The organism is Streptomyces sp. RG80, from assembly GCF_040446465.1.
Taxonomy (GTDB): domain Bacteria; phylum Actinomycetota; class Actinomycetes; order Streptomycetales; family Streptomycetaceae; genus Streptomyces.
On the sequence record NZ_JBEAAJ010000004.1, the window covers coordinates 54728 to 507420 of the forward strand.

At 70.5% G+C, this 452693-nt stretch carries 416 protein-coding genes, 8 tRNA genes and 7 pseudogenes (1 of these 431 cut by a window edge); 222 read left to right on the forward strand and 209 right to left on the reverse strand.

The window, feature by feature from the left end; genetic code table 11:
- Positions 1-670: 670 nt before the first annotated feature.
- The 3 genes from ABKA17_RS14280 to ABKA17_RS14290 all read right to left on the reverse strand — a co-directional run bounded on the left by ABKA17_RS14280 (position 671) and on the right by ABKA17_RS14290 (position 3008).
- Positions 671-958 carry a hypothetical protein gene (locus ABKA17_RS14280; RefSeq protein WP_353692406.1) on the reverse strand — a complete coding sequence of 96 codons (288 nt, stop codon included), beginning with the start codon at positions 956-958 and terminating at the stop codon, positions 671-673.
- 751 nt (positions 959-1709) lie between these two features.
- Positions 1710-2222 carry a GNAT family N-acetyltransferase gene (locus tag ABKA17_RS14285; protein WP_353692407.1) on the reverse strand — a complete coding sequence of 171 codons (513 nt, stop codon included), beginning with the start codon at positions 2220-2222 and terminating at the stop codon, positions 1710-1712.
- Positions 2223-2234: 12 nt separating this feature from the next.
- Complete coding sequence (locus ABKA17_RS14290) at positions 2235-3008, reverse strand: GntR family transcriptional regulator (protein WP_353692408.1); 774 nt, start codon at positions 3006-3008, stop codon at positions 2235-2237.
- Positions 3009-3140: 132 nt separating this feature from the next.
- On the opposite strand from ABKA17_RS14290, the gene ABKA17_RS14295 reads away from it, so the two are divergent.
- The 13 genes from ABKA17_RS14295 (at position 3141) to ABKA17_RS14355 (ending at position 10335) form a co-directional block, all read left to right on the forward strand.
- A complete protein-coding gene (locus ABKA17_RS14295; RefSeq protein WP_353692409.1) occupies positions 3141-3497 on the forward strand; it encodes an SCO3933 family regulatory protein in 357 nt (118 codons plus the stop codon).
- A 3-nt stretch (positions 3498-3500) separates the two neighbouring features.
- Positions 3501-4841: an FtsK/SpoIIIE domain-containing protein gene (locus tag ABKA17_RS14300; protein WP_353692410.1), complete on the forward strand. Its 1341-nt coding sequence runs from the start codon at positions 3501-3503 to the stop codon at positions 4839-4841.
- Between the two features lie 57 nt (positions 4842-4898).
- Positions 4899-5129, forward strand: coding sequence for a hypothetical protein (locus tag ABKA17_RS14305; RefSeq protein WP_353692411.1), 231 nt, complete (start codon positions 4899-4901; stop codon positions 5127-5129).
- 5 nt (positions 5130-5134) lie between these two features.
- Positions 5135-5326: a hypothetical protein gene (locus tag ABKA17_RS14310; RefSeq protein WP_353692412.1), complete on the forward strand. Its 192-nt coding sequence runs from the start codon at positions 5135-5137 to the stop codon at positions 5324-5326.
- A gap of 22 nt (positions 5327-5348) precedes the next feature.
- Entirely contained in the window at positions 5349-5717 is a 369-nt protein-coding gene (locus ABKA17_RS14315; protein WP_353692413.1) for a hypothetical protein, read from the forward strand.
- A gap of 75 nt (positions 5718-5792) precedes the next feature.
- On the forward strand, positions 5793-6476 hold the full coding sequence (locus tag ABKA17_RS14320; protein WP_353692414.1) for a DUF2637 domain-containing protein: 684 nt from the start codon (positions 5793-5795) through the stop codon (positions 6474-6476).
- Between the two features lie 19 nt (positions 6477-6495).
- Positions 6496-6687: a mobile element transfer protein gene (locus tag ABKA17_RS14325; protein WP_353692415.1), complete on the forward strand. Its 192-nt coding sequence runs from the start codon at positions 6496-6498 to the stop codon at positions 6685-6687.
- A gap of 14 nt (positions 6688-6701) precedes the next feature.
- On the forward strand, positions 6702-6857 hold the full coding sequence (locus ABKA17_RS14330; RefSeq protein ID WP_353692416.1) for a hypothetical protein: 156 nt from the start codon (positions 6702-6704) through the stop codon (positions 6855-6857).
- A gap of 15 nt (positions 6858-6872) precedes the next feature.
- Positions 6873-7187 carry a SpdD-like protein gene (locus tag ABKA17_RS14335; RefSeq protein WP_353692417.1) on the forward strand — a complete coding sequence of 105 codons (315 nt, stop codon included), beginning with the start codon at positions 6873-6875 and terminating at the stop codon, positions 7185-7187.
- 88 nt (positions 7188-7275) lie between these two features.
- Positions 7276-7485 (forward strand): hypothetical protein, encoded by a 210-nt coding sequence (locus ABKA17_RS14340; RefSeq protein WP_353692418.1) that lies wholly within the window; start codon positions 7276-7278, stop codon positions 7483-7485.
- Positions 7482-8900, forward strand: a complete 1419-nt coding sequence (repSA, locus tag ABKA17_RS14345; protein ID WP_353692419.1) for a replication initiator protein RepSA — start codon at positions 7482-7484, stop codon at positions 8898-8900. The genes ABKA17_RS14340 and repSA overlap by 4 nt, the downstream gene beginning before the upstream one ends.
- The gene (locus ABKA17_RS14350) at positions 8897-9106 is read left to right on the forward strand and encodes a helix-turn-helix domain-containing protein (RefSeq protein ID WP_353692420.1); all 210 of its coding nucleotides are present in this window, start codon (positions 8897-8899) and stop codon (positions 9104-9106) included. The genes repSA and ABKA17_RS14350 overlap by 4 nt, the downstream gene beginning before the upstream one ends.
- Positions 9094-10335, forward strand: coding sequence for a tyrosine-type recombinase/integrase (locus ABKA17_RS14355; protein WP_353692421.1), 1242 nt, complete (start codon positions 9094-9096; stop codon positions 10333-10335). Before ABKA17_RS14350 ends, ABKA17_RS14355 begins: the two co-directional genes overlap by 13 nt.
- Positions 10336-10417: 82 nt before the next feature.
- On the opposite strand, the gene ABKA17_RS14360 is transcribed toward ABKA17_RS14355, so the two are convergent.
- Together ABKA17_RS14360 and ABKA17_RS14365 are read right to left on the reverse strand one after the other, a co-directional pair.
- Positions 10418-10490 (reverse strand) — tRNA-Arg (locus tag ABKA17_RS14360).
- A gap of 188 nt (positions 10491-10678) precedes the next feature.
- Positions 10679-10769 (reverse strand) — tRNA-Ser (locus ABKA17_RS14365).
- Positions 10770-10941: 172 nt separating this feature from the next.
- On the opposite strand from ABKA17_RS14365, the gene ABKA17_RS14370 reads away from it, so the two are divergent.
- Positions 10942-11421, forward strand: coding sequence for an SSI family serine proteinase inhibitor (locus ABKA17_RS14370; protein ID WP_353692422.1), 480 nt, complete (start codon positions 10942-10944; stop codon positions 11419-11421).
- A gap of 303 nt (positions 11422-11724) precedes the next feature.
- On the forward strand, positions 11725-15981 hold the full coding sequence (locus ABKA17_RS14375) for a response regulator (RefSeq protein WP_353692423.1): 4257 nt from the start codon (positions 11725-11727) through the stop codon (positions 15979-15981).
- A gap of 42 nt (positions 15982-16023) precedes the next feature.
- On the opposite strand, the gene ABKA17_RS14380 is transcribed toward ABKA17_RS14375, so the two are convergent.
- Complete coding sequence (locus tag ABKA17_RS14380) at positions 16024-16602, reverse strand: TetR/AcrR family transcriptional regulator (protein WP_353692424.1); 579 nt, start codon at positions 16600-16602, stop codon at positions 16024-16026.
- Between the two features lie 191 nt (positions 16603-16793).
- Here ABKA17_RS14380 and ABKA17_RS14385 point away from each other — a divergent pair, with 191 nt between their 5' ends.
- Both ABKA17_RS14385 and ABKA17_RS14390 read left to right on the forward strand, forming a co-directional pair.
- Positions 16794-17996, forward strand: coding sequence for an MFS transporter (locus ABKA17_RS14385; RefSeq protein ID WP_353692425.1), 1203 nt, complete (start codon positions 16794-16796; stop codon positions 17994-17996).
- A gap of 153 nt (positions 17997-18149) precedes the next feature.
- On the forward strand, positions 18150-18488 hold the full coding sequence (locus ABKA17_RS14390) for a hypothetical protein (RefSeq protein WP_353692426.1): 339 nt from the start codon (positions 18150-18152) through the stop codon (positions 18486-18488).
- Positions 18489-18626: 138 nt separating this feature from the next.
- On the opposite strand, the gene ABKA17_RS14395 is transcribed toward ABKA17_RS14390, so the two are convergent.
- From ABKA17_RS14395 to ABKA17_RS14420, 6 genes are all read right to left on the reverse strand, one after another.
- The gene (locus ABKA17_RS14395; protein ID WP_353692427.1) at positions 18627-20306 is read right to left on the reverse strand and encodes a long-chain fatty acid--CoA ligase; all 1680 of its coding nucleotides are present in this window, start codon (positions 20304-20306) and stop codon (positions 18627-18629) included.
- A 151-nt stretch (positions 20307-20457) separates the two neighbouring features.
- Positions 20458-21024, reverse strand: coding sequence for a SigE family RNA polymerase sigma factor (locus ABKA17_RS14400; protein WP_353692428.1), 567 nt, complete (start codon positions 21022-21024; stop codon positions 20458-20460).
- 183 nt (positions 21025-21207) lie between these two features.
- Positions 21208-22374 carry a lipid-transfer protein gene (locus tag ABKA17_RS14405; protein ID WP_353692429.1) on the reverse strand — a complete coding sequence of 389 codons (1167 nt, stop codon included), beginning with the start codon at positions 22372-22374 and terminating at the stop codon, positions 21208-21210.
- The gene (locus tag ABKA17_RS14410) at positions 22371-22784 is read right to left on the reverse strand and encodes a MaoC family dehydratase (protein ID WP_353692430.1); all 414 of its coding nucleotides are present in this window, start codon (positions 22782-22784) and stop codon (positions 22371-22373) included. The genes ABKA17_RS14405 and ABKA17_RS14410 overlap by 4 nt, the downstream gene beginning before the upstream one ends.
- Positions 22771-23844, reverse strand: coding sequence for a bifunctional MaoC family dehydratase N-terminal/OB-fold nucleic acid binding domain-containing protein (locus tag ABKA17_RS14415; RefSeq protein WP_353692990.1), 1074 nt, complete (start codon positions 23842-23844; stop codon positions 22771-22773). The genes ABKA17_RS14410 and ABKA17_RS14415 overlap by 14 nt, the downstream gene beginning before the upstream one ends.
- Positions 23845-24250: 406 nt before the next feature.
- Positions 24251-24565 (reverse strand): hypothetical protein, encoded by a 315-nt coding sequence (locus ABKA17_RS14420; protein ID WP_353692431.1) that lies wholly within the window; start codon positions 24563-24565, stop codon positions 24251-24253.
- Between the two features lie 347 nt (positions 24566-24912).
- On the opposite strand from ABKA17_RS14420, the gene ABKA17_RS14425 reads away from it, so the two are divergent.
- Positions 24913-25782, forward strand: a complete 870-nt coding sequence (locus ABKA17_RS14425; RefSeq protein ID WP_353692432.1) for a bifunctional DNA primase/polymerase — start codon at positions 24913-24915, stop codon at positions 25780-25782.
- Positions 25783-25988: 206 nt separating this feature from the next.
- Complete coding sequence (locus ABKA17_RS14430) at positions 25989-26420, forward strand: hypothetical protein (protein ID WP_353692433.1); 432 nt, start codon at positions 25989-25991, stop codon at positions 26418-26420.
- A 20-nt stretch (positions 26421-26440) separates the two neighbouring features.
- Here ABKA17_RS14430 and ABKA17_RS14435 read toward each other — a convergent pair.
- From ABKA17_RS14435 to ABKA17_RS14450, 4 genes and pseudogenes are all read right to left on the reverse strand, one after another.
- Positions 26441-26858 (reverse strand): annotated as a pseudogene (locus ABKA17_RS14435) (ASCH domain-containing protein).
- Positions 26859-26923: 65 nt separating this feature from the next.
- A complete protein-coding gene (locus ABKA17_RS14440; RefSeq protein ID WP_353692434.1) occupies positions 26924-27109 on the reverse strand; it encodes a hypothetical protein in 186 nt (61 codons plus the stop codon).
- 59 nt (positions 27110-27168) lie between these two features.
- A tRNA-Ser gene (locus ABKA17_RS14445) sits at positions 27169-27255 on the reverse strand.
- A 103-nt stretch (positions 27256-27358) separates the two neighbouring features.
- Entirely contained in the window at positions 27359-27817 is a 459-nt protein-coding gene (locus tag ABKA17_RS14450) for a MarR family winged helix-turn-helix transcriptional regulator (RefSeq protein ID WP_353692435.1), read from the reverse strand.
- A 63-nt stretch (positions 27818-27880) separates the two neighbouring features.
- On the opposite strand from ABKA17_RS14450, the gene ABKA17_RS14455 reads away from it, so the two are divergent.
- Complete coding sequence (locus ABKA17_RS14455) at positions 27881-28249, forward strand: VOC family protein (protein ID WP_353692436.1); 369 nt, start codon at positions 27881-27883, stop codon at positions 28247-28249.
- A gap of 102 nt (positions 28250-28351) precedes the next feature.
- On the opposite strand, the gene ABKA17_RS14460 is transcribed toward ABKA17_RS14455, so the two are convergent.
- On the reverse strand, positions 28352-29866 hold the full coding sequence (locus tag ABKA17_RS14460) for a S1C family serine protease (protein ID WP_353692437.1): 1515 nt from the start codon (positions 29864-29866) through the stop codon (positions 28352-28354).
- Between the two features lie 282 nt (positions 29867-30148).
- Between ABKA17_RS14460 and ABKA17_RS14465 the strand changes: the two genes are divergently transcribed.
- The 3 genes from ABKA17_RS14465 (at position 30149) to ABKA17_RS14475 (ending at position 32900) form a co-directional block, all read left to right on the forward strand.
- The gene (locus ABKA17_RS14465; protein WP_353692438.1) at positions 30149-30958 is read left to right on the forward strand and encodes a glycerophosphodiester phosphodiesterase; all 810 of its coding nucleotides are present in this window, start codon (positions 30149-30151) and stop codon (positions 30956-30958) included.
- Between the two features lie 152 nt (positions 30959-31110).
- Positions 31111-31749 carry an ATP-binding protein gene (locus ABKA17_RS14470; protein WP_353692439.1) on the forward strand — a complete coding sequence of 213 codons (639 nt, stop codon included), beginning with the start codon at positions 31111-31113 and terminating at the stop codon, positions 31747-31749.
- A gap of 185 nt (positions 31750-31934) precedes the next feature.
- Entirely contained in the window at positions 31935-32900 is a 966-nt protein-coding gene (locus tag ABKA17_RS14475; protein ID WP_353692440.1) for a DUF5926 family protein, read from the forward strand.
- A gap of 273 nt (positions 32901-33173) precedes the next feature.
- On the opposite strand, the gene ABKA17_RS14480 is transcribed toward ABKA17_RS14475, so the two are convergent.
- The gene (locus tag ABKA17_RS14480; protein WP_353692441.1) at positions 33174-33773 is read right to left on the reverse strand and encodes a hypothetical protein; all 600 of its coding nucleotides are present in this window, start codon (positions 33771-33773) and stop codon (positions 33174-33176) included.
- A gap of 56 nt (positions 33774-33829) precedes the next feature.
- On the reverse strand, positions 33830-34495 hold the full coding sequence (locus tag ABKA17_RS14485) for a bifunctional DNA primase/polymerase (RefSeq protein WP_353692442.1): 666 nt from the start codon (positions 34493-34495) through the stop codon (positions 33830-33832).
- A 492-nt stretch (positions 34496-34987) separates the two neighbouring features.
- Between ABKA17_RS14485 and ABKA17_RS14490 the strand changes: the two genes are divergently transcribed.
- The 4 genes from ABKA17_RS14490 to ABKA17_RS14505 all read left to right on the forward strand — a co-directional run bounded on the left by ABKA17_RS14490 (position 34988) and on the right by ABKA17_RS14505 (position 40836).
- Positions 34988-36499, forward strand: coding sequence for a PP2C family protein-serine/threonine phosphatase (locus tag ABKA17_RS14490; protein ID WP_353692991.1), 1512 nt, complete (start codon positions 34988-34990; stop codon positions 36497-36499).
- A gap of 94 nt (positions 36500-36593) precedes the next feature.
- Positions 36594-38060 (forward strand): aminopeptidase P family protein, encoded by a 1467-nt coding sequence (locus ABKA17_RS14495; protein WP_353692443.1) that lies wholly within the window; start codon positions 36594-36596, stop codon positions 38058-38060.
- 66 nt (positions 38061-38126) lie between these two features.
- Complete coding sequence (gene pdxR, locus ABKA17_RS14500; RefSeq protein ID WP_353692444.1) at positions 38127-39503, forward strand: MocR-like pyridoxine biosynthesis transcription factor PdxR; 1377 nt, start codon at positions 38127-38129, stop codon at positions 39501-39503.
- Between the two features lie 55 nt (positions 39504-39558).
- The gene (locus tag ABKA17_RS14505; RefSeq protein WP_353692445.1) at positions 39559-40836 is read left to right on the forward strand and encodes an MFS transporter; all 1278 of its coding nucleotides are present in this window, start codon (positions 39559-39561) and stop codon (positions 40834-40836) included.
- Here the strand turns inward: ABKA17_RS14505 and ABKA17_RS14510 are convergent.
- The 3 genes from ABKA17_RS14510 to ABKA17_RS14520 form a co-directional block, all read right to left on the reverse strand.
- Positions 40808-41650 (reverse strand): triphosphoribosyl-dephospho-CoA synthase, encoded by an 843-nt coding sequence (locus ABKA17_RS14510; protein ID WP_353692446.1) that lies wholly within the window; start codon positions 41648-41650, stop codon positions 40808-40810. The genes ABKA17_RS14505 and ABKA17_RS14510 overlap by 29 nt on opposite strands.
- Before the next feature lie 9 nt (positions 41651-41659).
- Positions 41660-42604, reverse strand: a complete 945-nt coding sequence (locus tag ABKA17_RS14515; protein ID WP_353692447.1) for an intradiol ring-cleavage dioxygenase — start codon at positions 42602-42604, stop codon at positions 41660-41662.
- A gap of 129 nt (positions 42605-42733) precedes the next feature.
- Positions 42734-43183, reverse strand: coding sequence for an ATP-binding protein (locus ABKA17_RS14520; protein ID WP_353692448.1), 450 nt, complete (start codon positions 43181-43183; stop codon positions 42734-42736).
- Positions 43184-43415: 232 nt separating this feature from the next.
- Here ABKA17_RS14520 and ABKA17_RS14525 point away from each other — a divergent pair, with 232 nt between their 5' ends.
- The 9 genes from ABKA17_RS14525 (at position 43416) to ABKA17_RS14565 (ending at position 53259) form a co-directional block, all read left to right on the forward strand.
- Entirely contained in the window at positions 43416-44243 is an 828-nt protein-coding gene (locus tag ABKA17_RS14525; RefSeq protein ID WP_353692449.1) for a hypothetical protein, read from the forward strand.
- 156 nt (positions 44244-44399) lie between these two features.
- Entirely contained in the window at positions 44400-45146 is a 747-nt protein-coding gene (locus tag ABKA17_RS14530) for a YcnI family copper-binding membrane protein (RefSeq protein WP_353692450.1), read from the forward strand.
- Between the two features lie 93 nt (positions 45147-45239).
- A complete protein-coding gene (locus tag ABKA17_RS14535) occupies positions 45240-45893 on the forward strand; it encodes an SCO family protein (RefSeq protein ID WP_353692451.1) in 654 nt (217 codons plus the stop codon).
- Positions 45890-46366: a copper chaperone PCu(A)C gene (locus tag ABKA17_RS14540; protein ID WP_353692452.1), complete on the forward strand. Its 477-nt coding sequence runs from the start codon at positions 45890-45892 to the stop codon at positions 46364-46366. Before ABKA17_RS14535 ends, ABKA17_RS14540 begins: the two co-directional genes overlap by 4 nt.
- A 13-nt stretch (positions 46367-46379) precedes the next feature.
- Entirely contained in the window at positions 46380-48281 is a 1902-nt protein-coding gene (locus tag ABKA17_RS14545; RefSeq protein ID WP_353692453.1) for a copper resistance CopC/CopD family protein, read from the forward strand.
- A 6-nt stretch (positions 48282-48287) separates the two neighbouring features.
- A complete protein-coding gene (efeB, locus tag ABKA17_RS14550) occupies positions 48288-49580 on the forward strand; it encodes an iron uptake transporter deferrochelatase/peroxidase subunit (RefSeq protein ID WP_353692454.1) in 1293 nt (430 codons plus the stop codon).
- A gap of 116 nt (positions 49581-49696) precedes the next feature.
- Positions 49697-50629 carry a prephenate dehydratase gene (gene pheA, locus ABKA17_RS14555; RefSeq protein WP_353692455.1) on the forward strand — a complete coding sequence of 311 codons (933 nt, stop codon included), beginning with the start codon at positions 49697-49699 and terminating at the stop codon, positions 50627-50629.
- Between the two features lie 552 nt (positions 50630-51181).
- Positions 51182-52459 carry a serine--tRNA ligase gene (gene serS / locus ABKA17_RS14560; RefSeq protein WP_353692456.1) on the forward strand — a complete coding sequence of 426 codons (1278 nt, stop codon included), beginning with the start codon at positions 51182-51184 and terminating at the stop codon, positions 52457-52459.
- Positions 52456-53259, forward strand: a complete 804-nt coding sequence (locus ABKA17_RS14565; protein ID WP_353692457.1) for an HAD family hydrolase — start codon at positions 52456-52458, stop codon at positions 53257-53259. Before serS ends, ABKA17_RS14565 begins: the two co-directional genes overlap by 4 nt.
- Positions 53260-53283: 24 nt before the next feature.
- On the opposite strand, the gene ABKA17_RS14570 is transcribed toward ABKA17_RS14565, so the two are convergent.
- The 6 genes from ABKA17_RS14570 to ABKA17_RS14595 form a co-directional block, all read right to left on the reverse strand.
- Positions 53284-53386: transfer RNA gene (locus ABKA17_RS14570), tRNA-OTHER, on the reverse strand.
- Positions 53387-53652: 266 nt separating this feature from the next.
- Positions 53653-53886 (reverse strand): SGM_3592 family protein, encoded by a 234-nt coding sequence (locus ABKA17_RS14575; protein ID WP_353692458.1) that lies wholly within the window; start codon positions 53884-53886, stop codon positions 53653-53655.
- An 81-nt stretch (positions 53887-53967) separates the two neighbouring features.
- A complete protein-coding gene (locus ABKA17_RS14580) occupies positions 53968-54687 on the reverse strand; it encodes an ABC transporter permease (RefSeq protein WP_353692459.1) in 720 nt (239 codons plus the stop codon).
- 10 nt (positions 54688-54697) lie between these two features.
- The gene (locus ABKA17_RS14585; RefSeq protein WP_353692460.1) at positions 54698-55609 is read right to left on the reverse strand and encodes an ABC transporter ATP-binding protein; all 912 of its coding nucleotides are present in this window, start codon (positions 55607-55609) and stop codon (positions 54698-54700) included.
- The gene (locus ABKA17_RS14590) at positions 55606-56514 is read right to left on the reverse strand and encodes an ABC transporter permease (RefSeq protein ID WP_353692461.1); all 909 of its coding nucleotides are present in this window, start codon (positions 56512-56514) and stop codon (positions 55606-55608) included. The genes ABKA17_RS14585 and ABKA17_RS14590 overlap by 4 nt, the downstream gene beginning before the upstream one ends.
- Positions 56504-57469, reverse strand: a complete 966-nt coding sequence (locus tag ABKA17_RS14595) for an ABC transporter ATP-binding protein (RefSeq protein WP_353692992.1) — start codon at positions 57467-57469, stop codon at positions 56504-56506. The genes ABKA17_RS14590 and ABKA17_RS14595 overlap by 11 nt, the downstream gene beginning before the upstream one ends.
- Positions 57470-57707: 238 nt before the next feature.
- On the opposite strand from ABKA17_RS14595, the gene ABKA17_RS14600 reads away from it, so the two are divergent.
- From ABKA17_RS14600 to ABKA17_RS14630, 7 genes are all read left to right on the forward strand, one after another.
- Positions 57708-58550: a M24 family metallopeptidase gene (locus ABKA17_RS14600; protein WP_353692462.1), complete on the forward strand. Its 843-nt coding sequence runs from the start codon at positions 57708-57710 to the stop codon at positions 58548-58550.
- An 83-nt stretch (positions 58551-58633) separates the two neighbouring features.
- Positions 58634-60391: an SDR family oxidoreductase gene (locus ABKA17_RS14605; RefSeq protein WP_353692463.1), complete on the forward strand. Its 1758-nt coding sequence runs from the start codon at positions 58634-58636 to the stop codon at positions 60389-60391.
- Positions 60392-60729: 338 nt separating this feature from the next.
- Entirely contained in the window at positions 60730-61668 is a 939-nt protein-coding gene (locus ABKA17_RS14610) for a MerR family transcriptional regulator (protein WP_353692993.1), read from the forward strand.
- A gap of 122 nt (positions 61669-61790) precedes the next feature.
- Positions 61791-62339, forward strand: a complete 549-nt coding sequence (locus ABKA17_RS14615) for an RNA 2'-phosphotransferase (protein WP_353692464.1) — start codon at positions 61791-61793, stop codon at positions 62337-62339.
- Positions 62340-62375: 36 nt separating this feature from the next.
- Positions 62376-62819, forward strand: coding sequence for a hypothetical protein (locus tag ABKA17_RS14620; protein ID WP_353692465.1), 444 nt, complete (start codon positions 62376-62378; stop codon positions 62817-62819).
- A gap of 51 nt (positions 62820-62870) precedes the next feature.
- Complete coding sequence (locus ABKA17_RS14625) at positions 62871-63797, forward strand: LLM class flavin-dependent oxidoreductase (RefSeq protein ID WP_353692466.1); 927 nt, start codon at positions 62871-62873, stop codon at positions 63795-63797.
- Between the two features lie 79 nt (positions 63798-63876).
- The gene (locus ABKA17_RS14630; RefSeq protein WP_353692467.1) at positions 63877-64746 is read left to right on the forward strand and encodes a Cof-type HAD-IIB family hydrolase; all 870 of its coding nucleotides are present in this window, start codon (positions 63877-63879) and stop codon (positions 64744-64746) included.
- Between the two features lie 71 nt (positions 64747-64817).
- Here ABKA17_RS14630 and ABKA17_RS14635 read toward each other — a convergent pair whose 3' ends face one another.
- From ABKA17_RS14635 to ABKA17_RS14655, 5 genes are all read right to left on the reverse strand, one after another.
- A complete protein-coding gene (locus tag ABKA17_RS14635) occupies positions 64818-65873 on the reverse strand; it encodes a peptidoglycan DD-metalloendopeptidase family protein (protein WP_353692468.1) in 1056 nt (351 codons plus the stop codon).
- Positions 65874-66033: 160 nt separating this feature from the next.
- Positions 66034-67716 carry a sensor histidine kinase gene (locus tag ABKA17_RS14640; protein ID WP_353692469.1) on the reverse strand — a complete coding sequence of 561 codons (1683 nt, stop codon included), beginning with the start codon at positions 67714-67716 and terminating at the stop codon, positions 66034-66036.
- Between the two features lie 72 nt (positions 67717-67788).
- On the reverse strand, positions 67789-71289 hold the full coding sequence (gene cydD / locus ABKA17_RS14645) for a thiol reductant ABC exporter subunit CydD (protein ID WP_353692470.1): 3501 nt from the start codon (positions 71287-71289) through the stop codon (positions 67789-67791).
- 88 nt (positions 71290-71377) lie between these two features.
- Positions 71378-72385, reverse strand: coding sequence for a cytochrome d ubiquinol oxidase subunit II (cydB, locus tag ABKA17_RS14650; protein WP_353692471.1), 1008 nt, complete (start codon positions 72383-72385; stop codon positions 71378-71380).
- Positions 72386-72403: 18 nt separating this feature from the next.
- Positions 72404-73918, reverse strand: a complete 1515-nt coding sequence (locus ABKA17_RS14655) for a cytochrome ubiquinol oxidase subunit I (RefSeq protein ID WP_353692472.1) — start codon at positions 73916-73918, stop codon at positions 72404-72406.
- A 173-nt stretch (positions 73919-74091) separates the two neighbouring features.
- Between ABKA17_RS14655 and ABKA17_RS14660 the strand changes: the two are divergent.
- Positions 74092-74229 (forward strand): annotated as a pseudogene (locus tag ABKA17_RS14660) (cyclophilin-like family protein); the annotation flags it as partial.
- Between the two features lie 12 nt (positions 74230-74241).
- Here the strand turns inward: ABKA17_RS14660 and hisC are convergent.
- Entirely contained in the window at positions 74242-75321 is a 1080-nt protein-coding gene (gene hisC, locus ABKA17_RS14665; protein ID WP_353692473.1) for a histidinol-phosphate transaminase, read from the reverse strand.
- A 397-nt stretch (positions 75322-75718) separates the two neighbouring features.
- Between hisC and ABKA17_RS14670 the strand changes: the two genes are divergently transcribed.
- From ABKA17_RS14670 to ABKA17_RS14680, 3 genes are all read left to right on the forward strand, one after another.
- Positions 75719-76831: a LacI family DNA-binding transcriptional regulator gene (locus ABKA17_RS14670; protein WP_353692474.1), complete on the forward strand. Its 1113-nt coding sequence runs from the start codon at positions 75719-75721 to the stop codon at positions 76829-76831.
- Positions 76832-77032: 201 nt separating this feature from the next.
- A complete protein-coding gene (locus ABKA17_RS14675; protein WP_353692475.1) occupies positions 77033-78109 on the forward strand; it encodes a metallophosphoesterase in 1077 nt (358 codons plus the stop codon).
- Positions 78110-78302: 193 nt separating this feature from the next.
- Complete coding sequence (locus ABKA17_RS14680; protein ID WP_353692476.1) at positions 78303-79166, forward strand: hypothetical protein; 864 nt, start codon at positions 78303-78305, stop codon at positions 79164-79166.
- Positions 79167-79255: 89 nt separating this feature from the next.
- Here the strand turns inward: ABKA17_RS14680 and ABKA17_RS14685 are convergent, their stop codons facing one another.
- The gene (locus tag ABKA17_RS14685; RefSeq protein WP_353692477.1) at positions 79256-80278 is read right to left on the reverse strand and encodes a hypothetical protein; all 1023 of its coding nucleotides are present in this window, start codon (positions 80276-80278) and stop codon (positions 79256-79258) included.
- Between the two features lie 90 nt (positions 80279-80368).
- The gene (thiC, locus tag ABKA17_RS14690; protein ID WP_353692478.1) at positions 80369-82192 is read right to left on the reverse strand and encodes a phosphomethylpyrimidine synthase ThiC; all 1824 of its coding nucleotides are present in this window, start codon (positions 82190-82192) and stop codon (positions 80369-80371) included.
- A 253-nt stretch (positions 82193-82445) separates the two neighbouring features.
- On the opposite strand from thiC, the gene ABKA17_RS14695 reads away from it, so the two are divergent.
- The gene (locus ABKA17_RS14695; RefSeq protein WP_353692479.1) at positions 82446-84194 is read left to right on the forward strand and encodes a YibE/F family protein; all 1749 of its coding nucleotides are present in this window, start codon (positions 82446-82448) and stop codon (positions 84192-84194) included.
- 129 nt (positions 84195-84323) lie between these two features.
- Here ABKA17_RS14695 and ABKA17_RS14700 read toward each other — a convergent pair whose 3' ends face one another.
- From ABKA17_RS14700 to ABKA17_RS14715, 4 genes are all read right to left on the reverse strand, one after another.
- Positions 84324-84761 (reverse strand): SsgA family sporulation/cell division regulator, encoded by a 438-nt coding sequence (locus ABKA17_RS14700; protein WP_353692480.1) that lies wholly within the window; start codon positions 84759-84761, stop codon positions 84324-84326.
- 99 nt (positions 84762-84860) lie between these two features.
- Entirely contained in the window at positions 84861-85778 is a 918-nt protein-coding gene (locus ABKA17_RS14705; RefSeq protein ID WP_502994231.1) for an IclR family transcriptional regulator, read from the reverse strand.
- Positions 85779-86055: 277 nt separating this feature from the next.
- Complete coding sequence (locus ABKA17_RS14710; protein ID WP_190071059.1) at positions 86056-86268, reverse strand: DUF5326 family protein; 213 nt, start codon at positions 86266-86268, stop codon at positions 86056-86058.
- 181 nt (positions 86269-86449) lie between these two features.
- Complete coding sequence (locus ABKA17_RS14715) at positions 86450-86767, reverse strand: cupin domain-containing protein (protein WP_353692481.1); 318 nt, start codon at positions 86765-86767, stop codon at positions 86450-86452.
- A gap of 60 nt (positions 86768-86827) precedes the next feature.
- Here ABKA17_RS14715 and ABKA17_RS14720 point away from each other — a divergent pair, with 60 nt between their 5' ends.
- The 5 genes from ABKA17_RS14720 to ABKA17_RS14740 all read left to right on the forward strand — a co-directional run bounded on the left by ABKA17_RS14720 (position 86828) and on the right by ABKA17_RS14740 (position 90543).
- The gene (locus ABKA17_RS14720) at positions 86828-87205 is read left to right on the forward strand and encodes a phage holin family protein (RefSeq protein WP_353692482.1); all 378 of its coding nucleotides are present in this window, start codon (positions 86828-86830) and stop codon (positions 87203-87205) included.
- Between the two features lie 7 nt (positions 87206-87212).
- A complete protein-coding gene (locus ABKA17_RS14725) occupies positions 87213-87704 on the forward strand; it encodes a low molecular weight protein-tyrosine-phosphatase (RefSeq protein ID WP_353692483.1) in 492 nt (163 codons plus the stop codon).
- Entirely contained in the window at positions 87701-88840 is a 1140-nt protein-coding gene (locus tag ABKA17_RS14730) for a cystathionine gamma-lyase (protein ID WP_353692484.1), read from the forward strand. The genes ABKA17_RS14725 and ABKA17_RS14730 overlap by 4 nt, the downstream gene beginning before the upstream one ends.
- Before the next feature lie 226 nt (positions 88841-89066).
- Positions 89067-89972, forward strand: a complete 906-nt coding sequence (locus ABKA17_RS14735) for a LysR family transcriptional regulator (RefSeq protein ID WP_353692485.1) — start codon at positions 89067-89069, stop codon at positions 89970-89972.
- Positions 89973-90060: 88 nt separating this feature from the next.
- Positions 90061-90543, forward strand: a complete 483-nt coding sequence (locus ABKA17_RS14740; RefSeq protein WP_353692486.1) for an NUDIX domain-containing protein — start codon at positions 90061-90063, stop codon at positions 90541-90543.
- Between the two features lie 2 nt (positions 90544-90545).
- Here the strand turns inward: ABKA17_RS14740 and ABKA17_RS14745 are convergent, their stop codons facing one another.
- Positions 90546-92027 carry a globin domain-containing protein gene (locus tag ABKA17_RS14745; RefSeq protein WP_353692487.1) on the reverse strand — a complete coding sequence of 494 codons (1482 nt, stop codon included), beginning with the start codon at positions 92025-92027 and terminating at the stop codon, positions 90546-90548.
- Positions 92028-92450: 423 nt separating this feature from the next.
- A complete protein-coding gene (locus ABKA17_RS14750) occupies positions 92451-93083 on the reverse strand; it encodes an HAD family hydrolase (RefSeq protein ID WP_353692488.1) in 633 nt (210 codons plus the stop codon).
- 217 nt (positions 93084-93300) lie between these two features.
- On the opposite strand from ABKA17_RS14750, the gene ABKA17_RS14755 reads away from it, so the two are divergent.
- A complete protein-coding gene (locus tag ABKA17_RS14755; RefSeq protein ID WP_353692489.1) occupies positions 93301-94167 on the forward strand; it encodes a GNAT family N-acetyltransferase in 867 nt (288 codons plus the stop codon).
- Positions 94168-94281: 114 nt separating this feature from the next.
- Here the strand turns inward: ABKA17_RS14755 and ABKA17_RS14760 are convergent, their stop codons facing one another.
- A complete protein-coding gene (locus ABKA17_RS14760) occupies positions 94282-95490 on the reverse strand; it encodes an MFS transporter (RefSeq protein ID WP_353692490.1) in 1209 nt (402 codons plus the stop codon).
- 162 nt (positions 95491-95652) lie between these two features.
- On the opposite strand from ABKA17_RS14760, the gene ABKA17_RS14765 reads away from it, so the two are divergent.
- Positions 95653-96111, forward strand: a complete 459-nt coding sequence (locus ABKA17_RS14765) for a MarR family winged helix-turn-helix transcriptional regulator (RefSeq protein ID WP_353692491.1) — start codon at positions 95653-95655, stop codon at positions 96109-96111.
- A 10-nt stretch (positions 96112-96121) separates the two neighbouring features.
- A complete protein-coding gene (locus ABKA17_RS14770; RefSeq protein ID WP_353692492.1) occupies positions 96122-96574 on the forward strand; it encodes a GNAT family N-acetyltransferase in 453 nt (150 codons plus the stop codon).
- A 106-nt stretch (positions 96575-96680) separates the two neighbouring features.
- Here the strand turns inward: ABKA17_RS14770 and ABKA17_RS14775 are convergent, their stop codons facing one another.
- Together ABKA17_RS14775 and dnaB are read right to left on the reverse strand one after the other, a co-directional pair.
- Complete coding sequence (locus ABKA17_RS14775; protein WP_353692493.1) at positions 96681-98066, reverse strand: serine hydrolase domain-containing protein; 1386 nt, start codon at positions 98064-98066, stop codon at positions 96681-96683.
- 61 nt (positions 98067-98127) lie between these two features.
- Positions 98128-99600, reverse strand: coding sequence for a replicative DNA helicase (gene dnaB, locus ABKA17_RS14780; protein WP_353692494.1), 1473 nt, complete (start codon positions 99598-99600; stop codon positions 98128-98130).
- Positions 99601-100059: 459 nt separating this feature from the next.
- On the opposite strand from dnaB, the gene ABKA17_RS14785 reads away from it, so the two are divergent.
- Complete coding sequence (locus ABKA17_RS14785) at positions 100060-101397, forward strand: MATE family efflux transporter (protein ID WP_353692495.1); 1338 nt, start codon at positions 100060-100062, stop codon at positions 101395-101397.
- Between the two features lie 137 nt (positions 101398-101534).
- On the opposite strand, the gene rplI is transcribed toward ABKA17_RS14785, so the two are convergent.
- The 4 genes from rplI to rpsF all read right to left on the reverse strand — a co-directional run bounded on the left by rplI (position 101535) and on the right by rpsF (position 103270).
- Positions 101535-101981: a 50S ribosomal protein L9 gene (gene rplI, locus ABKA17_RS14790; RefSeq protein ID WP_353692496.1), complete on the reverse strand. Its 447-nt coding sequence runs from the start codon at positions 101979-101981 to the stop codon at positions 101535-101537.
- A gap of 18 nt (positions 101982-101999) precedes the next feature.
- Complete coding sequence (gene rpsR, locus ABKA17_RS14795) at positions 102000-102236, reverse strand: 30S ribosomal protein S18 (RefSeq protein WP_006381652.1); 237 nt, start codon at positions 102234-102236, stop codon at positions 102000-102002.
- 57 nt (positions 102237-102293) lie between these two features.
- Positions 102294-102899, reverse strand: coding sequence for a single-stranded DNA-binding protein (locus ABKA17_RS14800; RefSeq protein WP_353692497.1), 606 nt, complete (start codon positions 102897-102899; stop codon positions 102294-102296).
- An 80-nt stretch (positions 102900-102979) separates the two neighbouring features.
- Complete coding sequence (rpsF, locus tag ABKA17_RS14805; RefSeq protein ID WP_010353482.1) at positions 102980-103270, reverse strand: 30S ribosomal protein S6; 291 nt, start codon at positions 103268-103270, stop codon at positions 102980-102982.
- A gap of 264 nt (positions 103271-103534) precedes the next feature.
- Here rpsF and ABKA17_RS14810 point away from each other — a divergent pair, with 264 nt between their 5' ends.
- The 3 genes from ABKA17_RS14810 to ABKA17_RS14820 all read left to right on the forward strand — a co-directional run bounded on the left by ABKA17_RS14810 (position 103535) and on the right by ABKA17_RS14820 (position 106274).
- On the forward strand, positions 103535-103849 hold the full coding sequence (locus ABKA17_RS14810) for a hypothetical protein (protein ID WP_289921038.1): 315 nt from the start codon (positions 103535-103537) through the stop codon (positions 103847-103849).
- Positions 103850-104028: 179 nt separating this feature from the next.
- A complete protein-coding gene (gene femX / locus ABKA17_RS14815; protein ID WP_232027831.1) occupies positions 104029-105150 on the forward strand; it encodes a peptidoglycan bridge formation glycyltransferase FemX in 1122 nt (373 codons plus the stop codon).
- 92 nt (positions 105151-105242) lie between these two features.
- Positions 105243-106274, forward strand: coding sequence for an alanine racemase (locus tag ABKA17_RS14820; protein ID WP_126273066.1), 1032 nt, complete (start codon positions 105243-105245; stop codon positions 106272-106274).
- A 126-nt stretch (positions 106275-106400) separates the two neighbouring features.
- Here ABKA17_RS14820 and ABKA17_RS14825 read toward each other — a convergent pair whose 3' ends face one another.
- Positions 106401-107909, reverse strand: coding sequence for a glycosyltransferase family 87 protein (locus ABKA17_RS14825; RefSeq protein ID WP_353692498.1), 1509 nt, complete (start codon positions 107907-107909; stop codon positions 106401-106403).
- A 108-nt stretch (positions 107910-108017) separates the two neighbouring features.
- Complete coding sequence (locus ABKA17_RS14830; RefSeq protein WP_353692995.1) at positions 108018-110264, reverse strand: transglycosylase domain-containing protein; 2247 nt, start codon at positions 110262-110264, stop codon at positions 108018-108020.
- A gap of 738 nt (positions 110265-111002) precedes the next feature.
- On the opposite strand from ABKA17_RS14830, the gene ABKA17_RS14835 reads away from it, so the two are divergent.
- The 4 genes from ABKA17_RS14835 (at position 111003) to ABKA17_RS14850 (ending at position 114799) form a co-directional block, all read left to right on the forward strand.
- Positions 111003-111686 carry a PadR family transcriptional regulator gene (locus tag ABKA17_RS14835; protein ID WP_353692499.1) on the forward strand — a complete coding sequence of 228 codons (684 nt, stop codon included), beginning with the start codon at positions 111003-111005 and terminating at the stop codon, positions 111684-111686.
- 44 nt (positions 111687-111730) lie between these two features.
- A complete protein-coding gene (locus ABKA17_RS14840; RefSeq protein WP_353692500.1) occupies positions 111731-112813 on the forward strand; it encodes an inositol-3-phosphate synthase in 1083 nt (360 codons plus the stop codon).
- 99 nt (positions 112814-112912) lie between these two features.
- Positions 112913-114175, forward strand: a complete 1263-nt coding sequence (locus ABKA17_RS14845; protein WP_353692501.1) for an MFS transporter — start codon at positions 112913-112915, stop codon at positions 114173-114175.
- Between the two features lie 123 nt (positions 114176-114298).
- The gene (locus tag ABKA17_RS14850; protein WP_353692502.1) at positions 114299-114799 is read left to right on the forward strand and encodes an LppU/SCO3897 family protein; all 501 of its coding nucleotides are present in this window, start codon (positions 114299-114301) and stop codon (positions 114797-114799) included.
- A gap of 191 nt (positions 114800-114990) precedes the next feature.
- Here ABKA17_RS14850 and ABKA17_RS14855 read toward each other — a convergent pair whose 3' ends face one another.
- Entirely contained in the window at positions 114991-116433 is a 1443-nt protein-coding gene (locus ABKA17_RS14855) for a CCA tRNA nucleotidyltransferase (protein ID WP_353692503.1), read from the reverse strand.
- Between the two features lie 246 nt (positions 116434-116679).
- Between ABKA17_RS14855 and ABKA17_RS14860 the strand changes: the two genes are divergently transcribed.
- The 7 genes from ABKA17_RS14860 to trxA all read left to right on the forward strand — a co-directional run bounded on the left by ABKA17_RS14860 (position 116680) and on the right by trxA (position 126337).
- The gene (locus ABKA17_RS14860) at positions 116680-119052 is read left to right on the forward strand and encodes a DUF6049 family protein (protein WP_353692504.1); all 2373 of its coding nucleotides are present in this window, start codon (positions 116680-116682) and stop codon (positions 119050-119052) included.
- Between the two features lie 47 nt (positions 119053-119099).
- Entirely contained in the window at positions 119100-121352 is a 2253-nt protein-coding gene (murJ, locus tag ABKA17_RS14865) for a murein biosynthesis integral membrane protein MurJ (protein ID WP_353692505.1), read from the forward strand.
- 138 nt (positions 121353-121490) lie between these two features.
- Positions 121491-123209 (forward strand): protein kinase family protein, encoded by a 1719-nt coding sequence (locus ABKA17_RS14870; RefSeq protein ID WP_353692506.1) that lies wholly within the window; start codon positions 121491-121493, stop codon positions 123207-123209.
- A 29-nt stretch (positions 123210-123238) separates the two neighbouring features.
- Positions 123239-123964, forward strand: coding sequence for an RNA polymerase sigma factor SigM (gene sigM, locus ABKA17_RS14875; protein WP_353692507.1), 726 nt, complete (start codon positions 123239-123241; stop codon positions 123962-123964).
- On the forward strand, positions 123961-124827 hold the full coding sequence (locus ABKA17_RS14880; RefSeq protein ID WP_353692508.1) for an anti-sigma factor family protein: 867 nt from the start codon (positions 123961-123963) through the stop codon (positions 124825-124827). Before sigM ends, ABKA17_RS14880 begins: the two co-directional genes overlap by 4 nt.
- 163 nt (positions 124828-124990) lie before the next feature.
- Complete coding sequence (gene trxB, locus ABKA17_RS14885) at positions 124991-125959, forward strand: thioredoxin-disulfide reductase (RefSeq protein ID WP_353692509.1); 969 nt, start codon at positions 124991-124993, stop codon at positions 125957-125959.
- Between the two features lie 45 nt (positions 125960-126004).
- On the forward strand, positions 126005-126337 hold the full coding sequence (gene trxA, locus ABKA17_RS14890; RefSeq protein ID WP_003991504.1) for a thioredoxin: 333 nt from the start codon (positions 126005-126007) through the stop codon (positions 126335-126337).
- 76 nt (positions 126338-126413) lie between these two features.
- On the opposite strand, the gene ABKA17_RS14895 is transcribed toward trxA, so the two are convergent.
- From ABKA17_RS14895 to rpmH, 9 genes are all read right to left on the reverse strand, one after another.
- On the reverse strand, positions 126414-127031 hold the full coding sequence (locus tag ABKA17_RS14895) for a GNAT family N-acetyltransferase (RefSeq protein ID WP_353692510.1): 618 nt from the start codon (positions 127029-127031) through the stop codon (positions 126414-126416).
- A 322-nt stretch (positions 127032-127353) separates the two neighbouring features.
- A complete protein-coding gene (locus ABKA17_RS14900) occupies positions 127354-128454 on the reverse strand; it encodes a ParB/RepB/Spo0J family partition protein (protein WP_353692511.1) in 1101 nt (366 codons plus the stop codon).
- The gene (locus ABKA17_RS14905) at positions 128451-129524 is read right to left on the reverse strand and encodes a ParA family protein (RefSeq protein WP_353692996.1); all 1074 of its coding nucleotides are present in this window, start codon (positions 129522-129524) and stop codon (positions 128451-128453) included. Before ABKA17_RS14905 ends, ABKA17_RS14900 begins: the two co-directional genes overlap by 4 nt.
- A 333-nt stretch (positions 129525-129857) precedes the next feature.
- Positions 129858-130577, reverse strand: coding sequence for a 16S rRNA (guanine(527)-N(7))-methyltransferase RsmG (gene rsmG / locus ABKA17_RS14910; RefSeq protein ID WP_353692512.1), 720 nt, complete (start codon positions 130575-130577; stop codon positions 129858-129860).
- Between the two features lie 127 nt (positions 130578-130704).
- Positions 130705-131217 (reverse strand): Jag family protein, encoded by a 513-nt coding sequence (locus tag ABKA17_RS14915; RefSeq protein WP_353692513.1) that lies wholly within the window; start codon positions 131215-131217, stop codon positions 130705-130707.
- 15 nt (positions 131218-131232) lie between these two features.
- Entirely contained in the window at positions 131233-132513 is a 1281-nt protein-coding gene (gene yidC / locus ABKA17_RS14920; protein WP_353692514.1) for a membrane protein insertase YidC, read from the reverse strand.
- A gap of 3 nt (positions 132514-132516) precedes the next feature.
- Complete coding sequence (yidD, locus tag ABKA17_RS14925) at positions 132517-132870, reverse strand: membrane protein insertion efficiency factor YidD (RefSeq protein WP_353692515.1); 354 nt, start codon at positions 132868-132870, stop codon at positions 132517-132519.
- A complete protein-coding gene (rnpA, locus tag ABKA17_RS14930) occupies positions 132867-133238 on the reverse strand; it encodes a ribonuclease P protein component (protein ID WP_353692516.1) in 372 nt (123 codons plus the stop codon). Before rnpA ends, yidD begins: the two co-directional genes overlap by 4 nt.
- Before the next feature lie 21 nt (positions 133239-133259).
- Positions 133260-133397 carry a 50S ribosomal protein L34 gene (gene rpmH / locus ABKA17_RS14935; protein WP_005482975.1) on the reverse strand — a complete coding sequence of 46 codons (138 nt, stop codon included), beginning with the start codon at positions 133395-133397 and terminating at the stop codon, positions 133260-133262.
- 374 nt (positions 133398-133771) lie between these two features.
- On the opposite strand from rpmH, the gene dnaA reads away from it, so the two are divergent.
- The 10 genes from dnaA to ABKA17_RS14985 all read left to right on the forward strand — a co-directional run bounded on the left by dnaA (position 133772) and on the right by ABKA17_RS14985 (position 146979).
- Positions 133772-135718 (forward strand): chromosomal replication initiator protein DnaA, encoded by a 1947-nt coding sequence (gene dnaA / locus ABKA17_RS14940; protein WP_353692517.1) that lies wholly within the window; start codon positions 133772-133774, stop codon positions 135716-135718.
- Between the two features lie 881 nt (positions 135719-136599).
- A complete protein-coding gene (gene dnaN / locus ABKA17_RS14945; RefSeq protein WP_266824758.1) occupies positions 136600-137730 on the forward strand; it encodes a DNA polymerase III subunit beta in 1131 nt (376 codons plus the stop codon).
- Positions 137731-137857: 127 nt separating this feature from the next.
- Complete coding sequence (gene gnd, locus ABKA17_RS14950) at positions 137858-138733, forward strand: phosphogluconate dehydrogenase (NAD(+)-dependent, decarboxylating) (protein ID WP_046256515.1); 876 nt, start codon at positions 137858-137860, stop codon at positions 138731-138733.
- A gap of 53 nt (positions 138734-138786) precedes the next feature.
- Positions 138787-139908, forward strand: coding sequence for a DNA replication/repair protein RecF (gene recF / locus ABKA17_RS14955; protein WP_353692518.1), 1122 nt, complete (start codon positions 138787-138789; stop codon positions 139906-139908).
- Positions 139905-140441, forward strand: a complete 537-nt coding sequence (locus ABKA17_RS14960; RefSeq protein ID WP_353692519.1) for a DciA family protein — start codon at positions 139905-139907, stop codon at positions 140439-140441. Before recF ends, ABKA17_RS14960 begins: the two co-directional genes overlap by 4 nt.
- 416 nt (positions 140442-140857) lie before the next feature.
- Positions 140858-142897, forward strand: a complete 2040-nt coding sequence (gene gyrB / locus ABKA17_RS14965; protein WP_353692520.1) for a DNA topoisomerase (ATP-hydrolyzing) subunit B — start codon at positions 140858-140860, stop codon at positions 142895-142897.
- A gap of 42 nt (positions 142898-142939) precedes the next feature.
- Entirely contained in the window at positions 142940-145534 is a 2595-nt protein-coding gene (gyrA, locus tag ABKA17_RS14970; protein WP_353692521.1) for a DNA gyrase subunit A, read from the forward strand.
- A gap of 18 nt (positions 145535-145552) precedes the next feature.
- Positions 145553-146353: a DUF3566 domain-containing protein gene (locus tag ABKA17_RS14975; RefSeq protein WP_353692522.1), complete on the forward strand. Its 801-nt coding sequence runs from the start codon at positions 145553-145555 to the stop codon at positions 146351-146353.
- 124 nt (positions 146354-146477) lie between these two features.
- A tRNA-Ile gene (locus tag ABKA17_RS14980) sits at positions 146478-146554 on the forward strand.
- A gap of 71 nt (positions 146555-146625) precedes the next feature.
- Entirely contained in the window at positions 146626-146979 is a 354-nt protein-coding gene (locus ABKA17_RS14985) for a VOC family protein (RefSeq protein ID WP_353692523.1), read from the forward strand.
- A gap of 178 nt (positions 146980-147157) precedes the next feature.
- Here the strand turns inward: ABKA17_RS14985 and ABKA17_RS14990 are convergent, their stop codons facing one another.
- Complete coding sequence (locus ABKA17_RS14990; RefSeq protein WP_353692524.1) at positions 147158-147505, reverse strand: DUF6344 domain-containing protein; 348 nt, start codon at positions 147503-147505, stop codon at positions 147158-147160.
- Between the two features lie 338 nt (positions 147506-147843).
- Here ABKA17_RS14990 and ABKA17_RS14995 point away from each other — a divergent pair, with 338 nt between their 5' ends.
- Both ABKA17_RS14995 and ABKA17_RS15000 read left to right on the forward strand, forming a co-directional pair.
- Entirely contained in the window at positions 147844-147972 is a 129-nt protein-coding gene (locus ABKA17_RS14995) for a DLW-39 family protein (protein ID WP_003999697.1), read from the forward strand.
- 118 nt (positions 147973-148090) lie between these two features.
- Positions 148091-149389 carry a hypothetical protein gene (locus ABKA17_RS15000; RefSeq protein ID WP_353692525.1) on the forward strand — a complete coding sequence of 433 codons (1299 nt, stop codon included), beginning with the start codon at positions 148091-148093 and terminating at the stop codon, positions 149387-149389.
- 224 nt (positions 149390-149613) lie between these two features.
- Here the strand turns inward: ABKA17_RS15000 and ABKA17_RS15005 are convergent, their stop codons facing one another.
- Together ABKA17_RS15005 and ABKA17_RS15010 are read right to left on the reverse strand one after the other, a co-directional pair.
- The gene (locus ABKA17_RS15005; RefSeq protein WP_353692526.1) at positions 149614-151218 is read right to left on the reverse strand and encodes a serine/threonine protein kinase; all 1605 of its coding nucleotides are present in this window, start codon (positions 151216-151218) and stop codon (positions 149614-149616) included.
- Positions 151219-151509: 291 nt separating this feature from the next.
- On the reverse strand, positions 151510-152058 hold the full coding sequence (locus tag ABKA17_RS15010; RefSeq protein WP_093825278.1) for a helix-turn-helix domain-containing protein: 549 nt from the start codon (positions 152056-152058) through the stop codon (positions 151510-151512).
- Between the two features lie 182 nt (positions 152059-152240).
- On the opposite strand from ABKA17_RS15010, the gene ABKA17_RS15015 reads away from it, so the two are divergent.
- A tRNA-Ala gene (locus tag ABKA17_RS15015) sits at positions 152241-152313 on the forward strand.
- A 453-nt stretch (positions 152314-152766) separates the two neighbouring features.
- On the opposite strand, the gene ABKA17_RS15020 is transcribed toward ABKA17_RS15015, so the two are convergent.
- Positions 152767-153468: a DUF5324 family protein gene (locus ABKA17_RS15020; protein ID WP_353692527.1), complete on the reverse strand. Its 702-nt coding sequence runs from the start codon at positions 153466-153468 to the stop codon at positions 152767-152769.
- Positions 153469-153836: 368 nt separating this feature from the next.
- On the opposite strand from ABKA17_RS15020, the gene ABKA17_RS15025 reads away from it, so the two are divergent.
- Both ABKA17_RS15025 and ABKA17_RS15030 read left to right on the forward strand, forming a co-directional pair.
- On the forward strand, positions 153837-154370 hold the full coding sequence (locus tag ABKA17_RS15025) for a peptidylprolyl isomerase (RefSeq protein WP_353692528.1): 534 nt from the start codon (positions 153837-153839) through the stop codon (positions 154368-154370).
- Between the two features lie 133 nt (positions 154371-154503).
- On the forward strand, positions 154504-155412 hold the full coding sequence (locus ABKA17_RS15030; protein ID WP_353692529.1) for a rhomboid family intramembrane serine protease: 909 nt from the start codon (positions 154504-154506) through the stop codon (positions 155410-155412).
- Between the two features lie 245 nt (positions 155413-155657).
- Here ABKA17_RS15030 and crgA read toward each other — a convergent pair whose 3' ends face one another.
- Entirely contained in the window at positions 155658-155912 is a 255-nt protein-coding gene (crgA, locus tag ABKA17_RS15035; protein WP_171146594.1) for a cell division protein CrgA, read from the reverse strand.
- Positions 155913-156054: 142 nt separating this feature from the next.
- Between crgA and ABKA17_RS15040 the strand changes: the two genes are divergently transcribed.
- The 5 genes from ABKA17_RS15040 to ABKA17_RS15060 are packed head-to-tail and all read left to right on the forward strand — an operon-like array spanning position 156055 to position 159484.
- Positions 156055-156834, forward strand: coding sequence for a DUF881 domain-containing protein (locus tag ABKA17_RS15040; RefSeq protein WP_353692530.1), 780 nt, complete (start codon positions 156055-156057; stop codon positions 156832-156834).
- 19 nt (positions 156835-156853) lie between these two features.
- Positions 156854-157534, forward strand: coding sequence for a class E sortase (locus ABKA17_RS15045; RefSeq protein ID WP_353692531.1), 681 nt, complete (start codon positions 156854-156856; stop codon positions 157532-157534).
- A gap of 17 nt (positions 157535-157551) precedes the next feature.
- Entirely contained in the window at positions 157552-157749 is a 198-nt protein-coding gene (locus tag ABKA17_RS15050) for a hypothetical protein (RefSeq protein ID WP_353692532.1), read from the forward strand.
- Positions 157746-158384: an aminodeoxychorismate/anthranilate synthase component II gene (locus ABKA17_RS15055; RefSeq protein ID WP_353692533.1), complete on the forward strand. Its 639-nt coding sequence runs from the start codon at positions 157746-157748 to the stop codon at positions 158382-158384. Before ABKA17_RS15050 ends, ABKA17_RS15055 begins: the two co-directional genes overlap by 4 nt.
- Entirely contained in the window at positions 158381-159484 is a 1104-nt protein-coding gene (locus ABKA17_RS15060) for a class E sortase (RefSeq protein WP_353692534.1), read from the forward strand. The genes ABKA17_RS15055 and ABKA17_RS15060 overlap by 4 nt, the downstream gene beginning before the upstream one ends.
- Positions 159485-159519: 35 nt before the next feature.
- On the opposite strand, the gene ABKA17_RS15065 is transcribed toward ABKA17_RS15060, so the two are convergent.
- Complete coding sequence (locus tag ABKA17_RS15065; RefSeq protein WP_353692535.1) at positions 159520-160716, reverse strand: RNA-guided endonuclease InsQ/TnpB family protein; 1197 nt, start codon at positions 160714-160716, stop codon at positions 159520-159522.
- Between the two features lie 155 nt (positions 160717-160871).
- Between ABKA17_RS15065 and ABKA17_RS15070 the strand changes: the two genes are divergently transcribed.
- On the forward strand, positions 160872-161612 hold the full coding sequence (locus ABKA17_RS15070) for a class E sortase (protein WP_353692536.1): 741 nt from the start codon (positions 160872-160874) through the stop codon (positions 161610-161612).
- A gap of 108 nt (positions 161613-161720) precedes the next feature.
- On the opposite strand, the gene ABKA17_RS15075 is transcribed toward ABKA17_RS15070, so the two are convergent.
- The 7 genes from ABKA17_RS15075 to ABKA17_RS15105 form a co-directional block, all read right to left on the reverse strand.
- Positions 161721-162140: a hypothetical protein gene (locus ABKA17_RS15075; protein WP_353692537.1), complete on the reverse strand. Its 420-nt coding sequence runs from the start codon at positions 162138-162140 to the stop codon at positions 161721-161723.
- Positions 162141-162293: 153 nt separating this feature from the next.
- Positions 162294-164318: a Stk1 family PASTA domain-containing Ser/Thr kinase gene (pknB, locus tag ABKA17_RS15080; RefSeq protein WP_353692538.1), complete on the reverse strand. Its 2025-nt coding sequence runs from the start codon at positions 164316-164318 to the stop codon at positions 162294-162296.
- Between the two features lie 169 nt (positions 164319-164487).
- On the reverse strand, positions 164488-165963 hold the full coding sequence (locus ABKA17_RS15085) for a penicillin-binding transpeptidase domain-containing protein (protein WP_353692539.1): 1476 nt from the start codon (positions 165961-165963) through the stop codon (positions 164488-164490).
- Complete coding sequence (locus ABKA17_RS15090; RefSeq protein WP_353692540.1) at positions 165960-167402, reverse strand: FtsW/RodA/SpoVE family cell cycle protein; 1443 nt, start codon at positions 167400-167402, stop codon at positions 165960-165962. Before ABKA17_RS15090 ends, ABKA17_RS15085 begins: the two co-directional genes overlap by 4 nt.
- 27 nt (positions 167403-167429) lie before the next feature.
- Positions 167430-168995, reverse strand: a complete 1566-nt coding sequence (locus tag ABKA17_RS15095) for a Stp1/IreP family PP2C-type Ser/Thr phosphatase (RefSeq protein ID WP_353692997.1) — start codon at positions 168993-168995, stop codon at positions 167430-167432.
- Between the two features lie 98 nt (positions 168996-169093).
- Positions 169094-169609 (reverse strand): FHA domain-containing protein FhaB/FipA, encoded by a 516-nt coding sequence (locus ABKA17_RS15100; RefSeq protein WP_353692541.1) that lies wholly within the window; start codon positions 169607-169609, stop codon positions 169094-169096.
- A gap of 10 nt (positions 169610-169619) precedes the next feature.
- Positions 169620-170492, reverse strand: a complete 873-nt coding sequence (locus ABKA17_RS15105; RefSeq protein WP_353692542.1) for an FHA domain-containing protein — start codon at positions 170490-170492, stop codon at positions 169620-169622.
- Between the two features lie 488 nt (positions 170493-170980).
- On the opposite strand from ABKA17_RS15105, the gene ABKA17_RS15110 reads away from it, so the two are divergent.
- Positions 170981-171064 (forward strand) — tRNA-Leu (locus ABKA17_RS15110).
- A gap of 129 nt (positions 171065-171193) precedes the next feature.
- On the opposite strand, the gene ABKA17_RS15115 is transcribed toward ABKA17_RS15110, so the two are convergent.
- Positions 171194-171847: an FMN-dependent NADH-azoreductase gene (locus ABKA17_RS15115; protein WP_353692543.1), complete on the reverse strand. Its 654-nt coding sequence runs from the start codon at positions 171845-171847 to the stop codon at positions 171194-171196.
- A gap of 109 nt (positions 171848-171956) precedes the next feature.
- Between ABKA17_RS15115 and ABKA17_RS15120 the strand changes: the two genes are divergently transcribed.
- The 5 genes from ABKA17_RS15120 (at position 171957) to ABKA17_RS15140 (ending at position 175866) form a co-directional block, all read left to right on the forward strand.
- Positions 171957-172316 carry a winged helix-turn-helix transcriptional regulator gene (locus ABKA17_RS15120; protein ID WP_353692544.1) on the forward strand — a complete coding sequence of 120 codons (360 nt, stop codon included), beginning with the start codon at positions 171957-171959 and terminating at the stop codon, positions 172314-172316.
- Positions 172317-172589: 273 nt separating this feature from the next.
- Positions 172590-174023: a DUF2252 domain-containing protein gene (locus ABKA17_RS15125; protein ID WP_353692545.1), complete on the forward strand. Its 1434-nt coding sequence runs from the start codon at positions 172590-172592 to the stop codon at positions 174021-174023.
- Between the two features lie 25 nt (positions 174024-174048).
- Positions 174049-174540, forward strand: a complete 492-nt coding sequence (locus ABKA17_RS15130) for a hypothetical protein (RefSeq protein WP_353692546.1) — start codon at positions 174049-174051, stop codon at positions 174538-174540.
- Positions 174541-174589: 49 nt separating this feature from the next.
- Positions 174590-175435 carry a J domain-containing protein gene (locus ABKA17_RS15135; protein WP_502994235.1) on the forward strand — a complete coding sequence of 282 codons (846 nt, stop codon included), beginning with the start codon at positions 174590-174592 and terminating at the stop codon, positions 175433-175435.
- An 83-nt stretch (positions 175436-175518) separates the two neighbouring features.
- On the forward strand, positions 175519-175866 hold the full coding sequence (locus tag ABKA17_RS15140) for a rhodanese-like domain-containing protein (protein WP_353692547.1): 348 nt from the start codon (positions 175519-175521) through the stop codon (positions 175864-175866).
- Positions 175867-175899: 33 nt separating this feature from the next.
- Here ABKA17_RS15140 and ABKA17_RS15145 read toward each other — a convergent pair whose 3' ends face one another.
- The 6 genes from ABKA17_RS15145 to paaA form a co-directional block, all read right to left on the reverse strand.
- Positions 175900-177033, reverse strand: coding sequence for an acyl-CoA dehydrogenase family protein (locus ABKA17_RS15145; protein WP_353692548.1), 1134 nt, complete (start codon positions 177031-177033; stop codon positions 175900-175902).
- A 138-nt stretch (positions 177034-177171) separates the two neighbouring features.
- On the reverse strand, positions 177172-178230 hold the full coding sequence (locus ABKA17_RS15150) for a 2Fe-2S iron-sulfur cluster-binding protein (protein WP_353692549.1): 1059 nt from the start codon (positions 178228-178230) through the stop codon (positions 177172-177174).
- Positions 178230-178757 carry a 1,2-phenylacetyl-CoA epoxidase subunit PaaD gene (gene paaD, locus ABKA17_RS15155; RefSeq protein WP_353692550.1) on the reverse strand — a complete coding sequence of 176 codons (528 nt, stop codon included), beginning with the start codon at positions 178755-178757 and terminating at the stop codon, positions 178230-178232. The genes ABKA17_RS15150 and paaD overlap by 1 nt, the downstream gene beginning before the upstream one ends.
- The gene (paaC, locus tag ABKA17_RS15160; protein WP_353692551.1) at positions 178751-179473 is read right to left on the reverse strand and encodes a 1,2-phenylacetyl-CoA epoxidase subunit PaaC; all 723 of its coding nucleotides are present in this window, start codon (positions 179471-179473) and stop codon (positions 178751-178753) included. Before paaC ends, paaD begins: the two co-directional genes overlap by 7 nt.
- Positions 179470-179757: a 1,2-phenylacetyl-CoA epoxidase subunit PaaB gene (gene paaB, locus ABKA17_RS15165; protein WP_171144469.1), complete on the reverse strand. Its 288-nt coding sequence runs from the start codon at positions 179755-179757 to the stop codon at positions 179470-179472. Before paaB ends, paaC begins: the two co-directional genes overlap by 4 nt.
- Entirely contained in the window at positions 179754-180749 is a 996-nt protein-coding gene (gene paaA / locus ABKA17_RS15170) for a 1,2-phenylacetyl-CoA epoxidase subunit PaaA (RefSeq protein WP_353692552.1), read from the reverse strand. The genes paaB and paaA overlap by 4 nt, the downstream gene beginning before the upstream one ends.
- Before the next feature lie 257 nt (positions 180750-181006).
- On the opposite strand from paaA, the gene ABKA17_RS15175 reads away from it, so the two are divergent.
- Genes ABKA17_RS15175 through ABKA17_RS15185 form a run of 3 tightly spaced genes read left to right on the forward strand, consistent with a single transcriptional unit; the run spans position 181007 to position 183830 of the window.
- Positions 181007-181846, forward strand: coding sequence for a DUF5819 family protein (locus ABKA17_RS15175; protein WP_353692553.1), 840 nt, complete (start codon positions 181007-181009; stop codon positions 181844-181846).
- Positions 181843-183063, forward strand: coding sequence for an HTTM domain-containing protein (locus ABKA17_RS15180; RefSeq protein WP_353692554.1), 1221 nt, complete (start codon positions 181843-181845; stop codon positions 183061-183063). Before ABKA17_RS15175 ends, ABKA17_RS15180 begins: the two co-directional genes overlap by 4 nt.
- Positions 183060-183830, forward strand: a complete 771-nt coding sequence (locus ABKA17_RS15185; protein WP_353692555.1) for a TrmH family RNA methyltransferase — start codon at positions 183060-183062, stop codon at positions 183828-183830. The genes ABKA17_RS15180 and ABKA17_RS15185 overlap by 4 nt, the downstream gene beginning before the upstream one ends.
- Here ABKA17_RS15185 and paaN read toward each other — a convergent pair.
- Positions 183827-185521, reverse strand: a complete 1695-nt coding sequence (gene paaN / locus ABKA17_RS15190) for a phenylacetic acid degradation protein PaaN (RefSeq protein WP_353692556.1) — start codon at positions 185519-185521, stop codon at positions 183827-183829. The two genes, ABKA17_RS15185 and paaN, sit on opposite strands and share 4 nt — an antisense overlap.
- A 159-nt stretch (positions 185522-185680) precedes the next feature.
- Between paaN and ABKA17_RS15195 the strand changes: the two genes are divergently transcribed.
- Genes ABKA17_RS15195 through ABKA17_RS15205 form a run of 3 tightly spaced genes read left to right on the forward strand, consistent with a single transcriptional unit; the run spans position 185681 to position 188173 of the window.
- Positions 185681-187198: a 3-hydroxyacyl-CoA dehydrogenase gene (locus tag ABKA17_RS15195; RefSeq protein ID WP_353692557.1), complete on the forward strand. Its 1518-nt coding sequence runs from the start codon at positions 185681-185683 to the stop codon at positions 187196-187198.
- Entirely contained in the window at positions 187195-187785 is a 591-nt protein-coding gene (locus tag ABKA17_RS15200; RefSeq protein WP_353692558.1) for a TetR/AcrR family transcriptional regulator, read from the forward strand. Before ABKA17_RS15195 ends, ABKA17_RS15200 begins: the two co-directional genes overlap by 4 nt.
- 7 nt (positions 187786-187792) lie before the next feature.
- Positions 187793-188173: an SMI1/KNR4 family protein gene (locus tag ABKA17_RS15205; protein WP_353692559.1), complete on the forward strand. Its 381-nt coding sequence runs from the start codon at positions 187793-187795 to the stop codon at positions 188171-188173.
- A gap of 24 nt (positions 188174-188197) precedes the next feature.
- Here ABKA17_RS15205 and ABKA17_RS15210 read toward each other — a convergent pair whose 3' ends face one another.
- On the reverse strand, positions 188198-188683 hold the full coding sequence (locus ABKA17_RS15210) for an Lrp/AsnC family transcriptional regulator (RefSeq protein ID WP_353692999.1): 486 nt from the start codon (positions 188681-188683) through the stop codon (positions 188198-188200).
- 190 nt (positions 188684-188873) lie between these two features.
- Between ABKA17_RS15210 and pdhA (ABKA17_RS15215) the strand changes: the two genes are divergently transcribed.
- The 6 genes from pdhA (ABKA17_RS15215) to ABKA17_RS15240 all read left to right on the forward strand — a co-directional run bounded on the left by pdhA (ABKA17_RS15215) (position 188874) and on the right by ABKA17_RS15240 (position 196057).
- Positions 188874-190016 (forward strand): pyruvate dehydrogenase (acetyl-transferring) E1 component subunit alpha, encoded by a 1143-nt coding sequence (gene pdhA, locus ABKA17_RS15215; protein WP_353692560.1) that lies wholly within the window; start codon positions 188874-188876, stop codon positions 190014-190016.
- Complete coding sequence (locus ABKA17_RS15220; protein WP_353692561.1) at positions 190013-191017, forward strand: alpha-ketoacid dehydrogenase subunit beta; 1005 nt, start codon at positions 190013-190015, stop codon at positions 191015-191017. The genes pdhA (ABKA17_RS15215) and ABKA17_RS15220 overlap by 4 nt, the downstream gene beginning before the upstream one ends.
- Entirely contained in the window at positions 191017-192462 is a 1446-nt protein-coding gene (locus tag ABKA17_RS15225) for a dihydrolipoamide acetyltransferase family protein (RefSeq protein ID WP_353692562.1), read from the forward strand. Before ABKA17_RS15220 ends, ABKA17_RS15225 begins: the two co-directional genes overlap by 1 nt.
- A 168-nt stretch (positions 192463-192630) precedes the next feature.
- Positions 192631-193572: an NTP transferase domain-containing protein gene (locus ABKA17_RS15230; RefSeq protein ID WP_353692563.1), complete on the forward strand. Its 942-nt coding sequence runs from the start codon at positions 192631-192633 to the stop codon at positions 193570-193572.
- Entirely contained in the window at positions 193569-194963 is a 1395-nt protein-coding gene (locus tag ABKA17_RS15235; RefSeq protein WP_353692564.1) for a molybdopterin molybdotransferase MoeA, read from the forward strand. The genes ABKA17_RS15230 and ABKA17_RS15235 overlap by 4 nt, the downstream gene beginning before the upstream one ends.
- Entirely contained in the window at positions 194960-196057 is a 1098-nt protein-coding gene (locus tag ABKA17_RS15240) for a potassium channel family protein (protein WP_353692565.1), read from the forward strand. Before ABKA17_RS15235 ends, ABKA17_RS15240 begins: the two co-directional genes overlap by 4 nt.
- Positions 196058-196078: 21 nt before the next feature.
- Here the strand turns inward: ABKA17_RS15240 and ABKA17_RS15245 are convergent, their stop codons facing one another.
- The gene (locus ABKA17_RS15245) at positions 196079-196927 is read right to left on the reverse strand and encodes an ABC transporter permease (protein ID WP_353692566.1); all 849 of its coding nucleotides are present in this window, start codon (positions 196925-196927) and stop codon (positions 196079-196081) included.
- Positions 196924-197952, reverse strand: coding sequence for an ATP-binding cassette domain-containing protein (locus tag ABKA17_RS15250; RefSeq protein WP_353692567.1), 1029 nt, complete (start codon positions 197950-197952; stop codon positions 196924-196926). Before ABKA17_RS15250 ends, ABKA17_RS15245 begins: the two co-directional genes overlap by 4 nt.
- 221 nt (positions 197953-198173) lie before the next feature.
- Between ABKA17_RS15250 and ABKA17_RS15255 the strand changes: the two genes are divergently transcribed.
- Positions 198174-199154 carry an NAD(P)H-quinone oxidoreductase gene (locus ABKA17_RS15255; protein ID WP_353692568.1) on the forward strand — a complete coding sequence of 327 codons (981 nt, stop codon included), beginning with the start codon at positions 198174-198176 and terminating at the stop codon, positions 199152-199154.
- 86 nt (positions 199155-199240) lie between these two features.
- On the opposite strand, the gene ABKA17_RS15260 is transcribed toward ABKA17_RS15255, so the two are convergent.
- Positions 199241-199723, reverse strand: coding sequence for a hypothetical protein (locus tag ABKA17_RS15260; RefSeq protein ID WP_353692569.1), 483 nt, complete (start codon positions 199721-199723; stop codon positions 199241-199243).
- A gap of 154 nt (positions 199724-199877) precedes the next feature.
- Between ABKA17_RS15260 and ABKA17_RS15265 the strand changes: the two genes are divergently transcribed.
- Entirely contained in the window at positions 199878-200414 is a 537-nt protein-coding gene (locus ABKA17_RS15265; protein WP_353692570.1) for a bacterial proteasome activator family protein, read from the forward strand.
- 118 nt (positions 200415-200532) lie between these two features.
- Here the strand turns inward: ABKA17_RS15265 and ABKA17_RS15270 are convergent, their stop codons facing one another.
- From ABKA17_RS15270 to pdhA (ABKA17_RS15280), 3 genes are read right to left on the reverse strand one after another with little or no spacing between them, the layout of a single operon-like run.
- On the reverse strand, positions 200533-201951 hold the full coding sequence (locus ABKA17_RS15270) for a dihydrolipoamide acetyltransferase family protein (RefSeq protein WP_353692571.1): 1419 nt from the start codon (positions 201949-201951) through the stop codon (positions 200533-200535).
- 10 nt (positions 201952-201961) lie between these two features.
- Positions 201962-202963, reverse strand: a complete 1002-nt coding sequence (locus ABKA17_RS15275) for an alpha-ketoacid dehydrogenase subunit beta (RefSeq protein WP_353692572.1) — start codon at positions 202961-202963, stop codon at positions 201962-201964.
- Positions 202964-202965: 2 nt separating this feature from the next.
- Positions 202966-204144 carry a pyruvate dehydrogenase (acetyl-transferring) E1 component subunit alpha gene (gene pdhA, locus ABKA17_RS15280; RefSeq protein ID WP_353692573.1) on the reverse strand — a complete coding sequence of 393 codons (1179 nt, stop codon included), beginning with the start codon at positions 204142-204144 and terminating at the stop codon, positions 202966-202968.
- 347 nt (positions 204145-204491) lie between these two features.
- Here pdhA (ABKA17_RS15280) and ABKA17_RS15285 point away from each other — a divergent pair, with 347 nt between their 5' ends.
- From ABKA17_RS15285 to ABKA17_RS15295, 3 genes are all read left to right on the forward strand, one after another.
- Positions 204492-205157, forward strand: a complete 666-nt coding sequence (locus ABKA17_RS15285) for a response regulator (protein ID WP_353692574.1) — start codon at positions 204492-204494, stop codon at positions 205155-205157.
- A 49-nt stretch (positions 205158-205206) separates the two neighbouring features.
- On the forward strand, positions 205207-205629 hold the full coding sequence (locus tag ABKA17_RS15290) for a pyridoxamine 5'-phosphate oxidase family protein (RefSeq protein ID WP_353692575.1): 423 nt from the start codon (positions 205207-205209) through the stop codon (positions 205627-205629).
- A 92-nt stretch (positions 205630-205721) separates the two neighbouring features.
- Complete coding sequence (locus ABKA17_RS15295; protein WP_353692576.1) at positions 205722-206738, forward strand: phosphotransferase; 1017 nt, start codon at positions 205722-205724, stop codon at positions 206736-206738.
- 81 nt (positions 206739-206819) lie between these two features.
- Here ABKA17_RS15295 and ABKA17_RS15300 read toward each other — a convergent pair whose 3' ends face one another.
- Positions 206820-208400 carry a protein kinase domain-containing protein gene (locus ABKA17_RS15300; RefSeq protein ID WP_353692577.1) on the reverse strand — a complete coding sequence of 527 codons (1581 nt, stop codon included), beginning with the start codon at positions 208398-208400 and terminating at the stop codon, positions 206820-206822.
- 336 nt (positions 208401-208736) lie between these two features.
- Between ABKA17_RS15300 and ABKA17_RS15305 the strand changes: the two genes are divergently transcribed.
- From ABKA17_RS15305 to ABKA17_RS15320, 4 genes are all read left to right on the forward strand, one after another.
- Positions 208737-210350 carry a protein kinase domain-containing protein gene (locus ABKA17_RS15305; protein WP_353692578.1) on the forward strand — a complete coding sequence of 538 codons (1614 nt, stop codon included), beginning with the start codon at positions 208737-208739 and terminating at the stop codon, positions 210348-210350.
- Positions 210351-210463: 113 nt separating this feature from the next.
- Positions 210464-210883 (forward strand): hypothetical protein, encoded by a 420-nt coding sequence (locus tag ABKA17_RS15310; protein WP_353692579.1) that lies wholly within the window; start codon positions 210464-210466, stop codon positions 210881-210883.
- Positions 210884-210925: 42 nt separating this feature from the next.
- Positions 210926-211414, forward strand: a complete 489-nt coding sequence (locus tag ABKA17_RS15315; RefSeq protein ID WP_353692580.1) for a hypothetical protein — start codon at positions 210926-210928, stop codon at positions 211412-211414.
- A complete protein-coding gene (locus ABKA17_RS15320; protein ID WP_353692581.1) occupies positions 211411-211872 on the forward strand; it encodes a GNAT family N-acetyltransferase in 462 nt (153 codons plus the stop codon). Before ABKA17_RS15315 ends, ABKA17_RS15320 begins: the two co-directional genes overlap by 4 nt.
- Before the next feature lie 84 nt (positions 211873-211956).
- Here ABKA17_RS15320 and ABKA17_RS15325 read toward each other — a convergent pair whose 3' ends face one another.
- Positions 211957-212805 (reverse strand): D-alanyl-D-alanine carboxypeptidase family protein, encoded by an 849-nt coding sequence (locus ABKA17_RS15325; RefSeq protein WP_353693000.1) that lies wholly within the window; start codon positions 212803-212805, stop codon positions 211957-211959.
- Positions 212806-213065: 260 nt separating this feature from the next.
- Between ABKA17_RS15325 and ABKA17_RS15330 the strand changes: the two genes are divergently transcribed.
- Together ABKA17_RS15330 and ABKA17_RS15335 are read left to right on the forward strand one after the other, a co-directional pair.
- On the forward strand, positions 213066-213716 hold the full coding sequence (locus tag ABKA17_RS15330) for a GntR family transcriptional regulator (protein WP_353692582.1): 651 nt from the start codon (positions 213066-213068) through the stop codon (positions 213714-213716).
- Positions 213713-215005 carry an MFS transporter gene (locus ABKA17_RS15335; RefSeq protein WP_353692583.1) on the forward strand — a complete coding sequence of 431 codons (1293 nt, stop codon included), beginning with the start codon at positions 213713-213715 and terminating at the stop codon, positions 215003-215005. Before ABKA17_RS15330 ends, ABKA17_RS15335 begins: the two co-directional genes overlap by 4 nt.
- Positions 215006-215069: 64 nt before the next feature.
- Here the strand turns inward: ABKA17_RS15335 and ABKA17_RS15340 are convergent, their stop codons facing one another.
- Entirely contained in the window at positions 215070-215894 is an 825-nt protein-coding gene (locus ABKA17_RS15340) for a maleylpyruvate isomerase family mycothiol-dependent enzyme (protein WP_353692584.1), read from the reverse strand.
- A gap of 181 nt (positions 215895-216075) precedes the next feature.
- Between ABKA17_RS15340 and ABKA17_RS15345 the strand changes: the two genes are divergently transcribed.
- Positions 216076-216870: a carbon-nitrogen family hydrolase gene (locus tag ABKA17_RS15345; RefSeq protein ID WP_353692585.1), complete on the forward strand. Its 795-nt coding sequence runs from the start codon at positions 216076-216078 to the stop codon at positions 216868-216870.
- Between the two features lie 19 nt (positions 216871-216889).
- On the opposite strand, the gene ABKA17_RS15350 is transcribed toward ABKA17_RS15345, so the two are convergent.
- Both ABKA17_RS15350 and ABKA17_RS15355 read right to left on the reverse strand, forming a co-directional pair.
- Positions 216890-217387 carry an LURP-one-related/scramblase family protein gene (locus tag ABKA17_RS15350; RefSeq protein ID WP_353692586.1) on the reverse strand — a complete coding sequence of 166 codons (498 nt, stop codon included), beginning with the start codon at positions 217385-217387 and terminating at the stop codon, positions 216890-216892.
- A gap of 154 nt (positions 217388-217541) precedes the next feature.
- Positions 217542-218525, reverse strand: a complete 984-nt coding sequence (locus ABKA17_RS15355) for a helix-turn-helix domain-containing protein (RefSeq protein WP_353692587.1) — start codon at positions 218523-218525, stop codon at positions 217542-217544.
- A 53-nt stretch (positions 218526-218578) separates the two neighbouring features.
- On the opposite strand from ABKA17_RS15355, the gene ABKA17_RS15360 reads away from it, so the two are divergent.
- Together ABKA17_RS15360 and ABKA17_RS15365 are read left to right on the forward strand one after the other, a co-directional pair.
- Entirely contained in the window at positions 218579-218977 is a 399-nt protein-coding gene (locus tag ABKA17_RS15360) for a cupin domain-containing protein (protein WP_353692588.1), read from the forward strand.
- 29 nt (positions 218978-219006) lie between these two features.
- Positions 219007-220842 (forward strand): NHL domain-containing thioredoxin family protein, encoded by a 1836-nt coding sequence (locus tag ABKA17_RS15365; RefSeq protein WP_353692589.1) that lies wholly within the window; start codon positions 219007-219009, stop codon positions 220840-220842.
- On the opposite strand, the gene ABKA17_RS15370 is transcribed toward ABKA17_RS15365, so the two are convergent.
- The 4 genes from ABKA17_RS15370 to ABKA17_RS15385 form a co-directional block, all read right to left on the reverse strand.
- Positions 220830-221081: a DUF6458 family protein gene (locus ABKA17_RS15370; RefSeq protein WP_353692590.1), complete on the reverse strand. Its 252-nt coding sequence runs from the start codon at positions 221079-221081 to the stop codon at positions 220830-220832. The two genes, ABKA17_RS15365 and ABKA17_RS15370, sit on opposite strands and share 13 nt — an antisense overlap.
- 67 nt (positions 221082-221148) lie before the next feature.
- On the reverse strand, positions 221149-222468 hold the full coding sequence (locus ABKA17_RS15375) for a M18 family aminopeptidase (protein ID WP_353692591.1): 1320 nt from the start codon (positions 222466-222468) through the stop codon (positions 221149-221151).
- A gap of 135 nt (positions 222469-222603) precedes the next feature.
- Positions 222604-224430 carry an acyl-CoA dehydrogenase gene (locus tag ABKA17_RS15380; RefSeq protein WP_353692592.1) on the reverse strand — a complete coding sequence of 609 codons (1827 nt, stop codon included), beginning with the start codon at positions 224428-224430 and terminating at the stop codon, positions 222604-222606.
- 137 nt (positions 224431-224567) lie between these two features.
- Entirely contained in the window at positions 224568-225434 is an 867-nt protein-coding gene (locus tag ABKA17_RS15385; protein WP_353692593.1) for an intradiol ring-cleavage dioxygenase, read from the reverse strand.
- A 179-nt stretch (positions 225435-225613) separates the two neighbouring features.
- Here ABKA17_RS15385 and ABKA17_RS15390 point away from each other — a divergent pair, with 179 nt between their 5' ends.
- From ABKA17_RS15390 to ABKA17_RS15400, 3 genes are all read left to right on the forward strand, one after another.
- Complete coding sequence (locus ABKA17_RS15390; RefSeq protein ID WP_046261114.1) at positions 225614-226078, forward strand: SseB family protein; 465 nt, start codon at positions 225614-225616, stop codon at positions 226076-226078.
- 113 nt (positions 226079-226191) lie between these two features.
- Complete coding sequence (locus ABKA17_RS15395; RefSeq protein ID WP_353692594.1) at positions 226192-227163, forward strand: pirin family protein; 972 nt, start codon at positions 226192-226194, stop codon at positions 227161-227163.
- An 82-nt stretch (positions 227164-227245) separates the two neighbouring features.
- The gene (locus ABKA17_RS15400; protein ID WP_353692595.1) at positions 227246-227935 is read left to right on the forward strand and encodes a hypothetical protein; all 690 of its coding nucleotides are present in this window, start codon (positions 227246-227248) and stop codon (positions 227933-227935) included.
- Positions 227936-228016: 81 nt separating this feature from the next.
- Here the strand turns inward: ABKA17_RS15400 and ABKA17_RS15405 are convergent, their stop codons facing one another.
- On the reverse strand, positions 228017-228889 hold the full coding sequence (locus tag ABKA17_RS15405; protein ID WP_353692596.1) for a BRO family protein: 873 nt from the start codon (positions 228887-228889) through the stop codon (positions 228017-228019).
- A gap of 156 nt (positions 228890-229045) precedes the next feature.
- The gene (locus tag ABKA17_RS15410; protein WP_353692597.1) at positions 229046-231181 is read right to left on the reverse strand and encodes an ATP-binding SpoIIE family protein phosphatase; all 2136 of its coding nucleotides are present in this window, start codon (positions 231179-231181) and stop codon (positions 229046-229048) included.
- 183 nt (positions 231182-231364) lie between these two features.
- On the opposite strand from ABKA17_RS15410, the gene aspS reads away from it, so the two are divergent.
- The 3 genes from aspS to ABKA17_RS15425 all read left to right on the forward strand — a co-directional run bounded on the left by aspS (position 231365) and on the right by ABKA17_RS15425 (position 235049).
- A complete protein-coding gene (aspS, locus tag ABKA17_RS15415) occupies positions 231365-233128 on the forward strand; it encodes an aspartate--tRNA ligase (protein WP_353692598.1) in 1764 nt (587 codons plus the stop codon).
- A 197-nt stretch (positions 233129-233325) separates the two neighbouring features.
- Positions 233326-234264: an intradiol ring-cleavage dioxygenase gene (locus tag ABKA17_RS15420; protein ID WP_353692599.1), complete on the forward strand. Its 939-nt coding sequence runs from the start codon at positions 233326-233328 to the stop codon at positions 234262-234264.
- Between the two features lie 194 nt (positions 234265-234458).
- Complete coding sequence (locus ABKA17_RS15425; protein ID WP_353692600.1) at positions 234459-235049, forward strand: hypothetical protein; 591 nt, start codon at positions 234459-234461, stop codon at positions 235047-235049.
- A 4-nt stretch (positions 235050-235053) separates the two neighbouring features.
- Here the strand turns inward: ABKA17_RS15425 and ABKA17_RS15430 are convergent, their stop codons facing one another.
- Positions 235054-236460, reverse strand: a complete 1407-nt coding sequence (locus ABKA17_RS15430; protein WP_353692601.1) for an FG-GAP repeat protein — start codon at positions 236458-236460, stop codon at positions 235054-235056.
- Between the two features lie 87 nt (positions 236461-236547).
- Positions 236548-239640, reverse strand: coding sequence for an FG-GAP repeat domain-containing protein (locus ABKA17_RS15435; protein WP_353692602.1), 3093 nt, complete (start codon positions 239638-239640; stop codon positions 236548-236550).
- A gap of 126 nt (positions 239641-239766) precedes the next feature.
- On the opposite strand from ABKA17_RS15435, the gene ABKA17_RS15440 reads away from it, so the two are divergent.
- From ABKA17_RS15440 to ABKA17_RS15450, 3 genes are read left to right on the forward strand one after another with little or no spacing between them, the layout of a single operon-like run.
- Positions 239767-240378, forward strand: a complete 612-nt coding sequence (locus ABKA17_RS15440) for a DUF4956 domain-containing protein (protein ID WP_353692603.1) — start codon at positions 239767-239769, stop codon at positions 240376-240378.
- Positions 240375-241157 (forward strand): polyphosphate polymerase domain-containing protein, encoded by a 783-nt coding sequence (locus tag ABKA17_RS15445; protein ID WP_353692604.1) that lies wholly within the window; start codon positions 240375-240377, stop codon positions 241155-241157. The genes ABKA17_RS15440 and ABKA17_RS15445 overlap by 4 nt, the downstream gene beginning before the upstream one ends.
- The gene (locus tag ABKA17_RS15450; RefSeq protein WP_353692605.1) at positions 241154-242917 is read left to right on the forward strand and encodes a carbohydrate-binding domain-containing protein; all 1764 of its coding nucleotides are present in this window, start codon (positions 241154-241156) and stop codon (positions 242915-242917) included. The genes ABKA17_RS15445 and ABKA17_RS15450 overlap by 4 nt, the downstream gene beginning before the upstream one ends.
- 29 nt (positions 242918-242946) lie before the next feature.
- Here the strand turns inward: ABKA17_RS15450 and ABKA17_RS15455 are convergent, their stop codons facing one another.
- Both ABKA17_RS15455 and ABKA17_RS15460 read right to left on the reverse strand, forming a co-directional pair.
- Entirely contained in the window at positions 242947-243312 is a 366-nt protein-coding gene (locus ABKA17_RS15455; RefSeq protein ID WP_353692606.1) for a PH domain-containing protein, read from the reverse strand.
- Positions 243313-243444: 132 nt separating this feature from the next.
- A complete protein-coding gene (locus tag ABKA17_RS15460) occupies positions 243445-243909 on the reverse strand; it encodes a hypothetical protein (RefSeq protein WP_353692607.1) in 465 nt (154 codons plus the stop codon).
- A 147-nt stretch (positions 243910-244056) separates the two neighbouring features.
- Here ABKA17_RS15460 and ABKA17_RS15465 point away from each other — a divergent pair, with 147 nt between their 5' ends.
- Positions 244057-245409: a pectate lyase family protein gene (locus tag ABKA17_RS15465; RefSeq protein WP_353692608.1), complete on the forward strand. Its 1353-nt coding sequence runs from the start codon at positions 244057-244059 to the stop codon at positions 245407-245409.
- Positions 245410-245481: 72 nt separating this feature from the next.
- Here the strand turns inward: ABKA17_RS15465 and ABKA17_RS15470 are convergent, their stop codons facing one another.
- From ABKA17_RS15470 to ABKA17_RS15480, 3 genes are all read right to left on the reverse strand, one after another.
- Positions 245482-246933: an ATP-binding protein gene (locus ABKA17_RS15470; protein ID WP_353692609.1), complete on the reverse strand. Its 1452-nt coding sequence runs from the start codon at positions 246931-246933 to the stop codon at positions 245482-245484.
- 128 nt (positions 246934-247061) lie between these two features.
- Complete coding sequence (metG, locus tag ABKA17_RS15475; protein ID WP_353692610.1) at positions 247062-248786, reverse strand: methionine--tRNA ligase; 1725 nt, start codon at positions 248784-248786, stop codon at positions 247062-247064.
- A gap of 143 nt (positions 248787-248929) precedes the next feature.
- Entirely contained in the window at positions 248930-250519 is a 1590-nt protein-coding gene (locus tag ABKA17_RS15480) for a VWA domain-containing protein (RefSeq protein WP_353692611.1), read from the reverse strand.
- Positions 250520-250802: 283 nt separating this feature from the next.
- On the opposite strand from ABKA17_RS15480, the gene ABKA17_RS15485 reads away from it, so the two are divergent.
- A complete protein-coding gene (locus tag ABKA17_RS15485) occupies positions 250803-252866 on the forward strand; it encodes a PhoX family protein (protein WP_353692612.1) in 2064 nt (687 codons plus the stop codon).
- Positions 252867-252998: 132 nt separating this feature from the next.
- Here the strand turns inward: ABKA17_RS15485 and ABKA17_RS15490 are convergent, their stop codons facing one another.
- Positions 252999-253928, reverse strand: coding sequence for a LysR family transcriptional regulator (locus ABKA17_RS15490; protein ID WP_353692613.1), 930 nt, complete (start codon positions 253926-253928; stop codon positions 252999-253001).
- Between the two features lie 172 nt (positions 253929-254100).
- Here ABKA17_RS15490 and snpA point away from each other — a divergent pair, with 172 nt between their 5' ends.
- A complete protein-coding gene (gene snpA / locus ABKA17_RS15495; RefSeq protein WP_353692614.1) occupies positions 254101-254742 on the forward strand; it encodes a snapalysin in 642 nt (213 codons plus the stop codon).
- A gap of 110 nt (positions 254743-254852) precedes the next feature.
- Here the strand turns inward: snpA and ABKA17_RS15500 are convergent, their stop codons facing one another.
- Genes ABKA17_RS15500 through ABKA17_RS15510 form a run of 3 tightly spaced genes read right to left on the reverse strand, consistent with a single transcriptional unit; the run spans position 254853 to position 258316 of the window.
- Positions 254853-256781, reverse strand: a complete 1929-nt coding sequence (locus ABKA17_RS15500) for an FUSC family protein (protein WP_353692615.1) — start codon at positions 256779-256781, stop codon at positions 254853-254855.
- A gap of 14 nt (positions 256782-256795) precedes the next feature.
- The gene (locus ABKA17_RS15505; RefSeq protein WP_353692616.1) at positions 256796-257764 is read right to left on the reverse strand and encodes an endonuclease/exonuclease/phosphatase family protein; all 969 of its coding nucleotides are present in this window, start codon (positions 257762-257764) and stop codon (positions 256796-256798) included.
- A gap of 18 nt (positions 257765-257782) precedes the next feature.
- Positions 257783-258316, reverse strand: coding sequence for a hypothetical protein (locus ABKA17_RS15510; protein WP_353692617.1), 534 nt, complete (start codon positions 258314-258316; stop codon positions 257783-257785).
- Between the two features lie 121 nt (positions 258317-258437).
- Between ABKA17_RS15510 and ABKA17_RS15515 the strand changes: the two genes are divergently transcribed.
- Entirely contained in the window at positions 258438-258992 is a 555-nt protein-coding gene (locus ABKA17_RS15515) for an SH3 domain-containing protein (protein ID WP_353692618.1), read from the forward strand.
- A 74-nt stretch (positions 258993-259066) separates the two neighbouring features.
- Here the strand turns inward: ABKA17_RS15515 and ABKA17_RS15520 are convergent, their stop codons facing one another.
- On the reverse strand, positions 259067-259525 hold the full coding sequence (locus ABKA17_RS15520; RefSeq protein ID WP_353692619.1) for a hypothetical protein: 459 nt from the start codon (positions 259523-259525) through the stop codon (positions 259067-259069).
- Between the two features lie 140 nt (positions 259526-259665).
- Between ABKA17_RS15520 and ABKA17_RS15525 the strand changes: the two genes are divergently transcribed.
- Together ABKA17_RS15525 and ABKA17_RS15530 are read left to right on the forward strand one after the other, a co-directional pair.
- Positions 259666-260874 (forward strand): PP2C family protein-serine/threonine phosphatase, encoded by a 1209-nt coding sequence (locus ABKA17_RS15525; RefSeq protein ID WP_353692620.1) that lies wholly within the window; start codon positions 259666-259668, stop codon positions 260872-260874.
- Between the two features lie 69 nt (positions 260875-260943).
- Complete coding sequence (locus ABKA17_RS15530) at positions 260944-261996, forward strand: serine/threonine-protein kinase (protein ID WP_353692621.1); 1053 nt, start codon at positions 260944-260946, stop codon at positions 261994-261996.
- A 128-nt stretch (positions 261997-262124) separates the two neighbouring features.
- On the opposite strand, the gene ABKA17_RS15535 is transcribed toward ABKA17_RS15530, so the two are convergent.
- Positions 262125-264095: an Ig-like domain repeat protein gene (locus tag ABKA17_RS15535; RefSeq protein WP_353692622.1), complete on the reverse strand. Its 1971-nt coding sequence runs from the start codon at positions 264093-264095 to the stop codon at positions 262125-262127.
- Positions 264096-264309: 214 nt separating this feature from the next.
- Between ABKA17_RS15535 and ABKA17_RS15540 the strand changes: the two genes are divergently transcribed.
- Genes ABKA17_RS15540 through ABKA17_RS15550 form a run of 3 tightly spaced genes read left to right on the forward strand, consistent with a single transcriptional unit; the run spans position 264310 to position 268638 of the window.
- Positions 264310-264657 (forward strand): effector-associated constant component EACC1, encoded by a 348-nt coding sequence (locus ABKA17_RS15540; RefSeq protein ID WP_353692623.1) that lies wholly within the window; start codon positions 264310-264312, stop codon positions 264655-264657.
- 4 nt (positions 264658-264661) lie between these two features.
- The gene (locus ABKA17_RS15545; protein WP_353692624.1) at positions 264662-267229 is read left to right on the forward strand and encodes a caspase family protein; all 2568 of its coding nucleotides are present in this window, start codon (positions 264662-264664) and stop codon (positions 267227-267229) included.
- A complete protein-coding gene (locus tag ABKA17_RS15550) occupies positions 267229-268638 on the forward strand; it encodes an extracellular solute-binding protein (protein WP_353692625.1) in 1410 nt (469 codons plus the stop codon). Before ABKA17_RS15545 ends, ABKA17_RS15550 begins: the two co-directional genes overlap by 1 nt.
- A gap of 5 nt (positions 268639-268643) precedes the next feature.
- On the opposite strand, the gene ABKA17_RS15555 is transcribed toward ABKA17_RS15550, so the two are convergent.
- The 3 genes from ABKA17_RS15555 to ABKA17_RS15565 all read right to left on the reverse strand — a co-directional run bounded on the left by ABKA17_RS15555 (position 268644) and on the right by ABKA17_RS15565 (position 271045).
- On the reverse strand, positions 268644-269885 hold the full coding sequence (locus tag ABKA17_RS15555) for an amidohydrolase (protein WP_353692626.1): 1242 nt from the start codon (positions 269883-269885) through the stop codon (positions 268644-268646).
- Between the two features lie 28 nt (positions 269886-269913).
- Complete coding sequence (locus ABKA17_RS15560; RefSeq protein WP_353692627.1) at positions 269914-270171, reverse strand: hypothetical protein; 258 nt, start codon at positions 270169-270171, stop codon at positions 269914-269916.
- A 79-nt stretch (positions 270172-270250) separates the two neighbouring features.
- A complete protein-coding gene (locus tag ABKA17_RS15565; RefSeq protein WP_353692628.1) occupies positions 270251-271045 on the reverse strand; it encodes an NPP1 family protein in 795 nt (264 codons plus the stop codon).
- Positions 271046-271317: 272 nt separating this feature from the next.
- Here ABKA17_RS15565 and ABKA17_RS15570 point away from each other — a divergent pair, with 272 nt between their 5' ends.
- Together ABKA17_RS15570 and ABKA17_RS15575 are read left to right on the forward strand one after the other, a co-directional pair.
- The gene (locus tag ABKA17_RS15570) at positions 271318-275055 is read left to right on the forward strand and encodes an nSTAND1 domain-containing NTPase (RefSeq protein WP_353692629.1); all 3738 of its coding nucleotides are present in this window, start codon (positions 271318-271320) and stop codon (positions 275053-275055) included.
- 78 nt (positions 275056-275133) lie between these two features.
- Positions 275134-275709, forward strand: a complete 576-nt coding sequence (locus ABKA17_RS15575) for a tellurite resistance TerB family protein (RefSeq protein ID WP_353692630.1) — start codon at positions 275134-275136, stop codon at positions 275707-275709.
- Positions 275710-276065: 356 nt separating this feature from the next.
- Here the strand turns inward: ABKA17_RS15575 and ABKA17_RS15580 are convergent, their stop codons facing one another.
- Positions 276066-276227 (reverse strand): hypothetical protein, encoded by a 162-nt coding sequence (locus tag ABKA17_RS15580; protein ID WP_353692631.1) that lies wholly within the window; start codon positions 276225-276227, stop codon positions 276066-276068.
- 98 nt (positions 276228-276325) lie between these two features.
- Here ABKA17_RS15580 and ABKA17_RS15585 point away from each other — a divergent pair, with 98 nt between their 5' ends.
- The 4 genes from ABKA17_RS15585 to ABKA17_RS15600 all read left to right on the forward strand — a co-directional run bounded on the left by ABKA17_RS15585 (position 276326) and on the right by ABKA17_RS15600 (position 280466).
- Positions 276326-277669, forward strand: a complete 1344-nt coding sequence (locus tag ABKA17_RS15585) for a helix-turn-helix domain-containing protein (protein ID WP_353692632.1) — start codon at positions 276326-276328, stop codon at positions 277667-277669.
- A 75-nt stretch (positions 277670-277744) separates the two neighbouring features.
- Positions 277745-278746 carry a permease gene (locus ABKA17_RS15590; RefSeq protein WP_353692633.1) on the forward strand — a complete coding sequence of 334 codons (1002 nt, stop codon included), beginning with the start codon at positions 277745-277747 and terminating at the stop codon, positions 278744-278746.
- Positions 278743-279474 (forward strand): TIGR03943 family putative permease subunit, encoded by a 732-nt coding sequence (locus ABKA17_RS15595; RefSeq protein ID WP_353693001.1) that lies wholly within the window; start codon positions 278743-278745, stop codon positions 279472-279474. Before ABKA17_RS15590 ends, ABKA17_RS15595 begins: the two co-directional genes overlap by 4 nt.
- 164 nt (positions 279475-279638) lie before the next feature.
- On the forward strand, positions 279639-280466 hold the full coding sequence (locus ABKA17_RS15600) for a GAF and ANTAR domain-containing protein (RefSeq protein ID WP_502994240.1): 828 nt from the start codon (positions 279639-279641) through the stop codon (positions 280464-280466).
- A gap of 37 nt (positions 280467-280503) precedes the next feature.
- On the opposite strand, the gene ABKA17_RS15605 is transcribed toward ABKA17_RS15600, so the two are convergent.
- The gene (locus ABKA17_RS15605) at positions 280504-281280 is read right to left on the reverse strand and encodes a hypothetical protein (protein ID WP_353692634.1); all 777 of its coding nucleotides are present in this window, start codon (positions 281278-281280) and stop codon (positions 280504-280506) included.
- Positions 281281-281535: 255 nt separating this feature from the next.
- Here ABKA17_RS15605 and thrS point away from each other — a divergent pair, with 255 nt between their 5' ends.
- Together thrS and ABKA17_RS15615 are read left to right on the forward strand one after the other, a co-directional pair.
- The gene (gene thrS / locus ABKA17_RS15610; RefSeq protein ID WP_353692635.1) at positions 281536-282762 is read left to right on the forward strand and encodes a threonine--tRNA ligase; all 1227 of its coding nucleotides are present in this window, start codon (positions 281536-281538) and stop codon (positions 282760-282762) included.
- Positions 282763-282983: 221 nt separating this feature from the next.
- Positions 282984-283946: a nucleoside hydrolase gene (locus ABKA17_RS15615; RefSeq protein ID WP_353692636.1), complete on the forward strand. Its 963-nt coding sequence runs from the start codon at positions 282984-282986 to the stop codon at positions 283944-283946.
- Positions 283947-284005: 59 nt separating this feature from the next.
- On the opposite strand, the gene ABKA17_RS15620 is transcribed toward ABKA17_RS15615, so the two are convergent.
- On the reverse strand, positions 284006-284935 hold the full coding sequence (locus ABKA17_RS15620; RefSeq protein ID WP_353692637.1) for an LAETG motif-containing sortase-dependent surface protein: 930 nt from the start codon (positions 284933-284935) through the stop codon (positions 284006-284008).
- Positions 284936-285225: 290 nt separating this feature from the next.
- Between ABKA17_RS15620 and ABKA17_RS15625 the strand changes: the two genes are divergently transcribed.
- On the forward strand, positions 285226-286872 hold the full coding sequence (locus tag ABKA17_RS15625; protein ID WP_353693003.1) for a glycoside hydrolase family 13 protein: 1647 nt from the start codon (positions 285226-285228) through the stop codon (positions 286870-286872).
- Between the two features lie 232 nt (positions 286873-287104).
- On the opposite strand, the gene ABKA17_RS15630 is transcribed toward ABKA17_RS15625, so the two are convergent.
- Positions 287105-287884, reverse strand: coding sequence for a DUF4142 domain-containing protein (locus ABKA17_RS15630; RefSeq protein ID WP_353692638.1), 780 nt, complete (start codon positions 287882-287884; stop codon positions 287105-287107).
- A 211-nt stretch (positions 287885-288095) separates the two neighbouring features.
- Here ABKA17_RS15630 and ABKA17_RS47950 point away from each other — a divergent pair.
- The 3 genes and pseudogenes from ABKA17_RS47950 to ABKA17_RS15645 all read left to right on the forward strand — a co-directional run.
- Positions 288096-288419, forward strand: a pseudogene (locus tag ABKA17_RS47950) (RsbRD N-terminal domain-containing protein); the annotation flags it as partial.
- A 73-nt stretch (positions 288420-288492) separates the two neighbouring features.
- Positions 288493-289173, forward strand: a complete 681-nt coding sequence (locus ABKA17_RS15640; RefSeq protein ID WP_353692640.1) for a PucR family transcriptional regulator — start codon at positions 288493-288495, stop codon at positions 289171-289173.
- A 99-nt stretch (positions 289174-289272) separates the two neighbouring features.
- Positions 289273-290073, forward strand: a complete 801-nt coding sequence (locus ABKA17_RS15645; RefSeq protein ID WP_353692641.1) for a carboxypeptidase regulatory-like domain-containing protein — start codon at positions 289273-289275, stop codon at positions 290071-290073.
- 5 nt (positions 290074-290078) lie between these two features.
- On the opposite strand, the gene ABKA17_RS15650 is transcribed toward ABKA17_RS15645, so the two are convergent.
- On the reverse strand, positions 290079-290261 hold the full coding sequence (locus ABKA17_RS15650; RefSeq protein WP_353692642.1) for a hypothetical protein: 183 nt from the start codon (positions 290259-290261) through the stop codon (positions 290079-290081).
- Positions 290262-290387: 126 nt separating this feature from the next.
- Positions 290388-292019 (reverse strand): annotated as a pseudogene (locus ABKA17_RS15655) (nuclease/transposase family protein).
- 413 nt (positions 292020-292432) lie between these two features.
- Here ABKA17_RS15655 and ABKA17_RS15660 point away from each other — a divergent pair.
- Positions 292433-293107, forward strand: a complete 675-nt coding sequence (locus tag ABKA17_RS15660) for a DUF6445 family protein (protein ID WP_353692644.1) — start codon at positions 292433-292435, stop codon at positions 293105-293107.
- 31 nt (positions 293108-293138) lie between these two features.
- Here ABKA17_RS15660 and ABKA17_RS15665 read toward each other — a convergent pair whose 3' ends face one another.
- Positions 293139-293585, reverse strand: a complete 447-nt coding sequence (locus tag ABKA17_RS15665; RefSeq protein WP_353692645.1) for a hypothetical protein — start codon at positions 293583-293585, stop codon at positions 293139-293141.
- 152 nt (positions 293586-293737) lie between these two features.
- On the opposite strand from ABKA17_RS15665, the gene ABKA17_RS15670 reads away from it, so the two are divergent.
- Together ABKA17_RS15670 and ABKA17_RS15675 are read left to right on the forward strand one after the other, a co-directional pair.
- Positions 293738-294211, forward strand: a complete 474-nt coding sequence (locus ABKA17_RS15670; RefSeq protein ID WP_502994241.1) for a DUF7144 family membrane protein — start codon at positions 293738-293740, stop codon at positions 294209-294211.
- A 99-nt stretch (positions 294212-294310) separates the two neighbouring features.
- Complete coding sequence (locus tag ABKA17_RS15675) at positions 294311-296581, forward strand: helix-turn-helix transcriptional regulator (protein ID WP_353693005.1); 2271 nt, start codon at positions 294311-294313, stop codon at positions 296579-296581.
- A gap of 257 nt (positions 296582-296838) precedes the next feature.
- On the opposite strand, the gene ABKA17_RS15680 is transcribed toward ABKA17_RS15675, so the two are convergent.
- From ABKA17_RS15680 to ABKA17_RS15700, 5 genes are all read right to left on the reverse strand, one after another.
- A complete protein-coding gene (locus ABKA17_RS15680; protein WP_353692646.1) occupies positions 296839-297204 on the reverse strand; it encodes a DUF6479 family protein in 366 nt (121 codons plus the stop codon).
- A 50-nt stretch (positions 297205-297254) separates the two neighbouring features.
- Positions 297255-299810, reverse strand: coding sequence for an immunoglobulin I-set domain protein (locus tag ABKA17_RS15685; RefSeq protein WP_353692647.1), 2556 nt, complete (start codon positions 299808-299810; stop codon positions 297255-297257).
- An 89-nt stretch (positions 299811-299899) separates the two neighbouring features.
- On the reverse strand, positions 299900-300427 hold the full coding sequence (locus ABKA17_RS15690) for a hypothetical protein (protein WP_353692648.1): 528 nt from the start codon (positions 300425-300427) through the stop codon (positions 299900-299902).
- Between the two features lie 161 nt (positions 300428-300588).
- Positions 300589-301512: an HtaA domain-containing protein gene (locus tag ABKA17_RS15695; protein WP_353692649.1), complete on the reverse strand. Its 924-nt coding sequence runs from the start codon at positions 301510-301512 to the stop codon at positions 300589-300591.
- 33 nt (positions 301513-301545) lie between these two features.
- Positions 301546-302253: a neocarzinostatin apoprotein domain-containing protein gene (locus ABKA17_RS15700; protein ID WP_353692650.1), complete on the reverse strand. Its 708-nt coding sequence runs from the start codon at positions 302251-302253 to the stop codon at positions 301546-301548.
- A 164-nt stretch (positions 302254-302417) separates the two neighbouring features.
- Between ABKA17_RS15700 and ABKA17_RS15705 the strand changes: the two genes are divergently transcribed.
- The 3 genes from ABKA17_RS15705 to ABKA17_RS15715 all read left to right on the forward strand — a co-directional run bounded on the left by ABKA17_RS15705 (position 302418) and on the right by ABKA17_RS15715 (position 305511).
- Entirely contained in the window at positions 302418-303446 is a 1029-nt protein-coding gene (locus ABKA17_RS15705; protein ID WP_353692651.1) for a heme/hemin ABC transporter substrate-binding protein, read from the forward strand.
- Positions 303447-303589: 143 nt separating this feature from the next.
- Entirely contained in the window at positions 303590-304432 is an 843-nt protein-coding gene (locus ABKA17_RS15710; protein ID WP_353692652.1) for a hypothetical protein, read from the forward strand.
- A 32-nt stretch (positions 304433-304464) separates the two neighbouring features.
- Complete coding sequence (locus ABKA17_RS15715) at positions 304465-305511, forward strand: NAD-dependent epimerase/dehydratase family protein (protein WP_353692653.1); 1047 nt, start codon at positions 304465-304467, stop codon at positions 305509-305511.
- Between the two features lie 21 nt (positions 305512-305532).
- Here ABKA17_RS15715 and ABKA17_RS15720 read toward each other — a convergent pair whose 3' ends face one another.
- Positions 305533-305931, reverse strand: a complete 399-nt coding sequence (locus tag ABKA17_RS15720) for a luciferase domain-containing protein (protein WP_353692654.1) — start codon at positions 305929-305931, stop codon at positions 305533-305535.
- A gap of 265 nt (positions 305932-306196) precedes the next feature.
- Between ABKA17_RS15720 and ABKA17_RS15725 the strand changes: the two genes are divergently transcribed.
- Together ABKA17_RS15725 and ABKA17_RS15730 are read left to right on the forward strand one after the other, a co-directional pair.
- The gene (locus tag ABKA17_RS15725) at positions 306197-307906 is read left to right on the forward strand and encodes a lysyl oxidase family protein (protein ID WP_353692655.1); all 1710 of its coding nucleotides are present in this window, start codon (positions 306197-306199) and stop codon (positions 307904-307906) included.
- Between the two features lie 116 nt (positions 307907-308022).
- The gene (locus tag ABKA17_RS15730) at positions 308023-308760 is read left to right on the forward strand and encodes a glycosyltransferase family 2 protein (protein WP_353692656.1); all 738 of its coding nucleotides are present in this window, start codon (positions 308023-308025) and stop codon (positions 308758-308760) included.
- 51 nt (positions 308761-308811) lie between these two features.
- Here ABKA17_RS15730 and ABKA17_RS15735 read toward each other — a convergent pair whose 3' ends face one another.
- Positions 308812-309963 (reverse strand): sensor histidine kinase, encoded by a 1152-nt coding sequence (locus ABKA17_RS15735; RefSeq protein ID WP_353692657.1) that lies wholly within the window; start codon positions 309961-309963, stop codon positions 308812-308814.
- Between the two features lie 146 nt (positions 309964-310109).
- Here ABKA17_RS15735 and ABKA17_RS15740 point away from each other — a divergent pair, with 146 nt between their 5' ends.
- The 3 genes from ABKA17_RS15740 to ABKA17_RS15750 all read left to right on the forward strand — a co-directional run bounded on the left by ABKA17_RS15740 (position 310110) and on the right by ABKA17_RS15750 (position 312555).
- Positions 310110-310478 carry a DUF4333 domain-containing protein gene (locus ABKA17_RS15740; RefSeq protein WP_353692658.1) on the forward strand — a complete coding sequence of 123 codons (369 nt, stop codon included), beginning with the start codon at positions 310110-310112 and terminating at the stop codon, positions 310476-310478.
- Positions 310479-310618: 140 nt separating this feature from the next.
- Positions 310619-311764, forward strand: coding sequence for a sugar ABC transporter substrate-binding protein (locus ABKA17_RS15745; protein WP_353692659.1), 1146 nt, complete (start codon positions 310619-310621; stop codon positions 311762-311764).
- Positions 311765-311922: 158 nt separating this feature from the next.
- Positions 311923-312555: a Uma2 family endonuclease gene (locus ABKA17_RS15750; RefSeq protein WP_353692660.1), complete on the forward strand. Its 633-nt coding sequence runs from the start codon at positions 311923-311925 to the stop codon at positions 312553-312555.
- Between the two features lie 4 nt (positions 312556-312559).
- On the opposite strand, the gene fxsT is transcribed toward ABKA17_RS15750, so the two are convergent.
- The 8 genes from fxsT to ABKA17_RS15790 all read right to left on the reverse strand — a co-directional run bounded on the left by fxsT (position 312560) and on the right by ABKA17_RS15790 (position 321525).
- Complete coding sequence (fxsT, locus tag ABKA17_RS15755) at positions 312560-316246, reverse strand: FxSxx-COOH system tetratricopeptide repeat protein (RefSeq protein ID WP_353692661.1); 3687 nt, start codon at positions 316244-316246, stop codon at positions 312560-312562.
- The gene (locus ABKA17_RS15760) at positions 316246-316830 is read right to left on the reverse strand and encodes a toll/interleukin-1 receptor domain-containing protein (protein WP_353692662.1); all 585 of its coding nucleotides are present in this window, start codon (positions 316828-316830) and stop codon (positions 316246-316248) included. The genes fxsT and ABKA17_RS15760 overlap by 1 nt, the downstream gene beginning before the upstream one ends.
- Before the next feature lie 6 nt (positions 316831-316836).
- Complete coding sequence (locus tag ABKA17_RS15765; RefSeq protein ID WP_353692663.1) at positions 316837-317013, reverse strand: DUF397 domain-containing protein; 177 nt, start codon at positions 317011-317013, stop codon at positions 316837-316839.
- Positions 317010-317795 carry a Scr1 family TA system antitoxin-like transcriptional regulator gene (locus ABKA17_RS15770; protein WP_353692664.1) on the reverse strand — a complete coding sequence of 262 codons (786 nt, stop codon included), beginning with the start codon at positions 317793-317795 and terminating at the stop codon, positions 317010-317012. Before ABKA17_RS15770 ends, ABKA17_RS15765 begins: the two co-directional genes overlap by 4 nt.
- Before the next feature lie 188 nt (positions 317796-317983).
- Positions 317984-318322: an antibiotic biosynthesis monooxygenase family protein gene (locus tag ABKA17_RS15775; RefSeq protein ID WP_353692665.1), complete on the reverse strand. Its 339-nt coding sequence runs from the start codon at positions 318320-318322 to the stop codon at positions 317984-317986.
- A 323-nt stretch (positions 318323-318645) separates the two neighbouring features.
- On the reverse strand, positions 318646-318948 hold the full coding sequence (locus ABKA17_RS15780; protein WP_353692666.1) for a DUF6355 family natural product biosynthesis protein: 303 nt from the start codon (positions 318946-318948) through the stop codon (positions 318646-318648).
- Between the two features lie 184 nt (positions 318949-319132).
- Positions 319133-319834, reverse strand: a complete 702-nt coding sequence (locus tag ABKA17_RS15785; protein ID WP_353692667.1) for an ankyrin repeat domain-containing protein — start codon at positions 319832-319834, stop codon at positions 319133-319135.
- 80 nt (positions 319835-319914) lie between these two features.
- Complete coding sequence (locus ABKA17_RS15790; protein ID WP_353692668.1) at positions 319915-321525, reverse strand: alpha/beta hydrolase; 1611 nt, start codon at positions 321523-321525, stop codon at positions 319915-319917.
- 277 nt (positions 321526-321802) lie between these two features.
- Between ABKA17_RS15790 and ABKA17_RS15795 the strand changes: the two genes are divergently transcribed.
- Together ABKA17_RS15795 and ABKA17_RS15800 are read left to right on the forward strand one after the other, a co-directional pair.
- Positions 321803-323383 carry a right-handed parallel beta-helix repeat-containing protein gene (locus ABKA17_RS15795; RefSeq protein ID WP_353692669.1) on the forward strand — a complete coding sequence of 527 codons (1581 nt, stop codon included), beginning with the start codon at positions 321803-321805 and terminating at the stop codon, positions 323381-323383.
- Positions 323384-323463: 80 nt separating this feature from the next.
- On the forward strand, positions 323464-324087 hold the full coding sequence (locus ABKA17_RS15800; protein ID WP_353692670.1) for a phosphoribosylanthranilate isomerase: 624 nt from the start codon (positions 323464-323466) through the stop codon (positions 324085-324087).
- A gap of 84 nt (positions 324088-324171) precedes the next feature.
- Here the strand turns inward: ABKA17_RS15800 and ABKA17_RS15805 are convergent, their stop codons facing one another.
- Positions 324172-326235 carry an ATP-binding protein gene (locus ABKA17_RS15805; RefSeq protein WP_353692671.1) on the reverse strand — a complete coding sequence of 688 codons (2064 nt, stop codon included), beginning with the start codon at positions 326233-326235 and terminating at the stop codon, positions 324172-324174.
- Between the two features lie 174 nt (positions 326236-326409).
- On the opposite strand from ABKA17_RS15805, the gene ABKA17_RS15810 reads away from it, so the two are divergent.
- A complete protein-coding gene (locus tag ABKA17_RS15810) occupies positions 326410-327207 on the forward strand; it encodes an SGNH/GDSL hydrolase family protein (RefSeq protein ID WP_353692672.1) in 798 nt (265 codons plus the stop codon).
- A gap of 27 nt (positions 327208-327234) precedes the next feature.
- On the opposite strand, the gene ABKA17_RS15815 is transcribed toward ABKA17_RS15810, so the two are convergent.
- The 5 genes from ABKA17_RS15815 to ABKA17_RS15835 form a co-directional block, all read right to left on the reverse strand.
- A complete protein-coding gene (locus ABKA17_RS15815; RefSeq protein ID WP_353692673.1) occupies positions 327235-327645 on the reverse strand; it encodes a nuclear transport factor 2 family protein in 411 nt (136 codons plus the stop codon).
- Positions 327646-327647: 2 nt separating this feature from the next.
- Complete coding sequence (locus ABKA17_RS15820) at positions 327648-328454, reverse strand: MBL fold metallo-hydrolase (protein ID WP_353692674.1); 807 nt, start codon at positions 328452-328454, stop codon at positions 327648-327650.
- 26 nt (positions 328455-328480) lie between these two features.
- A complete protein-coding gene (locus tag ABKA17_RS15825; RefSeq protein ID WP_353692675.1) occupies positions 328481-329104 on the reverse strand; it encodes a DsbA family protein in 624 nt (207 codons plus the stop codon).
- A gap of 207 nt (positions 329105-329311) precedes the next feature.
- Entirely contained in the window at positions 329312-329806 is a 495-nt protein-coding gene (locus tag ABKA17_RS15830) for a MarR family winged helix-turn-helix transcriptional regulator (RefSeq protein WP_353692676.1), read from the reverse strand.
- A 71-nt stretch (positions 329807-329877) separates the two neighbouring features.
- Positions 329878-330789 (reverse strand): amidohydrolase family protein, encoded by a 912-nt coding sequence (locus ABKA17_RS15835; RefSeq protein WP_353692677.1) that lies wholly within the window; start codon positions 330787-330789, stop codon positions 329878-329880.
- 168 nt (positions 330790-330957) lie between these two features.
- Here ABKA17_RS15835 and ABKA17_RS15840 point away from each other — a divergent pair, with 168 nt between their 5' ends.
- The 4 genes from ABKA17_RS15840 to ABKA17_RS15855 all read left to right on the forward strand — a co-directional run bounded on the left by ABKA17_RS15840 (position 330958) and on the right by ABKA17_RS15855 (position 333685).
- Positions 330958-331278, forward strand: coding sequence for a helix-turn-helix domain-containing protein (locus tag ABKA17_RS15840; RefSeq protein WP_353692678.1), 321 nt, complete (start codon positions 330958-330960; stop codon positions 331276-331278).
- Positions 331279-331524: 246 nt separating this feature from the next.
- Entirely contained in the window at positions 331525-331728 is a 204-nt protein-coding gene (locus ABKA17_RS15845) for a cold-shock protein (RefSeq protein ID WP_046247661.1), read from the forward strand.
- A gap of 77 nt (positions 331729-331805) precedes the next feature.
- The gene (locus ABKA17_RS15850; RefSeq protein WP_353692679.1) at positions 331806-332099 is read left to right on the forward strand and encodes an SCO5918 family protein; all 294 of its coding nucleotides are present in this window, start codon (positions 331806-331808) and stop codon (positions 332097-332099) included.
- A gap of 194 nt (positions 332100-332293) precedes the next feature.
- On the forward strand, positions 332294-333685 hold the full coding sequence (locus ABKA17_RS15855) for a phosphatase PAP2 family protein (protein WP_502994243.1): 1392 nt from the start codon (positions 332294-332296) through the stop codon (positions 333683-333685).
- On the opposite strand, the gene ABKA17_RS15860 is transcribed toward ABKA17_RS15855, so the two are convergent.
- On the reverse strand, positions 333619-334938 hold the full coding sequence (locus tag ABKA17_RS15860; RefSeq protein ID WP_353692681.1) for a transcriptional regulator: 1320 nt from the start codon (positions 334936-334938) through the stop codon (positions 333619-333621). The two genes, ABKA17_RS15855 and ABKA17_RS15860, sit on opposite strands and share 67 nt — an antisense overlap.
- 214 nt (positions 334939-335152) lie before the next feature.
- On the opposite strand from ABKA17_RS15860, the gene ABKA17_RS15865 reads away from it, so the two are divergent.
- Positions 335153-335893 carry a DUF4232 domain-containing protein gene (locus ABKA17_RS15865; RefSeq protein ID WP_353692682.1) on the forward strand — a complete coding sequence of 247 codons (741 nt, stop codon included), beginning with the start codon at positions 335153-335155 and terminating at the stop codon, positions 335891-335893.
- A 52-nt stretch (positions 335894-335945) separates the two neighbouring features.
- Here ABKA17_RS15865 and ABKA17_RS15870 read toward each other — a convergent pair whose 3' ends face one another.
- Positions 335946-336563 (reverse strand): TetR/AcrR family transcriptional regulator, encoded by a 618-nt coding sequence (locus tag ABKA17_RS15870; protein WP_353692683.1) that lies wholly within the window; start codon positions 336561-336563, stop codon positions 335946-335948.
- Between the two features lie 97 nt (positions 336564-336660).
- On the opposite strand from ABKA17_RS15870, the gene ABKA17_RS15875 reads away from it, so the two are divergent.
- Complete coding sequence (locus tag ABKA17_RS15875; RefSeq protein ID WP_353692684.1) at positions 336661-337431, forward strand: SDR family NAD(P)-dependent oxidoreductase; 771 nt, start codon at positions 336661-336663, stop codon at positions 337429-337431.
- A 50-nt stretch (positions 337432-337481) separates the two neighbouring features.
- Here ABKA17_RS15875 and ABKA17_RS15880 read toward each other — a convergent pair whose 3' ends face one another.
- From ABKA17_RS15880 to ABKA17_RS15915, 8 genes are all read right to left on the reverse strand, one after another.
- Positions 337482-338246: a polysaccharide deacetylase family protein gene (locus ABKA17_RS15880; RefSeq protein ID WP_353692685.1), complete on the reverse strand. Its 765-nt coding sequence runs from the start codon at positions 338244-338246 to the stop codon at positions 337482-337484.
- A gap of 140 nt (positions 338247-338386) precedes the next feature.
- The gene (locus ABKA17_RS15885) at positions 338387-339154 is read right to left on the reverse strand and encodes an SDR family NAD(P)-dependent oxidoreductase (protein ID WP_353692686.1); all 768 of its coding nucleotides are present in this window, start codon (positions 339152-339154) and stop codon (positions 338387-338389) included.
- Positions 339155-339246: 92 nt separating this feature from the next.
- Positions 339247-340596 carry a sigma-70 family RNA polymerase sigma factor gene (locus ABKA17_RS15890; RefSeq protein WP_353692687.1) on the reverse strand — a complete coding sequence of 450 codons (1350 nt, stop codon included), beginning with the start codon at positions 340594-340596 and terminating at the stop codon, positions 339247-339249.
- Positions 340597-340620: 24 nt separating this feature from the next.
- Complete coding sequence (locus tag ABKA17_RS15895) at positions 340621-340971, reverse strand: MerR family transcriptional regulator (RefSeq protein WP_353692688.1); 351 nt, start codon at positions 340969-340971, stop codon at positions 340621-340623.
- A gap of 451 nt (positions 340972-341422) precedes the next feature.
- Positions 341423-341746: an SCO5918 family protein gene (locus ABKA17_RS15900; protein ID WP_353692689.1), complete on the reverse strand. Its 324-nt coding sequence runs from the start codon at positions 341744-341746 to the stop codon at positions 341423-341425.
- A 131-nt stretch (positions 341747-341877) separates the two neighbouring features.
- On the reverse strand, positions 341878-343497 hold the full coding sequence (locus ABKA17_RS15905) for a DEAD/DEAH box helicase (RefSeq protein WP_353692690.1): 1620 nt from the start codon (positions 343495-343497) through the stop codon (positions 341878-341880).
- Between the two features lie 175 nt (positions 343498-343672).
- Positions 343673-343876 (reverse strand): cold-shock protein, encoded by a 204-nt coding sequence (locus tag ABKA17_RS15910; protein ID WP_053670392.1) that lies wholly within the window; start codon positions 343874-343876, stop codon positions 343673-343675.
- Positions 343877-344246: 370 nt separating this feature from the next.
- Positions 344247-344894, reverse strand: a complete 648-nt coding sequence (locus tag ABKA17_RS15915; RefSeq protein WP_353692691.1) for a TetR/AcrR family transcriptional regulator — start codon at positions 344892-344894, stop codon at positions 344247-344249.
- A 103-nt stretch (positions 344895-344997) separates the two neighbouring features.
- On the opposite strand from ABKA17_RS15915, the gene ABKA17_RS15920 reads away from it, so the two are divergent.
- The 4 genes from ABKA17_RS15920 (at position 344998) to ABKA17_RS15935 (ending at position 348908) form a co-directional block, all read left to right on the forward strand.
- Complete coding sequence (locus ABKA17_RS15920; RefSeq protein WP_353692692.1) at positions 344998-346029, forward strand: medium chain dehydrogenase/reductase family protein; 1032 nt, start codon at positions 344998-345000, stop codon at positions 346027-346029.
- A 49-nt stretch (positions 346030-346078) separates the two neighbouring features.
- Positions 346079-346723 carry an SRPBCC family protein gene (locus tag ABKA17_RS15925; RefSeq protein ID WP_353692693.1) on the forward strand — a complete coding sequence of 215 codons (645 nt, stop codon included), beginning with the start codon at positions 346079-346081 and terminating at the stop codon, positions 346721-346723.
- 111 nt (positions 346724-346834) lie between these two features.
- On the forward strand, positions 346835-347389 hold the full coding sequence (locus ABKA17_RS15930) for a GNAT family N-acetyltransferase (RefSeq protein ID WP_353692694.1): 555 nt from the start codon (positions 346835-346837) through the stop codon (positions 347387-347389).
- 229 nt (positions 347390-347618) lie between these two features.
- Positions 347619-348908 (forward strand): hypothetical protein, encoded by a 1290-nt coding sequence (locus ABKA17_RS15935; protein WP_353692695.1) that lies wholly within the window; start codon positions 347619-347621, stop codon positions 348906-348908.
- A 69-nt stretch (positions 348909-348977) separates the two neighbouring features.
- Here ABKA17_RS15935 and ABKA17_RS15940 read toward each other — a convergent pair whose 3' ends face one another.
- Complete coding sequence (locus ABKA17_RS15940; RefSeq protein ID WP_353692696.1) at positions 348978-349151, reverse strand: hypothetical protein; 174 nt, start codon at positions 349149-349151, stop codon at positions 348978-348980.
- Between the two features lie 168 nt (positions 349152-349319).
- Entirely contained in the window at positions 349320-349628 is a 309-nt protein-coding gene (locus ABKA17_RS15945; protein ID WP_353692697.1) for a hypothetical protein, read from the reverse strand.
- Between the two features lie 159 nt (positions 349629-349787).
- Between ABKA17_RS15945 and ABKA17_RS15950 the strand changes: the two genes are divergently transcribed.
- The gene (locus tag ABKA17_RS15950; protein WP_353692698.1) at positions 349788-350783 is read left to right on the forward strand and encodes a helix-turn-helix domain-containing protein; all 996 of its coding nucleotides are present in this window, start codon (positions 349788-349790) and stop codon (positions 350781-350783) included.
- A gap of 100 nt (positions 350784-350883) precedes the next feature.
- Positions 350884-351114, forward strand: a pseudogene (locus tag ABKA17_RS15955) (type 1 glutamine amidotransferase domain-containing protein); the annotation flags it as partial.
- Positions 351115-351398: 284 nt separating this feature from the next.
- Here ABKA17_RS15955 and ABKA17_RS15960 read toward each other — a convergent pair.
- The 7 genes from ABKA17_RS15960 to ABKA17_RS15990 form a co-directional block, all read right to left on the reverse strand.
- Positions 351399-351827 carry an STAS domain-containing protein gene (locus tag ABKA17_RS15960; RefSeq protein WP_353692699.1) on the reverse strand — a complete coding sequence of 143 codons (429 nt, stop codon included), beginning with the start codon at positions 351825-351827 and terminating at the stop codon, positions 351399-351401.
- Positions 351828-352027: 200 nt separating this feature from the next.
- On the reverse strand, positions 352028-352228 hold the full coding sequence (locus ABKA17_RS15965; RefSeq protein ID WP_353693006.1) for a hypothetical protein: 201 nt from the start codon (positions 352226-352228) through the stop codon (positions 352028-352030).
- Between the two features lie 300 nt (positions 352229-352528).
- Positions 352529-352732: a cold-shock protein gene (locus ABKA17_RS15970; RefSeq protein ID WP_353692700.1), complete on the reverse strand. Its 204-nt coding sequence runs from the start codon at positions 352730-352732 to the stop codon at positions 352529-352531.
- 200 nt (positions 352733-352932) lie between these two features.
- A complete protein-coding gene (locus ABKA17_RS15975) occupies positions 352933-353403 on the reverse strand; it encodes a DUF5994 family protein (protein WP_353692701.1) in 471 nt (156 codons plus the stop codon).
- Positions 353404-353554: 151 nt separating this feature from the next.
- The gene (locus tag ABKA17_RS15980; protein ID WP_353692702.1) at positions 353555-353971 is read right to left on the reverse strand and encodes an ATP-binding protein; all 417 of its coding nucleotides are present in this window, start codon (positions 353969-353971) and stop codon (positions 353555-353557) included.
- Between the two features lie 176 nt (positions 353972-354147).
- Positions 354148-354627 (reverse strand): DUF5994 family protein, encoded by a 480-nt coding sequence (locus tag ABKA17_RS15985; RefSeq protein ID WP_353692703.1) that lies wholly within the window; start codon positions 354625-354627, stop codon positions 354148-354150.
- Positions 354628-355209: 582 nt separating this feature from the next.
- Positions 355210-355554, reverse strand: a complete 345-nt coding sequence (locus ABKA17_RS15990; protein ID WP_353692704.1) for a hypothetical protein — start codon at positions 355552-355554, stop codon at positions 355210-355212.
- A 321-nt stretch (positions 355555-355875) separates the two neighbouring features.
- Here ABKA17_RS15990 and ABKA17_RS15995 point away from each other — a divergent pair, with 321 nt between their 5' ends.
- Positions 355876-356877, forward strand: a complete 1002-nt coding sequence (locus ABKA17_RS15995) for an acyl-CoA desaturase (protein WP_353692705.1) — start codon at positions 355876-355878, stop codon at positions 356875-356877.
- A gap of 44 nt (positions 356878-356921) precedes the next feature.
- On the forward strand, positions 356922-357338 hold the full coding sequence (locus ABKA17_RS16000; protein ID WP_353692706.1) for a DUF5994 family protein: 417 nt from the start codon (positions 356922-356924) through the stop codon (positions 357336-357338).
- A 97-nt stretch (positions 357339-357435) separates the two neighbouring features.
- Here ABKA17_RS16000 and ABKA17_RS16005 read toward each other — a convergent pair whose 3' ends face one another.
- The 5 genes from ABKA17_RS16005 to ABKA17_RS16025 all read right to left on the reverse strand — a co-directional run bounded on the left by ABKA17_RS16005 (position 357436) and on the right by ABKA17_RS16025 (position 360412).
- Positions 357436-358203, reverse strand: a complete 768-nt coding sequence (locus ABKA17_RS16005; RefSeq protein WP_353692707.1) for an ANTAR domain-containing protein — start codon at positions 358201-358203, stop codon at positions 357436-357438.
- Positions 358200-358925, reverse strand: coding sequence for an ANTAR domain-containing protein (locus ABKA17_RS16010; protein ID WP_353692708.1), 726 nt, complete (start codon positions 358923-358925; stop codon positions 358200-358202). The genes ABKA17_RS16005 and ABKA17_RS16010 overlap by 4 nt, the downstream gene beginning before the upstream one ends.
- A 385-nt stretch (positions 358926-359310) precedes the next feature.
- Positions 359311-359451: a hypothetical protein gene (locus ABKA17_RS16015; RefSeq protein ID WP_353692709.1), complete on the reverse strand. Its 141-nt coding sequence runs from the start codon at positions 359449-359451 to the stop codon at positions 359311-359313.
- Complete coding sequence (locus tag ABKA17_RS16020) at positions 359448-360005, reverse strand: DUF5994 family protein (protein ID WP_353692710.1); 558 nt, start codon at positions 360003-360005, stop codon at positions 359448-359450. The genes ABKA17_RS16015 and ABKA17_RS16020 overlap by 4 nt, the downstream gene beginning before the upstream one ends.
- A 155-nt stretch (positions 360006-360160) precedes the next feature.
- Positions 360161-360412: a hypothetical protein gene (locus tag ABKA17_RS16025; protein WP_353692711.1), complete on the reverse strand. Its 252-nt coding sequence runs from the start codon at positions 360410-360412 to the stop codon at positions 360161-360163.
- Between the two features lie 151 nt (positions 360413-360563).
- Here ABKA17_RS16025 and ABKA17_RS16030 point away from each other — a divergent pair, with 151 nt between their 5' ends.
- The 5 genes from ABKA17_RS16030 to ABKA17_RS16050 all read left to right on the forward strand — a co-directional run bounded on the left by ABKA17_RS16030 (position 360564) and on the right by ABKA17_RS16050 (position 363340).
- Positions 360564-361046: a DUF5994 family protein gene (locus ABKA17_RS16030; protein ID WP_353692712.1), complete on the forward strand. Its 483-nt coding sequence runs from the start codon at positions 360564-360566 to the stop codon at positions 361044-361046.
- A gap of 161 nt (positions 361047-361207) precedes the next feature.
- Positions 361208-361813: a DUF5994 family protein gene (locus tag ABKA17_RS16035; RefSeq protein WP_353692713.1), complete on the forward strand. Its 606-nt coding sequence runs from the start codon at positions 361208-361210 to the stop codon at positions 361811-361813.
- A 17-nt stretch (positions 361814-361830) separates the two neighbouring features.
- Complete coding sequence (locus tag ABKA17_RS16040; RefSeq protein ID WP_353692714.1) at positions 361831-362064, forward strand: hypothetical protein; 234 nt, start codon at positions 361831-361833, stop codon at positions 362062-362064.
- 230 nt (positions 362065-362294) lie between these two features.
- Positions 362295-362663: an STAS domain-containing protein gene (locus ABKA17_RS16045; protein ID WP_353692715.1), complete on the forward strand. Its 369-nt coding sequence runs from the start codon at positions 362295-362297 to the stop codon at positions 362661-362663.
- Positions 362660-363340, forward strand: coding sequence for a hypothetical protein (locus ABKA17_RS16050; protein WP_353692716.1), 681 nt, complete (start codon positions 362660-362662; stop codon positions 363338-363340). Before ABKA17_RS16045 ends, ABKA17_RS16050 begins: the two co-directional genes overlap by 4 nt.
- Positions 363341-363442: 102 nt before the next feature.
- On the opposite strand, the gene ABKA17_RS16055 is transcribed toward ABKA17_RS16050, so the two are convergent.
- The 3 genes from ABKA17_RS16055 to ABKA17_RS16065 form a co-directional block, all read right to left on the reverse strand.
- Positions 363443-366094: an RICIN domain-containing protein gene (locus ABKA17_RS16055; protein WP_353692717.1), complete on the reverse strand. Its 2652-nt coding sequence runs from the start codon at positions 366092-366094 to the stop codon at positions 363443-363445.
- A 42-nt stretch (positions 366095-366136) separates the two neighbouring features.
- Entirely contained in the window at positions 366137-368530 is a 2394-nt protein-coding gene (locus ABKA17_RS16060) for a non-reducing end alpha-L-arabinofuranosidase family hydrolase (RefSeq protein ID WP_353692718.1), read from the reverse strand.
- A 172-nt stretch (positions 368531-368702) separates the two neighbouring features.
- Complete coding sequence (locus ABKA17_RS16065) at positions 368703-370244, reverse strand: sigma-70 family RNA polymerase sigma factor (protein WP_353692719.1); 1542 nt, start codon at positions 370242-370244, stop codon at positions 368703-368705.
- 501 nt (positions 370245-370745) lie between these two features.
- Between ABKA17_RS16065 and ABKA17_RS16070 the strand changes: the two genes are divergently transcribed.
- From ABKA17_RS16070 to ABKA17_RS16090, 5 genes and pseudogenes are all read left to right on the forward strand, one after another.
- The gene (locus tag ABKA17_RS16070) at positions 370746-372041 is read left to right on the forward strand and encodes a DUF418 domain-containing protein (protein WP_353692720.1); all 1296 of its coding nucleotides are present in this window, start codon (positions 370746-370748) and stop codon (positions 372039-372041) included.
- A 376-nt stretch (positions 372042-372417) separates the two neighbouring features.
- A pseudogene (locus ABKA17_RS16075) lies at positions 372418-372528 on the forward strand (hypothetical protein); the annotation flags it as partial.
- Entirely contained in the window at positions 372480-373154 is a 675-nt protein-coding gene (locus ABKA17_RS16080; protein WP_353693007.1) for an NlpC/P60 family protein, read from the forward strand. The pseudogene ABKA17_RS16075 and the gene ABKA17_RS16080, both read left to right, overlap by 49 nt.
- Before the next feature lie 101 nt (positions 373155-373255).
- Complete coding sequence (locus tag ABKA17_RS16085) at positions 373256-373444, forward strand: hypothetical protein (RefSeq protein ID WP_353692721.1); 189 nt, start codon at positions 373256-373258, stop codon at positions 373442-373444.
- 64 nt (positions 373445-373508) lie between these two features.
- Positions 373509-375314 (forward strand): ABC transporter ATP-binding protein, encoded by a 1806-nt coding sequence (locus ABKA17_RS16090; protein WP_353692722.1) that lies wholly within the window; start codon positions 373509-373511, stop codon positions 375312-375314.
- A gap of 428 nt (positions 375315-375742) precedes the next feature.
- Here the strand turns inward: ABKA17_RS16090 and ABKA17_RS16095 are convergent, their stop codons facing one another.
- Together ABKA17_RS16095 and ABKA17_RS16100 are read right to left on the reverse strand one after the other, a co-directional pair.
- Complete coding sequence (locus tag ABKA17_RS16095; RefSeq protein ID WP_353692723.1) at positions 375743-377017, reverse strand: DUF418 domain-containing protein; 1275 nt, start codon at positions 377015-377017, stop codon at positions 375743-375745.
- 137 nt (positions 377018-377154) lie between these two features.
- A complete protein-coding gene (locus ABKA17_RS16100) occupies positions 377155-377682 on the reverse strand; it encodes a hypothetical protein (protein ID WP_353692724.1) in 528 nt (175 codons plus the stop codon).
- Between the two features lie 336 nt (positions 377683-378018).
- On the opposite strand from ABKA17_RS16100, the gene ABKA17_RS16105 reads away from it, so the two are divergent.
- A complete protein-coding gene (locus tag ABKA17_RS16105; RefSeq protein ID WP_353693008.1) occupies positions 378019-378687 on the forward strand; it encodes a response regulator in 669 nt (222 codons plus the stop codon).
- On the forward strand, positions 378684-379820 hold the full coding sequence (locus ABKA17_RS16110) for a sensor histidine kinase (RefSeq protein WP_353692725.1): 1137 nt from the start codon (positions 378684-378686) through the stop codon (positions 379818-379820). Before ABKA17_RS16105 ends, ABKA17_RS16110 begins: the two co-directional genes overlap by 4 nt.
- 103 nt (positions 379821-379923) lie before the next feature.
- On the opposite strand, the gene ABKA17_RS16115 is transcribed toward ABKA17_RS16110, so the two are convergent.
- Positions 379924-379994: transfer RNA gene (locus tag ABKA17_RS16115), tRNA-Gly, on the reverse strand.
- A gap of 501 nt (positions 379995-380495) precedes the next feature.
- On the opposite strand from ABKA17_RS16115, the gene dcd reads away from it, so the two are divergent.
- Both dcd and ABKA17_RS16125 read left to right on the forward strand, forming a co-directional pair.
- Entirely contained in the window at positions 380496-381071 is a 576-nt protein-coding gene (gene dcd / locus ABKA17_RS16120; RefSeq protein WP_037735257.1) for a dCTP deaminase, read from the forward strand.
- Positions 381068-381598: a phosphoribosyltransferase gene (locus tag ABKA17_RS16125; RefSeq protein ID WP_353692726.1), complete on the forward strand. Its 531-nt coding sequence runs from the start codon at positions 381068-381070 to the stop codon at positions 381596-381598. The genes dcd and ABKA17_RS16125 overlap by 4 nt, the downstream gene beginning before the upstream one ends.
- Before the next feature lie 178 nt (positions 381599-381776).
- Here ABKA17_RS16125 and ABKA17_RS16130 read toward each other — a convergent pair whose 3' ends face one another.
- The 4 genes from ABKA17_RS16130 to ABKA17_RS16140 all read right to left on the reverse strand — a co-directional run bounded on the left by ABKA17_RS16130 (position 381777) and on the right by ABKA17_RS16140 (position 384969).
- On the reverse strand, positions 381777-382310 hold the full coding sequence (locus ABKA17_RS16130; RefSeq protein WP_353692727.1) for a hypothetical protein: 534 nt from the start codon (positions 382308-382310) through the stop codon (positions 381777-381779).
- Between the two features lie 835 nt (positions 382311-383145).
- Positions 383146-383757: a Pycsar system effector family protein gene (locus tag ABKA17_RS47955; protein ID WP_502994245.1), complete on the reverse strand. Its 612-nt coding sequence runs from the start codon at positions 383755-383757 to the stop codon at positions 383146-383148.
- A 238-nt stretch (positions 383758-383995) separates the two neighbouring features.
- Positions 383996-384775, reverse strand: coding sequence for a hypothetical protein (locus tag ABKA17_RS16135; protein ID WP_353692728.1), 780 nt, complete (start codon positions 384773-384775; stop codon positions 383996-383998).
- Complete coding sequence (locus ABKA17_RS16140) at positions 384772-384969, reverse strand: hypothetical protein (RefSeq protein ID WP_353692729.1); 198 nt, start codon at positions 384967-384969, stop codon at positions 384772-384774. Before ABKA17_RS16140 ends, ABKA17_RS16135 begins: the two co-directional genes overlap by 4 nt.
- Before the next feature lie 117 nt (positions 384970-385086).
- Between ABKA17_RS16140 and ABKA17_RS16145 the strand changes: the two genes are divergently transcribed.
- Positions 385087-385872 (forward strand): calcium-binding protein, encoded by a 786-nt coding sequence (locus ABKA17_RS16145; RefSeq protein ID WP_353692730.1) that lies wholly within the window; start codon positions 385087-385089, stop codon positions 385870-385872.
- 64 nt (positions 385873-385936) lie between these two features.
- Here ABKA17_RS16145 and ABKA17_RS16150 read toward each other — a convergent pair whose 3' ends face one another.
- The 5 genes from ABKA17_RS16150 to ABKA17_RS16170 all read right to left on the reverse strand — a co-directional run bounded on the left by ABKA17_RS16150 (position 385937) and on the right by ABKA17_RS16170 (position 392899).
- A complete protein-coding gene (locus ABKA17_RS16150) occupies positions 385937-386923 on the reverse strand; it encodes a Yip1 family protein (RefSeq protein ID WP_353692731.1) in 987 nt (328 codons plus the stop codon).
- Between the two features lie 77 nt (positions 386924-387000).
- Positions 387001-388356, reverse strand: a complete 1356-nt coding sequence (locus ABKA17_RS16155; protein ID WP_353692732.1) for an FG-GAP and VCBS repeat-containing protein — start codon at positions 388354-388356, stop codon at positions 387001-387003.
- Between the two features lie 21 nt (positions 388357-388377).
- Complete coding sequence (locus ABKA17_RS16160; protein WP_353692733.1) at positions 388378-389814, reverse strand: FG-GAP repeat protein; 1437 nt, start codon at positions 389812-389814, stop codon at positions 388378-388380.
- Positions 389815-389923: 109 nt separating this feature from the next.
- Entirely contained in the window at positions 389924-391408 is a 1485-nt protein-coding gene (locus ABKA17_RS16165; RefSeq protein ID WP_353692734.1) for an FG-GAP-like repeat-containing protein, read from the reverse strand.
- A 201-nt stretch (positions 391409-391609) separates the two neighbouring features.
- Positions 391610-392899, reverse strand: coding sequence for an FG-GAP repeat domain-containing protein (locus ABKA17_RS16170; RefSeq protein WP_353692735.1), 1290 nt, complete (start codon positions 392897-392899; stop codon positions 391610-391612).
- Positions 392900-393039: 140 nt separating this feature from the next.
- On the opposite strand from ABKA17_RS16170, the pseudogene ABKA17_RS16175 reads away from it, so the two are divergent.
- Both ABKA17_RS16175 and ABKA17_RS16180 read left to right on the forward strand, forming a co-directional pair.
- Positions 393040-393678 (forward strand): annotated as a pseudogene (locus ABKA17_RS16175) (M15 family metallopeptidase); the annotation flags it as partial.
- Positions 393679-393771: 93 nt separating this feature from the next.
- A complete protein-coding gene (locus ABKA17_RS16180) occupies positions 393772-394185 on the forward strand; it encodes a GNAT family N-acetyltransferase (protein WP_353693009.1) in 414 nt (137 codons plus the stop codon).
- Between the two features lie 81 nt (positions 394186-394266).
- Here the strand turns inward: ABKA17_RS16180 and ABKA17_RS16185 are convergent, their stop codons facing one another.
- The 3 genes from ABKA17_RS16185 to ABKA17_RS16195 all read right to left on the reverse strand — a co-directional run bounded on the left by ABKA17_RS16185 (position 394267) and on the right by ABKA17_RS16195 (position 398067).
- A complete protein-coding gene (locus tag ABKA17_RS16185; protein WP_353692736.1) occupies positions 394267-395199 on the reverse strand; it encodes an RNA polymerase sigma-70 factor in 933 nt (310 codons plus the stop codon).
- Between the two features lie 63 nt (positions 395200-395262).
- On the reverse strand, positions 395263-395646 hold the full coding sequence (locus ABKA17_RS16190) for a DoxX family protein (RefSeq protein ID WP_353692737.1): 384 nt from the start codon (positions 395644-395646) through the stop codon (positions 395263-395265).
- Positions 395647-395799: 153 nt separating this feature from the next.
- Positions 395800-398067, reverse strand: a complete 2268-nt coding sequence (locus ABKA17_RS16195; RefSeq protein ID WP_353692738.1) for a (Fe-S)-binding protein — start codon at positions 398065-398067, stop codon at positions 395800-395802.
- Positions 398068-398273: 206 nt separating this feature from the next.
- Here ABKA17_RS16195 and ABKA17_RS16200 point away from each other — a divergent pair, with 206 nt between their 5' ends.
- The 5 genes from ABKA17_RS16200 to ABKA17_RS16220 all read left to right on the forward strand — a co-directional run bounded on the left by ABKA17_RS16200 (position 398274) and on the right by ABKA17_RS16220 (position 403564).
- Entirely contained in the window at positions 398274-399281 is a 1008-nt protein-coding gene (locus ABKA17_RS16200; protein WP_353692739.1) for an MraY family glycosyltransferase, read from the forward strand.
- Between the two features lie 94 nt (positions 399282-399375).
- On the forward strand, positions 399376-401220 hold the full coding sequence (gene dnaK / locus ABKA17_RS16205) for a molecular chaperone DnaK (RefSeq protein ID WP_353692740.1): 1845 nt from the start codon (positions 399376-399378) through the stop codon (positions 401218-401220).
- On the forward strand, positions 401217-401882 hold the full coding sequence (gene grpE / locus ABKA17_RS16210) for a nucleotide exchange factor GrpE (protein WP_353692741.1): 666 nt from the start codon (positions 401217-401219) through the stop codon (positions 401880-401882). The genes dnaK and grpE overlap by 4 nt, the downstream gene beginning before the upstream one ends.
- A 45-nt stretch (positions 401883-401927) precedes the next feature.
- Entirely contained in the window at positions 401928-403112 is a 1185-nt protein-coding gene (dnaJ, locus tag ABKA17_RS16215; protein ID WP_353692742.1) for a molecular chaperone DnaJ, read from the forward strand.
- A gap of 5 nt (positions 403113-403117) precedes the next feature.
- Positions 403118-403564: a heat shock protein transcriptional repressor HspR gene (locus ABKA17_RS16220; RefSeq protein WP_353692743.1), complete on the forward strand. Its 447-nt coding sequence runs from the start codon at positions 403118-403120 to the stop codon at positions 403562-403564.
- A 63-nt stretch (positions 403565-403627) separates the two neighbouring features.
- Here the strand turns inward: ABKA17_RS16220 and ABKA17_RS16225 are convergent, their stop codons facing one another.
- From ABKA17_RS16225 to ABKA17_RS16235, 3 genes are all read right to left on the reverse strand, one after another.
- Positions 403628-405682 carry an Ig-like domain repeat protein gene (locus ABKA17_RS16225; RefSeq protein ID WP_353692744.1) on the reverse strand — a complete coding sequence of 685 codons (2055 nt, stop codon included), beginning with the start codon at positions 405680-405682 and terminating at the stop codon, positions 403628-403630.
- Positions 405683-405768: 86 nt separating this feature from the next.
- A complete protein-coding gene (locus ABKA17_RS16230; protein ID WP_353692745.1) occupies positions 405769-406284 on the reverse strand; it encodes a hypothetical protein in 516 nt (171 codons plus the stop codon).
- Between the two features lie 19 nt (positions 406285-406303).
- Positions 406304-408013, reverse strand: coding sequence for a fibronectin type III domain-containing protein (locus ABKA17_RS16235; protein ID WP_353692746.1), 1710 nt, complete (start codon positions 408011-408013; stop codon positions 406304-406306).
- Positions 408014-408310: 297 nt separating this feature from the next.
- Here ABKA17_RS16235 and ABKA17_RS16240 point away from each other — a divergent pair, with 297 nt between their 5' ends.
- The gene (locus ABKA17_RS16240) at positions 408311-409417 is read left to right on the forward strand and encodes a substrate-binding domain-containing protein (protein WP_353692747.1); all 1107 of its coding nucleotides are present in this window, start codon (positions 408311-408313) and stop codon (positions 409415-409417) included.
- A gap of 26 nt (positions 409418-409443) precedes the next feature.
- Here the strand turns inward: ABKA17_RS16240 and ABKA17_RS16245 are convergent, their stop codons facing one another.
- A complete protein-coding gene (locus tag ABKA17_RS16245) occupies positions 409444-409986 on the reverse strand; it encodes a hypothetical protein (protein WP_353692748.1) in 543 nt (180 codons plus the stop codon).
- Positions 409987-410136: 150 nt separating this feature from the next.
- Here ABKA17_RS16245 and ABKA17_RS16250 point away from each other — a divergent pair, with 150 nt between their 5' ends.
- Positions 410137-411543: a PQQ-binding-like beta-propeller repeat protein gene (locus ABKA17_RS16250; protein WP_353692749.1), complete on the forward strand. Its 1407-nt coding sequence runs from the start codon at positions 410137-410139 to the stop codon at positions 411541-411543.
- Between the two features lie 92 nt (positions 411544-411635).
- On the opposite strand, the gene ABKA17_RS16255 is transcribed toward ABKA17_RS16250, so the two are convergent.
- Genes ABKA17_RS16255 through ABKA17_RS16265 form a run of 3 tightly spaced genes read right to left on the reverse strand, consistent with a single transcriptional unit; the run spans position 411636 to position 414953 of the window.
- Positions 411636-412478 (reverse strand): transglutaminase family protein, encoded by an 843-nt coding sequence (locus ABKA17_RS16255; RefSeq protein WP_353692750.1) that lies wholly within the window; start codon positions 412476-412478, stop codon positions 411636-411638.
- Between the two features lies 1 nt (position 412479).
- Positions 412480-413412 (reverse strand): alpha-E domain-containing protein, encoded by a 933-nt coding sequence (locus ABKA17_RS16260; RefSeq protein ID WP_353692751.1) that lies wholly within the window; start codon positions 413410-413412, stop codon positions 412480-412482.
- A complete protein-coding gene (locus tag ABKA17_RS16265; RefSeq protein WP_353692752.1) occupies positions 413409-414953 on the reverse strand; it encodes a circularly permuted type 2 ATP-grasp protein in 1545 nt (514 codons plus the stop codon). Before ABKA17_RS16265 ends, ABKA17_RS16260 begins: the two co-directional genes overlap by 4 nt.
- Positions 414954-415264: 311 nt before the next feature.
- Between ABKA17_RS16265 and ABKA17_RS16270 the strand changes: the two genes are divergently transcribed.
- Positions 415265-416296, forward strand: coding sequence for a helix-turn-helix transcriptional regulator (locus ABKA17_RS16270; protein WP_353692753.1), 1032 nt, complete (start codon positions 415265-415267; stop codon positions 416294-416296).
- On the opposite strand, the gene ABKA17_RS16275 is transcribed toward ABKA17_RS16270, so the two are convergent.
- Positions 416259-417242, reverse strand: a complete 984-nt coding sequence (locus ABKA17_RS16275) for a helix-turn-helix transcriptional regulator (RefSeq protein ID WP_353692754.1) — start codon at positions 417240-417242, stop codon at positions 416259-416261. The genes ABKA17_RS16270 and ABKA17_RS16275 overlap by 38 nt on opposite strands.
- Before the next feature lie 67 nt (positions 417243-417309).
- Positions 417310-418308, reverse strand: a complete 999-nt coding sequence (locus ABKA17_RS16280) for a helix-turn-helix transcriptional regulator (protein ID WP_353692755.1) — start codon at positions 418306-418308, stop codon at positions 417310-417312.
- Between the two features lie 360 nt (positions 418309-418668).
- Here ABKA17_RS16280 and ABKA17_RS16285 point away from each other — a divergent pair, with 360 nt between their 5' ends.
- The gene (locus ABKA17_RS16285; RefSeq protein WP_353692756.1) at positions 418669-419004 is read left to right on the forward strand and encodes a hypothetical protein; all 336 of its coding nucleotides are present in this window, start codon (positions 418669-418671) and stop codon (positions 419002-419004) included.
- Positions 419005-419156: 152 nt separating this feature from the next.
- On the opposite strand, the gene ABKA17_RS16290 is transcribed toward ABKA17_RS16285, so the two are convergent.
- Complete coding sequence (locus ABKA17_RS16290; RefSeq protein ID WP_353692757.1) at positions 419157-419570, reverse strand: pyridoxamine 5'-phosphate oxidase family protein; 414 nt, start codon at positions 419568-419570, stop codon at positions 419157-419159.
- Between the two features lie 121 nt (positions 419571-419691).
- On the opposite strand from ABKA17_RS16290, the gene clpB reads away from it, so the two are divergent.
- Entirely contained in the window at positions 419692-422298 is a 2607-nt protein-coding gene (gene clpB / locus ABKA17_RS16295; protein WP_353692758.1) for an ATP-dependent chaperone ClpB, read from the forward strand.
- A 36-nt stretch (positions 422299-422334) separates the two neighbouring features.
- On the opposite strand, the gene ABKA17_RS16300 is transcribed toward clpB, so the two are convergent.
- Complete coding sequence (locus tag ABKA17_RS16300; RefSeq protein WP_353692759.1) at positions 422335-422466, reverse strand: hypothetical protein; 132 nt, start codon at positions 422464-422466, stop codon at positions 422335-422337.
- Between the two features lie 127 nt (positions 422467-422593).
- Between ABKA17_RS16300 and ABKA17_RS16305 the strand changes: the two genes are divergently transcribed.
- A complete protein-coding gene (locus tag ABKA17_RS16305; protein ID WP_353692760.1) occupies positions 422594-423127 on the forward strand; it encodes a YbjN domain-containing protein in 534 nt (177 codons plus the stop codon).
- 7 nt (positions 423128-423134) lie between these two features.
- Here ABKA17_RS16305 and ABKA17_RS16310 read toward each other — a convergent pair whose 3' ends face one another.
- From ABKA17_RS16310 to ABKA17_RS16360, 11 genes are all read right to left on the reverse strand, one after another.
- Complete coding sequence (locus ABKA17_RS16310) at positions 423135-424349, reverse strand: mannosyltransferase family protein (protein ID WP_502994248.1); 1215 nt, start codon at positions 424347-424349, stop codon at positions 423135-423137.
- A 113-nt stretch (positions 424350-424462) separates the two neighbouring features.
- Entirely contained in the window at positions 424463-425785 is a 1323-nt protein-coding gene (locus ABKA17_RS16315; RefSeq protein WP_353692761.1) for a glutamate-5-semialdehyde dehydrogenase, read from the reverse strand.
- Complete coding sequence (locus ABKA17_RS16320; RefSeq protein ID WP_353692762.1) at positions 425782-427143, reverse strand: aspartate kinase; 1362 nt, start codon at positions 427141-427143, stop codon at positions 425782-425784. Before ABKA17_RS16320 ends, ABKA17_RS16315 begins: the two co-directional genes overlap by 4 nt.
- Positions 427140-428615 carry an FAD-dependent oxidoreductase gene (locus ABKA17_RS16325; protein ID WP_353692763.1) on the reverse strand — a complete coding sequence of 492 codons (1476 nt, stop codon included), beginning with the start codon at positions 428613-428615 and terminating at the stop codon, positions 427140-427142. Before ABKA17_RS16325 ends, ABKA17_RS16320 begins: the two co-directional genes overlap by 4 nt.
- Positions 428612-430783, reverse strand: a complete 2172-nt coding sequence (locus ABKA17_RS16330; RefSeq protein WP_353692764.1) for a molybdopterin oxidoreductase family protein — start codon at positions 430781-430783, stop codon at positions 428612-428614. The genes ABKA17_RS16325 and ABKA17_RS16330 overlap by 4 nt, the downstream gene beginning before the upstream one ends.
- Positions 430776-432185, reverse strand: coding sequence for an MFS transporter (locus ABKA17_RS16335; RefSeq protein WP_353692765.1), 1410 nt, complete (start codon positions 432183-432185; stop codon positions 430776-430778). Before ABKA17_RS16335 ends, ABKA17_RS16330 begins: the two co-directional genes overlap by 8 nt.
- Entirely contained in the window at positions 432182-433486 is a 1305-nt protein-coding gene (locus ABKA17_RS16340; protein WP_353692766.1) for a homoserine dehydrogenase, read from the reverse strand. The genes ABKA17_RS16335 and ABKA17_RS16340 overlap by 4 nt, the downstream gene beginning before the upstream one ends.
- Positions 433487-433563: 77 nt before the next feature.
- Positions 433564-434883, reverse strand: a complete 1320-nt coding sequence (locus tag ABKA17_RS16345) for an APC family permease (RefSeq protein WP_353692767.1) — start codon at positions 434881-434883, stop codon at positions 433564-433566.
- A gap of 43 nt (positions 434884-434926) precedes the next feature.
- Positions 434927-436090, reverse strand: a complete 1164-nt coding sequence (gene metX, locus ABKA17_RS16350; RefSeq protein ID WP_353692768.1) for a homoserine O-acetyltransferase MetX — start codon at positions 436088-436090, stop codon at positions 434927-434929.
- Positions 436091-436128: 38 nt separating this feature from the next.
- Entirely contained in the window at positions 436129-437463 is a 1335-nt protein-coding gene (locus tag ABKA17_RS16355) for an O-acetylhomoserine aminocarboxypropyltransferase/cysteine synthase family protein (RefSeq protein ID WP_353692769.1), read from the reverse strand.
- 370 nt (positions 437464-437833) lie between these two features.
- The gene (locus ABKA17_RS16360) at positions 437834-439363 is read right to left on the reverse strand and encodes a flavin monoamine oxidase family protein (RefSeq protein ID WP_353693011.1); all 1530 of its coding nucleotides are present in this window, start codon (positions 439361-439363) and stop codon (positions 437834-437836) included.
- Positions 439364-439720: 357 nt separating this feature from the next.
- Between ABKA17_RS16360 and ABKA17_RS16365 the strand changes: the two genes are divergently transcribed.
- From ABKA17_RS16365 to ABKA17_RS16385, 5 genes are all read left to right on the forward strand, one after another.
- Positions 439721-441247 (forward strand): aldehyde dehydrogenase (NADP(+)), encoded by a 1527-nt coding sequence (locus ABKA17_RS16365; protein WP_353692770.1) that lies wholly within the window; start codon positions 439721-439723, stop codon positions 441245-441247.
- A gap of 118 nt (positions 441248-441365) precedes the next feature.
- On the forward strand, positions 441366-442019 hold the full coding sequence (locus ABKA17_RS16370; protein ID WP_353692771.1) for a helix-turn-helix transcriptional regulator: 654 nt from the start codon (positions 441366-441368) through the stop codon (positions 442017-442019).
- 325 nt (positions 442020-442344) lie between these two features.
- Complete coding sequence (locus ABKA17_RS16375; protein ID WP_353692772.1) at positions 442345-443238, forward strand: dihydrolipoyllysine-residue succinyltransferase component of 2-oxoglutarate dehydrogenase complex; 894 nt, start codon at positions 442345-442347, stop codon at positions 443236-443238.
- A gap of 85 nt (positions 443239-443323) precedes the next feature.
- Positions 443324-443980 (forward strand): DUF433 domain-containing protein, encoded by a 657-nt coding sequence (locus ABKA17_RS16380; RefSeq protein ID WP_353692773.1) that lies wholly within the window; start codon positions 443324-443326, stop codon positions 443978-443980.
- Positions 443970-444356, forward strand: coding sequence for a PIN-like domain-containing protein (locus tag ABKA17_RS16385; protein ID WP_353692774.1), 387 nt, complete (start codon positions 443970-443972; stop codon positions 444354-444356). Before ABKA17_RS16380 ends, ABKA17_RS16385 begins: the two co-directional genes overlap by 11 nt.
- Positions 444357-444382: 26 nt before the next feature.
- On the opposite strand, the gene ABKA17_RS16390 is transcribed toward ABKA17_RS16385, so the two are convergent.
- Positions 444383-445546 carry a pyridoxal phosphate-dependent aminotransferase gene (locus ABKA17_RS16390; protein WP_353692775.1) on the reverse strand — a complete coding sequence of 388 codons (1164 nt, stop codon included), beginning with the start codon at positions 445544-445546 and terminating at the stop codon, positions 444383-444385.
- A gap of 180 nt (positions 445547-445726) precedes the next feature.
- On the opposite strand from ABKA17_RS16390, the gene ABKA17_RS16395 reads away from it, so the two are divergent.
- The 7 genes from ABKA17_RS16395 to ABKA17_RS16425 all read left to right on the forward strand — a co-directional run.
- Positions 445727-446005, forward strand: a complete 279-nt coding sequence (locus tag ABKA17_RS16395) for a hypothetical protein (RefSeq protein ID WP_353692776.1) — start codon at positions 445727-445729, stop codon at positions 446003-446005.
- 675 nt (positions 446006-446680) lie between these two features.
- On the forward strand, positions 446681-447217 hold the full coding sequence (locus ABKA17_RS16400; protein ID WP_353692777.1) for a DUF2617 family protein: 537 nt from the start codon (positions 446681-446683) through the stop codon (positions 447215-447217).
- A gap of 173 nt (positions 447218-447390) precedes the next feature.
- On the forward strand, positions 447391-449028 hold the full coding sequence (locus ABKA17_RS16405; protein WP_353692778.1) for a polyamine aminopropyltransferase: 1638 nt from the start codon (positions 447391-447393) through the stop codon (positions 449026-449028).
- Positions 449029-449108: 80 nt separating this feature from the next.
- Positions 449109-450086, forward strand: a complete 978-nt coding sequence (locus ABKA17_RS16410) for an SRPBCC domain-containing protein (protein WP_353692779.1) — start codon at positions 449109-449111, stop codon at positions 450084-450086.
- Positions 450087-450156: 70 nt separating this feature from the next.
- On the forward strand, positions 450157-450945 hold the full coding sequence (locus tag ABKA17_RS16415) for an aldose epimerase family protein (protein ID WP_353692780.1): 789 nt from the start codon (positions 450157-450159) through the stop codon (positions 450943-450945).
- A 10-nt stretch (positions 450946-450955) separates the two neighbouring features.
- Positions 450956-451507, forward strand: a complete 552-nt coding sequence (gene pyrE, locus ABKA17_RS16420; protein ID WP_353692781.1) for an orotate phosphoribosyltransferase — start codon at positions 450956-450958, stop codon at positions 451505-451507.
- A 110-nt stretch (positions 451508-451617) separates the two neighbouring features.
- Positions 451618-452693 carry the 5' portion of a recombinase family protein gene (locus tag ABKA17_RS16425; protein WP_353692782.1) on the forward strand. It continues 286 nt past the right edge of the window, so only the first 1076 of its 1362 coding nucleotides appear in the window; it begins with the start codon at positions 451618-451620; its stop codon lies off the right edge, out of view.

The following is a 452693-nucleotide window of genomic DNA, read 5'->3' on the forward strand; positions in this document are numbered from 1 at the left end:
CTGTACTTCGCTGCTGTATCGTCACTCGCCACCAGCAAGGTCACCTGGGACGGTCCTGACCTGCGTGGCGGGCACGCCGCCTGGTCGCAATTTTACGGGGTCGGCCAGCAGCAGAGTCACGAACTACCTCCTGCGCCGTCCTGGCCACCTGCTACCTGAACATCCGAACCTGTCGGCTGTATGTCCGCGGCGATTTGGAGAGCTGTACTGGGTTGCGCGTTGAGAATTTCAATCTGTGCTTGCTGGCTGCCTGGCTTCCCAGCTGCCTTGGCTGCGGCCTTTTGGAGAATCTCCTTATCCACGTAGTTTGCAAGCCAGCGCGCCCCACCGATACCCACACCTATGGCTCCCGCTAGGGCTGCCCCAGTTAGGCCGTAGTCGTCTTTGCCTGGTTCGCTGTCCGGCCCTCCCAAGATAAAACTACTTGTTAGCGGGCCATATGCAGCCCATGACATGAATGCCGCACAGGCTCCCACTACGATGTGCAAAATAAATCCAGGGCGCCAGATCTGCGTACCGTCCACTGTTATCCAGCGAGGCATGGGGAACCCACTGTCCTCGGACAACAGAGCACTGACGATACCTCCGAGCGCTCCAAGACCAGCGACTGTCAACCCCACTTCCCAAGCCTGCATGGTGGGCCACCTTTCCCGCGAGATGCTCCGGTCTCCTATTCAGGTGCCACAACCGAAGTGTCAGTCAGCCTGCGTAGCTCGCGCCCCGCCCACTCAAGACCGCTTGCAAGCAAGGCCATTTCGAAGTCGCCGCCAGCCTTGATGACGAGGCGGTCCCTGTATCCGGACTCATCGCCCATGTCCATCATCGTGAGGTTGGTAAGCGTGATCTCCAGCCAACCACCGTGCCCCGCATCGCCGCCCTGGGGCCCATTGGTGGAGACCTCAACTTTGAGGCCAGCTCCATGGTGAAATTCAGCTCTGGAGTGCAGAACTTCGCTCATAAGGTCAATATATTCCCAGATCGAGCAGAGTGCCCTGTTATACGGTCGAGTGCCACTCCGAGGTCGGCGGAGCGACTTTGGCCGGGAGCTGCTTTGGCGCGAGTGATCATGGCCCCGTAAGCTCATGGCGAGTCGGGCAGTCTGTGGACCTGCCCGTTAAAGCACGACGTTGGGGCCATGATCTTCGAGGCTCGCGCCAAAGTGGCTGGCTAAAGTCGCGGAGCCGACCGCCCCAGCCACGGGGCAACGGCCCCGGTAGCGAGGTAGACCGCGGGGAACCGCCGCCGCGATCCGGCCTTCTCGGTAACACAAAGCGTCGTTGACCTGGTGGTGCGGCAATCCCCTGTACCTGATTGCCCGGTGCTTGGTTCTTGGCCGCTGCTGGTGGCGACGGGCGGGCGGCGGTGCGCGGCCGGTGGCGCAGACATAGAGGCGGCGCGGCGGCGGCCGACCGGCGCCGCCGCGCGTGCGCGGCCCTCGGTCCCCTGATCGATCCCGACTCCGTTGGGCTGCCCGGGTCTGATGGTCTTGATGGGGTGTCTCGTGCTCGTGCGCCTTGGGGGTTCTTCGGTTGCTGCTGGGTCTTCCATCCCAAGGCCGGATCGCGGCGGTGGTTCCCCGTGGGCGTGCCCTGCGTCACCTGAGCAAGAGCCCCAGGTCGTAGGGTGGTTGGCGCTCGCGGCCGGAGCGTGCCGGCCGCGAGCGCAGCGAGCCTTGATGAAGTAGAGAAACTCTTACCGCGCCCGGTCGGTCAGCTGCTCGGGGCGACGTAGCACACCGCGTCGACGCTTTGCCCGTTGCCGTAGTGGTGCGGTGCGCGGCCGATCTCGCGCCAGCCAAGCCGCTCGTAGAGGCGTATGGCAGCGGAGTCTTTGGTCATCACATCTAGGACCAGCCGGAACCCGTGCTCGCTGCCATAGCTCATGGCGGCCTGCATGAGGCGCTCGCCGACGGCATGCTTCCTGGCCGCCTTGACGACGAACAACCTGGCGAGAACTGCGATTTGGTCTTCGCGGTCGCCGCTCTGCTCCATCCAAAGAGAGACGGCGTCCTCACCCTGTGGGCGCATGATCGCGACATGCCCAATAACGGCACCATCGAGCTTCGCCACCCATGCCGCGATCACGTCGGCAGATCGCAACCAAGTCTCCGGCTGGTCTACCCCCTCAACCGGGTACCCGTCAGTGGCATGAACCTCGACCAATGCCGTGGCGGCTTCGGTCAGATCTGCATCTTCGAAGGGTCGGACGATCAAGGACTTCACCTGCGACTCCTGTCACTCGACTGGCAGTTCGTAGAGCAGGCCGGTCTGGTCGGCTCGATGCACGTAACGGGACACCTCGAACGGGATGCCCTCCTGGTCCAAGCTCGTGTGCAGCACTTCCAGAACCGGGACGCCAGGCAAGAGTTCGAGGATCTCGGACTCTTCGGGGGTGGGCATCCTTGCGCTGATCTCGTCGCGGACGCGCGTCATGACATGCCCAAGTTCCTCTAGGCGGCCGTAGATGCCGTCCTTCCCCGTCTTCGGTTGCATGAGCAGCGTTCCTTGCGCCTCGTCCCACCTGAGATAGGTCGAAACGATCTGCACTGGTACGTCGTCCGCGAAGTAGTGGTTCTCCCGGTGGACAACGCTCTCTTCGTCCGCAGACACCTTCAAGCGTTCCGCCACGTCAGCCGGTGGCTTCTCACGAGCGATGGACGGAACCTCGATCCTGGCCACCTTGCCCTGACGCTTCGCTTCCAGCCGGAACGGCGTCAAGCCCGTCTCGCGGTTCTTGAGCGAGTAGCGATCACTGCCGAACCGGAACAGCTTCTGTGGCTTGCGGACGAAGACGCCACTCCCGTGCTTCGCAGTGACGAGTCCCTGTTCAGCAAGTATCCGGACGGCCTCACGGGCGGTGTTCCGTGCCGCTCCGTATGTCTCGGCTAGCACGCGCTCAGATGGCAGCTTTTCGCCGCTTTGAAGTTCTCCGCTCTCGATCTGGCGACGGAGTTCTTCGGCGATGCGCCGACTCGGGGGCTGCGGAGCCGAGGGGCGGGCGGACGTCATGACCGGAGTTTAGCAACTGGCTCAAGCCACCTTGTTGACCCCGGCACGGACCTGTGCTCAACTGGCTTAAGCCAGTAAGTGGCTCAAGCCAGTTGGCCCACCTGTGGTGTGCCACGAGCAAGGAGATTTGCCATGCGTCAGATTCCTGTCGAGACGTCCGGTGCGACCGTGATGGTTGCCAAGGCTCCGCAGCTCAAGGTCAAGGACCGTCGTACCGGTGAGATCGCCGTTGACGCGGAGACCGGGGCGAACATGATGACCGTGGACGTGATGTTCGCGGCCAACGACGAGGTGGAGATCCTCTCCATTGCCGTCCCGGAGCCGGGTATCTCCGGTGAGCTGGCCATGGGTACTCCGGTCGCGTTGACCGGTCTGATTGCCCGGCCGTGGGAGAACGAGTTCAACGGGCAGAAGCGGCACGGGATCGCGTTCCGTGCGGTCGCGGTCACCTCGCTTGTCGCGGCTGCGTCGAAGCCGAAGGCGGCCTAGACCATGCTGAAGCTGTTAGTGATCGCGTGCGCGGCCCTGGCCGTGCTGGCGCTGCTGCTGCGCTGGCGCCGCCCGGTCTGGTACTGGTTCGCCTTCGGCGCCGTGCTGGCCATCGTTCGGGTGCGGGTCCGCTACGCGACCACGATGGAGGCGTGCCGGTTGACGGTTCCGGCCTCGCGGATGCGCCGGGCATGGGCCCGTTGGGCGGGCAAGCCGGTCCCGCAGCAACGAGTCCCGCGCCTGCTGTGGATCCGCCCGACACGCACCGGGCTGCGGCTGCGGGTCCGGCTGTGGCCGGGTCAGGACGCGTTCGAGTTCTCCGCCGCCTCCGACCGGCTGCGGCACTCCTTCGCCGTCCACCAGGTCACCTCACGCGAGATCAAGCCGGGAGTCGTGGAACTCACCCTGACCGGCTACGACGTCCTCAAGCGGGTCCAGATGCCCGCCACCCCCGACAGCGGCGTACTGAAGATCCCCCTCGCCCTGGTGGAGGACGGCACGGTCCACTACCGCGACTATCGCGAGGTCCCGCACTCGATCACGGTCGGCGCCACACAGTCCGGGAAGTCCGTCACCCAACGCACCGTGATCAAAGAACTCGCCGCACAACACGTGGCGCTGGTCGGCATCGACTGCAAGAAGATCGAGCTGGGGCCGTTTGCCCGCCGCTTCTCCGCCCTCGCCGACAACCCCGACGATGCCGTGGAGCTGCTCGAAGCACTGGTGGCGCGGATGGAGGGCATCTACGACGTGGTCCGCATCGAGCAGCGGATCAGTGCCGACACCCCGGACGGGGAGATCGCCGCGAACATCTGGGATCTGCCCGAGGAGCTGCGGCCGGTGCCGATCGTGGTCACCATCGATGAGATCGCCGAACTCACCCTGAGCACGAAGAAGAACGACCCGCGCCGCGACCGGATCGTCAAGGCCCTGGTCCGCCTCGCCCAGCTCGGCCGGGCTGCCGGCATCTTCCTGGACATCTACGGCCAGCGCTTCGGCTCCGAACTCGGCGACGGCATCACCATGCTCCGCGCCCAGCTCACCGGCCGGATGGTGCACCGCGTGAATGACGAATCCACCGCCAAGATGGCCTTCGGCGACATCTCCCCGCACGCGGTGTTCGCCGCGACCCAAATCCCTAACACCCGGCGCGGCATGGCGATCGTCGGCTACTCGACGGGCGAGTGGGTCCGCATCCGCACCCCGCACACGACCATGCGACAGGCCGTCGCCGCCTGCAACCGGCACGCCCATCTGGCCCCGGTGCTCCCGGAGTTGGCCCGCTTCCGCCCGCTGTTCGATCTCGCGCCCGACCCGGCGCCCGCGGTGGCCGAAGCCGCCTGACCCCACCCCTGTTCCACGGTCGGCGTGACCGCCTCGCGCCAGGTCCCTACCCGATCCATGCCTGATGGAAGGGAGATCGCCTCCATGTGCCCGCACTGCGAGGACTTCGCCCGCACCGTGATGATGCTCGGCGCCCTGGCCCTGTACGCCAACGCCGACGACGCCGACCTGACCTTCGTCGAGCTGGTCGGCCCGTCGCTGGCTGTGTCGCTGCCGGAGCCGCCGCCCGGCACCTTCCCGCCCGGCTACGACCCCAACGACGGCCCCCAGTACCCCGACGGGACGTGAGGGGCATGGCGACCGCGAAGAAGCCGCCTACCCGCCGGACCGCCAAGCCGAAGCCGGAGCCGGTGAAGTGCCCGGCCTGTCACGGCACCGGAGAGGTGTCCCGAGCCGTCCGCGTCGGCCGCAAGCAGCGCGTGGTGGGTGAGCAGACCGGGATGTGCCTGGCCTGTTTCGGCACCGGCGAAGCCCCGAGCAACTGACCCCTGAAGGAGGAACCCGCCCATGACTGCCATCGCCACACCGGACCGTGACAGCACGTCGGTCGGCTACCAGGTTCTGAAGGTCACCGAGCTCTGGAGCTTTGCGGAGGAACTGTTCGCGATCGACGTTGACGGCCATGTGCCCGCTCGCGTCGCCCTCGCCGCCGCCAATCGCTACGCCCGCGAAGTGTGGGGTTTCCTCTCACTGGCCCGTGAATGCCGCAACAAATCGTGGGCTCTGGGCTACGTCCCGACCGGCTGCCAGCGGCTCTACGTCCGCACCCCCGTCTGCCTGATCAAGCCGTGCTCCTGCGAGGGCTTCGGCCACCCGCAGGACTCAGCCGTCCCGCTGCCCGGCGCCCGACCCGTCACCCGCATCGACTTCTGCTGATTCACCTGCGGCGGGGCGGCCGGACCCGTTCCCCGCCTCGCCGCGGCCCAACTCCTCGTGAATGGAGGTGAGGACATGACCCGCTCGCTGCGTCTGGATGCTGTGCTCGTTCAGGCCGTGATCGCCGGAGCCTTGTCCTTCGCCCACCTGCACGACCTCGCCGCCGCGGCCGGACAGACCGGCTGGAAAGCCTGGGCCTACCCGGTCTCCGTCGACCTCCTCCTCGTCGCCGCCTGGCGACGCCTACGCAGCGACGGCCCGTCCCGGCTGGCCTGGTCCTGGTTCCTCATCGCCCTGGTCGCCTCACTCGGGGCCAACGTCGCTACCGCCGGATTCCTCGACCTTCAGCATCCGCCCGCCTGGCTGCGCTTCGGCATCGCCGGATGGCCCGCCCTGGCCTTCCTCGGCGGCACACTCCTCGCCCACTCGGCCGGAGAGCGGGAACCGGCCCGGCCGTCGCTCTCAGATCCGGTCCCGGAACCGGACGTCGCCGCGGAACCGATCCCCGGTCCGGCACCCTTGCCGGCCGACCCGCTTGACGCATCCGTGCAGGTCCCGGCCCTGCCCACGGCCGACCCGGCCCCGGCTCCGGCGCCTGCTCTGGCTGTGGCGGTGCCTGCCGCGCTGGTCGACCACGCGCGCAAGGTCGCCGACGACCACCAGACCCGCACCGGTACCCCCATCGACACCGACACCCTGCGCGCCCGCCTCGGCGTCCCCGCCCCCATGGCGGACGCCATCGCCGCCCAACTCACCTGACTAGAAGGGAAGTTCACCCATGGGCCTGTACACGATCTGGAACGAGATGCACCGCGTCGGGACCACCGCCATCGGCGGCGGCCAGGACCGCAACGGCCACATGAAATACGTCGCCGCCTGCGAGTCCGAGGACTGCGGCTGGTCATCCGCCTACGACTCCTACGACGCCGCCATGATCGCCGCCCGCGGCCACGTTTGCCCCGTCCGCTGACAGGAGACCAGCTCATGTCCGTGCCGCTGTGGTTCTTCCTCCTCTGCCTGGGCGTGGTCGGCGTCAAGCTCATCCGCCCGCCCTGGTGGCTCGTCATGGTCCTGCTGCTCGGCGGCTACCTCCTCGCCGACAGCTTCCTCGCCCCCGCCCTCGACACCGCAACCAAATAGGAAGGGACACCACCGATGATCCGCCCGAAGATCCCCGTCAACCCGATCCCGACCGGACTGAGCAACCCGCCCGCCGTCCTCCAGCCGACCAGCATCACCCCCGGCACCCCGGCCCCGCCGCCCGCCCCGATGGCTCCGGCGTCCTCGCGGCCGGTCGTGCAGCTCACCCCCGGCGCCGTGGTCGCCACGGCCGGGATGGGCGTGGTCGGCGTGCTCGTCATCGGAGCGGTGCTGGTCTCGATGCTCCTCGCGGTCGCCATCACCGGCGCCTCACTCGCCATCTGTGCCCTGGTGATCCGCTCGATCCTCGCCAGCGACACCCGACGCTGACCGGCCCCCGGAGCGGCCTCGGTCGCCAAACTTCCGCCGCTCCGGGCGCCTTCCCTCACCGATCTTTCAACCGGAAGGAACCCTCATCATGACCGGCCCCGCCTCGGCTTCGCAGTCCCTCACACGGGTCTGCCCGAACTGCCACGGCTTCGCCACCGCCGCCATCACCACCGGTGTCGGCCGTGACCACCGCGGTCTCTTGCGCACGGTCACCGTCGTCTGCCCGGCCTGCCGCGGCACCGGCACCGTGCCCCTGCGCCCCCACCTCAACCCCGCGGACGTGGAGGCCGCCGCATGAGTGACACCGCGACCCTCGCGGGCCTGAACCCGGCCACCCTCGCTGATGCATTGAAGGTGGCCGGGTCTCCGGGCTTCGAACGCTGGCAAGACCAGATCAAACGGACTGGCGGCTGTGCCGACCCGATCCACCTGCGCGGCTGGGTCCTGCACAAAGACAAGACCAGCGGTGAGGTCCTGCACCACTACTCCACCGAGCACGAGCCGGGCGGGCGGCTGCGGATCGCGTGCGGCAACCGGCGGGCCTCCCGCTGCCCGGCCTGCGCCTTCACCTACGCCGGAGACACCTATCACCTCATCCGCGCCGGGCTGGCCGGAGACGACCTCCGCGGCATCCCGGCCACCGTCCGCGATCACCCCCGGGTATTCGCCACCCTCACCGCGCCCTCGTTCGGCCCGGTCCACAACCGGCCTGACCGGCGTGTGTGCGCCTGCGGTACTCGGCACGCTCCGGATGATCCCGTCCTCGGCTCCGCTCTCGACCCGGCGACCTATGACTACGCGGGCGCGGTGCTCTTCAACAACCACGCCGGGCAGCTGTGGATGCGCTTCACCAACCGGCTCCGCCGCGAGATCGCCGCCCGGGCCGGACTGACCCAACGCGAACTCTCCGAGGTCTGCCAAGTCTCCTACGGCAAGGTGGCAGAGTTCCAAAAGCGCGGCGCTGTCCACTTCCACGCAGTGATCCGCCTGGACGGGTGCTACGACCAAGCACCCCCGCCCGCCTGGGCCACTACTGACCTGCTGACTGATGCGATTCGGGCTGCGTGCCGGCATGCCTACACCAGCGTCAGCGTGCCCGCGGCCCGCTATCAGCCGGATCCGAAGAAGTCGGCCATCACCCAACCCGCCCGCACCTTCTGCTGGGGCCGACAGCTCGACATCCGTCCCATCAGGGCCTTCGGTGACGGCTCTGAGTTAACGGAACAGGCGGTGGCGTCCTACGTCGCCAAGTACGCCACCAAAGCGGCCGAGAGCACCGACACCGTCGACCGCCGGATCGGCAACAAGGAAGCCCTGGAACTCCTCGGCATCCCCGACCACCCCCGCCGACTCATCGCGGCCTGCCTCGACCTGCACCCGCTCTACCCGGACCGCAAGCTCCTCAACTGGGCGCACATGCTCGGCTTCCGCGGCCACTTCTCCTCCAAGTCCCGCCGCTACTCCACCACCCTCGGCGCCCTGCGCCAGACCCGCGCCGACTACCGCGCCGCCCAAGAACGCCAAGCCCGCGGCCTCGACGACATCGAGCCGGACACCGTCCTCGTGCTCGCCGACTGGCAGTACGCCGGACACGGCCACACCCCCGGCGAAGCCACTCTCGCCGCCACCATCGCCCGCGGCCTCCAGCTCAACCGCGAAACCGCCCGCCAGGAACTACCCGCCCGACTGGCCCTGGAAGGAGCCGCGGCATGACCACCACAGTGATCGAACGGAAGTGGTTCACCACCGCAGAGGTCGCTGAAATGCTCGGCTACAGCCTCTCCAAAACCAAGATGCTGATCCTTACCGGACAGATCCGCTCCATCAAGGACGGACGCAACCGCCGCATCCTCCCCCGCTACGTCGACGAGTACGTAGAGCGCCGGGCGCAGGAAGCCGAACAGGGGTGGTCGGCATGAGCGGCAAGCGCGGCAACGGGGAAGGCTCGATCTACCCGTACAAGAACGGCTTCGCCGCCTACGTCTGGGTGACCAAGCCGGACGGAAAACGAGCCCGGAAGTACGCCTACGGCAAGACCCGCGAAGAGGTCCACGACAAGTGGCTCAACCTCCACGCGGAGGCGAAGAAGGGCCCGGTCGCCACTCGGCACCGGACGTTGGGCGCCTTCCTCACGTACTGGCTGGACTCGATCGTCGAGCCGAACTTGGCTCCCCTCACGTACATCTCGTACGAGGGGTCCGTCCGGCTCTACATCGCTCCGTACCTCGGTCCCAAGCGACTTGACCGGCTCACGGTCCGCGATGTCCGCGAGTGGCTGACCAAGCTGGCGACCGTCTGCCAGTGCTGTGCTCAGGGCAAGGACAAGAAGCGGGCGCCCGCTCGCCGGAAGTGCTGTGCAGTCGGGGAGTGCTGTGAGTCGTACCCGTCCCGCCGGGTGATCCAAGCCGCGCGCGACGCCTTGCGGGCTGCCCTGACACACGCGGTCACCGAGGAGGAGATCGGCAAGAACGTCGCCTCCCTTGTGCGGGTGCCCAAGCCTCGTCGTCGACGGATCAAGCCGTGGTCCGTCGCCGAAGCCGGGCAGTTCCTCACCGATGCTGCTGCTCGGGACGACAACCTCTTCGCCGCGTGGGTCCTGGTGCTCTGCCTCGGCCTGCGCCGCGGTGAGGTCCTCGGCTTGACATGGAAGTCCGTCGACTTCGAGGGCGCGGAACTGTACGTCGACCACCAGATTCAGCGCGCCGGGCGCCAGATCCTTCACCGCGAGACCAAGACCGAGGACTCAGACGACTTCCTCCCCTTGCCGGCACTCTGCCTCAAGGCACTGCGGATGCGCCGCGCTCAGCAAACCGGCGACCGGAAAGCCGCCGGGGAGCTGTGGCAGGGCAGTCACGATCTCGTCTTCACCACGAAGTACGGCACCCCGATCGAGCCGGGCAACCTCACGCGCATGTTCGCCCTGCGGGCTCGCCGTGCTGGGCTCCGGGTCATCCCGCTCCGGAACACTCGACACACATGCAGCTCGCTCCTGGTCGCGCTCAAGGTGCACCCGAAGATCGCGCAACGCATCCTCAGGCACTCGCAGATCGCGATGACGATGGAGGTGTACGCCGAAGCGAGCGAGGAGGAGGTGCGCGCCGCGATCGGCAAGCTGTCCGACGCGATGGGCGGGAGTGGCACCGCCTAGTCGAAGCCCGTTGCTGTACTTCGCTGCTGTACGCCCCTGAAACGCCGAAGGCCCCGGAGAGATCCGGGGCCTTTGACCTGTGTGCACTCGGCAGGATTCGAACCTGCAACCTTCTGATCCGTAGTCAGATGCTCTATCCGTTAAGCTACGAGTGCTTGTTTTGTTTTCTCGCCGTTTCTTGCCCTTCCGGGCCGCTCGCGGCGACAGGAAGAACATTACATGACTGCCGCCGCCATGTGAAATCCGTTTGCCGTACCCCTTGTGACCTGCGGAAACGACTCAGCGGGGGCGTTTGGGAACGACGAAGCCCCGGTTGCTGGGACCGGGGCTTCGTGATCATGCGCGGAGGCGGAGGGATTTGAACCCTCGATGGAGCGTAAACCCCAAACCGCATTAGCAGTGCGGCGCCATAGACCGGACTAGGCGACGCCTCCAGCACAACCGCCCGCGCGAGCGCGAGTGGTGCGTGCAGATGATGACACAGTCGAGCGTGGTGTCACCAATCGCCTCCCACGGTACTAGGCGGGAAGGCCGCAGGGCAAAGCACTACCCCGCGGTACGCCGGCGGTGCCGCAACCGGGCGGAGCGGGGCGCGTTAGTCAGGTCATGTTCCAGTCCCCCCGGCTCGCCCGGCTCCTCGTCCTCGGCGCCTCCACACTCGTCGCCGCCGGTTCCGTCACCGCCGTACCCGCCTTTGCCCACTCCGAGCGCACCGCGCCCTCCCTGATGCCGCCGCCCGCCCGCGACGACGACCGCGCCGGCGACCACCTCACCGTCACCGTGCGCAACGCCGGCGGAGGAAAGGACGGGACCTTCGAGCTCTACTGCCATCCCGGCGGTGGCACGCACCCCGACGCCGGCAGCGCGTGCGCCGCGCTCGACCGCGGGACGCAGTGGGGCAAGGACGCCTTCGCCCCCGTACCGGAGGGGAGTCTGTGCACGATGCAGTACGGCGGGCCCGCCACCGCGTATGTCACGGGGACCTGGGCCGGGCGGCCCGTCGACGCGAAGTACGACCGCAGTGACGGGTGTCAGATCGCTCGCTGGGACCGGCTCGTACCGGTTCTGCCCGGTATGGGGCGGTAGGCCGGCGGTGGCGGCAAGTACCTCGCACAGGCATTTCATGGCGGAAACAGGGCGTCCGGAAGAATGCCGCGAAAGTCTCATCGAGAGGCCGGCCGGGTCTCGTGTGCAGCTGAAGGCGGAGCATGCGCAGGTGGTCGCGTGTGCGGTCACACGTTCTACGTCACTTCGTCGTGCGACCTCCCTCTCATCCGGCGCCCCCGGCACAACCCGTGCCTTTAGACTCCCTCGCGTGACACGTCGCGGGCCGGTTGGCAAGATGGCCCGAGCGGTCGGCAAGGTGCGGTAACAGGGAGGAAGCGTCTCGTGAGCAGCAGGCCATCCCGAGGCGCTGCTCGCCTCGCAGCCATACTCGACGCGCTGCCCGACGCGTTGGTCCTGGTCAACGCCAACGGGACCGTCGTGAACGCCAACACCATCGCCCTCGAGGCCTTCGAGGCGCCGGGGACGGCTCTGGTCGGGCGCGGGCTGCTCGATCTGCTGCCCGAGTTCGACTCCAAGCTGATCCCGGGGTCGATGCGGCGGCCGGACCACATGGACCCGCGGGGACAGACCAAGCCGACGCGGATGATCGCGCGCCGCACCGACGGGGCCGAGTTCCCGGTCGAGGTCACCAGCGCCAATCTCGAAAACGGCCAGCAGGCCTACGACAACTACGGCTACGGCAGCGACGAGCTGCTGATGCTCGTCGTGCGCGACCTCACCGGGACCGTCGACACCGAGGCCGAGCTCGCGCGTTCGCAGCGGCAGACCGAGATGATCCTGCGGGCCGCGTCGGAAGGTGTCGTCGGTACCGACACCGACGGGCGGATCGTGCTCGTGAATCCCGCCGCCGCTCAGATACTGGGCTACCGGGCCAGCGACCTCGGTGGCCGCGAGCTGCACGAACTCATGCTGCACTCCCGCCTGGACGGTACGCCGTTCCCGTACGAGGAGTCCCCGCTCGCCGACACCCTGCGCTCCGGGCGCAAGCACCGGGTGCGCGGGCAGGTGGTGTGGTCGAAGAAGGGCGAGAAGGTCTCGGTCGATCTGACGACCGCGCCGGTGCGCGACGGGGACCAGCTCGTCGGGGCCGTCATGACCTTCACCGACCGGCGGCCCTACGACCAGCTCGCCCAGGAGAAGGACGCCGCCGAGCAGCGGCACGCGGAGGAACTGGAGCGGCTCGCCGAGGAGCACGCCTCCGAGCTGACCGCCCTGCGCCAGAAGCACGTCACCGAGATCGAGCAGCTCCAGGAGCAGCACGAGGAGGAACTCGCCGCGGGCGAGGAGCGCTACGCCGCCCTCGGGGAGCGGGAGAAGGACCGGTACGAGGCCCTCGCCGGGCGGCACGAGCAGCTGCTGACGCTGCTCGGCGCCTCGCTGCGCGGGCCGCTCGACGAACTCCGCCGGGACCTGGCCGCCCTGGCCGCGGACGACGCCGGGCAGCTGTGGCCCGAGGCCAACCAGGTGCTGCACCATCTGTCCGCCGGGTACTCGCGGATCACCCAGCTCATCGACAACGTCCTCGCCTACCAGCGCCTCGACGCCGGCACCGACGGCATCACCCGGACGAAGGTCATGCTCGACGCCGTCGTCGCGGCGGGTGTCGACGGGGCCGTGGAGCTCATCGGGCCCGGGCGCGTCCAGTTCGCCGTGCACGCCCCGCCCATCGAGGCCGAGGTCGACCAGCAGCTGCTCGCCCGCGCCCTCGCCCACCTCGTCGCGGACGTCGCCGGCGTCGACGCGACCGGCAACGCGCCGGTGTCGGCGGGCGGTTACATGGACAACACCGTCGTCGTGGCGGCGGCGCAGCGCGGCGAGGTCGTACGCATCGAGGTGCGCGGGCCGTACGCCGGGGGAGACCCGGTGCACGAGCCGATCGTGCGCGGGATCGTGCGCGCCCACGGTGGCGTGCTCCAGACGCATGAAGTGCCGGGGATGAGCGGTAACGCCTACGTCCTCGAAGTGCCCATCGGGGGTGGGGCGGGGGCCGTCGCGGCCACGGCCCCGGCCGCGATCGAGGGGACCGACGGCGGCGGTGGGCGGCGCCGGGCGCGGCGGTCGTCCGTCGACGCGTTCCTGGAGAGCGACGGGCCGGGGGCGAACGGTGCCGACTTCGGTGCCGAGGGCGATTCCGGCTCCGGTTCCGGGGAGTCCGACGGGGCCGATGGTGTGCCCACCGGGCGTCGCAGGAGGCGTGCCGACGAGGCTCCGGCTCTTCCCGCGCCCGCCCTTCCCGCACCGGCCGGCGTGGAGTCCGGTTCCGGCGGGACCGGGCGGCGACGTGGGAGGCCGGCCGAGGGCACCGCTGCGGACGGGGTCGAGGGCGCCGCCGTCGCCGGTGTCGCCGAGGGTGCCGTCGTCATGGCCGGTGAGCATGGTGCGGGCACCGCGGCCGTGGGGAGCGGGCTGGGCGGGACCGTGCCGCCGCAGGGCGTGCCCGCGCCCGCGGGTGGTCACCGGGCCCTGCCGGACTCGGGCCCGGGTTCGGGCTCCGGTGCGGGTGCGGGCTCGGGTGAACAGCACGCGTTGCCGCCGGCGTTGCCCGCGGTGGCGTCCGCCGATCCCGGCGCGGAGTCCGGCGGGGCGCAGCCGACCGGGCGCCGGCGCCGCGCCCTGGCCGCCGCGAACGAGCGTGCCGCCGCGCAGGAGGCCGCGCCGCGCGCGGTGTTCGCCCTGCCGCCCGCGGAGGCGGACCGGGCCGGGGACGGTACGGAGGGTCCCGGCCAGGCCGGCGTCGCCGTGCCCGGGCAGATCGCTGTCCCCGGGCAGCAGGTCGCCGTGCCCGCGCAGGCGGCCGGTGCGCAGGTCGCCGTGCCCGCGCAACTTCCGGTTCAGGCCGGTCTTCCCGGGCAGGCTCCCGGGGCCCAGGTCGCCATGCAGGTGCCGGGGCAGGCCGTACCCGCTGCCCCGCCCACCGCCGTACCCACGGCCCCGCCCACTGCCTCGCCCACCGCCGTTCCCGCCGCCGGGCTCGTCGAGGACGGGCGGCACGACGCCGTGCCGCACGATCAGTCCGGGGACCACACCCCGCCCCAGGCGCACCCCACCTCCGCGCCGACAGGCCGGCGCCGGCGGGCCGTGACCCCGCCCGGGGAAGCCGGAGCCACGCCCGCGCAGGGGGTTCCGGCGCAGCAGACCGCGCAGCCGGTGCCCGCCCAGGTGGCCCGGCCCGCCGCCGTGCCCGCGCCGCAACAGCACGCCACCGGTCAGATCGCGCTGCCCGCCCAGGTGCCGTCCGGCCAGACCGCCGCGGGTCAGCCGCTCCCCGCCGAGGCCGACCCCGCTCAGCAGGGCGCCCAGGCTCCCCAGCCGTGGCCCCCCGCCGACGACACCGCCGTACCGGCTCAGGCGAACGGCGAGGCCACCGCCGTAGCGCCGAACGCACCGCAGCCCACCGCCGCTCCGGCAGCAGGTGCCGCGCAGGCGCGGGCGGCGCAGCCGTTGCCCGCGGAGGCGGCGGCGCCCGTGGACCCGAACTCGACGCAGGGGCGGGCGATCAGCGTGCGGACGCTGGGGCAGGGGGTGCCGTTCACGCGGCAGGCGGCCCAGGTGCAGCAGCCGACGCAGACGCCGGCGCCGCACCAGCCCGGCGGTTCCGGCCGCCGTCGCAAGCTCGGCACGCCGCCCGACCCGGCCGCGGGGCGCCCGCATCCGACGGGCGAGCAGGCCGCCGCGCAGCCGCAGCCCTCGCTGGCCGGGCAGTCCCGGCTCGCGCAGATGACGGAGGGCACCGGACGGTCGTACGCCATAGGCGCGCCGGACGAGAACGCCGCCGAGGGGCCCGAGCCGCTGGACGGTCCCGGTGGGGCCGTCGAGGTGGCCGACCCGCCGCGGCCGCAGCCGATGGACGACGAGCTGCCGCCGGAGCCGCTGGACAACCCGCGTCGGCTGCTGGTGTGGCCCGCGCCGGACGTCACCACGCAGCAGGCGCTGAGCGACCGCGGCTACCGGCCCGTCATCGTGCACTCGCGCGAGGAGGTGGACGCGCAGATCGCGGCGTTCCCGGCCGCGCTGTTCGTCGATCCGCTGACCGGGCCGATCACCCGGACCGCGCTCCAGTCGCTGCGGCAGGCGGCGGTCGCGGCCTCGGTGCCGGTGATGGTGACCGCGGGGCTCGGACAGGCGACGCGCGAGGCGGCGTACGGCGCCGACCCCGCCGTACTGCTGAAGGCGCTGGCGCCGCGGGACAGCGAGCAGCATCCGCCTCGGGTGCTGCTGATCGAGGAGCACGCGGAGATCGCGCTGGCGCTGACCGCGACGCTGGAGCGGCGCGGTATGCAGGTGGCGCGGGCCGCGAGTGACGCGGACGCGGTGATGCTGGCGGGGCAGTTCCGGCCGAACCTGGTCGTGATGGACCTGCTCCAGGTGCACCGGCGCCAGGCCGGCATCGTGGACTGGCTGCGCGCCAACGGGCAGCTCAACCGCACGCCGCTCGTCGTCTACACCGCCGCCGTGGACCAGGCGGACCTGCCGCGGCTGGCGTCGGGGGAGACGGTTCTCTTCCTCGCCGAGCGGTCGACGAGTGGCGAGGTGCAGGCGCGGATCGTGGACCTGCTGGCTCGCATCGGGACGAACTGAAGCCCGCGGCACCCTGATCGGCAGGCGGCGCCGCGCGCCGCCCTACCTCGCCACCAGCCTCCGCGCCGCCTCCCGTACCGATGCCCGCAGCCGGTCGCGGTCGTCGTCCTCGCCGCCGACCACGATGCGTCGCATCTGGGGGACGACGGCGGACCAGTTGGCGAGGGCGATGAGGAGGAAGAGGAGGTCGCGGGCGGGGATCGCGTCGGAGATGACGCCCCGGTCCTGGCCGTCCTGGATGGCGCCGATCTTCTCCCGGTAGTGCTCCTGGCGCCCGGCCTCGTCGGGCAGCTCGGTCAGGCCGTACTCCAGGCCCTCCCAGAAGAGCAGGCGCAGCACCTCGGGGTGGGCGACGTGGTAGTCCATGACACGGTCGACCCAGCCCTCGATGTCGTCCGCGTCGACGGGGACGGCGACGGCCAGGTCGAGCATGGTCTTCTCCAGGACCCGGTCGAACAGCTCCGCCTTGTTGCCGAAGTAGGCGTAGATCAGCTGCTTGTTGGCCTTGGCCTCACCAGCGATGCGGTCGATACGGGCGCCGGCGACGCCGTGCCGGGCGAACTCGGCGATCGCCGCCTCGAAGATCCGGGCCCGGGTGGCCTCGGGGTCTCTCACTGCCATGGATCCAGCGTAGCGGGGGAAGTAACCAACCGTTTGGTTGACAGGGAATTCGCGGGCGGTGCAGGCTGTTGTCCGGTCATCCAACCAACTGGTTGGTTGCCACTCGATCCGTTCACTGTCTGCCCGTTCACTGTCTCGGCCCGTTCACTGCCCCACCCCGCTCGTACGCGTCCGAAGGAGCACCACCGCTCATGTCCTCACCGGCGATCACCACCGCGACGGTCGTCCGGACCCCCTCCCGGGAGCCCGCCCGCGCCCGTCTCTTCCTCGTCCTCATCGCGCTCTGCACCGCCGTCACGGCCGCCAACATCTATCTCGCGGCCCCGCTGCTCCCCCTCATCGCCCACGACTTCGGCTCGACCCCCTCCGCGGTCGCCTGGATCGCCTCGGTCGCCCAGTTCGGCTACGCCGCCGGCCTGCTCTTCTTCGCCCCGCTCGGCGACCGCGTCGACCGGCGCCGCCTGGTCGCCGCCCTCACCCTGGCCACGACGGTGGCCCTCGCCGCCAGTGCGGCGGCGACCGGCACGACCGCGCTCGCCGCCGCGGTCTTCGTCGCCTCCGCCGCGACGGTCGTCCCCCAGCTGCTGGTCCCCCTGGTCGCCGAACGCGCCCCGGCCGACCGCCGCGCCCGTCATGTCGCCGCCGTCATCGCGGGCCTGTTCACCGGCATCGTCGCGGCCCGCGTCCTCGGCGGACTGGCCGGCGGCGCCTTCGGCTGGCGCTGGGTGTTCGTCGGCGCGGCCGTCCTCACCGCGGTACTGGGCCTGCTGACGGCGTCCGTCCTGCCCTCGAGCGCCGGGGCGGTCGCGAAGGGCCGGCTCTTCTCCGGGCTCGCCTCGATGCCGGGCCTGGTCCGCCGCTCGCCCGAACTGTGGCGCGCGTGCGTGCGCCAGGCCGGGATGTACGGCGCCTGGAGCGCCCTGTGGACCTCGCTCGCCCTGCTGCTGACCGGCGAGCCCTACGGTCTCTCGACCGCCACCGCCGGTCTCTTCGGCCTCTTCGGGCTGTCGGCGAGCGTGGTGGCCCCGCTGGCGGGCGGTCTGGTGGACCGCTTCGGCGCCGCGAAGGTCGTGCGCAGCGCGTACGTCCTCGCCGCCGCGTCCGTCCCGCTCTTCTGGCTCGGCGGCCATGTCCTGCCGACGCTCTTCGTCGCCGCGATCGCGATCCACGCCGCCCTGGTCGCCGCGCACGTTGCCAACCAGACCCTCGCCCTCACCACCACCTCCACCCCGGCCACCGCCAACAGCGCCTACGTCGTCTCCGGCTTCGCCGGCGGCGCCACCGCCTCGGCCCTGGCCGCCCTCGCCTTCACCCACTTCGGCTGGACCGGAGTGGTCGCTGTGGCGGGGGCGTGGCTGGGGGTGGGGTGGGGGGCGACTGTCGTGCGGCGGTGACTGTCGTTACGGGGGGGCACTGTCGTTGCGGCGGTGACTGTCGTTGTGGGGTGACGGTCGTTGCACGTTCGCCGGCAAGGCGGGTGCGGACAGGGGTGGGCGAGTCGGCCGGGCTGAGGGCTCTGCCATGATCGCCTGTCGATGAGAGGGGCTGTGACGGCCATGGACGAGCGACCTGACCCGGTGCAGATCATCGCGAGAGTGGGGACGGGCTTCTCTGCGGAGCATCCTGAGCGAGCCATCCAGGTGTGGATGCATCTCGCCGCGAAGGCGGGTTGGGAGGTCAACCGCGTCGACGACGCTTCCGTCGACCTGGACGCCGGTGAGTGCGGGGTCGTCGACGTGGAGGGCCTGCGCTACCTCGTGCGGCGAGGCCGAAGGGTGCGTCATACGTTGTATGACGACAGCGGGGGACGGCTTGCTCGGCGACCGATCTTCGGCTTCGCCGCCTGGGCGGAACCGGTGCTCTCCGCGGACAGCATCATTCCTTGAGCCCGGCACAAGTGGCCCTCGGGCTCTGGGCGGCGGGTGTGGGCCCGCCGCGCCCTCCGGCCGTCCCGAGCAACGACAGAGTCCCGGCGACGGAGACCCCCGGCGGCGCGCCGGGGGTCTCCGTGGCGGGCAAGCGAATCAGCGCAGCTGGGTGACGTCCAGCGTGCCCTCGGCGTACTGCCTGCGCAGTACCTTCTTGTCGAACTTGCCCACGCTCGTCTTCGGCACCGCCTCGATGATCGTCCAGCGCTCCGGGAGCTGCCACTTGGCGATGTGGCCCTCCTCGGCGAGGAAGGCGCGCAGAGACGCGAAGTCGGCGGTGGAGCCCTCGCGGAGGACGACCGTGGCCAGCGGGCGCTCGCCCCACTTGTCGTCGGGGACGGCGACGACGGCGGCCTCGGTGACGTCGGGGTGGGACATCAGGGCGTTCTCCAGCTCCACCGAGGAAATCCACTCGCCGCCGGACTTGATGACGTCCTTGGCGCGGTCGGTGAGGGTGAGGAAGCCGTCGGCGGAGATCGTGCCGACGTCGCCCGTCTTCAGCCAGCCGTCCTCGCTGAACTTGTCGGCGGGGCGCAGGGGTTCGGCGTCCGGGCCGTTGTAGTAGGCGCCGGCGATCCAGGGGCCGCGGACCTCCAGCTCGCCCGCGGACTCGCCGTCCCAGGGAAGGCGTTCGCCGCCGGGGCCGGTGAGGCGGGCCTCGACGCCGGCCGGGAAACGGCCCTGGGTGAGGCGGTAACCGAACTCGGCCTCCGTACCCACCACATGGGCCGGCGGACGGGCGATCGTGCCGAGCGGGGAGGTCTCCGTCATGCCCCAGGCGTGGCAGACCCGCATGCCCAGCTGGTCGAAGGCCTCCATGAGGGAGGGCGGACAGGCGGAGCCGCCGATGGTGACCTGGGTGAGGGAGGAGACGTTGCGCGGCTTGGCGGTCAGCTCGGCGAGCAGGCCCTGCCAGATGGTCGGGACCGCGGCCGCGTGGGTCGGACGCTCCGCCTCGATCATCTCGGCGAGCGGCGCGGGCTGCAGGAAGCGGTCCGGCATCAGCATGTTGACGCCGGTCATGAACGTCGCGTGCGGCAGGCCCCAGGCGTTGACGTGGAACTGAGGCACCACCACCAGCGAGGTGTCCTGGTCGGTCAGGCCCATCGACTGCGCCATGTTGACCTGCATGGAGTGCAGGTAGATCGAACGGTGGCTGTACACCACACCCTTGGGGTCGCCCGTCGTGCCGGAGGTGTAGCACATCGCGGCGGCCTGCCGCTCGTCCAGCTCCGGCCAGTCGTACGTGGTCGGCTTCCCGGCGATCAGGTCCTCGTACTCGTGCACCTGGACATCGGCGGCCGCGAGTCCGGAACGGTCGCCCGGACCGCTCACGACCACGTGCTCCACCGTCTTGAGGTGCGGGAGCAGCGGGGCGAGCAGCGGCAGCAGCGAACCGTTGGCGATCACGACCCGGTCGGCCGCGTGGTGCACGATCCACGCCAGCTGTTCGGCGGGGAGCCGGAGGTTGAGGGTGTGCAGGACCGCGCCCATGGACGGGATCGCGAAGTAGGCCTCGACATGCTCGGCGTTGTTCCACATCAGGGTCGCCACGCGCTCGTCGTCCGTGACGCCGAGGTCCTCGCGCAGCGCGTGGGCCAACTGGGCCGCTCGGGTGCCGACCTCGGCGAAGGAACGCCGGTGCGGCTCGCTCTCGCCGGTCCAGGTGGTCACCTGCGATGTGCCGTGGATCGTGGCTCCATGGGCCAGGATCCTCGAGATCAGCAGCGGTACGTCCTGCATCGTGCTCAGCACGGCGTCCTCCCGGGGCGACATTGCCTACGCGGTGGTAAGGGCTGGGCAAATTCTGCTCACATACCGCGCGGTATGTCACTAGGCGGCGGTGATCGATCACATCACCACGTGGTCGTCTCACCCCGCCGGCGGGCAGGTTCCGCACACTAGGGGAACCGTCGTAAGACCGCTGTCAGCGGACCAGCCCCAGCTCCGGGTCCTCGCGAAGCTTCCCCAGCGCCCGCGACACCGCCGACTTCACGGTGCCCACCGACACCCCGAGCACCTCGGCCGTCTGCACCTCACTCAGGTCCTCGTAGTACCTGAGGACGACCATCGCCCGCTGCCGGGCCGGCAGCTTCATGATCGCCCGCCACATCGCGTCGTGCAGCGCCTGCTGCTCGGCCGGGTCGTCCCCGCCGGGCACCGGCTCGGGCTCCGGGATCTCGTCGGTCGCGAACTCGTCCACCTTGCGCTTGCGCCACTGCGACGTGCGCGTGTTCAGCAGCGCCCGGCGCACATAGCCGTCCAGCGCCCGGTGGTCCTCGATCCGCTCCCAGGCGACGTACGTCTTGGTGAGCGCGGTCTGCAACAGGTCCTCCGCGTCGCACGGGTTCGCGGTCAGCGACCGGGCGGTACGCAGCAGCACCGGCTGGCGGGCCTTCACGTACGACGAGAAGGAGGGGTACGTCGCATACGGGCGGGTCTGCCTCGCCGGTACTGCGGCGTCCGAAACGCTGGTGCAGACGGGTGTGGTCATGGCTCCACGCTAGGAGCGAGGGCGCCTCCGGCGGATCGGCCGCAGGTCCCGAAGACGAGTCCGCCTCAGGTTGTAGGGGTGGGGGTGGCTCCACCTCCTGAGGGTGGAGCACCGGGCCCGCAGTACTGCGGGATGACCCCTGAGGGGTACACCGTCCTCGCAGCCAGGCCCGCTGCCGGCGCCTCAGTCGTCCCCCGAGAGCACCAGCCCCGAGGTGGGCACGCCCGTCCCCGCCGTGACCAGGACCCGGTCCACGCCGGGTATGCGGTTCACCGCCGTCCCCCGTATCTGACGCACTCCCTCCGCTATCCCGTTCATCCCGTGCAGATACGCCTCCCCCAGCTGTCCTCCGTGTGTGTTCAGCGGCAGCCGGTCCCCGGCCACGAAGTCCGCCGCCTCCCCCTTCCCACAGAACCCGAACTCCTCCAGCTGCATCAGCACGAACGGTGTGAAGTGGTCGTACAGGATCCCCACGTCGATGTCGGCCGGGGTGAGCCCCGAGGTGCGCCACAGCTGGCGGGCGACCACACCCATCTCGGGCAGGCCGGTGAGGTCGTCGCGGTAGAAGCTGGTCATCTGTTCCTGGGCCCGGCCCGCTCCCTGGGCGGCCGCCGCCACGACCGCCGGCGGGTTCGGCAGATCCCGGGCCCGCTCGACGGACGTGACGACCAGGGCCTGGGCGCCGTCCGTCTCCTGGCAGCAGTCCAGGAGCCGGAGCGGCTCGACGATCCAGCGCGAGGCGGCGTGGTCGGCGAGGGTGATCGGACGGTCGTGGAAGTACGCCGCCGGGTTGGTCGCCGCGTGTCTGCGGGCGGTGACGGCGACGTGCCCGAACGCCTCCGGGGTCAGACCGTAGGAGTGCAGATAGCGCTGGGCCGCCATCGCCACCCAGGAGGCCGGGGTGAGCAGCCCGAACGGCAGGGACCAGCCCAGCGCGACCCCCTCGGCGGAGGGCTCCCGGTGCTGCACTCCGGAGCCGAAGCGGCGCCCCGACCGTTCGTTGAAGGCGCGGTAGCAGACCACCACCTCGGCCACGCCCGTCGCCACGGCCAGCGCCGCCTGCTGGACCGTCGCACAGGCCGCGCCGCCGCCGTAATGGACCCGGGAGAAGAAGGACAGCTCACCCATCCCGCAGGCCTGGGCCACGGTGATCTCCGGGTTGGTGTCCATCGTGAACGTCACCATCCCGTCCACGTCGCCCGGCGTGAGCCCCGCGTCCTCCAGCGCGGCCCGCACCGCCTCCACTGCCAGCTTCAGCTCACTGCGCCCCGAGTCCTTGGAGAACTCGGTGGCCCCGACACCGACGATCGCCGCCCGCCCGCCGAGCGCGTCCCGCGTACGCACGCTCATGCCGGGCCTCCCCGGGCAGCACCGGCGGCCCGAGGCAGAGTGACAGTGACCGTGCCGGTGACATGTCTGCCGATGCCGTTCTCCCCCACCACGCGGACGGTCGCCGTGTCGCCGTCGACCTCCTCGACCGTGCCTCTCAACACCATGGTGTCTCCCGGGTAGTTGGGGGTGCCCAGGCGGATGGCGACGCGGCGCAGCACGGCTGTCGGGCCGAAGTGGTCCGTGATGTAGCGGCCGACCAGCCCGTTGGTCGTCAGGATGTTCATGAAGATGTCGGGGGAGCCCTTCTGCCGGGCCAGTTCGGCGTCGTGGTGGACGTCCTGGTAGTCGCGGGAGGCGACGGCGCCGGCGACGATCAGCGTGCGGGTCACCGGGATCTCCAGCGGCGGAAGCTGCTCACCGACCCGCATGGGACGCCTCCTCGCGTGCGCCTACCCCGTGCACGCCTACCCCGTGCACGCCCGCTCCGGGCTCGCCTTCCTCCGCGCGGAAGACCGGGAGCACCAACTCCTCGTCGTACTCCCTGAATTCGAGGCGCACCGGCATGCCGATCCGCACCTTGTCGTACGGCACCCCGGTCACGTTGCTGATCATCCGCACGCCCTCCGTGAGCTCTATCAGGGCGACCGCGTAAGGAGGGTCGAAGGCGGGGAAGGGCGGGTGGTGCATGACGACGTAGGAATGGACCGTGCCGGTGCCGCTCGCCTCGACGGTGTCCCACTCCGGGTGGCCGCAGGTGTTGCAGCCCGGGAGCCAGGGGTGGCGCAGGGTGTCACAGGCGGTGCAGCGCTGGATGAGGAGGCGGTGTGCGTGGACGCCTTCCCAGAAGCCGGCGTTGTCGCGGTTGACGACGGGGCGGGGACGGCGGGGGCCCCTTTCCGGCTGCCCCTGCTGCTGGGACTGCCCCCGCCGGCCGGACTGCCCCCATTGCTCCGGCCGCCGCGAGTTCTCCGGCCGCTCCGTCGTCTCCGGTCGCTCGGGCCGCCTCGTTCGTGCGGGGGCGTATTTGAGGATGCGGAAGCGGTGGGTGCCCGCGAGGTCGGGGCCCACCCGGATGTCCATGCGGGACGTGACGAAGTATCCGATGCCGAGCTTGGTCGTCTTGCGGGACGAGACCGACTCGATCACGGCGTCGAAGGTGATCTCGTCGCCGGGGCGCAGGGGACGGACGTACTCCTGCTCGCAGTCGGTGGCGACGACCGAGGTGCAGCCCGCCTCGTCGAGGAGGGTGAGCAGTTCGTCGTAGGCGGATGAGCGGCCCGTATGTCCCGAGAGGCCGCCCATGGTCCAGGCCTGGAGCATGGTGGGTGGGGCGATGGCGTCCGGGCCGGAGTAGGACGGGTTGGTGTCGCCCATCGCCTCGCACCAGTGCCGGATCATGGGCGCGTTGACGGGGTCCTTGCCGGTGCCGGACACGGCGGCGGGCCGGCCCTCGTACACCTTCAGTCGCTGCTCCAGTTCGTCGGCCATGGCCTCCCCCTCGTCGTCGTCCTCGTAGGCCCGTGCGTCCCGCCCGTTTCGTACTGACACTTCTGGTACACCGCTGCCGCCGCCGGGGTTCCCATCGACTCCGCGAAGATTTCTGACTGTCCGTCAGATACCGTGCACTGTCAAGGCGGGCAACCGACGACAGCCCCGCCGACGGCCGACCACCGAACCGCGAGCGGCCGCCCCCTAAACCGCGAGCGGCCGGCCACCGACCCGCGAGCAGCCGGTCACCGAACTGTCAGCAGCCGGTCACCGCACGCACAAACGTCTGCGCGGCGGCGCCGAAGCACCGCCGCGCAGACGTGTCACACCCCACGGACCACACCCCTCGGAGACCGGGGCCGAGCCCGGAGCGGCCGGAGCCGCCCCGGTCACAGGCCCCCTGGGCTCACCACCACAGCGGGCCGAAGTTGACGGACGTGTTGTCGTTCCCCTGATTGATGGCCGTGAACGCGGAGCCGTTGACCTGTGCGGTGTTGCTCTGGTTCGAGGCACCGGAGCCGACCGCGTTCTGCTGCGTGGTCGACGAGTTGCCGTTGTTGGTGCCACCCACGCCGCTGCCGACGATGCTCGCGACACCCGCGTTCGATCCGTCGTCCGCGAAGCCGCCGTTGTCCGCCGTCGCGACGCCGGTGAAGAGTGCGGCGGCGAGCGGAAGGGCGGAGACGGCGGCGATGACGCGGGCGGTACGGATGCTTGCCATGTTCTTCCTCCAGAACCCGGCTTCCTAGCCGGAAGTACGTCAAGTAAGGCTGTTTCCAAGGCAGTTGGCCGACCACCTCGAAGTCGTTCACGACGTCGCGAGACCAGAGTTGCCCACCGAATCCCCGGCGAACCACCCCGGAAGCGATCATTCCCCCTCAAGCGTGAGTACAAGTCGATAAACCCCTTTCACGACCTTGGGCATCGAGTCGGGGCGGTGCGGGCAGAACCGCCCCAAGCACCGCAAGAGGTGAAGCGTTCCGGCGCATTTCCGGCCAACCCGTACCGCCCGGCGAGTCGCCCCGGAATACACTTCCCTTTCTCGAACAGGTGTACGAAAATAGAGCCATGGCCACCACAGACCGGCAGGCCACGACGCTGGCCCTAGCCCACGCCCTGTCAGCCGCCGAACGCGGCCTGGCCGTCATCCCCCTGTCCCGAACAAAGCTCCCGGCCCTGCGCTCCCCCCACCACGACGACCCCGAGGCCCCGCCCTGCCACGGTGAGTGCGGCCGCTTCGGCCACGGGGTCTACGACGCCGCCACCGCTCCCGACCGCATCCGCGAACTCTTCGCCGCGGCCCCCTGGGCGACGGGCTACGGCATCGCGTGCGGCCTGCCGCCCCATCACCTGATCGGCATCGACCTCGACACGAAATCGGATACGGACTCCTCGGCGGCCCTGCGCGAGCTGGCCCTGCGCCACCTGTTCACGATCCCCGCCACCGTCGTCGTACTGACCCCCAGCGGCGGCCGCCATCTCTGGCTGAGCGGCCCGCCCGACGTCGTCGTCCCCAACTCGGCGGGCCGCCTGGCCCCCGGCATCGACATCCGCGGCGCCGGCGGCTACCTCGTCGGCCCCGGCTCGCGCACCGACCACGGCGTGTACGCGACCGCGCCCGGTACCGCCCACCTCGCCCCCGCCGCCTGCCCGCCCGCCCTGCTCCGCCTCCTGCTCCCGCCGCCCCGCACCACCCGCCACCCCACGCCCCCGTCGGCCGGCGACCACGGGCAGGGCCTGGTCCAGTTCGTCCTCGCCGCGCACGAGGGCCAGCGCAACACCCGCCTGTTCTGGGCGGCCTGCCGCGCCTACGAGGACGGCATCGGCCCCGCCCTCGTCGACCCCCTCGTCGACGCGGCCCTCAACACCGGCCTGACCGAACGCGAGGCCCGCGCGACGATCGCCTCGGCCGCACGGATGACGGGACACCGGCCGTAACGCACGTACGCGTGAGCACGCACGCGTAGCAAGTACGCAGGAGCACGCACGCGTGAAGCACGCAGACGAGAGCACGCACACGAGAGCACATGCGCGCAAAGCACGTACGACGCAATGCATGCACGCACAACGCAAAGCCCGCACGAACAGGCGTCGGCCGTGAAATCCAGGGGAGTTCGATGCACCACCGCCCTAAGAGGCCGACCATGTCGCTGGCCCGCGTCGTCCTCACCTGCGGCCGCAGCGTCGACCTCGCCGACCTGCGGTTCTCCTCGACGTACGGCGGAACGCCGGAGAGTTACCCCTGCAAGCCGGTCAACGAGATGAAGATCAAGGATCTGCTGGTCGCGGCCGAGCAGGCGTTCCCGGAGACGCCGGTGCATCTGGTCCCGCCCGCGCGCGAGTACCCGCACCAGTACGCGGGAGCGTTCGGCCCGGTGGAGATGCTCCCCTCCGTGGCGTGTGTGGGCACGTTCCGGTCCGCGGCCCTCGACCCGGCCCACGACCCGGTTCTGTACCGGTCCGCCCTCACGGTCATCTGGTTCCAGCCCACCACGCGCGTGCCGTCGGGCTGCGAGGCGGAGGCGGGGCTGCGGGACGTGGTGTGGGACGAACTGGCGCGGGACTACGAGTTGTAGAAACGATCCCGAAACGATCCCTAAGGAACGACGCGGAACCGCTCGGCCACGACCAGGGTGTCGTCGTCGACGACGAACTCGGGGTCCTTGAGGAACTCCCGCAGCTGCTCACTGCCCCAGAACTTCTCATGCGCGGCCCGCCATTGAGCGACGGACTCGTAACCCTCGCCCTCGTCCGACGCGTGCCGCAGATCCACCTCGCCGAGCGGCAGCACCCGTACGTCCGTGACCTCCACGACGGCGACCCGCCGCTCCTCGGAGTCGAGCACCGCGAACCGCGCCCCCGCGCGGCAGCGCCTCACCCTCGACCTCGTACTCCCGCAACAGCCCCGTCGTCGCGGTCTTCGCGCCGGACAGGACAGCGGCCACGAGCTTGTCGCGGAGCGGCCCGGGGAAAGCCAGTTCGTACGGCGGCAGTTCGTCGATGGAATGCGGCATAGGGGCGAGCGTACGGGGACACGCACCTCGGCCGACGCGAGGTGACGAAGCCCGCAGGAAGCCACTCAGAGCGTGGAAGCCCAGATCACGATCCCGACAGGAGTCAGCCCGCAGACGAGACCGACAGACAGGCACACAACCGCCAGGACCTTGAACGCCTTCCGCTGTTGAGCACGGCAGGCGGCGAAGCAGGTGAAGCTTGCGATGGCCAGACACGGCAGGGTGATGAAGAAGAAGCCCAACGCAGCCACGGCGCCTCCACGCTGAGAACGGCCCCCGACCGATGTACCCGGTCGGGGGCCTTCAACTGCGGTGGGTGTGGGATTTGAACCCACGGTGACATCGCTGCCACGACGGTTTTCAAGACCGTTCCCTTAGGCCGCTCGGGCAACCCACCTCGCTGCCACCACCTGGGGTGGAGCGGGTACAGCGTACCGGCCTTGGTCCACAGGCGGGGCCCGTGGTCCACACCGGGTTCACCGGAGCCTGCGGCGAGCGAGCTATGCGCCCTCGTTGGTATCGCGCAGGGAACGGATCATGCTCCGCAGGATCCGGAACGCCTCCGACTGCTCGGGGCCGGTCAGGTCGGCCAGCATTCTGGACTCGACGGACCGGACGGCCGCGCTCGCCTTCTCGAGGCTTCGTCGGCCGCTGGGGGTGAGCCGCGTGGGAAGCGCCTTCCCGACGGGGGCCTCCGCGGGCCTGGTCACGTAGCCGTCCCGTTCCAGGGCCTGGAGCAGCACGTTCATCGTCTGCCGTGTCACGAACGCGCCGCGCGCGAGCTCGGAGTTCGACAAGCCCGGTCGCTGCGCCAGCAGCTCGAGGCAGGAGTAGTGCGTCACGCTCATCCCGAGCGGCCGCAGCACTTCCTCCATGGCCGCGCGGAGGGCGCTCGACGCTTCTTTGAGCAGGTAGCCCAGTGACGTCTCCAGGTCGATGCCGACCCCTTCTTGACTCATGTCAGTATTCTGACATAGCTTGCTGCGTGTCAGGAAACTGACACGAAAAGAAGGAGCGTCATCATGCCCGCCACCGGCCCCGACTTCATCTCGCTCCAAGTGCACGACCTCGACACCTCGCAGGCGTTCTACGAGCGGTACCTGGGCCTCGTCCGCTCGCCGGCCGGACCTCCGCACGCCGTCGTCTTCGAGACGAAGCCGATCGCGTTCGCACTGCGCGACGTCGTTCCCGGCACCGACCTCGCATCCGTCGCTCAGCCCGGCATCGGTGCCGCGATCTGGCTCCACGCCACCGACGTCCAGGCCATCCACGACGCACTCGTCGCCGACGGTCACACCATCGTCTCCGCGCCGATCGACGGCCCCTTCGGCCGGACCTTCACCTTCGCCGACCCCGACGGCTACCAGGTCACGCTTCACGACCGCGCTTGAACGACCAACCTCGACCGCTCAGCCGATGAGGTACAGGTCAGAGCGGAAGGGGCGCCGTCCAATGGACGGCGCCCCTTTCCGATGTCCCACGCGCGCGTGGTGTCAGCTGTCGCCCTCCCGGGAGCCCAGGGTGAGGTCAACGGTGTGAGTCTTGCCGTCGCGTTCGTAGGTGATCTTGACCTTGTCGCCCGGCTGGTGGGTCCAGATCTCGCCGATGAGGGTCGGGCCGGAGTCGATGACCGAGTCGTCGAGCTTGGTGATGACGTCGCCGGGCTTGAGGCCCGCCTTGGCCGCCGGGCCGCCCGCCTCGACCGCGTCGGAGTTGCCGGCGCCCTGCTCGGTGATCTTCGCGCCGCCGGTCGACTCCTCCAGGGACACCGAGGCGCCGATCTTGGCGTACACCGGCTTGCCGGTCTTGATCAGCTGCTGGGCGACGTACTTGGCCTGGTTGATCGGGATGGCGAAACCGAGGCCGATCGAGCCGGACTGGCTGGTGCCGCCCAGGCCGCCGCCGCTGGTGGACTGGATCGCGGAGTTGATGCCGATCACATTGCCCTGGGCGTCCAGCAGGGGGCCGCCGGAGTTGCCCGGGTTGATCGAGGCGTCCGTCTGGAGGGCGCTCATGTAGGACGCGTTGCTGCCGCTGCCGTCGCTCGACGCCACCGGGCGGTTCTTCGCGCTGATGATGCCCGTCGTGACCGTGTTGGAGAGGCCGAAGGGGGCGCCGATCGCGATCGTCGAGTCGCCGACGGCGACCTTGTCGGAGTCGCCCAGGGTCAGCGGCTTCAGGTCCGACGGCGCGTTCTTGAGCTTGATCACCGCCACGTCGTAGCCCTGCGCGTGACCCACGACCTCGGCGTCGTACTTCTTGCCGCTCGGGAAGGTCGCGGTCAGCTTGCCGCCGTCCACCGCGTCGGCCACCACGTGGTTGTTGGTGACGATGTGGCCCTCGGTGTCGAAGACGAAGCCGGTACCGGTGCCGCCTTCGCCGCTGCTGGACTCGGCCTGGATGGTGACGGTGCTCGGCAGCGCCTGCTGCGCCACGCCCGCGACCGTGCCGGCCTCGCGCTTGACGGAGCCGCCGCTGTCGGAGGCGGAGACGGTGGTCGATGAGGTGTTGTCGTCGTTCTTGGCCAGGGCGTAGCCGAGGCCGCCGCCCAGACCGCCCGCGACCAGCGCGGCGATCAGGACCGCCGCCATCAGGCCGCCGCGGCCACGGCCGGACTTCGGCGCCGGGGGCTGGTACGCGGCGCCCCAGCCACCGGCGCCCGCACCACCTGAGCCGCTGTCGGCGTACGTCGGGGTGGCCGGCGGCGGGGGCGGCCAGGAGGCGTCCGGTGTCTGGCCCGGCTGCCCTGGCGCGCCGCTCGCACCCGCCGGAACACCGCCGCCCTGCGCGCCGCCCGCGCCCGCCGAGGCGTACGCCGGGACCTGGCCCGCGTGGACCAGTTCCTGCTCCGGTGCGCCGGGGGCGCTCGGAGGCGTCGCGGGAAGCGGGGTCGTCGGGGCGCCGCTGTCGGGCGCGGTGGCCTGCGGGGAGGCTGCGGGGGATTCCACCGGCACGGGAGGTGCGGACGGGGCCGGGGGTACCGCAGTGCCCTCGTTCTCGGTGCTCACAGCTTTTCTCCTCGATCCACGGCTGTTGTCCTCGGTCGCACTCGGTCACGCTCGTTCACGCTTGCCGACGGTCCGGCGCGATGCAGCTGTGCATGTGCTTTTGTATGCCGTCAGCTTTTCCCACAGGCCGTCAGAGCACCATAAGCGGTGCCTGTGGGTCCGCGACCATTCTTTATATAGGACCTGTTTCGCAAAAGGGGCGCATCTCGACGGTTGCCGAATATGGCACCGTCTCGGCGTCCTCGTGCGACGCGTACCCCGCTGCGGTGGCACCATGACGCGGTGACCCACGCACGACAGCAGAGCATTCAGGTCGTCGCCCACCGCGGAGCCTCCGAAGAGGCCCCCGAGCACACCCTGGCCGCGTACAAGAAGGCGATCGAGGACGGCGCCGACGCCCTGGAGTGCGATGTGCGCCTGACGGCCGACGGCCATCTCGTCTGTGTCCACGACCGACGCGTCAACCGTACGTCCAACGGGCGCGGGGCGGTCTCGGCGCTGGAGCTGGCGGATCTGGCCGCCCTGGACTTCGGTTCCTGGAAGAGCCGGGACGAGGAGCCCGACTGGGAGCACCGTCCGGAGGACCGCGAGGACACCTCCGTACTGACGCTGGAGCGGCTCCTGGAGCTCGTCGCCGACGCGGGGCGACGGGTGGAACTGGCCGTCGAGACCAAGCACCCCACGCGGTGGGCCGGGCAGGTGGAGGAGCGGCTGCTCGTCCTGCTGAAGCGGTTCGGGCTGGACGCGCCCGCCACGGCCGCCGAGTCCCCGGTACGGATCATGAGCTTCTCGGCCCGCTCGCTGCATCGCGTGCGTGCCGCCTCGCCGGCACTGCCGACGGTCTATCTGATGCAGTTCGTCTCACCCAGGCTGAGGGACGGTCGACTTCCGGCGGGCGTCCACATCGCGGGGCCCTCGATCCGGATCGTGCGCAATCACCCGGCCTACATCGAGCGGCTGAAACGAGCCGGTCACCAGGTGCACGTCTGGACGGTGAACGAGCCCGAGGACGTGGATCTCTGCGTGGAGCTCGGCGTCGACGCGATCATCACCAACCGACCGCGCGCGGTCCTGCGCCAGCTGGGCCGATAACCAAAACGGCGACAACTGGTAAAGACCTGTGAAGAAGTCTTGACCCGGCACCTCCGGCACCCCCATTCTCCAACCCGGCCATAACGTCGAAATCCAGCCACACGATTACAGGGAGTGCTCCGGCGCGTTCGGACCGTATTCGATCGTTACGAATGCGTCGGTGGACCTTGATTGGCCGGTTTCCGGTACAGGCCAATGGGGCATCCACACCGTGGCGTGGGGCAAAGGAGGTCTCGGGGGTGGCGTTGGTGGTGGCACAGGAGGTGCCCACGTCGTCGAGCATGGCCGTACCCCATGGCCCTGCGGGCGTGGGGGAAGCAAGACACCGGATGCGTTCTCAACTGCGCACGGGTGGCGTGTCGGAAGCGGTCATCGACGACGCCGTACTGATTCTTTCCGAACTCTTGAGCAACGCGTGCAAGCACGGCCGGCCGCTGGGCGACGCCCTGGCCGGAGACGGCGATGTCCGCGCCGCCTGGCGGGTGGACACCGGGGGCAGACTCACGGTCGAGGTGACGGACGGAGGCGGGCCCACCCGCCCTGCTCCGGCCACGCCCTCGGTCACCGCACACGGCGGCCGCGGGCTGAACATCATCACCGCCCTGTCCGACGACTGGGGCGTCCGGGACGACGCCCGGGGCGAGGTCACGGTGTGGGTCGTCGTGCACGACGACGTCCATGATCCGGACGCCGGCCACCGCCGCGCCGACTTCACGACGCGCGTCGCGGCGCCCTCGGTGTCGGCGATCGCCGGTCTGGACTTCGCGGACGCCTTCACCGACCTGGACTAGACGCTCCGCCGGGGGCCGCGACGGTCCGTCGTCGGCCGCGGCTCCGTCGTGGCTGGTCGCGCAGTTCCCCTCGTCCCTACGGGGCGCTACCGAACCGCCGGGGTTGTCCACAGGCTCCCGTCGGTCATCGCGTGAACGGCTAGGCTCCCGCCGTACGAGACGAGCCGTAACCGGGAGACCCCACGATGGCCAAGAAGCGACCCCAGACGAAGGCCGAGCGCCCTCAGATCACCGACGGTGAGATCCCGGTCGTCGGTGCCCGCGAGCCCTGCCCCTGCGGCAGCGGCCGCCGCTACAAGGCCTGTCACGGCCGGGCCGCGGCGCACGCGGTGACCGAGCTGGTGCAGCGCCCGTTCGAGGGGCTGCCGGGCGAGGGCGACTGGGTGGCACTGCGCGAGCTGGTGCCCGCCGCCACGGTCGAACTGACCCTCAAGGGCGGCCTCCCCGAGGGTGTCCCGTCCGTCTCGCTGGCCACCGTGCTGCCGATGGCCTGGCCGGCCCTGCGCCGCGACGATGGCTCGGTCCTGCTGGGTCTGCAGAACGACACGGCGTCCGGCGACATCAGCCGCGACCTCGCCGACACCCTCCAGCGCGCGCTGGAGGCCGACCCGGGCACTCCGGTGCAGGGCCGCCGCGCCCCGGCCGAGGGCCCGCGCCTCCAGGATCTCCTCGACCCCGAAGGCGCGTTCGAGCCAGTCGTGCACGCGGGCTTCGAGTTCTGGGTGCCGGACGCGGAGAACGCCACGCCGGAGGTGACCGCCTCCCTGGAGCGGGCCAACGCCGCGGCCATCCCGACCGCCAAGCTCCAGGGTGTGGACGCCGCCTACTGGTGCGAGACGCCGGACAAGAACCACCTGCGCTGGGTCATGCCGTATCCCGAGGAGCAGCTTCTGGACGCCCTCGCGCGGCTGCACGCGGCCGGGAAGTCGAGCCTCGGCGAGGGCACCCGACTCGTGGGTTCCTTCCGCGCCCACGGACTCACCGTGCCGGTCTGGGACCTGCCGAGCGGGGTCACCGCGGACGACGTGGAGAAGCCCGCGGCCGAGTTCGCCGAGCGGCTCACCGCCGCGCTGGCCTCGGACGCTCCGCTCACCGCGGACGAGCGTCGCGCGCGTGGCGGCCTGACCAACCGACAGGTCACGCTCAGCTGAAACACAGGTTCGAAACCCGGGAGCTGCTGACCCGTCGGTCAGCGGACCCCGGGCACGCGGAACGGCTGGACCGGTTCACAACTCCCCTCAGGAGCAAGTGAGTCGGTGTCCGGAAAGCCGATGAAAAACCGAGATCGAATTTGCGAACAGCCGATCTCTTGTTACCGTTCGAGTAGCCCGGTTGCTGGTGCATCCCCCGTCGCCAGCAACCGGGTCTTTGCGTGTCCGGTTCCATTTACGGAACGCTGCCGGGCGTCAACTGCCCGTAGGCGCCTAGGAGTTGCTTCCGGGATTGGTTCCGGAGTTGCTTCCGGAGCGCAGCAGGAGCGGGCCCTGGCCGCCCCGCCTCGCGAACTCCGCGACCGCCGTGTACGCGCCCGGCTCACCCTGCGTGCGCTCCCTGGGCGTCTCGCAGGTGCCCGGCTCGTCGTCCGCGCCCACGGCGCAGCGCATCTGCACGGTCCGGCCGCCGGGGCCCATGAAGCTGAGGACGGAGTCCAGTCCGCCGCCGGTGACGTTGCGGTAGTAGGTGCGCGCCCAGGTGTCCTCGCCCTGCGTCAGGACACAGGTCTGCGCCTCGATGCCCTCGGGGGAGGTGAGTTCGGGCCCGCAGCGGGCGGCGGTGGCGAGACCGAGTCCGAGCAGCCACGGGGAGCTGGACGGCGAGCCGGTGGGATCGGCGGCCTTGTCATCCTCGCCCGCCACCTCGTCGCGTACGCCGGACTCGCCTTGCGCGGCCTCCTCGCGTACGGCGGCCTCCTCGCGTACGTCCGTACGCCGCCCCTCGCCCACTTGTCCCGCGGACGCCACGGCCAGGGGAAGCGCGACGGCGCATGCCACGACGCCCGTGAGGGCGAGCAGACGAAGGTTCATGAAAGGGACGATAACGAGCGCGCGCGGACGGCTGGTTCCGCGCGCGCCCGACACCCTTACAACTCGGGCGCGCTCACACCCGTACGAGTGAGGGCGTCCACCACCGCGTCCACCACGGCCTCGACGTCGGGCACCCACGGGGAGGCCGAGCCGGGCAGCGGTGCGCGCTCCCAGCGGATGGCGCCCCGGCCCGTCTCGGACGGGGGCAGCGCGAGGTAGCCGCCCTCGCCGTGGAAGCGCAGGGAGCCCGGGACGAAGTCCTTGGCGTACAGCAGTTCGCCCAACTGCTCCATGGAGTACGGCTTGACGAGGATCGACCAGCGGGTGGGCGCGGCGACGACCGGGCCGAGGCGCATGCCCTGGCGGTCGAGGGCGGTCAGCGCGCGGGAGGCCGCGAGGGCCGGCAGGGACACCGCGCAGGGTGCCGTGCCGCCGGTGGCCAGGACGATCGGCGCGGCGGGCCGGTTGGCCCACCACCAGCGCACCATGCGCTCGTCGGTGGTGGCCGCGAGGAGCCCGGGGTCGAACGGGTGGGCGCCGGGGACCGTGCACTCGGGGTCGGGGCAGCTGCAACGGGCCCGCCCCTGCGGGTCCGGCGCCGCGCCCGGGAGTACGGGCCACTGCCATTCCGTCGCGAAGGTCAGGGCCGCGCTGATCAACTCAGGCCCCCCGTCGTTCCGCTTGGACAGGAGCCTGCGTGCCTTTCCGAGGATCTCGCGCATGAGCGCTCGTTCCTTTCCGTTGCACCGCTGGCAACACCGTGGGCCACATCACACCATGTGTCGATCACTGCACTGTGCGTACCTTTTGGCGCATCACACCCCTGTCCGAGACAAGGGGAACCCCTATGGGTCGAGCGTTGGCTGCGTCCACGGCAGCCTGACCCACACTGCGTCTATCAAAAGCATGGGCGTGGCGTGGGGGTGGCGAAGTCTGGCGTTTTGCTGTCCCGCGTGTTTCTCTTCGCCTCCGCCACGGAGGATGGGGCACGGTCGTCGGTGGCTAAGACGCCCGGGTCCGTCACCAGGTTCCGGGTGGATGTCAACCACCCCTGGCCTTCTCCGAGTACGTACCCATCACGACCGCTGTGACGCTCAGTGGAGCAAGGCCAGTCGACCGCAATAGGGCGTTACCCGAGTCAGTTTTAAGCCAACTTTGCTTTTCGGCAAGAGGTCCACCGTCGACCCATGGACACCAGGAATCCCGGCAGGACAATGCTGGACATCCCCTCACGAGTGCGTGTACATGTGGAGACACTGCTAGCGGCGCAGAATGACATGGGGGTTTGCGATGCTTTTGAGCAATACGCACCGGTCGGAAAGCCGGACGCCATGAACGCCCCTCACCCTCCGAAAGTGGCCGGAATCGATTCAACGGTTCCCTCGCCCGCACACACTGTCGCGCCCGCGCCCGTTGCCCCGGACACCTCACCGGTCCCGCCACCGCACGCCCCGAGCGCCGTGCTCCAGGACCGGCTCGCGGGCTGGGTCTCCGACCTCACCACCCTGCACGAACTCACCGAACGACTGGCCCGCACCGACGCGCTCCAGGAAGCCCTGACGGAACTGCTGCGCGCCGGCGCCGCCCTCGTGGGCGCCCGACGCGGACTCGTCGTACTGGAGCCGGCCGACGGCCTCGGACCTGACACCACGATCGGCCTGGGCCTCGCCCGGGCCGATCTCGGTCACATCGAGACCGTGCCGCGCAGCGCCATGTCGTACGGCAAGATCCTCGACGGACTGCCGGGCGCGGACGGGGAGATCGCCCAGCCGGACCTCTTCGCCGAGGACGGTCTCGACCCCCGCCACCGCGAGGTGGCCGCCCGCCTCGGCTACGCCGCGTGCTACGCGCTGCCGCTCGCCTCCGACGCCGCGGGGCGGCTCGGCGCCGCGGTGTGGCTGTACGACGAGCCCGCCGAACCGGCCGAGCGCCAGCGCCACCTCGTCGGCCTGTACACGCGCTACGCGACCGAACACCTGGCACGGCTCCTCGAAGTGGAGCGCACGCGCGCGTGCATGGCGACGATGTCGGAGGAGCTGCTGCCGTCCCGGCTCCCCCGGGTCGCCGGCATGCGGCTCGCCGTCCGGCACCGCACCGGTCCGCGCGGCGGTGGCGACTGGTACGACGCGCTGCCGCTGCCGGACGCCGCGCTGGGGCTCGCGGTGGGCTCGGTGACCGGTTCCGGGCCGAGCGCGATCGCCGCGATGGGACGACTGAGAGCGTCACTGCGGGCCTACGCCGTGATGGAGGGCGAGGACCCCGTCGCCGTCCTGTCGGACCTGGAGCTGCTGCTGCGGCTCACCGAACCGGCGCGCTCCGCGACCGCCCTGTTCGCCTACTGCGAGCCCGCGCTGCGCAAGATCACGCTGGCCGGTGCCGGGCACAGCCCGCCGCTGCTGATCGGGGAGCGGCGCACCGAGTTCGTGGAGACGTCCGTGTCGGCGCCGCTCGGGATGCTCGCCTGCTGGGAGGCGCCCAGCGTGGAGCTGACGGCCGAGCCTGGAGAGACGGTTCTGCTGTACACCGACGGGCTGCTGCACCGTACCGGCGACCCCACGGACCGTGCCTTCGCGCGGCTGCACGCGGCCGCGGCCGGGGTGCCCAAGGCGCTGCGGAACGACCCGGACGCGATCGTCGACCACGTCCTGCGGACCGTGCTGCCCGACGGGCTCGACGCGGCGGACTCCGACGAGGACGTCGTCCTGCTCGCCGCGCACTTCGAGTAGCCCCTCGGACACCTCTCGGTAACAGGTCCAAGGGCCCTGGGCCCCCTTCCGTACGACCGTACGATGGAGGGGGTCCAGTGCCGTATCAAGGAGGATGACCGTGGCCGACGAGCTCAATCCGGAGACCCCGGAGACCGAGTCCGAGGAGCCGATCAAGCAGCGGAAGAACGGGCTGTACCCGGGCGTTTCCGACGAGCTGGCCGACAGCATGAAGTCCGGCTGGGCCGACACCGAGCTGCACGACCTGCGGCCGATCCCCCAGGCCGCCGAGACCGCCGCCCGCCGTGCCGCGCTGTCCGCGCGGTTCCCCGGTGAGCGTCTGGTGATCCCGGCGGGCAACCTGAAGACGCGTTCGAACGACACGGAGTACCCCTTCCGGGCCTCCGTCGAGTACGCGTACCTCACCGGCAACCTGACCGAGGACGGCGTGCTCGTGCTGGAGCCGGCCGCCGAGGGCCACAAGGCGACGATCTACCTGCTGCCGCGCTCCGACCGTGAGAACGGCGAGTTCTGGCTCTCCGGACAGGGCGAGCTGTGGGTGGGCCGCCGGCACTCCCTGGCGGAGTCCGAGGCGCTGTATGGCATCCCCGCCTCCGACGTGCGCGAGCTGGCGGACGCGCTGCGCGAGGCCACCGGCCCGGTGCGGGTCGTGCGCGGCTACGACGCCGGCATCGAGGCCGCGCTGACCGACAAGGTCACCGCCGAGCGCGACGAGGAGCTGCGGGTCTTCCTCTCCGAGGCGCGGCTGGTCAAGGACGACTTCGAGATCGGCGAGCTGCAGAAGGCGGTCGATTCGACCGTGCGCGGCTTCGAGGATGTCGTTCGCGTGCTCGACAAGGCCGAGGCGACCTCCGAGCGGTACATCGAGGGCACGTTCTTCCTCCGCGCGCGGGTCGAGGGCAACGACGTCGGCTACGGCTCCATCTGCGCCGCCGGCCCGCACGCCTGCACCCTGCACTGGGTGCGCAACGACGGCCCGGTGCGCTCCGGCGACCTGCTCCTTCTGGACGCCGGCGTCGAGACGCACACGCTGTACACCGCGGACGTCACGCGCACGCTGCCGATCAACGGCACGTACACCGAGATCCAGAAGAAGATCTACGACGCCGTCTACGAGGCCCAGGAGGCCGGTATCGCGGCGGTGCAGCCGGGCGGCAAGTACCGCGACTTCCACGATGCCGCGCAGCGCGTGCTGACCGAGAAGCTCGTGGCGTGGGGCCTGGTCGAGGGGCCGGTCGAGCGGGTGCTGGAGCTGGGGCTCCAGCGGCGCTGGACGCTGCACGGCACCGGGCACATGCTCGGCATGGACGTCCACGACTGCGCCGCCGCGCGCACCGAGACCTATGTCGAGGGCACGCTGGAGCCGGGCATGGTGCTCACCGTCGAGCCGGGCCTGTACTTCCAGGCCGACGACCTGACCGTGCCCGAGGAGTACCGGGGCATCGGCGTCCGGATCGAGGACGACATCCTGGTGACGGAGGACGGCAACCGGAACCTGTCGGCGGGGCTGCCGCGCCGCTCCGACGAGGTCGAGGCCTGGATGGCGTCGCTCAAGGGCTGATACAAGACCGATGGCCGGGTACCAGAGCGGTGCCCGGCCATTCACGTGCCTAGGGGGAGGGTTCTCGTGGACGACTTCTGGTCCGGAGTCGGTGTCGATCTTCATCTGGAGCCGGACGCGTCCGACGGTCGGCGCATCGGGCTCGAACGGGCCCTGCGGGACGCCGTGCGCGACGGACGGCTCGCGCCGGGAACGCGGCTGCCGGCGACCCGGCGGCTCGCCGGTGAGCTCGGGATCTCCCGGGGGACCGCGAAGGCGGCGTACGACCAGTTGGTCGCCGAGGGCTACCTCACCGCCCGGCAGGGGTCCGGCACCCAGGTCGCCTCCTTGCCGGCGGTCGACGAGCAGGCGCCGGAGTCGTCCGCACGCGCGCGTGCCCCGCGGTTCGATCTGCGGCCGGGCAGCCCGGACGTCGGGACCTTCCCGGCGGCGGCCTGGCTGCGGGCGCTGCGCAGGGCGATCGCGACGGCACCCTCACTGGCGTACGACTACGGGGATCCGCGCGGGCGCATCGAACTGCGGACCGCGTTGTCCGGGTATCTGGGGCGGGCCCGTGGGGTCGTCGCGCCGCCCGAGCGGATCGTGATCACCTCCGGGTATGTGCAGGGGCTCGCGCTGCTCACGCGCGTGCTGGACGGTGGCGAGATCGCCATGGAGGATCCGGGGCTGCCCTTCCACCGGGAGGTCGTCCGGCGCGGCGGCGGGACCGTCGTACCCGTGCCGGTCGACGAAAGGGGCGCCCGCACTGAGGAGTTGGGGGAGCCCGGGGCCGTCGTGCTCACTCCCGCCCATCAGTACCCGACCGGCGTGACGCTGCATCCCGAGCGGCGGCGGGCGTTCACCGACTGGGCACGCGCGCGTGGCGGGCTGATCGTCGAGGACGACTACGACGGGGAGTTCCGTTACGACCGGCAGCCGGTCGGTGCCCTTCAGGGGATGGCGCCGGGGCATGTCGTGTATCTCGGCACCGCCTCCAAGACGTTGGGGCCCGCGCTGCGGCTCGGCTGGATGGTGCTGCCGCCGCACCTCGTCGACGCGGTCGCCGACGCCAAGCTGCACAGCGACCACCACACCGAGTCCATCGGCCAGTTGGCGCTGGCCGAGCTCATCGACAGTCATGCCTACGACCGTCATGTGCGGGCCTGCCGGCTGCGTTACCGGCGACGCCGTGACCAACTGCTGCACCGGCTGGGTGCGAGGCGGCCGGTGCGCGGGATCGCGGCCGGGCTGCACGCACTGGTCGAGGTCGCCGACGAGAAGGAGGCCCTGGCGCGCGCTGAGGCGGAGGGGCTGGCCGTCGGGCGCCTGGGGGACCACTGGCACGTCCCGGACGCCGAGGGGCGGCCTCAGGGGCTCGTGGTGGGGTACGGGTCGCCGCGGGAGCGGGTGTATCCCGAGGCGCTGGAGGCGCTGGGGAAGGTGCTGGACGGATTGGGCCAATAAAGCGAGCCGCTATTGGGTCTGTGGTGGGGTCCAGTTCTCTTCTACCGTCGTAGACATGACGAACTCCCTCGTCCCGCCCGCGGGTCCGCAACGCGTCCTGGCTCTCGCCCAGTTGACCAATGCCGTCGGTGACGGCGCCTTCCTGGTGACCTCGGCGTTCTACTTCACCGAGATCGTCGGGCTCTCCCCCGCGCGCGTGGGGCTCGGGCTGACCGTCGGATGGGCGGTCGGGTCGGTGGCGGGGGTGCCGCTGGGGCGGCTCGCCGACCGGCGCGGGGCGCGCGGTACGGCGGTGCTGCTGGCCATGGCGGCGGGGCTGGCGGTCGCGGCGTTCCTCTTCGTCCGCGGCTTCCTGCCGTTCGTCGCGATCGCATGCGCGTACGCCGCCGCGCAGTCGGGGCTGGCCGCGGCCCGGCAGACACTGCTGGCCGGGCTGGTGCCGACCGGGGAGCGCACAGGGGCACTGGCGTACCTCCAGTCGGCGTTCAACGCCGGTCTGGCGGTGGGCGCGGGGCTGGGCGGGCTGGCGATCCAGAGCGGGACCCGGGAGGCGTATCTCGCGGTGTTCGCGATGGACGCGGTGACGTTCGTGGTGTGTGCGGGCGTGTTGCTGCGGCTGCCTGGTGTGGCGGTTCGTGGTGGGGTCGTCCGTCGTGTGGCGGGGAACGGTGCCGGTCGGGTGGCCGGGGGCGTGGAGAAGCGTCACGGCGGCGGTGTCGTGCGCGATCGCCGCTACGTCGCCGTCACGCTCCTCAACACCGTTCTGCTGCTGCGGATGCCGCTGCTCAGCCTCGGGCTGCCGCTGTGGATCGCCGAGCGGACGAACGCGCCGACCTGGCTGGTGTCCGCGCTGTTCGTGCTCAACACCGGGGCCGTGATGGTGTTCCAGGTGCGGATGGCGCGCGGTGTCACGGGGCTCGCGTCGGCCACGCGCGCGGTGCGGCGGTCGGGGTGGGTCATGCTGGCGGCGTGCGGGGTGTTCGCGCTGTCGGCCGGTGCGTCGCCGTGGGTGGCCGCCGGGGTGCTGGTGGCCGGAGCGGTCCTCCAGGTCGTCGCGGAGATGGGGCAGTCGGCCGGCTCGTGGCAGCTGTCCTTCGACCTGGCGCCGGCCGACCGGGTCGGCGAGTACCAGGGGTTCTTCGGAACGGGCGTGACCGTGGCACGGACGCTCGGTCCCCTGGTGGTGACCACCCTGCTGATCGGTTGGGGGACCGCGGGCTGGCTGCTGCTGGGAGGGGTGACGCTGCTGGCGTCGTACGCCATGGGACCGGTGGCGCGCCGCGGCACCGCCTCCCAGCCGGAGGTCAGGCCGCTCCCGGTGCTCGTGAACTGACCGTCACCGGGAGCGAGTCCAGGAACAGGGCCCCCGCGAGCAGCCCGGCGCTGCCACGGGGGCTCCACGCGCGCGTGTGGAGGTCCTTGTCGAAGGCGACCAGGGCGGCGGCGCCGGCCTCGGTGGACGTGCCGCCCGCCTCCAGGATGCCGCGGGCGCCCGCCTGCACATGGCGCAGGCCGAGCGGGCCCGCGGCGTAGAGGAGTTCGGTGTCCTGGAGGGTGGACATCACGGTGAGCAGGGCGTCGAGGCGGGCCTCGGCCTCGGTGGCGCCCACCGCGCGTGCGGCGGCCAGGGCGTCCAACGCCCGCCGTACGTGCGGGAATCCGGCGCGGGCCTCGCCGCGCGCCCCGGCGGCGCCGTACTTCGCCGACACCGACGAGCCGTGGGAGGGCCTTCGCGGGGCGCGCTTGTCGGTGTGCCGGGCGATGCCCTTGGCGGCCTGCGCAATGTCCGTCGCCGCGGCGCCGGGACGCAGGGCGGCCGCGGCGACCAGCAGACCGAGGGCCCAGGTGGCGCCCCGGTGCCCGCCGCCCGCGAGGCCGACCGAGTGCTCGGTGCAGCGGCCGATCGCGCCCAGTTCGGTACGGAGTTCGGGCGTGGGTTCGCCGGTGCGGCGGGCGGCGGCGGCCATCGCCGCGAGGCCGGGCACGAGTGCCTTGGCCGACCAGCGCAGCAAGCAGTGGTCCCGGCGGGTGACGCGGGCGTCGAGGTCACGCGGATCGGGCAGCCCCGGCTTGGGAGCCAGGGCCAGCTGCCCGGTCAGCGCGGTCACGGCGGTCTGCGCCAGCGCTTCGTCCTCGCGGCTGCTCATGCCCGTGCCCTACGAGGATGCCGAGGCCGACGGGGAGGCGCTGTCGGTCGGCGGTTCGCCGGTCGGGGCGCCGCTGGGCGGGGTACCGCCCTCGCCGCCACCACCGCTCCCCGCGCCGGTGTTCTCGGCGTCGGGGTCGATGCCGAGGGTGAGGAAGCCCTTGTAGCCCTTGGACGGGTCCTTCTTGTGGACGGCCTTCAGCGTGAGCAGCCCGCTGGAGGCGCCGCCGCCGTCGTAGACCATGTCGTTGTCGAGGGTGGTGTAGCTGCCGGAGTGCTTCGAGTACGGCTCCAGGGTGAAGATCTCCTGGGCGATGTCGTCGTCGAAGAAGAACTGGCCGGTGTAGTTGACCTTGCCGCCCTCGTAGGTGCCGTCCTCCTTCTCGCCGCCGGTGTGGACCTTGACGTGGATGTGGCAGGTGCGCGGGGTGTACCAGCCCGGGAAGATCGTCTCGAACTTGACGACCCCGTTGGCGTTGGCGACCTGGTAGCCGCGCAGGTAGGTCCGGTCGTCGGCGGTCGAGCCGTCCTCGCTCTCGGCGGGGGCCGAGCCGCCGGGGTTGGCGGTGGTGTAGCCGGAGTAGTAGCCCCAGGCGTCGCAGTGCCAGATCTCCACGGCCGCGCCGGGCACCGGGGTGCAGCCGTCGGTGGCATCGACGACCGTGAGGCGCAGGGTCAGCGGGACACCGCTCTTGCCCTCGGCGATGTCCTTTCTGACCAGGGCGCCGTCGAGGTAGTACGGCCCCTCGGTGACACTCGTCATGAGCGTCATGCACGCGCTGCTCGTGCTGGTGCTCGTGGCCGAGGCGGTGGCCGTCGTCTCGGCGCCGGTCTCGGTGTCGGCGAAGGCCGACTGGTAACCGGCGAGGGCGAGGCCGCCGGCGGCGACCGTGCCGCCGGTCACGGCGATCGCCCGGCGCCTGGTGATCGTGTTGTCCTTGTGGTTTCCCGTCATGATCCGGAACTTATGGACGGCGTCCGTCAGGAAGATGGGCAGACGCTGAGAGCCGCCTGTGAATGCTGAGGAAGCTGAAATCCGGGCCTCGGGGTGCTCTTCGGGTCCGGCCCGCCACCCGTGCTCTGCTCACACCGCCATCAGCGGCGCGTCCTTCTTCCACTTGAGGATCTTGTCGAAGCTCACCACGGCACCGCCCCGGCCCGGCTTGTTGCCGATGTGGACGTGGTCGGCGAGTTCCTGGATCAGACAGAGCCCGCGGCCGTTCTCGGCCTCGCTCGGGGCGCGCCGGACCGCCTGGGTGGGGCGGCCGAAGCCGGGGCCCGAGTCGGCGACCTCGATACGGCACTTCTCGCCGTCCAGATAGGCGGTGACGCGATAGGCCTCGGAGGTGCCGCCGTGGCCGGTGTCCCCGCCGTGCTCGACGGCGTTCGCGCAGGCCTCGCTGAGGGCCACGGAGAGGTCGTAACAGACATCGGGGTCGACGCCCGCGGTCTCCATGGTGCCGAGCAGCAGCCGGCGCGCGAGCGGAACGCTCGCGGCCTCGCGGCGCAGATGGAGTGACCACCAGATGCTCATGCTCCAGCCTCCTGGCCGCGGCTCGACATACCGTTACCTATTGCCGCCAGTCGCCGGGTGTAAGCACAGAGTTGACGTGACGCCGCCCATATGGGGGATGCGTATCGGGCGGTGTATGGGGTATGTGGGGGCGGTTCGTATCAGAGGGTGATCTTTCGGTCGTACGACTCGTACGTCATCTTGTGGACCTGCCGCATGGCCGCCGTACGGCCAGTGCGATGATGAGCCCGCCATGTCTGCCCCCCACCAGCGCGCCGGAGCCGATCTCCGGGTCCTGCGGGCCGCGGTGTTCGCCGCGGTCTGTGTCGTGCTGGCCGCGGCCGGGCACACGATGGCCTCCTGCATGGCCGTTCCGCTGTGGACGCTGGGCGCCGGATTCCTCGGGGTCCTCGCGGTCACGGCACCACTCGCCGGACGGGTGCGCTCGCTCCCGGGCATCGCCGCGCTGCTGGTGGCCGGACAGACCGTGCTGCACGCGCTGTTCGGGCTGGGGCAGCACAGCATGGCGGCTCAGTCGTCGATGTCCACGTCCGCGATGTCCTCCATGCCGTCCATGTCCTCCACGGTGTCCGACGCCTCGCTGGTGGAGCAGGCCGCACGACTGGTCTGCGGGACAAGCGTGGCGGCGATCAGCCCCACCCAGGCGGTCCGGATCCTCACCGAGGCGCGCCTCTACCCGGACCCGCACACGCATCACGTGGCGGACACCATGGCCACCGGCTCGTCCGTCTCGCTGCTGCCCTCCCTGCCGATGCTGCTCGGCCACGTCCTCGCGGCCCTCGCCGCGGGCTGGCTGCTGCGCCACGGCGACCTGGCCCTGCTGCGGCTGGCCGAACTCTCGGCGCACGGCGTCGCGGAGGGCACGCTCGTACGGTCCCTGCGCGGGGCGCTCGCCCTGGTGCGCGCTCTGCGGGCCGGGCTGCCGGGGACACCGGTCGCCGCTCCTCGTGTGCCGCGCACCGATCCGCTCGCGCCGCCCGAGCCTCGTACGACCGCGCTCCGGCACGCGGTGATCAGGCGCGGCCCGCCGGCCACCGACGGTCTCGTTCTCGCCGCCTGACACGACGCGCACACCACTTCCCCGATGCCGAGGGAGGGGCGCCGCCGTCGTGCGGCCACACGCGCGTGCCCCTGTTTCCGAGTGATCGGGCACCTCTGCGCGCGCGTACCCCTCTTCAACTCCGAACATCACACGCGAAGTGGAGTGCTCCCTTTCATGAAGTCTTCTCGTCTCGCCGTCACCGGTGCCATTGCCGCCACCGCCGTCGTCGTCCTGTCCTCCCCCGCGTTCGCGCACGTCACCGTGCAGCCCGAGGGCAGCGCAGCCAAGGGCGGTTACGCGGTCATCGACTTCAAGGTGCCCAACGAGCGCGACAACGCCTCGACGACCAAGCTCGAGGTGAACTTCCCCACCGACCACCCGCTGGCCTCCGCCATGCCCGAGCCGATGTCCGGCTGGGACATCAAGGTCACCAAGTCCACGCTGGCCAAGCCCATCGAGCTGCACGGCAAGAAGATCTCCGAGGCCGTCTCCAAGATCACCTGGACCGCCGACGGCAAGGGCATCCAGCCGGGCTTCTTCGAGAAGTTCCCGGTCTCCGTGGGCACGCTGCCCGAGGACACCGACGAACTCACCTTCAAGGCGATCCAGACGTACTCCAACAAGGAGGTCGTCCGCTGGATCGAGGTCGAGCAGGAGGGCCAGGAGGAGCCCGAGAACCCGGCCCCGGTGCTGGAGCTCTCGGCCGCCTCCGAGGACGGCCACCACGGCGCCTCGGCGACCGAGGAGGCCTCCGACGACTCGGCGGACGACGCCGAGAAGGCCGCCGCCACGACGGCCGCCCCCGCCGACAGCAGCGACACCACCGCGCGCGTGCTCGGCGTGGTCGGTATCGCCGTCGGCGTGGTCGGGGTCGGATACGGCGTGCTCGCCGGCCGTCGGCGCACCAGCGCCGACGCCTGAGATCCAATGAATCCGCGCGGGGCACCGGGGTCGTACGGCCTGTCCGCACGACCCCGGTGCACCCCGGAACCTTCACATCTGGGACATTTTTCTATGCGCAAGAAGACGTTCGCCGCGGCCGCGCTGCTCGCCGCCGCCTCCCTGACGCTGACCGCCTGCGGCAGCGGTGACGACAGCAACTCGCCCGTCGCGGTGGTCTCCGAGGAGACGAGCTCCGACAAGGCCGCCACCGTCCTCGACAAGCCGTTCGAGAAGCCGGACCTCGTCCTCACCGACACGACCGGCAAGAAGTACGACCTGCGCGAGCAGACCAAGGGCCACCCGACGCTGATCTACTTCGGCTACACCAACTGCCCCGACGTCTGCCCGCTGACGATGAACAACGTCGCCGTCGCCAAGAAGCAGCTGAGCAAGGCACAGCAGGACGAGCTGCGCGTCGTGTTCGTCACCACCGACCCCGACCGGGACACCGCCAAGGAACTCGGCAAGTGGCTCAAGGGCATCGACCCGCAGATCGTCGGCCTGACCGGCGACTTCGCCACCATCCAGGCCGGCGCCCGCACCCTCGGCATCTCCGTCGAGCCGCCGCACAAGGACAAGAACGGCAAGATCGTCTCGACCCACGGCACCCAGGTCGTCGCCTTCTCACCGAAGACCGACGGCGGATACGTCCTCTACGGCGAGGACGCCACCGTCGACGACTACACCAAGGACCTCCCGAAGATCGTCAAGGGGGAGAACCCGTGATCGCCGTACGGCGGCTCACCCCCGCGGCGCTGGTCGGGGCGCTGGTCGGGGCGGCCGCCCTGACCGGCTGCTCGGACTCCGGCTCCGGCTCCGGCGACGCGCGGGCCGAACTGTCCGTCAGCGCCGCCTACATGCCCCAGCCGGTCTCCGACTCCATGGCGGCGGGCTTTCTCACCATCACCAACAAGGGCGGCTCGAAGGACGACCTGACCTCCGTCACCAGCGACGTCGGCCAGGTCACCGTCCACGAGACCGTCGACTCCTCGATGACCGAGGTCAAGAGCCTCGACGTGCCCGCCCACGGACGACTCGAGTTCAAGAGCGGCGGCAACCACCTGATGTTCGAGAACCTGAAGCGCAAGCCCGAACAGGGCGACACGGTCTCCCTGAAACTGCACTTCACGAAGTCCGATCCGGTCACCGTCGAGATGCCGGTGAAGTCCGCGACGTACAACCCGAAGACCGGGCACTGAGGGAGGGACCACCGTGACACCGACCATCGCCCCCCGCGTCCGGATCCTGGTGCTGCTGCTCCTCGCGGCCACCGGACTGCTTTTCGCCGGCGCCGGACCGGCCTCCGCGCACGCCGCGCTCACCGGCAGCGACCCCCAGCAGGGGGTGGTGGTCGACAAGGCCCCGAGCCAGGTCTCGCTCACCTTCTCCGAGAAGGTCGCGATGTCCGACGACTCCCTGCGGGTCCTCGACCCCAAGGGCAAGCGCGTCGACAACGGCAAGCCGACCGACGTCAGCGGCACCACCTACGCCGTCCAGCTGCACAGCGGACTGCCCGACGGCACCTACACCGTCACCTACCAGGTCGTCTCCGAGGACAGCCACCCCGTCGCCGGGGCCTACACGTTCTCCGTCGGCGCACCGTCGAAGACCACCGTCTCGGCCACCGTCCAGACCGCCGGCGGCGGAATCGTCGGCTGGCTCTACGGCTTCGGACGCTACGTCTCCTACGCCGGGTTCATCGTCATGGTCGGCGGCGCCGCCTTCGTCCTGGCCTGCTGGCAGCGCGGCTCCGGCGTGCGGGCCCTGCAACGGCTCGTGGTCTCCGGCTGGCTCGCGCTCACCTCGGCCACGCTTCTGCTGCTGCTCCTGCGCGGCTCGTACACCGGCACCGGCAAGGTCGGCGACGTCTTCGACCTGAGCCTGCTCGGCGACGTCCTCCAGACCAAGACCGGCGCCTCCCTGGTCTCCCGGCTGCTGCTGCTCGCCGCGGCCGCACTGTTCATCGCCGTGCTCTTCGGGGCGTACGACAAACGCGAGGGCCAGGAGAAACGGGACCTCACCTTCGGGCTCGCGATCGGCGGCACCGTCGTGGCCGCCGGGCTCGCCGCGAGCTGGGCGATGGCCGAGCACGCCTCGGTCGGCCTCCAGACCGCGATCTCGATGCCGGTCGACGTGCTGCACCTGCTGGCCGTCGCCGCCTGGCTGGGCGGGCTCACCGCACTCCTCGTGACCCTGTACCGGGCCGACACCCCGATCGAACGCGCCGCCGTACGGCGCTTCTCCCGCCTCGCCTTCAGCAGCGTCCTCACCCTCGTCGCCACCGGCACCTACCAGTCGTGGCGGCAGCTCGGCTCCTGGTCGGCCTTCACCGACACGACGTACGGGCAGCTGCTGCTCGTCAAGATCGGGCTCGTGACGCTGCTGGTGGGGATCGCGTGGATCTCCCGGCGGTGGACGGCACGGCTGGCGGACACGGTGCCGGAGGAGGCCTCGGAGGAGGCCGCCGAGCCCGCGCAGGAACGGGAGAAGGAGCACGTCGGTACAGGCGGCGCGACGGGCGGCGACTCCCAGCGGGCCGCCCAGCTCGCCCGGCAGCAGGCCGCCGTCGACACGGCACGGCAGAAGCGGCGCCGCGACGCCGACCCCGAGCGCTTCGGACTGCGCCGCTCGGTGCTCGCCGAGGCGAGCGTCGCCGTCGTGCTCCTCGCCATCACCACCGTGCTGACCCAGACCGAGCCCGGGCGCACCGAGGAGGAGGCCAAGGCGGCCACGTCGTCGTCCTCTTCCTCGTCCTCCTCCGACACGTCCTCGGGCGCCCTGACCCTCGACATGCCGTTCGACACGGGCGGCGAGGACGGCAAGGGCCTCGTGCGGATCGACCTCGACCCCGCGCGCGTGGGCGCCAACGAGATGCACGTCTATGTGGAACGCCCCAATGGGAGCGGCTTCGACGTACCCGAGGTGAAGGTGTCCTTCACCCTGGAGTCCAAGGACATCGGGCCACTGCCCGTCGCCCCCGACCACATCACCACCGGCCACTGGTCGGCGAGCGGCATCCAGCTCCCCATGGCGGGCGACTGGAAGATCGCGGTGACCGTGCGGACCTCCGACATCGACCAGACCACCGTCTCCAAGAACGCGCAGATCGGCTGAACCACCATGGCTGACCAGTCCATCCCGGAGGCCCGCACTCCCGAGATGCCACTCAATGACGGCGTTTCCGAAACCGCCCCCCTGAAGGGGGGCGTTTCGCGGCGCCGACTGCTCGGGACCGCCGGTGCCACCGGGCTGGTGCTCGGCGCGGCGGGCGGGGCCGTCGGGTACGCCGCCCGGCCCGCCGAGGCCACCCCGCTGAGCTCGGTCGGCGCGGACGAGGTGATGTTTCACGGGAAACATCAGCCCGGCATCCTCCAGGGCCTCCAGGCCCGCGGCCACCTCGTCGCCTTCGACCTGGCCGCGGGCGCGGGCCGCAAGGGCGCGGCCGCACTGCTGCGCCGCTGGTCGCACACAGCCCAGCGGCTGATGGCGGGCGAGGGAACGGCGTCCCACGACACGGACGTCGCCCGCGACGCCGGGCCCTCCTCGCTGACGATCACCTTCGGCTTCGGGCACAGCTTCTTCGCCCGGACCGGCCTGGAGAAGCAGCGTCCAGTCGCCCTGGACCCGCTGCCGGACTTCTCCTCCGACCAGCTCGACAAGGCGCGCAGCAACGGCGACCTGTGGGTCCAGATCGGCGCCCACGACGCCCTGGTCGCCTTCCACGCCCTGCGCGCGATCCAGAAGGACGCGGGAAGCGCGGCGAAGGTCCGCTGGCAGATGAACGGCTTCAACCGCTCCCCGGGGGCCACCGCCCACCCCATGACGGCCCGGAACCTGATGGGCCAGATGGACGGCACCCGCAATCCCAAGCCGGGCGAGCCCGACTTCGACCAGCGGATCTTCGTACCGTCCTCGACGGACCCGTCCTGGATGGCGAACGGCTCCTACGCCGTCGTACGCCGGATCCGCATGCTCCTCGACGACTGGGAGCAGCTCTCGGTCTCCGAGCAGGAGAACGTCATCGGGCGCCGCAAGGCGAACGGGGCGCCTCTGTCCGGCGGTTCCGAGACGACCGAGATGGACCTCGAGAAGACCGACGCCAAGGGCGACCTGGTCGTCCCGATCAACGCCCACGCGCGGATCACCCGGCCCGACCAGAACGGTGGCGCGGCGATGCTGCGGCGCCCGTTCTCCTACCACGACGGCATCGACGCCGACGGGGTGCCGGACGCCGGGCTCCTCTTCGTGTGCTGGCAGGCCGATCCGCTGCGCGGCTTCGTCACCGTGCAGCGCAAGCTCGATCGCGGTGACGCCCTGTCGAAGTTCGTCCGGCACGAGTCGAGCGGGCTGTTCGCGGTGCCGGGCGGGGCGGCGGAGGGGGAGTACGTGGGGCAGCGGCTGCTGGAGGGGTGACCCGGCGCGGTTCACGCGAACGCCCGGGGCCGTCCGCGGTCACGCCGGTTCACTCAGCGGTGGGGCTGTCGTGAGACGTGTGCGTCAGGTTTGGCAAGGCCCATTAGGGTGAGGCCATGCCAGCGAGCTATGCGTATCTCGGTCCTGAAGGCACCTTCACCGAGGTCGCCCTGCGCACCCTTCCGGAGACGGCCACCCGGGAGCTGATCCCTTACGTGTCCGTGCAGTCCGCGCTCGACGCGGTCCGCGCGGGTGAGGCAGAGGCCGCGTTCGTGCCGATCGAGAACTCCGTCGAGGGCGGCATCACCACCACCCTCGACGAGCTCGTCGCGGGCACGCCGCTGATGATCTACCGCGAGGTGCTGCTGTCGATCACCTTCGCTCTGCTTGTCCGTCCCGGCACGAAGCTGTCGGAGATCAAGACGGTCTCCGCCCACCCGGCCGCCCAGCCGCAGGTGCGCAACTGGCTGAAGAAGAACCTCCCGGACGTCCACTGGGAGTCCGCCGCCTCGAACGCGGACGCCGCCCGGCTGGTCCAGGAGGGCCAGTACGACGCCGCCTTCGCGGGTGAGTTCGCGGCCGCGCGGTACGGCCTGGAGGCGCTGGAGACCGGGATCCACGATGCGGAGAACGCGCAGACCCGGTTCGTGCTGGTGGGCAGGCCCGCCCGGCCCGCGGCCCCGACCGGCGCCGACAAGACGTCCGTCGTGCTGTGGCAGCGCGACGACCACCCCGGTGGCCTGCGCGACCTGCTGGGCGAGTTCGCCACCCGCGGCATCAACCTGACGGTGCTCCAGTCCCGGCCCACCGGTGCCGGGATCGGCAACTACTGCTTCTGCATCGACGCCGAGGGGCACATCTCCGACCGCCGGGTCGCCGAGGCCCTGATGGGGCTCAAGCGGATCTGTCTCGATGTGCGGTTCCTCGGCTCGTACCCGCGTGCGGACGTGACCGCGGCCGATGTGCGGGCGCCGCTGCGCGGGACGTCGGACGACGAGTTCGTGGCGGCGTCGGACTGGGTGGCGCGCTGCCAGGACGGACGTTTCTAGTCCGTTCCCGGCATGTTCAGGGAGCGTTTCCGTCCGTTCCTACCTGCATATTTTCGTTATCCACAGGAGTTATCCACAGGGCACCGTCTCGACCTGGGGACAAGTCGACACGGAAGCGCCACCTAGTCGACAAATCGCCCTACGGCACCCAACCTCGTCCACAGCCCCACAGGTCACCCTTCGTCCACCTGTTTCCTTCGATCAATCCTTTGGAGCGACCCATTTCCACCCGAAAGTGAGCGGGAAGCGGGTTTGGCTCGGGAATTCTCCGTCCTTCATGTCCGAATCGGAATGATCACTTCCGACGTCCACAGATCTTTCGCACAGGCTGTGGATAACTCATTCGGGTTGTGGATTGCTGTGGACGGAGACGCCTCCAAGTCCCGCTCTCCACAAGGGAGTCCGGTCAACCCGGCGCCCGGAACCTGATCCGTTCCAGGGAGTGAGACACCTTATATTGACACGGTGTGCAATTCCCCCATAACGGTACGTAAGACGTAGTTCGGAATAGCGAGTCGTGGGCTCTCACCAGGCACCGGTAGCCTTGGCCGCGTGATTGACCTTCGCCTGCTCCGTGAGGACCCCGACCGAGTGCGCGCCTCGCAGCGCGCCCGTGGAGAGGACGTCGCGCTCGTCGACGCCGTCCTGTCCGCCGACGAGCGGCGCAGGTCCTCCGGCGCCCGCTTCGACGAGCTGCGTTCCGAGCAGAAGAACCTCGGCAAGCTCATCCCCAAGGCCTCCGGCGACGAGAAGGCCGAGCTGCTGAAGAAGGCGGGCCAGCTGGCCGCCGACGTCAAGGCGGCCGACGCCGAGCAGCACGAGGCCGACGAGGAGACCAAGCGCCTCGCCCTCCAGCTCGGCAACCTCGTCCACCCCGACGTGCCCGTCGGCGGCGAGGAGGACTTCGTCGTCCTGGAGACGCACGGCACCATCCGCGACTTCGGCGCCGAGGGCTTCGAGCCCAAGGACCACCTGGAGCTCGGCGAGTCGCTCGGCGCCATCGACGTCGAGCGCGGCGCGAAGGTGTCCGGCTCCCGCTTCTACTACCTCACCGGTGTCGGCGCGCTCCTGGAGCTCGCCCTCGTCAACGCGGCGATCGCGCAGGCCACCGAGGCCGGCTTCATCCCGATGCTCACCCCCGCGCTGGTCCGCCCGCGCGCCATGGAGGGCACCGGCTTCCTCGGCCAGGCCGCGGAGAACGTGTACCACCTGGAGAAGGACGACTACTACCTGGTCGGCACCTCCGAGGTCCCGCTCGCCGCGTACCACATGGACGAGATCCTCGACGCCGACAAGCTGCCGCTGCGCTACGCCGGCTTCTCGCCGTGCTTCCGCCGCGAGGCCGGCACCTACGGCAAGGACACCCGCGGCATCTTCCGCGTGCACCAGTTCGACAAGGTCGAGATGTTCTCGTACGTGGCCCCCGAGGACGCCGAGAACGAGCACCAGCGGCTCCTGGACTGGGAGAAGCAGTGGCTGACCGGCCTGGAGCTGCCCTTCCAGGTCATCGACGTGGCCTCGGGCGACCTGGGTGCCTCCGCCTCCCGCAAGTTCGACTGCGAGGCGTGGATCCCGACCCAGGGCAAGTACCGCGAGCTGACCTCGGCCTCCAACTGCGACAGCTTCCAGGCCCGGCGCCTGTCGGTGCGCCAGCGCGACGGCAAGAAGGTCCAGCCGCTCGCGACGCTCAACGGCACGCTGTGCGCCGTGCCGCGCACCATCGTGGCGATCCTGGAGAACCACCAGCAGGCCGACGGCTCCGTCTACGTGCCGCCGGTGCTGCGTCCGTACCTGGGCGGCCGTGAGGTTCTGGAGCCGGTCGCCAAGTGACCGGGCCCTTCCCCTACCGGCTGATCGCGACCGACCTCGACGGGACGCTCCTGCGCTCCGACGAGTCGGTCTCGCAGCGCACGCGTGCCGCCCTCGAGGCGGCGACCGAGGCCGGTGCCGCGCACATCGTGGTCACCGGCCGCGCGGTGCCCTGGACCCGGCACATCCTCGACGACCTCGGCTACCAGGGCCTCGCGGTCTGCGCCCAGGGCGCGCAGGTCTACGACGCCGGCGAGCACCGGCTGCTGACGGCCGTGACCCTGGACCGGCAGCTGGCGAAGGTCGCCGTAGCGAAGATCGAGGCCGAGGTCGGACCGCTGTTCCTGGCCGCGAGCCGGGCCGGACTGGACGGCGAGCTGCTGGTGGGACAGGGGTACGCGTTCGCCGGTGACGTTCCGACGACGCCGTTCACGGACGCGGCGGACCTCTGGTCGGACCCGCTGAACAAGCTCTACATACAGCATCCGGAGCTGTCGGACGACGAGCTCGCGGAGGTCTCCCGGCAGGCCGCGGGCGGCTTGGTGTCGGTCGCGATGGCCGGTGCGGGCATCGTCGAGCTGCTCCCGCTGGGGCTGTCGAAGGCGACGGGACTGTCGCTGGCGGCGCGCCGGCTGGGCGTGAAGGCCGCGGACACGATCGCCTTCGGCGACATGCCGAACGACGTGCCGATGTTCGGGTGGGCGGCTCGGGGTGTGGCGATGGCCAACGCGCACGAGGAGCTGAAGGCGGTGGCCGACGAGGTGACGTCCTCGAACGACGAGGACGGTATCGCTGTGGTTCTGGAGCGTCTGCTGGGCTGAGGCCGTCCCAGCGAGCGCGTCTTGCGGAGGATGCACGGATCGAACGTGCGCGGGGTTTCCCCCGACCGCGACTCGCTTTTGATCGAGCACAGCGCAAGCCGGTGCCTTGCCTCTCGGCCAATCCTCCGGGTGGGCGGCCCACGCGAGAGCGACATCGCGTGCTCGAAGCGGCCGCCCCGGACAGCTCGTGTGCGGGGAGGGTTCGACGGTGGCGTAACTACACCGGAACCTGCCGCGGGCTGCCCTGACGGGAGCTGGACGTACTGTCGTGCATCGACATCGCCCGGCTCCTCTCCCAGAACGTGGCGCCGGAGTCACTCTCCGGCGTGGACACAACCATCGTGCCTGTACGCCGAGTTGGGCGCCACTGATTAAATTCGTCCGGGTGTTCGCCTACCGCCGCCACCACTTGCGGCGCGCCTTGCTGAAGAACCAGCCCGCGGGCGGCTCGTCGGAGCGCCAGGGCTGCGGCTCGGGCTGCTCGCCGCGCCAGCGGGCGGCGAGCATGCGGGCCCGGGCGGACGGCTCGGAGGTCTCCGCTGAGCGTATGAAGTCCTCGTCCAGGACAAGGTCGTCCCAGGTGTCGTCTCCGGACCGGGCCCGCCCGTCGTAGTGCGCGTCCGCCATCCCCGTTCCTCCTAGCAGGTGTTTCCCCGGTATCTCAGTCTGCCCGGACCGAGGTGAAGCCCCGGTCAATAAGACCGGCGTCTACTCCTCGCCCGCCAGCGTCAGCGTCCGCAGCTTCTGTCCCGCGTACCAGGTCGCGAGGACGGTCACCGCGACCAGCAGCACCGTGGCCGTCGTCAGCCCGACGTCCGAGGTGACGAGGTCTCCGCCGGCGACCTTGTGGGCCACGGCCAGCGACCACTGCTGGACGCTGAGGGTGCGCGCCCCGGCGACCAGGGAGCCGAACAGGGCCTCCCAGACGAGGGCGTAGACCAGACCGAAGACCACCGCGTGCCGGGACACCGTGCCGAGCAGCAGGAACAGCGCGGCGTAGGCGATGGAGGAGACCAGCGCGGCCACGGTGTAGGCGACGGCGATCTGCTGGCCGTTGCCGTTGAGGATGAACCCGGCGATCAGCGTCGGCAGGGCCGAGAACACCATCGTCACCGCGATCGCGACGATGAGCTTGGTGAAGATGATCGTGGGGCGTTTGATCGGCTTGGACAGCAGGTACACCACCGAGCCGTCGTCGATCTCCGGGCCGATCGCGCCGGTGCCGGCGATGACGCCGATGATCGGCACCATCGTGGCGAGCGCGAGTCCGCCCAGGAGGTCGGAGGCCGTCTGGTCGTCGGCGCCGACCAGGGCGCGCACGATCACGGCGATCACGATCAGCAGAGCGGGCAGGGCGCCCAGGATGAGGGCCCGGCGACGGCCGAGCAGGGCTCGGTAGGTGAGTCGGGCGACTGTGGGGTCGTACATCTTCGGCCTCCTACGCCGCGACCAGGTACGAGAACACGGACTCGAGGGACTCGTCGGACGGCGAGACCGTGAGCAGCCGGATGCCGTGGTCGCGGGCGACCTTGGGCAGCAGCGTGGTGAAGCGGCCGAAGTCGACGGCCTGAATGCGCAACGCGCCCTCCGCCAGGTCGACTTCGATGCCGGACGTCGACGGGTCGGCGATCAGCGCGGCCGCGAGCGCGCGGTCGTCGCTGGAACGCACCAGATAGCGGTGCGGGCGGTCGGTCATCAGGCGGCGGATCTTGCGGAAGTCACCGCTGGCCGCGTGCCGGCCGGCCACCACGACCTCGATGTGCCAGGCGAGTTGCTCGACCTCTTCGAGGATGTGGGAGGAGAACAGGACCGTGCGGCCCTCGTCGCCCATGCGCCGCAGCAGATCCATGAGCTGCATGCGCTGGCGCGGGTCCATGCCGTTGAAGGGCTCGTCGAGCAGGAGCAGCGACGGGTCGTGGACCAGGGCGGACGCCATCTTCACGCGCTGGCGCATGCCCTTGGAGTACGTCTGGATCTTGCGGTCCTGCGCGTACTCCATCTCGACCGTGGCCAGCGCCTTCTGGGCGGCCTTGGCGCCCAGGCCGTGCAACTCGGCGTTGGCGACGACGAATTCGCGGCCGGTGAGGAAGTCGTACATCGCCTCGCGCTCGGGGACGATGCCGATGTGCTTGTAGATCTCCTCGTTGCGCCACACCTGCTGGCCGTCGAGGGTGACGGTGCCGGTGGACGGGGCGAGGAAGCCGCCCATCATGTTGATCAGGGTGGACTTGCCGGCGCCGTTGGGGCCGAGGAGGCCGGTGACGCCGGGGCCTATCGTCATCGTGATGTCGTTGACGGCGACCACGTTGCCGAACCAGCGGGAGACATGGTCGATCTGGAGCGTGGTCACAGTCCCACCTTCTTGTAGCGGCGGATCAGCAGGCCGTAGCAGGCGGCGATGAGGCCGAGGACGGCCAGGACGTAGACCACGCCCTCACCGTTCGACGGGCCGACGGCGCCCGGGAACGCCGAGGTCGCGCCCAGGAAGGCGGTCTGGAGTCCGTCGATCAGCGTGACCGGCGAGAACAGGCCGATCCACGGGACGGCGCTCGAACTGCCCTGGGCGTCGGCGATGGCCTGGAGCGTGGAGACCGCGCCGTAGGAGATCGTCATGACGGCGATCACGGCCGCGATGCCGAAGCCGCGGCGCGGGGTGACCGACGCGATGACCAGGCCGATGCCCGCGAAGAGCAGCGAGAGCAGGGCCACGGAGACCAGTCCCTGCGCGAATCCCTTGGTCTGGTCGGCGAAGTCCAGCTTGGCGAGCAGCGCGCCCACGTAGAGGACGAGCAGCGGGGCCGCCGTGAGGATGAACATGGCCGTGGCCAGCGCCGCGTACTTCGCGCGGACGTAGTCGGCGGTCTCGATGGGCCGCGAGAAGTACAGCGGCACGGTCTTGAAGCGCAGGTCGCGCGAGACGGACTGGGGTGCCTGGGAGGCGATGTAGAGGCTGATGACGGCCTGCATGACGATCGCGTAGCGCGTGTAGTCGACGGGCAGGTCGTTGGCCTTGGTGGCGACCGCGACGGCGACCATGATGGCCGCGGGCACGCACATCACCACGAACAAGAGCATCGGCAGCACCTTGGACTTCACCGAACGGCCGAGACCGTAGGAGCCGCGCAGGGACTGCGAGTAGAGCGAGCGGGTCGCGTAGGAGCGGCCGAGCCGGGGGCCGTCGTAGGTGCGGTAGCCGATGTTGTGGATGCGGGTCTGGTCGCCCGAAGGGGCGGTGACCGGGTGTTCAACTGCCATGGCCGACGGCCTCCTTCCGCTGCTCGTCGCTGTCGTTGAAGACCTCGGAGATGTGGTGCCGGCGCTGCTCCATGCGCACCAGGCCGAGGCCGAGGTCGGCCACCGCGTCCCGGACGACGTCGTACGTCTCCTCGCCCTGCGCGGTCAGCAGCAGGACATGGCCGGCGCCCGGCAGGCCGCTCGCGGAGTCGAGAACCTCCACCCCGCGCGCGTGGAGCGCCTCGCGCACCGCGCGGGTGCCGTCGGGGTGCTCGTCGGTGTCGGTGACCTCGATCGCGAGGGTGGTCGTGGTCTGGGTGAAGTCGGTGGTGGAGCTGGAGCGCAGCAGCTTGCCGCCGTCGACGACGACCACGTGGTCGCAGGTGCGTTCCAGTTCGCCCAGCAGGTGCGAGGTGACCAGGACCGAGATGCCGAAGTCGGTGTAGATGCGCCGGATGAGGCCGAGCATGTCGTCGCGGCCGACCGGGTCGAGGCCGTTGGTCGGCTCGTCCAGGAAGACCAGCTGCGGGTCGTGGACCAGGGCCTGGGCCAGCTTCACGCGCTGCTTCATGCCGGTCGAGTAGCCGCCGATGGGTCGATAGCGCTCCTCGTACAGCCCGACATGGCGCAGTGTGTCCGCGGTCCGCTCGCGCGCGGCGGCGGGCGGCAGGCCGGACATGCGCGCCATGTGGACGACGAACTCGGTCGCCGAGACGTCGGGCGGCAGACAGTCGTGCTCCGGCATGTACCCGACACGCTCACGGATGGCGCCGCCCTTGGTGGCGACGTCGAGCCCGAGCACTTCGGCACGGCCCTCCGTGGCGGGGGACAGACCCAGCAGGATCTTGATCAAGGTGGACTTGCCGGCTCCGTTGGCTCCGACGAGTCCGGTCACACCGGGCCCGACGTCGACGGAGAGCCGGTCAAGCGCGGTCACCCGGGGGAACCGCTTGCTCAGGCTTTCGGTCGCGATCACAGTCACGTCTTAGACGGTAGTGACGCGGACCACGCCGGTCGTCACACCCCAGAGCTGTCTTCGGGTCAGACTCCAGACGTACGGGCCCGTAGGGGATGCCATGCCTGAGAGCTACGCCGGGCGTTTTCCACAGGCCGCGACCCGGCTATTGACGCTGCCTCTAACAACTGTCACATTCGCTGATGTCAAGTTACGGACACGTAGCGCAGTCGGTGCGGACCGGGTGGGGCGGAGTGGCATGACGACGGCAGTGGCACAGGAACGGACCGCGCGGCTGCGGGGGTTCAGGAAGGTCCAACGGCTGGCGTACGAGTGCGCAGAAGCCGTCGCGGCCCGTCTGGAGCCCGGGGTGACCGAGCGCGAGGCGGCGCGGATGCAGCGCGAGTGGCTGCGCGAGCGCGGCGTGCGCGACTGGTTCCACCTCCCCTTCGCCTGGTTCGGGGACCGCACCGCGTTCGTGAACTTCCGCGTCCCGCTCCAGTTCTTCCCCACCAACCGGCGACTGGAGCCGGGGATGCCGTTCATCCTCGACATGGCCCCGGTCTACGAGGGCTTCACGGCGGACATCGGCTACTCCGGCTCGCTCGGCATCAACCCCGTGCAGGACAGACTGATGGACGACCTCCGGGCACACCGCGAGCTGATCCTGAGCGAGGTGCGCGAGCGGCGGTCGCTGCGGGAGATCTACCAGGACGTGGACCGCCTCATGGTCCGCCAGGGCTACGCCAACCGGCACCGGGCGTACCCCTTCGGCGTGATCGCGCACAAGGTGGACCGGGTACACGAACGCCGCTGGTCACCGAAGGTCTTCGGATTCGGCACACAGGCCCTCAAGGGCCTGGCGGCCGACGCGCTGCACGGCCACCGCGAGGGCTGGTCGCCGCTGTGGTCGCCGTACCGCTTCTCCGACCATCCCCCGCAGCCGGGCCTGTGGGCGGTCGAACCCCACCTCGGCTTCCGGGGCACGGGAGCGAAGTTCGAGGAGATCCTCGTCGTCACCGACTCCAAGGACCCCGAGCAGAGCGCCTTCTGGCTCGACGACGACCTGCCGCACGTACGGCGCTGGGCGGAGGGGACGTGACGGTGCCACGGGGAACACGGAGGCGGAGGGGACAGACCGGAATGGTTCTCAAGGGTGCCCGAGGGCGGAAGGACGTGACCGACATGACGGTCGAAGGCGCGCGGGAGCGCCGGGTGCGCAGCGGCGACGTCGAACTGTGCGTCGCGGAACTGGGCGACCCGTCGTGGCCGACCGTCGTCCTGGTGCACGGCTATCCCGACAGCAAGGAGGTGTGGTCGGGGGTCGCCGCACGGCTGGCGGACCGCTTCCACGTCGTGCTCTACGACGTCCGGGGCCACGGCCGGTCCACCGCCCCGCAGCCGCTGCGGGGCGGGTTCACCCTCGAGAAGCTCACGGACGACTTCCTGGCCGTCGCCCACGCGGTCAGCCCGGACCGGCCGGTGCACCTGGTGGGACACGACTGGGGCTCGGTACAGGGCTGGGAGTTCACCACGGTCCGGCGCACCGAAGGCCGCATCGCCTCCTTCACCTCGATGTCCGGACCGTCCCTGGACCACTTCGGGCACTGGATCGACCGCCGCGTCAAACGACCCACCCCACGCCGCGTCGGCCAACTCCTCGGGCAAGGCGCCAAGTCCTGGTACGTGTACGCGCTGCACACACCCGTGCTGCCCGAACTGGCCTGGCGCGGCCCCCTCGGCAGAACCTGGCCGCGCATCCTGGAGCGCGTCGAACACCTCCCCCGCGACGGCTACCCGACCTCGTCCCTGCCGACGGACGCGGCGCACGGGGCATGGCTGTACCGGGACAACGTCCGGGCCCGACTGCGGCGCCCGCGCGGGGACGCGTACGCGCACGCACCCGTGCAGCTCATCACGCCCCTCGGGGACGCGTTCCTCTCCGAGCGGCTCTACGACGAACTGGACCAGTGGGTCCCGCAGTTGACCCGGCGCACTCTCCAGGCCCGGCACTGGATACCGCGCACCCGGCCCGACCAACTGGCCTCCTGGATCAGCGAGTTCGTGACCTCCGTCGAAGGCGGCAGGCCCGAGCCCGTCACGGTCACCGGCAAGTACGCCGACCGCTTCGGCGGACAGCTCGTGCTGGTCACGGGCGCGGGCAGCGGCATCGGACGGGCGACGGCGTACGCGTTCGCCGAGGCCGGCGCGCGCGTGGTCGCCGTCGACCGGGACCCGGAGTCCGCCACCCGCACCGCCGAGATGTCCCGGCTGCTCGGCGCGCCCGAGGCCTGGGCCGAGACCGTCGACGTCTCCGACGAACAGGCCATGGAGAAGCTCGCCGCGAAGGTCGCCGCCGAGTACGGAGTGCTGGACGTCCTGGTGAACAACGCCGGGATCGGCCTGGGCGGCTCCTTCCTCGACACCACCCCCGCGGACTGGAAGAAGGTCCTCGACGTCAACCTGTGGGGCGTCATCCACGGCTGCCGGCTGTTCGGGAAACAGATGGCCGAACGCGGCCAGGGCGGCCACATCGTCAACACCGCGTCGGCGGCCGCGTACCAGCCCTCCAAGGCACTGCCCGCCTACAGCACCTCCAAGGCCGCGGTGCTGATGCTCAGCGAGTGCCTGCGCGCGGAGCTGGCCGGACAGGGCATCGGGGTGAGCGCGATCTGCCCCGGCTTCGTGAACACCAACATCACCTCGACCGCGCGGTTCGCCGGGGTGGACGCCGCCGAGGAGAAGCGGCGCCAGAAGAAGTCGGCACGGCTGTACGGACTGCGCAACTACCCCCCGGAGAAGGTCGCCGACGCGATCCTGCGGGCGATCGTACGCAACGAGGCCGTGGTCCCGGTGACACCCGAGGCACGCGGCGCCCACCTGCTGTCCCGCCTCGCACCAGGCGCGCTGCGGGCGATCGCCCGACTGGACCCACCGCTGTGAGGTCCGGAGCGGTGCGCGGGTGCCGGGGGCCGTGGCGGGTTCGGGGGCGGGCGGGGAGCGGGCTTCGGGCGGCTGAGGGGCGGGCGGGGGCTGGGGGGGAAGGGCAGGCGGGGGCAGGCGGGTAAGAGGCGGGCGGGGCCGGACCGGGGCGGGTGAGGGGCGGCGGGTGATCGCCGTGCAGGACAGGGCCGGGCAAGCTCAGGGCTGAGCACGTCAGGGCTGAGCAGGTGCCGGTGCATGGCGGGCAGACGGGCGAGCCGGCGCAAGGGGTACGGACGGAGGTCGGGCCTGTGAGCGGTGTTCAGGGCGGTCCGGTGGGCGGTGGCCACGGCGGTCCGGTGGGCGGCGGTCCGGCGCTCCGGATCGAGGATCTCGCCCACCTCAGCGGCGCCACCGTCCGCACCATCCGCGCCTACCAGGACCGCGGCCTCCTCCCCCGCCCCGAGCGTCGCGGCCGCGCCAACCTCTACTCCGACGCCCACCTCGTCCGGCTGCGTCAGATCGCCGAGCTCCTCGACCGCGGCTACACCCTGGCCTCCATCAAGGAGCTCCTGGAGGCCTGGGACGCCGGCCGGGGGCTGGGCGGGGTGCTCGGGCTGGTCGCCGAGGTCGACGGACCGTGGAGCGACGAGGAGGCGGTACGGATCTCGCGCGCGGAGCTGGAGGAGCGGTTCGGCGGGGCTCCCGATGCCGTGGCGGTCGCCGACGCCGTGGAGCTCGGCGTCCTGGAGCCGGTGCCCGGCGACGAGGACTCCTTTCTCGTGCCGAGTCCCCAAGAGCTCGCCGTGGCCGTGGAGTTGCACGCGGCGGGAGTACCGCTGTCCGCTATATCAGGGCACCTAAGGGAGTTGAGGGGTCAGGTCGAGCACATCGCCGCCCGTTTCCTGGAGTTCACCACCGAGCATGTCTTCGCCCGCTACCTCGACGGCACCCATCTTCCGACCGACACCGACGCGGCCGAGGCGGCCTCCCTCGTACGCCGCCTCCGGCCGCTCGCCCAGCAGACGGTGGACGCGGAACTCGCCCGTGCGATGCGGCTGTTGGCGGTACGCCATCTCCGGCAACGGTTGGCCGCGGGCGAGGGGGCGTCGGAGCGTCCCGCGTCACGCTCCGTGGTCCTGCCCGAGGAGACAATGCGGGCGGTGGAGGGTCTGGTTGGGGCGGAGGGCGCGGCGGAGTTCATCGCGCTGGCGGCTGAACGGGAGGTGCGCGCACGGGGGTTGGATGCGCTCACGTCAAAGTGGCGGCCCCCAACCGATCTTGACGAAGGGGGCTGACATGACAGGGAGTTGTCCACAGAAACGCCAAGTAGCCTGTGGATAACTACAGTTGGTTGTGGATCAAACCTCAACGCCAAAACAAAATGCGTGACCCGTGTCTCTCCCGTCATGCTGAGCGGATGGACGAAAGACGCACCGTGAAGGTGTCGAAGTACCTCTCCAAGCACCTCCGCCACCAGCCCGAGCGGATCGGACTCACCCTCGACGAGGCCGGCTGGGTCGAGATCGACGTACTGATCGCCGCGGCCACCGCGCACGGCTTCCGGTTCACCCGGGACGAGCTGGACCATGTGGTCGCCGCCAACGACAAGAAGCGCTTCGCGGTCGACGGCACCCGTATCCGCGCCAGCCAGGGCCACAGCATCGACGTCGACCTCGGCCTGCCCCCGGCCACCCCGCCGCCGTACCTCTACCACGGCACCGTGGCCCCCTACCTGGACTCCATCCGCGCCGAGGGCCTCAGGCCCATGAACCGGCACGACGTCCACCTCTCGTCCGACCGTGAGACGGCGACCCGGGTCGGAGCCCGACGCGGCCGGCCCGTCGTGCTCTCCGTTGACACCGGTGCGATGCACCGAGACGGCCATGTCTTCCACGTCAGCGCGAACGGGGTGTGGCTGACCAAGGCCGTACCCCCGCGATATCTGCGCTTTCCCGAGTCGCACTGACCCCCTGCTGCCCCGCCCTCGGGCATGATCAGTGGTATGGACCATCTGCCCACCACGGAGGCCGCCGTCACCGCGCTGCGCGCCCTCGCCGCCGAATACGCCCTCGAGATCGAGGTGACCCACGACATCGGCGCCGATCAGACCTCGCGCCGCACCGCCGCGGGTATCGGCGTCACCGCGGACCCGGACGGCTCCCTGCCCCATGAGGCCTACGTCGAGCTCGGCGGTCGCCCCCGGGTCGACGTCCGGCTGTTCCCGGACGACGACGCACTGATCACCGTGGACGGCGTCGAATGCCCGGACGTGGCCCGCGACGACGTGCCCGCCTTCCTGCGTGCCGTCTACGACGGCCACGCCTGGGTCAAGACGCGCCGCTTCCCGCCGGGCAACCATCTGATGGTCCCGCTGCCGGGCGACCGCGTGCACAAGGAGTTCATCCTCGTCGGGCTCAGCCCATGGCTCAGCGGCCGGACACGATGACTGACGGTCACTGTTTCACGTGAAACCCGTTCGGCCGCATACGCTCGAACCATGAGTCTGCGTCTGAGCACCGTGATCCTCCCGTACCGCCGCTGGCACGAGGGGGGCCGCGAGGCATGGCAACGCGCGGAGCAGCTCGGCTTCCACGCCGCGTACACCTACGACCATCTCTCCTGGCGCAGCTTCCGGGACGGCCCCTGGTTCGGTGCAGTCCCGACACTCACCGCCGCCGCGGCCGTCACCGACCACCTGCGACTGGGCACCCTGGTGACCTCGCCGAACTTCCGGCACCCGGTGACCCTCGCCAAGGAACTGATCTCCCTGGACGACGTCTCCGGCGGCCGGATCACCCTCGGCGTCGGCGCGGGCGGCACCGGCTTCGACGCCACGGTCCTCGGCCAGGAGCCGTGGACGCCGCGCGAGCGGGCCGACCGGTTCGGGGAGTTCGTGCAGCTGCTCGACCGGCTGCTGTCGGAGGACGGCAAGGACGGTGTCTCCTACGAGGGCGACTTCTACTCGGCGCACGAGGCCCGCAACATCCCGGGCTGTGTGCAGCGGCCCCGGCTGCCCTTCGCGGTGGCGGCCACCGGACCGCGCGGGCTCCGGCTCGCCGCCCGTTACGGGCAGGCGTGGGTGACCACCGGCGACCCCAGGCTGTACGAGAACGGCACTCCTGAACAGTCGATTCAAGCCATTCGCGGACAGGTCGACAAGCTCGCCGATGCCTGCGCGGAGATCGGCCGTGACGCCAACGGTCTCGACAAGATCCTCCTCACCGGTTTCACCCCGGACCGGGCCCGCCCGTTGCAGTCGCTCGACGCGTTCGTGGACTTCGCGGGCCGGCACCGGGAGTTGGGCTTCACGGAGATCGTCGTCCACTGGCCGATCCCCGACTCGGACTTCGCCGCGGACGAGAAGGTCTTCGAGCAGATCGCCATGGAGGCTACGGCACAGCTGAACCGAAGCGACGGAGCGTGATCGTGCCGGTGGGGGCGGTTACCACTCACATGTGCGGGCTCCCGCACGACCGTGCGGGCATATGCGGGAGAATGAGCGCGTGACCTCAGCGACTCGACAGCCCGAGACCCCGGCCGCCACCGTCCCGCCGCGACTGATAGCCACGGACCTGGACGGCACCCTGCTGCGCGACGACAAGTCCGTCTCGCCGCGCACGGTCGCGGCCCTCGCCGCCGCCGAGGAGGCGGGCATCGAGGTCTTCTTCGTCACCGGCCGTCCCGCCCGCTGGATGGATGTCGTCAGCGACCACGTCCACGGCCATGGCCTGGCGATCTGCGGAAACGGCGCCGCCGTGGTCGACCTGCACGGCGGCCCCGGCGCCCACCGGTTCGTGAAGGTGCGGGAGCTGGCGCGGGACAACGCCCTGGACGCCGTACGCCTGCTGCGGGACGCGGCGCCGGGCACGGTCTACGCGGTGGAGCAGACGTACGGCTTCCATCAGGAGCCGGACTATCCGAAGCTGCACATGGAGATCCCCGACGAGCTCCAGCCCGCCGAGAAGCTGCTCGCACCGGACGGTCCGGGCGGTGATGAGCCGGTCCTGAAGATCCTCGCGTTCCACCCCACGCTCGACCCGGACGCCTTCCTCACCCTCGCCCGTCTCGCCATCGGTGAACGCGCCAACGTCACCCGCTCCAGCCCCAGCGCCCTGCTGGAGATCAGCGGCCCCGGCGTCTCCAAGGCCAGCACCCTCGCCCTGTGCTGCGCCGAGCGCGGCATCTCGCACGAGGAGGTCGTCGCCTTCGGGGACATGCCGAACGACGTCGAGATGCTGACCTGGGCGGGACAGTCGTACGCCATGGGCAACGCGCACCCCGACGTGATCGCCGCGGCCTCGGGCCGGACGGTCGCCAACAACGAGGACGGGGTCGCGGTCGTGATCGAGCGGATGCTGGCGGAACGCCTGTAGCCGGTCAGCGGCCGGTGGTCGGTGGTCGGTGGTCGGTGGAACGCCTCCGGTCAGCCCGTTCGTCCGTACGGTCAGCCGAGGGGTACGCCCCGAGCCGCCAGCCACGGCACCGGGTCCAGCCCCGATCCCAGTTCCGGCGTGACCCGTACCTCGAAGTGCAGGTGTGGTCCGGTGGAGTTGCCGGTGGTGCCGGACTGGCCGATCCACTGCCCCGGCGTCACCAGGTCACCCTGGTCGACGGTGACGGCGGCGAGATGCGCGTACTGCGTGTAGTAGCCCCCCGCGTGCTCGATCACCATCTCGATGCCGAAGGGGCCCCCGCAGGACACCTTCACCACCCGGCCCGCGCCGACCGACCGCACCGGCGTGCCGATGGGCACCGCGAAGTCCTGCCCGGTGTGCCGGTTCGCCCACCGCGAGCCACCGCTGCCGAACCCCGCGGACAGTTCGTAGACCTCCACCGGCGCGACCCATCCGCCTGTGACCTGCGTCGGAGGCTGGTCCAGCCGTACGGCACCACGGCACGCACCCGCCGCGACCGAGGCGTCCGCCTGCCCCTGCAACTGCCAACGGGCCTCCTCGAGCTTCTGCTCGATGTCCTTCTTCAGACGCGCGAGCTCGACGTTCCGCTTCTCCAGCGACTGCCACGCCGCGGCGGCCTTCGCCTCGTCCTTCTCCAGCTGTGCCTCCGCGCGTCTGCTCTTCTCGATGGCGTTGTTCACGGCCAGGTTCGCCTGGGAGAAGACCTGCTGACCACGCATCAGCTCGTCTGCACTGCCGGCCAGGATGATCTGGGCGGTCAGCGGAAGGTTGCCACCGTTGCGGTACTGGGCCCGCGCGATCCGGCCCAGATCCCCGTGCATGACGGCGATGCCGCGCCGCTCCCGGTCGAGCAGCGCCTCCAACCGCTGCGCCTCCGCCCGCTGCACCTCCGCCTCCAGCCTCCCCTTCTCGTACTGCTGCGTCGCCACCGCCGCGTCCTCGTAGAGGCGGACCACCTGCGCGTTGATCCCGGGGTCACCGCCGTCGCGCCGCTTCTCCACGGCGTCGGTGGGGCGAGCCGCGAGCACGGCCAGCGCACACAGCACAGCCGGAAGGAGCAGGGGGTGGCGGCGGGACAGTCGCATGCCAGCGATCGTGACCCCGGGCGCGGGACGACGGCACGTTCAGGGCGTACAGCCGGGGGAACGACAGCTCCGTTCGGGGGAGTCCTACGTCCGAACAGGCGTCCCCGGGATCGCGGTTGACGGCTCGTCACCGTCTACGTCCCGCCCGGGGCTGGTTCCGTCAGTCGACGGGCGCCTCCCACACCACCGTCGTGCCGCCGCCGTCCTCCCCGATGCCGGGCCCGTGCCGGCTGTCGCCGCCGAGCGACTCGGCGCGCCGCTTGAGGTTCTTCAGACCGCTGCGCCGACCGCCCGCGGGGATGCCGACGCCGTCGTCCGCGACGGTCAGGCGTACGGCCCGCCGCCCGTCCGGGAGGGTCGCGGTGGCGTCGACGACCACGTCGATGCGGGAGGCCCCGGCATGCCGGAAGGCGTTGGAGAGGGCCTCACGCAGAGCGGCGATGAGGTTCTTGCCCGCGAGGTCGCCGACGACGGCGTCGACCGGCCCGGCGAAACGGTGGGAGGGCTTGAATCCGAGTGGCACGGCGGCGGTGTTGATCTCTCGCAGCACGCGCGTACGCAGTCCTGCGGGTGCCTCGGTGGGCCCCTGCTGGAGCGCGAAGATCGCGGTGCGGATCTCCTGGATGGTGACGTCGAGTTCGTCGACGGCCTTGCCGACACCGTCCCGTACATCGGGCACGACCGACCTGCGCTGTGCGCTCTCCAGCATCATCCCCGTCGCGAACAGCCGCTGGATGACGAGGTCGTGCAGGTCGCGGGCGATGCGGTCGCGGTCCTCGTAGACCGCTAGGCGTTCCCGGTCGCGCTGCGCACCGGCCATCATCAGCGCGAGCGCGGCCTGGGAGGCGAACTGGATCGCGAGGGTGCGTTCGGTCTCGGTGAAGGACCGCTCTCCTCGCGCGCGGGGCGTGACGAGGGCGCCCAGGACCCGGCCGTCGCTGTGCAGGGGGAGCATCATGGCCGGCCCGTAGCCGCGCGCGAGGCCGGTGATCAGGCGCGGGTCGGCTGCCGCGTCGTCCACGAACACCGCGTGTCCGTCGAGGAGTTCGGTGACGACCTTGCTCTCCGGCGGGACGACGGTGCCCAGGGCGTTCGACGGCTGGTCGGCGGCCACCGCGGCGATCTCCAGGCCGCCCTCGTCGGCGGGCAGCAGCACGATCCCGGCCGTCGCCCCGGACAGCCGGCGGGCCTGTTCCGCGACGACCTGGAGGGCGTCGTCCGCGTCCCCGCCCGACAGCAGTGCGGTGGTGACGGCGACCGACCCGTCGATCCAGCGCTCACGCTGCTTGGCGGCCTCGTACAGGCGGGCGTTGCCGATGGCGATACCGGCCTCCGTGGCCAGCACCCGGACCATGTCGAGGTCGTGGTCGTCGAACGGCTCCCCACCGCGCTTCTCCGTCAGGTACAGGTTCCCGAAGATCTCGCCCTGGACGCGGATCGGGAGCCCGAGAAAGCTGCGCATCGAGGGGTGGTGTTCCGGGAAGCCGCAGAAGCGCGGATCGGACGTCAGATCCGCGAGCCGGACCGGCTCCGGATCGCGGATGAGCGCGCCGAGCAGACCCCGGTGCCCGTCCGGCAGCCGTCCGATACGCCGGGCGGTCGCCTGGTCCACACCGTGGAAGACGAAGTCGGCGAGGCCCCGGCCGTCCTCGTCGACGACCCCGATGGCCGCGTAACGGGCCCCCGTCAGCGCGGCCGCGGTCTCGCAGATCCGGTCCAGCGTGGAGTGCAGCTCCAGCCCGCTGCCGACGGACCGCATGGCCTCCAGCAACTGCGGCACCCGCGCGGCCAGCTCGGTGGACAGGGCCGGGGGCGGGGGACCGGAGAACGGTTCGGCGGGCATGAACCGAGCGTAATTAGTGCCATTTGATACAGAAAGTCGGGAGCTTGGGACGGCGGTCGGCCCGCACCGGCGTCACGCCGTGAGCGCCGGCGCCTCCGACTCCGCCTCCCGCTCCACCATCCCCCTCAGCGGCCCCGCCACGGCGGCCAGCTCGGCGTACGAGCCCCGCTGAACGACCCGCCCCTCGTCCAGCACGACCACCTCGTCCACCGCTTCCAGCCCCGCCAGCCGATGCGTGATGAGCAGCGTCGTACGTCCCTCGGTGGCGGCCAGCAGATCGGCGGTGAGCGCGTCCGCGGTGGGCAGGTCGAGGTGTTCGGCGGGCTCGTCGAGCACGAGGACGGGGAAGTCGGCGAGCAGCGCACGGGCGAGCGCCAGCCGTTGCCGCTGCCCTCCGGACAGCCGCGCCCCGTGCTCACCGACCAGCGTGTCCAGCCCCTCGGGCAGGGCGTCGGCCCAGTCCAGCAACCGGGCCCGCCTCAGGGCCTCGCGCAGGTCGGACTCGGTGGCGTCCTTCCTGGCGAGCAGCAGGTTCTCCCGCAGCGAGCTGTCGAAGAGGTGCGCGTCCTGGGCGCACAGCCCGACGAACCGCCGTACGTCGTCCCCGTCCAGCGCGTACGCGTCCACGCCGCCCAGCGTGTACGAGCCGGCCCCCGCGTCCAGGAACCGCAGCAACACCTGCGCGAGCGTCGTCTTGCCGGACCCGGACGGCCCTACGACGGCGATCCGGCGGCCTTCCGTGAGGGTCAGGTCGATCCCGGCGAGGGCGTCCCGGTCCTGCCCGGCGTGCCGGGCGGACAGCCCCTTCACGGCGACCGGGAACGGCGACGCGGGCGCCTCCCGCGGCTGTTCCGGCTCGCGCACCGGTTCCGGCGCGTCCAGCACCTCGTACACGCGCTCCGCGCTCTTGCGGACCCGCTGGCGGTACTGCACGGCGAGCGGCAGCCCGAGGACGGCCTCGAAGGCGGCCAGCGGGGTGAGGACCACGACGGCCATCGCGATGCCGCCGAGCCGTCCGTCGGCGACTCCCTGGGCGCCCACGAGGGCGGTGGCGGCGACGGTCAGGCCGGAGACCAGCGCGGTGAGGCCGTCACCGAGCGCGGTGGCGGTGGCGGCACGCGAGGCGATCCGGGCGAGCACCCCGTCGGCCTCGCGCGCCTCGGCGGTACGGGTGGGCAGGGCACCGGCGACGGCCAGTTCCGCGGTCCCGGTGAGCAGGTCGGTCACGCGGGTGGCGAGCACCCCGCGGGCGGGGGCCAGTCGCCGCTCGGCGCGCCGGGCCACCGCACCGGTGATCAGCGGGACGCCGACCCCGGCCGCCAGCAGTCCGGCGGCGAGCACGGCACCGGCCTCGGGCAGCAGCCAGGCGGTGAAGCCGACGGACGCGGCGGACACCGCGAGGGCCGCACCGGCGGGCAACAGCCAGCGCAGCCAGTAGTCCTGAAGGGCGTCGACATCGGCGACCAGCCGCGACAGGAGATCGCCCCGGCGGGTCTGGCGCAGTCCGGCGGGCGCCAGGCGCTCCAGGCGCCGGTAGACGGCGACCCTGGTGTCGGCCAGCATCCGCAGCACGGCGTCGTGCGACACCAGCCGCTCCGCGTACCGGAAGACGGCCCGCCCGATCCCGAACGCCCGCGTCGCCGTCACGGCCACCATCAGGTACAGCACGGGCGGCTGCTGCGAGGCACGCGAGATCAGCCATCCGGAGGTGGCCATGAGCCCTACGGCGCTGCCGAGAGCGAGACTGCCCAGCAGCAGGGCGAGGGCGAGGCGGCCGCGCCGGGGGCCGGACATGGCGCGGACACGAGCGAGGACACCACGGGTCTCCTCCGTCGCCGGTGTCGACGTCATCGCCGGTGCGGTGCCCGGCAGTTCAGGCTCGACCGGGCGGGCCTGGGCCGACCTGGTCTCCCCTGCGGCAGGCTCCCCCGGAGCAACGGGCACGGGCCCCTCAAGGCGCACCACCCGATCCGCCACCCCCAACAACGCCGGCCGATGGACGACGAGCAGCACTGTCCGCCCCACGGCCAGCCGCCGCACCGCCGCCACGACCTCGGCCTCGGTGGCCCCGTCGAGCGCGGCCGTCGGCTCGTCGAGCAGCAGCACGGGCCGGTCCGCGAGGAACGCCCGGGCCAGCGCAAGCCGTTGCCGCTGCCCGGCGGACAACCCGGCCCCGTCCTCGCCGAGCACGGTGTCCGCGCCCTGCGGCAGCGCGTCGACGAACTCCAGCGCCCCCGCGTCCCCGAGCGCCCGCCGTACGGCGTCGTCGTCCGCGTCGGGCCGCGCCAGCCGTACGTTCTCGGCGATCGTCCCGGCGAACAGGTGCGGCCGCTGGGGCACCCACGCGACCTGCGACCGCCAATGCTCCAGGTCGGCCCCGGCGAGATCGACTCCCCCGACCAGCACCCGCCCCTCGGCGGGCCGCACGAACCCCAACAGCACGTTCAGCAGGGTCGACTTGCCCGCGCCGCTCGGCCCGACGAGCGCGACCGTCTCCCCGGGCTCGACGGCGAGGGACACCTCGGAGACGGCGTCCCCGGTCCGGCCGGGGTAGCGGACGGTGACGCCGTCGAAGGTCAGCGCACCGGCCCGCACGGCACGGGTGCCCGCCGTCGACGCCGGTGTCTCCAGCACCGCGAAGATCTCCTCGGCGGCGGCCAGCCCCTCCGCCGCCGCGTGGTACTGCGCTCCGACCTGCCGCAGCGGCAGATAGGCCTCGGGTGCCAGCACGAGGATGACCAGACCGATGTACAGGTCCATCTCGCCGTGCACGAGCCGCATGCCGATCGTCACGGCGACCAGTGCCACCGAGAGTGTCGAGAGCAGCTCCAGGGCGAAGGAGGAGATGAAGGCAACCCGGAGCGTCCTCATGGTCGCCTGCCGGTACTCGCCGGTGATCCGCCGGATCGAGTCGGCCTGCGCCTTGGCCCGCCCGAACACCTTCAGGGTCGGAAGCCCGGCGACGACGTCCAGGAAGTGACCGGACAGCCGGGACAGCATCTGCCACTGCCGGTCCATCCGGGACTGGGTGGCCCAGCCGATCAGCACCATGAAGACCGGGATGAGGGGGAGGGTTCCGACGATGATGGCCGCCGAGACCCAGTCCTCGGTGACGATCCGCGCCAGCACCGCCACCGGCACGACCACCGCCAGTCCCAACTGCGGCAGATAGCGCGAGAAGTAGTCGTCGAGGGCGTCGATTCCCCGTGTGGCCAGCGCGACCAGTGACCCGGTCCGCTGCCCGCTCAGCCATCCCGGCCCGAGCACGACGGCCCGCTCCAGCAATCGCCCCCGCAGCTCCGACTTCACCGCCGCGCTCGCCCGGTGCGCGGCAAGCTCGGTGAGCCAGGAGACCAGCGCCCGTCCACCCGCGACAGTCACCAACAGCAGCAGGGGAGTGCGGAGTTCGGACACCGACAGACCGTGCTGGAACGCCCCGACCACCACCTCGGCGATGAGCATCGCCTGAGCGATGAGCAACGCCGCCCCGACGGCACCCAGGCCGACGACCGCCACCATGAAGAGCCGGGTGGCGCGGGCGTATCGGAGCAGACGCGGGTCGATCGGTTTCACGTGAAACACACCCTCTTCTCAGCAGGGGCCAAGCTTCTCAGTAGGGGTCAAGGGGCATGTTTCACGTGAAACATGCCCCACCGCAGACTCAGTGCGCGACATCCGCCGCGATGTGCTGGGTACCGATCCGCTTGCGGAACACCCAGTAGGTCCAGCCCTGGTAGAGCATCACGACCGGCGTGGCGATCACCGCACACCAGGTCATGATCTTCAAGGTGTACGGGCTCGACGAGGCGTTGGTGACCGTGAGGCTCCAGTCCTCGTTGAGCGAGGACGGCATGACGTTCGGGAAGAGCGTCAGGAAGAGCATCGCCACGGCGGCCGCGATGGTGAGGCCCGAGAGCGCGAACGACCAGCCCTCACGCCCGGCCTGATTGGCCACCAGCGCCACGACCAGGGCCGCGACCGCCACCACCATGGCGACCAGGCTCTTGCCGTCACCGCTCTCGACCTGCGTCCACAGCAGGAACACAAGCGCCGCCGTGGCCGCCACGAGTCCGACCCGGAGCGCCAGTTTCCGCGCCCGCTCCCGGATCTCCCCGACGGTCTTGAGTGCCGTGAACACCGCTCCGTGGAAAGTGAACAGCGTCAGCGTCACCACCCCGCCGAGCAGGGCGTACGGGTTGAGCAGGTCCCAGACGTTGCCGACATACTCGAAGTTCTGGTCGATCTTCACGCCGTGCACGATGTTGCCGAAGGCCACGCCCCACAGGAACGCCGGGAGCAGCGAGGTCCAGAAGATCGCGGTCTCCCAGTTGCGCTGCCAGTTCTCCTCAGGCCGCTTCACCCGGTACTCGAAGGCGACACCGCGGACGATCAGGCAGACCAGGATGAGGAGCAGCGGCAGATAGAAGCCGGAGAAGAGCGTGGCGTACCACTCGGGGAAGGCGGCGAAGGTCGCGCCGCCCGCCGAGAGCAGCCAGACCTCGTTGCCGTCCCAGACCGGGCCGATGGTGTTGATCAGCACCCGCTTCTCGGGCCGGTTCCGGGCCAGCAGCTTGGTGAGGACGCCGACTCCGAAGTCGAAGCCCTCCAGGAAGAAGTAGCCGGTCCACAGGACGGCGATGAGCACGAACCAGACGTCGTGAAGTTCCATGACTCGATCCCCCTCTGCCTAGTACGAGAAAGCCATCGGCTTGTCGGCGTCACGCGAGTCGCCGCCGATCTTCGTGGGCGGGTTGAGGTCGGCCTCGGTGAGCTCGGGCGGGCCGGCCTTGATGTACTTCGCGAGCAGCTTGACCTCGACGACGGCGAGGATGGCGTACAGGCTGGTGAAGACGATCATCGAGGTGAGGACCTCGCCCTGGGAGACGCCGGGGGAGACCGCGTCCCGGGTCCGCAGGACGCCATAGACGACCCACGGCTGGCGGCCCATCTCGGTGAAGATCCAGCCCCAGGAGTTGGCGATCAGCGGGAAGCCCATGGTGAGGACGGCGATCCGCCAGTACCACGTGGTGAGCTTCGGGCCGAGAGGCTTCTTGCCCTGGGGAAGCAGCACGAGATGCGGCACCTCGTCGTCGGCGACCCTCAGCGCCTGCGGCAGCAGGAACTTCTTGCGGGTCAGCCAGAGCCCGAGCAGGCCGATCGCGAAGGACGTCATGCCGAAGCCGATCATCCAGCGGAAGCCCCAGTAGGCGACGGGGATGTTGGGCCGGTAGTCGCCGGGCCCGTACTTCTCCTGCTCGGCCTTGTTGATGTCGTTGATGCCCGGGACGTACGAGGTGAAGTCGTCCTTGGCCAGGAAGGACAGCAGACCCGGGATCTCTATGGCGACCCTGTTGTGGCCCTTGTCGACGTCGCCGACGGCGAAGACCGAGAAGGGCGCCGGCTTCTCGCCGTCCCACAGCGCCTCGGCCGCGGCCATCTTCATCGGCTGCTGCTCGTACATGATCTTGCCGAGGGTGTCGCCGCTGATCGCGGTGAGCATCCCGCCGATGACGACGGTGACCAGGCCGAGCCGCAGCGAGGTCTTCATGTCGCTGATGTGCTTCTTGCGCAGCAGATGGAAGGCGGAGATGCCGACCATGAACGCACCGCCGGTCAGGAACGCGGCGGACAGGGTGTGGAAGGCCTGGGCGAGCGCGGTGTTCTGGGTCAGGACCAGCCAGAAGTCGGTGAGCTCGGCCCGCCCCTTCGCCTCGTTGATCCGGTAGCCGACCGGGTGCTGCATCCACGAGTTGGCCGCGAGGATGAAGTACGCCGACAGGATCGTGCCGATCGACACCATCCAGATGCAGGCCAGGTGGATCTTCTTCGGCAGCTTGTCCCAGCCGAAGATCCACAGGCCGATGAACGTCGACTCGAAGAAGAAGGCGATCAGAGCCTCGAAGGCGAGCGGGGCGCCGAACACGTCACCGACGAAGCGCGAGTAGTCGGACCAGTTCATGCCGAACTGGAACTCCTGCACGATGCCGGTGACCACACCCATCGCGATGTTGATCAGGAAGAGCTTGCCCCAGAACTTCGTCGCCCTGAGGTACTTCTCCTTCTCCGTACGCACCCAAGCCGTCTGGAGGCCGGCGGTGAGGGCGGCCAGCGAGATCGTCAGAGGGACGAAGAGGAAGTGGTAGACGGTGGTGATACCGAACTGCCATCGCGCCAGTGTCTCCGGCGCCAGAGCCAGGTCCACGTCGTCAGTCTCCTTACGTGCCGTGGTACAGCGGCGGTTTGCCCCTTACGTCACACACATCAGTGGAGCAACCGGGACACGCTTGTGAACGCGTTCACATTCACAAGCCCAGTATGACGTACTGGTTTTCGGCAAACGACAGGGGGGTCGTGTCTCCTGGGTCACGTCAACCCGTCTCGGTTTCACGTGAAACCGACGCCCGGCAGGTGGTGGAGCCCGGCACCATGGCCTACTGGACCGACGGGGACGCTCTCGCCCTCCCCTACGGCCTCGCACCGATCTCGCGAGGCGACGAGCGTCGCCTCGCGAGCCGTGCAGCGGCTTCAGAGCTCCTTACGGAAGCCTTCCGTCACCTTCAGGAAGATGTCGTTCGCCTCGGTCTCCCCGATCGTGACCCGGACGCCCTCGCCGGCGAACGGCCGGACCACCACACCGTGCTGGTCGCACGCCGCAGCGAAGTCGACCGTGCGCTCCCCCAGCCGCAGCCACACGAAGTTGGCCTGGGTCTCGGGCACCGTCCAGCCCTGAGCGCGCAGCCCCTCGACCACCCGGTTGCGCTCACACACCAACGAGCCGACCCGGCCGAGCAGTTCGTCCTCGGCACGCAGCGAGGCGACCGCGGCGTCCTGCGCGAGCTGGCTCACACCGAAGGGCACCGCGGTCTTGCGCAGCGCCGCCGCCACCGGCTCATGGGCGATCGCGAAGCCGACGCGGAGACCGGCGAGGCCGTACGCCTTGGAGAAGGTCCGCAGCACGCAGACGTTGGGCCGGTCGCGGTACAGCTCCACGCCGTCCGGCACCTCGGCGTCCCGGATGAACTCGCGGTACGCCTCGTCCAGCACCACGAGTACGTCACTCGGCACCCGGTCGAGGAAGCGCTCGAGCTCAGCGCGCTTCACCACGGTGCCGGTCGGGTTGTTCGGGTTGCAGACGAAGATCAGCCGGGTCCGGTCGGTGATGGCGTCCGCCATCGCGTCCAGGTCGTGCACATCGCCCGGCGTCAGCGGCACCCGGACCGAGGTCGCCCCGCTGATCTGCGTGATGATCGGGTACGCCTCGAACGAACGCCAGGCGTAGATGACCTCGTCGCCCGGACCCGAGGTCGCCTGGACGAGCTGCTGGGCGACGCCGACCGAACCGGTGCCCGTGGCCAGATGGGAGAGCGGGACGCCGAAGCGGTCCGACAGCTCGTTCATCAGGCCTGTGCAGGCCATGTCCGGGTAGCGGTTGAAGGACGAGGCCGCGGCCGTGACGCTCTCCATCACCCCCGGCAACGGCGGATAGGGGTTCTCGTTGGAGGACAACTTGTAGGCGACCGGGCCGTCGGCCGCCGCCGGCTTCCCCGGCTTGTAGGTGGGGATACCCTCCAGCTCGGCGCGCAGCTTGGGGCTCGTCTCGCTCACCGCAGTCCTCCTCATGACCACCGGCTTCCAATACTCCTCACCTTATGAGGATTGGGCGTCTGTGCGAACCGGTGGGGCGTGACCTCATCTGTCCCACTGGCATCAGGGGCATCACCGTACGAAGACAGACGAATCACAGGGCGCGCTCACATATATCTACGCGCCGGTGGCTCGCGCCGTGGCGCGCATCCCCCGTGAAGGTGAGTTGAGACCTCTTCGAAACATCGGCGACTTGGCAGGCCCATGCGCGTCGACAAGTCACGTAGTGCCATTGGATCGTTCAACTCCCTTTCATTCAAAGGAGATTGATGGGCTATGACCATGCAGAAACGTGTCTGTCAACGCGTGCATATGCGTCCGCCCTACCCCACCGCCTGAGCCCTACTATCGGCTCGCCATGACAGCAGCAGGGAAGCACCAGGTGAGCCGCGCGGAAACCTCACGTCGAGGCAGCCGGCCGGGTCGGGCGGGCATCAGAGACGTCGCCGCCGCCGCCGGAGTCTCCATCACAACCGTCTCCGATGCCCTCAACGGCAAGGGCAGGCTCCCGGATGCCACCCGACGCCATGTCCGCGAAGTCGCCGACCGACTGGGCTATCGCCCCTCGGCCGCGGCCCGAACCCTCCGTACCGGCAAGTCGGGCCTCATCGGCCTGACCGTGACGACATACGGGGATGAACCTTTCACCTTCACGGAGTTCGCGTACTTCGCCGAGATGGCCCGGGCCGCCACCTCGGCCGCGCTCGCGCGCGGCTACGCACTCGTCATCCTGCCCGCCACCTCGCGCCACGACGTGTGGTCGAACGTGGCCCTGGACGGGACGGTCGTCATCGACCCGTCCGACCAGGACCCGGTGGTCAGCGAACTGGTCCGGCAGGGGCTACCGGTCGTCTCCGACGGCCGCCCGGCCGGCGCGCTGCCGGTCACCGCGTGGGTCGACAACGACCACGAGGCCGCCGTACTGGGCATCCTCGACCATCTGGCCGACGCCGGCGCCCGCCGCATCGGTCTGCTGACGGGGACGTCGACGGACACGTACACCCATCTGTCGACCACGGCGTATCTGCGCTGGTGCGAGCGGGTCGGCCAGGATCCGGTGTACGAGAGCTACCCGGCGCACGATCCGTGTGCGGGCGCCGTCGCCGCCGACCGGCTGCTCGCCCGGCCCGACCGGCCCGACGCGGTCTACGGACTGTTCGACCCGAACGGCACCGACCTGCTCGCCGCGGCCCGCCGCTACGGACTGCGCGTACCGGAGGACCTGCTTCTGGTCTGCTGCTCCGAGTCCACCGTGTACGCCAGCACCGAACCGCCCATCACCACGCTCTCCCTGAAGCCGCGACGCATCGGTACGGCCGTGGTCCAGCTCCTCATCGACGCCATCGAGGGTGTCGAATCGGACCAACCGGTCGAGCAGGTGATACCGACGGAGCTGATCGTGCGCACCTCCTCCCAGCGCCGGGCACCCCGTACGACCGTCAGCCCGCCCCGATCACCCGAGGAGGAGTAGAACGGGGGCCGTCAGCAGACGGCAGAAGCCCTGCCCAATCGGGGCGAAAGCCGCGGTGAACAGGAGTCTTGCTCCGATTCACCACCCCTGGGTCATCACACGGCGCGATCCGCATTCCTATGATGGGCCCACGACACCGCGGGCCGCTGCGACCAGGCAGTCCGAAGCGGTGCAGATGCGGCGTGATGGTGGAGGGGTCTGATGACTCAGGGGGCCGGTCAGGGACCCGAGGCGGAGCGGACGGCGACGTTGCGCGACTTCCGGGTGCCCGCGTATGTCCACGAGACCGGTCCGTACGGCCACAGCGCGCACCCCGGCGACGTCGTACCGCCGCACGAGGCCGACTACCCCGAGGGGTACACGCCCACCGAGCGCAGCCTGCCGGTCGTCAACCGGGGTGACACGCTTCAGGTGATCGTCGATCCCGCGGCGGTCCCGCAGGCCGCCTCCGTCGACGGGCCCGGCGCGCTGTTCGTCGTCGGTGACGTGCACGGCTATCTCGACGAGCTGGTGGCGGCCCTTCAGGAGAAGGGCCTCATCGACTCCGCGGGCAACTGGTGCGCGGGCACCGCCCGGCTGTGGTTCCTCGGCGACTTCACCGACCGCGGGCCGGACGGCATCGGCGTGATCGACCTCGTGATGCGGCTGTCCGCGGAGGCGGCCGCGGCCGGCGGCTACTGCAAGGCCCTCATGGGCAACCACGAGCTGCTGCTGCTCGGCGCCAAGCGGTTCGCCGACACCCCCGTCAACTCCGGCGCGGGCACCGCCACCTTCCAGGCGGCCTGGCTGCTCAACGGCGGGCAGAAGACCGACATGGACCGTCTCCAGGACCACCACCTCCAGTGGATGGCGCGCCTCGACGCCATGGAGGAGGTCGACGGGCATCTGCTGGTCCACTCCGACACCACCGCCTACCTCGACTACGGCGACTCGATCGAGGCGGTCAACGACACCGTCCGCGAGACGATCACGCGCAACGACGCGGACGAGGTCTGGGATCTGTTCCGCAAGTTCACCAAGCGCTTCTCCTTCCGCGACGAGGGCGGCGCCGACCATGTGCGCTCCCTGCTCGATACGTACGGCGGCACCCGGATCGTTCACGGGCACAGCCCGATCCCCTATCTGCTGGGCGAGGTCGGCTCCGAGGACGGGGAGGACCAGTCGGGTCCGCTGGTCGAGGGACCGCACGTCTACGCCGAAGGGCTGGCCATCGCGATGGACGGCGGTGTGACCATGGCCGGAAAGCTGCTGGTCCAGCAACTTCCCCTGGATATCTGAACGTTCACGGGGCAGACGATCCCCCATGTCGGACTGAGCAGAAACGGCGCAGGCCAGGGCCCAATTTCTGGAAACCCCCTGTCACCGTGTGCCGTCACCGCTCTACCATCGGCTTATCCGTAGCAGGCTCCCCTCCGTTTCTGCCCGACGGCTCACAGTCATGCGAGCCCCAAGCCCTACGGAGCATCGGGGGATGCACATGAACAGCGTTCCGCAGCACCTGCTGAGCGAGGACCGCCAGGAATACGAGCGGATCCTCGATGAGGCGCTGCGCTCCGCCCCACACCGCCCGGAACTGGCCGCGGTGGGACAACGGCTCAATCCCGAACAGCTGCGCACCATGGCGCTCAACGCCACCGCGATCATCACGGCGGCCGCGGCGACCGAGTACCAGCACTACGTGAAGGTCCGCGAGGAACTGCGCCAGCCGGCGCCGTCCACCCCGACGTCCGTCCGAGAGACCGGCTCCGCGGAGTCCGGCTCGGGCACGGTGGGGCTCGCCGCCACCATGGGAGAGGTCGCCGAGACCGCCGGCGCGGGCGCCGTCGCCGTCGTCGCGGTCCTGGCTCCCGTCCTCGCCGGAACCGCTGCGGCGATCTTCCTGCTCGTGGGGTACATCCTGAAGATGCTCGACCCCGAACAGGCGTTCGCCCAGACCATGCTGACCACCGGTTGGGTGTTCGGCGCGGTGACCGCGATCGCGATCCTGGTCGCCGCGGTCGGTCTCCTGCTCACCGCCCTGCGCAACCGGCCCTCGCTCGACACCGGGCCGTACGGCGAGCTGAGCGGAGAGGTCTCCCGGGCCCGGGAAGCCTGGCGCGAGGCCCTGCTGGAGCGGGGCGTCCTGCCCTTCCTGCGGGACGCGCTGGCCGACCCCGGCACGGCGGCCGCCCTGCACCGCACGGCACCGCCGGCGCCCAGCCGTATGCCGCACCTCGGCTACGACCGCCCGGGCTTCAGCAGCCCGGACGACGGTTCCTCCGGCCCCCGGCCCAGCTTCAGCAGCCCGGACTACACCAGCCCGGACTTCGGCGGCCCGGAACACCAGCCGGAGTAACCCCCGGCTTGCGCCCCTCGCCACGGGGAAACCCGCTCTCGGGGGCGCGCAAGCCGGTTGTCCGGCGCAGGACGGCGCCGAGATCTCCATCAAGGACGGCTTCGGCCCTGAGTGGGCGATGGCGATTCGCCCCTTTCCGGAAGCGCGATGATCGCGATGCCCTCCGGCTGGGCTATGGCCAGGCGCGTGCCATCCGGGTGCACTGCGGCAACGGGCGTCGGAATGTGTGTGACCCCGTAGCTGCCCTCTCTCCGGGGCACCTCCACGGTGGGCCATTCCGCGACCACGTCGCCCGTCGTGACGTCGATCAGCCGCGGATGCCCGTACAGCGAGACGACCGAGTCGCCCCGCGGGATCAGCGTCCCGATGCAGAAATCGACCGTGCTGCGATGGATCCACCGGCTCTCGGAGAGCGACCACACACCCAACTGCCGTGAGCCCAGGGCAGGCGTCTCCTCGTCGTCGACAAACTCCTCCCCCGTCGCCACGGCCAGGCGGTCGGCATCGAGCCAGCAGGCCGAGACGACCTCCGCGTCGATGCCCGGGTTCGAGGGCAGCACGCCACGGCCGTCGAGCACGGCAGGATCCGTCAACGCACCGGCCAGGTCGAAGACTTCGACGACCCCGTACGGATGCCAGAGCCAGCCGGCCGACAGCAGGTGTGTCCCGCCCGGGCTCACCTCCAGCCGAGAGTGGAACACGTCCTTCGGATCACGTTCTCCACTGGTGAGCCGTTCTCCCGACTCGGCGTCCTCGATCTCAAGGACGTTGTATTCGTCCAGGCAGTGCACCAGAACCTCGCGGCCGTCCTCCAACGCCCCGAGTGCCACCGGATAGTCGAAGACATCAGCTTGGTAATAGCTGCGGTTCAGCTCACGGACGGGCCCATCGCCATCGAGCAGGAGCGCCTTGGTACCGCGCTCGGCATAGACGACGGAGTAGCGACCGGACGGGGAGACGACGCTCCGGTCGAAGGGAAATCCATGGCTGACCGAGGCAGGCTGCTCCACACCATCAGGACCCCATCGGCGGCCACCACCCACCACGTCGACCAGATCATCGCCGTCCCACACCAGCGACTGCACTTCAGCCGCCACCATCAGATCGATCAAGACTCCGCCACCCCCTCATCTCATCCCCGAACGCACGATGGCGCTGTCCCGAAGGCCCCCGCCCTCCGGGACAGCGCCGATCTACGGACGTCAGTCCGCCAGGGGCAGGTACACACGGTTCCCGCTGGCCGCGAACTCCTTCGACTTCTGCAGCATCCCCTCGGCGACCTCTTCGGCCGTCGCCCCCGCAGCCGCCGTACCGCCGAACTGCTTGGTGATGCTTTGGCTGATCTTCATCGAGCAGAACTTCGGCCCGCACATCGAGCAGAAGTGAGCCGTCTTCGCCGGCTCGGCCGGCAGTGTCTCGTCGTGGAACTCGCGGGCCGTGTCGGGGTCGAGGGCCAGGTTGAACTGGTCCTCCCAGCGGAACTCGAAGCGGGCGTCCGACAGTGCGTCGTCCCACTCCTGTGCGCCAGGGTGTCCCTTGGCGAGGTCCGCCGCATGGGCCGCGATCTTGTAGGTGATGACGCCGGTCTTCACGTCGTCACGGTTGGGCAGGCCCAAGTGCTCCTTGGGCGTGACGTAGCAGAGCATCGCAGTGCCCCACCACGCGATCATCGCGGCGCCAATGCCCGAGGTGATGTGGTCGTACGCCGGAGCGACGTCCGTGGTCAGCGGGCCGAGCGTGTAGAACGGAGCCTCCTCGCAGATCTCCTGCTGAAGGTCGATGTTCTCCTTGATCTTGTGCATCGGGACGTGTCCCGGGCCCTCGATCATGGTCTGTACGTTGAAACGCTTGGCGATCGTGTTGAGTTCCCCGAGCGTCCTCAACTCCGCGAACTGCGCCTCGTCGTTGGCGTCCGCGATCGAGCCCGGGCGCAGGCCGTCGCCGAGCGAGTACGTGACGTCGTAGGTGGCGAGGATCTCGCAGAGTTCCTCGAAGTTCTCGTAGAGGAAGCTCTCCTTGTGGTGCGCCAGGCACCAGGCCGCCATGATCGAGCCGCCGCGCGAGACGATGCCCGTCTTGCGGTTGGCCGTCAGCGGTACGTACGGCAGGCGGACGCCCGCGTGGACCGTCATGTAGTCCACGCCCTGCTCGGCCTGCTCGATGACCGTGTCCTTGTAGATCTCCCAGGTCAGCTCCTCGGCGCGGCCGTCGACCTTCTCCAGCGCCTGGTAGAGCGGCACCGTGCCGATGGGGACGGGGGAGTTGCGCAGCACCCACTCGCGGGTCGTGTGGATGTTGCGGCCCGTGGAGAGGTCCATGACCGTGTCGGCGCCCCAGCGAGTCGCCCAGGTCATCTTCTCGACCTCCTCCTCGATGGAGGAGGTGACCGCGGAGTTGCCGATGTTGGCGTTGACCTTCACCAGGAACCGCTTGCCGATGATCATCGGCTCGATCTCCGGGTGGTTGACATTGGCCGGCAGGACCGCGCGACCGGCCGCGATCTCCTCCCGGACGACCTCGGGGGACACGTTCTCCCGAAGGGCCACGTACTCCATCTCCGGCGTGATCTCACCGCGGCGGGCGTACGCGAGCTGAGTGACCGCTGCGCCGTCGCGGCTACGGCGCGGCAGCCGGGGCCGCCCCGGGAAGACCGCGTCGAGGTTGCGCAGGTTGCCGCCGCGCGGCGAGGTGTGCTTGATGCCGTCGTCCTCGGGACGGACGGGACGACCCGCGTACTCCTCGGTGTCACCGCGAGCGATGATCCAGTTCTCCCGCAGCGGGACCAGGCCCCGGCGAACGTCGGTATCGACCAGCGGATCGGTGTACGGCCCCGATGTGTCGTACAGCGTGACCGACTTCCCGTTGGTGAGGTGCACCTGACGGACCGGCACCCGCAGATCGGGGCGCGAGCCCTCGACGTACCCCTTGTGCCAGCCGATGGACTTCCCGGCCTCAGCGGATGTCTCGCCCTGAATGGGCGCTTCGTCCTGGCTGAAGGCAGGCGTGCGTGCGTCCTTGATGGTCATGAGACCTACTCCCTACGCCGGCATTACCCGGTAACAGGTTCGGCGGTCGACGCAGCGGCTTCCGTCTGCCGACGTTTCGTGTGCAACGTCACTCGCTTGTGACGACGTTCCACGTGAAACATCGCTGGGACGGAGGTCAGCGCCCTCTCAGCCCGGTGCTCCGAGCTCCCGCGTGTACAAAGGTGCCCCCACGCTAGCGTCAATTCGGGCGCGGTGAACAGGGGGCCCCTGTCGTTCTTGCGATGATCGGTCGGTGACCACGACACTTCAGCCCCCGTACCCACCGCCCGAGCCGCCTCGCAGGCCCGGTTCCGGAAACGGGCCCGGCAACGGCCCGAGACCCGGGGGCGGCCAGGGGCCCGGCTACAACTCCGGGTACGGCTCCGGCTCCGGTTCCGACTCGAGTTCCGACTCCGGCGACTGGTTCGGGGCCGGTGGCGGTGGCGGTGGTCGTGGTGGGTTCGGGCAGGGGCCTGGCTCCGGCGGCCGGTCCGAGCGGGGGCTCGGTGACGGTGGCGGGCACGAGCACGGCGCCGGGGGCGGACCTGGGCATGATCACGGGCATGGGCATGGGCACGGCCCCGGTTCCGGTTCTGGTTCCGGCGATGACGGTCACGGTGGCGGTGGGCGGGGCTCCGGCGGCGGGCACGGGCACTCGCACAGCCACAGTCACGGCCCCGCGGCCCCCGTCTCCAAGCACCTGCGCAAGGTCATCGCGGCGATCCTCATCCCGTTCGGTGTCGCCGTGATCGTCGGTCTCGCCGTGCTGTGGCCCGGGGGTGCACCGGGCCACGAGCGCACCGGCGTCGGCTTCGACCGGCAGACCCAGCAGGCCACGGTCACCGAGGTCGTGAACGTGAGCTGCAAGTCGGTGAACGCCTCGGGCGAGACCCCGACCGGCGACACCTCCACCGCCGAGGGTTCCTCCGCCCAGCAGCAGGCGGACGGCGAGTGCAAGAAGGCCACGATCCGCGTCGACACCGGCAAGGACAAAGGCCGTACGTTCACGGAGATCGTGCAGCCGGACCAGTCACGGCAGCTGCACCAGGGCGAGAAGGTCGTGGTCGCGTACGAGCCGTCCGCGCCCAAGGATCTCCAGTACTCGGTCACCGATGTGAACCGCAGGCTCCCCATGGGGTTGCTCGCCGGCATCTTCGCACTCGCCGTCGTGGTCGTCGGGCGGTTGCGGGGCCTCATGGCGCTGGTCGCGCTGGCCATCAGCTTCCTGATCCTGAACTTCTTCATCCTGCCCGCGATCCTGCAGGGCTCGAACCCGCTGGTCGTGGCCGTGGTCGGGGCGAGCGCCATCATGCTGATCGCCCTGTATCTGTGTCACGGGCTGTCCGCCAGAACCTCCGTCGCGGTGCTCGGCACGCTGATCTCACTGCTGCTGATCGGCATCCTCGGCTCGCTGTTCATCGGCTGGGCCGCGCTCACCGGCAACACGGACGACAACACCGGGCTGATCCATGGTCTGTATCCGGACATCGACATGAGCGGTCTGCTGCTCGCCGGCGTCATCATCGGCTCGCTCGGTGTCCTCGACGATGTGACGGTCACCCAGACGTCGGCTGTCTGGGAACTGCATGAGGCCAACCCCTCGATGGGCTGGCGCGACCTGTACCGCGCGGGCATCCGCATCGGCCGTGACCACATCGCGTCCGTCGTCAACACGCTCGTCCTCGCCTACGCGGGCGCCGCGCTTCCCCTCCTGCTGCTCTTCTCCATCGCACAGAGCAGTGTGGGGACGGTCGCCAACAGCGAGCTGGTCGCGGAGGAGATCGTGCGCACGCTGGTCGGCTCGATCGGCCTGGTCGCGTCCGTGCCGGTCACGACGGCTCTGGCGGCACTGGTGGTCTCGGCCGACCGGCCGGGACCCGGTGCCGCTCCGACCGCCCCGGCGGGCGGCGAACCGACTCCGGCAGGAACCCGGCCGGGCTCGGCGGGCACCCAGCCGATTCCGGTCGTGAGAGGCGGTCGGGGGCGCCGGCGCAAGCGCTGACCCCCGCCCGCCACAAGGAGCACGCCCGGCGCCTTTCCGGCACCCCCGGGCCCCGCCGAAGGAGAAGCGTTCCTGCGCGGGCCCCACGCCCGCGCTGAAGCGTTACGCCCCCCTCGGTGCCGTAACGCTTCAGCCCGCGCTCTGCTCCTCCGCCAGAATCCGGTCCAGGGCCTGATCGAGGTGGGCGTCGAAGTCGGCGAGCGCCCCCTCCTGACCCAGTGGCACCAGCTTGTCGGTGCGGTCGAGGAAGGCGATGAGCGGCGCCGCCGAGGAGCGGAACAGTGCCTGGTCGGCACCCACCTGAAGGCGGATCAGGACGTCACCCAGCGTCTCCGCCTCGGCCGGCGCGATCCGCACATCCCCGTCCCCGCACGGCCGGCCCACCCCGTCGATCAGCAGCTCCCGCCCGAACGCCCAGGTCACCGGCGCGTCTCCGGGCAGATGGAAGGTGAGCCGGACGGCGTAGGGATCGCAGGTCTCGTAGCGCAGCTCCACCGGGATACGGAAGGCGAGCTCGTCGGAGACGAGAAAGCTCATCATGACTTCTGCCTGTACGGACTCACCCATCGTCTACCCCGTCATCTGCCGTCGACTGGCCGGGAATGATCCCTTTGACTGTGGTGGAAGTTTGCTGAAAGTACACGGGAGATCACAAGGAGTGAGTTTTCAGATACTGATAGAGATCGCGAGCGACCCGAGAAGGCGCCCGACCTCGCTCTGGAGCTGACGGGTGGCCTCGGGCAGTCGGTCGGCCTGGTGGGCGGGCAGGGAGATGGCCATCGTCCCCGCGGTGGTGCCCACCGTGATGGGGATCGCCGCGCAGACGGTCCCCAGCGCGTACTCCTGCCGTTCGAACACGGGCTCCATGCGCCGCACCCGTTCCAGCCGCCGTAGCAGCGTGTGACCGTCCCGCACGGTGTACGGGGTGATGGCCTGTACGGGGTAGCGGTCGAGGTGGTCGCGGCGGTCCTCCTCGTCCAGTTGGGCGAGCAGGCACTGCCCGATGGCGTGCGCGTGCGCGGTCTCGCGGAAGTCGGCCCACTCCTCCACCGCCGGGTTGCCGGGGGTGTCGGAGACGCACATGACCTCGATCTCGCCGTCGCGGTAGAGGGCGTAGTACACGGGTACGCCGATGGCGTCGCGCCAGTGGGCCAGTGCCTCGGCGACCGTGCTGCGACGTTTCTGCTGCGCTCCGCTGCTGCTCAGCCGCTCGGCCGCCTCGCCGAGGAAGAACAGGCCTTTGTCCCGGCGTAGATAGCCCTCGTGGACCAGGGTGCGCAGCAGGTGGTAGGCCGTCGGCAGGGCGAGGCCGGTCTCCCGGGCCAGTTGTTTGGCGGGGGCGCCGTGCTCGTGCCCGGCGACGGACTCCAGCAGCCGCATCGCGCGCTGGACGGAGCCGATGAGGGTCGTGGAGTGCGGCGGTTCCGGTGGATCGGCCGGCGCCGGTGCCGGGGGTGTCCCCGGTCGGGGCCGGCTCGCGCGTGCGGGCTGCTCCGGCGGCCGGAGGCGGTGCTCCGGCGACGGAACGGCGGCCCGGACCGGTGCCGTGAGGCTTTCTGCGGGTGCGGTGTCAACCGTGGCCAAGGGTCACTCCCGAAGGGCGAGGGGGCCGCCCGTGCGGGGGGACACGGGAGGGGGTGTGCGCCGCTCACGGGGGATCGTCCCCGCGTCGAATTCCGGACTTTAACCGTCCACCGACGCTCGCACTCGGCCTGTACCGAAACTTCCCTCGCCCGAGGGAACCGATGATTCCTGTTACCGATCAGCGGTGCCACTCGCCGTTGCCGCAGGTGTCACCAGTGGCTGGGTGTCACCGGTCACTGGGTCTCACCGGTGGCTAGGTTTCACCGGTCGCTGGGTGTCACCAGTCGCTGCGCGACGAGGAGCTCGACATGAACTTCCGCACCACGTAGATCAGTCCGCCGACCAGGGCCACGAAGACCAGCAGCTTGAAGAGCAGTCCGATGACGAAGCCGACGACGCTGGCTATCAGCCCGCCGAACACGACCAGGGCGATGACCGGCACCGCGATCCACTTCACCCACCAGGGCAGTCCCGCGAAGATCTCTCCCATTGCTCTCGTCCTTACCTCTCCGCCCGTCGCTCGTGCCGGGTCCGGTCGAAGACCCGGGCTCGTGATGCCGGATCCTTCTGATGTCCTGCACTCGATGCTAGGGCGGGGAGGGGCCCCGGCGGGGGCCTCGGACCCCTTGTCCTCCCCTGACTGATCCCCTAGGGAATCCCGGGGTGGCGGGTCAGCTCTCGGGCGGAGAGAACACCACGAGGACCCGCAGGTCCTCGCTGATGTGGTGGAACTTGTGGGCGACGCCGGCCGGTACGTAGATCACGCTGCCGCGCGCGACCTGGGTGGTCTCCATGCCGACGGTGATCGCGGCGCGGCCGCTCACAACGAAGTAGACCTCGTCCTGATTGTGCGGCTTCTGTGGATCATGCTCGCCGGCGTCCAGCGCGTACAGCCCGACCGACATGTTCCGCTCGCGCAGAAACTGCAGGTAGGCGCCCTCGTTGGCGGCGCGTTCCGCCTCCAGTTCGTCCAGCCGGAATGCCTTCATCGCCCTCGTCCGCCCTCGTCACACTGCTCATGGCCGATCTCTTCTGCCACGATCAGACACATGAAGAATTTCGTAGTCAAGACGATCGCCAACGCGGGCGCCCTGGCGGTCGCCGTGTGGCTGCTGGACAAGATCACCCTGACGGGTGACAGCACGGGCAAGAAGGTCGGCACCCTGATCCTCGTCGCGCTGATCTTCGGCGTGGTGAACTTCCTGGTCAAGCCGGTCGTAAAGCTCCTCAGTCTGCCGCTGCTGATCCTGACGCTCGGCCTGTTCACCCTGGTCGTCAACGCGCTGATGCTGCTGCTGACCTCGTGGCTGGCCGACAAGGTCGACCTGAGCTTCCACGTCGAAGGCTTCTGGACCGCCGTGCTCGGTGGCCTGATCATCTCGATCGTGTCCTGGGCGCTCAACGTCGTCCTGCCCGACGGCGACTGAGCTCCCGGTGACGTATCGCGTCTGCTTCGTCTGCACCGGCAACATCTGCCGCTCGCCGATGGCCGAGTCCGTCTTCCGCGCCCGTGTCGCGGAGGCCGGGCTCGGCGGCCGGGTCGAGGTCGACAGCGCCGGCACGGGCGGCTGGCACGAGGGCGACGGCGCCGACCCGCGCACGGTGTCGGTCCTCGAGGAACACGGCTACGACAGCGCGCACAGGGCCCGCCAGTTCCAGCCGTCGTGGTTCGCGCGCCTCGACCTCGTCATCGCCCTCGACCACGGCCACCTGAGGGCCCTGCGCCGCCTCGCTCCCACCCCGGAGGACGCGGCGAAGGTGCGCCTGCTGCGTTCCTACGACCCGTCCGCGGGCGCCGACCTCGACGTACCGGACCCGTACTACGGGGGCATGGACGGCTTCGAGGAGTGCCTTGAGATGGTGGAGGCGGCGAGCGAGGGTCTGCTCGCCGCGGTACGCGAGGACGTGGAGGGACGGGTGGCATGAGCGATTCGACAAAGGGCGCGGGCGACGGCACGCGCGCGGTACGGGCCGGACTGCCCGAGCCGGTCAGGAACGAGCCCACCCTGCCCGGCCCGGTGTTCGCGGCGCACTTCCATCTGCCGGGCGAGGTGGGCGGGCCGTACACCTACGGCCGGGACGAGAACCCGACCTGGACGCTCCTGGAGAGCGCCATCACCGAACTGGAGGCACCCGGGCAGGGCGGCGTCGGGACGCTCGTGTTCGCCTCCGGCATGGCCGCCATCTCCGCGACGCTCTTCTCGCAGCTGCGCGCCGGGGACGCGGTCGTCCTGCCCAGCGACGGCTACCAGGTACTGCCCCTGGTACGCGCGCAGCTGGAGGCGTACGGCATCGAGGTGCGGACCGCGCCGACCGGTGGCGACGCCCAGCTGGAGGTGCTGGACGGCGCGAAGCTGCTGTGGCTCGAGACGCCGTCCAATCCCGGGCTCGACGTGTGCGACATCCGCCGGCTCGTCGAGGCGGCACACGCGCGTGGCGCTCTCGTCGCGGTCGACAACACCCTCGCGACCCCCCTCGGACAGCGCCCGCTGGAGCTCGGCGCCGACTTCTCCGTGGCCAGCGGCACCAAGCAACTCACGGGACACGGAGACGTCCTCCTGGGCTACGTCACCGGCCGCGAGGGCGAGGCGATGACCGCCGTACGACGCTGGCGCAAGATCGTCGGGGCGATTCCGGGGCCCATGGAGGCCTGGCTCGCGCACCGTTCGATCGCCACCCTCCAGCTGCGGGTCGACCGGCAGAACGCGACCGCGTTGGTGCTCGCCGAGGCTCTGAAGCGGCGGCCGGAGGTCGCGGGACTGCGGTATCCGGGGCTGCCCGACGATCCTTCGCACAAGGTCGCCTCGCAGCAGATGCGGCGCTACGGGTGCGTGGTCTCCTTCACGCTGCCCACGCGCGCGCGTGCCGACCGTTTCCTCGACGCGCTGCGGCTCGTGGACGACGCGACGAGCTTCGGCGGGGTGCGCTCCACGGCCGAGCGGCGCGGGCGCTGGGGCGGGGACGACGTACCGGACGGCTTCATCCGTTTCTCCGTCGGCGCGGAGGACCCGGAGGACCTGGTGGCGGATGTGCTGCGGGCGCTGGACGAGTCGGCGGACTGACCTCTTCCTTACCCACCGATCTGGGTCCGGCTACGTACAACGGACGGTCCGAGCCTCCCCCCTCGTGGCTCGGACCGTCCTCGGTTCTGCGCGCGAAGAACCGCGCGAACAAGGCTAGTTGACTCTGTGTCAGTGTCCAATCACAGTAGCGACAGCGCCCTATCGACATATTTATAGTTGGGCGCGGCCGAAGGGTGGTGCGGGACGGCGAAGGGGAGGGCGTGGCATGGATCTGGCCTTGTTGCGCACCTTCGTGACCGTGCACCGGGCCGGCTCCTTCACCCGCGCCGCAGCGCTGCTCGGTCTCTCGCAACCGGCCGTGACCTCGCAGATCCGCACACTCGAACGGCAGTTGGGGCGCCCTCTGTTCCTGCGGCAGGCGCGCGGGGTGACCCCGACGACCATGGGCGACGAACTCGCCCACAAGGCCGCGCCGCATCTCGACGCCCTGGTGGAGATCACCGAGACCGGGCTCGACGACGAGTCCTCTTTACGAACCCTCCACCTCGCCGGCCCCCCTGAGTTCATCGCCGAACGGGCCCTGCCCGCACTCACGGAGCTGACCGGCGAGGACGGTCAGGGGTTCGCCCTGCGCGCCTCCTTCGGGAACGCCGAGGAAACCCTGGAGGGCCTCGCCGCCGGACATCACGATCTGGCCATCAGTACGGCCCGTCCGCGCGGCGCTCTGCTCACGGCGACTGCGCTCTGCGACGAAGTACACGTCCTGGTCGCCTCCCCGCACTGGGCGAAGCGGATCAGTGCCGGAGCGCTGCGCCGCAGGGGAGCGCCCGCCCTGGAGAACCTTCCGGTGATCGAGGTGCACGAGTCGCTGCCCTTCGTCTCCCGCTACTGGGCGTCCGTCTTCGATTCCCGTCCGGCCACGTCCGGCACCGTCATCGTCCCCGACCTGCGTGCGGCACTCGCCTGCGCGGCGGCGGGCGCCGGACTCGCGGTACTGCCCAGCTATCTGTGCGCGTCCGCTCTGGAGCGCGGCGACGTCGTCGCGCTCCACCATCCGGCGGTACCGCCCCTGCGGACGTACTTCCTGGTGGTCCGTACCGGCACCTTGGCGATGCCGCACATCGCACGTGCTCACGACTGGCTGCTGCGGGCCGCTGCGGACTGGTGTTGACCTGCGATTTTCCGCCCGTCACCCGGTGAACTCGGCTGATGACCACATGCGATGTTTCACGTGGAACCAACCGGGCCACATTTCCCCCATGCCCGTCCGACCCGTGGTCAAGCGCACCGCCCGTGCTGTTCTCCTGGACGGCGACGACCTGATCCTCATCAAACGCACCAAGCCCGGCGTGGATCCCTACTGGCTGACTCCCGGTGGTGGGGTCGAGCCGACCGACACGACCGTCGTCGACGCCCTGCATCGCGAGGTGTACGAGGAGCTCGGCGCCAAGATCACCGACGTGGTGCCCTGCTTCGTCGACACCGTCGAGCACATCGGCGATGACGGCGGCGCGACCGGGGTGAAGGTCCAGCACTTCTTCGTCTGCCGTCTGGAGTCCATGGACACCGCGCTGCGGCACGGCCCCGAAGTCGACGAACCCGTCGGGGAGTACGAGATCGTGCGGGTGCCGTTCACCCGCGTCGGGATCGCCTCCGTCCACCTGGTGCCGCTGTCGCTGCGGCACTACCTGGACGGGAACATCGAAGGCGTGCGTGCCATGCACGCCCCTGACCTCGGCTGAGGTCAGTCCCCGACGACGACGAGCTCCTCGACCGAGTCATGGCGTATGCGGTCCCACGGGATGCCGATGTCCCTCAGTGCGTCCACACCGCTGCGGATCATTCCGGGCGGGCCCGAGACGAAGGCGTCGTACTCGTTCCAGGGGCCGTACCTGCGGATGGCCTCGGGCAGTTGCACCCGGGCCTGTTGGTCGATGACCGCGCGGACCGAGAGCCACGGGTGGGACTGCTGGAGCCTGAGCATCGTGTCGATGTCGTACAGATCGTGGTCGGTGCGGGCGCCGTAGAACACCTCGACCGGGCGCCGCTCGCCGTGTTCGGCCACGTCCTCGACCAGGGCCTTGATGGGCGCTATGCCGGTGCCGCCGCCCAGGCAGAGGAGTCCGCTGTCGGTGGTGTGGTCCACGGTCATGGAACCCGTCGGCGGGCCGAGCCGGAGGATGTCGCCGGGTCGGGCGCGGTGCACCAGGGCGTTGGAGACCCAGCCCGCCGGGACGGCCTTCACATGGAACGACAGCAGGCCGTCGGAGCGGGGCGCCGAGGCGAACGAGTAGTGGCGCCAGATCCGCGGCCACCAGGGCGTCTCCAGGCTCGTGTACTGGCCTGCGAGGAAGGGATAGGGCTGGTCCGGCCGGACGGTGACGACCGCGACGTCCGGCGTCCTCAGATCGTGCGAGACGACCTCCGCGTACCACCAGGCCGGCGCGCGCAGTTCGTCGACGGCCGCCGCGTCGATCATCACCTGCGAGATCGTCGTGTACGTCCGGACCCAGGCCGCCTCCAGCTCCGGGCTCCAGATCTGCGCGGCGTACTTGTTCAGGGCGCCGATGAGGCACTCGCCGACTGCCGGGTAGTGCTCGGGCCGGGTGCCGTACTTGCGGTGGCCGCGGCCGAGGTTCTGGAGGTAGTCGACGAGGACCGGGGTGTTGTCGATGTGCTCGGCCGCGGTGAGCAGTGCCTTGAGCAGACGGTCCCGCTGGGTGTCCATCGCCGCGGGGAAGAGTGAGCGCAGGTCGGGGTGGCGGACGAAGAGGAGCGCATAGAAGTACGACGTGACCTTGTCGGCCACGGGGGCGACCTCCGCCATGGTCCGGCGGATCAGCAGCGCGTCCGGGGAGGCCTGCTGGGCCTGCGCGGGGGTGGTGCGCTGGGGCGGGAGGCGGGGCTCCGAGGGCGGCAAGCCCTCTGGGGTGCGCTTCGGTATGTCGTGTGGGGCGAGGGCCGGTATCGGGATGTCAGGTGAAACGGGGGCCGGTATCGGGGGCGTCGGTTCGGCTCGGGCGGCCGGTGCGGTCTCCTGGGACGGTGTGTTCGCCTCGGCGCCCGTCGTGCCCCTGCCCACTGGACGCAGCGCCGCCAGACGGCTGCCCTCGGCGGTCTCCTGCTCACTGCCCGATGTCGACGCCGGCTGCTTGTGCGGTGTGAACCAGCCGTCCCCGCCGCCGGAAGTGCCGTTGTCGGCCGACGTGGTGGTCGGAGCGTCCATGGTGTGCCTCGCCTCGAACATCTTTCGGTCGGTCTGCGCACTTCCCCGGTCGGAATGTGCCTGCTTTCCCCCGCAGACGGCTTGCTTTCCCCGTTCATGGCCACGGCTGACGCGGTCACATTCAACCCGTATGAGCGCTCCATACGGACAACCAAGGCGAGAGTGTGACATTGGCCGCAGTACTCTCACCGCAGCATCCCATCGCGCCGGGACGCCTCTGCCGCATAACCGAAAATGCGAGTCTCGATCTCTCCGTCCCGTTAGGCTGCTTTGCCTTGTTCTCAGCCCGGACGGCGCCTGTGCGGCATGTGTGCACCTCACGGCGAACAAGAACCGGAGTCGACCCTACCGGTCGCCGCCGCGCACACAAGTCCCCCTTCCTCCCCCACGAATGAGCGAGGGGCGAACCGTCGATTCCTTCAATTACCGGGCGTGGCGCACCAATTCATAGGCATCCCACAGATCTCTTCCCGTGTAGGCATGAGTCGCGAGGCCGGACAGATGGCTGTCCGCATTGACCGCGACCGAGAGCGGCACCACACCGAAGAGGTCCTTGTCCGAGGACGAGTCCCCATAGGCGACGCAGTCGCTCCGGGCCACTCCGAACTCCGCGCACAGCCGCTCAGCGACCAGGACCTTCGCCGCGGCACTGAGAATCCCGGTCGGGTCGACGGGCTCGGTGAAAGGCACCGCGGGAAAGCGTGATCCGTACGCCGCGTGCGCGCCCCAAGCGGTGAGGCGCTCGACGAAGAACGACGGGGAGAGTGACACGACGGCGCAGTAGTCGCCGTTCTCCCGGATCGCCTCCCAGACGTCACGAATACGTGCCAGCCACGGAGCTCCCTCGAAAGCCGCCGCCACATGAGCCTCGGTGAGCTCCGCCCACAGTTCGCGCACTCGCATCGCATACTCGGGCGGCTCTATCAGCCCCGAGGAGATCGCCTGGTCGAGCGCCACGGTCTCGGCTTCCAGCCCCAGTTGCCGCGAAATCTCCACGGGCGAGGAAGTGCCGTACAGCAACGTGCCGTCGAGATCGAAGAGATGAAGTCTGGCCATGGTGCCCGAGGCTAACCGGGTCGGCTTTCGGCACGTCGCCGAGGAGGCTGGAAGCGTTCTACCAAGGCTTCGGACGCCTGCCGTTCGCCCATGTTTCACGTGAAACATGGGTCTCTTGCCGAGGCGCTGTGCTGTCGCCTACAGCATGGCCAAAACCTCGTACATGTCGCCGGAAACAGGTGGACGCCGGGGGTGCCCGTCAGACAGCCTGACCTGCGTGCCGACACCTTCCCTCGCCGATCTGCCCATCCGCCGACTGACGCTGCGCGATCTCGCCGCCTGCGCCGACTTGTCCGAGGACCGGGGGTGGCCGCGCGAGGAGCACAAGTGGGGCTTCCTCCTCACGGCCGGGAAGGGATACGGCATCGACGATCCCGCCGGGGGTCTGGTCAGCGCCTGCACCGTCACCGAGTACGGCCCGCAGGACCGACCCGATCTGGGAGCGGTCGGCATGGTGCTGGTCGCCGAGCGGCACGCTCGTCAGGGCGTCGGACGCCGGCTGATGCGCCACGTGGTCGCGGCGATGGGCACCACCCCGCTGACCCTGCACGCGACGCCCCAGGGCAGCCCGCTCTACGAAGAGCTCGGCTTCAAGGTCACCGGCCGGGCCGAGATGGTCCGGGGCCGCTTCCAGGCCGCCGGGTACCAACCCACCGTCGCTACTCGTGCCGCCACCGCCGAGGATCTCACCGCCATTCTCAGCCTCGACGAGGAGGTGTTCGGCGCCGATCGGACGCACATCGTCACGCGTCTGCCCGCCTTCGCCGACCAACTGCGGGTCGCCGAGGAGGACGGTCGGATCATCGGCTACGCGGGGGCGTGGCCGAATCTGGACAACCACGTCGTGGGTCCGCTGGTCGCCCGCGACACGGAGACGGCCAAGGCGCTCGTCACCTCCCTCGCCGCCCACACCGACCGCGTGCTGCGCACCGACATCGACGTGCGGCACGAGGAACTGCTGGCGTGGGTGAAGGACCATGGGCTGGTGTCCATCGCCTTCAACTCGGTCATGAACTACGGGATTTCCGAGCTGCCCGGCGACTGGAGCCGACGGTTCGCTCCGGTGACGGTTGCGGCGGGGTAAGGACGGGTCCGGCGGCGGGGTGGGCTGCCGACTTGGTATTGGCGCGTTGAGAGCTGCCGGCGTGGTGACGCCGGGCCCTGTCCGGGGCCCGGCGTTGTCTTCCTGCCGTGGGGCTCAGAGGTGCGCGGCTGCCTTGTGCCCCGTCGGCACGGCGCCCGCGACGACCTGGCTGGGCTCGCTGTCCCGGCGCTCCAGAGCGGCCGAGAGGAGCGCCAGCCCCAGGGCGGCCGCGGCAAGGAGGGCGCCCACCCAGTTGGGAGCGGTGTAGCCGAAGCCGGCGCCGATGACGAGGCCGCCGAGCCAGGCGGAGAGCGCGTTGCCCAGGTTGAAGGCGCCGATGTTCACGGCCGAGGCGAGCGTCGGAGCACCGTGCGCCTGGTCGAGGACGCGCTTCTGCAGCGGCGGGACCGTGGCGAAGCCCAAGGCGCCGATGAGCGCGATCGTGACGGCCGCGAGCACCTTGTGATGTGCGGTGAGCGTGAAGAGTGCGAGGACGACTGCCAGGGCGCCCAGAGAGACGTACAACAGGGGCATCAGGGCGCGGTCCGCGTACCTGCCGCCGACCAGGTTGCCACCGACCATGCCGAGGCCGAACAGGACGAGCAGCCAGGTGACGGAGCCGTCGGCGAATCCGGCCACGTGGGTCATCATCGGCGCGATGTAGGTGATCGCCGCGAAGACGCCGCCGAAGCCGAGGACGGTCATCGCCATGGCGAGCAGAACCTGGGTGTTCTTGAAGGCGGCCAGCTCGTGGCGAAGCCGCACGCCTTCCGGCCGGGGCATGTCGGGGACCAGCTTGGCGATCCCGACCAGGCCGACGACACCGAGCCCGGCGACGACGGCGAAGGTGAGGCGCCAGCCGGCGGTCTGCCCCACGAGCGTGCCGAGCGGGACGCCCACCACGTTGGCGACGGTGAGGCCGGTGAACATCATCGCGATGGCTCCGGCCTTGCGGTCCGGGGCGACGAGGTCTGCCGCGACGACCGAGCCGATGCCGAAGAAGGCGCCGTGGGCGAGCGAGGCCACCACCCGGCCGATCAGCATGACGCCGAAGGTGGGGGCCAGGGCGGACAGCAGGTTCCCGAGGATGAACAGCCCCATCAGCAGCATCAGCATGCGCTTGCGGGAGACCTTGGTGCCGAGCACCGTCATCAGCGGGGCACCGAACATGACGCCGAGCGCGTAGCCCGTCACCAGGAAGCCTGCCGTGGGGATGGAGACTCCGAAGTCGCCGGCGACCTCGGGCAACAAGCCCATGATCACGAACTCGGTGGTTCCGATTCCGAAGGCCCCGATCGCGAGGGCGAGGAGCGCGAGAGGCATGGGGTCTGCACCTTCTCAGTTGATTGCAGGAGCGCCTTACAAGCGAAGACAATACTTGCAGACGCTTGATACTTGCAAGCGCCGACTATTGCAGCCCTGCTCTATCCTGTTTTTGAGCCGCTCCCAGCCGCTCTTAGCCGCTCCGGGACGAAGGAAGCACCGATGACCGCGACGGACCCCGCCCTCACCGCCCTCGCCCAGGGCTGGTGCGCCCTTTCTCTGCTGCACGGGAGGATCGAGGCCCATATCGAGCGCGCCCTCCAGGCGAAGCACGACCTCAGCGTCCGTGAGTACTCCCTGCTCGACGTCCTCAGCCGACAGCACGACGGGGACGGCGGGCATCTGCAGATGAAGCAGGTCGCCGACGCCGTCGTCCTGAGCCAGAGCGCCACCACGCGGCTGGTCACCCGGCTGGAGGACCGGGGCCTGCTCACCCGCTACCTCTGCCCCACCGACCGTCGCGGCATCTACACCAACGTCACCGAGGCAGGCCTGGCGCTTCTCGACGAGGCACGGCCGACCAATGACACCGCCCTGCGTGAGGCACTCGACGAGGCGGCCAGGAACCCCGAACTGGCCCCGCTGGTCCGGGCCGTGGAGACACTGAAAGTGCCCGCATAGGCTGGCGGGCATGGGAGATCTTGAAATCCGCACCGCCGTCCCCGACGACGTTGCCGCGATTGTGGCCATACTCGCCGACGACCCGCTGGGCGCCCAGCGCGAGTCACCGGACGACCTCGCCCCCTACCTGACCGCCCTGGAGCGCCTCGCCGCCGACCCGAACCAACACCTGGTCGTCGCCGTCCGGGCGGACCGCGTGGTCGGCACACTCCAGCTCACGATCATTCCCGGGCTGTCCCGACGCGGCTCCACCCGGTCGATCATCGAGGCCGTCCGCATCCACGCCGACGAGCGCGGCAGTGGCCTGGGGACGCGACTCATCGAGTGGGCGATCGACGAATCCCGCCGCCAGAACTGCCAGTTGGTGCAGCTGACCTCCGACGCCACCCGCACCGACGCACATCGTTTCTACGAGCGGCTGGGCTTCGAGGCCTCGCACGTGGGCTTCAAGCTGCCGCTCTGACGCGTGGGCCCTCTGACTCCTGGACCACTCGGACCACTTGAGACACGGCCTCGCCGGGCGCTCCGGAACCGCGGGCCTGTTTCACGTGAAACAGGCCCGCCACGGCTCAGCCGATACCGCGCCACCCCTCCGGGTCCACCCCACCCGGCACAGGAGCCCCCTCGTCGTACGGCTGACGCGTGAACACGAACGACCCGAGGTCCAGATGGCTCACGCTGCCGTCAGGCCGTCGTACGGCCCTCAGGAGCTCGCCGGCGAAGTAGCCCTCCAGGCCGGTCCACGTACCGCCTCCCTCGGCCCGGAAGCGCGAGCGGCGGCCGCTGCCGCTCAAGGGATCCAGCGAGACGCCACCCTCGGTCGTCAGCCGCAGGGCGAACGCGTGCGTTCCCCAATACCACTGCCCCGCCAACTCCAACGCTGCCGCGTCGACTTCGGGCAGCGGCCGCCACGGCTCGGGAATCCGTGGCTCGGCCTCCGCCACGATCCTGACGAGGTCGGCGCTCACGGAGCCGAGCAGCGGCCCGGAGGTGCAATTGGCCAGCACCACCGCCGCGACATCGTCGGCCACGCTGATCGTGAGGTTCGCCAGGAAGCCCGGCAAGGACCCCGAGTGCCCGACCAACAGCCGGCCGTCCCGGCTCTGCACCTGCATCCCGAGACCGTACGTCGAACCGTCCACGACGTCCGCGGCCTCGGCCGGAGCAGCGGGCGTCCGCATCTCCAGAACCGTCTCCGCTCTCAGCACACGGTCGTCGCCCTTCGCCAAAAAGACCGCGAACTTCGCCAAGTCTCCGGTCGTGGACCAGAGTTGGCCTGCCGGTGCCATCCGCCCGAGATCCTCGGTGGGTTCAGGAAGCATCACATCGGCCCACGGATGCACCGCCCAGCCACCCGCATGCGGCGCCTGCGGGTGACCGCTCGTGCGGTCCAGACCCAGAGGTTCGAGCACTTCGCGCCGCAGTACGTCCTCCCACGGAGCGTTACGCAGCTTCTCCACCAGCGCGCCCAGCAGGGTGTATCCGGGGTTCGAGTAGTGGAAACGTCTCCCGATCGGATGCAGGAAGGGCTGCTCGCCGAGCACATCGCTCAGCTCCGGACGCAGGGAACCCGGGCTGCGCTCCCACCACGTCCCCGGCGACTCGGCGGCCAACCCGGCCGTGTGCGCGAGGAGCTCGGCGATGGTGGCCTCCCCCGCCCCGGTACCTGGCAGATGCTTCTCCAGCGGGTCACCGAGGTCGAGCAGTCCCTCGTCGCGCAAGCGCAGCACGAGAACGGCGGTGAAGGTCTTGGTGATCGAGCCGATCCGGTACTGCACGTTCTCATCCGGTCCGTGCCCGTCGACCGAGGTCCGTGAACCGTGCCAGACGGCCAGGCCGCCGCGTACGACCGCCGCGACCAGCGACGGCGCGCGCCCCTCGGCCTGGGCCACGGCGATACGGTGCAACAGCGCCCGACGTGTGCCGGGAAGCAGCTCTTCCTGAGATGTCGTCATGGGCCCAGTCCACCCCGCGGAACACCGCGACGTCGAACGCATTGAGCCCGCGACTAGCGGCTCAGGTCTGTGCCATGTCCACGAAGCGGGAGTAGTGGCCCTGGAAGGCGACCGTGATCGTCGCCGTCGGGCCGTTGCGGTGCTTGCCCACGATGATGTCGGCCTCGCCCGCGCGGGGTGACTCCTTCTCGTAGGCGTCCTCGCGGTGCAGCAGGATCACCATGTCGGCGTCCTGCTCGATGGAGCCGGACTCACGCAGGTCGGACACCTGCGGCTTCTTGTCGGTGCGCTGCTCGGGGCCACGGTTGAGCTGTGAGAGCGCGATGACCGGGACCTCGAGCTCCTTGGCGAGGAGCTTGAGGTTACGGGACATGTCCGAGACCTCCTGCTGGCGGCTCTCGGAGCGCTTGCCGGACTGCATCAGCTGGAGATAGTCGATGATCACGAGCTTGATGTCGTTGCGCTGCTTCAGCCGGCGGCACTTCGCGCGGATCTCCATCATCGACAGGTTCGGGGAGTCGTCGATGTAGAGCGGCGCGGCCGAGACCTCGGGCATCCGGCGGGCCAGGCGCGTCCAGTCCTCGTCCGTCATGGTGCCGGAGCGCATGTGGTGCAGGGCCACCCGTGCCTCGGCGGACAGCAGACGCATCGCGATCTCGTTGCGCCCCATTTCGAGGGAGAAGATGACGCTCGGCAGGTTGTTCTTGATCGACGCGGCCCGTGCGAAGTCCAGTGCGAGGGTGGACTTACCCATGGCGGGGCGGGCCGCGATGACGATCATCTGGCCCGGGTGCAGACCGTTGGTGAGCGAGTCGAGGTCCGTGAAGCCGGTGGGCACACCGGTCATCTCACCGGTGCGGGAGCCGATCGCCTCGATCTCGTCGAGCGCGCCCTCCATGATGTCGCCGAGCGGAAGGTAGTCCTCGCTGGTGCGCTGTTCGGTGACCGCGTAGATCTCGGCCTGGGCGCGGTTGACGATCTCGTCGACGTCGTCGTCGGCCGCGTATCCCATCTGGGTGATACGGGTGCCGGCCTCGACCAGGCGGCGCAGCACCGCACGTTCGTGGACGATCTCCGCGTAGTACTCGGCGTTCGCCGCCGTCGGCACCGTCTGGACGAGGGTGTGCAGATACGATGCGCCGCCGACCTTGTTGATCTCACCGCGCTTGGTGAGCTCGGCCGCGATCGTGATCGGGTCGGCCGGCTCGCCCTTGGCGTAGACGTCGAGGATCGCCTGGAAGATCGTCTCGTGCGCCGGCTTGTAGAAGTCGTGGCCCTTGATGACCTCCACGACGTCGGCGATGGCGTCCTTGGACAGCAGCATGCCGCCGAGGACGGACTGCTCCGCGTCGAGGTCCTGCGGCGGTACGCGTTCGAAGGACGTGCCCCCGCCGTCCCATTCGCCGTTCTCCCGGCCACGGTCGTGCTGATCGTCGCGGCCTCGACCGCCGTCACCGCGACGGCGCGAGGCAGGCAGACGATCACTGGGACCGCTGTCGGCCCACGGATCGTCCAAGGGCTCGGAAATGCTCACCGAGCCACCTCCTCCCGTCCGCCGAGCGGACCTCGCCGTGCCCTCTTTTCTACGGCACGGCACTGACAAATGAGAGGCCCAACTCCGGTTCTGGCGCGTCGGTTTTGTGATGGTTCCCAGACCGACGAAATGGAGCGGGCGCCGGACCACGGTAGGCCCGACGGCACCGTCAGCCAATCTGGTTATCCACAGGCCATGTGGACGACGGCCCCGATGCTGTGGAGAACTCCGCAAAACCTGTGCACGACACGGTGGACAGGCCTGTGAACAAGCTCGCGCCTCCCGCACGATTACGCCGCTGACCTGCACACTTCCCGTCCACCGGCTGTGCAGAAGAAAAACTTCCCCAGTCGGACCAAGATCACATCGAACGGCACACGAAAGCACATGCCGCAAGACTGCAAGTAAGGGTCAGTAACACATTGCATCACTTACCTGTGGACGATTAGATTGGTGCTCATGACACACGCTCCCGCGACCCCGCGCGCCAGACGGCGACAGCACGACCGAGAGATCGTCGCCCTGGCCGTCCCGGCCTTCGGCGCACTCGTCGCCGAGCCCCTTTTCGTCATGGCCGACAGTGCGATCGTGGGCCATCTCGGTACAGCGCAACTCGCGGGACTGGGGATCGCCTCGGCGCTCCTCATGACATGCGTCAGCATCTTCGTCTTCCTCGCCTACGCCACCACGGCGGCGGTCGCCCGACGCGTCGGCGCCGACGATCTCCAGGCCGCCATCCGCCAGGGCATGGACGGCATCTGGCTCGCGCTCCTGCTCGGCGCCGCGGTCGTCGCCCTCGCCCTGCCCACCGCTCCGGCCCTGGTGGAACTCTTCGGCGCCTCGGAAACCGCCGCCCCCTACGCGACCACCTATCTGCGCATCTCTTCCCTCGGCATCCCGGCCATGCTCGTCGTCCTCGCCGCAACCGGAGTGCTGCGCGGACTACAGGACACCAGGACACCGCTGTACGTCGCCATCGGCGGCTTCGTCGCCAACGGCGCCCTCAACATCGGCCTCGTCTACGGCGCCGATCTCGGCATCGCCGGCTCCGCCTGGGGCACGGTCATCGCCCAGTGCGGCATGGCCGCCGTCTATCTCATCGTGGTCGTCCGCGGAGCCCGCGCCCACGGCGCCTCGCTGCGCCCCGACGCCGCCGGAATCCGGGCCTCGGCCCAGGCCGGAGTCCCGCTGCTCGTCCGCACCCTCTCACTCCGGGCCATCCTGCTGATCGCCACCGCTGTGGCGGCCCGGCTCGGCGACGCCGACATCGCGGCGCACCAGATCATCCTGTCCCTGTGGAGCCTGCTCGCCTTCGCCCTGGACGCCATCGCCATCGCAGGACAGGCCATCATCGGCCGCTACCTCGGTGCGGGCGACGCCGAGGGCGCCCGTGAGGCCTGCCGCCGCATGGTGCAGTGGGGGATCGCGGTCGGTATGGTGCTCGGCCTCGCCGTCGTACTGGCCCGCCCCGCATTCCTTCCGCTCTTCACCAGCGACTCCGTGGTGAAAGACGCGGCGTTGCCCGCACTTCTCGTGGTGGCGCTCGCTCAGCCGATCTGCGGGATCGTCTTCGTCCTGGACGGAGTGCTGATGGGAGCGGGCGATGGGCCGTACCTCGCCTGGGCCATGGTGTTGACCCTGGCGGTCTTCACACCGGTGGCCCTGCTCATCCCCATCCTCGGCGGAGGGCTCACCGCAGTCTGGGCAGCGATGACGCTGATGATGGCAGTCCGTCTGCTGACCCTCTGGCTGCGGACACGGTCTGGACGCTGGATCGTCACCGGCGCGACCCGCTGACCGTTTCACGTGAAACACCGCGGCCATCACGTTTCACGTGAAACACCGCGAGGCCCGCTCCAGCCTTCGGGCAAGCAAGAGGGGCCGTACCTCACGGGTACGGCCCCTCTCACAACTGCTCAAACCGAGCGCAGCGATCAGGCCGCGACGACCTCGATGTTGACCTTGGCGGCAACCTCGGGGTGCAGACGCACGGACGTCTCGTGGGCGCCCAGGGTCTTGATCGGCGCACCGAGCTCGATGCGGCGCTTGTCGACCTCGGGGCCACCGGAAGCCTTGATCGCCGAGGCGATGTCGGCCGGGGTGACGGAACCGAAGAGACGACCGGCGTCGCCGGAGCGAACGGCCAGACGGACCTTGACGGCCTCGAGCTGGCCCTTGACCTGGTTGGCCTGCTCGATGGTCTGGATCTCGTGGATCTTGCGAGCACGACGGATCTGCTCGACGTCCTTCTCGCCACCCTTGGTCCAGCGGATAGCGAACTTCCGCGGGATCAGGTAGTTGCGAGCGTAGCCGTCCTTGACGTCGACGACGTCGCCCGCGGCACCGAGGCCGGAGACCTCGTGGGTGAGGATGATCTTCATTAGTCGGTCACCCTTCCCTTATCGCGCGGTGGACGTGTAGGGCAGCAGCGCCATCTCACGGCTGTTCTTCACGGCCGTGGCGACGTCACGCTGGTGCTGCGTGCAGTTGCCGGTCACGCGGCGGGCACGGATCTTGCCGCGGTCGGAAATGAACTTCCGCAGCATGTTCGTGTCCTTGTAGTCCACGTACTGGACCTTGTCCTTGCAGAAAGCGCAGACCTTCTTCTTAGGCTTGCGCACAGGCGGCTTCGCCATGGTGTTTCTCCTGTGTGATCAAGAAGTGTGGGTACGACCCACCCTCGGCCCGAAGGCCTAGAAGGGGGGCTCGTCCGAGTAGCCGCCGCCCTGCTGGCCGCCGCCGGAGTTTCCACCCCAGCCGCCGCCACCGCCGCCGCCCTGGTTGCCACCGGCGGGAGCACCGGTCGCCCACGGGTCGTCCGCGGGAGCACCGCCGCCCTGCTGGCCGCCGCCGGAGTTTCCACCCCAGCCGCCGCCCTGCTGGCCGCCACCGCCACCGCCGCCGTAACCGCCCTGGCCACCACGGCCGGCACCGCCGGCCGTCTTGGTGACCTTGGCCGTGGCGTTCTTCAGGCTGGCGCCGACTTCCTCGACGTCCAGTTCGTAGACCGTGCGCTTGACACCCTCACGGTCCTCGTAGGACCGCTGCTTCAACCGGCCCTGCACGATGACGCGCATGCCTCGCTGGAGCGACTCCGCGACGTTCTCCGCCGCCTGACGCCAGACCGAGCAGGTCAGGAACAGGCTTTCGCCGTCCTTCCACTCGTTGGTCTGACGGTCGAAGGTGCGGGGGGTGGACGCGACACGGAACTTCGCGACCGCCGCACCGGAAGGGGTGAAGCGCAGCTCGGGGTCGTCGACAAGATTGCCGACGACCGTGATGACGGTCTCGCCTGCCATGGGGAACCTCTCGGCGGGTTTGCTGCTCTGGCTGCTTGGTTGCTGCTACTCGAATCCCGAGATCAGCTGAGCGGGAAAGCTCAGTGGGTCTCGGGGCGGAGGACCTTGGTCCGGAGGACCGACTCGTTCAGGTTCATCTGGCGGTCGAGCTCCTTGACGATCGCGGGCTCAGCCTGCAGATCGATGACCGAGTAGATGCCCTCGGGCTTCTTCTTGATCTCGTACGAGAGACGACGACGGCCCCAGGTGTCGACCTTCTCGACCTTTCCGTTGCCCTCACGGACGACGGAGAGGAAGTTCTCGATCAGGGGGGCGACAGCGCGCTCCTCCAGATCGGGGTCGAGGATGACCATCACCTCGTAGTGACGCATGTGGAACCCACCTCCTTTGGACTCAGCGGCCACGGTCGTTCCGTGGCAGGAGGGTTGTGATGCGTACGCAACGGTATCGGCCGCCACTGACAATCGGGGCTTCCTCGCGGTAGTCCCGGTCGTGACATGGGCAGACACCAGTGCAGAGGGTACAGAGTACCCGCACAGCGGCTTCCGGTTGAAATCCGGCCGCCAGGACCGACAATCTGTACACATCGGGTGTGTATGGCGCTACGATGCGCCGCCTTTCGCAGGAGGTGCCCTATGGCACAAGCATTGCGACCCAACACCGTCGGAGGCCTGTTCGCCACGGACGGCAAGCCCCACCCCCTCCAGGACACCCTGCTCGCGGTGACCCTGGTCCTGGGGCTCACATCGTTCATCACGGCGATGTTCCACAGCCTGCACCTGCTCAGCTCCTGGACCGGACTGGTCGGCATCCTCACCGGCGCCTACGGCCAGTGGATCTCGGAGACGACCCGTGAGCGCTTCGGACTGATCCTCGGTCTCGGCGCCTCGGCGATCGGGTTCTTCCTCGGCATGGCGCACGGCGGCCTCTTCGGCGGAGTCATCAGCTGACGCCTCGGGCACCGTCCCCCTAACACCACACAAAGCACCGCGGAACGCCTCGGCGGCCCAGAAGCCGGGGCGCAGGTTCCGTACGCCCAGTCAGGGCGCTCGTCAGGCGCAGTAGGCTTCGGCGCGAGAGCCGGAGCCCCTGTACCCATGGGGACACACCAGCCCGAGGAGCGCCCCGAATGAGCCTGACCCTGAGGACGATCAGCCGCGAGCAGCATCTGGCGTACATCCAGAGCCTGCCGTCGGCTAGCCACATGCAGGTTCCGGCCTGGGCAGACGTCAAGGCGGAGTGGCGCTCCGAGAGCCTCGGATGGTTCGACGACAAGACCGGCGAACTGGTCGGCGCGGGCATGGTCCTGTACCGGCAGCTCCCCAAGATCAAGCGCTACCTCGCCTATCTGCCCGAGGGCCCGGTCATCAACTGGTTCGCGCCGAATCTGACCGAGTGGCTGGAACCGATGCTCGCCCACCTCAAGCACCAGGGCGCGTTCTCCGTGAAGATGGGTCCGCCGGTCATCATCCGGCGCTGGGAGGCCACCTCCATCAAGGCCGGCATCCAGAACCCGGACGTGAAGCGCCTGCGCGACATCGAGGCCGACTTCATCGAGCCGCGCGCCTTCGAGGTCGCCGACAAGCTCCGTCGTATGGGCTGGCAGCAGGGTGAGGACGGGGGCGCCGGATTCGGCGACGTACAGCCCCGCTACGTCTACCAGGTGCCGCTGGCCAACCGGTCCCTGGAAGAGGTCCACAAGAACTTCAACCAGCTGTGGCGCCGCAACATCAAGAAGGCCGAGAAGGCCGGCGTCGAGGTCGTCCAGGGCGGTTACCAGGACCTCGAGGAATGGCAGCGGCTGTACGAGATCACGGCCGTGCGCGACCACTTCCGGCCCCGCCCGCTGTCGTACTTCCAGCGCATGTGGACGGCCCTCAACACCGAGGACCCCAACCGCATGCGGCTGTACTTCGCCCGCCACAACGGCGTGAACCTGTCGGCGGCGACGATGCTGATCGTCGGCGGACACGTCTGGTACTCCTACGGCGCCTCCGACAACATCGGCCGTGAGGTCCGGCCCTCGAACGCGATGCAGTGGCGGATGCTGCGCGACGCCTACGCGCTCGGCGCGACCGTGTACGACCTGCGCGGCATCTCCGACTCGCTCGACGAGACGGACCACCTCTTCGGCCTGATCCAGTTCAAGGTGGGCACGGGCGGCCAGGCCGCCGAGTACCTCGGCGAGTGGGACTTCCCGCTGAACAAGCTGCTCCACAAGGCGCTCGACATCTACATGTCGCGCCGCTGAACCACAGCTGCTCGCTCCGACAGCTTCGGCACGTTCGTTTGCTTCCATACCTCTGATACACCGCAGCCACGAGAAAGGTTCCAGGTCCGGCCATGGCGCTCACGCTCTACGTCGACACCGCGCGCTGGCGTGCGCACCACAAGCACGTGCAGGACCAGTTCCCAGGACTCGTCCCGGTCTGCAAGGGCAACGGCTACGGCTTCGGCCACGAGCGGCTGGCCGAGGAGGCCACGCGGCTCGGCTCGGACGTCCTCGCGGTCGGCACGACGTACGAGGCCGCTCGCATCAAGGACTGGTTCGGCGGCGACCTGCTGGTGCTGACGCCGTACCGGCGCGGCGAGGAGCCCGTGCCGCTGCCCGACCGGGTCATCCGCTCGGTGTCGTCGATCGACGGCGTCTACGGCCTCGTGGGCGCCCGCGTCGTCATCGAGGTGATGTCCTCGATGAAGCGGCACGGCATCAGCGAGCAGGACCTGCCGCAGCTGCACGCCGCCATAGAGAACGTCCGCCTGGAGGGCTTCGCCATCCACCTGCCGCTGGACCGCACCGACGGCTCGGACGCCGTCGAAGAGGTCATCGGCTGGATGGACAGGCTGCGTGCGGCCCGGCTGCCGCTGCACACGATGTTCGTCAGCCACCTCAAGGCCGAGGATCTCGCCCGGCTCCAGCAGCAGTTCCCGCAGACCCGCTTCCGCGCCCGTATCGGTACGCGGCTGTGGCTGGGGGACCACGAGGCCACCGAGTACCGCGGGGCGGTCCTGGACGTCACGCGCGTGGCCAAGGGCGACCGCTTCGGCTACCGGCAGCAGAAGGCGGCCTCGGACGGCTTCCTGGTCGTCGTGGCGGGCGGTACGTCGCACGGGGTGGGCCTGGAGGCCCCCAAGGCGCTGCACGGCGTCATGCCACGCGCCAAGGGCGTCGCCCGCGCCGGCCTCGCGACGGTCAACCGGAACCTTTCTCCGTTCGTCTGGGGCGGCAAGCAGCGCTGGTTCGCCGAGCCGCCGCACATGCAGGTCTCGATCCTCTTCGTCCCCTCCGACGCCCCTGAGCCGAAGGTCGGGGAGGAGCTGGTGGCCCATCTGCGGCACACCACCACGCAGTTCGACCGGATCGTCGACCGCTGAGGACCGTACGAACGACCGAGTGAGACGGTCGGCAAGCCGTCCACAGACAGCCGAAAGGCCGTACACGGGCTTCCGTGTACGGCCTTTCGTGTGGGCTCGCTACTGGGCTCGCCACGGCCTGTTCGCTCAGAGCGAACTGCCGCTGGAGGGCGCCGCTTCATGGTCGCCCCACTCCACCTGTGTTCCCCCGAAGTGGGCCGCGTGCCGCGGGGGATGGGCCGCGGGGCCGAGAACGAACACGTCCTCCGCTCCGTCGAGGACTCCCCCTGAGGGATCGTCGTCGCCGGCCCGGCGCACCACGTCCCGCTCCGGCATCCAGATGTCCCGCACCACCATGACGCAGAGGTACAGCGTCCCGAGCAGATGCAGACCGATGGCCCAGTGGTAGCCGTCCTGGGGCAGGCCCTTGTGGGCGTCGGCGCTGGTCGTGTACGCGAGGTACATCCAGATCCCCAGGAAGTACGCCACCTCGCAGGCCTGCCAGATCAGGAAGTCCCGCCACTTGGGCCGGGCCAGCACCGCGAGGGGGATCAGCCACAGGACGTACTGCGGCGAGTAGACCTTGTTGGTGAGGATGAACGCCGCGACGATCAGGAAGGCCAACTGGGCGAAGCGCGGCCGGCGCGGGGCGGTCAGGGTGAGCGCGGCGATGCCGACGCAGGAGAGCAGGACCAGCAGCGTCGCGAGCGTGTTGACCGTGTCGGTGGTGAGCGGGTCGGACGAGTTCTGGGCCAGGATCAGCCAGAAGGACCCGAAGTCGACGCCGCGCTCCTGGCTGAACTCGTAGAACTTCGACCAGCCGTCCCAGGCGAGGAGCATCACCGGAAGGTTCACGACCAGCCAGGAGACGGCCGCGCCTCCCAGTGCCCTCCCGAAGTCCCGCCACTTGCCCGCGCGCCAGCACAGTACGAACAGGGGGCCGAGGAGGAAGACGGGGTAGAGCTTGGCGGCCGTGGCGAGGCCCAGCAGGACGCCGAAGGCGAGCGAGCGGCCTCGCGACCACATCAGCATCGCCGCGGCCGTCAAAGCGACTGCCAGCAGGTCCCAGTTGATGGTGGCGGTCAGCGCGAAAGCGGGCGCCAGGGCGACCAGCAGACCGTCCCAGGGACGGCGGGCGTGCGTACGGGTCACGCAGACGGCGATGATGGCCGCACAGGCCATCAGCATCCCGGCGTTGACCATCCAGTACCACTGTTCCTGGTCCTGGATGCTGCCGCTGCCGGGCGTGAGCCACGAGGCGACCTCCATGAACACACCGGTCAGCACCGGGTATTCGAGGTACTGCATGTCGCCGTCGAGCTTGTCGAAGTACGGCACGAGCCCGTCGGCGAAGCCGCGCCCGGCGTAGAGATGCGGGATGTCCGAGTAGCAGGCGTGTGTGTACTGCGAGCTGGCTCCGAAGAACCAGGCGCCGTTGTAGCAGGGCGCCTTCTGGATCAGGCCGAGGGCGAACATCCCGATCGCCACGAGCGCGATGACCCGCACGGGAGTCCACCAGGACGTCCCGAGCAGCGCACGCCGCCCGATGGGACCACCGATCAGCTCACTGCCGTTCGCGGCGATCTCGTCGTCCTTGGTCGGCCGCACCGGGTCGGACTCGTGCACGCTCGCTTGCGTCGATTCTGCGCTGGGCATGGGGCACATCCTGCCGTACGTCTCTAGGAATACGCCGAGGGCCGCCACACCCGGCGGGTGCGGCGGCCCATGTTTCACGTGAAACACCCTCGGCGGGCGATATGGCGGCTAACCGGTCGATCCTCCGAAGATGCCTCCATTGCCGTTGCCTCTGGTGCTGTCCGTCTCCGTGGCCGTTGGTGTGGAGGTCGTGCCTCCGTCCGTGGTGCCGCCGGAGTTGGCTCCTCCGGTGTCCGCGCACTGGAAGCCGAAGCAGGACTCCGTGGCCGACGGCGAGGGAGCCGTGAGGGTCGGGCTGGGGGTCGGGCTGGCCGTCACGCTCGGCGTCGGGCTGGGCGTCGCGGTGACACTCGGGGTCGGGGACGGAGCGCCGTCCTCGTCCTGGATCTCACCGATCTTCTCGGCATCCGGGAAGCCGGGATCGTTGGCGCCCTTGAGCGCGGCCTTCATGTACTCGGTCCAGATCGACGTGGGGATGTCACCACCGTGGATGGAGTCCTCACCCGCCGTGCCGTTCATGGAGAGCAGCTTGCTGTTCTTGGGGTCTTCTCGGAACATCGCGATCGATGTCGACAGCTGCTGGGTGTAGCCGACGAACCACGCCGACTTGTTGCTGTCGGTGGTACCGGTCTTGCCGGCCGCCGCGCGTCCCAGGGCCTTGGCGTTCTGACCGGTTCCGTTCTCGACGACGTTCTCGAGCATGTCCGTGACGTTGTGCGCCACGTTCTCGGGCATCGCCAGCGTGACCTTCGGCTTGTCGAAGCCCGGCAGATCCTGACCGTCCTTCTTGACCTCGGTCACGGAGTACGGGTCCGCGTGCTTGCCGGACGCGGCGAACGTCGCGTAGGCGTCAGCCATACGAATCGCGCTGGGGGTCGACGTACCGAGGGCGAACGACGCGTTGAGCGTTTCGAAGCTTTGATCCAGGATGCCGGACGCCTTGGCCACGTCCCGCACCCTGCTCATCCCCACATCCATGCCGAGCTGTACGAACGGGGTGTTGACGGACTGCTCCATCGCCTTGCGGAGACTGATGTAGCCCCAGGGATAGTCGCTCTCGTTCTCCTGGTAGAAGACCGAGTTGTCCTTCTTCAGAACGTACGAGCCGTCGTTGTTCCTGACCTTCAGATGGTCGTTGCCGTTGTACTTGCTCAGCGGCGAGACACCGACGTCCGGATCCTTGTACGTGCCGTACTGCATGGCCGCCGCCATCACGAACGGCTTCCATGTAGAACCGACCGGCACACCAGAGGTGTCCGCGTTGTTGTTGAAGTGGTCGTTCTCGTACCCCGCGCCGCCGTACAGCGCGACGATCGCACCGTCCTTGGGCCTCACCGACGCCGCACCGAACTGGACGTGCTTGTCCAGCTCCCGCTTCTCGGGGTCGATCTTCTCGTCCTCGATCTTCTTGACGGCCTTGGCCAGAGCATTGACCTTGTTCTTCTCGAAGGTCGTGTAGATCTGGTAGCCGCCCTGGTCGAACTCGGTCCGCGAGATCTTCGAGTGGGCCAGCACGTACTTCTTCGCCGTGTCGACCAGGTAGCTGATCTGCCCGGTCATACCCTTGGTCGCCTTGAGGCCCTGGGGCATGGGGTACTTCTTGATGGCGGTCTGGTACTCGGCGTCCGTCAGATGCTTGTCGTCGTGCATCTGCTCGAGGATCCAGCCCCAGCGGTACTTGGACCGCTCGGTGTTCTTCGCCTTGGTCGCCGACTTGTCGTAGCTCGTGTTGTCCACGGGGTCGTAGTACGTCGGCCCCTTGAGCAGCGCGGCCAGGAAGGCGCACTGGCTCGGCGTCAGTTTTTCGGCGTCCACGCCGTAGTAGGTCTGCGCGGCGGCCTGGATGCCGTACGCGTCACGGCCGTAGTACGAGGTGTTCAGGTAGCCCTGGAGGATCTCGTCCTTGGTGAGCTTCGTGCCCACCTTTATGGAGATGAACATCTCCTTGAACTTCCGGGAGACGGTCTGCTCCTGGCTCAGGTAGGTGTTCTTCACGTACTGCTGGGTGATCGTCGAACCACCCTGCGTGTCACCACCGCGCGCCATGTTGGCGAGCGCTCGGGCAATGCCCATGGGGTCGACACCCGAGTCCGAGTAGAAGCTCTTGTTCTCGGCCGAGATCACGGCGTACTGCATGGCCTTGGGGATCTTGTCGATCGTGACGTTCTGCCGGTTGGCGCCGGCGCCCGTCGCGACCATCTGGGAGCCGTCTGCCCAGTAGTAGACGTTGTTCTCCGACTTGGCCGCGGCGTTCTCGCTGGGGATCCCGACCATCGCGTACCCGATACCCGCGATAGCCACCAGGCCACCGAAGAACGCGAGGCACAGTCCGGAGACGAGCCGCCAGGACGGCATCCAGCGCTGCCAGCCGTACTTGCCCGCGCGCGGATAGTCGATGAACCGCTTCTTGCTCGAAACGGGGGCTCGGCCCCGGCCAGGTCCGGTCGAGCCGCCCGGCCCACCCCGTCGGGCGCCACGGCCGGCGGGCTCGGCCGCTCTGCGTCGGCTGCCCCCGCTTCTCTGTGTCGCGCGCCGGGCCTCGGCGCGGCCGCCGTACGACCGCTCCTCGCCTCCCGACCCGTATGAATCCGACCCGTACGAGTCGGAAGGAGACTCGGTGGCGCCACGCGGTGCCGCACGGCGGCCGGAGGACGAGCCGGACTGGCCGCGTCGGGCCGCGGCACGTCCGCCTCCCTGCGGCTGCGGCGGTTTGCGACGGTGCTCGCTCATCGAACGACTACTCCTCGGGCAGGCGCACCCGTGCGCGCCTGGAAACGGCGGCTGGTTTCCGGTCCCCCCGAAGTACGGATGGGGTCGCTTTCGCATTCACCCGTACTGCACCGGGGACAAGGACGCCCCCATGCGTCACTCGGTTCCCGGTGGTGTGCATGCCGCACAGACTACGCACCGTCAAAACCCGCCGAGTCCCGAAGTTCACCCCAAATCAGGCAACTTGCCTGCAACGAATCGGTGATGTGATCCCGTTCACCGCCTTCCCACTTGTCGCATCCGGAAGGCCGTTCTATCGTCGTGATGTATCGAGTCGATACATCAGAGCGAGATAAGCGAGACAAAGGCCGAGAGGAGGCGATCATGAGCCGGCGTTCCGGGATCCTCGAGTTCGCCGTACTCGGCCTACTCCGCGAGTCCCCGATGCACGGCTACGAGCTGCGCAAACGACTCAATACGTCACTGGGTGTGTTCCGAGCGTTCAGCTACGGCACGCTCTACCCCTGCCTCAAGACGCTGGTCGCCAACGGCTGGTTGATCGAGGAACCGGGGAACGCTCCTGAGGACGCTCTCGCCGCAACACTCGCGGGGCGTCGCGCCAAGATCGTCTATCGGTTGACGGCGGAAGGTAAGGAGCACTTCGAGGACCTGCTCTCGCAGACCGGCCCCGATGCCTACGAGGACGAGCACTTCGCCGCACGTTTCGCCTTCTTCGGGCAGACGTCGCGCGATGTACGCGTGCGCGTGCTGGAGGGTCGCCGCAGCCGGTTGGAGGACCGGCTGGACAAGATGCGCGTCTCCTTCGCGCGCACCCGGGAGCGCCTCGACGACTACACGCTCGAGCTCCAGCGCCACGGAATGGAGTCCGTGGAGCGCGAAGTGCGCTGGCTGAACGAGCTCATCGAGAGCGAGCGGGCCGGACGGGACCTCAAGGGGTCCGCGTCAGAGGGGTCCGCTCAGCAGAACAACACATCTGGAGCGACGGGCAACCTGCCCCGGTCCGGGGACACCCCCCGGTCGGATACGCCCGACGACACCGCCACGTGAGCGCCCGATCAGGGCCTCACTCATACACACAGGGAGCAACCGGAATGGGTTCGGTTCGCGTAGCCATCGTCGGTGTGGGCAACTGCGCCGCGTCGCTGGTTCAGGGAGTCGAGTACTACAAGGACGCCGACCCGGCGTCCAAGGTGCCCGGTCTGATGCACGTCCAGTTCGGCGACTACCACGTCGGTGACGTCGAGTTCGTCGCCGCCTTCGACGTCGACGCGAAGAAGGTCGGCCTCGACCTCTCGGACGCCATCGGTGCCAGCGAGAACAACACCATCAAGATCTGTGACGTCCCGAACAAGGGCGTCACGGTTCAGCGCGGCCACACCCACGACGGTCTCGGCAAGTACTACCGCGAGACCATCGAGGAGTCCGCCGAGGCTCCGGTCGACGTCGTCCAGATCCTCAAGGACAAGCAGGTCGACGTCCTCGTCTGCTACCTGCCCGTCGGCTCCGAGGACGCGGCGAAGTTCTACGCCCAGTGCGCCATCGACGCCAAGGTCGCCTTCGTCAACGCCCTTCCGGTCTTCATCGCCGGCACCAAGGAGTGGGCGGACAAGTTCACCGAGGCGGGCGTCCCGATCGTCGGTGACGACATCAAGTCGCAGGTCGGCGCCACCATCACGCACCGTGTGATGGCGAAGCTGTTCGAGGACCGCGGTGTCCGTCTCGAGCGCACCATGCAGCTCAACGTCGGCGGCAACATGGACTTCAAGAACATGCTGGAGCGCGACCGTCTCGAGTCCAAGAAGATCTCGAAGACGCAGGCCGTCACCTCGCAGATCCCCGACCGCGACCTGGGCGAGAAGAACGTCCACATCGGTCCCTCGGACTACGTGGCCTGGCTCGACGACCGCAAGTGGGCCTACGTCCGCCTCGAGGGCCGTGCCTTCGGCGACGTCCCGCTGAACCTGGAGTACAAGCTCGAGGTCTGGGACTCCCCGAACTCCGCGGGTGTCATCATCGACGCCCTGCGCGCCGCGAAGATCGCCAAGGACCGCGGCATCGGTGGTCCGATCCTGTCGGCGTCCTCGTACTTCATGAAGTCCCCGCCGGTTCAGTACTTCGACGACGAGGCCTTCGCCAACGTCGAGAAGTTCATCAAGGGCGAGGTCGAGCGCTAAGGCGCCGAGGCTCACTGAAAAACGCTCCTGCCAGGGCTGTGTCGAGGGTCCCCGGGTTGTACCGCCCGGGGACCCTCCCCTTGTGTGAGGCTGTGCCCCATGGCCGTCGTACGTGACCTGCGCGTCCTGCTCCGCTTCCAGGGCTTCAGACGCCTCCTCGCCGTACGCCTGCTCTCCCAGGGCGCCGACGGCGTCTACCAGGTCGCACTCGCCGCCTACGTCGTCTTCTCCCCGGAGAAGCAGACCTCGGCCGCCGCCATCGCCTCCGCCATGGCCGTCCTGTTACTCCCCTACTCCCTGGTGGGCCCCTTCGCCGGCGTTCTCCTGGACCGCTGGCGCCGCCGCCAGGTCTTCCTCTACGGCAACCTGGTGCGCGCGGCGATGGCCACGGCGACAGCCGTCCTGATGGTCAGCCACGCCCCGGACTGGCTCTTCTACGTCTCCGCCCTCTCCGTCACCGCCGTCAACCGCTTCGTCCTTTCGGGCCTGTCCGCGGCACTGCCGCGCGTGGTCGACGACGAACGCCTCGTCATCGCCAACTCCCTGTCCCCGACCGCCGGCACGCTCGCCGCGACCGCCGGCGGCGGACTGGCCTTCGTCGTACGCATCGTGCTCGCGGACTCCGACGCGGCCGTGGTCCTGCTCGGCGCTGCCCTGTACCTGTGCGCGGCGCTCGCGTCGCTGCGCATGTCACGTGAGCTCCTGGGCCCAGACCAGGAATTGGTACGACCGCACCTCTCGGCGGCGCTCTCCGGCACCGCGCACGACCTGGTCGCGGGCGTACGCCACCTCACCTCTCCACCGCGCCGACAGGCCGCCCGGGCGCTCGCCGCGATGACCCTGATGCGGTTCTGCTACGGCGCTTTGCTGGTCATGCTGCTGATGCTCTGCCGGTACGAGTTCACCTCGACCACCGATGACGGACTCGCCCTGCTGGGGCTGGCGTTGGGCATCTCAGGCGCCGGCTTCTTCGTCGCGGCCGTACTCACGCCCTGGACAGCGGGACGCCTCGGCCCGGGACGCTGGATCGCCGTGTGCGCGGCCTCCGCCGCGGTCCTGGAGCCCGCCCTGGGCCTCTCGTTCGCCGTCGGGCCCATGCTCGCCGCGTCGTTCGTCCTGGGTCTGACCACCCAGGGCGCGAAGATCGCGACGGACACCATCGTGCAGTCCTCGGTCGACGACGGCTTCCGGGGCCGGATCTTCTCCGTCTACGACGTGCTGTTCAACGTCGCCTTCGTCGGCGCGGCGGGCATGGCCGCCCTGATGCTGCCGCCGGACGGGCGTTCTGTGGTGCTGGTGGTCACGGTGGCCGTTATCTACGGTGCAATTGCGGTGGCTATGACCCGCTTTGAACGCCGGTAAGTGTCACATCAATGCCACAGAGCCCCCCTGGATTGCAGGAGTGTCAGTGGAGCCCGGTAGCTTACGTGCGTCTTACTCGCTCCTTATGCGTGTCACACACCCATGTTCTAGGGGGACCCCCAAGTGTCTACTCCGCCGCCCCAGGGCCAGAACCCGTTCGCTCAGGGCCAGCAGCCCTACGGCCAGCCCCAGGGCCAGGCCCCGTACCCGCCCCAGGGCGGCAACCCCTACGCCCAGGGCCAGCCTGGCGTTCCCCCGCAGGGCACGGCTCCGTACGCGCCGGTTCCGCCGGAGCAGCCCCGCCGCAAGCTCAGCTTCAAGACGATCAAGAACATCGTCATCGCCGTCGCCGTCGTCAGCGTGGCGATCGGTGGCTACATAGCGAGCCGGGACGACGCCGACCAGGCCAAGGTCGGCGACTGCATGAGCATCTCCAACCCGGACAGCACGACCGACCCGGGCCTGGAGGTCGTGGATTGCAGCGACTCCAAGGCGAAGTACAAGGTCGCCGACAAGAAGGACGGCACCACCGAGGGATGCGACCGCACCAAGTACTCGGAGTACACCGAGACGGGCGGCAGCAAGGACTTCACGCTCTGCCTCTCGGACTACTCGCCCAAGTAGGCCTCGCGTCAGGCGCCGAGCGCGCCATACGCTGAGCGGCCTGTGTTTCACGTGAAACATCGCAACGAAGCGTAGATGGGTGCCGTATCCCGTTCTGGGATACGGCACCCTCGCGTTTGAAGAGAACGACTTTGAAGAGAACGACGGAGACAGCATGTTTCACGTGAAACATGCCCCTGCCTCCCGCAGCCTCAGGCCTGTTCGGCCCACCACTCCTTGAGCGCCTTGGCCGCCGCGTCCTCGCCCATCGGCCCGTTCTCCAGCCGCAGCTCCAGCATGTGCTTGTACGCGCGCCCCACAGCCGGACCCGGCCCCACGCCGAGGATCTGCATGATCTGGTTGCCGTCCAGATCCGGGCGGATCGCGTCGAGCTCCTCCTGCTCCTGGAGCTGGGCGATCCGCGACTCCAGGCCGTCGTACGCACGCGACAGCGCGGCCGCCCTGCGCTTGTTCCGTGTGGTGCAGTCGGAGCGGGTCAGCTTGTGGAGGCGGTCGAGGAGGGGGCCGGCGTCGCGGACATAGCGACGGACCGCGGAGTCCGTCCACTCGCCCGTGCCGTATCCGTGGAAGCGCAGGTGGAGCTCGACCAGGTGCGAGACGTCCTTCACCAACTCGTTGGAGTACTTGAGGGCCGTCATCCGCTTCTTGGTCATCTTCGCTCCGACCACCTCGTGGTGATGGAACGAGACCCGGCCGTCCTTCTCGAAACGACGCGTGCGCGGCTTACCGATGTCGTGCAACAGGGCGGACAGGCGCAGGACCAGATCGGGGCCGTCGTCCTCCAGCGCGATCGCCTGCTCCAGGACGATCAGCGTGTGCTCGTAGACGTCCTTGTGCCGGTGGTGCTCGTCGCTCTCCAGGCGCAGGGCCGGAAGCTCGGGCAGCACATGGTCGGCGAGCCCCGTGCCGACCAGCAGGGTCAGGCCCTTGCGCGGGTGGGCGGACAGGATCATCTTGTTCAGCTCGTCCCGCACCCGCTCGGCGGAGACGATCTCGATCCGCCCGGACATCTCCGTCATCGCGGTGACGACCTCGGGAGCCACCTCGAAGTCGAGCTGGGCGGCAAAGCGCGCGGCCCGCATCATCCGCAGCGGGTCGTCCGAGAAGGACTCCTCCGGAGTACCCGGCGTGCGCAGCACCCGCTCCGCGAGGTCGTCCAGACCGCCGTGCGGATCGATGAACTCCTTCTGCGGGAGTGCGACCGCCATCGCGTTCACCGTGAAGTCACGGCGGACGAGGTCCTCCTCGATGGAGTCGCCGTACGACACCTCGGGCTTGCGCGAGGTCCGGTCGTACGCCTCCGACCGATAGGTGGTGACCTCGATCTGGTAGCCGTCCTTCTGTGCCCCGACCGTGCCGAAGGCGATCCCGACCTCCCAGACGGCGTCCGCCCACGGGCGCACGATCTTCAGCACGTCCTCGGGGCGGGCGTCGGTCGTGAAGTCCAGGTCGTTGCCGAGCCGGCCGAGCAGCGCGTCCCGGACCGAGCCGCCGACCAGGGCGAGAGAGAACCCGGCCTCCTGGAAACGGCGGGCAAGGTCGTCGGCGACAGGAGCGACCCGCAGCAGTTCACTGACCGCGCGGAGCTGCACCTGGCTCAGGGCACTGGGGGTTTCTTCGTTGGCGTTCGGCACAACAGAAGAGGGTACGTGGCCTGGGCGACCCCGAGCGCCTCCATTAAATCTGCACAGATACCTACGCGCGGCCGATGCCGCAGACGTACGGAATCGCTCCCCTTTATACGTACACATACAGGACGCCCCGGACTCTTCTCCCGATCTTGTGGAGCAGACCGCGGCACTTCCCCTCAGCGCGCATCGTTACCATGCGTGGACGCACATTCCGACGACCACTGACGACGACGAGGGACGGGCGAGCGCGTGGCCGAGGCGGCAGACTTCCAGGGGATGAGTCCCTCACCTGCCCGCCGCTGGTTGCGGCGCACCGGAGCCCTGCTCGCGGGGGCGCCCCTGCTGGCCGGACTGCTCCAGCTGCCCGCCGCCGCGCCCGCCGAAGCCGCGTCCGGCTCCAGCACCGTGGACGTCTCCCTGGACACGCTCACCCCCAGCGCCCCCACGGACGGCGACACGCTGACCGTGTCCGGCACCGTGACCAACAACGGCAAGCAGGCGGTCACCGACGCTCAGGTGGACCTGCGCATGGGACCGGAGCTCAGCACTCGCTCGGCGATCGACACCGTCGCCCAGCGCACCGACTTCCAGCCCGGGCTCGACGGGACCGTCGTCGGCGGCAAGTACGTCGAGAAGTTCACCAAGCTCGCCCCGGGCGTGGCCCAGAACTTCAGCATCTCCGTGCCGGTCGACGAGCTGGATCTCGGCGCGGACGGCGTCTACCAGCTCGGCGTCTCCCTGACCGGAGAGACGTCCGCGCAGCAGTGGCAGCAGGTGCTCGGCATCCAGCGGACGTTCCTTCCGTGGCAGCCCGAGGGCGCCGACACCAAGACGAAGACGACGGTCCTGTGGCCGCTCGTCTCCACCGTCCACATGACGGCGGAGACGGGGTCCAACGAACAGCAGACGCCGGTCTTCCTCGACGACGACCTCGCCAAGGAGATCGCCCCGGGCGGCCGCCTGGAGCAGATGCTTTCCCTGGGCAAGGAGCTGGACGTCACGTGGGTGATCGACCCGGACCTGCTGGCCTCGGTCGACGCCATGACCCGCACCTACCGTGTCGAGTCGAGCAGCGGCACCGTCGCGGGCACGCATCAGCGGGTGGCGATGCAGTGGCTGGCCGAGCTCCAGGAAGCGGTCGCGGACAAGGAGGTCGTCGCCCTCCCCTTCTCCGATCCGGACCTGGCCTCCCTCGCCCACAACGGCACCACTGTCACCGGTTCGCTGAGCCACCTCAAGGAAGCCACCGACGCCGCCACCACCACGGTGAAGACGGTGCTGCACGTGACGCCGAGCACCGATTTCGCGTGGCCCGTCGAGGGTGCCGTCGACCCGTCGATCGTCAAGGTCGCCACCTCCGCCGGCGCCGACAAGGTGATCGCGCGCAGCGACAGCCTCCAGGAGACCGGCGGACTGACGTACACGCCCTCCGCGGCCCGTCCCATCGGCGGCGGCACCACGGCGGTCGTCGCGGACGCCCGGCTGTCCACGGCCTTCGAGGGCGATCTGACGAAGGCCTCCACCGCCACGCTCGCCGTGCAGAAGTTCCTCGCGTCGAGCCTGGCGCTCAACGTCCAGACCGACAAGCAGCGCAGCATCGTCGTCGCCCCGCAGCGTATGGCGACGGCGAGCCAGGCCCGGGCGATGGCCGAGGCCGTTGCCGCCCTCCAGGACGGGAACTGGTCCCAGGCCCAGGACCTCACTGCGGCCGCCGCCGCGAAGCCGGACCCGAGCGCCACCACCAAGGTGCCGCCGACGTCCGCGTACCCGTCCTCCCTGCGTAAGCGGGAACTGCCGAAGGCGGCCTTCGAGGAGATCGCGACCACACAGGGCGAGCTCGACAAGTTCAAGGTCATCCTCAGCGACCAGTCCCGCGTGGTGACCCCCTTCGGGCGGGCCATGAACCGGGAGATGTCCACGTCGTGGCGCGGCCGTGCCGCCGAGGCGCAGCGCTACCGCACCAGCGTGAAGGTCTACCTCGAATCCCTCGCCGACCAGGTCAAGCTGATCGACAAGTCGGAGACCAAGCTCTCCGGACGCAGCGCCACGATCCCGGTGACCGTGCAGAACAATCTGGTGCAGGGCGTCGAACACCTGGTTCTGCGGCTCACCTCCACAAGCCCCACCCGCCTCAAGATCGGCGACGGCGACTACCAGGAGCAGCGGGTCGAGGTCTCCGGCGGGCACAGCCAGTCGGTGAAGTTCACCACCTCGGCCCAGGCCAACGGCCGGGCGACGGTGACCGCCCAGCTGTACACGGAGGACGGCCAGGCCTACGGCGATCCGGTCCAGTTCGACGTCAGGGTCACCGAGTTCACGGCCACGGTCATGCTGGTCATCGGCGGCGGCTTCCTCCTGCTGGTCCTCGCCGGCTTCCGGATGTACACGCAGCGCAAGCGCGCCGCAGCGCGGGAGGCCGCGGAGGCCGACCTCGACGAGGCCGGCCAGGCCGACGAGGCCGCGGACGGCTCGGAGAACCTCGAGGCCCCCGAGGACCGTCCCACGGAGGAGTCCGGTACTCGACGCGGGGCAGACGACCCGCAGCAGGCGAGTGACCCTGCACCGGACACCGCAGCGGAAAGCGCCGACCCGTCCGGCACGGGTGAGAGAGTGGACCGTTGAGGATGTCGTGGCCGTCGATGGGCCCGGGACGATGAGGTGGGGTAACCATGAACGCGCCGTACGACGGTGACCGCGGCCAGGCCGCGGGCAGCCCGGGTCACCCCGAGGGCCCGCCGCCCGAGCACGGCCAGGTACCGCAGCAGCCTCCGGCGGACATGTACCTCCAGGACGCCTACGACCAGGACCCCTACCGGGCACAGGACCTCTCCGCCCAGGACCCGGTCGCCGAGGCGCTCTACGACCGCGCCGCGCACCCCCCGCCGCCCCCGGGCACCTACCAGCCACAGCAGCCGTTGTACGCCCAGCCGCAGCAGTCGCCGTACGCCCCCGACCCGCACGTGTGGGCACAGACGCCGGCGCCCGAACCGGACGGCCCGACCCAGTACCTTCCGTACGGCGACGATCCCCGCACCACCCAGTACGTCGGTGTCGACGACCTCGTCACGCACTCCGCCGAGGAGCGCCACGAGCCGGACGCCTTCGCCCACCTCTTCCGGGACCAGCAGCAGGGCGGCGGAAACCCGTCCTACCAGCCCCCGTCTGTCCCCGGCCCGTCCCCGGCACCGGTCCCGGGCGCCGTGCCGCCCATGCCGCCCTCCGCGGACCGGACCATGAACCTGGGCACCGCCCCCGTACCGCCTCCGGCCTCGCCGGCTCCGGCGAAGAAGGGCGGGAAGGCCGGCGGTCTGCTGAAGTCGAGCGCGGTGATGGCGGCGGGCACGATGGTGTCGCGGCTCACCGGGTTCGTCCGCTCGGCGATGATCGTCTCCGCTCTGGGCCTCGGCCTCCTCGGCGACTCCTTCCAGGTCGCCTACCAGCTGCCGACGATGATCTACATCCTGACCGTCGGCGGCGGCCTCAACTCCGTCTTCGTGCCGCAGCTGGTGCGTGCCATGAAGGACGACGAGGACGGTGGCGAGGCGTTCGCGAACCGTCTGCTGACCCTGGTGATGGTCGCGCTCGCCGCCCTCACGGCGATCGCCATGCTCGCCGCGCCGCTCCTGGTCAGCGCGCTGTCCGCGAAGGTGGCCAACGACCCGGCCGCCAACGAGGTGGCGGTCACCTTCACCCGGTACTTCCTGCCCTCGATCTTCTTCATGGGCGTCCACGTGGTGATGGGCCAGATCCTCAACGCGCGCGGCAGGTTCGGCGCGATGATGTGGACCCCGGTCCTCAACAACGTCGTCATCATCGTGACGCTCGGGATGTTCCTGTGGGTGTACGGCACCGCGGAGCGCTCCGGCATGGAGGTCACGAACATCCCGCCGGAGGGCCAGCGACTCCTCGGCATCGGTGTTCTGCTCGGCCTCGTCGTCCAGTCCCTGGCGATGATCCCGTACCTGCGCGAGACCGGCTTCCGGCTGCGGCTCCGCTTCGACTGGAAGGGCCACGGCCTCGGCAAGGCCGCGATGCTCGCCAAGTGGACGATCCTGTTCGTCCTCGCCAACCAGGCGGGCGCGCTCGTGGTCACCCAGCTGTCCACCGCCGCCGGCTTCGACTCCGGCGTCAAGGGCACCGGTTTCGCCGCCTACGCCAACGCCCAGCTGATCTGGGGTCTGCCGCAGGCCATCATCACGGTCTCCCTGATGGCCGCCCTGCTGCCCCGCATCTCCCGCTCGGCCTCCGAGGACGACAGCGGCGCCGTCCGGGACGACATCTCCCAGGGCCTGCGCACGACAGCCGTCGCGATCGTGCCCATCGCCTTCGGATTCGTCTCCCTCGGCATCCCGATGTGCACCCTGATCTTCGGCTCCTCGGGCGCCGACCAGGCCACGAACATGGGCTTCATGCTGATGGCCTTCGGCCTCGGCCTGATCCCGTACTCCGTCCAGTACGTCGTCCTGCGCGCCTTCTACGCCTACGAGGACACCCGGACCCCCTTCTACAACACGGTGATCGTGGCGGCCGTGAACGCGATCGCCTCCGCCGTCTGCTACTTCGTCATCCCGGCCCGCTGGGCTGTCGTCGGCATGGCCGCCTCCTACGGCCTCGCCTACGCGATCGGCGTCGGCGTCGCCTGGAACCGGCTGCGCAAGAAGCTCGGCGGCGACCTGGACGGCACGCGGGTCATGCGGACATACGCCAGACTGTGCATCGCCTCGGTGCCCGCGGCGGTGCTCAGCGGCGCGGCCTGCTACGGCATCGGCCATACGCTCGGCCAGGGCGTGGTCGGTTCATTCGCCGCCCTGATCGCCGGTGGCGCGGTGCTGCTCGGGATCTTCTTTGTGGCGGCCCGCAAGATGCGTATCGAGGAGCTGAATTCCCTGGTCGGCATGGTGCGCGGACGGCTGGGGCGCTGATTGGGGGGTACGCGCACAACCATCGCCCGCCACCGTGTGTCGTGCATAGCGGCGGACTGTGGGCACAATTGGTCTCGGCGTCGGACGGCGCGCACGGAAGTCGGTCGGCGCGCAATGAATGGGGAGGCAGGAACGACGGTGGCGGAACGGAGCACGGCTGCCGTCGACGTGGCAGACAACAGCGGCGACGAGCCGCTGACCGCAGACGCGGACCAGTCCACGGCCGACGGGGTGGCCCAGAACCGGGAGCGGGACACGGACAACAACGAGGCACAGGGGAGTGGCGGGACCGAGAGTCCCGAAAAGGCCTCACCGCCCGAGCTGCACAGCGGCCACAAGCTCGCCAGACGCTACCGGCTCGAGGAGTGCGTCACCCGTCTGGACGGCTTCAGCAGCTGGCGTGCGGTCGACGAGAAACTCCGCCGTGCCGTCGGCGTCCACATCCTGCCCGCGGACCACTCACGGGCGCGTTCCGTGCTGGCCGCGGCCCGCTCGTCCGCGCTGCTCGGCGACCCGCGCTTCGTCCAGGTGCTGGACGCCGTCGAGGAGAACGACCTCGTCTACGTCGTCCACGAATGGCTGCCCGACGCCACTGAGCTGACCACGCTCCTGGCCCCCGGGCCGCTGGAGCCGCACGACGCCTACCAGATGGTCAGCCAGGTCGCCTCCGCCATGGCGGCCGCCCACCGCGAGGGCCTCGCACATCTGCGCCTGAACCCCAACGCGGTCCTGCGCACCTCGAGCGGCCAGTGGCGCATCCGCGGCCTCGCCGTGAACGCCGCGCTGCGCGGCATCACCTCCGACACCCCGCAGCGCACGGACACCGAGGCCATCGGCGCCCTGCTGTACGCGGGACTCACCCAGCGCTGGCCGTACGAGAACGACGCCTACGGCCTGTCCGGGCTGCCCAAGGACGTCGGCCTGATCGCCCCCGACCAGGTACGCGCGGGCGTCCACCGCGGCCTGTCCGAGCTGTCGATGCGTGCGCTCGTCAACGACGGCGCGACCGCCTCCCGCCACGAGTCCGCGTGTACGACGCCGGAGGAACTGGTGAAGGCGATCGGCGAGATGCCCCGCATCCGCCCGCCGGAGCCGGCGTTCACCGCGCCGCCCGAGTACCAGCGCACGACGTACCAGCAGGGCACCTACGGCCGCCCGGCGCCGCACCCGGGCGTCACTCAGCCGATGTCGGCCCCTCCGCCGCCGCTGCAGAGCCGCACCGGCAGGGCCCTGAAGTGGGCCGTGTCGGCGCTGCTGATCGCCGCCCTGGGTCTCGGCAGCTGGCAGCTCGCGGACGCCCTGATGGACCAGAGCAACAAGCCCGACGACACGAACCAGACGCAGACGACGGACGACAACGACAAGGGCGGCGACAAGGTCAAGGCGCCCAAGACGCTCGCCATCAAGGGAGCTCGGGAGTATGTCGCGAGCGGCGACGCCCAGGCCCCCGATGACGTCGATCTGACCTACGACGGCGACAGCTCCACCTTCTGGCGCACCAAGCGCTACAACGAAGGTCCGACGCTCGCGCCCTACAAGCCGGGCGTGGGCATCGTCTACGACCTCGGCTCCTCGCAGCAGATCTCGACGGCGTCGATAGGGCTTCGATACGCGGGCAACAACACGACCGTGAAGCTCTACGCCGCGGACGGCCTCTCGCCCTCGACAGGCGTCGACGGGATGACCGAGATCGGAACCGCCACCACCAATGGCAACTCTCTTACGGTGAAGGCGTCGAAGAAGGTCAAGAGCCAGTACGTGCTGCTGTGGATCACGGCCGTACCGAACGCGCCCTCCGACGGCTACAGCGGCGCCGGCTACAAGCAGGCCGTCACCGACGTGACGTTCAAGGGCTGAGCGCACCGCATCCCAGGGGAGGGGGTCCGATGGCAGATGGCACCGCATACGGCGACGCAAGCGATCAGGACCTCCTCGCTCGTCACGTGGACGGCGATCCCGACGCCTTCGGCGAGCTCGTACGGCGTCACCGGGACCGCCTGTGGGCCGTGGCCCTGCGGACGCTCGGAGACCGCGAGGAAGCCGCTGACGCGGTCCAGGACGCTCTCGTCTCCGCCTATCGGGCCGCCCACACCTTCCGCGGCCAGTCGGCCGTCACGACGTGGCTGCACCGCATCACAGTGAACGCCTGTCTCGACCGAGCCCGCAAGGCGGCCTCCCGCAAGACGTCCCCGGTCGACGACACCGAGCGGCTGGAGCAGCTCCTGGAGCCGCACGAGTCGGCGTCGGCGCCCGCGGAACGCAATGATCTGCACCGCCAGCTCCTGGAAGCCCTCGGCACGCTTCCGCCCGACCAGCGTGCCGCCCTCGTTCTGGTGGACATGCAGGGCTACCCGGTCGCCGAGGCCGCCAGCATGCTCGACGTCCCGACCGGCACGGTGAAGAGCCGCTGCGCCCGCGGCAGAGCCAGACTCCTCCCCCTCCTCGCTCACCTGCGGCCGGAAAAGTCCGGTGGCGGCAGAGAACCTGGCGAAGGACGGAACCGGGTGCAGGGGACATCCGTCCCACCCGCAGCGGAACCTCACGACACGGGTCCCCGCGAGACAGGTCCAGGCGATTCAGCTGCTGTGAAGGGCGGAGGTGGGCGAGCGTGACATCGACAGACACGGCCGGGCACCCGGACGTCGCGGAGATCTCCGACCTCACCGAGGGCCTTCTCCCCCCGTCCCGGACCACGGACGTACGGCTGCATCTGGACGAGTGTGAGCTCTGCGCCGACGTCCACGCGTCCCTGGAGGAGATCCGCAGTCTCCTCGGGTCGATGCCGGGCCCGCCGCGCATGCCCGACGACGTCACCGGACGTATCGACGCCGCATTGGCCGCCGAAGCTCTGCTCAACTCCACAGCCCCCGGTGCCACGGACACTCCCGTGCTCGCCGGGTCGCATGTTTCACGTGAAACATCGGTGCCGGCAGACCGTCCCACCGGTCACGCCCGTGTCTCCACCACCGGCCCGGGACGCAAGAGCCGGCCCCGTGACGGGCGCCGCAGGATCGCCGTCCTCGGCACGGTGTTCACGGTCGCGGCCCTCGGGCTCGGCTCAGTGCTGCTGTCCTCGTTCAACGACGGCAAGCCGTCCGACCCCACCGCACAGGCTGACGCCTTCTCCGGGAAGAAGGTCGAGACCGAGGTCTCCGAGCTTCTGTCACGGAGTTCCATGGGAGTCTCACGTACACCCCACAGTTTCGGGGCGAAAAACATCCCCGAGAACAACCTCAAGAACAAGACCATCCCTCAGGTGCCCGCGTGCGTCCTCAAGGGCATCGGTCGCGACGACGACGCTCTGGCCGCCAAGAAGGGCACGTACGGAGACGACCCGGCGTATCTCGTGCTGATGGACGACGTCAAGGACACCAGCCGGGTCGACGCCTACGTGGTCGACGCCTCCTGCGAGACCGATTCCTCGGCTCCGGCGGAGATTCTGCTGACGCAGTCCTACGCGCGTCCCACGGGCTGACGCTTCGTCTCCCTCCAGCGTGGTATCCCGTACGGTGTCGCCCCTCCGTGTGCCCGGACACACCGGGAATGCGCGCCCCGTAGGATCCGTTGGGTGGGGTGAGAGTTCTGAGAGGGGCTCCCGCCGGCCGTACTGACGCAGTCCAGAGACGAGGAACCAAGCCGTGAGCGACGTCCGTAACGTGATCATCATCGGCTCCGGGCCCGCCGGCTACACGGCGGCGCTCTACACCGCGCGCGCGTCGCTGAAGCCGCTGGTCTTCGAGGGCGCCGTCACCGCAGGTGGTGCGCTGATGAACACCACCGAGGTGGAGAACTTCCCGGGCTTCCAGGACGGCATCATGGGCCCCGAGCTCATGGACAACATGCGCGCCCAGGCCGAGCGCTTCGGTGCCGAGCTCATTCCGGACGACGTCGTCAGCGTGGACCTGACCGGCGAGATCAAGACCGTCACCGACACCGCGGGCACGGTCCACCAGGCGAAGGCCGTCATCGTCACCACCGGCTCGCAGCACCGCAAGCTCGGTCTGCCGAACGAGGACGCGCTCTCCGGGCGCGGTGTCTCCTGGTGCGCCACGTGTGACGGGTTCTTCTTCAAGGACCAGGACATCGCCGTGATCGGCGGCGGTGACACCGCGATGGAGGAGGCCACCTTCCTCTCGCGCTTCGCCAAGTCCGTGACGATCGTCCACCGCCGGGACACGCTGCGCGCCTCCAAGGCGATGCAGGAGCGTGCCTTCGCCGACCCGAAGATCAAGTTCGTGTGGGACAGCGAGGTCGCCGAGATCCAGGGTGACCCGAAGCTGGCCGGGCTGAAGCTGCGCAACCTCAAGACCGGCGAGCTCTCGGACCTCGCGGTGACCGGCCTGTTCATCGCGATCGGCCACGACCCGCGCACCGAACTCTTCAAGGGCCAGCTGGACCTGGACGAGGAGGGCTACCTCAAGGTGGAAGCCCCCTCCACGCGGACCAACCTGACGGGTGTCTTCGGCGCCGGTGACGTCGTCGACCACACCTACCGTCAGGCGATCACCGCGGCCGGCACCGGCTGTTCCGCCGCCCTCGACGCCGAGCGGTTCCTCGCCGCCCTCGCGGACGAGGAGCAGGCTGAGCCCGAGAAGACCGCTGTCTGATCCCCCTTCCACCCCACCCCCGCACAACCAGTTAAGGAGCCCGCCGTGGCCGGCACCCTGAAGAACGTGACCGACGACTCCTTCGAGCAGGACGTCCTCAAGAGCGACAAGCCCGTCCTGGTGGACTTCTGGGCCGCCTGGTGCGGTCCGTGCCGCCAGATCGCTCCGTCCCTCGAGGCGATCGCCGCCGAGTACGGCGACAAGATCGAGGTCGTCAAGCTGAACATCGACGAGAACCCGGGTACGGCCGCCAAGTACGGCGTCATGTCCATCCCGACCCTGAACGTTTACCAGGGTGGCGAGGTCGCCAAGACCATCGTCGGCGCGAAGCCGAAGGCTGCGATCGTTCGCGACCTCGAGGACTTCATCGCGGAGTGACGCTCCCCGTGAAAGCGGAGCGACGTTTCACGTGAAACATGAAGGGGCCGGCCCGTGAGGGCCGGCCCCTTCTCGTTCACAGCGGCCGTAGCGCCGGTTCCTTCTGTACGGCCCCCAGAAGCCGGTCCAACGCCATCTCCACGTCTTCCTTCCAGGAGAGCGTCGTCCGTAGCTCCAGCCTCAGACGGGGATGTGTGGGATGGGGGCGAACCGTCTTGAAGCCGACCGACAGAAGGTGGTCGGCGGGCAGAAGACAGGCCGGCTCCTTCCAACGGGCGTCCCCGAACGCCTCGATCGCCTTGAAGCCCCGTCGCAGCAGATCCTTGGCCACCGTCTGGACCATGACTCTGCCCAGCCCCTGCCCCTGATAGCCCGGCATGATGAACGCTGTCATCAGCTGTACGGCGTCGGGCGAGACAGGGCTCGTGGGAAATGCCGTCGAGCGGGGGACATAGGCCGGCGGAGCGTAGAGCACGAAGCCCACCGGGACCTCGTCGACATACACGACTCGGCCGCACGACCCCCAGTCCAGCAGGACGGCGGAGATCCAGGATTCCTTCTCCAGGGCAGACGTGCCCGCTCTTACCGCGGCTTCGCCACTGACTGGGTCCAGCTCCCAGAAGACACACGAGCGGCAACGCTTGGGAACGTCCTGAAGGTTGTCCAGCGTGAGCGGTACGAGCCGACGCCCCATGAAGGCTGTTCCTCGCTTCCCTCGCCCGCGGCATCGCGGGCGGCTGTCAGAGCGCTCCGTTCCCGGAGCAAGCTGCCGACGAAGCCGCCGACCGCGCCCAGCCCCAGGCCCGCGCTCACCAGTCCGTTACGGCTCACCGTTCGCATGACACCTGCCCTCCCCTGAAGGTGCTGCCGGGTGGTTGCGCCATACCCGATCGCATCGTATCCACGATGTGATTGCCTCGATACCGCCTGAAAGCAAAGAGCGGGCTGTGTCCGGTACACACCGCACACAGCCCGCTCCATCGGCCGTCGGGCATCACGCCCTGCCGACCGCAGGGTCAGTCCTCGGAGTCCTCGGCATCGCCGTCCAGAAGGCTCTTCTGAAGAACCGGCCCCTCGCCGGGGGCGAGCGAACCAAGGATCCGCTCAAGGTCCTCCATAGAGGCGAACTCGACCGTGATCTTGCCCTTCTTCTGCCCCAGATCGACCTTCACCCGGGTCTCGAAGCGGTCCGAGAGACGGCCGGCAAGGTCGGTCAGCGCCGGGGAGACCCGGGTGCCCGCCCGCGGCCCCTTGGCACGCTGAGCCGTCTGCGGCCGCGATCCCATGAGGGTCACGATCTCCTCGACGGCACGCACCGAGAGACCCTCGGCGACGATCCGGTGGGCCAGGCGATCCTGTTCCTCCGAGTCCTCGACGGAGAGCAGGGCCCGCGCGTGCCCGGCGGAGAGGACCCCGGCAGCCACCCGGCGCTGGACAGCCGGCGAGAGCTTCAGCAGACGCAGGGTGTTGGAGACCTGCGGACGGGAACGACCGATGCGGTCCGCCAACTGGTCGTGCGTGCAGTTGAAGTCCTTCAGCAACTGGTCGTAGGCGGCGGCCTCTTCCAGCGGGTTCAGCTGAGCCCGGTGCAGGTTCTCCAGGAGGGCGTCCAGGAGGAGCTTGTCGTCCTCCGTGGCCCGCACGATCGCAGGGATCGCGTCCAGGCCCGCCTCGCGGCTGGCCCTCCAGCGCCGCTCACCCATGATGAGCTCGTAGCGCCCGGGACCGACCTGCCGTACGACGACCGGCTGGAGGAGACCGACCTCCTTGATGGAGGTGACGAGCTCCTGAAGAGCGTCCTCGTCGAACACCTCACGCGGCTGGCGGGGGTTCCGGGTGATGGAGTCGAGGGGCAGCTCGGCGAAGTGGGCGCCGACCGGAGCCGTAAAGGTCTCCGCGGAGCCGTTCAGCGACGGCTCCTCAGCCTCAGGTGCAACAGGCGGCAGCGTGGCCACCTTCGCCGCGGCCACTCCGCGGTCGGTCGTCAGTACCGGTACGGCACTCGGAGACGCGGAACCGGCGCCCCCGACCGCGGCCGGAGCCGGTGTCTTCTCCGTCGGGGCAGCAGGGATCAGTGCGCCGAGCCCACGGCCCAAACCCCTCCGTCGCTCGCTCACTGAATGCCCTCCACCATGCTCGGGTTGCTCTGGGTGCCGATATGGGCCTGCGTCGGGTCGTAGGCGACCCCCACGCCCTTCAGCGCGATTTCTCGTGCCGCCTCAAGATAGGAGAGGGCACCGCTCGATCCTGGATCGTAGGTCAGCACCGTCTGCCCATAACTCGGCGCCTCGGAGATACGGACCGAGCGGGGAATGCTCGTCCGCAGCACCTCGTCGCCGAAGTGGGTGCGCACCTCGTCCGCGACCTGGGACGCAAGGCGCGTCCGGCCGTCGTACATGGTGAGCAGGATCGTCGAGACGTGCAGGTCGGGGTTGAGGTGCCCCCGTACCAGATCGACGTTGCGCAGCAGCTGCCCCAGCCCCTCCAGCGCGTAGTACTCGCACTGGATCGGGATGAGGACCTCGGCGCCGGCGACCAAGGCATTGACCGTCAGCAGACCGAGCGAGGGCGGGCAGTCGATGAGGATGTAGTCGAGCGGGTGCTCGTACCCCTGGATGGCCCGCTGGAGCCGGCTCTCACGTGCCACCAGCGACACCAGCTCGATCTCCGCGCCGGCGAGATCGATCGTGGCGGGAGCACAGAAGAGGCCCTCGACATCCGGCACCGGCTGGACCACTTCGGCCAGCGGCTTGCTGTCGATCAGCACGTCGTAGATCGAAGGCACTTCGGCGTGATGGTCGATACCCAGGGCCGTGGATGCGTTCCCCTGCGGGTCGAGGTCGATCACGAGGACACGGCCGCCGTGCACCGCCAGCGAAGCGGCGAGGTTGACCGTAGTAGTCGTCTTACCCACGCCACCCTTCTGGTTGGCGACCACGATGACGCGGGTCTGCTCGGGCCGTGGCAGGCCCTCGCCGGCGCGGCCCAGAGCCTCTACCGCCTGTTGGGCAGCACGACCGATGGGAGTGTCGTCCATAGGGGGCAATGTTTCACGTGAAACATCGCCCCTCATCGATTCGGTACGGGGACCGGGGACCGGATCGGTCATCGGTCCCGCGATGTTGGCGTCGGACCGCAAGGATTCACTCTCCTCGACTTCAGGCTCGCAATGAACAGAGCCTCCCATGTCTTCGGGGTCGTGAACCAGTGAGGCCTGGTGTTCTGTGGAGAAATCCACCTCTGTGGACAACTCCGTTACCTCTCCAAGTGACCCGAGAGGCTTCCGGTCGCGAGGTTCGGCCGCAGCGCGACCACGGCTGATGATGCCGTGCAGCAGTGAGCGACGTTTCACGTGAAACACGATGCACAGCCCGCGGCGCCGAACTGTCGCGACACTCCGGCATGCGTAGGTTTGGCAGCTTGTGTGGAGTACGTCTCGTCGTCAGGACGGATCAATGACGCCGTCGGCACAAGCCGTCCCCGTCAGCACAAGCTGCCCCCGACGCCACCTCCACCCCGGCTATCCCCGACGCCTCCGCGCCCGCCCCGTCCGAGCCGCCTTGGCCCGCTTCGCCGCGAAACGCACACCGCCGGGGCTCTCACCGACCTCGACCCGCACCACTGTGGACAGGGGATCCACCACGCCCTCCCCGACCTGCAGGACCGACGTCTCGACAGCGCCCAGCTTGCTCAGTGCGGTGCCCGCCGCCTTGAGCTCCTCCTCCGCCGTGTCGCCCTTGAGCGCGAGCATCTCGCCGTACGGGCGCAGCAGCGGGATGCCCCAGGTCGCCAGTCGGTCCAGCGGGGCCACGGCTCGTGCCGTCACCACATGGACCGGCGGCAGCTTGCCCATGACCTCCTCGGCGCGGCCGCGCATGACCGTCACATGGTCCAGGCCCAGCAGCTCCACGACCTCGGTCAGGAAGGTCGTACGCCGCAGCAGGGGCTCCAGCAGCGTGATCTTCAGGTCCTCCCGGACGAGCGCCAGGGGAATGCCGGGCAGCCCGGCGCCCGAGCCGACGTCGCACACCGTCACGCCCTCGGGGACGACCTCCGAGAGCACCGCGCAGTTCAGCAGGTGCCGCTCCCACAGCCGGGGCACCTCACGCGGGCCGATGAGACCGCGCTGCACGCCCGCCTCAGCGAGCAGCTCCGCGTAGCGCACCGCGTCCGCGTAGCGATCGCCAAACACCTCGCGCGCCTGCTCGGGCGCGGGGGGAAGCTCCGCTGCCTCCGTCACGGGGACCGTCCTTCCGTACCACGATGGGCGCACGCGGCGCCGATCACCACAACCACCAGAACTATCAGGCTGACAAAGTTCGGCCCCGTCTGCGCTACAGACGGGGCCGGAGGAACGTACGGACCGATCAGGCGGGGAGCACAACGACGAAGCGCTGCGGCTCCTCGCCCTCGGACTCGCTGCGCAGACCGGCGGCCTTGACCGCGTCGTGCACGACCTTGCGCTCGAACGGGGTCATCGGCTGCATCTTCACGGGCTCGCCGGTGCTCTTGACCTCGGCTGCGGCCTTGGCACCCAGCTCGGAGAGCTCGGCACGCTTCTTGGCGCGGTAGCCCGCGATGTCCAGCATCAGACGGCTGCGGTCCCCGGTCTCCCGGTGCACGGCCAGGCGCGTGAGCTCCTGGAGCGCCTCCAGCACTTCGCCGTCCCGGCCGACCAGCTTCTGCAGGTCGCGGCCGCCGGAGTCGCTGATGATCGACACAGCGGCGCGGTCGGCCTCGACGTCCATGTCGATGTCGCCGTCGAGGTCGGCGATGTCGAGCAGACCCTCGAGGTAGTCCGCCGCGATCTCGCCCTCCTGCTCCAGGCGGGACAGGGTGTCTACACCCTCGGCAGCGGCGGAGGTGGTGCCTTCCGTCACGGGATGGACTCCTTCTTACTTCTTGGACGGGGACTTGGGCCGCTGCGGACCCTTGCGCTGTCCGGACTGGGCCTTGCTGCGGGTACCGCCGCCGGACTGCTTCTTGGCGGGAGTGGCGGCGGGCTTGGCGTCCTCGGGCTCGTCGGCCTTCTCCAGCGACGTGGGTTCGCCGGCCGCCTTCGGAGCACCCGGAGCAGCGGCACCGGACTGACGCTGGGACTTGGACTGCCGCTTCGGCTGCTGGCGCTTGGGAGTACCGCCCGTGGCCGTCGGCGTGCCGTCCTCGTTCTGGGCGACGGCCTGGGCCTCGCCCTTCACCACGGTGCCGTCCGCCTGGGCCACGAGGCCCGTCTTGCTCAGCGCGTTGATGAACTTGCGCTCGAACTCGTTGCGGTCGCGACCCTTGGCCACAATGGCCTTGACGATGGCCTTCTCGCCACGGCTGCGGGTCTTGCCGTGGTGCGTGACGTGCTTGGTCAGGCGCTCCAGGTACGCGGCCTGGGCCTTGGAACCCGGGGTCGGGTTGTTGTGGATGACGTACATCTGCTGGCCCATGGTCCACACGTTGGTGGTCAGCCAGTAGACGAGGACACCGACGGGGAAGTTGATGCCGAAGACCGCGAACATGACGGGGAAGACGTACATCAGCATCTTCTGCTGCTGCATGAACGGCGTCTTCACGGTGGTGTCGACGTTCTTCGTCATCAGCTGGCGCTGCGTGTAGAACTGCGACGCCGACATCAGGACGATCATGACCGCGGTGACGATACGGACGCTGGTCAGATTCGCGTCCAGCGCGGTGACGTCCGCGGAGCTGTCGGTGAACTTCGCGGCCAGAGGGGCACCGAAGATGTGCGCCTTCTGCGCACTGTCCAACAGGCTCTGGTTGATGGAGCCGATGGTGTCGTTGTTCGCGATGCTGTTGAGCACGTGGTACAGCGCGAAGAAGAACGGGGACTGCGCCAGGATGGGAAGGCACGAGGAGAGCGGGTTGGTACCCGTCTCCTTGTACAGCTTCATCATCTCTTCGGACTGGCGCTGCTTGTCGTTCTTGTAGCGCTCCTGGATCTTCTTCATCTCGGGCTGCAGCGTCTGCATGGCCCGGGTCGCCTTGATCTGCTTCACGAAGAGCGGGATCAGGCAGATACGGATCAGGATCACCAGGGACACGATCGACAGGCCCCAGGCCCACCCGGTGTCAGGGCCGAAGACGGCGCCGTACACCTTGTGGAACTGGACGATGACCCAGGAGACAGGTGTCGTGATGAAGCTGAAAAGGCTGGCAATCGTGTCCACTAATCATGCTCCTTGGGCATGGGACGGTGTCTCTGCGGCCGGGCTCGAAGGCGTCTGTCCTTCAATGGCCGTTTCGGCGGCGGAGGGCCCGCCCTTGCGTGCACGCCAGGCGTTACGCAGCATTTCGTGCCACCGCGGACGCTTGCGGGGCGGAACATGGTCCACACCGCCCAGCGACCACGGATTGCACCGCAGGATCCGCCAGGCCGTGAGTGCCGTGCCCTTGACAGCACCGTGCCGGTCGATGGCCGTGTAGCCGTAGTGGGAGCACGACGGGTAGTACTTGCAGACAGGCCCCAGCAGTGGACTGATCGTCCACTGGTACAGCTTGATCAGAGCCAGCAGCGGGTACTTCATCGCGCGCCCCCTCCCAGCAGCCGCTCGACGGCGGCATCCAGGTCTCGGGCCAGCTGTGCATGGTCGGCGTCACCCGCACCGGGCAGCGCTCGTACGACTACCAGGCTACCGGGGGGAAACAGGTCGACCCGGTCGCGCATCAGATGGCGAAGTCTGCGCTTCACCTTGTTGCGCACCACCGCACCGCCCACGGCCTTGCTCACGACGAAACCCGCACGCGTCGGGGGAGCGCTCTCCCCAGGCGCGTGCGGGTCCGTGGCACCGCTACGAAGATGGACGACGAGGGACGGGCGTCCAGCCCGGCGCCCTCGTCGTACCGCGGTCGCGAAGTCTTCGCGCCGCCTCAGCCGATGCTCGGTAGGCAGCACGACGTCATGACCTGATCAGGATCAGGCGGACAGGCTGGCGCGACCCTTGCTGCGGCGGTTCGCGAGAATCGCGCGACCGGCACGGGTACGCATCCGCAGGCGGAAGCCGTGGGTCTTCGCGCGACGACGGTTGTTCGGCTGGAAGGTGCGCTTGCTCACTCGGGGGCTCCAGAAATCAATCGGTGGTGGCGGGTGCCGTCCTGGCTGTCACCGTGCGCCCACGAGTAGCTCTCGTTACGCCCGAGTGCACCGCTTCCCGATCACCTGACGCGATCTTGGCCCATCGGAGGCAGGCGGCAGCAGCCATCGACAACTCGACCTGGTTACGGTACGCGCGGCTGCGCCATCCGGTCAAACCAGCGGCCACCGGGAGACACTATCCACAGGCTGGGGACAACAACTTGAACCGCACCCGTCGCCCTGACTACCGTGGCTGAACTCCGATTCGTTCCCTTGTAACTGCCCCACCCCAGTTGAATCCCGACTCGTCCCACAACCACACGTTCGTGGGACCCCGTGAGAGAGCGTGCCCTGTGGCTGACGTACCTGCCGATCTTGCCGCAGTGTGGCCACGAGTACTCGAGCAGCTCCTCGACGGGGGACGTGGGCAGGGCGTCGAAACCAAGGACGAGCACTGGATCCGCCGCTGCCAGCCCCTCGCGCTGGTCGCCGACACGGCCCTGCTCGCCGTACCGAACGAATTTGCGAAGGGCGTACTGGAAGGCCGGCTCGCGCCGATCGTCAGCGAGACCCTGAGCCGCGAGTGCGGCCGTCCGATCCGTATCGCGATCACCGTCGACGACTCCGCCGGCGAACCTCCGGCCCCGCCGGCACCCCCGGCCGCCCGCCCCCAGCCGCGCTACGACGAGCCCGAGCCCCCCTCCAACCAGTACGACAGCCAGTACGACAACACATACGAGGGCCAGTACGAGGGCTACGGCCGCCACCGCGCCGACGACAGCCGGCCGGGCCGCCCCGAACAGAACGACCAGCTGCCCGTCGCGCGCCCCGCCTACCCGAGCGAATACCAGCGCCCCGAGCCCGGCGCCTGGCCGCGCCCGCAGCAGGACGAGTACAGCTGGCAGCAGCCGCGCCTCGGCTTCCCCGAGCGGGACCCGTACGCGTCGCCGCCCTCGCAGGAGCCGTACGCCCAGGACGCGTACTCCTCGCCGTCGCAGGACTACCGCCCGCAGCCGATGGACCGTGCACCCCACCACGGCCAGCGCTCCGACTACGAGCAGCAGCGGCCCTCCTACGACGACCAGCGCGCGGACTACGACAAGCGCGGCTCCTCCGACTACGACCAGCCCGGTCCCCGCCGCGACCTGCCCGAGCCGCCCTCCGGCGCAGGTCACGTGCACCGCGGCGGCCCGGCGGTGCCCCCGTCCAGTGGCGCCCCGAGCCCGCTGGCCGCGAAGCCCGCGCCGGCGAGCGGTCCCGGTGAGCCGACGGCACGGCTGAACCCGAAGTACCTCTTCGACACGTTCGTCATCGGCGCTTCCAACCGCTTCGCGCACGCCGCCGCGGTCGCCGTTGCCGAGGCGCCGGCGAAGGCGTACAACCCCCTCTTCATCTACGGGGAGTCCGGGCTCGGAAAGACGCACCTGCTGCACGCGATCGGGCACTACGCGCGCAGCCTGTATCCCGGCACGCGCGTGCGGTACGTGAGCTCGGAGGAGTTCACCAACGAGTTCATCAACTCCATCCGCGACGGCAAGGGCGACAGCTTCCGCAAGCGGTACCGGGAGATGGACATCCTGCTCGTCGACGACATCCAGTTCCTCGCGGACAAGGAGTCGACGCAGGAGGAGTTCTTCCACACCTTCAACACGCTCCACAACGCCAACAAGCAGATCGTGCTCTCCAGCGACCGGCCGCCCAAGCAGCTGGTCACGCTGGAGGACCGGCTGCGGAACCGTTTCGAGTGGGGTCTGATCACCGACGTACAGCCGCCCGAGCTGGAGACGCGGATCGCGATCCTGCGCAAGAAGGCGGTCCAGGAGCAGCTCAACGCTCCGCCGGAGGTGCTGGAGTTCATCGCCTCGCGGATCTCGCGGAACATCCGCGAGCTGGAGGGCGCGCTGATCCGGGTGACGGCGTTCGCCTCGCTGAACCGGCAGCCGGTGGACCTGGGCCTGACCGAGATCGTCCTGAAGGATCTGATCCCCGGGGGCGACGACTCGGCCCCGGAGATCACCTCGACCGCCATCATGAGCGCGACCGCGGACTACTTCGGCCTCACGGTCGAGGACCTGTGCGGCACCTCGCGCGGCCGCGCGCTGGTGACCGCACGGCAGATCGCCATGTACCTGTGCCGGGAGCTCACGGACCTCTCCCTGCCCAAGATCGGCGCCCTCTTCGGCGGCCGCGACCACACCACGGTCATGCACGCCGACCGCAAGATCCGCAATCTGATGGCCGAGCGGCGCTCCATCTACAACCAGGTGACCGAGCTGACGAACCGCATCAAGAACGGCTGACAGCGCCGCCGTACGTCGCTGAGGGCGCCCCGGGACGAGTTCCCGAGGGCGCCCTTTCGCATGCTGCCCCGCGTTCGGCCGTCATGCCGCCGTAGCCCGGTGTTCGAATAGCCGCCGAGTTACGGCCTCCCTCCACAGATTCGGTGACTTTTTCCCGTCCACACCCTGGGGACTGGGAAGTTGTCCAGACTGTGTCCACAGGGGAACCTGTTGAAAGACCATCAGGGCAGGTCATCTGGTTGTGGATTCGTGGACGAAGGATCTCCACAGGCTGTGGACAGAGAAAAGATCCACAGGCTGTGCATGAAGTTGTCCACCGGCAACCCACAGGCCGAGGCCGGTTGTCCCCAGTGATCGCCAGTTTCTCCACATGGATGTCCACTGTTCGGCAACGCGACGCGGCTCCTCACCGGGTCGAGTGAAAGGCGTCACACGAAGGTGCCGGGTAGCCCTGTGGGAAACGGGGCGAAAGCTGGGGACGGCGCTGGGGAGAACTCGCCCCAGGCTGTGCATGGAGTGTGCAGAACTTTCTGTTCTCCACAGACGGGGCTAGTTGTCCACCGGCGTCACCCACAGGGTCCGTGGACAAAATTTCCGGTCTGACCTGCGAAAACGCGGTTATCCACCGTTTCCACAGCCCCTACTACTACTCCCAACTAGAGAGAGCTGGGAATCCGTTTCGAAGGGGGTCCTGTGCACAACTCGCTGTCCGGCCCCCGGCTGCCCCTCGTCACGACTTGACCCCGAGAGGCACCTACTGTCAGTGGGGTGCGTCAGACTGTTCCCCGGCGTCCTTCCCCTCACAGGGGCCGACGACACCGAGACAGACGACGAAGCCAGGCAGGCCGAAGAAGCGCCGGCAACAGCAGGAGGCGGCAACAGTGAAGATCCGGGTGGAACGCGACGTACTCGCGGAGGCAGTGGCCTGGGCGGCACGCAGCCTCCCGGCCCGCCCGCCGGCGCCTGTCCTCGCCGGCCTTCTGCTGAAGGCCGAGGACGGCCAGCTGAGCCTGTCCAGCTTCGACTACGAGGTCTCCGCGCGGGTGTCCGTGGAAGCGGAGGTCGAGGAGGAGGGCACGGTCCTGGTGTCCGGCCGACTCCTCGCCGACATCTGCCGCGCGCTCCCCAACCGTCCGGTGGAGATTTCCACAGACGGTGTACGGGCGACCGTGGTCTGCGGCTCCTCGCGATTCACACTCCACACCCTGCCTGTGGAGGAGTACCCGGCGCTGCCGCAGATGCCGACCGCCACCGGCACTGTCCCCGGTGAGGTCTTCGCCTCCGCCGCCGCGCAGGTCGCCATCGCGGCCGGCCGCGACGACACGCTGCCTGTCCTGACCGGTGTGCGCATCGAGATCGAGGGCGACACCGTCACGCTGGCCTCCACCGACCGCTACCGCTTCGCGGTCCGCGAGTTCCTGTGGAAGCCGGAGAACCCCGAGGCGTCCGCGGTGGCCCTGGTGCCCGCCAAGACGCTCCTGGACACCGCCAAGGCCCTCACGAGCGGCGACAGCGTCACCCTGGCGCTCTCCGGCTCCGGTGCGGGCGAGGGCCTCATCGGCTTCGAGGGCGCCGGGCGTCGTACGACGACCCGTCTGCTGGAGGGCGACCTCCCGAAGTACCGCTCGCTGTTCCCGACGGAGTTCAACTCCATCGCCGTGATCGAGACCGCCCCCTTCGTGGAGGCAGTCAAGCGTGTCGCGCTGGTCGCCGAGCGGAACACCCCGGTGCGGCTCAGCTTCGAGCAGGGCGTGCTCATCCTGGAGGCCGGCTCCAGCGACGACGCACAGGCTGTGGAGAGGGTCGACGCCCAGTTGGAGGGCGACGACGTGTCGATCGCCTTCAACCCGACCTTCCTGCTGGACGGTCTGAGCGCCATCGACTCCCCGGTCGCCCAGCTGTCCTTCACGACGTCCACGAAGCCCGCGCTGCTCAGCGGGAAGCCGGCGCTGGACGCCGAGGCGGACGAGGCCTACAAGTACCTGATCATGCCGGTGCGCCTCAGCGGCTGAGCCAAAGCCCCAGGTGGGGGCATACGTTTGAGCGCGTATGCCCACAGGTGTGCGTGAGCGTCCGGGTTTAGGCTCGGACGTAGGTACGAAGGTGCCACTCACGCCACAGCAACCTAAGGAACCACTGATGGAGCTCGGTCTCGTCGGCCTCGGCAAGATGGGCGGCAACATGCGCGAGCGGATCCGCCGCGCAGGTCACACCGTCATCGGATACGACCGCAACCCGGACCTCGCCGATGTCCACAGCCTCGAAGAGCTTGTGGGCAAGCTCAAGGGCCCGCGCGTGGTCTGGGTGATGGTCCCGGCCGGTGCCGCGACCCAGTCGACCGTCGACGAGCTGGCCGAGCTCCTGGAGCCGGGCGACGTCGTGGTGGACGGCGGCAACTCCCGCTGGACGGACGACGAGAAGCACGCCGAGGAGCTCGCTGCCAAGGGCATCGGCTTCGTGGACTGCGGTGTCTCCGGCGGCGTGTGGGGCCTGGAGAACGGCTACGCGCTGATGTACGGCGGCGACGCCGAGAACATCGCCAAGGTGCAGCCGGTCTTCGACGCACTCAAGCCCGAGGGCGACTTCGGTGCCGTGCACGCCGGCAAGGTGGGCGCGGGCCACTTCTCGAAGATGGTCCACAACGGCATCGAGTACGCGATGATGCAGGCCTACGCCGAGGGCTGGGAGCTCCTGGAGAAGGTCGACTCCGTCACGGACGTGCGCGAGGTCTTCCGCTCCTGGCAGGAGGGCACGGTCATTCGTTCCTGGCTGCTGGACCTCGCGGTCAACGCCCTCGACGAGGACGAGCACCTGGACAAGCTGCGCGGTTATGCACAGGACTCCGGCGAGGGCCGCTGGACTGTGGAAGCCGCCATCGACAACGCGGTACCGCTGCCGGCGATCACCGCGTCCCTGTTCGCGCGGTTCGCGTCCCGTCAGGACGACTCGCCGCAGATGAAGATGATCGCGGCGCTGCGCAACCAGTTCGGCGGCCACGCGGTCGAGAAGAAGTAATCCACAGGGCTGTTCACAACGGCCCACAAGCTGGGGAAGGTCGGCGCCCGACCATGCACGTCACGCATCTGTCGCTGGCCGACTTCCGCTCGTACGCCCGGGTCGAGGTTCCGCTCGACCCGGGCGTCACCGCCTTCGTCGGCCCCAACGGACAGGGCAAGACGAACCTGGTCGAGGCGGTCGGCTATCTCGCCACCCTCGGCAGCCACCGCGTCTCCTCCGACGCGCCCCTGGTCCGCATGGGCGCCGACCGCGCGGTGATCCGGGCGCAGGTCAAGCAGGGCGAGCGGCAGCAGCTGGTCGAGCTGGAGCTGAACCCGGGCAAGTCCAACCGTGCCCGTATCAACAGGTCCTCGCAGGTCAGGCCGCGTGACGTGCTCGGCATCGTGCGGACCGTGCTGTTCGCGCCGGAGGATCTCGCCCTGGTCAAGGGCGACCCCGGTGAGCGCCGCCGGTTCCTCGACGAACTGATCACCGCGCGCTCCCCGCGGATGGCCGGCGTGCGCTCCGACTACGAGCGGGTCCTCAAGCAGCGCAACACCCTGCTGAAGTCGGCCGCGCTGGCCCGGCGCCACGGCGGCCGCTCGATGGACCTCTCCACCCTCGACGTCTGGGACCAGCACCTCGCGCGCGCGGGCGCCGAGTTGCTCGCCCAGCGCCTCGACCTGATCGCAGCGATCCAGCCGCTGGCCGACAAGGCGTACGAGCAGCTGGCCCCCGGCGGCGGCCCGATCGCCCTGGAGTACAAGCCGTCGGCGCCCGGTGAGGCCCACACGCGCGAGGATCTCTACGAGCAGCTGATGGGGGCGCTCGCGGAGGCCCGCAAGCAGGAGATCGAGCGGGGCGTCACCCTCGTAGGCCCTCATCGGGACGATTTGCTTTTCAAACTCGGTCAGCTGCCCGCCAAGGGATACGCCTCGCACGGCGAGTCCTGGTCCTACGCGCTGGCGCTGCGCCTGGCGTCGTACGACCTGTTGCGGGCGGAGGGCAACGAGCCGGTGCTGGTCCTCGACGACGTGTTCGCGGAGCTGGACACCCGGCGGCGTGAGCGGCTGGCGGAGTTGGTGGCGCCCGGTGAGCAGGTGCTGGTGACGGCCGCGGTCGACGACGACGTACCGCATCTGCTGGTGGGGGCGCGGTACTCGGTGGCGGACGGGGTGGTGGAGCGCGCGTGAGCGGCGACGGATCCGACCCGAAGAAGAGCTCCCCCGAGCCGTCCGGTGTGGACCTCGCGCGGGTGGCGCTCAGGGCGGCCAAGGAGGCCGCACGCGCGCGTGGGGACGCCGCGCAGCAGAAGAAGCAGGCGCGGCGCGGCGGGCTGCGGTCCGGGGCGCGTGCCGACGGGCGCGATCCCATGGCGCTGGGTTCGGCGATCAACCGGCTCATCAGTGAGCGCGGTTGGGAGGCGCCGGCGGCGGTGGGCGGTGTGATGGGGCGCTGGCCGGAGATCGTCGGCGAGGACGTGGCCAAGCACTGCGAGCCGGAGAAGTACGACGAGGACGAGCGGGTCCTGATCGTGCGCTGTGACTCCACGGCCTGGGCGACCAATCTGCGGCTGCTCGCGCCGACGCTGGTCGCCCGGCTCAACGAGGACCTCGGGCACGGCGCGGTGAAGGTGATCAAGGTGCAGGGGCCCGGGGGGCCGCCCCGGCGCTATGGACCGCTGCGGGCCCCGGGGAGCACGGGTCCCGGAGACACCTATGGGTGACGGGCAAACCTTCGGGTGACAGACATCACATCTGCGGCCGTCGGCGGCCTCGAGGGACCGTCGGCGGCCGCTGTGTCGTGCAACCGCGCGCGGATGCGAACAGCTACCTGACTCCCAAGTAGCCAAGGGTTGACAGTCCGAAGCGCTGAGTGCCTCCGTGAGCCTCTTGGAGCCCTGCTCCGTATATGGGGACCCGGCGGAGGAGGATTCAGGGCGGCACATGCGGACTCAGGTACCGGCAAACCCCCATCACTGTCGGCGCTACCGGTAGACTGGAAGCTAATCCCGCCCCACTCGTGGGGACCGTCCGGGACAAGCTGAGCAACGCTGATCAAGGCTTACCAACGCAACATGCCGCAGCCGCTCCGGCAACCCGCCGAAGAGCTTGGCTCGTGCTGTGCCAGAAAGGGCGCTTCGTGGCCGATTCCGGCAACCCCAACGAGAACATCCCGTCCACCGGCGCCGGCGCCAACGGCGAGGTCACCGCCTCGTACGACGCCAGTGCCATCACCGTCCTCGAGGGTCTGGACGCGGTTCGCAAGCGACCCGGTATGTACATCGGCTCGACCGGCGAGCGCGGCCTGCACCACCTCGTGCAGGAGGTCGTCGACAACTCGGTCGACGAGGCGCTGGCCGGACACGCGGACACCATCGACGTGACGATCCTCGCCGACGGCGGCGTGCGCGTGGTCGACAACGGCCGTGGCATCCCGGTGGGCATCCACCCCGTGGAGAAGAAGCCGGCCGTCGAGGTCGTCCTCACCGTGCTGCACGCGGGCGGCAAGTTCGGCGGCGGCGGCTACGCCGTCTCCGGCGGTCTGCACGGCGTCGGTGTCTCCGTGGTGAACGCGCTGTCCACCAAGCTCGCCGTCGACATCAGGACCGACGGCTACCGCTGGACGCAGGAGTACAAGGGCGGCGCGCCCACCGCTCCGCTCGAGCGCCACGAGGCCACCACCGAGACCGGCACCACGGTCACCTTCTGGGCCGACCCGGACATCTTCGAGACGACCGTCTACTCCTTCGAGACGCTCTCGCGGCGCTTCCAGGAGATGGCGTTCCTCAACAAGGGCCTGCGCATCAACCTCACCGACGAGCGCGAGTCGGCGAAGGCCACGGCCGGCGCGGACGAGGCGGGCGAGGACGAGAAGTTCGAGGTCAAGACCGTCTCGTACTACTACGAGGGCGGCATCGTCGACTTCGTGAAGTACCTCAACTCCCGCAAGGGAGAGGCGGTCCACCCCTCGATCATCGACCTCGAGGCCGAGGACAAGGAGCGCAACCTCTCGCTCGAGGTCGCGATGCAGTGGAACGGCGGCTACACCGAGGGTGTGTACTCGTTCGCCAACATCATCCACACGCACGAGGGCGGTACGCACGAAGAGGGCTTCCGCGCGGCGCTCACGAACCTGATCAACAAGTACGCGCGCGACAAGAAGCTGCTGCGTGAGAAGGACGACAACCTCACGGGTGACGACATCCGCGAGGGTCTGACGGCGATCATCTCGATCAAGCTGAGCGAGCCGCAGTTCGAGGGCCAGACGAAGACCAAGCTGGGCAACACGGAGGCGAAGACCTTCGTGCAGAAGGCCGTCTACGAGCACCTCAACGACTGGCTGGACCGCAACCCGGTCGAGGCCGCGGACATCGTCCGCAAGGGCATCCAGGCGGCCACCGCGCGCGTGGCGGCCCGCAAGGCCCGTGACCTGACGCGGCGTAAGGGCCTGCTGGAGTCGGCGTCGCTGCCGGGCAAGCTCTCCGACTGCCAGTCGAACGACCCGACCAAGTGCGAGATCTTCATCGTCGAGGGTGACTCCGCCGGCGGTTCGGCCAAGTCCGGCCGCAACCCGCAGTACCAGGCGATCCTCCCGATCCGAGGCAAGATCCTCAACGTCGAGAAGGCGCGGATCGACAAGATCCTGCAGAACCAGGAGATCCAGGCGCTGATCTCGGCCTTCGGCACGGGTGTGCACGAGGACTTCGACATCGAGAAGCTCCGTTATCACAAGATCATCCTGATGGCGGACGCCGACGTCGACGGCCAGCACATCAACACCCTGCTGCTGACCTTCCTGTTCCGCTTCATGCGGCCGCTGGTCGAGGCCGGGCACGTGTTCCTGTCCCGTCCGCCGCTGTTCAAGATCAAGTGGGGCCGGGACGACTTCGAGTACGCGTACTCGGACCGTGAGCGCGACGCCCTCATCGAGCTGGGCCGGCAGAACGGCAAGCGGATCAGGGACGACTCGATCCAGCGCTTCAAGGGTCTCGGCGAGATGAACGCCGAGGAGCTGCGCATCACCACCATGGACATCGAGCACCGGGTCCTCGGCCAGGTCACCCTCGACGACGCCGCCCAGGCCGACGACCTGTTCTCGGTCCTGATGGGCGAGGACGTCGAGGCCCGCCGCGCGTTCATCCAGCGCAACGCCAAGGACGTCCGCTTCCTCGACATCTGAGTCGGTCTCAGCTGACCGCACCAGGAAGGATCCTCACCAGCAATGGCCGACGAGAACACTCCCGTTACGCCTGAAGAAGGCGGCGACAGCACGGTCCGCATCGAGCCCGTCGGGCTCGAGACGGAGATGCAGCGCTCGTACCTCGACTACGCGATGTCCGTCATCGTGGCGCGTGCGCTGCCCGACGTCCGGGACGGCCTCAAGCCCGTCCACCGCCGCGTCCTGTACGCCATGTACGACGGCGGCTACCGGCCCGAGAAGGGCTTCTACAAGTGCGCCCGCGTCGTCGGCGACGTGATGGGCAACTACCACCCGCACGGCGACTCCTCGATCTACGACGCGCTGGTCCGTCTCGCGCAGCCGTGGTCGATGCGGATGCCGCTGGTGGACTCCAACGGCAACTTCGGATCTCCCGGCAACGACCCGGCGGCCGCCATGCGGTACACCGAGTGCAAGATGATGCCGCTGTCCATGGAGATGGTCCGCGACATCGACGAGGAGACCGTCGACTTCACGGACAACTACGACGGCCGCTCCCAGGAGCCGACCGTCCTGCCGGCCCGCTTCCCGAACCTGCTGATCAACGGCTCGGCCGGCATCGCGGTCGGCATGGCGACCAACATCCCGCCGCACAACCTGCGCGAGGTCGCGGCCGGCGCCCAGTGGTACCTGGAGAACCCGGACGCCTCCCACGAGGAGCTCCTGGACGCCCTGATCGAGCGGGTCAAGGGCCCCGACTTCCCGACCGGCGCGCTCGTCGTGGGCCGCAAGGGCATCGAGGAGGCGTACCGCACGGGCCGTGGCTCGATCACCATGCGTGCGGTCGTCGAGGTCGAGGAGATCCAGAACCGCCAGTGTCTGGTGGTCACGGAACTGCCGTACCAGACCAACCCCGACAACCTCGCGCAGAAGATCGCCGACCTGGTCAAGGACGGCAAGGTCGGCGGCATCGCGGACGTCCGCGACGAGTCCAGCTCGCGTACCGGCCAGCGTCTGGTCATCGTGCTGAAGAGGGACGCGGTCGCCAAGGTCGTCCTCAACAACCTCTACAAGCACACGGATCTGCAGTCGAACTTCAGCGCCAACATGCTGGCCCTGGTCGACGGCGTTCCGCGCACGCTCTCGCTGGACGCGTTCATCCGGCACTGGGTGACGCACCAGATCGAGGTCATCGTCCGGCGTACGAAGTTCCGGCTGCGCAAGGCCGAGGAGCGGGCGCACATCCTGCGTGGCCTGCTGAAGGCCCTGGACGCCATCGACGAGGTCATCGCGCTGATCCGGCGCAGCGACACCGTCGACATCGCGCGCACGGGCCTGATGGAGCTCCTGGAGATCGACGAGATCCAGGCCAACGCCATCCTCGAGATGCAGCTGCGCCGACTGGCCGCCCTGGAGCGCCAGAAGATCATCCAGGAGCACGACGAACTCCAGGCGAAGATCACCGAGTACAACGAGATCCTGGCCTCGCCGGTCCGCCAGCGCGGCATCGTCAGCGAGGAACTCGCGGTGATCGTCGAGAAGTACGGCGACGACCGCAAGACCATGCTGGTGCCCTACGACGGTGACATGTCCATCGAGGACCTCATCGCCGAAGAGGACATCGTCGTCACCGTCACGCGCGGCGGCTACGTCAAGCGCACCAAGGCCGACGACTACCGTGCCCAGAAGCGCGGCGGCAAGGGCGTGCGCGGCACGAAGCTCAAGGAAGACGACATCGTCGACCACTTCTTCGTGTCCACGACCCACCACTGGCTGCTGTTCTTCACCAACAAGGGCCGGGTCTACCGGGCGAAGGCGTACGAGCTTCCCGACGCCGGGCGTGACGCGCGTGGACAGCACGTCGCGAACCTGCTGGCCTTCCAGCCGGACGAGGCGATCGCCGAGATCCTCGCGATCCGTACCTACGAGGTGGCGCCGTATCTGATCCTGGCCACCAAGGGCGGTCTGGTGAAGAAGACGCCTCTGAAGGATTACGATTCGCCGCGTTCCGGAGGCGTCATCGCGATCAACCTCCGGGAGACGGAGGACGGTTCGGACGACGAACTGATCGGAGCCGAGCTCGTTTCGGCCGAGGACGATCTGCTTCTGATCAGCAAGAAAGCCCAATCGATCAGGTTCACGGCCACCGATGACGCACTGCGTCCCATGGGCCGTGCGACCTCGGGTGTCAAGGGCATGAGTTTCCGTGAGGGAGACCAGCTGCTCTCGATGAATGTTGTTCGACCCGGTACGTTCGTGTTCACTGCCACAGACGGTGGGTACGCGAAGCGGACCGCCGTCGACGAATACCGCGTCCAGGGTCGCGGCGGCCTCGGCATCAAGGCCGCCAAGATCGTGGAGGACCGTGGTTCTCTCGTCGGCGCGCTGGTGGTCGAGGAGACCGACGAGATCCTCGCCATCACACTGGGGGGCGGTGTGATTCGTACGCGAGTCAACGAGGTCAGGGAGACGGGCCGTGACACCATGGGCGTCCAACTGATCAACCTGGGCAAGCGCGATGCCGTCGTGGGTATCGCACGTAACGCCGAGGCGGGACGCGAGGCGGAGGAGGTCGAGGGCGATGACGCCGTCGACGAGACCGCCGAGGGTGCCGCGACCACCGGCACGGACGAGGGCGAGGCGCCCCCGGCCGAGTAGCACGAGGAGTGAGTCAGCGTGAGCGGAGCCACGGGCGCCGGATCGTCCGGTACGTCTACCGGTTCTCAGGCCGGTACGGACATGGACGGCGGTGGCCGTGGCTCCGCCGCGCGGGCGACAGATTCGCACACGACCCAGCTGAAAGCGATCAAGTCGCCCGCGAAGGACTCTCCCTCGCCCGACGCATCTGGATCACAGGGGGGAACTGTGACGGACACCCGAGGCCCGCAGACCCAGCAGTACGCGGCCGGCGCGGGCTCGGCTGCTCCGGGCGCACAGCCGCCGCAGCAGCCTTCGGCTGAGCCGCCGGCGCCGTCCCCGCTGCCCGGGGAGCGCGGCCCGCAGCAGGCCGCCGGGCCCTACCACCCGCCGCAGGCCTACCCGGCGCAGGCCACCGCCACCGCGGGCGCCGTACGCCGCCCGCGCACCGGCGCGCGCACCACGCCGCGCACTCGCAAGGCACGGCTGCGGGTGGCGAAGGCCGACCCGTGGTCGGTGATGAAGGTCAGCTTCCTGCTCTCCATCGCGCTCGGCATCTGCACGATCGTGGCGGCCGCGGTGCTGTGGATGGTCATGGACGCGATGGGCGTCTTCTCGACCGTCGGCGGCACCATCTCCGAGGCGACCGGCTCCAACGAGTCGAACGGCTTCGACCTGCAGTCCTTCCTGTCACTGCCGAACGTCCTGATGTTCACGACGATCATCGCGGTCATCGACGTCGTCCTCGCGACGGCGCTCGCGACCCTCGGCGCGTTCATCTACAACCTCTCCGCCGGCTTCGTCGGCGGCGTCGAGCTGACGCTCGCCGAGGACGAGTGACATTAAGTCCCATCACCGTTTCAAACCTGCGGTGACGGTCCCCCGACAACCGATTTTGGGACTGCCCGTGTCGTGCGCTAATCTTCAGGAGTCAGCGCGCGGGACACACACCGCAGAGCGCGGCGGGGCTATAGCTCAGTTGGTTAGAGCGCATCCCTGATAAGGATGAGGCCACAGGTTCAAATCCTGTTAGCCCCACCAGCACGAAGACCCCCAACCAGTGATGGTTGGGGGTTTTTGGCGTCGCGTCCGGGCTTGCCTAGGATCTGCGGATGACCTTGGAATGGGAACAGGTAATCGTTCACGCGGTGGATCCGGCGGCTCTGGGGCAGTGGTGGGCCGAGGCTCTCGGCTGGGTCGTGGTCCACGCGGATGACGACGAGTTCGAGATCCGTCCGGCGCCGGACCGCATGCCGGGGTTGGACTTCGTCCGGGTCGAGGAGAGTAAGACGGTCAAGAGCCGGCTGCATCTCGACTTCAGGCCCGATGACCAGGCCGCCGAGGTGGCTCGCCTGGAGGCCCACGGTGCGAAGCGGGTCGACATCGGTCAGGGCGAGCAGTCGTGGGTCGTCATGGCGGACCCCGAGGGCAACGAGTTCTGTGTCCTTGGCCAACGGCGCCAGTAGGAACGTCAGTAGGAACCCCTGGGCGCGCGTCCGTCGTGAGCCCTGTGACGTAGCCCTGTGCTCGGAATCCGCACAGCACGAAGACCCTCGGTCCATGGAGACCGGGGGTCTTCGTCGTGCCGTAGCGGGCGTTGTACGCAAGTTCGCCTGTACGTCGTGGAGGTGAGGGCGCGCGCGGTCAGCGCTGGAGGGGAGTCGCCGGCTCGAGGGGAGCGGTGTCGCTGCTCTCCACGCAGGAGGTGTCGGACTCCTCCGTGTCAGTGGGCGGCCGGTGGCGGCAGCTGGGGGTCTTGCCGTGGGCCTCGGCCCGGATGCGCTGCTTCATCGTGGGGGGCAGGGCCCTGGTGAAGGCCCAGGACCACAGGGATGGCGCCGGTGTCGTGGCCTCGGCGGTGCTGTTGCGGGCCGGCTCGGTCGGGGGTACGGCCGCGGCGGCCGTCTTGGTGATGAGTCCGAGCGTCGTGCACAGCGCCAGGAAGGCGGTGACGATGGCGATCCACAGCTTCATGACCTTGTTCTGGGCCATGGCCCCTCACTTTCGGGTTGGGCGATTTGCGTACTTTCCTCATGATGTGTATGGAGGCCGCGAAATCATGGACCGACGCCCATGGCGCGTCGATCTTCAGATCAACACCACTCGGATGGGTGCAAGAGGCCCGAAAAGTGGAGGAGAGTGGAGGAGGAAGCCCAAAGTCGCCGTCCGTGGAGGTGTGATCACCCTCCGATCGGAGTGGTCTCATCCGCTTCTACTGCGGTGCGGAGGACGGAAGTTGAGGGGCTGACGCAGGTCACCGATCGATATCGGTCGGTGTGTATAGTCGGGCGCCAGAGGTCCCCTACGTCAAGGAAAGACGAGGTCGCACGGTGAAGAAGCTTCTCCTGGTCGCACTGGCCGCCATCGGCGGGCTCCTCGTGTACCGCCAGATCCAGGCGGATCGCGCCGAGCAGGATCTGTGGACGGAGGCGACTGACTCCGTGCCCACGGGTTCGTGAGTACCGACATCCGGTTCTGAACAGACCCCGGCCGCCCTCGCGGTCGGGGTTTTGTGTTGCGCGAGACGCGGCCGGGCAGGATGAGCCACGTTCAGGCGACGGCGAGGGGTGACGCGTGATGGGGCGGCGTACGGTGCGATGGCGCGGCGCGTGCGCGGCCGCCGTGGGAATGGCCCTGGCCGTCCTCCTGCCGGGACAGAGCGCCCTGGCGGCGGATGCACCCAGCCCTTACGAGTTCGCCTCCGACGCCCGATCGGTCACCGGCTCCACGACCACCACGGACGCCCAGCCCCTAGACATGGGCGAGACGTACCGAAGCACCCTCCCGGCGGGCGGCAAGCTCTACTACGCCCTCGCACTCGACGCGACGTCCGACGCGTACGTCTCCGTCACCGCCGTCCCGCGCGCGGGCGCGACCGTGTCCTCCACCGGCGGCATCAGGGTGTACCTCCAGAACGCCGACAGCCGCCCGTGCTCCGTCCACAGCGCCTCCTTCGGGTTGAGCCGCAGTCCACGGCCGATCGTGGCCTGGGGGACGCGGGAGATCTCCTCCCGGCGCACCTCCTGCAAGGGCGGCGGCCCGCACTACGTGCTCGTCGAGCGCCTCGACGGGAAGGACACGTCGCCGGACGCATGGGAGCTGGAGCTGGCCCCGGTGTCGGAGCCGCGCCTTGAGCAGGCCGCCGGGACCAGCGCACCGCAGGACTGGAACTCCGAGCCCCCGCAGCCCCCGACGAGCAAGGCCCTGCCACGCCCGGGAGGCGCAGGCTTCGACGCGGCCGAGCCCCTGCGAGAGGGCGTCTGGAGCGCCGACATCCAGCCCGGGCAGACCCTCTTCTACGAAGTGCCGGTCGACTGGGGGCAGCAGCTCCACGTCACCGCAGAACTGGGCAGCACGACCCGCGGCGGCTACGTCACCGGTGCGCTCACCACGTCGCTGTACAACCCCGCGCGCGTGCCCGTCGACGACGTGGCCCTCGGCTACAACGGCACCCAGAAGACGGGCTCCCTCAACCCCTTGCCACCGGTCGAGTACACCAACCGCTTCGACGCCTCCGGTCAGCAGAACGCGATGCGCTTCGCCGGCTCGTACTACCTGGCCGTCCATCTCTCGCCACGGATGGCCGAGGAGTACGGCGACCGGGCCTTCGGAGTGACGCTGCGGGTAGGGCTCGACGGCACGACCGAGACGGCCCCCGCCTACGCGGGCGCGTCCGAGCCGCGGGGCCTCTTCGAGGTCACGGCACAGGACCGGGAGGCGGCCGCCGAGGGCGAGGGCTCCGGTGGGGGTGCGGGGGACGACCCGGTGATGAAGCTGGTGGCCGCGGCGGGGATCGGCGGCGGGACCTTGGTGCTGGTGGTGCTGGGGACGTGGACGGTGGTGGCCCGTCGGCGGGGGGCCGGGGCGGTCGGATAACGCGGGCCGCCGCTCAGACCAGGGACGAGGGCACTGCGCGACTCGAGGTGGGGCGGCTGGGGGCTGCGGTACGGGGGGGCGGGCAGGTCGACGTGCCTGGCATGAGTGGGCGTTCAGATGCGGGTCAGGCCCGAGAAACTCACGGCGTAGCCGGTCGCCGCGAGCGGCTGGGGCCCCGGTGCAGACGGGGCGGGCGGGTCGGCGTGCCCGGTGGGAGTGGGCGTTCAGATGCGGGTCAGGGCCCAGAAACCCACGGCGTAGCAGGCCAGCGCGAGAAGCAGCAGCGGGATGACCACCTTGGCCGGAGGGCCGGGGCGGCGTCGTGCCCTGCGTGCCGCTGCTCTGCCCGTGGTGCGCCGCGCACTTTCCTGCGCCGGAGGTGGAACCTGCGGGACCTGAGCGGTGTACGAAGCAGTAGAGGCATCGGCGCGCTCCAGCGCCGGAGGCGTAGGCGGCGGCCCCGGGTAGGGCGGGGCCTGTGGGCGGGGGGAGGGCAGGACATGCGTGGGGTCGTGCGGGGAGACCTGCGGGGAGACCCGCTGGGGGACAGGGGCGGGCTGGTGCTGCGCGCCCTGCTGGGGCTGTGTCGATGCCTGGGCGTCCGGCTGCTGCGTACGAGGGGAGGAGCCGGTGGCCTGAGGGGGCGGCAGAGGGAAGCTCCCGGTGTCCGACATGCCGGGCGGCTGCGCGGTGCCCGCGGGGGCGGGTCGGTACGCGGGCCGTGGCGGTTCGGTGCCCGTACGGGGATCGGGCGGTACGCCGTCGGTGGCGGGGCCCCGACGGGGATCGAGCGGCACGGAGTCGGTGCCGGGCCACATGGAGGCGGGGGCGTGGTCCGGTATGGGCGGCCCGGGCCGGAGGGAGGGCTCGGAGCTCCCCGTTACCGGCCCCGTGTTCTCCCACCCGCGCACCGCACCGGAGGACCCCGTCCGTACCCCCGGCGCCGGATTGAGCGGCCCCTCCGGGCCGAACCCCGGTGGCAGTGGCCCCAGTTGGTCGAATATCTCGATCAACTCGTCGTCGGGACCCGGCTCCGGAAGGAGCTCCGTGGCCGCAGCGAGCGCCTTGCGCGCCCCCGTAGCGGTGCGGAACCGCGCCTGTGGATCCGGCTGCACCAGAGTGGCCACGACCTGCCACAGCGGCTCGGGAATGCCCTTGGGCGCAGCCGGCGTCCCGTGCGCCGCGAAGTACTGCACGAGTGCCTTGGCGTCCGGCTTGGCGCCCTCCAGGAGATACAGCGCGACCAGGCCCACGGCGAACAGATCCGCGGGGAAGTCCGGCTCCGAGCCCATCATCTGCTCCGGCGAGATGTAACCCGGCGTCCCCACCACGAGGTTGGTCTCCGTCAGCCGCGGCTCGCCCAGCCGCATGGCGATGCCGAAGTCGGACAGCCGCAGCCGCGGCCGACCCGTACCGGTGGCCTCCAGCAGCACGTTGGCGGGCTTGACGTCCCGGTGCACGACATCCTCCGCGTGCACCGCCGCCAGCCCCGACAGGAGCTGGTCGAGCAGCGTGCACACGAACGACGGCGGCAGCGGCCCGTAGTCCCCGACGAGATGGACCAGCGAACCGCCTCCGACCAGATCCATGGTGAACAGGACCTTGTCGTCGTCGGCGGCCCAGCTGGCGGGCGCGAGCACGTGGGGGTGGTCGATCCGCAGCGCCTGTTCGCGGACGAAGCGCAGCAGCGAGTGCGCGTCGCTCTGCTGGAGCACCTTGGCGGCGACATAACGACGGCGACGGTGGTCCCAGGCACGCCAGACGGCGCCCACACCTCCGCGCCCGATCGGGTCGACGAGTTCGTACCGGCCGGCGAAGACCTCACCCATGGCTGTGCGTCGCTCCTCCCCCTTCGGTCTCCCCCCTTGCCTCCCCCGCTGCGAGCGATACGACTCCCGTCGGACCGCTCCAGGACGCGTGAGACGAGCGAGACCCCCGCACCGCCCCCGGCGAGTGACACGGCCCGAGCCCGGCCGGCGAGTGACACGCCCCCACGTGTCCCTCCCCGGATGAGCCACGGCCCCGTGCTCCGCCCGTGCGGCGCGACGCCCTCGCGCCCCGCGTCCTCCTCGGCTGTCGGCCCGGCTGCCGAACCCCCTGCGGTGACCGGGCCGCGGGGGTCAGCTCTGGTGGGACTGGTAGTGCGTGACCGCGTCGGAGGTGCGGCCCGCGCCGTAGACCCGGAGGAACTCCGCCAGTTCCGGATGGGTCGGGGCGAGGGTGTCCGCCGCGTCGATGATGTCCCCTGCGGCGGCGACCGAGCGCAGCAGCGACTGGATCTCGCGGACGACCCGCTTGACCGTCGGCGCTCCCGAACTGCTCGTCGTGGTCGTGGTGTTGCTGAGCACCGAGCCCCCCTGCGACTTCTTGATCTCGTCCATCCGCTCGGTCGCCTCGGCCGCGCTGACGCTGCCGTCCGCGACCTGCCCCGCCAGGTCCTGGAGCAGCTGCACCCGCTGGACCACGGCCGGGTTGCCGATCTTCGCCCGCTGACCGCTCATCAGCTGCGACAACATCGGTGCCGACAGTCCCAGTACCCCCGCGAGACGAGCCTGGTTGAGACCAAGATCGTCGATGAGCTTACGGAAGAGCGCCCCCAGCGGCTCCCCGTACCAGTTCCGCTGCAGTTCCCGCGCTCTTGCGGTCGCTTCCTGCTGTGCGGCGTCCATTGCGTCTCCCCATCGCTTCCCCAAATACCGCGGTTCGCTGTAGCGAACCACGTCGAGCATCTTACGGAGAGTGGTCGTCCATCGGGACCCCCAATCTTTTTGCGAGATACCGGGGGCGACCCGGTACTCTGGTCTGCGACGCCCGCCGGTATGAGTCACTTCCGGTCGGACGTCCTCCTTCCGGGGCCTTAGCTCAGTTGGTAGAGCGCTGTCTTTGCATGGCAGATGTCAGGGGTTCGACTCCCCTAGGCTCCACACCTCGGACCGGTCAGACGCCCTTCACGGCCTCTGGCCGGTTCTTGCATGCGCCGGTTTTTCACGCGCCGGACCGGTGGACACGGCGGTGTGGACGAGGAAGGCCCCCGAAGGTGACGTGAGTCACTGGGGAAGGCCACAGGAGCGTTGCAGGTATTTGCGCAAACGCGAGGGGTGCGGCGGCGTGACGACCTGTCGCTGCGGCGGTCGGTGAGGTGCCGGAGTCGGGGATTCCGCTGGTGGAGGCCTTGTGGGGATTGGTGCGAGGCCGTACTGGTAACCAGCGTGATGCTCTCCGTCAATGCGATCTGCGCGGAACTCGCACACCTGAAGAGTTGCAAACGTCATCGTGGGTGCAGAGGGCAAGCATCCGCTGTTCCACGTGAAACATCGTTGTGGGGCAGGAGACTCCCAAGTCTCCTGCCCCACAACGATGTTCGGAGCGTCGGACGATCAACGACGTTCGTCGCGGTTCGCGGACTCCTCCTCGGCCTCCTTGGCCTGCACCTCGGGATCGAGGACGGACTGGCCGCTGCCGTCCACGGAAGTCAGCCGACTCGACTCCGGGACCTCCGTCGCGGCGGGCGGCTCGACCAGCCAGTCAGGGTTGGCCTGCTTGTCCCACCACTTCCACGCGGCGTAGGCACCGCCCGCGAGCACGCCGGCGATCGCCAGAGCCTTGGCGAGACGACCGGCCCTCGCCCGGCGGTTGTGCTTGCGGGTCAGCTTCTCGATCTCCTTGGGCGAGACCTGGCCGCGCAGCGCGAGCAGCGCGGCCGCGCCACGGGACGCGGCCTCGTCCCTGACGGGCCCGGCCGCGGCCACGGCCTGCTCGATCCTCGGACGTGAATAGTCAGCGGCCTGCCGGGCAGCCTTGCGGGTGCGGACGGCGGCCTCATGGGCGGCCTGGTCGACCTTCGGCGGCACATGCGTCAAGGCCTGCTCCACGCGCGGCGCGACATGCGCGTCGTACTGGACGCGGGCCTGATCGGCCGCCTGCGACACCCTCGGCGCGAGCCGTACGCGTGCCTCGTGTGCGTAGTGCGCGGCCCTGTCCTTGGCCGTGTCGGCGTAGGGCGCCACCACTTCCGCGGCGTGCAGCACGCTGTCCTTCGCCGAACCGGTCGCGGCGCGCACGCTGTCGATGCGGGTCACGGGAATCCTCCTCCTCGGTGGCGTACGGTATTTCGACTTTCCACCCTTTTACGGATCATGCCTGTCAACGGGCTACGGGGCATGCGAGGGCGGGCATCCGGGTCACGGAAGCTGACCCCGGACCAATCACGATCAAGCGCTGCTGAAGAACCGATCGCATGCAATAGCGGATGAATACGGGGCAACGGGAGCTTGTCGTCGACAATGCCACGGATCGTCGACGAGCGCCCCTGTGCCGGGACTACTCGACCGGTTTTCTGCAACGGACACCCCCGAACAACGCCCCGAGGAGGGGGAGGACGACGGGCGCCGGATCACACGGACCGTGCGAGGATCGGGGAGTCACAGGAGACAACGGAAGGCAGATCGTGGCTGAGCAGCTCTACGCCACCCTGAAGACCAGCCAAGGCGCCATCGAGGTCCACCTCTTCCCGAACCACGCGCCGGCCACGGTCAAGAACTTCGTCGAACTCGCCAAGGGCGAGCGTGAGTGGACGAACCCCGCCACCGGCGAGAAGTCCACGGCCAAGCTCTACGACGGCACGATCTTCCACCGGGTCATCAGCGGCTTCATGATCCAGGGCGGCGACCCGCTGAGCAACGGCACCGGCGGCCCCGGCTACCAGTTCAAGGACGAGTTCCACCCCGACCTCTCCTTCGACAAGCCCTACCTGCTGGCCATGGCCAACGCCGGGCCGGGCACCAACGGCTCGCAGTTCTTCATCACCGTCGGCACCACGACATGGCTGAACCGCAAGCACACCATCTTCGGCGAGGTCACCGACGCGGCCAGCCAGAAGGTCGTCGACGCCATCGCGGACACGCAGACCAACCCGCGCACCAAGCGCCCGGTCAACGACGTGATCATCGAGTCGGTCGTCGTCGAGACCCGCGAGAGCTGACCACCGAGGTCCACGAGGCCCGCCCCGAACGGTCCGGCCCCGGCAGCACCGGCCCCGCAGGGAACCAAACGCCCCGCTCGTCCGTAAGGATGGACGGGGCGGTTTCACTGCATACGACGACTTAGGGGACCCCATGGACCAGGTGCCAGGCAGCCCGCAGGGCCCGGAGGACCAGGGCCCCCAACACGCCCAGGGCCTCCCCGGCTGCTACCGCCACCCGGACCGCGAGACCGGGATCCGCTGCACCCGCTGCGAACGCCCGATCTGCCCCGAGTGCATGGTCGACGCCTCCGTCGGCTTCCAGTGCCCCGACTGCGTCCGCGGCGGTTCCGGTACCGGCCACCGCCCCGACGCCGCGATGCCCCGCACACTCGCCGGCGGCACGATCGTGGCCGACCCCCGGCTCGTCACCAAGATCCTGGTCGGCATCAACCTCGCCGTGTTCATCGCCGTCCAGGTCTCGAGCTCGCTGCTGAGCGAATTGGTCCTGATCGGCGTCTGGCCGCCGGCCCCGTTCACGCCCACCGAGGGCGTCGCGGACGGGCAGTGGTACCGCCTGGTCACCTCGATGTTCACGCACCAGGAGTACTGGCACATCGCCTTCAACATGCTGAGCCTGTGGTGGCTCGGCGGCCCCCTGGAGGCGGCCCTCGGCCGGGCCCGCTACCTCACGCTCTATCTGGTCTCCGGACTCGTCGGCAGCGTCCTGGCCTATCTGCTCGCATCCCCGACCACGGCCACCCTCGGCGCCTCCGGCGCCATCTTCGGCCTCTTCGGCGCCACCGCCGTCCTCATGCGCCGACGCAACTACGACATGCGCCCGATCATCGCGCTCCTGGTGATCAACCTGATCTTCACCTTCGGCGGGAGCAACATCTCCTGGCAGGCCCACATCGGCGGGCTCGTCGGCGGTGTCGTCATCGGGTACGCCATGGTGGACGCCCCGCGCGAGCGACGGGCCCTGATTCAGTACGGCACCTGCGCCCTGGTCCTCGCCGTGGTCGTCGTACTGACGCTGGTGAGGACCGCGCAGCTCACCTGAGCAGGCGTTGTCCACAGTAAGTGGCGGATCTTGTGCACACTGTGCGGGAACAGCTGTGCCCCCTGTCGCTGACCAGTGTTTCCGCAGGTCAGGCAGGGGGCGAACGGGCTTTCGGATGCCGGTGTGTCAGTCACACCAGCGTCAACACCCGAGGGGTTATCCACAGATCGTCTTTCTTTTCCCCATGTGGATAACCGCTGTGGATAACTCAGCGAACAGCTCGGGGCAGAGCTACTTCCGCCGCGCTACTTCCACTGCGTGGAAACGCCGAACCCGGCCGCGATGAAGCCGAAGCCCACCACGATGTTCCAGTTGTCCAGCTTGTCGATGGGCAGCGAGCCGTCGGTCACATAGAAGACGACGATCCAGGCCAGCCCAATGACGAACAAGGCCAGCATGACGGGCGCGACCCAGGCACGGCTGTTCAGCTTGATGCTGGTCGCCTGCTTCGCCGGCGGCGGCGTGTAATCGGCCTTCTTGCGGATACGTGACTTCGGCACGAGGGTCTCTCCTGTCGATGCGCTGCGTGGCCGCGCAGGTAACTAGGTCGGGCTCGGGGGCAGCGTACAAGGGGACACTTAGTGCTCCCCCGGGCGTCCGTTAGCGTAGTGCTTCCGCGGCGCCGAAGGAGATAAGGGTACGTTGAGCAATTCTGCCGACTCCCCCGGTACGGAATCCAGTCCTGCCCGCAGGCGAGGTTTCCGGCCTGTGCGGCTGCTCACGGTGGCCGTCTTCGCTCTCGCCGGCCTCATCTTCTTCACCAGCTTCAACACGGCCAAGGGCACCAACATCCGCACGGACGCCTCACTGCTCAAGCTCTCCGACCTCATCCTGGAGCGCAGCCACAAGAACGGTCAGCTGGACGAGACCAACGGCGCCCTCCGAGGTGACGTGGAGGCCCTGGCCGAGCGCGACGACGGCAGCACCAAGGCCGAGGACGACAAGCTGGCGGCGCTGGAGAAGAAGGCCGGCACCCAGAAGCTGAAGGGCGAGGCGATCAGCGTCACGCTCAACGACGCCCCGCCGGACGCCACCGCCAAGCTCCCCGGCTATCCCGAGCCGCAGCCCGACTACCTGGTCATCCACCAGCAGGATCTCCAGGCCGTGGTGAACGCGCTGTGGCAGGGCGGCGCCCAGGGCATCAAGGTCATGGACCAGCGGCTGATCTCCACCAGCGCGGTGCGCTGCGTGGGCAACACGCTCATCCTCCAGGGCCGGGTCTACTCACCGCCGTACAAGATCACGGCGATCGGGGATCCGGAGAAGCTGCGGGCGTCGATGGCGGCGAGCAAGGCGATCCAGAACTACATGGTCTACGTCAACGTCTACGGACTCGGCTGGAAAGTCGAGGACGAAGGGGCGGTGACTCTGCCCGGCTACTCGGGCACAGTGGATCTGCACTACGCCAAGCCTGTGGAGTAGGCCTCTTCTGGAGCCGCCGGTGCGTGTCGTCGTCAGGACCGTCAGCGAACTCTGCATCACCGTGGGCGCCCTCATCGTGCTGTTCGTGGTCTATGTGCTGTTCTGGACCGGCGTGAAGGCCGACGACGTCATGGGCGACCAGATCGATCAGTTGCAGGACCAGTGGGCCAAGGGGAGCGTGCAGCCGACGGCGGGTGCCTCGGCCGGTGCGCCGGAGCCGACGGCGTACAAGAGCGGCAAGCCCTTCGCGATCATGTACATCCCGCGGCTTGGTTTCACGTGGAACAAGCCGGTGCTGGAGGGCACCGCCGTCGGCACCCTCAAGAAGGGGCTCGGGCACTACGCGCGGACCGCGCGGCTCGGGGAGAAGGGCAACTTCTCGGTGGCCGGTCACCGGCGGACGTACGGCGATCCCTTCAAGGACTTTCCGAAGCTGCGGCGCGGGGACGCGGTGGTGCTGACGGACGGAACGACCTGGTTCACGTATCGGATCGACAAAGGGCCCTACAAAACCGTGCCCACGGACGTTGAGGTGATCGATCCTGTGCCACGTAAGTCGGGGTATACGCGGTCCGGGCGCTACCTCACCCTGACCACGTGCGATCCGGAATGGGGACACAGTCACCGGCTGATCGTCTGGGCGCATCTGGACTCCACACAGCCTGTGGAGAAAGGGAAGCCGGAAGCACTGCGCCGTTAGTCTGGTGGCTGTACGGCGTGAGTCTGGTGCCGTGGTGCGACGGAAGGGACGGCATGTACGGCTGGATCTGGCGGCATCTGCCGGGGAACGCGTGGGTGAGGGCGCTGCTCTCGCTCGTGCTGGTGCTTGCTGTGGTCTACGTCCTCTTCCAATACGTCTTCCCGTGGGCCGAACCGCTGCTGCCCTTCAACGATGTGACGGTGGACAACCAGTGAGTGCGCGGATTCTCGTCGTCGACAACTACGACAGCTTCGTCTTCAACCTGGTGCAGTACCTGTACCAGCTGGGCGCCGAGTGCGAGGTGCTGCGCAACGACGAGGTGTCGACGGCGCACGCCCAGGACGGCTTCGACGGTGTGCTGCTGTCGCCGGGCCCGGGGACGCCGGAGGAGGCGGGCGTCTGCATCGAGATGGTTCGCCACTGCGCGGCGACCGGGGTGCCGGTCTTCGGGGTGTGCCTGGGGATGCAGTCGATGCAGGTGGCGTACGGCGGTGTCGTGGACCGTGCGCCGGAGCTGCTGCACGGCAAGACGTCGTTGGTCGAGCACGAGGGCAAGGGTGTCTTCGCGGGGCTGCCGACGCCCTTCACGGCGACCCGGTACCACTCGCTCGCGGCCGAGCCGGGGACCGTGCCGGCCGAGCTGGAGGTGACCGCGCGGACGCACGACGGGATCATCATGGGGCTGCGCCACCGTGAACTGCTCGTCGAAGGGGTGCAGTTCCACCCCGAGTCGGTGCTGACGGAGCACGGTCACCGGATGCTGGCCAACTGGCTGGTGGAGTGCGGTGACCAGGGTGCGGTGGCGCGTAGCGCGGGGCTGGCCCCGGTGGTGGGCAGGGCCTCGGCGTGACCGCACTGCGCCCCGAGCGCGAGTCCGGGACCTCGTACGGGGAGCAGTCGTACGGGGATGCCGGTGCGCTCGGGGAGTCCGGTGCGCTCGGGGAGTGGTACGCCAGTCAGTCCGCGGGTGGTCATTCGCGGCGGGATGAGCCTTTTGTGCCGCCGATCGACGAGGAGACGGTGGCGCTGCGGATACCGGAGCCGCCGCCGACCCGAATAGGCGAGCGCGTATCGGCCTCTGACGCCTCGTCCGCCACAGGAGCCACCGGAACCCCTTCGGGGGGTCGTGCGGCCCGTAGAAAGGCCGCCAAGCGGCGTGGTGGGCGTCATGGGGGCGGAGCGCGGCCGGCTGTCGACTCGGAGGAGTCGTCGGAGGACGGGAACTCGTCCGCGCCGCTCTCCCGGGTGGAGGCCCGGCGGCAGGCCCGGGCTCGCAAGCCCAGTGCGGGCGTGCTCGCGAGCCGGGCGATCGGTGAGGTGTTCATCACCACCGGTGTGCTGATGCTGCTCTTCGTGACCTACCAGCTGTGGTGGACGAACGTGCGGGCGCACGCGCAGGCCGGCAAGGAGGCGAGCACCCTCCAGAACGACTGGGCGAGCGGTAAGCGGGCGCCGGGTGAGTTCGCGCCGGGGCAGGGGTTCGCGCTGCTGCACATTCCCAAGCTCGACGTGGTCGTGCCGATAGCGGAGGGCGTCAGCAACAAGAAGGTGCTCGACCGGGGCATGGTCGGGCACTACTCCGAGGGCGCGTTGAAGACGGCGATGCCGAGCGCGAAGACCGGGAACTTCGGGCTCGCGGGGCATCGGAACACGCATGGCGAGCCGTTCCGGTACATCAACAGGCTCAGCAAGGGCGACGAGATCGTCGTGGAGACGCAGGACGACTACTTCGTCTACAAGATGACGTCGTCCCTGCCGGTGACATCGCCGAGTAACACGAGCGTGCTGGACGCGATCCCGAAGCAGGGCGGGTTCACCGCGGCGGGCCGCTACATCACCCTGACGACCTGTACGCCGGAGTTCACCAGCAAGTACCGGTTGATCGTCTGGGGCAAGATGGTCGAGGAACGGCCGCGCAGCAAGGGCAAGCCGGATGCGCTCGTCCAGTAAGGGCAGTTGACTTCGTCCCCCCGTGAAGGGGATTCCTACGGATCACGCCGTAGGGCTTCCTGCTTCTTCGCCGACTGCCCGCCCGGAGTGCTCCGTTGAGGTCTTACACCGGCTCCACAGGCCGACACCGCCAGCCCGGCGGCCAGGAGGCTATTGGCTGCGTTCACGTCCCGGTCGTGGGTCGTACCACAGCTGTCACACGTCCAGCTACGGACGCTGAGCGGCATTTTGTTCTGCAAGCTGCCGCAGGTAGAGCAGAGCTTGGAGGAGGGGAACCAGCGGTCGACTGCGATCACTTCGCGGCCGTACCAGTGGGCCTTGTACTCCAGCAAGCTCCTGAACTCACTCCACGCCGCATCGGAGATAGCGCGTGCGAGCCGACCGTTCTTCAACAGGTTTCGAACGGTCAGGTCCTCGATCACGATCGTTTGGTTTTCACGAACGAGCCGAGTGGTGACCTGATGGAGGTGGTCACGTCTACGATCGGCGATCTGGGCGTAGATCTTTGCGACCTTCCGACGCGCCTTCTCCCGGTTGTTACTGCCCTTGACCTTGCGGGCATGATGGCGCTGAGCCTTGGCCAGGCGGGTGCGGTCGTGCCGCTCGTGCCGGGGATTCGTGATCTTCTCCCCGGTCGACAAGGTCAGCAAGTGATCGAGCCCCGCGTCCACGCCGACCGCCGTGCCGGTGGCCGGGAGCGGCTTGATGGACGGATCTTCGCACACCAGGGACACATACCAGCGTTCGGCGCTGTCCTGGGTGACGGTCACTGTGGACGGCGCCGTGCCTTTCGGCAGGGGGCGGGACCACACGATGTCCAGCGGTTCCGGCATTTTGGCCAGGGTCAGCTTTCCGTCCCGGAACCGGAACGCGCTGGAGGTGTACTCCGCCGACTTGCGGGTCCTCTTCTTCGCCTTGAAACGCGGGTACTTGGCCCGCTTGGCGAAGAAATGGGTGAACGCGGCCTGCAGGTGTCTGAGGCACTGCTGGAGCGGGACGGAGGAGACATCGTTGAGGAACGCGAGTTCCTCGGTCTGCTTCCACGCCGTCAGCATCACCGACGTTGCGTTGTAGTTGATCCGTTCGCGCCGCAGCGCCCACGCTTCAGTGCGTGCAGCGAGCGCGAGGTTGTAGACCTTCCGCACACACCCGAACGTGCGCGACAGCTCGGCTGCCTGCGCGTCGGTCGGATAGAAGCGGTACTTGAACGCCCGCTTCACGTGAGTGGCCATAGCTCACAAACTAACATGTCGGCTTGTGAATCACTGACGGATCATCAATGGTGGACATCGAATCGCCCTGGCGGCGATTTGGCTCTACCTGCCCTGCTCCGTATTAGTACGTTTCCTCCCCGGCTCGAAGCCGGGGTATCCACGGAGGAACCCCGATGAACGTGGCTGCGACTACCGACGGCGCACCAGAGGAAACCGGCGCGCCCCCGGCGCGCCGCGGCGGCATGGGCCGGATCGCCATGGCGGTCAGTGTCTTCGGTGAACTCCTCATCACGGCGGGGCTGATCCTCGGGCTGTTCGTCGTCTACTCGTTGTGGTGGACGAACGTCATCGCCGATCGCGCGGCGGGCAAACAGGCCGACAAGGTCCGCGACAACTGGGCCCAGGACAAGGGTCCGGGTGCGCTGGACACGAAGAACGGCATCGGCTTCCTGCACGTGCCCGCCATGAAGAACGGCGAGGTCCTGGTCGAGAAGGGCACCTCGTCGAAGCAGCTCAACGACGGCGTGGCCGGCTACTACACCGATCCCGTCAAGGCGACGCTGCCGATGTCCGGCAAGGACGGCAACTTCTCGTTGGCGGCCCATCGCGACGGCCACGGCGCCAAGTTCCACAACATCGACAAGATCGACAAGGGCGACGCGATCGTCTTCGAGACGAAGGACAAGTGGTACGTCTACAAGGCGTACGCGATCCTTCCGGAGACCTCGAAGTACAACGTCAAGGTGCTGGGCGCGGTCCCCAAGGAGTCGGGGAAGAAGAAGGCCGGCAAGTACATCACCCTGACCACCTGCACGCCGGTGTACACGTCCCGGTACCGGTATGTGGTGTGGGGGGAGTTGGTGCGGGTGGAGAAGGTGGACAGCGCGCGGACGCTGCCGAAGGAACTGCGCTGACTTAGTCACCGGGACGAAAATGAAGGGCTGTCCCCCCGATGCAAACAGGGGAGACAGCCCTCGAAGACCGGTGAAGTACCTGTCAGCGGTCTTTGGCGTTGCCGTGGTTCAGCCGCAGTGAACGGCGTTCAGCGTGCGCTTCGCCCAGACGTCGTTGTGACGGGTCTGCGCGAAGATGGTGATGCAGCGGTTCGAGGCCGTCACGTCCACGGGACCCGCGTAGTACTGGTAGTAGCCGTAGCCGTAGCCGTAGCCGTAGTCGCCGTCGATCGGGGTGTCGGCGGTGCACACCTGACCGGGGGTGGAGCCGGCCACGCAGCGCCAGATCTGGACGTCGATGGCCTGGGGGTTGCTGGTGCCGTAACCGCCCGCGCTGGTGCGGACGTTGGACGCACAGTTCTCGCCGGTGGAGGAGTCGTAGTAGAGGTAGATGTTGCTGTACGTGGTGCCTCCCGATGTCTTCACCGGGTACGTGTCGATCTGTGAACCAGAGCAGCCGTAGCCGGCCGCGCTGGCAGACGGAGCCATGACGAAACCGGCCAGCAGCGCTATGGGGCGAACCGCCCAGTTCGGGCTGTGTAATTTGTGAACCACATCACTCGGAAGACAGGCTGAGGGGCTGGTCGCGCCGCCCTGAACAGGGTGCGGAGCAACCAGCCCCTCAGACGGGCCGGCCCGGAGTCAGTCCTCTGTGCGGGCTGCCGTTCCGGTCGTGCCGCCGAAGAAGGTGCCGCCGCCGTTGTTGCCGCCGTTGTTGTTGCCGCCGACGCTGACGGTGGTCAGGGTGATCGTGGTGCTTGCGGGGTCGTCGACCTCGTTGTCCGCGTCCGGGTCCTGGTCGATGACGAAGGCGGTGTCGCTCTGGTCGCTGCCGTTGGCGAACTGGATGTTGGTGAAGCCCTGGGCCTGGAGGATCTGCTTGGCCTGCTGGACCGTCCGGTTGACGACGTTCGGGACCTTGGTCTTCTGGGCCTTCTTGCCCAGGTGGATCGTCACCGTCGAGTTCTTGTCGACCGAGGAGCCGGCCGCCGGGTCGACGCTGACGACCTTGTTGACCAGGTTGTCGTCCTCGGTTTCCGCGTCTGTGACGCAGTTGCCCGTGAGGTTGCTCTCCGTCATCCGTGCCTTGGCCTCGTCGCAGGTGAGACCGCTGACGTCCGGGACCGTGGACTTCTGGATCTCGGTGGCGACGGTGAGCGTGATCTCCGTGCCCTTCTCGACTTCCTTGCCGAACACGGGGTTCTGGTCGAGGACGGAGCCCGTTTCCTCGGTGGACTCCTTCTCCTTCTTCTTGACGATGAGCCCGAAGTCGTCGCCCTCCAGCTTCGCCTTGGCGTCGTCGTACTGGTCGCCGATGACGCTGGGAACGGTGACCTTGGGGGCGCCCGTGGAGACCACCAGGTTGATGGTGGACTTCTTGTCGACCTCGGTGCCTTCCTTGGGGTCCTGGCTGCAGATGTTGCCCTTGGGCTGCTTCTCGCAGGTCTTGTTGGTGAATGCCAGCTGCAGGTCGCTGTTGGTCGCCATGGTCTCGGCGCTTTGCTTCGTCTCACCGACGAAAATCGGCACCTTGACCTTGTCGTCCGCGCTGTTGTTCCCGCTGAACGCCCACTTCCCGATCAGGATCGCGCCGATCAGGACCAGTACGGCCGCGACGACCAGGAGGATCGTGGAGGTGTTGTTCTTCTTCTGCTGGCGGCGTCGGTCGGGGCGGTCGTCGTAACCGCCGTAGCCGCCGTCGTCCGGGTTCATGGGCGGCAGCATCGACGTGGCGCCGGCGTCCGTGGAGCGCAGGGCCGTGGTCGGCTGGTCGTCCGGGTAGGCGCCGTAGCCGACCGAACCCATCGCCGCGGTGGCCGCCACCGGCTGGCCGTCCAGGCACGCCTCGATGTCGATGCGCATCTCGTCGGCGGACTGGTAGCGATAGTTGGGGTCCTTGACCAGGGCCTTGAGGACGATCGCGTCCATCTCGGGCGTGATCTCGGGGTCGAAGACCGACGGCGGCTGCGGCTCCTCGCGGACGTGCTGGTAGGCCACGGCCACCGGGGAGTCGCCCACGAAGGGCGGGCGGACCGTCAGGAGCTCGTAGAGGAGGCAGCCCGTCGAGTACAGGTCGGAACGCTGGTCGACCTGCTCGCCCTTGGCCTGCTCCGGGGAGAGGTACTGGGCCGTGCCGATGACCGCGGAGGTCTGGGTCATCGTCATGCCGGAGTCGCCCATGGCGCGGGCGATGCCGAAGTCCATGACCTTGACCTGGCCGTTGCGCGTGAGCATGACGTTGGCCGGCTTGATGTCGCGGTGGACGATGCCGTTGCGGTGGGAGTACTCCAGGGCCTGGAGGATGCCGATGGTCATCTCCAGCGTCCGCTCCGGCAGCAGCTTGCGGCCGGAGTGGAGAAGCTCGCGGAGCGTGGAGCCGTCGACGTACTCCATGACGATGTACGGGATCGAGACCCCGTCGATGTAGTCCTCGCCCGTGTCGTAGACCGCGACGATCGCGGGATGGTTGAGCGAGGCGGCCGACTGGGCCTCCCGGCGGAACCGGGCCTGGAAGGACGGGTCGCGCGCGAGGTCCGCGCGCAGCGTCTTCACCGCCACGGTGCGGCCGAGCCGGGTGTCATGCGCGAGGTAGACCTCCGCCATGCCACCACGGCCGAGCACCTGGCCCAGCTCGTACCGGCCGCCGAGGCGACGCGGCTCTTCCATAGCTACCTACCAGCCCTCTCCGTCGGTCCCGACCGGCACTGGTGTGCGGTCGGAGGCTGCCGTCCGGGCCTACCGTACCCGTCTGGCTTTGTGTGACCTGGCCAAGCCCGTCACCCGATACAGGACCGGTATCGCAACGTGCACCGATGTGAAGGGGACGTGAGCGGGGTCACTTGTTGGAGTTGATGACCGCCTCCATCACGCTCTTGGCGATGGGGGCCGCGAGGCCGCTGCCGGAGATGTTCTCGCGTACCGCGTTCTCGTCCTCGACGACCACGGCGACGGCGACCGGCTTGCTGCCGTCGGCGAGCTTGGCGTACGAGATGAACCAGGCGTACGGGTTCTTGCTGTTGTTCTCGCCGTGCTGGGCGGTGCCGGTCTTGCCGCCGACGGTGACGCCGCCGCCGATCTGGGCGGTCTTGCCGGTGCCGTCCTTGACGACCGTCTCCATCATCGACTGCAGGATCTGCGCGTTCTTCGCCGACAGCGGCTGGCTGTACTGCTCCGGGTCGGTCTTCTCGATGGCGTCGACGTTGCTGGCCTGGAGCTCGTCGACCATGTACGGCTTCATGAGCGTGCCGTCGTTGGCGACCGCGGAGGCGACCATCGCCATCTGGAGCGGGGTGGCGGCGGTGTTGAACTGGCCGATGGAGGACAGGGCGACCTGCGAGGGCTCCATGTTGTCGGAGAAGATGGAGGCGCTGGAGCGGACCGGCGTGAACTGCTCCTCGGTGAAGCCGAACTTCTTGGCCTCTTCCAGCATCTTCTCGTTCTTGAGGTCGGCGCCGATCTTGCCGAAGACGGTGTTGCAGGAATACTGCAGGGCGACCCGCATGGTGGCGTTCTTGCAGGGGATGTTGCCCTCGTTCTTCAGCTCGGTCGTGGTGCCCGTCATGACCCAGGGCAGCGGGGAGTCGGTCTTTTCGTCGGCGTCGTCGTACAGGCCGTTCTCCAGTGCGGCGGCCGCGGTGACGACCTTGAAGGTGGAGCCGGGCGGGTAGACCTCGCGCAGCGCCCGGTTGAGCATGGGGTCGTCGGGGTTGTTCTTCTTGTCGAGCTTCTTCCAGGCCGCCGCGTCGGAGTCGCCGCCGCCGGCGATCGTCCCGGGGTCGTACGAGGGGTAGGACGCCAGGGCCAGGATCTTGCCGGTGGACGGTTCGAGGGCGACGACCGCGCCCTTGCCGCGCTTGGCGAGGCCCTCGTACGCGGCCTTCTGGGCGGCGGCGTTGAGGGTGGTGACGACGTTGCCGCCCTCCTTCGCCTTGCCCGTGATCATGTCGAGGGTGTTGCGGAAGAACAGCCGGTCGTCGTTGCCGGTGAGGATGCCGTCCTCGATGTACTCCAGCTGGTTGGCGCCGTACGCCTGGGAGACGAAGCCCGTGACGGGCGCCCACATGGCGCCGTCCTTGTAGGTGCGCTTGTACTTGAAGTCGCCCGTGGTCGTCTCTTTGAATCCGGTGATGGCCTTGCCGTCGACGATGATGTTGCCGCGCGGGGTGGCGTACCGCTCGATGGCGACGCGGCGGTTGTCGGTGTCGGTCCGCAGCTCGTCGGCCTTGACGTACTGGAGCCAGTTGTCACGGATGAGCAGGGCCATGACGAGGAGGCCGCAGAAGATCGCGATCCGGCGCAGGGGCTTGTTCATGACGGGCGGACCACCTGGGTCATCTCGGCGTCGGGGCTGGGGGCGGGGGCCGGCGCGGGGCGGCGTGCGGTGTCGCTGATGCGCAGCAGGATGCCGATCAGGGCCCAGTTGGCGATGACGGACGAACCGCCGTAGGCCACGAACGGCAGCGTCATACCGGTCAGCGGGATGAGGCCCATGACGCCGCCGGCCACGACGAAGACCTGGAGCGCGAAGGCGCCGGACAGGCCGATGGCCAGCAGCTTGCCGAACGGGTCGCGGGCGGCCAGGGCGGTGCGCACACCGCGTTCCACGATCAGCCCGTAGATCAGCAGGATCGCCATGACGCCGGCGAGGCCGAGCTCTTCGCCGAACGTGGCGAGGATGAAGTCGGAGTTGGCGGCGAAGCCGATGAGGTCGGAGTTGCCCTGGCCGAGACCGGTACCGAGGGTGCCGCCGGAGCCGAAGGCCCAGAGGGCCTGCATGGACTGCTCGGTGTGGCCGCCGACGCCTTGTCGGGAGAGTGTGTACTCCTTCATCGGGTCGAGCCAGGCCTGGACGCGCTGCTGGACGTGCGGTTCGAAGCTGGCCACGCCGACCGCGCCGGCCGCGGACATCAGCAGACCGAAGACGATCCAGCTGGTCCGCTCGGTGGCGACGTACAGCATGATGACGAACATTCCGAAGAACAGCAGAGACGTACCGAGGTCGGTCTCGAAGACCAGGATGAGGATCGAGATCATCCAGACGACGATGATCGGGCCGAGGTCGCGGCCGCGGGGCAGGTACAGGCCCATGAAGCGGCGGCTGGCCAGCGCCAGGGCGTCTCTTTTGACCATGAGATAGCCGGCGAAGAACACCGCCAGGGCGATCTTCGCGAACTCACCGGGCTGGACCGTGCCGAGGCCCGGGATCTTGATCCAGATCTTGGCGCCGTAGATGTTCGCCCCGAGTCCCGGCACGAGCGGCAGGACCAGCAGGAACAGCGCGCCCGCCATGGAGATGTAGGTGTAGCGCTGCAGGACGCGATGGTCCTTCAGGAAGATGAGCACGGCCACCAACAGGGCGACGCCCAGCGCGGAGTAGAGCAGCTGGCGCGGCGCGGCCTCGACGTAGAGGGGGCTCTGCTGGAGCCGCTTGGACTGATCCAGGCGCCAGATGACGACGAGGCCGATGCCGTTGAGCAGGGTGGCCAGCGGGAGCATCAAGGGGTCGGCGTAGGGCGCGAACTTCCGCACGACAAGGTGGCCGATGCCCGCGAGCAGGCCGAGGCCCAGGCCGTAGGCCAGCAGTCCGGCCGGCAGCTCGTCGTTGATGGCCAGTCCGACGTTGGCGTAGGCGAACACCGGGATGACCACGGCGAACACCAGTAGCGCGAGCTCGGTGTTGCGTCGGCTCGGGGTGCCGATGGAGCCGATCGTGGACGTGTGCTGCGTCGAGGTGTTGGTTGTACTGCTCATCGTGTGACGGGGCCTCTCACGGCTTGCCTACTGCGTTCCGCACTGCGAGACGACCTTCTGCTCTTCCTCCGAGAGAGTGGGGCCGGGGCTGGGAGTGGGCGCGGTCGGGGTGGCGGAAGCGTTCGGGGACGGTGAGGTCGAGGTGGACGGGGTCGGTGAGGCCTTGGACGTGAGGGAGGTCTTGGTGGTTCCCGTGGTGCCTCCGGCCTCGCCCTCGCCGGTCTTGGAGTTCTTCTCGCTCTCGGTGGCCTGCTGCTCGGCGCGCTTCTGGCACGCGGAGGCCTGCACCGACAGTTCGTCGATCTTCTTCTGGGCGGTCTTGAGGTCGCCCTCGGCGATGGTGCCCTCGACGAGCTTCTGCTGGTACGGCGGCAGGTACTTGAGTTCGATCTCGGGGTGGTCCTTGGAGACCTTCGACAAGGACACCCAGGCCAGGTCCTGGCTGATGCCCCGGTACAGGGCGACATGCTCGCCGTTGGCGCCCACGTAGTACTGGGTCTGGGTCCAGCGCCAGCCGCCGTAGAGGCCGCCGCCGATGACGCCGAGGGTGAGCGCGATGTAGAGGGATCTCTTCAGCCACTTGCGGCCCTTGCGGGGCTTGACGAAGTCCTCGTCGCTGTAGTCGCCGAAGCCGTCGGTGGGGATGAAGCCGGTCACGTCGCCGGAGCCGGGCGGGCCGAACTCGCCGCCGCCCTGGCCGGGCACCTGGCGGCCGAGCCCGGAGGCACGGCCGGCCGGGGTCTGCATCAGGCCGGGGTCGTGCAGATGGTTCTGGTTCTCGGCGACCGCGCCGACCACGACCGGGGTGTCGGAGAGCTGCCCGGCGAGGGTGTCCCCGGTGTCCAGGTCCAGTACGTCGGCGACGATGACGGTGATGTTGTCGGGGCCGCCACCGCGCAGCGCGAGCTGGATCAGCTCCTGCACGGTCTCCTGCGGGCCCTGGTAGCTGGCGAGGGTGTCCTCGAGGGTCTGGTGGGAGACCACGCCGGACAGGCCGTCGGAGCAGATCAGATAGCGGTCGCCGGCGCGGACCTCACGGATGGAGAGGTCGGGCTCGACGTGCTCGCCGCTGCCCAAGGCCCGCATCAGCAGCGAGCGCTGCGGGTGCGTGGTGGCCTCCTCCTCGGTGATGCGGCCCTCGTCGACCAGGCGCTGGACCCAGGTGTGGTCCTGCGTGATCTGGGTGAGGACGCCGTCCCGGAGCAGGTACGCGCGCGAGTCGCCGACGTGGACGAGGCCGAGGCGCTGGCCGGTCCAGAGCAGGGCGGTGAGCGTGGTGCCCATGCCCTCCAGCTGGGGGTCCTCCTCGACCAGGGAGCGCAGTTGGTCGTTGGCACGCTGGACGGCGGTGCCGAGGGAGGTGAGGACGTCGGAGCCGGGCACGTCGTCGTCGAGGGCGACGATGGTGGAGATGGCCTCGGAGGAGGCGACCTCACCGGCGGCGGCGCCGCCCATGCCGTCGGCGATGGCGAGCAGGCGGGGACCGGCGTATCCGGAGTCCTCGTTGCCCTCCCGGATCATGCCTTTGTGCGATCCGGCGGCGAAGCGCAGTGACAGACTCATGCGCACCTCGCCCGTCGGCTCCGGGTACATCCGCACGGTGCCCACCCTCCGGTCGGGAGCGCGCCGGGGCCCGGGGTGGGGGCCCACGCCGCGTGCTCGCTCCGCTCGCGCCTATTCATGATGTAGCACTACTTCCGCAGCTCGATGACGGTCTTGCCGATGCGGATCGGCGCGCCCAGCGGAATCGGTGTGGGAGTCGTCAGCCGACTCCGGTCCAGGTAGGTGCCGTTGGTGGACCCGAGGTCCTCGACGATCCACTGGCCGTCCCGGTCCGGGTAGATCCTGGCGTGCCTGCTGGAGGCGTAGTCGTCGTCCAGCACGATGGTGCTGTCGTGCGCCCGGCCCAGGGTGATGGTCTGGCCCTGGAGGGCGACGGTGGTGCCGGTGAGGGTGCCCTCGCTGACGACCAGCTTGCTGGGGGCGTTACGGCCTCGGCGGCCGCCGGCGGACTGCTGGCGCTGCTGCGGAGGCGCCTGCTGCTGCCGCTGGGCCTGTTGCGGCCGCGCGGCCTCTCGCCTGGACCCGCGCTGGGTGACGCGCGTACCGAACAGGTCGCTGCGGATGACCTGCACGGCCACGATCACGAACAGCCACAGTACGGCCAGGAAACCCAGCCGCATGACCGTGAGGGTCAGCTCTGACATTGCCCCCGCTTCACCCTTCGGCTTGCCGGTAAATGATGGTGCTGCTGCCCACGACGATCCGCGAGCCGTCGCGGAGCGTAGCGCGGGTGGTGTGCTGTCCGTCCACCACGATGCCGTTGGTGGAACCGAGATCCTGGACGGTCGAGGGCGTTCCGGTCCGGATCTCGCAGTGCCGGCGGGAGACGCCGGGGTCGTCGATCCGCACGTCGGCCTCGGTGCTGCGGCCCAGCACGAGCGTGGCGCGGGAGATCTGATGGCGGGTGCCGTTGATCTCGATCCAGTGGCGGGTGCGTCCGCCGGTCGCCGCCGCGGGAGCGGGTGCGGCCGGGGGCCGCTGACCGCTCGCGGGCTGCGGGTATCCGTAACCGCCGGGGCGGCCGCCGGGCGGCGGCGCGGCGGGCATGGGCGGGGCGCCCGGGGCTCCGGCGGGGGCCGCGGCCGGCGGGTAACCGCCGGGGGCCGCCGGCCGGCCGGCCGGGGCGGCGGGCGCGGAGGCCTGCTGGTTGGTGGAGGAGGCGAGCGTGCGGCTGCGTACCCGGTACAGGCCGGTGTCGAGGTCGTCGGCCTTCTCCAGATGGACCTTGATGGGGCCCATGAAGGTGTAGCGCTGCTGCTTGGCGTAGTCGCGCACCATGCCGGCGAGCTCGTCGCCGAGCTGTCCGGAGTACGGGCTCAGGCGCTCGAAGTCCGGTGTGCTCAACTCCACGATGAAGTCGTTGGGGACGACCGTGCGGTCGCGGTTCCAGATGGTCGCGTTGTTGTCGCACTCGCGCTGGAGCGCTCCCGCGATCTCCACGGGCTGTACCTCGGACTTGAACACCTTGGCGAAGGTGCCGTTGACCAGACCTTCGAGGCGCTGCTCGAACTTCTTCAGGACTCCCATGGGGCACCTCCTCCGTAGCTGCTGCCGTCCTGCACCCCGCAGAGCGGGTACTGCCTTACCTGGTACTGCTTACTGATCGTATCCACGCGCCGGTCAATCGGCTGGTTCCCCCTGTCGGCCCCGTCGATGGGTGTCGACGCCTGACGAAGTTCCCTGTGGAGCTCCTCTTCGAACTCTTCCGGCCGACTCCTCCTGTCAAGGATCGTAGAGGCGGCCGCAGACAAGTGTCCCGCACCTGACTGTGGACCCCGACCGGCTCCTGGGGAGACGGGCGGTACCGGTACGAGGTTGATACGTGAACAGACAGACGTTGATACGTAGCCGGAGGGCGGCCGGCTCGGTGCGGGATGTCTACGGCCCTGGTGGGCGGCTGTTCCTGCGGCTGCCCTCGGATAAGGGATGTGAACCCACCCCTGCCCGCGTGCTAATGTTCTGCATGTCGGAAGGCGCCAGCCCCTAGGGGAAAAGGGCCCGAGGACACACTCAATGCGCGGGTGGCGGAATAGGCAGACGCGCTGGATTCAGGTTCCAGTGCCCGCAAGGGCGTGGGGGTTCAACTCCCCCCTCGCGCACAGCTGAAAGCCCCGCAGGTCTCAGACCTGCGGGGCTTTTGCGTTGCCCCTCGGAGCCGCCCGTTGTGTGCCGCCCGCTGTGCGCTGTCCGCCGTGAGGACAATCACACGGCGCGGGCCACCGGTGGCCTTACGCGGCCAGGCGCTCGGCGAGGCCCTTCGCCTTGGTCTCCGCGTCCTGGTGGGCACGCGCGCGTGAGGCCTCGTACAGGGGGATCAGTTCGGTCATCGCCGGGTTCTGCGGGGCCATGGTCAGCTCCGGGACGATGAAGTCGACGTCCAGGGCGAGGGCGTCGCCGAGGGCCGCCTGCAGGTAGTTCTGCACGTACTCGAAGCCCTCGCGCGGGGTGCCCGGCGCGTAGGAGCCGCCGCGGCTGGCGACGACGGTGACCGGCTTGCCGGTGATCTTCGAGTCCTCGGTCAGGAAGGTGCGGCCCACGAGCATCACGCTGTCCAGCCAGGCCTTGAGCGTCGAGGGGATCGCGAAGTTGTACATGGGGGCGCCGATCAGTACGGCGTCCGCCTGCTCCAGCTCCTCGATCAGCTGCACGCGCGCGTGGAACGCGGCCGCCTGCTCGGGGGTGTGCGTGGCCGGATCGGAGAAGCCGGCGGTGTGGGCGTCGGCGGTGATGTGCGGCACGGGGTCCGTGGCGAGGTCGCGGTAGATCACCGTGCCCTCCGGGTGCTGCTCCTCCCAGGCCTTGCGGAAGGCGTCCGTGACGGAGCGGGAGGCGGAGGCGCCGTGGGGGAACACGGAGGAGTCGATGTGCAGAAGGCTGGCCATGGGGATCTCCTGAGGAGCGGTGCGTTGCTAATAGTTCGTACTCGACTATTGATAACACAGGGACTTACTTTTTTTCATCCCCATACAGGACCGCAGTACCCTGAAGGGCATGACGGTCGAGGAGAGTCACGGCACCGAGGCGTGCAAGCGGGTGGACGGCGGGATCACCCGGGTGTTCCAGCTGCTGGGAAAGCGCTGGACCGGGCCGATCGTGGCCGTGCTGACCCCGGGGCCGGCGTACTTCGTCGACCTGCGCCGGGCGATCCCCGGCATCAGCGAACGGATGCTCTCCGACCGGCTCACCGAGCTCGCCGCCGCGGGACTCGTGCTGCGCGAGGTCGATGAAGGGCCCCCGCTGCGGGTGTCCTACCGGCTGACGGAGGCGGGGGCGGCGCTGGAGCCGGCGTTCGCGGAGCTGAAGGAGTGGGCGACGCGGTATCTGCCGGAGGGCGCCGGGGGCGGGTGCTGAAGCCTGCCGCGGGGCGGGGTTGAGGCTTGTCCCGGGGAAGGGTGCAGGGCTGCGACGGGGAGGAGTTCAGGCCTGCGGCGGCAAGGAGTTCAGGCCTGCGGTGGGGCGGGGGCGAGTCGGTCCGACGAGGGGCGGTTGCTGTGAGAACCGTCGTGAGACGGGTTTTCCACAGCCGTGGACTTGTCCACAGGGCCTGACGCCTTTCGGCCACCGGCTGTACGGTCTGCACGAGTTGATGTTCGGGCGCGTGCGTGTTCGGGGGAGGCGGTCGATATGACCGAGGTCGGTGCGGAAGTCTCCGCGAAGGTCGCTGTGGGCGGGACAGACAGGCTGCCGCGGACGCGGGGCTTCGCCGAGTGGCCGGTGCAGGGGTCGCCCAAGCAGGAGGGCAAGGCGCTGCGGGAGCGGGTCCCGCGCGGTACGCACGCCGCGCTCGACCTGGACGGCTCGCGGCCCGACGCGGTGAGCGCGGTCGAGGAGTCCAGCCGCGGCCGTATCCCCGAACTCACCCCGCTGCGCGTCGGGCGCATGGCGGCCACGCCCTTCGCGTTCCTGCGAGGCTCCGCGGGCCTCATGGCGTACGACCTGGCGCGCACCCCCATGACCCGGATCCGTGCCCAGATCTGCGGCGACGCGCACGCGGCCAACTTCGGCCTGTACGCGGACGCGCGCGGCGACCTGGTCATCGATCTCAACGACTTCGACGAGACCGTGCAGGGCCCCTGGGAGTGGGACCTCAAGCGGCTCGCTGCCTCGCTGGTGCTCGCCGGCCGGGAGGCGGGCGCGGACGAGGACACCTGCCGCGGCGCGGCGCACGGCGCGGTGGGCGCCTACCGCCGCACCATGCGGCTGCTGGCCAGGCTGCCGGTGCTGGACGCGTGGAACGCGATCGCGGACGAGGAACTGGTCTCCCACACCGACGCCCACGATCTCGTCGGCACCCTGCGGCGGGTCTCGGAGAAGGCGCGGGCCAACACCAGCGGCCGGTTCGCGGCGAAGTCGACGGAACTCACCGAGGACGGCGGGCGCCGTTTCGTCGACGCCCCGCCGGTGCTGCGACGCGTGCCCGACGCGGAGGCCGCGGCGGTGGCCGGGGCCCTGGAGGAGTACCTGGAGTCCCTCTCCGAGGACCGTCTCCCGCTGCTGTCCCGGCACGCGGTGCACGACGTGGCGTTCCGGGTCGTCGGCACGGGCAGCGTCGGTACGCGGTCCTACGTCGTGCTGCTCCTGGACCACCGCGGTGAGCCGCTGGTCCTCCAGGTCAAGGAGGCCCGCCCATCGGTGCTGCTGCCGCACCTGGTGACCGCCGGGTTCGAGGCGCCGGCCGTCGAGCACGAGGGTCGCCGGGTCGTGCTCGGGCAGAAGCGGATGCAGGTCGTCAGCGACATCCTGCTGGGCTGGACGTCGGTCGAGGGCCGGCCCTTCCAGGTACGGCAGTTCCGCAACCGCAAGGGCAGTGTCGACCCCGCCGCCCTCGCCGCCGACCAGATAGACGACTACGGCCGGATGACGGGGGCGCTGCTGGCCCGCGCCCACTCGCACAGCGCCGACCCGCGTCTGGTCGCCGGGTACTGCGGCAAGAGCGAGGAACTGGACGAGGCGATGGCCACGTTCGCCGTCTCCTACGCCGACCGCACGGAGGCGGACCACGCGGAGCTGGTGGCGGCGGTGCGGTCGGGGAAGGTCGCCGGGGAGATGGGCGTGTGAGGGGTCTGTCGCCGGTGGCGGAGGCGTGTTCTTCGGGCTGCGTCCGGTGAAGTACGTCGATCTCGGCGAGCAGGACGGCGACGCCGGGATCATCGACCCTCGGCCCTACCTCGCGAAGCTGCCCGAGCTGGCAGAGCTGCTCCCGCCCGGCGCTCGTGCCTTCGCCACCGATCCGGGGCACTACGACTTCCACGGCAGGCGGTGCGTGAAGGACCTCAAGCCGCGGCGGATACGCAGGATCGGGGACGAGGAGCTCGAGATCCGCTTCGGGCACAACTGCTGGAAGCACGACGAGGACCTGGTCGTCCGGTACGAGGGTGTCTCGCGGTTCCAGGTGGACGTCCTGGACGTGTGCGACGTGGCCGCGCTCGGGGACGTGGTCCTCGACGAGGTGCTCCCGCACGAGGCCGGCTGTACCCATGAGGTCGTCTGCCGGCCGGGGACGCTGGTTGTCGCGTGCCGGGATCTCGTCGCGCGGTGGGTGTCGGCGGGTTGCCCGGATGACTGTGCGGGGTGACCTACGCCGTGTTCGAGGGGGCGGGGCGGCCGTGGCCTAGGCTGGTCGGGTGACGACCCCGGAAGCTGAGCAGGGGGGTGTCGCCGGTGAGACGCCGGCGGTGCCCGAGGACGGTGCGCCCCGGCCCGAGGAGCGGCTGGAGCAAGCCGTGCGCGCCGCCGAGCAGGCGCTGATCGAGTACGAGATCGCGGTGGAGACCTTCCGGATCGAGGTCGAGAACTTCTCCCGGCTGCACCACCAGAAGCTCGGCCCGATGTACACCCGGCTCGACGAACTGGACGCCCAGATCGCCGAGGTCAGGGCCGTGCGCACCGGCGATCCCGAGGACCGGCGGAAGGCCGACGAGGCCCGTGCGCGGGTGATGCCGATGCCGGACGTGGAGGAGCTGTTCCACGGCTGGATGGACGGTGACGGGCTGTTCCCGGAGGCCGCGGCGATGCTCACGGACCAGCCGGTGCGGCCCCCGCAGCGGGTGCGGCCCAGCGACGAGGCCCGCAAGCTCTACCGCGAGCTGGCCCGCAAGGCCCACCCCGACCTGGCGCAGGACGAGACCGAGCGGGCCCGGCGCGAGGAGTTCATCACCCGGGTCAACGCCGCCTACGGCCGGGGCGACGAGCCGCTGCTGCGGGAGCTGGCCGAGGAGTGGGCCGCCGGGCCGAAGCCGCCGGAGCAGGGGCCGACGCCGAGCGAGGAGCTCTACGCCCGCCTCGAGTGGCTCGCCCGGCGCAAGGAGCTGCTGAGCGTGGTCGCGCGGGAGCTGGAGGAGAGCGCGATCGGGTCGATGCTCCGGCTGGCCCCGGACGACCCCGACCGGCTCCTGGAGGAGATCGCCGAGCAACTGCTGACGCAGGTCACGGAGCGGGAGCGGGAGCTGGCGGAGCTGCTCGAGCAGTAGGGCGGGGACGGTTCGCCGTGCGGGTGCCGCCCTGGTCGTCCCGTGGCGCCCGGGCCCGTGTACCGCTCAGGTAGCCTCGGGCCATGAGTTTCGGAGCTGCCTTGCCCTCGGTCGACGTCGCCGGTGTCCCGGCCGACGGCCTCGTTGTGGACGTTCGAGAGCCCGACGAGTGGGCCGCGGGGCATGTCGAGGGGGCGCTGCACGTGCCCATGAGTGACTTCGTGTCCCGGTTCGGTGAGGTGACCGAGGCGGTGGCGGACGGGCGCCGGGCCTATGTGATGTGCCGCGTCGGCGGTCGCTCCGCCCAGGTCACCCAGTACCTGGTCCAGCAGGGCATCGACGCGGTCAACATCGACGGCGGCATGCTGGCCTGGGACGGCGCCGGCCGTCCGATGGTGACGGACAACGGTTCGCCGGCGTTCGTCCTCTAGGGCCGGCAGCCCTCTAGGGCACGTACCGGGGTGTCAGGCCAGGGGGTGGGCTGCCAGCAGGTCGCCCAGGGCCTCCTCGTGGGCCGGTGCGGGGCCGAGCGACAGTTCCAGGTGCTTGGCCCAGGCGTGGTACCGGTGCAGCGGGTAGTCGACGTCGGCGCCGAACCCGCCGTGCAGATGCTGTGCCGTCTGCACGATCCGCCGTACCCCCTCCGAGGCCCAGATCTTCGCGACGGCGACCTCACCGGAGACGGGCAGCGCGCCCTGGGTGCCGGAGCCGGTCCGCCAGGCCGCCTGCCACAGGGTGGCCTCCATCGCCTTCAGGTCGATGTAGCGGTCGGCGGCCTGCACGGCGACCGCCTGGAAGGTGGCGACCGGGAAGCCGAACTGCTCCCGTTTGCTGGTGTATTCGCTGGTCATCCGCAGGACCTGGCGGCCGAGGCCGAGTGCCTGGGCGCATGTCCCGACGGTCAGCAGATGCCGCAGCCACTCCCACGCCCCCTCCGCGTCGAGAACGTCCCGGGCCGCGACGCGCGCCGACTCCAGGCGCAGTTCGCCGAGCCGTTCGCCCGAGGTGGAGAGCTGCTCGGCGAGGGTGACCCCTTCGCCGGCCGGTGCGACCAAGGCGAGGACCGTGCCTCCGGCCGCCGTGTGCGCGGGTACGACGACGAAGTCCGCGTCGTACGCCCACGGCACCGCCGTCTGTACCCCGTCCAGGACCCAGTCCGTGCCCTCCTGCCGTGCGGTCACGGCGAGTTCGGCGGGGTCGTGGCCGGTGCGGCCGCTCGCGGCTACGGTCAGCACGACCTCGCCGCGGCCCGCCCGGGCGAGCAGGGCAGACCTCGACTCCTCGGTGCCGTAGGCCTGTACGAGCGCCGCGGCCGCGCTGCTCTCCAGCAGCGGCACCCGGGCCAGCACCTTCCCCGCCTCGGCCAGCACCAGACACAGCGCGACCGCGTCCAGACCGGCCCCGCCGTACTCCTCGGCCAGCAGCAGGCTGAGCAGGTCCGCGTCGGCGAGCCTGCTCCACAGCTCACGGTCGAAGTGGTCGGCGACGGCGCCCGTGGCCAGCGCGGGGCTGGGCACCGCGTCCGGCGCGACCCCGGCGAACACGCCCCGCGCCGCCTCGGCCGCCGCCTGCTGCTCCTCGGTGAAGGTGAAGTCCACGATCCCTGTCCTCCCGACGCGTCAGCCGATCGGCGGGGCAGCCGATCTGACGGACCGTCAAGATAGAACAGGTTCTAGTAGAAGGGAACGGCGCGGATCGCCCCGGACCGGACCGTGAGGCCGGATTCGGGCGCGCGGCTATCTGTCGAAATCCAGTTCCACCGTCTCCGTCGCCGGGTGGGACTGGCAGGCCAGGACGTATCCCGCCTCCGTCTCCTCCGGTTCCAGCGCGAAGTTGCGGTCCATGCGGACCTCGCCGGAGACGAGGAAGGCACGGCAGGTGCCGCACACGCCGCCCTTGCAGGCGTAGGGGGCGTCGGGGCGGTTGCGCAGGACCGTGTCGAGGAGGGACTCGCCGTCCTGGACGGGCCAGGTGCCGCCGCGGCCGTCGAGACGGGCGGTGACCGTGCTGTGCGCGGGCGCCGGGGTTCTGGGCGTGGTGGGCGCTCCCTCGGCCACGTGGAAGATCTCCTCGTGGATGCGGGCGCGGGGGACGCCGAGCTCCCGCAGGGTTCGTTCCGCGCCCTGCACCAGTCCGAACGGGCCGCACAGGAACCAGCCCGCCACGTCCGCCACCGGCAGCAGCGCCGGCAGCAGTCCGGTCAGCCGCTCGCGATCGAGCCGCCCGGACGGCAGGCCCGCCTGCTGCTCCTCCCGGGACAGCACCGTCACCAGCTGGAGGCGCTCGGGGTAGCGGTCCTTCAGGTCGGCGACCTCGTCCAGGAACATCGTCGAGGCGGCCGTACGGTCGCTGCGGATCAGGCAGAAACGGGCCTCGGGCTCGCGCGCCAGCAGCGTCGAGACGATCGAGAGCACCGGGGTGATGCCGCTGCCGCCGACGATCGCCGCGTACAGACCGGGCGCGGGCGTCAGCGTGAAACGGCCGGCCGGGGTCATCACCTCCAGCTCGTCGCCGACGGCGATCTCCTTGAGCGCGTACGTCGAGAAGGCGCCGCCCTCGACCAGCCGTACGCCGACCCGCAGTCGGCTCGGTGCCGTGCCGTCCGGTGCCGGGGAGCAGATCGAGTACGTGCGCCGGATCTCCTCGCCGTCGGTCGTGCGGCGCAGGGCCAGATGCTGGCCGGGGGCGTGGCGGTACGCCTCGCGGTGTTCGGGCGGCACGGCGAAGGTGAGGGCGACGGAGTCGTCGGTGAGCCGGTCGACCGCCGCCACCGGGAGCGCGTGGAAGCGGGCCATCACAACTCCTTGAAGTGGTCGAACGGTTCACGGCAGTCGAGACAGCGCCGCAGTGCCTTGCAGGCCGTGGAGGAGAACCGGCTGAGCAGCTCGGTGTCGGCGGACCCGCAGTGCGGGCAGCGGACGGGATCGAGTGTCCGGGTCGGACCCAGCGTCACGGCCACGGGGCCGGCGGCCCGCTGTGTGCGAGGGGGTGCGATGCCGAACTCCCGCAGCTTGCGGCGGCCTTCGGCCGAGATGTCGTCCGTCGACCAGGCGGGGGCCAGCACCGTGCGGACGGTGACCTCGCGGACGCCGTGCGCGTGCAGCACCCGCTCGATGTCCACGGACATCGCCTCGATCGCCGGGCAGCCGGTGTACGTCGGGGTCAGTTCGACCTCGGCCGAGGTAGCGGCGGTGCCCTCGCCGCGGACGTGCACCGCGCGGACGACGCCCAGTTCCCGCAGGGTGAGCACGGGCAGTTCGGGGTCGGGCACGGAGCCCGCCACTTCGAGGAGTTCCGCCTCCAGCGAGGTCAGGGTCACCATGACGCCCCCGGGTGGCTGCGGTGCAGGTGCTGCATCTCCGCGAGCATCCGTCCGAAGGACTCGGTGTGCAGGCCCTGGCGGCCCGCGCCGGCCGTCCACGCGCCCGTGCGTGGTCCCTCGGGGACGGTCAGGCCGGCGCGGCCCAGGATGTCCGTCACCGATGCCAGCCAAGCTGCCTCCAGTGCCGTCAGGTCGACGTCGACGCCCTCCACGGGCTGGAACATCTCGCCGGTGAACCGCCACAGCGCAGCGCAGGCCGCCCGCATCCGCTCCCGGCTGAGGTCCGTGCCGTCACCGAGGCGCAGGGTCCACTGCTCGGCGTGGTCGCGGTGGTAGGCGACCTCCTTGACGGCCTTCGCGGCGAGGGGCGCGAACGGGCCCTCTCCCGCGGCCAGTTCGGTGTGGAGCAGGTGCTGGTAGGTGGAGAAGTACAGCTGGCGGGCGATGGTGTGGGCGAAGTCGCCGTTCGGCTGCTCCACCAGCTGGAGGTTGCGGAAGGCGCGCTCCTCGCGCAGATAGGCCAGTTCGTCCTCGTCGCCGGCCATCGACAGCAGGATGCGCGCCTGGCCGAGGAGGTCCAGCGCGATGTTGGCGAGGGCCACCTCCTCCTCCAGCACGGGCGCGTGGCCGGCCCATTCGCCGAGGCGGTGGGAGAGCACCAGGGCGTCGTCGCCGAGGGCCAGGGCGGCGGCGTGCGTGGTGAGGTCGACGGTCACAGGTGCTTCACCCCGTCCGGGATCTCGTAGAACGTGGGGTGGCGGTAGGGCTTGTCGGCGGAGGGCTCGAAGAACGGGTCCTTCTCGTCCGGGGAGGACGCCGTGATCGCGGCGGACGGGACGACCCAGATCGAGACGCCCTCGCCGCGGCGGGTGTACAGGTCGCGGGCGTTGCGCAGGGCGAGCTCCGCGTCCGGCGCGTGCAGGCTGCCGGCGTGGGTGTGCGAGAGGCCGCGGCGGGAGCGTACGAAGACCTCCCACAGAGGCCAGTCGGTGTTCGTCATGCGCGCGTGGCTCCCGTCTCGGTGTGCTTGCCGCTGTGCTTGGAGGCGTAGGCCGCGGCGGCCTCGCGGACCCAGGCGCCCTCGTCGTGGGCGCGCCTGCGCTGGGTGATCCGCTGTTCGTTGCAGGGGCCGTTGCCCTTGAGGACGTCCCAGAACTCCGTCCAGTCGATCGCCCCGAAGTCGTGCTGACCCCGTTCCTCGTTCCACTTCAGGTCCGGGTCGGGGAGGGTGAGGCCCAGGGACTCGGCCTGGGGGACGCAGATGTCGACGAAGCGCTGGCGCAGCTCGTCGTTGGAGTGCCGCTTGATCTTCCAGGCCATCGACTGCGCGGAGTGGGACGACTCGTCGTCGGGCGGGCCGAACATCATCAGGGAGGGCCACCACCAGCGGTCCACCGCGTCCTGCGCCATCGCGTGCTGCTCGGGCGTGCCCTTGCTGAGGGCCAGCAGCAGTTCGTAGCCCTGGCGCTGGTGGAAGGACTCCTCCTTGCAGATCCGGACCATCGCGCGCGCGTACGGGCCGTAGGAGCAGCGGCACAGGGGGACCTGGTTGGTGATCGCGGCGCCGTCCACGAGCCAGCCGATCGCGCCGACGTCCGCCCAGGTCAGGGTGGGGTAGTTGAAGATCGAGGAGTACTTCTGGCGGCCGGAGTGGAGCTTGTCGAGCAGTTCGTCGCGGCTGGTGCCGAGGGTCTCGGCGGCGCTGTAGAGGTACAGGCCGTGGCCGGCCTCGTCCTGGACCTTGGCCATCAGGATGGCCTTGCGGCGCAGGCTCGGCGCGCGCGTGATCCAGTTCGCCTCCGGCTGCATGCCGATGATCTCGGAGTGGGCGTGCTGGGCGATCTGGCGGACCAGGGTCGCGCGGTAGGCGTCCGGCATCCAGTCGCGCGGTTCGATGCGCTCGTCGGCGGCCACGGCGGCGTCGAAGGCGCGCTCGTACCTGTCCTGGCCGACGGCGTCCTTCCTGTCGTACGCCTGTGCTGCTGTTGCCATGTGGCCCCCTCGACCCTGTGCGCTGTCCGGTGCTGTCCGGAGCGGGCTCCCGACCGATCGTTCGGTTCGTCGATTCCATGGTGTGCCGGGCGCCGTAAGGTGTCAACCGCTGTGGATAACCTGCCGACGGGGTGTGCGGTCGGGAGGGCCTGAGTACCGTTCCCGTGCGAGCGCCGAGAGCGGGGCGTGCGGGCGGTGGGAGCCCCGCGCCGGAAACGCGGGCGGGACACGGACGGAACATCGGGAAACGGGGCGGAATGGACGCGCACGGCACAGGCTCGGACGCCCGGCACGGGCCGGCCGACGAGCCGAGGGCGCCGCAGGACGGCGCCGGGTCGCGGGCCGCCCCGCCCGGCGCCGACGCGTCGTCCGACGTGATCCCGCCGTCGTACGAGCGCCTGTCGACGCTGCCTCCACCGCAGCCGCCACCCAACCCCGGCGCCGAACCCCGCGCCGGTGTGGCCGCCCTCACCCTGCGCTATCAGATCGGTGCCGCGCTCGCGCTCGCGATCGTGGCGGTCACCGTCTGCGTGCATCTCGGGATGACCTTCCTGCACGTCGCGCCGGCGAACGCGGTCACCAAGCAGCACGGCAGGGCGATCGACGCCTGGATCTACCCGGAGTTCGAGCAGAACTGGAAGCTGTTCGCGCCGAACCCCCTCCAGCAGAACATCGCGGTCCAGGTGCGCGCCCAGGTCCTCCACGCGAACGGCACGGTGCGCACCACCGGCTGGTACGACCTGTCCGCCGAGGACGGCCGGGCCATCGACGGCAATCTGCTGCCCAGCCACACCCAGCAGAACGAGCTGCGCCGCGCGTGGGACTTCTTCGGCGCCACGCACGGCGCCGACAACCGCCCTGTCGGGCTGCGCGGCGCCCTGTCCGAGTCGTATCTGCGGCGCATCGTGGTGATGCGCCTGGACCGGGACGGCGCGGCCGGGACCGACGGAAGCATCGAGCGGGTGCAGGTGCGCTCCCGCACCACCAATGTGCGACCGCCGAAGTGGAGCCAGGAGCAGGTCTCCGACCAGCCGGTCTACCGTGAGCTGCCCTGGTGGTCGGTCACGCCGGCCGACCTGCCGGGAGGTGACCGGTGAACCGCTTCACCCTGTCGCTCTCGACCGGCATCGCCCGCGTCACCGGGTCGGCGCTCGGCCCGTACCAGAGCGCCGTGGTCAGGATCGGCTTCAGCGCGACCTGGCTGCTGTTCCTGCTGCGCGAGCTGCCGCACCGCCACGAGTTGTACGGCCCCGACGGCCCGTGGAGCTGGGACCTCGCCGAGCAGCTGATCGCGGGCAACGGCGCCTTCACGGCGCTGATGTGGACGGACGGCCGGATCTGGTTCGAGATCGTCTACGGCCTCGCCGTGCTGTCGAGCCTCCTGCTGCTGCTGGGCTGGCGGACGCGCACCATGTCGGTGCTCTTCATGGTCGGCGTGCTCTCGCTCCAGAACCGTTCCATCTTCATGGGCGACGGTGGCGACAACGTCCTGCACCTGATGTGCGTCTACCTCGTCTTCACGCGCTGCGGCCAGGTCTGGTCGCTGGACGCCCGCAGACAGCGGCGCGAGCGGGCGGCACGCGCGCGTGGGGAGCGGGTCGTGGACCGGGTCGGGCCGGTCCTGTGGATCGTGCTCGGGTCGGCGCTGGTCGCGGTGACCGGGGCGGGCCGGCTGCTGGAGGGCGATCCGTTCGTCCCCGCGCTGCTGTGGGGCGTGTGGCTGTGCCTCGGTGTGCGGTGGGCGGTGGGGCGGCTGGCGCGGACGGACCAGCCGCGGATCCTGCTCGACGTGATCACCGACATCGTGCACAACGGCGCCCTTCTGGTGATCATGGCCGAGGCCTGTCTGATCTACGCGACGGCCGGCTGGTACAAGATCCAGGGCTCGCGCTGGCAGGACGGCACCGCCGTCTACTACCCCCTGCACCTGGACTACTTCTCGCCGTGGCCCGCGCTCGCCGACGTGCTCTCCTCCAGCGCCACCATGGTGCTGCTCGTGACCTACGGGACGGTGCTGGTCCAGGTCGCCTTCCCGTTCACCCTGTTCAACCGGCGGGTCAAGAACGTCCTGCTGGCGGCCATGATGACCGAGCACGCGGTGATCGCGGTCGTCCTCGGACTGCCGTTCTTCTCGCTGGCGATGATCGCCGCCGACGCGGTCTTCCTGCCGACGCCGTTCCTGCGCCGCCTCGGCGAACGGGCGGCACGCGTGCGTGAACGCATTCGGGCGGGGCGGGGCAAGGGCGGTACGCCGGTGCCGGAGCCGTGCGCGCCGGGGAGCGCCGAGGGCACGCACGTAGGCTTCACGGCATGACCGACCCCGCCGGACCGTGGCACAGGCTCGCCGACTTCTCCGTGCTGCTCGACGGCTTCCACGCCCTCAAGCACGCGGTGCGCTTCGGAGCCGAGATCCCGGTCGCGGTCACCACCGACCGGGCCGCCACCCTCGCCCTCGCCGCCGAGCTCGCCCCCGACGTGACCGGGGCGCTGGACGCGCTGCTGACCGAGGTCCCGGAGTCGACGTACGCCTCGCTCGTGCCGCGCCCGCATCCGACCGCGGTCGCCGCCCTGGCCGTACGGCCCTCCCGCGCGGCGCATCTGGAGCGGCTGGCGCGGCTGCCGCGCACCGCCCCGGTGGTCGTCCTCGACCAGCCGCGCAACCTCGGCAACGCCGGCGCCGTGATCCGGCTGGCGGCGGGCTTCGGGGCGACCGGCGTGGTCACCACCGGGACGCTCGACCCCTGGCATCCCACGGTCGTCCGGGGCGGGGCCGGGCTGCACTTCGCGACCGCCGTGGAGCGGCTGTCCGTCGACGAGCTGCCGCCGGGCCCGGTGTTCGCCTTCGACGCGGAGGGCGACGACATCCGGGGCACCAAGCTCCCGGACGACGCCGTCCTCGCGTTCGGGTCGGAGCGCAGCGGCCTGTCCGCAGACCTACGCGCGCGTGCCGACCATCTGCTGTCCCTGCCGATGCGCCCCCAGGTCTCCAGCTACAACCTCGCCACCAGCGTGGCGATGACGCTGTATCACTGGAGCCTGGAGGGCGGCGTCCAGGACCCGGCCCCGCCGGTCGGGCTCTAGGCCTCCCGGCGTACCTCGACCACCCGGAAGCGGTTCGCCACGAACGCCCCGTCGCACAGCGCGGCGTTCGCCGCCGGGTTGCCGCCCGAGCCGTGGAAGTCGGAGAACGCGGCGGTCTGGTTGACGTACACCCCGCCGGTGAGGTTCAGCGACAGCTGGGCCGCCTCCTCCAGGCAGACCTCCTGCACGGACCGCTCGACCTCGTCGTCGGTCGTGTACGCGCCGACCGTCATCGCGCCCTTCTCGCGGATGGTGCGCCGCAGCAGCTCCACGGCGTCGGCAGAGGAGTCGACGGCGACGGCGAAGGACACCGGGCCGAAGCACTCGCTCATGTAGGCGGCCTCGTCGTCCGGCTTGGCGCCGTCCAGCTTGACGACGACGGGCGTACGGACGACCGCGTCCGGGAACTCGGGGTTGCTGATCTCCCGTGAGGCGAGGGCGACTTCGCCCAGCCCCGCAGCCGCCTCCAGACGTGCCTTCACATCGGGGTTCACGATCGCGCCCAGCAGCGCGTTCGCGCGCGCGTCGTCGCCGAGCAGGCCGTCGACCGAGCGGGCGAGGTCCGCGACGACCTCGTCGTAGGTGCGCGGGCCCTCGTCGGTGCGGATGCCGTCGCGGGGGATCAGGAAGTTCTGCGGGGTCGTGCACATCTGGCCGCTGTAGAGCGACAGCGAGAAGGCCAGGTTGGAGAGCATGCCCTTGTAGTTCGACGTCGAGTCGACGAGCACCGTGTTGACGCCGGCCTTCTCCGTGTAGACCTGCGCCTGGCGGGCGTTGGCCTCCAGCCAGTCACCGAAGGCCGTGGAGCCCGTGTAGTCGATGATCCGGATCTCCGGGTGTGTCGCGAGCGTCTTGGCGATGCCCTCGCCCGGGCGCTCGGCGGCCAGCGCGACCAGGTTGGGGTCGAAGCCGGCCTGGCCGAGGACCTCGCGCGCGACCTGGACCGTGAGCGCGAGCGGCAGCACCGCGCGCGGGTGCGGCTTGACCAGGACCGCGTTGCCGGTGGCCAGCGACGCGAACAGGCCCGGATAGCCGTTCCAGGTCGGGAAGGTGTTGCAGCCGATGACCAGGCCGATACCGCGCGGGACCGGCGTGAACTCCTTGGTGAGCGCCAGCGGGTCGCGCTTGCCCTGCGGCTTGCTCCACTCCGCGGTGTCGGGCGTGCGGACCTGCTCCACGTAGGCGTACGCCACCGCCTCCAGGCCGCGGTCCTGCGCGTGCGGGCCGCCCGCCTGGAACGCCATCATGAAGGCCTGGCCGGAGGTGTGCATGACCGCGTGCGCGAACTCGTGCGTCCGGTCGCTGATCCGCTTGAGGATCTCCACACAGACCATCGCGCGGATCTCCGCGCCCGCGTCCCGCCAGGCCTTCTGGCCCGCCTTCATCGCGGGCAGCAGCACGTCCACGTCCGCGTGCGGGTACTCGACGCCCAGCTCGATGCCGTACGGCGACACCTCACCGCCCACGAAGCCGTCGGTACCGGGCTGACCGAGGTCGAGGCGGGTGCCCAGGAGGGCGTCGAAGGCGGCCTTGCCCGCGGCCGCGTCCAGGCTGCCGCCCTCGCCGTAGGCCTTCGGATGCTCGGGATGCGGGGACCAGTACGCGCGGGTGCGGATCGCCTCCAGCGCCTGGTCGAGGGTGGGCCGGTGCTTGGCGATCAGCTCGTGGGCGGTCAGTTCGGCGGCGGCCATGCGGGACCAACTCCTCGTCTTGTGAACTCTTCGTCGAGCTCATGACCTGGGCGAAACCTGGGCAGGAACAGCCAGACAGGGTTAGAGTAACCGAACGATCGGTCGGGACAAGGGGGTCCGCCGCATCTGTGGAAAACCCCGTGCGGGAGGATCGCGCACATGACAGCACTCGACCTCAGCAGCCCCGTGGCCGTCGTCGGCACCGGCACCATGGGCCAGGGCATCGCCCAGGTCGCGCTGGTCGCCGGCCACCCCGTACTGCTGTACGACGTCGCCCCCGGGCGCGCCCGGGAAGCGGCCGACGCGATCGGCGCCCGGCTCGACCGGCTCGTCGAGAAGGATCGTCTCACCGGCGCCGACCGGGACGCGGCACGCGCGCGTCTCACGGCCGCCGGGAGCCTCGCCGACCTCGCGGACTGCGCCCTGGTCGTCGAGGCCGTCATGGAGCGGCTGGACGTCAAGCAGGACCTGTTCCGGCAGCTGGAGGACGTCGTCGGCGAGGACTGTCTGCTCGCCACCAACACCTCGTCCCTGTCGGTGACCGCCATCGGCGGCGCCCTGCGCAACCCGGGCCGCCTGGTGGGCCTGCACTTCTTCAACCCCGCACCGCTGCTGCCGCTCGTCGAGGTCGTCTCCGGGTTCGCCACCGACGTCACCTCGGCCACGCGCGCGTACGAGACCGCACGCGCCTGGGGCAAGACACCGGTCGCCTGCGCCGACACCCCCGGCTTCATCGTCAACCGCATCGCCCGGCCGTACTACGCCGAGGCCTTCGCCGTGTACGAGGCCCAGGGCGCCGACCCCGCGACCATCGACGCGGTGCTGCGCGAGTGCGGCGGCTTCAAGATGGGCGCCTTCGAACTCACCGACCTCATCGGACAGGACGTCAACGAGTCCGTCACGCAGTCGGTGTGGCGGTCCTTCTTCCAGGACGTCCGCTTCGCGCCCTCGCTCGCCCAGCGGCGCCTGGTGGAGTCGGGCCGGCTCGGCCGCAAGAGCGGGCACGGCTGGTACGAACACGGACCCGACGCCGAGCCCGCCGAGCCGCACACCGCGGAACCGGCGCAGGCGCCCGCGTACGTCGTCGTCGAGGGCGACCTCGGCCCCGCGGCCGAACTGCTCGCCCTGATCCGCGAGGCGGGCATCGCGGTGCGCGAGGACGACGAGGACCACGGCACCCGGCTGGTGCTGCCGAGCGGCGGTCAGCTGGCGCTCGCCGACGGCCAGACCTCCGTGGAGTTCCGGGACGTCGTCTACTTCGACCTCGCGCTCGACTACCGCCGCGCCACCCGTGTCGCCGTGTCCGCCTCCCAGGACACCGCCCCGCAGACCCTGAGCGAGGCCATCGGGCTCTTCCAGGCGCTCGGCAAGGACGTCAGCGTCATCGGGGACGTGCCCGGCATGATCGTCGCCCGCACGGTCGCCCGGATCGTCGACCTCGCCCACGACGCGGTCGCCAAGGGCGTGGCGACGGAGGAGGACATCGACACCGCGATGCGGCTCGGCGTCAACTACCCGCTGGGCCCCTTCGAATGGAGCCGCAAGCTGGGCCGCAACTGGGCCTACGCGCTCCTCGACGACCTCCACCTGCGCGACCCCAGCGGCCGCTACGCCCCCTCCCTCGCGCTGTACCGGCACGCGTACGCCACCGACAAGAGGGAGGGCAGCACCTCATGACCACCGCCAAGCGCGACACGTACACCCCGGAGACGCTGCTGTCCGTCGCGGTCCAGGTCTTCAACGAGCGCGGCTACGACGGCACCTCCATGGAGCACCTCTCCAAGGCGGCCGGCATCTCCAAGTCCTCGATCTACCACCACGTGGCCGGCAAGGAGGAGCTGCTGCGCAGAGCGGTCAGCCGCGCGCTGGACGGGCTCTTCGGCATCCTCGACGAGGAGCACGCGCGCGTGGGGCACGCCGCCGAGCGCCTGGAGTACGTCGTCCGGCGCATGGTCGAGGTGCTGATCACCGAACTGCCCTACGTCACCCTGCTGCTGCGCGTCCGCGGCAACACCGGTACCGAGCGCTGGGCGCTGGAGCGGCGCCGCGACTTCGACCACCGGGTCGCCGAGCTGCTGAAGGCGGCGGCCGCCGAGGGCGACGTGCGCGGTGACGTGGAGGTGCGGCTCGCGACCCGGCTGGTCTTCGGGATGATCAACTCCATCGTGGAGTGGTACCGGCCCGACGGACGGGGCATGAGCGAGCGCGAAGTGGCGGACGCGGTCACGCTGTTGGTGTTCTCGGGGCTGCGCAGGGCCGGCTGACCGGGGCGTGAGCGCCGACGACGCCCTCGCGCGGGCCGAGCGCCGCTTCGGCGTCCGCTTTCCCCAGGACTACCGGGACTTCCTGGCCGCGGAGGGGAGCATGAGCCGCTTCGTCCCGCCCGCGGACGACTACCTCGTGATCAACCCGGTCGAGGAGCTCGTCCCCGTCAACGAGGCGGGCGGGATCCAGAACCGTTTCCCCGGGGGCGTCGTCATCGGCGGCGACGGCAGCCGGGAGTTCCTCACCTACGATTTCCGGCAGGATCCGCCGACCCTCGTCCTGCTCGACGTCTCGGCCCCGGACTGGTCCTCCGCCCTCCCTCAGGCGCGTTCGCTGTCCGCCCTGCTGGAACGGTTCCCCGAGACCGGCTGGACCTTCGACGACTGACCCTCGGCTCGCGGCCCCAGATCCTCAGCCCTGCGGCTCCAGGTCCTCGTCCTCGAAGACCAGCAGCGTGCGTGTGCTGAGGACTTCCGGGATCGCCTGGAGGCGGGTGAGGACCAGTTCGCGCAGGGCCCTGTTGTCGGGGGTGTGGACGAGGAGCAGGACGTCGAAGTCGCCGCCGACCAGGGCGATGTGGGAGGCGCCGGGCAGCTGGATGAGCTGTTCGCGGACCGTGCGCCAGGTGTTCTGGACGATCTTCAGGGTGATGTACGCCGACGTGCCCTGACCGGCGCGTTCGTGGTCGACGCGGGCGCCGAAACCGCGGATCACGCCGTCCTCGACGAGCCGGTTGATACGCGCGTAGGCGTTGGCGCGCGAGACGTGCACGCGTTCGGCCACCGACCTTATCGACGCGCGGCCGTCCGCCTGGAGCATCTTGAGGATGTCCTCGTCGATGGCGTCGAGGGGGCGAGGGGGCGGCAGCGGGCGGCCGCCGTCCGGGCCTTCGGCCATTTGTTCAGGTGCCATGTCCCCCCGCCTCCCTACCATGGACGTACTGCGTTCATTGCAGGCTGTGGAGAACCGTTTGTCCACAGCCTGAGGGTGCCTGTAGCCAAAATGTGCCGACGACCGAACAATCGGTAGGTGAGGCGCATCACAACCCGTGACGCGTCTGAAGCCGCTCCCACGAGGAGGTGCCGTCATGACGGTCATGGAGCAGCGGGGCGCGTACCGGCCATCGCCGCCGCCCGCCTGGCAGCCCCGTACCGACCCCGCGCCGCTGCTGCCGGACGCGGAGCCGTACCGCGTGCTCGGCACGGAGGCGGCGGGCAAGGCCGACCCGGGCCTGCTGCGCCGCCTCTACGCCGAGCTGGTGCGCGGTCGTCGGTACAACGCGCAGGCCACCGCCCTCACCAAGCAGGGCCGCCTCGCCGTCTACCCCTCCAGCACCGGCCAGGAGGCCTGCGAGGTCGCCGCCGCGCTGGTGCTCCAGGAGCGCGACTGGCTCTTCCCGAGCTACCGCGACACCCTCGCCGCCGTCGCCCGGGGCCTCGACCCCGTCCAGGCGCTGACCCTGCTGCGCGGCGACTGGCACACCGGCTACGACCCGCGCGAGCACCGGATCGCCCCGCTGTGCACCCCGCTCGCCACCCAGCTCCCGCACGCCGTGGGTCTCGCCCACGCCGCCCGCCTCAAGGGCGACGACGTGGTCGCGCTCGCCATGGTCGGCGACGGCGGCACCAGCGAGGGCGACTTCCACGAGGCGCTGAACTTCGCCGCCGTCTGGCAGGCACCGGTCGTCTTCCTGGTCCAGAACAACGGCTTCGCGATCTCCGTCCCGCTCGCCAAGCAGACCGCGGCCCCGTCGCTGGCCCACAAGGCCGTCGGCTACGGCATGCCCGGCCGCCTGGTCGACGGCAACGACGCGGCCGCCGTGCACGAGGTCCTCGCCGCCGCCGTACGCCGCGCGCGGGAGGGCGGTGGCCCCACGCTCGTCGAGGCGATCACCTACCGCGTCGAGGCCCACACCAACGCCGACGACGCGACCCGCTACCGCGGTGACGCCGAGGTCGAGACCTGGCGCCGGCACGACCCGATCGAGCTCCTGGAGCACGAGCTCACCGAGCGCGGCCTCATCGACGACGCCGGCATACAGGCCGCGCGGGACGCCGCCGAGGCCATGGCCGCCGACCTGCGCGCGCACATGAACCAGGACCCGGAGCTCGACCCGATGGACCTGTTCGCCCACGTCTACACCGAGCCGACCGAGCAACTGCGCGAGCAGCGGGCCCAGCTGCGGGCCGAGCTGGAAGCCGAGTCGGAAGCCGAGGGGGAGACTCCATGACCACCGTCGCGGTGAAGCCCGCCACCATGGCGCAGGCCCTCACGCGCGCGATGCGCGACGCGATGGCCGCCGACCCGACCGTGCACGTCATGGGCGAGGACGTCGGCACCCTCGGTGGCGTCTTCCGGGTCACCGACGGCCTCGCCAAGGAGTTCGGCGAGGACCGCTGCACCGACACCCCGCTCGCCGAGGCCGGCATCCTCGGCACCGCGGTCGGCATGGCCATGTACGGGCTCAGGCCGGTCGTGGAGATGCAGTTCGACGCGTTCGCCTACCCCGCGTTCGAGCAGCTCATCAGCCATGTCGCCCGCATGCGCAACCGCACGCGCGGCGCGATGCCGCTGCCGATCACCGTCCGCGTCCCCTACGGCGGCGGCATCGGCGGCGTCGAGCACCACAGCGACTCCTCCGAGGCGTACTACATGGCGACTCCGGGGCTCCATGTCGTCACGCCCGCCACCGTCGCCGACGCCTACGGGCTGCTGCGCGCCGCCATCGCCTCCGACGACCCGGTCGTCTTCCTCGAACCCAAGCGCCTGTACTGGTCGAAGGACTCCTGGAACCCGGACCACCCGACGGACGTTGAACCGATAGGCCGCGCGGTCGTGCGGCGCTCGGGGCGGAGCGCCACGCTGATCACGTACGGGCCGTCCGTACCCGTGTGCCTCGAAGCCGCCGAGGCGGCCCGGGCCGAGGGCTGGGACCTCGAAGTCGTCGATCTGCGCTCGCTGGTGCCGTTCGACGACGAGACGGTCTGCGCGTCGGTACGGCGGACCGGGCGCGCGGTCGTCGTGCACGAGTCGGGCGGGTTCGGCGGCCCGGGCGGGGAGATCGCGGCCCGCGTCACGGAGCGCTGCTTCCACCACCTGGAGGCACCGGTGCTGCGCGTGGCCGGGTTCGACATCCCCTACCCGCCGCCGATGCTGGAGCGTCACCACCTGCCCGGCGTGGACCGGATCCTGGACGCCGTGGGGCGTCTTCAGTGGGAGGCCGAGGGCTGATGGCACAGGTGCTGGAGTTCAAGCTCCCCGACCTCGGGGAGGGGCTCACCGAGGCGGAGATCGTGCGCTGGCTGGTGGAGGTCGGCGACGTGGTCGCCGTCGACCAGCCCGTCGTCGAGGTCGAGACCGCCAAGGCGATGGTCGAGGTGCCCTGTCCGTACGGCGGAGTCGTCACGGCCCGGTACGGCGAGGAGGGCACGGAGCTTCCCGTGGGGGCGCCGCTGATCACGGTGGCGGTGGGGGCGCCGGTCGCCGACGGCTCCGGCCACGGCTCGGACAAGGGCTCCGACGACCGCTCCGGCCACGGCTGCGCCGAGGGCTCGGTCCGGACGGGCGAGAGTGCCACCGGGAAGAGCGAGGGCTCCGGGAACGTCCTCGTGGGCTACGGCACGTCCGAGGCGCCCGCGCGGCGGCGCAGGGTACGGCCGGGGCAGCGGATGCCTGGGGCGCCCGCCTCACCTGGGGCGTCTGCGGCGCCTCGGGCGTCTGGGGTGTCTGCGGCGTCCGGGGTGTCTGGTGTGGCGAACGGGCGGTCCGTGGTCCGTGAGGTCGTGGAGGGCCCCGTGCCCGTGATCTCGCCCCTCGTGCGCAGGCTGGCCCGCGAGAACGGCCTCGACCTGCGGGAGTTGACCGGTTCCGGGCCCGAGGGGCTGATCCTGCGGGCCGACGTCGAGTACGCGCTGCGTGCGGCCGCCGCACAGGAACGCCACGCGCCCGCTCCGACCGTCACCGAGCCCCCCGCGGCCGCGACCGCCGGAGGCATCCGCACCCCCCTCAAGGGGATCCGCGGCGCCGTCGCCGACAAGCTCTCCCGCAGCCGGCGTGAGATCCCCGACGCGACCTGCTGGGTGGACGCCGACGCCACGGAGCTCATGCGGGCACGCGCCGCCATGAACGCGGCCGGGGGGCCGAAGATCTCCCTCCTCGCCCTTCTGGCCCGGATCTGCACGGCCGCCCTCGGCCGGTTCCCCGAGCTCAACTCCACGGTCGACATGGCGGCCAGGGAGGTCGTCCAGCTCGACCAGGTGCACATCGGCTTCGCCGCGCAGACCGAGCGCGGGCTCGTGGTGCCGGTGGTCCGGGACGCGCATGCGCGCGATGCCGAGTCGCTGACCGCGGAGTTCGCGCGGCTGACCGAGGCGGCCCGGACCGGGAGGCTGACGCCGGGGGAACTCACCGGCGGGACCTTCACGTTGAACAACTACGGAGTGTTCGGCGTCGACGGCTCCACCCCGATCATCAACCACCCCGAGGCCGCGATGCTCGGCGTCGGCCGCATCATCCCCAAGCCGTGGGTGCACGAGGGCGAGCTGGCGGTACGGCAGGTCGTCCAGCTGTCGCTCACCTTCGACCACCGGGTCTGCGACGGCGGCACGGCCGGCGGCTTCCTGCGGTACGTGGCGGACTGCGTGGAACAGCCGGCGGTGCTGCTGCGGACCCTCTGATCCCAGGGGCCCAGCGGCCCTGGCTCCGCGGACCCGGCACCGCTGGCTCCGCGGGCCCGGCACCCTGGGTCCGGAGCGCACAAGTCCGGATCCCGCGGGCCGTACATGCACTGATTGCACGCCCTCCCCTGCGTTCCCTGTGATCGCCACGGCACGCATACTCGGGGGGTGACCGCATACGACGTCGTCGTGCTCGCCGGGGGTGCCGCCCGGCGGCTCGGCGGTGCCGACAAACCGGGGGTGCGGGTGGGCGGCCGGGCGCTGCTCGACCGGGTCCTGGCGGCCTGCGCCGACGCGCGGACGACCGTCGTCGTCGCCGACCCCCGCCCCACCGCACGACCCGTGACCTGGGCCCGCGAGGACCTACCCGGCGGCGGCCCGGTGGCCGCGCTGGGCGCGGGACTGCGCCTCACCACCGCGCCGGACGTCGTGGTCCTCTCCGCCGACCTGCCGTTCCTCACGGCGGACACCGTCCGGCACCTGCTGACCGCCCTGCGCACCACCGGCGCCGACGGCGCGCTGCTCACCGACGCCGAGGGCCGCGACCAGCCCCTCGTCGCCGCGTACCGCGCGTCCGCCCTACGCCGCGAACTGGCCACGCTCGCGGCCCGGGAGACCGCGGCGTCGGCCGCCCCCAGCCCGGCCAAGGGCCCCGCCCCCGGTGCAGCCGAGCACGTCGGTCGCGTCGGTCTCGCCGGGCTCCCCCTTCGTCGCCTCACCGCAGGTCTGCACCTCACCCGGGTCCCGGATCCCGTCGCGTCGTTCGACTGCGACACCTGGGACGACATCGCCGCCGCCAGGGCACGTATCAGGGAGCATGGGCACGTGTTGGATGAATGGATTTCCGCAGTCAAGGACGAGTTGGGCATCGAACTCGACGTCGACACCGGCGTTCTGCTCGACCTCGCCCGCGACGCCGCCCACAACGTGGCCAGGCCGGCGGCGCCGCTGACCACCTTCCTCGTCGGCTACGCGGCCGCACAGGCCGGGGGAGGCCCGGAGAAGGTGGCCGAACTCGCCCGCAGGGCCGCCGACCTCGCGCTCGGCTGGTCCGAGGAGGACGCCCCCGGCGCCCAGGCCGGGTCCAAGCCCGACACGGACGCCGGATGACGGCCCGGACCGGCGCGGACGCCGAGGACGTCGAGGATCTGGACGTCGAGGAGGTACTAGCCCTCGTGAACGGCGACCACGGTCGTGGCAACGGCAACGGCAACGGCGACAGCGGCCGCTCATCCGCCGACCAGGCGCCCGCGCCGCAGCCCGCCGCACCCACTGGTGCCGCCGAGCCGGACGCCCACCATCGGGCGACCGCCTGGCCAGAAGCCCGCGCCCTCGCCGGACGTGCCGCCCGTGCCGGAGCCCGTCGCGCCCCTGTCTCCGTCCCCCTCGACGCCGCCCTCGGCCTCACCCTCGCCGCTCCCCTCACCGCCCTCACCGACCTGCCCTCGTTCGACACCTCCGCGATGGACGGCTGGGCGGTCGCCGGACCGGGACCCTGGGACGTCCGCGACGAAGGCGTCCTGGCCGGGCACGCGGAGCCGCGGCCGCTCACCGACGGCGAGGCCGTCCGGATCGCCACCGGCGCCCGGATCCCCCCGGACACCACCGGGGTCCTGCGCAGCGAGCACGGCCGTACCGACAGCCAGGGCCGGCTGCACGCCACCCGCGAGACCAGACACGGTCAGGACATCCGGCCCCGCGGCCAGGAGTGCCGCAGCGGTGACCAACTCCTGCCCGTCGGCACCCTCGTGACCCCGGCCGTCCTCGGACTCGCCGCGGCCGCCGGCTACGACACACTCACCACGGTCCCCCGGCCCCGCGCCGAAGTCCTCGTCCTCGGCGACGAGTTGCTCACCGAGGGACGCCCGCGCGACGGCCTCATCCGCGACGCGCTCGGCCCGATGCTGCCGCCCTGGCTGCGCGCACTCGGCGCCGAGGTCGTCGCCGTACGCAGGCTCGGGGACGATGCCGCAGCCCTGTACAAGGCGATCACCACCTCCGACGCCGACCTGATCGTCACCACCGGCGGCACGGCGGCCGGACCCGTCGACCACGTCCACCCGACCCTCAAGCGGATCGGCGCCGAACTCCTCGTCAACGGCGTCAAGGTGCGCCCCGGCCACCCCATGCTGCTGGCCCGCGTCAAGGAGAACCAGCTCCTCGTCGGCCTGCCCGGCAACCCCCTCGCCGCCGTCTCCGGACTGCTCACCCTCGCCGAACCGCTGCTGCGGACGCTCGCGGCCCGCCCCGCCCCGGAGCCGTACGCCCTGCCCCTGCGGGAGGAAGCGCACGGGCACCCGTACGACACCCGGCTCATCCCCGTCGCGCTGCGCGGTGACAGTGCCGTTCCGCTGCACTACAACGGTCCGGCCATGCTGCGTGGTATCGCGGCGGCCGACGCGCTGGCGGTCGTACCGCCCGGTGGTGCCCGTGCCGGTCAGGAGCTGGAACTGCTCGACCTGCCCTGGGCGTCCGCCGGAATCGAGGTGTGTTTCACGTGAAACTTCCGGGCCATGACGCGATCGCCCGCCAGGCGGACGAGCATCTCGTGACCCATCGGGTGAAGCTCCCGCGGAAAGTGGTGCAGCACCCGTTCCGGCAGGTCGCCAAGCGGGTCACCATGGCCCTGCTGCTCCTCGCGGGCACGGCGCTGATCGTCTACGCCGACCACGGCGGCTACAACGACAACTCCGACGGCTCCGTCGACCTTCTCGACGCCGCGTACTACGCGACCGTCACTCTCTCCACCACCGGATACGGCGACATCACCCCGGTCAGCGACGCCGCCCGGCTCACCAACATCTTCGTCATCACACCCATGCGTGTGCTCTTCCTGATCATCCTGGTCGGCACCACGCTCGAGGTCCTCACCGAACGCACCCGGGAGGAATGGCGCCTGAACCGCTGGAGGTCCACCTTGCGCGACCACACCGTCGTCGTCGGCTTCGGCACGAAGGGGCGCTCGGCGATCCAGACCGTCTGTGCGACCGGGCTGAAGAAGGAGCAGGTCGTCGTGGTCGACCCCAGCTCCAAGGTGATCGACGCGGCGACCGCCGAGGGCTACGCCGGGATCGTCGGGGACGCGACGCGCAGCGAGGTGCTCAAGCGGGCCGAGGTGCACAAGGCGCGGAAGATCATCATCGCCACCCAGCGCGACGACACGGCGGTGCTGGTGACGCTGACGGCCCGGCAGCTCAACAAGGGCGCCAAGATCGTGGCCGCGGTGCGCGAGGAGGAGAACGCGCCGCTGCTGAAGCAGTCCGGCGCCGACGCGGTCATCACCAGCGCCAGCGCCGCCGGCCGGCTCCTCGGTCTGTCCGTGCTCAGCCCCGCCGCCGGCATGGTGATGGAGGACCTCATCCAGCAGGGCAGCGGGCTCGACATCGTCGAACGGCCGGTCATAAAGGCCGAGGTGGGCAAGAAGCCGCGGGAGACGGAGGACCTGGTGGTGAGCGTCGTACGCGGGCACCGGGTGCTGGGCTACGACGACGCGGCCGTCGGCACGCTGGAGCTGACGGACCGGCTGATCACGATCGTGCGGGCGACGCCGGGCTCGCAGATCGCGCCCGACGTCCGCCCGATTCCCCAGGACTGACAGGACTGGCAGGGCTGACGGCTATTTCCTGTTGTAGAGCCGCATCGTGACCGGTCCGAAGATCGCGATGAACAGTCCCGCCCACCCCAGCGACCAGGCGATCTCGTCGGCGGGCCAGTCGCCCGCCATCAGCTCGCGCACGGCCGAGGACAGATGGGTGATGGGGCTGTTGTTGACGAACGCCTGGAGCCAGCCCGGCATGGTCTTGGGGTCGACGAAGATGTTGGACAGGAAGGTCAGCGGGAACATCACCATCATGCTGACGCCCATGACCGACTTCTCGGTGCGCAGCAGCAGCCCGAACATCGTCCAGATCCACGAGAAGGCGAACGAGAAGACGATCAGCAGCGCGATCCCGGCGAGCACGCCGCCGACTCCGCCGTCCGGGCGGTAGCCGAGGATCAGGCCGACGGTGAGCATCACGACGGACGCGATCGTGTAGCGCAGGGCGTCGCCGAGCAGATAGCCGACCATCGTCGACGGCCGCCAGATGGGCAGCGTCCGGAAGCGGTCGAAGACGCCCTTCTCGATGTCGGTGTTCACCGAGACACCCGTGTACATGGTGATCATCACGACCGACATCACCATGATGCCGGGCAGCAGGAACTGGATGTACTCCTTCGGGGACCCGGCCAGGGCGCCCCCGAACAGGTACGTGTACATCAGCACCATCATGATCGGGAACGCCGTGACGTCGAAGAGCTGCTCCGGCACGTGCTTGATCTTCAGGATCGCCCGCCAGCCGAAGGTCAGCGAGGCGGACAGGGCGCTGGGCCGCGGCGGCCGCTCCCCGGAGACGAGCAGCGCGGCGAGGGAGTCGGCGCTGACGGGGGCGAGGTCCTGGGCCTCGGTCTGCGTCACGGTGCTCATGCCGCCACCTCGTCCTTCGAGTCGTGAGCGTCGGTTGTGCCGTCGTGTGTCGCGTCGTGGGTGTCGTGTCCGGTGAGGGCCAGGAACACCTCGTCCAGGCTGGGCTGGCCCAGCGAGAAGTTGTCGACGGTGATGCCGGTGCGGGCGAGCTCGGCGAGCGCGCGGGAGGCCTGCTCGGCCGCGCTGTCGCTGTTCGTGCCGCCGAGCCGGGCCGTCAGTGCCACCGGATCGGGCTCCAGCGTCACGTCCGTGTCGAGGGCGAGGCGCAGCACGTGCTCGGCCTCCGGCCGCTGGGCCGGATCGCGCAGCCGTAGATGGACGGACCCGGCGCCGACGGACGCCTTGAGCTCGCCCTTGGTGCCCTCGGCGATCACCTTGCCGCGGTCGATGACCGCGATCCGGGACGCCAGCTGGTCGGCCTCGTCCAGATACTGCGTGGTCAGCAGCACGGTCGTGCCCTGGGCGACGACCGCGCGCACGATGTCCCACACCTGGTTGCGGCTGCGCGGGTCGAGGCCGGTCGTCGGCTCGTCGAGGAAGAGCAGGTCGGGGGTGTTGAGGATGGACGCGGCGATGTCGATACGCCGTCGCATGCCGCCCGAGTAGTGCTTGACCTGTTTCGCGGCCGCCTCGGTCAGCCCGAAGGCCTCCAGGAGCTGACCGGCCCGCACCCGGGCGGCCTTCTTGTGGTGGCCGAGGAGACGGGCGAGCAGGATCAGGTTCTCGGCGCCGGTGAGGTCCTCGTCGACGGAGGCGTACTGACCGGTCAGGCTCACCCGGCCGCGCACCTCGTCGGCCTCGCGGACGACGTCGTGGCCGAAGACGTGGGCCTGGCCGCCGTCGGGGCGCAGGAGGGTGGCGAGCATCTTCACGGTGGTCGTCTTGCCGGCGCCGTTCGGGCCGAGGACGCCGTAGACCGTGCCGGCCGGGACGGAGAGGTCGACTCCGTCGACGGCCCGGGTCTCGCCGAACGTCTTCACCAGTCCCGCTGTCTCGATGGCCAGGCCGGAGGTGTGCTGGCTCATGGTGGGGTGTCCTTCCGCGTGCTTGGGTCAACACGTACTTGGGCTACGCATGGGGAGACCTTTACGGTCGCGCAAACTCATCGGTTCCGCACAGGGATTTCCTGAGGAATCGGACCAAGGGCCGAGCGGGGCTGCGACCAGCGACGGAGGATCCGGCGGACGGCGAGGAGGTTCCGGTCGTACGGGTCTGCGGCCGGGGGCCGGGGGGTAGCGTCGCCCTCATGCGTGCGATCACGATTCCCGAACCTGGTGGGCCCGAGGCGCTGGTGTGGAGCGAGGTCCCCGATCCGGTGCCCGGCGAGGGCGAAGTGCTGGTCGAGGTGGTGGCCAGTGCGGTCAACCGGGCCGACCTCCTGCAACGCCAGGGCTTCTACGACCCACCGCCCGGCGCCTCCCCCTACCCCGGCCTGGAGTGCTCCGGGCGCATCGCCGAGATCGGCCCCGGTGTCTCCGGCTGGGCCGTGGGTGACGAGGTGTGCGCGCTGCTGTCGGGCGGCGGGTACGCCGAGAAGGTCGTCGTCCCGGCGGGGCAGCTGCTGCCGGTGCCGAAGGGCGTGGACCTGGTGCGGGCGGCTGCGCTGCCCGAGGTGACCTGCACGGTCTGGTCGAACGTCTTCATGGTCTCCCACCTCCGCCCCGGCGAGACGCTGCTCGTGCACGGCGGCTCCAGCGGCATCGGCACGATGGCGATCCAGCTGGCGAAGGCCGTCGGCGCGAAGGTCGCGGTCACGGCCGGTACGAAGGAGAAGCTGGCGTACTGCGCGGAGCTGGGCGCGGACGTGCTGATCAACTACCGGGAGCAGGACTTCGTGGCCGAGGTGAAGCAGGCCACGGGCGGTGCGGGGGCCGACGTCATCCTCGACAACATGGGGGCGAAGTACCTCGACCTCAATGTGCGGACGCTCGCCGTCAACGGCCGCCTCGCGATCATCGGCATGCAGGGCGGTATCAAGGGCGAACTGAACATCGCGGCCCTGCTGGCCAAGCGCGCCGCCATCAGCGCGACCTCGCTGCGCGCCCGCCCGCTCGCCGAGAAGACGGCGATCGTGGCGGCGGTCCGCGAACACGTCTGGCCGCTGCTGGACGGGGGCCACGTCCGCCCGGTGGTCGACCGCGAGATCCCGATGAGCGACGCGGCCACGGCCCACCGGGTGCTGGAGGAGAGCGGGCACGTGGGCAAGGTGCTGCTGGTCGTGGAGTAGCGGGCGGGCTGAGGGCCGCGACGCCCTCAGGGGTACGCCGTACATCCCACGCCGTACATCCCACGCCGTACGCCCCCGGGTGCGGCCTACCCCCGCCGCACCCGCAGCCCGACGAACGCGAGTCCCAGGCCCAGCCCCATCAGGAGCAGCCCGCTGCCCAGCGGCACGATGCGCAGGACCCGCGCGGCGGGCCGCTCGGCGTCCCCGACGGCCTGTCGGGCGGCCCGCTCCGGTGGTACGGGTACGGCGGACACGGCTTCCCGCGTCGGCGACGGTACGACGGTGGCGGCCCCGTCGGAGGGTCGCGCGGCCTCGTCCTCGTTCCCGACGTCCGCCTCCGCCTCCTCCCGCCGCCCGGGCCGCTCCCGCCCCTCACCCGCCCGGCTCCCGGCCCGGGACGGCTCGGCGGCGGGCGTCGCGGATCCGGCGACCACCGCCTCGACACCCCGGACACCCGGCACCGACTCGGCTCCGTGCGAGGTCCCCGCGCCCCACGGTGCCCCCACCGGCCCCGCCCCCAGGGCAAGCAGCAGTCCTGTCGTGCGCACGGTGCGCAGCCATCGCGTCACGGGACCAGCGTCACACCGAGTCGGGGTTCCGGCATTCCGGGCGGTGGCGGATCAGGCTCGGTGAGTGACGGAAACAACCGCACCGTAAACGGTGGATCACCCTCCACCGGGGGCACCTCAGTGGTGAGGTGTACCGGTGCGAGAGAATGGCGGCATGGAGATGCCGAGGAACGAACGGTCGCCCGAGCAGCCCCAGATCCTGGTCGTGGGCCAGGACGGAATGGCGCTCGGCGGCACCGGGGACGACGACTCCCGCGAGATCCCGGTGACGGAGATGGTGGAGCAGCCCGCGAAGGTCATGCGGATCGGCAGCATGATCAAGCAGCTTCTGGAGGAGGTGCGCGCGGCTCCCCTGGACGAGGCGAGCCGGGTCCGGCTCAAGGAGATCCACCGCAGCTCGGTGAAGGAGCTGGAGGACGGTCTGGCGCCGGAGCTCGTCGAGGAACTGGAGCGGCTCTCGCTGCCGTTCACGGACGAGGCGACCCCGAGTGACGCCGAACTGCGGATCGCCCAGGCCCAGTTGGTCGGCTGGCTGGAGGGTCTCTTCCACGGGATCCAGACCGCCCTGTTCGCCCAGCAGATGGCCGCGCGGGCGCAGTTGGAGCAGATGCGCCGGGCGCTGCCGCCGGGCGTCGGCCACGACGGCGAGGAGGGCCACCCGGGCGGTCGTTCGGGCGGACCCTACCTGTAAAGCCTCCGCCTATAGAGGCTCTGCCTATAGAGCCTCCACCCCTAAAGCCTCCACCAGCAAAGGAAGGGGCCGGCGAGTGCGCCGGCCCCTTCACTCATGTCTCACGCCCGGGTAAGTGTCACGCCCAGGTGATCAGCCGCTTGGGCTGCTCCAGGATCGCCGCCACGTCCGCCAGCACCTTGGAGCCCAGCTCGCCGTCGACCAGACGGTGGTCGAAGCTGAGCGCCAGCGTGGTGACCTGACGCGGCTTCACCTTGCCCTTGTGGACCCACGGCTGGAGCTTGATGGCACCGACCGCGAGGATCGCGGACTCGCCGGGGTTCAGGATCGGCGTACCGGTGTCGACGCCGAAGACGCCGACGTTGGTGATGGTGACCGTGCCGCCCTGCATGGCGGCCGGCGAGGTCTTGCCCTCCTTCGCCGTCGTCACCAGCTCACCCAGCGCCTGGGCCAGCTGCGGCAGCGTCTTGGCGTGCGCGTCCTTGATGTTCGGCACGATCAGACCGCGCGGGGTGGCCGCGGCGATGCCCAGGTTCACGTAGTGCTTCTGGACGATCTCCTGGTTGGCCTCGTCCCAGGACGCGTTGACGTCCGGGTTGCGCTTGATGGCGACCAGCAGCGCCTTGGCGATGAGCAGCAGCGGGTTCACCCGGAGACCGGCGAGATCCCTGTCCTGCTTGAGCTCCTCGACCAGCTTCATCGTGCGCGTCACGTCGATGGTGACGAACTCGGTGACATGCGGCGCGGTGAACGCCGAGCCGACCATCGCCGCCGCCGTCGCCTTGCGCACGCCCTTGACCGGGATACGGGTCTCCCGTGCCGTGTCGTACGTCGCCACGGGCGCGGGAGCCTGCACGGGGGCCGGAGCGGCGGGCGCCGGCGTCTCGGTGACCGCTGGCTCCGGGGCCGCGGCCGCGTGGACGTCCTCGCGGGTGATGATGCCGTCGGGGCCGGACGGCACGACCGTCGCCAGGTCGACGCCGAGGTCCTTGGCCAGCTTGCGCACCGGTGGCTTCGCCAGCGGGCGCTCCCGGACGGGGGCGCCCGCGGGGGTGGCCGGGACGGCGGGCCCGTGGCCGTTCAGCTCGGTCTGGATGGCCGCCGAGGCCTCCTGGACCGGGATCTGGGGGCCCTTGCGGGCACGCCGCTTGGTGGAGGACGCGGCGACCCCGTACCCGACGAGCACCGGCTGACGCTTCTCGGGCTCCGGCTCGGCCTTCGCGGGCACCGCAGCCGGTGCCGCGGCCGCGGCGGGGGCCTCGACCGGAGCCGCCCCGCCCGACACGTCCACCGCGATGATCGACGTGCCGACGTCGACCGTGGTGCCCTCGGGGAAGTGCAGCGCCCGGACGACACCGTCGTAGGGGATGGGCAGTTCGACGGCCGCCTTGGCGGTCTCGACCTCGCACACCACCTGGCCGTCGGTGACCTCGTCACCGGGCTGGACGTACCACTTGAGGATCTCCGCCTCGGTGAGGCCCTCGCCCACGTCCGGCATCTTGAACTCGCGTACGGACGCTTCCGTCATCGTCGTCACGACCCTCTCCTCAGTACGCCAGGGCACGGTCGACGGCGTCGAGCACCCGGTCCAGGCCCGGCAGGTACTCCTCCTCCAGGCGGGCCGGCGGGTACGGGGCGTGGTAGCCGCCGACCCTGAGCACCGGGGCCTCCAGGTGGTAGAAGCAGCGTTCGGTGATCCGGGCGGCGATCTCCGCGCCCGAGCCGAAGAACACCGGCGCCTCGTGGACGACGACCAGGCGGCGCGTCTTCTCCACCGAGGTCTGGATCGAGTCGAAGTCCAGCGGGGACACCGAGCGCAGGTCCAGGACCTCCAGGTTCTTGCCCTCCTCGGCGGCCGCGGCGGCGACCTCCTGGCAGAGCTTCACCATCGGGCCGTAGGCCACCAGCGTCAGATCGGTGCCCTCGCGGACCACCTGGGCCTTGTGCAGCGGACCGGGGATGGCCTCGCCCGCGGCGGAGCCGCTGGTGGACCACGTGACCTCGCCCTTGTCCCAGTAGCGCCGCTTGGGCTCGAAGAAGATCACCGGGTCGTCGCACTGGATCGCCTGCTGCATCATCCAGAAGGCATCCGACGCGTTGGACGGCGAGACGACCTTCAACCCCGCTACGTGCGCGAAGAGCGCCTCCGGCGACTCCGAGTGGTGCTCGACCGCGCCGATGCCACCGCCGTAGGGGATGCGGATGACGACCGGGAGTTTGACCTTGCCCAGCGAGCGGGCGTGCATCTTCGCCAGCTGGGTGACGATCTGGTCGTAGGCCGGGAAGACGAAGCCGTCGAACTGGATCTCCACGACCGGGCGGTAGCCGCGCAGCGCGAGGCCGATCGCGGTGCCGACGATCCCGGACTCGGCGAGCGGGGTGTCGATGACGCGGCTCTCGCCGAAGTCCTTCTGGAGGCCGTCCGTCACGCGGAAGACGCCGCCGAGCTTGCCGACGTCCTCACCCATGACCAGGACCTTGGGGTCGGTGTCCAGGGCGCGGCGCAGAGACTCGTTGATCGCCTTGGCCAATGCCACCTTCTCAGCCATGATCAGGCCCCCTCTTCCTCTGCGAACGACGCCTGGTAGGCGGCGAACTGGGCGCGCTCCTCGTCCACGAGCGCGTGTCCGTCGGCGTACGCGTGCTCGAAGATGGCGAAGTGGTCCGGGTCCGGCATGGCGCGGACCGCTTCACGTACTCGCTTGCCCAACGCCTCGCTCTCGGCCTCGAGTTCCGCGAAGAATCCCTCGTCCGCGTGGTTTGAGGCCTCCAGGTACCGGCGAAGGCGCAGGATCGGGTCCTTCGCCTCCCAGGCCTGGCGCTCCTCGTCGCCCCGGTAGCGGGTCGGGTCGTCGGAGGTGGTGTGGGCGCCCATGCGGTAGGTGAAGGCCTCGACCAGGGTCGGGCCCTCGCCGCCACGGGCGCGCTCCAGTGCCCACTTCGTCACCGCGAGGCAGGCCAGCACGTCGTTGCCGTCGACACGCACGCCGGGGAAGCCGAAGCCCTGGGCGCGCTGGTAGAGCGGCACCCGGGTCTGCTTCTCGGTGGGCTCGGAGATCGCCCACTGGTTGTTCTGGCAGAAGAACACCACCGGGGCGTTGTAGACCGCGGAGAAGGTGAACGACTCGGCCACGTCGCCCTGGCTGGAGGCACCGTCGCCGAAGTAGGCGATGACCGCGCTGTCCGCGCCGTCCTTGGCGATGCCCATCGCGTAGCCCGTGGCGTGCAGCGTCTGGGAGCCGATGACGATCGTGTAGAGCTGGAAGTTGTTGCTGTTGGGGTCCCAGCCGCCGTTGTTCACGCCGCGGAACATGCCCAGCAGGTTGGCCGGGTCGACCCCGCGGCACCAGGCGACGCCGTGCTCGCGGTAGGTCGGGAAGACGTAGTCGTCCTCACGGGTGGCGCGGCCGGAGCCGATCTGGGCGGCCTCCTGGCCGAGCAGCGACGCCCACAGGCCCAGCTCGCCCTGGCGCTGCAGGGAGGTGGCCTCGGCGTCGAAGCGGCGGGTGAGCACCATGTCGCGGTACAGACCGCGGAGCTCTTCGGGGGTGATGCCGGCGACGTACTTGTCGTACGTGGCGTTCTTGACGCGCTCGCCCTCGGGCGTCAGCAGCTGTACGAGCTCGGGATCGGTGCCCGGCTGCTTCTTGGCGGTCGTGCGCTTGCCGGCCGTGCTCTTGGTACTGGCGCTGCGTCGCGATGTGCGCGCGGCAGTGCTCTCCACGGTCACGTGTGCTCCTCCGTCGGTCCGGCTACCCCGGGTTCGCCGGGTGCCAGTGCGGCTCACCTGTGGCCCTGCGGACGCACGGGGTGGGTGCGGCTCGTTCGGGAACAGGCGTGACAGGTGCCCCGGCGAGCGCCCTGCAAAAAGCACGTTACCCAGTGCTCCACATTTCTGTGAAACCCCTCCTGACCTGCGATTTTGCTTGGATTTCCAAGTAAAGTCGGCAAAGTCGGGAACAACTCCTGGTCACAGCCTTGCAGGGGGCCGGAACAACGGCACGTTAACCCGGTGAGCCAGGTCACGGGAAGAGCCCATCCGAAGCGGGGTCCCAGAGGCTGTGTGAGACTGGCCGCGTGCGCGAAGAGGGAAAAATCCGGGTATTTCTACTCGATGACCATGAGGTCGTCCGGCGTGGCGTCCACGAGTTGCTCTCGGGCGAGGACGACATCGAGGTGGTCGGTGAGGCCGGTACGGCGGCCGACGCGTTGGTCCGGATCCCGGCCACCCGGCCCGATGTGGCGGTCCTCGACGTGCGGCTCCCGGACGGCAGCGGGGTGGAGGTCTGCCGGGAGATCCGCTCCCGGGACGAGGACGTCAGGTGCCTGATGCTGACGTCGTTCGCCGACGACGAGGCCCTCTTCGACGCGATCATGGCGGGCGCCTCGGGATACGTCCTGAAGGCCATCCGGGGCAACGAACTCCTGACGGCCGTGCGCGACGTCGCCGCCGGCAGGTCCCTGCTCGACCCGGTGGCCACCGCGCGCGTGCTGGAACGGCTGCGGGACGGCGGCACCGCCAAGAGCGACGACAGGCTCGCCCACCTCACCGAGCAGGAGCGCAGGATCCTCGACCTGATCGGCGAGGGTCTCACCAACCGCGCCATCGGCGAGCGGATGCACCTCGCCGAGAAGACCATCAAGAACTACGTGTCGAGTCTGCTTTCCAAACTCGGTATGGAGCGGCGCTCGCAGGCGGCGGCCTACGTGGCCCGGATGCAGGCCGAGCGGCAGCGCTACTGAGGACCAAAGACCTCTGGGCCCACGCGCGCGTACGGCCGACATTGGTCGTATGCCCTCCGACGAACAGCTCGCGCTCGAACTGCTCGCCCGTACCGACTACGGCCGGGTCGCCACCAGCATGCGCGCCCTGCCCTTCCTGGCCTTCGCCCGGCACCTCGTGGCCGACGGCCGGGTGCTGCTGAGACTGCCCGGGAACTGCGGCTACCACCGCGCGTGCGTCGGCGCCGTCGTCGCGTACGGCGCGGACAACCTGAGCTCGGCCCGGCCGGGCGAGGGGCTGTGGTCCGTCCAGGTGGTCGGCGAGTGCACGGCGTACGAGCCGACGGCGGCCGAGCTCGAGCGGTTCGGCCCGGCGCCCCGGATCGTGGACGGCGAGCCGTACGAGCCCGTCCACCTGTGCGTCGAGCCGCAGTTCGGCACCGTCCACTCGACCGACGGCGCCCTGGAAAGTCACTTCGCGCACATGCCGTGACCGAAAGCGACTGTCTGTGACAACGCCCAGCTCACAGCCTCGGATCGTGCCCTAGCATCTGGCGCGTGCCGCGCTCTTGTGTACCACCGCTCATGCCTCACGCGCCCCCGCTGCGCGCCCTCCTCAGCCAGTTCGCCGCCGGGTCCCCGGTCACCTGCGAACCCGTCGAACAGGGGCTGCTGAACCGCGGCTACCACCTGCGCACGACCCGCGGCCGCTACTTCCTCAAGCACCACTTCGACCCCGACACCGCCGACCCGGCCGCCATCGCCCGTCAGCACCGCGCCACCCAGCGCCTGGCCGACCTCGGCGTCCCCGTGGCCCCGCCCCTCCCCGGCCACGACGGCCGCACGGTCGCGGTCGTCGGCGGCCACGCCTACGCCCTGCACCCCTGGATCGACGGCCGCCACCGCCACGGGGGCCAGCTGACCCCGGAGCAGTGCGGGCGGCTGGGGGCGCTGCTCGGGGCCGTGCACGCCGCCCTGGAGTGCGTGATGCCGCCCAAGGGGCGCACCCGCCCTGCCACCAGCCCCCACCCCGTGAAGAGCGCCGACCCCGCCGACACCTTCGCCCTCATCGACGACCTGCTCACCCGCGTACGCCGGCACCGCCCCGCCGACTCCTTCGACGAGCTGGCCCGCCACCGGCTGCTGGAGCGGCGGGAGCTGCTGGAACGGCACGCGGACCGGCGGCCTCCGCGCGGCGGCTGCGTGGGGTGGGTGCACGGCGACTTCCACCCGTTCAACCTGCTCTACCGGGGCGACGCCCCGGCCGCCATCGTCGACTGGGACCGGCTCGGCGTGCAGCCGCGCGCGGAGGAGGCCGTACGCGCCGCCGCGATCTTCTTCGTACGGCCCGCGGGGGCGCTCGACCTGTCGAAGGTGCGGGCCTACGCGCGCGCGTACCGGCGTACGGCGGGGGCCACGCCCTCGGAGCTGACCGCGGCCGTGCACCGGGTGTGGTGGGAGCGTCTCAACGACTTCTGGATGCTGCGCTGGCACTACGAGCGCGGCGACACCCGCGCGGACCCCCAGTTCCCGGCGGCCTCGGCACTGGCGGTGTGGTGGACGCGGGAGTACGAGGCGGTGTGCGCGGCGTTCGCGGACTGAGCCGCCGCCCTCCGACGAAACGGCACGCGCGCGTGCCCCCCGTTTCCGGGTCGCACGCGCGCGTGAAGGCCTGCCGGGTCACTAACCCCCGATGCCGCCCTCCGTGCCACCGTCGGTGTCGCCGGCCGTGTCGGACGGCTCCGGGGTCTCGGACGGCTCCGGGGTGTCGGAGGGCTCGTCCGGCGGATCCTCGGACGTCGGATCGCTGCTCGGCTCGGTCTCCGTCTCCGAAGGAGTCGCGGACGGGGTGTACGACGGTGTCGACGACGGGGTCCACGACGAACCGCCGTTCGAGGTGCCGTCGTCGGTCTGCTGGTCGGTGGAGTCGTCCGACGGCTCGTCGCTCGGCGACTCGCTGGTCGTCTCCGAGGGCGTCGACGAGGTGGTCGGGGACTGCGTGGTGTCGTCCCCGGCTCCTCCGCCTCCGCCGCCGTTCAGCGCCAGCGCGACGCCCGCCGCGATGGCGATCACCGCGAAGACGGCCAGGATCCACAGCTTGCCGCGGCCGCTGCCCCGGTTGCCGTGGCCCTCGAAGCCGCCGTCGTCCCCGCCGCCGTAGCCGGCGGGCAGGATCTGCTGCGGGATCTGGCTGGTGCCGGCGGAGTCGCCGGGGTGCTGCATGACGGTGGTGTGGGCGAAGCCGCCCGCCGGGGTGTGCCGGCCCTCGTGCATCGCGACCGGCCCGGTGTTCCAGGTGCCGGTGTGGCTGCCCTGCTCGTACAGCATCTGGAGCCCGTACTGGACGAGCCCGCGCATCTCCTCGGCCGTCTGGAACCGGTCGTCCGGCTCCTTGGCGAGCGAGCGCATGACCAGGCCGTCGAGCTCCGGCGGCGAGGCGTCGGAGGCCTCGGACGGCGGGGTCGGGATGTCCTGGACGTGCTGGTAGACGACGGACAGCGGGGTCTCGCCGGTGAACGGCGGCCGCAGCGCGAGGAGTTCGTAGAGGAGGCAGCCCGTCGCGTACAGGTCGGAGCGGTGGTCCACGGCCTTGCCGAGCGCCTGCTCGGGCGAGAGGTACTGCGGGGTGCCCATGACCATGCCGGTCTGCGTCATCGTCGACTGCGCGCCGTGCAGCGCGCGGGCGATGCCGAAGTCCATCACCTTCACCGCGCCGCTGTTGGTGATGATGACGTTGGCCGGCTTGATGTCACGGTGCACGATGCCGTGCTGGTGCGAGTAGGCGAGCGCCTCCAGGACCCCGGAGACGATGATCAGGGCCTGCTCGGGCCCGGGCGCCTCGGCGTTGATCAGCAGGTCCCGGATCGTCCGGCCCTCGACGATCTCCATGACGATGTAGGGGACGCTCTGGGGGCCCGCGCCGTAGCCGCCACCGGAGACGGTGTCCTCGCCGGAGTCGTACACGGCGACGATCGCGTGGTGGTTGAGGCCGGCCACCGACTGGGCCTCGCGCGTGAAGCGGGCCTTGGAGACCGGGTCCTCGGCGAGGTCGGCGCGCAGCAGCTTGACCGCCACGGTACGGCCCAGCCGTACGTCCTCGGCGGCGAACACCTCGGCCATGCCGCCGCGGCCGAGTCTGTGTGTCAGCCGATATCGGCCGTCACCGACCAGTCCGCCGTTACCCCACAGCTCCGGCGCATCCGACATTCCGCCGCCAGTCGCCTCGGGGTCGGACGGGCCCTGGGCGCGCTGCTGCTGTGCCATCAGTCCTCGCCGTCGTTTCTGCCCGCGGTGCGCGCGGTGTTGTTACGGTCTCCGTCGGCCACGCTACAGCCTCCGCGCAAGCCTCCGGTCCGTGATGAGTCCGGGGACCGGTCCGAGACGGACCGGTCATCAAAGCGGTAGCACGCGCTGTCGTGCAAATTCTGTGTACCGGCCGTAGGGCCCCTGTAACGCTTCCGCGACGCTTCTTTCGCGTACGGTCACGGAACGGGCACCCGGCTTGACCTGTCAGTGCCGTGGGGCAGACTTGGCCGGGAATGAGCCATTCGATCAACGACAGTCGGGCCGGCGCCTGATGGCCGATGGGGGACACGGAACATGAGCCAGGACGGCGCACACGGCCGGTACGCGGGGCGGGCGATCGCCAACAACCGCTATCAGCTGCGCGACTTGCTCGGCGAGGGCGGTATGGCCTCGGTGCACCTCGCGCACGACAGCGTGCTCGACCGTCCCGTCGCCATCAAGACGCTCCACACCGAGCTGGGTCGCGAGCAGGCCTTCCGCGAGCGTTTCCGCCGCGAGGCGCAGGCCGTGGCCAAGCTCACGCACACCAACATCGTCTCGGTCTTCGACACCGGCGAGGACAGCCTCGACGGCACGACGATGCCGTACATCGTCATGGAGTACGTCGAGGGCCGCCCGCTGGGCTCGGTGCTCGACGAGGACGTACGGCAGTACGGCGCGATGCCCGCCGACAAGGCGCTGAAGATCACCGCGGACGTCCTGGCGGCGCTGGAGATCAGCCACGAGATGGGCCTGGTCCACCGCGACATCAAGCCCGGCAACGTGATGATGACCAAGCGCGGCGTGGTCAAGGTCATGGACTTCGGTATCGCGCGCGCCATGCAGTCGGGTGTCACGTCGATGACGCAGACCGGCATGGTGGTGGGCACCCCGCAGTACCTCTCGCCCGAGCAGGCGCTGGGCCGTGGCGTGGATGCCCGCTCCGACCTCTACTCGGTCGGCATCATGCTGTTCCAACTGGTCACCGGGCGGCTGCCGTTCGAAGCGGACTCGCCGCTGGCGATCGCGTACGCGCATGTGCAGGAGGAGCCGGTGACGCCCTCCTCCATCAACCGCGCGCTGCCGCCGGCCGTGGACGCGCTGGTCGCCCGCGCCCTGAAGAAGAACCCGAACGAGCGCTTCCCGAGCGCCGAGGCCATGCGCACCGAGTGCCTTCGGGTGGCGGCGTCCTTCCAGGCGGCCGCGCCCAGCATCGTCCCCGGTGCGCAGACCTCCAGCGGCGCGGGCGTGGGCTCGGCGGTGTTCCCGCCGGTCGACCAGGCGACCCCGGCCCCGACGGGCCCGGTCCAGACCCCGTACCAGCCGACGCCGAACCCGTACGGCACCCCGCCGCCCTCGGCGCACTCCCCGGCCTACGGCTACCCGCAGCAGGGCGGCTACCAGACGCCGCCGCCGAACGCGTACGCGCCGTCGACTCCCCCGCCGTACAACCTCACGCCGCAGCAGCAGGCGTCCCCGCCCTCGGGCGGCGGCAAGAGCAACAGGCCGGTGGTCATCGGTTCGATCCTGGTGTCCGTCGTCGCGGTCGGCGGGCTGATCGCGGCGCTGATGCTGAACGGTGGCGGGACGGACGACGACGCCGGGGGCGACACCAGCGCCAGCCCGACGGTGGTGGAGGGCCACCGGGGGCCGGACACCTCGCGGACGGTCGAGACGACGGAGTGCACCGAGCCGCTGGAGTCCAACGACGACCCCGAAAAGGTGCAGGTCCCGGACTTCGCGTACAAGAACTGGGACTCGGTGCTCGCCTGCCTGAAGGCCGCCGGGTGGCACTACGACAAGACCCCGGTGGACGAGAACACCTACGGCGAGAACACCGTGATGCGGCAGTCCCCGAAGGCGGGCACCGACGTCGACCCGAAGGACGTGGACATCCAGTTCGACATCTCCACCGGGAACCCGGCCTGACCCCGAAAGCCCGTTCCGCCAGGCGTACTTGACATGCTCACCTTGGTCACGCTGTTATGCCCGTCGGCAGTGACAGCCGATCTTGAAGCATCTCTTGAACCACGGGGGAACCCTTGAAGAAGCAGCTCAGCCGTGCCCTCGCCCTGGGTGCCGCCACCCTCGGCGCCCTCGCCTTCTCGGTGAGCCCGGCGTCCGCCGGCGATGTGGCCGAGTCGATCCCCGGCGCACAGGGCTGGGGGAGTTTCTACTACTCCAGCAAGACCGTCGCCAACAACATCCACCTCCAGCTGCTCGACTCCGACGCCGACGGCCACCACGCCCGTATCCGGGTGCAGTCCCTCACCCCCGAGCGCGTGGTGACCAGCTACGCCTGGCGCTCGGTCACCACCGGCGCGGGCCACTCCGACGAGTGGGTGACCTCCTTGCAGGACACGCGTGGCATCTGGGCGCTGCGCATCCAGGTCTGCGTCTACGAGAAGGACACCCAGCTGGGCTGCGACGAGTCCGACTGGGACGGCAACACCTACTACTAGAACCGGGCCCGCCCGGCCCGGCGGCGAGAGGGGACCTCGAGGATGGCGGTCGACACAAAAGCGCTGAGGATCCTGGCCGACACCCACCACGCCCGTACCGTCAGGCCGTTGGGAACGCGGGAGATCGCCGGGCATCTGGTGAAGGTGTACGGGATCGAGGCGCCCGGCCGGAAGGTCGAGGACGCGGGCGCCGGACCGGCGATCGCCGAGGCGCACCTCGCCGGCGCCCGGCTGCGGGGCTCCCTCGGGGCCGCCGTACTGCTGGTGCACGCCGGCGGGGACGGCGACTACGTCCTCGTGCACACCTGGATCGAGGGGGACATGTCCGACCTCGCGGTGTTCGTCGGTCCCGCCGGTGAGCCGGAGGGGCTGCGGCCCGGGCGGCAGGGGCTGGCTCCCTGTGTGTGGGAGGCGGCCGTGTTCGCGTACGAGCGGGACGCCTGGGTGCGCCATGTGCTGGACGGGGACGGGGAGATCGGCGACCGGCTCGCCGCCTGGTCCGCGGACCAGCTCGAAGGGGAGGTCCGATGAGCGGCGCCCCCCTCGTGCGGCGGGCGCGGGTCGGTGATCTGCCGGACGTCGTCGCGCTGATCGCCGAGCACGCCGCGTACGAGAAGGCCGAGCCGCCCGCCGCCGGGCTCGAGGAGCGGCTGCGGTCCCTGCTGTTCGGGAGCTCCGGGCCGCGACTGCGGTGCCTGGTCGCGGAGTTGGACGGGGCCGTCGTCGGATACGCCACCTGTTCCGCCGAGGTGTCCACCTGGGACGGAGTGGAGTACCTCCACATGGACTGCCTGTTCCTGCGCGACGGACACCGCGGGCTCGGCATCGGGGAGTCGCTCATGGACGCCGTACGCGGCGAGGCACGGGCCCTGGGACTCGACCAGGTCCAGTGGCAGACGCCCGCCTGGAACGAGGGGGCCATCCGCTTCTACGGGCGGATCGGCGCCGTCTCGAAGGAGAAGCTGCGGTTCTTCCTGCCGGTGGGGTGAAGACCCCGGTACCTGGGAGAACCGGAACATGAGAGAAGGGGCCCGCGACCGCGGGCCCCTTCCTCTTGCTCTCACGTCTTCGCGTCAGCTGATCTTCGCGTAGCCGTAGTTGATGAGCTTCTTCACGTCCGAGGTGCGCTTGACCTCGTCAGGAGCGGTGAGGACCGTGCCGATCACCGACTCGCCGTTGAGCGTGGCGGCGAATATCAGGCAGTACTTGGCCTCGGTGCCGGAGCCGGTCTTCACGCCGAGCGTGCCGTTCCAGCCGAGCAGGAGGTTGGTGTTCTTCCACGCCGCCATGGTGCGGGTGGAACCGGTCTTCGTGATCGTCTTGGCCGTGTACTGCTTGGTCTTGACGACCGTCTTGAAGGTGGAGCTCTTCATCGTGCTGCGGGCGAGCTTCGTCAGGTCGCGCGGCGTCGAGGCGTTGGCGCCCTTGCTGATGCCGTCGAACGAGTCGAACTTCGTGTTCTTCATGCCCAGGCTCTTGGCCATGGTGTTCATCTTGCTGATGAAGCTCTTGGTACGGGCCGAGACGGTCGTCCCGGAGCCGTACTTGTCGGCCAGCGCCATCGCGGCGTCGCAGCCCGACTTGAGCAGCATCCCGTACAGCAGCTGACGGACGGTGACCTTGTCGCCGACGATCAGACCCGCGGACGAGGCGCCGTTGGCGACGATGTAGTCGCTGTACGCCTTCTTGATCGTGACCTTGGCGTCCAGGTTCAGGTTCGACTGCGAGAGCACGACCTTCGCGGTCATGACCTTGGTGGTGGACGCGGTGAGGCGCTTGGTGTCGGCGGACTTCGCGAAGAGCGTCGCACCGGTGGCGCCGTTCATCAGGAACCCGCCCTTGGCGGTGATGGTGGGCGCGGTGACCGCCTGCGCGGGCGCCGTCGTGAGGGCTCCGGTGGCGAGCATCGCGCCGGTGGTCACGGCCACGGCTACGGCTCTGCGAATACGGTTGCCCTGAATGCCGGTTATCAAGTGAGGTACCCCGAATACGTTGAATGCCCCTGGCGTGCGGCCGAGTTGAGTTCGAAAGCAGTGGGGGCCGCATGTGTCTGACGACTAAGTAGCACAGAAGGTTGTGCGGCCGTTGGGGTGGGATGCGATTTCTCTGTCGGAAGATGCCCCTGGGTCCGCATGATGGACGGATCCACATCATGCGTACGTGTTGTATCTATGATGTGCGCATGCCTTCAGCCCCGCCCGCCCTGTCCTCCGCCGACCGCGTCTACGACCACGTCAAACAGGGCGTCCTGGAGCGCCGCTACGAGGGTGGCACCCTGCTCACCGAGGGCGAGCTCGCCGAGGCCGTCGGGGTATCCCGGACGCCGGTGCGCGAGGCGCTGCTGCGGCTCCAGGTCGAGGGGCTGATCAAGCTCTACCCGAAGAAGGGTGCGCTGGTCCTGCCCGTCTCCGCGCAGGAGATCGCGGACGTGGTGGAGACCCGCCAGCTCGTCGAGGAGCACGCCGCGCGCAAGGCCGTACCGGCGTCGCCGCTGCTCATCGCCCGGCTCGAGGAACTCCTCGCCCAGCAGAAGGAGCAGGCCGCCGCCGGAGACCTGGCGGGCGCCGCCGTCACCGACCGCTGCTTCCACGCCGAGATCGTCCGCAGCGGGGGCAACGAGATCCTCTCCCGCCTCTACGACCAGCTCCGCGACCGGCAGCTGAGGATGGGCGTCGCCGTGATGCACGCCCACCCCGACCGCATCACCAAGACCCTCGCCGAGCACGAGCAGATCCTCGACGCGCTGCGCTCCGGCGACGCGGAGGCGGTCGTCGGCCTCATCCACGGGCACGTCGAGTGGTTCTCCCATCTGGCCCGAGGGGAGGTCCGATGAACACCACCCTTCCGGGTGACCCGCCGGGTGGACGACGTGCCATGGCCGTCTGGGGCATCGGCGTCTCGGTCTACTTCGTCGCCGTCATCTTCCGTACGTCGCTGGGGGTGGCCGGCCTCGACGCCGCCGACCGCTTCCATGTGAACGCCTCCGCCCTGTCGACCTTCTCGATCCTCCAGCTGCTCGTGTACGCGGGCATGCAGATACCCGTGGGCCTGCTCGTCGACCGGCTCGGCACCAAGAAGGTGCTGGCCATCGGGGTGGTGCTGTTCACGGCCGGACAGCTGGGCTTCGCCTTCTCCCCCTCGTACGGCATGGCCCTCGCCTCGCGCGCGCTGCTGGGCTGCGGTGACGCGATGACGTTCATCAGCGTGCTGCGGCTCGGCACCCGCTGGTTCCCGGCCCGGCGCGGGCCGCTGGTCGCGCAGTTCGCGGGACTGGTCGGCATGGCGGGCAACCTGGTCTCCACCCTGGTCCTGGCCCGGCTGCTGCACGGCATCGGCTGGACCGCGGCCTTCGCCGGCAGCGCGCTCGCCGGTGTGGTCGTGCTGGTCCTGCTGCTGCTCTTCCTCAAGGACCACCCCGAGGGACACGAGCCGGAGCCCTTCCCGCACCAGGGCGCGGCCTACGTACGACGCCAGATCGCCGCCTCCTGGCGGGAGCCGGGGACCCGACTGGGCCTGTGGGTGCACTTCACGACCCAGTTCCCCGCGATGGTCTTCCTGCTGCTCTGGGGGCTGCCGTTCCTGGTCGAGGCACAGGGCCTGTCCCGGGCGACCGCCGGTGAGCTGCTGACCCTCGTCGTGCTCTCCAACATGGTGATCGGCCTGGTCTACGGCCAGGTCGTGGCCCGGCACCACGAGGCGCGGCTGCCGCTCGCGCTGGGGACCGTGGGGGCGACGGCGTTGGTCTGGGCGGCGACGCTGGCCTACCCGGGCGAGCACGCGCCGATGTGGCTGCTCGTGGTGCTCTGCACGGTGCTGGGCGCGTGCGGGCCCGCCTCGATGATCGGCTTCGACTTCGCGCGGCCCGCGAACCCGCCGGAGCGGCAGGGGACCGCGTCCGGCATCACCAACATGGGCGGCTTCGTCGCGTCGATGACGACGCTGTTCGCCGTCGGGGTGCTCCTGGACGCGACCGGCGGCGACTACCGCGTCGCCTTCTCCGCGGTGTTCGTCCTCCAGGCGCTCGGGATCAGCCAGATCATGCGGCTGCGCAGGCGGGCGATCCGCAGGGAGCGGGAGCGGCTGGTGGCGAGCCGGGTGGAGACGGTGCACGTACCGGCGTAGAGCTGGGGCTTCCGTCCATGGAGCTGGGGGCTGCCGCCCCCAGTCCCGTCACCGGGTGCCCGCGCTACTGAGTGACCGTGAAGTTCCGCAGGATCGCCGCCGTCAGCGTCGGGTCGCCCTCCGCCTTCACCCGGTCCGGTACCGCCTCCGCGGTCACGCGGCCGCAGGCGAGGCGGACGTAGGTCTCCCAGTCGAGGGTGAGGGTGGCGGCGGGGCCGAGGGCGGGGGCCGTCTCGAGGGTGCCGCGGCCCTGGATGTCGACGCGGATCGTGCGCAGGAACTCGATCGGGCCGTGGACGTCGAGGACGATCGCCGAGCTGCGCGGGGCGTCGGCCTTCTCGGCGACCACGGCGGGGAGTTCGGCGAGCAGGACGTCACGGGCGATGTGCGCGCCGGGGGAGTCGAGGTTGCCGGGACGGCCGAGGGCGGCGCGGAGGTCCTGTTCGTGCACCCAGACGTCGAAGGCGTGCTTGCGCATGGACTCTTCGAGCGTCAGTTCGGAGCCGAGGGGGCCGCGCACCTTCGTCCCCGGATCCCGCGACTCGTTCCGCAGCTGACGGTTGCGGCGGATGATCACGTACTCCAGCTCGGAGGTCATCTCCGGCGCCGTGTGGTGGCGGCGGACGTCGACCTGCATCTCCATGTACCGCTGATGTTCGTTGGTGACGTGGTACAGGTCGCGCGGCAGCGAGTGGATGGGGCGCGGGTCGCCCAGCATCTCGGTGTCCAGACCGATGACATGTGACACGACATCCCGCACCGACCAGCCAGGGCACGGGGTGCGCCGGTTCCACTCCCCCTCCACCAGCGGATTCACCAGCTCGGATATCGCTTCGATGGAGTGGGTCCAGGCGTCGGCGTAGGGCTGGAGGGTGGGATGCAGACTCACGGAACGGGACCCCTCGGCGGTCGGAGCACGGGCTGGTGATGGCGGCGTTGCCAGTGGAGGTGGTGGCTGTCGGCGGGTGTCTTGAAACGCTAAGTTACGCTGCTGTGAGGCACCCCGGCAGTGCTTTCGTGTGACGATCGTAGGCCGGTGTGGACGGCTCGAATGCCAGGACGGTGGTAGTGTGCGCGCCTCGTTGATCCAGATCGCCGTAAGTGAGGGCGAATCGGTCGAATCGCGCCGACGTCGGGTGGCCACGCTCGTACGGGATCAGGCGGGCGCCGATCTCGTTGTCCTCCCCGAGCTGTGGACCACGGGCGCGTTCGCCTACGAGGGTTTCGCGGGCGAGGCCGAGCCGCTGGAGGGGCCGACGCACGAGGCCATGGCGAAGGCCGCGAGCGACGCGGGCGTCTGGCTGCACGCGGGGTCCGTGCCCGAGCGGGCCGCCGACGGCACGCTCTACAACACCTCGCTCGTCTTCTCCCCCTCCGGTGATCTGATCGCCGCCTACCGCAAGATCCACCGCTTCGGCTTCGACAAGGGCGAGGCCGTGCTGATGGGCGCGGGCCGGGACCTGGTGACGGTCCGGCTGCCCGAGACCACCCTCGGCCTGGCCACCTGCTACGACCTCCGTTTCCCCGAACTCTTCCGCGGTCTCGTCGACGCCGGCGCCGAGACCCTGGTCGTCCCCGCGGGCTGGCCGGAGCGCCGCCGGGCGCACTGGACGCTGCTGGCCCAGGCGCGGGCGGTCGAGAATCAGGCGTACGTGCTCGCCTGTGGAACGGCCGGGACACATGCGGGAGTTCCACAGGCGGGTCACTCGATCGTGGTCGATCCGTGGGGCGAGGTGCTGGCCGAGGCCGGCGCCGACGAGGAGGTCCTCACGGTCGAGCTCGACCCCGGCAAGGTGGCGGTGACACGGGATCAGTTCCCGGCACTGAAGGACCGGATGCTGGGCCTGGACACCCCCCGACGCTAGAACGGGCGGGCCCCGCGCCTCAGTCGGACTCCCGTTCCTTCTCCGCCAGGTGGATCACGCACACCGCCACCGCGATCAGCAGCGCCGGGTCCGCGTCCTCCCGGACCACGTCGACGCCGTACGTTTCGCGGATGTGCAGCCAGCGCCGGGAGACGACGGCCAGGACCTCACCGTCGTACTCGACGACGAACTCCCGGTCCAGGATCTTCCCGCTGACGTCGAGTTCGGTGCCGCCGTCGGCCAGGGCGACGCGGTAGTGGTTGCGCAGCAGGGACAGGCGTTTGCGCCTGATCGTCGCCAGCGGCTCGCCGTCCCGCTCGATCAGCATGGTGTCCCGCAGGGCGAACATCTTCTGCCGGATGTCGATCAGGACGCGGCCCCGGGTGTCCTTCAGCTCGAAGGTGTCCCGCAGCCGCATCGCCTTGCCGTCGACCAGGAACACCTTGTTGCCCTGGTCGTCCTCGATCCAGTAGTCGTCACCGAAGCCGAGGAGTCGGTCGCGTACGAGGAATCTCATGCCGTACGGCTTCCCCGTCGGGCGGGCCGGAACGCAGTCGCTGGACGTGCGGCGGACGGGTCGATTTTCGTCTGCGGCGCCGTCTTGGCTGGTCGCGCAGTTCCCCGCGCCCCTTCGGGGCGCTGCCCTGACCGGAGTGGATTCACCCGGCCGCTTAAGCCGACGGGCCGAAGCGGCGTCGGTAGGCCGACGGGCTGAGCCCTGTCTCGCGGCGTACGCGCGCGCGGAGGTTGGCGGCGGTGCCCAGGCCGCTTCGGGCGGCGACCACGTCGAGGCGTTCCTCGCCCCGTTCGATCAGCCGGCAGGCCAGGGCCACCCGCTCGCCCGTGAGCCAGGCCAGCGGGGTCGTGCCGAGTTGGGCGCGGAACCGGCGGTGCAGGGTCGCGGGGGAGAGTGCCGCGCGGGTCGCCAGGTCGGCCACGGTCAGCGGCTCGCCGAGCCGTTCCTGGGCCCAGGCCAGCAGCGGCCCCAGGGACTCGTCCGGGATCTCGGGCACCGGGCGTTCCACGAACTGCCGCTGACCGCCGTCGCGGTGGGCGGCGAAGACGAGGCGCCGGGACACCGCGTTGGCGACCTCCGCGCCGTGGTCGCGGCGCCAGATGTGCAGCCCGAGGTCGAGCGCGGCGGCGCTGCCCGCGGCGGTGAGGATGTCACCGTCGTCGACGAAGAGGACATCGGGTTCGAGCAGGACCCGGGGGTGCAGCGCGCGGAAGGTCTGTGCCCACAGCCAGTGCGTCGTGGCCCGCCGCCCGTCCAGCAGACCCGCCTCCGCGAGGGCGAAGCTCCCGGTGCACAGGCTCATGACGCGGGCGCCACGCGCGTGTGCGCGCCGGATGGCGTCGAGTACGGCGGCCCCGCGCGGTACGACGTTGTCCGGACGGCCCGGCACCACGAGCGTGTCCGCCCCGTCCACGGCCTCCAGTCCCGGCACTCCGGTGAGGGTGAAGAAGCCGTGGTTCATCCGGACGCCGGGGGTCGGCGTGCACAGCGTGACCTCGTACAACGGTCCCGTAAGACCCAGTTCGGGCCGCGGCAGCCCGAACAGCTCGGTGGTGACCCCGACTTCGAAGGGGTTCGTGCCCTCGTCGACGATCACCGTGACCCGGTGCGGAGCTTGCTGCGAGGATCCTTGCGGCATATGCGATTCCTAGCACTCGTGCGCCGGTGCCGTCACGCCCGACGATGACGGACATGAGCGAACCCATCTCCCTCGACAAGGCCCTCGCCTCCTTCAGCGAGCAGTGGAGCCCCCGGATCGTCACCGCCGTCAACGACTACGACGTACGCGTCGCCAAGGTCGAGGGCGAACACGTCTGGCACGTCCACGACGACACCGACGAGTTCTTCCTGGTCCTGGACGGCGAACTCCACATCGCCCTGCGCGAACCGGCGGGTGAGCGGACCGTCGTCCTGCCCAGGGGCTCGGTCTTCACCGTCCCGCGCGGGACGGAACACAAGCCGTACGCGCCCGTGCCCTCCGCGATCCTCGTCCTCGAACCCACCGGCACCTCCACCGTCGGCGACCGCCACGACGAGGTACCCGACCATGTGCACGCCACCACCGGGACCCCGCTCGGCTCGGGACGGTGACTGTCAGTGCCGGGTGGCACTCTTGATCCATGAGCGACTCCGTACGCCGCCGCGTCCGTGTCCGCGCTCCCGAACTGGTCGGGAAGGGCGGTTGGCTGAACACGGGCGACCGGCGGTACACCCTCGCTGAGCTGCGGGGCCGGATCGTCGTTCTCGATTTTTGGACATTCTGCTGTGTCAACTGCCTCCACGTCCTCGCCGAACTCCGCGAGCTGGAGGAGAAGCACCGGGACACCGTCGTCGTCATCGGCGTGCACTCCCCGAAGTTCGCGCACGAGACCGAGCACCGGGCGGTGGCGGACGCGGTCGAGCGGTACGGCGTCGGGCATCCCGTGCTCGACGATCCCGAGCTGGCGACCTGGCGGCAGTACGCGGTGCGGGCCTGGCCGACGCTGGTCGTGATCGACCCCGAGGGGTACGTCGTCGCGCAGCACTCCGGGGAGGGGCATGTGCAGGCGATCCACCGGCTCGTCACCGAGCTGGTGGCCGAGCACGAGGCCAAGGGCACGCTGCGGCGCGGGGACGGGCCGTACGTAGCACCGGAGCCGGAGCCGACGGTGCTGCGGTTTCCCGGCAAGGCGCTCGTCCTGCCCTCGGGGAACTTCCTGGTCAGTGACACCACCCGGCATCAGCTCGTCGAGCTGGAGCCGGACGGCGAGACCGTGGTGCGGCGGATCGGACAGGGCAGCCGGGGTTACACCGACAGCACCTGGGTCCGCTCGCGCTTCAACGAGCCGCAGGGGCTGGCTCTGCTGCCGGACGGCTCCGTCGTCGTCGCCGACACGGCCGGCCACCGCATCCGCCGCTTCGACCCGGAGTCGGGCCGCACCACCACTCTCGCCGGCACCGGCTACCCGTGGAGGCGGGGAGACGACACCTCGGGACCGGCCCGCGAGGTCGACCTCTCCTCCCCCTGGGACGTGGCCTGGTGGCAGGGCAGGGTGTGGATCGCCATGGCCGGCATCCACCAGCTGTGGACGTACGACCCGGTCGAGGGGACGGTCTCGGTCGCGGCCGGCACCACCGACGAGGGACTCGGCGACGGCCCCGCCGCCGAGGCCCGGTTCGCCCAGCCCTCAGGGCTCGCCGCCACCCCCGACCGGCTCTGGATCGCCGACTCCGAGAGCTCCGCCCTGCGCTGGGTGGACCCCGACGGCACCGTCCACACCGCCGTCGGCACCGGGCTCTTCGACTTCGGGCACCGCGACGGCACCGCCGAACAAGCCCTCCTCCAGCACCCTTTGGGTGTCACCGCGCTGCCCGACGGCTCGGTCGCGGTGAGCGACACGTACAACCACGCGCTGCGCCGCTACGACCCGGCGACCGGCGAGGTCACCACCCTCGCCACCGACCTCCGTGAGCCCAGCGGCGCGGTCCTCGTCGGCGACGATCTCGTGGTCGTGGAGTCCGCCCGGCACCGGCTGACCTGGCTGCGGCTGCCCGAGGAGGCCCTGAGAGTGCGGGCGACGGACCGTCGCACGCGGCGCGCCGTCACCGAGGTCGCGCCCGGCACACTGCTGCTGGACGTCGTCTTCCAGGCCCCGGCGGGACAGAAGCCGGACACGCGGTACGGGCCCTCGACCCGGCTGCTGGTGTCCGCCAGCCCGCCGGAGCTGCTCGTCGAGGGCCAGGGCGCGGGCACCGAACTCTCCCGCACCCTGCGTCTCGATCCGGCAGTTCCCGAAGGGGTCCTGCGTGTCTCCGCGACGGCCGCCTCCTGCGACGACGACCCCGCGAACACATACCCGGCCTGCCATGTCCACCAGCAGGACTGGGACGTGCCGGTCAGGCTCGCCGAACGCGGCGCCAACCGACTGCCCCTCGTCCTCGCCGGAATGGACGAGGCCACCGATCAGGCGCCGTAACCGTCGCTGTAGCCGTCCCGGCGCCCGGGGTGCCGCCCCTCGTCGATGACCGGCGTGTTGGGCGGTACCACCACGCGCCGCCGCTTGGCGATGCTGCTGAACGTCGCGACGCCGATCAGTCCGACGATCATGAAGATGACGCCGACCAGGTCGAGATTGACGCCCTGCATCTCCCAGTCGGTCGCGAACGTGAGGATGGCTCCCGCGGCGATGAGGATGATGCATCCGCCGAGGCCCATGAGTGTCGCCTCCCTGTCCGGTCCGGTCGTTCCGGTCCGCACCGGCGGGTACCCGGCCCCGCGGCGGCTATCCCTCCAGGAAAGCCGCCAACGCACTCGCCAGCAGATGCGGGTCGTCCGCGCCGCACAACTCGCGGGCGCTGTGCATCGAAAGGATCGCCACCCCGATGTCGACGGTCTTGATGCCGTGCCGGGCCGCGGTGATCGGGCCGATCGTGGTGCCGCAGGGCATCGAGTTGTTGGAGACGAAGGACTGGAAGGGCACGCCCGCCTTCTCGCAGGCCGCGGCGAACACCGCGCGGCCCGAACCGTCGGTCGCGTAGCGGTTGTTGACGTTGACCTTCAGGATCGGCCCGCCGTTCACCCGCGGGTGGTGCGTGGGATCGTGGCGCTCCGCGTAGTTGGGGTGGACCGCGTGGCCGGTGTCCGACGACAGACAGACCGTGCCCGCGAACGCCCGCGCCCGGTCCTCGTAGGACCCGCCCCGCGCGAACACCGAACGCTCCAGCACACTGCCCAGCAGCGGCCCGTCCGCGCCGGTGTCCGACTGGGAGCCGTTCTCCTCGTGGTCGAAGGCGGCGAGTACGGGGATGCAGGACAGGTCCGAACCGGCCGAGACGGCGGTCAGCGCGGCGACCCCGGCGTGCACGGAGATCAGGTTGTCCATCCGCGGGCCGGCCACCAGATCCTGGTCGCGGCCCAGATAGGCCGGGGGCTCCACGGAGTGCACCATCAGGTCCCAGCCGGTCACCTCACCCGCCGTCAGCCCGCTCTCCTCCTCCAGGAACGAGATCAGGTCACCCTCGCGGACGTCGTCGCCGAGACCCCAGATCGGCTGGAGGTGACGCTGCTTGTCGAGCTTGAGTCCCTCCGCCGACACCGAGCGGTCCAGGTGGATGGCGAGCTGCGGCACCCGCAGCAGCGGCCGCCCGACGTTCACCAGCCGCGTCGAGCCGTCCCGCAGGGTCAGCCGGCCCGCGAGACCCAGGTCGCGATCGAGCCAGGAGTTGAGCAGCGGCCCGCCGTAGATCTCCACGGCGACCTGGCGCCAGCCGTGCGCACCGGCGTCCGGCAGCGGCTTGACCCGCAGGTTGGGGGAGTCGGTGTGCGCCCCGGCGATCCGGAACGGCGTGTGCGGCTCGGCGCCCTCGGGGACGTACCAGGCGATGATCGCGCCGCCGCGCAGCACGAACCTGCCGCCGCTCCCCGCGGCGGAGACCGACGATGTCTCAGCGTCCCAGGCGTCCGTCTCCGAGACCTGCTTGAAGCCGGCCTTCTCCAGCCGCTCGGCGGCGTTCGCCACGGCGTGGTACGGCGAGGGGCCGGCGGCCAGGAAGGACATGAGGTCGTCGGTGTGACCGCGGTCGAAGCGGGAGGGTTCGCTCATGGGGTTCACCTTAACGACGTACGAAGGCCCCCTCCCGGCGACGGGAAGGGGCCCTTGTGAAGGCTGTGGTGCAGCTGTACGGGTGTGTCCTGGAACGAGCCGTACGGGTGTGCGCCCAGCGGTACCGCGAGGTGGCTAGAAAGCGGCCTCGTCCAGCTCCATCAGGTCCAGCTCGACGCCCTGGGCGAGCTTGCGGGCGCCGGTGACGCCGGGCAGGACGTTGGCCGCGAAGAACTTCGCCGCCGCGATCTTGCCGGTGTAGAAGGCCTTGTCCTTCTGCGAGGCGGTCGGCAGCTTCTCGGCGGCCACGGCCGCGCCCTTGAGGAGCAGGTAGCCGACCACGACGTCGCCGGAGGCCAGCAGCAGGCGGGTGGTGTTCAGGCCCACCTTGTAGATGTTCTTGACGTCCTGCTCGGTGGCCGCGAGGTCGGTCAGCATCAGGCCGACGATGGCCTCCAGCTCGACCGCGGCCTTCGCGAGGTGCTCGCGGGCGCCGGACAGCTCCTCGCCGCCCTCGCCGAGCGCGAGGAACTTCTTGATGTCCTCGGCGAGACCGTTCAGCGCGGCACCCTGGTTGCGGACGATCTTCCGGAAGAAGAAGTCCTGGCCCTGGATCGCCGTGGTGCCCTCGTACAGGGTGTCGATCTTGGCGTCCCGGATGTACTGCTCGATCGGGTACTCCTGGAGGAACCCGGAGCCGCCGAAGGTCTGGAGCGACTGGGCGAGCTGTTCGTAGCCCTTCTCGGAGCCGTAGCCCTTCACGATCGGCAGGAGCAGGTCGTTGAGCGCGTGCTCGGCCTTCGCGTCCTCGCCGGCGGCCTCCTTGACGGCGATCGCGTCCTGGATCGAGGCGGTGTAGAGGACGAGGGCGCGCATGCCCTCCGCGTACGCCTTCTGCGTCATCAGCGAGCGGCGGACGTCGGGGTGGTGGGTGATGGTGACCTTGGGCGCGGCCTTGTCGCCGAAGGCGGCCAGGTCCGAGCCCTGGACGCGCTCCTTGGCGTACTCGAGGGCGTTCAGGTAGCCCGTCGACAGCGTGGAGATCGCCTTCGTGCCGACCATCATCCGCGCGAACTCGATGATGCGGAACATCTGGCGGATGCCGTCGTGCTTGTCGCCGATCAGCCAGCCCTTGGCGGGGTGCTGGTCGCCGAAGGTCATCTCGCAGGTGTTGGAGGCCTTCAGGCCCATCTTGTGCTCGACGTTCGTCGCGTACACGCCGTTGCGCTCGCCCAGCTCGCCGGTCTCGAAGTCGAAGAGGTACTTCGGGACCAGGAAGAGGGACAGGCCCTTGGTACCCGGGCCGTGGCCCTCGGGGCGCGCGAGGACGTAGTGGAGGATGTTCTCCTCCATGTCGTGCTCACCGGAGGTGATGAACCGCTTCACGCCCTCGATGTGCCAGGAGCCGTCCTCCTGCTGCACGGCCTTGGTACGACCCGCACCCACATCCGACCCGGCGTCGGGCTCGGTGAGCACCATGGTCGAACCCCAGGTCCGCTCCACCGCGATCTGGGCGATCTTCTTCTGTACGTCGTTGCCCTCGTCGTAAAGGATCCCGGCGAACGCCGGACCGGAGGAGTACATCCACACGGCCGGGTTCGCGCCCAGGATCAGCTCCGCGTACGACCAGATCAGGGACGGCGGGGCGACGGTGCCGCCGATGCCCTCGGGCAGGCCGAGGCGCCAGTACTCCGAGTCCATGAAGGCCTTGTAGCTCTTCTTGAAGGACGCCGGGACCGGCGCGGTGTTGGTCTCCGGGTCGAAGACCGGGGGGTTGCGGTCGGCGTCCGTGAAGGACTCCGCCAGGTCGTTCTCGGCGAGGCGGGTCATCTCGTCGAGGATGCTCTTCGCGGTCTCGACGTCCATCTCCTCGAAGGGACCCGTGCCGTACAGCTTGTCGCGGCCGAGTACTTCGAAGAGGTTGAACTCGATGTCGCGGAGATTCGACTTGTAGTGCCCCATGGCGACGGCTCCCGTAGAGAAGAGACGGGCGAGGCACTGGATCCTCGCGCTAGTTCACGTACCAACAAGTAGCTTCGATACGATGATGCTACCCGCCAGTAATAAACCGCAACCCTGATCCGGCCATCTGTGACGGTTCACACCGGAACGGTGAGCGTCGCGGTGTACCCCTCGGCCACGCTGCCCTTCACCGCCGCCAGCTGCTGGTCGTAGCCGTCGCGGAAGATGCTGTCCGAGTCCAGGGAGAGCTCGGCGAGATTCGGCACGCTCTCCTCGTAGCCCTCCGTCGCGTACACCGCGTCGCAGACGTCCGCGGGGAGCGCGAGCTGCGAGGTGTTCGTGATCGACGTGGCCGCCGTGGCGTCCTCCAGGCTGCCGTAGACCTCGAAGTGGATGTGCGGCCAGCGGTTCGGATAGCAGCCGGGGAAGATGCTCGTGAACGTGACCCGCCCGGCGGCGTCGGTCTCCTGCACACCCCGCAGATAGTTCTCGTCGGCGATCCCCTCGGAGTACAGGGAGTAGTCGCCCGCCCGGTCGCAGTGCCAGATGTATACGGCCGCGCCCTGCTTCGGCGTCCCGCACCCCGAGGCCGCGTCCACCACCGTCAGCGTGACGGTCAGAGGCACACCCTCGGCGGTGCCGCCCGCGGAGTCACCGAAACTCTTGGTGATGTCGCCGCGCACGACACCGCTCTCCTTCAGGACGTTCACCCCGTTCGAGCCGTCGCCCGGGAACGGCCCGGCGGTCTCGTCGGGAATCGTCGCGCACTCGGCGGAGCTCGCGGCGGAGCTTCCGGCGGAGCTTTCGGGGGACGCCGAGGAACGGGAGGGGGCGGAAGCGGCGCCCCCGTCCTCCGACGTACAGCCCACCAGCGGAATCAGACCCACCCCCGCCCCCGCCATCAGCCGGATCATCCGGCGACGGGCGAGGACGGGAAGGTCGTAGGAGAGCCCCTTGTCGTGCTCGTGGACCTCGTCGATCTCGTCGCCGTGGTGTCGGTGCATGGCTGTCCCCTCGCCCGTGCGGTGCCGTGTCTCGGTGATTTGTCTGACACGACAGACGTTATGGGCGGTCGGCGGCGAGAACACCACGCCGCGGCTGTCAAGTCACTGTCGATCCCGCCGCTGCACCGACCCCACCCGTAGCGGCCCGCCCTCCGGCGGCTCTCGGTACGCTTGCGCCCATGTACGGCTACGACCAGAGCGCGGGTACGCAGCAGCAGTACGCCGCGCCGCAGCAGCAGATGCCGGGCGGGTACGGCCAGCAGCCGCCGCTGTATCCCGAGCCGTCCCCACCGTCCCTCGCGGACGCGGTGCGGGCCTTCACGACGGGGCAGCTGGCGGCGGAGGACTTCCAGCAGGTCTTCGCCACGTCGAAGGTCTACTGCCCGCGCGGCGACAACCCCGGATTCCTCGCCCTGCACAACACCCAGCAGCCGGTGATCCCGATGTTCACCTCGCTGAAGGAGCTGCGGCGGTACGCGGGCAAGGAGTCCAAGTACTTCGTGATCACGGGGGCGGAGGTGATCGACCTCCTGCCGACCGGCTACGGCTTCGTCCTCGACATGGAGGGCGAGCACCGCATGGTCTTCGACGCGAAGGCCGTGGAGCAGATGGTCGAGTTCGCGATGCGCCGGATGTACGGCTGAGTCCGTCGGAGGTACGACCGGGAGCCCGGAGGGAATGCCCTCCGGGCTTTCTCTGTTCAGGGTGGCAGAAAGTTCAATGCTCAACTAAACTGGACGCACAAGGAGGTACCGACATGCCCGCAGTGACCGTAGAGAACCCGCTGACGCTGCCGCGAGTGGCCGCCCCGGCCGACGCCGTGGCCCGTCCCGTGCTCGGTGTCACGACCGCGCCGAGCGGTTTCGAGGGTGAGGGCTTCCCGGTGCGCAGGGCGTTCGCCGGGATCCATTACCGCCATCTGGATCCGTTCATCATGATGGATCAGATGGGGGAGGTGGAGTACGCGCCTGGTGCCCCCAAGGGGACTCCCTGGCATCCGCACCGCGGCTTCGAGACCGTCACCTACATCATCGACGGCATCTTCGACCACCAGGACAGCCAGGGTGGCGGCGGCACGATCACCAACGGCGACACCCAGTGGATGACGGCCGGTTCGGGCCTGCTCCACATCGAGGCGCCGCCGGAGTCCCTCGTCATGTCCGGCGGCCTCTTCCACGGTCTCCAGCTGTGGGTGAACCTCCCGGCCAAGGACAAGATGATGGCGCCCCGCTACCAGGACATCCGCGGTGGCAACGTGCAGCTGCTGACGACGCCGGACGGCGGTGCGCTCCTTCGGGTGATCGCCGGTGAGCTGGACGGTCACGAGGGTCCCGGTGTCACCCACACCCCGATCACGATGATCCACGCGACGCTGGCGCCGGGTGCGGAGATCACGCTGCCGTGGCGCGAGGACTTCAACGGTCTGGCGTACGTGCTGGCGGGCCGGGGTGCCGTGGGCGCCGAGCGCCGTCCGATCCAGCTGGGTCAGACAGCGGTCTTCGGCGCGGGTGGCTCACTGACGGTCCGCGCGGACGAGAAGCAGGACTCGCACACCCCGGACCTGGAGGTCGTGCTCCTCGGCGGTCAGCCGATCCGTGAGCCGATGGCGCACTACGGGCCGTTCGTCATGAACACCCAGGCGGAGCTCCAGCAGGCCTTCGACGACTTCCAGAAGGGCCGCCTGGGGACGATCCCGGCGGTGCACGGAATGTCGGAGGGTGGCCTGTAGGGCCTTCGCGGCGGTCGTTCGTTCTGCCTCTCGGGTGACCTGAGGGGCAGAATGGAAAAGAGTCCTGTTTCGGGATCCTCGCGTGAACCTCTACGCGTGGGAGGCCGCCATGACGAGTGCCGCGAGTGCTGCCACGACTTCTCGAAGGATTCACTGGCCCGGGGTCGCCGGGATCGTTTCGGGCGTACTGATGTTGGTGTCGCTGCTGGTGACGTACAACATCAGCCCGGAGTACGACGGCAAGGACGGTCTGCGCAAGACGGTCGCCTTCTACCGCGACGGCGGGAACCTCGACCTCACCGAGGCCATGACCCTGCTGATGCTGGCGGCGGCCCTGCTGTTCCTGTGGTTCCTGGCGGGCCTGGTCCGTCTCGCCGGTGGCCGGTCCGCGCTGGTTCTGCTGGGCGGGTCCGTCTTCACCGCGATGCTGCTGGTCGGGACGATCGCCGGCGCCATCTACGGCATCTCCGCCAACAACACGGACGCGTTCGTCGTCGGCCCGGAGACCGCCATGGTCGCGCTCCTGCTCTTCGACGTCTCCTACGGCGGCTACATCGCGGCCATGCTCGGCGCGGCGGTCCTGCTCTTCGCGGTCTGGCGCGCCTCGGTGACGACCGGCGCGCTCCCGGTGTGGCTGGGCTGGTCCGCCTTCGTCATCGCGGTGCTGTCCCTGGCGGGGCCGTTCAGCGCGTGGCTGACGGTTCTGCTCATGGCGGTGTGGGTCGTACTCGCGGGGGTGGTGATGGTGGTTCGTCCGGCGGCGGAGGAGTAGTTGTTCGGTACGGTACGACTAGGCCCGAAGCCGCAAGTTTGGGTTGCGGCTTCGGGCCTTTCCTGCGTGGGCGCTACCGGATCACGGCAGTACGTAGAACGGCGCGCCGTCCGGAGCGCGACCCACCTGCCGCACGCACCCGTGCTCGGACAGCAGCTCCAGGCTGTTCTGGACCCGGGCGGGTGACAGCCCGGTGCACACGGCGATCTCCTCCACGGTGTAGTCGGCGCCGCCGTGCAGGAGGGCAGGGGCCAGGTGAGCGGCCACCGTGTGGATGTCCTCGGTGACGACCAGGTTCCTGGTTCTCCAGTTGGACAGGAGCTGCTCGGGCGTCAACTCCGGTGCCTGGACGGTGCGGGCGAGATCATTGCGACCTCGGAGAGTCTGGGCGATGTCCCGGAGTACCTCGACGATCGTGTTCTGGCTGTTGTTGATCTGCCGTAGTGCCTCGTTCGTCTGGATGCTGCGCTCCTCGAGCCGGACGAGGGCGTCAGCGAGCTGTTGGGGCACGACGTACGCGGTGCAGTCGGTGGCAGCGGGCTGCACGGGGGCCGGTTCCAGGGTGTACGAGCCGTCGCGCTGGATGGTGGCGATGACTTCGGAGACCCAGGCCTTGAAGGGCTGAGCCGATGGTTTGGTGCAGCCGTTGACCAACCGGATCAGACCCTGGAGGTGCACGAGATTCATGTCTCGGCGCCACTCCCGACCTGCGGGAATGCTGAGACCGTGCCCTCCAGTTACTTTCTCAAGAGTCTCTCGGTGCTCTGTGGGGACATGGTCGGCCAGAGTCTTCCGGGGATTGCTGTACCCCAGCTCCTTGAGTACGTCCGCCGCGGGAAACCAGTGCGTCCCGTCCGGCATCGTCAGCCTCCGTACGCGTACCCCCGTGGCCGCGAACACGAAGTCGTTGATGTCGATCGCGTCCGGCCGTTGTGTGTTGTTCTGCTCGTCCATCGAGCATCACCTCCACCTCGGACGCTAGGTAGACAGACCTGCAACTCACGTCCTAAGTAAGGATGTTCATCCGAACGAGGGGCAGAACAATCGATTCTGCCCATGTCGGCAGGTCAGCGGCCTGTTGCTGTGGGCTGCTGGTCAACTGCGGGCTCGTTACCCAGAGGCTTCCGGTGCGGGCGGCGTCGATTCGTAGAGTTCGAACCAGATGCTCTTGCCCTCGCCGCGTGGGTCGACGCCCCATGCGTCGGCGAGGAGTTCTATGAGCATCAACCCGCGTCCGGACGAGGCCAGTTCGCCGGGGCGGCGTTTGTGGGGGAGGTCGTCGCTGGTGTCGGTGACCTCGACGTGCATGCGGCGGTCTCCCGGGTCGCCCCGGACCTCTGCCAGGAGCAGGGCGTCGGCGTCGGTGTGTACCAGTACGTTCGTCAGCGTCTCCGAGAGGAGCAGGACGGCCGAGTCGACCTGGTCGTCCGAGGCCCAGTCGTGGAGGAGTTCCTTCAGCTGCTGGCGGGCCACCGCCACTCGTTCCGGTTCCGCCTGGGCCACCGTCAGCATCGTGCGGCGGACCTGCGGGGTCACCGTCACCGTGTCGCCGCAGCCGCAGCCCTCCCCCTCGCGGCACAGCAACAAGACCGCTATGTCGTCCTCGCGGCGGTCCGCCAGGGGGCCCGTGGTGTGGTGGGAGGAGGGGCCGTGGACCGCCTGGACCAGGGCGTCCGCCAGTTCCTCCAGGTCGCCCTTGTGCTCTTCCAGGATCGTGCGGACGCGCTGCCAGCCCGTGTCCAGGTCGTGGCCACCCGTCTCGATCAGGCCGTCGGTGCAGACCATCATCGTCTCGCCGGGTTCGAGGGTGAGACGGGTCGTGGGGTAGTCGGCGTCGGGGTCGATGCCGAGGGGGAGGCCGCCGTCCGTGCGGCGGACCAGGACGGTGCCGTCCGCCATGCGGATCGCCGGGTCGGGGTGGCCGGCGCGGGCGATGTCCAGGCAGCCGGTGGCGGGGTCGACCTCGACGTAGAGGCAGGTCGCGAAGCGCAGGTCGGAGGAGTCGTCGGCGTCGTACGTCATGCCGTGCAGGAAGCGGGAGGCCCGGGAGAGGACCGCGTCGGGGCGGTGGCCCTCCGAGGCGTAGGCACGCAGGGCTATGCGGAGCTGGCCCATCAGGCCCGCCGCGTGGACGTCGTGGCCCTGGACGTCGCCTATGACCAGCGCGAAGCGGCCGCTGGGCAGCGGGATCATGTCGTACCAGTCGCCGCCGACCTGGAGGCCGCCGCCGGTGGGGACGTAGCGGGCGGCGACGCTCATGCCCGGTATCTCGGGGCCGAGCTTGGGGAGCATCGAGCGCTGGAGGCCGTCGGTGAGCTCGCGGGCCGACTCGGCGGCTTCGGCGCGGGACAGGGCCTGGGCGAGCATGCGGGCGACCGTGGTGAGGACGGAGCGCTCGTCGGGGGTGAAGGCGACGGGGTACTTGAAGGCCGCCATCCAGGCGCCCATGGTGCGGCCGGCCACGGTCAGCGGCAGGAACGCCCAGGAGTGGCGGCCGAAGTGCGCGGCGAGGGGCCAGGTGACCGGGTAGCGGTGGCGGTAGTGCTCGGGGGCGGAGAGGTAGACCGCGCGGCCGGTGCGGACCACCTCGGCGGCTGGGTAGTCCGTGTCCAGGGCCATGTGGGAGAAGGGGCCCTCGTCGCCGGGCTGCTGGCCGTGGTGGCCGATGATCTTCAGGCGGTCGCCCTCCACGCCGAAGACCGCGAGGCCGTCCGGTGAGAAGCCCGGCATCGACAGGCCCGCGGCGACCCGGAGGACCTCCTCGGTGGAGCGGGCCTCGGCCAGGGCGCGCCCCGCGTCCAGCAGGAACGCCTCCCTGGAGCGCCGCCAGTCGCCGGTGACCGCGCTGCGGGCGGCCGGGGTGCCGGGGGACGGCTCGGTGACCTCTTGCAGGGTGCCTATCAGGACGAAGGCGCGGCGCTCGGGGTCGTAGGAGGGGTTGGAGCGGCTGCGGACGACGCGGACCACCCGGTTCCGCTCGTCCATGATCCGGATGCGGACCTCGGCGAGGGTGCCCTCGGCGACGGCGAGCTGGACGACGCCGGTGATCTCGTTCCAGTCGACGGCGTGCATACGCGCGCGTGCCTGGACCTCCGTGAGGGTGGTCGGCTCGGCGGGCAGGCCGAGCAGGCGTGCGGCCTCGGCGTCCACGGTGACCAGGCCCGTTGCGGTGTCCCAGTGCCACAGGCCGGTAGCGAGGGCGGCGAGGACGTCCCCCACGGCGGGCAGGGGCTCACCAGTGCGCATTGCCCCACTGTAGGGAGAGGTGATCGGGGGCTGCCACCGATGACGGGGGACAGCGGCCGCGATTAATGGTGGGGAGCCGATCTTGGGGCGGCCGGTACCCTTGGGAGGTCCGGGCACCATGGCCCGTTCCTTGTCGGGGAGTGACCCTCGGCACAGCCCAAGATGTAAGGACGATGAACGACGATGCATCGGTACAGGTCCCACACCTGCGGCGAGCTCCGCTCCTCTGACGTCGGTGCCGACGTCCGGCTGAGTGGCTGGCTGCACAATCGGCGCGACCTGGGCGGCATCCTCTTCATCGATCTGCGCGATCACTACGGCATCACGCAGCTCGTCGCCCGGCCGGGCACGCCCGCCTACGAGGCCTTGGACAAGGTCTCCAAGGAGTCGACGGTACGTGTAGACGGCAAGGTTGTTTCACGTGGAACCGACAACGTGAACTCCGACCTGCCCACCGGTGAGATCGAGGTCGAGGTCGGCGAGGTCGAGCTGCTCGGCGCGGCCGCCCCGCTGCCGTTCACGATCAACACCGAGGACGGGGTCAACGAGGAGCGGCGCCTGGAGTACCGCTTCCTGGACCTGCGCCGCGAGCGGATGCACAAGAACATCCTGCTGCGTACGTCGGTCATCTCCGCCATCCGTCACAAGATGACGGCCCTCGGCTTCAACGAGATGGCCACGCCGATCCTGTCCGCCACCTCTCCCGAGGGCGCGCGTGACTTCGTGGTGCCGTCCCGTCTGAACCCGGGCAAGTTCTACGCCCTTCCCCAGGCGCCGCAGCAGTTCAAGCAGCTGCTGATGATCTCGGGCTTCGACCGCTACTTCCAGATCGCGCCCTGCTTCCGTGACGAGGACGCGCGCGCGGACCGTTCGCCGGGCGAGTTCTACCAGCTCGACGTCGAGATGAGCTTCGTCGAGCAGGAGGACGTCTTCCAGCCGATCGAGAAGCTCATGACCGAGCTCTTCGAGGAGTTCGGCAACGGCCGTCACGTCACCTCCCCCTTCCCGCGGATCCCGTTCCGCGAGGCGATGCTGAAGTACGGCTCCGACAAGCCGGACCTGCGCGCCCAGCTGGAGCTCGTCGACATCACCGATGTCTTCGAGGGCTCGGAGTTCAAGGCGTTCGCCGGCAAGCACGTGCGGGCGCTCGCGGTGCCGGACGTCTCGGCGCAGCCGCGGAAGTTCTTCGACCAGCTCGGGGACTACGCCGTCTCGCAGGGCGCCAAGGGCCTGGCCTGGGTGCGGGTCGCCGAGGACGGTTCGCTGTCCGGTCCGATCGCGAAGTTCCTCACCGAGGAGAACGTCGCCGAGCTGACCAAGCGGCTGTCGCTGGCCGCCGGGCACGCGGTGTTCTTCGGCGCGGGCGAGTTCGACGAGGTCTCGAAGATCATGGGCGCGGTGCGGGTCGAGGCCGCCAAGCGCGCCGGGCACTTCGAGGAGAACGTCTTCCGGTTCTGCTGGATCGTCGACTTCCCGATGTACGAGAAGGACGAGGACACCGGCGCGATCGACTTCTCGCACAACCCGTTCTCCATGCCGCAGGGCGGCCTCGAGGCCCTGGAGACCCAGGACCCGCTGGACATCCTCGGCTGGCAGTACGACATCGTCTGCAACGGCGTCGAGCTGTCCTCCGGCGCGATCCGGAACCACGAGCCCGAGATCATGCTGAAGGCCTTCGAGATCGCGGGCTACGACCGCGAGACCGTCGAGGAGAAGTTCGCCGGCATGCTGCGCGCGTTCCGCTTCGGCGCCCCGCCGCACGGCGGGATCGCGCCCGGCGTCGACCGCATCGTCATGCTGCTGGCCGACGAGCCGAACATCCGCGAGACGATCGCCTTCCCGCTCAACGGCAACGCCCAGGACCTGATGATGGGCGCGCCGACGGAGCTGGAGGAGGCGCGGCTGAAGGAGCTGCACCTGTCGGTGCGCAAGCCGCAGCCGAAGTAACCGGCCGCTGTCGCAAGCGGAACTGAAGGGCTCGAAACCGGCGTCGGTTTCGAGCCCTTTCGCTTGGTTGCCCGGGGCACGCCCGTACGAGCCGCCTCAACTGGCAAGTAAGGAAAGGCTTTCCTATCGCCTACCTATGAAAGCGCCACAGTCCCCACCCACGCCCCTGACAGCCTTCTTACCTAACTTCCCTGCACATGACGGGAAACCAGCAGCACAGCGAGCCCAAACACAAGCGGGACCTGACCCGGCGCAAGGTCGTCGTGGCGGGTGCGGGCGCCGCCGTGGCGGTGGGGGCGGGAGCCACCCTCGCCGCGGGCGCCTTCGCGGACGAGACGAGCGGTACCGCGACCGCCACCACCTCCGCGAGCAGCACCGCCGAGGTCTGCTACAAGCTCACCTCGGAGACCACCGAGGGGCCGTACTACATCGACGCCGACAAGCTCCGCCAGGACATCACCGAGGACAAGGAGGGCATCCCGCTCGTCCTGAACCTCAAGGTGATCGACTCCGAGACCTGCAAGCCGATCCGCAACGCCGCCGTCGACATCTGGCACTGCGACGCGCTCGGCATCTACTCGGGCTACGAGAGCCTGTCGACCGGCGGAGGCGGCACGGCCCCGACCGACGCTCCCACCGACGCCCCGTCGGGTACGCCCACCGGTGAGCCGCCGTCCGGCGCGCCCTCCGGCGGCACCGGCGGTGGCGGGGGCCACGAGGAGCCCACCGACGACGAGCGCTATCTGCGCGGCACCTGGCGCACGGACAAGCAGGGCCGGGTCACCTTCAGGACGATCTTCCCGGGCTGGTACCGGGGCCGTACCGTGCACATCCACACCAAGGTGCACGTGGGTGGTGAGTGGACGGACGCCGGGTACGAGGGCGGCACCACCTGCCACACCGGGCAGTTCTTCTTCGACGAGGAGTCCGTGCTCGCCTCCGCCGAGGTCGAGCCGTACTCGACCTCCACGACCGAGCGCACCACGCTCGACGAGGACACCATCTACGACCAGAGCGGCACCACGGGCGGCCTGCTCAAGCTGAAGTACAAGAAGGACAACATCGCCAAGGGCGTCACCGGCTCCCTCACCATGGGCGTCGACCCCGACGCGACGAACGAGGGCACGTCGTTGTAGCCGACGGCCAGGTCGAGGGCGCCCGGGACGGTCGAGTCCCGGGCGCCCTTTCGTCGTACGAGCCGGGGCCATGGCGGCCTCACAGACTTCGTACAGACGGCTCGACGGCTGTGCACAGTGGTGCGGGGTCTCATGGGGACATACGGGGTCGGGTCACCCGGTCCCGTGGGAGACCGCAAGCGCTGGAGGAAGCGATGGGTTACGTCGTACTCGCACTGTTGCTGATCGTCGGAGCGGCCGCAGCGGTCGTCGCACAGCGGCGGCAGGGCGGTCGGCCGGAGCCTGTCGTGCCGCCGGTGCCGGTGCCCGCCCCGCCCGCTCTCCCCGACGCCGGGACCGTGCCCGAACCCGGCGCCCGTGCCGACGCCGGGCGGTGGGTCGAGCGGCTCGGTGGAGGGCTCGCCGGGATCGACGCGGCGGGGGACAAGGCGGCCGTGCAGGCGCTGGCCGACGCGACCGGGCGGTACCGCGCCGCGAAGGGGGAGCTGGCCGCCGGGCGGTACGCGAGTGCCGAGCTGGTGGCCGTCGAGGGGCTGCACTACGTCCGTGCCGCCCGCACCGCGCTGCGCCTGGACCCCGGGCCCGTGCTGCCCGGCCTCGGCACGCCCGCGGTGACGGCACGGGACGGGCGGGTCGTCCTGGACGAGCGGACGTACACCGTGTCCAACCGCTGGCGGGACGGGGTGACGCCGTACTACTACGCGGGCGGGGTGGTCGGCGGGCGCCGGGTTCCCGGGGGCTGGTACAGCTCGCCCTGGTGGAACCCGGCCCTGGCGGTCGCCTGAGCGGTCAGATCGTCCAGAGCAGGCCGAGGCCGCCGAGCGACGTACCGAACTGCTGGGTCAGGCCGACCGACGAAGCCGTGAACAGCTTGCTGCCGGTCGCCGTCGGACGGGACGAGCCGCCCGGGAAGACCCACACCGCGCCGGTGGCGTTGTTCTCCCCGGGCGCGCCGACGAACAGCTCCGGCCTGCCGTCCTTGTTCACGTCCCCGACCGAGACGGTCGTACCGAACAGGTCGTCGGTCTCGGAGGCACCGGGGACGGACGCCGTGTCCTGGGAGAAGGAGTACGAGCCGGTGCCGAGGGCGCCCGAGGCACGGCCCGGGACGACCGTCACCTGGCCGGCGTTGGGCTTGGCGAGGTCCTCGTACGGGGTGCCGACGACGATGTCCGCGAGGCCGTCCCGGTTCAGGTCGGCCACGGCCAGCGAGCCGCCGAAGGCGTCGTCCTTCTCGCTCGAGCCGGGGACACCGGCGGTGTTCTGGGTGATCTGTACGGGCGCGGTGCCGGTCGCGATGCCCGTCGCCGAGCCGTACCAGACCAGCACCCGGCCACCCGTGGCGCCGTCGACGCCCGCCGCTTCCGGCTCGTCCGGGTCGCCGGCCACGAGGTCGGCGTATCCGTCGCCGTCGATGTCGCCGGTGGCCACGATGAGGCCGTTGCCCTGGAGTTCGTTGCCGTAGGCGGGGTTCGCGTAGATGTCTCCGCCGCTCGCTCCGCTCAGACGGACGGTCGAGGAGGCCGGGTCGGGCACCTTGTCGCCGTTGAAGTCGCCGAGCGCCACGGAGCCGGTGGAGGGGGTGTCGTCGTTGTAGGTGACGGATCCGAAGCCGCCGTTGCGGCTGAACGGCCCGCTGAAGTACACGGACGCGTCCCATCCGGCCACCGCCACCCGGGTCTTCGCCCCGGCTCCGGTACTTAGCGCGGCGATGTCCAGGCCGTAGTGGCCCGGGTCGTTCGCCGGTGTCGGCAGATCCGTGCCACTGGTCAGCCCGTTCGCGCTCCCCCAGAGCACGGTCACCGCACCGGAGTCGGCGCCCTTCGACGTGTCCTCCTCCGGCGATCCCACGACCAGGTCGGCGTACCCGTCCCGGTTCAGGTCCGCCGTCGCGGTCGCCTCGCCGAACCGGTCGCCCGTCTCCGCCGTCCCCGGCACCCCGGCGGTGTTCTGCGTGATCGTCTTCCGGTGGCTCGCCGCCAGGCCCGTCTTCGAGCCGTACAACACGACCACCGCGCCCGCCGCCTCCTTGCCGGAGACGTTCGCGCCCGGTGCGGGCAGCACCGCGTCCTTGTAGCCGTCGCCGTTGAAGTCCCCCGGCACGCCCCCGTGCACGGCCGCCGCCGGAACCGCCGGGAGCAGCGCCCCGCCGATGACTCCGCCGATGACCCCGGTGATCACGAACCACTTGCGCATCAGATCCCCCTCCTGAATCTTCGCGGGAAGTGTAAAGGCGCCCGGGGCCGAAATGACCCCGGGCGCCTCGACCTGTCAACTCGCTTTTCAGGAAAGGGACTTGTAGCCGCCGAAGCCGGTCCCGATCTTCGCCCGCGCCCCGAACGACCCCTTCCCGTCCCCGCTGTTGCGGTAGAGGTTGCCGCTGGTGTCGCGGGAGACCAGGTCGGCCCTGCCGTCGTCGGTGATGTCGCCGACGCCGACCACGGCGTTGTAGGAGCCGCCCCAGTCCGAGAACAGCTTCACCCGGGCCTTGAACGTGCCGTCGCCCTTGCCGTCGTAGCGGTACAGGACGTTGGACTTGTCCTGGGCGAGCAGGTCGCCGATACCGTCGCCGTCGAGGTCCCCGGCGCCGACGATCTTCTTGTAGCCCTTCCAGTTGTCGTAGAGCTTCACGCGGGCCGACAGCTTGCCGGTGCTGGTGCCCTTGTAGAGGTAGACCGTGCCGGTGGAGGAGTTCCGGGCGATCAGGTCCGGACGGCCGTCGCCGCTCACGTCACCCGGCGAGGTCAGCACGTCGTACTGGGTCCAGCCGCTGCTCGCGAGGGTGGTGTACGACGTCGACGGCTTCAGCGCCGCGCCCCGGCCCGGCTTGTACAGCCGCAGCGAACCGTTGGCGTACCGCACGAGGACGTCGTTGTTGCGGTCCCCGCTGAGGTCGCCGATCGGGATCGCCTTGACGGTGGTCGCCCAGCCGCCGCCCGTGGACTTCTCGCCGAACTTCCCGGTCCCGGTGCCGGAGTGGTACGTCAGCCCGCCGGAGGAGTTGAGGGTGAGGAGGTCGCCGCGGCCGTCCGGGCCGTCGGGGCTGACGTAGTCGTGGCGTACCGCCGCCCCGCGCTGGAGGAAGGCCTTGCCGGAGGTGACCGTGTTCGCCGTGGTCGTGCCGAGGCCGGTCGCCTTCAGGGTCCAGGTGACCTCGCCGTTGGGGAAGTAGCCCCCGCTCGCGGTTCTGCCGTTCCAGCCGACGTCCACCCGGGCCGTCGTCCTGCCGCCGGTGAACGTGCGGGTGGCCTTGCCGGTCGCGCCGCTCTGCACCGAGGTGAACGTGAGCGACCAGGAGGTGACCGGACGGGACAGCACCCAGGAGCCGGCGAGCGGTGTCGCCGTGTCCACGTAGCTGCCGGTCTCCGACTCGAAGGCCGTCACCGCGGACGGGGCGATGCCCGTGGTGGTGACGCGGGTGCGCTCGTAGTCGTCGAACCAGGCGACCAGACCGGTGTACTCGTCCACCGTCCAGCGGTAACGCCGGTCCTGGCCCAGGCTGTCGGCGGGCAGGCCGGAGGCGATGGTGCGGGTGGTGCCCGTGGCCGCCTCGGTCAGGACCAGGGTGCGGGCCGTGTGGTCGTGGCGGACCGTGAAGCCGTCGCCGAGCAGCACGTCACCGGGGGTGACCGCCGTCGACGTACCGGCCATGGTGTCGTAGACGCCCGCCGAGTCCGTCCCGCACGCCCAGTACACCCAGCGGCCCGCCGCCTGGAGCTCGCTCGGCACACAGGCGAGGCCGGGGACGGTCACCGTGGCGAGGGTCTTCTCCAGCGGGATGCTGTACGAGGTGAGCCTGCCCGCGGTCGTCGTGGCGCTCCAGAGCGTGGAGCCGTGGAGAGCGGCGGCGCGCACGGAACGCTTCAGCTTCTGGCCCTGGCCGTACTCGCCGACGTACTGCGCCGGTGTCGCACCACCGGAGTCGTAGACCGCGTAGCCGTCGGAGACGTCGACGATCGAGCCGCCCGTGGTGCCGAACTCCAGCGGGACATAGCCGATGCTCACCAACTGGTCGGCGTTCGCCAGGCCGGTCTCGTTGTCGTCGTACGTCGAGAGATAGACGTCCTCGGCGTCGAGGTTGCCCCACAGCTGCACGCATTCGGTGTCGGCGTACGGGCAGACGGCGTGGGAGTTGTACGAGGGGCCGGCCGTCGCGTCGGACGCCGTCAGCTCGGTGGAGCCGTTCGTGGCGAGGGTGCGCACCGACGTCGTACGGCCGGACTCGGCGACGCGCAGGCTGCCGCGGCTGAGCGCGATGCCGGTCTTGGTGTTCTCCACCGCCGGGGACTGCTCGACCTTCTCCAGCTTCAGCGTGCCGTCCGCGGCCTGGCTCACCCGCTGCACCCACCAGTCGCCGGCGTCGGTGCCGCCTGTGACCAGGGCGGTGCCGTCGCCGGCTGCCAGGGTGTACTCCTCGGCGCTCGTCAGCAGGGTCCGCTGCACCGAGGGGTCGGTGACGTCGACCGCGAGGAGCTTGGAGCCGAGGGCGCTGGAGGACAGCGGCAGCAGCAGCCAGTCGCCGACGAGGACCGGGTCGCCGTCGAGCGTGCCCGGGTTCGAGGGCAGGGTGACGACCTGCTCGGGGGCGGTGAGGTCGGCGCGGGACAGCAGGTGCAGTTCGGTGTTCTGGAACCAGCCGATGCGGTCCGCGCTCATGACGTACTTCGGGCTGGTGCCGGCCTCGGGGAAGACCGCGGTGCTCACGGCCGACTCGATGTCGATGTAGTGGAGCGTCCCGAAGGTGCTGTTGTCCACGAACAGACCCGAGGGGTCCGCGGCGAGGAGCTCCCCGGCGCCCACGCTCGGTGTGTCACCGGTCAGCCTGCGGGTCTGCCAGGCGCCGTCGACCTTGTCGAGCAGGGCGTAGGTGGTGACGATCGTGTTCCCGGCGAGCGCCCGGTAGTCCCCCAGGCCGCTGTTCCAGGTCACCTTCTTGGAGGTGGCCGTCGCCGGGTCCCACAGGGTGGCGAACTCGTCGCCCGTGGACGTCGGCAGGGCGACCAGGTCGCTGCCCGAGCCGTACCAGGCGGGGTAGCAGTCCCAGCCCAGGTACTTGCAGTTGCCGACGGGTGTGTAGACACCGGCGGCGTTCTCGACCGTGGTGGTGTCGCCGGTGGTGTAGTCCGTCCACCGGAGCCCGGTCCTGCCGGTCTGCCAGTGCAGGAAGCCGCTGTCGCCGCTGACGTACGGGCGGTCGGCGCGCGGTGTGGTGGAGCTGGGATCGGTCAGGGTGATCCCGGTGGTGCCGACGGTCTCCGCCGCCTCCGCGGAGCCGCCGCCCTGCGACAGGACGACGACCGATGCGGCCGCGACGGCCACCGCGAGTGAGGAGACGGCGGCGGCGAGACCGCCCCGTCTCAGGGCGTGTCTGCCCACGTATGTAGTCCCTCCCGCCACGAGAGCCCCTGCCCTCGCACAAGTGGCCGGATATTACCAAGACTTCTTAAAGTCGCTTAACGCTTCTCAAAGCGGGCTCACAGGCAGTTCGCCGAACGTTCTCCCATGACGTCAACCGCCGTTCACCAGCTGATACTTGTCGTCTCCGACCTGGTCGCGGTCGGCGTCCTCGTCTTCGGCGTCTACTTCCCCCGCCACCACCGCCGCGACCTGGTCGCCTCCTTCCTCGGCGTGAACGTCGGGGTGCTCGCCGTGGCGATGACGCTGAGCTCGGCGTCGGTCGGGATCGGCCTGGGCATGGGCTTGTTCGGCGTGCTGTCGATCATCCGGCTGCGGTCGTACGAGATCGCCCAGCACGAGATCGCGTACTACTTCTCCGCGCTCGCCATCGGCCTGCTCGGCGGCCTCCCGGCCGAGGCCAACCCGCTGACCTCCGCGATGACCGCCCTGATCGTCGCCGTGATGTACCTCGGCGACCACCCCCGCCTCTTCCCTCGCCACCGGCAGCGCAGCCTGCGCCTGGACTCCGCCTACACCGACGACGAAGCGCTCCGGACCTATCTGGAGGTGCTGCTCGGTGGCCGCATCCTCAACCTGACCGTCAGGAGCGTCGACCTCGTCAACGACACCACGCAGGTCGAGGTCCGCTACCTCGCCTCCGGCACCCCCGTCCCCCAGGAGGCCGGCACCCCCGCCGAACAGGACGTCCGGGCGTGAGCGCGCTCGACTCCATCCACACGGCCGTGACGCTGCTGCGCCCCGTCGGCCTCGACGAACTCCCGCCGCTCATGACCCGCCTCGACCGCAAGTACGTCCTGCCACTGGTCGACCTGCCGATCCTGTTCGGCGGGCTGGCCGAAGACGTGCGGGTCCTGGAGATCGACGGCGCGCGGCGGTTCGGCTACCACTCCCGGTACTTCGACACCCCCGGCCTGGACGGCTACCTCGGTGCCGCCCGGCAGCGCCGCCGCCGCTTCAAGGTGCGCGTCCGCACCTATCTCGACTCCGGCGAACGCTTCGTCGAGGTCAAGACCCGAGGCCCGCGCGGCATCACGGTCAAGCACCGCATGCCGTACGACGGTGATCCGCACCGGCTGTCCCCGGCGGCCCGCGCCTACGCCGACGACGTGCTCGCCGCAGCCGGCATCGACGTCCGGCACCTCCGCTTCGAGCCCACCCTGACCACGGCGTACCGCCGCACCACCCTCTTCCTCCCCGCCACCGACAGCCGCCTCACCGTCGACACCGGCCTGACCTGGTCGTTGCCCGACGGCCGCCACGCACTGCGTGTCCCCGACCGCGCGATCGTCGAGACCAAGGCCGGCCGCGCCGGCTCCGGCGCCGACCGGCTGCTGTGGTCCCTGCGCCACCGGCCCTGCCCCGTCTCGAAGTACGGCACGGGCCTCGCCGCCCTCCGCCCCGAACTGCCCGCCCACCGGTGGCTGCCCGTGCTGCGCCGCCACTTTCCGACCGCGCTCGACGGGAGCCCCGCATGAGAATCCGTACGAAGGCCCTGCGTACGAGGGCCATGGGCGCCCTTGTCTGTGTGGTGCTGGGCGCCGCGGCGCTGGCCGGATGTTCGTCCTCCTCGGACTCGGGGTCTGAGTCGGGGTCGGGGTCGGGGGACCAGAGCAGCTCCTCCTCGGCCGCCGCCGCGGTCGACGGCGCCCAGAAGGCCTCCGCCGTGCTCGCCGCCGACAAGGAGGCCCATGACGGGGACTGGGACGAGTCGGGTGCCGAGGAGATCGCGCTCGACGGGAAGTCCGTCACCCTCACCGAGGCCGGTACCTACCGCCTCAGCGGCAAGCTCTCCGACGGGCAGGTGCTGGTCGACGCCCCTGACCAGAAGGTGACGTTGGTCCTCGACGGGGTCGACATCGCCAGTTCCTCGGGCGCGGCGATCGCGGCGACGGCGGTGGAGGAGCTGGTGGTCGTCCTGGCCGACGACAGCGAGAACACCCTCTCCGACGCCGACTCCTACGCCGAGGACGCCGACGCGAACGCGGCCCTCTTCAGCGCCGGGGACCTGACCGTCGGCGGCACGGGCTCGCTCACCGTGCGCGGGAGGGGCAACGACGGCATCGCGAGCAAGGACGGCCTGGTCATCGCGTCCGGCACGGTCACGGTCGAGGCCGCCGACGACGCCGTACGCGGCAAGGACTACCTGGTCGTGAAGGGCGGCTCGGTGACCGTGACCGCGAAGGGCGACGGCCTCAAGGCGGACAACACCGAGGACGCGGACGCCGGTTACATCGCCGTCGAGGGCGGCACCGTGAAGGTGACCGCCGCCGGCGACGGCGTCGACGCGGCCACCGACCTGGTGGTCACCGGCGGCACGCTCGGCGTCACCGCGCAGGCGACGGACGACTCCTCCGCGCACGGGCTGAAGTCCGGCGTGATCACCGTCCTGGAGAAGGGCACCGTCACGGTCGACGCCTCCGCCGACGGGCTGCACAGCGACGCGGCCGTGCACCTGGGCGGGGCGAAGGTGACCGTGGCGGCCGGGGACGACGGGGTGCACGCCGAGGGCGACCTGGTGATCAGCGGGGGCACGGTCGGGATCACGCGGTCGAACGAGGGGCTGGAGGGCAAGGACATCACCGTCGCGGGCGGTACGACGCAGGTCACGTCCGGGGACGACGGGGTCAACGCGTCGGGTTCCGACGGTACTTCGGAGGGCGGGGGCGGTGGCCCCGGTGGCGGAGGCGGTGGCATGGACGTGGGTGACTACACGCTGAAGGTCACCGGCGGCACCCTCGTCATCGACGCCGACGGCGACGGGTTCGACTCCAACGGCACCGCGGAGATCACCGGCGGCACCCTCGTCGTCAACGGCCCGGAGACGGGCGGCAACGGGGCGCTCGACGTCAACGGCAGTTTCACGGTGAGCGGCGGGGTGCTGCTGGCCGCGGGAAGCGCGGGGATGGCGGTGGCGCCGGACGAGGAGTCGGAGCAGGGCTGGGTGTCGGCGACCCTGGACGCCTCGGTGGCGGCGGGCACGACCCTGCACGTGGTGGACGCCGACGACAAGGTGGTGGCCACCTACGTCACCTCGAAGACGATCCAGAACGTCGTCTTCTCCTCCTCCGCCGTCAAGAGCGGCTCGGAGTACCGGATCTGGTCCGGCGGCGAGGCCTCGGGCGACTCGACCGGCGGGATGTACGCGAAGGGCGACCTCGACGGGGCCGACGAGATCGCCACGGTGACGGCGGGCGACGCCCCCGAAGGAGGCTTCGGGGGCGGCCCGCGCCGATAGCCCCGACGGGCTAGATAGCCCCGGTGGGCTTATCGGGCCACGTACTGGGTGAGGATCGCCTGCACCTCGTAGATGTCGACGCCCTTGGTGAAGGTCTTCTGGATCGGGAGCGAGGTGCCCGAGACCCAGATCTTCAGCTCGGCGTCGAGGTCGAAGGTGCCGGCGGTCTCCACCGCGAAGTGCGTGATGCTGCGGTACGGGATCGAGTGGTACTCGACCTTCTTGCCGGTGATGCCCTGCTTGTCGACCAGGATCAGCCGACGGTCGGTGAACATGATGACGTCGCGCACCAGCTGGTACGCCGCCTGCACACCCTCACCGGCGCCGAGCAGCTTGGCGAAGTCCGAGGCCGCCTGGGACGGATCGATGGTGTGCGCGTTGCCGAAAAGTGCCATGGATGAAACCCCCCACTAGTGATCTTCGGGCATGTATAGCGCCTTGTGGGGGCGTGTGCCTAGATCAGGTGGGGAAGTGGTGCGGAACCGGAGTGAGCCCGGGCGCCCCGGCGGGGGCCGGCCAGGTGCCGGTCAGGTGTCGTAACTCCCGTCCCAGGGCGCCCCGAAGCCGAGCCGGTCGGGATAGAGCTCGGCCCATCCCTCGCCCTCGTCCTCCCCGGTCACCATCCCGAACAGCACGCCGTCCACGGTCAGTTGGAAGGGCCGTACGGCGATGTCGGTGTAGGTCCGCCGGGGCAGGCTGCGCAGCAGGGTCGCCAGATGGGCCCGCGCCCGGGGCAGCACCGAGCCGTCCCGCTGCTGCTCGGCCCAGGTCCCGGCGCACCAGACGTCGGAGTCGCGGTAGTTGCCATCCGGGTCGAAGGTGTGCAGCACCGCGTACAGCCGCTTGTGCTCCTCCCAGCCGCTGTCCAGCTGGAACCCCTTGGGGAAGGCATAGGTGACCGACCCCAGGAACTGCCCATCCGCGTAAAGCCCGATGGCTTCGGTACGGCCGTGCGGCTCGTAGGCGATCGGGATGATCCCAGGTACTGCCATGGCGCAAACCATACGTATGTTCTCTGGCAAGTTCCGCCCCCCATCCATCAGTTGATCACCGATCGGCCGAAATTTTTACGGCAACCTTTTGGATCTCCACGACCACAGAGGAGGTGGAACTACCCCCCAAGTACGTAAGGACAACCCGTGGCTGCTCCCGCTCACCGCCGGTCCCTCCGCAAGCGCCGCACGCTCGTCGTCTCCGCCGCCGTGGTCGCGGCCGGTGTCGGCGCCGGCGTTCTGGTGCTGAACGCCAACGCCGGGACCGTCGACCTGTACCACCAGACCCTCGCCGCCAAGGACGGCTGGGCCTCCTCGGGGACGGGCACGACCGGCGGTACGAAGGCCGATGCCGCGCACACCTTCACGGTCTCCACCCGTGCCCAGCTGGTGAAGGCGCTGGGCTCGGCGTCCGACACGACCCCCCGGATCATCAAGGTCAAGGGCACGATCGACGCCAACACCGACGACGCCGGCAAGAAGCTGACCTGCGCGAGCTACGCGTCGGGCACGGGTTACTCGCTGACCTCGTATCTGAAGGCGTACGACCCGTCGACGTACGGCCGCTCGAAGCTGCCGTCGGGCACGCAGGAGACGGCGCGGGCGGCGGCGCAGAAGAAGCAGGCGGCTCAGATCGTCTTCAAGGTCCCCGCGAACACCACGCTCGTGGGCGTGCCGGGTACGAACGCCGGTCTGACCGGTGCCATGCTCCAGATCCAGAACGTGGACAACGTCATCGTCCGCAACCTCACCTTCGCCGCCACCGAGGACTGCTTCCCGCAGTGGGACCCGACCGACGGCGACGACGGCAACTGGAACTCCAACTACGACGCGGTGACGCTGCGCGGCGCGACCCACGTCTGGGCGGACCACAACACGTTCACGGACGCGCCGCATCTGGACGCCGCGAACCCGAAGTACTACGGCCGCGAGTACCAGATCCACGACGGCGAACTCGACGTGACCAAGAGCTCCGACCTGGTGACGATCTCCCGCAACGTCTTCTCCAACCACGACAAGACGACCCTGATCGGCAGTAGCGACAGCGAGCCGGCCGGCAAGCTGCGCGTCTCGATCCACCACAACGTCTACAAGGGCATCGTCCAGCGCGCCCCGCTCTCCCGGGTCGGCCAGATCCACATCTACAACAACTACTACGACGTGACCCCCCTGAACGGCTACGCCGTCCAATACAGCATCAACTCCCGTGCCAAGGCCCAGGTCGTCGCGGAGAACAACTACTGGAAGGTCCCGTCCTCCGTGAAGGTCGCCAAGCTCCTCAGCGGCGACGGCACGGGCGCGATCAAGGGCACGGGCAACTCAGTGAACGGCACGGTGACGGACCTGGTCGCCGCCTACAACGCGGCCTCGTCCAAGGACCTGAAGACGACGGTCAACTGGACCCCGACCCTGACGACGGGCCTCGAGACCTCGGCATCGGCGGTGAAGAACCTGCCTACGTCGCTGGGGTCGACGGCGGGGGCGGGTGTCCTGAAGTAGGGCTTGGCCGAGGCCCGGGAGGCTCGACGGCTTTCCGGGCCTTTCTGGCGCCGTGGGGTCGCCGGCGCGGTCTCACGAGGGCCACGCGGAGACCACGTCCTGGGGTCCCCACAACAGTCCGACTTGGCCGGCGGTCACCGCGGCCGTCGTCCCGGACAGGGATACGACGACCAGGCCGGCTGCGTCTCCCTCGAACCCGGGGATGTCCGCGGCGCCTCGCGTGAGAGTGGTCAGGTCGCCCTGATCGAAGGGCGTGGTCAGCCATTTCACCGAGCCCGCGAAGAACACGGTCCCCGCTACGGGTGCGCGGTCGGCGCCGACGAGGTCGACCTCCGGAGCGAACTGTCTGTTCCACCATCCGCCGACGACCTCGGTGTCGGGCCAGGGGAACTCCCCGGACGCCGCGGTGAGTTCCAGGGCCTCGCGGATCAAGGGCTCGACGGCACGGCCCCGCCACGTCGCCCATCGCCGCTCGACCACCCGGTACGCGGCCTCGGGACGACCACGTCTGGACAGTTCCTGTGCGGAGCGCATGGCGGCCAGATAGAGGCGCAGGTTGCTGTCGGCCACCCGGTAGAGGGCGGGTTTGCCGGGCTTGGTCGAGAGGGGCACATCCGAGGCGAGGACCCGCTTCTCCTCGGTGAGGCGGCGCAGCAGCGGCGACAGTATGCCCGAGGGCAGTGCGCCGCTCTGGCTGCCGGCCGTCGCCGCGATGTTGGCATGTGTACGGTCGCCGCTGCCCACCGCCTCCAGGACGCGGCGAGCTTGATCAGGTGCCGGGAACTCGGCCATCAGGGCGGCTTCGGGCACGCCGAACAGAGGTGAGGCCGGGTCGGCGCATTCGGACCGGATGAAGTCGAGCGCCGGAGTGCCGTGCGGCCATGCGCGCAGGATTCCGGGAAGGCCGCCGGAGACGAGGTGTGCGTCGATGGCATCGGCCGCGTCCAGACCCAGCGCGGCACCGGTCTCCGCCGGATTCAACGGGCCGAGAACGAGGCTGTCGGCGCGCCCGTAGAACGGGCGGTCGTAGGCCGTGAGCCGTTCCATCATGTGCAGATCGCTACCTAGCAGGATCAGCAGCACGGGCCGGCTGGACAGGAGTCGGTCCCACGCGGTCTGTAGAGCGCCGTCGAAGACGGGGTCCTGTTCCGCGAGCCAGGGCAGTTCGTCGAGTACGACGATGCTGGGAGAGTTCGGGAGCAGAGCGGCGAGTGCGCGGAAGGCGTCCGGCCAGTTGGTGGGGGCTGTCCTCGGGACCAGTTCCGAGTCGGATGGAAGCGAGGATTCTCCGAGCTCCGTCATGAAGTCGGCGATCCCCTCCACGGGCGAGGCGCCTTTGGTGGCGGTGAAGAAGACGTACGGCCGGTTCGCGCGGTCGCAGAGCTCCTGTACGAGCCGGGACTTCCCGACCTGCCGTCGGCCCCGGATGGCGACCGCGGCGCCGGCGCCATCGGTGGTGACGCGGTCGAGGCGTTTGCGCAGGAGAGCCAGTTCGGTCTCGCGGCCTACGAACCGGGTGGGCATGCCTGACCTCCGAATCTAGGTAGATTGAATCTACGTAGATTCAATCTACCTTACGTCCTCATCCGGAGGGGTAACAGAAAGGGCCCAGGACGTGATGTCCCGGGCCCTTCATGTCATGCGCGTGTGGCTTACGCGGTCGGCTCGCCGCCGAAGCGTTCCTTGTAGTTCTCCAAGTCCTCTTCCGTGAGCTTGGCGAAGAGGACCGGGGGGACGGTGAAGGGGGTGCCGGCGGGGACTGCGGTCAGGGACTTCGCGTCTGCCTCGGTGATCCAGGTCGCCGTGTCGTCGGTGAGGGTGAAGGCCTGGCGCATGGCTGCCGAGGTCGTCGGGATGAAGGGTTCGGAGACCACCGAGTAGAGGTGGATCAGGTTCATCGCGGTGCGGAGGGTCAACGCGGCGCCCTCCTGGTTGGTCTTGATCTCCAGCCAGGGAGCCTTCTCCTCCAGGTAGGAGTTGCCGGCCGACCACAGGGCGCGGAGCGCGGCCGCGGCCTTGCGGAACTGGAGGGCCTCCATCTGGGACTCGTACTCCGCCAGGAGCTCGGCGATCTGCTCGCCCAGCTTCGTCTCCGCCTCGCCCGGCTCGCCGCCCGCGGGGACCTCCTCGCCGAAGCGCTTCTTGGAGAAGGACAGGACGCGGTTGACGAAGTTGCCGAGGGTGTCGGCGAGGTCCTTGTTGACCGTCGCCGTGAAGTGCTCCCAGGTGAAGGAGGAGTCGTCCGACTCGGGGGCGTTGGCGATCAGGAAGTAGCGCCAGTAGTCGGCGGGGAGGATGGCGAGGGCCTGGTCCGTGAAGACGCCTCGCTTCTGGGACGTGGAGAACTTTCCGCCGTAGTACGTCAGCCAGTTGAAGGCCTTGACGTAGTCGACCTTCTTCCAGGGCTCCCGGACACCGAGCTCCGTCGCCGGGAACATCACCGTGTGGAACGGGACGTTGTCCTTCGCCATGAACTCCGTGTAGCGGACCGTGTCGTCCGCCTCGTACCACCACGACTTCCAGTCCCGGGTCTCCCCGGCGGGCGCCGCGTCCGACCACTCCTTCGTCGCGCCGATGTACTCGATCGGGGCGTCGAACCAGACGTAGAAGACCTTGCCCTCGGCCGCCAGCTCCGGCCAGGTGTCGGCGGGTACCGGGACGCCCCAGTCCAGGTCACGGGTGATCGCACGGTCGTGCAGGCCCTCGGTCAGCCACTTGCGGGCGATGGAGGAGGCCAGCTGCGGCCACTCCGCCTCGTGGCGGGAGACCCACTCCTCGACCTCGTGCTGGAGCTTCGACTGGAGGAGGAAGAGGTGCTTGGTCTCGCGGACCTCCAGGTCCGTGGAGCCCGAGATCGCCGAGCGCGGGTTGATCAGGTCCGTGGGGTCCAGGACCCGGGTGCAGTTCTCGCACTGGTCGCCGCGGGCCTTGTCGTAGCCGCAGTGGGGGCAGGTGCCCTCGACATAGCGGTCCGGGAGGAAGCGGCCGTCGGTCGGGGAGTAGACCTGGCGGATCGCCCGCTCCTCGATGAAGCCGTTCTCGTTCAGGCGGCGGGCGAAGTGCTGGGTGATCTCGACGTTCTGCTCACTGGAGCTGCGGCCGAAGTAGTCGAAGGCCAGCGCGAAGCCGTCGTAGACCGCCTTCTGGGCGTCGTGCGCCTGCGCGCAGAAGTCCGCTACGGGGATGCCCTGCTCCTTCGCCGCCAGCTCGGCCGGGGTGCCGTGCTCGTCGGTCGCACAGATGTAGAGGACGTCGTGGCCGCGCTGGCGGAGGTACCGGGAGTACACGTCCGCCGGGAGCATGGACCCCACCATGTTGCCCAGGTGCTTGATCCCGTTGATGTACGGAAGGGCGCTGGTGATGAGGTGTCGAGCCATCGGGGGCTGCTCCCAGGTCGGAATTCTCGGTGCGTTACGCCTTGCTTTACGAACCTTGAAATCGTAGCCGACTTGGGTGGGCCGCCCGCTTTCCGTTTTGAGGCGTGGAAAGCGGGCGGCCCGGGGTGTGTCGATCTTGGTGGCTACGGGCGCCAGTCGATCAGTACGCCGTCGTAGAGCTCCGCGTCGGTGAGCTCCTTGGGGGTGGGGCCGGCGTGGAAGAAGGCCGTGTTGTCGGTCTTCAGTTTGCGGAGGTAGTCGAACGCCTTGTTCTCGTGCTCGCCGAACGCGACGAAGGAGAAGAACACCGAGGGGTGGGTCTTCGCGGCGTCGGTCAGGGCCTGGGTCGCGGGGGTCTTCGCGTCGGGGGCGCCGTCGGTCTGGAAGACGACCAGGGCGGGGGTCTTCGCGTCGGGGGTGTTCTTGTCGTAGTGGGCGAGTACGGCTTCCACGGCGGCGTGGTAGCTCGTGCGGCCCATGCGGCCGAGGCCGGCGTGCGCCTCGTCGATCGCGTCCTGCGGGGAGGCGGGGGTGAGGTCGATGGTGCCGTCGACCTCGGTGGAGAAGAAGACGACGTGGACGGCGGGGGTGTCGCCTTCGGTGTCCGGGGTGAGGTGGGTCGCGAGCGCGAGGGTCTGGTCGGCGAGGGCCTGTGCGGAGCCGTCCTTGTAGTACGCGCGCATGCTCGCGGAGCGGTCCAGGACGAGGTAGGTCCTGGCGCGGGCGGTGGTGAGGCCGGCCTTGGCGAGGGCGAGGGCGGCGGCGTCGTGGGCGGCGGCGATCGGCTGCGCCTCGGGCGCCGTCTCGGCCTCGGCTTCGCCATCGGCCTCGATGTTGTTCCCACCCGCACCGCCCGTGCTGCTTTCGTCGTCGGCTGCCGGTGGCCCCTGTGGGGCGTCCTCGTCGTCGGCGGCTGCGGCGATCGGTTCGGGGGTGGGCTCGGGGGTGGCTTCGGGGGCGACCTCGGCGGCGGGCTCCGGCTGAGTCTCTACGACAGCCTCAGCTTCAGTTTCAGCCTCAACCTCAGCCGCCTCCGGTTCCGCGGCGGCGACGGGCTCCGGCTCGGTTTCCGCGACCGGCTCCGGCTCCTCAGCGGCGGCGGCCTCCTCCGCGACCTCAGTGGCCGCGGGCTCCTCGGCGACAGCCTCGGCAGCCTTCTCCTCTACGGCAACCTCAGCAGCCGGCTCCTCGACCTCGGCCACCGGCGCGGGCTCCGGCTCCTCGGCCGGTTCCGGCGTCGGCTCCTCGGCCTTCGCCTCTTCCACGACCGGCTCTTCCACAACCGGCTCCGCCACGACAGCCTCGGCCGCAACCTCCTCGACCGCGACCGGCTCCTCCACCACCGGCGTCGGCTCCTCGGCCGGCGTCTCCGTGGCCTCCGAAGCTCCCTCAGTAGCCTCAGTAGCCTCAGTAGCCTCAGTAGCCTCCGTAGAAGCCGTACCCCCGGAAGCCTCCTCCGTCCGTTCCTCCACCGGCCCCGCCGGCTTCGGTACTGCCACGTTGTCGAAGGCGGCCGACACCAGGTCGTGCTCGTCCTTGGTCGACAAGGACGCCGACGTGGCGGTGCGCGGCTCCGGGACCTGGGCCGATGCAGGTGCCGGCGTCGTGGGTTCCGGCTCGGGGGACGGGGAGGGCACCGTCGGCGTCGTCCCTTCCGCACCCTCTGCCTCGGCGGTGCGCCCCTTGCGTGACCGGCCGCCGAACGCGTTCCGCAGGAGAGTGAGAATGCCCATGTGCGCAACCCTTCGCATGAGTTGATGCCCGTAAATCCCTGGCCAGGACGGACACGTAAGGTTAGCGGCCCCGGATGGTGATCTTGGGGAGGGGCGGACACATGACCCTGCCTCCGTCAAGACCCACATTCGGACGTACTCCCCCACCTCACCCCTAACTCCCTTACCGCTACCTCGGCTTCACCGGCCGTTCATCGAGAGTCCCCGCTCCCGCACAAACGTGCTCCTACCGTCCGTGACGCGGGTTCAAGGGGATTCCATGGGGAAGCAAGGGGAATACAAAATGCGCAAACTGCTGCCGCTGATCGGCACGCCGTCGTCCGACTCGCACCCGGGCGGCCGCTCCGCCCTGACGTGCCTGTACCGCTGTGGCAACGCCTGCTTCCACGAGGCGCCCAACACCAGCGCCAACGAATACGTCGGTGATGTGATCGCCGGTGCCGTCAGCCGCCGCACCCTGATGCAGGCCGCCGCCGTGGTGACCGTCGCGGCCGCCGCCGGTACGGGCGTCGTCGCCGGTGCCCCGGAGGCTCAGGCCGCCACCGCCGGCTCGTACAAGAAGCCCGGTAGCGGTGGTGGTAGGGGTGCCCGCGGTCTGCGCTTCACTCCCGTCGCCCCCAACACCGCAGACCAGGTCACCGTCCCGGACGGCTACGCCCAGAACGTCGTCATCCGGTGGGGCGAGCCCATCCTGCGCGGCGCGCCCGCCTTCGACCCGGAGAAGCAGACCGCCGCCGCCCAGGCCGGTCAGTTCGGGTACAACAACGACTACCTGACCCTGCTCCCGCTGGGCCACGGCAAGCAGCTCCTCGTCGCCAACCACGAGTACACCGACGAGGTGCTCATGTTCCGCGGCTACGACGCCGCCAAGCCGACCCGTGAGCAGGTCGAGATCGCCTGGGCCGCCCATGGGCTGTCCGCCGTCGTCGTGGAGGAGAGCCGCAAGAGCGGGAAGCTCACCGTCGTGCCGCGGCATCCCCTCAACCGCCGTATCACCGCCACCACCGAGTTCCGGCTCACCGGGCCCGCCGCCGGGTCCGACCTGCTGAAGACCTCCGCCGACCCGACGGGGACGAAGGTTCTCGGCACGCTCAACAACTGCTCCGGCGGGACCACCCCCTGGGGCACGAGCCTGCACGGCGAGGAGAACTTCAACCAGTACTTCGCCAACAGCGGCCGCGCCACCGACAAGCGGTACGGCATCGGGACCGGGGCGACCGAGCGCAAGTGGGAGCTGTTCGACAAGCGGTTCGACGTCGCCCAGGAGCCCAACGAGGTGCACCGTTTCGGGTATGTCGTCGAGTTCGACCCTTATGACCCGACCTCCACGCCCCGCAAGCACACCGCCATCGGGCGCTTCAAGCACGAGGGTGCCACCATCCGGCTCACCGACGACGGACGCCCCGTCGTCTACTCCGGTGACGACGAGCGCTTCGACTACTTCTACAAGTTCGTCAGCAGCAAGCGGATGCGGAAGGGGACGACTCGCTCCGTCCGCGAGCACAATCTCTCGCTGCTCGACGAAGGCACGCTGTACGTCGCCAAGCTCACCGGGGACTCCCCCGCCATCGAGATCGACGGCACCGGCAAGCTGCCCGCCGACGGCGAGTTCGACGGCAGCGGCGTGTGGATACCGCTGGCGACCGCGACCGCCAAGGGCGCCGTCTCGCACGTCGAGGGCATGAGCGCCGAGGAGGTCTTCGTCTTCACCCGGCTCGCCGGTGACAAGGTCGGCGCGACCAAGATGGACCGGCCCGAGGACATCGAGCCCAACCCGCACACCGGCAAGGTCTACGTCGCCCTGACGAACAACACCAACCGTGGTGTCGGCAGCAACGCCCCGGCCGACGAGGCCAACCCGCGCAATGCCAACAAGCACGGGCAGATCCTGGAGCTCACCGAGCGCGCCGACAGCACCAGGTTCGCGTGGTCGCTCTTCCTGGTCGCCGGTGACCCGAACGACCCCGCCACCTACTTCGCGGGCTTCCCGAAGGACAGGGTCAGCCCGATCTCCTGCCCGGACAACGTCGCCTTCGACCCGCACGGCAACCTGTGGATCTCCACCGACGGAGCCCAACTCGGCTACCACGACGGCCTGTTCGGCGTCGCGACCAAGGGGGACCGGCGCGGTGAGCTGAAGCAGTTCCTCACCATGCCGATCGGCGCCGAGACCTGTGGCCCGATCGTCCAGGACCGCCGTGTCCTGGTCGCCGTGCAGCACCCGGGCGAGATCAGCGGCGCCACGGTGGAGAAGCCGGCCAGCGTCTGGCCCGACGGACCCGGCAAGATCGTCCGCCCGGCCGTGGTGGCCGTATGGCGCAAGGACGGCGAGGACATCGGCGTCTGAGGCGTATCCAAGCGGGCCAGGTGAAGTCCACTGCGGTTCGGCAGCGCCCGAAGGGGCGCGGGGAACTGCGCGACCAGCCACGACGGTGCCGCAGACGAACAACAACCTTCGACCGCACTTCCAGCGGAGCGCTTAGCGGGTGGTGGCCGGGACCGCGTGTTCCAGCCACTCCCGGTACGCCGGCGCCTGCCGCGCCGCCTCCCAGTACGCCTCCTCCAGCGCGGGACGGACCCCGTCCAGGTCCGTCTCCGTCCGGGCCGCGAGCAGCAGCCGTACGCCGAGGGGATCGCCCCGCAGCCGGCGTACGGACATGTCGGGGCGGGGGAGGCAGGACGGCTGGCAGACGGTGACGACCTCGCCGGTCGCGACGAGGGCGGCGGCCGTGTGGTAATCGCCGTGCAGGACCCGGGGGTTGAGGCCCGCGGCCCGGAACACCCGCTGCACGGCGTCCCATTCACCGTCCACTGTGGGGTCGATCATCCACCGGTCCCCGGCCAGGTCGGCGAGGTCGACGACCGTCTTGGCGGTGGCCGGATGGTCGGCGGGCAGGGACACGAACTGCGGCTCACGCTCGACGAGCACCCGCACCCGAAGGCCCTCCGGGATGCGCAGCGGCGAGCCCTCCACCTCGTGCACGAAGGCCACGTCGAGCTGTCCGTCGGCGACCATGCTCAGCAGGGCGTTGGGGGAGACGTCCATGTGGAGGGTGGGCTCCTGCCCGCGCCCCCTGAGTCTTCGCAGCCACCCCGCCAGGGCTCTGCTCGCGGTGGACCCGACCCGCAGCTGCGGCCCGCCCACGGCGGCGGCCCGCGCCTCCGAGACCAGGGAGCGCATCTCGGCCACCAGCGGCCGCGCCCGGCTCAGCACCAGCCGCCCGAGCGGAGTCGGCCGGCACCCGGTGCGCTCCCGCCGGAACAGCGCTCCGCCCAGCTCCTGTTCGATACGTCTGAGCTGGGTACTCAACGAGGGCTGGGCGACGCCCAGTTGGCGGGCAGCCCGGTGCAGACTGCCGGTGTCGGCTATGGCGCACAGCGCGCGAAGGTGCCTGACCTCGAGCTCCATGCCCTGGGAGACTAAAGCGGGCTCACAGGTTGCACCAGACGCATAATTCACCGCTGAAGCAAACGAATCGGGGCGGTGATAGCCCGGCCCTATCCCCGATTGCCATCATCACAGCGGCCGCACAGCCACCCACACTCACATCGACGACTCACCCCCCACCAAGGAGTCATCGATGCGCAAGCCCTTCATGGCCGCGGCACTCGGCCTCACTCTCGCGACGCTCGGTCTGGCACCGGCGGTTCCGGCCTCCGCGGCCTCCGCAACCACCGTCGGCTACACCTCGACCACGGCGACGGACGCCAACGAGGCGTTCTTCCAGGCGGTGTTGGACTCGGTCGCCGAGAAGCGCGCCGCGAACCCGACCGGCACGGCCGCGGTGACGGTCGTCTACGACGCCTCCAGGGCGCCGACCTTCGCCACGCAGATAGCCAACAGCACCCGGATATGGAACAACGCGGTCTCGAACGTCAAGCTCCAGTCCGGCTCCGCGTCCTCGGCCGACTTCTCCTACCGTGAGGGCAACGACTCCAGAGGCTCCTTCGCCTCCACGGACGGCCACGGCAGCGGCTACATCTTCCTCGACTACCGGCAGAACCAGCAGTACGACTCCACCCGCGTCACCGCCCACGAGACCGGCCATGTCCTCGGCCTCCCCGACCACTACACCGGCCCGTGCAGCGAGCTGATGTCCGGTGGCGGCCCCGGCCCGTCCTGCACCAACTCCCAGCCCAACGCGGCCGAACGCTCCCGGGTGAACCAGCTGTGGGCCAACGGCCTCGCCGCGGCCATGGACAAGGCCCTCCACAAGAACTGACCTCCGCAAGAACCGACCGCCACAAGAACCGACCCCACCCCCCACCGGTGCGGCCGCCCTCCTGCACAGGGCGGCCGCACCCATGTGTGCCCGGTGGGCCGCGCCCGGCGTCAGTGCGGTGACGCGATCGCCCGGGCCGCCGCCACCTCCTGGCGCAGGGGTTCCAGGACGCTGCCCGACGGGCCCGTGAGGTCGGTGCGGACGGCGTAGAGGGTCTCCGCCTCCCGTACGCCCTGAGCCAACTCACGGAGTTGCAGGACCACTTGGGAGACCTCGGCCGGTGACGGCTCGGCGGCTCCGTGTTTCACCCGTACCCGTGCCGCCGTGGTGGCGTCGACGATGCGTTCGACCGCTACGACCAGGGGCCACCAGGCGGCCGCGCGGCGGCCCGTCGGGGGTGGTTCGGTCAGCGCGCGCTGGAACTCGGTGCGGATGGCGGAGAGGTCGCGGTACAGGCGGCGGCGCAGGCGGGCGCGGGCCGGGGGGTCCACGGGGGTGGGGCCGAAGGCGGACTCGACGTAGGTCGCGGTGTCCGACACCGCGTCCGCCAGCCGGTCGCCGACCCTGGTGTGCCAGCTCTCCGGCCACAGCAGATAGCCCGCCACCAGGGCGATTCCGCAGCCCATCAGCGAGTCCAGCAGGCGGGGCATCAGCAGGGCCGTGCCCTGGTGGTTCAGGACGTCCGAGAGGAGCAGGATCACCGGGGTGATCGCCGCCGTCTGGTAGCCGTAGCCGCGGGGGGTCAGGGCGGGGATCAGGGGGGCCAGGGCCAGCATGACGGGGACGTCCCACCAGCCTCGTGGCACCTCCGCCAGGACCGCCGCCGCGATCACCAGACCGCCCACCGTGCCCACCGCCCGCAGCAGCGCCCGGGAGAAGACCGAACCGAAGTCCGGCTTGAGGACGAAGGTGATGGTCAGGGCGACCCAGTACGAGCGGGGCACCGAGATGATCGAGACCAGCACCTGGGCCACGCCGATGCACAGCGCCAGCCGCAGGCCGTAGCGCCAGGAGGCCGCCGACAGGGCCACGTTGCGGGCGGCGCTCGCGGCGCGGATGCTGAGCGCCGCCGGGCGGCCGAGGCGGTCGTCGATGCCCCGCGGGTCCACGTCCGGGTCCGCCACCACCTCCGCCGCGTGCCGCAGCGCATGCCCGACCGCGCGGGTCGTCTCGGTCGTCGGGGTGGGCAGGCGCAGCCCTATGGGGCCGGTGTAGCCGGTCTCGATGGCCTGGGCGAGATGCCGTACCGCCGCCGGGATCTCCGGCGCCAGCGGTCGCCCGGTGAGATGGGCCGCCGGTGCCGCCTCCACGACCGGGGTGATCGCGTTCAACTGGGCGAGCAGCCGGGTGAGTTCGGGGCTGCGCCCGTGGTGGCGGGCGCGCCGGGCGAGGACGAGGTCGTACGACTGGTTCAGGGACTGGGTGACGGCGTGCCGGGCCTCGTCGTAGTCCGGGGTGCCGCAGGCCGCCATCAGGTCCGCCACCGTGCGGTACGTGCCCGCCACCGCCGTCCGCTCCGGCACCCCCGACCGCAGCGGCCAGGCCAGCAGCGCCAGGACCAGGACCAGCAGACCCCCGCCGGTCATCAGCAGCGGGGCCAGCCACCAGTCGCCCGGCATCGGCAGGCCCGCGCCCACGACGGAGTTCAGCAGCAGGAGCAGGCCCGAGACCGACGCCACCGCGCCGATCGTCGAGATCATGCCCGAGATCAGGGCCACGCCCGTCACCGCGGCCACCGCCAGCCAGCCGTGGCCGAACACCAGCGAACCCAGCGTCACCCCGACCGCGCCGAACAGCTGCGGGATCGCGATGTTCAGGATCCGCATGCGGTACGCGTCCGCGGTGTCGCCGATGACGCCGGACAGCGCGCCCATGGAGGCGAGGGCGCCGTACGTCGGCTCGCCGGCCGCCAGTCCGACGGTGAGCGGGAGGGTCATCGCGATCGCCGCGCGGGCCACCGCCGCCCAGTTGACGGGCGCCTGTTGGGTCTGGAGGTTCCGGACCAGCCAGTCGGGGGGCGTGAGGCCGATGCGGGACATGGGCCTATTACACGTCATTCCCCGCCGTGCAGGGTGATCTCCACGAGCAGCGCGCGGTGGTCGGTGTCGGCGAGGTCCAGGAAGCGGGCCGTGCTCGCGGAGAAGTCCGGGGACAGCAGGACGTGGTCGATCTGCGCGCCCAGGGTCGGCGAGGTCCGGGCCGGCCAGCTCGGGGCGCGGTCGGCGCCGGCGAGGCGGGCGGCGTCGCGCAGACCGGTGTCGAGGATGCGGCGGAAGGCGGCGTGGTCCTGGGAGGCGTTGAAGTCACCGGCGAGGACGGTGGGTCCGGAGCCCTGTGCGGCGGCGAAGTCCCGGAGCGCGCCCAGTTCGCGGCGCCACACGTCCACCTGGCCGGGCAACGGGGGCATGGGGTGGGCGAGTTGGAGCCGTACGGCGTGTCCGCGTACCTCGGCGACGGCGCCCGGCATGCCCATCGTGCCAGGGACCGGGTCGGCGGCCGTCAGCGGGAACCGGCTGAGGATCACCGACCCCGCGGAACCGCCGCCCGGCACGGTCTGCCGGTGCGGGTAGTCGCCGCCGAGCGTGCGCCGCAGTTCGGCCTCGCAGGTGTACTCACATTCCTGCACGAACACGAGGTCCGGCCTCTCCCGCCGCACGGTGTCGATCAGTGCCCCGGTCGCCTGCCCGAACTCCACGTTGGAGGTGAGCACCCGCAGCGAGGCGAGCACGGGTCCGTCGGGCTGTGTGTTCTTCCCGTACGGCTCGATGAACCAGGCCAGCAGCCCCAGCAGGACGACGCTCCACACGACGCCGGGCCACCAGCGGGAGAGCAGGGAGAGGGCCAGTCCGGCCGCGGTCGGTGCGAGCAGCCAGGGCAGAAAGGCGAGGAACTGGGGGACGGGGGTGATTCCGTCGACGTCGGCGAGCCGGCACCCCATGACGACACTCACGACGATGAACAGCGCTGAGGCGAGCCACATGCCGGGTTTCCGTCTTCCTGGCCGTTCCACGGGGCTGCTCATCGCCCCGACCCTACGACGTCAGGCTCGTGCCCGGGTCGGTTGCACCGCCGGATCCGGGGCGGGTACCGGTGCCGTGGCGGTGCGTCGGCGGCGGGCGCGGGCGGTGAGCCACGTCGTGACGGCCGCGGTGAGGCCGAGGGCGATGAGGAGCCAGGAGACCGTGCGCAGGGTGAGGGTGAGGGCGTCGTAGATGGCGCCGGCGGCGGGGCGGTGCGCGGCGTGCAGGTCGGAGAGGGTCAGCCGGCGGCCGAGCGCCACCGCGAGGCCCAGGAAGGCGCCGCCCAGCGCGGTGCCCAGCGAGGTCGCCGTGACCGCGCGGCGGCGGCAGGCGGCGACCGCGATGCCGGCGGCGGCCAGCACCAGCGCGGTGACGGGCAGCCAGAAACCGGCGACCTCGAACGGCACGTAGGGGTCGGCGAGTTGGTGCCGGAGCCGGGGCAGCTCGACATTCCTGCCGTACGTCGCCCAGGCCGCCAGCACCCCGAACGGCACGAGCAGACAGGCCACGGCGATCAGGACGGCCGACAGGGCGTTGCGGAGGGGTGGGCGCACGCTTCCAGGCAAGGGCCTGCGGCGGACCCCCGCGACCTGACGGAGCCCCCCGTTCCGCTCTCCGGTGGAGGGTTCACCCGAACGGGTGTTTCCTGGTTCTGGGGAGAAGGAGGCCGAATTCATGCGCACCACTCCGGCCCTGCGGACCCTGGCCGCGGTTCTGCTCACAGGCGGCACTCTGGTCGCCGCCTCGTTGGGTACCTCGGCCGCAGCCGCTGCCCCGCCGACCTACGCCGACGGAAATGGTGGCGGACACGGCGGCGGATCCGGCGGTCCGATCTGGGGCACCATCGTCTCCGGTACGGCCCTCAACGTGAGAGTCGCGCCCACCACTCACTCGCCCGTCGTCGACCGGCTCTCACCCTGGAGTCAGGACCGGGTGGACTGCGTGGTCCGGGGCCAGCGCGTCAACGGCAACCCGTACTGGTACTGGCTCGTCGGCGCCCAGGGCTGGGCCAGCGCCGCCTTCGTCGACACCGGCGGACGCGGGGTGCCGAACTGCTCCGATCCGTGCCCGGAATGGAAGGACGGTTCCTGGAGCAACTGGGACGACCCGTATGTGAACGACTCGTGGAGCGCGTCGGGGTCCGGATCCTGGAGCGTCTCCGGCTCGTGGAGCTGGAGCGCGGCCGGGTCCTCGGCGGACGCCTGGGACTGGCTCCCGGGCGGTGGGTGAGAGAGGGAGACGAAGGGGCCCGGCGGCCTGTGGGTGGCTGCCGGGCCCCTTTGCCGTGGTCGCCTTCGCCGCCGTCACCTCGGCAGCGGGTTTCCCTCGCCGTCCTCGTGCGTGTAGTAGCGGTAGAAGAACACCACGAAGACGCCCGCCGTGACCGCCAGCGCCAGGACCGTGGACCGCAGCACGCTCTGGCCGGTCTGGCTGTACAGGAAGCCGATCGCCGCGCCCGCGAACGCGGACTTAGTCAGCGAGTGCAGCTCCCGCTTGAGCAGCGGCGCGAACGTCGCCACCGCGAGGCACAGCACGATGAACGCGAGCGCCGTGACGAAGCCGAACAGGATGTTCCAGCCGGTGATCTCGCCGCCGTCGCGCCGGTTGGCCGCGGCCCAGTAGCCGTAGACCAGACCGAGGACCACGGGGAGCCCGTACCGGACCGCCCTGTGGACCTGCGGGCTGAAGACATCGGGTGTACCGCGGGTCGTACCGGGTGTACCGCGGGTGATTCCGCCGGGCGTGGGTGCCGCATGAGCCATGAGAGCACTCCTCTCTCCTCGCCCCCGGCTTCCAGGGCACACCTGCGCGGGGCCCCTGGCAAGTCGGCGGAGGGACGCATTCTGTGCCCGCCGGGGACTCCGGATGGCGGCCCCCGGCGCCCCGTGTTTCGCTGAACCCCATGAAGGGCGGCGACGAGGTCGGCGGGCACCCCCTGCGCCGGCACGAGCTGCTGCGCGTCCGCGGCCGCAGTGTCGCCTGGGTGCCGCCCCTGTTGATGCTCGTCGGCATCACGCTGATCGACTTCAACACGGCCGGCGAGTTCCAGATGATCACCTGGGTCGTGCTGGTGCCGGGTATCGCCGCCGCGATCTGCGGGGTGTGGGGCACGACGGTCTTCGCCGTGCTGGCGCTCGTGAACTACCTCCTCGCCGACACCTCCTACCCCGACCGGTACCAGAGCGGCGTGGCCGACTTCGTGCTGGTCGGCGTCGGCGGTGCCCTCGCCGTCCTCGCCTGCGCGGTCCGGGTGCGCGGCGAACGCCGGATGCTGCACATGCGGGACATCGCCGACACCACCCGCCGTACCGTCCTGCGCCCCCTCCCGCCGGACTGGGGCGGCCTCGAACACGCCGCGGTCTACCTCGCCTCCGACGTCGAGGCCCGGGTCGGCGGGGACTTCTACGACGTCCAGCAGGGCCCGCACGGCACCCGCGTCCTCGTCGGCGACGTCCAGGGCAAGGGCCTCGCCGCGGTGGAGGCGGCGGCCGCGCTGCTCGGCACGTTCCGCGAGGCCGGGTACCACGAGGCGGACCTCGCCACGGTCGCCGACCGGCTGGAGATCCGGATGCTCCGGCACCGGCAGCACATCAAGGCCCTCGGCCGCCGGGACGGGGACCGGTTCGCCACCGCCGTGCTGCTGGGCTTCCCCGACGAGGACACCGGCGAGGTCGAGGTGATCGTCTTCGGGCACGAGCCCCCGCTGGCGGTCGGCCCCGGGGGCGTACGGCATCTGCCGCCCGGCGAGGGACTCCCGCTCGGCCTCGGCGAACTCGCCGCCGACGGCCCGCCGCCGGTCACGCGGGTGCCCCTGGCCGCCGGCGAGACGCTGCTGCTCACCACGGACGGCGTGACCGAGGCCCGCAACACCGAGGACCTCTTCTACCCGCTCGTCGCCGAGGTCACCGACGCCGTCGCCGCCGACCCGCGCCTCGCCGACCCCCGTCGCCTGGTCGCCTTCGTCCGCGACGGCACGCTCCGGCACTGCGGCGGACGGCTGGCCGACGACACGACGGTGTTCGCGGTACGACGCCCGGCGGGCACCCCGGAGGGAACGGCAGGACCGGAGGGACCGGAAGGACCGGCAGGAAAGGGACGTTCGCAGTCCTGAGGTCCACCTTTGCAGCCGCAGCGGTTACGGTGCTGCCGTACGTGATCGACAGGGGATGGGGAGGGACCGATGCCCGGAACCGTGCTGCTGCTCGCCGCCGCACCGGCGGGCAAGGGGTGTTTGGTCGACGCGGCCTCCGTGCTCCCCGTCCTCGCCGCCGTCCCGCCCGCCGTCCTGTCCGGCACGGAGACGGCCAACGTCGTGGAGCTCGCCGACCCGTTGGAGCCGCAGGCGGTCCTGACCCGGCTGCGTGCCGCCGCGGCGGCGCCCGGCCCGCTCACCGTCTTCGTCACCGGGCAGCTCCAGTTGGACCGCCGCCAGCACCTGCCGCATCTCGCGCTGGCCCGCACCACGCCCGCCACGGTCCGCTACACCGCGTTCCCCTGGCACTGGTTCAGGGACGAGCTGCGGCTGCGCCCGACCGGCGCGACGACCTTCCTCCTCGATCTGCACGCCGATCAGGAGACCTGGGAGTGGCTGCGCGCCAACCCCCTGGACACCGGCCGCAACAACGCGGTCCACGGCCGGATCGCGCCGCCGCCGGCCCGCCGTACGGTGGCGGCGCCCGCGTACATGAAGGCCGTGGCGACGATCCTGCGCAGTGGACACCGGCCGCCGCCGGAGCAGTTGCACCAGCAGGCGATCGGCCGCCTCCCGCAGGAGAGCGTGGGGTATGCGCTGACCGCGCAGGGGCCCGGCGCGGGCGACCCGCACGTGCTGATCTCGGCCGCCGTCGCGGCCCGGCGGCACGGGGACGCCGACTCCATCGCGGGCCACCACGAGCTGACCGCCGTACGCGCGCACGGGCCGGCCTCCGAGGAGGCCCTGCACTGGAGCGAGGTCCGGGCGGATCTGGCGATGTTCGCGGGGGATCCGGCGCGCAGTTGCCGGGCGTGGCTGGCGGTGGCGACCACCCGGCTGGCCGCCGGGCAGGCGCCGGACGCGCCCGCGGTTGAGGCGGCCGTCGACCGGGCCCACCACCAGTGGGGACGGATCGACGACCCGGCGCGGGCCCGCGAACTCGGTCCCGCCCTGGCCGACTTGCGGGCCCGGGTGCCAGGGCGCCGCGAGGGCGCCCTGGACCATGTGCACAAGCACCTCAGCCAGTTGCAGACGCTCTGAGCGGGCCGGGTGAAGTCCACTGCGGTTCGCCCGCGCCCGAAGGGGCGCGGGGAACTGCGCGACCAGCCCACGACGGTGCCGCAGACGAACAACAACCGTCCACCGCACTTCCAGCGGAGCGCTGCGGCTCAGCTGGTGAAGATGAAGTACTTCCACGAGCCGTGCGTCGTCGAGTTCACGGTGTCGCCCGACGAGGAGTTGATGTACGAGGACCGCACGCGCATCCGGTAGCCCGTCTCGTGCTCACCGGTGAGCTCCACCGCGGAGACGCCCGCGGAGGTCATGCCGAAGTACTCCGAGCCGAGGTCGTACCACTTGCCGGCGTAGTAGAACTCGAACTCCATCCGCTGCTTGCGGTTCGGGTACGCCGTCATCGTGGTCGTGAACAGCGGGTTCTTGGTCTTCTTGAAGTAGTAGTAGGTGTGGCCCCACGTGTACTTCGTCTTGTAGTGCCGGCTGACGGCCGTCGAGACCTTCACCTTGGCGCCGACCGTGCTGGACACCGTCCTCGGCGCGTACCGGGCGTCGCCCAGGAACTTCGCCGTGATCTTGGCGTCCCGCTTGAGGTCGAGGGTGACGGACAGGTTGCCGCTGGAGTTGACCGTGCCGGACTTCACCAGCTTGTTGGCCTTGTCCGAGCCGAACGGGTCGGCCCAGATCTCCACCTTGCGGTTCTTGTACGTCGTACCGAGGTGCGCGGTGAACTTCACGTCGGCGCCGTACGAGTAGACCTTGCCGTTGTTGTTCAGCGTCAGGGTCGTCTTGGCGCGGGAGACGTCGACCGTGTCGGAGCCGGTGCCGGAGGCGTGGTCGGCGTCGCCGGCGTACTTCACCGTGTACTTGACCTTGCCGCCGACGGTCGGGGTGTCGGTGAACGAGTACGTGCCGTCGGCCTTGACGGTCACCGGGGCGAGCGCCTTGCCGGAGGTGTTCTCCAGGTCGGTGCGGGTCACGGTCAGCTGGGCGCCCGCCGGGAGGGCGACCTTGGAGGTGACCTTGCCCTTGACGGTGAGCTTCTGGGCGCGGGGCGCGGTCGTCGGGGCGGTGACCGTGACGGCGGTGGCCGCCCTGGTCGGGGCGTCCAGGACCCGCAGCGAGTACACGCCGGAGTAGTTGGACGTCACCGCGAACAGCCGGGAGCCGTCCGGCGCCCAGGCCAGGCCGGCGGCGGCGAGCTCGTCGGCGCCGGTGACGCTGGTGTCGGTGTCCGGGAAGTCGTACTCCCGCACGGAGGTGGTGCCGCCCGGCTTGTAGACGTACACGTCCGGCTCGTACGCCCCGGAGATGCCCGCCGCGACCGCGCCGTCGGGGGCGATCGCCACGGAGTTCGGGTAGGCGTCGCTGGCGTAGGAGCCGTCCGCGGTCAGGTCGGACGTCTTGAACACCTGGTGGTGGTAGGGCGCGCCGCTGGCCACGATGACGTCCTGGCCGTCCGGGGTGACCTGGAGGTCCCCGAGGTTGCTGCCGGCGTCGGTGCTGTACGCGGTGCGCACCGGGGCGCCCGAGGAGACGTCGTAGGAGGCCAGGCCCACCGGGCTCTGTCCGATCGCGCCCGCGATCAGGGTGTTGGAGCCGGGCGCGGCGTCCAGCATCGGGGCGAGGTACCAGAGGTTGCCCTCCTGGGCGAGGGTGACCACGGGCTGCTCGCCGGAGAAGTCGACGGAGCCGATGTTGCCCTCGGCCGCGGCGCCGTAGCCGAACCACAGCTTGCCGCCGGCCACGGCGACGCTCAGCGGGCTGTCGCCGACCGCGTAGCGGGCGGACTCGGTGTCGGTGGCGGTGTCGAAGGCGACGATCGCGTCGGCGTCCCGCACGGCCGCGTAGAGCGTGCCGGAGTCGGCGGAGAGCTCCAGGCCCACCACGCCCGGCAGGCCCGTCAGCTGCTTGACGACGGTACCGGCGTAGTCCGTCACGACGATCTTGCCGTTGGCCGGGTCGCTGACGAAGACCCGCTGGTGGACGCCGTCCACCGCGATGTCGGCGGTCTGCTTCACCGGCAGGGTCCTGGCGGTGTCGGCGGCGGCCGGCGTGGCGGCGAGCGCCGCCGAGCTGAGGAGGACCGCCAGTGCGGTGGCGGTCGTAAGGGTGCGTCTGCGCACGCTGATCTCGAACCCCCCGGAACGAAACGTGAGTGGGAGCCACATCGGCGGCCGGCCCCTTTGTGTGGGGTCTGTGCTCCGCGTGTGGCGAGTGAGCGAAGAGTAAGTCATGGCACTGACAACGTCGGCACAGGGGTCCCGTCCGTATGGTCCGAACCCTCCCCTGTTCCCAACCCCGGTGACATGATGGTGAGTTATGGCTGAGGGGGATGGAGTGGCCGACCAAGGCATCCGGATACGGCTGGACGGGACCGCGAGCGAGAGCGACATCGACGCGCTGCGCAAGTGGCTGGAGCGGGAGCAGCGCCTCGACGAACGGGTGCGCGCCGGGGAGCTCCAGATCCTGGAGCGGCCGCGGACCGACGAGACCGGTGCCCCGATGGGAATCGGCATGGACATCGTGGTGGCGATGGCCGGGGGCGCCGGGGCCGCGCTCTGCAAGGAGCTGCTGGAGTACGTCAAACGCTCCGTGGAGGAGTGGCGGGACGTCCGCCGGGGCGTGGAGAACGGCGATCCACCCACCGGCCGCGTCGACATCGTGGACCTCCACGACGACAGGTAGGCCGGTGACCCGCTTCGACCCGCGCCGACGGGTGAACCGGGCGCTGCTGGTGGGTGTGTCCGAGTACGAGTTCACCGAGCCGCCGCACGGCGTGCCCGGTGACCTGCCGGCCGTCAAGCACGACCTGAACCGGATGCGGGACGCGCTGGCGCGCGGCCGGGTGTTCGACGAGCACGCCATCACCGTCTCCCGCTCGCCGTCCCAGGACGAGTTCAACCGGGCCCTGCACACCGCCGCGGGCGAGGCCGAGGGTCTGCTGCTGCTGTACTTCGCCGGGCACGGCGCGATCCCGAGCGCGGGCGACGAGCTGTTCCTCCAGATGCACAACGCGCGCGTGGTGCCGGGCCGGCACGCGGTGTTCCCGGGCGCGGAGATGTTCACCACCGTGCTGACGGTCCTCGCGGGCAGCCCCGCCGAGCGGGTGGTGGTGATCCTCGACTGCTGCTTCGCCGGCAACGCGGCCTGGCTGTGGGAGCGGTTCGAGGCCAAGCGCCGGGTGCTGCTGCTGATGAGCGTGCAGGCCAACCATCGCGTCGACGCGGGCGACCCGGGCACCCCCACGCCGTTCACCGGCGAGCTGGTCCAACTGCTGGACGAGGGCGGCGAGCTGGGGTTCCGGGAGCTGTCGGACGCGTTACGGGCCCGGATGGCGGCCGGCGCCCACGAGACCGTGCGGGGCGACCCGTGGGAGCCGCAGAGCAGAGCCGAGCCGGACGAGGACGTACTGCTGTCGGCGCCCGGCGCGAAACCGCCCGAGCCGCCGCCACCGCCCCCGCCGCCCGAGCCGCCCTGGCATCCCCTGGCCGCGTTCGCCGCGCTCCTCGGCGCCTGGACGGACGCCCTCACCGCCCGGTTCCGCCGCTCCCGGGTGCCGGGCCTGCTGCGGGCGATGGGCCCCACCCGGCTCACCGCGCTGCTCGCCGTCGCCGCGGTGGGCCTCGGCACCTACGGCATCGTCGCCCTCACCGCCGGCTCCGAGCCCTGCGCCCCGCCCCTGGAACTGCGCGTCCTGACCGACCCCGACCTCGCTTCGACGGTCACCGCGGCGGCCGACGCGTATCTCACCTCGGCGGCCAACACCACCGGCGACGGCTGCCGGCGCAGCGGGATCACCGTCTACAGCGCGGGCTCCGCCGACACGGTCGCCGCGCTCGGCGAGGACTCGGTGGCCTGGCAGGAGCCGCGCGACGAGGAGTCCAACCCGCAGCGGGACGTCGGCCCGCAGCCGGACGTGTGGATCCCCGCCTCCCCCGCCGACGCGGCCCGGGTCGCCGAACTCCAGGACACCGACGCCGTGGCCGAACTCGAGCCGGACGACGAGCCCTTCGCGCACTCGCCGGTCGTCCTCGCGGTACCGGAGCAGATCGCCGCGAAGTCCCTCGGGGACCGGGTCGGGCTGCCGCTGTCCCGGATGATCACCCATCTGCGGGTGCGGGACGAGACGGCCGCGGTACGCCGTCCCGACCCGGAGTTCGCCGACGCCGCCCTGCTCGCCACGGTCGGCCTGTACGACACCGCCGACGCGGACGCGGCCCGCGCCGAGCAGCAGGTCGCCCAGCCCGGACCGCCCGCCCCGACCGCCGCCGACCTGCTGTGCGCGCTGCCCGACGACGACGCCGTGGACAACCGCACCGCCGCCCTCGTACCGGAGTTCCTGCTCAGCAGCGGCGTCGGCTGCGAGCGCACCACCCGCACCCCGCGCACGGCCCAGTACCCGAGCGATGTGCCCGGGGTGCAGCCCGTCTTCGTCCGGGTGCGCTGGCAGGGTGCCGACCGCGACGAGTCCGCGCGCGACCGGGCCGCCGGGGACTTCCGGGAGTGGCTGACCGGGGAACAGGGACGGGCGGTGTTCGCCGGGGACGGCTTCCGCTCGACGGACGGGGAACTCCGGCGGCCGCTCGCCACCGGGGTGCTGGCCGATCCGGAACCGCTCGACGAGTCCGTGGGCCGCGACCGGATGACCGATGCCCTGGAGCGGTACCGCGCCGCGCACGGCCCCGGCCGGGTCCTCTACCTCCTCGACAGCTCCGGCTCGATGGCCGGCCTGTGGAAGGGCCCGAGCGGCGGCCCGGGTCTGCTGAAGCAGTCGCTGGACGGGCTCGGCGGCAAGGACGAGTACGGGGTGTGGGGAGTCTCGGGGACCTCCGGCGAGCGCCCCTACGAGACCGTGCTCCCGCTCGGTCCGCACACCCGCAAGGAGGCCGAACGCGCCGTCGACACCCGGGCCCGCGTCCGCAACGCCCAGGCCGACCCGCACGCCGCGCTGCTCGCCGCGCTCGACGAGATGGCGGACCGCGGCACCGCCGACGACCGGCCCCAGCTCATCGTCCACCTCACCGACGGCGAGGACGACGACCGGCTGACCGGCGGCGACCTGGACGACGTCCTCACCCGCGCCCGCGCCGCGAAGGTGCCGGTCGCCACCGTCTCCCTGAAGAGCGGCGGCTGCGACCCCGACACACCGGCGGCCCGTGTCTCCGCCGCGAGCGGCGGCCGCTGCCTGGACGCCGACGACGACCTCGGAGCGGCCCTGACCGACGAGGTCGCCCGCACGGGCACGGGGGAGGGCTGATGAGTCCCCGGTACGGCGTCCCGGACCCGCCCGTGCATCGGCTCCCCGGCACCCCGCGGCTGCTCCTCGCCGCCCTCCTCCTGGTCACCGCCTGCACCGGCGGCTCCGGTTCGCCCGCCGCGCCCTCGCCCGATGTGGCCGGGGACATCGTGGTCGCCGGGGGGCGGGACGTGACCGGGCAGAACGGCATCCGGCAGCAGCTCATCGACGACTGGAACGAGCGGGAGGCGAAGAAGAACTCCGGTTACCGGGCCCGTCTCGTGGAACTCCCCGGCAGCGCCGACGAGCAGCGCAGTCAACTGCTCGGCGCCCTCCAGTCCGGCAGCGCGGTCTACGACGTCGTCAACCTCGATGTGACGTGGGTGCCGGAGTTCGCCGCCGCGGGGCTGATCCGGCCGCTACCCGGGAGCGTGCTCGACGCCGACGACCACATCGAGTCCGTGGCGGAGACGGCCCGTTGGGACGGCGAGGTGTACTCGGTGCCGTTCAACAGCGACGTGGGGCTCCTCTACTACCGCCGCGACCTGCTGAAGGCGGCCGGTGTCCAGCAGACGGACCTGAGCGCCGGGCTCGACCAGGGGCAGCTGGAGGACCTGATCGAGGAGATCGACGAGCACCCGGCCCAGGGCGCCTACGAGAAGGGCTGGACCACCCAGCTCGCCCCCTACGAGGGCCGCACGGTCAACGCGGTCGAGGCCTTCGCCTCGGCGACGGAGGGCTTCCACTTCACCGGCGCCGACGGCCACTACGACGCCGACCTGGCCCAGTTGACGGCAGGCGTCGCCGAACTCCGCCGCCGCACCGAGTCCCCGTACACCCTCCAGGACGCCGTGCACTCCGACGAGGCCGCCTCCCTGGGCGACTTCGCCGACGGCCGCACCGCGTTCCTGCGCCACTGGCCGTACGCCTACCGCACCCTCCACCAGTCCTTCTCCGAGGAGCAGCTGGGCGTCGCCCCGCTGCCCGGCCGGGCGGTGCTCGGCGGCCAGAACCTCGCGGTGACCCAGGGCTCGCAACGGGCGGCGAAGGCGACCGAGCTGATCAGGTACCTCACCGGCGAGGAGAGCGAACGCTGTCTGCTGGACGCGGGGTTCGCGGCGACCCGGGTCTCCGCCTACACCACCGACAGCGTGCGGTGCCCGCTCCCGCCCACGGCCCCCTCGGCCTCCCCCACGGGCGAGCGCGCCGACCCCATCCCCCGGGACCGGGCGGGCCGCCCGCGCTACGCCCGCGGCATCCTGCTCCCGGCCCTGCGGGAGGCGGTCCAGCGCCCGCGCACCCCGCTCTACGGCGCCTTCACCCAGACCTTCACGGCACAGCTGGGCCCGCTGCTGGGCGACAGTCCGCCGGGGGACGCGGAGTTGGCGGCCTCCTTGGACGCGGCGCTCAGGAAGGCGTTGCCGGACTGAGGGCGCTATCGGACCAGGTGGACGAGCGCCGCCGACACCAGCGTCCGCACCCCGGGTCCGACCACCGACAGATCCGGCGCGAAGTGCGGGCTGTGGTTGCTCGGCAGCGCGTCGAGCCGCGCGAGCAGGTCGTCGCCGCCCGGCGCCGCGTCCCAGGTCGCCGCGGGCGTGGTCGTCACGAACCAGAAGCTGTACGGCTGTCCGTCCGCGGCCAGCCGGGAGAAGTCCTCGCTGCCCATCGCCGGGCCCGGGTCGATGACCGTGCCCTCGCCGAACACCTCGCGGTGCACCTCGGCGACCCGGCGGTCGGTCTCCGCGTCGTTCACGGTCACCGGGAACGACCCGCCCACCGTCACCTCCGGCTCGCGCGGGCACCCGGCGGCCAGGCACTCGCCCTCGGCGATCCGGCGGATCGCGGCGACCATCCGGTCCCGTACCGCCTCGGACCGGGTGCGCAGGTTCAGGGAGATCCGGGCCGTGGAGGGGATGATGTTGGCCGCCGTGCCCGCCTCGATCCGCCCGACGGTCAGCACGGCCGACTCGCGCGGCGCGACCTCCCGGCTGACGACGGTCTGCAACCGGGTGACCAGATACGCGGCCGTCACCACCGGGTCGACGGTCGTCTCCGGCCGCGACCCGTGCCCGCCGCGCCCGTGCACGACGATGTCGACGTCGGTCGTCGCCGACAGGATCAGCCCCGGCACATGCGGATACAGGCCCACCGGCCCCGGCGCCGCGTGCTGCCCGAGCAGCACGTCGGGGCGCGGCACCCGCTCGTACAGCCCGTCCGCGACCATCGCCTCGGCCCCGCTGCCGGTCTCCTCGGCGGGCTGCCCGACCACCACCAGCGTCCCGGACCAGGTCTCCCGCCCGGCGGCGAGCGCGGCGGCCGCCCCGGCCAGCCAGGTCACATGCAGATCGTGCCCGCAGGCGTGCATCACACCGGCCGTCTCCGAGGCGTACGGCAGTCCGGTCAGCTCCTGGACCGGCAGTGCGTCCATGTCGGCGCGGAGCAGGACGACGGGCCCCTCCCCGTTGCGCAGCACGCCCGTGACCCCGGTCCCGCCGATGCCCTCGGCGGTGTCGTACCCCGCCTTCCTCAGGTGCTCGGCGAACCGCGCGGCCGTGCGGTGTTCGCGGCCGGAGAGTTCGGGGTGGCGGTGCAGGTCGCGGTAGAGGTCCTCCAGGTCCGGGACCGGGAGGTCGGCGGTGAGGTCCAGCGCGGTACGTGCGGCGGCAGAGGTCACGGACGGCAGCGTATGCCGCCGGCGACTCCTACCACCCCATGTTCCGGGCCACTTCGGCCTGCGCGGCGGCGATCTCCTCGGCGGTCGCGCTCATGAAGTCCTTCTCGGTGTCGGACTCCAGCCGGGCGAGCAGATCGGCGAGGGCCTGCTTCTGCGCGGGATGGGTGATCGGCACCGCGTTCAGATCGACCTCGGTCAGCCAGTCGAACAGCACCAGGGCGTCCGCCTCCCACAGCGGCACCGTCACATGGGGGACGTCGAAGGGGAGGGGCTTGCCGGATTCCATGGGGCGCATGGTGCATGGAAGCGGCCGCCGACGCAAAGGGGGGAGTGAGCGTCGGCGGCCGCGGTACGGGGGCCGTGCGTCAGAACGCGGGGATGGCGGCCTTGGCCCGGCTGTCGGCGTCCCGGGCCTTGTTGACGTTGCTGATGAAGTTCTTGCCGATCTGGAAGTTGGCGTTGCCCCAGTCGCCGTTCAGCTTGCCCTGGAGGGAGCTGTTCAGGCCGGCGAAGTTGACCAGCGCGGGCGTGTCCCAGGTGCCGTTGCCCCAGGCCACCGGCTTCTCGCCCCACTTGGCGAAGCGGAAGGCGTGGGTGCTCGGGCCGTCCTTGTGGTAGACGATCTCGACGTGGTTGCCGTCCATCGGCACCTCGTTGATCGGGTGGGTGCTGTAGCCGCCGTGCCGGGAGGCGGCCAGATAGCGCGGCTTCTCCTCGCCCTGCTTCTGGAAGACCACCACGGACTCCCAGTCGTGGCGGTGCCCGCACTCGGTGATGCTGGTGGGGTCGCACTGGTCCTTCTCGAAGTACAGCGTGTACGCGTAGGCGCACCAGCCGTTCTTGCACAGGGACTGCGCGTACGTGTTGGCCTTGCCGAGGTGGTTCGTGCGGCATCCGCCGGTGAGCGAGCCGGACGGGTTGAGACCGCCGTTGACGTTGCCGTTCGCGTCGACGGCCGCAGCCGGGAAGCAGCTGTCCGAGTCGTAGTCGAAGCGCGGCATGTACTTGTTCTGGAACGTGCTGCCGGTCCACGGCAGCGGGTTCAGAACACCGGCGCTCGCGCTGCCGGCCAGGCTGACGGCCAGGGCGGTGGCGCCGAGCGCGACGGCGGCGGTCTTGCCCAGACGGGCGAGCTTGCGGTTTCTCAGGGCGTGGGCCATGTGCTGTTCTCCAGTGACCGGGGTCTGCTCCGCGGGAAGGGGGTGTGGCGCACCGGGAGTCGGTGGGCCACACCGACATTCACAGCCGCGGAGTTGTTCGTCAGCTCCCTGCGATCAGGGAAATCAATCCCTGGATCGGCCCCTCGTTCCGTCGGAGCGAGCAATTTCACGAACCCCTGGCGCAGTCATTTGTCAGGACGTTACGTTGACGTCACTTACGGCCCGTACCAAGTTGCACGAAAGCCACCAGTGGGACAGATGGGGGGCGCCCCGTGGGCCGACCCGAAAGACCCGTGGACCCCGAGGCCGGTCCCGTGCAGCGGCTCGCCCATGGGCTCCGTGAGCTCCGCCGGACCGCCGGCAACCCCTCGTACCGCGCGATGGCGCAGACGGCCGGGTTCGCTCCGACAACGCTGTCACTGGCGGCGGCCGGGGCCCGGCTGCCCTCCCTCGACGTCCTGCGCGGATACGTCCGGGCCTGCGACGGCGACCCCGGCGAGTGGGAGACCCGCTGGAAGGAGGCCGAGGCACAGCTGTCCGGGGCGGTGCGCGAGGAAGCCCCGGATGTGCCGCCGCCGTACCGGGGCCTGGCCCGCTTCGAACCCGACGACCACCACCTCTTCTTCGGCCGCGACCGGATGGCCGAGGAGCTCAACCGGCTGGTGTGCGACCACCGGTTCGCGGTCCTCTTCGGAGCCTCCGGCAGCGGCAAGTCCTCACTGCTGCGGGCCGGCCTGATCCCCCGGCTGCGCGACGAGATCGCCCGCAGCCGGCACCCCGCGGTGCTACGCGTGCTCACCCCGGGCGAACGGCCCGCCGAGCGCTACGGCCATCTGCTCACCCCCGCCGCGGACGAGCCGGTGAGCTGGGTGGTCGTCGACCAGTTCGAGGAGGCCTTCACCCTCTGTCGGGACAGCGCCGAACGGACCCGCTTCATCGACCTGCTCCTCGCCGCCCGGGACCCCGGCAGCCGACTCAAGGTCCTGGTCACCGTACGGGCCGACTTCTACGCCCGCTGCTCCGAGCACCGGGGTCTGGCCGACGCCCTGAACGGGGCCGGGCTGCTGCTCGGTCCGATGACCGCGGACGAGCTGCGCGAGGCGGTGATCAAACCGGCGCAGGCGTCCGGGCACCTGGTGGAGCGGGAGCTGACCGCGCGGATCGTCGAGGAGGTCCTCGACCAGCCCGGCAGTCTGCCGATGCTCTCGCACGCCCTGCTGGAGACCTGGCGAAGACGCAAGGGCCGACTGCTCACCCTGGGCGCGTACGAGGCGGCCGGCGGGGTGCGCGGCGCGATCGCGGCGACCGCCGAGGAGGTCTACGGGCGACTGGACCCGGGGATGCGGGCCGTCGCCCGCCGGCTGCTGCTGCGGATGGTCGAGCCCGGCCAGGGCACCCCCGACACCCGCCGCCCCCTCACCCGCGCCGAACTCGACGAATGGGCCGACCCGGCCGTGCCGGAGGTACTGGACCGGCTGACCCGCGCCCGGCTGCTCACCGCCGACGAGGACGGCGTCGAATTCGCCCACGAGGCACTCATCACCTGCTGGCCCCGCCTGCACCGCTGGATCGAGGAGGACCGCGAGCGGCTGCGCCACCACCGCCACCTCACCGAGGCGGCCCGCGCCTGGCTGGAGCACGACCGCGACCCCGGCGACCTGTACCGGGGCGGCCGGCTGCAACGGGCCGAGGAGTGCTTCCCCGGTTTCGCGGCCGACCGGGGCCTGACCGTCGCGGAGCGCTCCTTCCTCGTCGCCGCCGTCGAGGCCCGCGAGAGCGAACGCCGGGCCGCCGCCCGCTCCAGCCGCCGCTCCCGCACCCTGCTGGCCGGCCTCTCGGCGGTGCTGGTGGTGGCGCTGGCCGCCGCCCTGTCCGCCTGGCATCTGCACACCGACAACCAGGACCGCCGTACCGCCGACGCGGCCCGCCGGATCGCGGACGTCGCCGAAGCCCTGCGCACCACCGACCCGCGCCTGGCGCAGCGGCTCGGGGTCGCCGCCTGGCGCGTCGACCAGCTCCCCGAGACCCGCCGCGCCCTGCTCGGCTCGCTCGCCCAGCCCGAACGGGACACCTTCACCGACCCGGCCCCCGGCGAGACCCCCGCCCGTTTCCTCGCCGACTCCGGCCGCACCCTGGTCAGCGTCGAGGGCCGGACCTGGCGCCGCTGGGACGTGGCCGGCCACCGCCGGGTCGCCGAGGGCCGGCTGCCCGCCGCCGACCTGGTGGCGGCGGCGAGCCCGGACGGACGGGTGCTCGCGCTGTCGTCGGGCGACGGCACCCGGCTGTGGGACACGGCGACCGGCCGCTGGACCGGCGACGCACGGCATCCGGAGACGGTCGACGCCACGGTGGATCTCACCGACGCGGACTATCTGGTGAGCGGCGCGGGCCGGGTGCGGCTGCGGTCCCTCACGGACGGCCGCCCGCTCCTCGACCTCCGCTCCGGCGGGGCGATGGCGGACACGGCCCGGGGCACGGGCGCCGACGCGCTGACCGTCGTCTGTCCCTCGGCCTCGGCGGCACCCCAGGTGTGGGACGTACGCGCCGGACACGCCCTGCCCGGCGACTGGCGCGAGGCGACGGACGTCTGCGCCGACGACCTGGCCCTGCCGGTGCTCGGCTCCGGACGGCTGGCCCTGGTCACCGGGAGCGGGGTACGGGTGTGGGACCTGCGGTCGGGTAAGCAGCTGGCCGACCTGACCGCGCGCGGAGTCCAGTACGCGGCGTTCAGCGAGGACGGGAACTTCCTGGCGACCGCCGACGGCACCGAGATCCAGGTCTGGCGGCTGTCCGCCCCCGGCGCCCCGGTCTTCCGCCACGCCCTCAACAACCAGCACCTGTACCGGGGCCTGTACTGGGACCCCCACCACCCCGTCCTGCGGTACCTGGAGGGCGGCACGGTCCACACCCTGGACGTGGCCCCGGCGGTGACCTCCGACTGGAGCGCGCGGGCCCGGGACGGCGTCCTGCTCAGCCCCGACGGCCGCACCCTGGCCACGGCCGAACGCGTCGGCGCGAGCTACCGCTTCCGGCTGTACGACACGGCCGACGGCAAGGTCGTACGCACGCTGCCGGCACCCCCGTTCCCCGTCTCCCGTGATCCGAAGCGGCCGGTGACACCGTCGTACACGATGCCGCTGATGGCGTTCGGCCCGGGCGGCCGCACGCTCGCCTACGGTGTCTCGGCGCCCGGGTACGAGGCTGCGCCGCAGCGGACCTCGCTGTGGGACGTGCGCGCGGGGCGGGTGCGGGCGGCGGTGGATCTGGCGGCGGGGGACTCGGCCGAGGCGGTGATCGGGCTGGCGGTGGATGCGGACGGCCGGACGCTGTACGCCGCCCGCTCGTCCTTCTCCGGTGACCTGCGCGACGAGGTGTGGGACACCGGCCGCGGTCGCCGGGTGTCCGTCGTGACCGGCCTGACCAGCAGCCATCTGGCGGTCCGGCCCGACGGGCGGCTCCTGGTCGGCGACAACCGCGTGGCCCGGGTGCCCGGCGGCTCGGTGCAGGGGCGCAACCTCGTCCAGGGCGACCAGATCGGCGCCCTCGCCTTCGGCGCCGACGGCTCCTCGCTGGCGGTCGGCGACCAGACCGGGCGGGTCGCGCTCTGGGACGGGGACGTACGGCACCGGGCCGGCGTCCTGCGCAACGTCTTCCCTGCCCCCCGGGACGACACCCCCGAGGCGGTCACCGCGCTCGCGGTCAGTCCCGACGGCCGCACGCTGGCGGTCGCCGGCCAGGCGGGCAGCCTCCAGCTGTGGGACGTGACCACCCAGCAGCCGCTCGGCGGCCCCCTGACCACCCCGGGCGAGCGGATCGACTCGCTCGCCTTCGACGCCGACGGCACGACCCTGTACGCCGGGAGCGCGCACGTGCCGCTCCAGCGGTATGTCGTCGACCCCGGGACGGCGGCCCGCGAGGTGTGCGCGCGGGTCGGGGGCGGGCTGAGCCGGGCGCAGTGGCGCACCCGCATCCCGGACGTGCCCTACCGGGAGGTCTGCGGGCGGGACTGACGGGGCCGGATGGAACCTTTGCCGGGAGACGGCCGTTGCTCAGGTGAGATCACTCAGACGAGTACCGAGGTGACGGCAATGGCACTGTTCGACCGGCTCAAGGACCAGGCCAAGAGCCTCCAGCAGCAGGCGCAGGGCGCCCGCGGCGGTTCGCACGGCAGCTCCCCGGCGGGCTCGCACACCGGCTCACCCGGCGCCTCACGCGGTGGTGGCTCGCGCACCCAGCTCGTCGGCCTGGTGAAGTCGCAGCTGGGCTCGCTCAAGGCCGAGCTGAAGAGCGGTGCGTACCGGGACGCCAGCATGGCGATGTGCGCGCTGGTCGCGGCGGCGGACGGGCATGTGGACCCCTCCGAGATGCAGCAGATGGAGTCGCTGATCCTCAGCAACGACGTGCTCCAGAACTTCCCGCCGGAGCAGCTGCGCACGCGTTTCCACAAGCATGTGGACCAGCTCACGCGGAACTTCCCGCAGGGCAAGGCGGAGGCGATGCAGGACATCGCCAAGGCCGCGAAGAAGCCCACCGAGGCGCGGGCCGTGATCCAGACCGGCATCGTCATCGCCGGCGCCGACGGCCACTTCTCCCAGGCGGAGGCGGACGTCCTGCGCGAGGCCTGCGGGGTCCTGGGCGTGTCCCCCGCCGAGTTCCAGCTCTGACGGCTCCGACGGTTCTGACAGAGGAAGCGGCCGCCGACGCACAGGTGGAGTGCGTCGACGGCCGCGGCGCGGGTACGTGACAGCACGCTCGTCCGAGTGAACGGTTTCAGGTCTGTCCGAACTGACTGGTCAAGTCGTCGAGGGACGTCATGACCGGGCCCTGCGCAACTACACCGGCATCCCCGTCCACCTCCTGATCGACCGTGAAGAGGCCGAGGTGACGGTCTTCGCCGAGCCGTCGGGCGACGCGTACGGCCAGGCGCACAGGCACAAGCTCGGTCTCGTCGTGCCGCTCCCCGCGCCGCTCGGGTTCGAGCTCGACACGGCCGAGTTCTGATCGGCCCCAGGGTCCGGCCCTAGCCTCGCCGGACCTGCTCGACCCGGGTCACCTGGTCGGTCCGTTGGCCGTCCGCCCGTGCCGGGTTCGCGTTGGCCGCCAGTACCAGGGTCGCCACGGCGACGATCGCGGCGACGACTCCCCTCGCGTAACGCTCGGTGGTGCTGGTGCGTTCGAGCACGAAGACCTCCACCTACGCTCTATTAAGCATGCTTAATACGCCGTTTAACCTAGGGCCCGGGGGAGCCGAACGGCAAGAGGCACAGGGGGAGTTGGCCCATGGTCGAGCGTGACGATCCGGTGGTGATCGGGCGAAGAGTCCAGCAGTTGCGGGTCGAACGCGGGCTCACCCAGCGGCAGGTGGCCGAACCGGCCTACACGGCGGCCTACATCTCCACGCTGGAGGCGGGCCGCGTCCGCCCCTCCGACCAGGCGCTGCGACATCTCGCCGAGCGGCTCGGCGTCGGGTTCGAGGAGCTCGCCACCGGCCGGCCCGCCCGGCTCGTCGCCGATCTGCGGCTGCGGCTCGTCGAGGCCCAGCGCACCCTCGCCACCGGGGCCGCCGAGGAGGCGGCGCACGGCTACGGCCTGCTGCTCGCCGAGGCGGACACCCTGCGGCTCACCGAGGTGCGGGCCGCCGCCCTGCTCGGACTCGGCGAGTGCGCCGTGGAGACCGGTGAACTCGTCGCGGGACGCGAGTACTTCGAGCGCGCCGAACACCTCCTCGCCGACGCTCCCCTGCCCGCCCGGGTCCCCGCCCTGCGCGGCCGCGCCCTCGCCCACTACCTCGCCGGTGAACTCCGCTACGCCGTCTACCTCCTGGAGTCCACCCTCGACGAGCTCAACCGCGGCGGACTGCACGACCCCGACGCCCTGCTCCTGCTCTACGCCAGCATCATCGGCCCCTACATGGACATGGGCGCCCACGCCCGGGCCGCCCAGGCCGCCGAGTTCGCCCTCGCCCTCGCCCCGCAGGCCGGGGACCCCGCCCTGGTGGCCCGGATGCACCGGTCCGTCGCCCGCACCCTCATCGCCGAGGGCCGGGTCGCCGAGGCCGACGCCTCGCTCGCCAAGGCCGCCGAGCTGTACCGCCAGCTCCAACTGCGCACCGAACTCGCCAACTGCCACTGGATGCGCGGGTACGTGTACGCGCAGAACAACGAACTGGAGCGCGCCGAGGACGAACTGCGCCACGCCCTCACCATGCTCTCCGCCTCCCGCGCCGCCCTCTACAGCAGCCAGGCCGCCGTCGAACTCGCCGACGTACTGCACCGGCGCGGCAAGTCCGAGGAGGCCGCCGAGCTGTTGCGGGGCGTGCTCGGGGACCTGTCCTCCGAGCGCGGCGCCGTCCACTCCGCCGCCGCCCACCGGCTGCTCGGCATCATCGCCGAGGACGCCCGGGACCCGGAGTCCGCCGAGGAGCACTACGTGCGCGCGCTGAGCCTGCTGGAGCGGGCGGGGGCCGCCGGCGACCTGGCCGACCTGTGCCGGCTGCTGGGGGACCTGCTGCGCCGCGAGGGCCGGGTGGAGGCGGCCCTCGACGCCTACCGGACGGGCCTCGGACACCGTACGGCGCCGGGCACCACCACGCTCGGGCCCGCACCCGCACAGCCTCCTCTATGACCGTCCCGGGGCTGCGCACAGGTCCCACCGGTTAGCCTGCGCGGGAAGCAAGAGGGCGACCGAACGGGACAGCCGGTGGAGAACCAGAGGACGGTGGCCGACGGGCTGCGGCTCGCCGTGCGCGCGCTCGTGTACGCCGTCCTCGGCGGCGCCGCGCTGCTCGCCATCGCGACCGTCGCCTCCGTGCTCGGCCCCACTCTCGCCCTGGACCTCTACACCCCGCCGGTCGCCGCCTGGTGGACCGTCTTCACCGCGATCACCGTCCAGGGGGTGCCCTTCCTGCTGCTCGGGACCGTCGTCTCGGCGGCCATCGGCGCGTTCGTCCCGGAGAAGGTCTTCACCCGGCTGCTGCCCCGCAACCAGGCCCTCGCCGTACCGGTCGCCGGGGCCGCCGGAGTCGTCCTGCCCGGCTGCGAGTGCGCCTCCGTCCCGGTCGCCGGCAGCCTGATGCGACGCGGGGTGGCCCCGGCCGCCGCCCTCGCCTTCCTCCTCTCCGCGCCCGCGATCAACCCGGTCGTGCTCGTCGCCACGTCGATCGCCTTCCCCGCCCAGCCGGAGATGGTGCTCGGCCGGCTCGTCGCCTCGCTGGCCACGGCCGTGGTGATGGGCTGGCTGTGGGCGCGGTTCGGGAAGGAGGAGTGGCTGCGGCTGCCCCAGCGGCACGCCCCCGAGGCCCGGGGGATCAAGGCCTTCGGCGCCGGGCTCCAGCACGACTTCCTGCACGCGGGCGGGTTCCTCGTCCTCGGCGCGGCCGCCGCCGCGACCTTCAACATCGCCGTACCCCGCTCGGTGCTGGACCTCTTCACCGGCTCCGCCTGGCTGTCGGTGCTGCTGCTCGCCGTCCTCGCGGTCGTGCTGTGCGTGTGCAGCGAGGCCGACGCGTTCGTCGCCGCCTCGCTCAGCGGTTTCTCGCCGACCGCCCGGCTCGCGTTCATGGTGGTGGGCCCGATGGTCGACCTGAAGCTGATCGCCCTCCAGGCGGGCACCTTCGGACGGGCCTTCGCGGTGCGGTTCTCCGCCGTCACCTGGGTGGTGGCCGTGGCGAGCAGCGCGCTCGTGGGGTGGTGGCTGCTGTGAGGCGCTACGGCCCGGCCCTGCTGCTGGTGCTCGTCGGGGCGGCGATCCTGCGGATCTCGGCCTTCAGCCAGCTCTATCTGCGGTACGTGCAGACGGGGCTCAGGCCGTACCTGATCGTCTCCGGAGCGGCCCTGGTGCTGCTGGGGACCGCCATGGCCGTCGTACGACACTCGGCGGACGACGACCACGACGACGACCATGACGACGACGGCGATCACCACGACCACGCCCACCACGGCCCCCGGATCGCCTGGCTTCTCACCCTCCCCGCCCTCGCCCTGCTGCTCTTTCCGCCGCCCGCCCTCGGCTCCTACAGCGCCGAGCGGGAGGCGGCCCAGCGGGCGGCCCAGGGCGTCGGGGCCTTCCCGGCGCTGCCCGCCGGGGAGCCGCTCGAGATCGGCGTGGGGGAGTTCTCCTCGCGGGCGATCTACGACAGCGGGCGGTCGCTGACGGGCCGTACCGTCCGGCTGACCGGATTTGTGACCCACGGCGACGACGGGGCCTGGTACGTCACCCGGCTCCTCGTCTCCTGCTGTGCCGCCGACGCCACCACCAGCAAGGTCGAGGTCCGCGACGCCGACGCACCGCCCGTCGACACCTGGGTCGCCGTCACCGGTGTCTGGCACCCCCAGGGCGAGCTGGGCACGGACGCGGCCTGGCCGCCGGTGCTGGACGCCGCGACGGTCAAGCAGGTGACAGCGCCCTCGGACCCGTACGAGAAACGGTGAAGGGGCCACGGGGGAGCGGGCGGCGGGCGTTTCGCGCGGCGGGCCAGGGGTAGTCGGGGGTGCGCACCCGAGCGGGCGCGCACCACGCGTCGCGACCGCTGCTCCGGGCGGAGCCGCCACGGAAGCACACGGATGACGACCGGCCGCGCTGATCGAAGGAGGCGGTGGCCGTGCGGCCCAGGGACGACCGTTACGGCGCCTCGGGCGACGAGCCCGGCCGCCGGGAGTCCTCGGAGGGCGACCCCGTACGGCCGCCCGGTCCGGACCCGGCGCAGGAGCGCCGGCGGGACCGGGAGCACGCCACCGACGTGATCGCCGCGGGGATACGGGACGCGGCTCCGGCGGAGCTGCCCGGCCGACTGTGCGGCGTGGCCGTCGAGCTGCTGCCGGTGACCGGCGCGAGCGTGACGCTGCGCAGCAACGGCATGCCCGTCCAGCTGAGCTCGACCGACGACCAGGCCGCCCGCCTCGCGGAGGTCCAGGCCACCCTCGGCGACGGGCCCTGTCTGCACGCCGCCCGGCTCGGCGCCCCCGTGCTCGCCGCCGACCTCACGGCGGGCCGGGACGCGCTGCGCTGGCCGGTGTTCGCGCAGGAGGCGACGGCCGCCGGGGTGAGGGCGGTGTACTCGATCCCGCTGGGCCAGGACTCCGTGTGCGTGGGCACCCTCGACCTCTACCGCGCCACCCCCGGCGAGCTCAGCGACCGCGATCTGCGCACCGCGCGGCTGGTGGCGGACGTGCTGACGGTGGCCCTGATGGCGCTGCCGCGCGGCGAGGACGACGGACCCGGCGGGGACGAGCCCTGGCTGAGCGGTCTGGCCACCGACTACGACGAGGTCTACCAGGCCATCGGCATGATCATGGCGCAGCTCGGGGCGGACGCGGACGTGGCCCTGGCCCGGCTGCGCGCCCACGCCTTCGCCCACGACCGCACCGCCGTGGAGGTGGCGCGCGAGGTGCTCGCCCGCCGGACGAGGTTCGACCAGGACTGACCACCGCCGCCCGGGACCCGGCTGCCCCGGCCCACCCCTAGACCTCTGCGCGGGCCTGCCTGCGTACGTCCGTCAGGCGTTGGGCGGCCAGCTCCGTGACCGCCTGGGTGATCTCGGTGTACACGTCGCCGAGTCCGCCGTTGGTGAGGACGATCACGTCGTCGCCGATCCGGACGGTGGCGACGTCCAGCGTGAGGACGGTCTCCTCGCCCTCCGCGCTCTCGCCCGTCAGCGTCAGCCGCAGCGCCTGCCGGGCGTCCCCGACCTCCGGCAGCTCGACCTCGGCGACCTCCGCCTTCTGCACGGCTCCGGTGGTCGTGGCGGCCGAGAACTTCGCGCACTTCTTCGGCAGGGTCTTCAGCCAGGCCAGCGTCCGGTCCACGTCGGCCGGGCGGTCGGCGACGACCTGGTGGTGCAGCTGGGCGTCGTTCCAGGTGTCGTCCAGGCCGATCCGGGCCCGCACCCGGGCGTCCGCGCCGAAGAATTCCTCGGCGTAGAGGCTGTCCAGCAGCCGCTGGCAGTCGGGCGCGTTCGCGGTGGCCTTCAGGAGCCCGTCCCGCCAGGTCGCGGCGCCCTCGGTCGCGGCCCACGGCTCGCCGAGATCGGCGTCGGTGACCAGGGCGGCCTGGGCCTGGGCGGGGGTGAGTGCCGGGACCGCGGCGGGGGACGGGGGCGCGGTGGTGGGGGCGGCGGGGGCCTTGGTGGGGGTCGCCGGGGGCTTGGTGGCCGGGAGCGCCTTGTCCGTGGCGATGGCGGAGCAGGCGGTCGTGGCCAGCAGGGCGGCCAGCGGGAGGGCGAGGAGAGGGCGGCTCATGGATCCACGGGAGCACCGCGGGTGGGGGGCCACCAGCGCGGCGGGCCGTATGGAGTACGGAATCCATTCGCGCTCTCCCGCCGACCGCCGCTACGGTCACCCCATGAAGCGCGCCAAGCCGTCTCTCACGACGACGCCGGACCACGTCCCGGCGCGCTGACCCATGAACTGACGCGAAGCCCCGGGGCGAGTGCCCCGGGGCTTGTCGCTGCGTGGTGCTCGTCCCTCCCGCTTCCCTCCGGAGAGGAAACCGCCATGCACGACCACCGACGTCTCGGCCGCGAGCTCGACCTGTTCGACACCGACCCCCTGATGGGCGCGGGGCTGCCGTACTGGCTGCCGGCCGGGGCCGCCGTACGGCACACCCTGGAGGAGTACGTCCGCGAGGCCGAGCGGGCCGCCGGGTACCGGCATGTGTACTCGCCGGTGCTCGGCAAACGGGAGCTGTACGAGATCTCCGGGCACTGGGACCACTACAGCGAGGACATGTTCCCGCCGATGGAGCTGGGCAGCGAGCAGGTCGTGCTGCGGCCCAGCCTCTGCCCGCACCACGCCCTCATCTACCGCTCCCGGTCCCACAGCTACCGCGAACTCCCGCTGCGGATGGCCGAGTTGGGCGGCATGTACCGCTCCGAGCTGTCCGGCGTCCTCGGCGGTCTCACCCGGGTGCGGGCCATCCAGCTCAACGACGCCCATATCTTCTGCACCCTGGAGCAGGCCGTCGACGAGGCCCGCGCCGCCCTCGACCTGATCCGCCGCGCCTACGCCGACCTCGGCATCCGCGCCGCCCGGTACCGGCTGTCGCTGCCCGGGGAGGGGAACAAGTACGTGGCCGACCCGGAGCTGTGGCGGCGGGCCACCGCACTGCTGGAGCAGGTGCTGGAGGGCTCCGGCGTCGCGTACGAGGCCGTCGCGGGCGAGGCCGCCTTCTACGGGCCGAAGATCGACGTGCAGATCGCCGACCGCGCCGGCCGGGAGGCCACCCTGTCCACCGTGCAGATCGACTTCCACCAGCCCGAACGCTTCGACCTGCACTACATCGGCGCCGACGGGGCCAGACACCGGCCGGTCATGGTCCACCGCAGCGTCATCGGCAGTGTCGAGCGGGCCGTGGCGCATCTCATCGAGCAGCACGGCGGAGCGTTCCCCGCGTGGCTGGCGCCGGTGCAGCTCGTCGTCCTCCCGGTGGCCGAGGAACAGGTCGAGCAGGCCGACAAGCTCGTACGCCGGGCCCTCGACCTCGGCCTGCGCGCCGAACTCGCCGGCCCCGAACACGGCACCCTCGGCGCCCGGGTCCGCGAGGCACGCCTCGTGCCGTACGTCGCCGTCGTAGGAGGCCGGGAGGCGGAGGCGGAGGCGGACCTAACCGCCGTACGCCTACGGGACGGCCGCAGGCCCGGAGCCGTACCGATCGACGAACTGCTGCACCGGATCCAGTCGGTCGTCCACACTCGCGGCGCCGAACTGTGGGCGCCTGCCTGAGAGCCTGCGTCCCATCCCCGGCCGGGCGCACGCCGCCCGGCACGCCCTCCCCCACTGCCCGAAAGGCGTGGGGGACCCCCAGCCGCGTTGCCGGAACACCCACGTGGCTCCGCCACGAGGGCGCTCCGGCGCCTTGCGATCGCACGCACCGGACGACGTGCGCTGATCCGACCGGGGATGTGACGCAGGCTCTAAGGTCGTCCCGACGGAAGGAGTCCACCGTGACCGCCCAGCCCATCCCCGTGATCATCGACTGTGACACCGGTGTCGACGACGCTCTGGCCCTGCTGTTCGCCGTACGGCACCCGGGTCTCGACGTGCGGGCGATCACCTGTGTCGCCGGGAACACCGACGTGGACGGGGTCGTACGCAACACCCTGACCGTGCTCGAGCAGGCCGGGGCCGGTGACATTCCCGTCGCCCGGGGCGCGGAGCGGCCGTTGGTGGAGCCGGCCCGGTCGGCGAAGCATGTGCACGGGCAGGACGGGATGGGCGATCTGGGGCTGCCCGCGCCGACCCGGCGGCCGGTGGACGTGGACGCGGTGACGCTGCTGCGGCGGGAGATCCTGGCCTCGCCGCGGCCGGTGACGCTGATCCCGACGGCGCCGCTGACCAACATCGCGCTGCTGCTGCGTACGTACCCGGACGTGGTGCGCAACATCGAGCGGATCGTGTTCATGGGCGGCGCGGTGACCACCGGGAACGCCACGCCGGTCGCCGAGTTCAACGTCTGGCACGACCCGGAGGCGGCGGCGGTGCTGCTGACCGCGGGGGTGCCGATCACGATGTACGGGCTCGACGTCTTCAAGCGGGTGCTGGTGCCGGCGGCGGACGTGCAGCGGCTGCGGCGGAGTTCGGAGCCACGGCTTCGGATGGCGGGGGAACTGCTGGCCCACCGTGACCCCGCGACGTCCGGCGATCCCACGCCGACGGGCGGGCTGGGGGACGCGGGGGCGGTGTGTGCGGTGGTCGACCCCGGCGGCCTGACCACCGAGCTGCTCCCCGTCGAGGTGAGCCTCGCGCCGGGGGCGACCCGGGGGCAGACCATCGTGGATCGCCGGCCGCGGCCCGGAGAGGCCGAGATCCACGAGGGCGAGCGCGAACTGGCCATGGTGGACGTCGGGTTGGACGTCGATGTGGAGCGTTACGTGAAGCTCTGGCTGACGACGGTCGAAGGGCCCTGAACCATGAACGCCGGGTGACGGGAGTGCCCCGTCACCCGGCGTTCCACACGTCGTACGCCTTACGCGCGCGTCGCCTTACGACGGCGCGTCGCCAGGACGATGCCCGCGCCGCCGGCCAGCAGGACGGCCGCGCCGATGGCGATCGGGCCGGTCGCGCTGGAGCCGCCGGTCTCGGCGAGGTCGCCGCCGCCGCCGTTCGGGGTCTTCGCCGGGGCGGTGGTGGACTCCGAGGCCGACGGGGTCGGGGAGTCCGTCGACGGGGTCTCGGAGGCCGGAGGCGTGCTCTCGGAGGCCGGCGGCGTCGACTCGGCCGGCGGGGTCGACTCGGAGGCCGGCGGGGTCGTCTCGGCGGGCGGGGTCGCCGGAGGCGTGGTCTGCGTCGTCGAGCAGTCCTTCGTGCCGCCGTTCCAGGCCGCGATCAGCTTGTCCTTGATGACCGGGCGGTCCGGACCCTTGGGCAGGTCGCCGTGGGTGAAGCCGTCCTTGGCGTCGAGGTTGCCGTCGAACTTCGTGGCACCGCGGTAGAGGTCGATCTGCGCGAAGCAGCCGGCGTCCGGCACCGCGATGTCGAGGGAGTCGGTCTGACCCGGCTTGACGGTCACCGTGTCGAAGTCGACGAAGATCTGCTCGCCGGAGGTCGCGAAGGTCGGACCGTGGGCGATGTACGAGGCCAGCGAGGCCGTGCAGGTGGCCGCGTCCTGTGCCGCGCGGACCTTGATGTGAACCTTGCCGTCCTCGGTCGGCTTCAGGTTCTGGTCGTCCACCTTGACGGAGTCGAAGAAGTTGGCCCCGTCCAGGGAGAACTGGCAGCGGTCGGTCCCGGTCTCGGTACCCGCGCCCGTTCCGGGCTTGTAGGTGCCGCCGTGGTTCCAGCCGTCACCGCCGGGCCCGGTGGCCCAGGCGGCGGATGCGCCCGAGGCGCAGAGGGCGAGCGTCGCGGCGCCCGTCCCCAGCAGGCGGCGCACAGTGACACGTCTCGCTATGGACATGCGTATCCCATCAGGGTGGTGGTGAAAACACGAGAAACACTGGGCCCATTGGTCACATGCGCCACAGCGTCCGGACATCGTGGATCTAGCCCCGGAACAGTGTCAACCTGCGGGAATACAAGGTCCGTTCATAAGCCATCACAATTTCGCCACACAAGGAAGATCCCGCTCCGCCGGTCGATGGGACGAATCGGTGGTTCACCCCTCAACGGCTCTGGACAGATTCCCCTTTGTCGGTTCTTGCCGTCCCACCGCACCAGCTCCCCCCGCACCAGCAAGGAGACCGTGTGATTCCCGACCTCTCGTCCAAGGACCCGAACTGGTGGCGACAGGCCGTCATCTACCAGGTCTATCCCCGCAGCTTCGCCGACGCCGACGGTGACGGCCTCGGGGACCTCCGCGGCATCACCGAGCGCCTCACCCATCTGAGTAGCCTCGGCGTCGACGCCCTGTGGCTGAGCCCCTTCTACCCCTCCGAGCTCGCCGACGGCGGCTACGACGTCGCCGACTACCGCGACGTCGACCCACGCCTGGGCACCCTCGACGACTTCGGCGCGATGGTCGCCGAGGCCCACCGGCTGGGCCTGAAGGTCATCGTCGACCTCGTGCCCAACCACAGCTCCCACCGCCACGCGTGGTTCCAGGAAGCCCTCGCCGCCGGTCCCGGCTCCGCCGCCCGCGCCCGGTACGTCTTCCGCGACGGACGCGGCGCGCACGGCGAACTCCCGCCCACCGACTGGCAGTCCGTCTTCGGCGGCAGCGCCTGGCAGCGGGTCGCGGACGGGCAGTGGTACCTGCACCTGTTCACACCCGAGCAGCCCGACTTCGACTGGGGCAACGAGGAGGTCCGCGCCGACTTCCGCACCACCCTGCGCTTCTGGTCCGACCGGGGCGTCGACGGCTTCCGCGTCGACGTGGCGCACGCCCTCGCCAAGGACCTGAGCGAACCGCTGCGCGACCTCGGCGCGCCCGAGCTGAGCGGCGAGGAGGCGCTGACCCGGTTCGCGCCCGGCACCCACCCCTTCTTCGACCGCGACGAGGTCCACGAGATCTACCGCGACTGGCGGGAGGTCTTCGACTCCTACCGCCCACCCCGCATGGCGGTCGCCGAGGCCTGGGTCCCCAGCGCGGAACGACGCGCCCGCTACGCCCGCCCCGAGGAACTCGGCCAGGCCTTCAACTTCGCCTACCTCCTGGCCGGCTGGGACGCGGCCGAACTCCGCGCGGTCATCGACGACTCCCTCACCGGCGCCCGCGCCGCAGGCGCCTCGGCCACCTGGGTGCTCTCCAACCACGACGTCGTACGGCACACCTCCCGCCTGATGCTCCCGCCGGGCACCGACGACAACGCCTGGCTGCTCTCCGGCGGCCACGCCCCGGCCGTCGACACGGCGGCAGGGCTACGGCGCGCCCGTGCCGCCACCCTGCTCATGCTGGCGCTGCCCGGCTCCTCGTACGTCTACCAGGGCGAGGAACTCGGGCTGGCCGAGGTCGCCGACCTGCCCGTCGAGGTGCTCCAGGACCCGATCTGGGAGCAGACGGGACGGGTCCGCAAGGGCCGCGACGGCTGCCGGGTGCCGCTGCCGTGGACCCGCACCGGCCCGTCGTACGGCTTCGGCGCGGGCGGGGCCTGGCTGCCGCAGCCGGAGAGCTTCGCCGAGTACGCCGTCGAGGCGCAGGCCGGGGCCGAGGGCTCGACCCTGGAGCTGTACCGCGCGGCCCTGAAGCTGCGCCGCAAGCTGATCGAGGGCGAGGCCCTGACCTGGACGGACCGGGCCGCCGACGGGGTGCTGGACTTCGTACGGCACGACGGGTGGCGGTGCGTGGCCAACCTGTCCGCGACCGCGGTGCCGCTGCCAGCCGGCGAAGTGCTGATCGCCAGCGGCCCGTCACCGGACGGGCTGCTGGGACCGGACACCACGGTCTGGCTGGCCTAGGGCCTGTCGTTTGGATCAGCTCGGCGTCGCGGGGTCTGGCACGCACTCCCCCAGAGGGGGGACCCCAGCCGCGTTGTCGTCGGTCGCCGACGCTCCGCGTCGCCCGCCGCGGCAGCGGCTGATGTCACAGCCTCCTCCGCCTTGCAGCTGCACGCACCAGACCCCGCTCGCGTCGGCCCGGAAGCACTGTTTCTCAAGGCCGACCTGATCCAAACGACAGGCCCTAGCGGGATCAGCCGGTGGTCGGGCTCGGGCTGGGGTTCGCGGCCGGATTGCCGTTCGGCTGCTCGCCCGGGATCGCGATCGGTGTGGACGTCGGGTTCGCCGGCGGGCTGAGCACGACCATCGGCTCGCCGGGCTGGGGCGCCGGCGGGGTCAGGTCCGAGTCGGGCAGCTTCGGCGGGGTGGTCTGCTGGAAGAGGGCCTGGTCGAAGTTGACGAAGCCGGTCTTCTCCATGACCGTGATGTGGTCCAGGACCGTGTTGTTGGCCATGTCGGCCAGCGAACGCACCAGCGAGTTCTTCGTGGTGGAGCGGATCTTGGCGATCGTGTTGAAGATCGACCCGTGGGTGATGCGCAGGATGTTGGCGAAGTTCGAGTCGAACTCCCGGCCGGTGCTGGAGTTGATCTGGTTCACGAACGCCACCTGCTGCGGGCTCGCCACGTTCGGCAGGGTGATGTTGAGCATCGGGGCGATCTTGCGGCAGGCGGCGTCCAGGGCGGCGTGTCCGTCGATGAGGTGCCGTCCCGCCTCCTTGACCTCCTCCGTCGTCCCGTTCTTCACGCCGCTGAACCCCAACGGGTACTCCCACAGACCCGCCGCGCGCACCTTGACCACGAAGTCCCGGTCCTGTTCGGTCAACGGGCCCCACTGGGTCTGGGCGATCACGCGGTCCTGGGCTGTGGACACCTTGTCGAGGCCGAGCATCGCGGGGTAGGCAAGCGCGACCAGGGTCAGGCTGAGCGCACCGCCCACGAAGACCGTGCCCGTGGCATTCCGCGAAAAGCGCACCGTGGCTCCTGTCCGATCGGGGTTGTCCGGCCCTGTAGTACGGACGGGGAGCCACGGTTGTTCATGATGCGTGGGTCACTCCGGCGTACGGCTCGCCGCCGGAGGCGTTCTGGTTACCGTTTGCGTGGGAGGTGGACCCATGCCGTTGTCGCCGCAGGCCCGGGCGCTGGCCGCACGCTGTGAGGGGAAGGTCAACGACCTTGCCCGGCTGATGGCGCGCAGCGCCTTCGAGCAGTTGCCCGGGTACGCCGAGCTGCCCGGGGACGTGAAGGACGTGGAGATCGCCGCCACCGCGCGGCAGGCCATGCGGCAGTTCCTGCGGAACGCGGGGGAGGGCGGGCTGGAGTTCTACCAGGAACGGGCCGTGCAGCGGGCCGAGGAGGGGATGCCGCTGCATCTGCTGCTGCGTACCTACTCGCTGGGCGCGCAGGTGCTGTGGCAGGCGTTGCAGGCGGCGGCCCGGCCCGGGGAGGAGGCCGCGCTCGTCGAGCTGGGCGGGGCACTGATGTCCGCGCAGGGGCGGGTCGCCGGTGCCGTGGCCGAGAGCTACCTCGACGAGCAGGCCGCGCTCGCGGCGGAGCACCGGGAACGCCGCCGCGCCCTGGCCCGTGCCCTGCTGGACGGGCACCCCGCACCCCGACCGGCCCGCCGCGGACGTGCCCGTCCTCGTCCTGAGGCTGGAGTTCGCGCCCCGCGGCGCCCTCGGCCCGGTGGCGGAACGGCGTCTGGTGCGCCGCGTGCAGACGGAACTGGACCGGGGGTTCGGGGCGGAGGTGCCGGCGCTGCTGGACGCGCGGGGCGGGTTCGCGGTCGCGCCACACGGCACGGAGGTGCCCGAGGGACTGCTCGCCGCCCTGCGGGAGGTGACCGGCCCGGGGGTGCGGCTGGCCGGCGCCCTCGCACCCGACGGGGCGGGGGTTCCGCACGCCTCGTACGTCGCCGCCGAGATCGTCCGGGTGGCGCGTGCCTGCGGCCGGCCGCCCGGCGCGCACCGCCTGGACGACGTCCTGCTGGAGTACCACCTCTCCCGCCCCAGCGACGGCAGCGACCGCATCGCCGCGCTCCTCGCCCCGCTGGCCGACCGCCCGGACCTGGTCGAGACCCTCCGCGTCCACCTCGAACAACGCCAGGACCGCAGGGCCACCGCCCGTCTCCTCGGCCTCCACCCCAACTCCGTCGACAACCGCCTGGCCCGGGCCGCCGAACTGACGGGCCTGGACCTCGGGGCGCCGAGAGACGCGGCCCTGGCCCTGGCGGCCCTGCTGCTGACGGCGGCCGGGCCGCGCTGACGGCACGCAACTCGTACGGCGGTACAGCGCACGCACCCACTCCGACGCCCCGTCAGAATCGAACGCGGGGGAGTTCTCCGGACAGGGAGCCCGCACGCCATGAGCACGAAGACAGTCACCGTGAGCCCGAAGACAGCCGCCCTGGGTATCGCCGTGGTCGGCCTGCTGGCATCGGCCGGGACACCCGCCTTCGCCCACGACGAACGTGAACTGTGGGGCGCCGTGACCATCGTCCCCGGCCGCCAGGGCATCGTCGAGGTCGGCGGATACACCGGCCCGGCCCTCGGCCGGGGCTCCCGGCTGACCCTCACCGCGCCCGCCGGCACCGAGATCACCGGCACCCCCCTCGCGGCCGGCGACTACCGCGGCTCGGTCGACACCGACGGCGACAGCGCCACGTACACCTACACGGGCCCCGCCGACGGCAGCCCCTGGCAGGAACGGACCTTCCCGTTCGTCCTGGCCGTCCCGGCCGACGCGGTGCCCGGCACCCGGCTGACCGGCTGCGCGATGCGGCTCACGGACGCGAGCGGCACCCGCAAGGACCACGGCACCTGCACGGTGACCGTCGGCCTGGCCGGACCGACGCTGACCCGGCCCGAGTCGGGAGTGCCGCTCGCCGCGCGGCCGGAGATGGGCGGCACCGCGCATCCGGGCGCCCAGGTGACCGTGCGGCACGAGGACGCGGTCGACGAGGGCGTCACCGGGCAGGGACCGGAGTCGGGCGCCGAGGTGTGCACCGCGACCGCCCGCACCGACGGCGGCTGGACCTGCCTGCCCGCCCTGCCGCTCCCCGCCGGCCCCGGACGCCTCCAGGCGACCGCGTCCCTCAACGGGGTCAGCGCGGTCAGCGAGCAGAAGTTCGTCACGGTGGGCCCGGCGGCGTCCGCGCGGCGCTGAGTCCGCTACGCCGGGTTCGCGTGCGACACCCTGCGCAGCACCGTCGGACAGGGCAGGGCGACGGCGAGCTCGCGTACCCGTTCCGCACACCGCCCGGCCTCCTCCGCGCGGCCCAGGACCGCCAGCGCCGCCGCCTGCGCGGTACGGGCCTCGCACTCGGTGACCGCCTCGCCCGTACGGGCCAGCACATCTCGATGATCTCCTCGCGGTGCCGGCTCCGGCCCGGGGAGACGGCGAGCAGTTCGACGAGGCCACTCGAGCTGGGGCGCGGCCAGCGGTTGGTCACGGGCTTCCGGCGTGTATCCCTACCGTTCCTAAAGACTGAGCGGGAGTGAGTCCTGATGCCAGGTCTCGTGCTCGGCCGAACGCCCCGGACGGTGTTGGGCGTTCTGGTTGCCCGCGTTCGCTCCGCGTCCGGGCGGCACGGATTGTGTCCGTGGTCCGGGGATGCGGGGGCGGGTTCCCTCACGCCCAGGAACAACCGGTCCGGCCTGGACGGTCCGATGCCCCACCGCATCACTCCGGTGCTGTGGGGGCGGTGCCGTCCGTCGCCGGATCGGGTGTTGCTGGGCGCGCCTTCCGATCGCCACGGCGGCAGCGTCGTGGCGGGTGGTCTTACGGGTCCTCGTGGTGAGGGGTTTCTGCCAGTGCTGGGCGCCCCAGCGGCTGGTGTAGGCCGGATCGACGGCGATGATGGCGATACCGCTCTGGTCGGCCATCGAGGCTAGCCGGGCACGGAGTTTGCCGGTGGGCATGCCGGAGGTCAGCTGGCGGAAGCGTTTGCGGCGGCCGTGTTTCTCCCGGGTCTTCTCGGCGGCGAAGTCCAGGTCTTCGACCGCGATCGCCTTGACGCCGCAGGTTCGGGCCCAGTGCAGGAGGCGGGTGAGCGCGTGGCGGATCTGGGCGTCACGGTGTTCGGCGGTGCCGGTCAGGTCGTAGGGGAAGCGGCGTGGGGGGCCGGTGGGGTTGCCGTGGGTGTCCAGGCGCCAGGCGGCCAGGTGGTCGGCGTTCATGTCGACGCCGATCACGCCGTGGGCGAGAGCCGCCTCGATGGGGAGGGTGGGGGCGGGCGGGGTTTGCCAGGACGCGGTCACATACCAGCGCTTGCGGCTGCTGTCGTGGTGGATGCGGTAGGCGATTGCCCGGTTGGCCACGACGCGATCCGCCCACTGCGTTCCCCGGTGCGCGAACGCCACCTTGCATGCCAGGACGTACCGGCCGTGCGGGGCGTTCGCCAGATGCGCGAGCGGCGCGGGGAGCTTGATGCTGACCGCGCCGTCGGGGCTGACCCGGATCGTCTCGTTGCCGTAGCGCTTACCCGACTCCCCGTCCGCCTGACAAAACCAGCGCTCCGCCTCCCACCGCCCACGCCAAGCCGACTCCGTCAGCCCTGCCGCCCCCAGATGGTGGCGGGTGCGGGCCAGGCGCTTGCCGCCCCGCACGACGTGCACAACACCGGCCTCCCGGTCGGCACGCGCGGTAGTCAGCCGGTCCTGCAGCACCCGCAGCCGCCGCGATTTCGCATGCCACTCCCGCCGGGACCGGTACCCTCCCGGCGCGTTCTTCGTCCCCTTCTGGCCGACCGGCAGCGACAACCGAGCTTCGATCGTGCGTATACCGGCTTCCAGGTTCTGCAGGTGCGCGAGCTGGCAGCGGCGGGCCAGCGCCCACTGATCATGCGTGGCTTTGGTGATGCTGCCCGACCACCGTGACGACGAGGCGGGTGTCAGCTCCCGCTTCCGCACGGTCCACGTGTCGCCGGAATGCTCCGTGCCGTCCCGGCAACGCGCTTTGAGATCCCTCGAAGCCAGCGACCCCAGATGTGCGCCCACCAAACGCAGCACCTTCTCATCGCCGGGCGTCAGTTGCTTGAGGCGGGTCCGGACGGCCACACCGGTCGGACCGGACGCGACGAACGGCACCGCAATATCCCGCAGCTCACCCACCTCGCCACCCCCTGCCCGGCCTCACCCGAAGACCCTGTCGCGGTGGGCAACGAGCATCTCCCAGGAAGGTCACGCATTCGATGTGAGAACGTCAGTTCCTTCCTGAAACCTGCCCCACGGGCGAGGCATGCGACACGACACCGGCCACTCAAATGCACTCCCGATCACCAGAACGCCCTTGAACGCACTCCAGCGGCAGCAGCTCCAAACCCCCACAGGAGGGATACGGCGGCTCCCGTCCCGAGGGGCATGACTCGGCCCTGCTCGTGGCCAATGTGTCGGAACAGGGCCGATGGACCAGACCTTAGGCAGCGGGCGTTACTGGTGAATTACTGAAAACTTGACCACTTCCCGGGGGAGTCCTGACCGCTTTGCGGGAGAGTCATGGCAAGACCCGGTCCTAGATTCCGGGCATGCCCCCCACACCCCCTGCCACGCTTCCCGTACTGCCGTACCGAAAGCCCACCAAGGGCCGTGACTACTGGGTCCTGGACGACGTCCTGCCCGACCCGGACGCCGTACGGGAACGCTGTCTCGCCAAGGACGACTGGGTCGAGGGATATCCGCACAAGCCGGAGGCCTGGCCGGGGCTGCGGGCCATGCCGGGGCTGGAGCCGGGCGAGTTGGCCCGGGTCGAGCGGCTGGTGCGGCAGGCGACCGGCGCCAAGGAGCTGTGGGTGCAGAAGACGCCCGGCGGCGGCACCCTCAACCACAACTGCGTCCAGGTCGTCGGCGAGGGCGAGTCCACGCCCCGCCCGCACACCGACTCCCGCAACCTGTGCCGCTACGCGGCCGTCCTCTACCTCAACCCCGGTGTCCCCAAGGACTGCGGCACCAGCTTCTACCGTCAGTCCCTGCCCGGCGGCCGGCTCGGCGGCAATGTCGTCCAGGCCCCGCACAACAACCTCGTCGACGCCCTCGGCACCCGGTTCGTGGCCCCGGACGCCTTCGAGGAGGACGTGCGCGTGCCGCACAAGGCGAACCGGCTGCTGCTCTACTCCGCCAACCTCGTGCACAGCGCGACCGGTTACTGCGGCAACACGCTGGCGGAGAAGCGGATGACGGCGGTGTTCTTCTGGATGGCGTGAGCGTGCGCGCCCCTCGGTGGCTTCGGCGGGCTCAGTAGCGCACGGCGCGCGCGACCTTCGCCTTCAGACCGCCGGACAGGTCCCGGTTGCTGCGGGCGGTCGCCTTCTTCGAACCGCCCGCGGCCACGTCGGAGACCGTCACCGCGACCGTGTCGCGCAGGTTTCCGTCCGGGTCGGTGAAGTCGACCTGCACGAGGAAGGACTTCCGCGCGTCGCCGGTGTTGCGCACGGTCACCTCCGCCTCGGCCCGTCCGTCGGCGCCGACGTCGGGCGTGCCCACGCTCACGTCGTCCTTGACGTCGATGCCGCCCTTGACGTCCTCGAACCTCTTCCCCACCTCGGCGGTCGCCTCCTGGGCCGCCGAGGCGGCCCTGCTCACCACCGACGCGGGAGAGTCGTCGTCGGAGCAGCCGGTGAGCGTGGTGAGGGCGGCGGCGGCCGTGACCACCGCGGCCAGGGCCAGGCGGTAGCCCGTCATAGCGCCTCCAGGGTGTGCGGGTCCCTCCAGTGAAGATCCACGGGTCTGTCACCGCACCCGGGCCGTCACCCGTTCGGCCCTGCCCCCGTGGTGACCGGCCCCGTCCCCGCCCATGGTCGAAGCACCAGCGACCCGAGAAACGGGGTACGACCATGACCCAGCAGCCGCACGCCACACCTCCCGTGTGGGACAAGGACCACCAGCAGGCCGCGCCCACCCCGGCCGACATGCCGGCCGGGAGCGGCTTCGCCACCGGCGGGCTGGTCTTCGCCGGTGTACTGATGCTGGTCAACGGAGTCCTCGCGGTCCTCCAGGGCATCTCCGCGCTCGCCAAGGACGACGTCTACGAGCAGGTCAACGACTACGTCTACGAGATGAACCTGACCGGCTGGGGCTGGACCATGCTCGTCCTCGGCGTGGTCCTCATGGCCGTCGGCTACGGCGTCCTCAAGGGCGCCTGGTGGGCCCGTATGACCGGCATCTTCCTGGCCTCCGCGAGCATGGTGCTGCACTTCCTGTTCCTGCCGTACGCCCCCGTCTGGTCCGTGATCATGGCCGGCGTCGACTTCTTCGTCATCTGGGCCCTGGCCACCGCCCCCAACACCACGCCGCGCCGCACCGCTTGACGTCGTCCTCCCGTGCCGCCCACGGTTTTCCGTGCGCCATTCACGCTCAGCAGTCGATTGACTACCCTTTGTCGAGTGGTTGACGGCTACGGGGGCGGCATGGGATTCGGCTTCGGGCAGCGACGCGGCGGACAACTCCCCGTGGAGCTCACCAGTTTCGTCGGGCGGAGCGCGGAACTCGCGCTCATCGACGACGGGTTGGAGCGGTCCAGACTCGTCACGCTGGTGGGCCCCGGCGGCGTCGGCAAGAGCCGTACGGCACTGCGCGCGGCGGGCACGATGGCGGGCCGGTTCGCCGACGGGGTGCGGCTCGTGGAGCTGTCGGCGCTGCGCGACCCGGAGTTGATCCCCGCCACCCTCGCCGGGGTGCTCGAACTGCCCGAGCAGTCGGGGATGTCGGCGCTGGACGCCGTGGTGGAGCACCTGCGGGACCGGCGCACGCTCGTCGTCCTCGACACCTGCGAACACCTCGTCGACGCCTGCGCGATGCTCTGCGACATCCTGCTGCGCGAGGCGGCGGGCCTCAGCGTCCTCGCCACCAGCCGGCAGCCCCTGGACGTGCCCGGCGAGCACTGCGTGCCGATCGCGCCGCTGCCCCGCGAGGACGCCGTCGACCTGTTCGTGCAGCGCGCCGCGGCGTTCACCTCCCCCACGCTCGACTCCGCCGACCGCGAGCGCACCCTCGCCCTGGTCGAACGGCTCGACGGCATCCCCCTCGCTCTCGAACTCGCCGCCGTACGCCTGCGGGCCGTACCGCTCGCCGAGCTCGTCGCCCGGCTCGACCGGCGCTTCGAGGTGCTGGGCGGCGGCCGCCGCACCTCGCTGACCCGCCACCAGACCCTGCGCACGGCCATCGACTGGTCCTACGACCTGTGCACCCCGCAGGAACGGACGCTGTGGGCACGGCTGTCGGTCTTCGCGGGCTCCTTCCGGCTGGCCGCCGCCGAGCAGGTGTGCGAGGGCGGGGCGCTCCCGGCCGAGCAGGTCGTGGAGGCGCTGATCGGGCTCGTGGACAAGTCCGTCGTACGGCGGATCGGGGAGGACGGCGGCCGGTATCGGCTGCTGGACACGATCCGTGAGTACGGGGCGGGGCGGCTGGCGGAGAGCGGGGACGCCGACTCCGTACGACAGCGTCACTTCGCCTTCTACGAGGCTCTCGTGGGCCGTTTCTGGGCCGAGTTCGCGACCCCGGCGCAGGTCGAGCTGTACCGGGCGGTGCGGGAGGACGTCGCCGATGTGCGGGCCGCGCTGGAGTACGGCTGCGGGGACGGCGGCCGGGCGCCGGAGGCGGTGTGGACGGCGGCGCGGCTCGCCGGGTACTGGCGGGCCGCCGGGGCGATCTCCGAGGGCCGCTACTGGATCGACAAGGGCCTCGACCGCACCCCGCCCGACCGCGGCGAACGGGCCTGGGGACTGCTGATGACCGGTGCGCTGGGCGTGTGGGCGGGCGACCTGGAGACCGCGCTGGAGCGGTTCCCGCAGGCCCGCGAGGCGGCCCGGAGCACCGGCGAGGACTTCGTGGTGACCCTCGCGGACGCCTATCTCGCCGCGCTGTCCGCACTCGGCGGCGACAGCGGCGCGCTGGCGGCGTTCGAGGAGGCCCGGCTCCGGATCATCGCCTCGGGGGACGTCATGACCATCGGCGTCGTCCACTACGAGGGCGCCCTGCTGCTGGGCGTGCTGGGCGACACCGAGGGCGCGCTCCGGCTGGCCGAGGAGGGGCTCGGCTTCCTGGAGGGCACCGGCGACCGCCAGCTGTACGGGGCCACCCTCACCGCGCGGGGCGTCGTCCTGGCGCTCGCCGGGCGGTACGAGGAGAGCGTCGGGCAGCTTCGGCGGGGCCTGGAGGCCGCCGTCGAGATCGGCGAGGTGCTCGTCGCGGGTCTGGCCTGCATGGCGCTGGCCTGGGACGCGGCCCGCACCGGGCGGCATGTGCGGGCCTGCTGGCTGCTGGGGTACGGGGAGGCGGCCCGGCGGCTCGGCGGCGACCCGGTCGCCATGCTGCCGCGGCTGCTGGAGGAGCAGGAGGCGGTGCAGAAGGCGGTGCGGTCGGCGCTGGGCGCGGCCGACCACGAGCGGTGGCGGGGCGTGGGCGCCCGGCTGTCGGCCGCGGAGGTCCTGGACGCCGTACGCGCCGACGTGGACGTCCCCCGGAGCGCGGCCCGGCCGCCGGCGCCCAGGACCCCGGGCGACCTGCTCACCCGGCGCGAGCGCGAGGTCGCGGCGCTGGTCGCGCAGGGGCTGTCGAACCGGGAGATCGCCGAACGCCTGGTCATCTCCAAACGGACCGTGGACGCCCACGTCGAGCACATCCTGGCCAAGCTCGGCATCGCCTCGCGCACCGAGATCCCGGCGCCGGCGGGGCCGTAGGTAGCTGCGCGGGCGCGGGCGTAGGTATACGGATCTTCGCGGACGTTCCTACGGGTCTTCGGCGAACCCGCCCGCACCGCGGCCCGGGGCCGGGCAGCCTTGAATCGTCGCCCGCAGGACGGACCTGGCCGGACGCCGACAGCAGCCGCACGCTGTCATGGCAAGGCGCCCGCCACCGCCCGCCCTGCGGACGGCACAGGTTGAGAGGGGCTGCCCCTGGTCGGCGGGGCAGCCCCGACCGTCACACCGTCGGGCCGTCAGGTGTGCCCCAGGCCGCCGCTGCCGAAGGATCCGCTGGATCCGGGCAGCCAGCGCCTGCGGCTCTGGTCCTTGCCTCGTCTGGTTCCGGAGTGATGGAGCTGATACGGCATGAGCCGCTCCCGCTCCGCGAGCGGGATCTCGTCCGGCTCCCGCATCTCCCTGATCTCGCGGATCGCACCGGTGCTGGGAAGACTGGGCTGTTCCTCCGGGCGAGGATGGGGGAGTTCCCGGTCCATCACCCGCATGCCGAACTGTACGGCCCAGATCAGGGCACCGGCGATGACCGCGCCACCGATGAATGCGGCGACCACGTTGAGCACATCGCTCCCCGCGGCCGCGACTACGAACGCTGCCGTACTCATATTCCGATTATCACCGAAACGGACCAAAAGGGCAGCGTTCGCGGCGAGGGTCAGCCGACGCTACGGCCCCGCCGGTACGCCACCCAGCCCGCGCCCGTCAGCGCTGCCGCGAGGGCGGCGACGGACAGGACGGTCACGCCGGTGGCGGCGAGGCTGCCGCTGGTCCCGGTGGCGGTGGTCCCCGTGCCGCCGGTGGTCGAGGTGCCACCTGTGCCGCCCGTGCCGCCGGTGGAGCCGCCGTCGGCGTCGTCGTCGGTGCCGCCGCCCGTGTCGCCGCCGGTCCCGTCGTCCGTGTCGACGGGGTCCTGGCCGACGAAGGCCACCGGGACCTTCACGTCCTGGGAGCGGTCGCCGGACAGGGTGTGGTCGGCGCGGGTGGCCAGGACGCACTTCTGCTCGAAGCAGTCGGTGAACTCGTCCTTGGCGTCCACGGTGAGCTCGACCTCGAAGGAGCCGCCGTCGTCGTAGGGGGTCGCCAGGTCCTCGCCGTAGTCCGGCGGGTTGGAGGAGATCCACGCCGAGGAGTGGGACTCACCGGTCATGTCGACACCGCCGATGCACGGGGTGGGCAGTTCGCCCGCGCCGTTGTCGACGCAGAGGGCGACGTAGACGCCCTTCTCCTCGTCGTAGCCGGAGCCGGTGATCTTCAGGGTCTGGTTCTCGGTGGCCAGGTTGTTGACCGGGGTGACGGTCAGCTTCTGGCCCTCGGGGCCGGTGACGGTCCTGGAGCCGGAGGGTTCCTCGGCTCCGGGGGTCTCCCCGTCACCGCCGTCGCCGTCGTCGGGTTCCTTCACGGTCAGGGTGATCGGCGAAGTGCGGGTCGTACCCAGCGAGTTGGTGAACTCGGCGCGGTACTCGTAGCCGTCCTGGGACGCCTTCGCGGTGAACCGGTACGCGTTCGCCGCCGCGCCCTCGACCGTCGACCAGGTCTGGCCGCCGTCCGGGCTGACCTGCCAGCGCACGGTCGGCTCCGGGGTGCCCTCGGCCGCCGCGACGAAGGTGACCTCGTCACCGGCGGTGACGGTCTGGTCGGTCGGGGACTGGGTGACCCTGGGGGACATGCGCAGGTCGAGCTTGACGACCTTGCTCTCCGCGTACTTGGTGACGTACACGGACGTGGCGCCGGGGCTGACGGCGACGCCCGCGTAGACGGACGACGCCTCGCTGCCGGCGAGGGTGACCGGGGCGGCCGCCTGCCGGAAGGTCGCGCTGTCCAGGATCTCCAGGGAGCCGTTGCCGTCCCCGGTGTCGTCGGAGAGGTCCTCGCGCAGCACGAAGGCCCGCCCGGTCTTCTTGTCGAAGTCCACCGCCAGGGGGCGGTCCACGCCCGTCAGCGTGGTGAGCTGCTTGCCGTCCTTGTCGAAGACGAGCACCGAGGTGTCCGCGCCCACCCAGACGTTGCCGGTCGCCGGGTCCGTCGCCACGAAGAGGAAGAAGGCGATGCCGGCGGGGAGTTCGGTGGTGGCGGTCGGCTGGAAGGCCGTGGTGTCCACCCGGCGCAGCACCTTCTTGTCCTCGGCGGTGCCGATGGACCAGGCCGCGTTCCGGACCGCGTCCACGCCGAGCTGGCCGCCGCCCTCCAGGGTGAGGGTGTTCTTCACGGTGCCGGTGGCGAGGTCGATACGGCGCAGCTCGGGGCCCGCCGCGACCAGCACGGAGGAGGTGTCGGCGTCCTGGCCGACGCCGGTGAAGGAGCTGCCGTTGAACCAGTGGCCCCGGACGGCCGTGTCGCCGTCCTTGGCGGTGCCGATGCCGCGCAGCGGGTAGTGCAGGATGACGCCGTCGCCGTCGAGCGGGGCGATGATCCGGCGGCCCACGGGGCTGACCACGGCGCCGTTCGCACCGGGGGCCTGGTCGATGTGGCTGAGGGCCTTGCCGTCCTCGGGATCCAGGGCGTAGAGGCCCTGTTCCTTGACGTCGGCGGTGTCGGGGATGTTGTCCGAACCGACGTACAGCTTCCCGGAGTCGGGGTGCAGCAGCAGGTCCAGGGGGCGCCCGGCGGTGGTGAACTCGGCGGTCCGCGCGTAGCTGACGGTGCCCGGCGGGACCTCCACGCCGTCGCCGCCGTCATCGCCGTCACCGGGGTCCTGGCCCTCGAAGGTGACGGGGATCCGGACGTCCTGGGAGCGGTCGCCGCTGTTGCGGTGGTCGACCCGGGTGACGACCGAGCAGGTGACCTGGGCGCAGTCCAGGTTGTCGTCCTTGAGCTGTACGTCGATGTCGACGGCGAAGGTGCCGCCCGCGCCCCAGCTCTCGGTCAGGGGGCCGTCGTAGGTGTCGCCCACGGGGACGATCCACTTCGAGGTGCCGCCTCCGCCGGTCATGTCGGCGCCGCCCAGACAGGGGGTGGGCAGGCGGTTGTCGCCGTTGTCCTTGCAGACGGCGACGTAGACGGACTTGGTCGCGTCGTATCCCTCGCCGCTGACCTTGATGGTGTCGCCGTCGGGGTCGAGGTTCGCGGAGGCGGAGACGGTGAGCTTCTGGCCGCTCTTGCCGAGGGCCGTCCTCGGGGTGTCGGCGGCGTGTGCGGCCGGGCCCGTGGCGACGGCGGACGCGGTCATGAGGGCGGCGGCGCCGAGGAGGGCCGCCGGGCGTCTGAGCTGCATGGAGAGTCCTCACTTGTCGGGTGCGCCCGGCGCCCCGGTCATGCCAGGGGCCGGGCCCCCGGGTGGGGAGGGCCCGGCCTGCCGGTGGCCTACTGGAAGGTGATCGGGACGTGCACGTCGTACTTGCGGTCGTTGGTGTCGAAGTGGTCGGCGCGCGTGACGATCGCGCAGTCGACGGTCGAGCCGCAGACGTTGCCGTCGCCGAGGTCGGGGTTGACGTAGATGTTCACGTTGAAGGTGCCGCCGGTGCCGAACTTGGAGCTGTTCGCGAACAGGCCGCCGAAGGTGTTGTTGACCCAGTGCGAGGCGCCGGTCGAGCCGTCCTCGTCCTGGCCGCCCAGACACGGGGTGGGCTTGTTGACGCCCTGCGCGCCGTCGACCACGCACAGACCGACGTAGATGCCCTGGCCGGTGTTGAAGCCGGAGCCGGTGACGTTGATGACCTGGCCGGCCGCGGAGGCGGTGTTCGGGGCGGTCACCGACAGGTTGTACGTGGTGCTGCCGTCGACGATCGTGCGCGTCGAGGTGGCGGCGGAGGCCGAGGTCGCCAGGCTCAGGGTGAGGGCACTGGCGGCGCCTACGGCGAGGGCGGCACGGGCAGCGAGGTTGGCTCTCATGGGGAGGGGCACCCTTCTCTTGGTTAGGTAAGGCAAACCTAAGTACGGATGCATGTCGCTTGTCAACGGATGGCAAAGAAGTCTGAAGTCCCTTTGTCGCCAAGGGATTTGGGCATGCCGAGGAGCGGGCCGGTCCGACCCGCTCCCTGTCCCCCGAAGGGTCACTCCGAGGCCCGCACCCCGAACTCCGCGACGGCCCCGCGCCCGCCGGTCACCGCGTACAGCTCGACCGTGTGCGCGCCCTCGGCGGCGGTGTCGTACACCGGGAAGGTCCGCGAGACGCGCCCCTCCTCGTCGGCCACCGCCTGGTACCGGGTGTCCTCGTCGATCGCGACGAGCACGACCTCGCCGGGCACGAACCCCTCGCCGCTCACCCGCTGTTCGGCGCCGGCGACGAGGGCGGCACGCGAGACGGTGGCGGTGGGCGCGGCCGGTCCGGACGCCGCCGGGCTCTCCTCCACCGGTTTTCCTTCGGCCGGTGTCGCGGCCGGCGTGGGCGTCGGACCCGGCGTCTCCCCGACGCCCGCGCTCCCCGTGCCCACCGTCACGTCCAGCACCCCGAACGCGTCCCCGGCCGAGAACGGCGACCCGCTCCAGGCGGACAGCAGCGCCGCCCCGTCCTCGGTGAGGGTCGCCCGAAGTCCGGTCCAGGTCACGCCACTTGTGCGTACGACGGGTTCGGCGCCGGAGGTCACGTCGGCGAGGTCCAGCTCGCGGGACTGTCCGGCCACCACCGTACGGGTGTGCAGGGCGCCGGTGCCGCCGTCGAGCCGCAACGTCAGCCCGCTCAGGGACAGTTGCTTCCCGGCCGCGGAGGTCAGCAGGGCCGTGCCGCCCAACTCCATGTCCGCGTCGCCGGTTTCGGGTGTCACGTCTCCGCCGGTGGCCGGGAACCAGACACGGTCCGCTGACCCTCGTACGGCTGGTTCGGCGGCCTCCAGCGAGGCTTCCTGCTTCTCGAACCTCAGGGCCGCGTAACCACCGGTCACCTCGCTCGGCGCGGTGTCCGCCGTCGCGACGCCCGGACACAGCAGCGCGAGCAGCGCGCCGCCCGTCACGGCGACGGCGCCGGATCTCTTCGCCATCTTCAAGTCTCCCTGGGGGAAGTGGGGTTCGGGTCAGCCTGCGTCAGTGGCCGTACGGCGCCTGCGCGCCCACAGCCAGGTGCCGGTGCCGGCGGCGACCAGCCCGGCCGCCGTGAGCCCGGCGGTCAGCGCGGTGGAGCCGGTGGAGGCGAGGGGGCCGTCCGAGGTGGTCTCGGAACCGGAGGTGTCGCCGGTGCCCGAGCCGCTCGTGGTCGTGCCGCCGCCGGTCGTGCTCCCCGAGGCGGTCGCGCTCGGCGTCGACGTGGCCGTGCCGACGCCCCCGAAGGTCACCGGGATCCGTACCGTCTGGCTCTGGTCGCCGCCCCGGGTGTGGTCGTTGCGGGTGATGACCGCGCACTTCACACCGGACGCGGTGCAGTCGGTGTTGGCGTCCTTGGCGCGGACCTTGATCTGCACGGAGAAGGAGCCGTCGTGTCCGCTGCCCGTGTAGGGCTTGGCGAGGCCCTCGCCGTAGGACGGCGGGTTGGAGGAGACCCACTGGGAGGCTCCGGACTCGCCGGACATGTCGACGCCGCCGACGCAGGGGGTGGGCGTCCTGCCCGCTCCGTTGTCCACGCAGAAGGCGACGTAGATGCCCTTCTCGGTGTTGTAGCCGGTGCCGGAGACGGTGACCGTCTCGCCCGCCGGGTCGAGCCCCGAGCCCTTGGAGACGGTGAGTTTCTGGCCCTCGGGACCGGTCGCCGAGTCGGCGGCGGCCGCGGGTGAAACGCAGGTCAACACCAGAGTGGCCGTAGCGGCGAACCCGGCCGCACAGACAACTCCTCGTCTGCGCAGGCTACTTGAGGACAGCACGGAAGCACCCCCACCACGAGTCAATAAGGTAAACCTAACCTAATCTATTCCTCAAGTGTGAGGGACCCAGGAGACTCGAAGGAGCTTTGGTGATGCGTAGGTCAGCAAGACGGACCGCGGTGGGGGCCCTGGCCCTCGCGCTGCTCACGGGCGCCTGCGCGGGCGGCGGCGCCGAGACGGCGTCGACCGGGTCCACGCCGGTCTCCGCGAGCGCCCGGGCGGCGGCGGCCGAGAAGCGGCTGGCGAAGAACACCCTCGCACCACTGGCGGGCGAGGCACCCACCCCGAAGCTGCCGGTGACCGTCGACTCCTCCGACGGGCGCGAGGTGAGCGTGCGGGACGCGTCGCGCGTCCTGCCCCTCAACGGCGGCATCGCGGAGATCGTGTTCACGCTCGGGCTCGGCGACCGGGTGGTGGGCCGGGACATCACCGCCACCTTCGCGGAGGCCGAGAAGCTCCCCCAGGTCACCAAGGCGCACGACGTGAGCGCGGAGAGCGTGCTGTCGCTGAAGCCGACGGTCGTGCTCGCCGACACCGACACCGGCCCCAGCGAGGCCATCGACCAGATCCGGGACGCGGGCGTCCCCGTCGTGGTCCTGGACCCGGCGACCAAGCTGTCCGACGTCGCGACCCGCACCACCCGCGTCGCCGAGGCACTCGGCGTCCCGGCGGCCGGCAAGGCCCTCAACTCCCGTATCGCCAAGGACCTTTCGCAGGCCGAAGCGGCCGTGCCCAAGGGCAGCGCGCCCAAGGTCGCCTTCCTCTACATGCGCGGCAGCGCGGCCGTCTACCTCATGGGCGGCAAGGGCTCCGGCGCGGACTCCCTGATCGAGGCGGCGGGCGCGGTCGACGCGGGCGTGGAGATGGGCCTGGACAAGCCCTTCACCCCGCTCACCAGCGAGGCCCTCATCGCCGCCGAGCCCGACGTGATCCTCATGATGGACAAGGGGCTCGAGTCGGTGGGCGGCATCGACGGCCTGGTCAAGATCCCGGGCATCGCCGAGACACCGGCGGGCGCCGACCGCCGGGTCGTGACGCTGGAGGACGGGGTACTGCTGAGCTTCGGGCCGCGGACGCCATTGGTGATCGACATCCTGGTGGACGGCATCCACAAGCGGTGACGTCCACAAGCAGTGACATCCACAGGCGGTGGTATCCACAGGCGGTTGACATCCACAGGCTGTGAACAACGCGTCGGCAACCTCCTTGCCGGCCGGCGCCGACCTGGAGGTGAAGTCCCACCCCACGAAGGGAGTTCACCTCCATGCGCACCCGCATCGCGCGTCTCGTCGCCATCCTCACCGCCGTACTGGCGGCGGCCTTCACCACGGCCGCCCCGGCTCAGTCGGCGGACAACTGGAACCCGCCCGCGAACCTGGTCCAGCCGCTCAACGAGGTCTGGAACCACGTCGAGTCGACATATCCGAACCTCTACGGCTTCCGGAACTACGGCTGGGACCAGGTCATGGCCAACAAGGGAAGCATCAACTACTGCGTCCGCTGGGAGTCCGACGCCCCCGTCAGCACCGCCCTGCGCGACCAGATCCACGCCCAGCTGAAGAAGCAGTTCGGCAAGTGGATGTCGGCGATGCTCGACAACGGCACGGGCACCAACGCCTGGCCGTACACCAACGTGCCCGTCAACATCGTCGGCTGGGCGGTGAAGAACCGCTCCACGCTCCAGTGGACCGACAACTCGGTCGACATCTACGTGAACAACCTGGACGGCGGCGGCGCCCCGCAGTGCGCGCCCGACTGCGGCCGCTTCTTCCACCAGGACGGCAACTACTCCCGGTGCCCGGGCGGCGTCGCCCGCCACTACGACCAGTCCCTGTGGCTGACCAAGGGCTTCCAGGGCGGCGCGGGCGGAGACTGGGGCCAGCGGGTCGGCCAGGAGTACTTCACCGGCGCCCTCGGCCAGGAGAACATCCACATCTATCTGCACGAAGTCGGCCACACCTTCGGACTGGACGACTTCTACGACTGGACGCCGACCGGCCAGTGCTGTTTCCTCATGAAGGCCGGATCGGCGGCGCAGATCACGGAGTTCGACAAGTGGATGGCGCGTGACTTCTGGCGCCATCTGAAGAGCCGCTACGGGCTCTGACCTGTTCTGTTCGAGGAGCGCGGGTGGGCGGCGTGGACAAGACGGTTCCGGTCCTGGTGACCGGCGGCAGCGGCTTCGTGGGCAGCCATCTGGTGAAGCGGCTGCTGGAGCGCGGCCACCTGGTCCACACCACGGTCCGCAGCACGGCGAACGCGGCGAAGACCAAGCCCCTACGGGCGATGCAGGACCGGTTCCCCGACCGGCTGCGGCTGTGCGAGGCCGACCTGCTCACCGAGGGCTCCTTCGACAAGGCCGCCGACGGCTGCGGCACCGTCTTCCATGTCGCCTCCCCGTTCCTCGTACCGGATAAGATCAAGGACGGCCGGCGCGATGTCGTGGAACCGGCCCTGCACGGGACGCGCAACGTCCTCGGGGCCGTCGACCGCACCCCGGCCGTCCGCCGGCTGGTCCTCACCTCCACCGTCGGCGCGATCTTCGGCGACTACATCGACGTACGGGAGATGAAAAACGGCGTCCTCTCCGAGGAGTACGTCAACACCACCAGCACGGTGGAGAACAACCCGTACCACTACGCCAAGACGGCCGCCGAGCAGGCGGCCTGGGAGGCGGCGAAGGCGCAGGACCGCTGGAGCATGGTCGCGGTCAACCCCGGGCTGATCCTCGGCCCGTCCCTCACCCCCGCCTCCGACTCGGGCAGCCTCTTCCTCCTGGAGGAGCTCTTCAAGGGCTACTTCTTCTACGGCGCCCCGGACTTCAGCTTCACCACGGTCGACGTGCGGGACGTCGCCGACGCGCACATCGCGGCGGCCGAGAACCCGGACGCGCACGGCCGGTACATCCTCGCGGCACCGGCCATGACGTCCTTCCACGACATGTCCCGCATCCTGCGCGCCGAGTACCCCCGCAACCTCCGCCTGCCCCGAACCCGCCTGCCGCACTGGCCGGTTCGGGTGCTGGGCCCCGCCTTCGGGCTGACCCAGGACTACATCCGCAAGCACCTCGGCATCCGCTTCGAGGTCGACAACAGCCGCAGCGTCCGCGAACTCGGGCTCACCTACCGCCCGGTCGAGGAGACCGTCCTGGACCACTACCGGGCGTGGCGCGCACCGGCGGGATGACCCCGCCCGTGGGGCGAGGCCCTACGCGGGGATGTCGCGCGGCACCACGGTCACCCGCCGGAAGTTGCAAGGGGCGGTCCTCTCGCCCTGCTGTCCCTGCTGCGTCTGCTGCCCCTGATGGGCCTTGAGCGCCATGCTCACGAGGCTCAGCAGCAGGTCCACGTCCGTGTCGCAGTCCAGGTGGACGGTGACCCAGCGGGAGCCCGGGACGAGATGGATCGCGGTGGACCCCTGGAGATCGCTCGCGAACCGCTCGATCGCGCGTCCGGTCAGATGCAGATCCACATCGCGGTCGCTGTGGAAGTGCACGATCTCGCCGTGGACGGAGCGCAGGGCCGGCCCGGTGCCACAACTGGGGCGTCCCGCGCTGAGGTCGGGCCAGGCGTGGAGGCGCTCGAAGGCGCGCTCGGCGAGAGTCATGCCCCCATCGTCGCCTGCTCACCCCGGCGCAACCAGGGGTTGAGGGAAAAGTAACCGGGGCGTGAGGTGCGCGGGCGTGCGCCGCTCGTTCGGTTGTTTTCCCTCTCAACAGGCAACCTGGACACCCTCTTTACAGGTCTCACAGGTTGCTCACAGGCATGTCCGGGGGACATGCGGGGCGCGTGGGGGTGCGTCCGCTCCTCGACGGGCCCGTGGGTAGTCCAGTCCGATGCCCCTGACCAGGGCACTCGCAGACGAGGAACCGATGACCAGTCAGAAACTTCGCAACAGAACGCGGTTGAGGCGCTCCACGCTCGCCGCCGGAGCCGCGCTCACCGTCGTCGTCACCGGAGCCGGTGCGGCACCCGGGGCGGGCGCGGCACCGGCGGCCGCCACGCCCGGCAAGCCGCAGCTCAAGCTGATCGCCGCGTCGAACGCCGTGACGCTCGACCGGTACGAGGGGGAGAACGGGGTCTACCTCGACCTCGGCACGTACCTGACCGTCGACAACGCGCCCTTGGAGTTCAAGGTGACGCGCAAGTCGTACAAGGACCCCGTGGTCGCCAAGCAGATCCTGCGCGACGGGACCCGCACCACCACCAAGACGCTGCCCGCCGGGCTGGTGAAGGACTTCTCCGGGCTCCCCGGGTTCCTGGAGGTGTCCATCAAGAACGCTGCGGGTCAGGAGGTGTCGAAGACCAAGGGCAACTTCTGCCCGAACAACGCCTCCGGCCGCCTGCGCCCGGACGCGCCCGCGACCTCGCACTATCCGGAGAGCTGCCCCACCAACCCGTTCACGCTCGGCTCGGTGTGGGGCGTGGAGAAGGGCTGGGCGGCCAACTCCAGCACCGTCGACTACGACAAGCCGGTCGACCTGGCGGCGGGTGAGTACACGGCCAAGGTGTCGGTCGCCAAGAAGTACCGGGACCTCTTCGGCATCCCGAACGACCAGCGGACCATCAAGGTGACCGTCCGCCAGATCACCGACGGTGGCGGCGGTGGCGGCGGTGGCGTCGGCATGACGGCCCAGCGCGGCTCGCACGCCGGACACGACATGTCGCACGGGATGTCGTCCGACATGGCGCACGACGCGGCCCACCACTACGGCCCGCGCGGCGCCGACGAGCCCACGCCGGGTGCCCTGTCCCACGCGCTGGAGGACCGCGGTCTGGCCCATCACCTGGGCGACGGCCGCGGCCACACCGACGGCTCCCGGATCGCGCCCGCGCTGAAGCCGGCGAGCAAGCGGCCCACCGGCCGGGCCGGCGCTCCGGCGGGCGTGCCCAAGCCCGACCTGCGTTCGCTGCCCGCCTGGGACATCGCCATCACCGACGGCGAGGACGGGGACGTGGCCGGCAAGGACTACCTCGCCTTCAGCGCGAACGTCTGGAACGCCGGTCCCGCGCCCCTCGTCGTCGACGGCTTCCGCAAGCCGGGCGCCGACCTGATGGACGCGTACCAGTACTTCTACGACGCCAAGGGCAAGCAGGTCGGCTACGCCCCCACCGGCACCATGGAGTGGGACCCGCGCGTCGGCCACGAGCACTGGCACTTCACCGACTTCGCCAGCTACCGGCTGCTCGCCGCGGACCAGCACGAGATCGTCAAGAGCGGCAAGGAGGCGTTCTGCCTCGCCAACACCGACGCGATCGACTACACGGTGAAGAACGCCAACTTCCACCCGTACAACACCGACCTGTCGACCGCCTGCGGCCAGCAGAACTCGATCTCCGTCCGTGAGGTCCTGGACGTCGGCTCCGGCGACACCTACACCCAGTACCGCCCGGGCCAGTCCTTCGACATCACCGACCTCCCGAACGGCACCTACTACATCCAGGTCATCGCCAACCCGGAGAAGCGCCTCCAGGAGACCAACCTCAACAACAACGTGGCCCTCCGCAAGGTCATCCTCAGCGGCGAACCGGGCAAGCGCACAGTCAAGGTCCCCCCGCACGACCTGATCAACGCCCCGTAACCAACACCGGATCACCTCTCCCTTCGCCGCCGCTGGCCGGTGGCCGCGGAGGGAGAGGCCCCGGCGGGCGCGACGTACAGGGCCCGGTCGCGAAGGCGGGGGCATATCATCCGATCATGCTGGTGAACGTGGTGACGGCCGTTCACGCGCCGTACGCCCGCTTCCTGGCGTCGGTGTGGTCCTCACTGGACGCCCAGAGCCACCGTGAATGGACCTGGCTCGTCCAGATCGACGGCCCCGACAAGGCCGTACGCGATGCCCTCGAAGCCTGCGGGGCAGCCACGGACCCGCGCGTCCGGGTAGCCGTCAACGGCACCTCCGAGGGCCCCGCCGTCACCCGCAACCTCGCCCTCGCCCGCGCCGACGCGCCTCTGATCCAGAACGTCGACGCCGACGACGAACTCGAACCCGGCACCCTGTCCGTGCTGGTCACCGCCCTCGCCGAACACCCCCGCGCCGGATTCGCCGTCGGTCACGCCCGCGACCTGCTCCCCGACGGACAACTCCGCGGCCACGCACTGCCGTTGTCCCCGGGACCCATCGCCCGAGGCGCCCTCCTCGACGCCTGGCGCGGCACCCTCCCGGTCCACCCGGCCGGTGCCATGTGGCGCCGCTCCCTGCTGCTCGCCCTCGGTGGCTGGTCCGCCCTGTACGGCATGGAGGACACCGGCCTGCTCATGGCGGCCTCGGCCACCTCGGAAGGCGTGCTCGTGGACGCCCCGACCCTGCGGTACCGCAAACACGCTGACCAGACCTCTGCGCAACCCTCGCTCTTCGCCGGGGCCGGAGAACAGGTCGCCCTCATACGCCAGCGAGCCCAGATCCTGCTCGGCCAGGCGGTCTGGACGGGCTAGCGTGCCCCGGCCGCGCACCCGACGCCACCCGCGCCCTCGCGATGGGCTCGTTCACCGGGCCGGCAATGGGAACACCGCCCCGATCTCCCAGCCGTGGCCCGCCCGTGGGCCCGCTGTCAGTTCGCCGCCCAGGGCCGTGACCCGTTCCTTGAGGCCGATGAGGCCGAAGCCGCCGCCGTGGGCAGCGTCGGGGAGTTGGGTGCCGCCGCGGCCGTCGTCGGCGACGGAGACGGAGAGGCGGCCGGCGTCGAGGGTGAGGCGTACGGTCACCTCGGTGGCGTCGGCCGCGTGCCGGCGTACGTTCGTCAGGGCCTCCTGTACGACCCGGAAGGCCGCCGCCTGCACCTCGTGCGGCAGGTCGTCGGGGACGTCGGAGCGCAGGATGGCCTTCTGGACCGGCGTCGCGAAGCGGGCCACCAGCTCCGCCACCCCGGCGAGGTCGCCCACCGGCCGCCGGTCCGCCTCGTCCGCGTCCCGCAGCACCCCGACCGTACGGCGCATCGACGCCAGCGCCTCGGTCGCGGCGCCCTCGATACCGGCGAGGACGGGGTCGAGATCCTGCGGCTGGGTGGTGGCCATCATGCGGGCCATCTGCGTCTGGACCAGGATCCCGGTGACATGGTGGGCCACGAAGTCGTGCAGGTCGGCCGCGATGGCGAGGCGCTCCTCGCGGCGCGTGTCGGCGACGGCGACGGTACGGCGGTAGTCCAGCGAACGCAGATACGCCGCGAGGGAGGCGACCAGCCCGGCCAGGACCACACCGGTCAGGACGTACCCCGGCGCCTCGCCCGTCGTCAGGTGCTGGAAGTAGCGGACCGGCTGGGTGAGCACCCCGGCCAGGTCCAGCAGCCCGCACACCACGGCCCAGCGCGGCGGACAGTGCCGTACCGCGACGAACAGCAGACACAACAGGATGGCGACCTCGCCCGGCCCGAAGGGGGCGACCCGGTTGAGCAGGAGCGCCGTCGCCGAGTAGAGGAGCGAGAGCAGGGCGGGTACGGCGGTGCGCAGCTGCGGGGTGAGCCACGCGGGACGCCGCGCGACCGGCCACAGCAGCGCGACCAGACCGACCGTGAGCACGGTCAGCGGCCGCCAGCCGCCGTAGCCCGTGTCGATCGCGGCCGCCACGTCGACCAGGCACAACGCGAGCAGCGCGCCCACGACGGCACCCCGGGCGCAGCCCCGGACGGAAGCGGACTTCATGGGGATCACGGTATGCGCGCCGGTCCGGTCGCGGGATCGGCCGAACGGCCGAGGCCGAGACCGGCGGAAGGAGCGAAGCTGTAAGGGGTGAGGGTGCAAGGGCTGCGGCTGTGGGGCCCGCGGACAGGAGGAGGAGTACGTACGCCATGCCGGACGCCAGGTTCCTCGTCGGGGTCGTCGGCGGTGCCGCCGCGGTGCTGATCATCGGCGGTACCGCCACCCACCTGCTCTCCGGCACCGAGTCCACGACCCGCCTCGACGTGGACACCGTGGTCACGGTCGACGGCCACAGGGCGCTGGCCCCGAACATCGTCGCCGGCCGCACCCAGAGCCTCTACCACCCGCTCCCGTGGGTCGGCGAGAAGGTCCAGGTCTCCTGCCCCGAGGGCCTGAAGGCGATCAAGGGCGCCACCCTCACCTGCACCGGCCGCCGCACCGACGGCACGACCCTCGACATCCCGGTGACGGTGGTGAAGGCGACGGACACGAACATCACCTGGAAGTTCTCACGCTGACCCGCGGACTCGACCCTCGGGTCGTCAAATGTGAAACAAGGCGAGGTGCCTCGGGGAGATTCGGTACCGGTCTGCTGTGAGCGGTTTTCACGCGAGACGCTCGGAACGCTCCGCCGCTCCACTGCTCGGAAGGCACGTAAGTGAACGTTCGTACCCCCCGCAGAGCCGCCGCACGTCCCGCACGTCGTACCGCCCTCGCCCTCACCGCGGCCGGCTCCGCCCTTCTGCTCACCGCCTGCGGTGTCGTCGACGCCGTCAGCGGCAGCGACAGCTCAGCGAGCCCGAAGAAGGGCGACGACATCACGGTGGGCCTGCTCCTGCCCGACAAGGACACGAGGCGCTTCGAGAAGTTCGACTACCCCCTCATCAAGTCACGGATCGCCGACCTCACCCACGACAAGGGCACGGTCCGCTACGCCAACGCCCTGGCGAGCGCGAAGCGGCAGAGCCAACAGTTCGACCAGATGATCGCGGCCAAGGTGGACGTCGTCCTGGTGAACGCCGTCGACGCCAAGGCCATCGCGCCCGAGGTGCAGAAGGCGAAGGACGCGGGCATCCCCGTCATCGCGTACGACCGGCTGGCCCAGGGCCCGATCGACGCGTACATATCCCACGACAACGAACTCGTCGGCGAGGTGCAGGGCCGCTCCATCCTCGAGGCGCTCGGCGACAAGGCCGAGACCGACAAGATCGTCATGATGAACGGTTCACCCGAGGACCCCAACACGGCCCGCTTCAAGACCGGCGCGCTCGGCGTGCTCCAGCACCATGTGGTCATCGCCAAGTCGTACGACACGGAGGAGTGGAAGCCCGAGATCGCCGCCGCGAACATGCGCAAGGCGATCCAGGCGATCGGCCTGAACAACATCGACGCGGTCTACTCGGCCAACGACGGCATGGCCGGCGCCGTCATCGACGCCCTCAAGAAGGCCGGTGCCACGACCATCCCACCCGTCACCGGCCAGGACGCCGACCTCGCGGCGGTCCAGCGGATCCTCTCCGGCGAGCAGTACATGACCGTCTACAAGTCCTTCCTCGAAGAGGCCAACAACGCCGCCGAAATGGCCGTGGCCAAGGTCAAGGACCGCTCCATCGAATTCGACGCCCTGACCCCCGACACGGTCGACAGCCCCACGGAACAGGACATCCCATCGATGCTGGTCCCGGTGGTGGCCCTCACAAAGGACAACATCCAGGACACGGTGATCCGCGACGGCGTCTACACGGTCAAGGAGATCTGTACGGCGGAGTACGCGGCGGACTGTGCGGCGGTGGGGTTGAAGTAGGGCCGGGGTGCTCTGGAGTCGGCGGAACGGTTCAGCGCACTCGTTCGGGTGATCGACCGAGGGATCCCGGCGCTGGTGGCGTACCGGGTGCCCCATCGTTCTGCCGGGGCACCCGCCGCGGGCTTAGCCTGGCATCAGTGCGACGAGGAGAACCTGGGATGAGCGCCGAACCCATCTGGGAGCAGTCGGTCATGGAGCAGCCGAAGCAGCAGGACCCCATCGATTTGTTGATCGCGCTCGAAAAGGCGTCCAAGACGCCGATTCGACCGGAGTACATCGAGGGGATGGCCATTGTGCCGCCGACGCCGAACGACAACCACAACGACGGCGCCTTCAAACTAGCGGTCCAGTTCTACAACGCAGGTCTGGAGCTGGCCGGCATGGGCAACGGCTACCGCGCTGTGTACAAGGACAATGGGACTGCTGCCCTGCTCATCCCCGACTTCTATGTCCGCCGCCGTATGCCGACGGAACTCGACGAGTCGTACCGAAAAGCCCACAAGGGCTGGTACCCCATCGACATGATCGAGCTGGTCGGCGAAGTCACCTCCACGAACCACGAGACCGACACCGGCCCGAAGCTCCGTGCCTACGCCGCCGCCGGTGTTCCCGTCTACGTCCTCATCGACCGCCACTCCAAGACGGCCCACTGCTACACGAACCCGGTCCTCCCCGGCGACGATCCCACCGAGGCGTACTACGACACCGACACCAAGGTGAGCCTCGGCCGGCCCCTCACTCTTCCGGCGCCGTACCCGACGTTGGAGACGGCGCCCTTCGTGGAGGGCTGACGGGTCAGGTCGGGGGTGGGCTCGGTTGTTGGGTGCTCTGGGTGACGGGGCCGAGGTCGGCGAGGTTGTCGCGGGTGTGGCGGGTGTCGGGGTGGTTCTCGCCCAGTACGCGGCGTTGCCGGTCGACGGTGTCCTCGGCAAGCCTGCGGGACTCGTCTGTCCGTCCTTGGGATTCCAGCAGGGCGGCGAGGTTGCCGGCCGTGCGCAGGGTGTCGGGGTGGTCCTCGCCCAGTACGCGGCGTTGCCGGTCCAGGGTGTCCTCGGCCAGTGCCGAGGCTTCCACGTCGCTGTCCAGCCGGATGGCGAGGTTGCCGGCGGTGACCAGGGTGTCGGGGTGGTCCTCGCCCAGTACGCGGCGTTGCCGGTCCAGGGTTTCCGTGGCCAGCCTCAGAGCTTCCGCTGCTTCGCCCAAGTCGGCCAACAGGACGCCGAGGTTGGCCGCGGTGCGCAGGGTGGCGGGGTCGTCCTCGCCCAGCCGCCGTCGTCGCAGCTCCAGGACAATGGGTACCAGTTCGCGAGCGCGGCCCTGTTCTCCCGCCTCCGCATAGGCGCGGATCAGGTACTCGGCCGCCCACATGGTCTCCTCGGCCTCGGGGCCCAACTGCTGTGACCACATCTCGTACAGGTCCCGGAGGCGGGCCCCTGCGATACGAGCGTCCCCGCGGTCCATCAGGTACCAGCAGGCATCGCAGGCCGCGTACCGGGCGAGTGGTGTCCTGAGGTCGGCGGGGCCGATGGCGAGGAGGTGGGGGAGCAGGTCGGGCCAGCGCGGCCAGGTCAACGGGTCGGCTGCCGGGCCGGGGTAGGCCGTGGTCAGCAGGGTGCTGGCATCACCGGCCGCCCGTACCCGTCCCTCGGGGGAGAGCGTGTCGCGCAGGACCGCCTGCGTCAGCCGGTGCACCTGGATGCTGCCGCCCGCGACCCGGGCCAGCCCGAGCCGCTCCACCGCCGTCAGGATCCGCCGGAAGCTACGAGGGTGGGACAGCTCCCGCACCAGGGCCGCACCGCTGTCGTCCTGCCCCCCGTCGGCCTTGTCCGGGTCGCAGGCGTGCAAGGGGAAGGGCTCCGGTGCCAGCAAGGCGCAGGCTTCCAACAGGGCCGCCGCCGCCGGGTCCTGGCTCATCAGGCGGTTCATGTCCTGGTGCAACTGCGTGGACAGGGAGCGCGGATAGTCGAAGGGCGTGCCGTCACTGACCGCCGCTTCGGTGTTGCGTTCCAGCTGTCGCAGGTACTGGTCCGGTGTGAAGACGTACAGGGACTCGGTGGCCTGCACCAGCGCGAGCGGCAGATCGTCCAGCCCTTCGGCCAGCCGGTCCGCGTCCCGCTCACTGAGGTTCCGGCTGCGGGAGCGCAGCAGGGCCGTCGATTCCGCGCGGTCCAGCCCGTCGACCTCGACCGGCGTGGCGACCTGGTGCCAGAGCGGGTTGCGAGAGGTGATCAGCACATGGCCGTCGCCGGTCGGGAGGTACTTGGCGAGGGCGGCCGGCTCCTCGGCGTTGTCGAAGACGAGCAGCCAGCGGGACCGAGTTCGCAGCTCTCTGTTGAGTTGATGCAACAGCATTTCAGGGTTCGACGCGCTACGACCCATCGCGAGTGCGAGCGAGGCCAACTGTTCCGGAATCTTCCCGGGAGACCTCGCGTCCACCCACCACGCCACCTCGTACTCACCGCTGAACCGGTTGGCGTACTCGATGGCCAACTGGGTCTTGCCCACTCCGGCCCGTCCGCTCAACGCGAGCACCGCCGCCGACGGCGCCTCCGTCAGTCTGGTGCGCACTTCGGCCAACAGGTCGTCCCGGCCGGTGAAGTTGGCGCGGCGCGGGGGGATGTTCCATACCTCCGGAAGGCTCCCCGGGAGGCGCGGACCTGTGGCCCCCGACCTGTCGGAGCGGGGAGTGCCGGGGAAGTCGGGTGAGCTGCTGGGCGCGCCGAGCGGACCGGCCACCGCTTGGAGAAGCCGGACCCGCGCCTCCTCCTCGGCCAGCCCGGACAGATTCGGTGTCATCACACTGCTCAGCAGCGCCGGTACGTCCGTGTCGTCGATGCGCACCGGAACAAGCCGCTCCCGCCGCAGCGCCTCGGGCCACTCGGCCGCCGTCGACCGGCCGTGCTCGAAGTACGTCTGTGAGAACAGGGCCACGAGCCGCCCTCGCTCCAGGGCCCGGTCAAGGCGTTGGACGAAGTCGTCCCCGGCTCTCCAGTCCCACACGTCCAACTCGACCTGGTACCCCGCATCCTTCAACTGCCAGGCCACCCACTCCGCCCATGCCCGATCGGCGTGGGCGTAGGAGATGAAGAGGCGTTCGTCCGGCGGGGCCGCCGTGATCGGAGGGCTGTCGCCCTGGACCCTGGCCAGGATCGCACTCACGGCGCCCGGCAGGCTGCCGCTGGAGAGGTTGTAGGCCTGGATCGACTGGACGATGGACGGAAGACCGCGCTGGACGTTCCCGGACGAGACGATGGGAAAGAGGATGCGATCCGTCTGCTCTTCCAGTGTCTGCCGCAGGAAGTGGTTCAGCTCGCGCTGCTGCCATGAGGACAGCGTGTTCCGGGCCAGCAGGACGAAGTGCCGGCAGGTGTCGATGATCGTCCGCAAGTCGTCCCGTGCGTCGACCGCCGGCTGGCTCACGCCGGTCGAGTAACTGGAGAAGCCCGCGGCCGCCAGCAGCATGGTCAGCTGTCTGGCATCCTCGTCCTCGCTCGACGCACCGCAGATGAAGAAGTCGTACTGGTACTGACCACCACGCCGGCCCGTTCTGATCGCGGCATCCACGAACGAGTCCCGGCTCTCGGTGAAGAGCTGGACGTCCTCCAGATTCCGTGCGATCAGCGCGGCGATCGAGGCGAGGCTGTAACTGATGAGCTGAGGGTTCCTGAAGTCCTCCTTCAGAACCGCGAGTTCCTCGCCGAACGACCAGTACGCCGAGTACGGCACGGTGCAGTGATCCAGCACCCGCTCGGCCGCCGCCCCCTCCGGAACCCACGCGTCGTAACTGGGCTTGAGCGCCGGATGGAGTTTCCCCTTCCACTCCGCCGCCCGCTCGTACTCCTCGCTCATGTCGAACCGGCACAGCAACGGCAGCGTCAGCAGCCGGGCGCGGTCGTAGGGCAGCCCGTTGCGCGCCTTGGCCGCCCTTGTCACCACCTCCAGCACACCGTCCACGTTCTGCTGGTTCGCGGTGAAGGCGTACGCCAGGATGTGCGGCAACTGGGCCGTGCAGATACCCCCGGAGTCCGAGATCCCGGTCCTGCTGTCCACGAAGACGACGTCGTACGAATCGATCCAGCGCTGTCGCCAGTGCTCCAGTACGTTGCCGAAGTCCTGGTTCTCGTACAGCGCGTCCCAGTCGATGCCCTGCACGTTGGGGATGTAGTCGCCTCCGACCCCGCCCGCGGCGATGAGATCGAGGCGCGAACCGTCCGCGAAGGTGACCGGCGTGATGTGCCCCAACGGATCCACCGGCCGCCCGTCACGAGCGCCCAGCACCATCTCCACCAGGCCGGTCTGCGGGCTCGCCATATAGGGGCGGAAGTAGTAGTGGAGGCCGGGGGCCTCCAGATCCCAGTCGATGCAGAGGACCTTGTATCCCCACTGGGCGAGCAGCGCGGCGGTGTTGGAGAGCAGAAAGCTTCGGCCCACACCGCCCTTGTAGGAGTAGAACGTCACGACCTTGCCGTCGAGTCTGTTCATCACAACCTCGGCAGACGGCTGCGGGCTTCTTCCATGGCGCGAGGACGGTCGACCGGCCAGTCCGCTTGCCACTCCGGGGTGGAGTCGAGGAGTTTCGCGATTTCCTCGCCCACGGATCGCATTTCCGTCTGGAATTCGATGTAGAGAGGCGTGTCCCGGAACTGCTCGCGATCGTAGCCGTACTTACTCAGGTCCCGGCACTGCTGAGTGTCCTTGGCCTCCTGCGGAAAGTGGTCGCCGTCCGCGAACCTGATCGGGTAGATGAGCGTCGGCGACTGGCCGTTAATCTCTCTCAGGGCGGCCTGGCGCTTCAGCATGCTTTTCCACTCCGCCATGCACCAGTCGGAACGGAAGTAGGGCGGCGACCATATCGCCACCAGGCACCTGGTCTTCAGGAGCGCTTCCTCGAGCCGGTCCGGCCACTGGGCTCCCACGGGTATCTCGTAGTCGACGAAGACACGGGGATCAGCGGGCAGAACGTTCCACAGGGACTGAGTGAGCTCTTCCTGAAAGTGGTTCTTCACCCAGCCCTTCACGGGCCCTCTGTGGCTGTAACTGATGAAGACGTCGTACTCGTAATCCACCCCGCGCTACCTCTGGGCGACGAAAGCGGCCCAGGCGTCCGGAGCGACGGTGAGCCGGGGACCGGAGGGGTTCTTGGAGTCACGCACGAGAACGGCCGAGGGCTGAGTCGCGACCTCCACACAGTCGCCGCCTTCACTGCCGCTGTAGCTCGACTTGAACCACTGAAGTGCGGTGCCGCTCATTGCTCTCCTAGCAGACGGTCCATCAGATCCCTCGTGTCCTCGGGGGTGAGGGCCTGTGACCGCAGCATGGCATATTTCTGGTTCAGGATCGCCACCTCGTCCTGATCTGCGATGAGTTGACTCCCGCGCTGCGTCTCCGTGTAGACGAGACGCTGGTGTTCGGGGGTCTCCAGAAGGACGAAGGGGCCGTCGAGGCCGGCATGCGCGGTGCGCTCCAGCGGCAGGATCTGGAGCATGAGCCCCGGGAGTTCGGAGCACGCGCGCAGATGCCGCAACTGCTCGGTCCGGACGGCCTGTCCGCCCAACGGCGCATGCACCACCGGCTCCCAGACCACGAAGCTGGTGATCGGCGCCTTCTGCCGGTGCAGGATCGTCTGACGCTCGACCCGGCCCGCCACCAGACGCGCGATCTCGTCCTCGTCGTAGACCGGCACCCGGCTGCGGAACACCGCCTCGGCGTACGCGTCCGTCTGTAGCAGACCGGGGAGCACCTGGTTCTGATACGACGAGATCGCGATCGCCTCCCGCTCCCGCTCCAGGAACTCCTCCGCCCACAGCGGTACGAGATCCACCTCCGGCATGTGCCGGACCGCCTCCCCCAACGCCCCCTTGGTGTCGAGGAGTTCGTCGAACTCGCGGGCCACGTCCGGCATGAGCCGGCGTCTGCCCTGCTCGATGGAGGCGATGGTCTGCTCGCCGAGGGTGGAGACGTCCCCCAGTGAGCGCTGTGTGTGTCCGGCGGCCGTGCGGAACACGGCGAGCAGCGCGCCCACCATCTTCATCGCGGAGGCGTTCCGGTGTGATCCCCGTGACCGTGGGCCCGTCGTCGTTCGCATGACGTTGAACTCCCCCGCCGCGCCAGTACGTTCAACCTCGCGCACCCGTACAAAGTAGTTGTACGGGTGCGCGCAGGGTTCCATGATGGCCACGGAGCGTGACGTTTGTCAGGTGAGCGACCGGATGCCGTCGATCAGCCTTCCTTGGGGCCCGCCGACTGGACCACCTCGAACGACCACAGCGTCGCCCCGGTGGCCGCGGGCTTGGGCTGCTCGCCGCCGCCCGGACCGCTCTGGCCACCGCTGCCGTGCGAGGCGCCCATCCCGGCCCGCCACTTCTCGAAGTCCTCCTCGGAACGCCACCGCGTGTACACCAGGTAGGTGTCGGTGCCCTCCACGGGCCGCAGCAGCTCGAACCACTCGAACCCGTCCGAGCCCTCCACCGCACCGGCCCGCGAGGCGAACCGCTGCTCGAGGATCTCGCGCTGCTCCTCGGGGACGGTGAGTACGTTGATCTTTACCACACTAGGCACATGACACCTCTGTCAAAGAGAAGCCCCGACTGGGCCCCTAACCTGGACCATGTGCGCGCAGTCTCCTACATCCGTCAGTCAAAGCGTCGTGAGGACGACTCTGCTTCCTCGCCCGAGGCGCAGCGGACCAAGTGCGAAGCGCTGATCACTAGAGTCGACTCAGCGCGTCGGCCACCCGCCTGTGTACCTGCCTCCGTGGTACACAGGCGGGCTTTCATGAGCGTGCCTTGACACCTTCATGATCTTCACGATGCTCATACGCCCATTGTGGAGGACGGTCAGAGGGCAGCCGGAGGACGGTCAGAAGGCACTCGGCGAACGGGTCAGCAGGTGCGCCCCGTGTACCAGGCGCCACTGACGTCCGACGCCGTCCCGATCCACGTCACGCCCGGGCCCACGCACTGGATCGTGTTGGGACCCCAGTCGTCGATCTCGATCTGGATGCGCGAACCGTCGCTCGTGCAGTGGTTGTAGTAGGCGTTGCTGGAGGTCTCGTAGAAGCCGCAGGGCTCCCTGAGCAAGGGCGCCTCGGGAGCGGGGGCGGCGGAGGCGGTGGCGGCCATGGAGGCGGCGATGGCCAGGGTCATGGCTCCGACCAGGGCGGGAAGGGAACGGCGCATGCGCATGGGACGACTCCTTGGTGAGGGAAAGGGATCGCGCACCGGAACGAGGACCGCGAGGGCCGAGCGGTGCGCACGAGAAGACTCGCGCCCCCGATCCCGGGAGGTCACGTCCGCTCACTCGACTGGTCGACCCGGTCCACCAGGTCGAGTGATCATGAAGGAGTCGCAGGTCACGCGCGCCGGGCGGTCACAGCGCACGCCCCTCCTGGAGCCGCACCCCGTTCACCGTCACCAGGTCCGTCCGCTCCGAGCCGCCCACCACCCGGACCCAGCTGTCCACGCTGAGTTCCTCGCCCTGGAGCTTGATGTGGAAACCGCCGTACATGCCCGGGACCGGGAACCAGAGACGGGGGATGTCGAGTTCGGTGAGGACGGCCGGGTCGGGCAGGCGCAGGGCGTGGCTGGTGGCGAGATCCTCGCGGCCCGGACCGCCGCCGCCCGAGCGGTGACGGATGAGGCGGTGGAGGTGCTCGCGGAGCCGGTCCAGCACGTCCTGCGGCAGGGGATGGCGGTAGGCCGGGGAGAGCAGGGCGGTGAGGTGCTGGTGGCCGCGTCGTACGGCGATGTCCACCGGGCGGGTGCCGTCCGTGGCGCGCAGGGTGCGCCAGGCGCCGCGGGCGAGGAGCCGGCCGACCGTCTCCACGTCGGTGCCGTGCCAGGCGGCCTGGTGCAGGGGGCCGTAGCCGCTGTTGCCCTCCAGGCGGCCGGAGTTGACCCATTCCGGGTTCTGGTCGAGGACCTCGAGGACGGTCTCCCAGTTCCCGGCGTGGGCGGCGTCGGACATCCGGTCCCGCTCGGCCGCCCACTTGTCCTTGATCGAGGACCGGCGTACGACGCCGTCCCAGTGCGCGCTGCTCTCCACGGCCATGCCGTCGAGTCTACGGATCATGGACTCGGCGCCCGGGGAGGGCCTGCCACCCCTGCGTGACAGAGGCGCCGACCCGGGCGGCGGGTCGGCGCCTCAGGGGGTCACGCCACGGAACCGATGCGCTCCACGCGCTCGTTCACGCCGTTGCGCAGCTCGTTCAGGGTCGTTCCGGGCGGCGCCACCTTCGGGGTGGAGGACGGCGGCTGGGTCTCGTCCGCGCAGGTCGTGCCGCGCTTGGGGACCTTCAGGTCGACCAGGTACGACGTCACCGCGTCGCTCGCGCACGCGCTGCGTCCGAACGCCGTGTGGCCCTCGGCCTCGAACGTGAGCAGCCGTCCGTTGTCGAGCTCCCGGGACAGCGCCACCGCGTCACGGTAGGGGGTGTCCGGGTCGCCGGTGGTGCCGAGGACGAGGATCGGGGCGGAGCCGTCCGCGTGGAAGGGACCGTCGTAGCGGCTGACCTGCTCGCCGGGCCACTGGGTGCAGGCGGTGGCGTGCTGGTGGTCATAGGTCGGCGGGCCGTAGGCCATGGCGGGACCGAGCAGGGGCGCGATCCGGGCGTTGGTGGTCACCTCGTGCCTGAGGCGGGCCTTGCCGCCCGGGTAGTCCTTGTCGACGCACTCGACGACCACGTTCGGGCCGAGGAAGTCGAAGCTGGCGGGGGACGGCGGCCGCAGCAGGAAGGACGTGTTGTCGCGCTGCTGCGCCTTGCGCAGGGCCTCGCCGAAGGCGGGCCAGATGACCTTGCCCTCGTTGATGTTGAACATCAGGCGGTAGACCAGGGTGTAGCCGTTGGCCTTGCCGCCGCTCGCGGTCGTGACCGGGTTCGCGTCGAGGTCGGCCTTCAGCTTCTCGAAGGCCGCGCGCGGGTCGCCGTCGCCGAATCCGCAGGTGGCCTGGTCGGCGGCGCACCAGTCGAGGAAGCGGCTCATCGCGCCGTCCAGGGCCTGGTACTGGACCCGGTCGTAGGTGTACGGCTGGTTCGCGTAGCGCTCGGGGTCGTACGCCCCGTCGAGGGCGAGGGCCCGCACCCGCTCCGGGAACAGGGACGCGTAGACCGTGCCTATGTAGCTGCCGAACGACCGGCCGTAGTAGGTGAGTTGCTCCTCGCCCAGCGCCTGGCGCAGCAGGTCGATGTCGCGGGCGACGTACTCCGTGCCCACGTACGGCAGCAGGGCGCCCGAGTTGGTCTCGCAGGCCTGGTCGAAGTCCGCGGCCTGGCGGACGGCGGCGTCGTAGGTGGCCGGGCCGGGAGCGGGGGCGCCCTTGGCCGCGGTGACGGCGGCGGTGTACGTGGGGTCGTCCCAGCACTGGAGCGGGGAGCTGCGGCCGACGCCGCGGACGTCGTAGCCGAACACGTCGAAGGAGTCGCGCATCGCGGCGGGCAGGTCGGCGTAGTTGTTGCGGACGAAGTCCACGCCGGAGTTGCCCGGGCCGCCGGGCTGGAGGAAGAGGGTGCCCTTGCGGGCGGCCTGGTCGGTGGCCTTCTTGCGGATGACGGCGAGGGTGATGGTGGCGCCGTCCGGGTCGCGGTAGTCCAGCGGCACGGCGGCGTTCGCGCACTCGAAGCCGCCGTTGCAGGCGGCCCAGTCGAGGGTCGGGACCGGCGGTGCGGCCGAGGCGGGTGCCGCCTGGACGACGCCGGCGCCGGCCCCGGCTGTGACGAGCGCGAGCGCCGCCGCCGCGACGGCTCTCAAGGTGGTTCTGATCACGTGGGTTCCCCCTGTAGCTGAGGTGACACCAAGAACCCACTCGGAAAAGGGGGTTGAGGGTTGCACGCGAGCCAGGAGTTCTTGCCATGAGAGCCATTGAGAGCCATTGAGAGCCAGACCAGGAGTTCTTACATGTGAACAAAAATCAGGTGACCAACTATTGACGCGTTCAGGTCAGCAGCCCTAACTTCCCGGAGGGAAAGCGCTTTCCGTCACCTTGTACATCTGCTCCGCACCTCTGGCACGACCCGCACCGTCCTGGAGATGGAGATCCACGATGCACCTGACACACCTGAGACCCGTCATCGCCTGCGCCACCCTCCTCGGCGGCACGCTCGTCGCCCTGGCCGGCCCCAACGCACAGGCCGCCACCAGCCGTTACGAGGCGGAGACCGCGCCGGCCGTCTGCACCGGCGCCATCGAGACCGAGTGGTCCGGCTACTCCGGCAGCGGCTTCTGCAACGCCGACAACGCCACCGGCGCCTATGCCCAGTTCACGGTGACCGCACCCGCGGCGGGCACGGCCACCGTGGCCGTCCGTTTCGCCAACGGCACGACAACCGCCCGAACAGCGAACATCATCGTGAACGGCACGACGGTCAGCGCGGCCTCCTTCGAGGGCACCGGCACCTGGACGGGGTGGACCACCAAGACCCTGAGCGTGCCGGTCAATTCGGGCAGTAACACCATCCGTCTCAATCCGACCACGGCCAACGGCCTGCCCAACGTCGACTACCTCGAGGCCACCACCACCGACGGCGGCACCACACCCCCCACGAGCGGCGCCGTCTACGTCTCGCCCACCGGCACCGACAGCGCGGCCGGCACGATCGACGCCCCCACCACCCTCACCTCCGCGATCGGCAAGGTCGCCGCGGGCGGCACGATCTATCTGCGCGGCGGCACGTACAACCAGTCCACGACGATCACCATCCCGGCCGGCAACAACGGCACCGCGAGCGCCCGCACCAAGCTGTCCGCCTACCCGGGCGAGAAGCCGGTGCTCAACTTCTCGGCGCAGACCGAGAGTTCGTCCAACCGCGGACTCCAGGTGATGGGCAACTACTGGCACGTCAGCGGCCTCACCGTCGAACGCGCCGGTGACAACGGCATCTACGTCGGCGGCAGCAACAACATCCTCGAGCGCACGATCACCCGCTTCAACCGCGACACCGGCCTCCAGCTCGGACGGATCGCCTCCACCACGCCGGCCGCCCAGTGGCCGGCCAACAACCTCATCGTGAGCGCCGAGTCGCACGACAACGCCGACTCCGACGGCGAGGACGCCGACGGCTTCGCCGCCAAGCTGACGACCGGGTCCGGCAACGTCTTCCGGTACGCCGTCTCCCACAACAACATCGACGACGGCTGGGACCTCTACACCAAGACCGACACCGGTGCCATCGGCCCGGTGACCATCGAGGACTCCCTCGCCTACGACAACGGCACCCTCAGCGACGGCACCACGGCCGGCAACGGCGACCGCAACGGCTACAAGCTCGGCGGCGACGACATCGCGGTCAACCACGTCGTGAAGCGCAGCATCGCCTTCGAGAACGGCAAGCACGGGTTCACCTTCAACAGCAACCCGGGCACGATGACGATCTCCAACAACCTGAGCGTCGCCAACACCCAGCGCAACTTCAACTTCGACGGCGGCACCTCGGTGTTCCGCAACAACACCTCCTGCAACAGCGGTTCCTCCGACCGCTACGTCGGCGACGCCGACAGCTCCAACCAGTTCTGGTCCGGCACCAACGGCTCCCGCTGCTCCGCCTACTCGGGCGCCCTGGGCTGGTCCTTCGCCTCGGACGGCACGCTGGTCGTGACGATCGGCGGCGCCAAGGTCACCCTGTAGAGCCGCACCTACCTGCCCAAATCCGAAGGCCCGGGTCCCCGATCCGGGCCTTCGGCGCGCGATACGGCAGTCTGTGACCTGTGAGCGACAACTCCAGCGAACCCCTGTTCATCAAGATCTGCGGCCTCAAGACCGACCGGGACGTCGACACGGCGGTCGAGGCGGGCGCCGATGCCATCGGCTTCGTCTTCTCGGAGAGCCCGCGGTGCATCGACGCCGCCACGGCTCTCCGGCTGAGCCGTCGCGTGCCCGAGCACGTCCTGACGGTCGGTGTCTTCCGCAAGGAGCCCCTGGACTTCGTCACGTCCACCGCCGGCGAGTCCGGCATCCGCGCCGTCCAGCTGCACGGCCCCGAGGACCGCGGCTACTACGCCGACCTCGCCACCGGCGACTGGACCCTGATCCGCGCCGCCGCCTTCGGCGAGGGCGTGCCCCGGGTCGGCGAGTACGGCGAGGACATGCTCCTGCTCGACGCGCCCATCCCCGGCTCCGGCATCGCCTGGGACTGGTCCAGCAAGCCGCTCGCCGCCCCCGGTGAGAAGTGGCTCCTGGCCGGCGGGCTCACCCCCGACAACGTGCGCGAGGCCGTCCAGGCCACCAGCCCTTGGGGAGTCGACGTCTCCAGCGGCGTCGAGCACACCCGCGGCGTCAAGGACCCCGCCCTCATCACGGCCTTCGTCAAGGCGGCCCGGCCGCAGGTCTGACGGCAACGGTCACCGGTCACCGGTCACCGGGCGCGGGGCGCGGGGTGCGGGGCGCGGGGCGCGGGGCGAGATTCAACGCCCCGGTCACCTCCACCGCGCCGGTCCCGCCCAGTGACACCGCCCCTTCGGCACCTCGGCCTCGGCGCTCCCCATGTCCGCCTCCGCTCCGGAACGGGCCACCGGCTCCCGCGGGCCGGCTCTCGTCGCGGCCGGCGCCGGTGCCATCGGGCCCGCCGCGCGCAGGTGCCGGGTCAGCCGGTCCGGGTCGGCGTCGGGGCGGCGGGCCAGTTCTCGGGCCAGGGCGGCGTGCCGGAGCTGACGGGCTGAGGGGGTCTGGGTGCTCAGGACGACGTCGCGGGGGAGCTCGGGAAGGCGGTAGCGGCCGGTCCCGGTGGCATCGGGGTCGGGGTCCCAGACCAGGACGCGGGCGGTGACGGCGGCGTCGATCAGGGGCAGGAGTCCGTCGGGGGCCAGACCCTGGACGGCGGCGAGGAGCGCGACGTCCAGCCACTCCCCGTCGGCGGCGGCGAAGGTGAGCATCCTGCGGACCGGGTCGGAGAGTTCGAGGAGACGGGCCTGGAGGAGGTTGCGCACCGCGGCCGGTACCCGGGCCGACGGACCGGTGCGTTCACCGGGCGGGAGTCCGGTCAGCTCGGTCAGGGCGAACGGGTGCCCCTCGGAGCGCCGGTGCAGGGCCGCGGCCTCCTCGGGGCCGGTGTCCTCGCCGCGCGCCGCGAGCAGTTCGGCCACGTCGTCGACGGTGAGGGGCGCCAGGGTCAGCCACGCCGTGTCGAGCAGGGCCAGGTCCGCGAGCAGCATGCTGGAGTGCGGGTTGTCGCCGCTGCGCAGGGTGCAGACGAAGAGGACGGGCCCCTCCCGCAGCACCTGCGCGAGCCGCCGCAGCAGCCGGTGGAATCCCTGCGGCGCCTGGTCGAGGTCGTCGACGACACAGAGCGTGGGCGCCTGCGTGAGCTCCCGCACCACCGTGGCGAGCGGATCCTTCTGCGCCACGTCGTCCTGCGCGGAGTCCCGGCCGTCCTGCCGCAGCGCGTCGAGGATCTGGACGGTCGGGCAGGTCTGGGATATCCCGCGGTTGCCGCTGAGCGCCTGCCCGGCCCGGGTGCGGGCGACGGTGAACCCGGCGGCCAGGGCCCGCGCGGACAGCTCCTCCACCAGCCGCGTCTTGCCGTACCCCTGCTCCCCGTGGACCACGGCCCAGCGGGGCCGGCCCGTCGCCGCGGCCGACAGCAGCGCGGCCAGCTGCCCGGTCTCCTCACCCCGGCCCACGAAGTGCCGCGGCTCGCTGTGCGCGCCGGGCGCGGTGTGGTCGGGGCCGACCGAGAGCGTCGTACCGGCCGAAGGGGCGCCGAGGACGACGGCGTCGTGCCGCAGGATCGCGGTGTGCAGGTCCCGCAGCTGGGGACTGGGGTCGAGCCCGAGCTCCGTGGCGAGCATGTCGCGGAACCGCTCGTACTGCCGAAGCGCCTCCACCGGCCGCCCCGCCGCGTACAGCGCCCGCATCAGCAGCGCCCAGGACGTCTCGCGGTGCGGATCCCGCAGTACGAGGCTGTCGGCGACGTCGATCGCCTGTTCCGTCTCGCCCTGCTGGACGAGGATCGTGGCCTGGAGCTCTCTGGCGTCCTGGAGGGCGCCGTCCAGCCGGGTGCGCTCCCGCAGCGCGAAGGCGTGCTCGGCGGCCTCGGCCAGCGCCTCGCCCCGCCACAGGGCGAGTGCCGCGTCGATCTCCTGGCGGGCGGTGGGGAGTCGGCGGACCCGCAGGGCCTCGCGGGCCCGGCTCACGGCGTCCTCGAAGAGGGCGGTGTCGCGTGCCTCGCGCGGCACCTTCAGGGCGTATCCGGCCGGCCCGCTGACCAGGGTGGTGGACCGGCCTTGGCGGACCGGGTCGAGGACGGTGCGCAGCCGGCTGACGTGGGCGCGCACGGAGGAGGCGGCGCCGGTCGGACGGTCCGTGGGCCACAGGTCGCGGCAGAGGGTGTCCGCCGAGACGGGCCGGCCGTCCTCGACGAGCAGCCGCACGAGCAGCAGACGGCGCTGCCGGGGCCCCAGATCGAGGGCAACGTTGCCATGCACCACCTCGACGGGCCCCAGCACACCGAACCGCAACGCGGGTTCCACACCTGAGTCCACCGGTCGGCCCCCTCCCTGGCGACATCGGAGCATGCAGGCTACGGGATTCATGTGACCGTCCTGTCGCGGACGCGACCCCCGAGCAGGCGACAACGCGGCGACAAGTTCCGGGCAACACACCGGAGTTACGTTCGGACCCCGCCATCCGGACTCAGAAGGAACCCAAGACACCTCATGCGTAGATTGAAGTCGGCCCTCGTCAGCACGGTCATGGCGGTCGCCGGTCTCGCGGCCGCCACCGCGACCCCCGCCCAGGCGGCTACCGAGCAGGAGTACGTGGCCCTCGGGGACTCGTACGCGTCCGGCGTCGGCGCGGGCCACTACGACGGCGCGAGCGGCGACTGCAAGCGCAGCGCGGTGAGTTACCCGGCGCTGTGGGCGGATGTGCACGACGAGTACAAGCTGACGGACGTCTCGTGCAGCGGCGCGACCATCGCGGACGTGCGCGCGAACCAGCTGTCCGCGCTGAGCACCGGCACCGACTTCGTCACCCTCACCGTCGGCGGCAACGACACCCAGTTCAGCAGTGTCGTCCAGGCCTGTCTCACCCAGACCGACAGTTACTGCAAGACGGCCACGGACTGGATGTCGTACTACGCCAGGAACCAGCTGGTGGACGAACTCGCCGCGCTCTACAAGGACATCAAGACGCGGGCGCCGCACGCGAAGATCACCGTCCTCGGCTACCCGCGGGCGCTCTCGGCGACCGGTACCTGCCCCCTGGTGGACCTGGACTCCGACCGGCGCACCTACATGAACGGCTTCGCCGACGCCCTCGCCGAGGGCACCAGGGCCGCGGCGGCCAAGGAGCCGGTCACCTTCCTCGACGTGCGCGAGGCGTTCAACGGTCACGGGGCCTGCGGCGCCGACCCGTGGATCAACGACCTGACCGCCGGGACCGAGGTCTTCCACCCCACCCTGGCGGGCTACATCGCGGGCTACTACGGGAAGTTGGACGCCACCTGGGGCTGATGCCCGCAGGCGGCGCCCGCGTCCCGGTCAGTCCGTCATCGCCTCCCGGACCAGGGCCGTGTCGACGAACTGCTCGAAGCGCACGATGAGTCCGCCGCGGACGACGAAGTGGTGTGCGACGCGTACGGCGATCGGCTTGCCGGTGGCCTTGTTGACGGCGGTGTAGCGGGCCAGGACGGCGACGTTCTCGCCGTCGACGACATAGGTGTCGTCATGGGCGGCCCAGCCGTCCCAGTCCTGGCCGAGCTTCTCCATCACGTTGGACGTGACACCGTCGGGGGTGCGGTAGGTGCCGGCGAGGGGGAAGCCGGCCATCTCCGTCCACTCCACGTCGGGCGCGAGGGTGGCCCGCAGGGCCTCCAGGTCACCGGCGGCGGAGGCCAGGTACTGACGCCGTACGACGTCGGCGGGCGCGGTGGAGGTCGCGAACTCGGCCATGGTCAGCCCCACTTCATCTCGCCCTTGGCGACCTTCGCCCCGATCTGGGCGGCGATCAGCATGCCGTTGTCGGGGTAGCGGGCGACGAGCGCCTCGGTGAGCGCGGCACCGTCGGCGGCCTTGGCGAGCTCCTCCTCGAAGGCGAGGAGGTAGTCGCGGGTGGCGGTGATGGCGGAGGCGTCGGCGGCGGTGTCGGGGAGGCGGTGGCCGGGCACGACCAGCTGCGGCTCCAGCGCGGCCATCTCGTCCAGGACCTTGATCCAGGCGGACCGGGACTCGGGGGTGGCGGTGTCGGCGACCCAGACGTGCTCCTGCTGGAAGAGCAGGACGCCGCCGATCAGGGCGCGGTGCTCGGCCTGCCAGAGGTAGTGGCGGTCGGGCAGCTCGGGGGTGCCGCCCTTGAGCTCGAAGCGGTGGCCCTCGAGGGTGAGGTCGCCGGTCAGCGGCTGGAGGTCGACCAGCCGGGTGGGCAGGTTCGGGCCGAGCGCGGCCCAGGCCTTGAGCTTGCCCTCGTAGGAGTGCTTGATGTGCTCGATGACGATCGGCGTGGCGACGAACACGGCGTCCGGGAAGGCGTCGGCGATGACCTCGGCGCCGAAGTAGAAGTCGGGGTCGCCGTGGCTGACGAACACGGTGGTGAGTGTCTTGCCCGAGTCGAGGACCGCGGCGGCCAGCCGGTGGCCGTCGGCGCGCGTGAAGGCCGCGTCGACCAGCAGCGCCTCGGTCTCGCCGGTGACGAGGGTGGCGGTCTTGTTCCTGCTGCCGGCCGGGAAGTCCAGGTCGAGTACCTGGAAGGAGAGGGTGCTCATGCGGGGCTCCTTGTGAGTGCTGCGGTTCAGCGGGTGACGGACGGGATGGTGGCCAGGCGTCGGTCGACCTCGTCGGCGGTGGCGTGGCCGTGGGCGAGGACGGTGACCGAGTCGCCGTCGACCGCCAGGAGGGTGGGGAAGCCGGAGACGCCCAGTGCGGCACTGCGGCGGAAGTCGGCCTCGGCGGCGGCCCGGGTCCCGGGCGCCTCGAAGGCGGCGGCCACGGCGTCGGCGTCCAGCCCCGCCGCCTCGGCCACCGTGCGGTAGGTGGCGGGGTCCGAGAGGCTCAGGCCGTCGACGTAGAAGGCGTCCTGGAGGGCCGTGGCCAGCTCCGCCGTCCGGTCGGGGGCGACCTGGCGCAGGGCGACGACGCCGCGGGCGGCGGCTTCGGAGTCCATGACGAACGAACCGTCGGCGATCAGCCGCTCGTAGGCCTCGCCGAACTCGGCGCCGGTCAGCTCGGCGATCTTGGCGTTCGCGCCCTGGACGTATCCGAACTCCCGGATCGGGACCCGGCGCGATCCGGTGAACAGACCGCCGGAGACCACCTCCACCGGGAGTTCGGGATGGCGGGAGGCGACCTCGCGGAGCGTCCCGGAGAAACCGTGGGACCAGCCGCAGTAGGCGTCGAAGACGTGGACGAGCCGCATGGGAAGACCTCGACAGAGGGTGGCGCCCGCCGGGTGCGAGCGATTCATCTGACAGAACAGTAACTGACGCGTCAGATATTTCCCGTCGGGTGTGACGGCCGACACACCTGCGCCTCTACAGTCATCAGAGCACGGCGACCCCCCGGCCGCAGCTCGGAGCCGCGCTGGTCAGAGAGGGGACAGGGGGTCAGAGAGAGGACAGGGGAGTCAGGGCAGGCGGGGGAGGGTGTCCCGCGCCGAGTGGCTCAGGATCCGCAGGTTCTCCGTGAACCGGTCCAGGTCCTCGGGCGGCAGGGGGGCCAGGAAGTAGCGGCGGATGTTCTCGACGTGCACCCGCGCGGCGGCGACCGCCGTCTCCTCGCCCAGCGGCGTGAGCCGCACCAGCCGCCCGCGCCGGTCACCGGGATCCTCGGCCCGCTCCACGAGCCCGGCCGCCTCCATCCGGTCCACCAGCCGGGTCGCACCGCCGGTGGTCAGCACCTGCTCCTGGGCGACGGCCCGCATCGACAGCCCCGGCTCGTCCGCCCGGCCCAGGATGAGCAGCACCTCGAACATGAGATGGCTGATCCCGCACTCCACCTCCAGGGCCCGCCCCAGGATGTACTCCAGCCGGTTCGCCGCGCCCTGCAACCGCCCGAAGGCGAGGACCAGTTCGTTGTTGGCGGCCTGCTTCGCCGTCGCGATCTCCACCCGCTCGTCCACGGCCGCGCCGCCCTTTCCTCGTCCCCGCCGATGCTCCCCCGATCATGATGCCGTGCCGGTCACGGCCCGGCTCACAGCTCGAACAGGGCCGCCGCGTTGTCGTGGCACACCGCCCGCAGCCACTCCTGCCCGAGGTCGAGGCGCTCCAGGGCCTCCAGCTGGTGCAGATACGGATAGGGGATGTTGGGGAAGTCGGTGCCGAGCAGCACGCGGTCGCCGAGGTCCGCCAGCCGGGGCAGGGCCTCACGGGGGAACGGCAGGAAGCCCTCGGTGAAGTCGGTGAACGCCATCGTGGTGTCCAGCCGCACCCCCCGGTACCGCTCGGCGAGGCCGAAGAACTCCTCGTACTCCGGCATCCCCATGTGCGCGACGATCAGCCGCAGCGCGGGATGCCGGGCCAGCACCCGCGCGATCGGCTCGGGGCCGGTGTGCTTGCCGGGCGCCGGACCGGAACCGCAGTGGATCACCACGGGCGTCCCGGTCTCGGCCAGCACCCCCCAGGCCGCGTCCAGCAGCTCGTCGGCCGGGTCGTACGCCCCCACCTGCACATGTGCCTTGAAGACCCGCGCGCCCGCCTCGACGGCCTCGCGGACGTAGGTCTCGACGTCCGGCTCGGGGAAGAGGGTGGCGGTGTGCAGACAGCCGGGGGTGCGGCGGGCGAAGTCGACCGCCCACTCGTTCAGCCAGCGGGCCATGCCCGGCTTGTGCGGATAGAGCATCGAGGTGAAGGCGCGCACCCCGAACTCCCGCAGCAGCGCGGCCCGTTCCGCCTCCTCCTGCCGGTAGGTGATCGGCCACTCCAGGCCGCCGGTGAGCGGTCCGAGGGCATCGAAGTACTCCCAGACCTTGCGCAGCACCCGCTCGGGCATGAAGTGCGTGTGCACGTCGACCAGCCCCGGCAGCCCGAGCCGTCCCCAGAACCGGCGCACCTCGCCGGCCTCTCCGTCCGCGGACAAAGCGGCGCCCACCCCGTGATCACTCATGCGGCCCACGATCGCCGCTGACGAAGCCGCGCGTCCACCCCTCCATCAGCGACCCGGCCCATTCTGTGCTCGCCGTGGCAGGTTTTCCCCGAGGCCGACTAGAGTTCTGTTACGGGAACCAGTTCCCCGGTGCGGGCCGTGACAGCGGCGGTCCGCGGGAAGGCGTACATGCCCTCGCAAGACCGGTCGCGTGCCGCGGACCGGCTCGACGACGACCACCACCCCGCGTACACCATGGGCCGTGCCGCGGAGGTGATCGGCGCCACCCCCGGGTTCCTCAGGGCGCTCGGCGAGGCCGGACTCATCACGCCGATACGGTCGGAGGGCGGCCATCGCCGCTTCACGCGCCACCAGCTGCGCCTGGCCGCGCGGGCCCGCGACATGGTCGACCAGGGCACTCCGATCGAGGCCGCCTGCCGCATCATCGGCCTCGAGGACCAGCTGGACGACGCCCTGCGCGCCAACGAGGAACTGCGCCGCGAGGACTGAATATCTCACGGCGCCGCGGTAGGAATCCGCGCGGTCCCGGAAAAGCCTTTCCCGGTACGCCGATGATTTTCCGGACGCCTTCCCGCTTTCCCGTGCGGTTGATTTCGTCCGTGCTAGGCTCAATTCAGTTGCAGTTGTGGTTGCCATTCTTGCCATTCATGCCGGTTTTCCGGGGCAGGTGATCATCACAGCGATGACGGAGCTCACGAGGTGTGGGTTCCAGCACTGCCTAACAGGAGAAAACACATGGCCACCGGCACTGTGAAGTGGTTCAACGCGGAAAAGGGCTTCGGCTTCATCGAGCAGGAGGGTGGCGGCCCGGACGTGTTCGCCCACTACTCGAACATCGCCACCCAGGGCTTCCGTGAGCTTCAGGAAGGCCAGAAGGTGACCTTCGACGTCACGCAGGGCCAGAAGGGCCCGCAGGCGGAGAACATCGTCCCCGCCTGACACACGGCGAATGCAAGGGGCCCGCACCCTGAGTGCGGGCCCTTTCCCGTTTCTCCGACCTTTGTGAGGCACCTGTCATGCGCTGTGTGATCGCCCGTTACCCCTTCGACCTGACCAAGGCCGGGGTGGAGAAGTCGATGGAGAAAGTCCGGCCCGTACCCGCGACGGGCGCCAGCGTCGCCATCGGGGACCGGGTCTACTGCGTCAAGCAGGTGGGACAGGTGGTCACCGGACAGGACCCGCGTGACTTCACCGCCGCGGAGATGGTCCGTGCCCTGGTCCGGCTCGGCTTCACCTGCCGGACCGCGCCGCCCCGCCCCGCGGCCGCCACCGACCTCTCGTACGGCTCCGTGGACCGCCTGCTCGGCTGATGAGGCAACGTGCCGCCGTCGTCATGCGTCCATATAGGTGAAACCTGTGTGCCACTCAGCTAACATGTTCGAGCTCGCGACGAACACTGCTATGCGGCGCGATAGGTAAAATTTCAGCCTATATATATAAATCGGTCAAACAGTTGATAAACGTACCGTTGCCGGTGTTTTCGCGAATAAAGATCTTGTGGGTCGTGGCAGGCGCCGCGACCCTCGCACTCTTCGTGACGCTGGAGATCGCCGCCCGCCACTACGGCCTGCGAGGACCGATCACCTACCAGCTGCGCGAGCTGGTCCTGCCCCCCAAGTCGGGCGGTCTGCTCTACGCGGGCATGGCGCTGATGCTGGTGGTGCTCCCCTGGCGGCAACGGTTCCTCGCGCTCGGCACCGCGCTCGGCCTGGACGTCCTCTTCGCGCTGGCCCGCTGGGTGTTCGACGTCAAGGCGACCGGCAACCTCTACGGCAACGGCGCGCTCTGGGTGATCCTCGGCTGCGGAGTCCTCGCGATCACCCGCCGCACCGGCCGGGAGCGGACCCTGCTGCTCAAGGGCGTCGGGCTGGCCCTGCTGCTGGTGGTCGGCCGCAAGGCCGGAGACACCTGGCTGCTCCTGACCTCGGCGAGCCGCCACTGGGTGCTCGACCAGTACGTCGCGACCGCCGACCACGCCCTGGGCAACCCGTCGTGGCTGGTGGGCCGGTTCGTCACCGCCACCGGCGCGGTCGGCTTCAACTTCCTCGACTTCGTCTACGGCCAGCTCGCCCTGGCCGCCGTCGCCGTAGCGCTCTACCAACTGCGCAACGTGGCGACCGAGCGCGCCTTCCCGCGCCACCACCTGGTCCGCACCTTCCTGGTGATCGGCCTCCTGGGACCGGCCGTCTACATGGTCTACCCGGTGGTCGGGCCGATCTTCGCCTACGGCAACGGCACCGAGCACTGGGCGTCGATCAGCCTCTGGGCGGAAGCGCACTCCACCACCCAGTGGGCGGTGGCCGACCTGTGGCCGCGGACCATGCCGCCGATCACCGCGCCGCACAGCATGCCCTTCGACGAGATCACCCCCCGCAACTGCATGCCCAGCCTGCACACGGCCTGGGCGGTCGCGATCTTCATCCACTCCCGCAAGGGCCCGAGGGCGCTGCGCTACGCGGGCGCGTTCTGGCTGGTCGCCACCCTCACCGCGACGCTCGGCTTCGGCTACCACTACGGCGTCGACCTCATCGCCGGCGTGGTCTTCGTCCTCACCATCGAGGCGGCCCTGCGCACCTACGACCGCGGCTGGCACCGATCCGGAGTCCAGCTGGTCGCCTACGGCTCCACCGTCTTCGTGGCGCTCCTGGTGGCCTACCGCTGGCTGCCGCTGGAGATGGCGCGGCAGCCCTGGCTGTACGGCCCTCTGCTCCTGCTGGCGATGTCCTCGGTGATCTACGGCTACGTACGGACCACCACGCGCTGGGAGCGGGTGACCCTGCCGGCCGCGCGGACGCAAGAGCCGCCCGAGCCCCTGGTGCGGCAGGTCGCTCAGCCGCGGACCTCGGGGTCGTACGGGTCCCGTCCCCACTCGGAGGAGCCGAGGGGGAAGGTGTAGGCGGGCCGCCCGACGTTCCCGCTGGTCCGGAAGGGTTTGCCGTCGTCGTCGACGCGCACGGTGCCGTGCCGGTCGCCGCTCGACCAGTCCAGCTCCAGGTACCAGCTGACGTTGTGGGCCCGGGCGTCCGCGAAGACGTGGAAGACCTCGGGGTCGGACTCGCTCACCTTGTACGGGAAGTCGCGCTGCCCGCCCTTGGTGCCGACCGAGGGGCGCCCGGCGTCGAGGTCCACCGTGAACGCCGTCGTCTGCACGGCGCCACCGCAGCCGACACCCATCGAGTAGTCGTTCCAGGCGAGCGGCGCGCTCTTGTCCACCACCCGCACATGCAGCGCGTCCAGGACGACGGTGGCCCTCCCGGTGCCCTGCACGGTCAGTGAGAGCATCTGCTGCCCGGCGGCGACCCCGCCGAGCGCGTTGACCCAGCCGCGCGCGTCCGTCTCGGCGGGCGGCGGGGGCACCTGCTCGGGCTGCCGGTCGACCAGGTAGTGCTGGCTGCACGGCTCCTCCCACTTGTACGGGTCGACGGTGACGGCGGGCGCGGTGGCCCCGTCCGCGACACCACCACCCCGGCCCGCACCGGCCGCACCGCTCCGGGAGACGGAGGGTGCGGCACTGCCACCGGCCGAGACGGACGGCGACGCCGAACCGCCGGTCGGGCTCGCCGACCCGGAGGGGGTGCCGGCGACGGATCCGGCGGCGCCGCCGGACCGGGTGGCGGCCCCCACGGACCGCTTCCCGCCCCGGTCGTCCGCGTCGTCGCCGGGCACGAGCCTCACCGCGAGCGCGGCCGACACGAGCACGGCGGCCACGGCGCCCCCGGCGAGCACGGCGGTACGACGACGGGCGCGGCGCGCGTCGGTCGAGGGCCGCGGCTCCTCCGCGGCGGGTTCGTCCCCGGTGGGTTCCTCCCACGTCGGCCCCTCCGGTGAGGAAGCCTCCGCGGACCCGTCTTCGGACCCGTCTCCGGGCGCGTCCGCGGGGGCCGCCACCGGGGCACCGCCCGCCTTCTGCCCCCGCCGGGCATCCGCGAAGACCCACCGCCGGTGCAGCTCCACCAGTTCCTCGGGCGTGGCCTTGCAGACCCGCGCGAACCGCTCCACGGGCGCGTAGTCCGTCGGTACGGCGTCCCCGTTGACGTACCGGTGAAGCGTGGACGCACTCATGTGCAGCCGCTTCCCGAGCACCCCGTAACTGAGCCCGGACCGCTCCTTCAACCGGCCCAACAGCTCCGAGAACTCCTCGCCCGCCACCGTTTCTCCCTCTCCCCACGTCCCGGAAACCCATTCCAGGGGAAGGTCGTTCCCCCAGGTCAGAGCCCCTTTGAGCATTCCAGCGTCCCGGATGCGCCGGCAATCGTGGCGGCCGGGACGGATCACCGCGCAAGCTCTGATCATCCAAGCACGCCGCCACCGGCACCCGGTCGAGCGGCCCACGCCAACACCCGTACCGCACAGGGGGATTCACATGTCCACTCGCACTCGCCGCACCCGTCGCCTGCTCGCCGCCGCAGCACTCACGGCCGCCGCGCTGACGCTGACCGCGTGCGGCAGCGACGGGAGCGGCGTCCAGGACGAGGGCGCCTCGGCGGGATCGTCGGCCACGCCTTCCGCGTCGCCCTCGGGCAAGGCGAGCGGGGGGACGTCCGGGGGGTCGGGACAGGCCGACCAGGCGAGCGGCTCGAAGGCGTCGGGCGGGGCGAACGGTGCGACCCCTCCGAGCGGCAGCGGGGGCTCGAAGGGCTCCACGGGCTCGTCCGGCTCGTCCGGCTCCTCCGGCTCCAAGGACGGCCGTGTCAGTGCCATCTGCTCCAGCGTCTCCAGCCGGATGGTCGCCACCGAGGTGTCCCGGCCCCTGAACCACCTTCTCCTCACCGTCACCAACACCGGCGCGGAGAACTGCAAGCTCATGGGCTACCCGGCCGTCCAGTTCGAAGGGGCCCAGTCCGTCCCGCCGACCTTCGGGGACTCCAAGCCGCAGGCCGTGATCACGCTTGCCCCGGGCGAGTCGGGCTACGCGAGCGTCCTCCTGTCCGCCGCGGACGGCAGCGGCTCCAACGGCTACACGGCCAAGTCCCTCGCGGTCGGCCTCGACAGCGACCCGAACGGCGCCGCCCACCCGTCGCTGCCCTCGAAGGGCGTCTACCTGGACGACTCGATCCGGGTCTCGTACTGGCAGTCGACCATGGCCGACGCCCTCACCTGGTGACACACCTCGGTACGCGGAGGGGGCCCGGGTCGCACGACCCGGGCCCCCTCCGTCACCGCGTGCGCCCCGTGCCGCCCGCCGTCGCGCGAAGGTGCTCGATCCCGGTGTCGAGCGCTGCCCTGAGGTGGGTCGAGTCGCCGGTGGACATCATGATGGCCACGCCGCCCTGGATCCCCGCCAGCAGTGCGGCGGCGGTCCGGTCCACGTCGAGCGCGGGGGACACCAGACCGTTCGCCTGGAGGGCGCGCATGCCGAGGGCGAGCTGCTCCTGCCACTGGCGCATCAGCTCCGTCACGATCGCCCGCGCCCCGGGCCGGGACCGCCCGACCTGGAGGAACAGCGCCCCCAGGGGACCGTGGTCGCCCTGTCGCTCGTACCGTTCCACCACCACGTCCCGCCACCGCTGCCAGGACTCCCACGAGTCCAGCCGGCCCAGGTACGGCTGCTGGTCCGCCAGGACCCGGTCCGCCTCGAACCGGGCCACCGCCAGCAGCAGTTCGTCCTTGCCGTCCGGGAAGTAGTGGAACAGCTGGCTCTTGCTCGTGCCGGTGCGTGCGCGGATGTCGTCGAGCGTCGCGAAACCGACCCCCTGTTCGCGCAGCACCTCGGCCGCCCCCTCGACGATGCGGGCCCGGGTGGCACGGCCCTTCGCGGTCGGTGCGTCCGTCATGCGGCCTCCCAGTTTCTGGACTTGCCGGTCCATTTTCCACGACGCACCCTGGTTCGCACACCACGGAGCAGCGGTACGAGGCGAGGGAGAGCACGTCATGGGTGAACGACTGCGGAACAAGACGGCGTTGGTCACGGGGTCCACCAGCAACATCGGCCAGGCGATCGCCGAGGCGTTCGCCGCCGAGGGCGCCCACGTCATCGTGTCCGGCCGCAACCACGCACGAGGTACGGAGGTCGTCGAGGGCATCCGGGCCCGTGGCGGACGGGCCGACTTCCTGCCGGCGGACCTGGACGGCGGCGCACAGGCCTCCCGGGACCTGGCCGAACGGGCCCGCGCGGCCCTGGGCGGCCGGATCGACGTCCTGGTGAACAACGCCGGCGTCTATCCGGCCCCCGGCACCACCGACACCGACGAGGCGACGTTCGACCGGGTCTACGGCGTGAACGTCAAGGCCCCGTTCTTCCTCACCGCCGCCGTGGTCCCCGCCATGGCCGACGCCGGCGGCGGAGTGGTCGTCAACCTCGGCTCCTGGATCGCCCGCCTGGGCGTGCCGCTCGGCGCCCTCTACAGCTCCACCAAGGGAGCCATGGAGACCCTCACCCGGGCCTGGGCCGCGGAGTTCGGGCCGCTGGGCGTGCGGGTGAACGCCGTCTCACCGGGGGTGATCCTGCCCCCGGCCGCGGAAGGCGAGGAGCCCCACCCGGGCGAGGTCATGATGAAGGGCACCCCGGCGGGCACCGTCGGCACCCCGGACGCCGTCGCCCACGCCGTGGTCTGGCTGGCCAGTGACGAGGCGGCCTTCGTGCACGGGACCGTGGTGGACGTCGACGGGGGCAGGACCGGAGTGGCGGTCGTCGCGGCGTGACGCGGGGCCCGGCCGCCGGGGCCGGGCCGCCGGAGCGGGGCCGGTCGGGCTCAGCGCACCGGGAAGCCGAAGGAGTATCCCTGGTCCTTGAGCCAGGGGAGGATCCGGCGCAGGGCCTCGACGGTCTGGGCGCGGTCGCCGCCGGCGTCGTGGAAGAGCAGCGTCGGCCCGTTGGGCAGCTCCTGCTGGACCGTGGCGACGATGGCGTCGGCGCCCGGCAGTTCGAAGTCCTTGGTGTCCACGTTCCAGCCCAGCGGGCGCATGCCGCGGGAGGCGGCGAGCTGGCGGCTGTAGGGGGTGAAGGCGCCGCCGGGGGCTCGGTAGTACATCGGCCGGACGCCCCCGGACGCCTTGGTGATCATGCGTTCGGCGTCGAGGATCTGCTGCGACTGGTAGGCCTGGGGCTTCTTGTCCATGGTGGTGTCGTGCGACACCGAGTGGTCGCACAGCCGGTGCCCGGCCGCCACGACCTGCTTCACGAGGTCGGGGTGGGCCTCCGCCTGCGTCCCCACCATGCAGAACGTGGCCTTCACCCCGTACTCCCGCAGCACGTCCAGCACTTGGGGGGTCCAGACGGGGTCCGGGCCGTCGTCGATGGTGATGTTGACGCCGCGCGCCCCCGCGTCCGAGGCGTGCGCGATGGTCTTCGCCACCGACTTGACGGCGGGCGTGGCCGACGCGGTCGCCTTCGGCGGGGTGCCCGCGGCACCGGCCTGAGCGGTCCACACCGAGGCACCGGTGGCGAGCACCGTCACACCGAGCGCCGCCCCCAGCACCTTGCCGTACCAGCCCCGCCCGCCGCCGTGCCGTGCCATGTCCGCCCCGCTCTCCCGCAGTTCCGCGCCGATCCCGACCAACTGACAGGACGAGGAACGCGGCCCCCGGGATCCCTCCGTTACCGATCACGGACAATTCCAGGGGCGTTCGCGGACAACCGGAGGGCCAAGGCCCGGGCTCAGCTGGGAAACATCCCGGCGGTCGCGTTGACCCAGGTGCCCGTGACGGTGGCGCCGGCGTCGGAGGCGAGGAAGGTCGCCAGCGCGGCGATGTCCGCGATCCGCGGCGAACGCCTCGTCATCCGCAGGCTGTCCAGGTGGGCGCGGATGCCCTGCACGGCGGCCTCGTCCATGCCCGGGGCACCGGCGGCGGCCAGCTTCTCGGGGGTGAGGCTGTCGCTGACCCCGGCGGTCCAGATCCCGCACACCCGCACCCCGGCCGGCCCGGTCTCCTGGGCCAGCTGCCGGATCAGCGCGTCGATCGCGCCGTCGGCCGCCGCGGTGCCGCCCATCATCGGACTGCCGTTGCCGGAGCCGCTGTTCAGGGAGAGGATCACGCCCGACCCCTGCGCGGTCATCCGGCGCGCGGCGGCCCGGGCGGTGACGAACTGGCAGGCGATGCCCTGGACGACCGGCCGCGTGTAGTCCTCGACCGACATCTCGGTCAGCGGTACGCCCTGGAAGTCCCCGCGCGGCACGAGGTTGAGGGAGATGTCGATCCGCCCCGCCCGCTCCACGACCGAGGTGGCGTGGGCCTCGACGGCGTCCTCGTCACGGGCGTCGAGCACGTCGTACTCGGCACCGGTCTCGGCGGCGACCTTCCGCAGCGTCTCCTCCGTACGGCCGACGAGGAAGACCCGCGCCCCTGCCGCCGCATACGCCCGCGCGACTCCGGCACCGAGGGAACCCGCTCCGCCGTAGATGACCGCGACCTTGTTCTCCAGCATGGCTGTCCGCTCCTCGAGTGGGGGCGCCGTGTGCGCCCGACACCCCTATGACGGGCCGGCCGACCGGACTCATCGCTGCCGGCCCGACTTTCTCAGAGCGTCATCGGCAACCCGAACGCGGCGAACAGATGCGGCTCGAAGGTGGTGATCTCGGCGATCTGCCCGCCCTCCACCCGCAGTACGTCGATGACCTGGGCCCGGAACACACTGGTCCCGGGCCGCCGCAGATAACCGGCGACCGCCAACTGCCCGTTGGCGTGCACGGGCAGATGCCGCCAGTGCCCGGCGAACATCGGCGACGCCGGATCGAGGTTCGGCCGTACGAACGAGAAGAGCGCGTCCCGCGAGGTGAACCAGAACGGGTTCGGCGGCATCGTGAGCACCGCGTCCTCGCGTACGAGCTCGATCATGCCGTCGATGTCGGCCCGGGCGGCCGCGTCCATGTACCGCCGCAGCAGGGCCAGGTCCTCGGCGCTGGGCGGCGCGGCCGACCAGTCCTCGCGCCGCCCCGGCAACGCCTGGCGCAGCGCCGAACGGCCGCGCTGGACAGCGCTGTTCGCCGAGGCCAGGCTGGATCCCAGCAGGTCGGCGGTCTCCTCGGCGGACCACCCGGCGACATCGCGCAGGATCACCGCCGCCCGCTGCCGGGGCGGCAGCTGCTGGATGGCGGTCAGGAAGACCAGCTCCAGCGTCTCGCCCGCCACGGCGCGCTCGTCGGGCTCGTTCCGGGGCGCGGGGGTCTCGGGCAACTGGTCGTCGGGGAACGGCTGGAGCCACGGCAGCCGCGGCGGTGGCGTCCCGTCCCCGGAGTCCATGCCGGGCACCGGTTCATAGGGAGTGGGGCGCCGGTTGTGCTTGCGCAGGAAGTCGAGGCACAGGTTGGTGGCGATCCGGTACAGCCAGGCCCGTACGTTGTCGACGCCGTCCAGCGTCTCCCGGGCCCGCCAGGCCCGCAGAAACGTCTCCTGGGTCAGGTCCTCGGCCTCGTCGTACGACCCGAGCAGCCGGTAGCAGTGCACCCGCAGCTCCCGCTGATGCCCCTCGACGAGCCCACCGAAGGCGTCTTCATCGGGAGGCGCGGCAGGGGATTCCGGCACCGGGGTTTTCGAGGCGGGGGATTTCGTCACCGTGGATTTCGTCACAGGTGCGGGCGTGACGATTTCCGAGTCCGTCTGGCGTGCCTCACGGGCGAGCCGCCGTAACCGCGCGAACCGTGTCGAGAGGGCCTCGACGTCGGCGTGGAACGCGATCCCGGGTTCCAGCCGCAGCCGCCCCAACCGGTCCCCGAGCTCGGAGACCAGGTCGGTGACGGGCGCGCCGTCCGGCCGCCGCCGCTCCCGGTAGGCCCGCTGACGGCAGGCCTGCGAACAGTAGGACGCGACCCGCCCCGGGCCGCCACCGCTCTCGATCGGGCCCCCGCAGGCCCGGCACCTACCGGTCATACCGTCCGCCCCCGCACCTCACGGTCAGCTCGAATCGGGACCGGAACCGCTGGACGCGGCGTTCGCGGCCCGGCGGAACTCGGCGTTGATGCGCTGAGCCTCCTCGAGCTGGTCCTCGAGGATGACGATCCGGCACGCGGCCTCGATCGGGGTCCCCCGGTCCACGAGCTCGCGGGCCCGGGCGGCGATCCGCAGCTGGTACCGGGAGTACCGGCGGTGTCCGCCCTCCGAGCGCAGCGGAGTGATCAGCCGGGCCTCGCCGAGGGCCCGGAGGAAGGCGGGGGTGGCACCGAGCATCTCGGCGGCCCGGCCCATGGTGTACGCGGGGTAGTCGTCGTCGTCCAGACGATCGCTGAGTGGGTTATCTGCTGCCATGTCACCTCGTAGTGCAACGCGTCGAGGGGCCCCGATGCCGTACGGCACCAGGGCCCCGAAGGGAATTCAACACCATCTGTCGGCTCTCGTGCGGTGCCGACCTCTTCCGCTACCCGGCCCGAGAAGGGGAGGGGTGCGGGGATCGCGGCTGCGTGACCGGGGATCACCCTCCAATCCGGGGTCTGACCAACGACTTCTGGTGAACGGGTACTGCCGTACTGCTACCCGCCAGTTCATGTCTGCCGGGTCTCACTAGACCGTGTCAACGAGAAAAAGCGTAGCCACGTCAGAGTCCAATGTCTACTCCGACAAGAACAGATTTTGGTGTCCGGTGGCCACAGGCAACCTGGTGCACTCGCGACGGTGAGACGGGGGTACGACGACGAGGGCCCCGCCGACGCATGTCGGCGGGGCCCTCGGCAGTTTCTGGTGGCGGCTTCCCGCCGGTGCCTCACACCTCGGTGGAAGCGGTGCCTCCCAGCAGCGCAGAGGCGTTCTCGAACGCGCTGGGCGCGGGCACGTCGACCGCGGGAGCGGCCTCGGGGGACTCGTGGCAGGTGAAGCCGAGGCGGGCCATCGCCCGGACGACCTCGCCGCTGGTGAAGTCGCGGCGGTCCTGCCGGGTGAGGATCTGACCCACCTGCTTGACCGGGTAGCGGCGGCGGCCGATGGTCACGGACTCACCCGTGACGGCCTCGGGCGTGACGCCCTTCATCGAGGCCAGCACCCCGCCCTTGGTCAGGTCGAACGGGTACCGGGCGATGACGCAGCGCATGATGCCTCACAGGGGGAAGGGGACGGGGCCGACCGGGCGGGGAGAGGAGCGGCGGAGAGCGGCGGGCGAGAGGGCTCGGCGGACCGGGAGGGACGGCTCCACTCCACGGTCCGGGTCCGAGCCCAGCGGCCCTACGCGGCCGACCCGAACTCGGCGCGCCGCTGTCGCTGCGGCCGCTGTCCCCGGCCGCGCGTGCCTTCACCGGCGGACCGGCTCTGGCCGCCCTGGCCCTGACGCCCCTGACCGCCCTGGCCCTGACGCCCCTGGCCCGACTGGCCCTGACGTCCCTGCCCCTGGCCCGACGAGCCTCCCTGGCCCTGACCACCCCGGCGGCCGCGACGGCTCCGGGACGGGGACGAGGAGGACGCGCCGCGGGGGCGCTCCGCCTCCGGCACGGTGATGACGACCGGGACACCGGAAGGGGTCCGGGCGCCCGTGATCCGGCTCAGCTCCTCCTCGCCGGACCGCACCTCGGCGATCCGGGGGGAGATGCCCGCCGTGGCCATCAGCCGGCCCACCTCGCGACGCTGGCCGGGGGTCACCAGGGTGACGACGGTGCCGGACTCGCCGGCGCGGGCCGTACGGCCGCCGCGGTGCAGGTAGTCCTTGTGGTCGGTGGGCGGATCCACGTTGACGACGAGGTCGAGGTTGTCGACGTGGATGCCGCGCGCCGCGACGTTGGTCGCCACCAGCGCCGTCACATGCCCGCTCTTGAACTGGGCCAGCGTCCGGGTGCGCTGCGGCTGGGACTTGCCGCCGTGCAGGGCCGCGGCGCGGACGCCGCTGCTCAGCAGGTGCTTGGTCAGCCGGTCCACGGCGTGCTTGGTGTCGAGGAACATGATCACCCGGCCGTCGCGCGCCGCGATCTCGGTGGTCGCGCGGTGCTTGTCCGTCTCGTGCACATGGAGGACGTGGTGCTCCATGGTGGTGACCGCGCCGGCGGACGGGTCGACCGAGTGGACGACGGGGTCGTGCAGGTAGTTGCGCACCAGCCGGTCGACGTTGCGGTCCAGGGTGGCGGAGAAGAGCATCCGCTGTCCGCCCGGGCGCACCTGGTCGAGCAGGGCGGTGACCTGCGGCATGAAGCCCATGTCGGCCATCTGGTCGGCCTCGTCGAGGACCGTGATGTCGACCTCGCCCAGTCGGCAGTCGCCGCGCTCGATGAGGTCCTTGAGCCGCCCGGGCGTCGCGACGACCATCTCGGCGCCGGCCCGCAGCGCGCCGGCCTGCCTGCCGATGGACATGCCGCCGACGACGGTGGCCAGTCGCAGGCTCAGCGAGCGGGCGTACGGCGTGAGCGCGTCGGTGACCTGCTGGGCGAGCTCGCGGGTGGGCACCAGGACGAGGACGAACGGCTGCCGCGGCTCGGCACGCCGGCCCGCCGTACGGGCCAGCGCGGCCAGGCCGAAGGCGAGGGTCTTGCCCGAGCCGGTGCGGCCCCGGCCGAGCACGTCACGACCGGCCAGGGAGTTCGGCAGGGTCGCCGCCTGGATCGGGAACGGCTCGGTCACGCCTTCGCGGACGAGCGTGGCCAACAGGGCCTTGGGCATGTCGAGTTCGGCGAACGTCTCGACGGCCGGCAGCCCGGGCGTGATCGTCTTCGGCGGCGCGAACTCGCCCTGCACGGCCGGTCGCTTCGCGGGCGCCTTGGAACGGCGCGGAGCACCGCCACGGCTTGCCCCGCCGCGGTTACCGGCAGAGGTACCGCCACCGCGGCGGTCGTTTGTACGGGGCGTGCGGTTGCGATTCATGCAGAAATCTCCTTGATACGGCACGTAGCAAGGAATTCCCGCAGCAGATGAACAGCGCAGAGAATCGCGAGAACGAGCCAATTCGATAGGGGGTCGCGTCCGGAAACGCGGCGAGCTGGGGCCCGCACCCCAAGGTGCGGGCCCCAGCTGCGAAGTATGCGCGTAGCCGCTGGTGTCAGGCGGGAACGATGTTCTCGGCCGTCGGGCCCTTCTGGCCCTGCGCGATGTCGAAGGACACCTTCTGGCCTTCCAGCAGCTCACGGAAGCCCTGGGTGGCGATGTTCGAGTAGTGGGCGAAGACGTCGGGGCCGCCGCCGTCCTGCTCGATGAAGCCGAAGCCCTTTTCCGAGTTGAACCACTTCACGGTACCGGTAGCCATGTCATTTCTCCTTCGGAGACGGTTTCAGGAATTCACCGTGTGTGAATTCCGTGTCGCCGTGCTGATTAACCCGTCGGAAATGAACCTTCTGGCAACCACACCTGCAACTGACGTCGACAGTAGCACGGTGCGATCGTCCGCGTACGGCCGATAATTCCACTTCGCCCGACCGTCGGGGAATACTCGCCGTGCCCCGCGCCTATTTCTCATTCCGCAAACACAGATATTGCCCTGCGGGGGCGCCCCCTTCCCGCCCCGCGCACCCTCCCGCAACCCTGTGACCTCCACAGACGGCACCCGAGCCGCCCTCACCCCCGCCGACGGCCGACCTGGTCACGAACGCGCCGGGGAACCGCCATCGCGACGAAGGTCACATCCGGCTCAGGCCGTCCAGCTCGGCGGCGAAGAGCTGCGCGGGGTCGATTCCCATGCCGGAGAAATGGCCGGCCAGTTCCAGGGACAGAACGCCGTGCAGCCGGGTCCAGAAGGCCAGGGCCCGGTGGAGTGCGGCGGGTGGGGCGGGGTGGTCGCCCGCCCAGTCCCGGTGCTCCTCGAGGTGCTCCTCGAAGGGTGTCGCCGGGCCGTCCGAGGGCAGCGCGGCGCAGGCGTCCAGCAGCGTCGCCATGATCTCGGACGAGATCGCGGTGGTGTCGTCGGGCGCTCGGTAGCCGGGGACGGGGGTGCCGTAGAGGAGGAAGTACCGCTGGGGGTCCCGCAGGGCCCAGTCCCGCAGGGCGTGCGCCAGCGCGGTCGGATCGGCGCCGGACCGCGAGGCCGCGTGGAAGGTGTCGGCGAGGCTCCGGTACGCGTCCCTGACCAGCTCGGTGATCAGTTCGTCCCGGCCGCCGAAGTACCGGTACAGCGCGGGCCCGCTCATGCCCATCTGCTTGGCGATCGCGTTCAGGGAGAGCGCGGACGCGCCCGCCGTGGCGATCTGCTCCCACGCGCGTTCCTTGATCTCCGTACGCACCTGGGCGCGGTAGCGCTCGCGCGGGGTCTTCGCTTCCGGTTCCACCATGGTTAGAGGCTATCACTGAAGTTATTGACACTTCCGAAGTTGTGCAGTTATAACTTCTAACGAACGCGAAGCCGAGTAACTCACCGACTCTGTGGAGGTCGCCATGAACACCGAAGGACTCGTCGAGGTCGTCCTGCCGGGCAAGGTCGAGCCCGAGGGGCTGCGGATCCGGCACGGCGCCGTCCCCGCCGCGGGCCCGGGCCAGGTCGTGATCCGGATGGAGGCGACCGGTGTCTCCTTCGCCGAGCAGCAGATGCGCCGCGGCCGCTACTACGACCAGCCGCCGTTCCCGTTCGTCCCCGGCTACGACCTCGTGGGTACGGTGCTGGCGACCGGCGAGGGCGTCGCGCCGGGCCTGACCGGCACCCGGGTCGCCGCGCTGGTCAAGGTCGGCGGCTGGGCCAGCCATGTCGTCGTCGACGCGGCGGACCTGGTGCCGGTGCCCGACGGGGTGGGCGCGGCCGAGGCGGAGACCCTCGTCGTCAACGGCATCACCGCCTGGCAGATGCTGCACCGCAAGGCCCGGGTCCGCGCGGGCCACACCGTCGTGGTGCACGGCGCGAACGGCGGCGTCGGATCGCTCCTGGTCCAGCTCGCCAGGGCCGCGGGCGCGCGGGTCATCGGCACGGCCTCCGCCCGCCACCACGACAGGCTCCGGGAACAGGGCGTCACCCCCGTCGACTACCGCACCGAGGACGTCGCCGCCCGGATCCGTGAACTCGCCCCCCGCGGGGTGGACGCCGTCTTCGACCACGTCGGCGGCCGCGGCATCGTCGACTCCTGGCGCCTCCTCGCCCCCGGCGGCACGCTCGTCTCGTACGGCAGCGCCTCGACCCGGGACGACGAGGGTTCCAAGCAGTGGCCCGTCCTCAAACTGCTCGGCCGGGTGTGGCTGTGGAACGCCCTGCCCAACCGCCGCCGCGCGTACTTCTTCAACGTCTGGGCCGGCCGGGCCCTGGCCAGGAACCGCTTCCGCGCCCGCCTCCGCACCGACCTCACCCAGGTCTTCGACGCCCTCCAGCGCGGCGAGGTCACGGCCCGGATCGCCGCGGAACTGCCGCTCGCGCGGGCCGCCGACGCCCTGCGGCTGGCCGAGTCGGGAACGGTCGCCGGAAAGGTCGTCCTGACCCCGTAGCGCGCACGCGCCTCACCGCATCCCACCGCACCGAACCGAGAGGAACGTCATGTCCAGCACCGCCCCGTCGAACTCACCCCGTCAGCGCCCCCGCCCCCGCGCGGGCAGGGCCGCGGTCACGGTCGCGCTCGCCGTCACCGCCGTACTCGCCGCCACCGTCCCCGCCGCCCAGGCGGCCCCTGACGGCGATACGTCCCGCTGCGGCGGCCGGGGTGTGGATGCCACCGCCGCGATCCGCTACGAGTCCGACGTCGTGATCAAGGCATCCCTGAGCACGATCTGGAAGCTCCAGACGGACGTCGAACGCTGGCCGTCCTGGCAGCCCCCGGTCACCACCGCCGAACGTCTCGACCCCGGCCGTCTGAAGAAGGGTTCGCGGTTCCGGTGGACGACCCCCGCACCCGCCACCCCCACAACTCCGGCCACCACCCTCGCCATCACCTCCACGGTCCAGGAACTCCGGCGCCACGACTGCGTCCTGTGGAGCGGACCCGCGATCGGCGAGGGCCTGCGCATCGACGAGGGCGTCCACCTGTGGACCTTCACCAAGGTCAAGGGCGGCGTACACGTCCACACCGAGGAAACCTGGACCGGCCCCCAGGTCGAAGCGGACGTCCCCACCGCGACCGCAGCCCTCGGCGCGGGCCTCGAAGCATGGCTCCACGACCTGAAATCCACAGCCGAAGCCCACTGAACCAGGCGACTTGGCCGGCGCCCACTGCGACCACGGTCCCGCACAGCTGACCCGCCCGGCACTGGACCTGGCCCCGATGTACCGCGGCAACGGCGCCGATAGGGTTCCCGCATGTATCCGGTCCAGCGTTCCGGCCCGCGTATCGGTCTCCGCGAACTCACCGTCGACGACGTCGACGCGGTGTCCGCCGTCTACGGTGACCCCCGGGCCACGGAACACATGTCGTTCGAGCCCCTGACCCGGGAGCAGACCGGCCAGTTCGTCGCCCGTTGCGTCGCGGCGGCGACGACGGAGCCCCGTACGGAGTACGCGTCGGCCGTGGTCGCCCCGCCCTCCGACCGGCTGATCGGCACCGCCAGGCTGGCGCTGGACTCCCATCAACAGCAAGCCGCCACCATGGGTTTCGCCCTCCACCCGGACTCCTGGGGTGCCGGCCACGGCACCGAGACCGTCCACCTCCTGCTCGCCCTGGCCTTCGAGGAGCTCTCCCTCCACCGGGTCTGGGGCGCCCGCTCCCCGCTCAACACCGCCTCGGCCCGCACGATGGCCGCCGCCGGAATGACAGAGGAGGGCACGATCCGCGGCCACATCCAGAAGGCGGGCCGGTGGCGGGACTCGGTGGTCCACGCCGTCCTGGCCGACGAGTGGAAACCGCGGCGGTCCTGACGGCATCACCCTGGCCGCACGGCGGGACGAACACCCCGTCAGGACGTAACCGGCCAGGGACGTTTGCGGCCATCGGATCTCTCTTCCGGCACCCCTGACCTGCGGCGAGAGTAGTTCCTGCCACCGGGCGCCACACCCGTGAACAACCCTCACAGCTGCACCTGCAGGGCAGCTGTCCGGGGCAGGGACGTGCGTTCGCCCACTCGACTTCCGTGCCGCAGGAGAGACCATGAAGCTGAGGAACGCCCTTCGCCGTACGTCCGCCACCCTCGCCGTCGGGGCGATGTCCCTGGGGCTGGTCACCGTCGCCGGCGGTGCCGCGCAGGCCGTCGCCTCGTGCACCGGGAACGTGTCGATCTACGGCACGCTGTCGGACGGCCGGCTGACGTACTCGCAGATCGAGCCGAACACCGGCGACCGCGTGAAGACCCTCATCGGCCCGGACCTCGGTTTCACTCCGAAGGCGATGGCGACGCTCAACTTCAACACCGTGCTGGTCACTTCGACGACCGGTGACCTCTACCGCGTCGACATCCAGACCAACAACACCGCCCTCGCCCTCGCCGGAGTCACCAAGATCTGGGACGGCGGCTGGACCTTCGACAAGCTGGTCTACGACGGTGCCGGCCACCTCTACGGCACGGTCGAGGGGCAGCTCCACCAGTACCTGGTCTCGCAGGACAAGCCGTCCGGGTCGGCCCACATCGGCCAGCACGTCGTGATCGACACGGGCTTCGTCCTCAAGACGCTGGCCGCCGCGGGCGACGACCGCATCATCGCCTCCACCTCGGACGGACGCCTGCTCAGCTACAAGATCAACGGCGTGAACGACTGGGACCGCGCGGTACTGAAGTCGAGCGGCTGGTCGGCGGTCGACTCGCTGTCCTCCCCCGGCGGTGGCCTCTACTACGGCCGTACCAACGGCGGCATGTACTGGTACCACGACTCCGACCCCACCGACGCGGACGGCTCCGACATCGCGTACCACCCGAGCGACCCGGTGGACGCCTCCGGCTGGACGCAGACCCTGCTGTCGGCGTACGCGGACAACTGCGCCTACGTGCCCCCGGCCCCGCCGCACTCGGTGCAGGGCGGCACGATCTACCGCGGCGAGGTCATGACCCGGGCCAAGGACTGGTACAACCGCAACATCCAGTACAGCCAGAGCGCCTACGCCACCGACATCGAGGGCGACGACACCTACCGCACCGACTGCTCCGGCTTCGTGTCCATGGCCTGGCACCTCACCTCCTCGCTGACGACCCAGACCCTCGACAACGCCTCGACGCAGATCTCCAAGGCCGACCTGAGGCCCGGCGACGCGCTGAACTCCAGCAGCGAGGGGCACGCGGTCCTCTTCGCCGGCTGGAAGGACCAGGACGCCGGCACCTTCTACTACTACTCCGAGGGCAGCCCCGACTCGGACATGAACTACCGCTCCGCGAACGCCTACAGCGGCACCATCGACAGCCACCCGGCCTCGGCGTACGTGGCCCTGCGCTACGACAAGATCGCCTGACGCCCCGCACGACACAAGGGCGGCGCCCCCTCGGAGGAGGGGGCGCCGCCCTTGTGCAATGCGGGCGGCCTACTGCCAGCCGGCATCGGCCGGGGCGGCCTGCCAGCCGGCGTCCGCGGTGACGACGAAGGAGGACTCGGCGGCGTCCGTCCCGTATGCCGAGGTGACGGCCGGGGTGGCGAGGGCCGCGGCGACCACGAGGGAGACGACCGCGACGACCTTGGCGATACGGGTGCGAGGCATGGCTGTCCGTTCCTTCCGGGACGAGGTGTGAGGTCCGGCCCGCCGTCGCGTCCCGCGGTGACGCGCCTGCCGGCCGGTGATCACCAGATTGGTCGTCGCCCGGGCCCATGAGAAGGGCTCCCCGGTGGACGGAAAGGGCCTTGGACCGATACGTCCACACGGGCCGCTTCAGTCCACCGGCAGCGCCTCGAACGCCAGAGGCATCAATGGCACCCCGGCCCCCGTCAGTCGCGCCCCCGCCAACTGCGGTACGTCGCACAGCAGTCGGCGGCAGACGCGGACGGCCCGTTCCTCGGCCTCGCCCAGCCCGTCGGCCAGCAGGTAGAGGCCCAGGGTGAGCCGGGAGGAGGAACGGGGATGCACGGCGACATGCTCGACGCGGTCACCGGGCACGACGGACGCGCGCACCAACTCACGGACATCCGGCGGCAGACGGTCGCCGGGAGGGAGTTCCAGATGCGCGTGGACGAGATACATGCGCTCCAGCGTCTCAACGGATGAGCCCGCCAAGTCCGCGTGGCGGGTGGCCGGTTGTGTCCCTGGCCCGTTCCGGCCCGCCCCTGTGACGAAACGTCTCCGCTCTGCGAAGATCGGCGCTGAAGAGGGGTCGTTGTGTGCAGAAACGGGGGGACGCACGTGCTGACCGCACTCGGGCTCGACGCTGTCGCGGAGACGGTGTACCGCGCCATGCTCAGACATCCGGCCGCCGGTGTCGCGGACCTCGGCAGCGCTGTCGGGCTGTCCGAGGAGGAGGTGCGCGACGCCCTCGACACCCTGAGCGAGCTGGCGCTGGCGCGGCCCGCCGCCGGGGACGCGGGGCGGCTGCGGGCGGTCTCGCCGGACATCGGCATGGAGATCCTGATGGCCCGGCAGCAGGCCCAGTTGGCTGCGCAGCAGCAGCGCCTGGAGGCCTCACGGGCGGCCGCGGCCCAGCTCATCTCGGAGTACGCCGAGCTGCGGCCGGCCGCCAGCCACCCCGGCGTGGAGCAACTGCTGGGGCTCGACCAGATCCGCGACCGGCTGGCCGTGCTCACCCGTGAGGTGCGCGAGGAGTTCCTGACGTTCGCGCCGGGCGGGCCGCAGACCGCGGAGAACATGGCCGCGTCCCGGCCCCTCAACGAGGATCTGCTCGGCCGCGGGGTGCGGATGCGCACGATCTACCTGGACAGCGTGCGCGCCAACCGGCCCACCGTCGAGCACGCCGACTGGCTGGCCCGGCTGGGCGGTCAGGTCCGCACGGTGCCGTCGCTTCCCACCCGCATGATCCTCATGGACCGCCAGACCGCCATGATCTCCGTCAGCAGCGACGACACCGCCGCCGGCGCGGTGCTCCTGACCGGACAGGGCACGCTCACCGCACTGTGCGCCCTCTTCGAGACCACCTGGGACTCCGCCCAGCCCCTCGGCCAACTCGTCCCCACCGACGCGCACGGCCTCACCGGCCAGCAGTCCACCGCCCTGCGCCTGCTCGCGGAGGGCCACACCGACGAGGCCATCGCCAAACGCCTCGGCGTCTCCCACCGCACGGCCCGCCGCATCGCCTCCGAACTCATGGACCGCCTCGGCGCCCGCAGCCGCTTCGAGGCCGGCGTACGCGCCGTCCAACAACACTGGCTCCCGGCGCACCCCTGACCCACGTCCGCATGGAACACTGGATCGGGTTCGCCATCGCGGCGGGCGGGCTCAGCCCCAGACGACCAGCGCACTGCGCTTCCAGGGCGAGGAAGAGCGGGTGACGAGAATCGAACTCGCGCTGACCGGCGCCGACCACTGGACGCTGGCGGACGGCAGCAAGCATCCGACCGGCTTCCGGGCCGAGGAGCTCGTTGCCCCGTACGAGGCGTTCACGGCCGCCGGCCACGAGATCGTCGTGGCCACGCCGGGTGGCGTCGTGCCGCCCCTGGACCAGGGCAGCCTGGCGCCGCAGTTCGACGGCGGTGAGAAGGGCGCGAAGAAGATCGCGGACACCATCGCCTCGATCAGCAGAAGCGACTGCTGAGCGATCACCTCGCCGCGCTCGGCGTCCCGCTGGTCGACCGTGACAACGCGGACACAGTCGAGGCACTGCCGGCCTGGGGCTGGCGCCACCTGTCGACCGAGGCCCGCGGGGCGTCACATCTCGCTCCCAGCCGACTGCTTGTGCTCCGCTGACCGACACCTGTGAGGCCCCATGCGTTGTGCGATCGCCCGTTACCCGAATCGCGCCCCGGGTACGGGAGATCCGCGCCCGGCACGGACTGCCGTACGTCATCGGGCCTCTCCGTCGGCAGTACGCGTCGGTGTGGGGGAGTGTGCCGCGCCACGCACTGCCGTAGGCCTTCCCCGCCAGGCGTCCTGGGCGCTGGCATAGGCGGGGAAGCGGCCGAGTACGCCGCCGCCGAGCAGGACGAGGTCGATGCCCCGGCTGCTGTGGACGACGCGGACCCAGCCCCGCCGGGCCCGGCAGTCGTCCCACGCCTCGCACAGCGGCCGCAGGATGCTGCCGTCCGCGAAGGTCACCTCGCTCAGATCGACGATGAGGAAGACGCGCCCGCATCCGGTGCGGGCACCCTTCAGAGCGCTCGTCAGGGGTGCCATGGTGGTCAGGTCCAGCTCGCCGCGGGCGCGCACCATCCGGCATTCGTCGAACAGTTCGGGTGTACGGCAGGGCTCGGGCGGGTCGGGATGAGCGCACATGCGCCCCATCTCCTCTGTCCGGTCGGGAGCTTCACAGTGCGCAGAGCCTCTGTTGCGCGGAACGGACTGCACGGAGAGGGCCGGGGGCCAGGGCTGCCGCGTGTCGAGCCTACGGCGGCGCGGGTGCCGCCCGAGGTGTCTTTCCCGGAGATGGCAGCTGCCGCTGTCCTGTGAAGCCGAGGCCGGCCATGGTCACGGAATCACCGGTGACGAGCGACGACCGGGCGCGGTGCGCAGAGGACGTCCCGCAGCCGGACGCGGTCCGTGTAGGCGGAGCTGTCGCGGTGCACGGCGAGTTCGGCCCGGGTGACCGAGCCGGTGCGCTCGTCGTCCCCGTCGCACAGGAGCAGGTGCTCCACACCGGCACCGGCCATGATGGACAGGGCCACCTCGACGGTCATGTCGTCGAACACCCGTAGCTCGATCGGGTTGCGAAATGTCTGAAGCGGTGTCACAGCTGCCTCCTGCGGTACGGGGCGGATTTTCTCATCGCTACGAATCAGCCGCGGGGCGCTTTCCTCGATGCGGGCGCGTAGGGCTCGTATCAAGGAATTACCGCAGTGCGGTGAACGGCCCAGAGAATCGCGAGAACAAGCCGAAGGCGACGGGGGTGGGGGCGATTCCCCCCTGAAAACGCAACGAGCTGGGGCCCGCACCCCAAGGTGCGGGCCCCAGCTGTGAAGTGTGCGTCGGTGCAGTGGTCAGGCCGGAACGATGTTCTCGGCGGTCGGGCCCTTCTGACCCTGCGCGATGTCGAACGACACCTTCTGGCCTTCCTGCAGCTCGCGGAAGCCCTGGGTGGCGATGCTCGAGTAGTGGGCGAAGACGTCGGCGCCGCCGCCGTCCTGCGCGATGAAGCCGAAGCCCTTTTCGGCGTTGAACCACTTCACAGTGCCGGTAGCCATGTCATTTCTCCTTCGGAAACGGTGCTCGGAGATCGCCCTGTGTGGCCTCCGTGTCGCCGTGATGATCTGCCCGTCGGAAAAAATGAACCTTTTGGCAACCACAACTGCAACCTGCTTCGACAGTAGCACGGAATACTCGATCCGCTGCCGCAATAAATACGTTCCATCGACGGACAGGAGAATATTCCCGATACCTGTGCCTAATTTTTCCTTTGAGTCGGCGGACACTTCTCACCCGGAACGTGATCCAGCCCTTCGGGGTCGGCTGCGGCGGCCATCAGCCGCGCCGCCGCGCCGGCGGGCTCCTGCGGTGGGACGACCAGAAGCACCCAGCGTCCGACGGTGTCGCAGTCCAGGGTGATGAGGTGCCCCTCGCCGGCGGATCCGGTCGCCTCCACGGTGATCACCCGGCCGGGTGCCATCACCGTGTGCGGTGCGCCGGGCCACTGGGCGGCGTCCAGGGTGACGCGCACCGCGGTGCCCCAGGTCGGCTCCAACGTGGCGGCGAGCGACGGCAGTTCCAGTTCCAGCGCGTCGCAACGCGGCCACCAGGCTCCGTCCAGCGGGCCGTGGCTGACTTCCGGGTTGATCATCAGGCGGGGCAGGGGGACACGGTAGGTGTGCCCGCCGTCCGCGGGTGGGCCTTCGGCCGACGTCTCGTCGGGTTGCATCGCGCGGTCCCGTCCCGGGCGCCGAGGGCGGCTGCCCGCTTCGCCACTCGCCGGGAACGGCACCGCTGGTCGCGTTGCGCGAAAAGCCCTCGGTACCTCCCAGGCTACGCCCGGAGGGGGACGAGCGGACCCGGCCGCGGGGCCGGGACGGTCACAGGGCCAGCACCGCGCGCACCCTGTTGCCGCCCCCGTCGACCCGGTCGATGTCGAAGCGCTGCGCCAGGCATCGCACTATCGACAGGCCCCGCCCGCTCTCACCCCACATCGTCAGCGGCCGTATCCCGGGCCGGCCGGGGCTGCCGTCATACACCTCGACGGTGACCTGGGTGTCGGACACGTACAGGCGCAGACGGCAGCTGCCGCCGTGCCGCGTGGCGTTGGTGACCAACTCGGAGACGATGAGGGTCGCGTCGCCGATGTGCTCGGCGTCGAGCCCGGTCGTCCCCCGGTCGGTCCGGGCAAGGAACCGAGAGGTCAACTGCCGTGCCCTGCCCGCCGATTCGGCCTCGTCGGGCAGCAGGTACTCGACCTGTGCGGAACGCCGATGGGTACGCCGATGCGTACGCATGGCGGATCACTTCCCCTCCTGGGCCACCCGACCACCATGGCCGTGGCCACTCACCGGGCCGCGGCATGTCCTGCCCGGCCGGGCCTGTCCCCTCCTGATGCCCCGCGCCCGTGATCGGCAACCGGAGACGGGTGAGCCGGGCATCGCCGGCGCGGCATGCCGCGGCACCGTGGCGGTCACGTGTCCCCTGCTGGGCGGTTTCCTCCCGCGTCCTGAAGGAGCGCGCTCGCGGTGAGGAGGAGCGCGGGATCGGCCGCGGCCGTCATCAGCCGCATGGCCGTGGCCGTCCCGGTCCCGGGCGGGACGACCAGCAGGTCCCGGCGGCCGACACCGTAGGCGAAGAGCCGGATGGCGTGCGGGTCGAACCCGGACGTGAACCATGCCGCCCGCACCGTATGGCCCGCGACGGGCAGGTCGCACGGTGCCTGTGGCCAGGCGCTGCGGTGTGCGGCCATACGGGTCACCCGCCCCCACGACCTGTCGAACGCCTCGATGAGAGCGGGCAGTTCGGCCGCCAGGTCGTCGGAACGGGGCCACCAGGCGCCGCTCACCGGGCCGGGCGGGAAGGTCGGCGGGCGCAGGGTGAGACGGGCGGGCGGAAAAGCGGAGGGGCGAATCGGGTCGGACGAGGCGCGTCGACCGGTGGGCGCGTTCATGTCGCGGTCCCTGTCCCCGGACCGTCGTGCGAACGGACCGGTGTCGTGGTGCCGCCGAGAACGACGCCGACGGGGAGCCGGCGTACGGGCAACTCCCGGTTCGCTCCACGCTACTCCGCCCCGGTGCGTCCACAGCCCGGTCGTCCGAGGGAATCTCCATGGCCCTCAAGGGTTCTCACCCGGGGCGAGCCCGCCTAGGCTGGCGGCATTCCGCCGCGCACAGGCCCCGTCGGAACGCACGCCGTTCGGCAGCCCGCGGGTTGCCTGCGCCCCGAGCCCCCGGGCAAGGATCGATTCCCAGTCTCTTCGGAGCAGTCGGCTCTTGTGCCCGTTGTGGTCGGCATCAGTGTTCGCCCCGTACTGCTTCCCCCCGTCGCGAGACCGGCGTGGTGATCTCCCGCATGCCGTCGCGCGGTCCGACGCGGGGCACACGGCTCCCGATGGCGCGCCCGTGAAGGGGGATTCGGCCGCGCAGGGAGTCCTAGACGGCCGCCGCCGATGATCGGACGACCGGCGGCGGCCGTCGGAAGCAGCTCGCGCCGACGGACCTGTGGCCGTCCGTGCGCGCGGCGGCCGCCCGGTTCACGCGCGCAGCAGCCGCCCGGTGATCTCCCGGTACTCCCGCAGGGCGAGCCGGAGTTCGGCGGACTGCGCCTCGGGGTCCTGGTCCTGCCAGCCTGCGCGCAGGACGCGCCGCCGTTCCGCGAGGGCGTTCACCAGGGCCTCGGTGGCTTCGTCGAAGGCGCCCTCGGCCTCCTCCAGGGCCTCGTCCGGAGCGTCCGCGAAGGTGTTCACGGCGTGCCCGAGGCGCCGGACGATCCTGTCCCGGTCCTCGGCCGGGAGCAGCGGTTCCGGCCCCGGGGTGCGACGCCCGGCGAGACCCGGGGACCGGTCGGCCGGTTGCTGGGCGCGTGTCTGGTCGTACATCGTCGTATGCACCCGTTCCCCTGGTGGATGGGGGTCGCCGCCCGAAGACGCCCTCGGTCTTCTCGGCGGCCTGCTCCGGGCCGCCGGAGACCCGGTCGGCCCTGCCCTGCACGGCCCTGCGCCGTCCTGTCAGTCAACGTCCGGCGATGATCCGTGTCAACGCGGCCCCGGCCCACGGGGGAGTACGGTGGGGAGAACGAGGGTGGGTCGTGCCGATCCGACAGGTCGTCTCCAGCACACCACCCAGCTATCAGGGGCAGCCCGTGACCCCGGCCGCACCTCCGTCTCAGCGGCCTCCGCTCAGGTCAAGGAGCCCCACCCATGTCACCCAGCCCCACCGTACCCACCACGACACCCCCGCCGGTGACCGCGTCGCCGCCCCAGGGCTACGACGGCACCTCCCCCTTCCCGCCGGACGGCCCGGCGCCCGCGCGCGAGGGCGGGGAGCGGCTGTACGTGGCGGTGACGGCGGTGATCGTCGTCCTGCCGTTCGTGGCTCTGGGCCTGCTCGGCTGGCTGCTGTGGGGCCGGCTCATCCACCCCGCCGACATCGTCCTCGCGCTCGCTCTCTACACGTTCACGGGCCTGGGCGTCACGGTCGGCTTCCATCGCGGGCTCACCCACGGCGGCTACCGTGCGGTCCGCCCAGTGCGGATCGCGCTCGCGGTGGCCGGTTCGATGAGTTTCCAGGGCGACGTCATCGGCTGGGTCGCCACCCACCGCCGCCACCACGCCTTCACCGACCGGCCCGGCGACCCGCACTCCCCGTACCGCTACGGCACGCACCTGCGCGGCCAGTTGCGCGGGCTGCTGCACGCGCACGTCGGCTGGCTGTTCCGCAACGACCGTACGCCTGCCGCGCGTTACGCCCCCGACCTGCTGGCCGACCGCGACATCCGCGCCGTCTCCCGCGCCTTCCCGGCGCTCTGCGTCCTGACCCTCGCCCTGCCGTTCGCGGCGGGCTGGGTCATCGGCGGCACCTGGCTGTACGGCGTGACAGCCCTGCTGTGGGCGGGACTTGTCCGCATCGCCCTGCTCCACCACGTCACCTGGAGCGTCAACTCCCTGTGCCACATGATCGGTGAGCGCCCCTTCCGTACCCGGCGCCACGACCGGGCAACCAACCTGTGGCCGCTGGCCCTGCTCTCCTTCGGCGAGAGCTGGCACAACCTCCACCACGCCGACCCCACCAGCGCCCGGCACGGCGTCGACCGCGGTCAGCTCGATCCGTCGGCCGCCGTCATCCGCCTCCTCGAACGGCTCGGCTGGGTGCACGACGTGCGCTGGCCCAGCCCGGCCCGCGTCGCCGCCCGCCGCGCCTGACCGCGATCATCCGCCCCCGTAAGGCAGTTGGCAGGAGCCCTCTCATGACCACCGCAGTGCAACCCCCGCTTCCCTCCCTCCCCCTCCTGCGCCTGCGCCTGGCACCACGCGGCGACATACCCCGCCCCATCGACGGAGCGTGGTGGCCGCGCTCGTACGACCTCCTCGCCGAACTCCCGCAGCTGCTGGCCGGGTTGCCGCGCGCCTGGGGTCACATCACCAGTGTCACGGTGCACGGGGCGGTGTGGTCCGCCGTGCCCGGCCGGATGCTCGTCTTCAACCAGGTCGTACGGTTGCGCAGGTCCCTCACCGCGTCCGCCCCGCACAGCGTCGTCCTGCTCGCTCCCGGCCGGGGCCGCTGGGATCTGCTGGTGGTGCCCCCGGACACGGCCGAGGAGGCCGCGGAACCCCTGATGGCGGCCGCGGCCGGGGATCCCGGAGGAGCCGTGTCCCGCGGGTGACGGGGCCCTTGCCGGACGCCGTCCACCGGACCGCGAAGCCCGGGCCGACCGGTTACGGCCGGCCGCGTTCCCGCGACCACCGGCGCGGGCGAGCCGGTCAGCCGCGGTCGTCCTCGGGCGGCTCCGGCGGCGGAGCGGGGATGGCCGAGGTGTCGAAGCCGCCCGAGATGATCCGGTCGGCGAGGTCCGACAGGCGCAGACGGCGGGCCCGGGCGTAGGACCGGAACACCTCGAAGGCCCTGTCGACGGAGGTGTTCCAGCGCTCCGCCAGGACACCCTTGACCTGCTCGATCAGGATGCGGCTGGTGAGCGCGGCCTCCAGCTGGCTGTTCTCGACGTGCGACTGCTCCAGCGTGCGCTGCTGCAGGATCGTGATGGTGGCCACGTCGGCCAGGGCCTGGGCGAGGGCGATGTCGTCGTCGCCGAGGCGGTGCGGTGTGGTCTGGAAGAGGTTGAGCGCGCCGACGACGCGGCTGCGCAGACGCAGCGGGATGGCGTGGGTGGCCACGTACCCCGTCTCGCGGGCCCGTGCGGTGAAGTTCGGCCAGCCCACGGTCGTCTCCGGGCGGGTCAGGTCGATGTTGGTGCGCTGGGCGCCGCTGCGGTAGCACTCGACGCACGGGCCCTGGTCGTGCTGGAGCGCGAAGAGCTCCAGCAGGCGGGTGTGCTCGTCGGAGGCGGCGATGATCTGCAGCTCACCGTGCGCGTCCGCGAGCAGGATCCCGGCCGCCGACACGTCGAGCAGTTCGACGCACCGCGCGGACAGCCGGTGCAACAGGTCGATCACGTCGAAGTCCTCGACGAGGGAGTCCGCGACCTCCACGAAGATCTGGGCCAGACGTTGTTCGCGGGCCATGCCGATCATCCCTTTCCACCGTCGGGCGAAATCGGCCCGTTTTCATCGTCGTCGAATCGGAGCCTTCGGGCCACCACGTCCCGCGCCACGTCGCCGAGGGCTCGCTCGTCGGCGTAGGCGTGGGCCCGCAGGCGCAGGAGGGCGACCTCCATGGACACGTTCAGCTGGACACTGACCATGCCGGTGGCCTGGTGCACGGCCGCGCGGTGCAAGGACGAAGCCTGCGGTACGTCCATGCCGGGCCCGGCAGGCTCCTCGCCCCGTCGCGGGTCCTGCCCCCCGTCCAGACAGGCCACGGTCAGCGCGGCGGCCAGGGCGGTGGCGTCGGCGTACTGCTGCTCGCCCGGCGGCCGGTCCGGGTCGCACAGCACGGTCAGGACGCCGACGCGGATCGCCCCGATGCCCAGCGGGAAGCAGCACACCCCGAGTACGCCCAGCTCCCGCGCGGCCGGCAGCAGCGCCGGCCACCGGTCGGTGCGGACCCGGGCCAGGTCCGGTGCCTGTACGGGGGCGCCGGTGCGCAGCGCGTCGGGACCGGGGCCCTCGCCCAGCGTGAACTGCAGTTCCTCGAACCGTGCGCTGAGCTCCGGATGGCACCACAGGGGTTCGGGCAGCCGGTCCACGCCCGCGAGCAATGTCAGCGCGACGCCCTCGGCGCCCAAGGCCCACACGGACGCCCGCGCGGCACCGTTCACCCCGCTCAGGCGGAGCGACCGCAGGACCTCAGCCATGCCCTCGCTGATCACCGCGTTCCGTTCCGTCGTGGGCGGGGCTCCGAGGAGCGGGGCGCCGCCCGGACACCGCAGTACATCACGTGTCCCGGGCCGTCGCCGTACCGTTCGCGGGTACGGTCCGCCAGGCGTCGCCGCCCGCAGGTCGACGATCGGAAACAGCCGGATACGGGCACATGCGGCCCCATCTCCTCCGGCACAGGGCGGTTTTCGCCTTGCGCAGGGCCTCTGTTGCGCGGAACGGGACTTCACGGAGAGGGCCGGGGTCACGGGCTGCCGTACTGTCAGCGTACTGCCGTACCGCACGCACGACGGTCCGTATCGGACTGCGGAGGCGCTCCGGTCCCGGCTGTGGTGGCGGGCACGGCCCGGACGTCAGCGCGGTTCACTCGCTTGACCCGCGGAGTCGCGAACTCCCCATCGCACCCTCGTTCCGCCGCACGTCGAACCGGTGGACCAGGCGGGTCGTGGCAGCGACCAGGATCAGCAGGGCGCTGACGATCAGGGCGGTGACCACGTCGGTCACGCCCCCGCGGCGAGCGGGTGATCCGGGAGGTGTGACGGGCGGGCGCCGCCGTTGCCGTCCTGGTCGGTCTCCGGGTGTGCTCGGCGGGCTCGTTCCGCCGTCATGAGCGCGGTCGCGGTGATCGGGGGGCCGGTGTCCGCGCTCGCGGCGGCCATCAGCGTGCCGGCCGAGGGGGCGCCGGTCTCCGGGGGGACGACGAGGAGGTTCCAGGCGCCCGAGGTGGAGGACATCAGCAGGATCGCGTGCGGATCCAGCTCCGTGGTGAACCAACCGACCTTCACCACATGGCCGTTGACGTAGATTCTGGGCGGGAGGATCGGCCAGTGGCGGGGGTTGACCGCGATACGGGTGATCCGCCCCCACAGCGGATCCAGCACACCGGCCAGGGCAGCGAGTTCGCTCGCCAGATCACGTGAACGAGGCCACCAGGCGCCGTCCAGGTGGGTGGGCCCGGAGGAAAGGCTCTCGGACTTCAACGCGAGGCGCGTGGTCGGGGACCTGAAGGGAACGGAGCGTAGCGGCGTGGGGGTGTCGGGGGAGGCGGTCGCGGACATCGCGCAAACCTGTCTCCGGACCCCTGCGGGAGGCAGCGACCCGGCGTTGTCGCTCACCGGGAACGACACCGGCGTCGGGCCGGTGCGCGAAGTGCTCCCGATACGTTCACGCTACTCCTCGAAAGGGCCGGGCGGACCGTTCGAGGGCGGCCGCCTCACGTCCGCCGACCCGCTTCCTCCGTGGACCGGCTGGTCTCCAGCCACCACCGTGCGGGTTCTGCCGCTCGGTTGGTGTCCACGGTGAGCTGCAGGCGGGTTCCGCCGTCGTCGGCGGCGGGGTAACTGCGCTGCTCGCCGGCGGCGAAGCAGTGGCGGAGAACCTCCGCGACCCGGCGGGCGACCTCGGGCGATGAGGCGACGATACGGACTTCGGCGTGCCCGTCCGAGGGTGTTTCCGTCGGTGGCATGGCGACCTCGGAGTTCGACGTCCCGGTAGGGGACGGGCTGGATCTTTCACTCCACTCCGGCGTGCCCCACGGGTGCCGCGGTCGGGGAGTACCGTGAAACGAGGAAGCCGCACGGTTTCCGTCGTTCCGGGCAGGCAGGCAGGCGAGAGCGATGTCAGACTCCCACGCCCCGCGTGTGACCAGGCTTCTGCCGGATGCCGTCCACCGCGCCGCGCGGCCCGGGACGGCTGTCCTGCGGATGGCGACGACACACGACCGGCGTGGAGCGCTGGACGGGGCGTGGTGGCCACGTTCCCGCGACATCGCCGCCGAGCTTCCGGCTCTGATCTCCGCATTGACCGAGTACCTCGGGCCCATCACCCGCGTCGGTCTGGACGCCGACGCCTGGGAACGGCTGCCGACGCGCATGACCATCGACGACCGCGTCGTCCACATCGACTCCTCTCCGGTCGGCGACGACACCGTCCTCGTCACCCGGGGCGAGCGGGACCTCTTCTCCCTCCTCGTGGTCCCGCCGCACGCCACCCCCGACGCCGCGCGTGCCGCCATGACCGAGGCCGTCCGGGCCGACGGAGTGACGCAGGCCGAACAGATCCTCATCGAGACCGGCACGGGACGAAGCGCGCCGGGGTGAGTGGTCAGCCGGTGCCCTGCACGGCCCGGTCCGTTCGGCCGGCCCGGGGAGTAGGCTGAACTCACCGAGGATATTTCGCGCACCGGCCACCATGCCCGTGTCGTTTTCGGCGATCGAATATGCCGGGCCGGTCGCAGCCGGCCCGGGGCAGGGTCCGCGTCATGACTGCGACCGTCTCCTCCCCGCCGACACTCGAAGCCGATGACCGGCTCTCCCCGTCTTCCTCGGCCCCTCTCCGTCTGTCGCTGGCTCCCACCGGTTCCGCACCGGCGCTGCTGGACGGCGCCTGGTGGCCCCGCTGCCGCGATCTCGGGGCGGAACTCCCCTCCTTGACCGCGGTACTGGACCCGTTGTGGGGGCGGATCACCCGCGTCACGGTGAACCCCACCCACTGGACGGCCGTCCCGCGCAAGGTGCCCGTCGCCGGGCACGTGGTGAAGGTCGGCTGGTTCCAGGCCGAGCAGGACCCGCACGAACTGCTGCTGCTCTCCTACCACGTGGGCCGCTGGAACCTCCTCGTGGTCCCGCCGCGGACCACTCCCGTCTCGGCCGCCTGGCTGATGGCCGCCGCGAGCAACCCGCTGCGCTCATCGACCGCGAGCCGCCTGATGGAGGAGGCCGCGAGCCTGCGGACGGTGTACGAGACCGATCAGGCCGGGGAAGCGGTCTGGGACTCCGAAGGAGGACACGAGGCCGGCGATCCGGTCGTACGTCCACGGATTCCGTCCGTGACCGCAGGGCTGCCGCCTCGGCCGACGGGGTGGTGAGGACGATGGACATGTTCGTGACCGTGTCTGTGATCGTGGCGATGATCGTCCTCGGGATGCTCCTCGTCCATCTGCTCAACTCGCGGCACAGCGACGGTGTTTCGGCCTTCCACTACGGCCGCTCCGGGATGCCTGCCCCGGGACCGGCCCCGCCGGCCGCGCGGAAGGGCCGCGGCCGGGCGGGGACGAGCGTCGCGGGCGTCCGCCGACGGCTCCGCTCCAGACGCCGTACCCGTAAGGCGGCGGAGTGAGATCCGACATGCCGCCGGACTCCTCCGCCCCGTCACCGAACTGAGCGCACGGGCCGGATCGACGGACGCAGCACGCAGCCCGGGACCCCGGCCACCGCGTCCGCGAACTCGGGCCGCCGGACCGGCCGTTCACCCACGACCGCGCACACCCCTTACCGGCACGACGCCATGAGGGCCGGGCCCCGCCCTGCCACGCGGCGCTCTACGACAGGACTCCGAACGGAGGAGCCATGCCCCTTCCCCCGCTGAACGTCTACCGGCACGACCGCACCAGCCACACCCTGATCACCCTCGCGGGAGAGATCGACCTGGCCACCGCCCCGCTCGTGCGAGCCACCCTGGCCACCTGCGTGCGCGACGGCATCCGCGCCGTCGACGTCGACCTCACGGCGGTCACCCGCTGCGACGCCGACGGACTCGACGCCTTCCTCGCGGCGTCCCGGCTCGCCGGCGAAGCCGGTGCGGCCCTCCGACTGCACTATCCGCCGCCGGCCATGGCCCGCATGACCGAGGTCAGCGGCACCGGTTTCCTGCTCCACGGGCCCCACGCCGCCCGGTCGCTGCCCCATCGGGTCGCCGCCGCGGGCGGTGCGTCGTGACGGCCCCGCTGTCGCCGGAGCAGCCCCGGGGCGAGGCGGACCCCCGGACTCCCGCCCACGCGTTACGTCTGCGCCGACTGAACCGCTGGCAGGCCGAGACCGTGCGGGAGGACCTGGCCGACCTGTACGTGGAGTCCTCCAGTGCCCAACCGGGCCAGGAGTACCAGGGCCGGGAGGCGTTTCTCCGGCGGTTCGCAGCCGCCGTCCGCCGGCTCGGATTCTCTCTGCTGCTCGCGGAGGACATGAACTTCGCCGGGTGCGCCTACGGTTTCCCCGTGCCGCGCCAGGGGACATGGTGGAGCGGATTCGACGGGACTCTCCCGCAGAGTGTCGAACAACTCACCGCGTCCGGACACGTCTTCGCCATCGCCGAGATCGTCGTGCACCCCCACGCAGACGACCAGGGACTCGCCCGCAGGCTCCAGGAGCGGCTGCTCGCCGACCACCACGCCTCGCTCGGGGCGACGCTGATCGCCGAGACCGACGCCCCGACCTGCGACGCCTTCCTGTCGTGGGGCTGGCAGGACATCGGCTCGGTCCGCCGCCCACCGGACCCCACGGCCCTGCGCCCGTCGGACCCAGTCTCGCTGCGAGCTCTCATCCTCCCCACCGGCCCGCGCACCGCCGCCCGCCCGGACGGCCTCGCGCACGAAAGCCGCACCCAACGGCCCCACTGAGAACCACCGATCCGGGCGGATCGTCTGCAGGACGCAGCGATTTCCCGCTGGCTCGGCGGGGCCGCAGGCCGTTGTGGCTGCGGCCCCGCCAAGGCGTCGGTGTCAGGACGGGTCGCCGTACTGGAGGCCGCGTCCGTTGGTGCCGATGTAGACGCGGCCGTAGGTGTCGGGGTCGCCGGTGATGACGCCGCTGCCGCTGATGTTGCCCCACTGGTGGGCGCCGTCGTTGACGCGGAGCCAGGTGGCGCCCTTGTCGGTGGAGCGGAAGACGCCGGTGACGTCCTTGACGGTGCCGATCAGGTACAGGGCCTGGTAGGAGGTGCCCGGCTTGGCTTTGCCGAAGCCGAGGGCGGAGGCGGACTTCACCGAGCTGAGCGTGGTGAAGGTGCGGCCGCCGTCGGTGGAGTGCAGCAGACCCTTGTCACCGCCGGCGATCCACAGGTCTCCGGCGATGCCGGGGACGGCCGTGAGCCTGCCGGAGGGCAGGTTGCCGGCCCGGGCGGTGAAGCTCGCGCCGCCGTCGGTGCCGGCGTACAGCGTGCCGCCGGACAGGGAGTAGAAGGTCTTGGCCGACGAGCGGTCGGCGACGACCACGGCGTCGGTGCCCAGGCCGTTGACCCTCGACCAGCTCGCCCCGTTGTCGGTCGAGCGGTACGGGGCCTCACCGGCCTCGGTCCAGACGATGGTGGAGCCGTCCGCCGAGAGCGCGATACGGCCGTCCCGGGCACCGGCCACCGGCTCCGCCTTGAAGCCGGTCCAGTTGCGGCCGCCGTCGGTGGACCAGGCGCCGTCCTGCTCGCCGCCACGGCCGACGCGGACCATCATCGAGGGCTTGGACTGGGCGAAGTCGATGTCGGTGCTGTTGGCCATCAACGGGTTCTTCAGCCGCCCGGAGGGCACCTTGGTCAGGTCGTCGTGCCGGAAGCCGCCCTGGTCGCCCATGGAGGTGATGACGGTGGCGCCGCCGGGCGGGGCGATCGCGTCCAGAATCGCGGTCTCCTCCAGCCCTCGGGCGCCCATGGTCCAGTGGCTGGTGCCGCCGCTGTCGGAGGCATTGGCGTCCTTGCTGCGCAGGATGCCGTTGCCGGTGCCGTACAGCACGTGCCCGGAGTTGAAGGGATCGATGGCCAGGGCGGTCATCCAGTGCCCGGTGTGCGTGCCGACGTAAGGAGCGGCGGAGGCGTTGCGCACCGACTTGTCGGCCAGTGCCCTCCAGGTCCCGCCGCCGTCGGTGCTGCGGTAGATCTCGTCCTCGGGCCACCAGCGGCCCAGGGTGGTGACCATCACCGTGGACGGCTTGCGCGGGTCGACGGCCAGACCGGAGAAGCCGTAACCGCCCTGGGACGGGGAGACGTTCCGCCACGCCCCGCTGCCCGGCGTGTACTTCCACACCGAACCCCCGGTCACGCCGTTGGGCCCGAGGTTGTCGGTGTACGTCAGGTACAGCGCGCCGTCACCGGAGAGCACGCCGTGCTGCGGCATCTGGCCGGTGGGCTGCCCGGAGACGGCCTGCCAGCTGCCGCCGCCGTCGGTGGAGCGGTACAGGGAGGTGGACCTGTCGCCGACACCGACGTAGACGGTCTTGCTGCCGGCCTTGCCGTACGTCACGAAGGAGATGCCGCCGCCGCTGCTCGCCCCGTTCTTGACGGGGAACGAGGAGACCTGCCTCCATGTGACGCCGTGGTCGCTGCTGCGCCACAGGCCGTTCTTGCGGGTGCCGAGGAGAAGGTTGGCGTTGTTCGCGGGGTCGACCACCAGCCGCTCGCCCGCCCCGCGGCCGTCCTCGTTGGCGCCCAGCTTGAAGGGCAGGTCGGTGCGCTTGAAGGTGCGGCCCTTGTCGGTGGAGCGCAGGATCGCGCCGTTGCCCGCCCAGTCGTTGGTGTAGGTGCCCGCTCCGAGGTAGAGCCGGTTGGGGTCGACGGGGTCGGTGGCCAGCGAGTCGATACCCAGCAGGTTCCAGTCCTTCTCGCTGACCCAGTCGGTCAGCGGGATCCACTGTTCGGCCGCGGGATCCCAGCGGTAGGCGCCGCCCATGTCGGTACGGGCGTACAGCAGGCCCTTTTCCCTCTGGTTGAACACCAGCCCGGTGACGTAACCGCCGCCCACCACCTGGGCGTTCTTCCACCGGTACGGTCCGGACGCGGCCGGGGTCTGCGCCGCGCCGGTCCCGGTCGCCGGGGCCTCGGCCGTCTTCACCAGCTTCCACTGCTGGTTGGTGCCGCCGTGGCCGGGATACTGCTGGACTGCCGCGCCCGCGGCCGTGGAGCCGCCGGAGACGTCCAGGACCAGGCCGCTCCCGCGGGAGGTGAACGTGACGGCCTCGGCACCGCTCACCTCGTCGATCCGCCACTCCTGGGAGGTGGAGGAGCTGTCGGTCTGCTGCTCGGCGGGGGCCTTCGCGGCGGTCGAATTGCCCGCTATACCCAGCACCTTGCCGCTGTTGCGGTTCACCAGCTCGTAGTAGCCGTCGCCGGTGGCCTTCAGCTTCCACTGCTGGTTGGCGGTGCTCTGGTCGGTGTACTGCTGGATACGGGTGCCGTCGGCGGTCGAGAAGGAGCTGACGTCCAGCACCTTGCCGCTGCGCACGGAGACCAGCCGGTAGTAGGCGTCGGCGTCGACCGTCGCGGCCTGCGAGTCCTGCTGTGCGAACAGGAAGTACGGCACGACGATGGCGGGTGCGCCGACCAGCAGACCCGTGGCGGTCCAGCGACGGCGATGACGCCCGCGGCGCCCGCCGTTCGTGGGGTTGTTCATGGGGGTGAGGTTCTCCTTGCGTGTCACCGTGGATCGGGCAGATCAGCGCTTCAGGGTCAGGACACCCGGCCGGTACGGCAGCTTCACGTAGTCGGTGCCGTCCGAGGCGGGGTTCCTGCCCTGGTAGAGGAACTGCAGGTTGCAGGGGTCGATGGTCATGGTCTGGTCGGGGTTGTTGCGGACCAGGTCGCCGTGGCTGATGTCGTTGGTCCAGGTGGCGCCGCTGTTGGCCTTGCCCGCGAAGGGGCTGGACTCGCTGCCGGCCTGCTCGGCCCACGGACCGTTCAGGCTGGAGGCCGTGAACGAGCGGAAGTAGCGCCCGCCCGCGCCCATCGCCTCGACGATCATGAGGTACTGGTTCCGGCCCTGGACCGTGTAGACCTCCGGCGCCTCGAACAGCCTCGCCTTCGTGTCGCTCATGACCGTGGTGTACGAGGAGCCGAAGCTGCCCGGGAAGTTCCCGAGCGGCATGGCCGACTTGTAGATCCTGCCGTTGTCATCGGCGAAGAACAGGTACATGTTCTGGCCGTCGGCGATCACGGTCGGGTCGATCGGGGTGCCTTCCGAGCCGGCGGGGAGGCTGCCGGTGAACAGCTCCTTCGGCGCGGACCAGCCGCCCGGGTCGGTGGGGTCGCTGGACGTGCGGTAGCTGAAGGGCCAGGCGGTGCCCCACCCGTTCGAGACCAGCACCCAGATGTTCTTGGGCGCGAAGTAGAACAGCTTGGGCGCCACCGCGGACCCGCTGATCCTGGTCTGGGTGGCCGTCGCCATGTCCGACCAGTTCGTGAACGGACGGAAGGTCATCGCGCCCCACTGCGATCCGGTGGAGGTGGTCGCGTAGACCAGGTGCTTGCCGTTGTACGTCACGGTGGTGAAGTCCTTCAGCGCGACCGCCCCGTTCGCCGGCTGCGCCAACGGGCCCGTCGAACTCCACTTGTACGTCGACGGAAGCGCGCACGTGGTGCCGCCCGACCCGGACGACCCGCCCGACCCGGACGGGGCGGTCCACTTCTGGTTGTCGACGGACGCGCAGGAGTACAGCTGGATCTTGGTGCCGTTGGTCTTGGCCGCGCCGACGGCGTCGAGGCACAGCCCGGACTGGACGCCGGTGATCGTGCCGTCGGTGTTGATGTTCCACTGCTGGTTGGCGCCGCCGTTGCAGTCCCAGATCACCACCGCGGTGCCGTTGGCGGTGCCCTTGTTCTTGGCGTCCAGGCACTTGTCGCCGTAGATCTTCAGCTGCTTGCCGGAGGTGTGGGTCCAGCGCTGGTTGGGCTGTCCGTTGCAGTCCCACAGCTGCGCCTGGGTGCCGTTGGCGGTGGTGGAGTTGTCGATGTCGATGCAACGACCGGAGGCACGGCCCTTGATCTCCCCGGTACCGGTCCCGCCGGTCGTCCCGCCGGTGGTGGCAGCGGGGGCGGCGGCCTTGAAGGCGTCCGCGACGGCGGTGTAGGCGGCCTTGGGCTTGCCGTTGTCGTCGAACAGCAGCGGGTTCTCGCCGGTGCGCCAGGAGTCGCTGTCCCGCACGCCCCACACCGTGATGCCGGTGCACCGGGCCACGGACAGACAGGCCTTGACCGCGTTGGCGTAGTGGGTGGGCGATGCCTGGGCGATGTCCAGCTCGGTGATCTGGACGTCGACGCCCAGGGCGGCGAAGTTGGACAAGGTGGTCTGGAAGCCGGCCGGCGGGCCGCCGGTGCCGAAGTGGCTCTGGAACCCGACGCAGTCGATCGGAACGCCGCGGGACCTGAAGTCCTTGACCATTCTGTAGACGCCCTGGGTCTTGGCGTCCGACCAGTTCTCGATGTTGTAGTCGTTGTAGCAGAGCTTGGCCGAGGAGTCGGCCGCACGGGCGGTGCGGAACGCTTCCTCGATGAAGCCGTTGCCCAGCACCTTCTGGAACACCGAGCTGCGGAGCTGACCGCCGGCGCCGTCGGCGAACGCCTCGTTGACCACGTCCCAGGCGTAGACCCTGCCCTTGAAGTGGGTCATCGTGGTGGTGATGTGGCCGTTCATCACGCTGCGCAGCGTGTTCGCGTCGCCGATCGAGGCGACCCAGGACGGCAGCTGCGAGTGCCAGACCGTGGTGTGGCCGCGCACGCGCTGGCCGTTCGCCCTCGCGCGGTCGACGATCCGGTCGGCGGGGCCGAAGGTGAACTTCCCGCGGGACGGCTCGACGGCGTCCCACTTCATCTCGTTCTCCGGGGTGATCATGTTGAACTCCCGGTCGGCGATCGCGGTGTACGCCGAGTCGCCGAGCCTGCCGGCGGCCACAGCGGTGCCGAAGTACCGGCCCGAGGGGGCCGCCTCCGTACCCAGCGATGCGGCTCCGGCGGAGTTCGGGAGGACCGTCACGACACCGGCGACCACCGCCGCGGCCGAGAGTCCTGTCGCCCATGTCCGGCGCCGCCGGCCGAGCCGGTGCAGGCCCTTCATGATTCACCTCGAGCTTCGTACGTGTGTCGCGTCATCAGAGGGGCTTTCTTCGGGGATACGTCAAAGGGGGAGGCCGCCGTACGCCCGGCCTCGTAACAGAAAAGTCGTGCCGTCCGGCCGATCGCTCAGTGAGGCATCTCTCGGGCGAAAAGCGTTATGAGCGGTGCGGCACTCAGGCCCAGGCCCTGCGCACGATGAAGGAGGCCTGACCGGCGAAGGCCTTCGTGCCGTCGGAGCCGTCGAGATGGATGCCACCGTCGCGGTGGCGGATGACCGATCCGGGATAGTTGTGCGCGTGCAGGGTCACCGACCCGGCGACCGCTCCGGGGCGCGCGCAGAAGGTGGCGTCTTCGCGGAACAGTTCGCTGCCGTCGTCGGTGCTCAGCCGTAGCCGCAGGTCACGATGGCGCAGATAGCGGCCGTCGGCGCCACGGAAGGTGACGCACCGTGCGTCGGCCAGCCCCCGGACAACCGTGAAGGTGACCCGCTGCCGTGCCTGCGCGCCGCTGGACGAGGAGACCGGGCCGAGCGTCGCGAAGTCGCCGGCATACGTGAGGTACCGGTCGGGCTGATCCACGGACTCCAGCGAACGCGCGCCCAGCGCAACAGTGTCGGCGGTGGCGGACGGACTCGGCCCGGCCGAGGTGAGGGTGCGCGACGGGGTCGGCGTGGGGTGGCCGGCCGTGGGAGCGGCGGTGACGCCGGGCGCCCGAGGCGCCGGTTCGGGCCAGGCCACGTAGGTGGCGCCCCCGGCGATGAGCACTGCGCCGGTGGTGAGGCCCGCCAGCGGATGCGCGGTCGCCGCGTAGAGCTTGCCGATCAGCGAGCCGTGCACACCGGCTGCCTCCGTCGCCGTGCCGACGGCGACAGAGGCCGTGGCCAGCCCGGCGGTGCCCGTGGCGGTACCCGACAGCAGGCCCTTGACGGCCAGCGCGGAGACGAGTGCGGCAGGGACGGCCAGGGGCGTGAGGCCGAGGAGCAGCCGTTCGGCCGGAACCCGTTCCGCCGTCGTCGCCGTGCAGAGCGGGCAGTCGCGGGTGTGCCGCGCGATCCGCTTGCGCCACACCGATCTACGCAGTCCGTCCCAGCCGACGACGGTCTCGTCCAACCGCGGACAGCGCGGGTCGGCCTCCAGCGCGGCGACGATCGTCCGGCTCACCTCCAGCTGCTCGCGCATGCGCTGCAGGCGGACTCCGACGTGGGCGACCGTGAGCCCCGTCGCGGCGGCGATGTCGGCACGGCTCAGCGAGCCGGCGCATTCCTGCCACCACAGCGACAGCAGCACCCGATGATCCGGGTCGAGCCACCGGGCGGCTTCGACAGCCTGACGGCGCTCGTCCGACACATGCAGACGCAGGATCGTCCCGTCCTCGGATTCGGCGCGGAGATCCGGTATCTGGCGCGCCTCGTCGATGACCGTGGTCCGGTCGGCGAAGGCGCGTTGCCGGTGCCAGTGGGTATTGATCTGGCGGAGCGTGATCGACACCAGCCAGGACCGGAAGCTCTCCGGGGCACGCAGAGCAGGCAGGTCGCGCACCACGCGCAACAGGGTTTCCTGGACCACGTCATCGACGTCGGCATGACCGCTCAGTGCTCGCCCGACGATGTTGTAGAGCAGTGGCAGGTGCGCGGCGATCAGCTCCTCGCGCGCCCGATCGTCACCGGCCTGCGCCGCGACGACCAGCCCCGCGTGGTCCCCATCCATGAACGCCATTCCACTTCCCTCTGAGGAGCGACCGCCGAGTGCAACGTCACCCCAACGGCGGCAAAATATGCGGACAAAGCCTGCGCCTGGAGTCGACGGGCCGGCCCGTTCAAGACCGACGATCGAGTTGCCCGCCATGCCCAGCACCTTGCCGCTGCGCACGGAAACGAGCCGGTAGCAGGCATCGCCGTCGACCGTCGCGGCGCCCGCCTTTCGTGGGGTTGCCCATGGGGTGAGGTTCTCCTTGCACGCTGTTCACCGGAGGAAAGCCGGATCACGGCCGCGGAACTGGCCGGATCCACTCCCTTGTCGTCACAGGCCCCTCACAGGGTTGCCTTGAGCTGGAACCTTTTTCGGCTCACCGCGTGTTGGGAAGGACGTCGATCAGCGTTCACGATGGCGACGTCGACGACCCCCGCCGGTCGGAGGGGGGCGGTCGGCCGACCGGCGGGGCACCTCCCGAAGTCCGGCGGATGGTCGACCGCCCACCGTCTCGGCAGGGTTGTCCCGGTGACCGAGATCGAGAGCGCCAAGAAGACACCTCGTCGGCCCTTACCCTCACCCGGGTCCGCCACGGCGACAGAACGCCCTTCTTCGACGGCACGGCTGGTCGGGGTGGATCTCGCCCGTGCACTGGCCGTGTTCGGAATGTTCGCCGTGCACACCGGCCCCTTCAACCCCTTCCCGACGTCCGGCAGCGGCGTCGGCGAATGGTCCGTCTGGCTGGCGAGCGGCCGGGCCTCGGCGCTGTTCGCCACCCTCGCCGGGTTCTCGTTGGTGCTGATCGCCGGTCGCCTGGAGCCGAAGACCGGACCGGCCGGCCGGCAGGCGAAGGCCAGGATCGTGATCCGGGCCGTGATCCTGCTGGTGGCGGGCACCGCGTTGGCGATGACCGACTTCGGCGGCGCCACGATCCTCAACTTCTACGCGGTGTACTTCCTTCTGTCCCTGCCCCTGCTGCGGCTGCGGGCCAGGACGCTCGCGATCGTCGCGGTCGTGCTCGCGGTTGTCACGCCGCAGCTGGCGTACGCCCTTCGAGCGCTGCTCAGTGAGTCGATCGTGAACACCATCGACTCGTACGACCCGATCGCGCGCCTCTCCGGCGTGGGCGTGCTCGACTTCCTGCTCACCGGCTTCTATCCGGCGATCACCTGGATGACGTTCGTGGTCACCGGCATGGCGTTGGGCCGACTGGACCTCGCCTCCGGTGCTGTGCGGCGGCGGCTGGCCGTGGTCGGGCCCGCGCTGATCGCGTTCGGATACGGCGTCTCGTGGCTGGCGCTCCGGCTGACCGGCGGCGCTGAGAAGATCATGGCCGGGATGCCTGGCATGAAGGACTTCGACGCCATGAAGGACTTCGGTGCCATGAAGGATCCCGGCATGGTGGAGGGATCTTTCGACCTGCCGGTCGGTGGTGGGCTGTGGGGCCCCGACGCATGGGGGCTGCTGGCGGCCGAGCCGCACAGCGGTTCCACGTTCGACCTCATCGGCTGCATCGGAACCGCGATCACCGTGCTTCTGTGCGCGACGGTGGCGTTGGACCGACTGCCGTGGCTGCGCCGACTGGCAACGCCGGTCGTCGCCGTCGGCACCATGTCCCTCACCCTGTACGTGGGCCACATCCTGGCGATCCTCGCCCTGCCCGGCGAGTCGGCCACCCCGCCGCAGTCCGCCTCCGCCGCGCTGCTGCTCTGCTTCATCGCCGGGGCCACCGTGTTCGCGGCGCTCTGGTCCCGCTTCTTCCGCCGCGGACCGCTGGAGTACCTGCTCAACAACGCCACCAAACTGGCGAATCGAGTCCGCTGAGCCTCGGGCGAGCACCCCGGGAAGTCCGAGCGTGTTCGCCTCAACCCTGATTGCAAGGACCCTCGCCATGGCCGTCGTCCCCACAGCCCGGAGCACCGGCGCCCATGGCCTCGGCCGGCAATCGCACCGCCGCGCCGACCGGCCGGAAGCTCCGGCGCGCTGGGAACGCCCGGCGCTGGCCGCGGTGCTGGGCGTCGCCGCGCTGCTGTACGCCTGGGGCATGGGGCACGGGGCGATCCACCCCTACTACAGCGCGGCGATACGGTCGATGGCCACCGGTTGGCGGGCCTTCTTCTTCGGCGGTCTCGACACCAGCGGTGCGATCACCCTGGACAAGCTGCCCGGCGCCTTCTGGCCCGATGCCGTCTCCGTATGGATCTTCGGGCCGCACACGTGGGCGGTTGCGCTGCCCCATGTGATCGAGGGCGTCCTCACCGTATGGCTGCTGCACCGGATCGTACGGGCCTGGGCCGGGCCGTTCGCCGCGCTGACGCTCACCTTCACTCCGGTCACCGTGGCACTGAACAGGGCCACCATCCCGGACACCGCAGCGGGGCCGCCCGCTACACCCCCAGCACCCCCAGTGATGCCAAGCGCGCCACGCGAGGCAAACCGAAGCCGCGCACGGGCTCGGACTTCTACGACTACCTGGGCATCCCCTGGACCTTCCCCGACGCGGTCACCCGCCGCCCCGAGAAGGACCGCGCACGCTCCGTCGACAGCTCCGGCTATGTCCGGCTGGTGTACGGATACCGCTCGGGATTCCCACTGAACAGCAGGGACAACGCGGCGGGCAACGGGCTTCAGCGCACTCCCGACGCGATCGCCCACGGGCGGCTCGGCCTGCCCGTCATCCCGCTCACCGACCGCCGCCCCGCCGTCATCCAGCAGCTCCAGCCCGGCGACCTGGTCTTCTTCAGGACACGGGAACCGCCCGGCGGACGGATCGGCCACATCGGTATCTACCTCGGCCTGGACACCGCCGACCATCCGCGCTTCATCTCTATCCGGAAGAACGCGGGCGGTCCCACCATGGGCGACAAGGGTGGCACCTCACGGCTCGACGGTGACGGCTACTACGCACAAGGGCTGCGCGGGGCCCGGCGCCTCTGACCCGCCGCCCCCGTCATGCGGGCGGCTCCAGCCACTTGGCGGGGGTGCACCCGACGATCGCCGGATGGCCGACGGCAGGCCGGGGCTTCCAGGCTGGTGGCATGACACAGCGTGCGCATGAGAGGGAGTTCGCGGGTCGTGGTGACGCCGGGCGGCGCAGGAGCGAGCTCCGGGAGTTCCTCGGCATGGCGTTGGTGGCGGGCGGCCTCTGTCTGGCCGTAGCACGCCCGGAACTCGGCGATGCCGTTGTGCACACGCTCGCCACGAGGGCCGTCGAACTGGCCCGTTGAGCCGCTGACGCGGTGCGTGGCCGACCACGTAGGACCACGTAGGACCCCGTAGGAAAGGAATCCTGTGAACACCGCATCCGCCCCGGAGGCGACGGGTGCCGAGTCCCTGCGCGCCCGCGAGACGCTCGAGGCGCTGTACGGGTACGTCCGTCCGCACCGGTGGGCCGTCGCGCTCGGTCTGCTGTTGGCGCTGGTAGGGGCCGCCGGAGGGCTGCTTCAGCCGCTGGCCACGAAGACGCTGGTCGACCGGCTCTCGTCCGGTGGCACGATCGGCACCATTCTGCTGGCCATGACCGTTCTGGTCCTGCTGAGCATGGTGGCCGAGGCGTTCGGTGCCTATGTGCTGGAACGGACGGCGGAGTCGGTGGTGCTCGCCGCCCGCCGCAGCCTCATCGGACGGTTGCTGCGGCTGCGCCTCACGGAGGTGGACCGGATGCAGCCGGGCGATCTGATGTCCCGGGTGACCTCCGACACCACGCTGTTGCGGGCCGTCAGCACCCAGGCGGTGGTCTCCGCGGCGACGGGGGCGGTGACGCTGGTCGCGGCGGTCGTGGTGATGGCGTTCCTCGATGCCGTCCTGCTGGGCGTCACGCTCGCAGTCGTCGCGGTCGTCGGTGTGGCCGCCGCGCTGGTGCTGCCGAAGATCGGGCAGGCCGCCGAGCGTGCGCAGGCGGCTGTCGCGGAGATGTCCACGGGCCTGGAGCGGGTCTTCGGCGCGTTCCGCACGGTGAAGGCGTCCGGCGCCGAGGAGCGGGAGACCGCTCGCGTCGAGGCGGCGGCACGCAGGGCGTGGCGCCACGGCGTGCGCAGCGCGAAGTGGGAGGCCGTGCTGGGTTCGGCGGACGACCTCGCCGTCGAGCTGGCGTTCCTCGCGGTACTCGCCGTCGGCGGGGCGCGGGTGGCGTCCGGGGACATGCCCGTGTCCACCCTCATCGCGTTCCTGCTGTACCTCTTCTACCTGATGGAGCCGGTGTACAAGCTGGTCGAGGCAGCGTCCCACTACCAGGAGGGCGCGGCCGCGATCGCCCGGATCGCGCAGGTGGACGGCCTGGCGACGGAGCCTCAGACCCGGCTCCGGCCGGTGCGGCCCACGGCGACGGAGGCGGTACGGCCGCGTCCGGCTTCGGTCCGCTTCGAGGAGGTGTCCTTCCGCTACGGGCCCGGGTCGCCGGACATCCACCAGCGGGTGGACTTCGAGGTGCCGGGCGGCGGGACGACGGCGTTCGTCGGCCCCTCCGGCGCGGGCAAGTCGACGGTCTTCGCGCTCGTCGAGCGGTTCTACGAAGCGACCGGCGGCCGGGTCCTGGTCGACGGCAACGACGTGACCAAGTGGCCGCTGTCCGAGCTGCGGTCCGTCATCGGATACGTCGAGCAGGACGCGCCGGTGCTGGCCGGCACGCTGCGGGAGAACCTGGTCTTCGCCGCGCCCGGCGCGACCGACGACGAGATACGCGAGGTCCTCGCCCGGACCAGGCTCGACGCCCTCGTCGAGCGTCTCCCGCACGGCCTGGACACCCCGGTCGGGCACCGCGGCACGAAACTGTCCGGCGGCGAGCGTCAGCGCATCGCGATCGCCCGCGCGCTGCTGCGCAGGCCCCGGCTGCTGCTCCTGGACGAGGCGACCTCGCAGCTCGACGCCGTCAACGAGCTGGCCCTGCGGGACGTCATCGCCGAGACCGCACGCGAGACCACCGTGCTGGTGGTGGCCCATCGCCTGTCGACCGTCACGGACGCCGACCGCATCGTCGTCATGGACGCGGGCACGGTCCGCGCGGTCGGCACCCACGAGGAGCTGGTGGCCGAGGACGAGCTGTACGCGCGGCTCGCGGCGACGCAGCTCCTGACCTCGGCGGGACGCCCCCGCGGGTGAGACGGGCCGGACCTGTGGGCTCGCCGGTGCCGTCTGCGTCGTTCACCGGCTGCCCCCGTCGTGCGGCGGGGGCAGCCGGGCCAGGTGGAGTTCCCATGCCCGCATTCATGGCCAAGGGCCGACAGGCCCCGCATAACGGGCCGGACGACCGACCGTTCAACGTGATGCGCCTGGTCATCGGCCGGCAGCCCACCTAGACGCCCTGCTGCGCATGGCCCGCCGCCTCGTACCCGACCCCACCGACGCCGAGGACCTCCTGCGGCCGCTCCGCTGCCCACGCAGGCGAGTTGGCCCGGCAGCAGCGTGCGCGCAGAGCGGAGGCAGTCGGCCCGACCACGGCCGAAGCCCGCAAGGGCGATCCCCTTGCGGGCTTGGGCAGGCCGTTCAGGCCGGGATGGGGCAGGAAGCCGAACCACCCCGACCTGACCTCACCGGATGTATTTGGCGGGCTTGGTGGCCGCGTTGAGCAGGTACTCCAGGGGGCCGCGGCGGAAGAAGCGGGACCAGATCGCGGCGAACACGATCGCCCCCAGGATGTACGTCAGCACGGGTACCCAGGACTTCGTGGTGCCGGCGCCGGAAGCGGGCCACGCGGACTGTGCGAGGAAGTGGCCGACGTAGGCGGTCAGGGACATGGTGCCCACTGCGATGACCGGTTTCGCCAGGCGTCGCAGTCGCGGCAGGCGGTCGATGGCCACCGTCGCGCCCACGATCACGAGGATCGCGACACCCAGGCAGCCGATGGTGTCGAGGGTGGTGCCGGTGTGCGACACGGCACCCAGCAGATCCGAGGCCGACTGCACGGGCCCGCCGGACCCGCTGCCCATGGACCCTGCCCCGGGCCCGCTGCCCATGGACCCCGCCCCGGAGCCGCTGGACGGCCCTCCGCCTCCCCCGAAGCTCAGCACCGCGCTCGTGCCACCCAGCAGCGTGGCCAGACCGTAGGCGCCTACGGTGAGGCTCGCACCGAGCGCCGCCAGGCGCCGTTGGACGGTGGCGGCGGTCAGGTCGAGGCGGGCCAGCGCCATGCCGGCGATCACGAACGCCATCCACGTGATCGTCGGGTAGAGGCCCGTGAGCAGCAGATCGAGTACTCCGACGGTGCTGAGCTTCTCGAGCGGGTCGTAGGCGTTGATGCTCTGCTGGACGGAGTCGCTCAGCCACATCTTCAGGACGAACGCGAGCTGCGGCATGACGAGCGCGATCCCCGCCGCGATGATCGCCAGCGTCCTGGCGCTCAGTCGTACCAGGAGCAGCGCGAGGAGGAAGTAGACGCCGTAGTAGGCGAGGATGATGATGTCCCCGTACTCCATCGCCAGCACGGTGCCCAGCGCCAGCAGGATCACGGCGCGGATCGCGATCCGGGCCTTCGCCTGCCGGCCCGCCGGGCCGGTCTTCGGCTCGAGGCGGCCGGCGATCAGCATCAGCGAGAACCCGGCGAGGGTGGCGAACAGGGCCGACGAGCGCCCCTCCGCCAGGGAGTACACCCAGCTGCCGAGGTCGTTCCCGGCCGACGGCATCGGGGCGATGTGCACGATGTACATGCCGAACACCGCCAGCGCGCGGGCGAGATCCAACCCGACCAGGCGTCCCGTCGAGGGGACGGGCGAGGCCCGCACGGCGGACTCGGACGAGGTTCGGGGCCGTGGAGGCGAGTTCTCCTGCGGAGCCGAAGTCTCCTGCGGCGGCTGTATCTGTGTCATACGGACAACCTCGCCGTGCCGTCAGGAGGCGGACCATCCGGCAGGCGTGGGTGGCGCCCCCGCCGACCGGCCGGGACCACCCCGCCGACCGGCGGAACAGCGCCGCCCCGGTCGGCCGGCGGGCCCGGCCAACTGCCCTACTTGATGAGGGCGTTGGCCACCACGACCATGAGCCCGAGCAGCGAGTCCACGGTGCCGATCCTCACAGCGGAGCCCCACGTGCGACCGGCAGCGCGGGCCGCGAGCAGGCCCCAGGCGAACAGCAGCACCACGTTCACGGCGAAGGCCACGTACTCGATGCCCGCCGAGGGCCACCACCCCCGGCCCGCGCCGAGCAGCAGGACCACCGTCGGCACCGTCGCCACCAGCAACGGCCACTCGGACAGCAACAGCCGCACCGCGGCGCGCACACCGTGATGGGTCCGGTCGCCGCGCAGGGCGATCAGATGTGCGTAACCGTGCGCCAAGGCCGATGCGGCGGCCGTGATCAGGAGCCACTGGGCGCTGCTGAACCGGTCGGCGGGCGCCGTCTCACCCTGCTCCGTCAGGGCGGCCACCATGGAGCTGGCCAGGACCGCCCCGTACACGCCCCCGAACAGCACATGGGGCTGTGCCGCACAGCGGCGCAGCGCACGGACAGGCTGACGAAGGTACGACTCGGGCATGGCTGGGTGATCCTCGAACGGTTCGGAAATCGACTGCGGCCGGCAGACCCGGTCGGGCCCAGGACCGATCCCACCGGACGAGAACCGCCGACACCATCCGCCGGACCTCGCCCACCTCCCCGCCGACGGGCCGGAGCGCTCCCCCCGAACGGCTGGAACCAGCCTGCCGGGTGGCGGGAGTCTCCAGCGGCCGCACCGTCGCGCACCTGGCCGGACGTACTGTCGACAGCGAGCGATCACCGTACGGAAACGTGGACGCCCCGAGGGGGATGTACTGGTCGCCGAGAAGCTGGACAGAGCAGACGAGTGTGAGGCGGAACGCCGGTGATCCGGGTAGTGGTGGTGGACGACGAGGCGCTGGTGCGGTCCGGGTTCGAGCTGATCCTGAACGCCTCCGACGGCATCCAGGTCGTGGCGACCGCGGCAGGGGCGCAGGCCGCCGACGTGATCCGGCGCGAGCAGCCGGACGTCGTGCTCCTCGACATCCGCATGCCGGACGTGGACGGTCTGACCGTCCTGCGGGAGATCCAGACGCTGCCCGAGCCGCCGACGGTGGCCATGCTGACCACCTTCGACACCGACGAGTACATCCTGACCGCGCTGCGCTCGGGCGCCGCGGGCTTCCTGCTCAAGGACACCGAACCCGAACAACTCGCCCAACTCGTACGCACCCTGGCCGCGGGCGGGGTGGTGATGTCCCCGAAAGCCTCGCGGGCCCTGCTGCGCGGCCATCCGGGGGCGGACACGCCCCAGGACGCAGACGTGGCGCGCGTGAACCTGCTCACCGACCGCGAACGTGACGTCCTCGTCCTGATCGCGGAAGGCCTGTCCAACGCCGACATCGGCACCCGCATCCACCTGAGCGCGGGGACCGTCAAGGACCACGTCAGCTCGATCCTGACCAAGCTCCGGGTCGCCGGCCGCGTCCAGGCGGCACTGCTCGCGGAGCGGGCCGGACTGCTCGGCGTCGACGGCGCCGATACGGCCCGGGGCAACGCGGGATGAGTGCGGGCCGGGCACTGTGGCGGCGGGTGCCGTCCTGGGTCGTCGACGCGGGCCTCGTCGTGCTCGCCGCGCTCGACGCGTGGATCAACCTCGACGACGAGGCGACACCCCTGATGTGGGCCTGCGCCGCCCTCGGCAGCGCCGGACTGCTCCTGCGCAGGCGCTTTCCGCTCGCCGTCTTCCTGCTGACACTGCCCATGCTGCTGTTCATGGACGTGGGAGTCGCGCCGATCGCCGCGCTGTACACACTGGCCGCGCGCACCCGCAACCGCCCGCTGCTGGCCGGCTGCGCCCTGCTGAACGCGGCGGCGACCACCCTCGCCTGGCCCCTGTCCGACACGTTCTCCGGCGACCCGTTTCCCGGCGACCGGACCTGGACGCTCATCGAGTTCGTCTACACGCTGGCCATGGCCTTCGCTCCGATCCTGTGCGGCCAGCTCGTGCAGGCCAGACGCGACGTGGCCCGCCAACTCGTCGAGGTCCAAGTGGCCCGCGAACACGAACGCGCCCTGTACGCCCAGTCCGTCCTCGCCCGCGAACGCGCCCAACTGGCCCGCGAGATGCACGACGTCGTCTCCCACCAGGTCAGCCTCATCGCCGTACAGGCCGGAGCCCTGCAGGTCGCCGCCAAGGACCCCGATGCCCGCGACGCCGCCCGCACCATCCGCACCCTGAGCGTGAACACCCTGGACGAACTCCGCCACATGGTCACCCTGCTGCGCGCCTCCGGCGGCAAGGAAACCGAACTCACCCCCCAGCCCACCCTCGCCGACCTCCAGCAGCTGATCGCCAACAGCGGCATCGAGACCACCCTGACCGGGGAGCTCCCGCCCGGCATCAGCACAACCGCCCAACGCACCGTCTACCGCACGGTCCAAGAAGCCCTCACGAACGTCCGCAAGCACGCCCCCGGCGCCCGCGCAGAGGTGCGTCTGTGGCATGACGCGCAGCACTTCGGCCTCACCGTCACCAACACCGCCCCCACCCGCCCGTCCGTCGCCCTCCCCAGCGCCCGGCACGGCCTGATCGGCCTGAGAGAACGCGCCGAACTGCTGGGCGGCACCCTCACCGCCGAACCCACCCCACAGGGCGGATACGAGATCGAACTACGGGCCTCCACCGGTCCCGCCTGAGCACGACCCGCCCGACGCGGCTCGGCGCCACGGATGACGTCAGAGGTTCCGCGTCGGACTGGACAACAAACAAGCCCCAGGCCGCCGGCCTGGGGCTTCAAAGAGCGGGTGACGAGAATCGAACTCGCACTCTCAGCTTGGGAAGCTGATGTTCTACCACTAAACTACACCCGCGTAAGACGCCGGTTCGCACCGGTGTCGGAACGCTCTGTCACTCTACCTCATGCCAGACCCCCGGCGCCGGAGCCGTGGGGTCCGAGTGCGTTTCGGGGGTGCGACAGGGCTGCGGGGGACCGGAGTTGGGGCGTACGGTGGAGGGGTGGGAGAGGGTCCGGGAGAGGCCGGAGTGCCGCCTGGAGAGTCGTTCCTTCCATCCCGTAATGTGGCATTTGTCGTCCGGCGAGCAGCAGCCGGACGAGCCTCTTGGGGAAGGGACTCCAGAACTTGATGGAGCGCACTGTCGTCCGTTGTGCCGATGGGCACGTGTTCAGCACCGCTTCGTTCCCGATGCAGCAGGCCGAGCGGCTCGGTCCCGGACGGCTCGTCCGGTGTCCGCGCTGTGCCCGGCTTCGCAGCGTCGTTCCGGTGACCTTGGAGAAGCGGTAAGGGAGTAGCACCCAGGCGCGCGGACCGTCCGATGGTGGTCGGTCCGCGCGCCTTGCGTATCCTCGGGGCGTGCTTCTCTCAGACAAGGACATCCGGGCCGAGATCGACGCCGGGCGGGTACGGATCGATCCCTACGACGAATCCATGGTGCAGCCGTCCAGCGTGGACGTGCGCCTCGATCGCTTCTTCCGGGTGTTCGAGAACCACCGCTACCCCCACATCGACCCCTCCGTCGAGCAGGCGGACCTCACGCGTCTCGTGGAGCCGGAGGGCGACGAGCCGTTCATCCTCCACCCCGGCGAGTTCGTCCTCGCCTCGACGTACGAGGTCATCACCCTCCCCGACGACCTCGCCTCGCGCCTGGAGGGCAAGTCCTCCCTCGGCCGCCTCGGCCTGGTCACCCACTCCACAGCGGGCTTCATCGACCCCGGCTTCAGCGGTCACGTAACTCTGGAGCTCTCCAACCTCGCCACGCTCCCGATCAAGCTCTGGCCCGGCATGAAGATCGGCCAGCTGTGCATGTTCCGACTCAGCTCGCCGGCCGAGTTCCCCTACGGCAGCGAGCGGTACGGCTCCCGCTACCAGGGCCAGCGCGGCCCGACGGCCTCCCGCTCCTTCCTCAACTTCCACCGGACCCAGGTATGAGCGGGGCAGGTACGAGCGGGGCAGGCGTGCGGGAGAACCTCACCTACGAGATGTTCGGCACGGCCGTCCGCGAGCTCGCCCAGACCATCGCCGACGACGGCTACGAACCCGACATCGTCCTCTCCATCGCCCGCGGCGGTGTGTTTGTCGCGGGCGGCCTGGCGTACGCGTTGGACTGCAAGAACATCCACCTGGTCAACGTCGAGTTCTACACCGGCGTAGGCACCACCCTCGACATGCCCGTCATGCTCGCCCCCGTCCCCAACGCCATCGACTTCTCCTCCAAGAAAGTCCTCATCACCGACGATGTCGCCGACACCGGCAAAACCCTCAAACTCGTCCGAGACTTCTGCCTCGACACCGTCGCCGAGGTCCGCAGCGCCGTCATCTACGAGAAGACACAGTCCCTGGTGAAGTGCGAGTACGTGTGGAAACGCACGGACGAGTGGATCAACTTTCCGTGGAGCGTCCTGCCGCCAGTCGGTAGGTCGGGCGAGGCGCCTAAGGAGAACAAGGAAGCGGTCTGACCTGCGACCCTTTCCCTTATGCGCCGTAGGGGCCCCTCGATCGATCGTCGAGGGGCTCTCGTGCGGTTGATCCGCTGATGACCTTTTGATCCGCAAGGCCAGAGTGATCAGCCAGCCGCCCCACATGGTCGGCAACTACGCGGCACTGCGGCTGACGGTCCTTGCGTGTGGCTGCCGATCAAGATTCGCGTCGGTTCGCTTCGCAGCGCTTGAACAGGTAGTAGCCCACTGTTTCCCCCTTGATCGCGACGTTTTGTCCCGAGGACATAAATTTGTCGCGGCTCTGCTGCCCCTGCTCCACGAAGACGAATGAACCGTTCACCAGCTCCCACCCCTCCCGGCAGACAGCATTGAGTACGACTACTGGATCATTGGTGCGCTGTGTAGTCGTGCTGCCGACCATGGCCACGATTACTGCTTGCTGGCTCATGACGTCGATAGAGCACTGGTAGACGAGATCCCCACGCTCGAAGGACTGGCGTGCCTGACCCACGGGCGTGGCCAAGAACGCCTGTCGCTCGCGTTCGGCAAGCTCGGCTTGGCGCTGAGCCTCCGCCTCTTGCCGCTTGCGCTCCTTCTCTGCGGCTGCCCGTGCCTGTTCCTCAGGGCTCTTCTTCGAAATGAACGCCGGGCGCTCAGGTGTAGTGGGCCTCTCCCAAGACGCTTTCCAACTGTGGTGGCGGAGTCTTGGAAGTCGTTCGGGGCTGTTCACCTGGGTTCATGATGGGCGGTTGGCCATCGCGGTGGGGGCGGCTCTGGGCCTCGTCTGAACGACCGTGAATGGTGCTGAATGAGACGGAAATTGAGACGGGGCGTTCGCCAGTGCCGACCAGGTACGACGTGGTTACGACACTGGGCTGGTCGGCTTGGCTTGGTTGCTCCGGTCCCGTTCGTGAGCGGGCACTCGACGTGTCGACAAGCGGGACTCTCTGAGTAGGCTTGATCGCGAACCGTAGCCCCCGACGTTTGATGGGAAGCTGGAGCGACAGTGGCCAATTCCTTTGCCCCGCCGCCAGAGATCCCTAGCCACGCGTTATGGTCGCCTTTTGACGAATATCTCTGGCACTCGTGCGACATCCTCGCCGATGTTCTCGAAGGGCAAGTGGCCCGCCGACCGGTTGTAGCCACGACCGCATCGCTGCAACAGGGCGATCGGGCGCTTGCAGTTGGTTCGGGACAACGCTTGACCTGGAGAGCCCTCGGTAGCGGTGGGTACACACACAACAACGTCATCGCCTTCGGTAACCCTGGCTTTGTGATCGGTTCCTTGGTGGGTTCTGCGATCGGGAACTCTGCTCGCCGTCGTCAGGCAGCACGTGATGCCCAACCTCGGTGGATAGCGGACGGGTTCGGCGAAGTGACCCTCACGCTGCAGAGACTCCACTTCGCGCACGCTGCGGAACTCGACCTTGATTGGAGGGCGCTGAGCTCTATCGAGCTCGTAGCCGCTGATGTATTCCAGACGAGCTTCGTCAACACTCGCGATTCTCAGGTGACAGTTCGTGTTCAGACACCGTGGGCTTCGCTTGCCTTCGCCCTTGCTGCGATCACCGCGTTCCCGGCCCATCCGCGTCTGCTCTCCCGTGGTTGGCTTCCTCCGGACTTTGAGCAACGATGTGCCCGAGTAGGGCGCCCATGTCGTCCAGCCGCGCATCTCGCACTTCGGGCAAGCGGCACGTAGAAGACGATACGAACCTGCCCAGCGGGAGCCAGAGCTTGGGAAGCTCGGGTCTTTGACGGGCGAGTCCTGGGCTGACCATCGGCGGAGCTGCCAGCGGAGCCGGACCAGTCGGCAGGTGCTCCCCGCCATTCCCTGTGGTTCCCCGCATGACCTGGCACGAATCTGGCACGGCCCTTCGTCCTCGACGGAGTCGGCGGAATTTGATCATGACTGTGCGGGAGAGGAATGAACCCCGCTCGGCTCGCAGATCCGCGCGCATGTGCTCGTGCAGCGTCTCGGGTTTGAGGGGCGCCCAACGGGACCAACCTTCGGCGGTCATGGTGTCGAGGTGGACTGGTCGGACGGTAATGAGTAGAACCACGATGGCAACCACGAGGCACATCGCGTCGGCCGCGCCAACAGCAAGTACGGTCGCTCCCTGGTACTTGGAGCCCTGTGTTGCAACGAAGCCAAGGCCAACGCCGGTCATCGCGAGCACGATGCTTCGGCTCTGCCTGGGGCGATGGTGTACGGGATGGAGCCACCCGATTCACGCCCCTATGGACCCGCAGCAGGGAAGGACGCCCCTCCACCCCGGTGTCGGCGGATCCCCCGCCGGGCTGGAGCGGGGCGGAGACAGGAGCGCAGGCCCGTGGCCGGGGGCCAGCCGCCTTGAACCCGTGAAGAAGGTTGTTACTCAGCTATTCGGCAGCGTTCGGGGTCGTGGGGCGGCCAGGTTAGAACGGCGGTTCTTCGCTGCAACCTGCGTCGGAGCCCGGGTATCGCGTGCGGTGGTCCGCTACAAGGTCGGTGTTGCAGAACTCGAATGGGTCGCGCTGGCCTTCGAGCCCCGAAGAGTCCTCGCCCCATGCGTCGAGAGCGTCGATGGCTCGCTCTCGGTACTGCCACAGTTCGCTGGTTCCGAGGATCTGTCGGATCAGGGGGACCAGCGTCGTTCGGTGATGGCGCACCTGGGGATCGTCCAGGAGCGGGATGCATGCTGCGATGGCTGCTTCGCGTACATGACGATCGCTGTCATCGGTGTACGCGAAGGCAGCTGAGAAGAGCTGCGGCCGGATGTCGCGAACGGCTACGGCCGGTGGATAGTCGTCGAGAGGGAATCCGTGCTCGCTGCCGATGGTGTCGGCCACGCCAGTGACCTCGTTGGCGACGGAGTTGATCCAGCCCAGTAGTTCGGCGCGCATGTTGCCGGGGAAGGACCAGCGGTCCTTGTCGATGGAACCTGTCGTGCGTGGGTCGGAAAGGATCGCGGCGACGTACAGGGCTGTGGGTGCTGTCGCCTCGTAGAGAGTGTTCTGGTGGTGTACGACGCGATGGAGGTCGTCCAGCGCCTTGGTTCGCACCGCCTGGTTCGCGTCCAGGAGTGCGACCAGCATCTTGGGTACGTCTTCGGCCGGCCCGTAAGCATGGTTCAGCTCTGCCCAGTTGGTTTGGGTGAGCGTCTCCTGTGGGTCGGGGAGAGCGTCAGGAGACGAGAGCTCGTGGACGTCTGTCATACGATCCTCCACAGGGGCGCGGCGTACTGCTGTGGTCGGTTGGTCAGGCTGTCGCGGTGGAAGCCGCTGAGGCTCAATACCTCCGTGAGGAAGCCGTTGCCGTCCTCACCCTCGGAGATGCCTGCCTCGATGACGCAGTCATGGTCGCGGTCTGTGTCCGCCCCGGCTGAGCGGGCGACGAACCTGTAGGTCATGGGCGTGTGTATCAGCGTTGTACCAGCAGCCCTGTCACACCCGTAACTTTGTGGTGATGCGTTGGCCAACGACGTAGGCTCCCTCTGATCAGTCAAACTTCCCGGGGGGACGTTTTCATGCGCAAAATCGCGCGCCTTGCCCTGCTCGGTACCAGCATCGCCATGGTCGCCACCGCGGCCGGTGCCACCGTTGCTCAGGCGGAGGACGGCGGTTCGGGCAACATCACGATCGACAAGGTCGTCGTGAACGGCGGCAAGCCGGTCGTGGTCGGTACCACCAACACCGTGTACGCCAAGGTCTCCGTGACCGCGTCCGACGACTCGGGCATCAAGGAGAACACGTACATCAGTGCGTACGGCCCGACGCCCAACTACGACCAGATCTGGTACGACGACGGCGAGATCACCTGCGCCAAGGTGAGCGACACCACGTCGACCTGCACGGGCACGCTGACGTTCGACCCGCAGGGCGGAAGCGCCATCAACGGCAACAACGCGGCGGCCACCTGGCGGCTCAGCACGCTGCTGTCCGCCAACGACTTCGACTACATCCACCGTGACGCGGCCGCCAACTTCAAGGTGCAGCGCGCCTCGAAGCTCACGGTCAACGCCTCGCCGGAGCCCGTGAAGAAGGGCAAGACCATCACGGTCACCGGCAAGCTCTCCCGGGCCAACTGGGAGACCCACAAGTACGCGGGGTACACCGGTCAGTCGGTGAAGCTGCAGTTCCGTAAGAAGGGCTCCAGCACCTACACCACCGTCAAGACCATCAAGACCAACTCGACGGGCAACCTGAGCACCACCGTCACCGCCTCCACCGACGGCTACTTCCGTTACTCCTTCGCGGGCACCGCGACCACCCCGGCGGTCTCCGCCACGGGTGACTACGTCGACGTGCAGTAGGCAAGCGAGGCAAATGAAAGGGGCTCCCCTCAAGGAGCCCCTTTTTGCGTACCCGGAAGATCCTCTAGAACGTGCCCAGCTTCACGATCGACAGCAGTGCGATCAGCTGGATCGACGCCGCGCCCAGCGCCTTCGGCCACGGCAGGTCGTGGGACTTGGAGACCATGAGGGTGAGCAGGGCGCCGCCCGCGATCCAGGTGGCCCAGCCGAGGCCCTGGACGAAGGTCGCGTCGCCGCCGAAGAACATGGCGAAGACCAGGCGGGGGGCGTCCGTCAGCGACATGATCAGCATCGACAGGCCGACCGTGGGCTGCCAGGCGCCGTCGCCGCCGAGCTGGCGGGCCAGGGTGTGGGTGACCACGCCCAGGACGAAGGACGAGAGCACCATCGCGACCGCGGTCGTCAGGACGATCGGTACGGCGTTGGCGAGCGTCGCGTTGATCGCGTCCTCGCGCGCGCCGTCGAAGCCGAAGACCGCGAGCAGGCCGTAGAGGAACGTCACGATCAGGGCCGGGCCCCACATCGTGTAGTCGCGCATCTGGAGGAACGTCTGGTTGGGGGCGGTGACGATGCCCCTCAGCAGGTCCTTCCAGTGCAGGCGCGGACCGATCGGGCCGGACGGCTGCTGCGTCGAGCCCGCGCGGTAGGTACCGCCCTGGTTGTAGGGGTCCTCGCCCACCGAGAACGCCTGGGTGTGGCCCGGGTTGTTCGCCGCGTACGGGTCATGGCCGGCGTCCGGCTGCCGGCCGTAGCCGTCGCCGCCGTCGCCGAAGTACTCCGGTTCGTCGTAACCACCGCCGCCGCCCCGGTGGCCGCCGTAACCCTGCTGCCCGGGGTGCGGGTGCGCGGGCGGCGCGGGGTAGCCGCCGTACGACGGTCCCTGCGGGGCCTGCTGCCCGTACGGAGGTTGTTGCGGTCGCGTATGAGGAGCGCCGTTGTCCCGGCCGCGTCCGATCCTGAATCCAGCCACGTCTTCGAACGTACCTGGTCCCGGAGAGCCACGTGCCGGGCCCGACGGTTCGGGCCCGGCTTTGCGGCCGAGCTGTGACATCCCTTAAGGGACTTCTCATCAAACCCCTACGGGAGTACGGCGATCAGTCCCCGCATACGGCCGGCAGGGGAGGAGGGTCAGTCCAGGAAGCTGCCGCCGTACTCCGGCAGGTGGACCGCGCCTGTCGCCGTCGGCGTGGTGCTCGTGCCGCGCATCAGGAGGCCGTCCTGGGCCGCGCCCACCGTGAGGTCGGCCTTGCCGTCGCGGGTCAGGTCGCGCAGGCGGACGGCGAAGCCGAAGGAGGCGTGCGAGTCGGCCGGGCCGAGGACCGTCTGCGGGATCCAGGTGGAGCGGGTGCCGGTCAGGCCGCCGGAGCCGCCGCGGAAGAGGTGCACGCCGCCCTGGTCCTCCTTGCCGTCCACGTCCTCGTGCGGGACGCCGACCGCGAGGTCCGCGTAGCCGTCGCCGTTGGTGTCGGCGGCGGAGACGGCGTAGCCGAAGTTGTCGTCCGCCTCGGGGTTGCCGGAGACGCCGGAGGAGGCCTGGTTGTACGTCATCGAGCCGCTCGGGCCCGCGGAGCCGCCGCGCCAGACGCTGACGATGCCCTTGCCGTCGTTGTTGTCGGGCAGGCCGACGGCGATGTCGCCGTAGCCGTCCTTGTCGAAGTCGCCGATCGCGGCGGCCCAGGGGGCGCTGATGTACGTCTTGGACGCGCCCGACGTCAGACCGCCCGAGGCGCCCTTGAGGAACCAGATGCGGGGGACCGGCTTGTTGTCGACGAACTGCTCGCCGAGGATCACCAGGTCCGTCCTGCCGTCGCCGTTGACCTTGCCGGCGGCGAGGCCGGAGGAGTACCAGCCCTGGCCCGCCTTGTCGATCTTGCTGACGGTGCCCGTGCCGCCGGCCTTGGTGAAGCCGCCGCGGTACAGCCAGGTCTCCAGGCCGCCGATGACCGCGAGGTCGGGCGAGCCGTCGCCGTTGAAGTCGCCGGTGGCGAGGTCGCGGCCGAAGTAGCTGCCGGCGCCGGACTTCGGGGCGAGGCTGGTGCCGCCGGACAGGCCGGACCGGGAGCCCCAGACGACGGTGACCGTGCCGCGGTACTCGACGCTGCCGACCTTCTCCATGGGGTTGCCGACGATCAGGTCCGCGTAGCCGTCCTTGTTGAGGTCGGCGCTCGCGATCGACTCGCCGAACTGGTCGTCGTCCTCGCCGGTGCCGGGGATGCCCGGGCTGTCCTGGTGGACGACCTGGGTGTGCGCGGTGTCGAGGCCGTTCGCGTCGCCGTAGACGATGGTGACGGCGCCGCCCTTCCAGCCGTCGGAGCCGGAGATGCCGCTGTAGTAGTGGCTGTACGCCAGGTCCCGGTAGCCGTCGCCGTTGAAGTCGTCGTAGTGCTTGGCGACCGCCGCCGAGGCCGGGGCGGTGAGCAGGAGCGGGGTCAGGCCGGTCGCCACGAGGGTGGCGGTCAGGGCGGCCGCGGTGCTGGTGCGCATGGGAGTGCCTCCTGGGAAGGGTCAGCCGGTGAGTCCGGCGCCGAACGCGCCGTAGCCGCTGGTCATGCCGAGGGAGCCGGGGCCGAAGGAACGGACGCCGGCGGTGCTGATGCCGCTGGTGCCGGCGCGCAGCGCCCAGACGGCGCCGGCACCGTTGTTCTCGAAGCCGGCGGCCACCGTGAGGTCGGCGCGGTGGTCGCCGTTGACGTCGGCCAGCAGGATGTCGGAGCCGAAGTAGTCGGTGGCTTCCGCGACGCCGGGGACGTCGTAGGTGCTCTGGGAGATCGCGCGGCCGCCGGACAGGCGCGGGCCGGGCAGCACCACGGAGGAGCCGGAGTCCTCGACGCCGGAGTCGTCCTTGAACGGGATGCCGATCGCGAGGTCGCCGTAGCCGTCGTTGCCGCGGTCACCGATGGAGACGGAGGCACCGAAGCCGTCGTTCGCCTTCTCCGTGCCCGGAACCCCCTCGGTGTCCTGGGTGAGCACGGCCATCGGCGCGTCCCCGTTGACCGGTCCGCCCGCCGAGCCGCGGATGACCACGACCTTGCCGCCGAGGCTGCCGGTCTGGTCGTCCTCCTCGCTGAAGACGTTGCCGAGGGCGATCTCGTCGTAGCCGTCGCCGTCGATGTCGCCGAGGGCGATGGAGGTGCCGCCGTTCAGGGGGCGCGGTGAGGAGCTGTCGACGCCGTCGGAGGAGCCGAGGTAGGCGACGCCCTTGGACCAACTGCCCGACGCGTGCGAGGTGTTGTGGGTGCGGTAGGTGAGGACCAGGTCGGACTTCTTGTCGCCGTCGGTGTCGCCCGCCTTCATGGCGTCGAGGGCGTACGCCGTCTCCGGCAGGCCGATCTTCTCCACGAGCCCGGAGGTGCCGCCGGACCTGGTGAAGCCGCCGCGGAGCACGTACGACCTGGTGCCGCCGGTGCCGACGACGAGGTCGGCCCTGGCGTCGCCGTTGAAGTCGCCCGTGGTGAGCAGCCGGCCCCAGTTGTCGTGGGTGGAGGCCGCGATGTCCTTGACCGCGGTGCCGCCCTTGACGCCGCTCGCCGAGCCCCACAGCACGGTGACGGAGCCGCCGTCGACGTCCGTGCCGACGTCCTCGCCGGGGGCGCCGACGGCGAGGTCGCTGTAGCCGTCCTTGTTGAGGTCGGCGATCGCGAGGGCCTCGCCGAAGGTGTCCTCGGTCTCGGCGGTGCCGGGCACGCCGGTGGTGTTCTGGCTGAGGACGGTGCGCTTGGCGGGGTCGAGACCGTTCTTGGTGCCGTACAGGACGGCGACGTAGCCGGCCATGCCCTTGCCGCCGACCTTCGCGTACGGGGCGGCGAGGGCGACGTCGCCGTAGCCGTCGCCGTTGAAGTCCGTGGTCGGGCCGGCGGGGGCGGCGGTGGCCTGACCGGCCGGGAGTGCGGCGAGCAGGCCGGTGGTCAGGGTCGCGGCCAGAAGGAGGGTGCGCTTGCGCAAGGCGGGCTCCGGAAGGGGCGGTTCGCGGGCGGGGTACGGCCGGGCCCGTGGTCACGGGCCCGGCCTGGGAGGTCGTACGGGAGCGGGTACGAGTGGGTCGTACGGCTGCTCAGTCGGCGAAGTTGGCGCCGAACGCCGGGCTGCCTGTCGTCGAGACGCCCGAGGTGCTCGGGGAGACCGAGCGGGAGCCGGTCGTGGTGATCTTCGTGCCGTTGGAGGGCAGGTAGAGGACCGCGCCGTTGCCGTCGTTCTCGTACGAGCCCGCGATCAGGTCGGCCTTGCCGTCGCCGGTGACGTCGTCGAGCTTGACGTCGGCGCCGAGCGCGTCGTTCTTCTCGTCCTCGCCGGGGACGCCCGCGGTGGACTGGGCGAAGGACTGGGCGCCGGAGGAGGTGTTCAGGCCGGCGGCCGAGCCGTACAGGACGGTGACCATGCCGGCGTCCGTGACGCCGTCGATGTTCTCGCCGGCGACGCCGACCACGAGGTCCTGGTAGCCGTCGCCGTTGATGTCGCCGAGGTCCAGCTCGTAGCCGAAGTAGTCGTTCTTCTCGGAGGTGCCGGGGACGTTGCCGGTGTTCTGGGTGATGCCGGTGACCGAGCCGGCGCCGCTCGCGGAGCCGTAGGTGACCCACACCTTGCCGCCATCGGCGCCGCCGGGGTAGGTGACCTCGCCGTTGTCGGTGGTCCGGTTCCAGTACATGCCGGAGACGATGTCGCCGAAGCCGTCGTTGTCGATGTCGCCGATCGCGGTGATCACACCGGGCTTGAGCTCCTGCGCGGACGCCGCGGACAGGCCGTTCGCGGTGCCAGGGAGCAGGTAGTTGGTGTTCCAGCCGTAGTCGGTCTCGGTCTCGTAGCCGTCGACGACGAGGTCGGTACGGCCGTCGCCGTTGACGTCGCCCGCGGTGAGGTTCATGGGGCCACGCGCGTTGCCGCCGGACTGGATGGGCGGCTTGACGGTGCTGCGGCCGCCGACCGCGGCCCCGGAGGCGTTGATGCCGCCCTTGTAGACGTAGATCGTGCTGGAGGTGTTGCCCACCGCCAGGTCGTCCTTGCCGTCGCCGTCGTAGTCGCCCGCGGCGAGGTCCTTGCCCCACAGGTCGTGCGAGGAGGGGGCCGGGTCGGAGACGGTGACACCGCGGCCGGTGATGCCGCTCGCCGAACCCCACAGCACGGCGAGGCCGCCGCCGTCGGTGTCGCTGCCGACGTCCTCCCAGGGAGCGGAGACGGCGATGTCGTCGTAGCCGTCGCTGTTGAAGTCGCCGTACGCGGTCTCGGCGCTGAAGAAGTCGTTCGTCTCGGCGGTGCCGGGCACGCCGGCGGTGTTCTGGTTGATCACGGAGCGCTTCGCGGACGACACGCCGGTGCTCGTGCCGTAGAGGACGACGAGCTGGCCGGCGCCCTTCTTACCGTTGACGTAGGCGCCGGTGGCCGAGAAGGCCACGTCGCCGATCCCGTCGCCGTTGAAGTCGGCCTGCGGGACGGTGGTGGAGTCCGCGGCCGTCGCGGTGGCGGCCGAGAACGTGAGCAGACCGCCCGTCAGCGCGGCCGCGGTGGCCGTCGCGAGGGCAAGTCGCAGGTGGTGCTTGTGCATGCGGATTCTCCTGCGGCATGCGGGGACGCCTGGCGGGCGTCCGCAGTCGATGGGGGCGGACCGGCCGTGTTCACCGGGAGTTGTCCTCGGGTACACAGGTCGGTCGGCGATCAGGAGACCTCTGCCGGTACGTAAGGGTTGTACGTGAGTTCGACAAATTTCTGTGCCCGCAGGGGCGCAGGGGGCAAAAGGAGCAAGGGCTCAGGGGCTCAGGAACGCCGACGTCGAGAAGGTGACCGTCGGCTCGGCCGCCACCAGCCCCTTCCTCACCCCGGGGAACACCGCCACCGTGTCCTTCTTCTCGCCCTGGTATGTCCGAGCCACCAGGTCCGCCCGGCCGTCCCCGTCGAAGTCGCCGACCGCGAGGACGCGGGTGGTGCCCACGGCGGTCGGCTCCACGGTGACCATGCCCGCGGCGGACAGTCCGGCCGTACGGCCCCGGAAGACCTTGATCCGCGAGCCGCTGGAGACGAGTTCGCTCAGGCCGTCGCCGTCGAAGTCGGCGGCGTCGAGCATGGACCCGGGGGAGGAGAGGGCGCCGCGGTCGGCGGTGGGCAGGTCGTAGCGCAGGGCGGTGCCGCCCATCGCGCCGATCGCCGCGTCCAGGGCCCTGCCCTTGCCGAAACGGCCGAGGGCGACGTCGATGCCGGCGGGCAGGAGGGCGCCGGTGCGCGTCGGGCCGGTGGGGCCGCCGAGGACGAGGGCGGAGGTGGTGGTGCCTTCCGCGGTGCGGACGATCAGGTCGTCGTAGCCGTCGCGGTCCACGTCGAGGGCCGGGCCCGTGGGGAGCTCGCCGGGCGCCGGGACGGGGGCGGTGGCCGCCTTCGGGGCGCCCTTGCGGGTGAACGGGCCGCGCAGGTAGGTCAGTTGGGAGCCGGAGGCGTGCAGGACCAGGTCCTGGGCGTCGTCCCCGTCGAAGTCGCCGCACACCGGCTGGTCCGGCCAGTCCTTGCCGGCCCGGGCGCGGGCCGGGACGGTGAGCTTGACCGCCTTGCCGGTGAGGCCGGACGGCGAGCCGAAGAGGATCTGGAGCGGGACCGGGGGCTGCCCCTGGCCGTCGTAGGGCGGATCGGTGGAGACGACGAGGTCGGTGAAGCCGTCGCCGTCGAGGTCACAGGTGGCCTCCGCCTCGAACACGGCGGGCAGTTGCCCCTTCGTCGCGGCGCCCTGCTTCACCGGGCTGAGCAGCTGCCGTGCTCCCGGCGTCAGTCCGCGCGCACCGCCGTAGACGACGCCGATGCCGGCGTCGTCCGTGTGCGCCTGTGCCTTGACCAGGTCGTCGAGGACGAGGTCGCGGTGGCCGTCGCCGTTGAAGTCGTCGTCGACCGTGCTGCCCTTGCCGCGCGGGACGGGCAGCTTCGCGGCGGACTTCGCGGTGCGCACCGGCGGTGTGTGGTCGGCGCTCCCGGTGTGCTGGGTGGGGCCGCAGGAGGCGAGGACGAGGGCGCCGCAGAGCACCGCCGCGGCCGTTCCGGCTCTTCGCACGCGCACCGCACACCTCGTCAGCATCATCGACAACGAACCCCGCAATGATGCACGCGTTCGAGCCCGGGGTTAAGGGGGAGTTCGGTCGGCGTTTGCCCCGAGGGCCGGGTGGACGGCGGGGAAGGGCCGCGGGTGATGATCGGGACATGACCGAGATCGTGCTGATGTCAGATCCGCGGATCGCCGCGGTCCCCGTGGCCGACTGCGGTGAACCGTTCGCCGACGCAAGGGAGTTGCTCGCCGTCGACCCGCGCAAGGAGGACGCGCACGGGGCCTTCGCGCACCTGCGCGAGGGGGTGGCGGCCCGGCTCCTGAAGGCGGGGGAACTGCTCCCGGAGGGGGTCCGGTTGCTGTTCGTCGAGGGGTACCGGCCGCCCGCCACACAGCGCCGTTACTTCGAGGAGTACGCCCGCACGCTGCGCGCCGCCCACCCCGACTGGCCGGAAGGGCGGCTGAGGGACGCCACCAGCCGGTACGTCTCGCCGCCGGAGATCGCCCCGCACAGCGCCGGCGCCGCGGTCGACCTCACCCTCGTGGACGCCGACGGCCACGAACTCGACATGGGGACCCGGGTCAACGCGAGCCCCGAGGAGAGCGACGGCGCCTGTTACACGGACGCCGCCGGGATCGGCGCGGAGGCGCGCGCCAACCGGCGGCTGCTCGGCGCGGTGCTGACCGCGGCGGGGCTGGTCAACTACCCCACCGAGTGGTGGCACTGGTCCTACGGCGACCGCTACTGGGCGCTCGCCACCGGCGCCGCACAGGCCCGTTACGGGCCCCGCGAGCATCCCGTCGTACGGCTCGCCCGGTACACCCGGACCGACCTCGACGCGATCACCGGCGGCGCCCAGGACCCCTTCGAGGTCGCCGCGTTCGGGGTGACGGCGCGGGACAAGGACGTGCACTTCGGGGTACGGAGCGAGGGCCGGCTGGTGGCGCACGCCGGGCTGGTGGAGGTGGACGTCGAGGTCGGGGAGCGGCGGCTGCGGGTCGCCGGGCTCGGGGGTGTGGTCGTGGCGCCCGGGATGCGCGGGCACGGGCTGGCCCGGCTGGTCGTGGACACCGCCGTGGCCCATGCGCGGGGGACGGGCGCGGAGTTCGGGCTGCTGTTCTGTCTGCCGGACCGGGTGCCCCTCTACGAGCGGCTCGGGTGGCGGGTGCTGCCCGGCGGCATGCGGGTCGAGCAGCCGGGCGGGGTGATCGACCACCCACTGCGCACCATGTGGACACCGCTGGCGGAGGGTGCCGCCTGGCCCGAGGGCGCGGCGCGGTTGCGGTCACTGCCGATGTGAGGCGGGGTTGCCCGAGACCGCGCGGGTCTCCGGGGCCCCGGATGGAGCAGCCGGATCAGGCCATGCGTCCAGGGACACGGGTCAGGGCGTGCGGTCGGTGCGGCCCGCGGTGCCCGTCACCTCGCGGTGGACGGCCCAGGCGTCCGCCACCGGGCCCAGGTGTCCGAGCTTGTCGGGGTTGATCACGTTGCGGATCGTTCGGATCCGTCCGTCGAGGATGTCGAGGACCATGGTGTGGAGCACCTTGCCGTCCCGGTCGCGGAAGACGGCGCCCGGCTCGCCGTTGAGCTCCCGCGGCTCGAACGTCACGCCCGCCTCGGCCATCCGGGGGTGCACGGAGGCCAGCAGCCGGGCCACGTTCAGCGCGCCGGCGACGGCCCTGGCGAGCTGCGGGGCCTTGCCGCCGCCGTCGCCGACCAGGGACACCTCGGCGGCGAGCAGATGCTGGAGGCCGTCGACGTCGCCCTCGCGCAGGGCGTCGAAGAAGCGTGCGGCCAGTCGCTCGCGCTCCTTGCGGTCGGCCTCGAAGCGGGGGCGGCCCTCGGCCATGTGCCGGCGTGCCCGCACCACCAGTTGGCGGCACGCGGCCTCCGAGCGCCCGACCGCCGCCGCGATCTCGGGGAAGCCGAAGTCGAAGACGTCCCGCAGCACGAACACCGCCCGCTCCAGCGGGCTGAGCCGCTCCAGCAGCAACAGGGCCGCCGTCGACACCGAGTCCGCCAGTTCCGCCGACCGCTCCGGGTCCTGGTAGGGGTCGGTGAGCAGCGGCTCGGGGAACCACGGACCGACGTAGGCCTCGCGGCGGACGCGGGCGGAGCGCAGGACGTTGATCGAGACCCGGGTCACAGCGGTCGAGAGGTAGGCCCGGACCGAGTCGGGTTCGGTGGCGGAGGCCTCGTAGCGCAGCCAGGTCTCCTGGACGGCGTCCTCGGCCTCGCCGACGCTGCCCAGGATCCGGTAGGCGAGGGAGAACAGCAGCGGCCGCAGCTCCTGGAACTCCTCGGCCCTGGTCATGCCCGTGCCCCCCTGGCCGACAGTGTTCTCGGCCCCTCGGCCGACGGCGTTCCCGGTCCCTCGTCAGCCGGTGAAGGCCTCGGGACCGAAGCGGCCCCACGCGATGAACACCGCGAGTACGAGGTAGACCGCGTTCAGTGCCACGAACCGCGCTTCGCCGAGCCGACCGTGAGTGATCATCGCACCGACCATCAGCAGGGTCCAGCAGACCGCGGTCACCGGCACCAGCGCCGGGGCGACGCCGGTCACGGCCGGCAGCACCAGACCGACGGCGGCGAGGAGTTCGAGGACCCCGAGCCCCTTGACGAAGCGGTCGCCGTGGCTGGCGGTCCATGCCCCGCCGTCGGCCACGGCCAGCTTCTCCCGGGGCACGAACGTCTTGGTGACACCGCCGGCCAGGGCGACCGCGGCGAGCAGTCCGGTGCCGATCCACAGGGCGAGATTCATCCTGAACTCCTTGGGTGAGTGGGCGAGGTGTCCCGTCACCCCTGGGACAAGACGGCGGCGGCGCCTGTGACATCGCCGGGCTCACGGATCGCACGAACGGCGAAGCCCCCCGCGCCGGGAGTGGCGCGGGGGGCTTCGGAGTGCCGCGAGGACCTACTTGACCGGCTCCGGCTCCGGTTCGTTCTCCGTCTCCGCCACGTCCTCGGGGTCCACCGGCGTCTTCACGGACTCCAGCAGCAGCTGGGCCACGTCGACGACCGTGACGGACTCCTTGGCCTTGCCCTCGTTCTTCTTGCCGTTGACCGAGTCGGTCAGCATGACCAGGCAGAACGGGCAGGCGGTGGAGACGATGTCCGGGTTGAGGGACAGAGCCTCGTCGACGCGCTCGTTGTTGATGCGCTTGCCGATCCGCTCCTCCATCCACATCCGCGCGCCACCGGCGCCACAGCAGAAGCCGCGCTCCTTGTGGCGGTGCATCTCCTGCTGGCGCAGGCCCGGGACGGCCGACATGATCTCGCGCGGGGGCGTGTAGATCTTGTTGTGACGGCCCAGGTAGCACGGGTCGTGGTAGGTGATGAGGCCCTCGACCGGGGTCACCGGGAGCAGCTTGCCCTCGTCGATGAGGTGCTGGAGCAGCTGGGTGTGGTGGATGGTCTCGTAGTCGCCGCCGAGCTGCGGGTACTCGTTGCCGATGGTGTTCAGGCAGTGCGGGCAGGTGGCGACGATCTTCTTCGCCGACCGCGGCTTCTTCGTCGACTCGTCCTCGTCGTCCTCGCCGAACGCCATGTTCAGCGCGGCGACGTTCTCCATGCCGAGCTCCTGGAACAGCGGCTCGTTGCCGAGGCGGCGGGCCGAGTCACCGGTGCACTTCTCGTCGCCGCCCATGATCGCGAACTTGACGCCCGCGATGTGCAGCAGCTCCGCGAAGGCCTTGGTGGTCTTCTTGGCGCGGTCCTCGAGGGAGCCGGCGCAGCCGACCCAGTACAGGTACTCGACCTCGGAGAGGTCCTCGATGTCCTTGCCGACGACCGGCACCTCGAAGTCGAGCTCCTTGAGCCACTCGAGGCGCTGCTTCTTGGCCAGGCCCCAGGGGTTGCCCTTCTTCTCCAGGTTCTTGAGCATCGTGCCCGCCTCGGACGGGAACGCGGACTCGATCATCACCTGGTAGCGGCGCATGTCGACGATGTGGTCGACGTGCTCGATGTCGACGGGGCACTGCTCGACACAGGCGCCGCAGGTGGTGCAGGACCACAGGACGTCCGGGTCGATGACGCCGTTCTCTTCGAGGGTGCCGATCAGCGGGCGCTCGGCCTCGGCCAGGGCCGCGGCGGGCACGCCGGCCAGCTGCTCCTCGGAGGCCTTCTCCTCGCCCTCCATGGTCTTGCCGCCGCCCGCCAGCAGGTAGGGCGCCTTGGCGTGCGAGTGGTCCCGCAGCGACATGATGAGGAGCTTGGGGGAGAGCGGCTTGCCGGTGTTCCAGGCCGGGCACTGGGACTGGCAGCGACCGCACTCGGTGCAGGTCGAGAAGTCCAGCAGGCCCTTCCAGGAGAACTGCTCGACCTGGGAGACGCCGAAGACGTCGTCCTCACCCGGGTCGGTGAAGTCGATCGGCTTGCCGCCCGACGTCATCGGCTGGAGGCCGCCGAGGGCGGTGGCGCCGTCCGCGTTGCGCTTGAACCAGATGTTCGGGAACGCCAGGAACCGGTGCCAGGCCACGCTCATGTTGGCGTTGACCGAGACGACGATCATCCAGATGAACGAGACGGAGACCTTGATCCCGGCGAACAGGTAGACCAGCGTCTGGAGCGTGGAGACGTCGAGCTCGCGGAACGCGGCGACCAGCGGGTACGAGGCGAAGAACGCGGCCTCGTAGTGGTCCACGTGGTGCAGCGCGCCCTCAAGACCGCGCAGCACGTAGATCACGATGCCGATGGTGAGGATGACGTACTCGACGAAGTACGCCTGCCAGGCCTTGGAGCCCGCGAAGCGGGACTTGCGGCCGGGGCGGGAGGGCAGGTTCAGCAGGCGGATCGCGATGAGCACCGCGATGCCCAGGCCGGTCATCACGGTGATGAACTCGACGTACATCTCCCAGGGCAGGAACCCGCCGATGATCGGCAGGGTGAAGTCCGCCTGGAAGAGCTGGCCCATCGCCTGGCCCAGGATCGGGATCAGGGTCAGGAAGCCGATCGCCACGAACCAGTGGGCGACGCCCACGATCCCCCAGCGGTTCATCCGGGTGTGACCGAGGAACTCCTTCACCAGCGTCACGCTGCGCTGGTAGGGGTTGTCGATCCGGGTGCCGGCGGGCAGTGGCTGGCCGAGCATGAAAAACCGGACGAACTGGGCGATGACGCGTGCGAACAGTGCCACACCGACCACGGTCAGGACCAGCGACACGATGATCGCGGCGAGTTGCATGTCGGGGCTCCTCGGGCCTGCGATGGGGTTCTTCGAGTGGGATGGAACGAGATTACTAAGCGGTAACTTATGTAGCCCTCTGAGGCTACCCCCATCATCAATCGCACTGTAGCCAGCCGTGCAGTGATCTGTGTCGCTGAGGGTTGCCTTAAGAACCGACCGTGTTATTCGTACCAAATTGGTACATTCACACCTAATTTAGAGCTGTGCTCTACGGAATCATCGCCGCCACGACCGCCCTGCTCCTTTCCGCCGTCCTCACCGCGCTGCTCCGGGCGGCCGCGCTGCGCCTGGGGATCGCCGACCGGCGACGGCAGCGGACCCTTCCGCTGTTCGGGGGTGTGGCCGTCGCGCTCACCAGCTGTCTGGTGGCGACCGTCGGGGACCGCACGGGCTTCGCCCCCCTCGGCGCCGGCGTCGGCGAACTGCTCGTCGCCGGTGCCGCCGTGGCCGCGCTGGGCCTGTTCGCGGACGTACGGCGGGTCAAACCGCGCGTGCTGGTCGCCGGTACGGCGGTGGCGGCGGCCTGTGTCGTGCCGTACGAGGAGACCGGCGTCCCCGGCGGGCTGCTCGCCGTCGGCTGGATCGTCTTCGTCGCCCTGGGGCTCAGGGCCCTCGACCACGCCGACGGCCTCGCCGGGACCGTCGGGGTGGTCACCGCCTTCGGGGCCGGGGCCTGTGCGGCCGTCGAGGTGATGGACGGGCTCGCGGTGCTGCTGAGTGTGCTGGCCGCCGCGCTGACCGGGTTCCTCATGCACAACTGGCCGCCCGCGCGCGTGGGGCTCGGCGCGTGCGGGTCGCTGTTCACCGGGTTCCTCCTCGCCTCGGCGGCCGTGGTGACCCGGGCCGGGTACGGACTCGGCTCCACCGCGGCGGTGTTCGGGGCGCTCACCGTGGTCATCGGCGCCGACGTCCTGCTCGTGGTGGTGTCCCGGCGGCTCTCCGGCAGGAGCGGCCCCGACCATCTCGCGCACCGGCTGCGGCGGCTCGGGCTGACCCCGCAGGGCGCGGCGGTCCTTCTCGGTGCGGCCGCCTTCTCCGGGGTACTCGTCGCGGTCCTGGTGCACCTCGGATGGGTCGGCCCGACCGGGGCGCTCTGGGTGGCGGGCGGCGCCCTGATCGTCGTACTGGGACTGCTGCGCATCAAGCCCTCCAGCACACCTCGACCTGTGTCACCGCAGGTCAGGGGCCAGTTGCGTGTAAGGAACGGATAAGAGTTGAGTCCCCGCGACTCAGGTCTGTTGACCGAGCCGGGGACGTCATGCACACTTGAGTCCGTTCCACTCAAGTCAGCTGGAGGAAATCACCATGGCACGTGCGGTCGGCATCGACCTGGGCACGACTAACTCCGTCGTCAGCGTTCTCGAAGGCGGCGAGCCCACCGTCATCACCAACGCCGAGGGTGCCAGGACCACGCCGTCCGTCGTCGCCTTCGCGAAGAACGGTGAGGTGCTGGTCGGCGAGGTCGCCAAGCGCCAGGCGGTCACCAACGTGGACCGGACCATCCGCTCGGTGAAGCGCCACATGGGCACCGACTGGAAGGTCGAGCTCGACGGGAAGCCCTTCAACCCGCAGCAGATGTCCGCGTTCATCCTGCAGAAGCTGAAGCGGGACGCCGAGGCCTACCTGGGCGAGAAGGTGACCGACGCGGTCATCACCGTCCCGGCGTACTTCAACGACTCCGAGCGCCAGGCGACGAAGGAAGCCGGCGAGATCGCCGGTCTCAACGTCCTTCGTATCGTCAACGAGCCCACCGCGGCCGCGCTCGCCTACGGCCTCGACAAGGACGACCAGACGATCCTCGTCTTCGACCTCGGTGGCGGCACCTTCGACGTGTCCCTCCTGGAGATCGGCGACGGCGTCGTCGAGGTGAAGGCCACCAACGGTGACAACCACCTCGGTGGTGACGACTGGGACCAGCGCGTCGTCGACTACCTGGTGCAGCAGTTCAAGTCCGGTCACGGCGTGGACCTCGCCAAGGACAAGATGGCCCTCCAGCGCCTCCGCGAGGCCGCCGAGAAGGCCAAGATCGAGCTGTCCTCGTCCACCGAGACCTCGATCAACCTGCCCTACATCACCGCCTCCGCCGAGGGCCCGCTGCACCTGGACGAGAAGCTCACCCGGGCTCAGTTCCAGCAGCTGACCGCGGACCTCCTCGAGCGCTGCAAGACCCCGTTCTTCAACGTCATGAAGGACGCCGGCGTCTCCATCAACGAGATCGACCATGTCGTCCTCGTCGGTGGCTCCACCCGGATGCCCGCCGTCGCCGAGCTGGTGCGCGAGCTGACCGGTGGCAAGGACGCCAACAAGGGCGTCAACCCGGACGAGGTCGTCGCCATCGGCGCCGCCCTCCAGGCCGGTGTCCTCAAGGGTGAGGTCAAGGACGTCCTGCTCCTCGACGTGACCCCGCTGTCCCTCGGTATCGAGACCAAGGGCGGCATCATGACCAAGCTCATCGAGCGGAACACGACGATCCCGACCAAGCGGTCCGAGATCTTCACCACCGCCGAGGACAACCAGCCCTCCGTGCAGATCCAGGTCTACCAGGGCGAGCGCGAGATCGCGGCGTACAACAAGAAGCTCGGGATGTTCGAGCTCACCGGTCTGCCGCCGGCCCCGCGCGGTGTCCCGCAGATCGAGGTCGCCTTCGACATCGACGCCAACGGCATCATGCACGTGACCGCGAAGGACCTCGGCACGGGCAAGGAGCAGAAGATGACCGTCACCGGTGGCTCCTCGCTGCCGAAGGACGAGGTCAACCGGATGCGCGAAGAGGCCGAGAAGTACGCGGAGGAGGACCACGCCCGCCGCGAGGCCGCCGAGTCCCGCAACCAGGGCGAGCAGCTCGTCTACCAGACGGAGAAGTTCCTCAAGGACAACGAGGAGAAGGTCCCCGGCGAGGTCAAGACCGAGGTCGAGGCCGCCGTCGAGGAGCTGAAGACCGCGCTCAAGGGCGAGGACACCGCCGAGATCCGCACCGCCACCGAGAAGGTCGCGGCCGTCTCGCAGAAGGTCGGCCAGGCCATGTACGCCGACGCCCAGGCCGGACAGGCCGCCGGTGGCGCCGACGCCGGTGCCCCGCAGGACAAGGCCGACGACGACGTCGTGGACGCCGAGATCGTCGACGACGAGCGCAAGGACGGTGCCGCGTGACCGAGGAGACCCCGGGCTTCGAGGAGAAGCCCGACGTCCCCTCCGGCGCGACCCCCGACGACGCCGAGCCGAAGGCCGCCACCTCCTCCTCGGAGGCGGGGGCGGCCCCGGCCGGGGACGCAACAGCACAGATCGCCGGTCTGACGGCCCAGCTGGACCAGGCCCGCAAGGCGCTCGAAGAGCGCACCGCGGACCTCCAGCGGCTCCAGGCCGAGTTCCAGAACTACCGCCGCCGCGTGGAGCGGGACCGGATCACGGTCAAGGAGATCGCCGTCGCGAACCTCCTGACCGAACTCCTGCCCGTGCTCGACGACATCGGCCGCGCCCGGGACCACGGGGAGTTCGTCGGCGGATTCAAGTCCGTCGGGGAGTCCCTGGAGACCGTCGCGGCGAAGATGGGTCTTCAGCAGTTCGGCAAGGAGGGCGAGCCCTTCGACCCGACGATCCACGAGGCCCTGATGCACAGCTACGCACCGGACGTCACCGAGACGACCTGCGTCGCGATCCTCCAGCCGGGGTATCGCATCGGCGAGCGCACCATCCGCCCCGCGCGGGTGGCCGTCGCCGAACCGCAGCCGGGCGCGCAGACGGTCAAGGCCGAGGGGGCCGACGAGGCCCCGGCGGCCGGCGACGACAAGGACAGCGGCCCTGAGGAGGGCTGAGGTCACAGCGACTGAGCGGAACCGCGGAAAGGGGGCGCGTCGAGGATGAGCACCAAGGACTTCATCGAGAAGGACTACTACAAGGTCCTCGGCGTCCCCAAGGACGCCACCGAGGCCGAGATCAAGAAGGCGTACCGCAAACTCGCCCGCGAGTTCCACCCGGACGCCAACAAGGGCAACGCCAAGGCGGAGGAGCGCTTCAAGGAGATCTCCGAGGCGAACGACATCCTCGGTGACCCCAAGAAGCGCAAGGAGTACGACGAGGCCCGCGCGCTCTTCGGCAACGGCGGCTTCCGCCCGGGGCCGGGCGCGGGCGGCGGCTCGTTCAACTTCGACCTGGGCGACCTCTTCGGAGGCGGCGCCCAGGGCGGTGGCGGCCAGGGTTCCGGCGGCTTCGGCGGCGGGATCGGCGACGTCTTCGGCGGTCTGTTCAACCGCGGCGGCACGGGCACGACCCGTACCCAGCCCCGGCGCGGCCAGGACATCGACACCGAGGTCACGCTGAGCTTCACCGAGGCCATCGAGGGCGCCACGGTCCCGTTGCGGATGTCCTCGCAGTCCCCCTGCAAGGCCTGCTCCGGCACCGGCGACAAGAACGGCACGCCGCGCGTGTGCCCGACCTGTGTCGGCACCGGGCAGGTGGCCCGGGGTTCGGGAGGCGGCTTCTCGCTGACCGACCCGTGCCCGGACTGCAAGGGCCGCGGTCTGATGGCCGAGCACCCCTGCCTCGAGTGCAAGGGCAGCGGCCGCGCCAAGTCCTCCCGGACGATGCAGGTCCGCATCCCCGCCGGGGTCACCGACAGCCAGCGCATCCGGCTGCGCGGCAAGGGCGCACCGGGCGAGCGCGGCGGCCCGGCCGGCGACCTGTACGTCACCGTGCACGTCGACGCCCACCCGGTCTTCGGCCGCAAGGGCGACAACCTCACGGTCACGGTCCCGGTGACCTTCACCGAGGCGGCTCTCGGCGGCGAGGTCAGGGTCCCCACCCTGGGCGGCCCCGCCGTGACGCTGAAGCTGCCGCCGGGCACCCCCAACGGCCGCACCATGCGCGCCCGGGGCAAGGGCGCGATCCGCAAGGACGGCACCCGCGGCGACCTCCTGGTCACCGTCGAGGTGAGTGTCCCGACGGATCTGACGGGGAAGGCTCGTGACGCACTCGAGGCGTATCGCGAGGCGACCGCGGGCGAGGACCCGCGGGCGGAGCTGTTCCAGGCGGCGAAGGGAGCTTGATCGAGATGGACGGCCGTCGACGCAATCCGTATGAACTGACCGAGGAGACCCCGGTCTACGTCATCTCGGTGGCGGCCCAGCTCTCGGGCCTGCACCCGCAGACCCTGCGCCAGTACGACCGGCTCGGCCTGGTCTCCCCGGACCGCACCGCGGGCCGGGGCCGGCGCTACTCGGCCCGTGACATCGAACTGCTGCGCACCGTCCAGCAGTTGTCGCAGGACGAGGGCATCAACCTCGCCGGCATCAAGCGCATCATCGAGCTGGAGAACCAGGTCGCCGCGCTCCAGTCCCGGCTCGCCGAGATGGAGTCGGCCCTGGAGGGCGCCGCGGCGGCGATGCGCCAGCGGGAGGCGGCGGTGCACGCCTCGTACCGCCGTGACCTGGTGCCGTATCAGGAGGTCCAGCAGACCAGCGCGTTGGTGGTGTGGCGGCCGAAGGGCCGGCAGGACTGACACAGGCATGCGGAAGGGGCCCGGAGGACGAACCTCCGGGCCCCTTCCGTATGCACGCTCTTGTCAGGGTGCCAGGGCCACCCAGGCGTCGCCGGGCTCGGACTCGGTGCCGTCGGCGCGCACGGCGGTCACCCAGTAGAAGTGGGTGGCGCCGGTGGCGGCCGTGGTGTCCGTGTACGAGGTGCCGGTGACCGGGTCGGCGGTCAGGGGCTCGTAGGCGGCGGTGGCCGGGTTCCAGCGGTGGACGCGGTAACCGGTGATGTCGCTCCCGTGGTACCCGCTGGAGAGCTTCCAGGTCAGGTCGACGCCGTCGGCACCGGCCTGGGCGCTCACGTCGACCAGCCAGTCCTGCGGCGTCTGGACGCTCGGCCGCAGGTCGAGCTCGGTGACGGTGGTGGACACCATCTTGTCGGCCGTCGTGTAGTTGGAGTTGCCCGAGGTGTCCACGGCGTCCACGAAGTAGGTGTGGTCCTCGCCGTCCTGGAGGTTCGCCGAGTCGACGAGCCGGCTGGTGCCCGCCTGCACCGTCCCCACGTGCGTGTAGTCGGTCCCGTCGTCCACCGTGCTGAGCCGGAACACGTTGTACCGGGCGAGGTCGTCGACCGGGCTGTCGTCCCAGTCCAGGACCGTGCCGTACGTGGTGGCGGTGGCCGTGAACCCGGTGACGAGCGGCGGGGCGGTGCCGTCGCCGTAGCCGTGGGAGATGGTCTGCGAGGGGGCCGACTCCCGGCCGAGCGCGTCGACGGTCGTCACCCAGTACACGTAGAACCCGTCGTTCGGGCTCGGTACGACGGTGGTGTCGGTGCAGGTGTAGCTGTACTTGGTGCCGTAGGCGGTGTCGGTGAGCTTCGGGTCGCAGGGCACCACCTGGGAGTCGACGACGTCGAACGTGCCGGTGGCCTCGTCGAAGCGGCGCTCCTCGCGGTGCACCCGGAACTCGGCCGGGGCGTACGGCGACACTTCCCAGCGCAGATCGACGCCGCCGCCGTCCTCCGCCCGGTTCTCCGTCTTCCAGAAGTACGGCACCGCGAGCGGCCTCGCGACCGACACCACCGACGAGTAAGCGGTGTTGCCCGCCGCGTCCGACACCGCGACCTTGTAGTAGGAGGTCTCCCCGTACGGGGCGCCGGCATCGGTCGCCGAGTTGCCCCAAGGCCCCCTGACCTCGGTGAAGGGCCCGTCGGGCGAGGGGGCCCGCAACAGCCGGGTCGTCTCCGCCCCCTCGGACATCCACCACAGGGACACCCCGAGGAGGGCCGAGCCCTCGTCGGCCTTCAGATCGCGGACGGTCGGCGCGATCCGGTCCACCGTGGTGACCAGCTGATCGGCCGTGCCCGTGGAGACGTTGCCGGCCTTGTCGTAGGCCCGGACCTCGTAGTAGTACGCGTCGCCCGACCGCGGCAGCCAGTCGGTGTACGACGTCGACGACGTCGACGAGGTCGTCGTCAGCGGTGTGCTGCCGAAGGACGTGCCCTTGAGGCGCCGGTAGACCTGGTACCCGGCGAGGTCCATCTCCTTGTTCTTGGCCCAGGTCAGCTTGGCCTTGCCGGTCGCCGAGTCGTACGAGACCGAGGTGCCTGTCGGTGTGAGCGGCTTGACGGTGTCGACGGTGGCCGACGTCCTGGGCGTGTAGCCGAACTTGACCTTGGCGGAGCCGGTCCAGTTGACGTAGTCGACGCGGAGGGTGTGCTTGCCCTTGGGGATCGTGACGTTGACGGTCTTGGAGACCGTGGTGGAGGTGTTCTTCCACAGGTCGATCTTGCGGGCGCCGGTGGTGCCGGGGTCGAGGTAGACCCGGATGCCGTCGAGGCCGGAGGCGCTGAAGGAGAACGGGCCGCCGGAGCCGAAGTCGCGGGTGACGGACCAGCGGACGCCGAAGTTGTTCGACGGCAGCCCGGACACGGGTGCCCCGCTCCAGCTCTGGTCGATCGCGGAGTCGCAGTCCGTCTTCTTCGGGGTGCCGGAGAAGGTGGTGTTCGCGAAGAACTGCCGCTTGAACACCGGGGACGTGCAGGTGGTCGCGGCGGACGCGGACGGCGTGAGCGTGAGCAGGGTGCCCGCGGTGGTGAGCACGACGGCGGTCGCGGTGGCCGCGGTCGTGCGTCTGGCTGGGTTCATCGGTTCCTTCGGTGCTGATCGTCGACGGCAGACAGAACCGTCGACGATCAGGACCGGCCGGACCGGCGTTTGGTTGTACGGCCAGGTCAGGGAATCAGATCGCCGATCCCGTCGACCGCCGAGGCCCACAGGGGCTCCGCGCCCGTGCCGAACGCGGCGGCCAGCGCGTAGCCGAGCGCCGCGTCCGTCGCGTCCGGCTTGGCGGTCGGCCGCCAGTCGGCCGTCACCCGGCCGTCGCCCCTGGAGGCGAAGGAGCCCAGCCGCTGCCCGTTCCGCAGCAGCCGGCTGGCCGTCATCGAGTGCGGCACCAGCCGCCACAGGTGCCCGCGGTGCCGCACGTCCACCCGGTACGACCTGCGGATCAGCCGCCCCCTGCCGGGCGCCAGCGCGGCCCCCTCGCCGTCGACGGTGAGGGTCAGCAGACCGGCCTTCCGGGTGCCGACGGGGACCTCCTCGTTGGTGGCCTTGGTACCGGTGGCACGCCTCAGCACGACCCGGGGAATCGTCTGCCCCTCGACCTCGACCACACCGCCGCCGGTCTCCAGACGGACGGTCAGCGGGCCGAACAGGCTGTCGGTGACGAGGGTTTCGGCAAGGGGCATGAGGGCTCCTCGTGGGGTCTCAGGCAGTGGGCGCGGTGGCCGCCCAGTCGCCGGCCGGCACGGACTCGGTGCCGTCCGCGGCCAGGGTGGTCACCCAGTAGAAGGACGTGGTGCCGCGCTGAGCGCCGGTGTCGTAGTAGTCGGTGGCACCGGTGCCGAGGTCGGCGATCTTCTCGTAGGTCTCGGTGGCGGGGTTCCAGCGGTAGACGCGGTAACCGGTCGTCTCCTGGGCACTGGCGCTCCAGTTCCAGTCGAGGTGGGTTCCCTCGTCGCCCTCGGCCGCCGTCGCGTCCAGCTCCAGCGGGGAGCCCTCGGGGGTCGCGACGCTCGGCGTCATGTCGAGCTCCGTCGCCGTCACGATGTTGACGTCGCCGTTCGTCTTCCAGGCGGACCACCAGTTGTCGTCGTAGGCGTCCACGAACAGGCAGGCCTCCTCTCCGTCGGGCAGGGTCGCGTACTCGTACGACGTGGTGTCCGCGGACAGCCACTCGACCTCGTGGACGGAGCAGACCTTCTCCTCGTCGTCGCCCAGGAGTTCACCCCGGTAGACGACGTACCGCCCCAGATCGGTTGCCGGGTTCGGGTCCCAGGTCAGCGAGAAGCCGTACGCGGTCGGTGTGACCGCGAGCCCGGTCACCGCGGGCGGCGCGGTGGTGTCGGGGCGGGTGGCCGTGACGGCGCCGGAGCGGGCGGACTCGTTGCCGGCCGCGTCGAGGGCGCTCACCCGGTAGGTGTAGGAGCTCTCCTCGGCCGCCGAGGCGTCCAGGTACGAGGCCGTGGTCGGGTTCCCGACCGCGGTGTACGAGGTGCTTCCGCTCGGCGCCCGGTACACGCGGTACGACGCCGCTCCGGCGACCGCGGTCCACTCGATCTGGATGCCGGACAACGACAGGGAGGTGTCGAGACCGGTGGGCACGGCGGGCGCGGTGCGGTCGACGGTGGTGACGGGCTGGTCCGCCGTACCCGCCGACTCGTTGCCGGCCTTGTCGTGGGCGCGGATCTCGTAGTGGTAGGTCGCGCCGGTCACCGGGAGGGTGGTGTCGGTGTACGAGGTGGCCGTGGTCGTGCTCAGCCGCGTCCAGGTGTCGGCGGTACGCCGGTAGACCCGGTACCCGGCGAGGTCCATCTCCTTGTTCTTCGCCCAGGTCAGCGTGGCCTTGCCGGTGACCTTGTCGTACGCCACCGAAGTCCCGGTCGGGACCAGGGGCTTGACGGTGTCGACGGTGGCCGACGTCCTGGGCGTGTAGCCGAACTTGACCTTGGCGCTGCCGGTCCAGTTGACGTAGTCGACGCGGAGGGTGTGCTTGCCCTTGGGGATCGTGACGTTGACGGTCTTGGAGACCGTGGTGGAGGTGTTCTTCCACAGGTCGATCTTGCGGGCGCCGGTGGTGCCGGGGTCGAGGTAGACCCGGATGCCGTCGAGGCCGGCGGCGCTGAAGGAGAACGGGCCGCCGGAGCCGAAGTCGCGGGTGACGGACCAGCGGACGCCGAAGTTGTTCGACGGCAGCCCGGACGCGGGGGCGCCGCTCCAGCTCTGGTCGATCGCGGAGTCGCAGTCCGTCTTCTTCGGGGTGCCGGAGAAGGTGGTGTTCGCGAAGAACTGCCGCTTGAACACCGGGGACGTGCAGGTCGTCGCGGCGGAGGCGGCGGGCACGGCGACGGCCGTGAGGAGGCCGCCCGCGGTGGCGAGCACGACAGCCGTCGCCGTCGTACGTCTGGCTGGATTCATTCGATCCTCTGATCGGGACAGGAACGGCAGAGGGAAGCCGTCACGATCACGACTCGTGAGGATTGGCGTTGGTTGTACGGATCTTTGCCTTCGCAGGGACTCCCGTTGAAGGAGAGTCCGTAACGGGCGTTTGCAGATGATTCCGTGATGTCTTCACAAGTCGAGCGGAGAGTTGCGTTGCCCACTCGTTAAGTCATTCCGCTTGACGCTGGGGGCCGGTGCCGCGTTGGCTTTTGAGTCATCTGGGTCGCAATGCTGCGCCCGCGTCCGAAAATGGCACCAGAAGTGAGCTCCTCAATGCGTCGTACCGCTATATGCGTGGCCGTGTCCTCGATGGCCCTCTCGCTGACCGCCTGCGGGGCGCTGGGAGTCTCGGGAGGCAGCGCCGACGCGAGCCCCACCAAGGGCGACGACGTGACGGTGGGCGTGCTGATGCCGGAGAAGACGAACACGCGGTACGAGAACTTCGACTACCCGATCATCCAGAAGAAAGTCGCCGAGCTCACCGACAAGAAGGGCAAGACGGTCTACGCCAACGGCGAGGCCGACGCCGACAAGCAGGCGAGCCAGATGCAGCAGATGATCGACGACCAGGTCGACGTGATCCTGCTGGACGCCGTGGACTCGAAGGCCATCGCCCCCGAGGTGAGGAAGGCCAAGGACGCGGGGATCCCCGTCATCGCCTACGACCGTCTCGCCGAGGGCCCGATCGACGCGTACGTCTCCTTCGACAACGAACTCGTCGGCGAGGTGCAGGGCCGCACCCTCGTGGAGGCCCTGGGCTCGGGGATCGACACCTCCGACAAGATCGTGATGATCAACGGCTCGCCCTCCGACCCGAACGCCGGTCAGTTCAAGGCGGGCGCGCTCTCCGAGCTCAACGGCAAGGTGACGATCGCAGAGAAGTACGACGTCGACGGCTGGAAGCCGGAGATCGCCAAGAAGGACATGGCCGAGGCGATCGAGTCGATCGGCAAGGACAACATCGCCGCCGTCTACTCCGCCAACGACGCCATGGCCGAGACCGCCATCGAGGCCATGAAGGAGGCGGGCATGACAACGCTGCCGCCGATCACCGGCCAGGACGCGGAACTGAAGGCCGTGCAGCGGATCGTCTCCGGCGAGCAGTACATGAGCGTGTACAAGTCCTACCCGCTGGAGGCCGAGGCCGCCGCGGAGATGGCCGTGGCCAAGATCCAGGGCAAGGACATCCTGTTCGACTCCCTCACCCAGGACCGGGTCGACAGCCCCACGGACAAGCAGATCCCGGCGCAGCTGGTTTCGGTGTCCGCGCTGACGAAGAACAACATCAAGAGCACGGTCGTCGCCGACGGCATCTTCACCGTGAAGCAGATCTGCACCGCCAAGTACGCGGCGGCCTGCGCGGCCATCAAGTTGAAGTAGCGGCTGTCAAGTCGCAGTGGCCGCCATCAGGTTGAAGTAGCCGCCGCCCCTTCCGTGCCGGGCTTCATGGGGATCAGGACTCCGTCGGGCGCCCGCCCGATCGGCTTGGTGCTCATGAAGCCGGACGGGTCGTTGTCGCCCGAGACACGCAGTCCGGTGACCGTCGCGTCCTTGGGGACGTCGTACCAGAGCTCGACCTCCATCAGGGTGTGGCCGCCGAGCTTCACGGTGTCCGACTGGCGGCGCACCGCCATCGCGAAGGAGTCGGGCCGGGCCCGGTCCCCGCTGACGCCCGCGACGCGCTGCCGGGCCGACTCGTAGGTGTGGTAGTTCGGGTCCCGGTTCTCCACCCGCAGCCGGGCGGCGCAGAACTGCCCCTGCGGTGGCGCGTCCGCGTGCGATCCCGTCACTCCGGTGATCCCGCAGTTCAGCGACAGCAGGGTGAAGGTGAGGTGCCCGTCCTTGTGGGAGCGGGGCGGATCCGTGCCCTCGCCGTCCCCGCCGCAGCCCGCCGTGAGCGGCAGTGCGAGCAGGGCCAGGAGGCTGAGCGGGCGGCGCGCTGTGGGCATAGGGGCGATTGTGCGCCCCGGGTGGGGAGAAGTGAACGTTCTGGGCTCTTCGGTCCGTGGGACGCGTGCGCGGTAAAGCCAAGATCAAGAACTGGTCTAGGATCGCGGGCTGTCATGTCTCGAACACGGGGAAGAGCACGGGGGAAGAACATGCCGCTCACCAAGGGGAGCCGGGTGCGCACGCGGGCCGCGGTCGCCGGTCTGTCGCTGTCCATGGCGTCCATGGCACTGCTGACGGGCTGCGGCGGTGACGACACGGAGTCCGCCACCGGCGGCAAGGACACCGAAGCCGCCGGGAAGCCCGCGGCGAGCGGCCCGGCGTACCGTGGCGCCGCCCTGCCCGGCTACGCCCCCAAGGCCGCCTGGAGCCTGCCCACGGACAACCGCGAGCTCGGTGTCCTGGACCTCGGTCAGGTGCTGCTGTTCGCCAAGGACGCGAGCGGGGAGTACCTCACCGACGCCACCGTGGACGGCGAGCCCGACGACGTCAACCGCGTCCTGTTCTCCTCCGACGAGCCGGAGAAGCTCACGCTGGAGTTCCGGGACGCCAGGACCGGCGCGGTCACCAAGAGCCTCGCGGTGACCGCGCAGTCGGTCGAGGGCGTCACCTGGAAGGACGGCACCCCGGCGATCGCCGTCGGCACGTCCGCGACGAAGGAGTCCGACGGTCTGACCCAGGAGGAGACGACCACCTCGGCGACCCTGTACTCCGTCGAGGGCACCGAGCTGGGCGAGACGTCCGGCTACGAGTTCGGCCACATCGTCGCCGGACACGCCGTCTCCGCGGCCGACGCGACCCTGACCCTCACCCCGGTCGGCGGCGGCACCGCCCGCACGGTCCCCTGCAACGGCGACGACGACGCCGAGTGCGACTTCGACGCCGAGACGGGCATCGCGAGCGGCGACAAGACCTTCGCCCCGGTGATCACGGGTGGCTACTACCCGGGCTTCGAGGCGGCCGGCAACTACGACTACGACCCCTCCGACGTCACCCTCAACGACCTGACCACCGGCAAGCAGGTCTGGTCCTCCGCCGACGCCGAGGTGCCCAAGGGGGTCGTCCTCGAGGACGGCGAACCGGCGGACCGCACGATCCGGATCGTGAAGGTCACCGACGGCAAGGTCCTGGTCGCCTGGAAGAAGGACATCGGCCTCAGCCCCACCACCCAGGTCTACGCCTGGTACGACCTCACGAGCGGCGCCCTGACCGCGTCCTACGAGGGCGGCCAGCTCGTCGTGTACTCGGCCGACGGCTCGCTCGCCGCTCTGGACAAGAGCGAGTTCGACACCGGCTTCGACGGCACGGCGGTCTGGAAGACGGCCGACGGCACCCGTCTGTGGGCCCAGGAGGAGGGCGAGAACGCCCTCGACCCGATCCGCTTCTCCGGCAACGGCGAGGTGCTGTACGGCAGCACCGGGGACGGCGAGCTGGCCGTGGACGTCAAGACCCGCAAGGTGCTCGCGAAGGACCTGACCGCCGTCCCGGCCGTCAACACGGCGACCGGGTACGGGTATCTGGCCACGGAGGACGGCTTCTTCGCCTTCGCACCGGAGTAGTCGGGACGCGGGGCCGGGACGCGGGGCCGGGTTCCGCCGCCCGGCCCCGCCCATCACCTTCCTTGCCCGGCACCTTCCTCGCGGAGCCCGTTTCACGCCACCCGCGTGAACTCCACCGTCACCTCCGGCGGGCCGCCGGGCACGCCCCGGTAGATGCCCTTGTGGGGCGTCACGTCGTCGTAGTCCCGGCCGCGCCCCACAACCACGTGCGACTCGTCGGCGCGCGTCCGGTTGGTCGGGTCGTAGCCGCACCAGTCGCCCGCCCAGTACTCGATCCAGGCATGGCTCTGGCCCGCGACCGGCCGGTGCAGCTCCGCCTCCCGCTCGGGGTGGAGATAGCCGGAGACGTACCGGGCGGGCAGGCCCACGCCCCGCAGCAGGCCGAGGGTGAGATGGGTGATGTCCTGGCAGACGCCGGCGCCCTGCTCCCAGGCCTCGGCGGCGGAGGTGTTCACGCTCGTGGCGCCGGGCAGGTAGGAGACCCGGTCGGCGACCAGCGCGGACACGGCGACGGCGGCCTCGTGCGGGCCGAGTCCGGCCGCGGCCCTGCGTGCCTTCTTCACGAGCTTCGCGGGGACGGTCGTACGGCCTGTGGGGCCGGCGAACTCCAACAGGCGGGAGTTCACGGTCCGTTCGGCCACCTCCTCCCACGTGGGGGCGGTCGGCAGCGGCTCCGGCGGGGACGTCTCGACCAGGCTGGAGGCCGTGATCGTGAGGTCGGCGTGGGGGTCCATCAGGTCGAAGCCGGTGACCTGGGTGCCCCAGTAGTCCCAGTACGACCAGGTCGCGGTCGCCGGGGTGACGGTGACCCGGGAGTCCAGTGTGGTCTGACCCGGCAGCGTCAGCGGGGTCATCCGGACCTCGTTGTGCGAGGAGACGGCGGCCTGGGCGTACGAGACGCGGGTGATGTGCCGGATACGGAGGCGACTGGTCATGTCAGGCTCCTTCCTGGGCCCACTCGACGGGCCCCTGGTACGGGAAGAACCGCTCCGCCACCGCCTCCGCCGAGGCCATGCAGGCCTGCTGCAAGTCGCCCAGCAGGGCCGGGAGTTGATCCTCCAGGGCGTGCGAGTCGAGGTACTCCAGGCGGGTGCGCAGGCGGCCGATCGGGCGGCGCGCCGGGTCCTGGCGGGGGCGGCCGAGGGCGCTGAGGCACTCCTCCGCGGTGGTCAGCGCGTGCAGTGCCGAGCGCGGGAAGCCCCGGTCCAGGAGCAGGAATTCGGCCACCCGCGCGTTGTCGCCGAAACCGCTGTGCACGCGCGCGTACGCCTCGTCGGCGCCGGACGCGCTCAGCAGTGTCGTCCAGTCCGGCGCGTGCGCGGCGTCCAGCACCCGCACGGACAGCAGCCGTACGGTCATGTCCACCCGCTCCAGGCTGCGGCCGAGGACCACGAACCGCCAGCTGTCGTCCCGGCTCATCGTGGAGTCGGCGAGCCCGAAGAACAGCGCGGCACGCGCGCGTACCAGCTCCAGATAGGCGTAGGGGCCTGTCCGCCGGGCCGCGCGCCGCCGGTCGGCGAGTGCGTGCCAGGTCGAGTTGAGGCACTCCCACATCTCCGAGGAGACGGCCTCACGGGCGCTGCGGGCGTTCAGCCGTGCCGCGCCCAGCGCGCCCTCGATCGAGCAGGTCGAGCGGGCGTCGAAGGCGAGCTGGTCCAGGACCTGCTGCATGTCGACGCGCTCGTCGCCCGCGTCGACGCCGAGGATCGCGTACAGCGACCGGCAGGCCGCGTCCTCGTCGCGCCAGGGGTCCTCCAGCATGCGGTGCAGATAGGCGTCGAGGATGCGCCCGGTGGCGTCCGCCCGCTCGACATACCGCCCGGTCCAGGTCAGCGCCTCGGCTATCCGGGAGAGGATCACGTCGCTCACTGCTGCTGTCCTCCTTCCTGTACGACGGTGGGGGTGCCGTCGGGCCCCAGCTGGCGCGGGGCGACGCCGGGCAGCGCCCCGGAGCTCTCCGGCTCGGGCGTCCGCGCCGGCCCCTCGGCGAGGACCCAGGTGTCCTTGGAGCCGCCGCCCTGGCTGGAGTTGACGATCAGGTTGCCCTCCTGGAGGGCGACGCGGGTGAGCCCGCCGGGCAGGACCCAGATGTCGTCGCCGTCGTTGACGGCGAAGGGCCTGAGGTCGATGTGGCGGGGAGCCATGCGCTCGCCGGCGAGGGTGGGGGAGGTGGACAGCGCGACGGGCCGCTGGGCGATGAAGCCGCGCGGGTCGGCGACGACGGCCTTCCTGGTCCTGTCCAGGGTCTCCTTGTCCGCCTTGGGTCCGATGACGATGCCCTGGCCGCCGGCCCCGTCGACGGGCTTGATGACGAGCTGGTCGATCTGGTCGAGGACGGCGTCCAACTGCCCCGGCTCGTCCGGCCGGAAGGACTCGACGTTGGGCAGCACGGGCTCCTCGCCGAGGTAGTACCGGATCAGGTCGGGGACGTAGGTGTAGAGCAGCTTGTCGTCCGCGACGCCGTTGCCCACCGCGTTGGCGAGGGTGACGTTGCCCGCCATGGCCGCGCTCATGATCCCCGGGCAGCCGATCACCGAGTCGGGCCTGAAGTGCAGCGGGTCGAGGAAGTCGTCGTCGAGGCGCCGGTATACGACATGGACGGGCACCTCACCCCGGGTCGTCCGCATCCACACCCGGTTGTTCCGGCACACCAGATCATGCCCCTCGACGAGCTGTACGCCCATCAGCCGGGCCAGCAGGGCGTGTTCGAAGTAGGCCGCGTTGCTGGGCCCGGGGGTGAGCACGACGACCCGGGGATCCTGGGTGCCCCCGGGGGCGGCGGCCCGCAGCGCGGAGAGGAGCCGCTGCCCGTACCCGTCGACGGGCAGGACGTGCTGCTCGGCGAAGAGGGAGGGGAAGACCCGGGTCATGGCCCTGCGGTTCTCGATGACGTACGAGACCCCGCTGGGCACCCGCACGTTGTCCTCCAGCACCCGGAAGTCCCCGGCCTCGTCCCGTACGAGGTCGATCCCGGCGACGTGGATCCGTACCCCGCCGGGTGGCTCGACCCCGTGGGCGGCCCGGTGGAAATGGGGGGAGTTGAGCAGCAGCCGCCAGGGCACGACACCGTCCTCGAAGGCCCGGCAGTGCCCGTAGGCGTCGGCGAGATAGGCCTCCAGGGCCCGCACCCGCTGACTCACCCCGCGTTGTATGAGATCCCATTCGAGGCCGTCGAGGATCCTGGGCACGAGATCCAGCGGCCAGGGTCGCTCCTCGCCCGCGAAGGCGTAGGTCACGCCCCGGTCGGTGAACGCCCGGGCCATCTGGTCGGCGCGGAAGCGCAGTTCACTCGGCTCGATCGGCTGAAGGGCAGCCAGCACCGGCTCATAGGCGGTCCTGACCTCACCCGGCCGCACAAACATCTCGTCCCACGCGTCGGCCAACGCGTACGCGTCAAATATGTCCGCCATGAGGGGACGTTAGAGGCGATACGTAACGAGGCGATCACCCACGGATTTCCGGCAGTGCACGCGGAGAGCCGGATTCCCTTTGCGGAGGCCTTCTGTGGATAGGGCCCACCAGCATCAGCTTGTTGCAACTCGACGGGCGGAGGCGCGGATAATCAGGGGCATACCGGCGGTTTCCCTCGGTCACGGCAGGGGGAGCCGTGTTGCGGAGCAGGTCCGGTCCGCGCATAGTTGCGGAGCCGTAGGGGTGTGTCCGTGCCACAAGCGCGCGCACGCCGGGCAGCGAGAGGCTGGAACCGGGGGTGGGCTGGGCGATGGCCGGGCACGCGACGGATGAGCATCCACACGGTGCTGACCGACTGTGTGAGGCCGGGGACCGGGTGTATTCCCGGGCCGTACGGCGGGGCCGCGTACCCCGGGACGACGCCGAACCGGTCCCGTGCCTGCTGGAACTGGCCCTGCTGCACCCCGATCCGGACGACATGGACTGGTTGGTTCCGACGTCTCCGCAAGAGGTCATGACACGGCTGTTGCGCGGTGTCTACGACGAGGTGAGCTCCAGCCAGCAGCGGATGGGGTCGGCCGTGGCCGCCTTCGAGTGGTACGCCGGCCTCGGCACGCAGCGCCAGTCGTCGGCCGCCGAGAGCTCCGCGATCCGGGTCCTGGACGGCCTCTCCCGGATCCAGGCCGCGATGGACGCGGCGACGGAGGCCTGTACGTCGGAGGTGCTGACCGTCCAGCCGGGCGGCATCCGCCCCGAACACGAACTGACCGAGGGCCTGCACCGGGCCCTGGCGCTGCGCGGCCGGGGCGTACGGATGCGGGACCTCTACACACACGTGGCCCGGCACGGCCAGGGGCTGCTGAACTACCTGGAGCTGATGGGCGACACGGTCCAGGCCAGGACACTGGACGAGGTCATCGACCGCCTCATCCTCTTCGACCGCACGGTCGCCTTCATCCCCGCCAACGCGGACCGCACCCTGGCGCTGGAGCTACGGCATCCGGCGCTGGTGGAATACCTGGGTACGGTCTTCGAAAGGCTCTGGCGCCTGGCGATCCCCCTGACGGCTCCGCTCCCCGACACCGGCATAGAGGGCATCTCCCACCGGGAACAGTCCATCGCGGCTCTGCTGGCGGAGGGCCACCAGGACGCGGTGATCGCGGAGCGGCTGGGCATAAGCGTCCGCACCTGCCGGGCCCATATCGCCCGGCTGTCGGAGACCCTGGGCGCGGCCAGCCGCACCCAACTGGGCGTCCGTATCGCCCAGGTGGGCCTGGACGGCCCCCGGGACGCGAGACACCCCCTCAGCCTTCCGGAGCAAGGATCCCCGACTGCCCGATGAGGTAGCCGAGTTGGGCGCGGCTCTCGCTGCCGAGGGTGGCGGCGAGTTTGGCTATGTGTTCGCGGGCGGTGCGGACGTTCATGCCGAGGCGGTCGGCGATGACGGCGTCGGTGTGACCTTCGATGAGCAGCGCGGCTATGGCGCGCTGGCGTGGGGTGATGCCGTTGAGGGCGGGCGGCTGCACCGCCTGCGGGTACATGGGGGTGGCCAGGCGCCAGAGGCGGTCGAAGGTGGTGGTGAAGAAGGCGAGCAGGGCGGGATGACGGACCTCGAGGGCGAGGGTGCGGTCCTTACTGGCGGGGATGAAGGCGACCGCGTCGTCGACGACTATGAGTTTGTCGGTGACTTCGTCCAGGGTGCGGGCCTCGGCGTCGCCTCGCAGCTGCTCGTAGCGGGCGATCACGGCGGGGGAGTGGCGGACCGTGTGCTGGTACAGGGTCCGGATGCGGCCGCCGCGATCGAGCAGAGCCTGGTCGCGACGGAGTGAGAACGCCAGTCGCTCCGCCGTGTCCTGCCCTCTGCGCGGTTGGATCGCGAGGAGTTCGCCCGAGGCGTTCGCCATGGCCTGCTCGATGGCCAGGTTGATCCGGTCGAAACCGCTGAGGACGTTGATCAGGGGAGTATCGGCCACCGCCGTCCCGCCACTGCCCAGCGTCATGAGCGGCTCGAACGTCTCCGCCAGCCACTCCTCTCGCCGCCGCGCGTCCGCGATGCGGTCCTCGACACCGCGCAGCAGCCGGTGCAGGGCGGAGGCCGGGGCGATGGGCCGCAGCCGGCTCGGGTCGGCGACGTCCGGCCGCAGCAGCCCGAGATCGACCAGGCAGGGGACCGCCTCGGCGGCGGCGCTGCTCACGACACCTTCGCGCAGGGCACGCTCGTACAGCTCCACCCCTGCGGCACACAGGTCTTCGGCGCCGTGGTGCGGATGCGGTGGCAGCGCGTTCATTCCGAGACCTCCTCCTGCCCGGGCATCCCTTCACGGACCTCCTCCGCCGTGCGCCTGCGCCCCTCGGTCATGAGTGGCCGGACCCTCCCGCGTGGTCCTGGTCCAGGATTCCCGACTGCGCGATCAGGAAGCCGAGTTGGGCGCGGCTGCCGCTGCCGAGGGCCGCGGCCAGTTTGGCGATGTGGGCTCGGCAGGTGCGGACGTTCATACCGAGACGCCGGGCGATGGCCTCGTCGACGTGGCCTTCGATCAGGAGCTTGGCGATGGAGTGCTGTACGCCGGTGATGCCCTCGGGCGTCGCCTCGTACGGCACCACGTCCGTGAGCGGGGTGGCCCGCTGCCAGAGCTGTTCGAAGACCTTGATGAGGTATTGCACGAGACCGGGGTGGCGCAGCTCCAGGGCCACCGTCCGGTCGTCCTGGGCGGGGATGAAGGCGACCGTCGAGTCGCAGATGATGAGCCGCTCGATGAGTTCCTCCAGCGTGCGGATCTCGACTCGGGCGCCGGCCATCTGGTCCATGTACGCATAGGTGCTCTGGCTGTGGCGGACCGTGTGCTGGTAGAGGGTCCGCATGGAGATGCCCCGCTCGATGAGGGGCTTGCTGCGTTTGAGGGCCTGGCTGAGGATGTGTTCCGGCCTGCTGCCGCCGGGCTGGACGGTCAGCACTTCGGTCTCGGCCTCGGCGATGGCCACATCCAGGGCCGCGTGGATACGGTCGATTCCCTCCAGCACGGTGATCGCGTGTGTCGTGGCGGGTTTCTGGGCGCTCATGTCGAGGAAGGGTTGGAAAGCCTCGGACAGGTCCAGGGTGATCCGACGGCGGTCCTGGATCTCGCGCTCCAGTGGCTGGAGCTGCTGCGCGAGCACGACGGACGGGGGAACCGGCCGCAGCCACTGGGCGTCGTCCGGATCAGGGTGGAGCAGTGCGAACTCCAGCAGACACGGTGCGAACTCGACCTCGTCACGCGAGACCCGGCCGGAGCTCAGCGCGCTGGCATAAAGACGCGCGCCTTCGGCACAAAGGTCGGCTATGCCATGAGGATGTGTCTCTTTTGTGCGCTTCATGGGTAAATCTCCACCCCCCAGGGTCCTGAACGTGCAGGAACATGATGCATCTCGCGTGTGGCATTGACGTGCCTGAATGAGCCATCGTCTTGTTGCACGGGGGAGAGGAAGCCATCAAGTGAGGACGAAGCCGACCATGAAAAAGAGAATGCTTCGCTCGGTGCTTGCCACTGCCTTCGTAGTCGCGCTGGCCAGTGGCGCGGCTGGTTCTCTTGGCGACGTTGGCTGGAGTGCGCCGGTCGATCAGACGAACGCCACGGCCCAGGACGTCGGATGGGTGGTTCAGGCCGCTCCCGGCGACGTCGGCTGGGGTGCTGCCACTGCCACCGGTACACAAGACGTGGGCTGGTAGGCGGAATCATGACCACTCCTCCCGACGACCGCTCCTTCCGACGCGAAATGGCCACGGCCTACCGCTCCGGCTGGCACTTCATCGACCTGGTCACCGCGATCCCCCACGCCGGTGACTCGTTGATGGTGACCGTCTTCGGAGAGCCGGTCGTGGTGACGCGGGACGAGGACGAGGACGTCCGGGCGTACCGGTGTCTGCGGCGGCCTCGGGGGGCGCCGCAGCCTGTGCGGTGTGCCATCCGGTACGGAATGATCTTTGTGAATCTTGACCAACGAGACCACCGGCTGGTGGAACCTGAATCCCCCACCCATCGGGCCATCCCAGCCACCCCCCGCAGTGCCTGACGCGATTCCCCCGTCGTAACAGATCGCGCAGGTGCTTCCCCCCGCAGCGGCGTCACCGTGACCTGAACACGGTGACGCCGCTGCAGTTTCCGGGGACATTTCCGGGTATCCACCCAATCCGTCGCTGGCCGAAAAAGATCGCTCACGCGTTTTCATCCCATACCCAGCGCCCGGGTCACCTCGATCTCGATCACCACCCGTGAAGGATTCGGCCGCGGCTCGCGCTCGTACCGCTGCGCGTACCGCCGCTCCGCCTCCGCGACCCGCTCCGGCTCCGTGCGGACCCGCGCCCGCCCCTCCAGTGTGGCCCAGCGCCGGCCCGCCGTCTGGCAGACGGCCACCCGCGCCCCTTCCGGCCCGGCCGCGAGCACGTTGCGCACCTTCCGGCTCGATCCGTTCGTGATCACCCGAGCGAGTCCGGCCTCGGCGTCGTATGTCACTCCGACGGGCACGACGTGCGGGCTGCCGTCCGGGCGGAGGGTCGTCAGTGTGCACAGGTGCCGCTCCCGCCAGAAGCTGAGGTACGGCTCCGGGAGGGCCGCGAGGTCCTGGGTACGCGTTGTCATGGCCGGAAGGTAGTCCCTCCACGCCTCCCCACCGCACCTTGAGTGGAATAGACTCAACTTTGTGTACGTTGGATGAGTCAGGCCATGGAGAGCCGCCGACACCGAGGAGGAGTACGGACACGTGGACGCCGAGCTGACCAACCGGAGCCGGGACGCGATCAACGCGGCCGAGAAGCGCGCCGCCGCCGCGGGGCACGCCGATCTCACCCCCGCTCACCTGCTGCTGGCTCTGCTCCAGGGGCGAGGCCATCAAGCAAACGAGAACATCGTCGACCTGCTGGCCGCCGTCGAGGCCGACCAGGCCGCCGTGCGGGCCGGCGCCGAGAAGGTGCTCGCCGGGCTGCCCAGCGTGACCGGCTCCACCGTCGCGCCTCCGCAGCCCAGCCGCGACCTGCTCGCCGTCGTCGCCGACGCCGGCGCCCGCGCCAAGGACCTCGGCGACGAGTACCTCTCCACCGAGCACCTCCTCATCGGTATCGCCGCCAAGGGCGGCCAGGCCGCGGACGTACTCTCCTCGCAGGGAGCGAACGCCAGGAAGTTGCAGGAGGCGTTCCAGAAGGCCAGGGGAGGACGCCGGGTGACCACACCCGATCCGGAGGGGCAGTACAAGGCCCTGGAGAAGTTCGGTACGGACTTCACCGCCGCCGCGCGCGAAGGCAAGCTCGACCCCGTCATCGGGCGCGACCAGGAGATCCGGCGGGTCGTCCAGGTCCTGTCCCGGCGTACCAAGAACAACCCCGTCCTCATCGGTGAGCCCGGAGTCGGCAAGACCGCCGTCGTCGAGGGGCTCGCCCAGCGGATCGTGAAGGGGGACGTGCCGGAGTCGCTGAAGAACAAGCGGCTCGTCGCCCTCGACCTCGGCGCCATGGTCGCCGGCGCGAAGTACCGCGGCGAGTTCGAGGAGCGGCTCAAGACCGTCCTCGCCGAGATCAAGGACTCCGACGGGCAGATCATCACCTTCATCGACGAACTGCACACCGTCGTCGGGGCCGGTGCGGGCGGCGACTCCGCCATGGACGCGGGCAACATGCTCAAGCCCATGCTCGCCCGCGGAGAGCTGCGCATGGTCGGCGCGACCACGCTCGACGAGTACCGCGAGCGGATCGAGAAGGACCCGGCGCTCGAGCGGCGCTTCCAGCAGGTACTGGTGGCCGAGCCGACCGTCGAGGACACCATCGCGATCCTGCGCGGCCTCAAGGGCCGCTACGAGGCCCACCACAAGGTCCAGATCGCCGACGCCGCGCTCGTCGCCGCCGCCACCCTCTCCGACCGCTACATCACCTCCCGCTTCCTCCCCGACAAGGCCATCGACCTCGTCGACGAGTCCGCCTCCCGGCTCCGCATGGAGATCGACTCCTCGCCCGTGGAGATCGACGAACTCCAGCGCGCCGTCGACCGGTTGAAGATGGAGGAGCTCGCCCTGGAGAAGGAGACCGACCCGGCCTCCCGCGAGCGCCTGGAGCGACTGCGCCGCGACCTCGCCGACAAGGAGGAGGAGCTGCGGGGCCTGACCGCCCGCTGGGAGAAGGAGAAGCAGTCCCTCAACCGGGTCGGTGAACTCAAGGAGAAGCTCGACGAGTTGCGCGGCCAGGCCGAACGCGCTCAGCGCGACGGCGACTTCGACACGGCCAGCAAACTGCTCTACGGCGAGATCCCCACGCTGGAACGGGACTTGGAGGCCGCCTCGGAAGCCGAGGAGGAGGCCGCCAAGGACACCATGGTCAAGGAGGAGGTCGGTTCCGACGACATCGCCGACGTCGTCGCCGCCTGGACCGGCATCCCCGCGGGCCGCCTGCTGGAGGGCGAGACCCGCAAACTCCTGCGCATGGAGGAGGAGTTGGGCCGCAGGCTGATCGGCCAGGCCGAAGCGGTGCAAGCGGTGTCGGACGCCGTACGCCGCACCCGGGCCGGCATCGCCGACCCGGACCGCCCCACCGGCTCCTTCCTCTTCCTCGGCCCGACCGGCGTCGGCAAGACCGAACTCGCCAAGGCGCTCGCCGACTTCCTCTTCGACGACGAGCGGGCCATGGTCCGCATCGACATGAGCGAATACGGCGAGAAGCACAGCGTCGCGCGGCTGGTGGGCGCGCCTCCCGGCTACGTCGGCTACGAGGAGGGCGGCCAGCTGACCGAAGCGGTCCGCCGCCGCCCGTACTCCGTGGTGCTCCTCGACGAGGTGGAGAAGGCGCACCCCGAGGTCTTCGACGTGCTGCTCCAAGTGCTGGACGACGGGCGGCTGACGGACGGTCAGGGTCGCACGGTCGACTTCCGCAACACGATCCTCGTGCTGACCTCGAACCTGGGCAGCCAGTTCCTGGTCGACCCGCTGACCGGCGAGCAGGAGAAGAAGGAACAGGTACTGGAGGTGGTGCGGACCAGCTTCAAGCCGGAGTTCCTCAACCGCCTCGACGACCTGGTCGTCTTCTCCGCCCTGAACAAGGAGGAACTGGGCCGCATCGCCCGCCTCCAGATCGACCGGCTCGCGAGGCGCCTCGCCGAACGCCGCCTCACCCTGGAGGTCACCGACGAGGCCCTCGCCTGGCTCGCCGACGAGGGCAACGACCCGGCCTACGGCGCCCGCCCCCTGCGCCGCCTCGTCCAGACCGCCATCGGCGACCGCCTCGCCAAGGAGATCCTCTCCGGCGAGATCAAGGACGGCGACACGGTCCGCGTCGACACCTTCGGAGACGGCCTGCTCGTGGGACCGGCTACGGGCAAGACGCTCTGATCCACGACCGAGGGGGCCCGTCCGGGGCCCCCTCGCTCACCCGATCAGCACCCAGGCCGCCATCATCGTGACGAAGCCGCACAGGAGCAGCGCGGGCAGTCCCAGGATGGCGGCCACCACTCCCCACCTGGTACGTCCCGTCGTTCCGTGGTCGTGTGCCATCGCCATGCGCCCCGCCCCTTCGCTTCCCGCCGACCGGTTCCTGTCAGCTGACGGCTGACAGTACCCGTCGGGGTTGCCACGCCCCTCCCCGTATGGGGGAGGATGGCGGAATCCGTACGAAGGGAAATTCACGGTGACCATCGATCCGTCCTCGATTCCGAACTTCGGGGGCCAGCAGCCCGAGCCGCAGCCCCAAGGACCGGCGGGCCCCGTCGTCCCGGATCAGGACCTCGTGAAGCAGCTCCTCGACCAGATGGAGCTGAAGTATGTCGTCGACGAAGAGGGTGACCTCGCGGCGCCGTGGGAGCAGTTCCGTACGTATTTCATGTTCCGTGGCGAGGGTGACCAGCAGGTCTTCTCGGTGCGGACGTTCTACGACCGGTCCCACAAGATCGACGAGAAGCCGCTGCTGCTGGAGTCCATCGACGACTGGAACCGCCGCACTCTGTGGCCCAAGGTCTACACGCACACGCACGACGACGGCACCGTCCGCCTGATCGGCGAGGCCCAGATGCTGATCGGTACCGGTGTCAGCCTGGAGCACTTCGTGTCGTCGACGGTGAGCTGGGTGCGGGCCGCCATCGAGTTCGACAAGTGGCTCATCGAGCAGCTCGGCCTCGAGCAGGAGGTCAACGACTCGGAGCAGCCCGAGGGCGACGAGGAGTAAGCCGCCGCTACAGGGGCGTGTCGGCGAGTACGACCAGATACGCCCCGTAGCAGAACGAGAGCCCGGCCAGGGCGCCGGCCACGACGGCCGCGTGCCAGGGCCGGGCTCTCGCCGTGCGGACCAGTGCTCGCGCGAGGGGCAGCAGGAGCGGGAACGCCGGGAGCAGGAGGCGCGGCTTGGACTCGAAGAAGCCCGAGCCGCCGAGGGTGATCAGGAGCAGGACGCCGCTGTAGACCAGGAGCGGCAGTGGGGGGCGGTCGGCCAGGAGGAGGGCGTAGAGGAGCACCGCCGCCGTGACGATCAGCAGGGCCACCGGGTAGAGCAGGCGGTCGTCGTGGAGGAGCAGGTGGCGTACGAAGCGCAGGGAGCCCCGGCCGAAGTCGAAGCGTGAGCCCCACAGGCGCTGCACCTCGAAGTAGCCGCCGAGCGGGTCGCCCTTGCGGTGTCCGACCCAGAGCACGTACGCGCACCAGCCGAGCGGGGCGAGCGCGGCGCCCGTCCACAGCCTGTGGGTAACTTTTCGGCCCGCCCGCAGGCGCCGGAGGATCTCGTACGCCGCCGTCACCAGTACCGCCGCCGCGACCGCGAGCCCGTTGGGCCGGGCCAGTCCCGCCAGCGCGGCCAGGGTGCCCGCCCACAGCCAGCGGCCGGTGAGGACGGCGTACAGCGACCAGGCGGCGAAGGCGGTCAGTACGGGTTCGGTGTACGCCATGGACAGCACGACCGAGTGCGGGAGCAGGCCCCAGAGCAGGACGAGGGTGGTGGCCACCGCCCGGCCGTGGAGGCGGAGCCCGATCGTGTAGACGCCGGCGGCGGCCACGGCGGCCGCGGTCCAGGAGACCAGCAGACCCGCCGTGCCGCCGCTCAGCGGGCTGACCGCCGTCACCGCCCGGATCAGCGCCGGGTAGAGCGGGAAGAAGGCGAGGTCGCTGAAGACCAGGTCGGGGCGGAGGTGCTGGGTGCGGCCGTAGCCGTGCTCGGCGATGCCTAGGTACCACCGGGAGTCCCAGGACCGTGCGAGCAGGGCGAGCGGGCGGTGTCCGGTGGCCCAGGCGGTCGCGGCGAGCACGGCGACGCCGGTGAGCCGGGCGAGCGCGAACAGGGCGAGGGCCGTGCCGAGCGTCGCCGTGAGGGGGGTGCGCGGGGCGGCCCGCCCGGTGGTGCCGGGCGGTGTGACGGCGGGCGGCGCGAGGGCGGCGTCGAGGGCACTGGCGTGAGTCACACCCGCACATTGCAGGGTGAAGGGGATAAAGGCGAGCATCCAGCAGCCGTGCGGGTACGGGTTCTCCGTACCCGGCGTGGCGACGTGACTCGGCCCGCCCCCGGCCGTAGCTCCTATGCGCCGCCGAGGACGTCGCAGCTCAGGCCCGGCGCGGCGGGGGACGCGCCGCGGAGGTGGCCGTCGCCGGTCAGGACGTACTTGGTGGTGGTCAGGGCCGTCAGGCCCATCGGGCCGCGGGCGTGCAGCTTCTGCGTGGAGATGCCGAGTTCCGTGCCGAGGCCCAGTTCGGAGCCGTCGGCCAGCCGGGTCGAGGCGTTGACGGCCACCACCGCGGTGTCCAGCGCGGCGACGAAGCGGCGGGCCGCCGTCTGGGAGTCGGTGACGATCGCCTCGGTGTGGCCGCTGCCGTGCAGCCGGATGTGGTCGACCGCCGCGTCCAGGGAGTCCACGACCGCGGCCGCGATGTCCAGGGAGAGGTACTCGCGCCCCCAGTCCTCGTCCGTGGCCCGCACCACCGCCGGGTCGTGGGCCCGCACCCGGGCGTCCCCGTGCACGGTCACCTTCCGCTCGGCCAGGGCCGCCAGCGCCCGGGGCAGGAAGGCGTCGGCGACGGCGGTGTGCACCAGCAGCGACTCGGCGGCGTTGCAGACCGAGGGGCGCTGGGTCTTGGCGTTCAGCAGGATGCCCAGCGCCATGTCGAGGTCGGCGTGTTCGTCGACGTAGACATGGCAGTTGCCCACGCCCGTCTCGATCACGGGTACGGCGGAGTCGCGCACGGTGGTCCGGATCAGTTCGCGGCCGCCGCGCGGGATCAGCACGTCCACCAGGCCGGTGAGGGACATCAGCTCGTGCACCGAGGCGTGGGTGGTGCCGGGGACCGCCTGGAGGGTGTCCGGCGGCAGGGCCGCGTCGGTGATGCCCTCGCGCATGGCGTCGATCAGCGCGGCGTTGGTGTGCCGGGCGGTCGAGGAGCCGCGCAGGAGGGCCGCGTTGCCGCTCTTGAGGCAGAGGACGCCCGCGTCGACGGTGACGTTGGGGCGGCCCTCGTAGATCATGCCGACCACGCCGATGGGGGTGCGGACCTGCCGTACCTCCAGGCCGCTGGGCATCACCGCGCCGTGGGTGACCTCGCCGAGCGGGTCGGGCCGGTCCACGAGGTCGCGCACCATGGCGGACAGTGCCTCGATCTGGGGTGCGCCCAGCGTCAGCCGGTCCAGGACCGCGTCCGGCAGGCCGTCGGCGCGGGCGGCGGCGAGGTCCTTCTCGTTCGCGGCGAGGATGTCCGGGACGCGGGCGGTCAGCCGGGCGGCGACGGCGGTGAGGGCCGCGTCGCGCTGGGCGCCGGTGCTGGCGGCGAGGCGGTCGGCGGCGGACCGGGCCGCGAGGGCGGCCTCGCGGACGGTGCCGGCCGCGAGGGAGGTGCAGGGGTGGTTCATCGTCCGGTTCCTCCGTAGACCACGGCTTCGATCTGGTCGCTGTCGAGGCCGAACGCGGTGTGCGCGGCGGCGACCGCGGCCTCCAGGTCGTCGACGTGCACGACGACCGAGATACGGATCTCCGAGGTGGAGATCATCTGGATGTTGACGCCGGTCTCGGCCAGGGCGGAGAAGAGCGCGGCGGACACCCCGGGGTGGGAGCGCATTCCGGCGCCCACCACGGAGAGCTTGCCGACGCGGTCGTCGTGGCGCAGTCCGCAAAAGCCGATGTTCGCCTCGATGCCCTGGAGGGCGTCCAGCGCGGCGGGGGTCGCCGAGGCGGAGAGGGTGAAGGAGATGTCGGTGCAGCTCGTGGCGTCGGCGGAGACGTTCTGCACGATCATGTCGATGTCGCAGCCGGCCTCGGCGAGCGCGGTGAACACGGTGGCGGCCGCGCCCGGCTTGTCGGGGATGCCGAGGACGGTGATCTTCGACTGGCTCCGGTCGTGTGCGATGCCGGAGATCAGCGGGTCTTCCATGGCGTGGTCCGTTGTTCCTTCCGTGGCGGCGATGGTCGTGGTGGCGACGGTCGTGGTGGCGACGGTCGTGGCGGCGCGGGGCGTGGCGGCGGAGGTGATGTGCGTGCCCGCGGGGGAGGCCGGGTCGTCGATGTCGTCCGCGAACGAGGAGCGCACCCGCAGCGGCACCTGGTAGCGCTTGGCGAACTCCACGCAGCGCGAGTGCAGGATCTTGGCTCCGTGGGCGGCGAGTTCGAGCATCTCGTCGTAGCCGATCTCGGCGATCGGGCGGGCGGTGGGCACGATCCGGGGGTCGGCGGTGAACACGCCGTCGACGTCCGTGTAGATCTCGCAGAGGTCGGCGCCGAGGGCCGCCGCCAGTGCGACCGCGGTGGTGTCGGAGCCGCCGCGGCCCAGGGTCGTGACGTCCTGGGTGTCCTGGGCGATGCCCTGGAAGCCGGCCACGATGACGACGGATCCGGCGGCGAGCGCGGCGTGGATCCGGGCGGGTGCCACGTCGACGATCCGGGCCCTGCCGTGCGCGGCGTCGGTGAACACGCCCGCCTGCGAGCCGGTGAACGAGGTGGCGTGGTGCCCGAGTTCGGTCACCGCCATGGCGAGCAGCGACATGGAGATCCGCTCGCCCGCGGTGAGCAGCATGTCCAGTTCGCGGCCGGCCGGGCCGGTGCTGATCCGGTCGGCGAGGTCGAGGAGTTCGTCCGTGGTGTCGCCCATGGCGGAGACCACGACGACGACGTCGTGGCCGGCCTTGCGGGCCGCCACCACCCGCCTCGCGACGCGCTGGACGCATTCGGCGTCGGCCACCGAGGAGCCGCCGTACTTCTGCACGACGAGCGTCATGCGTTGTCCTGCCTTTCCGTTGCGGGTTGTTGTGCGGTCGGGGCGGGCGCGCCCCGCGAGCGCAGGAGTTCCTCGACGTCGGAGGAGCAGCCGCCGCAGCCCGTGGTGGCCTTGGTCCGGCGGGCGACGGCGGCGAGGTCACGCGCGCCCTCCGCCCGGCAGCGCATGAGCGCGCCCTTGGTGACGCCGTTGCACTGGCAGACGACGGCGTCGTCCGGGAGGGCCGCCGGGCCGCCGCCGGTGCCCGCGGTGTCGGCGAGTTCGGGGAAGAGCAGCAGCCTGCGGTCGCGGGGCGCCGTCTCCTGGCGGTCGAAGAGCCGGGTGACGACGCCGGCGGTGGAGGTGTCGCCGAGCAGGACCGCGCCGGTGACCCGGTCGTCGCGCAGCACGATCCGCTGGTAGACCCCGCGCCGGGTGTCGGCGTACGTGACGACCTCGCGCTCCGGGTCCGGGTCGTCCCCGGCGTCCGGGTCGCCCAGGGCGGCGAGGTCGATGCCCGCGGCCTTCAGGCGGGCGACCGGCGGGGCGGGGCGGTAGGGGACGCCGTCCGGGGCGTCGGTCAGTGCGGCGGCCGCGGTCCTGGCCTGTTCCCAGGCCGAGGCGACCAGGCCCGACACCGTGTTCGCGTGCTCGGCGCAGTCGCCGACGGCGTACACGAACGGGTCGTCGGTCCGCATCCACTCGTCCACCAGCACTCCGCGGCCGGTGGCGAGCCCGGCGGACCGGGCGAGGGCGATGTCGGGCCGGGTGCCGCAGGCAACGACCAGGAGGTCGCCGGGGACGGTCCGGCCGTCGGCGAGCTCGACCCCGGTGAACGTCTCGCCGCGTCCGCCGCCGACCACGTCGATCCCGGTCAGCACCCTGATGCCGAGCCCGCCGAGGGAGTCGGCCAGCATCCGTCCGGCGGGCTCGTCGAGCTGGCGTTCCATCAAGTGCGTGGCCGCGTGCAGTACTTGGACGTCGAGTCCGCGCTGCGCGAGACCTCGCGCGGCCTCGACGCCGAGCAGTCCGCCGCCCAGCACGAGGGCGCGGGTGCCCGGTTCGGCGAGCCGGATGATCCGGCGGCAGTCGTCGAGGGTGCGGAAGGGCACGACGCCCCGCACCAGGCCGCCGTCGTCCCGGACGATCCGTTTCAGCGGCGGCACGAAGGGCGTGCTGCCGGTGGCCAGGACCAGCCGGTCGTACGACAGGACGGTCCCGTCGTCGAGGGCCACGGTCCGCCGGGAGGTGTCGAGCGCGACCGCCGCGGCGCCGGTGAGCACGTGGACGTCCGGCGGGAGGGCGGGCAGTGCGATGGACTCCTCGGTGGCGCGGCCGGCCAGCAGGTTGGTGAGCAGCACCCGGTTGTAGGCGTGCCGGGGTTCACCGCCGACGACGGTGATCCGCAGGTCCGGATCGCGCCGGTGCGTCTCCTCGGCCACGCGGTGCCCGGCCATGCCGTTGCCGATGACGACGATGTGTGGCGGCGTCATCCCACGCGCTCCAGTCGTACGGCGGAGACCTTGAACTCCGGCATCCGGGACACCGGGTCGAGGGCGTCGCCCACCACGGAGTTGACGCGTTGCGCGCCGCCCCAGTGGAACGGCATGAACAGCAGGTCGGGCGGGACCGCCGTGGTGATCCTGGCGTCCGCCTCGGTCGTGCCCCGGCGGCTCACCAGCCGGACCCGGTCCCCGGCGACGATGTCGTGCCGGGCGGCGAGGTCGGGGTGGATCTCCACGTGCGGGTCGCGCGTCCCGTCGGCCAGTTCGGGGACCCGGCGGGTCTGGGCGCCGCTCTGGTAGTGCTGCATGATCCGTCCCGTCGTCAGGTGGAGGGGATAGAGCTCGTCGGGTTCTTCCGCCGGCGGTGTGTGGTGCACGGCGACGAAGCGGGCCTTGCCGTCGGGGTGGGCGAAGGCGTCGAGGAACATGCGGGGGGTACCGGCGTCGGGGTCGGAACCAGGGACGGGGTCGGGGCCAGGGCCGGGGTCGGGGTCCGGGGAGACACCCGCCGCGGCTTCGGGACGCCCGCTCCGGCCCTCCCCGTCCGCCGGGCACGGCCAGAACACCCCGCCCTGGGCGTCGATACGGTCGTAGGTGATGCCCGAGTAGTCCGCGGGACCCCCGGCGGCGGCCCGCCCCAGCTCCGCGAAGACCTCCGGCGCGCTGTCGGAGAAGCCGGTGGCACGGCCGAGCCGGCGGCTGAGTTCGCTGATGATCCACAGGTCGGTGCGGACCCCCGGGGGCGGTGCCAGCGCCCGGCGGCGGCGGATGACGCGGCCCTCCAGATTGGTCATCGTGCCGTCCTCCTCCGCCCACTGGGCCGAGGGCAGCACGACGTCGGCGAGCGCGGCGGTCTCGCTGAGCACCGGGTCCGAGACCACCAGCAGGTCCAGGCCGCGCAACCGCTCCTCGACCAGGCCGGCGTTGGGCGCGGAGACGACCGGGTTGCTGCCGAACAGCAGCAGTCCGCGCGGCCCGCCCTCGGTGCCGAGCGAACGCAGCAGCTCGTACGCGCTGACGCCGGGACCCGGCAGGGAGTCGGCCGGCACGTCCCAGACGCGGGCGACGTGGGCGCGGGCGTGAGGGTCGTCGATACGGCGATAGCCGGGCAGTTGGTCCGCCTTCTGCCCGTGTTCGCGGCCGCCCTGGCCGTTGCCCTGCCCGGTCAGACAGCCGTATCCGGAGCCCTCCCGGCCGGGCAGGCCCAGGGCGAGGGCCAGGTTGACGAACGCGCTGACCGTGTCGGTGCCGTTGCGGTGCTGTTCGGCGCCGCGCGCGGTGAGCACCAGGGCGCGGGGGGCGTCGGCGAGCAGGCGTACGGCACGGTACTGGTCGGCGACCGGGACGCCGGTGAGGCGTTCGACGTGCTCGGGCCAGTAGGTGGCGACGGCCTCCCTCACGGCGGTGAAGCCCTCGGTGCGGTCGGCGACGTACTTCTCGTCGACGAGGCCTTCGGCGACCGCGATGTGCAGCAGGCCGTTGGCCAGGGCGAGGTCGGTGCCGGGGGCCGGGCGCAGATGCAGGGTGGCGCGGGCGGCGGTGGCGGTGCGCCGGGGGTCGACGACCACCAGGGCGCCGCCCGCGGCCCGTGCGGCGTCCAGGTGGCGGACGAAGGGCGGCATGGTCTCGGCGGGGTTGGCGCCGACCAGGAGCAGTGCGTCGGCCCGGCCCACGTCGGAGAGGGGGAAGGGCAGGCCCCGGTCGAGGCCGAAGGCGCGCAGTCCGGCCGCGGCGGCCGAGGACATGCAGAAGCGGCCGTTGTAGTCGATGTTCGCCGTGCGCAGCGTGACGCGCGCGAACTTGCCGAGGAGGTAGGCCTTCTCGTTGGTCAGCCCGCCGCCGCCGAACACCGCGACGGCGTCCCGGCCCGCGCCCTCCTGGATCCGCCGGATGCCGAAGACCACGCGCGTGAGCGCCTCGTCCCAGTCGGCCTCCTCCAGCGGCCCGCCCGGGGTGCGCCGGACCAGCGGGGTGGTCAACCTGCGCCCCGGCCGGAGGAGTTCGGCCGCGGTCCAGCCCTTGCGGCACAGGCCGCCCTGGTTGGTGGGGAAGTCGCGGGGGGCGACCGTGGGGCGGCCCGAGTCGTCGGTGCGCAGCCACATGGCGCACTGGAGCGCGCAGTACGGGCAGTGGGTGGCCGTGCCGTGCTCACTCATCGTCGGTCCGTTCCGGTGCCCCGGCGCGCAGCAGACGCCAGCAGGCCCAGGTCAGGGCGGTGCACAGCAGGTAGTAGGCGGTGAAGGCGAGCAGCGCGGTCCCGGAGTCGCCGGTGGCGCCGATGGAGGTGCCCAGCGCCCGGTTGACGAGGAATCCGCCGAGGGCGCCGACCGCGGAGACGAGCCCCAGCGCGGCGGCCGCCGTCCGCCGGCCCTCGGCGCGGCGCTGCTCGACGTCGTCCCCGGGGCCGGCACCGCGCAGGGCGCGGGCGATGAACAGGGACGGGATCAGCCGGTACGTGGATCCGTTGCCGATGCCCGCGGTGAGGAACAGCAGCAGGAAGGAGAGCAGGAACCCGCTGTAGGAGTGGGTCCGCAGGGAGGCCCAGGCCAGCAGTGAACTCGCCGCCATGCACAGGAAGTTGACCAGGGTGATACGGGCGCCGCCGTGCCGGTCGGCGAGCAGTCCGCCCAGCGGTCGCGCGCACGAGCCGATCAGCGCGCCCAGGAAGGCGTAGTGGATGGCGGCGGAGTGCGGGAACTCCACGGTCAGCAGCAGCGGCAGCGCGGTGGAGAAGCCGACGAACGATCCGAACGTACCGATGTAGAGGACGGCGACCAGCCAGGTCTGGCCCGCCTTCACCGCCTCGAACCGCCGCTTTGGTGCCGTGGCCGCCGTGCGCAGGTTGTCCATGCCCAGCAGGGCGCCGAGCGCGGCGAGCAGCACCAGCGGGATCCAGACGAGCCCGGCGGCGGTGAGCCCCAGGGACGCGATGACGAACGGGATCACCAACTGCACCGAGCTGACACCGACGTTGCCGCCCGCGGCGTTGATTCCGAGGGCCGCGCCCTGGCGGGAGTCGGGGTAGAAGTGGGTGATGTTGGCCATGCTGGAGGCGAAGTTGCCGCCGCCCAGGCCCGCGGTCGCGGCGCACACCAGGAAGAACCAGTAGGGCGTCGCCGGGTCGGCGACGGCGAAGGCCAGCAGGGTCGCCGGGATCAGCAGCAGCAGGGTGCTGAAGACGGTCCAGTTGCGGCCGCCGTAGCGGGCGGGCGCGAAGGTGTACGGGATCCGCAGGACCGCCCCGACCAGGCTCGGCAGCGCGACCAGCCAGAACAGCTGGTCGGGGGTGAAGTGCCGGTCGGAGAGCTTTACGGTGACGACGCTCCACAGCGTCCAGACGGTGAAGCCCAGGTGTTCGCAGACGACCGACCAGACGAGGTTGCGCCGGGCCACCCGCCGCCCGGTGTGCTCCCAGAACGCGGCGTCGCCCGGCTCCCAGTGCTCGATCCAGCGGCCCCCGGTCCGGGCGCCCTCCGCCGGAGCGGCGGGGGTGGGTGCGGGCGCCGTCTGCGGGGGCGGGGTCTTCGCGGTGGCCGGAGCACTCACTTCGGTGCTCAACTCGCGGACTCCTTCCGCGTGTCGAGGAGCCGGATGCTGCGGATGACGCCGCGCGTGGAGGGGAGCTTCCGCAGCCGGGCGAGTACCTCGGTGACCGCGGCGTCCGTGGCCCGGTGGGTGATCAGCGCCAGCTGCGCCTCCGCGCCCAGGCCCTCCTGCCGTACCGTCTCCAGCGAGATCCCGTGCTCGGCGAAGACCGCGCTGACCTGCGAGAGGACACCGGGTTCGTCGGTGACGAACATGCTCACGTGGTAGCGGGCGGCGACCTGGGCCACCGGTCTGACGGGCAGCACCTGGGAGAACTCGGCCGGCGCCGGGCCCGGCCCCGCCACCCGGTCGCGGCACAGCTCCACGAGGTCGCCGAGGACGGCGCTGGAGGTGGCGAGGCCGCCGGCGCCCGCACCGTGGAACATCAGCTCGCCCGCGGCCTCGGCCTCGACGAGGATGCCGTTGTTCGCGCCGCGGACCCCCGCGAGCGGGTGGTCCCGGGGGACCAGCATCGGGTGGACGCGGGCGTTGACGCCGTCCGGGGTGCGGTCGCAGATGCCGACCAGCTTGATCACACAGCCGTTGGCCTCGGCGTGCGCGATGTCGCCCGGACCGATGTGGGTGATGCCCTCGAAGTGCACCTCGTCGTAGGGCAGTTCGGTGTCGAAGGCGAGCCGCGCCACGATCGCCATCTTCGCCGCGGCGTCCGCGCCGGACACGTCGGCCGTGGGATCGGCCTCCGCGTAGCCGAGCCGCTGGGCCTCGTGCAGGGCGCCCTGGAAGGTGCCGCCCGATCCCGCCATCCGGTCCAGGATGAAGTTGGTCGTGCCGTTGACGATGCCCGTGACCCGCCGCAGCCGGTCGCCGGCCAGCGACTGGCGCAGCGGCCGCAGCACCGGCACCGCGCCCGCCACGGCCGCCTCGTAGGCGAGGCCGACCCCCTGCTTGCGGGCGATGCGGTGCAGGTCGACGCCCTCGCTCGCGATCAGGGCCTTGTTCGCGGTGACCACGGACGCCCCGCACTCCATGGCCGTGGCGACCAGCGAGCGGGCCGGCTCGACGCCGCCGATCAGCTCGACGACCACGTCGATGTCCCCACGGGACACCAGGGCTTCGGCATCGGTGGTGATCAGGGCGCTGTCGATACCGGGCAGTTGCCGTGGGCGGCGCAGGGCGATCCCGGCGAGTTCGACGGGCGCGCCGATGCGGGCGGCGAGTTCGGCGGTGCGCTCGGTCAGGGCGCGGGCCGTCTCGGCGCCCACGGTGCCGTGGCCGAGCAGGGCGACGCGGAGCGTTCCCGTGGTGCGTTTCATGTGATTCCCCCCAGTGGTCTTGGTTGGTCCGTCGCCGGGCCGGGCCGGCCCACGCGGCCCGGCCCGGCCCGTGCCGCTCAGCCGGCGACCGGCTCCGAGGACGGGCGGCTCTCCTGCGGTGCCGGTTCCGTGTCCACGGTGCCGGGCTCCGCTCCGGTCCCGCCTGTGAGGCGCTGGAAGACCTTCGCGCCGATGACGAGACCCACGGGAAGCAGCAGGTACCAGCCGAAGAAACCGAAGACGACGAGCACCGCGACGAGCGAGACGACGGCGCCGAGGCGCCCGAAGGTGCTGCCGCGCAGCAGCTTGACCGCGGCCGACAGCCCGGCGACGTACACCGCGACGAAGCAGGCCGAGGCGGCGGTCATGATCGGGTCGAGCCGGATGTCCAGGGCGGCGGCGCAGATCAGCAGGACGGCCGTCAGCGAGGCGAGGACGACGAGGCTGCGCTTGGGGATCTCGCCCGCGCGGTTGCCCTTGCCGAGCGCGCGCGGCAGGTCGCCGTCCCGGCCGAGGGCGGCGCCGAGCCGGGAGCCGCCCGCGATGTAGGCGTTGACGGTGGCGAAGGTGAGCAGCGCGGCCGCCACGGCGGTGACGGCACGGGCGGAGTCGCCGATGCCGCGCTCCAGGAGCAGGGTCAGCGGCACCGAGCCGCGCTCCGGGTCGGAGCCGAGGACGGCCATCGAGGTGGTCGCCACGCCCAGGTAGAGGACGGCGACGACGACGATGGTCAGGCCGGTGACGATGGGCAGCTGGCGGCGCGGGTTGGAGAACTCGCCGGACAGGTGGGAGACCGCCTCCCAGCCGGAGAAGGCGAAGAAGAGCAGCGTCGCGGCGTGTCCGACGGCGAGCCAGCCGTGCGGCGCGAACGGGGTGAAGTTCTCGCTGTGCGAGTCCGGCGCGGCGACCGCGATGGCCACCACCATGAGCGCGGCGAGCATCCCGACGAGCAGCAGTTGCAGCCCGCCGGAGAGCTTCAGGCCCAGCCAGTTGCTGACGTACGCGCCGAACAGCAGGGTCGCGGCCACGCCCAGCGACATCAGGTAGCCGCCGCCGAGCGCGTCGGCGACGTAGGAACCGCCGACGATGGCGGCGCTCGCCGTGCCCACGGGGACGGCGAAGTAGAACAGCCAGCCCACGGGGGCGGAGGTGCGGGGGCCGAACGCCTTGGCGGCGTAGGTGGCGACGCCCCCGCCGTCGGGGTAGCGCATGCCGAGGGAGGCGAAGGCGCTGGCGATCGGGACGCAGAAGGCGACCATCAGGGCCCAGGCCACCAGGGAGGCCGGGCCCGCCTCACGGGCGGTCAGGGCGGGCAGTGCGAGCACGCCTCCGCCGAGGACCGCGCCGACGTACAGCGCGGTTCCCTGTGCCACGCCGATGCGATGGCTGGAACTCATGTCTTCTCTTTCCATGGGGTCGGTCGGGGGAGGTCGGTCGGGGTCACCGGGCGACGAGGTCGTCGCGCCGGGCGCCGGCCCGCAGGTCCAGGTCCTTCAGGAACCGGTCCGCTTCGGCCAGGAAGCCGGGCACGTCCAGCAGGAACGCGTCGTGCCCCACGTCGCTCGTCTCGTCCCGCTCGTGCCGGGCGGCGAGCCCCCGGCCGGCGAGTTCGGCTGCGATGTGGTCGCTGTGCTCGGGGCCGAAGAGCCGGTCGGAGGCGAAGCTGTAGAGCAGTACGGCGGGCTCCGCGGCGGCGCCGGTCAGCCGGTCGGGCACCGCGAACGCGTCGAAGTGGTCCATCGCGCCGATGAGTTGGAGATAGGAGCGGGCGTCGAAGCGGCGCAGGAACTTGTCCGCCTGGTGCTCCAGGTAGCTCTCGACGGCGAAGTCGCCCTGCACGAGGGACGACGGATGGGTGCGGGTGCCCCCTTTGCGCGGCGCGCGCCCGAACTTGCGGTGCAGCGACGCCTCCGACAGGTATGTCAGATGGGCGATCATCCGCGCGGTGCCGAGCCCGGTCCGCAGCCCCGCCTCCCGTACGGGCCCCGCGGTGCCGTCGCCGCCGCGGATGGCGTACCGCGCGACCGCGTTCCAGGCGAGGTTGTCGGCGCTCTGCCGGGCCGTGGCCGCGATGACCGCGAAGCCGTCCGCGTCCTCGGGGTGGCGCAGCAGCCACTCCAGGGTCTGCATGCCGCCGAGCGAGCCGCCGACGACGGCGCGCAGCCTGCGGATCCCCAGCTCGGCGAGCAGCGCGCGATGGACGGTGACCATGTCGGCGACCGTGACCTCGGGGAACGTCTCCCCGTACGGTGTTCCGTCGGGCCCGGCCGTCCAGGGCCCGGTGGTGCCCGCGCAGCCGCCCACGACGTTGGCGCAGACCACGAAGTACCGGCGGGTGTCCACCGGTCTGCCGGGGCCCACCATCGTCTCCCACCAGCCGGGCGTGTCGTCGGCGTGGTGCCGCGCCGGGTGCGCGTCGCCGGTCAGGGCGTGACAGACGAACACCGCGTTGTCGCGGGCGTCGTTGAGCCGGCCGTAGGTTTCGTAGGCCACCTGCACCGGGGCGAGTCGGGCCCCGGAGGTCAGCGCTAACGGGCGGTCGGCCGTGAAGGGCACGGCGAGTGACAGATGTTTGCCGGTCGGTGCGGGCCAGTCCGTGAACACCACAGTTTCCCCCTGAAGTCGTGTGCGGTTCGGCCGGATCAGACAGCGGCGAGGGCCTGGTCGAGGTCGTGGATCAGGTCGTCGGCGTGCTCCAGACCGACCGCGAGACGCACCGAGCCCTGGGTGATGCCGGCGCCGAGCAGGTCCTTCTCGGGCAGGTGGGCGTGGGTGGTGGAGGCCGGGTGGGTGGCCAGGGAGCGGACGTCGCCGACGTTGGTGACGTGCGAGAACAGCTTGAGCCCCTCGATGAACCGGGCTCCGGCGGTGCGCCCGCCCTTCAGCTCGACCATCACCATCGGCCCGAACTCCCCGCCCAGGTACCGCTTGACCTGGTCGAGCTCGGTCCCCTCGGCGAGGCTCGGGTGGCGCACCAGGGAGACCTTGGGGTGGTCGGCGAGGAACTCGGCGACCTTCAGGGCGTTGGCGGAGTGGGCGGGCATGCGCAGCGGCAGCGTCTCGATGCCCTGGAGGATGAGGAAGGCGTTGAAGGGGCTCATGCACAGACCGAGGTCGCGCAGCAGGGTCTCGCGGGCCTTGAACAGGTAGCTGCTGCGGCCGCGGGTGTCGGGGAGTTTGCGGCACTCCTCGCCCCACACGACGTTGCCGTACGCCGGGTCGGGCTGGGTCATCTGCGGGTGGCGCGGGGAGTTGTTCCAGTCGAAGTTGCCGCTGTCGACGATGATGCCGCCGATCGCCGAGCCGTGGCCGCCCAGGTATTTGGTGCCCGAGTAGACGGTGACGGCGGCGCCGAACTCGAAGGGGCGGCAGGTGAACGGCTGGAGGGTGTTGTCCATGATCAGCGGGATGCCGTAGCGCTGCCCGATCTCGGCGACCTCGCCGATGGGGAAGATCCGCAGCCGCGGGTTGGGCAGGGTCTCGCCGAAGTAGAGGCGGGTGCGTTCGTCGGTGGCCTCCTCGAAGTTCTTCGGGTCGGCGGGGCTGACGAACCGGGTCTCGATGCCGAGTCGTTTCAGGGTGGCGCCGAGCAGGCTCCAGATGCCGCCGAAGAGCTCGTTGGAGGAGACGATGTTGTCGCCGGCCTCGACGAGGTTGAGGATCGCGAGGGTCACCGCGGCGTGCCCGGAGGCGGTGGCCAGACCGGCGACACCGCCGTCGATCTGGGCCATGCGCTCTTCGAGGACGTTCAGGGTGGGGTTGCCGAGCCGGGTGTAGGCGTGCCCGTTGCCCTCCAGGCCGAAGAGGCCGGCCGCCATGTCGGCGTTGGGGAACTCGTAGGCGGCCGTCATGTAGATCGGCGTGATGAGGGGCGGGTTGACGCCCATGCGGACATGGCGGCCGCCCTGGATGGTGGCCGATTCGCGCCGCGCGTAGCCGCGGTTGTCGAACAGCGCCGCTTCGTCGGTGGACAGCATGAAGAGAGCCCCTTTCGGGCTGTGGGAATGGTGTGTGGGACAGCGAGGAACTTAAGGATCGTTCAACGATCCTTCAATCCAACGACCACATGCTGGGACGCCAATCCCCCACAAGCGGTCGCAAGGCGGCAGAAGAGGCCGATAGGAGAGATGTCCCGACGATCTCTGACGATCCCTCATATCGCCTTCGTAGAAAGCGATTTCAGGCGAAGGAAGCGGAAGTCGGGGTTCAGGGGCGGGTGCAGGTCAGCGACGGGAGGCCGAGGTCAGAGGTACGTCATCGACTGGTACAGCTCCTCCAGCCGCCGGTTGACGCGCCGCAGCCAGCCGCTCGCCCTGGTCAGCAGCCGGCGTGGAGCCGAGGTGCCGGTCACGCGCTCACCGACCTCTCGTGCAGCAGCGACACCGCGCGCCGGGCGGAACCGATCGCACCGGCCTGCCAGCCGATGTAGTGCGTCAGCCAGTCACCGGCGAAGTACACCCGCCCCGCGGGCTCGTTGAGCAGGTCGTAGGCGGCACCGGAGTTCTCCGGCCACTCGATCCAGCCGCCCTCGATGTGCGGGATCCGGTGCCAGGCGACGGCGAAGCCCGAGGCCAACTCCTCGCGATGGGCGGGACCGTGGATCCGCTCGCCGAGCGCGACGGCCCGCGCGATCCGCTCCCGAGGGGTCAACGCGCCGAAGTCCAGGGCGTCCTGGCGGTAGTGGTAGTAGCCCACCAGCACCCCGCGCGCCGAGTGGAACCCGTGCGAGGGGTACCAGACGTGCGTCAGCGGCAGATCCGTCTCCGTGATCCCGCCGTAGATCCGGTGGTCCTCCTCCCACCAGCGGCGCCGGTACTCCAGCCCCAGCTTGCCGACCGCCAGGGGCGCCGGTGTCCGCAGCGCCGACTGCACCGCGGACCCGAGGTTGTGCGCGGTGCGCGCCAGAACGTGGGGCGGCAGCGCGGCCACGCAGTAGTCGGCCCGCTCCACCCGCTCCCGGCCGCGCGCGTCCGCGTACCGCACCTCGACCCCGGTGCCCCGGTCGCGGATCTCCCGCACCACGGACCCGTAGGAGATCCGCCGCTCGCCGACCCGCTCCACGAACGCCTGCACGATCCGGTCCATGCCGCCGACCGGCTGGAACATCATCATCGCCTGGTCGTAGTCGACCTCGAAGGAGAGATAACGGCCGGTGCCCCGGGCGAGGTACTCCGACAGCGACGGCAGCGGCCCGTACGGCTCGCCCGTCAGCCCGGCGGCCCCGGGCGGGACGGTGTAGCCGCGCCGGGGCCCGCCCCGGTACTCGTAGTCCTCCGCGCGCTTGCCGATCGAGCCGAAGTCGCCGAGGAAGGCCAGCAGTCGCTCCCGGTCCTCGGCGGTCAGCTCCTTGTCCAGCGCCCTGCGGTCGACGGCCTTCGCCAGCAGCTCCGACACATAGCCGTGGGCGTCGGCCTTCACCGTGCGGTGCCGCAGCGGGGCGCCGACCTTGTCCAGGTACACATACGCGTCACCGTTCTGGTTCGCGAACGGCTCGATGGGAACGCCCAGTTCACGGCAGTAGTCGAGGGTTACCATGTGCTGCGCGATCCGGGCCGGGCCCGCGTTCAGATACTGCCCCGCGGAGAACTCCGCCCGCTGTGTCCCGCCGCCCAGCTCACGCTCCTCGGTGCCCGAACGCACCGTCCAGTTGCGGCCGCCCGGACGCGGCTTGGCCTCCAGGATCCGGCACTCGTAACCGGCCTTGGCCAGCTCGTACGCCGTGGTCAGCCCCGAGATGCCGGCGCCCAGGACCACCACCTTCGGTGCCTTGCGCCCACCGGTGAAGTCGCCCTCGCGCGGCGGCACATACGCCCGTCCCGACTGCGCGGCGGCCGCGTCGGGGGCGAGCCCGAGCGCCCCCATGGTCGCCCAGAGCATCCCGGCACCGCCCGCGACACCCACCGTCCGCAGAAACTCCCGTCTGCTGCCGTACCCACCCGTCACCGCTGCCTCCGCCTCATGTCCCGTTCGTGACGCGAAGAGCATCCGTAGGCGGCCGCCCTCGCGGGAATGCCACCCCGATCGCCCGGCCGGGCTGCCCGATCGGGCAGTAGCCGATCGGCCACCCCGACCGCCCGCCCGCCCGACCCTCCCGCCCGACGGCCCGTTACGAGGAGGGTGAGCGCTCTACGACGGGGCTGGGAGCCGGGGGCTGGGGCGCAGGCGACGGCGGTGTCGCGCCCGTGCAACCCGCCTCTTGCCCCCCAAGTCCATTTATCTAAAAGGGAGTTGAAGATGAGCGAGGTGTACTCCATGGACCCCCGCACGGGCCTGACCATGGAAATGGTGGCGGAGGACTCCGACGCCCAGGAGGTGGCCCGGGTGTGTGTGGCCGCCGCCGAGGCCGCCGAGGCGCTCGACCGTATGGGCGCGGCGGGCCGGGCCGCGCTGCTGGAGGCCGTCGCGTCCGAGCTCCAGGCGGACGGCGCCCTCCTGGTCCGTACGGCCGACCGGGAGACCGCCCTCGGCGAGGACCGGCTGGCCGGTGAACTCGCCCGCACCTGCGGCCAGTTGCGGTTCTTCGCCGAGGTGCTGCGGGAGGGCTCCTACGCCGACGCGGTGATCGACCGGGCGAAGGCCGCGGACGCCGCCGGTCCGGAGCGGCCCGACCTGCGGCGGATCATGACGCCGATCGGCCCGGTCGCGGTCTTCGGCTCCAGCAACTTCCCGCTCGCCTTCTCCGTCGCGGGCGGCGACACCGCCTCGGCACTCGCCGCGGGCTGCCCTGTCGTGGTCAAGGCCCACCCTTCCCACCCGGCCACCAGCCTGGTGGCGTTCCGCGCGGTCACCCGGGCGGTGGCCGCCACCGGCGCGCCTGTCGGCACGGTGGGGATCGTCTGGGGATTCGAGGCCGGCCGGGCGCTGGTCCTCGACCCCCGGATCAGGGCCGTCGGCTTCACCGGCTCGCTCACGGGCGGCCGCCAACTCCACCGACTGGCCACCTCGCGCCCCGAACCGATCCCCTTCCACGGCGAACTGAGCAGCCTCAACCCGGTCTTCGTCACCCCCGGCGCGGCACGGGAACGGGCCGAGTCGATCGCCCGGGGCTTCGTGGCGTCCTTCGCCTTCGGGCACGGCCAGGTGTGCACCAAGCCCGGCCTGCTGCTCGTCCCGGCGGGCCCCGACGGTGCCGCCCTGCGCGCGGAGGTGGCCCGGGCGGTGGCCGAAGTGGCCCCTTCGTGGCTGCTCAATGACGGTATCCGGACCATGTTCCGGCAGGGCGTCGAGCGGCTGTCGGCCCTGCCCGGTGTGCGCCCGGCCGCCGAGGGCCAGACCGCGGGCGACGACGAACGACGCGTAGGTGCCGTCCTGTTGAGTGTCGACGCCAAGGAACTCCTCCAGGGCGAGGCGCCTTTGCTGGAGGAGTGCTTCGGGCCGTTCGCCGTGCTCGCCGAGTACCAGGACACGGCCGAACTCGAGGCGGTGGCCGGGGCGTTGGACGGCCAGCTGTCCTGTGCGGTGCATGCCACGGACGCGGAGCCGGAGCTGGCGGGGCGGCTGATCGACCGGCTGGCCCGGGTGTGCGGAAGGGTCGTCTGGAACGGGTTCACCACCGGCGTGGCCGTCGGCTGGGCCACCCATCACGGTGGCCCGTACCCGGCGACGACGTCCCCCGAGCACACCTCGGTCGGCGCCGCGTCCGTCGCCCGGTTCCTGCGTCCGGTCTGCTACCAGTCGGTGCCCGACGCGCTGCTGCCGCCCCAGTTGCGCGAGGCCAACCCCCTGTCCCTGCCGCGCCGTACGGACGGGGTGCGCGTCTGACGACCACCCCGGGCGGCCCAACTGGGCGTTGATAGAAAGGGCTTGCTAAAGATCTGTCCCGAGGTCAGACTGTTTCGCGGTTTGTTACGTGGTGACCGACGTACGAGGGGGACGGTCCATGTCCACAACCGCCGAGCACGTGGCTGTCCTGACCAGAAGCGAAGTGCTCCGTGCGGGGGTACGGACCCTGCTGGCCCGCGTCCCGGGCGTGGCGTCCGTCCGCGACCACGCGTACGAGCCGCGGGCCGCCGCGGCCATCGACTTCGCGGACGTGGACATCCTGCTGCTGTCCTGTCCGCGCGAGGACTGGGTGCGCGAGACCGCGGCGCGGGCGGGCGCGGCCGGCACGAAGGTGCTGCTCCTGCTGGACGAACGCATGGTGGACGACCCCGACTCGATCCGCGGGGTCGTCGCCCACGGCGTCCTGCTGAAACACGAGCTGACGTCCGACGCCCTCACGCTCGCCTTCGCCCAGACCCGCAACGGCGGCTTCCCGCTGCCCTCGGCCTTCTCGCACGCCCTCATCAGGCGTTCCCCCGGCCCTTCCCTCGCCCAGCGCGAACGCATCGCCACCCTCACCCCACGCGAACGCGAGACCCTGGACCTCCTCGTGGAGGGCCTCAGCAACAAACTGATCGCCCGCCGCCTCCGCATCTCCGAACACGGCGCCAAACGCCTCGTCGCCAACATCCTCGCCAAGATGAACTGCCCCAACCGCACCCAGGCGGCAGCCATCGCGGTACGGGAACACGCGGTACTCAGCGGGGCGTGACCGCCGCCATAGGCGAGTTGAAGGCCGGAGACCACCGAAACCGAGTCCGCCGGGGGCTGGTAACCGTCCACGCCCCGGGCTCACCGGACCCCTGTCCGCGAGGGCCCGGCAGGCCGCTGGCCTCCATAAAGGACTGAGGGAAAGAACTACCCGCCCACCCACCCTCCCCGGCCGCACGGCTCGCGTCACTCGTCCGAGTGACCGGCTTGCAGACGCGGGATGGGGGCGGTTACGTTCGCCGCGACAACAGCACACAGACTTCGGCCCCCGCCGGGACGGCAATCCCGAACGAGGGCCTGACCAAGCAGGAAGCTAGACCTTCCCCATGGCTGACCCGCAGTCTAACGCGCCCTCGCGCGCCGACGCCGGAGCACCGACCTCCGGCGTGATCCACGTACGCACCCGCCTCACGGCCGACTTCACGGTGATCTCCAACGCCCTCGCCCAGCGACGTGGCAGCGCGGTCACGGTCGGCGTCGCGGCGTACATCTCCTCACTGCCCGACGGCTCGTCCGTGACCATCCCAGCCCTGTGCAAGCACTTCAGCGAGGGCGAGATCCTGATCTCACGGGCGCTCAGGGAGTTGGAAGCGGCCGGCTACCTGGAGCGCCGCCGCGAGCGAACGCCCACCGGGCACGTCCGCACCCGCACGTACTTCTACGACGCCCCCGGCGCCGATCCGGATACGGCCCCGGACCCGGATGGACCTCCCGAGCCGTCGAAGCCGCGTAGACCCCGAAAGCAGGGCGCCGCCATTGCGGTCACACCGGCATCCGCGCCCACTGAGAAGGCGGTGACCGTGCCCGCACCAGCCGAGACGGGGACGCCGATCCCGCTCGCCGACGCCGACCCCAAGGCCATCGCCGTACTCACGGCCCTGCGGCGGATCGACCCCCGCCTCATTCTGTCCGCGCAGGAAGCCGCCCGCCTCGCCCCGGCCGTCACCCGGTGGCTCGCGGCGGGTCTTCTGCCCACGCACATCACGGACCACCTCACCGCACGGCTCCCGGACCACTTCCTCACCCGCCCGGCCGGCATCCTCGCCTACCGGCTCAAGGAGACGCCCCTGCCGGTACCGACCAGAAGCGCGGAAGTCCCAGCACGTCCGGCGGTCACGCCCCTGCGGAACTGCGACGGGTGCGATCGGGGATTCCGCTCGACGGAACCCGGCCGTTGCCGGGGCTGCCGGGCCGGGGACCAACTCCGTGCGGCCGGCTGAACCGATGACTGGGTGTGCGGTCCCCCCGCAGGTGGGAGGCTTGGTGTGGCACGATGCGAAATCCGGTGCCAGGAGGAGGTGGGGCATGGTCGACAGGTTCGATGACGGGCTCCTGACGCCCGCGGAGACTGCCTCCTACCTTGAGATTCCGCAGTCGACCCTCACCTCGTGGCTGAAGGGCAAGGCCGCCGGAGCGCCGCTGGTCCACCAGGTCGAGCCGGTGCGGAGGGGGCAGCCTTCGGTGCCGTTCATCGCGGTGGCCGAGGCGCATGTTCTTCGTTCCCTGCGTTCCCTGGGGCTTCGCATGAGCGAGATCAGGGAGGCGGCCGCCGCCGTACGGGATGCCTTCGACACCCCTTACGGCCTCGTGTCGAAGCGGATCGCCACGGACGGCGTGGACATCTTCATCGAGCACGGTTGGGGAGACCTCCGCAGAGCACGCGACGGCCAGGTCCCCATCCATGAAGTGGTCTCCGACTATCTCCGTTATCTCACTTGGGAGCCCGGCGAGGACTTCCCCTCCAGCCTGCGCCTGAGGCAGTACCCGGACTCCGTCCCCGTCGTGATCGATCCGAGGTTCGGCCACGGTCTCCCAGTGGTGGCCGCCAACCGCGTCACGGTCCAGGCCATCACCGACTTGTGGGAGGCCGGGGAAACGGTCGAAGACATCGCGTACGACTACGACATGACGCCCGAGCAGGTGAACGCGCTCTGCCGGGCCGTGGTGCACCTTGCCGCCTGAGTTCTTCCTCGACCGGAACCTCGGTCGCCGTGTCGCGGAAGGACTGAGAGCCTGCGGGTGGACGGTTCACCGCATCGGGGACGTCTTTCCTGACGACGGGCAGGACGTTCCGGACGAGGAGTGGATCACTCACGGTCTCGACCGGTCCTGGGTCCCGCTGTCGAAGGACGGGCGGATCAAGACCCGGGACCTGGAGATTCAGCCCGTCCTGGCGCGCGAGGCGGTGCTGTTCTACCTGGACAACCAGCAGCTTCGCAGCGTCGAGATGGTCGAACGTCTCGTCGCACGTCGTGACGCCATCCACCGTGCTGTCGAGAAGCGCGGCCCGGCGGCATACGCCGTACGGCACGACCGTGTTGAGCGCACCTGGCCGTGACGGGGGGCGCCCGGTGGTGCCCTCCCCTACGCGTTGCTGAGACGGGCCGTCGCCTCGCGCAGGACCTCGTCCTTCTTGCAGAACGCGAATCGCACCTGGCTGCGGCCGGCCTCCTTGTCGTCGTAGAAGACCGAGTTGGGGACGGCGACGACGCCGGAGCGTTCCGGCAGGCCGCGGCAGAAGGCGAGGGCGTCCTTCTCGCCGAGGGCGGCGATGTCGGTGGTGATGAAGTAGGTGCCCTGGGGGCGGAAGACCTCGAAGCCCGCCGCGGTGAGCCCCTCGGAGAGGATGTCGCGCTTGGCGCGCAACTCCTCGCGGAAGCCGGTGAAGTAGCTGTCCGGCAGCCGCAGCGCCTCCGCGATCGCGTACTGGAACGGCCCCGACGACACGTACGTCAGGAACTGCTTCGCCGTACGGACGGCCGCGACCAGCGGCGCGGACGCGGTGATCCAGCCGACCTTCCAGCCGGTGAAGGAGAAGGTCTTGCCCGCGGAGGAGATGGAGACCGTACGGTCGCGCATCCCCGGCAGGGAGATGAGCGGGACGTGCTCGGCGTCGTCGTAGGTCAGGTGCTCGTACACCTCGTCCGTGACCACGATCAGGTCGCGCTCGACCGCCAGTTCGGCGATGGCCGTGAGCTCCTCGCGGGTCAGCACCATGCCGGTCGGGTTGTGCGGTGAGTTGAGGAGCAGCAGGCGCGTGCGGTCGGTCACCGCGTCCCGCAGCGCGTCGAGGTCCGGGCGGAAGTCGGGGGCGCGCAGCGTCAGCGGGACGCGGGTGGCGCCGGCGAGACTGATGCAGGCCGCGTAGGAGTCGTAGTACGGCTCGAAGGCGATGACCTCGTCACCCGGCTCCAGCAGCGCGAGCATCGTGGCGGCGATGGCCTCCGTCGCGCCCGCGGTGACCAGCACCTCGGTGTCGGGGTCGAAGGTCAGACCGTAGAAACGGTGCTGGTGGTCGGTGACGGCCGTACGCAGCTCGGGGACGCCCGGCCCCGGCGGGTACTGGTTGCCCCGGCCCTCGCGCAGCGCCCGCACCGCGGCCTCCCGTACGGCCTCGGGGCCGTCCGTGTCCGGGAAGCCCTGACCGAGGTTGATGGCCCCGGTCCGCATCGCCAGTGCCGACATCTCCGCGAAGATCGTCGTGCCGAATCCGTCCAGCCTGCGGTTCAGCAACGCCCTGTCGCCCATGTCCTCGCCAACTCCTCGCGCGTGTCACCGACCGTCCCGGTCACCCGGCCATCCTGCGCCCAAGCTCTGGACTTCCTCAACTCTGCTTTGGCTGGTGAGACACGGGGGCATCTCCCTCGCACGCACAACGCGAGGCGCCCACGGGGGGTCGTCTCGGGGAAACGGAAGGAGGGTGGCGCCATGGTTCTCGGCATCATCCTGGCGATTGCCGCGGTACTCGTCTTCGTGGTCGTACGACTCAGCCTTCGGGAGGACAGGCAGGCCGCGAGGAGCCGGTCCGCGGCGCGGGGGCGCCGCCGCAGCGGTGGGGACAGCAGCGGCAGCTGGTGGGCCGGCGGCGGGGCGAGCGGAAGCGTCGGCTCCTCGTGCGGTTCGTCCGGTTCCTCCTGCGGCAGCAGCTCGTCCTGCGGAGGCGGGTCCTCCTGCGGTGGCGGGGGCGGCTGCGGCGGCGGCAGCTGAGCCGCGGACGGGGGGAACGCCATGCTCATGGCTCTCGGCATCTTCGTGCTGGTTCTTTTTCCTGCCCTGCTCCTGACGGCGATCGTGGGGGCCGGCCGCAGGCAGGGGAGCCGGCGGTCCGGACGGTCGTCCGGCGGCGGCAACAACGGCAGCGGCAGCAGCGACAGCTGGGCAGACGGGGGCGGAGACAGCGGCGGAGACAGCGGTGGCGCGTCCTGCGGCAGCAGCTCGTCCTGCGGAGGCGGGTCGTCCTGCGGAGGGGGCGGTGGGGGCGGATGCGGTGGAGGCAGCTGACACGGGGCAGCTGAGCTTTCCGCATCCGGAACACGAGAGCCGGGCCCGCACGGGGGTGGGGCCCGGCTCTCCGTGTGCCGCGAGCGCCCCGATGCTCCGGCGCACGCCCTGGCGGGCCTGGCGTGCGCCGTGGTTGAACACGTGAACAGTGGAGCCCTCTGAGGGATGGAAACCCCACGAAGTTGGGTAAAAACCCTGTGGCGGCGCCACAGTTCATGATTCTCTCTAAATCACCTGACTCGGCGGCCCTTCGGACGTCCCAGAGCCACCCCTGCTGACCTCCCGACCGGGCCGACCGGGCCGAATCCCCGCCGGTGTCGACCCGGGTGCGCCGGAACCACACCTCCCTTTTCTTTCTTTGCGTGCTTGCGGAGCCGACCCATGCTCACGACCCTCAACACCTCGTACACCGACACGCGCGCGGCCGACCTCGCCTGGGCCCTGGGGCGCGAGCCGCTTCCCGCCCTCGCGACCCTCGACCTCGTCCTCGCCGGGACGAAACTGGAACTGAGACTTCTCGGGGCGTCCCACCAGGTGCTCCTGGAGGAGGAGCGGGGCACCTGTTCGGAGACGGTGGCATGCATCCCGGGCAGCAGCACCCCGCTCCCGCTGGGCGTCGCCAAACGGATCGGCGACTGGGAGTACGAGTTCGCGGCCCGGGTCGAGGCCCTCTCGCCCGGCCGGTTCGCGGGCCGCGCCCAGGAGTTGCTGGCCCTCGTCTCCGACCACCCGCACGGCCTCGCCGGCGTCTTCCCCGGCAGCCCGCACGCCTTCACCGCGCTGCTCGCCCAGCGCCATGAGGGACAGGTGCTGTGGCGGACCTGGCACGCGTACCCGCAGGACGGACAGTTGGTGGCGACCAGGACCCGGGTGGGGGTGAGAGTCCCGGCGAGCCGGCTCAGCGCGACCGGCGCCTGACCCGCGTCCGACCCGTCCCTGACCCGCGTCCGCCCGTCGAGGAGCCGGTGCGAGCGTGGTGGGAACGTGGTGCGAACGTAGTGCGAGCGCACAAACACCGCACGCCTCAATGCCCCACAGTTCCACACGTGTGGGTGACGAAGCGTGCACCGAGTGTGACGTACGGTCGCAAGGTGATCGAACCGCACGCGCCCGCCCCACCCGGCACCACGCCGCCCTGGGCCGGGCCCGCGCGGCTTCCCGTCCGGCCCGGGATCGGCAGGTTCCTGGTGCTCGCGGGCGTCTTCGTCTGCGCCGCGTGCGGACTGGTGTACGAACTCGAACTGGTCGCCCTCGCCACCTACTTGATCGGCGACTCGGTCACCCAGGCCTCCGTCGTCCTCTCCGTCATGGTCTTCGCGATGGGCATCGGCTCGCTCCTCGCCAAGCGGCTGCGCTGGCACGCGGCCGCCGCCTTCGGCGCCATCGAGGCCGCCCTCGCCCTCGTCGGCGGTTGCAGCGCGATGGCCCTCTACGCCGTCTTCGCCTGGACCGGCGACTGGGGCGGCGCCTGGGCCAACGGCTCACGCTGTCTGCTGGTCGCGTTCTCGCTGGCCATCGGCCTGCTGATCGGCGCCGAGGTCCCGCTGCTGATGGAGCTGATCCAGCGCATCCGCCGCCAGGACGCGGGCGGCGCGGTCGCCGACCTGTTCGCGGCGGACTACGTCGGAGCCCTCGTCGGCGGCCTGGCCTTCCCCTTCCTCCTGCTGCCCCTGCTGGGCCAGCTCACGGGCGCCCTGATCACCGGCACGGTGAACGCGATCGTGGGCGGCGCCCTCGTACTGGGCCTCTTCCGCCGAGACCTGTCCTGCCGCGCCCGCTGTCTGCTCGTGATCGCCAACCTCACGGTGCTCGGCATCCTGGCCGCGGCCGCCGTCCTGGTCGACGACTTCGAACGGGCGGCCCGCCAGGCGGTGTACGGCAACGACGTACGCGTAGCCCTCCAGACCGACGTCCAGGAGGTCGTCCTCACCGGCGGCACCCGAGGCCGCCCCCTCGACCTCTTCCTCGACGGCCGCCTGAGGATCAGCGGCCGCGACGAGCGCCGGTACCACGAGGCACTGGTCCACCCCGCGATGTACGGCGAGCACGCGCGCGTACTGATCCTCGGCGGCGGGGACGGACTGGCCGCCCGCGAGGTGCTGCGCCATCCGGACGTACACCACGTGGACCTCGTGGAACTCGACGCTGGAGTGGTGCGGCTGGCCCGCGAGGACCCGGCGCTCGCCGGACTGAACGGACACGTGTACGACGACCCGCGCGTCCAGGTCACCACCGGCGACGCGTTCAGCTGGCTGCGGGGGGCGCCGAGAGGAGCGTACGACGTGGTGATCGCGGACCTGCCCGATCCCGGGATCACGGCGAGCACCAAGCTGTACTCGCAGGAGTTCTACGGCCTGGCCAGACGCGCGCTGACCCCGACCGGCCGCCTCGTCGTCCACGCCGGCCCGGTCGCCACCCGCCCCCGCGTCTTCTGGACCGTGGACACGACCATCCGCGCGGCGGGCCTGCGGACGGCGCCCTACTGCGTACGCGGCCGCGACGCGGGCTTCGCCGCGGGCCCGGACCGTACGACGGAGGCGAGCCGCGCGCCCCAGGACTGGGGGTTCGTCCTGGCCTCGGCGGGAGCGCGTCCCGCACTGCGGCTGGACACGCGTGAGCCGACGCCGCGGACGCTGACGGAGGCGGGGCTGGCGGCGGACGGCAGGGCGGCCCAGCGGACGCGGGTCGGCGGCCTCGCCGTGTCGACGCTGGTGCATCCGCGGTACTGACCGGGAGGGTGCGCCAGACGCGCGGTCACTTTCGGGCAACGGAGGTGCACGACGGCGCCCACTGGGTAGGCTCCGCAGACATGGAGCATGAGGTGTTCGTTCCGGTTCCGGCCGAGCGGCTCAGGGAGGCGCTGGCCGATCCCGTTCGGGTCGCCCGGGCCGTTCCCGGGCTCCAGCAGGACGCCGGCGCCGAGCCCGTCACCGGGCGGCTGAAGGTCCGCGTCGGCGGCCACACCATCACCTACCGCGGCACGGCCCGCCTCTCCGCGCACGAGGACGGTTCCTACGCCGTCGAGGGCGACGCCACCGAGGCCCGCGGTACCGGCGCGGTGAAACTCACCCTCACGCTGCGGGTGGACGAGGCCGACGGCGGCGCCACCCTCACCTTCGACGGCACCGCCACCGCGGACGGCCGCGTCACGGAACTCCCGCCGGATGCCGTCACCTCGGCCGCCACCCGCCTGCTGAACCGTTTCGCGGAGAACCTGGCGGCGTCGGGGGACCCGAAGCGGGGGGCGCAGCCCGAGCGGGCGGCGGCTACCGAGGGGACGGGAGCCACCGGGGACACGGCGACCACCGGGGACGCCGGCACTGGCACCGGTTCCGGTACCGACGGCTCGGCGACAGCGGAGGACACCGAGCCGCCGACCGCCGCCGACGCCCCCGAAGCCACGGCCCCCACGGAACCCGCCACCCCCACGGAACCGGCCGCCCCCGACACCCCCCTCGCCTCCGAAGCCACCGAGGACTTCGAACCCGCCGCCACCGGTGACTTCGAGGCCGGTCCGGACGCCGAGGACGCCCCGGTACCCGCGGAGCAGCCCGCCGACTTCACCCCCACCCCCGACCTCCCCGCCGAAGCCGCCCACGCGCGCCGCACGATGATCGGGCGGAGTGCGGAAGAGGTCGACCACGCCCCGCCGCGCGGCCGCTACGCGCCCGTGCCCGCCCCGCAGACCGTCGCCTCGCACTCCGCGCTCCGCTGGGCGGCCCCCGCCGCGGCGCTCGTGGTCGCGTCGGCGATCGTCGCCGGCCGGGTGCTGCGCAGGCGGCGCTGAGACCGGGCTACGGCCGAGCCATGGAGGGTGGCCGGAAGCACCCCCTTGATCACCCCAGTAGGGTCGTCCCGTGAGTAGCGAACCCATCACGCTGACCGCGGGCGACGCGGAGGTGACCGTACTGCCGGGCAACGGCGGCCGGATCGGCGGACTGCGCGTCGGCGGCACCGAACTGCTGCGGCAGGGCGACCGTTTCGGCTGCTTCCCGATGGTGCCCTGGTGCGGCCGGACCAGGGAGGGCCGTTTCCGGGACGGCGGGACGGTCCACCAACTGCCGCTCAACTCCCCGCCGCACGCCATCCACGGCACCGCCCGCGACGGCGCCTGGCGCACCGCGCGCGTCTCCGAGGACGAGGCGGTCATCACGTACGACCTGGTCGAACCGTGGCCCTACCCGGGCCGTGTCACCCAGCAGGTGGCCCTGACCCCGGACGCCGTGACCCTCACGATGTCCGTCGAGACGTACGACTCGTCCTTCCCGGCCCAGATCGGCTGGCACCCGTGGTTCAACCGGAACCTGGGCGGCGAGGACGTACAACTGGCCTTCTCCGCCGCCTGGCAGGAGGAGCGTGGCGAGGACCACCTGCCCACCGGCAACCGCCTCGACCCCAAGCCCGGCCCGTGGGACGACTGCTTCGGGATGCCCGGCGGCGTCGACGTGACGCTGACCTGGCCGGGGCAGCTGGAGCTGAAGGTGGCCAGCCGCGAGGAATGGGTCGTGCTGTACGACGAGCAGGCCGAAGCGGTCTGCGTGGAGCCGCAGACCGGGCCGCCGAACGGCCTGAACACCTTGCCCCGCCTGGTCACGCCCCTGGAGCCGCTGGAGGCCTCGACGACCTGGAGCTGGCACCGCCTCTAAGCTGGGCGGCATGACGGACGACGTACGCGGCGAGCTGCTGCAGCAGATCAAGGACAAGGCCGTGGTCCACGGCAAGGTGACCCTCTCCTCGGGTCTGGCGGCCGACTACTACGTCGCCCTGCGGCGCATCACCCTCGACGGGGAGGCCGCCCCGCTGGTCGGTCAGGTCCTCCTGGACCTGACCGCGGACCTGGAGTTCGACGCGGTGGGCGGCCTGACGATGGGCGCCGACCCGGTCGCCGCCGCGATGCTGCACGCCGCCGCCGCGCGCGGTCGCAGGCTGGACGCCTTCGTCGTCCGCAAGGCCGCCAAGGCGCACGGCCTCCAGCGCCGCGTCGAGGGCCCCGACATCGCCGGCCGCCGCGTCCTCGTCGTCGAGGACACCTCCACCACCGGCGGCTCCCCCCTCACCGCCGTCGAGGCCGTCCGCGAGGCCGGCGCCGAGGTCGTCGCCGTCGCCACGATCGTCGACCGCGCGACCGGCGCGGCAGAAAAGATCGAAGCAGGCGCGGGGGTTCCCTACCGCTTCGCCTTCTCCAAGGATGAGCTGGGCCTGGACTGAGGCGAGCAGCACCGGTCAGGAGTGAACGGGCACGTCACAGGAAACGGCAGATGCCCATCACATTGGAAAGAAGAGGATATTCGGGCATAGCGCCTCGTTAGTTTCGCGTCATGATCACGCGAGGCCGCTACGTCGGCGTACTCAGGCTCTCCCAGGACCAACAGGTGTCCACGTCGATCCAGAGACAGCGGGAGAGCATCGAGTCCTACGTGAACGCCGCCTGCTTCCCCGGAGTCGTTGTCGGCTGGGCCGAGGACACGGACGTGTCCGGAGGGCTGTCCCCGTTCAGGCGCCCCCAGCTCGGTAAATGGCTTGCACGGCGGGCCGACGAGTTCGACGGGATCATCGCCATGAGCGTGGACCGCCTCACCCGTCGAGCGCTCCACTTCGGGCAGCTTCACGACTGGGGGCGGGAGAACAGCAAGCGCATCATCTGCGTTTTTGAGGGCTACGACTCCGAAGATCCCCAGACGAAACTGAAGGCCCAGACTTCGGTGGCCTTCGCAGAGGCAGAGCTCGACGCCATCACGGACCGGATCAGGGACGGCGTGCAGGGTCGGCTCGCCAATCGGTCCTGGGTCAGCGGTACACCGCCCATGGGATACGCAATCGCGAGTGTCCCGGGTCAGAACCGCAAGGTCCTGGTACGCGACCCCGGCTATGCACCGGTCATGGACCGCATCCTCGGGGGACTCGCCGACGGGAAGACGCTCAACCGAATCGCGCTCGAACTCAACGAGATGAGGGCGCTGACCTGGAGCGACTACCGCTTGACGCTTCGCGGAGCCGATCCCAGGGGCGCGTACTGGCAGCAGACCACCCTCGCCAACGCCGTACGCCGACCCACGTTCGCCGGCATCTACACCTACAAGGGCGAAGCCGTCGAGGACAGCGACGGGAACCCTGTGCTGATCGCGGAGAGCCCCTTCATGTCCTTCGAGGACTGGTCGGAGCTCGTCCTGCGACTGGAACCGCGAAAGCGGGAGGAGACGGCCCGTCAGGGGGCCTTGAAGCACCCCCTGACGGGGACGGCTCGTTGCGGCCGCTGTGGCAGCGCCCTCGGCTCCACCTCCGTCAGCCGGAAGCACGGCAGGTACCACGCCTACTACCGCTGCCCGAAGCGCGCCAAGAAGGGCGCGTGCGAGGCGAAGATGAACATCCGGGTGTCCGAACTGGAGGCGATCTT

Coding starts and splice junctions, on each gene's coding strand:
- ABKA17_RS15620 (WP_353692637.1), bottom strand. CDS start 284,935: ATGTCCATAGCGAGACGTGTCACTGTGCGCCGCCTGCTGGGGACGGGC.
- ABKA17_RS14485 (WP_353692442.1), bottom strand. CDS start 34,495: ATGCGCGAGATCCTCGGAAAGGCACGCAGGCTCCTGTCCAAGCGGAAC.
- ABKA17_RS15985 (WP_353692703.1), bottom strand. CDS start 354,627: ATGAACGCGCCCACCGGTCGACGCGCCTCGTCCGACCCGATTCGCCCC.
- ABKA17_RS15375 (WP_353692591.1), bottom strand. CDS start 222,468: ATGAGCGAACCCTCCCGCTTCGACCGCGGTCACACCGACGACCTCATG.
- ABKA17_RS14330 (WP_353692416.1), top strand. CDS start 6,702: ATGTCCGTGCCGCTGTGGTTCTTCCTCCTCTGCCTGGGCGTGGTCGGC.
- ABKA17_RS14835 (WP_353692499.1), top strand. CDS start 111,003: ATGAGCCGGCGTTCCGGGATCCTCGAGTTCGCCGTACTCGGCCTACTC.
- ABKA17_RS15730 (WP_353692656.1), top strand. CDS start 308,023: ATGCTGGTGAACGTGGTGACGGCCGTTCACGCGCCGTACGCCCGCTTC.
- ABKA17_RS14505 (WP_353692445.1), top strand. CDS start 39,559: ATGACGAACTCCCTCGTCCCGCCCGCGGGTCCGCAACGCGTCCTGGCT.
- ABKA17_RS14320 (WP_353692414.1), top strand. CDS start 5,793: ATGACCCGCTCGCTGCGTCTGGATGCTGTGCTCGTTCAGGCCGTGATC.
- ABKA17_RS15705 (WP_353692651.1), top strand. CDS start 302,418: ATGCGTAGGTCAGCAAGACGGACCGCGGTGGGGGCCCTGGCCCTCGCG.
- ABKA17_RS15125 (WP_353692545.1), top strand. CDS start 172,590: ATGACCGAGGTCGGTGCGGAAGTCTCCGCGAAGGTCGCTGTGGGCGGG.
- ABKA17_RS15225 (WP_353692562.1), top strand. CDS start 191,017: ATGGCACAGGTGCTGGAGTTCAAGCTCCCCGACCTCGGGGAGGGGCTC.
- ABKA17_RS14400 (WP_353692428.1), bottom strand. CDS start 21,024: ATGACCACACCCGTCTGCACCAGCGTTTCGGACGCCGCAGTACCGGCG.
- ABKA17_RS15895 (WP_353692688.1), bottom strand. CDS start 340,971: ATGGCAGCAGATAACCCACTCAGCGATCGTCTGGACGACGACGACTAC.
- ABKA17_RS15385 (WP_353692593.1), bottom strand. CDS start 225,434: ATGCACCGACACCACGGCGACGAGATCGACGAGGTCCACGAGCACGAC.
- ABKA17_RS15390 (WP_046261114.1), top strand. CDS start 225,614: ATGTACGGCTACGACCAGAGCGCGGGTACGCAGCAGCAGTACGCCGCG.
- ABKA17_RS14280 (WP_353692406.1), bottom strand. CDS start 958: ATGAGCGAAGTTCTGCACTCCAGAGCTGAATTTCACCATGGAGCTGGC.
- metG (WP_353692610.1), bottom strand. CDS start 248,786: ATGGCTCGACACCTCATCACCAGCGCCCTTCCGTACATCAACGGGATC.
- ABKA17_RS15450 (WP_353692605.1), top strand. CDS start 241,154: ATGAGAATCCGTACGAAGGCCCTGCGTACGAGGGCCATGGGCGCCCTT.
- ABKA17_RS16255 (WP_353692750.1), bottom strand. CDS start 412,478: ATGACCAGTCGCCTCCGTATCCGGCACATCACCCGCGTCTCGTACGCC.
- ABKA17_RS15360 (WP_353692588.1), top strand. CDS start 218,579: ATGAGCGAACCCATCTCCCTCGACAAGGCCCTCGCCTCCTTCAGCGAG.
- ABKA17_RS14300 (WP_353692410.1), top strand. CDS start 3,501: ATGCTGAAGCTGTTAGTGATCGCGTGCGCGGCCCTGGCCGTGCTGGCG.
- ABKA17_RS14480 (WP_353692441.1), bottom strand. CDS start 33,773: ATGAACCTTCGTCTGCTCGCCCTCACGGGCGTCGTGGCATGCGCCGTC.
- ABKA17_RS15750 (WP_353692660.1), top strand. CDS start 311,923: ATGAGCGCCGAACCCATCTGGGAGCAGTCGGTCATGGAGCAGCCGAAG.
- ABKA17_RS16345 (WP_353692767.1), bottom strand. CDS start 434,883: ATGAGTTCCAGCCATCGCATCGGCGTGGCACAGGGAACCGCGCTGTAC.
- ABKA17_RS14410 (WP_353692430.1), bottom strand. CDS start 22,784: ATGCGGGTCGGTGAGCAGCTTCCGCCGCTGGAGATCCCGGTGACCCGC.
- ABKA17_RS15725 (WP_353692655.1), top strand. CDS start 306,197: ATGACCAGTCAGAAACTTCGCAACAGAACGCGGTTGAGGCGCTCCACG.
- ABKA17_RS14745 (WP_353692487.1), bottom strand. CDS start 92,027: ATGGACGCTCCGACCACCACGTCGGCCGACAACGGCACTTCCGGCGGC.
- ABKA17_RS16390 (WP_353692775.1), bottom strand. CDS start 445,546: ATGGGCGACAGGGCGTTGCTGAACCGCAGGCTGGACGGATTCGGCACG.
- pyrE (WP_353692781.1), top strand. CDS start 450,956: ATGACGGACGACGTACGCGGCGAGCTGCTGCAGCAGATCAAGGACAAG.
- ABKA17_RS15090 (WP_353692540.1), bottom strand. CDS start 167,402: ATGAGCAGTACAACCAACACCTCGACGCAGCACACGTCCACGATCGGC.
- ABKA17_RS15220 (WP_353692561.1), top strand. CDS start 190,013: ATGACCACCGTCGCGGTGAAGCCCGCCACCATGGCGCAGGCCCTCACG.
- ABKA17_RS15810 (WP_353692672.1), top strand. CDS start 326,410: ATGCGTAGATTGAAGTCGGCCCTCGTCAGCACGGTCATGGCGGTCGCC.
- ABKA17_RS16365 (WP_353692770.1), top strand. CDS start 439,721: ATGAGCGAGGTGTACTCCATGGACCCCCGCACGGGCCTGACCATGGAA.
- ABKA17_RS14830 (WP_353692995.1), bottom strand. CDS start 110,264: ATGCCGTCCTGGCGGCTCGTCTCCGGACTGTGCCTCGCGTTCTTCGGT.
- ABKA17_RS16235 (WP_353692746.1), bottom strand. CDS start 408,013: ATGAATCCAGCCAGACGTACGACGGCGACGGCTGTCGTGCTCGCCACC.
- ABKA17_RS15320 (WP_353692581.1), top strand. CDS start 211,411: ATGAGCGGCGCCCCCCTCGTGCGGCGGGCGCGGGTCGGTGATCTGCCG.
- ABKA17_RS15670 (WP_502994241.1), top strand. CDS start 293,738: ATGACCCAGCAGCCGCACGCCACACCTCCCGTGTGGGACAAGGACCAC.
- ABKA17_RS14905 (WP_353692996.1), bottom strand. CDS start 129,524: ATGGGAGGCTCTGTTCATTGCGAGCCTGAAGTCGAGGAGAGTGAATCC.
- ABKA17_RS16325 (WP_353692763.1), bottom strand. CDS start 428,615: ATGACGCCGCCACACATCGTCGTCATCGGCAACGGCATGGCCGGGCAC.
- ABKA17_RS16155 (WP_353692732.1), bottom strand. CDS start 388,356: ATGCGCACCAGCACCGCGGCCGCCCTGACCGCCACCCTCGTGGCGACC.
- ABKA17_RS16095 (WP_353692723.1), bottom strand. CDS start 377,017: ATGACACAGATACAGCCGCCGCAGGAGACTTCGGCTCCGCAGGAGAAC.
- ABKA17_RS15425 (WP_353692600.1), top strand. CDS start 234,459: ATGGGTTACGTCGTACTCGCACTGTTGCTGATCGTCGGAGCGGCCGCA.
- ABKA17_RS16035 (WP_353692713.1), top strand. CDS start 361,208: ATGACTGCGACCGTCTCCTCCCCGCCGACACTCGAAGCCGATGACCGG.
- paaA (WP_353692552.1), bottom strand. CDS start 180,749: ATGGCAACAGCAGCACAGGCGTACGACAGGAAGGACGCCGTCGGCCAG.
- ABKA17_RS16025 (WP_353692711.1), bottom strand. CDS start 360,412: ATGCCACCGACGGAAACACCCTCGGACGGGCACGCCGAAGTCCGTATC.
- ABKA17_RS15010 (WP_093825278.1), bottom strand. CDS start 152,058: ATGGACGCCGCACAGCAGGAAGCGACCGCAAGAGCGCGGGAACTGCAG.
- ABKA17_RS16055 (WP_353692717.1), bottom strand. CDS start 366,094: ATGAACAACCCCACGAACGGCGGGCGCCGCGGGCGTCATCGCCGTCGC.
- pdhA (WP_353692560.1), top strand. CDS start 188,874: ATGACGGTCATGGAGCAGCGGGGCGCGTACCGGCCATCGCCGCCGCCC.
- ABKA17_RS14765 (WP_353692491.1), top strand. CDS start 95,653: ATGACCGCGACGGACCCCGCCCTCACCGCCCTCGCCCAGGGCTGGTGC.
- ABKA17_RS15960 (WP_353692699.1), bottom strand. CDS start 351,827: ATGTGCGCTCATCCCGACCCGCCCGAGCCCTGCCGTACACCCGAACTG.
- ABKA17_RS14510 (WP_353692446.1), bottom strand. CDS start 41,650: ATGAGCAGCCGCGAGGACGAAGCGCTGGCGCAGACCGCCGTGACCGCG.
- ABKA17_RS16225 (WP_353692744.1), bottom strand. CDS start 405,682: ATGAACCCAGCCAGACGCACGACCGCGGCCACCGCGACCGCCGTCGTG.
- ABKA17_RS14310 (WP_353692412.1), top strand. CDS start 5,135: ATGGCGACCGCGAAGAAGCCGCCTACCCGCCGGACCGCCAAGCCGAAG.
- ABKA17_RS15455 (WP_353692606.1), bottom strand. CDS start 243,312: ATGGCACTTTTCGGCAACGCGCACACCATCGATCCGTCCCAGGCGGCC.
- ABKA17_RS14605 (WP_353692463.1), top strand. CDS start 58,634: ATGACGGTCGAAGGCGCGCGGGAGCGCCGGGTGCGCAGCGGCGACGTC.
- ABKA17_RS15885 (WP_353692686.1), bottom strand. CDS start 339,154: ATGCTGGAGAACAAGGTCGCGGTCATCTACGGCGGAGCGGGTTCCCTC.
- ABKA17_RS15690 (WP_353692648.1), bottom strand. CDS start 300,427: ATGAGAGCCAACCTCGCTGCCCGTGCCGCCCTCGCCGTAGGCGCCGCC.
- ABKA17_RS16410 (WP_353692779.1), top strand. CDS start 449,109: ATGGAGCATGAGGTGTTCGTTCCGGTTCCGGCCGAGCGGCTCAGGGAG.
- ABKA17_RS15815 (WP_353692673.1), bottom strand. CDS start 327,645: ATGGCCGAGTTCGCGACCTCCACCGCGCCCGCCGACGTCGTACGGCGT.
- gnd (WP_046256515.1), top strand. CDS start 137,858: ATGGAGCTCGGTCTCGTCGGCCTCGGCAAGATGGGCGGCAACATGCGC.
- ABKA17_RS14810 (WP_289921038.1), top strand. CDS start 103,535: ATGGCACAAGCATTGCGACCCAACACCGTCGGAGGCCTGTTCGCCACG.
- ABKA17_RS15000 (WP_353692525.1), top strand. CDS start 148,091: ATGGGGCGGCGTACGGTGCGATGGCGCGGCGCGTGCGCGGCCGCCGTG.
- snpA (WP_353692614.1), top strand. CDS start 254,101: ATGCGCAAGCCCTTCATGGCCGCGGCACTCGGCCTCACTCTCGCGACG.
- ABKA17_RS15770 (WP_353692664.1), bottom strand. CDS start 317,795: ATGAAGATGGTGGGCGCGCTGCTCGCCGTGTTCCGCACGGCCGCCGGA.
- ABKA17_RS16250 (WP_353692749.1), top strand. CDS start 410,137: ATGCCGCTCACCAAGGGGAGCCGGGTGCGCACGCGGGCCGCGGTCGCC.
- ABKA17_RS15405 (WP_353692596.1), bottom strand. CDS start 228,889: ATGGACGAGCAGAACAACACACAACGGCCGGACGCGATCGACATCAAC.
- ABKA17_RS16045 (WP_353692715.1), top strand. CDS start 362,295: ATGCCCCTTCCCCCGCTGAACGTCTACCGGCACGACCGCACCAGCCAC.
- ABKA17_RS14590 (WP_353692461.1), bottom strand. CDS start 56,514: ATGGCAGTTGAACACCCGGTCACCGCCCCTTCGGGCGACCAGACCCGC.
- ABKA17_RS16020 (WP_353692710.1), bottom strand. CDS start 360,005: ATGTCCGCGACCGCCTCCCCCGACACCCCCACGCCGCTACGCTCCGTT.
- ABKA17_RS15530 (WP_353692621.1), top strand. CDS start 260,944: ATGCCCGGAACCGTGCTGCTGCTCGCCGCCGCACCGGCGGGCAAGGGG.
- ABKA17_RS15140 (WP_353692547.1), top strand. CDS start 175,519: ATGAGTTTCGGAGCTGCCTTGCCCTCGGTCGACGTCGCCGGTGTCCCG.
- ABKA17_RS14350 (WP_353692420.1), top strand. CDS start 8,897: ATGACCACCACAGTGATCGAACGGAAGTGGTTCACCACCGCAGAGGTC.
- ABKA17_RS16100 (WP_353692724.1), bottom strand. CDS start 377,682: ATGCCCGAGTCGTACCTTCGTCAGCCTGTCCGTGCGCTGCGCCGCTGT.
- ABKA17_RS16290 (WP_353692757.1), bottom strand. CDS start 419,570: ATGACAACGCGTACCCAGGACCTCGCGGCCCTCCCGGAGCCGTACCTC.
- ABKA17_RS16400 (WP_353692777.1), top strand. CDS start 446,681: ATGCTCACGACCCTCAACACCTCGTACACCGACACGCGCGCGGCCGAC.
- ABKA17_RS15910 (WP_053670392.1), bottom strand. CDS start 343,876: ATGGCTACCGGTACCGTGAAGTGGTTCAACTCGGAAAAGGGCTTCGGC.
- ABKA17_RS16270 (WP_353692753.1), top strand. CDS start 415,265: ATGGCCGGGCACGCGACGGATGAGCATCCACACGGTGCTGACCGACTG.
- ABKA17_RS14305 (WP_353692411.1), top strand. CDS start 4,899: ATGCCTGATGGAAGGGAGATCGCCTCCATGTGCCCGCACTGCGAGGAC.
- ABKA17_RS15920 (WP_353692692.1), top strand. CDS start 344,998: ATGAACACCGAAGGACTCGTCGAGGTCGTCCTGCCGGGCAAGGTCGAG.
- ABKA17_RS16320 (WP_353692762.1), bottom strand. CDS start 427,143: ATGACGCTCGTCGTGCAGAAGTACGGCGGCTCCTCGGTGGCCGACGCC.
- gyrA (WP_353692521.1), top strand. CDS start 142,940: ATGGCCGACGAGAACACTCCCGTTACGCCTGAAGAAGGCGGCGACAGC.
- ABKA17_RS15585 (WP_353692632.1), top strand. CDS start 276,326: ATGGTCGAGCGTGACGATCCGGTGGTGATCGGGCGAAGAGTCCAGCAG.
- ABKA17_RS16360 (WP_353693011.1), bottom strand. CDS start 439,363: ATGCTCTGGGCGACCATGGGGGCGCTCGGGCTCGCCCCCGACGCGGCC.
- ABKA17_RS15105 (WP_353692542.1), bottom strand. CDS start 170,492: ATGGGAGTCCTGAAGAAGTTCGAGCAGCGCCTCGAAGGTCTGGTCAAC.
- ABKA17_RS15370 (WP_353692590.1), bottom strand. CDS start 221,081: ATGGGCCTCGGCGGATGCATCATCCTCATCGCCGCGGGAGCCATCCTC.
- yidD (WP_353692515.1), bottom strand. CDS start 132,870: ATGAAGTACCCGCTGCTGGCTCTGATCAAGCTGTACCAGTGGACGATC.
- ABKA17_RS16240 (WP_353692747.1), top strand. CDS start 408,311: ATGCGTCGTACCGCTATATGCGTGGCCGTGTCCTCGATGGCCCTCTCG.
- ABKA17_RS16185 (WP_353692736.1), bottom strand. CDS start 395,199: ATGACCAGGGCCGAGGAGTTCCAGGAGCTGCGGCCGCTGCTGTTCTCC.
- ABKA17_RS14985 (WP_353692523.1), top strand. CDS start 146,626: ATGACCTTGGAATGGGAACAGGTAATCGTTCACGCGGTGGATCCGGCG.
- ABKA17_RS16145 (WP_353692730.1), top strand. CDS start 385,087: ATGCGCAAAATCGCGCGCCTTGCCCTGCTCGGTACCAGCATCGCCATG.
- ABKA17_RS16000 (WP_353692706.1), top strand. CDS start 356,922: ATGACCACCGCAGTGCAACCCCCGCTTCCCTCCCTCCCCCTCCTGCGC.
- ABKA17_RS14530 (WP_353692450.1), top strand. CDS start 44,400: ATGAAGTCTTCTCGTCTCGCCGTCACCGGTGCCATTGCCGCCACCGCC.
- ABKA17_RS15520 (WP_353692619.1), bottom strand. CDS start 259,525: ATGGCTCATGCGGCACCCACGCCCGGCGGAATCACCCGCGGTACACCC.
- ABKA17_RS16395 (WP_353692776.1), top strand. CDS start 445,727: ATGGTTCTCGGCATCATCCTGGCGATTGCCGCGGTACTCGTCTTCGTG.
- ABKA17_RS15825 (WP_353692675.1), bottom strand. CDS start 329,104: ATGCGGCTCGTCCACGTCTTCGACGCCTACTGCGGCTGGTCCCACGGT.
- ABKA17_RS14820 (WP_126273066.1), top strand. CDS start 105,243: ATGGCGCTCACGCTCTACGTCGACACCGCGCGCTGGCGTGCGCACCAC.
- ABKA17_RS16165 (WP_353692734.1), bottom strand. CDS start 391,408: ATGCACAAGCACCACCTGCGACTTGCCCTCGCGACGGCCACCGCGGCC.
- ABKA17_RS15065 (WP_353692535.1), bottom strand. CDS start 160,716: ATGGCCACTCACGTGAAGCGGGCGTTCAAGTACCGCTTCTATCCGACC.
- ABKA17_RS15235 (WP_353692564.1), top strand. CDS start 193,569: ATGACGGCCCGGACCGGCGCGGACGCCGAGGACGTCGAGGATCTGGAC.
- ABKA17_RS14295 (WP_353692409.1), top strand. CDS start 3,141: ATGCGTCAGATTCCTGTCGAGACGTCCGGTGCGACCGTGATGGTTGCC.
- ABKA17_RS15990 (WP_353692704.1), bottom strand. CDS start 355,554: ATGTACGACCAGACACGCGCCCAGCAACCGGCCGACCGGTCCCCGGGT.
- ABKA17_RS14475 (WP_353692440.1), top strand. CDS start 31,935: ATGGCCAAGAAGCGACCCCAGACGAAGGCCGAGCGCCCTCAGATCACC.
- ABKA17_RS15380 (WP_353692592.1), bottom strand. CDS start 224,430: ATGGGGCACTACAAGTCGAATCTCCGCGACATCGAGTTCAACCTCTTC.
- ABKA17_RS14535 (WP_353692451.1), top strand. CDS start 45,240: ATGCGCAAGAAGACGTTCGCCGCGGCCGCGCTGCTCGCCGCCGCCTCC.
- ABKA17_RS15835 (WP_353692677.1), bottom strand. CDS start 330,789: ATGAGTGATCACGGGGTGGGCGCCGCTTTGTCCGCGGACGGAGAGGCC.
- ABKA17_RS15845 (WP_046247661.1), top strand. CDS start 331,525: ATGGCCACCGGCACTGTGAAGTGGTTCAACGCGGAAAAGGGCTTCGGC.
- recF (WP_353692518.1), top strand. CDS start 138,787: ATGCACGTCACGCATCTGTCGCTGGCCGACTTCCGCTCGTACGCCCGG.
- ABKA17_RS14715 (WP_353692481.1), bottom strand. CDS start 86,767: ATGAAGGCATTCCGGCTGGACGAACTGGAGGCGGAACGCGCCGCCAAC.
- ABKA17_RS15295 (WP_353692576.1), top strand. CDS start 205,722: ATGCCTCACGCGCCCCCGCTGCGCGCCCTCCTCAGCCAGTTCGCCGCC.
- ABKA17_RS15675 (WP_353693005.1), top strand. CDS start 294,311: ATGGGATTCGGCTTCGGGCAGCGACGCGGCGGACAACTCCCCGTGGAG.
- ABKA17_RS14735 (WP_353692485.1), top strand. CDS start 89,067: ATGGATCTGGCCTTGTTGCGCACCTTCGTGACCGTGCACCGGGCCGGC.
- ABKA17_RS14525 (WP_353692449.1), top strand. CDS start 43,416: ATGTCTGCCCCCCACCAGCGCGCCGGAGCCGATCTCCGGGTCCTGCGG.
- ABKA17_RS15765 (WP_353692663.1), bottom strand. CDS start 317,013: ATGAGCGGCACCGCACTTCAGTGGTTCAAGTCGAGCTACAGCGGCAGT.
- ABKA17_RS15900 (WP_353692689.1), bottom strand. CDS start 341,746: ATGCGCTGCGTCATCGCCCGGTACCCGTTCGACCTGACCAAGGGCGGG.
- ABKA17_RS14990 (WP_353692524.1), bottom strand. CDS start 147,505: ATGGCCCAGAACAAGGTCATGAAGCTGTGGATCGCCATCGTCACCGCC.
- paaN (WP_353692556.1), bottom strand. CDS start 185,521: ATGGCCGCCGCCGAACTGACCGCCCACGAGCTGATCGCCAAGCACCGG.
- ABKA17_RS15335 (WP_353692583.1), top strand. CDS start 213,713: ATGAACACCACCCTTCCGGGTGACCCGCCGGGTGGACGACGTGCCATG.
- ABKA17_RS15005 (WP_353692526.1), bottom strand. CDS start 151,218: ATGGGTGAGGTCTTCGCCGGCCGGTACGAACTCGTCGACCCGATCGGG.
- ABKA17_RS15255 (WP_353692568.1), top strand. CDS start 198,174: ATGCGTGCGATCACGATTCCCGAACCTGGTGGGCCCGAGGCGCTGGTG.
- ABKA17_RS15485 (WP_353692612.1), top strand. CDS start 250,803: ATGCGCAAACTGCTGCCGCTGATCGGCACGCCGTCGTCCGACTCGCAC.
- ABKA17_RS15500 (WP_353692615.1), bottom strand. CDS start 256,781: ATGTCCCGCATCGGCCTCACGCCCCCCGACTGGCTGGTCCGGAACCTC.
- rplI (WP_353692496.1), bottom strand. CDS start 101,981: ATGAAGATCATCCTCACCCACGAGGTCTCCGGCCTCGGTGCCGCGGGC.
- ABKA17_RS14420 (WP_353692431.1), bottom strand. CDS start 24,565: ATGGCAAGCATCCGTACCGCCCGCGTCATCGCCGCCGTCTCCGCCCTT.
- ABKA17_RS16150 (WP_353692731.1), bottom strand. CDS start 386,923: ATGTCACAGCTCGGCCGCAAAGCCGGGCCCGAACCGTCGGGCCCGGCA.
- ABKA17_RS16230 (WP_353692745.1), bottom strand. CDS start 406,284: ATGCCCCTTGCCGAAACCCTCGTCACCGACAGCCTGTTCGGCCCGCTG.
- ABKA17_RS15290 (WP_353692575.1), top strand. CDS start 205,207: ATGCCCTCCGACGAACAGCTCGCGCTCGAACTGCTCGCCCGTACCGAC.
- ABKA17_RS16110 (WP_353692725.1), top strand. CDS start 378,684: ATGAGTGCGGGCCGGGCACTGTGGCGGCGGGTGCCGTCCTGGGTCGTC.
- ABKA17_RS14575 (WP_353692458.1), bottom strand. CDS start 53,886: ATGGCGGACGCGCACTACGACGGGCGGGCCCGGTCCGGAGACGACACC.
- ABKA17_RS15300 (WP_353692577.1), bottom strand. CDS start 208,400: ATGGCACAGCAGCAGCGCGCCCAGGGCCCGTCCGACCCCGAGGCGACT.
- ABKA17_RS16085 (WP_353692721.1), top strand. CDS start 373,256: ATGACACAGCGTGCGCATGAGAGGGAGTTCGCGGGTCGTGGTGACGCC.
- ABKA17_RS15785 (WP_353692667.1), bottom strand. CDS start 319,834: ATGATCCGTAGACTCGACGGCATGGCCGTGGAGAGCAGCGCGCACTGG.
- ABKA17_RS15195 (WP_353692557.1), top strand. CDS start 185,681: ATGACAGCACTCGACCTCAGCAGCCCCGTGGCCGTCGTCGGCACCGGC.
- ABKA17_RS15915 (WP_353692691.1), bottom strand. CDS start 344,894: ATGGTGGAACCGGAAGCGAAGACCCCGCGCGAGCGCTACCGCGCCCAG.
- ABKA17_RS14770 (WP_353692492.1), top strand. CDS start 96,122: ATGGGAGATCTTGAAATCCGCACCGCCGTCCCCGACGACGTTGCCGCG.
- ABKA17_RS14840 (WP_353692500.1), top strand. CDS start 111,731: ATGGGTTCGGTTCGCGTAGCCATCGTCGGTGTGGGCAACTGCGCCGCG.
- ABKA17_RS14315 (WP_353692413.1), top strand. CDS start 5,349: ATGACTGCCATCGCCACACCGGACCGTGACAGCACGTCGGTCGGCTAC.
- aspS (WP_353692598.1), top strand. CDS start 231,365: ATGCATCGGTACAGGTCCCACACCTGCGGCGAGCTCCGCTCCTCTGAC.
- ABKA17_RS15735 (WP_353692657.1), bottom strand. CDS start 309,963: ATGAAGTCCGCTTCCGTCCGGGGCTGCGCCCGGGGTGCCGTCGTGGGC.
- ABKA17_RS15505 (WP_353692616.1), bottom strand. CDS start 257,764: ATGAGCAGCCCCGTGGAACGGCCAGGAAGACGGAAACCCGGCATGTGG.
- pheA (WP_353692455.1), top strand. CDS start 49,697: ATGCCAGCGAGCTATGCGTATCTCGGTCCTGAAGGCACCTTCACCGAG.
- ABKA17_RS14845 (WP_353692501.1), top strand. CDS start 112,913: ATGGCCGTCGTACGTGACCTGCGCGTCCTGCTCCGCTTCCAGGGCTTC.
- ABKA17_RS14405 (WP_353692429.1), bottom strand. CDS start 22,374: ATGAGCGTGCGTACGCGGGACGCGCTCGGCGGGCGGGCGGCGATCGTC.
- ABKA17_RS16140 (WP_353692729.1), bottom strand. CDS start 384,969: ATGACCTACAGGTTCGTCGCCCGCTCAGCCGGGGCGGACACAGACCGC.
- ABKA17_RS15430 (WP_353692601.1), bottom strand. CDS start 236,460: ATGCGCAAGTGGTTCGTGATCACCGGGGTCATCGGCGGAGTCATCGGC.
- ABKA17_RS15995 (WP_353692705.1), top strand. CDS start 355,876: ATGTCACCCAGCCCCACCGTACCCACCACGACACCCCCGCCGGTGACC.
- ABKA17_RS15245 (WP_353692566.1), bottom strand. CDS start 196,927: ATGAGCACCGTGACGCAGACCGAGGCCCAGGACCTCGCCCCCGTCAGC.
- ABKA17_RS15975 (WP_353692701.1), bottom strand. CDS start 353,403: ATGCAACCCGACGAGACGTCGGCCGAAGGCCCACCCGCGGACGGCGGG.
- ABKA17_RS14430 (WP_353692433.1), top strand. CDS start 25,989: ATGTCGCTGGCCCGCGTCGTCCTCACCTGCGGCCGCAGCGTCGACCTC.
- ABKA17_RS15820 (WP_353692674.1), bottom strand. CDS start 328,454: ATGAGCACCCTCTCCTTCCAGGTACTCGACCTGGACTTCCCGGCCGGC.
- ABKA17_RS15560 (WP_353692627.1), bottom strand. CDS start 270,171: ATGGAATCCGGCAAGCCCCTCCCCTTCGACGTCCCCCATGTGACGGTG.
- ABKA17_RS16285 (WP_353692756.1), top strand. CDS start 418,669: ATGACCACTCCTCCCGACGACCGCTCCTTCCGACGCGAAATGGCCACG.
- ABKA17_RS14290 (WP_353692408.1), bottom strand. CDS start 3,008: ATGACGTCCGCCCGCCCCTCGGCTCCGCAGCCCCCGAGTCGGCGCATC.
- rpsR (WP_006381652.1), bottom strand. CDS start 102,236: ATGGCGAAGCCGCCTGTGCGCAAGCCTAAGAAGAAGGTCTGCGCTTTC.
- ABKA17_RS15935 (WP_353692695.1), top strand. CDS start 347,619: ATGAAGCTGAGGAACGCCCTTCGCCGTACGTCCGCCACCCTCGCCGTC.
- rpsF (WP_010353482.1), bottom strand. CDS start 103,270: ATGCGTCACTACGAGGTGATGGTCATCCTCGACCCCGATCTGGAGGAG.
- ABKA17_RS14600 (WP_353692462.1), top strand. CDS start 57,708: ATGACGACGGCAGTGGCACAGGAACGGACCGCGCGGCTGCGGGGGTTC.
- ABKA17_RS14340 (WP_353692418.1), top strand. CDS start 7,276: ATGACCGGCCCCGCCTCGGCTTCGCAGTCCCTCACACGGGTCTGCCCG.
- ABKA17_RS15100 (WP_353692541.1), bottom strand. CDS start 169,609: ATGTCAGAGCTGACCCTCACGGTCATGCGGCTGGGTTTCCTGGCCGTA.
- sigM (WP_353692507.1), top strand. CDS start 123,239: ATGGCAGATGGCACCGCATACGGCGACGCAAGCGATCAGGACCTCCTC.
- ABKA17_RS14615 (WP_353692464.1), top strand. CDS start 61,791: ATGGACGAAAGACGCACCGTGAAGGTGTCGAAGTACCTCTCCAAGCAC.
- ABKA17_RS15395 (WP_353692594.1), top strand. CDS start 226,192: ATGCCCGCAGTGACCGTAGAGAACCCGCTGACGCTGCCGCGAGTGGCC.
- ABKA17_RS16220 (WP_353692743.1), top strand. CDS start 403,118: ATGGACGGCCGTCGACGCAATCCGTATGAACTGACCGAGGAGACCCCG.
- ABKA17_RS15905 (WP_353692690.1), bottom strand. CDS start 343,497: ATGAATCGCAACCGCACGCCCCGTACAAACGACCGCCGCGGTGGCGGT.
- ABKA17_RS14425 (WP_353692432.1), top strand. CDS start 24,913: ATGGCCACCACAGACCGGCAGGCCACGACGCTGGCCCTAGCCCACGCC.
- ABKA17_RS14325 (WP_353692415.1), top strand. CDS start 6,496: ATGGGCCTGTACACGATCTGGAACGAGATGCACCGCGTCGGGACCACC.
- ABKA17_RS16370 (WP_353692771.1), top strand. CDS start 441,366: ATGTCCACAACCGCCGAGCACGTGGCTGTCCTGACCAGAAGCGAAGTG.
- ABKA17_RS14670 (WP_353692474.1), top strand. CDS start 75,719: ATGACAGCAGCAGGGAAGCACCAGGTGAGCCGCGCGGAAACCTCACGT.
- ABKA17_RS16340 (WP_353692766.1), bottom strand. CDS start 433,486: ATGAAACGCACCACGGGAACGCTCCGCGTCGCCCTGCTCGGCCACGGC.
- ABKA17_RS14750 (WP_353692488.1), bottom strand. CDS start 93,083: ATGGCCAGACTTCATCTCTTCGATCTCGACGGCACGTTGCTGTACGGC.
- ABKA17_RS14740 (WP_353692486.1), top strand. CDS start 90,061: ATGCCCGTCCGACCCGTGGTCAAGCGCACCGCCCGTGCTGTTCTCCTG.
- ABKA17_RS15645 (WP_353692641.1), top strand. CDS start 289,273: ATGAGCACGAAGACAGTCACCGTGAGCCCGAAGACAGCCGCCCTGGGT.
- ABKA17_RS15665 (WP_353692645.1), bottom strand. CDS start 293,585: ATGACGGGCTACCGCCTGGCCCTGGCCGCGGTGGTCACGGCCGCCGCC.
- ABKA17_RS15575 (WP_353692630.1), top strand. CDS start 275,134: ATGGCACTGTTCGACCGGCTCAAGGACCAGGCCAAGAGCCTCCAGCAG.
- ABKA17_RS15350 (WP_353692586.1), bottom strand. CDS start 217,387: ATGAGATTCCTCGTACGCGACCGACTCCTCGGCTTCGGTGACGACTAC.
- ABKA17_RS15460 (WP_353692607.1), bottom strand. CDS start 243,909: ATGGCAGTACCTGGGATCATCCCGATCGCCTACGAGCCGCACGGCCGT.
- ABKA17_RS14680 (WP_353692476.1), top strand. CDS start 78,303: ATGCACATGAACAGCGTTCCGCAGCACCTGCTGAGCGAGGACCGCCAG.
- ABKA17_RS15930 (WP_353692694.1), top strand. CDS start 346,835: ATGTATCCGGTCCAGCGTTCCGGCCCGCGTATCGGTCTCCGCGAACTC.
- ABKA17_RS15210 (WP_353692999.1), bottom strand. CDS start 188,683: ATGGCCGAAGGCCCGGACGGCGGCCGCCCGCTGCCGCCCCCTCGCCCC.
- ABKA17_RS15965 (WP_353693006.1), bottom strand. CDS start 352,228: ATGACCGTCGAGGTGGCCCTGTCCATCATGGCCGGTGCCGGTGTGGAG.
- cydB (WP_353692471.1), bottom strand. CDS start 72,385: ATGGAACTTCACGACGTCTGGTTCGTGCTCATCGCCGTCCTGTGGACC.
- ABKA17_RS15440 (WP_353692603.1), top strand. CDS start 239,767: ATGACGTCAACCGCCGTTCACCAGCTGATACTTGTCGTCTCCGACCTG.
- paaB (WP_171144469.1), bottom strand. CDS start 179,757: ATGACGAACACCGACTGGCCTCTGTGGGAGGTCTTCGTACGCTCCCGC.
- ABKA17_RS14470 (WP_353692439.1), top strand. CDS start 31,111: ATGCGTCGGTGGACCTTGATTGGCCGGTTTCCGGTACAGGCCAATGGG.
- ABKA17_RS16245 (WP_353692748.1), bottom strand. CDS start 409,986: ATGCCCACAGCGCGCCGCCCGCTCAGCCTCCTGGCCCTGCTCGCACTG.
- ABKA17_RS15870 (WP_353692683.1), bottom strand. CDS start 336,563: ATGACGGACGCACCGACCGCGAAGGGCCGTGCCACCCGGGCCCGCATC.
- ABKA17_RS16135 (WP_353692728.1), bottom strand. CDS start 384,775: ATGACAGACGTCCACGAGCTCTCGTCTCCTGACGCTCTCCCCGACCCA.
- ABKA17_RS15515 (WP_353692618.1), top strand. CDS start 258,438: ATGCGCACCACTCCGGCCCTGCGGACCCTGGCCGCGGTTCTGCTCACA.
- ABKA17_RS15850 (WP_353692679.1), top strand. CDS start 331,806: ATGCGCTGTGTGATCGCCCGTTACCCCTTCGACCTGACCAAGGCCGGG.
- dnaJ (WP_353692742.1), top strand. CDS start 401,928: ATGAGCACCAAGGACTTCATCGAGAAGGACTACTACAAGGTCCTCGGC.
- paaD (WP_353692550.1), bottom strand. CDS start 178,757: ATGGTGACCCTGACCTCGCTGGAGGCGGAACTCCTCGAAGTGGCGGGC.
- ABKA17_RS15275 (WP_353692572.1), bottom strand. CDS start 202,963: ATGGCTGAGAAGGTGGCATTGGCCAAGGCGATCAACGAGTCTCTGCGC.
- fxsT (WP_353692661.1), bottom strand. CDS start 316,246: ATGAACAGACTCGACGGCAAGGTCGTGACGTTCTACTCCTACAAGGGC.
- ABKA17_RS16300 (WP_353692759.1), bottom strand. CDS start 422,466: ATGGCGATGGCACACGACCACGGAACGACGGGACGTACCAGGTGGGGA.
- ABKA17_RS15120 (WP_353692544.1), top strand. CDS start 171,957: ATGACGGTCGAGGAGAGTCACGGCACCGAGGCGTGCAAGCGGGTGGAC.
- ABKA17_RS15925 (WP_353692693.1), top strand. CDS start 346,079: ATGTCCAGCACCGCCCCGTCGAACTCACCCCGTCAGCGCCCCCGCCCC.
- ABKA17_RS15550 (WP_353692625.1), top strand. CDS start 267,229: ATGAGTCCCCGGTACGGCGTCCCGGACCCGCCCGTGCATCGGCTCCCC.
- femX (WP_232027831.1), top strand. CDS start 104,029: ATGAGCCTGACCCTGAGGACGATCAGCCGCGAGCAGCATCTGGCGTAC.
- ABKA17_RS15685 (WP_353692647.1), bottom strand. CDS start 299,810: ATGCAGCTCAGACGCCCGGCGGCCCTCCTCGGCGCCGCCGCCCTCATG.
- ABKA17_RS15980 (WP_353692702.1), bottom strand. CDS start 353,971: ATGCGTACGCATCGGCGTACCCATCGGCGTTCCGCACAGGTCGAGTAC.
- ABKA17_RS16060 (WP_353692718.1), bottom strand. CDS start 368,530: ATGAAGGGCCTGCACCGGCTCGGCCGGCGGCGCCGGACATGGGCGACA.
- ABKA17_RS16125 (WP_353692726.1), top strand. CDS start 381,068: ATGAGCGGGGCAGGTACGAGCGGGGCAGGCGTGCGGGAGAACCTCACC.
- ABKA17_RS16265 (WP_353692752.1), bottom strand. CDS start 414,953: ATGGCGGACATATTTGACGCGTACGCGTTGGCCGACGCGTGGGACGAG.
- ABKA17_RS15720 (WP_353692654.1), bottom strand. CDS start 305,931: ATGACTCTCGCCGAGCGCGCCTTCGAGCGCCTCCACGCCTGGCCCGAC.
- thiC (WP_353692478.1), bottom strand. CDS start 82,192: ATGACCATCAAGGACGCACGCACGCCTGCCTTCAGCCAGGACGAAGCG.
- ABKA17_RS15875 (WP_353692684.1), top strand. CDS start 336,661: ATGGGTGAACGACTGCGGAACAAGACGGCGTTGGTCACGGGGTCCACC.
- ABKA17_RS15330 (WP_353692582.1), top strand. CDS start 213,066: ATGCCTTCAGCCCCGCCCGCCCTGTCCTCCGCCGACCGCGTCTACGAC.
- ABKA17_RS16275 (WP_353692754.1), bottom strand. CDS start 417,242: ATGAACGCGCTGCCACCGCATCCGCACCACGGCGCCGAAGACCTGTGT.
- thrS (WP_353692635.1), top strand. CDS start 281,536: ATGCACGACCACCGACGTCTCGGCCGCGAGCTCGACCTGTTCGACACC.
- ABKA17_RS15355 (WP_353692587.1), bottom strand. CDS start 218,525: ATGCCGCAAGGATCCTCGCAGCAAGCTCCGCACCGGGTCACGGTGATC.
- ABKA17_RS14495 (WP_353692443.1), top strand. CDS start 36,594: ATGACCGTGGCCGACGAGCTCAATCCGGAGACCCCGGAGACCGAGTCC.
- ABKA17_RS15940 (WP_353692696.1), bottom strand. CDS start 349,151: ATGCCTCGCACCCGTATCGCCAAGGTCGTCGCGGTCGTCTCCCTCGTG.
- ABKA17_RS15265 (WP_353692570.1), top strand. CDS start 199,878: ATGGAGATGCCGAGGAACGAACGGTCGCCCGAGCAGCCCCAGATCCTG.
- ABKA17_RS15680 (WP_353692646.1), bottom strand. CDS start 297,204: ATGAGTACGGCAGCGTTCGTAGTCGCGGCCGCGGGGAGCGATGTGCTC.
- ABKA17_RS14710 (WP_190071059.1), bottom strand. CDS start 86,268: ATGGGAGAGATCTTCGCGGGACTGCCCTGGTGGGTGAAGTGGATCGCG.
- ABKA17_RS15185 (WP_353692555.1), top strand. CDS start 183,060: ATGACCGACCCCGCCGGACCGTGGCACAGGCTCGCCGACTTCTCCGTG.
- ABKA17_RS14415 (WP_353692990.1), bottom strand. CDS start 23,844: ATGGCCGACGAACTGGAGCAGCGACTGAAGGTGTACGAGGGCCGGCCC.
- ABKA17_RS15890 (WP_353692687.1), bottom strand. CDS start 340,596: ATGACCGGTAGGTGCCGGGCCTGCGGGGGCCCGATCGAGAGCGGTGGC.
- ABKA17_RS14335 (WP_353692417.1), top strand. CDS start 6,873: ATGATCCGCCCGAAGATCCCCGTCAACCCGATCCCGACCGGACTGAGC.
- ABKA17_RS15250 (WP_353692567.1), bottom strand. CDS start 197,952: ATGAGCCAGCACACCTCCGGCCTGGCCATCGAGACAGCGGGACTGGTG.
- ABKA17_RS15795 (WP_353692669.1), top strand. CDS start 321,803: ATGCACCTGACACACCTGAGACCCGTCATCGCCTGCGCCACCCTCCTC.
- ABKA17_RS15480 (WP_353692611.1), bottom strand. CDS start 250,519: ATGGGCATTCTCACTCTCCTGCGGAACGCGTTCGGCGGCCGGTCACGC.
- ABKA17_RS14895 (WP_353692510.1), bottom strand. CDS start 127,031: ATGGGGCGTCGGCTCGTACCGCTCACGCTGGACAACCTTCAGGACGTT.
- ABKA17_RS16380 (WP_353692773.1), top strand. CDS start 443,324: ATGGTCGACAGGTTCGATGACGGGCTCCTGACGCCCGCGGAGACTGCC.
- ABKA17_RS15695 (WP_353692649.1), bottom strand. CDS start 301,512: ATGGCGAAGAGATCCGGCGCCGTCGCCGTGACGGGCGGCGCGCTGCTC.
- ABKA17_RS14450 (WP_353692435.1), bottom strand. CDS start 27,817: ATGAGTCAAGAAGGGGTCGGCATCGACCTGGAGACGTCACTGGGCTAC.
- ABKA17_RS16010 (WP_353692708.1), bottom strand. CDS start 358,925: ATGGCTGAGGTCCTGCGGTCGCTCCGCCTGAGCGGGGTGAACGGTGCC.
- ABKA17_RS15410 (WP_353692597.1), bottom strand. CDS start 231,181: ATGCGCACTGGTGAGCCCCTGCCCGCCGTGGGGGACGTCCTCGCCGCC.
- ABKA17_RS14380 (WP_353692424.1), bottom strand. CDS start 16,602: ATGGCAGTGAGAGACCCCGAGGCCACCCGGGCCCGGATCTTCGAGGCG.
- ABKA17_RS16005 (WP_353692707.1), bottom strand. CDS start 358,203: ATGATCGGCATGGCCCGCGAACAACGTCTGGCCCAGATCTTCGTGGAG.
- ABKA17_RS15085 (WP_353692539.1), bottom strand. CDS start 165,963: ATGAACAAGCCCCTGCGCCGGATCGCGATCTTCTGCGGCCTCCTCGTC.
- ABKA17_RS14675 (WP_353692475.1), top strand. CDS start 77,033: ATGACTCAGGGGGCCGGTCAGGGACCCGAGGCGGAGCGGACGGCGACG.
- ABKA17_RS16190 (WP_353692737.1), bottom strand. CDS start 395,646: ATGAATCTCGCCCTGTGGATCGGCACCGGACTGCTCGCCGCGGTCGCC.
- ABKA17_RS16315 (WP_353692761.1), bottom strand. CDS start 425,785: ATGAACCACCCCTGCACCTCCCTCGCGGCCGGCACCGTCCGCGAGGCC.
- ABKA17_RS15865 (WP_353692682.1), top strand. CDS start 335,153: ATGTCCACTCGCACTCGCCGCACCCGTCGCCTGCTCGCCGCCGCAGCA.
- ABKA17_RS14635 (WP_353692468.1), bottom strand. CDS start 65,873: ATGCGACTGTCCCGCCGCCACCCCCTGCTCCTTCCGGCTGTGCTGTGT.
- ABKA17_RS14490 (WP_353692991.1), top strand. CDS start 34,988: ATGCTGGACATCCCCTCACGAGTGCGTGTACATGTGGAGACACTGCTA.
- ABKA17_RS16355 (WP_353692769.1), bottom strand. CDS start 437,463: ATGCTGTCCACCGACGAAGCGGCGCTGTTCGACAACCGCGGCTACGCG.
- ABKA17_RS15710 (WP_353692652.1), top strand. CDS start 303,590: ATGCGCACCCGCATCGCGCGTCTCGTCGCCATCCTCACCGCCGTACTG.
- ABKA17_RS14825 (WP_353692498.1), bottom strand. CDS start 107,909: ATGCCCAGCGCAGAATCGACGCAAGCGAGCGTGCACGAGTCCGACCCG.
- ABKA17_RS15115 (WP_353692543.1), bottom strand. CDS start 171,847: ATGGCCAGCCTTCTGCACATCGACTCCTCCGTGTTCCCCCACGGCGCC.
- ABKA17_RS14395 (WP_353692427.1), bottom strand. CDS start 20,306: ATGTCGCCCCGGGAGGACGCCGTGCTGAGCACGATGCAGGACGTACCG.
- ABKA17_RS14385 (WP_353692425.1), top strand. CDS start 16,794: ATGTCCTCACCGGCGATCACCACCGCGACGGTCGTCCGGACCCCCTCC.
- ABKA17_RS14700 (WP_353692480.1), bottom strand. CDS start 84,761: ATGGGTGAGTCCGTACAGGCAGAAGTCATGATGAGCTTTCTCGTCTCC.
- ABKA17_RS14455 (WP_353692436.1), top strand. CDS start 27,881: ATGCCCGCCACCGGCCCCGACTTCATCTCGCTCCAAGTGCACGACCTC.
- ABKA17_RS15525 (WP_353692620.1), top strand. CDS start 259,666: ATGAAGGGCGGCGACGAGGTCGGCGGGCACCCCCTGCGCCGGCACGAG.
- ABKA17_RS15200 (WP_353692558.1), top strand. CDS start 187,195: ATGACCACCGCCAAGCGCGACACGTACACCCCGGAGACGCTGCTGTCC.
- murJ (WP_353692505.1), top strand. CDS start 119,100: ATGAACGCGCCGTACGACGGTGACCGCGGCCAGGCCGCGGGCAGCCCG.
- ABKA17_RS14760 (WP_353692490.1), bottom strand. CDS start 95,490: ATGCCTCTCGCGCTCCTCGCCCTCGCGATCGGGGCCTTCGGAATCGGA.
- ABKA17_RS16065 (WP_353692719.1), bottom strand. CDS start 370,244: ATGGCGTTCATGGATGGGGACCACGCGGGGCTGGTCGTCGCGGCGCAG.
- ABKA17_RS16080 (WP_353693007.1), top strand. CDS start 372,480: ATGGCTGCTGCACCGGATCGTACGGGCCTGGGCCGGGCCGTTCGCCGC.
- ABKA17_RS16280 (WP_353692755.1), bottom strand. CDS start 418,308: ATGAAGCGCACAAAAGAGACACATCCTCATGGCATAGCCGACCTTTGT.
- ABKA17_RS14730 (WP_353692484.1), top strand. CDS start 87,701: ATGAGCGATTCGACAAAGGGCGCGGGCGACGGCACGCGCGCGGTACGG.
- ABKA17_RS14520 (WP_353692448.1), bottom strand. CDS start 43,183: ATGAGCATCTGGTGGTCACTCCATCTGCGCCGCGAGGCCGCGAGCGTT.
- ABKA17_RS16330 (WP_353692764.1), bottom strand. CDS start 430,783: ATGAGTGAGCACGGCACGGCCACCCACTGCCCGTACTGCGCGCTCCAG.
- pknB (WP_353692538.1), bottom strand. CDS start 164,318: ATGGAAGAGCCGCGTCGCCTCGGCGGCCGGTACGAGCTGGGCCAGGTG.
- ABKA17_RS14640 (WP_353692469.1), bottom strand. CDS start 67,716: ATGCCCGCCGAACCGTTCTCCGGTCCCCCGCCCCCGGCCCTGTCCACC.
- ABKA17_RS15780 (WP_353692666.1), bottom strand. CDS start 318,948: ATGCGCATGCGCCGTTCCCTTCCCGCCCTGGTCGGAGCCATGACCCTG.
- ABKA17_RS15075 (WP_353692537.1), bottom strand. CDS start 162,140: ATGGCTCCGTCTGCCAGCGCGGCCGGCTACGGCTGCTCTGGTTCACAG.
- ABKA17_RS15565 (WP_353692628.1), bottom strand. CDS start 271,045: ATGGCCCACGCCCTGAGAAACCGCAAGCTCGCCCGTCTGGGCAAGACC.
- repSA (WP_353692419.1), top strand. CDS start 7,482: ATGAGTGACACCGCGACCCTCGCGGGCCTGAACCCGGCCACCCTCGCT.
- ABKA17_RS16195 (WP_353692738.1), bottom strand. CDS start 398,067: ATGCAACTCGCCGCGATCATCGTGTCGCTGGTCCTGACCGTGGTCGGT.
- ABKA17_RS15030 (WP_353692529.1), top strand. CDS start 154,504: ATGGACCAGGTGCCAGGCAGCCCGCAGGGCCCGGAGGACCAGGGCCCC.
- ABKA17_RS15740 (WP_353692658.1), top strand. CDS start 310,110: ATGCCGGACGCCAGGTTCCTCGTCGGGGTCGTCGGCGGTGCCGCCGCG.
- efeB (WP_353692454.1), top strand. CDS start 48,288: ATGGCTGACCAGTCCATCCCGGAGGCCCGCACTCCCGAGATGCCACTC.
- ABKA17_RS15490 (WP_353692613.1), bottom strand. CDS start 253,928: ATGGAGCTCGAGGTCAGGCACCTTCGCGCGCTGTGCGCCATAGCCGAC.
- ABKA17_RS15605 (WP_353692634.1), bottom strand. CDS start 281,280: ATGAGCCGCCCTCTCCTCGCCCTCCCGCTGGCCGCCCTGCTGGCCACG.
- ABKA17_RS15970 (WP_353692700.1), bottom strand. CDS start 352,732: ATGGCTACCGGCACTGTGAAGTGGTTCAACGCCGAAAAGGGCTTCGGC.
- ABKA17_RS15315 (WP_353692580.1), top strand. CDS start 210,926: ATGGCGGTCGACACAAAAGCGCTGAGGATCCTGGCCGACACCCACCAC.
- ABKA17_RS15365 (WP_353692589.1), top strand. CDS start 219,007: ATGAGCGACTCCGTACGCCGCCGCGTCCGTGTCCGCGCTCCCGAACTG.
- ABKA17_RS15660 (WP_353692644.1), top strand. CDS start 292,433: ATGCCCCCCACACCCCCTGCCACGCTTCCCGTACTGCCGTACCGAAAG.
- ABKA17_RS14800 (WP_353692497.1), bottom strand. CDS start 102,899: ATGGCAGGCGAGACCGTCATCACGGTCGTCGGCAATCTTGTCGACGAC.
- ABKA17_RS15420 (WP_353692599.1), top strand. CDS start 233,326: ATGACGGGAAACCAGCAGCACAGCGAGCCCAAACACAAGCGGGACCTG.
- ABKA17_RS16030 (WP_353692712.1), top strand. CDS start 360,564: ATGTCAGACTCCCACGCCCCGCGTGTGACCAGGCTTCTGCCGGATGCC.
- ABKA17_RS14620 (WP_353692465.1), top strand. CDS start 62,376: ATGGACCATCTGCCCACCACGGAGGCCGCCGTCACCGCGCTGCGCGCC.
- ABKA17_RS14775 (WP_353692493.1), bottom strand. CDS start 98,066: ATGACGACATCTCAGGAAGAGCTGCTTCCCGGCACACGTCGGGCGCTG.
- ABKA17_RS14580 (WP_353692459.1), bottom strand. CDS start 54,687: ATGTACGACCCCACAGTCGCCCGACTCACCTACCGAGCCCTGCTCGGC.
- ABKA17_RS15070 (WP_353692536.1), top strand. CDS start 160,872: ATGAACGTGGCTGCGACTACCGACGGCGCACCAGAGGAAACCGGCGCG.
- ABKA17_RS15095 (WP_353692997.1), bottom strand. CDS start 168,995: ATGTACCCGGAGCCGACGGGCGAGGTGCGCATGAGTCTGTCACTGCGC.
- ABKA17_RS15945 (WP_353692697.1), bottom strand. CDS start 349,628: ATGTATCTCGTCCACGCGCATCTGGAACTCCCTCCCGGCGACCGTCTG.
- ABKA17_RS14515 (WP_353692447.1), bottom strand. CDS start 42,604: ATGACGGGAAACCACAAGGACAACACGATCACCAGGCGCCGGGCGATC.
- ABKA17_RS15880 (WP_353692685.1), bottom strand. CDS start 338,246: ATGGCACGGCACGGCGGCGGGCGGGGCTGGTACGGCAAGGTGCTGGGG.
- ABKA17_RS15470 (WP_353692609.1), bottom strand. CDS start 246,933: ATGCCCACCCGGTTCGTAGGCCGCGAGACCGAACTGGCTCTCCTGCGC.
- ABKA17_RS15175 (WP_353692553.1), top strand. CDS start 181,007: ATGGACGCGCACGGCACAGGCTCGGACGCCCGGCACGGGCCGGCCGAC.
- ABKA17_RS14785 (WP_353692495.1), top strand. CDS start 100,060: ATGACACACGCTCCCGCGACCCCGCGCGCCAGACGGCGACAGCACGAC.
- ABKA17_RS14720 (WP_353692482.1), top strand. CDS start 86,828: ATGAAGAATTTCGTAGTCAAGACGATCGCCAACGCGGGCGCCCTGGCG.
- ABKA17_RS15305 (WP_353692578.1), top strand. CDS start 208,737: ATGAGCCAGGACGGCGCACACGGCCGGTACGCGGGGCGGGCGATCGCC.
- dnaK (WP_353692740.1), top strand. CDS start 399,376: ATGGCACGTGCGGTCGGCATCGACCTGGGCACGACTAACTCCGTCGTC.
- ABKA17_RS16375 (WP_353692772.1), top strand. CDS start 442,345: ATGGCTGACCCGCAGTCTAACGCGCCCTCGCGCGCCGACGCCGGAGCA.
- ABKA17_RS15150 (WP_353692549.1), bottom strand. CDS start 178,230: ATGGCCCGCTTCCACGCGCTCCCGGTGGCGGCGGTCGACCGGCTCACC.
- ABKA17_RS15840 (WP_353692678.1), top strand. CDS start 330,958: ATGCCCTCGCAAGACCGGTCGCGTGCCGCGGACCGGCTCGACGACGAC.
- ABKA17_RS14370 (WP_353692422.1), top strand. CDS start 10,942: ATGTTCCAGTCCCCCCGGCTCGCCCGGCTCCTCGTCCTCGGCGCCTCC.
- ABKA17_RS14625 (WP_353692466.1), top strand. CDS start 62,871: ATGAGTCTGCGTCTGAGCACCGTGATCCTCCCGTACCGCCGCTGGCAC.